Origin of the sequence: Pseudomonas putida (assembly GCF_002741075.1) — a bacterium.
In the GTDB taxonomy this organism is placed as follows: Bacteria; Pseudomonadota; Gammaproteobacteria; order Pseudomonadales; family Pseudomonadaceae; genus Aquipseudomonas; species Aquipseudomonas putida_T.
The window spans coordinates 4392501-4851488 of the sequence record NZ_CP016634.1; the positions used below are offsets into that span (position 1 = coordinate 4392501).

414 protein-coding genes, 2 tRNA genes, 8 pseudogenes and 2 riboswitches (2 of these 426 running past the window's edge) are annotated in these 458988 nt (G+C 62.8%); of the genes and pseudogenes, 224 read left to right on the top strand and 200 right to left on the bottom strand.

Going from position 1 to position 458988, the window contains the following annotated elements; genetic code table 11:
- Positions 1 to 1208, bottom strand: the 5' portion of a protein-coding gene (locus IEC33019_RS20525; RefSeq protein WP_070090380.1) for an aspartate aminotransferase family protein. The gene continues 139 nt to the left of window position 1, outside the view; only the first 1208 of its 1347 coding nucleotides appear in the window; it begins with the start codon at positions 1206 to 1208; its stop codon lies off the left edge, out of view.
- Positions 1209 to 1518: 310 nt separating this feature from the next.
- Between IEC33019_RS20525 and IEC33019_RS20530 the strand changes: the two genes are divergently transcribed.
- From IEC33019_RS20530 to IEC33019_RS20550, 5 genes are all read left to right on the top strand, one after another.
- The gene (locus tag IEC33019_RS20530) at positions 1519 to 2433 is read left to right on the top strand and encodes a LysR family transcriptional regulator (protein ID WP_070090381.1); all 915 of its coding nucleotides are present in this window, start codon (positions 1519 to 1521) and stop codon (positions 2431 to 2433) included.
- Positions 2434 to 2522: 89 nt separating this feature from the next.
- On the top strand, positions 2523 to 3185 hold the full coding sequence (locus tag IEC33019_RS20535) for a TetR/AcrR family transcriptional regulator (protein ID WP_070090382.1): 663 nt from the start codon (positions 2523 to 2525) through the stop codon (positions 3183 to 3185).
- A 9-nt stretch (positions 3186 to 3194) separates the two neighbouring features.
- On the top strand, positions 3195 to 3782 hold the full coding sequence (locus IEC33019_RS20540) for an IMPACT family protein (protein WP_070090383.1): 588 nt from the start codon (positions 3195 to 3197) through the stop codon (positions 3780 to 3782).
- Between the two features lie 389 nt (positions 3783 to 4171).
- The gene (locus IEC33019_RS20545) at positions 4172 to 4858 is read left to right on the top strand and encodes an SDR family oxidoreductase (RefSeq protein WP_070090384.1); all 687 of its coding nucleotides are present in this window, start codon (positions 4172 to 4174) and stop codon (positions 4856 to 4858) included.
- Between the two features lie 161 nt (positions 4859 to 5019).
- Complete coding sequence (locus tag IEC33019_RS20550) at positions 5020 to 5970, top strand: adenosine deaminase (protein WP_070090385.1); 951 nt, start codon at positions 5020 to 5022, stop codon at positions 5968 to 5970.
- Between the two features lie 30 nt (positions 5971 to 6000).
- On the opposite strand, the gene IEC33019_RS20555 is transcribed toward IEC33019_RS20550, so the two are convergent.
- Positions 6001 to 6714 carry an ArsR/SmtB family transcription factor gene (locus IEC33019_RS20555; protein ID WP_070090386.1) on the bottom strand — a complete coding sequence of 238 codons (714 nt, stop codon included), beginning with the start codon at positions 6712 to 6714 and terminating at the stop codon, positions 6001 to 6003.
- Between the two features lie 592 nt (positions 6715 to 7306).
- On the opposite strand from IEC33019_RS20555, the gene IEC33019_RS27875 reads away from it, so the two are divergent.
- Positions 7307 to 7504, top strand: a complete 198-nt coding sequence (locus IEC33019_RS27875; RefSeq protein WP_081337375.1) for a hypothetical protein — start codon at positions 7307 to 7309, stop codon at positions 7502 to 7504.
- On the opposite strand, the gene IEC33019_RS20565 is transcribed toward IEC33019_RS27875, so the two are convergent.
- Together IEC33019_RS20565 and IEC33019_RS20570 are read right to left on the bottom strand one after the other, a co-directional pair.
- Positions 7455 to 8636, bottom strand: a complete 1182-nt coding sequence (locus tag IEC33019_RS20565; RefSeq protein ID WP_099593875.1) for a multidrug effflux MFS transporter — start codon at positions 8634 to 8636, stop codon at positions 7455 to 7457. The genes IEC33019_RS27875 and IEC33019_RS20565 overlap by 50 nt on opposite strands.
- Before the next feature lie 145 nt (positions 8637 to 8781).
- On the bottom strand, positions 8782 to 8979 hold the full coding sequence (locus IEC33019_RS20570; protein ID WP_070090388.1) for a heavy-metal-associated domain-containing protein: 198 nt from the start codon (positions 8977 to 8979) through the stop codon (positions 8782 to 8784).
- Positions 8980 to 9122: 143 nt separating this feature from the next.
- Here IEC33019_RS20570 and IEC33019_RS20575 point away from each other — a divergent pair, with 143 nt between their 5' ends.
- From IEC33019_RS20575 to IEC33019_RS28305, 5 genes and pseudogenes are all read left to right on the top strand, one after another.
- Positions 9123 to 9509, top strand: a complete 387-nt coding sequence (locus tag IEC33019_RS20575; RefSeq protein WP_070090389.1) for a hypothetical protein — start codon at positions 9123 to 9125, stop codon at positions 9507 to 9509.
- A gap of 52 nt (positions 9510 to 9561) precedes the next feature.
- Positions 9562 to 11961, top strand: coding sequence for a heavy metal translocating P-type ATPase (locus IEC33019_RS20580; protein WP_099593877.1), 2400 nt, complete (start codon positions 9562 to 9564; stop codon positions 11959 to 11961).
- Positions 11958 to 12380, top strand: a complete 423-nt coding sequence (gene cueR / locus IEC33019_RS20585) for a Cu(I)-responsive transcriptional regulator (RefSeq protein ID WP_070090391.1) — start codon at positions 11958 to 11960, stop codon at positions 12378 to 12380. The genes IEC33019_RS20580 and cueR overlap by 4 nt, the downstream gene beginning before the upstream one ends.
- A gap of 319 nt (positions 12381 to 12699) precedes the next feature.
- Positions 12700 to 13629: pseudogene (locus IEC33019_RS28300) on the top strand (HAMP domain-containing protein); the annotation flags it as partial.
- 261 nt (positions 13630 to 13890) lie between these two features.
- Positions 13891 to 14487: pseudogene (locus IEC33019_RS28305) on the top strand (methyl-accepting chemotaxis protein); the annotation flags it as partial.
- A gap of 60 nt (positions 14488 to 14547) precedes the next feature.
- Here IEC33019_RS28305 and IEC33019_RS20595 read toward each other — a convergent pair.
- Together IEC33019_RS20595 and IEC33019_RS20600 are read right to left on the bottom strand one after the other, a co-directional pair.
- Positions 14548 to 15336, bottom strand: coding sequence for an AraC family transcriptional regulator (locus IEC33019_RS20595; protein ID WP_070090393.1), 789 nt, complete (start codon positions 15334 to 15336; stop codon positions 14548 to 14550).
- 117 nt (positions 15337 to 15453) lie between these two features.
- Positions 15454 to 16731, bottom strand: coding sequence for an acetyl-CoA C-acetyltransferase (locus IEC33019_RS20600; protein WP_070090394.1), 1278 nt, complete (start codon positions 16729 to 16731; stop codon positions 15454 to 15456).
- A gap of 119 nt (positions 16732 to 16850) precedes the next feature.
- On the opposite strand from IEC33019_RS20600, the gene IEC33019_RS20605 reads away from it, so the two are divergent.
- The 7 genes from IEC33019_RS20605 to IEC33019_RS20635 all read left to right on the top strand — a co-directional run bounded on the left by IEC33019_RS20605 (position 16851) and on the right by IEC33019_RS20635 (position 23664).
- Complete coding sequence (locus IEC33019_RS20605) at positions 16851 to 18203, top strand: 3-oxoacyl-ACP reductase (protein ID WP_070090395.1); 1353 nt, start codon at positions 16851 to 16853, stop codon at positions 18201 to 18203.
- Positions 18204 to 18205: 2 nt separating this feature from the next.
- On the top strand, positions 18206 to 19057 hold the full coding sequence (locus IEC33019_RS20610) for a MaoC family dehydratase (protein ID WP_070090510.1): 852 nt from the start codon (positions 18206 to 18208) through the stop codon (positions 19055 to 19057).
- An 80-nt stretch (positions 19058 to 19137) separates the two neighbouring features.
- Positions 19138 to 19443 (top strand): MazG-like family protein, encoded by a 306-nt coding sequence (locus tag IEC33019_RS20615; RefSeq protein ID WP_070090396.1) that lies wholly within the window; start codon positions 19138 to 19140, stop codon positions 19441 to 19443.
- A complete protein-coding gene (locus IEC33019_RS20620; protein WP_070090397.1) occupies positions 19440 to 20189 on the top strand; it encodes a methyltransferase domain-containing protein in 750 nt (249 codons plus the stop codon). Before IEC33019_RS20615 ends, IEC33019_RS20620 begins: the two co-directional genes overlap by 4 nt.
- Positions 20190 to 20210: 21 nt before the next feature.
- The gene (locus tag IEC33019_RS20625) at positions 20211 to 20846 is read left to right on the top strand and encodes a DUF4136 domain-containing protein (RefSeq protein WP_070090398.1); all 636 of its coding nucleotides are present in this window, start codon (positions 20211 to 20213) and stop codon (positions 20844 to 20846) included.
- 19 nt (positions 20847 to 20865) lie between these two features.
- Positions 20866 to 21432, top strand: coding sequence for a DUF4136 domain-containing protein (locus IEC33019_RS20630; RefSeq protein WP_070090399.1), 567 nt, complete (start codon positions 20866 to 20868; stop codon positions 21430 to 21432).
- A gap of 279 nt (positions 21433 to 21711) precedes the next feature.
- Positions 21712 to 23664 carry a pilus assembly protein TadG-related protein gene (locus tag IEC33019_RS20635; protein ID WP_244509659.1) on the top strand — a complete coding sequence of 651 codons (1953 nt, stop codon included), beginning with the start codon at positions 21712 to 21714 and terminating at the stop codon, positions 23662 to 23664.
- Here IEC33019_RS20635 and IEC33019_RS20640 read toward each other — a convergent pair.
- Together IEC33019_RS20640 and IEC33019_RS20645 are read right to left on the bottom strand one after the other, a co-directional pair.
- Positions 23649 to 26291, bottom strand: coding sequence for a PAS domain-containing sensor histidine kinase (locus IEC33019_RS20640; protein WP_070090400.1), 2643 nt, complete (start codon positions 26289 to 26291; stop codon positions 23649 to 23651). The two genes, IEC33019_RS20635 and IEC33019_RS20640, sit on opposite strands and share 16 nt — an antisense overlap.
- Positions 26288 to 26722 carry a TadE/TadG family type IV pilus assembly protein gene (locus IEC33019_RS20645; RefSeq protein WP_070090401.1) on the bottom strand — a complete coding sequence of 145 codons (435 nt, stop codon included), beginning with the start codon at positions 26720 to 26722 and terminating at the stop codon, positions 26288 to 26290. The genes IEC33019_RS20640 and IEC33019_RS20645 overlap by 4 nt, the downstream gene beginning before the upstream one ends.
- A gap of 75 nt (positions 26723 to 26797) precedes the next feature.
- Here IEC33019_RS20645 and IEC33019_RS20650 point away from each other — a divergent pair, with 75 nt between their 5' ends.
- Complete coding sequence (locus IEC33019_RS20650) at positions 26798 to 27268, top strand: A24 family peptidase (protein WP_070090402.1); 471 nt, start codon at positions 26798 to 26800, stop codon at positions 27266 to 27268.
- A 103-nt stretch (positions 27269 to 27371) separates the two neighbouring features.
- Positions 27372 to 28148: a response regulator transcription factor gene (locus IEC33019_RS20655; RefSeq protein ID WP_099594213.1), complete on the top strand. Its 777-nt coding sequence runs from the start codon at positions 27372 to 27374 to the stop codon at positions 28146 to 28148.
- A 57-nt stretch (positions 28149 to 28205) separates the two neighbouring features.
- On the opposite strand, the gene IEC33019_RS20660 is transcribed toward IEC33019_RS20655, so the two are convergent.
- From IEC33019_RS20660 to cpaB, 8 genes are all read right to left on the bottom strand, one after another.
- Entirely contained in the window at positions 28206 to 28466 is a 261-nt protein-coding gene (locus IEC33019_RS20660) for a DUF3613 domain-containing protein (RefSeq protein WP_070090403.1), read from the bottom strand.
- Positions 28467 to 28485: 19 nt separating this feature from the next.
- Entirely contained in the window at positions 28486 to 29157 is a 672-nt protein-coding gene (locus tag IEC33019_RS20665; RefSeq protein ID WP_070090404.1) for a tetratricopeptide repeat protein, read from the bottom strand.
- 15 nt (positions 29158 to 29172) lie between these two features.
- Entirely contained in the window at positions 29173 to 30048 is an 876-nt protein-coding gene (locus tag IEC33019_RS20670) for a type II secretion system F family protein (RefSeq protein ID WP_070090405.1), read from the bottom strand.
- A 2-nt stretch (positions 30049 to 30050) separates the two neighbouring features.
- Positions 30051 to 30932: a type II secretion system F family protein gene (locus tag IEC33019_RS20675; protein WP_070090406.1), complete on the bottom strand. Its 882-nt coding sequence runs from the start codon at positions 30930 to 30932 to the stop codon at positions 30051 to 30053.
- Positions 30929 to 32185, bottom strand: coding sequence for a CpaF family protein (locus IEC33019_RS20680; RefSeq protein WP_099593882.1), 1257 nt, complete (start codon positions 32183 to 32185; stop codon positions 30929 to 30931). The genes IEC33019_RS20675 and IEC33019_RS20680 overlap by 4 nt, the downstream gene beginning before the upstream one ends.
- A complete protein-coding gene (locus tag IEC33019_RS20685) occupies positions 32182 to 33375 on the bottom strand; it encodes a pilus assembly protein (protein WP_070090408.1) in 1194 nt (397 codons plus the stop codon). Before IEC33019_RS20685 ends, IEC33019_RS20680 begins: the two co-directional genes overlap by 4 nt.
- The gene (locus tag IEC33019_RS20690; RefSeq protein ID WP_244509660.1) at positions 33372 to 34568 is read right to left on the bottom strand and encodes a type II and III secretion system protein family protein; all 1197 of its coding nucleotides are present in this window, start codon (positions 34566 to 34568) and stop codon (positions 33372 to 33374) included. The genes IEC33019_RS20685 and IEC33019_RS20690 overlap by 4 nt, the downstream gene beginning before the upstream one ends.
- A gap of 66 nt (positions 34569 to 34634) precedes the next feature.
- Entirely contained in the window at positions 34635 to 35573 is a 939-nt protein-coding gene (gene cpaB, locus IEC33019_RS20695; protein WP_099593884.1) for a Flp pilus assembly protein CpaB, read from the bottom strand.
- Positions 35574 to 35870: 297 nt separating this feature from the next.
- On the opposite strand from cpaB, the gene IEC33019_RS20700 reads away from it, so the two are divergent.
- A complete protein-coding gene (locus IEC33019_RS20700; protein WP_070090410.1) occupies positions 35871 to 36095 on the top strand; it encodes a Flp family type IVb pilin in 225 nt (74 codons plus the stop codon).
- Positions 36096 to 36142: 47 nt separating this feature from the next.
- Positions 36143 to 36550 carry a response regulator gene (locus tag IEC33019_RS20705; RefSeq protein WP_070090411.1) on the top strand — a complete coding sequence of 136 codons (408 nt, stop codon included), beginning with the start codon at positions 36143 to 36145 and terminating at the stop codon, positions 36548 to 36550.
- Positions 36551 to 36602: 52 nt separating this feature from the next.
- On the opposite strand, the gene IEC33019_RS20710 is transcribed toward IEC33019_RS20705, so the two are convergent.
- Positions 36603 to 38270 (bottom strand): ShlB/FhaC/HecB family hemolysin secretion/activation protein, encoded by a 1668-nt coding sequence (locus tag IEC33019_RS20710; protein WP_070090412.1) that lies wholly within the window; start codon positions 38268 to 38270, stop codon positions 36603 to 36605.
- Between the two features lie 114 nt (positions 38271 to 38384).
- Complete coding sequence (gene pbpC, locus IEC33019_RS20715; protein WP_070090413.1) at positions 38385 to 40739, bottom strand: peptidoglycan glycosyltransferase PbpC; 2355 nt, start codon at positions 40737 to 40739, stop codon at positions 38385 to 38387.
- Positions 40740 to 40816: 77 nt separating this feature from the next.
- On the opposite strand from pbpC, the gene IEC33019_RS20720 reads away from it, so the two are divergent.
- Positions 40817 to 41110, top strand: a complete 294-nt coding sequence (locus IEC33019_RS20720) for a hypothetical protein (protein WP_070090414.1) — start codon at positions 40817 to 40819, stop codon at positions 41108 to 41110.
- A 129-nt stretch (positions 41111 to 41239) separates the two neighbouring features.
- Here IEC33019_RS20720 and IEC33019_RS20725 read toward each other — a convergent pair whose 3' ends face one another.
- Complete coding sequence (locus tag IEC33019_RS20725; protein WP_070090415.1) at positions 41240 to 46141, bottom strand: alpha-2-macroglobulin family protein; 4902 nt, start codon at positions 46139 to 46141, stop codon at positions 41240 to 41242.
- 177 nt (positions 46142 to 46318) lie between these two features.
- On the opposite strand from IEC33019_RS20725, the gene IEC33019_RS20730 reads away from it, so the two are divergent.
- Positions 46319 to 47656, top strand: a complete 1338-nt coding sequence (locus IEC33019_RS20730) for an MATE family efflux transporter (protein WP_070090416.1) — start codon at positions 46319 to 46321, stop codon at positions 47654 to 47656.
- Positions 47657 to 47716: 60 nt separating this feature from the next.
- On the opposite strand, the gene speA is transcribed toward IEC33019_RS20730, so the two are convergent.
- The 4 genes from speA to IEC33019_RS20750 form a co-directional block, all read right to left on the bottom strand.
- A complete protein-coding gene (speA, locus tag IEC33019_RS20735) occupies positions 47717 to 49630 on the bottom strand; it encodes an arginine decarboxylase (protein WP_070090417.1) in 1914 nt (637 codons plus the stop codon).
- Positions 49631 to 49783: 153 nt separating this feature from the next.
- Positions 49784 to 50155: a translation initiation factor Sui1 gene (locus IEC33019_RS20740; protein WP_043207898.1), complete on the bottom strand. Its 372-nt coding sequence runs from the start codon at positions 50153 to 50155 to the stop codon at positions 49784 to 49786.
- Between the two features lie 286 nt (positions 50156 to 50441).
- Positions 50442 to 50978: an NUDIX hydrolase gene (locus tag IEC33019_RS20745; RefSeq protein WP_070090418.1), complete on the bottom strand. Its 537-nt coding sequence runs from the start codon at positions 50976 to 50978 to the stop codon at positions 50442 to 50444.
- Positions 50979 to 50980: 2 nt separating this feature from the next.
- Positions 50981 to 52048 (bottom strand): DUF2333 family protein, encoded by a 1068-nt coding sequence (locus IEC33019_RS20750; RefSeq protein ID WP_070090419.1) that lies wholly within the window; start codon positions 52046 to 52048, stop codon positions 50981 to 50983.
- Between the two features lie 252 nt (positions 52049 to 52300).
- Between IEC33019_RS20750 and IEC33019_RS20755 the strand changes: the two genes are divergently transcribed.
- The 14 genes from IEC33019_RS20755 (at position 52301) to IEC33019_RS20820 (ending at position 71534) form a co-directional block, all read left to right on the top strand.
- Entirely contained in the window at positions 52301 to 53917 is a 1617-nt protein-coding gene (locus IEC33019_RS20755) for a diguanylate cyclase (RefSeq protein WP_070090420.1), read from the top strand.
- 1337 nt (positions 53918 to 55254) lie between these two features.
- A complete protein-coding gene (locus IEC33019_RS28310; RefSeq protein WP_372340648.1) occupies positions 55255 to 56034 on the top strand; it encodes a methyl-accepting chemotaxis protein in 780 nt (259 codons plus the stop codon).
- A 245-nt stretch (positions 56035 to 56279) separates the two neighbouring features.
- Complete coding sequence (locus IEC33019_RS20765) at positions 56280 to 58058, top strand: protein-disulfide reductase DsbD (protein ID WP_070090422.1); 1779 nt, start codon at positions 56280 to 56282, stop codon at positions 58056 to 58058.
- Positions 58059 to 58237: 179 nt separating this feature from the next.
- Complete coding sequence (aroQ, locus tag IEC33019_RS20770) at positions 58238 to 58690, top strand: type II 3-dehydroquinate dehydratase (protein ID WP_070090423.1); 453 nt, start codon at positions 58238 to 58240, stop codon at positions 58688 to 58690.
- Positions 58691 to 58791: 101 nt separating this feature from the next.
- Positions 58792 to 59256 (top strand): acetyl-CoA carboxylase biotin carboxyl carrier protein, encoded by a 465-nt coding sequence (gene accB / locus IEC33019_RS20775; protein WP_070090424.1) that lies wholly within the window; start codon positions 58792 to 58794, stop codon positions 59254 to 59256.
- 17 nt (positions 59257 to 59273) lie between these two features.
- A complete protein-coding gene (gene accC, locus IEC33019_RS20780; protein ID WP_070090425.1) occupies positions 59274 to 60629 on the top strand; it encodes an acetyl-CoA carboxylase biotin carboxylase subunit in 1356 nt (451 codons plus the stop codon).
- Between the two features lie 185 nt (positions 60630 to 60814).
- Positions 60815 to 61693 carry a 50S ribosomal protein L11 methyltransferase gene (gene prmA / locus IEC33019_RS20785; RefSeq protein ID WP_070090426.1) on the top strand — a complete coding sequence of 293 codons (879 nt, stop codon included), beginning with the start codon at positions 60815 to 60817 and terminating at the stop codon, positions 61691 to 61693.
- Between the two features lie 41 nt (positions 61694 to 61734).
- On the top strand, positions 61735 to 63090 hold the full coding sequence (locus IEC33019_RS20790) for a DUF3426 domain-containing protein (protein ID WP_070090427.1): 1356 nt from the start codon (positions 61735 to 61737) through the stop codon (positions 63088 to 63090).
- Between the two features lie 221 nt (positions 63091 to 63311).
- Positions 63312 to 64325, top strand: coding sequence for a tRNA dihydrouridine synthase DusB (dusB, locus tag IEC33019_RS20795; protein ID WP_070090428.1), 1014 nt, complete (start codon positions 63312 to 63314; stop codon positions 64323 to 64325).
- On the top strand, positions 64322 to 64642 hold the full coding sequence (gene fis, locus IEC33019_RS20800; RefSeq protein ID WP_008093076.1) for a DNA-binding transcriptional regulator Fis: 321 nt from the start codon (positions 64322 to 64324) through the stop codon (positions 64640 to 64642). The genes dusB and fis overlap by 4 nt, the downstream gene beginning before the upstream one ends.
- A 77-nt stretch (positions 64643 to 64719) precedes the next feature.
- A complete protein-coding gene (gene purH / locus IEC33019_RS20805; protein WP_070090429.1) occupies positions 64720 to 66327 on the top strand; it encodes a bifunctional phosphoribosylaminoimidazolecarboxamide formyltransferase/IMP cyclohydrolase in 1608 nt (535 codons plus the stop codon).
- 182 nt (positions 66328 to 66509) lie between these two features.
- On the top strand, positions 66510 to 67802 hold the full coding sequence (gene purD, locus IEC33019_RS20810) for a phosphoribosylamine--glycine ligase (protein ID WP_070090430.1): 1293 nt from the start codon (positions 66510 to 66512) through the stop codon (positions 67800 to 67802).
- A 135-nt stretch (positions 67803 to 67937) separates the two neighbouring features.
- Positions 67938 to 70709 carry a hybrid sensor histidine kinase/response regulator gene (locus IEC33019_RS20815; RefSeq protein ID WP_070090431.1) on the top strand — a complete coding sequence of 924 codons (2772 nt, stop codon included), beginning with the start codon at positions 67938 to 67940 and terminating at the stop codon, positions 70707 to 70709.
- 228 nt (positions 70710 to 70937) lie between these two features.
- Entirely contained in the window at positions 70938 to 71534 is a 597-nt protein-coding gene (locus IEC33019_RS20820; RefSeq protein ID WP_043207917.1) for a MarC family protein, read from the top strand.
- A 12-nt stretch (positions 71535 to 71546) separates the two neighbouring features.
- On the opposite strand, the gene cobJ is transcribed toward IEC33019_RS20820, so the two are convergent.
- Genes cobJ through cobG form a run of 4 tightly spaced genes read right to left on the bottom strand, consistent with a single transcriptional unit; the run spans position 71547 to position 75916 of the window.
- Positions 71547 to 73253, bottom strand: coding sequence for a precorrin-3B C(17)-methyltransferase (gene cobJ / locus IEC33019_RS20825; protein WP_099593887.1), 1707 nt, complete (start codon positions 73251 to 73253; stop codon positions 71547 to 71549).
- On the bottom strand, positions 73241 to 73972 hold the full coding sequence (locus IEC33019_RS20830; RefSeq protein ID WP_043207927.1) for a precorrin-2 C(20)-methyltransferase: 732 nt from the start codon (positions 73970 to 73972) through the stop codon (positions 73241 to 73243). The genes cobJ and IEC33019_RS20830 overlap by 13 nt, the downstream gene beginning before the upstream one ends.
- Positions 73972 to 74598 carry a precorrin-8X methylmutase gene (locus IEC33019_RS20835; RefSeq protein ID WP_070090433.1) on the bottom strand — a complete coding sequence of 209 codons (627 nt, stop codon included), beginning with the start codon at positions 74596 to 74598 and terminating at the stop codon, positions 73972 to 73974. Before IEC33019_RS20835 ends, IEC33019_RS20830 begins: the two co-directional genes overlap by 1 nt.
- Positions 74591 to 75916, bottom strand: a complete 1326-nt coding sequence (gene cobG, locus IEC33019_RS20840; RefSeq protein ID WP_070090434.1) for a precorrin-3B synthase — start codon at positions 75914 to 75916, stop codon at positions 74591 to 74593. The genes IEC33019_RS20835 and cobG overlap by 8 nt, the downstream gene beginning before the upstream one ends.
- Before the next feature lie 241 nt (positions 75917 to 76157).
- Between cobG and cbiE the strand changes: the two genes are divergently transcribed.
- From cbiE to IEC33019_RS20895, 12 genes and pseudogenes are all read left to right on the top strand, one after another.
- Complete coding sequence (gene cbiE, locus IEC33019_RS20845; RefSeq protein WP_070090435.1) at positions 76158 to 77369, top strand: precorrin-6y C5,15-methyltransferase (decarboxylating) subunit CbiE; 1212 nt, start codon at positions 76158 to 76160, stop codon at positions 77367 to 77369.
- The gene (locus tag IEC33019_RS20850; RefSeq protein ID WP_070090436.1) at positions 77362 to 78456 is read left to right on the top strand and encodes a cobalt-precorrin-5B (C(1))-methyltransferase; all 1095 of its coding nucleotides are present in this window, start codon (positions 77362 to 77364) and stop codon (positions 78454 to 78456) included. Before cbiE ends, IEC33019_RS20850 begins: the two co-directional genes overlap by 8 nt.
- Positions 78453 to 79193, top strand: a complete 741-nt coding sequence (locus tag IEC33019_RS20855; RefSeq protein WP_070090437.1) for a cobalt-precorrin-6A reductase — start codon at positions 78453 to 78455, stop codon at positions 79191 to 79193. The genes IEC33019_RS20850 and IEC33019_RS20855 overlap by 4 nt, the downstream gene beginning before the upstream one ends.
- A gap of 64 nt (positions 79194 to 79257) precedes the next feature.
- Entirely contained in the window at positions 79258 to 79695 is a 438-nt protein-coding gene (locus tag IEC33019_RS20860; RefSeq protein WP_070090438.1) for an NfeD family protein, read from the top strand.
- 25 nt (positions 79696 to 79720) lie between these two features.
- Positions 79721 to 80575 (top strand): SPFH domain-containing protein, encoded by an 855-nt coding sequence (locus tag IEC33019_RS20865; RefSeq protein ID WP_070090439.1) that lies wholly within the window; start codon positions 79721 to 79723, stop codon positions 80573 to 80575.
- Positions 80576 to 80768: 193 nt separating this feature from the next.
- Entirely contained in the window at positions 80769 to 81158 is a 390-nt protein-coding gene (locus tag IEC33019_RS20870; RefSeq protein ID WP_070090440.1) for a DUF2946 domain-containing protein, read from the top strand.
- Positions 81159 to 81204: 46 nt separating this feature from the next.
- Entirely contained in the window at positions 81205 to 81687 is a 483-nt protein-coding gene (locus IEC33019_RS20875) for a copper chaperone PCu(A)C (RefSeq protein WP_070090441.1), read from the top strand.
- A 19-nt stretch (positions 81688 to 81706) separates the two neighbouring features.
- Positions 81707 to 82138 carry a DUF2946 domain-containing protein gene (locus IEC33019_RS20880; RefSeq protein ID WP_070090442.1) on the top strand — a complete coding sequence of 144 codons (432 nt, stop codon included), beginning with the start codon at positions 81707 to 81709 and terminating at the stop codon, positions 82136 to 82138.
- Between the two features lie 66 nt (positions 82139 to 82204).
- Positions 82205 to 84256 (top strand): TonB-dependent copper receptor, encoded by a 2052-nt coding sequence (locus tag IEC33019_RS20885; protein ID WP_070090443.1) that lies wholly within the window; start codon positions 82205 to 82207, stop codon positions 84254 to 84256.
- Between the two features lie 57 nt (positions 84257 to 84313).
- Positions 84314 to 85678 carry a PepSY-associated TM helix domain-containing protein gene (locus tag IEC33019_RS20890; RefSeq protein WP_070090444.1) on the top strand — a complete coding sequence of 455 codons (1365 nt, stop codon included), beginning with the start codon at positions 84314 to 84316 and terminating at the stop codon, positions 85676 to 85678.
- Between the two features lie 115 nt (positions 85679 to 85793).
- Positions 85794 to 85983 (top strand): annotated as a pseudogene (locus tag IEC33019_RS27640) (hypothetical protein); the annotation flags it as partial.
- Between the two features lie 50 nt (positions 85984 to 86033).
- Positions 86034 to 86552, top strand: coding sequence for a GNAT family N-acetyltransferase (locus IEC33019_RS20895; RefSeq protein WP_070090512.1), 519 nt, complete (start codon positions 86034 to 86036; stop codon positions 86550 to 86552).
- A gap of 92 nt (positions 86553 to 86644) precedes the next feature.
- On the opposite strand, the gene IEC33019_RS20900 is transcribed toward IEC33019_RS20895, so the two are convergent.
- Both IEC33019_RS20900 and cbpA read right to left on the bottom strand, forming a co-directional pair.
- Positions 86645 to 86950, bottom strand: a complete 306-nt coding sequence (locus tag IEC33019_RS20900) for a chaperone modulator CbpM (RefSeq protein ID WP_070090445.1) — start codon at positions 86948 to 86950, stop codon at positions 86645 to 86647.
- Between the two features lie 2 nt (positions 86951 to 86952).
- Positions 86953 to 87906 (bottom strand): curved DNA-binding protein, encoded by a 954-nt coding sequence (gene cbpA / locus IEC33019_RS20905; RefSeq protein WP_070090446.1) that lies wholly within the window; start codon positions 87904 to 87906, stop codon positions 86953 to 86955.
- A gap of 164 nt (positions 87907 to 88070) precedes the next feature.
- Between cbpA and IEC33019_RS20910 the strand changes: the two genes are divergently transcribed.
- Positions 88071 to 89342, top strand: coding sequence for an Hsp70 family protein (locus IEC33019_RS20910; protein ID WP_070090447.1), 1272 nt, complete (start codon positions 88071 to 88073; stop codon positions 89340 to 89342).
- Between the two features lie 119 nt (positions 89343 to 89461).
- On the opposite strand, the gene IEC33019_RS20915 is transcribed toward IEC33019_RS20910, so the two are convergent.
- The 3 genes from IEC33019_RS20915 to IEC33019_RS20925 all read right to left on the bottom strand — a co-directional run bounded on the left by IEC33019_RS20915 (position 89462) and on the right by IEC33019_RS20925 (position 91682).
- A complete protein-coding gene (locus IEC33019_RS20915; protein WP_070090448.1) occupies positions 89462 to 90469 on the bottom strand; it encodes an AI-2E family transporter in 1008 nt (335 codons plus the stop codon).
- Between the two features lie 71 nt (positions 90470 to 90540).
- On the bottom strand, positions 90541 to 90822 hold the full coding sequence (locus IEC33019_RS20920; RefSeq protein ID WP_043207962.1) for a PsiF family protein: 282 nt from the start codon (positions 90820 to 90822) through the stop codon (positions 90541 to 90543).
- A 74-nt stretch (positions 90823 to 90896) separates the two neighbouring features.
- The gene (locus IEC33019_RS20925; RefSeq protein WP_070090449.1) at positions 90897 to 91682 is read right to left on the bottom strand and encodes an AraC family transcriptional regulator; all 786 of its coding nucleotides are present in this window, start codon (positions 91680 to 91682) and stop codon (positions 90897 to 90899) included.
- A gap of 212 nt (positions 91683 to 91894) precedes the next feature.
- Between IEC33019_RS20925 and IEC33019_RS20930 the strand changes: the two genes are divergently transcribed.
- Positions 91895 to 92788, top strand: a complete 894-nt coding sequence (locus IEC33019_RS20930; RefSeq protein ID WP_070090450.1) for a DMT family transporter — start codon at positions 91895 to 91897, stop codon at positions 92786 to 92788.
- Here the strand turns inward: IEC33019_RS20930 and IEC33019_RS20935 are convergent.
- Positions 92769 to 93659, bottom strand: coding sequence for an esterase/lipase family protein (locus IEC33019_RS20935; protein ID WP_099593889.1), 891 nt, complete (start codon positions 93657 to 93659; stop codon positions 92769 to 92771). The two genes, IEC33019_RS20930 and IEC33019_RS20935, sit on opposite strands and share 20 nt — an antisense overlap.
- 123 nt (positions 93660 to 93782) lie before the next feature.
- On the opposite strand from IEC33019_RS20935, the gene osmE reads away from it, so the two are divergent.
- Positions 93783 to 94124: an osmotically-inducible lipoprotein OsmE gene (gene osmE, locus IEC33019_RS20940; RefSeq protein ID WP_070090452.1), complete on the top strand. Its 342-nt coding sequence runs from the start codon at positions 93783 to 93785 to the stop codon at positions 94122 to 94124.
- A 46-nt stretch (positions 94125 to 94170) separates the two neighbouring features.
- Complete coding sequence (locus IEC33019_RS20945) at positions 94171 to 94701, top strand: ferritin-like domain-containing protein (protein ID WP_070090453.1); 531 nt, start codon at positions 94171 to 94173, stop codon at positions 94699 to 94701.
- Positions 94702 to 94830: 129 nt separating this feature from the next.
- Here the strand turns inward: IEC33019_RS20945 and IEC33019_RS20950 are convergent, their stop codons facing one another.
- On the bottom strand, positions 94831 to 96897 hold the full coding sequence (locus IEC33019_RS20950; protein ID WP_070090454.1) for an AsmA family protein: 2067 nt from the start codon (positions 96895 to 96897) through the stop codon (positions 94831 to 94833).
- A gap of 308 nt (positions 96898 to 97205) precedes the next feature.
- Between IEC33019_RS20950 and IEC33019_RS20955 the strand changes: the two genes are divergently transcribed.
- The 4 genes from IEC33019_RS20955 to IEC33019_RS20970 all read left to right on the top strand — a co-directional run bounded on the left by IEC33019_RS20955 (position 97206) and on the right by IEC33019_RS20970 (position 99926).
- Positions 97206 to 97661, top strand: coding sequence for a phage infection protein (locus tag IEC33019_RS20955; RefSeq protein WP_070090455.1), 456 nt, complete (start codon positions 97206 to 97208; stop codon positions 97659 to 97661).
- 121 nt (positions 97662 to 97782) lie between these two features.
- Positions 97783 to 98415, top strand: a complete 633-nt coding sequence (locus tag IEC33019_RS20960; RefSeq protein ID WP_070090456.1) for a TetR family transcriptional regulator — start codon at positions 97783 to 97785, stop codon at positions 98413 to 98415.
- An 89-nt stretch (positions 98416 to 98504) separates the two neighbouring features.
- Positions 98505 to 99623, top strand: coding sequence for an AGE family epimerase/isomerase (locus tag IEC33019_RS20965; RefSeq protein ID WP_070090457.1), 1119 nt, complete (start codon positions 98505 to 98507; stop codon positions 99621 to 99623).
- 51 nt (positions 99624 to 99674) lie between these two features.
- The gene (locus tag IEC33019_RS20970) at positions 99675 to 99926 is read left to right on the top strand and encodes a hypothetical protein (protein WP_070090458.1); all 252 of its coding nucleotides are present in this window, start codon (positions 99675 to 99677) and stop codon (positions 99924 to 99926) included.
- 48 nt (positions 99927 to 99974) lie between these two features.
- On the opposite strand, the gene IEC33019_RS20975 is transcribed toward IEC33019_RS20970, so the two are convergent.
- The 6 genes from IEC33019_RS20975 to IEC33019_RS21000 all read right to left on the bottom strand — a co-directional run bounded on the left by IEC33019_RS20975 (position 99975) and on the right by IEC33019_RS21000 (position 106427).
- Entirely contained in the window at positions 99975 to 100742 is a 768-nt protein-coding gene (locus tag IEC33019_RS20975) for an SDR family oxidoreductase (protein WP_070090459.1), read from the bottom strand.
- A 599-nt stretch (positions 100743 to 101341) separates the two neighbouring features.
- Positions 101342 to 102058: an ABC transporter ATP-binding protein gene (locus IEC33019_RS20980; protein ID WP_043211932.1), complete on the bottom strand. Its 717-nt coding sequence runs from the start codon at positions 102056 to 102058 to the stop codon at positions 101342 to 101344.
- On the bottom strand, positions 102055 to 102930 hold the full coding sequence (locus tag IEC33019_RS20985) for an ABC transporter ATP-binding protein (protein WP_070090460.1): 876 nt from the start codon (positions 102928 to 102930) through the stop codon (positions 102055 to 102057). Before IEC33019_RS20985 ends, IEC33019_RS20980 begins: the two co-directional genes overlap by 4 nt.
- Positions 102927 to 104216: a high-affinity branched-chain amino acid ABC transporter permease LivM gene (livM, locus tag IEC33019_RS20990; protein ID WP_070090461.1), complete on the bottom strand. Its 1290-nt coding sequence runs from the start codon at positions 104214 to 104216 to the stop codon at positions 102927 to 102929. The genes IEC33019_RS20985 and livM overlap by 4 nt, the downstream gene beginning before the upstream one ends.
- Positions 104217 to 104218: 2 nt before the next feature.
- A complete protein-coding gene (locus IEC33019_RS20995) occupies positions 104219 to 105133 on the bottom strand; it encodes an ABC transporter permease subunit (RefSeq protein ID WP_070090462.1) in 915 nt (304 codons plus the stop codon).
- A gap of 157 nt (positions 105134 to 105290) precedes the next feature.
- On the bottom strand, positions 105291 to 106427 hold the full coding sequence (locus IEC33019_RS21000; RefSeq protein WP_070090463.1) for a branched-chain amino acid ABC transporter substrate-binding protein: 1137 nt from the start codon (positions 106425 to 106427) through the stop codon (positions 105291 to 105293).
- Positions 106428 to 106955: 528 nt separating this feature from the next.
- On the opposite strand from IEC33019_RS21000, the gene pncB reads away from it, so the two are divergent.
- The 9 genes and pseudogenes from pncB to IEC33019_RS21045 all read left to right on the top strand — a co-directional run bounded on the left by pncB (position 106956) and on the right by IEC33019_RS21045 (position 117403).
- Positions 106956 to 108161, top strand: a complete 1206-nt coding sequence (gene pncB, locus IEC33019_RS21005; protein ID WP_070090464.1) for a nicotinate phosphoribosyltransferase — start codon at positions 106956 to 106958, stop codon at positions 108159 to 108161.
- A gap of 3 nt (positions 108162 to 108164) precedes the next feature.
- A pseudogene (gene nadE / locus IEC33019_RS21010) lies at positions 108165 to 108689 on the top strand (NAD(+) synthase); the annotation flags it as partial.
- 120 nt (positions 108690 to 108809) lie between these two features.
- Complete coding sequence (locus tag IEC33019_RS21015) at positions 108810 to 110072, top strand: tyrosine-type recombinase/integrase (protein WP_054572213.1); 1263 nt, start codon at positions 108810 to 108812, stop codon at positions 110070 to 110072.
- A gap of 276 nt (positions 110073 to 110348) precedes the next feature.
- On the top strand, positions 110349 to 112781 hold the full coding sequence (locus IEC33019_RS21020; RefSeq protein WP_061202538.1) for a site-specific integrase: 2433 nt from the start codon (positions 110349 to 110351) through the stop codon (positions 112779 to 112781).
- The gene (locus IEC33019_RS21025) at positions 112778 to 114907 is read left to right on the top strand and encodes a hypothetical protein (RefSeq protein ID WP_087535083.1); all 2130 of its coding nucleotides are present in this window, start codon (positions 112778 to 112780) and stop codon (positions 114905 to 114907) included. The genes IEC33019_RS21020 and IEC33019_RS21025 overlap by 4 nt, the downstream gene beginning before the upstream one ends.
- Positions 114904 to 115413 (top strand): hypothetical protein, encoded by a 510-nt coding sequence (locus tag IEC33019_RS21030; protein WP_054572116.1) that lies wholly within the window; start codon positions 114904 to 114906, stop codon positions 115411 to 115413. Before IEC33019_RS21025 ends, IEC33019_RS21030 begins: the two co-directional genes overlap by 4 nt.
- 12 nt (positions 115414 to 115425) lie before the next feature.
- Complete coding sequence (locus IEC33019_RS21035) at positions 115426 to 115650, top strand: hypothetical protein (protein WP_054572117.1); 225 nt, start codon at positions 115426 to 115428, stop codon at positions 115648 to 115650.
- Positions 115651 to 115820: 170 nt separating this feature from the next.
- Positions 115821 to 116159 (top strand): DUF7706 family protein, encoded by a 339-nt coding sequence (locus tag IEC33019_RS27645; protein WP_054572118.1) that lies wholly within the window; start codon positions 115821 to 115823, stop codon positions 116157 to 116159.
- 179 nt (positions 116160 to 116338) lie between these two features.
- Positions 116339 to 117403: a hypothetical protein gene (locus IEC33019_RS21045; RefSeq protein ID WP_054572119.1), complete on the top strand. Its 1065-nt coding sequence runs from the start codon at positions 116339 to 116341 to the stop codon at positions 117401 to 117403.
- A 186-nt stretch (positions 117404 to 117589) separates the two neighbouring features.
- Here IEC33019_RS21045 and IEC33019_RS21050 read toward each other — a convergent pair whose 3' ends face one another.
- Positions 117590 to 118057 carry a helix-turn-helix domain-containing protein gene (locus tag IEC33019_RS21050; protein ID WP_054572120.1) on the bottom strand — a complete coding sequence of 156 codons (468 nt, stop codon included), beginning with the start codon at positions 118055 to 118057 and terminating at the stop codon, positions 117590 to 117592.
- A gap of 144 nt (positions 118058 to 118201) precedes the next feature.
- Here IEC33019_RS21050 and IEC33019_RS27880 point away from each other — a divergent pair, with 144 nt between their 5' ends.
- The 5 genes from IEC33019_RS27880 (at position 118202) to IEC33019_RS21075 (ending at position 120589) form a co-directional block, all read left to right on the top strand.
- Entirely contained in the window at positions 118202 to 118600 is a 399-nt protein-coding gene (locus IEC33019_RS27880; protein ID WP_054572121.1) for a DUF6957 family protein, read from the top strand.
- Positions 118601 to 118643: 43 nt separating this feature from the next.
- Positions 118644 to 119120 (top strand): hypothetical protein, encoded by a 477-nt coding sequence (locus tag IEC33019_RS21060; protein ID WP_054572122.1) that lies wholly within the window; start codon positions 118644 to 118646, stop codon positions 119118 to 119120.
- Entirely contained in the window at positions 119117 to 119506 is a 390-nt protein-coding gene (locus tag IEC33019_RS27885) for a hypothetical protein (RefSeq protein ID WP_054572123.1), read from the top strand. The genes IEC33019_RS21060 and IEC33019_RS27885 overlap by 4 nt, the downstream gene beginning before the upstream one ends.
- Positions 119507 to 119773: 267 nt before the next feature.
- On the top strand, positions 119774 to 120064 hold the full coding sequence (locus IEC33019_RS21070) for a hypothetical protein (RefSeq protein ID WP_054572124.1): 291 nt from the start codon (positions 119774 to 119776) through the stop codon (positions 120062 to 120064).
- Between the two features lie 159 nt (positions 120065 to 120223).
- Positions 120224 to 120589, top strand: coding sequence for a histone-like nucleoid-structuring protein, MvaT/MvaU family (locus IEC33019_RS21075; RefSeq protein WP_054572125.1), 366 nt, complete (start codon positions 120224 to 120226; stop codon positions 120587 to 120589).
- A 240-nt stretch (positions 120590 to 120829) separates the two neighbouring features.
- On the opposite strand, the gene IEC33019_RS21080 is transcribed toward IEC33019_RS21075, so the two are convergent.
- From IEC33019_RS21080 to IEC33019_RS21090, 4 genes are all read right to left on the bottom strand, one after another.
- Entirely contained in the window at positions 120830 to 121195 is a 366-nt protein-coding gene (locus IEC33019_RS21080; protein WP_054572126.1) for a nuclear transport factor 2 family protein, read from the bottom strand.
- A gap of 57 nt (positions 121196 to 121252) precedes the next feature.
- Positions 121253 to 122698: a purine-cytosine permease family protein gene (locus IEC33019_RS21085; RefSeq protein ID WP_081013923.1), complete on the bottom strand. Its 1446-nt coding sequence runs from the start codon at positions 122696 to 122698 to the stop codon at positions 121253 to 121255.
- The gene (locus tag IEC33019_RS27420) at positions 122695 to 122847 is read right to left on the bottom strand and encodes a hypothetical protein (RefSeq protein WP_155738420.1); all 153 of its coding nucleotides are present in this window, start codon (positions 122845 to 122847) and stop codon (positions 122695 to 122697) included. The genes IEC33019_RS21085 and IEC33019_RS27420 overlap by 4 nt, the downstream gene beginning before the upstream one ends.
- 63 nt (positions 122848 to 122910) lie before the next feature.
- Positions 122911 to 124569: an amidohydrolase gene (locus IEC33019_RS21090; RefSeq protein WP_054572128.1), complete on the bottom strand. Its 1659-nt coding sequence runs from the start codon at positions 124567 to 124569 to the stop codon at positions 122911 to 122913.
- Between the two features lie 235 nt (positions 124570 to 124804).
- On the opposite strand from IEC33019_RS21090, the gene IEC33019_RS21095 reads away from it, so the two are divergent.
- The 6 genes from IEC33019_RS21095 (at position 124805) to IEC33019_RS21125 (ending at position 131439) form a co-directional block, all read left to right on the top strand.
- Positions 124805 to 125758, top strand: coding sequence for a CobW family GTP-binding protein (locus IEC33019_RS21095; RefSeq protein WP_054572129.1), 954 nt, complete (start codon positions 124805 to 124807; stop codon positions 125756 to 125758).
- A gap of 34 nt (positions 125759 to 125792) precedes the next feature.
- Positions 125793 to 126908: a bifunctional 3,4-dihydroxy-2-butanone-4-phosphate synthase/GTP cyclohydrolase II gene (ribBA, locus tag IEC33019_RS21100; RefSeq protein ID WP_054572130.1), complete on the top strand. Its 1116-nt coding sequence runs from the start codon at positions 125793 to 125795 to the stop codon at positions 126906 to 126908.
- Positions 126909 to 126930: 22 nt separating this feature from the next.
- Complete coding sequence (locus IEC33019_RS21105) at positions 126931 to 127980, top strand: Lrp/AsnC family transcriptional regulator (RefSeq protein WP_054572131.1); 1050 nt, start codon at positions 126931 to 126933, stop codon at positions 127978 to 127980.
- A gap of 482 nt (positions 127981 to 128462) precedes the next feature.
- The gene (locus IEC33019_RS21115; RefSeq protein WP_009684101.1) at positions 128463 to 129950 is read left to right on the top strand and encodes a SulP family inorganic anion transporter; all 1488 of its coding nucleotides are present in this window, start codon (positions 128463 to 128465) and stop codon (positions 129948 to 129950) included.
- Positions 129951 to 129961: 11 nt separating this feature from the next.
- Positions 129962 to 130813: a universal stress protein gene (locus IEC33019_RS21120; protein WP_012316922.1), complete on the top strand. Its 852-nt coding sequence runs from the start codon at positions 129962 to 129964 to the stop codon at positions 130811 to 130813.
- A 92-nt stretch (positions 130814 to 130905) separates the two neighbouring features.
- Complete coding sequence (locus IEC33019_RS21125) at positions 130906 to 131439, top strand: NUDIX hydrolase (protein ID WP_009684099.1); 534 nt, start codon at positions 130906 to 130908, stop codon at positions 131437 to 131439.
- Positions 131440 to 131472: 33 nt separating this feature from the next.
- Here the strand turns inward: IEC33019_RS21125 and tnpC are convergent, their stop codons facing one another.
- From tnpC to IEC33019_RS21160, 7 genes are all read right to left on the bottom strand, one after another.
- On the bottom strand, positions 131473 to 133008 hold the full coding sequence (gene tnpC / locus IEC33019_RS21130; RefSeq protein WP_099592754.1) for an IS66 family transposase: 1536 nt from the start codon (positions 133006 to 133008) through the stop codon (positions 131473 to 131475).
- Between the two features lie 61 nt (positions 133009 to 133069).
- Complete coding sequence (tnpB, locus tag IEC33019_RS27890) at positions 133070 to 133405, bottom strand: IS66 family insertion sequence element accessory protein TnpB (RefSeq protein ID WP_009684097.1); 336 nt, start codon at positions 133403 to 133405, stop codon at positions 133070 to 133072.
- Complete coding sequence (gene tnpA / locus IEC33019_RS21140; protein ID WP_009684096.1) at positions 133402 to 133734, bottom strand: IS66-like element accessory protein TnpA; 333 nt, start codon at positions 133732 to 133734, stop codon at positions 133402 to 133404. The genes tnpB and tnpA overlap by 4 nt, the downstream gene beginning before the upstream one ends.
- 143 nt (positions 133735 to 133877) lie before the next feature.
- Positions 133878 to 135380: an aldehyde dehydrogenase family protein gene (locus IEC33019_RS21145; protein ID WP_054572132.1), complete on the bottom strand. Its 1503-nt coding sequence runs from the start codon at positions 135378 to 135380 to the stop codon at positions 133878 to 133880.
- A gap of 24 nt (positions 135381 to 135404) precedes the next feature.
- Complete coding sequence (locus tag IEC33019_RS21150) at positions 135405 to 135707, bottom strand: EthD family reductase (RefSeq protein WP_054572133.1); 303 nt, start codon at positions 135705 to 135707, stop codon at positions 135405 to 135407.
- Positions 135704 to 136234, bottom strand: a complete 531-nt coding sequence (locus IEC33019_RS21155; RefSeq protein ID WP_054572134.1) for a flavin reductase family protein — start codon at positions 136232 to 136234, stop codon at positions 135704 to 135706. The genes IEC33019_RS21150 and IEC33019_RS21155 overlap by 4 nt, the downstream gene beginning before the upstream one ends.
- Positions 136231 to 137298 carry an LLM class flavin-dependent oxidoreductase gene (locus IEC33019_RS21160; RefSeq protein WP_054572135.1) on the bottom strand — a complete coding sequence of 356 codons (1068 nt, stop codon included), beginning with the start codon at positions 137296 to 137298 and terminating at the stop codon, positions 136231 to 136233. Before IEC33019_RS21160 ends, IEC33019_RS21155 begins: the two co-directional genes overlap by 4 nt.
- Positions 137299 to 137754: 456 nt before the next feature.
- Here IEC33019_RS21160 and IEC33019_RS21165 point away from each other — a divergent pair, with 456 nt between their 5' ends.
- From IEC33019_RS21165 to IEC33019_RS21185, 5 genes are all read left to right on the top strand, one after another.
- The gene (locus IEC33019_RS21165; RefSeq protein WP_075047053.1) at positions 137755 to 137964 is read left to right on the top strand and encodes a hypothetical protein; all 210 of its coding nucleotides are present in this window, start codon (positions 137755 to 137757) and stop codon (positions 137962 to 137964) included.
- A gap of 96 nt (positions 137965 to 138060) precedes the next feature.
- Positions 138061 to 138270, top strand: coding sequence for a hypothetical protein (locus IEC33019_RS27425; protein ID WP_131812214.1), 210 nt, complete (start codon positions 138061 to 138063; stop codon positions 138268 to 138270).
- Positions 138260 to 138562 (top strand): nucleotidyltransferase family protein, encoded by a 303-nt coding sequence (locus tag IEC33019_RS21170; RefSeq protein ID WP_054572137.1) that lies wholly within the window; start codon positions 138260 to 138262, stop codon positions 138560 to 138562. Before IEC33019_RS27425 ends, IEC33019_RS21170 begins: the two co-directional genes overlap by 11 nt.
- Positions 138563 to 138632: 70 nt before the next feature.
- On the top strand, positions 138633 to 139028 hold the full coding sequence (locus tag IEC33019_RS21175; RefSeq protein ID WP_054572138.1) for a hypothetical protein: 396 nt from the start codon (positions 138633 to 138635) through the stop codon (positions 139026 to 139028).
- A 719-nt stretch (positions 139029 to 139747) separates the two neighbouring features.
- Complete coding sequence (locus IEC33019_RS21185) at positions 139748 to 140530, top strand: hypothetical protein (protein ID WP_054572140.1); 783 nt, start codon at positions 139748 to 139750, stop codon at positions 140528 to 140530.
- An 8-nt stretch (positions 140531 to 140538) separates the two neighbouring features.
- Here IEC33019_RS21185 and IEC33019_RS21190 read toward each other — a convergent pair whose 3' ends face one another.
- Together IEC33019_RS21190 and IEC33019_RS21195 are read right to left on the bottom strand one after the other, a co-directional pair.
- Positions 140539 to 141351, bottom strand: a complete 813-nt coding sequence (locus IEC33019_RS21190; RefSeq protein ID WP_061202557.1) for a DUF5677 domain-containing protein — start codon at positions 141349 to 141351, stop codon at positions 140539 to 140541.
- Between the two features lie 218 nt (positions 141352 to 141569).
- Positions 141570 to 142196 (bottom strand): histidine phosphatase family protein, encoded by a 627-nt coding sequence (locus tag IEC33019_RS21195; RefSeq protein ID WP_054572142.1) that lies wholly within the window; start codon positions 142194 to 142196, stop codon positions 141570 to 141572.
- A gap of 322 nt (positions 142197 to 142518) precedes the next feature.
- Here IEC33019_RS21195 and IEC33019_RS21205 point away from each other — a divergent pair, with 322 nt between their 5' ends.
- Entirely contained in the window at positions 142519 to 142728 is a 210-nt protein-coding gene (locus tag IEC33019_RS21205) for a hypothetical protein (RefSeq protein ID WP_054572143.1), read from the top strand.
- Between the two features lie 27 nt (positions 142729 to 142755).
- Here the strand turns inward: IEC33019_RS21205 and IEC33019_RS21210 are convergent, their stop codons facing one another.
- Complete coding sequence (locus IEC33019_RS21210) at positions 142756 to 143223, bottom strand: GNAT family N-acetyltransferase (protein WP_125920375.1); 468 nt, start codon at positions 143221 to 143223, stop codon at positions 142756 to 142758.
- 560 nt (positions 143224 to 143783) lie between these two features.
- Here IEC33019_RS21210 and IEC33019_RS21215 point away from each other — a divergent pair.
- Positions 143784 to 144602 carry a hypothetical protein gene (locus IEC33019_RS21215; protein ID WP_054572145.1) on the top strand — a complete coding sequence of 273 codons (819 nt, stop codon included), beginning with the start codon at positions 143784 to 143786 and terminating at the stop codon, positions 144600 to 144602.
- 1 nt (position 144603) lies between these two features.
- On the opposite strand, the gene IEC33019_RS21220 is transcribed toward IEC33019_RS21215, so the two are convergent.
- Complete coding sequence (locus IEC33019_RS21220; RefSeq protein WP_054572146.1) at positions 144604 to 144798, bottom strand: hypothetical protein; 195 nt, start codon at positions 144796 to 144798, stop codon at positions 144604 to 144606.
- 447 nt (positions 144799 to 145245) lie between these two features.
- Here IEC33019_RS21220 and IEC33019_RS21225 point away from each other — a divergent pair, with 447 nt between their 5' ends.
- From IEC33019_RS21225 to IEC33019_RS21240, 4 genes are read left to right on the top strand one after another with little or no spacing between them, the layout of a single operon-like run.
- On the top strand, positions 145246 to 145542 hold the full coding sequence (locus IEC33019_RS21225) for a hypothetical protein (RefSeq protein WP_054572147.1): 297 nt from the start codon (positions 145246 to 145248) through the stop codon (positions 145540 to 145542).
- Positions 145539 to 146129: a hypothetical protein gene (locus tag IEC33019_RS21230; RefSeq protein ID WP_157765900.1), complete on the top strand. Its 591-nt coding sequence runs from the start codon at positions 145539 to 145541 to the stop codon at positions 146127 to 146129. The genes IEC33019_RS21225 and IEC33019_RS21230 overlap by 4 nt, the downstream gene beginning before the upstream one ends.
- Positions 146126 to 146362, top strand: a complete 237-nt coding sequence (locus IEC33019_RS21235) for an ABC-three component system middle component 6 (protein ID WP_063977307.1) — start codon at positions 146126 to 146128, stop codon at positions 146360 to 146362. The genes IEC33019_RS21230 and IEC33019_RS21235 overlap by 4 nt, the downstream gene beginning before the upstream one ends.
- Entirely contained in the window at positions 146353 to 148047 is a 1695-nt protein-coding gene (locus tag IEC33019_RS21240) for a DUF2326 domain-containing protein (protein ID WP_061202558.1), read from the top strand. The genes IEC33019_RS21235 and IEC33019_RS21240 overlap by 10 nt, the downstream gene beginning before the upstream one ends.
- A gap of 67 nt (positions 148048 to 148114) precedes the next feature.
- Here the strand turns inward: IEC33019_RS21240 and IEC33019_RS21245 are convergent, their stop codons facing one another.
- Positions 148115 to 149746, bottom strand: coding sequence for an NAD+ synthase (locus tag IEC33019_RS21245; RefSeq protein WP_054572150.1), 1632 nt, complete (start codon positions 149744 to 149746; stop codon positions 148115 to 148117).
- Positions 149747 to 150098: 352 nt separating this feature from the next.
- Here IEC33019_RS21245 and nadE (IEC33019_RS21250) point away from each other — a divergent pair.
- Positions 150099 to 150410 (top strand): annotated as a pseudogene (gene nadE, locus IEC33019_RS21250) (NAD(+) synthase); the annotation flags it as partial.
- A 110-nt stretch (positions 150411 to 150520) separates the two neighbouring features.
- Here the strand turns inward: nadE (IEC33019_RS21250) and azu are convergent.
- Positions 150521 to 150970, bottom strand: a complete 450-nt coding sequence (gene azu, locus IEC33019_RS21255; protein ID WP_070090466.1) for an azurin — start codon at positions 150968 to 150970, stop codon at positions 150521 to 150523.
- Positions 150971 to 151319: 349 nt separating this feature from the next.
- Here azu and IEC33019_RS21260 point away from each other — a divergent pair, with 349 nt between their 5' ends.
- Positions 151320 to 151907 carry a TIGR00730 family Rossman fold protein gene (locus IEC33019_RS21260; protein ID WP_070090467.1) on the top strand — a complete coding sequence of 196 codons (588 nt, stop codon included), beginning with the start codon at positions 151320 to 151322 and terminating at the stop codon, positions 151905 to 151907.
- A 79-nt stretch (positions 151908 to 151986) separates the two neighbouring features.
- Here IEC33019_RS21260 and IEC33019_RS21265 read toward each other — a convergent pair whose 3' ends face one another.
- The 8 genes from IEC33019_RS21265 to rnr form a co-directional block, all read right to left on the bottom strand.
- Positions 151987 to 154287 carry a YgiQ family radical SAM protein gene (locus IEC33019_RS21265; RefSeq protein WP_070090468.1) on the bottom strand — a complete coding sequence of 767 codons (2301 nt, stop codon included), beginning with the start codon at positions 154285 to 154287 and terminating at the stop codon, positions 151987 to 151989.
- 204 nt (positions 154288 to 154491) lie between these two features.
- Positions 154492 to 155889, bottom strand: coding sequence for a replicative DNA helicase (gene dnaB, locus IEC33019_RS21270; protein ID WP_070090513.1), 1398 nt, complete (start codon positions 155887 to 155889; stop codon positions 154492 to 154494).
- Between the two features lie 113 nt (positions 155890 to 156002).
- Positions 156003 to 156449 carry a 50S ribosomal protein L9 gene (gene rplI / locus IEC33019_RS21275; protein ID WP_043211954.1) on the bottom strand — a complete coding sequence of 149 codons (447 nt, stop codon included), beginning with the start codon at positions 156447 to 156449 and terminating at the stop codon, positions 156003 to 156005.
- 20 nt (positions 156450 to 156469) lie between these two features.
- Positions 156470 to 157363: a hypothetical protein gene (locus IEC33019_RS21280; RefSeq protein ID WP_070090469.1), complete on the bottom strand. Its 894-nt coding sequence runs from the start codon at positions 157361 to 157363 to the stop codon at positions 156470 to 156472.
- 33 nt (positions 157364 to 157396) lie between these two features.
- Positions 157397 to 157627: a 30S ribosomal protein S18 gene (gene rpsR / locus IEC33019_RS21285; RefSeq protein WP_009403887.1), complete on the bottom strand. Its 231-nt coding sequence runs from the start codon at positions 157625 to 157627 to the stop codon at positions 157397 to 157399.
- 29 nt (positions 157628 to 157656) lie between these two features.
- Positions 157657 to 158082, bottom strand: a complete 426-nt coding sequence (gene rpsF / locus IEC33019_RS21290) for a 30S ribosomal protein S6 (protein ID WP_043211961.1) — start codon at positions 158080 to 158082, stop codon at positions 157657 to 157659.
- A gap of 272 nt (positions 158083 to 158354) precedes the next feature.
- Positions 158355 to 159101, bottom strand: a complete 747-nt coding sequence (gene rlmB, locus IEC33019_RS21295; RefSeq protein ID WP_070090470.1) for a 23S rRNA (guanosine(2251)-2'-O)-methyltransferase RlmB — start codon at positions 159099 to 159101, stop codon at positions 158355 to 158357.
- Positions 159098 to 161680, bottom strand: coding sequence for a ribonuclease R (gene rnr / locus IEC33019_RS21300; protein WP_070090471.1), 2583 nt, complete (start codon positions 161678 to 161680; stop codon positions 159098 to 159100). The genes rlmB and rnr overlap by 4 nt, the downstream gene beginning before the upstream one ends.
- A gap of 273 nt (positions 161681 to 161953) precedes the next feature.
- Here rnr and IEC33019_RS21305 point away from each other — a divergent pair.
- From IEC33019_RS21305 to IEC33019_RS21320, 4 genes are all read left to right on the top strand, one after another.
- Positions 161954 to 162040, top strand: a tRNA-Leu gene (locus tag IEC33019_RS21305).
- A gap of 73 nt (positions 162041 to 162113) precedes the next feature.
- A tRNA-Leu gene (locus IEC33019_RS21310) sits at positions 162114 to 162200 on the top strand.
- A gap of 241 nt (positions 162201 to 162441) precedes the next feature.
- Positions 162442 to 163455, top strand: coding sequence for an extracellular solute-binding protein (locus IEC33019_RS21315; protein ID WP_070090472.1), 1014 nt, complete (start codon positions 162442 to 162444; stop codon positions 163453 to 163455).
- Positions 163455 to 165020, top strand: coding sequence for an ABC transporter permease (locus IEC33019_RS21320; protein WP_070090473.1), 1566 nt, complete (start codon positions 163455 to 163457; stop codon positions 165018 to 165020). The genes IEC33019_RS21315 and IEC33019_RS21320 overlap by 1 nt, the downstream gene beginning before the upstream one ends.
- 101 nt (positions 165021 to 165121) lie before the next feature.
- Here the strand turns inward: IEC33019_RS21320 and IEC33019_RS28315 are convergent, their stop codons facing one another.
- The 13 genes and pseudogenes from IEC33019_RS28315 to IEC33019_RS21380 all read right to left on the bottom strand — a co-directional run bounded on the left by IEC33019_RS28315 (position 165122) and on the right by IEC33019_RS21380 (position 179528).
- On the bottom strand, positions 165122 to 166006 hold the full coding sequence (locus tag IEC33019_RS28315; protein WP_372340649.1) for a methyl-accepting chemotaxis protein: 885 nt from the start codon (positions 166004 to 166006) through the stop codon (positions 165122 to 165124).
- Positions 165980 to 166759: pseudogene (locus IEC33019_RS28320) on the bottom strand (HAMP domain-containing protein); the annotation flags it as partial. The pseudogene IEC33019_RS28320 and the gene IEC33019_RS28315, both read right to left, overlap by 27 nt.
- Before the next feature lie 495 nt (positions 166760 to 167254).
- Positions 167255 to 168547, bottom strand: coding sequence for an adenylosuccinate synthase (locus tag IEC33019_RS21330; protein ID WP_070090475.1), 1293 nt, complete (start codon positions 168545 to 168547; stop codon positions 167255 to 167257).
- A 56-nt stretch (positions 168548 to 168603) separates the two neighbouring features.
- On the bottom strand, positions 168604 to 169791 hold the full coding sequence (locus IEC33019_RS21335; protein WP_070090476.1) for an ATP phosphoribosyltransferase regulatory subunit: 1188 nt from the start codon (positions 169789 to 169791) through the stop codon (positions 168604 to 168606).
- Positions 169792 to 170081: 290 nt separating this feature from the next.
- On the bottom strand, positions 170082 to 170951 hold the full coding sequence (gene hflC / locus IEC33019_RS21340) for a protease modulator HflC (protein WP_043211977.1): 870 nt from the start codon (positions 170949 to 170951) through the stop codon (positions 170082 to 170084).
- Positions 170951 to 172132: an FtsH protease activity modulator HflK gene (gene hflK / locus IEC33019_RS21345; protein WP_070090477.1), complete on the bottom strand. Its 1182-nt coding sequence runs from the start codon at positions 172130 to 172132 to the stop codon at positions 170951 to 170953. Before hflK ends, hflC begins: the two co-directional genes overlap by 1 nt.
- A 96-nt stretch (positions 172133 to 172228) precedes the next feature.
- Positions 172229 to 173530 (bottom strand): ribosome rescue GTPase HflX, encoded by a 1302-nt coding sequence (hflX, locus tag IEC33019_RS21350; protein WP_043211980.1) that lies wholly within the window; start codon positions 173528 to 173530, stop codon positions 172229 to 172231.
- A gap of 12 nt (positions 173531 to 173542) precedes the next feature.
- Positions 173543 to 173803 carry an RNA chaperone Hfq gene (gene hfq / locus IEC33019_RS21355; protein ID WP_003258160.1) on the bottom strand — a complete coding sequence of 87 codons (261 nt, stop codon included), beginning with the start codon at positions 173801 to 173803 and terminating at the stop codon, positions 173543 to 173545.
- Positions 173804 to 173898: 95 nt separating this feature from the next.
- Positions 173899 to 174870, bottom strand: a complete 972-nt coding sequence (miaA, locus tag IEC33019_RS21360) for a tRNA (adenosine(37)-N6)-dimethylallyltransferase MiaA (RefSeq protein WP_070090478.1) — start codon at positions 174868 to 174870, stop codon at positions 173899 to 173901.
- Between the two features lies 1 nt (position 174871).
- Positions 174872 to 176770 (bottom strand): DNA mismatch repair endonuclease MutL, encoded by a 1899-nt coding sequence (gene mutL, locus IEC33019_RS21365; RefSeq protein WP_070090479.1) that lies wholly within the window; start codon positions 176768 to 176770, stop codon positions 174872 to 174874.
- Positions 176767 to 178206 (bottom strand): N-acetylmuramoyl-L-alanine amidase, encoded by a 1440-nt coding sequence (locus tag IEC33019_RS21370; RefSeq protein ID WP_172959810.1) that lies wholly within the window; start codon positions 178204 to 178206, stop codon positions 176767 to 176769. The genes mutL and IEC33019_RS21370 overlap by 4 nt, the downstream gene beginning before the upstream one ends.
- Entirely contained in the window at positions 178207 to 178680 is a 474-nt protein-coding gene (tsaE, locus tag IEC33019_RS21375) for a tRNA (adenosine(37)-N6)-threonylcarbamoyltransferase complex ATPase subunit type 1 TsaE (protein ID WP_070090481.1), read from the bottom strand. It abuts the gene before it with no gap.
- Positions 178668 to 179528, bottom strand: coding sequence for an NAD(P)H-hydrate dehydratase (locus IEC33019_RS21380; protein WP_070090514.1), 861 nt, complete (start codon positions 179526 to 179528; stop codon positions 178668 to 178670). The genes tsaE and IEC33019_RS21380 overlap by 13 nt, the downstream gene beginning before the upstream one ends.
- Before the next feature lie 65 nt (positions 179529 to 179593).
- On the opposite strand from IEC33019_RS21380, the gene queG reads away from it, so the two are divergent.
- Positions 179594 to 180658, top strand: a complete 1065-nt coding sequence (gene queG, locus IEC33019_RS21385; RefSeq protein ID WP_070090482.1) for a tRNA epoxyqueuosine(34) reductase QueG — start codon at positions 179594 to 179596, stop codon at positions 180656 to 180658.
- Between the two features lie 31 nt (positions 180659 to 180689).
- Here the strand turns inward: queG and IEC33019_RS21390 are convergent, their stop codons facing one another.
- The 4 genes from IEC33019_RS21390 to IEC33019_RS21405 form a co-directional block, all read right to left on the bottom strand.
- Entirely contained in the window at positions 180690 to 181301 is a 612-nt protein-coding gene (locus IEC33019_RS21390) for a trimeric intracellular cation channel family protein (protein ID WP_043211988.1), read from the bottom strand.
- Positions 181302 to 181416: 115 nt separating this feature from the next.
- Positions 181417 to 181959, bottom strand: a complete 543-nt coding sequence (orn, locus tag IEC33019_RS21395) for an oligoribonuclease (RefSeq protein WP_070090483.1) — start codon at positions 181957 to 181959, stop codon at positions 181417 to 181419.
- Positions 181960 to 182012: 53 nt separating this feature from the next.
- Positions 182013 to 183131, bottom strand: coding sequence for an O-antigen ligase family protein (locus IEC33019_RS21400; RefSeq protein ID WP_070090484.1), 1119 nt, complete (start codon positions 183129 to 183131; stop codon positions 182013 to 182015).
- Positions 183132 to 183231: 100 nt separating this feature from the next.
- Positions 183232 to 184131, bottom strand: coding sequence for a glycosyltransferase family 2 protein (locus tag IEC33019_RS21405; RefSeq protein WP_244509661.1), 900 nt, complete (start codon positions 184129 to 184131; stop codon positions 183232 to 183234).
- 505 nt (positions 184132 to 184636) lie between these two features.
- On the opposite strand from IEC33019_RS21405, the gene rsgA reads away from it, so the two are divergent.
- On the top strand, positions 184637 to 185668 hold the full coding sequence (gene rsgA / locus IEC33019_RS21410) for a small ribosomal subunit biogenesis GTPase RsgA (protein ID WP_070090485.1): 1032 nt from the start codon (positions 184637 to 184639) through the stop codon (positions 185666 to 185668).
- A gap of 80 nt (positions 185669 to 185748) precedes the next feature.
- Here rsgA and motB read toward each other — a convergent pair whose 3' ends face one another.
- On the bottom strand, positions 185749 to 186783 hold the full coding sequence (motB, locus tag IEC33019_RS21415; RefSeq protein ID WP_070090486.1) for a flagellar motor protein MotB: 1035 nt from the start codon (positions 186781 to 186783) through the stop codon (positions 185749 to 185751).
- A 3-nt stretch (positions 186784 to 186786) separates the two neighbouring features.
- Complete coding sequence (motA, locus tag IEC33019_RS21420; RefSeq protein WP_043211996.1) at positions 186787 to 187638, bottom strand: flagellar motor stator protein MotA; 852 nt, start codon at positions 187636 to 187638, stop codon at positions 186787 to 186789.
- 130 nt (positions 187639 to 187768) lie between these two features.
- On the opposite strand from motA, the gene IEC33019_RS21425 reads away from it, so the two are divergent.
- The 3 genes from IEC33019_RS21425 to asd all read left to right on the top strand — a co-directional run bounded on the left by IEC33019_RS21425 (position 187769) and on the right by asd (position 191198).
- Positions 187769 to 189304 carry an HDOD domain-containing protein gene (locus IEC33019_RS21425; RefSeq protein ID WP_070090487.1) on the top strand — a complete coding sequence of 512 codons (1536 nt, stop codon included), beginning with the start codon at positions 187769 to 187771 and terminating at the stop codon, positions 189302 to 189304.
- A 203-nt stretch (positions 189305 to 189507) separates the two neighbouring features.
- Positions 189508 to 190317 carry a rhodanese-like domain-containing protein gene (locus tag IEC33019_RS21430; RefSeq protein WP_070090488.1) on the top strand — a complete coding sequence of 270 codons (810 nt, stop codon included), beginning with the start codon at positions 189508 to 189510 and terminating at the stop codon, positions 190315 to 190317.
- Positions 190318 to 190334: 17 nt separating this feature from the next.
- Positions 190335 to 191198 carry an archaetidylserine decarboxylase gene (gene asd / locus IEC33019_RS21435; protein ID WP_070090489.1) on the top strand — a complete coding sequence of 288 codons (864 nt, stop codon included), beginning with the start codon at positions 190335 to 190337 and terminating at the stop codon, positions 191196 to 191198.
- A 70-nt stretch (positions 191199 to 191268) separates the two neighbouring features.
- On the opposite strand, the gene serB is transcribed toward asd, so the two are convergent.
- Positions 191269 to 192483 (bottom strand): phosphoserine phosphatase SerB, encoded by a 1215-nt coding sequence (serB, locus tag IEC33019_RS21440; protein WP_070090490.1) that lies wholly within the window; start codon positions 192481 to 192483, stop codon positions 191269 to 191271.
- 136 nt (positions 192484 to 192619) lie between these two features.
- Between serB and IEC33019_RS21445 the strand changes: the two genes are divergently transcribed.
- Positions 192620 to 194068: a histidine kinase gene (locus tag IEC33019_RS21445; RefSeq protein WP_070090491.1), complete on the top strand. Its 1449-nt coding sequence runs from the start codon at positions 192620 to 192622 to the stop codon at positions 194066 to 194068.
- A gap of 172 nt (positions 194069 to 194240) precedes the next feature.
- Here IEC33019_RS21445 and IEC33019_RS21450 read toward each other — a convergent pair whose 3' ends face one another.
- The 8 genes from IEC33019_RS21450 to IEC33019_RS21485 all read right to left on the bottom strand — a co-directional run bounded on the left by IEC33019_RS21450 (position 194241) and on the right by IEC33019_RS21485 (position 203170).
- The gene (locus IEC33019_RS21450; protein ID WP_070090492.1) at positions 194241 to 194954 is read right to left on the bottom strand and encodes a PqiC family protein; all 714 of its coding nucleotides are present in this window, start codon (positions 194952 to 194954) and stop codon (positions 194241 to 194243) included.
- A 174-nt stretch (positions 194955 to 195128) separates the two neighbouring features.
- A complete protein-coding gene (parC, locus tag IEC33019_RS21455) occupies positions 195129 to 197387 on the bottom strand; it encodes a DNA topoisomerase IV subunit A (RefSeq protein ID WP_070090493.1) in 2259 nt (752 codons plus the stop codon).
- A 77-nt stretch (positions 197388 to 197464) separates the two neighbouring features.
- A complete protein-coding gene (locus tag IEC33019_RS21460; protein WP_070090494.1) occupies positions 197465 to 198451 on the bottom strand; it encodes an esterase-like activity of phytase family protein in 987 nt (328 codons plus the stop codon).
- Entirely contained in the window at positions 198448 to 200352 is a 1905-nt protein-coding gene (parE, locus tag IEC33019_RS21465; RefSeq protein WP_070090495.1) for a DNA topoisomerase IV subunit B, read from the bottom strand. The genes IEC33019_RS21460 and parE overlap by 4 nt, the downstream gene beginning before the upstream one ends.
- A 36-nt stretch (positions 200353 to 200388) precedes the next feature.
- Entirely contained in the window at positions 200389 to 200997 is a 609-nt protein-coding gene (locus tag IEC33019_RS21470; RefSeq protein WP_070090496.1) for a YqiA/YcfP family alpha/beta fold hydrolase, read from the bottom strand.
- A 211-nt stretch (positions 200998 to 201208) separates the two neighbouring features.
- Positions 201209 to 202024: a 3',5'-cyclic-AMP phosphodiesterase gene (gene cpdA, locus IEC33019_RS21475; protein ID WP_070090497.1), complete on the bottom strand. Its 816-nt coding sequence runs from the start codon at positions 202022 to 202024 to the stop codon at positions 201209 to 201211.
- Between the two features lie 85 nt (positions 202025 to 202109).
- Entirely contained in the window at positions 202110 to 202562 is a 453-nt protein-coding gene (locus IEC33019_RS21480; RefSeq protein WP_070090498.1) for a DUF1249 domain-containing protein, read from the bottom strand.
- Positions 202553 to 203170, bottom strand: a complete 618-nt coding sequence (locus tag IEC33019_RS21485; protein WP_070090499.1) for an NUDIX domain-containing protein — start codon at positions 203168 to 203170, stop codon at positions 202553 to 202555. Before IEC33019_RS21485 ends, IEC33019_RS21480 begins: the two co-directional genes overlap by 10 nt.
- 184 nt (positions 203171 to 203354) lie before the next feature.
- On the opposite strand from IEC33019_RS21485, the gene IEC33019_RS21490 reads away from it, so the two are divergent.
- On the top strand, positions 203355 to 204101 hold the full coding sequence (locus IEC33019_RS21490) for an RsiV family protein (RefSeq protein ID WP_070090500.1): 747 nt from the start codon (positions 203355 to 203357) through the stop codon (positions 204099 to 204101).
- On the opposite strand, the gene cytX is transcribed toward IEC33019_RS21490, so the two are convergent.
- Positions 204070 to 205353, bottom strand: a complete 1284-nt coding sequence (gene cytX, locus IEC33019_RS21495) for a putative hydroxymethylpyrimidine transporter CytX (RefSeq protein WP_070090501.1) — start codon at positions 205351 to 205353, stop codon at positions 204070 to 204072. The two genes, IEC33019_RS21490 and cytX, sit on opposite strands and share 32 nt — an antisense overlap.
- Before the next feature lie 144 nt (positions 205354 to 205497).
- Complete coding sequence (thiC, locus tag IEC33019_RS21500) at positions 205498 to 207384, bottom strand: phosphomethylpyrimidine synthase ThiC (RefSeq protein ID WP_070090502.1); 1887 nt, start codon at positions 207382 to 207384, stop codon at positions 205498 to 205500.
- 142 nt (positions 207385 to 207526) lie between these two features.
- Positions 207527 to 207633: riboswitch (TPP riboswitch) on the bottom strand.
- A 153-nt stretch (positions 207634 to 207786) separates the two neighbouring features.
- Between thiC and IEC33019_RS21505 the strand changes: the two genes are divergently transcribed.
- Positions 207787 to 209217 carry a TolC family outer membrane protein gene (locus IEC33019_RS21505; RefSeq protein ID WP_070090503.1) on the top strand — a complete coding sequence of 477 codons (1431 nt, stop codon included), beginning with the start codon at positions 207787 to 207789 and terminating at the stop codon, positions 209215 to 209217.
- A gap of 95 nt (positions 209218 to 209312) precedes the next feature.
- Here IEC33019_RS21505 and IEC33019_RS21510 read toward each other — a convergent pair whose 3' ends face one another.
- The 3 genes from IEC33019_RS21510 to IEC33019_RS21520 form a co-directional block, all read right to left on the bottom strand.
- The gene (locus IEC33019_RS21510; protein WP_070090504.1) at positions 209313 to 209762 is read right to left on the bottom strand and encodes a hypothetical protein; all 450 of its coding nucleotides are present in this window, start codon (positions 209760 to 209762) and stop codon (positions 209313 to 209315) included.
- Positions 209763 to 209863: 101 nt separating this feature from the next.
- Positions 209864 to 211135 (bottom strand): lipid IV(A) 3-deoxy-D-manno-octulosonic acid transferase, encoded by a 1272-nt coding sequence (waaA, locus tag IEC33019_RS21515; protein ID WP_070090505.1) that lies wholly within the window; start codon positions 211133 to 211135, stop codon positions 209864 to 209866.
- Positions 211136 to 211186: 51 nt separating this feature from the next.
- Positions 211187 to 212077: a LysR family transcriptional regulator gene (locus IEC33019_RS21520; protein ID WP_070090506.1), complete on the bottom strand. Its 891-nt coding sequence runs from the start codon at positions 212075 to 212077 to the stop codon at positions 211187 to 211189.
- Positions 212078 to 212164: 87 nt separating this feature from the next.
- On the opposite strand from IEC33019_RS21520, the gene IEC33019_RS21525 reads away from it, so the two are divergent.
- From IEC33019_RS21525 to IEC33019_RS21540, 4 genes are all read left to right on the top strand, one after another.
- On the top strand, positions 212165 to 212497 hold the full coding sequence (locus IEC33019_RS21525; protein ID WP_043207325.1) for a DMT family transporter: 333 nt from the start codon (positions 212165 to 212167) through the stop codon (positions 212495 to 212497).
- A gap of 143 nt (positions 212498 to 212640) precedes the next feature.
- The gene (locus IEC33019_RS21530) at positions 212641 to 213816 is read left to right on the top strand and encodes an NAD(P)/FAD-dependent oxidoreductase (RefSeq protein ID WP_070090507.1); all 1176 of its coding nucleotides are present in this window, start codon (positions 212641 to 212643) and stop codon (positions 213814 to 213816) included.
- A complete protein-coding gene (locus IEC33019_RS21535) occupies positions 213813 to 214625 on the top strand; it encodes an aldo/keto reductase (RefSeq protein WP_070090508.1) in 813 nt (270 codons plus the stop codon). The genes IEC33019_RS21530 and IEC33019_RS21535 overlap by 4 nt, the downstream gene beginning before the upstream one ends.
- Positions 214626 to 214662: 37 nt before the next feature.
- Positions 214663 to 215613, top strand: a complete 951-nt coding sequence (locus tag IEC33019_RS21540; RefSeq protein ID WP_099593900.1) for a metal ABC transporter ATPase — start codon at positions 214663 to 214665, stop codon at positions 215611 to 215613.
- A gap of 96 nt (positions 215614 to 215709) precedes the next feature.
- On the opposite strand, the gene hldE is transcribed toward IEC33019_RS21540, so the two are convergent.
- Positions 215710 to 217131 carry a bifunctional D-glycero-beta-D-manno-heptose-7-phosphate kinase/D-glycero-beta-D-manno-heptose 1-phosphate adenylyltransferase HldE gene (gene hldE, locus IEC33019_RS21545; RefSeq protein ID WP_070090516.1) on the bottom strand — a complete coding sequence of 474 codons (1422 nt, stop codon included), beginning with the start codon at positions 217129 to 217131 and terminating at the stop codon, positions 215710 to 215712.
- A gap of 130 nt (positions 217132 to 217261) precedes the next feature.
- Positions 217262 to 219070 carry a lipid A export permease/ATP-binding protein MsbA gene (gene msbA / locus IEC33019_RS21550; RefSeq protein ID WP_070090617.1) on the bottom strand — a complete coding sequence of 603 codons (1809 nt, stop codon included), beginning with the start codon at positions 219068 to 219070 and terminating at the stop codon, positions 217262 to 217264.
- A 221-nt stretch (positions 219071 to 219291) separates the two neighbouring features.
- Here msbA and IEC33019_RS21555 point away from each other — a divergent pair, with 221 nt between their 5' ends.
- Positions 219292 to 219897, top strand: a complete 606-nt coding sequence (locus IEC33019_RS21555) for a toluene tolerance protein (protein WP_070090517.1) — start codon at positions 219292 to 219294, stop codon at positions 219895 to 219897.
- Between the two features lie 93 nt (positions 219898 to 219990).
- On the opposite strand, the gene IEC33019_RS21560 is transcribed toward IEC33019_RS21555, so the two are convergent.
- The 7 genes from IEC33019_RS21560 to putP all read right to left on the bottom strand — a co-directional run bounded on the left by IEC33019_RS21560 (position 219991) and on the right by putP (position 228809).
- Positions 219991 to 220947, bottom strand: a complete 957-nt coding sequence (locus IEC33019_RS21560) for a glycosyltransferase (protein ID WP_070090518.1) — start codon at positions 220945 to 220947, stop codon at positions 219991 to 219993.
- A 28-nt stretch (positions 220948 to 220975) separates the two neighbouring features.
- The gene (locus IEC33019_RS21565; protein WP_070090519.1) at positions 220976 to 222391 is read right to left on the bottom strand and encodes a PIG-L deacetylase family protein; all 1416 of its coding nucleotides are present in this window, start codon (positions 222389 to 222391) and stop codon (positions 220976 to 220978) included.
- On the bottom strand, positions 222388 to 223284 hold the full coding sequence (locus IEC33019_RS21570; protein ID WP_070090520.1) for an antimicrobial resistance protein Mig-14: 897 nt from the start codon (positions 223282 to 223284) through the stop codon (positions 222388 to 222390). Before IEC33019_RS21570 ends, IEC33019_RS21565 begins: the two co-directional genes overlap by 4 nt.
- On the bottom strand, positions 223284 to 224414 hold the full coding sequence (locus tag IEC33019_RS21575; RefSeq protein ID WP_070090521.1) for a glycosyltransferase: 1131 nt from the start codon (positions 224412 to 224414) through the stop codon (positions 223284 to 223286). Before IEC33019_RS21575 ends, IEC33019_RS21570 begins: the two co-directional genes overlap by 1 nt.
- Positions 224398 to 226155 (bottom strand): carbamoyltransferase family protein, encoded by a 1758-nt coding sequence (locus IEC33019_RS21580; RefSeq protein WP_070090522.1) that lies wholly within the window; start codon positions 226153 to 226155, stop codon positions 224398 to 224400. The genes IEC33019_RS21575 and IEC33019_RS21580 overlap by 17 nt, the downstream gene beginning before the upstream one ends.
- A gap of 176 nt (positions 226156 to 226331) precedes the next feature.
- The gene (locus tag IEC33019_RS21585; RefSeq protein WP_070090523.1) at positions 226332 to 227168 is read right to left on the bottom strand and encodes a 23S rRNA (adenine(2030)-N(6))-methyltransferase RlmJ; all 837 of its coding nucleotides are present in this window, start codon (positions 227166 to 227168) and stop codon (positions 226332 to 226334) included.
- A 162-nt stretch (positions 227169 to 227330) separates the two neighbouring features.
- The gene (putP, locus tag IEC33019_RS21590) at positions 227331 to 228809 is read right to left on the bottom strand and encodes a sodium/proline symporter PutP (protein WP_070090524.1); all 1479 of its coding nucleotides are present in this window, start codon (positions 228807 to 228809) and stop codon (positions 227331 to 227333) included.
- 353 nt (positions 228810 to 229162) lie between these two features.
- Between putP and putA the strand changes: the two genes are divergently transcribed.
- Positions 229163 to 233116: a trifunctional transcriptional regulator/proline dehydrogenase/L-glutamate gamma-semialdehyde dehydrogenase gene (gene putA, locus IEC33019_RS21595; protein ID WP_070090525.1), complete on the top strand. Its 3954-nt coding sequence runs from the start codon at positions 229163 to 229165 to the stop codon at positions 233114 to 233116.
- Positions 233117 to 233176: 60 nt separating this feature from the next.
- Here the strand turns inward: putA and IEC33019_RS21600 are convergent, their stop codons facing one another.
- Positions 233177 to 233686 (bottom strand): hypothetical protein, encoded by a 510-nt coding sequence (locus IEC33019_RS21600; protein WP_139139847.1) that lies wholly within the window; start codon positions 233684 to 233686, stop codon positions 233177 to 233179.
- 134 nt (positions 233687 to 233820) lie between these two features.
- Here IEC33019_RS21600 and IEC33019_RS21605 point away from each other — a divergent pair, with 134 nt between their 5' ends.
- From IEC33019_RS21605 to yccS, 6 genes are all read left to right on the top strand, one after another.
- Positions 233821 to 235263: a TldD/PmbA family protein gene (locus IEC33019_RS21605; protein ID WP_070090527.1), complete on the top strand. Its 1443-nt coding sequence runs from the start codon at positions 233821 to 233823 to the stop codon at positions 235261 to 235263.
- Positions 235263 to 236594, top strand: coding sequence for a TldD/PmbA family protein (locus tag IEC33019_RS21610; protein ID WP_070090528.1), 1332 nt, complete (start codon positions 235263 to 235265; stop codon positions 236592 to 236594). Before IEC33019_RS21605 ends, IEC33019_RS21610 begins: the two co-directional genes overlap by 1 nt.
- A gap of 139 nt (positions 236595 to 236733) precedes the next feature.
- On the top strand, positions 236734 to 238161 hold the full coding sequence (gene mdtD / locus IEC33019_RS21615; RefSeq protein ID WP_070090529.1) for a multidrug transporter subunit MdtD: 1428 nt from the start codon (positions 236734 to 236736) through the stop codon (positions 238159 to 238161).
- Between the two features lie 112 nt (positions 238162 to 238273).
- The gene (gene dbpA / locus IEC33019_RS21620; RefSeq protein WP_244509662.1) at positions 238274 to 239611 is read left to right on the top strand and encodes an ATP-dependent RNA helicase DbpA; all 1338 of its coding nucleotides are present in this window, start codon (positions 238274 to 238276) and stop codon (positions 239609 to 239611) included.
- A gap of 123 nt (positions 239612 to 239734) precedes the next feature.
- Positions 239735 to 240916, top strand: a complete 1182-nt coding sequence (locus IEC33019_RS21625; RefSeq protein WP_070090531.1) for an NAD(P)/FAD-dependent oxidoreductase — start codon at positions 239735 to 239737, stop codon at positions 240914 to 240916.
- A 129-nt stretch (positions 240917 to 241045) separates the two neighbouring features.
- Positions 241046 to 243229 carry a YccS family putative transporter gene (yccS, locus tag IEC33019_RS21630; RefSeq protein ID WP_070090532.1) on the top strand — a complete coding sequence of 728 codons (2184 nt, stop codon included), beginning with the start codon at positions 241046 to 241048 and terminating at the stop codon, positions 243227 to 243229.
- Positions 243230 to 243278: 49 nt separating this feature from the next.
- Here yccS and IEC33019_RS21635 read toward each other — a convergent pair whose 3' ends face one another.
- Positions 243279 to 244016 (bottom strand): substrate-binding periplasmic protein, encoded by a 738-nt coding sequence (locus IEC33019_RS21635; protein ID WP_070090533.1) that lies wholly within the window; start codon positions 244014 to 244016, stop codon positions 243279 to 243281.
- 223 nt (positions 244017 to 244239) lie between these two features.
- On the opposite strand from IEC33019_RS21635, the gene IEC33019_RS21640 reads away from it, so the two are divergent.
- Complete coding sequence (locus IEC33019_RS21640) at positions 244240 to 244692, top strand: GNAT family N-acetyltransferase (RefSeq protein ID WP_070090618.1); 453 nt, start codon at positions 244240 to 244242, stop codon at positions 244690 to 244692.
- Positions 244693 to 244726: 34 nt separating this feature from the next.
- Here the strand turns inward: IEC33019_RS21640 and IEC33019_RS21645 are convergent, their stop codons facing one another.
- The 8 genes from IEC33019_RS21645 to tkt form a co-directional block, all read right to left on the bottom strand.
- A complete protein-coding gene (locus IEC33019_RS21645) occupies positions 244727 to 245023 on the bottom strand; it encodes a winged helix-turn-helix domain-containing protein (RefSeq protein ID WP_070090534.1) in 297 nt (98 codons plus the stop codon).
- Positions 245024 to 245035: 12 nt separating this feature from the next.
- Positions 245036 to 245536, bottom strand: coding sequence for a M48 metallopeptidase family protein (locus IEC33019_RS21650; protein WP_070090535.1), 501 nt, complete (start codon positions 245534 to 245536; stop codon positions 245036 to 245038).
- Positions 245537 to 245675: 139 nt separating this feature from the next.
- Positions 245676 to 246740 carry a class II fructose-bisphosphate aldolase gene (fba, locus tag IEC33019_RS21655; protein WP_070090536.1) on the bottom strand — a complete coding sequence of 355 codons (1065 nt, stop codon included), beginning with the start codon at positions 246738 to 246740 and terminating at the stop codon, positions 245676 to 245678.
- 99 nt (positions 246741 to 246839) lie between these two features.
- Complete coding sequence (locus IEC33019_RS21660; RefSeq protein ID WP_070090537.1) at positions 246840 to 247169, bottom strand: MliC family protein; 330 nt, start codon at positions 247167 to 247169, stop codon at positions 246840 to 246842.
- 78 nt (positions 247170 to 247247) lie between these two features.
- Positions 247248 to 247463 (bottom strand): hypothetical protein, encoded by a 216-nt coding sequence (locus IEC33019_RS21665; protein WP_070090619.1) that lies wholly within the window; start codon positions 247461 to 247463, stop codon positions 247248 to 247250.
- 32 nt (positions 247464 to 247495) lie between these two features.
- Positions 247496 to 248659, bottom strand: coding sequence for a phosphoglycerate kinase (locus tag IEC33019_RS21670; protein WP_070090538.1), 1164 nt, complete (start codon positions 248657 to 248659; stop codon positions 247496 to 247498).
- 12 nt (positions 248660 to 248671) lie between these two features.
- Complete coding sequence (epd, locus tag IEC33019_RS21675; RefSeq protein ID WP_070090539.1) at positions 248672 to 249733, bottom strand: erythrose-4-phosphate dehydrogenase; 1062 nt, start codon at positions 249731 to 249733, stop codon at positions 248672 to 248674.
- Between the two features lie 187 nt (positions 249734 to 249920).
- Complete coding sequence (gene tkt, locus IEC33019_RS21680) at positions 249921 to 251918, bottom strand: transketolase (RefSeq protein WP_099593902.1); 1998 nt, start codon at positions 251916 to 251918, stop codon at positions 249921 to 249923.
- A gap of 312 nt (positions 251919 to 252230) precedes the next feature.
- Here tkt and IEC33019_RS21690 point away from each other — a divergent pair, with 312 nt between their 5' ends.
- The 5 genes from IEC33019_RS21690 (at position 252231) to IEC33019_RS21710 (ending at position 257247) form a co-directional block, all read left to right on the top strand.
- Positions 252231 to 253223: an ArsR/SmtB family transcription factor gene (locus IEC33019_RS21690; RefSeq protein ID WP_070090541.1), complete on the top strand. Its 993-nt coding sequence runs from the start codon at positions 252231 to 252233 to the stop codon at positions 253221 to 253223.
- A 20-nt stretch (positions 253224 to 253243) separates the two neighbouring features.
- Entirely contained in the window at positions 253244 to 254434 is a 1191-nt protein-coding gene (gene metK, locus IEC33019_RS21695; protein ID WP_099593907.1) for a methionine adenosyltransferase, read from the top strand.
- A 168-nt stretch (positions 254435 to 254602) separates the two neighbouring features.
- Positions 254603 to 256273, top strand: a complete 1671-nt coding sequence (gene ligB, locus IEC33019_RS21700) for an NAD-dependent DNA ligase LigB (protein ID WP_070090543.1) — start codon at positions 254603 to 254605, stop codon at positions 256271 to 256273.
- 60 nt (positions 256274 to 256333) lie between these two features.
- Positions 256334 to 256729 (top strand): DUF1090 domain-containing protein, encoded by a 396-nt coding sequence (locus IEC33019_RS21705; protein WP_070090544.1) that lies wholly within the window; start codon positions 256334 to 256336, stop codon positions 256727 to 256729.
- A 122-nt stretch (positions 256730 to 256851) separates the two neighbouring features.
- A complete protein-coding gene (locus IEC33019_RS21710; protein ID WP_070090545.1) occupies positions 256852 to 257247 on the top strand; it encodes a DUF1090 domain-containing protein in 396 nt (131 codons plus the stop codon).
- A 161-nt stretch (positions 257248 to 257408) separates the two neighbouring features.
- Here the strand turns inward: IEC33019_RS21710 and IEC33019_RS21715 are convergent, their stop codons facing one another.
- On the bottom strand, positions 257409 to 257855 hold the full coding sequence (locus tag IEC33019_RS21715) for a c-type cytochrome (RefSeq protein ID WP_070090546.1): 447 nt from the start codon (positions 257853 to 257855) through the stop codon (positions 257409 to 257411).
- 117 nt (positions 257856 to 257972) lie between these two features.
- Here IEC33019_RS21715 and mltA point away from each other — a divergent pair, with 117 nt between their 5' ends.
- Positions 257973 to 259124 (top strand): murein transglycosylase A, encoded by a 1152-nt coding sequence (gene mltA / locus IEC33019_RS21720; protein WP_070090547.1) that lies wholly within the window; start codon positions 257973 to 257975, stop codon positions 259122 to 259124.
- A gap of 105 nt (positions 259125 to 259229) precedes the next feature.
- On the opposite strand, the gene IEC33019_RS21725 is transcribed toward mltA, so the two are convergent.
- Positions 259230 to 259616 carry an MAPEG family protein gene (locus tag IEC33019_RS21725; protein WP_070090548.1) on the bottom strand — a complete coding sequence of 129 codons (387 nt, stop codon included), beginning with the start codon at positions 259614 to 259616 and terminating at the stop codon, positions 259230 to 259232.
- Between the two features lie 30 nt (positions 259617 to 259646).
- Positions 259647 to 260480 (bottom strand): EamA family transporter, encoded by an 834-nt coding sequence (locus IEC33019_RS21730; RefSeq protein ID WP_070090549.1) that lies wholly within the window; start codon positions 260478 to 260480, stop codon positions 259647 to 259649.
- Positions 260481 to 260695: 215 nt separating this feature from the next.
- On the opposite strand from IEC33019_RS21730, the gene IEC33019_RS21735 reads away from it, so the two are divergent.
- Positions 260696 to 261931: a cation:proton antiporter gene (locus tag IEC33019_RS21735; protein ID WP_070090550.1), complete on the top strand. Its 1236-nt coding sequence runs from the start codon at positions 260696 to 260698 to the stop codon at positions 261929 to 261931.
- A 71-nt stretch (positions 261932 to 262002) separates the two neighbouring features.
- On the opposite strand, the gene IEC33019_RS21740 is transcribed toward IEC33019_RS21735, so the two are convergent.
- A complete protein-coding gene (locus IEC33019_RS21740) occupies positions 262003 to 262731 on the bottom strand; it encodes an AAA family ATPase (RefSeq protein WP_170831702.1) in 729 nt (242 codons plus the stop codon).
- A 942-nt stretch (positions 262732 to 263673) separates the two neighbouring features.
- On the opposite strand from IEC33019_RS21740, the pseudogene IEC33019_RS28325 reads away from it, so the two are divergent.
- Positions 263674 to 263826: pseudogene (locus IEC33019_RS28325) on the top strand (cation:proton antiporter); the annotation flags it as partial.
- A gap of 59 nt (positions 263827 to 263885) precedes the next feature.
- Here the strand turns inward: IEC33019_RS28325 and IEC33019_RS21755 are convergent.
- A complete protein-coding gene (locus IEC33019_RS21755; RefSeq protein ID WP_070090552.1) occupies positions 263886 to 264287 on the bottom strand; it encodes an acyl-CoA thioesterase in 402 nt (133 codons plus the stop codon).
- Positions 264288 to 264466: 179 nt separating this feature from the next.
- Positions 264467 to 264562: riboswitch (S-adenosyl-L-homocysteine riboswitch) on the top strand.
- A 21-nt stretch (positions 264563 to 264583) separates the two neighbouring features.
- Between IEC33019_RS21755 and ahcY the strand changes: the two genes are divergently transcribed.
- The 5 genes from ahcY (at position 264584) to IEC33019_RS21780 (ending at position 271140) form a co-directional block, all read left to right on the top strand.
- Positions 264584 to 265993, top strand: coding sequence for an adenosylhomocysteinase (ahcY, locus tag IEC33019_RS21760; protein WP_070090553.1), 1410 nt, complete (start codon positions 264584 to 264586; stop codon positions 265991 to 265993).
- 165 nt (positions 265994 to 266158) lie between these two features.
- Positions 266159 to 267004: a methylenetetrahydrofolate reductase [NAD(P)H] gene (gene metF, locus IEC33019_RS21765; RefSeq protein ID WP_070090554.1), complete on the top strand. Its 846-nt coding sequence runs from the start codon at positions 266159 to 266161 to the stop codon at positions 267002 to 267004.
- Between the two features lie 93 nt (positions 267005 to 267097).
- On the top strand, positions 267098 to 268174 hold the full coding sequence (locus IEC33019_RS21770; RefSeq protein WP_070090555.1) for a hypothetical protein: 1077 nt from the start codon (positions 267098 to 267100) through the stop codon (positions 268172 to 268174).
- 50 nt (positions 268175 to 268224) lie between these two features.
- A complete protein-coding gene (locus IEC33019_RS21775; RefSeq protein ID WP_070090556.1) occupies positions 268225 to 269013 on the top strand; it encodes a substrate-binding periplasmic protein in 789 nt (262 codons plus the stop codon).
- Positions 269014 to 269232: 219 nt separating this feature from the next.
- Positions 269233 to 271140 (top strand): DEAD/DEAH box helicase, encoded by a 1908-nt coding sequence (locus IEC33019_RS21780; RefSeq protein ID WP_070090557.1) that lies wholly within the window; start codon positions 269233 to 269235, stop codon positions 271138 to 271140.
- 68 nt (positions 271141 to 271208) lie between these two features.
- On the opposite strand, the gene IEC33019_RS21785 is transcribed toward IEC33019_RS21780, so the two are convergent.
- From IEC33019_RS21785 to IEC33019_RS21795, 3 genes are all read right to left on the bottom strand, one after another.
- A complete protein-coding gene (locus tag IEC33019_RS21785; protein WP_070090558.1) occupies positions 271209 to 271787 on the bottom strand; it encodes a YceI family protein in 579 nt (192 codons plus the stop codon).
- 34 nt (positions 271788 to 271821) lie between these two features.
- Positions 271822 to 272373: a cytochrome b gene (locus tag IEC33019_RS21790; RefSeq protein WP_099593909.1), complete on the bottom strand. Its 552-nt coding sequence runs from the start codon at positions 272371 to 272373 to the stop codon at positions 271822 to 271824.
- Between the two features lie 291 nt (positions 272374 to 272664).
- Entirely contained in the window at positions 272665 to 274515 is a 1851-nt protein-coding gene (locus IEC33019_RS21795) for a flavin monoamine oxidase family protein (RefSeq protein WP_070090560.1), read from the bottom strand.
- Between the two features lie 231 nt (positions 274516 to 274746).
- Here IEC33019_RS21795 and IEC33019_RS21800 point away from each other — a divergent pair, with 231 nt between their 5' ends.
- Together IEC33019_RS21800 and IEC33019_RS21805 are read left to right on the top strand one after the other, a co-directional pair.
- Complete coding sequence (locus IEC33019_RS21800; RefSeq protein WP_070090561.1) at positions 274747 to 276153, top strand: adenosylmethionine--8-amino-7-oxononanoate transaminase; 1407 nt, start codon at positions 274747 to 274749, stop codon at positions 276151 to 276153.
- Between the two features lie 96 nt (positions 276154 to 276249).
- On the top strand, positions 276250 to 276969 hold the full coding sequence (locus IEC33019_RS21805) for a 16S rRNA (uracil(1498)-N(3))-methyltransferase (RefSeq protein WP_070090562.1): 720 nt from the start codon (positions 276250 to 276252) through the stop codon (positions 276967 to 276969).
- Here IEC33019_RS21805 and trhA read toward each other — a convergent pair.
- The 7 genes from trhA to IEC33019_RS21840 all read right to left on the bottom strand — a co-directional run bounded on the left by trhA (position 276966) and on the right by IEC33019_RS21840 (position 286889).
- Complete coding sequence (trhA, locus tag IEC33019_RS21810) at positions 276966 to 277583, bottom strand: PAQR family membrane homeostasis protein TrhA (protein ID WP_070090563.1); 618 nt, start codon at positions 277581 to 277583, stop codon at positions 276966 to 276968. The two genes, IEC33019_RS21805 and trhA, sit on opposite strands and share 4 nt — an antisense overlap.
- Before the next feature lie 114 nt (positions 277584 to 277697).
- Positions 277698 to 278159: a chemotaxis protein CheW gene (locus tag IEC33019_RS21815; RefSeq protein WP_070090564.1), complete on the bottom strand. Its 462-nt coding sequence runs from the start codon at positions 278157 to 278159 to the stop codon at positions 277698 to 277700.
- Positions 278152 to 283437: a hybrid sensor histidine kinase/response regulator gene (locus tag IEC33019_RS21820; protein ID WP_070090565.1), complete on the bottom strand. Its 5286-nt coding sequence runs from the start codon at positions 283435 to 283437 to the stop codon at positions 278152 to 278154. The genes IEC33019_RS21815 and IEC33019_RS21820 overlap by 8 nt, the downstream gene beginning before the upstream one ends.
- 10 nt (positions 283438 to 283447) lie before the next feature.
- Entirely contained in the window at positions 283448 to 285451 is a 2004-nt protein-coding gene (locus IEC33019_RS21825) for a methyl-accepting chemotaxis protein (RefSeq protein ID WP_232092099.1), read from the bottom strand.
- A 71-nt stretch (positions 285452 to 285522) separates the two neighbouring features.
- The gene (locus tag IEC33019_RS21830) at positions 285523 to 286077 is read right to left on the bottom strand and encodes a chemotaxis protein CheW (protein ID WP_070090566.1); all 555 of its coding nucleotides are present in this window, start codon (positions 286075 to 286077) and stop codon (positions 285523 to 285525) included.
- Positions 286074 to 286439, bottom strand: a complete 366-nt coding sequence (gene pilH / locus IEC33019_RS21835; RefSeq protein ID WP_070090567.1) for a twitching motility response regulator PilH — start codon at positions 286437 to 286439, stop codon at positions 286074 to 286076. Before pilH ends, IEC33019_RS21830 begins: the two co-directional genes overlap by 4 nt.
- 48 nt (positions 286440 to 286487) lie before the next feature.
- On the bottom strand, positions 286488 to 286889 hold the full coding sequence (locus tag IEC33019_RS21840) for a response regulator (RefSeq protein ID WP_070090568.1): 402 nt from the start codon (positions 286887 to 286889) through the stop codon (positions 286488 to 286490).
- 239 nt (positions 286890 to 287128) lie between these two features.
- Here IEC33019_RS21840 and gshB point away from each other — a divergent pair, with 239 nt between their 5' ends.
- The 14 genes from gshB (at position 287129) to IEC33019_RS21910 (ending at position 301176) form a co-directional block, all read left to right on the top strand.
- Positions 287129 to 288082: a glutathione synthase gene (gene gshB, locus IEC33019_RS21845; protein WP_070090569.1), complete on the top strand. Its 954-nt coding sequence runs from the start codon at positions 287129 to 287131 to the stop codon at positions 288080 to 288082.
- Positions 288083 to 288222: 140 nt separating this feature from the next.
- Complete coding sequence (locus IEC33019_RS21850; protein ID WP_070090570.1) at positions 288223 to 289122, top strand: energy transducer TonB; 900 nt, start codon at positions 288223 to 288225, stop codon at positions 289120 to 289122.
- Between the two features lie 208 nt (positions 289123 to 289330).
- Positions 289331 to 289900, top strand: coding sequence for a YqgE/AlgH family protein (locus IEC33019_RS21855; RefSeq protein WP_070090571.1), 570 nt, complete (start codon positions 289331 to 289333; stop codon positions 289898 to 289900).
- Complete coding sequence (ruvX, locus tag IEC33019_RS21860) at positions 289900 to 290325, top strand: Holliday junction resolvase RuvX (protein WP_070090572.1); 426 nt, start codon at positions 289900 to 289902, stop codon at positions 290323 to 290325. Before IEC33019_RS21855 ends, ruvX begins: the two co-directional genes overlap by 1 nt.
- A gap of 50 nt (positions 290326 to 290375) precedes the next feature.
- Entirely contained in the window at positions 290376 to 290894 is a 519-nt protein-coding gene (pyrR, locus tag IEC33019_RS21865) for a bifunctional pyr operon transcriptional regulator/uracil phosphoribosyltransferase PyrR (RefSeq protein ID WP_070090573.1), read from the top strand.
- 12 nt (positions 290895 to 290906) lie between these two features.
- Positions 290907 to 291911, top strand: a complete 1005-nt coding sequence (locus tag IEC33019_RS21870) for an aspartate carbamoyltransferase catalytic subunit (RefSeq protein WP_070090574.1) — start codon at positions 290907 to 290909, stop codon at positions 291909 to 291911.
- The gene (locus tag IEC33019_RS21875; RefSeq protein ID WP_070090575.1) at positions 291908 to 293179 is read left to right on the top strand and encodes a dihydroorotase; all 1272 of its coding nucleotides are present in this window, start codon (positions 291908 to 291910) and stop codon (positions 293177 to 293179) included. Before IEC33019_RS21870 ends, IEC33019_RS21875 begins: the two co-directional genes overlap by 4 nt.
- Positions 293180 to 293382: 203 nt before the next feature.
- A complete protein-coding gene (hslV, locus tag IEC33019_RS21880; protein ID WP_043207181.1) occupies positions 293383 to 293913 on the top strand; it encodes an ATP-dependent protease subunit HslV in 531 nt (176 codons plus the stop codon).
- 76 nt (positions 293914 to 293989) lie between these two features.
- Positions 293990 to 295333 carry an ATP-dependent protease ATPase subunit HslU gene (gene hslU / locus IEC33019_RS21885; RefSeq protein ID WP_070090576.1) on the top strand — a complete coding sequence of 448 codons (1344 nt, stop codon included), beginning with the start codon at positions 293990 to 293992 and terminating at the stop codon, positions 295331 to 295333.
- A gap of 147 nt (positions 295334 to 295480) precedes the next feature.
- Positions 295481 to 295858, top strand: coding sequence for a gamma-butyrobetaine hydroxylase-like domain-containing protein (locus IEC33019_RS21890; protein WP_070090577.1), 378 nt, complete (start codon positions 295481 to 295483; stop codon positions 295856 to 295858).
- Positions 295859 to 296209: 351 nt separating this feature from the next.
- Positions 296210 to 297889, top strand: coding sequence for a class II poly(R)-hydroxyalkanoic acid synthase (gene phaC, locus IEC33019_RS21895; RefSeq protein WP_070090578.1), 1680 nt, complete (start codon positions 296210 to 296212; stop codon positions 297887 to 297889).
- A 60-nt stretch (positions 297890 to 297949) separates the two neighbouring features.
- Positions 297950 to 298807, top strand: a complete 858-nt coding sequence (gene phaZ / locus IEC33019_RS21900) for a poly(3-hydroxyalkanoate) depolymerase (RefSeq protein ID WP_043207169.1) — start codon at positions 297950 to 297952, stop codon at positions 298805 to 298807.
- Positions 298808 to 298874: 67 nt separating this feature from the next.
- On the top strand, positions 298875 to 300557 hold the full coding sequence (gene phaC / locus IEC33019_RS21905; protein WP_099593911.1) for a class II poly(R)-hydroxyalkanoic acid synthase: 1683 nt from the start codon (positions 298875 to 298877) through the stop codon (positions 300555 to 300557).
- 4 nt (positions 300558 to 300561) lie between these two features.
- On the top strand, positions 300562 to 301176 hold the full coding sequence (locus IEC33019_RS21910; RefSeq protein WP_070090580.1) for a TetR/AcrR family transcriptional regulator: 615 nt from the start codon (positions 300562 to 300564) through the stop codon (positions 301174 to 301176).
- Positions 301177 to 301381: 205 nt separating this feature from the next.
- Here IEC33019_RS21910 and IEC33019_RS21915 read toward each other — a convergent pair whose 3' ends face one another.
- From IEC33019_RS21915 to IEC33019_RS21925, 3 genes are all read right to left on the bottom strand, one after another.
- The gene (locus IEC33019_RS21915) at positions 301382 to 302173 is read right to left on the bottom strand and encodes a phasin family protein (RefSeq protein WP_070090581.1); all 792 of its coding nucleotides are present in this window, start codon (positions 302171 to 302173) and stop codon (positions 301382 to 301384) included.
- 10 nt (positions 302174 to 302183) lie between these two features.
- Complete coding sequence (locus IEC33019_RS21920) at positions 302184 to 302606, bottom strand: phasin family protein (RefSeq protein WP_070090582.1); 423 nt, start codon at positions 302604 to 302606, stop codon at positions 302184 to 302186.
- Positions 302607 to 302768: 162 nt separating this feature from the next.
- A complete protein-coding gene (locus IEC33019_RS21925; protein WP_070090583.1) occupies positions 302769 to 303044 on the bottom strand; it encodes a polyhydroxyalkanoic acid system family protein in 276 nt (91 codons plus the stop codon).
- A gap of 124 nt (positions 303045 to 303168) precedes the next feature.
- On the opposite strand from IEC33019_RS21925, the gene ubiE reads away from it, so the two are divergent.
- From ubiE to IEC33019_RS21980, 10 genes are all read left to right on the top strand, one after another.
- Positions 303169 to 303939 (top strand): bifunctional demethylmenaquinone methyltransferase/2-methoxy-6-polyprenyl-1,4-benzoquinol methylase UbiE, encoded by a 771-nt coding sequence (gene ubiE, locus IEC33019_RS21930; protein ID WP_043207154.1) that lies wholly within the window; start codon positions 303169 to 303171, stop codon positions 303937 to 303939.
- Positions 303939 to 304562 (top strand): ubiquinone biosynthesis accessory factor UbiJ, encoded by a 624-nt coding sequence (locus IEC33019_RS21935; protein ID WP_070090584.1) that lies wholly within the window; start codon positions 303939 to 303941, stop codon positions 304560 to 304562. Before ubiE ends, IEC33019_RS21935 begins: the two co-directional genes overlap by 1 nt.
- Positions 304559 to 306169 (top strand): ubiquinone biosynthesis regulatory protein kinase UbiB, encoded by a 1611-nt coding sequence (ubiB, locus tag IEC33019_RS21940; protein ID WP_070090585.1) that lies wholly within the window; start codon positions 304559 to 304561, stop codon positions 306167 to 306169. Before IEC33019_RS21935 ends, ubiB begins: the two co-directional genes overlap by 4 nt.
- A gap of 73 nt (positions 306170 to 306242) precedes the next feature.
- The gene (gene hisI / locus IEC33019_RS21945; protein WP_027592414.1) at positions 306243 to 306635 is read left to right on the top strand and encodes a phosphoribosyl-AMP cyclohydrolase; all 393 of its coding nucleotides are present in this window, start codon (positions 306243 to 306245) and stop codon (positions 306633 to 306635) included.
- Position 306636: 1 nt separating this feature from the next.
- On the top strand, positions 306637 to 306972 hold the full coding sequence (locus IEC33019_RS21950; RefSeq protein WP_070090586.1) for a phosphoribosyl-ATP diphosphatase: 336 nt from the start codon (positions 306637 to 306639) through the stop codon (positions 306970 to 306972).
- 164 nt (positions 306973 to 307136) lie between these two features.
- Entirely contained in the window at positions 307137 to 307409 is a 273-nt protein-coding gene (locus IEC33019_RS21960; RefSeq protein ID WP_070090587.1) for a twin-arginine translocase TatA/TatE family subunit, read from the top strand.
- A gap of 3 nt (positions 307410 to 307412) precedes the next feature.
- On the top strand, positions 307413 to 307784 hold the full coding sequence (gene tatB, locus IEC33019_RS21965) for a Sec-independent protein translocase protein TatB (protein ID WP_070090588.1): 372 nt from the start codon (positions 307413 to 307415) through the stop codon (positions 307782 to 307784).
- The gene (gene tatC, locus IEC33019_RS21970) at positions 307781 to 308572 is read left to right on the top strand and encodes a twin-arginine translocase subunit TatC (RefSeq protein ID WP_070090589.1); all 792 of its coding nucleotides are present in this window, start codon (positions 307781 to 307783) and stop codon (positions 308570 to 308572) included. Before tatB ends, tatC begins: the two co-directional genes overlap by 4 nt.
- Entirely contained in the window at positions 308569 to 309276 is a 708-nt protein-coding gene (locus tag IEC33019_RS21975) for a 16S rRNA (uracil(1498)-N(3))-methyltransferase (protein WP_070090590.1), read from the top strand. Before tatC ends, IEC33019_RS21975 begins: the two co-directional genes overlap by 4 nt.
- Positions 309277 to 309372: 96 nt before the next feature.
- Complete coding sequence (locus IEC33019_RS21980; protein ID WP_070090591.1) at positions 309373 to 310977, top strand: HAMP domain-containing methyl-accepting chemotaxis protein; 1605 nt, start codon at positions 309373 to 309375, stop codon at positions 310975 to 310977.
- Positions 310978 to 311073: 96 nt separating this feature from the next.
- Here IEC33019_RS21980 and IEC33019_RS21985 read toward each other — a convergent pair whose 3' ends face one another.
- From IEC33019_RS21985 to hutC, 14 genes are all read right to left on the bottom strand, one after another.
- The gene (locus IEC33019_RS21985; RefSeq protein ID WP_070090621.1) at positions 311074 to 311808 is read right to left on the bottom strand and encodes an amino acid ABC transporter ATP-binding protein; all 735 of its coding nucleotides are present in this window, start codon (positions 311806 to 311808) and stop codon (positions 311074 to 311076) included.
- Positions 311801 to 312763, bottom strand: coding sequence for an amino acid ABC transporter permease (locus IEC33019_RS21990; RefSeq protein ID WP_070090592.1), 963 nt, complete (start codon positions 312761 to 312763; stop codon positions 311801 to 311803). Before IEC33019_RS21990 ends, IEC33019_RS21985 begins: the two co-directional genes overlap by 8 nt.
- Positions 312764 to 312842: 79 nt before the next feature.
- Positions 312843 to 313640: a transporter substrate-binding domain-containing protein gene (locus IEC33019_RS21995; protein ID WP_070090622.1), complete on the bottom strand. Its 798-nt coding sequence runs from the start codon at positions 313638 to 313640 to the stop codon at positions 312843 to 312845.
- A 258-nt stretch (positions 313641 to 313898) separates the two neighbouring features.
- The gene (gene mdoH, locus IEC33019_RS22000) at positions 313899 to 316472 is read right to left on the bottom strand and encodes a glucans biosynthesis glucosyltransferase MdoH (RefSeq protein ID WP_070090593.1); all 2574 of its coding nucleotides are present in this window, start codon (positions 316470 to 316472) and stop codon (positions 313899 to 313901) included.
- Complete coding sequence (locus tag IEC33019_RS22005) at positions 316465 to 318186, bottom strand: glucan biosynthesis protein G (RefSeq protein ID WP_070090623.1); 1722 nt, start codon at positions 318184 to 318186, stop codon at positions 316465 to 316467. The genes mdoH and IEC33019_RS22005 overlap by 8 nt, the downstream gene beginning before the upstream one ends.
- Positions 318187 to 318449: 263 nt before the next feature.
- Positions 318450 to 318887 (bottom strand): D-aminoacyl-tRNA deacylase, encoded by a 438-nt coding sequence (dtd, locus tag IEC33019_RS22010; RefSeq protein WP_070090594.1) that lies wholly within the window; start codon positions 318885 to 318887, stop codon positions 318450 to 318452.
- Positions 318884 to 319855, bottom strand: coding sequence for a prolyl aminopeptidase (gene pip, locus IEC33019_RS22015; RefSeq protein WP_070090595.1), 972 nt, complete (start codon positions 319853 to 319855; stop codon positions 318884 to 318886). Before pip ends, dtd begins: the two co-directional genes overlap by 4 nt.
- Before the next feature lie 180 nt (positions 319856 to 320035).
- On the bottom strand, positions 320036 to 320839 hold the full coding sequence (hutG, locus tag IEC33019_RS22020) for an N-formylglutamate deformylase (RefSeq protein WP_070090596.1): 804 nt from the start codon (positions 320837 to 320839) through the stop codon (positions 320036 to 320038).
- 10 nt (positions 320840 to 320849) lie between these two features.
- On the bottom strand, positions 320850 to 322055 hold the full coding sequence (gene hutI, locus IEC33019_RS22025) for an imidazolonepropionase (protein ID WP_070090597.1): 1206 nt from the start codon (positions 322053 to 322055) through the stop codon (positions 320850 to 320852).
- A 15-nt stretch (positions 322056 to 322070) separates the two neighbouring features.
- Positions 322071 to 323468, bottom strand: coding sequence for an amino acid permease (locus tag IEC33019_RS22030; RefSeq protein ID WP_070090598.1), 1398 nt, complete (start codon positions 323466 to 323468; stop codon positions 322071 to 322073).
- Positions 323469 to 323595: 127 nt separating this feature from the next.
- The gene (gene hutH, locus IEC33019_RS22035) at positions 323596 to 325128 is read right to left on the bottom strand and encodes a histidine ammonia-lyase (protein WP_070090599.1); all 1533 of its coding nucleotides are present in this window, start codon (positions 325126 to 325128) and stop codon (positions 323596 to 323598) included.
- An 87-nt stretch (positions 325129 to 325215) separates the two neighbouring features.
- Positions 325216 to 326889 carry a urocanate hydratase gene (hutU, locus tag IEC33019_RS22040; RefSeq protein WP_070090600.1) on the bottom strand — a complete coding sequence of 558 codons (1674 nt, stop codon included), beginning with the start codon at positions 326887 to 326889 and terminating at the stop codon, positions 325216 to 325218.
- A 249-nt stretch (positions 326890 to 327138) separates the two neighbouring features.
- Complete coding sequence (locus IEC33019_RS22045; RefSeq protein ID WP_070090601.1) at positions 327139 to 327711, bottom strand: HutD/Ves family protein; 573 nt, start codon at positions 327709 to 327711, stop codon at positions 327139 to 327141.
- A complete protein-coding gene (gene hutC / locus IEC33019_RS22050) occupies positions 327708 to 328418 on the bottom strand; it encodes a histidine utilization repressor (protein ID WP_170831704.1) in 711 nt (236 codons plus the stop codon). Before hutC ends, IEC33019_RS22045 begins: the two co-directional genes overlap by 4 nt.
- Positions 328419 to 328563: 145 nt before the next feature.
- On the opposite strand from hutC, the gene IEC33019_RS22055 reads away from it, so the two are divergent.
- Complete coding sequence (locus tag IEC33019_RS22055; RefSeq protein WP_070090603.1) at positions 328564 to 329928, top strand: formimidoylglutamate deiminase; 1365 nt, start codon at positions 328564 to 328566, stop codon at positions 329926 to 329928.
- A 247-nt stretch (positions 329929 to 330175) separates the two neighbouring features.
- On the opposite strand, the gene IEC33019_RS22065 is transcribed toward IEC33019_RS22055, so the two are convergent.
- From IEC33019_RS22065 to IEC33019_RS22085, 5 genes are all read right to left on the bottom strand, one after another.
- Complete coding sequence (locus IEC33019_RS22065) at positions 330176 to 330748, bottom strand: lipocalin family protein (protein ID WP_070090604.1); 573 nt, start codon at positions 330746 to 330748, stop codon at positions 330176 to 330178.
- A complete protein-coding gene (bamE, locus tag IEC33019_RS22070; protein ID WP_043212571.1) occupies positions 330745 to 330999 on the bottom strand; it encodes an outer membrane protein assembly factor BamE domain-containing protein in 255 nt (84 codons plus the stop codon). Before bamE ends, IEC33019_RS22065 begins: the two co-directional genes overlap by 4 nt.
- Before the next feature lie 221 nt (positions 331000 to 331220).
- The gene (locus IEC33019_RS22075; RefSeq protein ID WP_070090605.1) at positions 331221 to 331817 is read right to left on the bottom strand and encodes a DUF924 family protein; all 597 of its coding nucleotides are present in this window, start codon (positions 331815 to 331817) and stop codon (positions 331221 to 331223) included.
- A 3-nt stretch (positions 331818 to 331820) separates the two neighbouring features.
- Positions 331821 to 332831 (bottom strand): class 1 fructose-bisphosphatase, encoded by a 1011-nt coding sequence (locus tag IEC33019_RS22080; protein WP_051099541.1) that lies wholly within the window; start codon positions 332829 to 332831, stop codon positions 331821 to 331823.
- A gap of 185 nt (positions 332832 to 333016) precedes the next feature.
- Complete coding sequence (locus IEC33019_RS22085; protein WP_099593916.1) at positions 333017 to 335467, bottom strand: glycogen/starch/alpha-glucan phosphorylase; 2451 nt, start codon at positions 335465 to 335467, stop codon at positions 333017 to 333019.
- Positions 335468 to 335646: 179 nt separating this feature from the next.
- On the opposite strand from IEC33019_RS22085, the gene IEC33019_RS22090 reads away from it, so the two are divergent.
- On the top strand, positions 335647 to 336051 hold the full coding sequence (locus IEC33019_RS22090) for a YkgJ family cysteine cluster protein (RefSeq protein WP_070090607.1): 405 nt from the start codon (positions 335647 to 335649) through the stop codon (positions 336049 to 336051).
- A gap of 15 nt (positions 336052 to 336066) precedes the next feature.
- Here the strand turns inward: IEC33019_RS22090 and IEC33019_RS22095 are convergent, their stop codons facing one another.
- The 3 genes from IEC33019_RS22095 to thiI all read right to left on the bottom strand — a co-directional run bounded on the left by IEC33019_RS22095 (position 336067) and on the right by thiI (position 341074).
- Positions 336067 to 337476, bottom strand: coding sequence for a PhoPQ-activated pathogenicity-related family protein (locus tag IEC33019_RS22095; RefSeq protein WP_070090608.1), 1410 nt, complete (start codon positions 337474 to 337476; stop codon positions 336067 to 336069).
- A 194-nt stretch (positions 337477 to 337670) separates the two neighbouring features.
- Complete coding sequence (gene typA, locus IEC33019_RS22100) at positions 337671 to 339491, bottom strand: translational GTPase TypA (protein WP_070090609.1); 1821 nt, start codon at positions 339489 to 339491, stop codon at positions 337671 to 337673.
- A 128-nt stretch (positions 339492 to 339619) separates the two neighbouring features.
- Positions 339620 to 341074, bottom strand: a complete 1455-nt coding sequence (gene thiI, locus IEC33019_RS22105) for a tRNA uracil 4-sulfurtransferase ThiI (RefSeq protein WP_070090610.1) — start codon at positions 341072 to 341074, stop codon at positions 339620 to 339622.
- Positions 341075 to 341531: 457 nt separating this feature from the next.
- Between thiI and glnA the strand changes: the two genes are divergently transcribed.
- From glnA to ntrC, 4 genes are all read left to right on the top strand, one after another.
- Complete coding sequence (glnA, locus tag IEC33019_RS22110) at positions 341532 to 342938, top strand: type I glutamate--ammonia ligase (RefSeq protein ID WP_070090611.1); 1407 nt, start codon at positions 341532 to 341534, stop codon at positions 342936 to 342938.
- Between the two features lie 149 nt (positions 342939 to 343087).
- The gene (locus IEC33019_RS22115; RefSeq protein WP_070090612.1) at positions 343088 to 343636 is read left to right on the top strand and encodes a chorismate mutase; all 549 of its coding nucleotides are present in this window, start codon (positions 343088 to 343090) and stop codon (positions 343634 to 343636) included.
- 250 nt (positions 343637 to 343886) lie between these two features.
- Positions 343887 to 344972, top strand: coding sequence for a nitrogen regulation protein NR(II) (glnL, locus tag IEC33019_RS22120; RefSeq protein ID WP_070090613.1), 1086 nt, complete (start codon positions 343887 to 343889; stop codon positions 344970 to 344972).
- A complete protein-coding gene (ntrC, locus tag IEC33019_RS22125; protein WP_070090614.1) occupies positions 344969 to 346411 on the top strand; it encodes a nitrogen regulation protein NR(I) in 1443 nt (480 codons plus the stop codon). The genes glnL and ntrC overlap by 4 nt, the downstream gene beginning before the upstream one ends.
- Positions 346412 to 346696: 285 nt before the next feature.
- Here the strand turns inward: ntrC and IEC33019_RS22130 are convergent, their stop codons facing one another.
- A complete protein-coding gene (locus IEC33019_RS22130) occupies positions 346697 to 347134 on the bottom strand; it encodes a hypothetical protein (RefSeq protein WP_070090615.1) in 438 nt (145 codons plus the stop codon).
- Here IEC33019_RS22130 and trmL point away from each other — a divergent pair.
- Positions 347133 to 347594, top strand: a complete 462-nt coding sequence (trmL, locus tag IEC33019_RS22135; RefSeq protein ID WP_070090616.1) for a tRNA (uridine(34)/cytosine(34)/5-carboxymethylaminomethyluridine(34)-2'-O)-methyltransferase TrmL — start codon at positions 347133 to 347135, stop codon at positions 347592 to 347594. The two genes, IEC33019_RS22130 and trmL, sit on opposite strands and share 2 nt — an antisense overlap.
- Positions 347595 to 347675: 81 nt before the next feature.
- Here the strand turns inward: trmL and secB are convergent, their stop codons facing one another.
- The 3 genes from secB to IEC33019_RS22150 are packed head-to-tail and all read right to left on the bottom strand — an operon-like array spanning position 347676 to position 348867.
- Positions 347676 to 348158, bottom strand: a complete 483-nt coding sequence (gene secB, locus IEC33019_RS22140) for a protein-export chaperone SecB (RefSeq protein ID WP_070091915.1) — start codon at positions 348156 to 348158, stop codon at positions 347676 to 347678.
- A 38-nt stretch (positions 348159 to 348196) separates the two neighbouring features.
- The gene (gene grxC, locus IEC33019_RS22145) at positions 348197 to 348451 is read right to left on the bottom strand and encodes a glutaredoxin 3 (protein ID WP_043212544.1); all 255 of its coding nucleotides are present in this window, start codon (positions 348449 to 348451) and stop codon (positions 348197 to 348199) included.
- Positions 348452 to 348453: 2 nt separating this feature from the next.
- A complete protein-coding gene (locus tag IEC33019_RS22150) occupies positions 348454 to 348867 on the bottom strand; it encodes a rhodanese-like domain-containing protein (protein ID WP_070091916.1) in 414 nt (137 codons plus the stop codon).
- Positions 348868 to 349069: 202 nt separating this feature from the next.
- On the opposite strand from IEC33019_RS22150, the gene gpmI reads away from it, so the two are divergent.
- From gpmI to IEC33019_RS22175, 5 genes are all read left to right on the top strand, one after another.
- Complete coding sequence (gene gpmI, locus IEC33019_RS22155; protein WP_070091917.1) at positions 349070 to 350605, top strand: 2,3-bisphosphoglycerate-independent phosphoglycerate mutase; 1536 nt, start codon at positions 349070 to 349072, stop codon at positions 350603 to 350605.
- 154 nt (positions 350606 to 350759) lie between these two features.
- Positions 350760 to 352043 (top strand): murein hydrolase activator EnvC family protein, encoded by a 1284-nt coding sequence (locus IEC33019_RS22160; RefSeq protein WP_070091918.1) that lies wholly within the window; start codon positions 350760 to 350762, stop codon positions 352041 to 352043.
- A 79-nt stretch (positions 352044 to 352122) separates the two neighbouring features.
- Positions 352123 to 353448 carry a S41 family peptidase gene (locus tag IEC33019_RS22165; protein ID WP_099593918.1) on the top strand — a complete coding sequence of 442 codons (1326 nt, stop codon included), beginning with the start codon at positions 352123 to 352125 and terminating at the stop codon, positions 353446 to 353448.
- Between the two features lie 8 nt (positions 353449 to 353456).
- Positions 353457 to 354221, top strand: coding sequence for a divergent polysaccharide deacetylase family protein (locus IEC33019_RS22170; protein WP_070091920.1), 765 nt, complete (start codon positions 353457 to 353459; stop codon positions 354219 to 354221).
- An 88-nt stretch (positions 354222 to 354309) separates the two neighbouring features.
- A complete protein-coding gene (locus IEC33019_RS22175) occupies positions 354310 to 354708 on the top strand; it encodes a hypothetical protein (RefSeq protein WP_070091921.1) in 399 nt (132 codons plus the stop codon).
- A 58-nt stretch (positions 354709 to 354766) separates the two neighbouring features.
- Here the strand turns inward: IEC33019_RS22175 and IEC33019_RS22180 are convergent, their stop codons facing one another.
- On the bottom strand, positions 354767 to 356770 hold the full coding sequence (locus IEC33019_RS22180; protein WP_099593920.1) for a BCCT family transporter: 2004 nt from the start codon (positions 356768 to 356770) through the stop codon (positions 354767 to 354769).
- 418 nt (positions 356771 to 357188) lie between these two features.
- Between IEC33019_RS22180 and betI the strand changes: the two genes are divergently transcribed.
- The 7 genes from betI (at position 357189) to trxC (ending at position 368596) form a co-directional block, all read left to right on the top strand.
- Positions 357189 to 357845 (top strand): transcriptional regulator BetI, encoded by a 657-nt coding sequence (gene betI, locus IEC33019_RS22185; protein WP_070091923.1) that lies wholly within the window; start codon positions 357189 to 357191, stop codon positions 357843 to 357845.
- Between the two features lie 38 nt (positions 357846 to 357883).
- Entirely contained in the window at positions 357884 to 359356 is a 1473-nt protein-coding gene (gene betB / locus IEC33019_RS22190; RefSeq protein WP_070091924.1) for a betaine-aldehyde dehydrogenase, read from the top strand.
- Between the two features lie 79 nt (positions 359357 to 359435).
- Positions 359436 to 361133: a choline dehydrogenase gene (betA, locus tag IEC33019_RS22195; protein ID WP_070091925.1), complete on the top strand. Its 1698-nt coding sequence runs from the start codon at positions 359436 to 359438 to the stop codon at positions 361131 to 361133.
- Positions 361134 to 361399: 266 nt separating this feature from the next.
- On the top strand, positions 361400 to 363142 hold the full coding sequence (locus tag IEC33019_RS22200; protein ID WP_070091926.1) for a potassium/proton antiporter: 1743 nt from the start codon (positions 361400 to 361402) through the stop codon (positions 363140 to 363142).
- 35 nt (positions 363143 to 363177) lie between these two features.
- Entirely contained in the window at positions 363178 to 366486 is a 3309-nt protein-coding gene (gene mscK / locus IEC33019_RS22205) for a mechanosensitive channel MscK (protein WP_070091927.1), read from the top strand.
- A 162-nt stretch (positions 366487 to 366648) separates the two neighbouring features.
- Positions 366649 to 368109, top strand: coding sequence for a protein adenylyltransferase SelO (selO, locus tag IEC33019_RS22210; protein WP_070091928.1), 1461 nt, complete (start codon positions 366649 to 366651; stop codon positions 368107 to 368109).
- A 49-nt stretch (positions 368110 to 368158) separates the two neighbouring features.
- Complete coding sequence (trxC, locus tag IEC33019_RS22215) at positions 368159 to 368596, top strand: thioredoxin TrxC (protein ID WP_070091929.1); 438 nt, start codon at positions 368159 to 368161, stop codon at positions 368594 to 368596.
- Here the strand turns inward: trxC and IEC33019_RS22220 are convergent.
- Positions 368593 to 369366: a ParA family protein gene (locus IEC33019_RS22220; RefSeq protein ID WP_099593922.1), complete on the bottom strand. Its 774-nt coding sequence runs from the start codon at positions 369364 to 369366 to the stop codon at positions 368593 to 368595. The genes trxC and IEC33019_RS22220 overlap by 4 nt on opposite strands.
- 307 nt (positions 369367 to 369673) lie before the next feature.
- Here IEC33019_RS22220 and IEC33019_RS22225 point away from each other — a divergent pair, with 307 nt between their 5' ends.
- The 17 genes from IEC33019_RS22225 to IEC33019_RS22305 are packed head-to-tail and all read left to right on the top strand — an operon-like array spanning position 369674 to position 384509.
- A complete protein-coding gene (locus tag IEC33019_RS22225) occupies positions 369674 to 370390 on the top strand; it encodes a beta-ketoacyl synthase chain length factor (RefSeq protein ID WP_070091931.1) in 717 nt (238 codons plus the stop codon).
- Positions 370366 to 371184 (top strand): lysophospholipid acyltransferase family protein, encoded by an 819-nt coding sequence (locus IEC33019_RS22230; RefSeq protein WP_070091932.1) that lies wholly within the window; start codon positions 370366 to 370368, stop codon positions 371182 to 371184. Before IEC33019_RS22225 ends, IEC33019_RS22230 begins: the two co-directional genes overlap by 25 nt.
- The gene (locus IEC33019_RS22235) at positions 371153 to 371425 is read left to right on the top strand and encodes a phosphopantetheine-binding protein (protein WP_070091933.1); all 273 of its coding nucleotides are present in this window, start codon (positions 371153 to 371155) and stop codon (positions 371423 to 371425) included. Before IEC33019_RS22230 ends, IEC33019_RS22235 begins: the two co-directional genes overlap by 32 nt.
- A 9-nt stretch (positions 371426 to 371434) precedes the next feature.
- Positions 371435 to 371689, top strand: coding sequence for an acyl carrier protein (locus IEC33019_RS22240; RefSeq protein WP_070091934.1), 255 nt, complete (start codon positions 371435 to 371437; stop codon positions 371687 to 371689).
- A complete protein-coding gene (locus IEC33019_RS22245; protein WP_070091935.1) occupies positions 371686 to 372231 on the top strand; it encodes a hypothetical protein in 546 nt (181 codons plus the stop codon). The genes IEC33019_RS22240 and IEC33019_RS22245 overlap by 4 nt, the downstream gene beginning before the upstream one ends.
- Positions 372228 to 373907 carry an AMP-binding protein gene (locus IEC33019_RS22250; RefSeq protein WP_099593924.1) on the top strand — a complete coding sequence of 560 codons (1680 nt, stop codon included), beginning with the start codon at positions 372228 to 372230 and terminating at the stop codon, positions 373905 to 373907. Before IEC33019_RS22245 ends, IEC33019_RS22250 begins: the two co-directional genes overlap by 4 nt.
- Positions 373900 to 374634, top strand: a complete 735-nt coding sequence (locus IEC33019_RS22255) for a glycosyltransferase family 2 protein (protein WP_070091937.1) — start codon at positions 373900 to 373902, stop codon at positions 374632 to 374634. The genes IEC33019_RS22250 and IEC33019_RS22255 overlap by 8 nt, the downstream gene beginning before the upstream one ends.
- Positions 374631 to 375569, top strand: a complete 939-nt coding sequence (locus tag IEC33019_RS22260) for an LpxL/LpxP family acyltransferase (RefSeq protein WP_070091938.1) — start codon at positions 374631 to 374633, stop codon at positions 375567 to 375569. The genes IEC33019_RS22255 and IEC33019_RS22260 overlap by 4 nt, the downstream gene beginning before the upstream one ends.
- Positions 375550 to 377094: an HAL/PAL/TAL family ammonia-lyase gene (locus tag IEC33019_RS22265; protein WP_099593926.1), complete on the top strand. Its 1545-nt coding sequence runs from the start codon at positions 375550 to 375552 to the stop codon at positions 377092 to 377094. The genes IEC33019_RS22260 and IEC33019_RS22265 overlap by 20 nt, the downstream gene beginning before the upstream one ends.
- The gene (locus IEC33019_RS22270) at positions 377087 to 377512 is read left to right on the top strand and encodes an acyl-CoA thioesterase (protein WP_043208556.1); all 426 of its coding nucleotides are present in this window, start codon (positions 377087 to 377089) and stop codon (positions 377510 to 377512) included. The genes IEC33019_RS22265 and IEC33019_RS22270 overlap by 8 nt, the downstream gene beginning before the upstream one ends.
- Positions 377509 to 378111: an outer membrane lipoprotein carrier protein LolA gene (locus IEC33019_RS22275; protein WP_081337434.1), complete on the top strand. Its 603-nt coding sequence runs from the start codon at positions 377509 to 377511 to the stop codon at positions 378109 to 378111. The genes IEC33019_RS22270 and IEC33019_RS22275 overlap by 4 nt, the downstream gene beginning before the upstream one ends.
- Positions 378095 to 380422, top strand: coding sequence for an MMPL family transporter (locus IEC33019_RS22280; protein ID WP_081337435.1), 2328 nt, complete (start codon positions 378095 to 378097; stop codon positions 380420 to 380422). The genes IEC33019_RS22275 and IEC33019_RS22280 overlap by 17 nt, the downstream gene beginning before the upstream one ends.
- Positions 380419 to 380904 carry a hypothetical protein gene (locus IEC33019_RS22285; protein ID WP_070091941.1) on the top strand — a complete coding sequence of 162 codons (486 nt, stop codon included), beginning with the start codon at positions 380419 to 380421 and terminating at the stop codon, positions 380902 to 380904. The genes IEC33019_RS22280 and IEC33019_RS22285 overlap by 4 nt, the downstream gene beginning before the upstream one ends.
- Positions 380901 to 382094, top strand: a complete 1194-nt coding sequence (locus IEC33019_RS22290) for a beta-ketoacyl-[acyl-carrier-protein] synthase family protein (RefSeq protein WP_070091942.1) — start codon at positions 380901 to 380903, stop codon at positions 382092 to 382094. Before IEC33019_RS22285 ends, IEC33019_RS22290 begins: the two co-directional genes overlap by 4 nt.
- Positions 382091 to 382558: a hotdog family protein gene (locus tag IEC33019_RS22295; protein ID WP_070091943.1), complete on the top strand. Its 468-nt coding sequence runs from the start codon at positions 382091 to 382093 to the stop codon at positions 382556 to 382558. The genes IEC33019_RS22290 and IEC33019_RS22295 overlap by 4 nt, the downstream gene beginning before the upstream one ends.
- Complete coding sequence (gene fabG / locus IEC33019_RS22300; protein WP_070091944.1) at positions 382555 to 383283, top strand: 3-oxoacyl-ACP reductase FabG; 729 nt, start codon at positions 382555 to 382557, stop codon at positions 383281 to 383283. The genes IEC33019_RS22295 and fabG overlap by 4 nt, the downstream gene beginning before the upstream one ends.
- Positions 383283 to 384509 carry a beta-ketoacyl-ACP synthase gene (locus IEC33019_RS22305; RefSeq protein WP_070092026.1) on the top strand — a complete coding sequence of 409 codons (1227 nt, stop codon included), beginning with the start codon at positions 383283 to 383285 and terminating at the stop codon, positions 384507 to 384509. Before fabG ends, IEC33019_RS22305 begins: the two co-directional genes overlap by 1 nt.
- A 96-nt stretch (positions 384510 to 384605) precedes the next feature.
- On the opposite strand, the gene IEC33019_RS22310 is transcribed toward IEC33019_RS22305, so the two are convergent.
- On the bottom strand, positions 384606 to 385499 hold the full coding sequence (locus IEC33019_RS22310; RefSeq protein WP_070091945.1) for a LysR family transcriptional regulator: 894 nt from the start codon (positions 385497 to 385499) through the stop codon (positions 384606 to 384608).
- Positions 385500 to 385622: 123 nt separating this feature from the next.
- Between IEC33019_RS22310 and IEC33019_RS22315 the strand changes: the two genes are divergently transcribed.
- Positions 385623 to 386867 carry an MFS transporter gene (locus tag IEC33019_RS22315; protein WP_070091946.1) on the top strand — a complete coding sequence of 415 codons (1245 nt, stop codon included), beginning with the start codon at positions 385623 to 385625 and terminating at the stop codon, positions 386865 to 386867.
- A 121-nt stretch (positions 386868 to 386988) separates the two neighbouring features.
- Here the strand turns inward: IEC33019_RS22315 and hemE are convergent, their stop codons facing one another.
- From hemE to pilM, 10 genes and pseudogenes are all read right to left on the bottom strand, one after another.
- Positions 386989 to 388053 carry a uroporphyrinogen decarboxylase gene (gene hemE, locus IEC33019_RS22320; RefSeq protein WP_070091947.1) on the bottom strand — a complete coding sequence of 355 codons (1065 nt, stop codon included), beginning with the start codon at positions 388051 to 388053 and terminating at the stop codon, positions 386989 to 386991.
- Positions 388054 to 388290: 237 nt separating this feature from the next.
- On the bottom strand, positions 388291 to 389709 hold the full coding sequence (locus IEC33019_RS22325; protein WP_070091948.1) for an FAD-dependent oxidoreductase: 1419 nt from the start codon (positions 389707 to 389709) through the stop codon (positions 388291 to 388293).
- A 123-nt stretch (positions 389710 to 389832) separates the two neighbouring features.
- Positions 389833 to 394278 carry a glutamate synthase large subunit gene (gltB, locus tag IEC33019_RS22330; protein ID WP_070091949.1) on the bottom strand — a complete coding sequence of 1482 codons (4446 nt, stop codon included), beginning with the start codon at positions 394276 to 394278 and terminating at the stop codon, positions 389833 to 389835.
- 364 nt (positions 394279 to 394642) lie between these two features.
- A complete protein-coding gene (locus tag IEC33019_RS22335) occupies positions 394643 to 396268 on the bottom strand; it encodes an SPOR domain-containing protein (RefSeq protein WP_070091950.1) in 1626 nt (541 codons plus the stop codon).
- A 15-nt stretch (positions 396269 to 396283) separates the two neighbouring features.
- Positions 396284 to 397381, bottom strand: coding sequence for a 3-dehydroquinate synthase (gene aroB, locus IEC33019_RS22340; protein WP_070091951.1), 1098 nt, complete (start codon positions 397379 to 397381; stop codon positions 396284 to 396286).
- 97 nt (positions 397382 to 397478) lie between these two features.
- On the bottom strand, positions 397479 to 397997 hold the full coding sequence (gene aroK, locus IEC33019_RS22345; protein ID WP_070091952.1) for a shikimate kinase AroK: 519 nt from the start codon (positions 397995 to 397997) through the stop codon (positions 397479 to 397481).
- Positions 397998 to 398001: 4 nt separating this feature from the next.
- Complete coding sequence (locus tag IEC33019_RS27905) at positions 398002 to 399276, bottom strand: type IV pilus secretin PilQ (RefSeq protein WP_070091953.1); 1275 nt, start codon at positions 399274 to 399276, stop codon at positions 398002 to 398004.
- A gap of 40 nt (positions 399277 to 399316) precedes the next feature.
- Positions 399317 to 400216 (bottom strand): annotated as a pseudogene (locus IEC33019_RS27910) (pilus assembly protein PilP); the annotation flags it as partial.
- Positions 400207 to 400743, bottom strand: a complete 537-nt coding sequence (locus IEC33019_RS22360) for a PilN domain-containing protein (RefSeq protein ID WP_070092028.1) — start codon at positions 400741 to 400743, stop codon at positions 400207 to 400209. The pseudogene IEC33019_RS27910 and the gene IEC33019_RS22360, both read right to left, overlap by 10 nt.
- Complete coding sequence (pilM, locus tag IEC33019_RS22365) at positions 400743 to 401648, bottom strand: type IV pilus biogenesis protein PilM (protein ID WP_070091955.1); 906 nt, start codon at positions 401646 to 401648, stop codon at positions 400743 to 400745. The genes IEC33019_RS22360 and pilM overlap by 1 nt, the downstream gene beginning before the upstream one ends.
- Before the next feature lie 163 nt (positions 401649 to 401811).
- On the opposite strand from pilM, the gene IEC33019_RS22370 reads away from it, so the two are divergent.
- Positions 401812 to 404262: a penicillin-binding protein 1A gene (locus tag IEC33019_RS22370; protein ID WP_372340664.1), complete on the top strand. Its 2451-nt coding sequence runs from the start codon at positions 401812 to 401814 to the stop codon at positions 404260 to 404262.
- A gap of 148 nt (positions 404263 to 404410) precedes the next feature.
- Here IEC33019_RS22370 and IEC33019_RS22375 read toward each other — a convergent pair whose 3' ends face one another.
- The 3 genes from IEC33019_RS22375 to rpmE all read right to left on the bottom strand — a co-directional run bounded on the left by IEC33019_RS22375 (position 404411) and on the right by rpmE (position 406899).
- Positions 404411 to 405679, bottom strand: coding sequence for a malic enzyme-like NAD(P)-binding protein (locus tag IEC33019_RS22375; protein WP_070091957.1), 1269 nt, complete (start codon positions 405677 to 405679; stop codon positions 404411 to 404413).
- Between the two features lie 180 nt (positions 405680 to 405859).
- Positions 405860 to 406681: a thermonuclease family protein gene (locus IEC33019_RS22380; protein WP_099593928.1), complete on the bottom strand. Its 822-nt coding sequence runs from the start codon at positions 406679 to 406681 to the stop codon at positions 405860 to 405862.
- A 2-nt stretch (positions 406682 to 406683) separates the two neighbouring features.
- Entirely contained in the window at positions 406684 to 406899 is a 216-nt protein-coding gene (rpmE, locus tag IEC33019_RS22385) for a 50S ribosomal protein L31 (protein WP_023378219.1), read from the bottom strand.
- Positions 406900 to 407069: 170 nt separating this feature from the next.
- On the opposite strand from rpmE, the gene IEC33019_RS22390 reads away from it, so the two are divergent.
- From IEC33019_RS22390 to IEC33019_RS22400, 3 genes are all read left to right on the top strand, one after another.
- Entirely contained in the window at positions 407070 to 409289 is a 2220-nt protein-coding gene (locus IEC33019_RS22390) for a primosomal protein N' (protein WP_070091959.1), read from the top strand.
- A 118-nt stretch (positions 409290 to 409407) separates the two neighbouring features.
- On the top strand, positions 409408 to 411144 hold the full coding sequence (argS, locus tag IEC33019_RS22395) for an arginine--tRNA ligase (RefSeq protein ID WP_070091960.1): 1737 nt from the start codon (positions 409408 to 409410) through the stop codon (positions 411142 to 411144).
- 1 nt (position 411145) lies between these two features.
- Positions 411146 to 411853 carry an SPOR domain-containing protein gene (locus IEC33019_RS22400; RefSeq protein ID WP_070091961.1) on the top strand — a complete coding sequence of 236 codons (708 nt, stop codon included), beginning with the start codon at positions 411146 to 411148 and terminating at the stop codon, positions 411851 to 411853.
- A 43-nt stretch (positions 411854 to 411896) separates the two neighbouring features.
- On the opposite strand, the gene IEC33019_RS22405 is transcribed toward IEC33019_RS22400, so the two are convergent.
- The gene (locus IEC33019_RS22405) at positions 411897 to 412313 is read right to left on the bottom strand and encodes an NINE protein (protein WP_070091962.1); all 417 of its coding nucleotides are present in this window, start codon (positions 412311 to 412313) and stop codon (positions 411897 to 411899) included.
- A 167-nt stretch (positions 412314 to 412480) separates the two neighbouring features.
- Between IEC33019_RS22405 and IEC33019_RS22410 the strand changes: the two genes are divergently transcribed.
- On the top strand, positions 412481 to 413110 hold the full coding sequence (locus IEC33019_RS22410) for a C40 family peptidase (RefSeq protein WP_070091963.1): 630 nt from the start codon (positions 412481 to 412483) through the stop codon (positions 413108 to 413110).
- 104 nt (positions 413111 to 413214) lie between these two features.
- On the opposite strand, the gene IEC33019_RS22415 is transcribed toward IEC33019_RS22410, so the two are convergent.
- The gene (locus tag IEC33019_RS22415; RefSeq protein WP_070091964.1) at positions 413215 to 414213 is read right to left on the bottom strand and encodes a type IV pilus twitching motility protein PilT; all 999 of its coding nucleotides are present in this window, start codon (positions 414211 to 414213) and stop codon (positions 413215 to 413217) included.
- A gap of 66 nt (positions 414214 to 414279) precedes the next feature.
- Between IEC33019_RS22415 and IEC33019_RS22420 the strand changes: the two genes are divergently transcribed.
- The 9 genes from IEC33019_RS22420 (at position 414280) to IEC33019_RS22460 (ending at position 420854) form a co-directional block, all read left to right on the top strand.
- The gene (locus IEC33019_RS22420) at positions 414280 to 414966 is read left to right on the top strand and encodes a YggS family pyridoxal phosphate-dependent enzyme (RefSeq protein ID WP_070091965.1); all 687 of its coding nucleotides are present in this window, start codon (positions 414280 to 414282) and stop codon (positions 414964 to 414966) included.
- A 38-nt stretch (positions 414967 to 415004) separates the two neighbouring features.
- Entirely contained in the window at positions 415005 to 415823 is an 819-nt protein-coding gene (proC, locus tag IEC33019_RS22425; RefSeq protein WP_070091966.1) for a pyrroline-5-carboxylate reductase, read from the top strand.
- 10 nt (positions 415824 to 415833) lie between these two features.
- On the top strand, positions 415834 to 416421 hold the full coding sequence (locus tag IEC33019_RS22430) for a YggT family protein (RefSeq protein ID WP_070091967.1): 588 nt from the start codon (positions 415834 to 415836) through the stop codon (positions 416419 to 416421).
- An 87-nt stretch (positions 416422 to 416508) separates the two neighbouring features.
- On the top strand, positions 416509 to 417648 hold the full coding sequence (gene metX, locus IEC33019_RS22435) for a homoserine O-succinyltransferase MetX (protein WP_070091968.1): 1140 nt from the start codon (positions 416509 to 416511) through the stop codon (positions 417646 to 417648).
- A 7-nt stretch (positions 417649 to 417655) separates the two neighbouring features.
- On the top strand, positions 417656 to 418276 hold the full coding sequence (gene metW / locus IEC33019_RS22440) for a methionine biosynthesis protein MetW (protein ID WP_070091969.1): 621 nt from the start codon (positions 417656 to 417658) through the stop codon (positions 418274 to 418276).
- Between the two features lie 30 nt (positions 418277 to 418306).
- On the top strand, positions 418307 to 418741 hold the full coding sequence (locus IEC33019_RS22445) for a DUF4426 domain-containing protein (protein ID WP_070091970.1): 435 nt from the start codon (positions 418307 to 418309) through the stop codon (positions 418739 to 418741).
- On the top strand, positions 418738 to 419334 hold the full coding sequence (rdgB, locus tag IEC33019_RS22450; protein ID WP_070091971.1) for an RdgB/HAM1 family non-canonical purine NTP pyrophosphatase: 597 nt from the start codon (positions 418738 to 418740) through the stop codon (positions 419332 to 419334). Before IEC33019_RS22445 ends, rdgB begins: the two co-directional genes overlap by 4 nt.
- A complete protein-coding gene (gene hemW / locus IEC33019_RS22455) occupies positions 419331 to 420518 on the top strand; it encodes a radical SAM family heme chaperone HemW (protein ID WP_070091972.1) in 1188 nt (395 codons plus the stop codon). The genes rdgB and hemW overlap by 4 nt, the downstream gene beginning before the upstream one ends.
- Positions 420519 to 420527: 9 nt before the next feature.
- A complete protein-coding gene (locus tag IEC33019_RS22460; RefSeq protein ID WP_070091973.1) occupies positions 420528 to 420854 on the top strand; it encodes a DUF3392 family protein in 327 nt (108 codons plus the stop codon).
- A gap of 42 nt (positions 420855 to 420896) precedes the next feature.
- Here IEC33019_RS22460 and IEC33019_RS22465 read toward each other — a convergent pair whose 3' ends face one another.
- The 5 genes from IEC33019_RS22465 to IEC33019_RS22485 form a co-directional block, all read right to left on the bottom strand.
- Positions 420897 to 422306: a hypothetical protein gene (locus IEC33019_RS22465; RefSeq protein WP_070091974.1), complete on the bottom strand. Its 1410-nt coding sequence runs from the start codon at positions 422304 to 422306 to the stop codon at positions 420897 to 420899.
- Positions 422307 to 422448: 142 nt separating this feature from the next.
- On the bottom strand, positions 422449 to 423171 hold the full coding sequence (trmB, locus tag IEC33019_RS22470; RefSeq protein ID WP_070091975.1) for a tRNA (guanosine(46)-N7)-methyltransferase TrmB: 723 nt from the start codon (positions 423169 to 423171) through the stop codon (positions 422449 to 422451).
- A 9-nt stretch (positions 423172 to 423180) separates the two neighbouring features.
- Positions 423181 to 423975, bottom strand: a complete 795-nt coding sequence (locus tag IEC33019_RS22475) for a thiazole synthase (protein WP_043208630.1) — start codon at positions 423973 to 423975, stop codon at positions 423181 to 423183.
- 53 nt (positions 423976 to 424028) lie between these two features.
- Positions 424029 to 424229, bottom strand: a complete 201-nt coding sequence (gene thiS, locus IEC33019_RS22480; RefSeq protein WP_070092029.1) for a sulfur carrier protein ThiS — start codon at positions 424227 to 424229, stop codon at positions 424029 to 424031.
- A 103-nt stretch (positions 424230 to 424332) separates the two neighbouring features.
- Positions 424333 to 424704 (bottom strand): DUF423 domain-containing protein, encoded by a 372-nt coding sequence (locus tag IEC33019_RS22485; RefSeq protein ID WP_070091976.1) that lies wholly within the window; start codon positions 424702 to 424704, stop codon positions 424333 to 424335.
- A gap of 64 nt (positions 424705 to 424768) precedes the next feature.
- On the opposite strand from IEC33019_RS22485, the gene mtgA reads away from it, so the two are divergent.
- The gene (gene mtgA, locus IEC33019_RS22490) at positions 424769 to 425467 is read left to right on the top strand and encodes a monofunctional biosynthetic peptidoglycan transglycosylase (RefSeq protein ID WP_070092030.1); all 699 of its coding nucleotides are present in this window, start codon (positions 424769 to 424771) and stop codon (positions 425465 to 425467) included.
- Positions 425468 to 425602: 135 nt separating this feature from the next.
- On the opposite strand, the gene rpoH is transcribed toward mtgA, so the two are convergent.
- The 4 genes from rpoH to ftsY form a co-directional block, all read right to left on the bottom strand.
- Positions 425603 to 426457 carry an RNA polymerase sigma factor RpoH gene (gene rpoH, locus IEC33019_RS22495; protein ID WP_070091977.1) on the bottom strand — a complete coding sequence of 285 codons (855 nt, stop codon included), beginning with the start codon at positions 426455 to 426457 and terminating at the stop codon, positions 425603 to 425605.
- A 112-nt stretch (positions 426458 to 426569) separates the two neighbouring features.
- A complete protein-coding gene (gene ftsX / locus IEC33019_RS22500) occupies positions 426570 to 427595 on the bottom strand; it encodes a permease-like cell division protein FtsX (RefSeq protein WP_070091978.1) in 1026 nt (341 codons plus the stop codon).
- On the bottom strand, positions 427592 to 428263 hold the full coding sequence (ftsE, locus tag IEC33019_RS22505) for a cell division ATP-binding protein FtsE (protein ID WP_043208636.1): 672 nt from the start codon (positions 428261 to 428263) through the stop codon (positions 427592 to 427594). Before ftsE ends, ftsX begins: the two co-directional genes overlap by 4 nt.
- Positions 428260 to 429768 (bottom strand): signal recognition particle-docking protein FtsY, encoded by a 1509-nt coding sequence (gene ftsY / locus IEC33019_RS22510; protein WP_070091979.1) that lies wholly within the window; start codon positions 429766 to 429768, stop codon positions 428260 to 428262. Before ftsY ends, ftsE begins: the two co-directional genes overlap by 4 nt.
- Positions 429769 to 429998: 230 nt before the next feature.
- On the opposite strand from ftsY, the gene IEC33019_RS22520 reads away from it, so the two are divergent.
- From IEC33019_RS22520 to IEC33019_RS22545, 6 genes are all read left to right on the top strand, one after another.
- On the top strand, positions 429999 to 431354 hold the full coding sequence (locus IEC33019_RS22520) for a M16 family metallopeptidase (protein WP_070091980.1): 1356 nt from the start codon (positions 429999 to 430001) through the stop codon (positions 431352 to 431354).
- Positions 431347 to 432843, top strand: a complete 1497-nt coding sequence (locus IEC33019_RS22525) for a M16 family metallopeptidase (RefSeq protein ID WP_070091981.1) — start codon at positions 431347 to 431349, stop codon at positions 432841 to 432843. Before IEC33019_RS22520 ends, IEC33019_RS22525 begins: the two co-directional genes overlap by 8 nt.
- Entirely contained in the window at positions 432843 to 433445 is a 603-nt protein-coding gene (gene rsmD, locus IEC33019_RS22530; RefSeq protein ID WP_070091982.1) for a 16S rRNA (guanine(966)-N(2))-methyltransferase RsmD, read from the top strand. The genes IEC33019_RS22525 and rsmD overlap by 1 nt, the downstream gene beginning before the upstream one ends.
- A gap of 90 nt (positions 433446 to 433535) precedes the next feature.
- A complete protein-coding gene (locus IEC33019_RS22535; protein ID WP_099593930.1) occupies positions 433536 to 434861 on the top strand; it encodes a M16 family metallopeptidase in 1326 nt (441 codons plus the stop codon).
- The gene (locus IEC33019_RS22540; RefSeq protein ID WP_099593932.1) at positions 434858 to 436276 is read left to right on the top strand and encodes a M16 family metallopeptidase; all 1419 of its coding nucleotides are present in this window, start codon (positions 434858 to 434860) and stop codon (positions 436274 to 436276) included. The genes IEC33019_RS22535 and IEC33019_RS22540 overlap by 4 nt, the downstream gene beginning before the upstream one ends.
- 48 nt (positions 436277 to 436324) lie before the next feature.
- The gene (locus IEC33019_RS22545; RefSeq protein WP_070091985.1) at positions 436325 to 437317 is read left to right on the top strand and encodes a hydrolase; all 993 of its coding nucleotides are present in this window, start codon (positions 436325 to 436327) and stop codon (positions 437315 to 437317) included.
- 40 nt (positions 437318 to 437357) lie between these two features.
- On the opposite strand, the gene IEC33019_RS22550 is transcribed toward IEC33019_RS22545, so the two are convergent.
- Both IEC33019_RS22550 and IEC33019_RS22555 read right to left on the bottom strand, forming a co-directional pair.
- Positions 437358 to 438212 carry a sulfurtransferase gene (locus IEC33019_RS22550; RefSeq protein WP_070091986.1) on the bottom strand — a complete coding sequence of 285 codons (855 nt, stop codon included), beginning with the start codon at positions 438210 to 438212 and terminating at the stop codon, positions 437358 to 437360.
- Between the two features lie 35 nt (positions 438213 to 438247).
- Complete coding sequence (locus tag IEC33019_RS22555) at positions 438248 to 438913, bottom strand: TetR/AcrR family transcriptional regulator (RefSeq protein ID WP_070091987.1); 666 nt, start codon at positions 438911 to 438913, stop codon at positions 438248 to 438250.
- 209 nt (positions 438914 to 439122) lie between these two features.
- Here IEC33019_RS22555 and IEC33019_RS22560 point away from each other — a divergent pair, with 209 nt between their 5' ends.
- The 5 genes from IEC33019_RS22560 (at position 439123) to IEC33019_RS22580 (ending at position 443619) form a co-directional block, all read left to right on the top strand.
- On the top strand, positions 439123 to 440553 hold the full coding sequence (locus tag IEC33019_RS22560; RefSeq protein WP_070091988.1) for a coniferyl aldehyde dehydrogenase: 1431 nt from the start codon (positions 439123 to 439125) through the stop codon (positions 440551 to 440553).
- Positions 440554 to 440566: 13 nt separating this feature from the next.
- A complete protein-coding gene (locus IEC33019_RS22565) occupies positions 440567 to 441052 on the top strand; it encodes a twin-arginine translocation pathway signal protein (RefSeq protein ID WP_070091989.1) in 486 nt (161 codons plus the stop codon).
- A 15-nt stretch (positions 441053 to 441067) separates the two neighbouring features.
- Positions 441068 to 442666: a GMC family oxidoreductase gene (locus IEC33019_RS22570; protein WP_070091990.1), complete on the top strand. Its 1599-nt coding sequence runs from the start codon at positions 441068 to 441070 to the stop codon at positions 442664 to 442666.
- 112 nt (positions 442667 to 442778) lie between these two features.
- On the top strand, positions 442779 to 443258 hold the full coding sequence (gene coaD / locus IEC33019_RS22575) for a pantetheine-phosphate adenylyltransferase (protein WP_070091991.1): 480 nt from the start codon (positions 442779 to 442781) through the stop codon (positions 443256 to 443258).
- Positions 443259 to 443367: 109 nt separating this feature from the next.
- Positions 443368 to 443619 carry a YfhL family 4Fe-4S dicluster ferredoxin gene (locus tag IEC33019_RS22580; protein WP_043208655.1) on the top strand — a complete coding sequence of 84 codons (252 nt, stop codon included), beginning with the start codon at positions 443368 to 443370 and terminating at the stop codon, positions 443617 to 443619.
- Between the two features lie 81 nt (positions 443620 to 443700).
- On the opposite strand, the gene mutM is transcribed toward IEC33019_RS22580, so the two are convergent.
- Together mutM and IEC33019_RS22590 are read right to left on the bottom strand one after the other, a co-directional pair.
- Entirely contained in the window at positions 443701 to 444513 is an 813-nt protein-coding gene (gene mutM / locus IEC33019_RS22585) for a bifunctional DNA-formamidopyrimidine glycosylase/DNA-(apurinic or apyrimidinic site) lyase (RefSeq protein ID WP_070091992.1), read from the bottom strand.
- Between the two features lie 6 nt (positions 444514 to 444519).
- Positions 444520 to 445332, bottom strand: a complete 813-nt coding sequence (locus IEC33019_RS22590) for an HDOD domain-containing protein (RefSeq protein WP_170831754.1) — start codon at positions 445330 to 445332, stop codon at positions 444520 to 444522.
- 194 nt (positions 445333 to 445526) lie between these two features.
- Between IEC33019_RS22590 and IEC33019_RS22595 the strand changes: the two genes are divergently transcribed.
- The 3 genes from IEC33019_RS22595 to ilvD all read left to right on the top strand — a co-directional run bounded on the left by IEC33019_RS22595 (position 445527) and on the right by ilvD (position 449568).
- Positions 445527 to 446063, top strand: coding sequence for a type 1 glutamine amidotransferase domain-containing protein (locus IEC33019_RS22595; protein ID WP_070091994.1), 537 nt, complete (start codon positions 445527 to 445529; stop codon positions 446061 to 446063).
- 191 nt (positions 446064 to 446254) lie between these two features.
- Positions 446255 to 447451: a class I SAM-dependent rRNA methyltransferase gene (locus tag IEC33019_RS22600; RefSeq protein ID WP_070091995.1), complete on the top strand. Its 1197-nt coding sequence runs from the start codon at positions 446255 to 446257 to the stop codon at positions 447449 to 447451.
- 275 nt (positions 447452 to 447726) lie between these two features.
- A complete protein-coding gene (gene ilvD, locus IEC33019_RS22605; protein ID WP_070091996.1) occupies positions 447727 to 449568 on the top strand; it encodes a dihydroxy-acid dehydratase in 1842 nt (613 codons plus the stop codon).
- Between the two features lie 61 nt (positions 449569 to 449629).
- Here the strand turns inward: ilvD and darG are convergent, their stop codons facing one another.
- The 4 genes from darG to IEC33019_RS22625 form a co-directional block, all read right to left on the bottom strand.
- Positions 449630 to 450718 carry a type II toxin-antitoxin system antitoxin DNA ADP-ribosyl glycohydrolase DarG gene (gene darG / locus IEC33019_RS22610; protein WP_070091997.1) on the bottom strand — a complete coding sequence of 363 codons (1089 nt, stop codon included), beginning with the start codon at positions 450716 to 450718 and terminating at the stop codon, positions 449630 to 449632.
- Positions 450718 to 451359 carry a type II toxin-antitoxin system toxin DNA ADP-ribosyl transferase DarT gene (gene darT, locus IEC33019_RS22615; RefSeq protein ID WP_070091998.1) on the bottom strand — a complete coding sequence of 214 codons (642 nt, stop codon included), beginning with the start codon at positions 451357 to 451359 and terminating at the stop codon, positions 450718 to 450720. The genes darG and darT overlap by 1 nt, the downstream gene beginning before the upstream one ends.
- Positions 451356 to 451937: a DarT ssDNA thymidine ADP-ribosyltransferase family protein gene (locus IEC33019_RS22620; protein WP_070091999.1), complete on the bottom strand. Its 582-nt coding sequence runs from the start codon at positions 451935 to 451937 to the stop codon at positions 451356 to 451358. Before IEC33019_RS22620 ends, darT begins: the two co-directional genes overlap by 4 nt.
- Positions 451938 to 452025: 88 nt before the next feature.
- Entirely contained in the window at positions 452026 to 453081 is a 1056-nt protein-coding gene (locus tag IEC33019_RS22625; RefSeq protein WP_070092000.1) for a phosphorylcholine phosphatase, read from the bottom strand.
- Between the two features lie 246 nt (positions 453082 to 453327).
- Here IEC33019_RS22625 and IEC33019_RS22630 point away from each other — a divergent pair, with 246 nt between their 5' ends.
- Positions 453328 to 454719 carry an L-cystine transporter gene (locus IEC33019_RS22630; RefSeq protein ID WP_070092001.1) on the top strand — a complete coding sequence of 464 codons (1392 nt, stop codon included), beginning with the start codon at positions 453328 to 453330 and terminating at the stop codon, positions 454717 to 454719.
- Between the two features lie 105 nt (positions 454720 to 454824).
- Here IEC33019_RS22630 and IEC33019_RS22635 read toward each other — a convergent pair whose 3' ends face one another.
- Positions 454825 to 455340, bottom strand: a complete 516-nt coding sequence (locus IEC33019_RS22635; RefSeq protein ID WP_070092002.1) for a dihydrofolate reductase — start codon at positions 455338 to 455340, stop codon at positions 454825 to 454827.
- Between the two features lie 53 nt (positions 455341 to 455393).
- Here IEC33019_RS22635 and IEC33019_RS22640 point away from each other — a divergent pair, with 53 nt between their 5' ends.
- A complete protein-coding gene (locus IEC33019_RS22640) occupies positions 455394 to 456785 on the top strand; it encodes a DUF2868 domain-containing protein (protein ID WP_070092003.1) in 1392 nt (463 codons plus the stop codon).
- Complete coding sequence (locus IEC33019_RS22645; RefSeq protein ID WP_070092004.1) at positions 456778 to 458142, top strand: GTPase/DUF3482 domain-containing protein; 1365 nt, start codon at positions 456778 to 456780, stop codon at positions 458140 to 458142. The genes IEC33019_RS22640 and IEC33019_RS22645 overlap by 8 nt, the downstream gene beginning before the upstream one ends.
- Positions 458143 to 458174: 32 nt before the next feature.
- On the opposite strand, the gene IEC33019_RS22650 is transcribed toward IEC33019_RS22645, so the two are convergent.
- Entirely contained in the window at positions 458175 to 458726 is a 552-nt protein-coding gene (locus IEC33019_RS22650) for a phosphonate degradation HD-domain oxygenase (protein WP_070092005.1), read from the bottom strand.
- Between the two features lie 146 nt (positions 458727 to 458872).
- Positions 458873 to 458988, bottom strand: partial view of a putative 2-aminoethylphosphonate ABC transporter substrate-binding protein gene (locus IEC33019_RS22655; protein ID WP_099593935.1) — the end only. The gene runs 910 nt beyond the window's last position; 116 of the gene's 1026 nt are visible here — the last part of the coding sequence; its start codon lies off the right edge, out of view; the stop codon is at positions 458873 to 458875.

Consider the following 458988-nt stretch of genomic DNA (forward strand, 5'->3'; position numbering starts at 1 on the left):
GCCGCCTCGTACGGACGCACGATGGCATCGCCGTCACGGGCGGCGATCTGGATGGCACCAGCCAGACCATAGTTACGGATGTCGATGACGTTCTTGGTGCCCTTGATACCGTGCAGCACCTTCTCGAAATGCGGCGCCAGCTCGGCGGCCGACTGCACCAGGTTTTCTTTCTGCAGCAGGTCCAGCGCGGCGATACCGGCAGCGCAGGCAACCGGGTGGGCTGAATAGGTATAGCCATGGGGGAATTCCACGGCGTATTCCGGTGTCGGCTGGTTCATGAACGTCTGGTAGATCTCGCTGCTGGCGATCACCGCGCCCATCGGGATGGCACCGTTGGTGACTTGCTTGGCGATGCACATCAGATCCGGGGTCACGCCGAACGCTTCGGAGCCGGTCATGGCGCCCATGCGACCGAAGCCGGTGATGACTTCATCGAAGATCAAAAGGATGTTGTGCTGAGTGCAGATCTCGCGCAGACGCTTCAGATAGCCCTTCGGCGGTGGCAGAACACCTGCCGAGCCTGCCAGGGGTTCGACGATCACGGCAGCGATGTTCGAGGCGTCGTGCAACTCGATCAGCTTGAGCATCTCGTCCGCCAGGGCGATACCGCCCTCCTCTGGCATGCCTTTGGTGAAGACGTTGCCCGGCAGTACGGTGTGAGGCAGGTGGTCGACGTCCAGCAGTTGACCGAACAGCTTGCGGTTGCCGTTGACACCACCGAGGCTGGTGCCGGCGATGTTCACCCCATGGTAGCCACGAGCACGACCGATGATCTTGGTCTTGGTCGCCTGGCCTTTCAGACGCCAGTAGGCACGCACCATCTTCAACGCAGTGTCACAACACTCGGAGCCGGAGTTGGTGAAGAAGACGTGGTTCAGATCACCCGGGGTCAGCTCGGTGATCTTTTCAGCCAGTTGGAAGGCCAGTGGGTGGCCGAACTGGAAGGCCGGCGAGTAGTCCAGCACGCCCATTTGGCGCGACACTGCCTCGGTGATTTCCTTACGGGTGTGCCCGGCGCCACAGGTCCACAGGCCCGACAGCGCATCGAACACCTTACGGCCCTTGTCATCGACCAGGTGATTGCCTTCGGCCGCGACGATCAGGCGCGGGTCGCGTTGGAAGTTGCGGTTGGCAGTGTAGGGCATCCAGTGGGCGTCCAGCTTGAGCTGGCTAGCAATACCGGTCATGGCGGTTTCGGGCATGTTCATCGGCGGTTCCTCGGAAGACGATTAGGCAACGATGGATGTTGTTGCAGCTAAATTGTCACGGGAATAACGTAAGAAAAATGCCGCTTTTCTAATCTTTAGATACGAGCACGCTAAACTTAAACTCAACATGACCAGCGACTCATCACAAACCTGTTATCGATCAACCACCTGGCCGACGCACTGGCATCTGCGCCGGCCCACAAGGGCCTGAGCAGGCAGTGCTGCAATAAACGTTTGCAGGTCGCCGACTGATTTATGCACAGGCTTTGGTTATGGTTGCGCCCCTGACTCACTCGATTGAAGGCTCCCCGTGAAACGCCCACAGCCCCTAGCCCAGGTCAGCGACTTCGATATCCGCCTGCTCAAGATCTACCGCAGCGTCGTGGAATGCGGAGGTTTCTCCGCCGCCGAGAACGTCCTCGGCATTGGCCGCTCAGCGATCAGCCAACAAATGAACGACCTGGAGCAACGCTTGGGCCTGCGTCTGTGCCAACGGGGGCGCGCGGGTTTCTCGCTGACCGAAGAAGGCCGGGAGGTCTACCACTCGGCCCTGCAACTGCTCAGCGCCCTGGAGACCTTCCGCACCGAAGTCAATGGCCTGCACCAGCACCTGCGAGGCGAGTTGAACATCGGCCTGACCGACAATCTGGTGACCCTGCCGCACATGCGCATCACCCACGCCTTGGCCGAACTCAAGGATCGCGGCCCCGATGTACGCATCCAGATCCGCATGATCGCCCCCAGCCAGGTCGAGCAAGGCGTGCTCGATGGCAGCCTGCACGTTGGCGTGGTGCCACAGACCAGCCCGCTTTCGGGCCTGGAGTACCAGCCCCTCTACAGCGAACGCTCGCTGCTCTACTGCGCCGTCGGGCACCCGCTGTTCTACGCCGATGACCAGCAGATCGACGACGAACGCCTCAACAGCCAGGACGCCATCGCCCCAACCTTCCGCCTGCCCGCCGATATACAGGCGCATTACCAGGCGTTGCATTGCACGGCGAGCGCATCGGACCGCGAAGGCATGGCGTTTCTCATCCTCACCGGGCGCTACATCGGCTACTTACCCGACCACTACGCGACGTTCTGGGTCCAGCAGGGGCGCCTGCGGGCACTCAAGCCTCTGGAGCGCTTCTATGACCTGAGCCTGAGCTGGGTCACGCGCAAGGGGCGACGTCCGAACCTGGTGCTCGAGAGCTTCCTGGAGAGTCTGGCTGCGACACGTTGATGCCTGACGCTGACGCTAAAGCTTGTCAGGTGCTCAGAGGAAGGTAATCTGTCCGGCAGCCGTTGCCACAGACTCGTACGGAATCATCCATGACCCTTGAAGTTCCCGCGCATCGTCCACCCCTTTCGGGCAAACCCGCAGGCCGCATTCGCCAGAAGAACGAGCAGGCCATCATCCAGGCCGCCGAGGACGAGTTCGCCCGCCACGGCTTCAAGGGCACCAGCATGAACACCATTGCCCTGAAGGCCGGCCTGCCCAAGGCAAACCTGCATTACTACTTCACCAACAAGCTTGGCCTGTACATCGCCGTGCTCAGCAACATCATCGAGCTGTGGGACAGCACCTTCAACGCCCTGAGCGTCGAGGACGATCCTGCCCAAGCCCTGAGCCACTACATCCGTACCAAGATGGAGTTTTCCCGGCGTAACCCACAGGCCTCGCGGATCTTCGCCATGGAAGTCATCAGCGGCGGAAACTGCCTGAGCGAATACTTCAGTGCCGACTACCGCGAATGGTTCCGTGGCCGAGCGGCGGTGTTCCAGGCCTGGATGGATGCTGGCAAGATGGACCGCGTCGACCCCGTTCACCTGATCTTCCTGCTCTGGGGCAGCACCCAGCATTATGCCGACTTCGCCACACAGATCTGCCAGGTCACCGGGCGCAGTCGCCTGACCAAGCAGGACATGGAAGACGCCAGCAACAACCTTATCCACATCATTCTCAAAGGCTGCGGCATCACCCCGACGGCCTGACCCGGACTTATGCCTTCTACCCTGCTTGACCTCTGCGAGTTCCGCGAGGAAATCCGCAAGAGCCGCTTCATCACTCTGGCCGGCCCGATCACCAGTGCCGCCGAGGCGATGAGCTTCATAGAACGCCACAGCGACTTGGCTGCGACCCACAACTGTTGGGCCTGGAAGCTCGGCGCCCAGTACCGCAGCAGTGATGACGGTGAACCCGGGGGCACTGCCGGGCGGCCGATCCTTGCCGCGATCGAAGCCCAGGACTGCGACCAGGTCGTGGTGCTGGTGATCCGCTGGTACGGTGGCATCCAGCTTGGCACTGGCGGTCTGGCCAGGGCCTATGGCGGCGGCGCCAACAAATGCCTGCAACAGGCACCCAAGCGCGTGCTGGTCCAGCGCAGCGAATATCGCTGCAGTTGCACCTTCAGTGAACTGGCACTACTCAAGTTGCGCCTGGCGGAAGTCGACGGCCTGGTGCTGGACGAACAGTTCACCGCCAACGGCGTGGACCTGCAGGTGGCGGTCGGCGAATCTCATGTGCAGACACTGCAACAGCAACTGGCTGACCTAAGCCGCGGGCGCATTCGCCTGGAACCCTGCGAGTGATCCGCGCGCCGCGGTTGCTCACAACTACTGTGGGCCCGCCTGTGGATAAGCTTGGGGCATTTGATTGCAGCCCTTTAACCGCAAGGCCTGCAGAGGCTTGATCATATTTTGATCACATTTTCATGACAGCGCCCCAAACCACTGAATAACAGCAAGTTATCCCCAAACCGTCGATCCGCCCCCCTGCTCCGATTAGCAGCCATCGCTCACGGCCTTGCTCACAGATAATGTGGAGGGGCCTGTGGATAACCCGTGAATCCATGAAGCAAATGCCCGGATTCACGGGCCTTGGATCGACTGGTTATTTTTTGTACGGGTTTGACCCAGCAGCAGGCTGCCCGCTGAATTATCCTCAATACTCTCAACTTTCAACGCTCAAGGAGCCGTTCATGTCCACCTCCAAAACTGCCTTGATCATCGGCGCCTCCCGCGGGCTGGGCCTGGGCCTGGTGCAACGCCTGCACGAGGACGGCTGGAACATCATCGCCACCGTGCGCGACCCACAGAAGGCCGATGCCTTGCGTGCCGTGCCCGGTGTGCGCATCGAAACCCTGGAAATGAACGACACCGCCCAGCTCGATGCTCTGCGAGAGCGCCTGCAGGGCGAAGTACTGGACCTGCTGTTCATCAACGCCGGGGTCATGGGACCACTGCCACAGGACCTGGAAACAGTGGACACCGACGCGCTGGGCGCGCTGTTCATGACCAATGCCGTGGCACCGATCCGCGTCGCCCGTCGCCTGGTCGGACAGGTGCGTGAGGGCACTGGCGTGCTCGCCTTCATGAGCTCGATTCTGGGGAGCGTGACCATCCCCGACGGCGGCGAGATCTGCCTGTACAAAGCCAGCAAGGCAGCCCTCAATTCGATGATCAACAGCTTCGTGGTCGAGCTGCAGCGTCCGGATCTCTGCGTACTGGCCATGCACCCGGGCTGGGTGAAAACCGAAATGGGTGGTGAGAACGCCGAAATCGATGTACTCACCAGCACCCGCGGCATGCTCGAGCAGGTCAAGGCGCAAAGCGGCAGCGCAGGTCTTCGCTTCATCAATTACAAAGGCGAAGCGCTGATCTGGTGAACTGAACGCCAGTGGGGCCCACGACGGGCAGCAGCGCACAACCCTTCGCGAATCAAGGCCGCCCCAGGGACCTGGGGCGGCCTTGTCGCATGTGCCGGCTGCGCAGGCACTGCCCAGGCCCTGTAGAATGGCGCTAACCGTACCTGATCGAGACTACACCCATGTATGACTGGCTCAACGCCTTGCCCAAGGCCGAACTGCACATGCACCTGGAGGGCTCGCTGGAGCCGGAACTGCTGTTCGCCCTGGCCGAACGCAACAAGATCGCCCTGCCCTGGGCCGATGTGGAAACCCTGCGTAGCGCCTATGCCTTCAATAACCTGCAGGAGTTTCTCGACCTCTACTACCAGGGCGCCGACGTACTGCGCACCGAGCAAGACTTCTATGACCTGACCTGGGCCTACCTGCAACGTTGCAAAGCCCAGAACGTGGTGCACACCGAACCCTTTTTCGATCCACAGACCCACACCGATCGGGGTATCCCCTTCGAAGTGGTGCTCAATGGCATCAATCAGGCGCTCAAGGATGGCCGTGAGCAATTGGGCATCGGCAGCGGCCTGATCCTGAGCTTTCTGCGCCACCTCAGCGAAGAGCAAGCACAACAGACCCTCGATCAGGCACTGCCCTGGCGTGACGCGTTCATCGCCGTAGGCCTGGACAGCTCGGAAAAAGGCCATCCACCGAGCAAGTTCCAGCGTGTCTTCGACCGAGCCCGCAGCGAAGGTTTCCTGACTGTCGCTCATGCCGGCGAGGAAGGCCCGCCCGAGTACATCTGGGAAGCCCTCGACCTGCTGAAGGTCCAACGTATCGATCACGGCGTACGCGCGATCGAGGACGAGCGGCTGATGCAGCGCATCATCGACGAGCAGATCCCGCTGACGGTGTGCCCACTGTCGAACACCAAGCTATGCGTGTTCGAACACATGGGCCAACACAACATTCTCGACATGCTCGAACGTGGTGTGAAGGTGACGGTGAACTCCGATGACCCGGCCTACTTCGGTGGCTATATCACCGAGAACTTCCACGCGTTGCACACCCATCTGGGCATGACCCAGAACCAAGCCCAGCGCCTGGCGCAGAACAGCCTGGACGCCCGACTGGTTCGATAACCTGCGCCCTCTCTGGCTCGCCTGCCCGCGCTAGCCCACCTGCAGGGCAGGCATGCGGGCGATGCGGTTGATCTGCTGGACGCCCAGCGGTGAAATCTGCAACGCCCGCGAGCCTTCCTGTTCACACAACCAACCCGACTGCAGGAACAGCCTGAACAAGGCATGTCCCAAGCTGCCTCCCAGATGCGGGCCCTGGTCGCTCCACTCATTGCAGTGGCAAATCATGCAGCCGTTTTTCTGGCCAGATGCCAACGCCTCGGTGTAGACCCCGACAGCGGCCAACTGTGCGCGGCCTTCAAGGCTGACCCTCGGCTGCTGCTGGGTACCTTCCAGCCACCCGGCCACGATCAGCCGATGCAGCAGATCGGCGGCAAGTTCTCCGCCGAGATGGTCGCCGCAGCGCCGCGCCCGACGCATGGACATGGGCACCTGCAAGGGTGTCGCTTGTGAGGACCTTTGCCCACGGCTTTCGAGGTGCACGCTGGCCAAGGCTTCCACCGCCGCCCCCACCTGTGGCGTGGCCAGACGGAAATAGCGCTTGCGACCACGTGATTCCAGCCTGAGCAAGCCCGCCGACGACAACAACGACAGGTGCGCACAGGCGGACGACGATGTCAGCCCAGTCATCAGGGCCAATTCATCGGCAGGGCGAGGGACCCCGTCGATCAATGCCCATAACATGGCGCTGCGCTTGGGGTCGGCCATCAGGCCGGCTATCTGGGCGATACTGCTGACTGCTTTCATTTCCAACTCCCTGCATGATCACGTCGATTCCTATCGGCCAACCGTCAGGGCGACACCTCTGCCAGGAATGACAAGAACGGATACGCTGGAGCCGGAGCCCGCAAGCGACACGAGGCACTCCGGCCGTGCTCGAATCCACGCTCTCTCTTGCCGTTCCCTGGCAGGGAAATCTCTCTCGCTGGTACTGGCCGGGCTAGCAAGTATAAGTCGCTACAGGCCTTGCGCCTGTGCCGGGAGCCGGCCCCAAAGAAGCGGAACAGCATTGGGGGGTATCACCCTGGGCCATGCTCGCAGAGTGGCGTCAGGACCCGACCAGAGCGCCATGTAAGCGGTGAGCCCATGACGGCGAGCGTACGCCCCTCTAAAGGACTACAGCCCCAGGTCAATACAGGAAACAATACCGACGCAAACCTTCCTAAAGTACGGCATGCCAAAGCGAAGCTTCCACATGCTACTGAACATTGCCCGAAACAACCCTGGCGTACCCCGACCAGAGGCACAACCGTCAATCCGAAGGCCGGCACCAAGCCATGGCACCCGCGAGAGACGGCGCTAAACTTCATCGGCTCCCGCCCATTGGAGGTATGCCGCGATGAAGATTGTCGTCAGTGCGTCGAACCGCAACCCCAACTGCCCCTGGCAGGTCCGGCTTGATCAGCATGTGGTGAGTTTCCGCAGCGAAGCCGAAGCACGCTTATTCGTCGCCACGCTGGAAAGTCGCCTGCAGGCGCCTCATCCCCTCATGCGGGACGCCTGGCCTGCAAACGCCGAGTCAGCATCGCGACACTGACCACCAGTGCGCCACACAAGCTGATCACCAAGGCCATGGGCACTGCACTGCCATCATGCAGCACGCCGACCAGCGCTGCAGCGCCGGCTGCCACGCTGAACTGCACGCAGCCCATCAACGCCGAGGCACTCCCAGCCCTGGCGCCCTGACCACTCATGGCGCACGCCGATGCGTTGGGAATGATGCAGCCCAGGCTGGCAATACACAGGAACAACGGCACCAGCAGGGGCCACAACGGGGCCGGCCGCAGCGCCGCGACACACAGCAGCGCCAAACCCGCCAGCAGGTACAGCCAGACCGCCCGTGCCAACAGGAACGCCGGGCCGCGCTTGGCCAACAGACGCGCGTTGACCTGGGCCATGAGGATGAAGCCCGCGGCGTTGGTACCGAACAGCCAGCCATAGTGCTCGGCGGGTACGCCATACAGCTTGATGAACACGAAGGGTGAACCGGCGATGTAGGCGAACATGCCGGCGATGGCGACACCACCGGTCAATGCATGCCCCAGAAACACCCGATCGCCGAGCAAGCGCAGGTACTGGCGCAGAGCACCCGACAGCGGTTGGCGTGGCATATCTGGCGGCAGGCTTTCCGGCAGCCCCAGGCTCACCGCGAGCAGACAGGCTGCGCTGAACAGGCTCAAGGCCAGGAAGATCGACTGCCAGCCCGACACGTTGACCAGCACCCCGCCCAGCATCGGCGCCAGGATTGGCGCCAGTCCCATCACCAGCATCAACTGCGAGAACACCTTGGCCGAGGCCACGGGGTCGCATTTGTCGCTGACAATGGCTCGCGACAGCACCATCCCCGCACAACCACCCAATGCCTGGACAAAACGAGCCAAGACCAGCGTCTCTAGGTTCGGCGCATAGGCGCAGGCCAGCGAAGCCAAGGTGAACAGCGTGATGCCGAACAACAGCGGCGCACGTCGGCCAAAGCGGTCGGCCACCGGGCCATAGGCCAACTGGCCCAGGGACAGGCCGAGGAAATAGGCCGCCAGGGTGCTCTGGACGTGCTTTTCGTCAGTACCGAAGGCTTGCGCCATGGCGGGGAAGGCGGGCAGGTAGAAGTCGATCGCCAAGGGCCCGAACGCACTGAGGGCGCCCAGGATCAACACTATTCGCAGGTTCATCGGGAATCCATAGCTGGCTAAGCAAGTGCGTCAGTCTACCTGCACTCGCAATGATCAGCTTGAAAACCTTTGTAATAAATGAGGGCGCTGGATGCGCCCTCCGACGGGCTCTGTGTCGATTATGGAAGCCTGCGCCACCACGGTATCAGGCGACTTCGGCCTCATACCCTTGCTCACGAATCGCCGCCAAGATCTGCTCAACGGCCAACTGGCTCTGCACGCGTACCTGCTTGCCCGGTAGATCGACCTGCACCTGAGCGGCCGCGTCCTGCGCCTGCACCGCTCGGGTTACCGCCTTCACGCAATGGCCGCAGGTCATGCCTTGAACATTGAACACTTGCATCGGGTGTCTCCTTCAGGTTTTTTCGCAGTCTCATCCTTGCCATCATGGCAAGGTCAAGTATTGCGTTGGCCGGCCGGGCTGGAAATCCGCGCGCGGCTCGGCCAAGCTGCGCCTTTGACGATTTGGCAAGCAGGAGATTCTTCATGTTCAGGGCAGCATTGGGCCTGGTTGGACTGCTGGGCGCACTGGCCGTGGTGCCGCCAGCCATCGCCGAAGGCAACTCGGACTACAGCGTGCTGATCATTTCCCGGGAGCGCCTGGAAGTGGCCACCAGTTGCGAGATCGGCATCTACCTCAATGATCAGCTCTCCGGGCGTCTGTTCCAGGAGCAGTCCACCTCCTTCAACCTACCGCCAGGCCCTGTGGACGTCCGCCTGCGCCTGTTGCCAGGACAGGTGCCCGGATGCGCCCCCGGCATCGAGGAGCAGCGCAGCACACGCCTGACCCTGCAGGCCGGGCAGATCAGCAAATACCGCATCGCCATGGGTGCCAATGGGCTCCAGTTGAAGAGGGCTGGCTTGGGGTATTGACCTTACCCGCGTGGCAAGGTTGATGCTGGAGACCTGTCCAAGGAGCAGAGCCATGTCCGCATCCACCACGTTCGACTTGCCGATCTCCGGCATGACCTGCGCCAGCTGTGCTGGCCGGGTCGAGCGCGCCCTGCGCAAGGTCACCGGCGCTGAACAGGTCAGCGTCAATCTCGCCACCGAACAGGCCAGGGTCCAGGCCCCGCCCGACAGCCTGCCGGCCTTGCTCGATGCGGTTCGGGAAGCCGGCTACGGCGTACCCACCCGCACGGTCGAACTGCAGATCGTCGGCATGACCTGCGCCAGTTGCGTTGGCCGCGTCGAACGTGCCCTCGCCAAGGTGCCGGGGGTCGAGCAGGTCAGCGTCAACCTGGCCAACGAGCGCGCCCACCTCGAAGTCCTCCAGGGCATCGACGACTCCCTGCTGATCGATGCCGTGCAAAAGGCCGGATATAACGCCAACCTGCCCCAGGCCACCCGTGACGACCAGGCCGACGCACAGCGTCGTCTGCGCAACGAACGCCTGGCGGTCGGCGCCGCGCTGCTGCTGGCCTTGCCCCTGGTGCTGCCGATGCTCGTCCAACCCTTCGGTCTGCACTGGATGCTGCCGGCCTGGGTGCAGTTCCTGCTGGCCACGCCTGTGCAGTTCATCCTCGGCGCGCGCTTCTATGTCGCCGCCTGGAAAGCCGTGCGCGCCGGCGCCGGCAACATGGACCTGCTGGTGGCCCTGGGGACCAGCGCCGGCTACGGTCTGAGCCTGTACCAGTGGGCCCAGGCGCCGATAGGCATGCAGCCGCACCTGTATTTCGAGGCCTCGGCGGTGGTGATCGCCCTGGTCTTGCTGGGCAAATACCTGGAAAGCCGTGCCAAGCGCCAGACCGCCAGCGCCATCCGGGCCCTGGAAGCCCTGCGCCCGGACCGCGCCGTACGGGTGGTCGATGGCCTGGAAGAAGACGTACCGATCAACCAGTTGCGCCTCGGGGACCTGGTGCTGGTCAAGCCTGGCGAGCGCTTCCCGGTCGACGGCGAGGTGCTCGAAGGCAGCAGCCATGCCGACGAAGCCCTGATCAGCGGCGAGAGCCTGCCGGTGCCCAAGCAACCGGGTGACCCGGTCACCGGAGGCGCGATCAACGGCGAAGGCCGCCTGCTGGTCCGCACCCAGGCCCTGGGTACCGAAACCGTGCTGGCCCGCATCATCCGCTTGGTCGAAGATGCCCAGGCGGCCAAGGCGCCGATCCAGAAGCTGGTGGACCGGGTCAGCCAGGTGTTCGTTCCGGCGGTGCTGGTGATCGCCTCGATCACCCTGATTGGCTGGTGGCTGGCCGGTGCGCCGCTGGAAACGGCGCTGATCAACGCCGTTGCCGTGCTGGTGATCGCCTGTCCGTGCGCCCTGGGCTTGGCCACACCTGCGGCGATCATGGCCGGCACCGGGGTCGCCGCCCGTCATGGCATCCTGATCAAGGACGCCGAGGCGCTGGAGCGCGCCCATGCGGTCAACCGCGTGGTCTTCGACAAGACTGGCACCCTGACCTCCGGCAGCCCCCGCGTGGTCCACAGCCAGGCCCTTGACGGTGACATCGGCGAGCTGTTCCAACTGGCAGGGGCCCTGCAACGGGGCAGTGAACACCCCCTGGCCAAGGCCGTGCTCGACGCCTGCGCCGAACAAGGCCTCGATGTGCCACAGGTGATCGACAGCCAATCGCTCACCGGCCGCGGCATCGCTGGCCGAGTCGGCGAGCGGGAACTGGCCTTGGGCAACCGTCGCCTGCTCGATGAAAGCGCCTTGTCGCCCGGCGAACTGGTCACCCAAGCGCAAGCCTGGGAGGCTGAGGGCCGCACGCTGTCGTGGCTGATCGAGCGCCAGCCACAACAGCGGGTGCTAGGCCTGTTCGCCTTCGGCGACAGCCTCAAGCCCGGTGCCGGACACGCCATCGAAACCCTGCATGCGCAACACATCAGCAGCCACCTGTTGACCGGCGACAACCGCGGCAGCGCCAAGGTCGTGGCCGATGCTCTCGGGATCGACGATGTCCATGCCGAAGTGCTGCCTGCGGACAAGGCCGCCACCGTGGCCGCGCTCAAGCGCGACGGGGTGGTGGCGATGGTCGGCGACGGTATCAACGACGCCCCTGCCCTGGCGGCGGCCGACATCGGGATCGCCATGGGAGGCGGCACCGACGTGGCCATGCAGGCCGCCGGCATCACCCTCATGCGCGGCGATCCGCGCTTGGTGCCCGCGGCACTGGAGATCAGCCGCAAGACTTACGCCAAGATCCGTCAGAACCTGTTCTGGGCCTTCATCTACAACCTGATCGGCATCCCGCTGGCCGCGTTCGGCCTGCTCAACCCTGTGCTGGCTGGCGCCGCCATGGCCCTGTCGAGTGTCAGCGTGGTGAGCAACGCCTTGTGGCTCAAGACCTGGAAACCCACCGACAACGCGCAGGAGCACCCATGAACATCGGCCAGGCCGCCCGCAGCAGCGGGCTCAGCACCAAGATGATCCGCTACTACGAGTCCATCGGACTGCTCAAGCCGGCCGTACGCAGCGACAGTGGGTATCGCCTGTACCAGCAGGACGACCTGCACACCCTGGCGTTCATCAAGCGTTCGCGCGATCTGGGGTTCTCCCTGGAGGAGGTGGCCAAACTGCTGGCCCTCTGGCAAGACCGTCAGCGCGCCAGCGCGGACGTCAAAGCCCTGGCCATGCAGCACATCGACGCGCTGAACAAGCGGATCGAAGAATTGATCAGCCTGCGCGACACGCTCAGCGACCTGGCGGCCCATTGCCAGGGCAATGACCGCCCGGATTGCCCGATCCTCAAGGACCTGGCCAACGGCAAGAGCTGCTGCGCCTGCCCCCCCGCCAACGTGTAGGAGCGGCCTTGTGCCGCTCCTACAGACAACCCACCCGGACCAGACAGTCACCAAACACGATTTCGCCTAATAAATCTGGGCACCTCCCCTACAAAAATGCCACACGCTGCCGATGCCTAAGACACCTGCCTCAGGTATCAATAAAAACAATCGGGGATTGTGGATGAACATCAAGCAAAAACTGACCTGGGCCTTCGCCATTATCGCGGGCCTGCCCATCGTCCTCGTGGCCACCTTGGTGGTGCTCAACCTGCGCAGTGAAGCCCGTGAAGACTTCCTCGGCAACAGCAGCCGGGAAATCCGCCAAGTCGGTAATGCGATGAACCTGTTCTTCCAGGGCATCGAGCAGAACGTGAACTACATTGCGGCACAACCGATTGTCGCCGCGACCGGCAACAACCTGAACAAGTACCTGACCGCCAACCCAACCCGGGAGCTGGGTGAGCAGGACAAGCAGGTCTTCGAATTCATGACCCGCCTGGCCGAGGCCCATCCCAGCTACGCCTACATCTCCTACGGCGTGAGCGACGGCGGCTACGTCGGCTGGCCGAACGACGATACCTTCGCCAACTACGACCCTCGCCAGCGCCCCTGGTACCAGTTGGCCCTCGCCAACCCTGGCAAGACCTTGCGCACCGCGCCTTACTACTGGGCCTCCGGCGACGTCGTGCAGATCAGTGTGGTACGCGCCGTGGGCAACGCACTGGGCAGCCTGGGCGGCGTGGTCAGCATCGACGTGTCGCTCAATGGGCTGACGGACATGCTCAAGCAGATCAAGCTGGGCGAAAGCGGCTACCTGATGCTGGTCGAGAAAAACGGCAACGTGATCGTCGACCCCCGCGACCCGAGCCACAACTTCAAGCAACTGGACAGCTTCGGCGACGGCTATGCCACGCTGGCCAAGGCCGGTAAAGGACTGGTCGAGGTTGAGCTAGGCGGCGAGCGCTACATGGCCAACATCTACCCGGACGCCCAATCGGGCTGGACTTTCATTGGCCTGATCCGCCACGACGAAGTCATGCAGACCACCACCCGCCTGAGCTGGGTGATCGGCACCATCGCCCTGATCCTGGCCGTGGTGTTCGCAGGTGTCGGCGCGGCCTTTGCCAAACTCATCGTGCGGCCGATCAACAGCGTCACCAGCGGCCTGGAAGACATCGCCCAAGGCGAGGGCGACCTGACCCGCAGCCTGGAAATCCATGGCCGCGATGAAACCGCGCAACTGGCCAACTGGTTCAACCAGTTCCTCGGTGCCATCCGCAGCTTGATCCAGCACATCGGTGCGGCCGCCGGGCAGATCCTGCACACCTCCAGCAGCTCGACCCGTGTCTCCAGCGACATGAGCGAAGCGGCCAGCCGCCAGCGCGAGTCGGTGGACATGGTCTCCACCGCCTTCCACGAAATGGTCGCCACCGCCAACGAAGTGGCGCGCTCCTGCAGCCAGGCCGCGCAGTCGGCCGACAGCGGCCAGCAGCAGGCCCGCGAAGGCCAGCAGCAGATCGATGCGGCGGTGCAGAGCGTGGACCGCCTGAGCCAGGAGATCGAGCAGTCGGCCCAGTCGATCCAGCAGTTGGAGCGCGACAGCAATGCCATCCAGTCGATCCTCGGCACCATCCGCTCGATCGCCGAGCAGACCAACCTGCTGGCCCTGAACGCCGCCATCGAGGCCGCCCGCGCGGGCGAGCAAGGCCGTGGGTTCGCCGTGGTCGCCGACGAAGTCCGCGCCCTGGCCAAACGTACCGCCGACTCCACCGCCGAGATCGATGGCCTGCTCGGCAACCTGGCCTCACGCACCGCTGAGGTCGCCGAGCAGATGCACGCCAGCCTGGAGGTCTCGCAGCAGTCGGTCAGCCGCATCGGCATGGCGCGCGACAGTTTCGGCCAGATCCGCGAGTCGGTGGACATCATTCGCGACATGAACACCCAGATCGCCACCGCAGCCGAAGAGCAGCATCAGGTGGCCGAGGACATCAACCGCCACATCAGCCAGATCCACGGCGATGCCCAGTTGGTGGCCGAGCTGGCTCAGGCCGCGCGTCAGGATTCCGAAAGCCTGGCGGGGCTGTCCAATGAACTGGATGGGCTGGTGCGCAGGTTCCGCACCTGAGTCGTCCCCTTGGCGGGTAAATCGGATTCGGCACCCCGATTACCCGCGAAAGGGCCGGTGCTAGAACCTCAACTCCCCGGGCGTGGAGCCGAACAACTGCTTGAACGCCGCGATGTAGGCCGAGATGGAGTCGTAACCACAACCCAACGCCGCCTCGGTCACACTCTCCCCCGCCTCCAGCAAGGCCAGCGACGACAACAACCGCATGCGCTGGCGCCAATTGCGAAAACTCAGGCCCGTCTCGCGTTGGAACAAGCGCATCAAGGTCTTTTCCGAGCATTGCAGTTGCCGGGCCCATTGCTGCAGGGTCTGGGGCTGGTCGGGCTCGGCGATCAGGCCATTGCACAGCGCCAACAACCCCGGATGACGGGGTAGCGGCAGGGAAAACCCGACCTCAGGCAACGTGCGCAGTTGGTCGAGCAAAACCGCCACCAACCTTGACTCGACACTGTCGCGCTCCGGGTAGTGCGGCGCAAACAGGCAAAACTGCTTGATCAGCTCCCGCGCCAGCGGTGTGACCTCCAGCACCCGGCAGCGCTCCGGCGCCCAGGTGCAGACATCGCGGCGCACATACAGGCTGCGCATTTCCGCCTGCATTGACGTCACCACTTCATGTTCGGCATCGGCAGGTATCCAGACACCCCACTGAGGCGGGGCGAAGTAGCTGCCATCGTCGGTGTAAACGCCCAGAACCCCGCTGATCGCGTAGGAAAACTGCACCCAATCGTGACGATGACGCGTGGTCCAGGACCCGGCGCCCAAGCGTTCAGCGCGGGCATAGAGTGGCCTGGGCAGGCGCTCCAGTGACGGAATGGTGCGGGGGGCAGGAAGCTGGCCGGTGCTCGACATGACAGGCTCTTGTATGTGCAGTCCGACAAGCCTAACAGCTAAGCTTCACCGGCCACTGCGTCAATGGGAGCGGGCGAAGCCTGCGATGGACTGCGCATCAGCCCCAAAATCGCCCTCTCACCGCTCCACGATCATCGTCACCCCCTGCCCACCCGCCGCGCAAATGGAGATCAACCCTCGGCCCTTGCCAGCCGTGGCCAGCAACTTGGCCATGTTCGCCAGGATACGCCCACCGGTGGCCGCAAAGGGGTGGCCGGTCGCCAGCGAGCTGCCTTTGACATTGAGCTTGCTACGGTCGATGGCGCCCAACGGCTGCGACAAGCCCAGACGTGTACGGCAGTAGTTTTCATCCTCCCAGGCCTTGAGCGTGCACAGCACCTGGGCGGCGAAGGCTTCGTGAATCTCGTAGTAGTCGAAATCCTGCAGGCTCAACCCGTTGCGCGCCAACAACCGGGGCACCGCATAGACAGGCGCCATCAACAGCCCCTCATGGCCGGTGACGAAATCCACCGCCGCAGTCTCGCCATCCACCAGATACGCCAACACCGGCAAATCGTGCTCGCTGGCCCACGCTTCGGTGCCCAGCAGCACCAGTGAGGCGCCATCGGTCAGCGGCGTGGAGTTGCCGGCCGTCAGGGTGCCCTGCCCGCTGCGGTCGAACACGGGCTTGAGCTTGGCCAACTGCTCCAACGTCAGGTCCGGCCGCAGGTTGTTGTCCCGGGCCAGGCCCAGATAAGGCGTGAGCAAATCCTCATGCCAGCCCTCGTTGAACGAGGCCAACAGCCGTTGATGGCTGAGCAAGGCCAGCTCGTCCTGCTCGGCACGGTCGATCTGCCAGGTCTGCACCATGCGCTCGCAATGCTCGCCCATCGACAACCCCGTGCGCGCCTCCTCGATGCGCGGCAGCTCGGGCAAAAGATGCCGAGGGCGCAACTTGAGAAATGGCTTGAGCCGTTCGGGCCAGGTCCTGGCGCTGTTGGCCTGCAACAGAATGCGGCGCAGCCCCGGACTGACGGCGATCGGAACGTCCGAGGCCGTGTCCACGCCGCCAGCGATGGCACTGTCGATCTGCCCGAGGGCGATCTTGTTGGCCGCCAGCAGCGCCACCTCGAGGCCCGTGCCACAAGCCAGCTGGACGTCATAGGCCGGCGTTTGCGCCGAAAGCCGCGAGCCCAGCACGCTCTCGCGGGTCAGGCCCATGTCACGGGCATGCTTGACCACTGCGCCTGCAGCCACCTCGCCCAAGCGCAGGCCGTGCAGGTGGCAGCGTTCGATAAGCCCCTCGAGGGCGGCGGTGAGCATCGCCTGGTTGCTGGCCTTGGCATAGATGCCGTTGGAGCGGGCAAACGGGATTCGGTTGGCGCCCAGGATCGCGACGCGGCGGGGTGAAACCATGGCGCATGTTCCTTCTGAAACAATTTGATCCGTACAGACTAGGTGTTTTTACCGCAGTCGAACGACCTCGATACAAACTTGGTCCACACTTGCAAGCTTGTCCCCTGGGAGACCCGCACATGAGCGACCGCTATCTCGGCTTTGCCAACTCCAACCTTGGCCGACGTCTTGTCGATGCCTTGGGCCTGCCCCGCCCGGCGCCGCTGGAGCGATGGCAGGCAGGGCGCCTGCGTCCCGTGGAGGGCGCCCTGGTGATCGGAGGCGGCCCTCTGGCAGCCCAGGTGGAGGCCATCGCCCCGCGCCTGACCGACACCCTGTACAGCTTCAATGGCGAAGGCCTGCAGGCTCAGACCTGGGTCGCGGGCCTGGGGCCGAAGCTCAAGGCCGTGGTGTTCGATGCCAGCCACCTGGCCAACAGCGACGATCTGAGCCAGTTGCGTGAATTCTTTCAGCCGCTGCTGCGTAGCCTGGCCCGCTGCGCCCATGTGGTGATCCTCGGGCGCGCACCCCAGAGCCTCGAAGACCCGCAGGCCAGCGTGGCCCAGCGCGCTCTGGAGGGCTTCAGCCGTTCGCTGGGCAAGGAGCTGCGAGACGGCGCCACCGTGCAGTTGCTGTATATCGACAAGGCTGCCGAAGACCAGCTCGAAGGCGCCTTGCGCTTCTTCCTGTCGCCCCGCAGCGCTTTCATCAGCGGGCAAGTGCTGCGTCTGGGCCCCTGCGCCAGCCATGTCGAGGATTGGACCCGCCCGCTGTCCGGCCGCCGCGCCCTGGTGACCGGCGCCGCCCGAGGGATCGGTGCCGCCATCGCCGAGACCCTGGCCCGTGATGGCGCCGAGATCATCCTGCTGGATGTCCCTCAGGCGCAAAAAGACCTTGATGCCTTGGCCGCCCGCCTGGGTGGCCAGGCCCTGGCGCTGGACATCTGCGCCAGCGACGCCCCGGCCCGGTTGGTCGAAGCCCTGCCCGATGGCATCGACATCGTGGTGCACAACGCCGGCATCACCCGCGACAAGACCCTCGCCAACATGACGCCCGAATACTGGGACGCGGTGCTGGCCGTGAACCTCAAGGCCCCGCAAGTCCTGACCCAGGCGCTATTCGACGCCGGCAAGCTTCACGACGGCGCACGCATCACCCTGCTCGCCTCGGTCAGCGGCATCGGCGGCAATCGCGGGCAGGCCAACTACGCGGCGAGCAAAGCCGGCCTGATTGGCTTCGCCCAGGCCTGGGCACCCAAGCTCGCCCAACGCGGTGCCAGCATCAACGCCGTGGCCCCAGGCTTTATCGAAACCCACATGACCGCCGCCATGCCCATGGGCCTGCGCGAGGCAGGGCGACGGCTCAGTTCGCTGGGCCAAGGCGGCCTGCCCCAGGACGTCGCCGAGGCCATCGCCTGGCTCAGCCAGCCCGGCACGGGCGCGGTCAACGGCCAGGTCCTGCGGGTGTGTGGCCAAGCACTGATGGGGGCATGACCATGACGCGTCCCTGGCACGACCTGCAAAGCCCCGACGCCCGCGCCAGCCTGTACCTGCGGGCGCTGCGCAAACGCGGCATCAGTGGCGACCGATTGCCCGAGGCCGGCCTGCGCTGCTACCTGCAGGTGCAGCCCGACAACCTGACAGCCTATCGCGGCTTGTGCCATTTCGCCGACCACGGCCGCCTGCCACCCACCTATCCCCACATCATGGCCTTCACCTTGCAGCTTCAACTGCTTACGGCCAACCACTTTCCCTTCCCGCTGCTCGGCCTGGTCCACCTGCACAACGAGATCCAGGTCCACCGCCCGCTGGGCGGTATCGATGGCCTGCGCTTTGCCGTATACGCCGACAACCTGCAACCCCATGCCAAGGGTGGCACCTTCGATCTGGTCACCGAGGCCGAGGACGGGCTGGGCCTGCTCTGGCAGGAAACCAGCCGGATGCTGGTGCGCGGTCTGCGCCTCGAAGGCCAGGAGGCTGAGGAGCACGCCATCGAACCCGACGCCCTGCCCGAAGTCACCCGGTGGTACGCCGACAGCGATATCGGCCGGCGCTACGCCAAGGTGTGCGGCGACTACAACCCGATCCACCTGAGCGCCGCCAGCGCCCGCCTGTTCGGCTTCCCCACCGCCATCGCCCACGGCATGTGGACCAAGGCCATGGCGATGGCCGCCTTGCGCGGGCACCTGCCGGCCAGCGGCTATGCCTTCGCGGTGGATTTCCACAAACCCGTGCGTCTGCCCGCGGAGGTGGTACTCAGCGCCAGCGAAGCCGGGCCGGAAGGCGTGCTGCGCCTGGAAGGGCATGGGGCGCTGGAGCACATGCTCGGGCGCTGGCACCCCCTCTAGCCTCCAGGGCTGCGTTGCAGCCCGAGGCGCTTGCTTTGCAGCCAGGCTCATCCGAAGCTATGCGCCATTAGGAGAGCCCAATGAACCTGCAAGAACTGACCGAACGCCTGCACCGGATCCGCGACACCAACGACTGGCGCGGCTTCCACAGCCCCAAGAACCTGGCCATGGCCGCCAGCGTCGAGATGGCTGAACTGGTGGAGATCTTCCAATGGCTGACCGAGGATCAGTCGCGCCAGCTCCCTCCGGAAACCCTGGCCCACGCCGGCCAGGAAGTGGGCGACATCGTCCTTTACCTGTTGCTGCTGTGCAGCGAACTGGGCCTGGACATGAACGAAGTGGTGCGCGCCAAGCTGGCCGATAGCGAGAGGCGCTTTGCAAAATGAACGACCGTCATTTCGATGAGCTGGCCAGCCGTTTCGCCGAAAAAATCTATGGCGGCGCCAAAGGCGCGATCCGCCTCGCGGTCCTTCAGGCCGACCTGGCCGAAGCCCTGCCCGAGCACCCCTTGCGGGTACTGGACATCGGCGCAGGCCTGGGCCATATGGCCCTGTGGCTGGCCGAACGCGGCCACCACCTGACCCTCGCCGAGCCCGCTACCCCTATGCTCGACGGTGCCCGCGCACGCTTTGCCGAGGCAGGCCAGGCGGCCACCTTCATCCAAGCCCCCTGGCAGGACCTGCTCGGGCAGTTGACCGAGCCATTCGACCTCGTGCTGTGCCATGCCGTGCTGGAATGGCTGGCCGAGCCCGAGAGCATCCTGCCGGTGCTGCACCAGTTGACCGCGCCCGGAGGCTGGCTGTCACTGGCGTTCTACAACCGAGACGCGCTGGTCTATCGCAACCTGCTCAAAGGCCATTTCCGCAAGCTACGCAGCAACCGCCTGGCCGGTGAAAGCCAGAGCCTGACCCCGCAGAAACCGCTTGATCCACGGGAGCTCAAGGCGCAACTTGAATCCATGTGGCAAGTCGAAAGTGAAAGTGGTGTGCGGGTGTTCCACGACTACATGCCCAAGGATTTCCAGGCCAAGGCCGAACTGCTCGACCTGCTGGAAATGGAGCTCGCCCACCGCCGCCACCCCAGCTTCGCAGGGCTTGGCCGCTACCTTCACTGGATCTGCCGACCGAATTGACCCGCTCGCCGGGAGGACCACATGCCGTACCCGCAACTGTGCCTGGCATTGCTCACCCTGACCCTGGCTGCCTGCCAGGGCAGCAACCCCTATGTCGCCAGCAGCCGGCCACTGCCGCCGGCACCACCCCAGGCAGCCGCCACCTTCGACGCCAGCGCCTACCCGGCACCGCCGCGCGACTATGGCCACTATCGCAGCTGGCGCTGGCGCGACGATCAACCGCCCAGAGCCAATGCCAACGCCGACCCTGCGCAACTGGCCGACGCGGTCAGCAGCGCCCTCGATCAGCATGGCCTGCGTCCTGCCCGCGGCAATGCCGCGGACCTTCTGGTCAGCGCCGACATCCGTCTGGAGCGCCGCTTGCGCCAGGTGCGTGACTACGACTACTACGACCCCTACTACGGCCCGTATCCCTACGGCAGCATCGGCTATGGCGGTTACCGCAATGGCTATGGCGCCTATGGCAGCGTGCCGATCGTGCGCACCTATGAAGTCGAAGTGATGGTGGTGCGCATCGACCTGTTCGACGCTCGCGACGGCCAACCGGTGTGGAGCGCCAGCGCCGAGAGTGGCAGCGGCAAGGACTCGCCACGGGACCGCGAAAACGCCTTGCGCGAGTCGGTGGGCAAGGCGTTGAGCGGCTATCCTCCCAGTTAGTGTCCAACGGAGAACCATCATGTTGCGCCGTCTCGTTCTGTTGTCATTCGCGTTGTTGCTCGCCGCCTGCGCCAGCAACAACGTCACCCAGGATTTCGATGCCAGCCGTGACTTCGCTGCCTACCGCAGCTGGGCCTGGCAGGAACCGGCGTTGCAGTACCGCCCGGACGACCCGAGAATCAAGAGCGACCTGACCGAGCAGCGCATCCGCCAGGCCGTGGCCGACCAGCTCGACCAGCGCGGCCTGCGTCCGGTGCAGGGCAATGCCCCGGCTGATGTGAAGGTGCGCGCCTATTTGATCGTCGAAGAGCGCCAGCAGCAGATCACCACCAACTACGGCGGCGCCTGGGGCGGGTACTGGGGGGGTTATTGGGGCGGGCCGATGTACAACGAGACCCGCAGTGTTGACTACAAGGTCGCGACCATCCAGGTGGACATGTTCGACGGTCGTGATGGCAAGCTGGTCTGGCGTGCCAGCGCCGAACAGATCATGAACAACTACCCGCCCAGCCCAGAAGAACGCAACACCGCGATCCAGAAGACCGTGACCCAGGTGATGTCCCACTACCCACCGCGCCGGCAGTAAGCGGCGGCGCGGTAAATGGCACGGGCTTCGCCCGTGTTCGCGGCGGTTCGACGCCTCGATAAACCCGCTCCCACAGGTTCTGTGGTGCTCTCAAACATTTCGTTGTGCCTGTAGGTGCTCTCTACAGCGCCGCTGGACCTGTGGGAGCGGGTTTACCCGCGAATGGGCCGGTAATGTCACCGCGATTCATCGACCGCGCACGGCAATTTGCCATCACCTTTACTACACTCCTTTCACCGCCGCCGCGCTGCCTGGCCAGAGGCCTGCAAAGGAGTGCCCGTGGTTTTTCATTCTCCCGCACGCCAACGCGGCGCGATCGGTCTGATGGCCGCGCTCACCCTGGGGCTCGCCCTGCTGTTCATGCTGCTGGTGGTCGACAGCGGCCGGCTGTATATGGAGCAGCGCAAGCTTCAACGCATCGCCGATATGGCAGCACTGGAGGCGGCCGGCCAGCACGCCGTGTGCACCGGCACCGGCCCCCAGGCCACCGCGCTTGCGCGCTCCGCCGCCACCCGCAATGGCCATGACCCCAGCGACCCGCTGGCCGCCAGTTGCGGCCATGTGCAAACCGGTGCCGATCACCTGCGCACCTTCAGCGTCGATGCCTCGCGCAACGAGGCGATCAGGGTCCAGGTCAGCCATACCGTTCCCACCAGCGTCGCAGCGGGTGTATTGGCCTTGGTCAAAGGCGACGGCTTGCCCTTGACCAGCACGTTGACCGCGAGCGCCGTGGCTTCGGTGCCTACACAGCCGCAGGCGATGCTGCGCATTCGCAGCACCCTGGTCACCCTCGACAGCCGCAAGGCAGCGCTGCTCAACGCACTGCTGGCGACGCTGGGCGGCAATGTGCAGCTCGACGTCGCCGGCTGGCAGGGCCTGGCCGATACACAGCTCAACCTGCTCAAATACCTCGATCAGTTGGCAGTGGATCTGAACATCAAGGCTGGCGACTACCAGACATTGCTCGGTACGGACGCCAGCGCGACCCAACTGCTGCAAGCTGCCGTGAAGGTCTTGCAGCAAAGTGGCGCGGCGGTCGATGTGGTCACCAATCTGGGGCGGGTGGCATCCGCAGGTGGTGGCAGGGTATTGCACCTGGATGAACTGCTCGACATCCAGAGCGGCACCGCCAAAGCCGGGCTGGATGCCAGCCTTCAATTGCTTCAACTCGTCCATGGCATGCTCCTGCTCGCGGCCGGCGACAGTGCCGTCGGCATTGACCTGTCACCGAGCCTGCTTGGCCTGGTCAATGGGCGGGTGCGGGTGAAGGTGCTCGAACCACCACAGATTTCCTCGATAGGCGATCCGTCAAAAGACGAGCTCAGAGTACACACCGCCCAGGTCAAGGTGCTCGTATCCGTCGACCTGCCCGTGCTCGACACCATCTTCGGTCTGGTAAACGCCGTGCTCGACCTGGCCGCTCCCTTGACCAATGTGCTGAACAACCTGCTCAGCCTTAACCTGCTCGGCACCGTGCAATCGCTGACCTGTAGCCTGGGCATCCCGTGCAAGGTCAGCGACATCAAGCTGATGCCGAACAAAGTGCACCTGGACATCGGCCTGGAAGTGAGCGAGGCCACCAGCCGTCTCAAACCCCCGCTCCAGAGCAGCTACAGCTGCGCCCCCAAGCGCCTGACCACCCTCACCGACCGCTCCGCCGTGAAGATCTCGGTGGGCACCTTCGACTCGCCCGACGCCTTCTTCGCCCAAGGCACCAGCGCGAACAAGGCGCTGCCTTTGATCGACATCGGCACCAATGTCTGCAGTCGTGTTCTGATTCTGCCGCCCGTCTGCGGCACCCGCGTGCCCTTCGCTGGCGGCGGCATCGGCGTGCGTGTCGACAGCAAGGTGCTGGGGTACGGCCAGGGCGAACATGACCTGGTGTTCCAGGGCACCAGCGAGCCACCCGAGATTGGCCAGAACCCTCGTTACTTGCCAATGGCGATCGCCAACAGCAATGTGGTCAGCAGCCTCAGCGATACCTTGCTGGGGATTCACCTGGAGGCCTACGAACCCACCGCGAACAGCGGCCTGGGCAAGATCATGGTATTGACCGCAGGCCTGCTCGACGGCGTGAAAAGCATCCTCGAACCGCTGATCAAGAATCTGCTCAGCCCGATCATCGATCCATTGGTGGACATGCTGCTCAATATGCTCGGCATCGACCTAGTCAACGCCGAAGTCGGCGCCAACCTCAGTTGCGCCAGTGGCCGCGCTCAGCTGGTGCAGTAAACCGGCAGACACACCCTGAAGCATGCCCCCTCGTCCCCATTGGCCACACTGAGGCTGCCCTCCATGGCTTCGACGATGCCATGGCTCACCGACAACCCCAGACCGGTGCCGACACCGGCCGGCTTGGTGGTGAAGAACGGCTCGAAGATACGCGCCTGGACGTGTGGGTCGATACCACCGCCGTTGTCCTCCACCCATAGGCACAGCTGCCCGGGGTGCAGCGTCTGGCGAATGCTGATCCAGGGCTCGGCCCGGTGTTGTTCGAGCAAGGCATCGCGGGCATTGATCATGAGGTTGATCATCACCTGCTCCAGTTGATCCTTGTGCCCCAACACCAGCGGCTGCTCCTCGGGCGTCTCGATCCGCAGGCTGACGCCCTTGCCCCGCAGGCTTTCCTCAAGCATCGCCGTTGCCTCCTGCACCGCACTCCAGGCAGCGAAGCGCTGGCGCTCGACTTCGGAGCGGCGACCGAACACACGCATGTGGTCTACCAGCCGTGCGGTGCGCTCGATCTGCGCCTCGATGCGGTGCAACTTATCCTCCAGATAGGAAGGCTCGGCCGTGCCGTTCTCCAGGCGCTTCAGGGCATTGGCCGTGGCCATGCGCATGACGTTGAGCGGCTGGTTGATCTCATGCAGCAAGCCGGTGGTCAGCTCGCCGAGGGTCGCCATCTTGGCGCCTTGCAGCAGCTGCCGCTGGCTGCGTCGTACCTCGGTGTTGTCACGGCCCACCGCCTGGACCTCCAGCAGCCGCCCCTGCTCATCGAACAGCCCGCGGTCGGCCCAGACCCACCAGGCGTGCTCACGACCGGGCAACTGCAGGCAAATTTCGGCGCTGCTCATCGGTTGTTCGGGGGTCAGCAGTCGCAGGCGCGCCAAGAACGCCTCGCGCTGCTCCAGCGAGAGCCACTGGCCGAGGTTCATGCCTTCGAGCTGCTCCGGCGTGCATTGCAGATAGTCGGCCAACGGGCGGTTGCCGAACACCAGGGCAAGGTCCGGGCGATAACGGCAGATCATCGCCGGGGAATCCTCCACCAGTACCCGGTAGCGCTCCTCGCTCTGGCGTACCCGGTCGGCGGCCTCGGTGGCCTCGCTGACGTCCAGCCACAGGCCGACCACCTCCAGCGGCTGGCCAAGGTCGTTACGCAGCAGACGTGCCTCATCGAGTATCCAGTGATAGCCGCCCCGGCTGTCGCGTAGGCGATAGCGGCTGCGGGCCTGGCCGTCACGCAGCAGGGCGCGGGTGCGCTCCAGCCATAGCGCGCGGTCGTCCGGATGTACGGCCAGGCCCGGCTGGCGGGCCTGCTCACTGTCCGCCGCCCAGCCCAGCAGCGGCATCAGGCTGGCACTGAAGAATTCACTGTGCAGGGCACCTTCGGCGTAGCGCTGGATGTAGATCACCGCAGGTGAACTGGCGATCAGGCTTTCCAGGCGTGTACGCGCCGCGCCCGCTTGCAGCTCCTGCGCCTTGAGCGCGCTGATGTCGAGCAGAAAACCGCGCAGCTCGCTGCCTTGCAAGCGGCCCACCCAATGCAGCCAGGCCGGATCGCCTTGCCCGTCGAGGGCCGGCACGCGCACGCTCAGGCTCAACTCCCCACCCGCGCACGCCTGCTCCAGGGCCAGGCGCGCCGGCTCCCGGTCGGCAGGGTGCAGGCGCGCGAGCCACTGCTCCAGGCTGGGCTGATGCGACAGCTCAAGCCGAGCGGCGAGCGTCGGATCCAGTTGCATGCCGTCCGCGCGGCACCAGGCCCACCAGCCTGCGCCCAACTGTTGCTGCAATTGCTCCAGGTACCCGCTCTGATGTTGCAGCCGAATATGTCGATGGCGGCTGAGCAAGGGTTCGATCAAGGCCTGCCACAACAGATGCGCATCGGCAGGCATCTGCTGCCCACCGGCACACAGCAACCAGGCCTGGACCTGCGAACCCTCAAGGTAGGGCAACACGAACAGCGAAACACCGCCACACAGCGTCAGCAACTGCGCAGGAAGCGTACTCACTGTTTGGGGATGCGCAGACAGGCCTGCCATCCAGGGTTGCAGACGGGCATCATCCGGCCACGGCCAGTGCCCCTCATTACTCGCGAAAGTGCGCCAACCCGAAGCCTGCGGCAGCATCAGGCGCACGGCAGGAACATGCCAGCGCTCGGCCAGATGCTGCAATTGCGCCGCCACGCATGGGGTCAGACGTTCCGCGCTGCACTCGCGCAAGGCGCGGTCGATGTCCTGGGCCAGTTGCCATTCGCCTTGGTGCCGCCAGACATGGGTCCGTTCGAGCAGCAGATCGCCAATATCGAACACTTGCAGCAACCAACCATCGCTCTGGCGCATCAACCAGCCACGGGTGCACAAGGGGTTGCCAGTGGCGGTCCGAAAATCCAGGTCCAGCGGTTGCCCCTGCCAATCGGCTGGCTCCCCCTCCAGCACCAGCCAGCTGTGTCGCTCCAGGTAGTCATGGACCCGACCACTGCCTTTGAGGGGCAACGCCAGCAACGTGCGCAACGGCCCGGACAAGCGCTGCACGCAGCCTTGCGGATCGAGCCACAGTTGCAGGCCGACGGCGGCAGGTGCCTCGGGTTCGGAGATCGTTGCCTGTGGCGCGCCGCGCCAACGGTCGAACAGCCCGGTCACAGTTGCAGGCTCGCTTTGGCCTTCAATTGATCGGGCAGGCGCGGCACTTCACCGATCACGGGCAGCACCAGCACTGGCAGTACGCGGGTCAGGCGCTCACGTGGGTATTGGATCGTCACGGTCAACAGCTTGCCGCTCAGCTCGACCTTGGCATCCTTGACCGCGCTGAAGCCCAGGGCTGCGGGCATCCAGGCCAACTGCTGGGCGATCGCCTGCTGCGCCACGGTGTTGTAGCTGGCAGCGGCGCTGCCGGGCTCCAGTGCCACGCAGCGGCGCACCGCCTCGCTGGCCGCCTGATTGAACGACTGCACCATCAACATGGGCAATGCATAGCTGACCAACCCGTAGAACACCGCGAAAAAAACCATGAAGACTGCGACGAACTCGATGGCTGCCGCACCTTTTTGCCGTCTTGCCAGGCTTGCTTTCATGTTCGCGTCTACCCTGACTATGACACCTGAAACACAGCATAGAACCGTTCAACGAATAGGGATGGCATTTTGCCAATGCAAAGCATTGTTCTCCTGATGTGGCTTGCCTTGTGCACCGAACAAGATATCCGTGAACGGCAGCTTTCCAACGCTCTGACCCTGGGCGTTGCGGCCTGCGCCCTGGTCTGGCTGTTCGCCACCGGGCACAGCTGGATCGGCGCCGACCCCAGCGACGCTGGTTGGGCGCTGGCCATCGTCATGCTGCTCACCCTCCCCGGCTACATGCTTGGCCGCTTCGGCGCGGGCGACGTCAAGTTGATGGGCGCCCTGGCCCTGGCCACCAGCCCCCAGTACGTGCTTGGCACCTTCATCGGTGCCGGTATCACCGTGCTGGCCTGGCTGCTGGGGCGGCGCAGGTTGTGGATCCTGCTCAACCCCAAGGTGAAAAAGCGCCTGCAGAAACTGGCCGAAGAAGTCGGCGACAAACAACCTTTCGCGCCCTACGTGCTGGTGGGCTTTCTGCTGACAGCCGTATGGATTCAGTGACCTCACCGCACGTGTACGAACCTTGTGCAAACTCGCCAACACCGACTACCGTCTTTAGCGCCCACCACAGGAACAAGGGCCCAGAACGAACAGGGAGTTGATCGTGAACAAGTACCCCAGCACGGTGAAGATACTGGTCGTCGATGACCAGCCAGAAGTGGTCGAACAACTGTGTGAATACCTCGAACACCAAGGCTACGCCTGCACCCCGGCCCATAGCGCCATCCAGGGCATCGAGCGCTACCAGGCCGACGAGCAGATCGGCCTGGTCCTGTGCGACCTGCACCTGCCCCAGATCGACGGCATCGAGATGGTCCATGCCCTGAAGAAACTCACCGGTCGCCAGCGCGTGTTCGAGGCGATCATGCTGACCGGACAGGCAGAGAAGCAGGACATCATCCGCGCCCTGCGTGAAGGCTTTGCCGATTACTACCAAAAGCCCGTCGACCTGCAAGAGTTGCTCGAAGGCGTACGACGCCAGGAACAGGCGCTGCTGGAGCGCCGGCGCAACATCCATGAACTCGGGCACCTGAACCAACGCCTGCAGGAGCTGGCCGAGTCCATCGACGTCCTCTACCAGGACCTGGAAAAAGCCCGCGGCCAAGGCATGCACCGCCGCGCCACGGACCTCGAGGAGCCGGAGGCCGAACTGCCCCCGGTATTCGACAAGCTCTCGCCTCGCCAACTGGAAGTGGCCAGGCTCGTGGGCAAGGGCAAGACCAACTACCAGATCGCCTGCGAACTGGGCATCACCGAGAACACCGTCAAGCTCTATGTGTCGCAGGTGCTGCGCCTGACCCACATGCACAACCGCACCCAACTGGCCCTGGCACTGATGCCAGGTGCCTCGCCGGTGAACCAGCGTTTCTCCACCCACTGAGCCGCGTTTCACTTCGCGCAGCGGCCGCAAACCAGGCGACTTATTCTGTAAAGTCGATCAGTTACCGGTGGTGCTCATCGACTGATAGCGGAACACATCGGGGATCGGGTACTTGTAGCTGTCCAACCAACGCTGCAGGGACAGCTCCCGCTCCGTCGCGCTCTGCTTCTGCATCTTCGGCGAGGCCTGTTGGTTGCTCGCCTGCACCCGCAACCAGGCTTCGGCAGCACTGTCCGGCGGCGGCAGGCGAGGCGGGTCTTCGGCCTGGGCGAGCAGCGGGCAGGACAGGCAGAGCACAATCATCATCGGCTTGAACATGGCAACGCCTCCTTTGGCTTCAACCCACCGAGCCACGCCCGGTCTCCCGTAACTGCTTGGCCCGCGCCTGGGCCTCGGCGAACTGCTCAGGCTTGAGCCCTAGCCGGGCCACCAGGTCGGCGGCCTGCTGCCAGTTGTCCTCGACCAGCGACAGGGTCACCAGGTTGACCGCAGGCAAGGGGTTGTCGTCCTTGAGCTCGATGGCGGTCAGGAACTCGAAGCGCGCTTGCTCGTGATCACCCAGGTTCATCAGCACTACCCCCAGGTCGTTGCGCACCTTCTCGTCGGTCGGTGCCAGGCGCACGGCCCGTTGCAGATTGCGCAGCGCCTGTGCATCGTCGCCACGCGCCGAAGCGAGCTGGCCCAGGCCGTGCTCGCCTTCGGCCGCCAGGCAGCCGCCGAGCAGGCTGCGGTACAAGGGCTCGGCCTCGCTGCGCCCAAGCAGGCGCAGCACCTTGGCCTTGCGCAGGCGCACCTGGTCGAGGTCATCCGGCAGTTGCTGCAGGTGCGCGTAGCTGGCGTGAGGGCGCCCGTCGTTGAGCATCTCGTCCGCCAGGTTGAGGGCCAGCTGCTGGTCGGCACTGGGCTTGCCACAGGACGAGGTACCCAGCAACCGGACAAAACCCTCGGGTGGCTGGCCGGCACAGCCTGCCAGCAACAACAGCCCGGTGAACAACAGGATCGCTTTCATCCGACTCTTCCTTTCTCAGAACGCCAGGGCCCGCGTCAGTGCGGTGAAACCCGGTCCGGCCAGGACAATGATCAAGGCCGGGAACAAGAACATCATCATCACCGCCGACATCTTTGCCGACATCTTCGAGACCCGCTCCTGCATACGTGTGAGGCGCCGATCATCGAGCAAGGTCTTGAGCCCCTGCAGCGACTTCATCGCACCGCTGCCCTGCACCAGCAACTGGCGCAGGATCACGCAGGTGTCGATGAACTCGTCCACCGCCAGCAGGCGTGCAGTCTTTTCCAGCTCCGGCCCCAGCGCGAGGCCTGAGTCCACGCGTTGCAAAACCAGCCGCAGCTCTTCGCTGACGAGCGGTACCAGCGTGCGGCTCTCATGGCTCAGCACGCGCAAGGCCTGTTCGACCGCCAGGCCGCTCTCGAACAAGATGCGCAGCAAAGGGATCACCAGGCTCACCTCCTGGGCGATGCGTTGCTGGCGGCGCAGCGCCGCCATCGCCAACAGGCGCTTGGGCAGCAGATACCCGATGCCCAGAGCACACAGGGGCAGCACCAGTCCATGACCGAGGCCGCCCTGCTGAAGCACCAGCGTCAGGACCGCCGCCAACACCGGCAGCCCCAGTTGCAGGGCCGCGAACAAGGCCCTGTGACGGCTACGACGCCAACCCACCCGCTCCAGCAGGGTGTGGGTTTCGCTGTCCAGGGTCTGCAGGCGCCGGCCCAGCGCCGAGTTCCCCAGCCAATGCAGCCAGTCCCCCAGCCGTTCCTCACGTGCCAGTTGGCCTTGCAGGCGCCGGGCGACCATCTGCCGGGCGCGGACCTGACGCAGCGCCTGCAGGCTCAACAGAACGAAGCCTGCGAACAGGCACGCGGCACAGATCAGCCAGGCCATGGTCAAAGGCTCCTCATCATGCGCCAGAGCATCAGGCACCCCACCGCCTGCAGGGCGAAGGCGAACAGCAACATCATCTGGCCCTGGCTGTCCCGCCACATGGCCATCAGGTAGCCGGGGTTGCCCAGCAAAAAGTAGCCGACCATGGTCAGCGGCAATGCGCCGAGGATCAAGGCGGTGATCCGCGTCTCGCCGGTCATGGCCCTGAGCTGGCGAGCGCCCTGCTCACGCTCGCGGATCAGCTTGATCAGGTTCTCCATCAGCTCGCTGGCGTTGCCGCCATAGTGCTGGTTGATGCGCAGCCCCAAGGCGAACAGACGCAGTTCGTCCTGCTCGTACAGTTCCGCCAGCTCATGCACGGCCTCCTCCAACGGCACACCCATACGCACATTGCGCTGCACACGGCCCATGGCCGAACGCAACGGCTCGCGCGTGCCCTCGATTCCGCCCAGCACCGCATCACTCAGCGTGCGGCCGGCCTTGAGGCTGCGCACGCTGTAGTCCAGCAGCCCTGGCAGTTGCTCGACGATCTGCGCCAAGCGGCGGCGGCAGCGCCAGCCCAAGTAGAGGTAGGCCAACAGTGGCAGCGTTGTCAGCACCAACAGGGCCACGATCCAGCCCGCCAGCAACAGGGCCAGCGCGACCAACGCCAGCCAGCCCAACAGCCAAGGGCGCAGGCTGACCTCACCCTGGACCAGCCCCGCCCGCTGCAGCAGCGGATCGAGCCAGTCGCGCCTGGCGGTGCTGGTGCGCACGCTTTGGTAGGCACGCCCAAGCCGCAGCAGGATGCGCTCCTCGCGGCGCTTGTTCTGGCTGCGACGAAGCAGCAGCAATGCCGCCCCCAGCAGCAAAGGCGCCAGTGCCAGCAGCAGCGGGCCCATCACATCACCCCATCCTGGCGCAGCTTGGCGCCTGCCGGGTTGGGGGCATCGCGCAAGAAGCCCTCGCCGCCACGCCGGTCGAGGCGGAACAGGGTATTGGTGACATACACATCGTCACGCACCCCGACCACCTCCAGTACTTCGCTGACGCAACGCCGGCCATCAGCCAGGCGGGTCAGCTGGATCACCACGTCGAGCGCCGCGCACACCATCTGCCGCAGGGTCTTCTCGGCCACCTGGCGTCCCGTCAGCCCCACCAGGGTCTCCAGACGCAGCAGTGCATCCTGGGCGGTGTTGGCGTGCACCGTGCTCATCGAGCCGTCGTGTCCGGTGTTCATCGCGGTGAGCACGTCGAGCACCTCGGCGCCGCGGATCTCGCCGAGCAGGATGCGGTCCGGGCGCATACGCAAAGCGTTGCGGATAAGCTCGCTGGCTTTTATCTCGCCATGCCCCTCGGCATTCGGTGGCCGGGTTTCCAGGCGTACCACGTGCGGGTGGTGCAGTTGCAGCTCCGCCACGTCTTCGATGGTCACCAGACGCTCGTGAGGGGAGATCATCTGGCTGAGGATATTGAGCAAGGTGGTCTTGCCCGTGCCCGTGCCGCCGCTGACCAGGATGTTGCAGCGCCGGGTCACGGCACGCTCGAAGAAGTCGAAGATGGCCTGGTCGATAGCCCGGGTGGCCAGCAGGTCGGCGCTCTTGAGCATGTCCTGGCGGAACTTGCGGATCGACAGGCAGGGCCCGTCCAACGCCACCGGCGGAATGATCGCATTGACCCGGCGGCCGTCAGGCAGGCGTGCATCGACCATCGGCGAAGACTCATCCAGACGTCGCCCGAGCGGGGCGAGAATGCGCTGCATCACCCGCTCCACATGATGGGCGTCGATGAAGCGCAAGTCAGTGCGCTGGAGCATCCCGGCCCGCTCGACGAAGACCCGGTGCGGGCCGTTGACCAGGATCTCGGTGACACTGGCATCGCGCAGCAGTACTTCCAGCGGGCCGTAGCCTGTCAACTCATCGACCAGCTCCTCGGCCAGGCGCTCGGTCTCGTAGCGCGACAGCGCCAGGTGAAGCCGTGCCACGTAGTCGCCGACCTGCTCCACGACGAACTGGGTGAGTGCGGGCCGCGCGCCTTCGAGCAGGTTGCGGCCGCTGTCTTCGATGGCATCAATGACAAAACGGTGCAAGGCACGCTTGAGTGCCTGCGGGTCGGCTCCGGCATGGCGCGGGCCGCCAAAGGGTTCGTCGGCGCTCATTTATGGCTCCACAGGCGGCGCAGCCAGGTGGTGGCGGTGGGCTTGGCCAGGTGCTCCGAGCGCCGCGCCAGTCGCTCGCCGAGGTAATGCAGGGCCTGGGTCAGGCTCTCCCGGGGGGCCAGTTCGAACAGGCTCAGGCCTTGGTTCTTGGCGTTCAGGCGCATCTCCGGGCTATAGGGCAACGCCTTGAGCAAGGTCAGGCCGTAGCGCTTGGCCAAGGTATCGGCGTCGGGCGCCACGTTGCGCAGGTAGCGGTCCACCAGCAGCACGGCATGGTCGAGCTTGACGCCCCGGTCACGCCACTGCTCGAGCACCTCCAGGTTGCGCCGGCAATCGAGAATGTTCTGGTCGGTGTAGATGATCAGCTTGTCGCAATGGCTGACGATGGTGCGCAAGGCATCGTTGTCGGCCTGCCCGGTGAGGTTGACCACGATGTGCTGGAAGTGCTGGCGCAGGGCGCTGAGCAACATGTACAGCTCGGCCGCGCTGGTTTGTTGCAACGGGTCGTCGCTGTCGGCATAGGCAAGGATGCGCAGACCGCCCTTGTCACGTGGGAAGGCGCTGTCGATGAGGGTGCCATCGAGCCGACGCAGATGGCGCAGCGCATCGCCGAAATAGAACGATGCGTCCAGCCCGAGCAAGGCCAGGCTGTCACCGCGCGGCAGGCCAAGGTCCAGCAGCAAGGCTTGCTGGCCGCTTTCCTGCACCACCCGCGCCAGGTGGGTGGTCAGCAACGCGCCATCGGCAGCGGCCTGGGCGCCGTAGAGCACTGTCAACCCGCCCAGGCTTGGGTTGCTGGTGACCGCCGGCAGGCGCTTGCCCAGGCGCCGCACCAAGCCTGCGACCTCGCTGGCGCGCGAACCATAGGCGACGAAGTCCCGGGCACCGGCGCGCATGGCGTGCAGCACCAGTTGGTTGTCCATGCCATCGCCCAGGGCCACGATGGCCAACATCGGCTTGGCCTCCAGCACCCCCTCGATCAACGCGCACTGGTTGATCAACTGCTCGCGGTCCAGACCAATGAACAGCAGGTTGCTGAAGGTCACATCAACCAACGCCAGCAACTCGTCGAGGCTGCCGCCGCTGGCTCCGATCACCTGGCCGAGCGGGGCCAGCGCGCCCTGCAGCCAGCGCAGATCCTCCTCGTTGCGGGTGATGGCCAGGTAGGTCTGGTTCAGGCTCTCGCTCATCGTGATAACCCGCTACGGCCTTCGAAATTGCCGTTTTCCATAAAGAACAGTTGCCCCCAGCTGGGGTCGTAGGTGCGCAGGTGCTCACCGGGCAACTCCGGCAGGCGGGCATTGGCGGCGAGCGGCTGGACCAGATGAGGGGTGACGATCATCAGCAGTTCGGTGTCTTCGCGATTGACCGTCGACTGACGAAAGAACGCACCGAGAATTGGCAGGTTGCCAAGACCCGGGAACTTGTCCACGGCCGAACGGGTGCTACTGCTGACCAAGCCACTGATGATGAAACTTTCCCCATCGGCCAGGGAAATGCTGGTATCGGTGCGCCGCACTTTCAGACCCGGCACCAGGGTGCCGGCGATGTTTACCGCATTGGTGTAGTCCAGCTCGCTGACTTCCGGCGCGACCTTGAGGGTAATGCGGTCGCGGCTCACCACGGTGGGCGTCAGGGCCAGGCGCACGCCAAACTCCTTGTATTCGATCGACACGCTGTCGCTACCGGTGCTCGGCACAGGGATGGGAATCTCGCCCCCGGCCAGGAAGCTTGCCGTCAGCCCACTGAGCACGGTCAGGCTGGGGCGCGCCAAGGTGTAGGCGAAGCCGCTGTTTTCCAGGGCGTTGATCGCCGCCAGGAAGCGGCTGCTCCCACCCCCCCAGACAATGTTGAACACATTGTCGTCGAGCGGAATCAACGGCCGGGCGATCGGCACGTCGCCGGGCGTGACGCGTGTACCCGGCACAGTGCCAGGCGACCCGATCAGGCTGTTGTTAGAGCCCTTGAAGAACAGCCGCGCCCCGGCTTCCTTGTATTTGCTGCGCTGCACCTCGACGAAGCGGATATCGGCCTGCACCTGGCTGGGCAACTGTTGGTCCTGCGCGGGCAGCATCGTGTCTTCGGCCATGTCCGCGCTGGCCCGGCCCTTGACGAACAGCATGGCCCGGTGCGGCGCCGGCGCGCAGGCGGTCCACAGCATGAGGCTGGTAGTGCCCGGCCCCACGGCGGTCAACAACACGGCACGCTCACCGCTGGCCTGGACATCGGCCACCTTGGGCTCGCCCACCGCCACTCGGCTGATAGCCACGGGCAGGCGCAGCTCCTGTTGCAGGCCCTGGTCCATCTCGATCACCGAGGGCAACTGGCTGAATGCGGCGCAGCCTTTATCGGCCGCCTGGGCCATCGGCAACAACGTCAGCATCGTCAGGGCTGGGCACAACTGTCTGAGTATCCGCTCGATACTACGCATGGCGGCGTCCTTGCTAGGTCACGGAGTCTTGGAGGGGTCGGCAGCCTGGGCGCCACGGATGATCTGCATGCCCGAGGCACCGCTGCCGGGCGCCACCGCCTTGGCAATCGGCACCTGGGAGAGCTGACTGAAACGATAGAGGTCGCGGTTGGCGTTTTCCACTTGGGGGCTGGCATCAGGGGCGGACCAGTAGCGGGCCAGGCGTTGCTCGTCGGCGCTGCGCACCGCCAGGCGCAAGGTCCCTGTCTGGGCGGCCAGCATCAGCCGGCTGGCCAGCGCTTCGGGCACCGCCAGCGCCACGGTGCGGGTCGCGCCGCCCGGTTGATCGCGACGGGCCTTCTGTTCCTCCTGGGTCTGCGCCGGTCGGCCATCGTTGGCCAGGCCCATCTGCTCACCCACACTGAGCACCCGCAACGCGGGCAGCACCACCTGCGCGGAGGATTGGGGGTTGTTGTTTTCTTCCCGCAGGAACAACAGCACATCCACATAGTCGCCGGGACGAAGCTGCCCGGCGGCGCCGATCACATCATCGACCGCCACGGCCACGGCCCGTTCGTGGGGGCGGATCATCCGCGCCAGCGGGCCACCCGCCTGGAAGCTGTCTTCGGCCAGCCAGCTGCCTGCCGCCAGTGGGCGCATGCTGCTGCGCCCCAGAACCTGTTCGAGTCGTTGAAACGCCCCGGCCGGTACCACTTGCAGGCGCTCCACCAACAGATCGTCCTGGGTCAAGGGGGTATTGGCGGCAACGTCGCGGCGCAACACGACGATCTGCGAGCGCACCGGCTCCTCGGCCTTGGCTGGGGTTGGCGCGGCGGCAGGCGCGACAACGGGGGCCACCACCGGGGCAGGTTGCACGACAGGCGCCGCAGGGCGGCTGAGAACCAGCCCCCAATACCCTGCCGCCAGGGCGGCGACCAGGAAGAAGCTGGCGAGCATCATGGTCAAGCGACTACTCATATCCGCTATCCCCTTACGCCGTTTGCTCATTCAAGTGATGGCAAAAAGAAACTATTTCGCTATTGCAAGGTAGTCCAGAACCCACAAATTGCCATGAGAAACAGGTACTTTTGGATGCCACTAAATTGACACCTCAACAAAACAGAAACTTAGCGCGTCTATTCAAAACCTATACTTTTGAATTAATCCGTTCTTACATTTGCGGCTTTCGATAGGTTGGCAAATCCTGTGATGGCAAAGGGGTATCACACAGGCGATTCCCCGCCATCAGCGCTCGAACGCGCGAGGAGTTGCACCATGTCGCTCAAACGCATTCTTCTCCACTGCAAACAGTTCATCACGCGCAAGGACGGCGCCTCCGGTATCGAATACGCGGTGATCGCAGCCATGGTGGCAGTCGTGCTGGCGGGGTTCGTCCCTGGCGTGTCCAAGAACATCACATCGGTCATGAACAAAATTCAGACGGCCATCACAGCGGATAGTGGTACCGGGACTGGCACGGGGACTGGAACCGGCGGTTAAGGGCCAGCAAACTGGAAGCTTTGGACCCCATTCGACAGGAGCCGACCATGCCACTCTCTTCCTTGCGTCAACAGATCCTCCTGGTAGACGACGAGGAAGAGGCCCTGCTCGAACTCGCCGAACTGCTGGAGAACGAAGGTTTCATCTGCCTGACCGCCACCTCGGTCAAAAGCGCCCTGCTCCAGCTCACCCGCCACCCGGACGTGGCCTTGGTCATCACTGACCTGCGCATGCCCGAGGAAAGCGGCATCGGCCTGATCAAGCGTTTGCGTGACCACACGGCCCGCCAGCACCTGCCGGTGATCGTCATGTCCGGTCACGCCGACATGGAAGACATCAGCGACCTGCTGCGCCTTCAGGTGCTGGACCTGTTTCGCAAGCCCATCTACCACGCGCGCCTGCTGGAGACGCTGGACAACCTGTTCCCTAAACCTCGGATGCAGGTCGTGTGCTGATCCCCCGGGGCGCTGAGCGCCCCATCGCAGGCTTTTCGTGCGCCGGCTGATCTCACAGGGAAACACTCAGACTCACCGTGACCCTGGGGCTGCGGTCCAGGCTGTCCTGCGCCACATCCGCCAGGGGCTTGGCCAGCTCCAGAGCCAGGTTGTAAGCGCGGCCATCCCCGATGCGTAGCCCCAACGCTGTCGAGGCCAGTTGCGCCCGATCCAGATCGCGCCCGTTCGACCACGCCCGGGCGGCATCGAGCACCAGATAGGGCTGCAACAACCGTGTCCAGGTGCCTTCACGGTGGAGGCTGTAGTTCAGCTCATAGGACAGCCCCCATCCCTTGTCACCCGAGGCCTGGTCGGCCGGGTAGCCACGCCCGAAATGCTGGCCGCCGAACAATACGCGCTCGCTGTCGGGCAGGTCGTTGCCGCTCCAGTACAGCGCGCCGCAGACCACGCCCTGCCAGTCATGCGCCAACGGGTCGCGCTGCAGTGCGGCCAGGCGCAAGCGCAGGAAATCCACGTCCCGGGCGCTGTCACTGCGGGCACCGAAATAGTCCAGCCCCTGGTGCACTCCAGCACTGACCAGGCGTAGCCGATCACCCTCGACCTTGCGCCAGTCCCCTTCGAACGACACGGCACGAACATACGTGTCACTGTCGTCCTGCTGCGCGGGGTCGCCAGTGCGAACGTCGACATGGTCGGCTGTGGTGTAGAAATGCCCGAACACGTCCAGCCACTGATCGGGCTGGGCGATCAAGGTCTGGCTGATGCCGATCGCAAGGCGCTCGCTGTCCCAGCGTTGGCGCAGGTTCCGGCCGTCATCCAAGGGCACGTAAGTGCGCGGTTCACTGCGAAAGCGCGAGGCCGAAAGCAGCAGCCGACTGCCCTCGGCATCCAGGTACTGGCGGTAGTCGAGCCGGTAGTAATGGGCCTCGTCGTCGCCTGGCGGCAGCAGGATGCGTGCGCTCAACTGCTCGGCAAAACGGGTCTGGGCATGGCTTTCGACGTCCACCAGCGCTTGCGCGGACTCGCGACTGCCATCGGCCAGGGTCAACGTGGCGCTCATCGGCTTGCGCGTCGCACGGAGCACCAGGCGCATGGCGTCATCGCGCCCCTCTGTAGGCAACAGGTCGGCCTCGAAGCTCCCCCCCGGCATGCGCCCGATCAGCCCGGTATAGCGCTCGAAGGATTCACGCGTCAGCGGCCGCTCGGCCTTGAGCTTGTCCAGCAACTGTTCCAGGTACTCGGCGGCGGAACCGATGTCTCCTTGCACCTGGGTTTCACTGATATACCCCTCCTCCAAGATCACTCGAATGCGGCCATCGGCGAAGTCCTGGGGTGGAAGGTAGGCACGCGAGAGCAGGTAGCCATCGCGCCGATAGCGTTCGGTCAGACGCTCGGTCACGGCCATGAGCTCATCTAGGGTTACCTGATGACCGACCAGAGGCTCATAGTGCTCGCGCAAATCATTCAGCAGGTACACCGTGCCGCCTTCGAAGCGCACCTTGCGTACCGTCACAGGGGTGTTCGCTGGCCATGCGGGTCGTGTGCCTTGCGTGGCTGGCATGCGCACGATCGGGGAAAGAAGACGATAGGCATCGATCGGCAGGTTGGCGGTGGGCAGGCGTCGTTCGACCTCATTGCCGTCGAGCACGCTCGGCAGCGACCCGGCCCGGCAGACACAGGCCCAGGACACCATCAGCAGCGTAACCACCAGAGGACGCATAGGACGCTCCATGACCCCGCGAAGACCGGGCGCGCCAGGACCGCCCTCTGGTTCAAGCGTAGGTGCTGGCCTAACGATCGTCGAACGGCCGAAGCAAGAACGGCGCGGTGGTCGCTATTCGCTGACCTGAAACTCTACCCGCGCGGTCTCGCCACTTTCGTCCAGCGCGCTGAGCTCGATGCGCCCGGTCTTTTCGAAGCGCACCAGCAGGCTGTCCTGGTCGCGTGTCTCGCCCAAGGGCTGGCCATTGAGGAACCACCAGCGCTGGCCACTGCCGCCCAAGGCCGAAACAGGCACCTGCAGCGGCTCGCGACTGGTGGCCGGGCGTCGCAGGGTGTCGCCGGGGCGCACGCCGACGATCGACAGCGGTGGCGCGCTGACCGGCACCTGTGGCGGGCAGGCAGGGTCCACCGCCGGCAGGCGCGCGGCGCGGCGTTCGATGCGGGGCAGCCAAGGTTCAAGCGGCGCCGGCCACAACGCCACCTCTCGCGCCTTGGCACCGCTGCAACTGGCATCGACACGCAAACCGCGCTCATTGACCCAGACAGTCTCGCGCAGGCCCAACCCCAACGGCTGGTCGGCCGCCTGCAAGGTTGGCGGCGTGGTGCCGTCGAGGGTCCAGGCGAAACGCTGGCGACGGCAGTTGGGGTCCAGACGGTTCATGGGCTGGCCCAACGGCCAGCAGATAGCGGCCACGCCGACACTCGCCGGCACACGCTCGGCCGGCACGCTGATCCCCCGCTGACTGTCACGATTGCTGAGCAGATCATGGACCTGCAGCATCAGTGGCGCCGCCGAGGCCAGGCCGAACTGCCCCGGCACCGGTGTACCGTCAGGCCGCCCGATCCATACACCGATCAGGTAGCGTGGCCCCACCCCCACCGACCAGGCGTCACGAAAGCCGTAACTGGTGCCGGTCTTCCAGGCCAACTGCGGGCGCTGCACCAGTTCTGCATGAAGATCACGGTCCGGCCGGGCCTGGCCGCTCAAGATGCGCCGGACGATCCAGGCCGAGCCAGGCGACAGCAGGCGCTGCTCCACCAACGGATCCTGAGGTTGCAGGCGGATCCGCGCGCTCTTGCCGTCACGGGCCAGGGCCGCGTAGCCGCCCACCAGGTCCTCCAGTCGGCTGCCCGCACCGCCGAGAATCAACGACAGGTTCGGCTCGGCGAGCGGCGGCAGCACCAGCGGCATGCCGCCCATGCGCATCTGCGCGGCGAAGCGCTTCGGCCCATAGGCCTCAAGCAACTGCACCGCCGGCAGGTTCAGCGACAGGGCCAGGGCGGAGCTGGCCGAAACAGGTCCACTGAACCCCATGGAAAAGTTGCCGGGCCGGTAGTCGCCGTAGCGGCGCGGCACGTCCTGCAGCAGCGACTCGGAGTGGATCAGCCCATCGTCCATGGCCATGGCATAGAGGAAGGGCTTGAGGGTCGAGCCAGGCGAGCGCAGGGCGTGGACCATGTCGACATGGCCGAAGCGGCGCTCATCGGCCAGGTCGATGGAGCCAAGGTAGGCCCGCACGGCCATGGTTCGCGACTCCACCACCAACAGCGCCGCCGAGGTGCGCTCGGGCAAGCGCGCACGCCAGCCCAGCAGCAAGTCTTCCAGGCGACGTTGCAAGGCCGCATCGAGGGTGGTGCGAATCAGCGGTGGGCTGTTGGCGCTGTTCAGGCGCCGGGCCAGCAAGGGGGCCAGCGCCGGTTCCTGACGGGGCGCGAGCAGCAAGGGTTCTTCTCGTGCCTCGCGCACTCGCTGCGCCGGCCATACCTGGTACTCGGCCAGGCGCGCCAGCACCTTGTCGCGGGCACGCTGGGCACGCTCGGGGTGGCGATCCGGGCGCAGCCGGCTGGGCGCCTGGGGCAGCACCGCGAGCAGCGCCGCCTCGGCAGGCGTAAGGTGCATCGGCGACTTGCCAAGGTACGCCCAGCTGGCAGCGGCCACCCCTTGCAGGGTGCCGCCGAACGGGGCGCGGTTGAGATAAAGCTGGAGGATCTCGCGCTTGGACAGGTGCCACTCCAGCTGCGCCGTGCGCCACAACTGACGCAACTTGCCCGTCAAGGTGCGCTCGTGAGGGTCGAGCAGCCGCGCCACCTGCATCGACAATGTGCTGCCGCCCGACACCACCCGCCCACCGCGTAGATTCAGCCAGGCGGCCCGCGCCAGTGCCAGCGGGTTGACCCCGGGATGGCTGTAGAACCAGCGGTCCTCGTAGGTGAGCAGCGCTTCCAGGTACAACGGCGAAACCTCCTCAGGGCTCACCGGATACCGCCACACCCCGTCGGCATCGGCGAAACGCCACAGGGGCGTGCCGTCCTCGGCGAGCACCACCCGCGCCAGGTCATCGCCCGGCATGGGCAACGGCCACAGGCGATCGGCCAGCCACAGCAGGGCCACGGCCAGCACACCGGCGATGCCGATGCCACGCACGATCCTTGCGGTGCGGGTGCGCAGGCACGCTACCATTGGCATCGGGAACCGACCCGGCCAGGTAATGGCCAAAGGCTAGGGAACGGCACCCGCGCCGATTCGATCATCAGGAAGCAACTATGCATGTAGAAGGTTTTTTCGAGTGGCTGGGCCAGGCACTGGGTTCGTTGATCCGCTTTATCGTTGATGCATTGAGCGGACTGTTCAACCTGGTGGCCAATGCCGGTGGCAATTTCATCGACGGTCTGGCGCGCACATTGGGCATGGATACCTCGCTCGTCAGCATCCTCGCCCTGGTGGTTGGCTTGATGCTGCTGTACTCGGCGATCCGCGCCTTCATGCGTGCCTCGATCATCCTCGGGATCATCTGGCTGCTGCTGGGGTTGTGGGTGTTGAGCTGGATCATTCACTGAAGCGCCCTGTAGGAGCGGCCTTGGGTCGCGAACGGGCCTCGTAGAGGCCCCAACCTTGGCATTACGTGTTGGGGCCGCGTTGCGGCCCTTTCGCGACACAAGGCCGCCCCTACAGAAAAGCGTTGTGGGCTAGCGGCCCTTGACCACCATCTCGCCCTGTCCTTCCCCAACCGCCTGCAGGTTAGGCCGGTACATCGACTCCACCTGCGGCGGCGGAATGCGATAGGTCCCCGGCGTCACCGCCCGAGCCAGGTACAGCAGATGGCTGGTGCCGTAGCCGTCGAGCTTGAGCGCGGCGACATAGCGGTCATCGCGATACTCCTGATGCACCAGGCTGGCGTTCTGCATCGACTCGCGCCATTCCTTCACCGCGCTGCTGGCGTTGTCCAGGCTGGCGGCACTCTGGGCCAGGTTCTGGTTCTCCAGCTCCAGGCCTGCCGGCAGCAGGTCGACCACCAAGGCATCCGGCACCTGGGTGGACGCCTTGAGCGCCAAGTGCACCAACACCAGCTCGCCGCTGCGCAGGTTGCGCAGGTCCAGCGGCTGGCCGTTCATGCCCAGGTACTCACGACGAATCTCCATGCCGTTGCCCCCGGCAAGTGGAGCCTGGCGCGGGTAACCGGAGAGGGTCAGCTGCTGATAGAGCGTCTCGCTGCCCTGGTTCTGCACAGTCAGCGGCGACATCAGCAAGGGGCCTTCGAGCTTCATGCCCGATTCGGCATTGTTGAACTCGCGGATCTCTCCGGCGCTGTCCAGACGCGCCTGCCACTGGCCTTCCGGCTTGCCCAGCAGGCCACGGCCGGCCAGGTACAGGGCATTGCGCTCCTGAGTCGACAGCCAGCGATTGGCCGCCAGTTCATCGGACAGGGCGAACAGACGCTGGTCGACCTGGTTGCTGGCCAGGTTGTTCTCTTGCAGCAAGGCCAGGATCAGCGCCTGGTCACGCAGGGCGCTGCCGTAGTCGGCCATCCAGCCATCGCTGCGCTTCACGCCCAGGCCTGCCTGCAGCGCCTGCTGGGCGCGGGGCTTGTCGCCCATCTTGTCCAGCGCCACCGCCAACTGCACCAGTGGCAGACCGGAGCGCGCATCGCTGCGGCGCTCAAACAGGCCACGCAGGGCACCGAGCGGTGCCTGCTGGTTACGCGCCAGCACCAGCGCGGCATAGGCCTGCACGGCGAAGCGGGTGTGATCAGCGTTCTGGCTGTAGTCCACCTCGATCAGGTTGCGCTCCTGTACATAGCGCAGCAGGCGTTCGTTGGCTTTCTTCAGCGCCTCGGCCGGTACGCCGAAGCCTTGCTCACGGGCGCGCAACAGGAAGTCGGTGACATAGGCCGTCAGCCAGTATTCCTCTTCGCTGTCCGAACTCCACAGGCCGAAGCTGCCGTTGTAGCGCTGCATGCCGAGCAAATGCTCGATGCCCATCTCGATCTTGCGCTTGCGCACCTCGGCCGACTCGCCCTTGATACCCAGGCGCTTGAGGCTCTCGGCATCGGCGTAGAGCGAGGGGTAAAGACCGCTGGTGGTCTGCTCCAGGCAACCGTAGGGGTAGGCCTCCAGGGCCCGGATCTGCTCGGCCAGGTTCAGCGGTGGACGGCTGGAGAGTGCCAGGCTGGCCTCCAGACCTGCGCTCTCGAAGGCCGCAAGGTCGTATTCAGGCAGGGTCCAGGGCTGGTCCTTGAGGGCCACGCGGTAGTGCTTGAGCATCGCCGGGTAGGCAGGACGAACACCGAGGGTCCACTCGCGCGCGAAGACGTTGGCCGGCTCGCCAGGCAACTGCAGGCCGTTGACTCGCACCTGCACCTTGCCCTGGCCAAGACCACCCTGGGCCTGTACCGGGATCATCAAGGTCTTGCGCTGGCCCTCGGCCAGGCTGACGCTCTGCTGGCCCTCGCCGGCCAGGGCCAATTGGCCATCGGCACTGACCTGCACGTTCAGTTGCTGGGCGCGACCGGACAGGTTGGCCAGATCCAGCGCCAGGCTGGTACGGTCGCCACCGGCAAGGAAGCGCGGCGCCGAGAGTTCGGCGATCAGCGGTGCGGCAACGACCGTCTTGCCTTCGGCCATCCCGAAGTGCTCATCGGTCCAGGCCTGGGCCATCAGCCGCAGCTCACCATTGAAGTCAGGAATCTCGACGGTCGCCTCGCCCTCGCCTTGCGCATTGAGGGTCACCGGCAAGCTCTGCTGGGCGACGATGGTAACCGTGGTGTTGGGGCGCTTGCCGCCCTTGGCCATGGCCGCGTCGCCACCGAATGCCAGGCTGGCCAGGCGGCCCTGCCCAGCCTCGATCAGCTGGCCGTAGATGTCCAGTTGGTCGGCACCATAGGCCTTACGACCGAACAGGCTGGCAAACGGGTCCGGCGTCTTGAAGTCGGTGATGTTGAGGATGCCCACGTCCACCGCGGACAACAGCACATGCACCTGTTTGGGCACGCTGCCGTCAGCGTTAACCGCCTTGAACTTCACGGTCAGCGGCTGCTTGGGGCGCATCTTCTCCGGCGCCTGCAAGGTCACCGCGAGCTTGCGTTCAGCGCGGTTCAGCGGCAGGTGCAGCACGCCCACGGCACGCTTGGGCGTGGCGTTGGCCTTGCGCTCGCCGGGGCGGATCACCAAGGCGCTGATGTACAGGTCGTGACGTGCCCACTGCTTGTCCAGTTGCACGTCGAAGGTCTTGCCCTCGGCGGGCACGTCGATTTCCTGCCACCACAGCGGGCCATCGCTGGATTCGATCATCAGATAGCCGCTGCCGGCCGCAGGCGGGGTGACGGTGACCTTGGCGGTCGCACCATCGGCATAGGCGGGTTTGTCCAGGGCGAGCTTGACCTGGTCCGGGCGCACCGCACCGCCTTCGGCGTTGTCCTGGGCGCGGTAGCCGGCCCAGAAGCGCGCGCTGGACACCAGCCCTGTCTGCGGGTCTTCCACCTCGACCCGGTACGGGCCCCATTCCACTTGGAAGTTCAGCTTGGCGGTGCCGCCGGCCTTGACGCTGACGGTCTCCTCGCTCTGGGTAAGGAACTTCTCGTTGTAGTTGTAGCTCCAGCCGTCGCTCTGGGAGTAGTTCCAGTAGTAGTCGCGGCGCTCGCGCACCAGGCGCACCTTGAGGTCCTCGGCGGCGAGTTTGTGGCCTTCGCGGTCGGCCACCAGCACTTCGAATTCCACGGGGCCATCGCTGTCGGTTTCCTCGCCTTCGAACAGGCCACGCAGGCCCGGCAGGCGTTCGGCCGGCCATATCGGCTGCTCCAGGCGACGGGTGATCGGCCGCCCGCCGGACTCCTGAAGGCTCGCCTGGACGGTCAGTTGCAACGGCGAGCGCGCTTCGGCCCAGCGGCTTTCGATGTCCAGAGTAGCCTTGCCGGCGTTGTCGAGGGTCACCTCGTCCAGTTCCAGGTCCTGGTTGAGTTCGGTCTCGGTGACCGAGCCGAACTGGTAGCCCGGCAGTGCCGGCACCGCTTCGCGCAGGGGGCGCACATAGGCCTGGCCGCTCAGGCGATTGCCTGCGGCAGGCGCGCCATAGAGGTAACGGCCATTGACGTGTATGCGCGCGGTCTCTTCAGGCGAGAGCGGTGTGCTGCTGCCCTTGAGCTCCAGGGCCAGGCGCTCGGGGAGAAAATCCTCGACCAGAAACTCATAGACCTGCTTGCGCCCACCCCCCAGGTCGAGCAGCAGTTGCCAACGGCCGGTCGGCGCTTCGGTGGCCAGTTGCAGTTGATATTGGAACAAGCCGTTGCTGTCGGCCTCCCAGACGAACTTGCGGCTGACCTGCTCATCCGGCCGACGCACCTCGACCGTCACCGGTTGCGCCTTGACCGGCTTGCCGTCCTGGTCGCGCAGCAAGCCGTTGAGCAGCACGGTCTCGCCTGGGCGATACAGGTCGCGCGGGCCGAAGATGAAGAACTGCAGCGGGTTGGCCTGGGGGCCGGTGATGTCGAACTCGGCCAGGTCCAGGGCCGCAGTGTTCAGGCGTAGCAATGTGGTATTCACGCCTTGGGTGGCAATCAGCGTGTCGGCCTTGGCGGTGATCGGCAGTTGCGCGTGGCCCTCGCCGTCGGTCTCGGCCTGGGCCAGCAGCTTGCCCTTGTCGTCGTGCAGCTCGAGGTTGACGCCCTTGAGCGCCTTGCCGCCTTCCAGGGCCTGGGCGAACACGTCCAGGCGATCCCGATAGCGGTGGGCGGAAACGCCGATGTCGCTCAGGGTGAACAGGGTCGCCGGCTGCGAATAGTCATAGGTGCCCGAGGCGCGCATCACCGCCAGGTACACGCCTGGCTCCTGCAGCGGCTTGATCCCGGCGATCGGCAGCAGCACGGTCTCGCGGGTGTTGCGCACGGGGTTCAGGTCGAAGCGGCCGCTGTAGACCAGATCGGCCATGTCCAGGGTTTCCTTGGACTGGTAGTAGTACAGGCTGCTGTTGCGGCCCCAGTTGACGAGGAAACTGGAGAGCATGTCCGGCTTGATGCGGAAGAATTCCACATCGACCTTGTCGACGTTCAGGGCGATCACCGGCAGGCCTTCGGCCAGGCGTGTGGGCAACAGCGAACCGCGGCTGGCGAAGCCCACGGTGGGCTGCATGTCTCGGGTTTCCAGGCGGGTGACCGACTCCTGCTCCAGGCGCTTGTCGTTGACTGCCAGCAGGCCCTTGTCGATCGTCAGGACCAGCTTGCGCTGCGGCTCCAGGTGACGCAGGCGCAGCTCCATCTGGTTGTCCGAAAGTTCCCAGGCGCCGTCGACCTTGCCTTTGACGGTATCGACCAGGTGAACCTTGGCGGCGAAGTCCTGACTGGCGTCCAGGGGTGCTGAGAAGCTGACCGACAGGGTGCTGGCCCCGTCCACCTGGACTTCCGAGACGTCCAGAACGGTCAGCTCACGATCGGCGTAGCGCTTGGCCAGGACGGCCGGGTCTTCGCGCTTGGGCGCAGGGGCAGCAGCAGGGGCTGAGGCCGCCGGCTTCTCGGCAGGTGCCGGGGCATCCTTCGAGGAGGAATCACACGCACTGAGCAATGCCAGCGCGCAGGCCAGCAACAATCCTTTGTTGAGCATGGAGAGAGAACTCTTGGGCAGCGTATCGATAAGGGCGCAACTATAGCGCACTGGCGGGCGGCGTACCTGCCAGGAGGACACAACTGCGACCCTGTTCGCGCACTGCGGCGGCCCGGCCGCTACAATGGCGCCACTCTCCAAGCGGGCCGCTTCGCGCCCCTAAACCCAAGGTTCCGGATGCCCACACTGTCCACCGACTGGCACGACCGCCTCACCCACCGCAAGGTCTGGGCCCTGGCTGCGCCGATGATCCTTTCCAACATCTCCGTGCCGTTGGTCGCACTGGTCGACAGCACGGTGATCGGCCACCTGCCCCACGCGCATCAGTTGGGTGCAGTCGCGGTGGGCGCCACCTTGTTCACCTTCATGGTCGGGCTGATGGGTTTTCTGCGCATGGGTTCCACCGGCTTCGCCGCCCAGGCCGCCGGGCGCGCCGACGGCGCGGCGTTGCGCCAGGTGCTGGTGCAGGGCCTGTTGCTGGCCCTGGCCTTCGCGCTGTTGATCGGCCTGTTGGCCATTCCTTTCAGCCAACTGGCGTTGCAGGCGATGCAACCGAGCGCGGCGCTGCACCAGTCCACCGAAGACTTCTTCCATACCCGCTTGCTGGGCCTGCCGGCGGCGCTGGCCAGCTACGCCCTGGTCGGCTGGTTCCTGGGCACCCAGAATGCCCGGGCGCCCTTGGCGATCCTGCTGACCACCAACGTGCTGAACATCGTCCTCAACCTGTGGTTCGTCCTTGGCCTTGGCTGGGGCGTGCTGGGCTCGGCGCGGGCCTCGGTCATTGCCGAATGGAGCGCCGCGCTGCTCGGCCTTGCCCTGACCCGTCCGGCCCTGCGCGCCTACCCCGGGCACATCGCCTGGGCCGCGCTCAAGCGCTGGCAGGCCTGGCGACCGCTGCTGGCGGTCAACCGCGATATCTTCCTGCGCAGCCTGGCGCTGCAGTTGGTGTTCCTGCTGCTGACCGTGCAAGGCGCACGGCTGGGCGAAGCCACCGTGGCAGCCAACGCCCTGCTGCTCAACGGCCTGATGCTCACCGCCTACGCCCTGGACGGCCTGGCCCATGCGGTCGAAGCCCTGTGCGGCCACGCCATCGGTGCCCGCGACCGCGACACCTTGCGCCGCTCGCTGGTGGTGGCCTGCGGCTGGTCGCTGATTGTCAGCCTAGGCTTTGCCGTGCTGTTTCTGCTTGCTGGTCATCTGTTCATCGACCTGCAGACCGACATCGACAGCGTGCGCGCGGCGGCCTACCCGTTCCTGCCATACCTGGCGGTGCTCCCGTTGATCGCGGTGTGGAGTTATCTGCTCGACGGCCTGTTCATCGGTGCGACACGGGCGCGTGAGATGCGCAATGCGATGTTGCTGTCGGTGATGATCACGCTGCCCTTGGCGGCGCTGCTGAGCGGGTTGGGCAACCACGGATTGTGGCTGGCGTTTCTGGGGTTCATGGCGGTGCGGGCAGCAACGCTAGGCTGGGTGGGATGGCGGTTGCAGGAAAAGGGGCGTTGGATTCAGTGAGGGCGGGGCCGCCCCCTTAGGAGCGGCTTGCCGCGATGGGCCGCAACGCGGCCCCGGGGGTTACGAGGAAAGGTACGAGGACCGCGTCAGTCCCAGACGCAGCGCGTCAAGGAACTGGGTACGCTCGCGCGCTGTGATGCGGGCGCTGGCAACCTTGTCGCGGTAATGCGTCATCAACTCCTCCGGCGACAGGTGCACGTAGCGCAGCATGTCTTCGATGGTGTCGTGGGTCTCGATGCCGGCGTGATACACGCTGCCATCGGCGTTCTGGTAGATGTTCACCGAGTCGGTATCGCCGAACAGGTTGTGCATGTCGCCCAGAATCTCCTGGTACGCACCGACCAGGAACACACCCAGCAGGTAGTCTTCGCCTTCCTTGACCGCGTGTACCGGCATGCTGGTCTCGATGCTCTGCTCGTCGACGTACTGGTTGATCTTGCCGTCGGAGTCGCAGGTCAGATCCTGCAGCACGGCGCGTCGCATCGGCTCTTCATCCAGGCGGTGCAGCGGGATGATCGGCAGTACCTGGCCGATGGCCCAGGTGTCCGGCAGGCTCTGGAACACCGAGAAGTTGCAGATGTACTTGTCGGCCAGCTTGTCGTTGAGCTCGTCCAACACCTGGCGGTGCGAGCGTTGACGGGCCTTGAGCGAGTTGTGCAGGCGACGGCACACGGCAAAGTAGCACTGCTCGGCCAGGGCCTTCTCGGACAGGCTGATCTTGCCATCGGCATACTGCGCGGCAACGTCGCCCATGTAGTGGGTGGCGCGCCAGTAGGTCTCGGTGACCATCTCGATGTCGGTCGGGCCGAGCAGGTCGACCAGCCACTGCACGGTCTCAGGCAGTGCTTCCTTGTTCTCGATGGCCGGCACTTCGTCGTTGTGCTTCTCGACGTCGGTGACCTGGATCACCAGCATGGCGTGGTGCGCGGTCAGCGAGCGGCCGCTCTCGGAGAAGATGTGCGGATGCGGCAGGCCCTGGGCGTCACAGAACTCCTTGAGCATGCCCACCACCACGCCGGCATAGTCGTCCATGTCGTAGTTGATGGAGCTGGCGTTGCGCGAGTGGGTGCCGTCGTAGTCCACGCCCAGGCCACCGCCGACGTCGATGTGATCGACCGGCAGGCCCAAGGCGCGCAGCTCGCCGTAGTAGCGGATGGCCTCTTTGAAGCCGTGCTGGTAGTCGGCCAGGTTGGCGATCTGCGAACCCATGTGGAAGTGCAGCAGGCGGATGCCCTGGTCAAGGCCGGCATCGCGGAAGCGCTGCACCACCGAGAGCAGTTGGGCGGCGGACAAGCCGAACTTGGACTTTTCACCCCCAGTGTCGGCCCACTTGCTCGATGCCAGCGACGACAGCCGCACGCGCAGACCGACCTGTGGCTTGACCTTGAGTTCAGCGGCCTCCTCGATCACCAAGGCGACCTCGGACTCCTTCTCGATGACGATGAACACGTTGTGGCCAAGCTTCTGGCCCATCAGCGCCAGGCGAATGAACTCACGGTCCTTGTAGCCGTTGCAGACGATGGTGCCGCCCTTGGGCGCCAGTGCCAGCACCGCGAGCAGCTCGGGCTTGGAACCCGCTTCAAGGCCGATGGAAACGTTCTGGGTGGCGATGATGTTCTCCACCACCGCCTCCTGCTGGTTGACCTTGATCGGGTACAGCGCCGTGTACTTGCTCTGGTATTCCAGGCGCTCGATGTTGGCGTCGAACGCACCGGTCAGCTGGCGCACGCGATGCTGCAGGATGTCGGGGAAACGCACCAGCAGCGGCAGCGACAGACCGCTCTGGCGCAACTCATCGACCTGCTCGTATAGGTCGATCGGGGCGCTGTCCGGGCCGTTGGGGCGCACTTCGACGCGCCCGGCCTCATTGATGGCGAAATAACCAGCGCCCCAATGGCGGATACCATAAACACTGCGGCTGTCGGCCACGGTCCACTGGCTGCCATCATCTTTGCGTGTGCGTCGTACGGACATTCAAGTCCCCTGTAGATAAGTCAAAGACACTGCCCCGCCAGGGGCGGACGCAGTGTAAAAACTGAAAATGACGATTCGTCCGTGGTCAGGGATAGACCCTTCCTACGGGAACGAGTTTAGAAAGCACTGGGCAAAAAATCGCGCGGGCCGGGATCAACCGCCGGATTTCTTCGCTTTGAAACCCTGCTTGGTCAACTCGCCGAGCAGCAACTCGACGTGGTCGCCCTGGATCTCGATGACCCCATCCTTCAGCGCGCCTCCGGTGCCACAACGGCGCTTGAGGTTGCTGGCCAGCTCCTTGAGCTGGTCGAGGGGCAGCGGGACGCCACTGATGGTAGTCACGGTCTTGCCGCCACGGCCTTTGCTTTCGCGGCGCACGCGGGCGATACCATCACCTTCGGGGATGACCTGTTGCTTGCAGATGCAGGCGTCCACCGGCTTGCCACAGTCCGGGCAATGCCGACCGGCATCGGTGGAGTAAACGAGACCGCCAAGGGCGGCGAAGGAAGAAGCTTTCTTGGCCACTTTTGTTCCTCTTGCTGAGGACAAAAACTGGTCGATGCCTGGGGCCAGGACCGACCGCGAAGCCCCACTCTGGCAGGGGCAGCGCTACTGCCGCAAGATCCTGCGGCAGCCCGAAAAGGGCGCGCAGTGTAACGATAAATCTGCCGGTTGCTAAGTACTGGAATGCGCCATTTTGCGAATGTTTTGCGACCCTTTGCGAATAAACCCATTCCCTCAGCGCTCAAGCGCTACACGATCCTTGGTGGGAGCGGGTTTACCCGCGAAAGCGCCAGCACTGCCAACACCGCTATTTCAGGCTGGCCGTGTAACGATCCAGCGCCGCCAGCGAGTCCGGACAGAACGGTAAACGCCCACGATCGGCTTCTACCTGGGCAAGGCTCACGAACCGCGCCTCACTGACCTCTTCTGGCTGCAGCTTCAACGGCGCATCGGAAACCGCCGAGAACACCGCACACCACAACCGGTTGTCCGGCTGGTCGAAATAGAAACGCTCGTGAAAGCGCAACGCGACGCCAGCGATACCCAGCTCTTCCGCCAGCTCTCGCGCTGCCGACACCTCGTAGCTTTCGCCGGCAGCCACCATGCCGCCGGCGGCCACGTCCCAATAGCCGGGGTACAGCGCCTTGCTCAAGGTACGCCGGTGCACGCACAGCTCACCGGCGCTGTTGAACAGCAGGATGAAGGTGCAGCGCCCGATCAGGCCGCGCTCACGCAGCTCGGCCCGAGGCAAGGCGCCAAGCAGTCGGTCGGCCTCATCGACCCAGGCGACCGACTCACGATCAGAGGCCGCGCGGTGCGCAGCCTCCTGCGCGCTGATGGTCATCCTCAGCCCTGCGACAGCAGTTGACGCAGGTCGATGACCGCAGCGTTGGCTCGGGAAATATAGTTAGCCATCACCAACGAGTGGTTGGCCCACATGCCAAAGCCGCTGCCGTTGAGCACCATCGGGCTCCACAGCGCCTCCTGGGAGGCCTCCAGCTCACGGATGATCTGGCGCACGCTGACCGTGGCGTTCTTCTTGGCCAGCACATCGGCGAAGTCCACCTCGATGGCGCGCAGCAGGTGCGACAGCGCCCAGGCCTGGCCACGGGCTTCGTAGAACACGTTGTCGATCTGCAGCCATGGGGTTTCCACCAGTTCCTCGTCGACCTGCGGCGCCTGACCAGGCACCACCGACTCGGTTTTCAAGGTGCTGTTGAGCTTGACCCGGCCGACACTGGCCGACAGGCGCTGGGACAACGAGCCCAGACGAGTGGCCACATCACCCAGCCAGTTGTTCAGGTTGTCAGCGCGTGTATAGAAGATGGCGCCCTGGTCGCCTGCGGACAGGCGGCGCTGGTAGCGGCTGAGCGACTTGATGCCTTCCTCGAACTCCGACTCGCTCGATGGCAGGATCCAGCTCTTGTTATCGAAGTTGAAGCGCGGCTCGGCCTTGGCCAGATCGGCATCTTCGGTCGATTGCGACTGGGAACGGGCGAAGTCCTTGCGCAGCGCGCGCGACAGGTCACGCACCTGGACCAGCACGCCGTATTCCCAGCTCGGCATGTTGTCCATCCACAGCCCTGGCGGGAAGCGGTCGTTGGAGATATAGCCGCCCGGCTTGTTCAACAGGGTGCCGGCGACGGTCTTGAGGGTCTCGACGGTGGTATAACCCACCACCATCTGCTGACCGGTGCGCTCGGCGGCGGCCTGGGCGCTCTGTTGTACCGGGAACAGGTCCGGCTCCTGGCTCCAGTACCAACCGAGGCCGATGCATACCAACAGATACAGGCCGATCAGGGTGCCCAGAGCTCGGCTCCAAAGCCCCCCCAGGTAGCTACGTGTAGCAGCGCCACGGGCGTCGACGCGCTCACGTGGCTCGGCTTTGGCCTCGCGGTTTTTCCAGTCCAGCATGGCGTTGTCCTTATCAGTCCGACAGTTCAAGGGGCTTGGACCACCAGCCCCAGCCAGGGTGCCACGGCAAGCCCGCGTGACAGCACTATAAAGCAGACACTGCCTTACGCATAAGCGACCAATCGGTCGGTAACTGAATAATCGTACCTCGGCGGACTTTGTTGACATGGCGCACTGGCCAGTCCAGAAATGAGTGCTAGCATGGAGCCATCATTGCACCTGCATAATCACACACCAACAAGCAGTCAGGACATGACCCAGCCAGCCGACCCGAGCCACGAGCGCCTCAAGCAGCACTTCGCCCAACGGGTCATCCATCAGGCCCGACAGATCCTGGAGATCTGGCAGCGCCTGCAGCGGGGCGAGTGGTCGACTGCAGAGCTGGCCGAGTTGTGCGAGGCCAATCTGCGCCTGCAGCGCTATGCCGAACGTTTCGAACAACCCGAGCATAGCGTGCTGTCAACGGCCATCGGCCAGACGTTGCGGGCCATCGAGGCCAACAGCGCGCGACTGAACTCGGAACTGATCAGCGAGCTCAACCGCCTGATGCAGCGCCTTTCGCGTACCGGCCTGCGCAAGGGTGACCAACTCGACAATGTGCCTCTGCCCCCCGTGCGCAAACCCGTGTATATCCTGCTTCAGGACCACGACCGCGCCGAGCGCCTGGCCCAACAGCTCGAGTTCTTTGGCCTGGGCGTGCAAGCGCTGCTCAATGCCGAAGCTTTCTGCGCCTCGATGCGTGAACGTTTGCCTTCGGCCATCGTCATGGATGTGGACTTCACCGGCCCAGGCCAAGGACTGAAACTCGCGGCCTTGGCACAGCAAGGGCTGGATCAGCATATTCCGCTGCTGTTCTTCAGCCACCACGAGACCGACACCCCGACCCGCCTGGCCGCCGTGCGCGCCGGAGGCCAGGAATTCCTGACCGGCACGCTGGAGGCCTCGAGCCTGCTGGAGAAAGTCGAGCTGTACACCAGCGCCACCCAGTACGACCCGTTCCGGGTGTTGATCATCGACGACTCCCGCGCCCAGGCCATGCATACCGAGCGCCTGCTCAACGGCGCGGGCATGATCACCCGCACCCTCACCGAGCCGATCCGCACCATGGCCGAACTGGCGGACTTCCAGCCCGACCTGATCATCCTCGACCTCTACATGCCCGACTGCACCGGCCCGGAGCTTGCCAAAGTGATCCGCCACAATGATCGTTACGTCAGCGTGCCGATCATCTATCTCTCGGCCGAGGATGACCTGGACAAGCAACTGGACGCCATGAGCGAGGGCGGTGACGACTTCCTGACCAAGCCGATCCGTTCACGCCACCTGGTCACCACCGTGCGCAACCGCGCGGCCCGGGCCCGCCACCTCAAGGCGCGCATGGTGCGCGACAGCCTCACGGGGCTGTACAACCACACCCATATCCTCCAGTTGCTCGAAGATTGCAGCTTCCGCGCCCGTCGCGAGGGCCAGCCGCTGAGCTTCGCCATGCTCGACATCGACCACTTCAAGAAGATCAACGACCGCCATGGCCACCCCATGGGCGACCGGGTGATCAAGAGCCTGGCGCTGTTTCTCAAACAGCGGCTGCGCAAGACCGATTTCATCGGGCGCTACGGTGGCGAGGAGTTTGCCATCGTCATGCCCAATACCGCGCTGGACGCGGCCCACAAGGTACTGGACGAGATCCGTCGACGCTTTGCCGATATCCTCTACCCCGCCCAGCCCCACGACCTCAAGTGCACCTTCAGCGCAGGCGTGGTGCAACTGGACGACAACCACGATGCCCTGACCATGGCCAGCGCCGCCGACGAAGCGCTGTATCGGGCCAAACATGCCGGGCGCAACTGCGTGGTGCGCGTGGAGCCCTAGGCGCATTCGTCACCCGCGCGCAGGCCTGCTTTCGCCCATAAAGGCAAATAGCCACTTTTTTTGTGAAGGCAAGCCCTCTTCGTCATCACCTCGTCACAAAACCGCAATAACTTCAGGCACCTACCTCTCTCCACTCCCGCTGGAAGTTCGCGGCTATGCGCCTGAAGTGGCTGACCAATTTCAATACCCTGTTGCTGGTGACCGTCTGCATCGCCTTGGGCGCGACCCTGTGGTGGTCGCAACGCGCCCTGGAGCGTCCCTATCAATTGATGGAACGCTACCTGGGCTTGTCCCAGCAGTTCCAGAATGACGCTGTGCGCAATATTCAGGCCTACCTGAACAGTGGCGACGCCTTGCGCCACGCCGCAGCCCTGGAGGCGACCCAGCAATTGCAGGCCTCACTCGCCGACTGGCCGCAGGCGCTTGCGGACACGCTGCACCCTAGCCTTGACCACCTGCAGGCCTTTACCGGCAACGAATTGCTCGCCGCCGGCAAGCTCGCCGGCGATCCGCAGGCCTTGCTGCTCCAAGCCGAACGCGAACTGGGGGCCAATTTTGAACAATTGGCCGCTTACGCCCGTGACAGCGCCAGCCCAGACGCTGGCCGTTACCTTGCGCCCTTGCTGGACGCCTCGGTGCATCTGGGGCGCCTGTCCCTGGCTCGGGACAAACTGGTCAGCAGCGGCCGCGCGGAATTGGCCGATGAAGTGGAGCGTGAACTGCAACTGATCCGCGCCCAAGCCCAGGCCATCGACAGCCTGCCGCTGCTGGGCGTGACCCGCGCCGCCGAGTCCAACGCCGACGATTTCGCAGCGTTGATGGGCCTGCAGACCCAGGCCAGCGAACAACGCGAAGATGTCGCAGTGGGTCTGAAGCGCGAGCTGCAAAGCCTGCTGGCCCGTTACCCGGCCGAACTGCAACGCACCCGCGAACAGATCGAACGCCGCACCGCCCTGGCCGCCAGCACGGGCGATCGGCTTGAGGCCGTGCAACAGGCCATCGCTGCCCTGGAGCCGGAGGTGCGTGGTCTGCACGCCAAGATCGCTGGCGAAGTGCGCATCATCCAAGGCCTGATGATCGGCCTGATCCTGCTTATCGCCCTGCTCATCGATACCCTTCAGCGTCGCCTGGCGCGCACCTTGACCAGCCTGGCCCCGGCCCTGTCGCGCTGGGCCGAGGGCGACTTTGCCCAGCCCATCGCCCTGGGGCGCACCAACCGCGAGTTGCACGATATCCAGGCGTCGCTCAACCGCCTGCGTCAGTACCTGGTCGATCTGGTGGGCACCCTGCGCCACAACGCCGAGCAAGTCGCGGGCAGCAGCCATGCGCTGGCGGGCATGAGCACCGCCCTGCACGACGGCGCCGAGCGCCAGGCCGGTGACACCGCGCAAATACGCGATGCCCTGGGCGAACTCGAGGCAACCATCCAGCAGGTGGCGGGCGATGCCAGCGCCGCCGCCGACGCCAGCCGCGACGCCGGTCGCGCCGTGGAACAGGGCCAGGCCGTGATCGGCCAAAGCCTCTCCGGCCTACGCGCGCTGGTCGATGAAGTGCAAGGCAACGCGCAGACGATCGAGCAACTGGCCGAGGAATCGGCCACCATCGGTGGCGTGCTGACGGTGATTCGCGCCATCGCCGAACAGACCAACCTGCTGGCACTCAACGCCGCCATCGAAGCGGCGCGGGCAGGCGAGATGGGTCGTGGCTTCGCCGTGGTCGCTGACGAAGTCCGCTCGCTGGCCCAGCGCACCACGGGCGCCACCGGAGAAATCCAAGGTTTGATCGACCGCCTGCAACAGGCCGCCCGGGAATCGGTGAGCGGCATGCGCATCCAGCTCGAACACGCCCAGACCACTGCCAGCCAGGCCCAGGCCGCCGACGGCGCACTCGATGAAATCGTCGGTGCGATCCGCACGATCGCCGACACGGCGGTGCGCATTGCCGAAGTGACCGCCCAGCAGACCGGTGCAGTGAGCGAGATCCGCGATCACAGCGAGCGGATCCACGCACTGGGCGAGGACAACCTGCAGCGCATTGGCGAAGGACGCCAGCAAGGCGAGCAGTTGCTCCAGCTTGGGGGTGAACTGAATACCGCGGTGAGGGCGTTTCGCCTTTGAGCGCCGAGGCGCCTGAACGAACGCCTTCGCGGGTAAACCCGCTCCCACAGGGCTCACCGCCATCCTGTGGAAGGAGGTTTAACCAGACGGCTCACCGCGATCCTTGTGGGAGCGGGTTTACCCGCGAAAGCGTCGGTACTGACAACATGAAATCCGGCGCCCATGTGTCGCGCTGCCGGCCAGCCTGGCCCCAATCAACGGCAAGTCCGCTATGATGCGCCCACGTTTCACCTAGCGAGACCGCCATGCGCCGCCTGTTTTTCCTGCTGTTCCTGCTGCTGGCCAGCCCTGCATTCGCCACGGGCCTGCTCGACAACCGCCCCAGCGCCACCCTCGGCGCTGCATCCCTGAGCAACAGCGCCGACTTCCTGCCTGTCCACGAGGCCTTCAAGCTCAGCCTGGTCCAGGCCGATGCCCAGCGCATCAAGCTGCGCTTCGTCGCCACCGAGGGCTACTACCTCTACCGCCACCGCTTCCAGTTCCGCACAGAGCCCGCCGACATCATCCTGGGCCCGGCCAACATCCCCAAAGGCGAAGCCAAGCACGACGAGTTCTTCGGCGACGTGGAGGTCTACCACGGCGTAGTCGACATCGAACTGCCGCGCACCGATGCACGTGCCTTTACCCTGCTGGTGGGCTACCAAGGCTGCGCCGACAAAGGCCTGTGCTACCCACCGGAAACCGAACGACTGAGCATCGACGGCACAGGCGCCAGGCCCGATGCCGGCCCAGCCACTGCCGAGCACGTCTGGAGCTGGCAATCGCTGTTGTTGTTCTTCCTTGCCGGCGTCGGCCTGACCTTCACACCCTGCGTGCTGCCGATGCTGCCGATCCTGTCCGGCGTGGTCCTGCGCGGGCAGGTCGGTGGCTGGCGTGGGCTGAGCCTGTCGCTGGCCTACGTGCTGCCGATGGCCGCGTCCTTTGCTGTGCTCGGCGCGCTGATGGGCATGTTCGGTGCCGGCCTGAACCTGCAGGCCCGCCTGCAATCGGCCTGGATACTGGTGCCGTTCGCGCTGTTCTTCGTGCTGTTCGCCCTGGCCATGTTCGGGCTGTTCGAAATCAAGCTCCCCCAGGCGCTGAGCAGCCGACTGGACCACGTCGCCAACCGTACCAAGGGCGGTTCGCTGCTGGGTGCGGCCGTGCTGGGCGTGCTGTCCAGCCTGCTGGTGTCCCCTTGCGTGTCGGCACCGCTGGCCGGTGCCCTGCTGTACATCAGTGCCAGCGGCGATGCACTGGGCGGGGCACTCAAACTCTTTGCCCTGGGCTTGGGAATGGGCGCGCCGCTGCTGCTGGTCGCCACCGGCGGCGCGGCCTGGTTACCCAAGAGCGGCCCATGGCTGAACACGGTCAAGAACGCCATCGGCGTGCTCCTGCTGGGCCTGGCGATCGGCCTGCTGAGCCGCGTGCTGCCAGGGCCTGTGACCTTGCTGCTGGTCGGGTTGCTGGCCGCAGGCGTGGCGCTGTTCCTCGGCGCCCTGGAGTTCGTGGTCAAGCCACCGCGCCAACGCCTGGCCCAATTGCTCGGCCTGGCCTTGCTGGTCTACGCCGTGGCCTGCTGGTATGGCGCCCTGAGCGGTCAGGGCGACCCGCTGCGCCCATTGCCGCCTCCGGCGGTGGCCAACCTCGGCGCCAGCCCGGCCAGCAAGAGCGATGCCTGGCAGACCCTCACCACCCCCGCCGCGCTGGATGCAGCGCTCGCCGAAGCCAAAGCCGCCGGTCAACCGGTGCTGCTGGACTGGTACGCCGACTGGTGCATCAGCTGCAAGGTGATCGAGCATGAAGTACTGAACGCGCCGCAGGTCCAGCCGCAACTGGGCGCCTTCAAGCTGCTGCGCTTCGACATCACCGAGAGCAATGCCGAGCAACGCACCCTGCTGGACCGCTATCAGCTGTTCGGCCCGCCAGCGCTGCTGTTCTTTTCGGCGAACGGCAGCGAAATGTCCGCTGATCGGGTCATTGGCGAGATAAACGCCGGCGAATTCGCAGATATTCTGTCGCGCGTGCGCGGCAAACTCGGTCTATAACTTCCCCGAGCCAGGAAAATTCGCCAAAGGAGTGACCAGAGTTAATAATCCGGTCACATACTTTGCGCGAACCTCGGACAACGTGCTGGCTATTGCAGGGAACTGGACACCCGACGCCCTCTTGCGGCATAGTCGCCGCGCTCATGTCGTATTGCCCTACAAAATCCAAGGAATCGCAGATGGCAACCCTACTGGTGCTGCACGGCCCCAACCTGAACCTGCTCGGCACCCGCGAACCAGGCCACTACGGCGCCGTGACCCTGGCCCAGATCAACCAGGACCTGGAGCAGCGCGCCCGCGCCGCTGGCCACCACCTGCAATACCTGCAGAGCAATGCCGAGTACGAATTGATCGACCGTATCCATGCCGCCCGCAACGAAGGCGTGGACTTCATCCTGATCAATCCGGCTGCTTTCACCCACACCAGCGTCGCATTACGTGACGCATTGCTGGCTGTGAGCATCCCATTCATCGAAGTGCACCTCTCCAACGTGCACAAGCGTGAACCGTTCCGTCATCACTCCTACTTCTCCGATGTCGCCGTAGGGGTGATCTGCGGTCTGGGCGCCACCGGTTACCGGTTGGCCCTGGAATCCGCGCTGGAATACCTGGCTGCCAACGCACAGCCCTGATGACACAAGGCTTTGGCCCTTCGGGGCCAGGGCTCTAGAGAAACGTTTTAGACACGTTTTTACAATTAAGTCCCCGACCGAACCTTGGGAGTTGATGATTAATGGATATCCGTAAAGTCAAGAAGCTGATCGAACTGCTGGAAGAGTCTGGCATCGACGAACTGGAGATCAAGGAAGGCGAAGAGTCCGTTCGCATCAGCCGTCACAGCAAGACCCCGGCCGGCGCCCAGTACTTCGCCGCCCCGGCTCCAGTCGCTGCCCCGGTTGCCGCTGCCGCGCCAGTCGCCGCTGCCCCGGCCGCCGAAGCTGGCGCCGCCGCTCCAGCCCTCAAAGGCACCGTGATCCGCTCGCCAATGGTCGGCACCTTCTACCGCAAACCTTCGCCGACCTCGGCCAACTTCGCTGAAGTCGGTCAGACCGTGAAGAAAGGCGACACCCTGTGCATCGTCGAAGCCATGAAGATGATGAACCACATCGAAGCCGATATCGGCGGTGTCATCGACGCCATCCTGGTGGAAGACGGTCAGCCGGTTGAGTTCGACCAGCCGCTGTTCACCATCGTTTGAACCGCGGAGAGCCAACGATGTCTGGGAAGCTCGAAAAAGTCCTGATCGCCAACCGCGGGGAAATCGCCCTGCGGATCCTGCGTGCCTGCAAAGAGCTGGGTATCAAGACCGTCGCTGTTCACTCCACGGCCGACCGCGAACTGATGCACCTGGGGCTGGCAGACGAGTCGGTCTGCATCGGTCCTGCATCGTCCAAGGATTCCTACCTGCACATCCCGGCGATCATCGCCGCTGCCGAAGTGACAGGCGCCACCGCAATCCACCCGGGTTACGGCTTCCTGGCGGAGAACGCCGATTTCGCCGAGCAGGTGGAAAAGTCCGGTTTCGCCTTCATCGGCCCGAAAGCCGACACCATTCGCCTGATGGGCGACAAGGTTTCGGCCAAGGACGCGATGATCAAGTCGGGCGTACCGACCGTGCCGGGCTCTGACGGCCCGCTGCCGGAAGACGAAGAGGTCGCCCTGGCGATCGCCCGTGACGTCGGCTACCCGGTGATCATCAAGGCCGCCGGTGGCGGCGGTGGTCGCGGCATGCGCGTGGTGCACAAGGAAGAGGATCTGATCGCCTCGGCCAAACTGACCCGTACCGAAGCCGGTGCGGCCTTCGGTAACCCGATGGTCTACCTGGAGAAGTTCCTGACCAACCCACGTCACGTGGAAGTCCAGGTCCTCTCCGACGGCCAAGGCAACGCCATCCACCTGGGCGACCGCGACTGCTCGCTGCAGCGCCGTCACCAGAAGGTCCTGGAAGAAGCGCCAGCACCAGGCATCGACGAGAAGGCCCGTCAGGAAGTCTTCAAGCGTTGCGTCGACGCGTGCATCGAGATCGGCTACCGCGGTGCCGGCACCTTCGAGTTCCTGTACGAGAACGGTCGTTTCTACTTCATCGAGATGAACACCCGCGTCCAGGTCGAACACCCAGTGTCCGAGATGGTCACCGGCATCGACATCGTCAAGGAGATGCTCAGCATCGCCGCTGGCAACAAGCTGTCGATCCGCCAGGAAGACGTGGTCATCCGCGGTCACTCGCTCGAATGCCGTATCAACGCCGAGGATCCGAAGAAGTTCATTCCGAGCCCAGGCAAGGTCAAGCACTTCCACGCCCCGGGCGGCAACGGCGTTCGCGTCGATTCGCACCTGTACAGCGGTTACTCGGTTCCGCCGAACTACGACTCGCTGATCGGCAAGCTGATCACCTACGGCAAGGACCGTGACGAAGCCATGGCCCGCATGCGCAATGCCCTGGACGAGATCGTCGTTGACGGCATCAAGACCAACATCCCACTGCACCGCGACCTGGTGCGTGATGAAGGTTTCTGCAAAGGCGGCGTCAACATCCACTACCTCGAGCACAAACTGGCCAACCAGGAGTGATCGCGTTAGCGTGATGCGAAAACCCCGGCCCAGTGCCGGGGTTTTTTATTGCCTGATCAAAAGACCGCACGGTCGCCAATATCGGGGCCACCTGCTCTTCTCTACAAACCCCCCGCACTCGCGTAAACTGACGCCCTTTCGCGCAGCCCTGGGCTGCCCCCGTCGATTTACCAAAGGTGCCCGCCATGCCCTGGCTGCAAGTACGCCTGGCCATCAGCCCAGACCAAGCCGAAACCTACGAAGACGCCCTGCTCGAAGTCGGCGCTGTCTCGGTCACGTTCATGGACGCCGAAGACCAACCGATCTTCGAACCGGACCTCAACACCACCCCGCTCTGGTCGCACACCCACCTGCTGGCCTTGTTCGAGGCCGATGCCGAGCCTGAGGCCGTGTTCGCCCACTTGCGCCTGCTGACCGGCGCCGAGTTGCCCGAGCACCACGCCGAAGTGATCGAAGACCAGGACTGGGAACGCAGCTGGATGGACAACTTCCAGCCCATGCGCTTCGGCCAGCGCCTGTGGATCGTGCCGAGCTGGCACGAGGCACCGGAAAAGGACGCGGTCAACCTCCTTCTGGACCCGGGCCTGGCCTTCGGCACCGGCACCCACCCGACCACCGCCCTGTGCCTGGAATGGCTCGACGGCCAGCAGCTCGACGGCACCCAGGTGCTGGACTTTGGCTGTGGCTCGGGCATCTTGGCCATTGCCGCGCTGCTGCTCGGCGCCCGTGAAGCGATCGGCACCGACATCGACGTCCAGGCCCTGGAGGCCTCGCGCGACAATGCCGGACGCAACGGCATCGCCGACGAGCGACTGGCCCTGTACCTGCCCGAGCAGATGCCCGCCATGCAAGCCGACGTGCTGGTCGCCAACATCCTGGCCGGCCCGCTGGTCTCGCTGGCGCCGCAGTTGTCCGGCCTGGTTCGCCCCGGCGGCCTGCTGGCCTTGTCGGGTATCCTCGCCGAGCAGGGCGATGAAGTGGCCGCCGCCTATGCCGCCGATTTCGACCTGGACCCGATCGTCGTGCGCGACGGCTGGGTACGGATCAGTGGCCGCCGCCGCTAGGCCCACCTAGACTTAACCACCTGCACAGCCCGGATCGCCGCATGACCGACAGTTTCGTCACCCAGTGCCCGCATTGCCAGACCAGCTTTCGCGTCACCTACCAGCAATTGAGTATGGCGCGTGGCGTGGTGCGCTGCGGCCACTGCCTGCAGGTGTTCAACGCTGCCAAGCAATTGCTGGAGCAGAACCGGGCCGCCGACACGCCTGAAGTGCCGAGCCCGGCACCGGCACCGACGCAAGAACTGGCGCAGGAATCGGCACAACCGCCCCAGGACGAACGCCCGGAGTCGGCCCCGAGCCAGCCGCAGGAAGATTGGGCGCTCACCGCAAAAGCCCTGGATGATCTGGACCTGGACCAGGAGCTCGCCCGCCTCGAGCGTCGCGAGCCACCCCAGGAGCGCCAGGCCCCGTCGCGTGAAGAGGCCTTGCAGGCCCGCCGCGATGACCATCGCCACGATGAGCACGCGGACGAACCCTTCGGCACCGCCGCCGATCATCGGCTGGACCTGCCTGTCGAGGAGCCAACGCCCGTGCTGGTCGAGCAGGAGACCCTCGACCTGGACCTCGAACCGGCGCCCGGCGAACGTACCGAACCGACCCTGGGCGGCCTGAACCTCGACGATGACGAACCTCGCCCGCTGCCCCAGAACGAGCCCCGCGACGCCTTGATCGACGAGGCGGTTGCACCGTTCTCGATCCACGACGACGCCCCCGAGAAAGGCCTCTCGGCCCGGGACGATGACGAGCCCGACGGCCTTCGTCTGTCTGCACGCGATGACGACGAGCCGGAAGACCTGCACGACGAGCGACCCGAACCGATGCTGGCCGCCAAACCCGAGCGCCCTTCCCGCAAGGAACCGCTGGTGCATGTGGTGGACGACCCTTTGCAGCTCGACTGGCAAAAGGCCAAGCCCAACTGGTTCAAGCGCTTGCTGTGGAGCCTGTTGACCTTGCTGGCCGCTGGCCTGCTTGCATTCCAATACATCGCCTACCACTTCGATGAAATGGCCCGCCAGGACCAGTACCGGCCCTGGTTCCAGCAGCTGTGCCCGATGGTCGGTTGTACGGTGCCGACCCGCGTCGACATCTCCCGCATCAAAAGCAGCAACCTGGTGGTGCGCAGCCACCCGGACTTCAAGGGCGCCCTGATCGTCGACGCGATCATCTACAACCGCGCGCCGTTCGCCCAACCGTTCCCGCTGCTGGAGCTGCGTTTTGCCGACCTCAACGGCCAATTGATCGCCAGCCGTCGCTTCAAGCCCAGCGAGTACCTGTCAGGGGAGCTGGCCGGACGTGGCGAGATGCCCAGCCAAACCCCTATCCACATCGCCCTGGACATCCTCGATCCAGGCCCGAAGGCTGTGAACTACAGCCTGAGCTTCCGCTCGCCGGAATGAAAACAAGCGCTCAGCAGCACGCTTCAAGCCACAAGAACGAGCAGGCCGAGCACCGGCTGGCTTGAAGCTTGCGGCGGGAAGCTGCCGCTTGGAGCTTCCCGTTATAAGCCCGCAGTTGTTCAGATTTTATCCAGATTCATCTTTATCCAGTCATCGAGAGCGGGTATCATGCCAACCCTTTTTCGGACTCCCATGATTCGGCCCCACAACAGGGAACACCTATGTCGGCGGTACGCATCGGCCCTTACACACTGCGAAACAACCTGATCCTCGCCCCCATGGCCGGGGTGACGGACCAGCCTTTCCGTACACTTTGCCAGCGCCTGGGCGCCGGCATGGTGGTGTCGGAGATGGTGACCAGTGACATGAGCCTGTGGAACAGCCGCAAGTCGCGCCTGCGCCGCATCCATGAAGGCGATCCCGAGCCTCGCTCGGTGCAGATCGCCGGTGGCGATGCGCAGATGCTGGCGGCGGCAGCCCAGGCCAATGTCGAGGCCGGTGCCCAGATCATCGATATCAACATGGGCTGTCCGGCAAAAAAAGTCTGCAACAAAGCAGCGGGCTCTGCTTTATTGAGAGATGAAGCCTTGGTCAGCGAAATCCTTCACGCCGTGGTCGGCGCGGTGGACGTACCGGTGACCCTGAAGATCCGCACCGGCTGGGACCGGGCGAACAAGAACGGCCTGGCCGTGGCGAAGATCGCCGAACAGGCTGGCATCCAGGCGCTTGCGGTGCATGGCCGCACACGCGCCGACCTGTATACCGGCGAAGCCGAGTACGACACCATCGCGGCGATCAAGCAGGCGGTGTCGATCCCGGTTTTTGCCAACGGCGATATCACCTCGCCAGAAAAGGCCCGGGCGGTGCTGGACGCCACCGGTGTCGACGGCCTGCTGATCGGCCGTGCCGCCCAGGGGCGGCCGTGGATTTTCCGCGAGATCGAGCATTACCTGCGCACGGGCGAGCACTTGCCTGCCCCGGCGCTGGATGAAGTGGAACACATTCTGCTGGAGCACCTGGCTGCACTGCATGCCTTCTATGGCGATGTGATGGGCGTGCGTATCGCCCGCAAGCATGTGGGCTGGTACCTGGCAACACGACCTGGCGCCAAGGAGTTTCGCGCCCGGTTCAACGCGCTGGAAGACACAAAAGCGCAGTGCGCCAACGTTCGCGCGTTCTTTTGCGAACGTCGAGAGAGCCTTGAGACAGAGGACGGACAAGGGGTGGCCGCATGACGATGATGACCGAGACATTAGTGAGTGGAACAACGCCCGTGAGCGACAACGCCAATTTGAAACAGCACCTCAATACGCCGAGCGAAGAGGGCCAGACCCTTCGCGACAGCGTGGAGAAGGCGCTGCACAACTACTTCGCCCACCTGGAAGGCGCGACCGTCACGGACGTCTACAACCTGGTGCTGTCGGAAGTCGAGGCACCGCTGCTCGAAAGCGTGATGAACTACGTCAAGGGCAACCAGACCAAGGCCAGTGAGATGCTCGGGCTCAACCGCGGCACCTTGCGCAAGAAACTCAAGCAGTACGATCTGTTGTAATCCGAATCCCAATCAGAAAAGGCGGCTCTCCCAAGAGGCGCCTTTTTTGCTGAAACCACCGCGTTATGGAATCCGAAATGACCGACCAGACTACCCGCCTGCCGATCCGCCGCGCCCTGATCAGCGTCTCCGACAAGACCGGGATTCTCGAATTCGCCCGTGAGCTGCAACAGCTGGGCGTCGAGATCCTGTCCACCGGCGGCACCTACAAGCTGCTCAAGGACAATGGCGTGAACGCGGTGGAAGTGGCCGACTACACCGGCTTCGCTGAAATGATGGATGGCCGGGTCAAGACCCTGCATCCGAAGATCCACGGCGGCATCCTGGGCCGCCGCGGCATCGACGACGCCATCATGAACGAGCACGGCATCAAGCCGATCGATCTGGTCGCCGTCAACCTGTACCCGTTCGAGGCGACCATCGCCAAGCCTGGTTGCGACCTGCCGACCGCCATCGAGAACATCGATATCGGCGGCCCGACCATGGTCCGTTCCGCGGCGAAGAACCACAAGGACGTCGCCATCGTGGTCAACGCCAGCGACTACGCCAGCGTCCTGGAGAACCTCAAGGCCGGCGGCCTGACCTACGCCCAGCGTTTCGACCTGATGCTCAAGGCCTTCGAGCACACCGCCGCCTATGACGGCATGATCGCCAACTACATGGGTACCATCGACCAGGCCAAGGACACCTTGTCCACCGAAGGCCGCAGCGAGTTCCCGCGCACCTTCAACAGCCAGTTCGTCAAAGCCCAGGAAATGCGCTACGGCGAGAACCCGCACCAGAGCGCGGCGTTCTACGTCGAGGCCAAGAAAGGCGAAGCCAGCGTCTCCACCGCCATCCAGCTGCAAGGCAAGGAGCTGTCGTTCAACAACGTGGCCGACACCGATGCAGCGCTCGAGTGCGTCAAGAGCTTCGTCAAGCCAGCCTGCGTCATCGTCAAGCATGCCAACCCATGCGGCGTAGCCGTGGTGCCGGAAAACGAAGGCGGCATCCGCAAGGCCTATGACCTGGCCTACGCCACCGACACCGAGTCGGCCTTCGGCGGCATCATCGCCTTCAACCGCGAGCTGGATGGCGAAACCGCCAAGGCCATCGTCGATCGCCAGTTCGTCGAAGTGATCATCGCGCCGAAAATCTCCCAGGCCGCCCGTGAAGTCGTGGCCGCCAAGCAGAACGTGCGCCTGCTCGAGTGCGGCGAATGGCCAGCCGAGCGCGCTGCCGGTTGGGACTTCAAGCGCGTCAACGGTGGCCTGCTGGTGCAGAGCCGCGACATCGGCATGATCGGTGCCGACGACCTGAAGGTCGTGACCAAGCGCGCCCCGACCGAGCAGGAAATCCATGACCTGGTCTTCGCCTGGAAAGTGGCCAAGTTCGTCAAGTCCAACGCCATCGTCTACGCCAAGCAGCGCCAGACCATCGGTGTGGGCGCCGGCCAGATGAGCCGCGTCAACTCCGCCCGGATCGCCGCCATCAAGGCCGAGCATGCCGGCCTGCAGGTCCAGGGCGCGGTCATGGCCTCGGACGCCTTCTTCCCGTTCCGTGACGGCATCGACAATGCGGCTAAAGTGGGTATCACCGCCGTGATCCAGCCGGGTGGTTCGATGCGTGATGCCGAGGTTATCGCTGCCGCCGATGAAGCTGGCATTGCGATGGTATTCACCGGCATGCGCCACTTCCGCCACTGATTTACGGCAATCGGCCGCACTGAAGCAGGCATCTGCTGCGTTGGGGCCGGTTCCGCTGATGCTCATTGCCAGAAGGCAACTCCGCTCATCGGAACCGGCCCCGCCTTGCATCTACCTGCTTCATTGCGACCTCGTACAGCGTGAGGCTTTGCCTCCCGTCCGAAAGAATTCGAGGTTTTGACATGAAAGTTTTGATCATCGGCAGCGGCGGCCGTGAGCACGCCCTGGCCTGGAAAGTCGCCCAGGACCCACGCGTCGAGAAGGTCTACGTTGCACCGGGCAACGCCGGCACCGCCACCGAAGCCAAGTGCGAGAACGTCGCCATCGACGTCACCGCCCTGGAGCAACTGGCCGACTTCGCCGAGCAGAACGTGCAAATGACCATCGTCGGCCCTGAGGCCCCGCTGGTCGCTGGCGTGGTCGATCTGTTCCGCAGCCGTGGCCTGGACTGCTTCGGCCCGACCAAGGGCGCAGCCCAGCTGGAAGGCTCCAAGGCCTTCACCAAGGACTTCCTGGCACGCCACAAGATCCCGACCGCCGACTACCAGAATTTCACCGAGATCGAGCCGGCACTGGCCTACCTGCGTGAAAAAGGCGCGCCGATCGTCATCAAGGCCGACGGCCTGGCCGCTGGCAAGGGCGTGATCGTAGCCATGACCCTTGAGGAAGCCGAAGCCGCCGTGCGTGACATGCTCGCCGGCAATGCCTTTGGCGACGCAGGCTCGCGTGTGGTCATCGAGGAATTCCTCGACGGCGAGGAAGCCAGCTTCATCGTCATGGTCGACGGCCACAACGTGCTGCCGATGGCCACCAGCCAGGACCACAAGCGCGTCGGCGACAAGGACACCGGCCCGAACACCGGCGGCATGGGCGCTTACTCCCCGGCTCCGGTCGTCACTGCCGAAGTCCACCAGCGCGTGATGGACCAGGTGATCTGGCCGACCGTGCGCGGCATGGCCGAGGAAGGCAACGTCTACACCGGTTTCCTCTACGCAGGCCTGATGATCGACAAGGCTGGCAACCCCAAGGTCATCGAGTTCAACTGCCGCTTCGGCGACCCGGAAACTCAACCGGTCATGCTGCGCCTTGAATCGAGCCTGGTGCTGCTGGTCGAGGCGGCCTTCGCCAAGGCCCTGGACAAGGTCGAGGCCCAGTGGAATCCGCAGCCGAGCCTGGGTGTGGTCATGGCCGCAGGCGGTTACCCCGGCGACTACGCCAAGGGCGCCTTGATCAACGGCCTGGACGCTGCCGCCAAGCTCGAGGGCAAGGTCTTCCATGCAGGTACCGCACTCAAGGATGGCCAGGTCGTCACCGCCGGTGGCCGTGTGCTCTGCGCCACTGCCATGGGTGCCACCGTCGAGGCCGCCCAGCAACAGGCCTACCGCCTGGCCGAGCAAGTCAACTGGGACGGTAGCTTCTACCGCACCGACATCGGCTACCGTGCGATCGCCCGCGAGCGTGGCGAGCACCAGTAAGCTGCAACGGATCGCCGTGACGCCCCTGGCGCACGGCCTCCGGCTCGTCGACAGGGCCCCGTCGGGGCCTTGCCTTCGTCTCGGCGCCCCGCGCATAGTTGTTATCCTGCACATCGGCTAGGAAGGGATCTCGTCTTGCGTCGGCTTCGGATTGCCATTGCCCTGATCGTCAGCCTGCTGACGCTGCTCTGCCTTCCCCCGGCCTCGGCCGAGCAAGGTGGAGGCTGGGCCGTTCTGCTCGATGAACAGGCCAACCTGCAACTGAGCGACATCCGCTCGGACCGCTACCGCAATCAGTTCAGCCCCCTGCAACTGTTCGAACTCGATGCCGCCCCCGCCGGCCAGGCGCTGTGGCTGCACTATCGGCTTGAGCCAGGTGAGCAGGAACAACTGCTGCGCGTCTTCGCGCCCGACCTGTCACGGCTGGACCTCTACGCGCTGGACGGCGACAAACTCGTTCGCCAGTTGCACCACGGTCGCCAGGGCGGGAACATCAGCCCGACCCTGCGCAGCAGCGACCACCTGCTGGCGCTGCCCAACAGCCCGCGCACCCTGGACATTTACCTGCGCCTGGTCTCCGAGCACCAACTGCGTCCGGCCATCAGCCTGGAGCCTGCCGCCTGGGCCGCCGCCGACCAGACCCGCCCGCTGCTGTTCGGCCTGCTGTTCGGCGGCTTGGTGATGCTGATCCTGCACAACCTGATCCGCTTCCTCTACACCCGCTCCAGCACCACGCTGATCCTGGCCCTCTATCACGGCCTGATGTTGCTCAGCGCCTTGATCCTGCTCAACCTCAGCGGCCCCTGGTGGCAGCTGTGGCACAGTGCCCAAACCCCCGCCGCCTACCTGACACTGGTCCTGGCAGGGCTGGCCGGGCTGTATTTCACCCAGCATTTCTTCAGCCCCTGCAGCTCGCTGCGTTGCAACCGGCTGCTGCATGCAGAGATGCTGATCGTCGCGGTCAGCGGCTTGGTGCTGCTGTTCGTCGATACCCTGCCGCTCAACCTGATGACCTATGCCCTGCTCGCGCTCGGCAGCGTGACCATGCTGCTGGTCAGTGCCTATCACTGGTACAAGGGCTATGGCCCGGCACGGCTGTTCGCCGTGGCCATGCTGGTGTTCAACCTGGGCGGCCTGGTGCTGCTGCCGGCCTTGCTGGGCCTGACGCGCACCTCGACCCCCTGGCTGCTGTGCATCCTCATGGCGCTGACCGTGGTCAGTGGCTTGCTGCTGAACCTGGCCGTCAGCGAGCGGCTGCGGCGCATCAGCGAAGAACGCTTCCGCGCCAGCCGCGCCCTGGCCGCCAGCGATGCCGAGATCAACGCCAAGGCCGAGTTCCTGGCCAAGATCAGCCACGAGATCCGCACCCCCATGAACGGCGTGCTGGGCATGACCGAACTGCTGCTGGGCACGCCACTGTCGGTCAAGCAGCGCGACTACGTGCAGACTATCCACAGCGCCGGCAACGAACTGCTCACGCTGATCAACGAAATCCTCGACATCTCCAAGCTCGAATCCAGGCAGATCGAGCTCGATGACGTGCAGTTCGACCTCAACGCACTGATCGAGGACTGCCTGAATATCTTCCGCGCCAAGGCCGAGCAGCAGAACATCGAGCTGATCAGCTTCACCCAGCCACAGGTGCCACGGGTCATCAGCGGCGACCCGACGCGCCTGCGCCAGGCGCTGTCGAGCCTGCTGGACAATGCCCTGAAGAACACCGAGCAAGGCGAGATCCTGCTGGTGGTGGCCCTGGACCAGCGCGGTGACGTGCCACGCCTGCGCATCGCCGTGCAGGACAGCGGCGAATCGATGCCCGCCGCCGAGCGTGAAGCCTTGCTGCAAGCCCAGCTGCACAGTCATCAGTTCCTTTCCAGCAACAAGCTAGGCGGCCACCTGGGGCTGGTCATCGCCAAGCAGTTGATTGGCCTGATGCAGGGCGAGTTCGGCATCAAGTGCAGCACCAGTATGGGCAACACCCTCTGGCTTACCTTGCCGCTCGACCCCTCGCGCCTGGAACAACCTCCGGCCGACCTCGACGGCCCGCTGCGCGATGCCCGCGTGCTCGTGGTGGACGACAACGACACCTGCCGCAAGGTCCTGGTGCAGCAGTGCAGCGCCTGGGGCATGAACGTCAGCGCGGTACCTTCGGGCAAGGAAGCCCTGGCCCTGCTGCGCACCAAAGCCCACCTGCGCGATTACTTCGATGCCGTGCTGCTGGACCAGAACATGCCCGGCATGACCGGCATGCAACTGGCGGCCAAGATCAAGGAAGACCCCAGCCTGAACCACGATATCCTGGTGGTGATGCTCACCGGCATCAGCAACGCGCCGAGCAAGATCATCGCCCGTAATGCCGGGGTCAAGCGCATCCTGGCCAAGCCGGTGGCCGGCTATACCCTCAAGACCACGCTGGCCGAAGAGCTCGCCCTGCGCGGTCGCGACCAGGCGCCCGCCCCCACCCTGCCCGGCCCGCCACCGCCGCTGGACCTGCCCAGCGACTTCCGCGTGCTGGTCGCCGAGGACAACAGCATTTCCACCAAGGTCATCCGCGGCATGCTCGGCAAGCTCAACCTCGAGCCGGACACCGCCAGCAACGGCGAGGAAGCTCTGCGGGCGATGAAAGCACAGCGCTATGACCTGGTGCTGATGGACTGCGAGATGCCGGTACTCGATGGTTTCTCCGCCACCGAGCAGCTTCGTGCCTGGGAAACCGCCAACCAACGCGAACGCACGCCCGTGGTGGCATTGACCGCGCACATCCTCAGCGAACACAAGGACCGCGCACGCCAGGCCGGCATGGACGGGCACATGGCCAAGCCCGTGGAGCTGTCGCAGTTGCGCGAACTGATCCAGTTCTGGGCCAGCAAGCGGGCTGCGGCGTCTGACCGTTTGCATACCCCCTAAGGCCTCTGTATGACCAACTGCACTGTGTCGTTGGCATTGGCCTTTTCGCGGGTAAACCCGATCCCACAGGTGCTGTGTTGCTCTCAAAATAGCGCTCGCCTGCATGCCCATGAGCGGATGTAGGGTCTGCGCTGTTCGACGCCAACGTCGCACGCAGGGACCTCACCAGCCGTACCGCGATTGCGCCTGATACACTTGCCCACACCCTCCCCGCCGTGGATTCGCGCCATGCTCCATGAGTTGTTCAGCGTCTACCTGAAAATGCTCGTGCTCTACAGCCCCTTCTTCGTGCTGTCCTGTTTCATCAGCCTGACCCGCGGCTACTCCAGCAAGGAGCGCAAGCAGCTTGCCTGGCGCGTGGCCATCGCGGCGCTGGTGGCCAGCGTGGTGCTCTACCTGTTCGGACGCGCGATCTTCGGGGTGTTCGGCATCACCCCCGACGCCTTCCGCATCGGTGCCGGCAGCGTGCTGTTCATCTCGGCGTTGGGCATGGCCCAGGGCAAGGCGGCGGTCCAGGCCGACAACGTGCAGCAGGACGTGACCATCGTCCCGCTGACCATCCCGCTCACGGTCGGCCCCGGCACCATCGGTGCATTGCTGGTGATGGGTGTGGGCCAACCGCACTGGGACGACAAGCTGCTGGCCATCGTCAGTATCGCGCTGGCGAGCTTCACCGTCGGCCTAGTGCTGTACCTGTCGAACCGCATCGAGCGGATCCTGGGCGACCAGGGCCTGCAGATCGTCAGCCGTCTGATGGGGCTGTTCGTCTGTGCCCTGGCGGCGCAGATCATCTTCACCGGGATCAAGGGCTACCTGGTGCCCTGACCCCGGCTTGGCTCAGGCCTTGGCGGGGTACCAACGCGGGGTGTAGGCCCACACGCTGCCGTCGGCGCGCGCGAAGGCACAGGTGGTGGAGGAGCCGACCAACACCATGGTGCGCATGTCGACCATCTCCGGCACCAACTCGCCCAACGTCACCACCCGCAGCGTCTGCCCTGGGCGCCCGATGTCACGGCCCAGCACGACGGGCGTGCCTTCCCCGCGATGCTTGCGCACGACGCTCAACGCCTGCCCCAATTGGTGGGGGCGAGCCTTGGAGATGGGGTTGTAGAACGCCAGGACCAGATCGGCCTGGGCGGCCAGGTCCAGGCGCTTTTCGATGATCGACCAAGGCTTGAGGTTGTCCGACAGGGACATGACGCAAAAATCATGGCCCAGCGGTGCTCCGGCCTGGGCGGCGGTCGCCAACGATGCCGAAACGCCGGGCAGGATCTGCAGGTCCACCCGATGCCAGTCGGGGTCGTCGGACTCGTGCAAGGCCTCGAGCACGGCGGCCGCCATGGCGAACACGCCCGGATCCCCCGAGGACACCACAACCACCGAACGCCCCTGCGCCGCCAGTTCGAAGGCATGGCGGGCACGCTGCATCTCTTCGCGGTTGTCGGTGCAATGCAGCACCTGGTCGGCGCGGAACGGGCCGGCCATGCGCACGTAGGTCTCGTAGCCGAGTACGTCCTGGGCCCGCGCCAGCTCTGCCTTGACCGCCGGCACCATCAAGTCCGCCGCGCCAGGGCCAAGACCGATCACCGCCAGCCGGCCACGACCGCGACCGACCTTGGCCGGGTCGATAGGCGCTGACGCCACGGCGATGGCCAGCCCGTCCTGCTCGATCAGTCGCGCCCCAGGCAAAGCCTGGGCGACCTGCTCGGCCAGACGGCCAGCTACCGACGCGAAACGCAGGGTGACACCCAGCGTCTGCGCAGCCTCGTGCAAAGCCGGCTCGGCCATGTAGTGCTCATCGACCAACAGGCAGGCCAACGCGGCTTGCGCGATACCCGCCTCGGCCAACGCCTGCGGCACGCGCTCGGCCAGATCCGGTGCCGAGCCGTCGATGGCCACCAATACCGAACGGGCATGAATGAGCAACTCGTCACGGCTGACCGGATGCGCCTCGCATCCCACGCGGATGATGCGCCGGGCCGCGTGGTCCTGCGGCAATTGCACCTGGTCGAGCCAGGGCGCAGTCCCCTCGACCCGCACCGCTTCGCCGGCCAGCAGGTCGGAGACGAAACGCTTGCCCTGCTCCAGGTCCGCCAGGGCATAGCCCTCGGGGGGATTGAGCAGGCAGGTGCCGAAGCGCAACTCACCGCTGGTGGTGATGGCCGCCGCCACGCCCAGCCTCTGGCCGATCTCCCGGGCCATGACATTGACCCCTGACAGACCACCGAGCAGTGGCACTACGGCGCTGCCATCCTCTGCCACCGCCAGCACCGGGGGCTCAGCGCCCTTTTCGGTGAGCAGGCTGGCCAGGGTGCGGATCACGATACCGGCGGCGCACAGGGCGATGATCGGTGTGTCTTGCTGGTAGAGCTGGCGCAGGGTATCGCCGAAGTTCTCGTAGGATGCGTCCACTCCCTCGACCCGACCGGCCAGGCCGAGGATCTTCGCCTGGGGATAACCCTGAGCAATGCGCTGCGCCGTCGCCAAGCTGCCGGGGCCGAGGATGACGATCGCCGGAGCCTTGAGGCTGTTCATCCCTGCCATTTTTCACCCGGTACGACAATCAAGGAAAAGTACGGCGAGGATTGCGGGTCCACGTCATCGAGCGGGACGATCTTCTGGTTGGCCATGGTCGCACGCTCGACATACAGCGCGCGCTGGGCCAGGCCCAGCTCGCCGAGCACCTGGCGCACCTTGGGGAAGTTGCGCCCGAGTTTCATGATCACCGCCGCGTCGGCATCGGCCAGGCGTCGCTTGAGTTCCTCATGGGGCAGCACCCCGGAGAGCACCGACAGGCTCTGGTTGCGATACACCAGGGGCGCGCCCAGTACCGAAGCGCCGCCCAGCATCGAGCAGACGCCCGGAATCACCTGCGTCTCGTAGCGCTGGGCCAAGCGGTCGTGCAAGTACATGTAGGAGCCGTAGAAGAACGGGTCGCCCTCGCAGATCACCGCCACATCGCGGCCGGCGTCCAGGTGCTCGGCCACCTGCACGCCGGCTTCGTCGTAGAAGTCGCTGATGACCTGCTCGTAGGACAACGGCTCAGGTAGCACCTCGGTGGTCACCGGGTACACCAGTGGCATCAACGTCTGCTCAGGCTGCAGGTGCGCTTCGATGATGCCGAAAGCATTGCCGCGCTTGCCCTTGGCCACGAAGTAGGCGACCACGGGCGACTCGCGCAGCAGGCGCAGGGCCTTGACCGTGATCAGTTCGGGGTCGCCGGGGCCCACGCCCAGGCCGAACAGACGTCCGCGTGGCTGCATCATTCCACCTCCGTGGCCAGGGCGTTGACCGCGGCGGCGGCCATCGCGCTGCCGCCCAGGCGGCCCTGCATGATCACGAACGGCACGCCACGGCTGTCGGCGGCGAGCATCGCCTTGGACTCCGCCGCACCGACGAAGCCGACCGGGAATCCAAGGATCAGCGCAGGCTTGGGCGCACCTGCATCGAGCATTTCCAGCAGGTAGAACAAGGCGGTCGGCGCATTGCCGATCACCACCACGCTGCCTTCCAGGTAAGGGCGCCACAGCTCCAGAGCCACTGCCGAACGGGTGTTGCCCAGTTCCTTGGCCAGGTCCGGCACGCTGGGGTCGCGCAAGGTGCAGATCACTTCGTTGTTGGCCGGCAAGCGTGCGCGGGTCACGCCTTCGGCGACCATGTGCGCGTCGCACAGGATCGGTGCGCCATTGGCCAGGGCCTCGCGGCCCGCGGCGCCGGCCCCTTCGGAAAACTGCAACCCCTCGATGGCGTCGACCATGCCGCAGGCATGGATCACCCGCACGGCGAGTTTTTCCAGGTCGGCGGGGATCCGCTCGAGCCGGGCTTCCTCGCGGATGATCCGGAAGGAATTGCGATAGATCTCCTGACCATCGCGGATGTAGTCAATCATCAAGGTGCTCCGTCGGCAGGTCGAGCATGGCGCCTGCTTCTTCTGGGGTAAGGTCGCACGCACGCAGCCTGCCGAAGCCCGGCTGGTGCGCATCGCGCAAGTACAGGTCATAGCGGCCCGGCGAGCGGGCCAGCAAGGTGGCCGGGGCGACATGGGCCACGGCGCAGGAACGCAGGCAGCCGGACACATGCACGCTGCCGGGGCCACCTTTTTGCAGTAATGAGGCAATGATCAGGGCGTCTGCCTTGGTATCGGCCTGGGCCTTGGCACAACCGGCAGAGCCTGTGCAAGCCGTCAGGCGAGCCAGGGGCTCGTCGGCCTGGCAGATCAGCCCGAGGCCGCTCAATCCGGCCAGATCGATCATCGCAAGGTCGATATTGGGCAGCACGAGACTCTGCCAGGGGCTCACGCGCAGGCTGCCGTCACCCGCCTCACGGGCCAGGGCTGCGAGGCTGCGCAGCATGGCCGGCGTCAGCCGGCCCAATGGCGGCGCGACGCCCCACGCGGTTCCAAGACGCTGAGGCAGCGGCCCCAGCCAGGTAGTCACGCCAGGCTCACGCCGCCAGCGCTGTATCGCGGCATCGCGTCGAACATCCAGGCCAAGCCCCGCGACGAACACGTCAGCCGGGCAATCTTCGAGCAACTGGCGCATCCGCGACTGCTCTGGTCGAGCCAGGTCCAGGAAGCGCTCCAGCACGGCGCGAACCAATGTCAGCCCCTGCTCGATCGGCACCGCACCAAGGGCCGGCCCACGGGCCGGGCAGCCGGCCAGGCCAAATGCGTACCAGGCGCGCCCCTCGAGCATCATTGCCGAGAGCCACAGATCGTGGGGGTGTTCAAGCATCGCCAAGCGTTCGCCGCCATCGAGCTGTACGGCGAACTTGGCCGACAGCGCATGCAAGCGAGGGGTGGTCTCGAGCAGTTGCAACAATTGCTCGGCCAGCGGGCGTGTATCGACGAGCATCGCGGGGTCGAGCCCAGCCAGCGGGCTTTGCATCACATTGCGCACATCGTCACCTGCGGCCTCGCGCGGGCCCAGGCCGGCGGCCAGCAAGTGCTCGATCAAGCCTGCGTGGTCCGCACCGATGCCGCGGATCTGCAGGTTGCCACGATTGGTCGCTTCGATCACCCCACCGGCGAACCGCTCCGCTGCCGCCGCCACGGCCTCTGCCTGGTCGGCCAGCAGCAGGCCGCCGGGAAGCTTGATCCGGCAGATACCCCCGTCACGGGCCGCGACGATGCGCCACAACCCCGGGCAAGCCGAGGGGCGGGGTGACATGGCAGGGACGAGAGGCTGATTCAAGGGGGCATCCGGCAATCTTGAAAATGCGCTTGAGTGTAGAAGGCGCGGTATTATGCCTGCTTTGTCCGGCGGCATGAAAAGCCGACGGTCGAGCATCGACTGCAATTGAGCAGAAACTCCGGAACGCGTCGCTCTCTTCGCGGGTAAACCCGCTCCCACAGGATCACCCGTGCCCATGAGGGCTGTGCGGTTTCTGCGGGAGCGGGCACAGCGACGACGGGCGCAAAGCGGCCTCAATGATGGCGGAACGAGACACATGACTCCCTGGCTGACAGTAGTGGGCATCGGCGAAGACGGCTTCAGCGGCCTGGGCAAGCAGGCCCGGCGTGCCCTGCTGAGCGCTTCGCGGATCTTCGGCAGCCCGCGCCAGCTGGCCCTGCTGCCACGCTGCGTGGTCGGTGAACGGCTGAACTGGCCGAGTCCCTTCTCACTCGCGCCCGTCCTGGCCCTGCGCGGCGAGCCTGTGTGCGTGCTGGCCAGCGGGGATCCGATGTTCTATGGCGTGGGCGCAAGCCTCGCCCGCCAGGTACCGCCCGCAGAACTCAACGTGCTGTCGATGCCCTCCTCCTGCGCACTGGCCGCCGCGCGTCTGGGGTGGCCGCTGCAGGAGGTACAGGTGGTGTCGATCGTCGCCCGCCCCCTGGCCGCCCTCAACGCACACCTCTACAGTGGCGTGCGCCTATTGGTATTGAGCAATGATGGCGGTAGCCCGGCGGCCGTTGCCCGGCAACTGTGCGAGCGGGGTTTCGGCCCGAGCCGGATGCGTGTGCTGGAGCACCTGGGAGGCGCCGAGGAGCGCCACCTGGCCGGCACCGCAGAAGACTGGCCTCACACCCACACAGCCGACCTCAACCTGATCGCCATTGACTGCCAAGCCGCTGCCGACACTCCACGGCTGTCCCCTGTCAGCGGCCTGCCCGACAGTGCCTTTCGCCACGACGGCCAACTGACCAAGCGCGACGTGCGCGCCATCACCCTCGCTCGCCTCGCGCCACAACCGGGCGAGCTGTTGTGGGACGTCGGGGCCGGCTGCGGCTCGATCGGCATCGAGTGGATGCGCGCCCACCCCAGTTGCCGGGCCCTGGCCATCGAGGCCGATGAGGGCCGCCAAGGCCACGTCGAACACAACCGCGATACCCTTGGCGTACCGGGCCTGCAACTGGTCCGTGGCAAGGCACCCGAGGCCCTGGCTGAGCTCGAACGGCCCGATGCGATCTTCATCGGCGGCGGCGTGACCCGCGACGGCGTGCTGCCCCTGTGCTGGGAGCGCCTGCGCCCCGGCGGGCGCCTGGTGGCCAATGCCGTGACCGTGCAGAGCGAGCTGGCCTTGGCCAGCTTCCGTGAAGCCCATGGCGGCGAGCTGACCCGTATCCACGTGGCCCATGCCCAGCCGCTGGGCAGTTTCGACACTTGGCGCCAAGCCCTGCCGATCACCCTGCTCGACGTGGTGAAGCCCCTCGATGCGTGAAGAAACCCGCGAAAAGGCCGCCCCTCTGCGCAGCGGCCTCACCACCGGCAGTTGCGCCACCGCCACCAGCCTGGCAGCGGCAAGGCTGCTGCTGACAGGCGAATGCGACGACGCCGTGTGCATCACGTTGCCCAAAGGCAAACAGGTGCCGATGCGCCTGGCGTTCTGCCGCCGCACCGATGATGGCGCCGAAGCCGGCACCATCAAGGATGCCGGCGACGATCCGGATGTGACCCACGGCGCGCTGCTCTACAGCCAGGTGCGCCTGCTCGAACAGCCCGGCGTCCGCTTCGTCGCCGGCAAGGGTGTCGGCACCGTCACCCGCCCAGGCCTGGTGCTGGCGGTGGGCGAGCCGGCCATCAACCCTGTGCCGCGGCGGATGATCACCGAACACCTGCAAGGACTGGCCGATGAATGCCGCTACAGCGGTGGCTTCGAAGTGACGGTCAACGTGCGCGACGGCGAACAGCTCGCCCTCAAGACCATGAACCCCCGCCTGGGCATCCTCGGGGGGCTGTCGATCCTCGGCACCAGCGGCATCGTCCGGCCATTCTCCTGCTCGGCCTACATTGCCTCGATCCAGCAAGGCATCGACGTCGCCCACACCAACGGCTACACCCACATCGCCGCCTGCACCGGCAACGCCAGCGAAGACACCATGCGCCAGGTCTACGGCCTGCCAGAGATCGCCCTGATCGAGATGGGTGACTTCGTCGGCGCGGTGCTCAAGCACTTGCGCAAGGTCCCGGTGCCACGCCTGAGCCTGTGCGGCGGCTTCGGCAAGATCAGCAAGCTGGCAGGCGGGCACATGGACCTGCACAGCCGCAGCTCGAGCATCGACCTGCCGCAACTGGCGGCCTGGGCCGCGGACATCGGCGCCGACACCACCCTGCAGGCGGCGATCGTCGGCGCCAACACCAGCCAGCAAGCCTTGGCCCTCGCCCACGCTGCGGGTATCCCGCTCGGCGATGCGGTATGCGCCCACGCCCTGGCCTTCGCCCGCAGCGTGGTCCCCGCCCAGGTACAGGTCGAGGTGTTCGCCATCGACCGTCAGGGCGGCATCGTCGGCAAGGCGGGCGTGCTATGAGCCGGCGTATCCTGCTGCTCGGTGGCGTCACCGAAGCCCTGGCCATCGCTCGCCGGTTGGGCCCGGAGCATGTCTACAGCCTGGCCGGCATCGGCCGTGTCCCGCAGGACCTGGCCTGCCATGTGCGTGTTGGCGGTTACGGCGGCGCCGAAGGCCTGACGGCCTACCTGCGCGAGACCGGCATAGACCTGCTGATCGATGCAACTCACCCCTATGCCGCCCAGATCAGCCACAACGCCGCCCAGGCCGCGCGCAACGCCGACATCCCTTGCTGGGCCCTGCATCGCCCTGCCTGGCAGGCGCAGACAGGCGATGACTGGCGTGAAGTCGCTGACTGGGCCGAGCTGATCGAGGCCCTGAGCGCGTTCGAACGCCCGCTGTTCACCCTGGGTCGCGAACCCCTGCAACACCTCGATGAAATCCCCGCGCACCAGTTCTGGACCCTGCGCGCGCTCGAAGCCTGCCCCGGCAACGCGCGCTGCGAAGTGATCGGCGCCCGTGGGCCGTTCAACCTCGTGGACGAGCGCGCCCTGTTCGAACGGCGCCGGATCGATGTGCTGGTGAGCAAGAACAGCGGCAGCAGCGCCACCGAGCCGAAGCTGGAGGTGGCCAGGGAACGGGGTATACCCGTACTGGTACTCAAGCGCCCGGTGTTGCCGGCGGTGGATCGGGTGTTCGACCAGGTGGGTGAGCTGATGGCTGCGATTGGGCAGACACTTTCGGATGCCAGGCCCTAGTTGGCCCTTTGCCTGACTACTGCCGTAAACTCTCCCCCACCTCTGCTCGGAAGGCTCTACACATATGGAAATGCAATGGTGGATCTGGCTCGTCTTTGGCGTTGCCTTGGTCCTGCTGGAACTGCTCCTGCCCACCTTCTTCATCCTCTGGTTCGGCATCGGCGCCGTGCTGGTGTCGGCCATCGCCTTCCTGGCGCCCAGCCTGCAACTGGACATGCAGGTGCTGCTCTGGGTGCTGCTCTCGTCGATCACCACCGCCGTGTGGTTCAAGTTGTTCCGCCGCAAGAAACCGGACGTACGCTGGACTGCGGACAGCGTGATCGGTGAAGTCGGCCTGCTGACGGCCAGCGTGTCGGAATTCCAGAAAGGCCGCGTACGCTTCCAAAAGCCGATCCTCGGCAATGAAGAATGGACCTGCATCGCTGACAGCGAAATCCCATCCGGCGAGCGCGTACGCCTCACCGCCATCGAAGGCAACACCGCCCGCGTCATTCGGGCCTGACCTGCATTAAAAGGAAGTTCGCAACATGACCAGTCTCATCGTCGTCGCCGCACTCGCGCTGTTCGTCCTCGTCACGCTTTTCAAAGGCGTGCGCATCGTGCCTCAGGGCGAGGAATGGATCGTCGAGCGCCTGGGCCGCTACCACAGCACCCTCAAACCGGGCCTGAACATCGTCATCCCCTACATGGACGTAGTCGCCTATCGCCTGCCGACCAAGGACATCATCCTCGACGTGCAGCAGCAGGAAATCATCACCCGCGACAACGCGGTGATCGTCGCCAATGCCTTGTGCTTCGCCAAAGTGGTCGATCCACAGAAAGCCGCATACGGCGTGCAGAACTTCTCCTTCGCCGTCACCAGCCTGACCATGACCTCGTTGCGCGCCATTGTCGGCGCCATGGACCTGGACGAAGCGCTTTCCAGCCGTGAGCAGATCAAGGCGCGCCTGCGCGAGGCCATGTCCGAGCAGACCGAGGACTGGGGCGTCACCGTGCGGTCCGTCGAGATCCAGGACATCAAGCCCTCGGAGAACATGCAGAGCGCCATGGAGCGCCAAGCCGCCGCCGAGCGCGAGCGCAAGGCCGACGTGACCCGCGCCGAAGGTGCCAAGCAAGCAGCGATTCTCGAGGCCGAAGCGCGGCTGCAGGCCGCCAAGCTGGACGCCGAGGCGCAGATCAACCTGGCCGAGGCCTCGGCCCGGGCCATTGCCCTGGTCAAGGACGCGGTGGGCAGCGAGACCACGCCGGCGATGTACCTGTTGGGCGAGCGCTACATCGGAGCCATGGAGACCCTGGCCGGCAGCGACAACGCCAAGGTGGTGGTACTGCCAGCCGACCTGCAGGAGACCGTGCGTGGACTGCTGGGCCGCAACAAGGCCTGACATCCCTTTTCGAAGGTAAACCCGTGCCCAGAAGGCTAACAGCACGCCTTTGTAGGAGCGGGTTTACCCGCGAAGACAACAACACGAGTTACACGGCCCTACTCCCGTCACCTGCGGCACTTCACCGCACCCCGGCATTTTTACCTATACTCGCCCGTACAATAGCCACCTGATTCCTGACCGGATCTCTCCCATGCCCCCACGTCGGCCCATTGCCTGGATAGCCTGCCTTGCAGTGCTGTTCAACCTGCTGGCCATGCCGCTGTCCTCCGCCGCGACCAAGAGCCCGGCGCAGCAGCTGCTGTGGGGGGCTTTCTGTTCGAGCATGGCGAACAAGAGCAAGGTCGATGTGCAGGCCCTGGCCAAGATCGACCTGGGACCGCAAAGCGACGACAGTGCCAGCCTGATGAACTGCTGGTGCTGCTCGGGCGCCGCGCCGCTGCTGGCACTGCCCGGCTACCCGCCGCAGTTGCACAATCCGCCGCTGGCACTGGCCGCTGACGCCCCGCCCCTCGCCGACTACCAGCCCACGCCTCGCCAGTTATGGCCGGCGCTCAACCCCCGTGCCTCTCCGCTGGCCTGAGTTCACCACGCTGTCTGCCTGAACCTGAACAGATCGGAGACTCACCATGCTCAAGCAAGCCCTCGTCCTGGCCGCCCTGCTGCTGCCCGGCGCCTACGCCAACGCCCATGAATACGCCGTGGGCGACCTGCACATTGCCCACCCCTGGTCGCTGGAACTACCGCCCAATGCACCCAACGTCGCGGCCTACTTCGTCGTGCACAACAACGGCAAGCAGGACGACCGCCTGCTCTCGGTGGACAGCCCCATCACCGATGACGCCCAGTTGCACGAGCACGCCAAGACCACCGACGGCCTGATGAAGATGCAACAGGTGCCCAGCGTGGCCGTCCCGGCCGGCAAGAACCTGACCTTCGCCCCCAGCGCTTACCATGTGATGCTGATGCAGCCCAAGGACCGCAGCCTGCTCACCGACGGCAAGCGCTTCCCGCTGACCCTGCACTTCGAGAAGGCCGGCGACATCACCGTCGAGGTGGCCGTGCAAAAGCAGCCGCCCGCCGACCAGCAAGGCCAGGCCCATACGCACTGACCGCTGACAGACGCTCGCCATGAGCCTGCCGCGCGACCGGTTCACCCGCTCCACCCGCCCTGATCTCAGGCGCCTGGGTGGCGGCTGGCTGAGCCTGTTCGCCATGTGGATGATCTTCATCGGCCCACTGGTTTCCCAGTCGATGCCGATGGATCATCACGCCAACATGAACATGTCCATGCCGATGGACATGCCCATGGCGGCTGGTCACGACCACGGTGCGGGCCATCACGGCCACAACGACGGCCAGTTGCATGTGGCCTGGGAAAAGTGCGGCTACTGCACCCTGCTGTTCAATTGCCCGGCGCTGCCTCAGACCCTCAGCCCACTGAGTGCTGGCGGCGTCCTTCCTCCTGCACTGCGCCCCACCCCGCCCCATCAGGGCCACGCCCGGCAGGCCGTGTTCCCTGGCGCGCGCAGCCGCGCGCCACCCACCTCGATCAGCGCCTGAACACTACGCTATCGCCCGAAGCCAGGAGGCTTCGCGCTTTCCCCTGACTGATCGACTGGAATCACTATGTCCGGCTGTACCCCTGTTTTTGCCCTTTCCCTGCGGGGAACGATCGCAGCGCTCTGCGGCTCGCTGCTCACGCCACTGGCCCTGGCCGTCGAAACCGGCCATGACGGCCATGCGCACGAGCAAACCGAGTTGAGCCCGACGGTCATCACCGCGATTGCCCCAAGCTCACCGCTGACCGTGGTCACCAACCCCAAGGACCCACGTCAGCCGGTGCCGGCCAGCGATGGCGCCGATTATCTCAAGACCATCCCCGGTTTCTCGGCGATCCGCTCCGGTGGCACCAACGGCGACCCGGTGCTTCGCGGCATGTTCGGCTCGCGCCTGAACATCCTCACCAACGGTGGCGTGATGCTCGGCGCCTGCCCCAACCGCATGGATGCGCCCACTTCGTACATCTCACCGGAAACCTACGACCGCCTCACCGTGATCAAGGGCCCACAAAGCGTGATCTGGGGCCCCGGCGGTTCAGCCGGGACCATCCTCTTCGACCGCGACCCCGAATCCTTCGGCGCACTCGGCAGCCGGGTCAACGCCAGCCTGCTGGGCGGCTCGAATGGCCGTTTCGACAAAGTGCTCGACGCCGCCGCTGGCAACAGCCAGGGCTACGCCCGCTTCGTCGGCAACCAGTCACGCTCGGATGACTACGACGATGGCAATGGCGACACCGTGCCGTCACGCTGGGACAAGTGGAACGGCGATGTGGCGCTGGGCTGGACCCCGGACGCCGACACGCTACTGGAATTGACCGCCGGCAAGGGCGACGGCGAGGCCCGCTATGCCGGACGTGGCATGGACGGCTCGCAGTTCAAGCGCGAGAGCCTGGGCCTGCGCTTCGAGAAATCCAATCTCGGCGAAGTACTCGACAAGGTCGAGGCACAGGTCTACTACAACTACGCCGACCACGTGATGGACAACTACAGCCTGCGCACGCCTTCAGGCACCGGCATGATGGGCATGCCCATGGTCAGCAACGTCGACCGTCGCACCCTGGGCGCCCGGATCAAAGCCACCTGGCGCTGGGCCGATGTGCAACTGATCAGTGGCCTTGACGCGCAAACCAATGAACACCGCAAACGCGGTGGCATGGGCATCGATGCGCACAAAGGCCAACCGTGGACCAAGGACGCCGACTTCCACAACTATGGCGTGTTCAGCGAACTGACCTGGTACGCCACCGGGAACGATCGCCTGGTCACCGGCGCCCGCCTTGACCGTGCCTCGGCTCGGGATTTTCGCCAAGGCAGCGCCACCGAAGGCGATACCCGCGCCGATACCCTGCCCAGCGGCTTCGTGCGCTACGAGCACGACCTGGCGATGATTCCGGCAACCACCTATGTCGGCCTGGGCCATGCCCAGCGCTTCCCCGACTACTGGGAGCTGTTCTCGCCCAAGCTGGCGCCAACTGGTGCAGCCAACGCCTTCGATGGCATCAAACCGGAAAAAACCACCCAGGTGGACTTTGGCATCCAGTATCAGGACGAACGTCTGGAAGCCTGGGCGTCCGGCTATGTCGGGCAGATCCGCGACTACATCCTGTTCGACTACCGAGGCATGAGCTCTCAGGCCCAGAACATCGACGCCCGCATCATGGGCGGCGAGCTCGGTGCAGCCTACAGGCTGACCGAGAACTGGAAGGCCGACGCCACCCTGGCCTATGCCTGGGGCAAGAACAGCAGCGACGGCAAGGCCCTGCCGCAGATGCCGCCGTTGGAAAGCCGTCTGGGGCTGACCTACAGCCGTGATCTGTGGAGCGTCGGGGCCTTGTGGCGCCTGGTGGCGGAGCAAAACCGCATCGCCGAGAACCAGGGCAACGTGGTCGGCAAGGACTACGAGAAGAGCGCAGGTTTCGGTGTGTTCTCGCTCAACGGCGCCTACAAGGTCAGCCGCAACCTCAAGCTCAGCGCGGGTGTCGACAACCTGTTCGACAAGACCTACGCCGAGCACTTGAACCTGGCCGGGAATGCCGGGTTCGGCTATCCGGCCACCGACCCACAGCCGGTGAACGAGCCAGGCAGGACCTTCTGGACCAAGGTCGACATCAGCTTCTGACAACAACAAACAGGGCGCGGCGGTCACCGCGCCCACCTGGTCACCTGGAGGCTTCCCATGAGCGGACAACGCATCTCCTTCTACAACCTGGCGTGGCGCTGGCATTTCTATGCCGGGCTGTTCGTCGCGCCTTTCATGATCCTGCTGGCGATCACCGGGATCATCTACCTGTTCAAACCACAGCTCGACCCGGTGCTGTACCGCGACCTGATGGTGGTCGAGGCCGGCCATCACCGGCAGGACGCCGATACCCTCCTGGCCCAGGTGCGCAAGGCTTATCCACAGGGGCATGTGGGTCAGTACCTGCCACCGGTCAATGCCGAGCGCAGCGCCCAGTTCGTGGTACACGACGGCGGGCGCGAGCTGAACGTGTTCATCGATCCTTACAGCGCCAAGGTTTTGGGCGAGCAGGACGCCAAGGACAACCTGCAAGCCGTGGCCCGCGCCTTGCACGGTGAGCTGATGGTCGGCACCGTGGGCGATCGCCTGGTGGAGCTGGCCGCCGGCTGGGGCATCGTGCTGGTGGTGTCCGGCCTGTACCTGTGGTGGCCACGTGGGCGCAGCAGCGCGGGCGTGCTGTGGCCGCGCCTGTCGGCCCGAGGCAGGGTGTTCTGGCGTGACCTGCATGCGGTCAGCGGCTTCTGGGGCTCGCTGCTGTTGTTGCTGATGCTGCTCAGCGGCATGACCTGGACAGGCCTGTGGGGCAAGCAGTACGCCGATCTGTGGAACCGCTTCCCGGCGGCCATGTGGAACGAAGTGCCCACGTCCGACCAGCAGGCCGGCGCGCTGAACAACGCTCACCGCCAGACCGTGCCCTGGGCGCTGGAGAACACGCCGATGCCGGTCTCCGGGGCCCATGCCGAACATGGCGCCCACCACGACATGTCCAGCGCACCGGCCGCGCCGCAGGTGCGCCTGCAGCAGGTCGAGGACCTGGCCACCACGCGCCAAGTCGAGCCGGGCTACAGCATCACGCTGCCGACCACGGCAAGCGGTGTGTTCACCATCGCGGTGTTCGCCGATGATCCGCGCAACGACGCCACCCTGCATGTGGACCAATACACCGGTCAGGTACTGGCCGACGTGCGCTGGCAGGACTACAGCCCGGTCGCCCGTGCCACCGAGCTGGGCGTGATGCTGCATGAAGGCAAGATGTTCGGGCCGCTGAACCAGGCGATCATCCTCGTGGTGTGCCTGATGATCCTGCTGGGTTCGGTGAGCGGGCTGGTGATGTGGTGGAAGCGCCGTCCAGCAGGCGGGTTGGGCGTACCGCCATTGCGCCATGACCTGCCCCGCTGGAAAACCGCCACCGTGGTGATGCTGGTGCTGGGCGTGGCCTTCCCGCTGGTGGGTGCCTCGATGGTCGTGATGTGGCTGGTCGACAGCCTGGTGGTGCGCCGACGGGTCCTGGCCGGAGCTTGAAAACAGCGTTGTCTGTGCCGCCTCTTTCGCGGGTAACCCCGTACAGATTTCAGTGATCCTCTGTGGGCGCGGGTTTACCCGCGAAAAGGGGCGGCACAGGCACCACACTGCTACCGTCGAGCTGTTCGTCCTGGCCGGCCTGCCCGCGTCGGCGGGCATCATCAACTTCGTGGTGCTGACCTCTGCCGCATCCTCGGATGCCCGGCGGGCGATTGATGTGCTATGTATGCCTGACGTTCTTTGCTTTCATCCTGGTGCTGTTGAGCCTGGAGGACGAAACCCGCGCACTGCTGTGCGAGACACCAGGACAGCTGAACTGCCCTGGCCTGAGTACCGACCCATGCGAGCCGCTGTCATGCCCCCTGAAATCCGCGACGCCCTGCCGACCGACGTCCCCGGCATCCTCGAGATCTACAACGACGCCGTGCGCAACACCACGGCGATCTGGAACGAGACCCCTGTGGACCTGGCCAACCGCCAGGCCTGGTTCGAGGCCCGTGCGCAGCAGGGCTACCCGATCCTGGTGGCTGTGGATGACAGTGGTGTGCTGGGGTATGCCTCGTTCGGTGATTGGCGCCCCTTCGAAGGCTTTCGCCACACGGTCGAGCACTCGGTCTACATCCGTGGCGACCAGCGCGGCAAGGGCTTGGGGCCTATGTTGATGAGCGCCCTGATCGAGCGGGCGCGAGCTTGCGACAAGCATGTGATGGTCGCCGCCATCGAAAGTGGCAATGGGGCGTCGGTTCGCCTGCACGAACGGCTGGGATTCGTGGTGACCGGGCAGATGCCGCAGGTGGGAGTGAAGTTCGGGCGCTGGCTGGACCTGACCTTCATGCAGTTGATGCTCAACCCAGGGGCTAAGCCAAGCGCCTGATCGGTGCTGTCGATGCTGACCTATTCGCGGGTAAACCCGCTCCCACAGGGTTTGCGCGGAGCGTGTTTACCTGCGAATGACCTAATCGGCGCTCAAAGGTGTATGAATCGGCCCAAACGCTGGCGCAGCATGCTGTTCTCGCTACGCAATTGTTGCACCTCATCCAGCAACTCCAGCGCCAGGGCCACCCCTTCCCACTCCAGTTCCAGCTCTTGGTGCAGTTTTACCGCCCGTCTGGCGAGCAAGGGCGCCTGGTCGTCGAACAACCAGTCCTCGGGTGTTCGCCCCGACGGTTCAACGATGCCGTGCTCGACGATTTCGATCACGCAGTCAGCCGTGATGTCGGCTTCCTGGCAGAGGGTTCGCATGTCCAGTTGAACGATCAGGGTGCTGCTCATGATCAACTACTCCATTGAGTCCTCGGGTTGAACGCGGCTTTCTCGGAAAGCTTGGTCCAGAGTTCGCGCGTGGCCGCATCCGACTGGCTGGGCATGACCACCTTGAGCTGGGCATACAGATCGCCACGCTCGCCCTGCTTGTTGGCAAGGCCCATGCCCTTGACCCGCAGGCGCTGGCCGCTCTGGCTGTCGGGGCGGATGGTCAGGTTGATCTTGCCGGTCAGGGTCGGCACCGCCACCTTGGCGCCCAATGCCGCCTCCCAGGGCGCCAGCGGCACGGTGATGATCAGGTCATGGCCTTCGACATCGAACAGCGGGTGGGGTGCCATGCGGATGGTCAGGAACAGGTCGCCATTGGCGCCGCCCCCGACACCGGGCGCGCCCTGGCCCTTGAGGCGGATGCGCTCGCCGTCCGTCACCCCGGCCGGGATCTTGACGTTGAGGGTCTTGGTGGTGAACCCGGTACGCTGGCCCATGGCGTTGGTCTGCGGCACCTGGAAGCTGATCTGCTTGGATTCCTTGCTCAGGGTTTCTTCGAGGAAGATCGCCAGTTCCAGCTCCACGTCCTGCCCTCGCCTGCCCGCGCTGCGCTGCTGCTGACCACGGCCGAACGGGTTGCCGCCCCGGCCCCCGAAGATCGAGCTGAAGAAATCGGAGAAGTCCCCGCCCTCGAAGCCACCGCCGCCACCGCCCCGGCTTTCCCAGCCAGGAGGCGCCTGGAACGGCCGCCCGTGCTGACCGCCGTACTTGCGGATCTCGTCGAACTCGGCGCGCTTCTGAGCATCGCCCAGCACTTCGTAGGCCTCGTTGACCTCTTTGAATTTTTCCTCGGCGTCACGCTCTTTGCTGACATCGGGGTGATACTTGCGGGCGAGCTTGCGGTAGGCGGCCTTGATCGCCTTTTCGTCCGCCGCAGGCTCGACGCCGAGTATCTTGTAATAGTCTTTGAAGTCCATCTAAGGGATCACCGTTGGGAATTTTTACGATGTTTCTGAAGATTGGGGTCAAGCATAGCCTTTCAAGGCTCACCTGGGGTTGTTCCAGAGCAGACGACCGGTCTTGATTTAGCCGGCCACTGGCATAAACTGCGCGGCCGTTTTACCTCCGGAAGCTCCTCCCCATGTCTGACGTATCCCCGGCCCGTGCCTGCGGCATCGACTTCGGCACCTCCAACTCCACGGTCGGCTGGCACCGCCCCGGCGTGGAATCGCTGATTGCCCTGGAAGACGGCAAGATCACCCTGCCTTCGGTGGTGTTCTTCAACATCGAGGAGCGTCGCCCGGTCTACGGCCGCCTGGCCCTGCATGAATACCTGGAAGGCTACGAAGGACGCCTGATGCGCTCGCTCAAGAGTCTGCTCGGCTCCAAGCTGATCAAGCACGATACCAGCGTGCTGGGCACCGCCCTGCCGTTCAAGGACCTGCTGGGCATGTTCATCGGCGAGCTGAAAAAGCGCGCCGAGGCCAATGCCGGGCGCAGCTTCGACGAAGTGGTGCTGGGCCGCCCGGTGTTCTTCGTCGACGAAGACCCGGTCGCCGACCAGGAGGCCGAGGACACCTTGGCCGAAGTGGCGCGCAAGATCGGCTTCAAGGAAGTGTCGTTCCAGTATGAGCCGATCGCCGCGGCCTTCGACTATGAGTCGGGTATCAGCCGCGAAGAGCTGGTGCTGATCGTCGACATCGGCGGTGGTACCTCGGACTTCACCCTGATCCGCCTGTCGCCGGAGCGCCATTTGGTGGCCGAGCGCCAGAGCGACATCCTCGCCACCGGTGGCGTGCACATCGGCGGAACAGACTTCGACAAGCAGCTGAGCCTGCAGGGCGTGATGCCGCTGTTCGGCTATGGCAGCCGAATGAAAAGCCAGGCCTTGATGCCTACCAGCTATCACCTGAACCTGGCCACCTGGCACACGATCAACGCGCTGTACTCGCAGAAATCCCAGCTGGCCTTGGGCAGCATGCGCTACGACATCGAAGACACCCTGGGCATCGACCGCTTGTTCAAGCTGATCGAAGAACGCGCCGGCCACTGGCTGGCGATGGAAGTGGAAGCCAGCAAGATCGAGCTGACCCACCAGGACAGTCGTCGCCTCGATCTGGGCCGCATCGAACCAGAGTTGGCCGTGGACCTGACCCGTCCACTGTTCGAGGACGCCATCGAAGGCCTGCTCGGTCGCGTGCGCGGGAGCGTCACTGAACTGCTGAACAAGGCAGGCGTGAGCGAAGGCCAGGTGGACACGGTGTTCTTCACCGGTGGCTCCAGCGGCATTCCGGCGCTGCGCAATAGCGTGGCGGCCATGCTGCCCAATGCCCGCCATGTGGAAGGCAACATCTTTGGCAGCATCGGCAGCGGGCTGGCGATCGAAGCGCGCAAGCGCTACGGCGCCGCCTGACAGCGCTCTACTGCCTGTACTGGCCTTTTCGCAGGTGAACCCGCTCTTGCACGGCTTGCGGTGATCCTTGTGTGAGCGGGTTTACCCGCGAAGGGGCCGGCACAGGCTTGAGGCGATATTCAGACCAGTTCCGCCCGCTTGAGCTCACTCTTCAGGTACGCGTAGTAGATCGGCCCCGCCACGACGCCTGGCAAGCCGAACGCTGCCTCGAACACCAGCATCGCCAGCAGCAACTCCCAGGACTTGGCACTGATCTGCCCGCCCACGATCCGCGCATTTAGGAAGTACTCGACCTTGTGGATGATGATCAGGTAGCACAACGCCGCCACCGCCACCCAGATCGACAACGAAAGCCCCACGATGGTGATCAGGGTGTTGGACATCAGGTTGCCGATCACCGGCAGCAGCCCCAGCAGGAAGGTCAGCACGATCAGGGTCTTGGTCAGCGGCAGATGCACCCCGAACAGCGGCAGCACCACGGCCAGGAAGATGCCGGTGAAGACGGTGTTGAGCAGGGAAATCTTGATCTGCGCAAAGACGATGTTGCGAAACGCCTGCACCAGCAGGCTCAGGCGCTCGAACAGCGCCGCAGCCAGGGGTTTGCGTCGGGAGATGTCAGGGATGCGCTGCAAGGCCACGATGGCGCCGAGGATCATGCCGATCAGCAAGGTGACGAACATGTGCGCCATGCCCTTGCCCACCAGTTGCAGCTCGCCCAGGTGGCTCTTGAGCCAGTCGCCGATGGCTACCTTGAACTCGGCGGCACTGGCCGGCAGGTAACCTTCGATGAACGGCGGTAGCTGGCTGCGGGCGCGCTCCACCAAGGCCATGAACTTGTCCAGCGAGGCGCCGGGGTTTTCAGCCTCGTGCAGCAGGAAGCTGAAGGCACCGGCGATCAGCAGCGTCAAGGTGCTGACCACCAGGGTGCCCAGCAGTGCCACGGCCAACCAGCGCGCGCGTTGCCCGGCGATCACCGGCTGCAGGCGCGGCGTGAGCATGTTGACCAACTCGAACACCAGCAAGCCTGCCAGCAGGCTGGGCAACAATTTCATGGGCAGCGCCAGCAGAAGCCCGGCAAACACGATGATCCAGCTGGCCAGGGTGATCTGGCGAGGGGTGAAGGTCATACAGCCTCAACGGCGGACAACAGGAAAGAGCCGCAGTCTGCCAGCCTTCGCCAGACAAACATAGGCGCAGGTCATTTCTTCTTCAGGCAATCGCTCATGAAGGCTTTGCGCTCATCCCCTTTCAGCGCCTTGGCGCTGGCATCGGCGTTGCAGGTTTTCATTTTTTCCTGCTGGGTGGCGGGCTTGGCCTTGAGACAAGTACTCATGAAGGCCTTGCGCTCGTCGCCCTTGAGGGCCTTCTCCGAGGCTTGGGCATTGCAGGTGGTCATCTTCTCCTGTTGTGCGGTGGCTGCGAAGCTCTGGGCACTGATCAACACGCCCAACACCAATAAAGGCACGTGCAGCATCTTCATGAAGCGATCTCCTTGTCTCCACGCTGCATGCGTGGTCGTCGAGCAGAGTGTAGCCAAGTTTTTCCCAGGCCAACTCAGGCCGTGCGCGCCCGGCGGCGGTACTGCTCGGGCGTGCAGCGGGCCTGACGCTGGAACATGGCGATGAAAGCCGAGGCACTGCTGTAGCCGAGGTCGAAGGCGATGGCCTGGATCGACAGACCCGCCTCCAGTGCCTCGATGGCACGCAAAAAACGCAGACGCAAGCGCCATTCGCCGAAGCTGATCCCCAACTCACGCAGGAACTGGCGCGCCAAGGTGCGCTCACTGACGTGCACCAGAGCAGCCCAGTCGGCCAGAGGACGATTGTCGCCAGGCTCGGCCTGCAAGGCCTCAAGCACCTGGCGCAGGCCCTCGCCACGGGCGAACGGCAGGTAGCAAGCCTGGGTCGGCGCCAGGTGCAACTGATCGAGCAATACCTGGACCAGACGCAGGTCGCGTTCATCCTGGGCCACCGTGAGGTCGCGCGCGGCGAAATCACCGAGGATGGCCTTGAGGATGTCGCTGATCACCAGGGTGCAGGCCTGTCGAGGTAGGTCCTGACACAGCTCGCTGGCCAGGTACACCGAGCGATAGACGATGGCCTGCGGGTTGTAGCAGCCGTGCTCGGTCCCCGGCGGTACCCACACGGCGTAATGGGGCGGCGAGACGAAACGCTGGCCATCGACGTCCAGGTGCATGACGCCATGGGACGCGTAGTTGAGCTGGCCCCAGGTGTGGCGATGCGCAGCGCTGTGGGTGTCAGCGCCAAATTCGTCGTAGCGAAAGTACACCGGAGCGGGGAGTTGCTCGAAAGCAGGGATGTCGAGGTATTTGCGGGCCATGTTGGCAGCTTCGAGGGGTGGGTTGTCTGGATGCAAGTATAGGCTTACGGACAGACAACGGATAATGGACGCCAGCTCGGGACTGGCCTGCACCGTTTCACGAGTAACCCGTTCCTACCGGGACAACGCCGCACCTGTGGGAGGCGGGTTACCCGCGAAGGGCTGCCAGGCAACCCCGAATTCTTGCAATACCCTCAGAGATTCTGCGCTTCATGAATTACGCATTTCCCCTGCTGGCCATCCTCATCTGGGCCGGCAATACAGTGGTCACCAAGCTCTCGGCCGGAGCCATCTTCCCCGCCGAGATCGGCTTCTACCGCTGGCTGCTGGCAGGCCTTCTGTTCACACCGTTCCTGCTGCCCCAGGTCTTGCGCAATCGCGCCGCGATCGCCCCGCACCTGGGCAAGATCTTCATCCTCGGCGTGCTGGGCATGGCCATGTACCAGAGCCTGGCCTACTTCGCAGCCGGCATCACCAGCGCCACCAACATGGGCATCATCCTCTCGTTGATGCCGCTGATGTCCCTGGCACTGGCCATCACCTGGCTCGGCCAGCGCCTGACCTTCGGCGCGCTATTCGGCGCAGCGGTGTCGTTCATCGGCGTACTGGAGGTGGTCTCGGCCGGCCAGCCCGCGGCCCTGTTGCAGCAAGGCCTGAACAGCGGCGACCTGCTGATGCTGGTGGCCACCTTCGCCTACGCGCTGTACAGCTTCCTGCTGAAGAAATGGCAACTGCGCCTGCCCGCGATGCAATTGCTGTACTTGCAAGTGCTGGTGGCGATCATCGTGCTGCTGCCGTTGTTCCTGCTGTCTCCAAAAACTGGGTTGAACGCCCAGAATATCGGCCTGGTGCTGTACGCCTGCGTGCTCGCCTCAATGGTGGCGCCACGGGTCTGGATGCAAGCCGTGCATCGACTGGGGCCAAGCCGCACCACACTGTTCTTCAACTTGCTGCCAGTGGTGACGGCGGTGATCGCCGCCGTGGTGCTGGGCGAACACCTGGCCAGCTATCACCTGTATGGCGGCCTGCTGACATTGCTGGGCGTGCTGTTGGCCGAACGCTGGACCACACCCCTGCGCCGCCTCGCTACAGCCCCGCAGCCTTGAGGCGGGCAGCGTGCTCAGTGAACAGGCGCACCGGGTCGGCGTCCTTGCCCACCGCACCGAGGGACTGATTGACGATGTCCAGGTGATCCAGCGGGTAGTCGTCACCGATCACCTGACCAAGATGCGAGCTGTAACGCCCGACCATGCCGTCGCACTGGCCCTTCTCACGCTCGAACGTGCGCGCGAACAAGCGGCAGAAGCGGTTGCTGCCGTCGAAGCGATTGCGCCCCTGATCGGTGCGGCCCGGCTGCAAGGTGCCGGACCAGGAGTAGTAGCGCACGCCATTGACCTCGGCATCGCCCTGCCCGCCCCAGGTGGTCGGCAGGCCTTGTGGATAAACCTGATTGAAGCGGGCCACACCGGCGCTGGTGAAAGACTGGTGCGAGGCATGCACATCGATCGGCAACGGGTCCCGGCGCCAGCCGGTTTCCAGCCAGACCAGCAGCACTGCCACGCCGTGCAGCACTGCCTTGAGTATCCACCCCTGGGGTGAGTCGCCCGGGGCCTTGCGCTCCAGGTAATCGGCCAGCTCCGAACCTCGATTGGGCCCTGCCACCGAGGTCACCGAAGCGACTCGGTCCGGCCGCTTCGCTGCGGCGTAGCGCGCGCTGAGGGCGTCCTGGCTATGGCCGATGAGGTTGACCCGCGCAGCCCCGGTGCGTTGGCAGATGTCCTCGATGATCTCCAGCAGTTGCTCGCCACGCAGCTCGCTGGAGTGCAGCGGCGAGACCTGAACCGCAAAGACCTGCGCGCCCCCCCGGCGCAAGGCCGGGACGATGCCGAACCAGTAGGGGTAGAGCAGCACCCGCACGAAGCCGAGCATGCCCGGCACCAGCACCAACGGGTAACGCGTGGCCAGTTCCTGGCTCATTCCCTGCCCTCTCTGCCTGGGTCGATGAGCCAACACTACAAGGCCGCGCCCGGGCATCGCAATCGAACTCCTGGGCCGGCGTGCGGTTCAAACCAGAACACCCCCTGAGCAAGGAGCCGGACCATGTACAGACAGACCCTGGCCATTCTGTTGGCAAGCGCGGCGCTGGCCGCCTGCGGCAGCCACCCGGAAAACCCGGTGGATTACGTCACCTACCGCGACGAGCCGCTGGTCAAGCAGGTGGAGAAGGGCATGACCATGCAGAAGGTCATCGCCATTGGCGGCAGCCCGTCGAACGCCAGTGACCTGCCCCACGGAGGCACCTGCAACGACTACATCCTCAATCGCGATGGCCACCAGCAGCCCTACTACGTGCGCTTCGACGCCACCGGTCATGTCGATGCCAAGGGCTTCAAGACCTGCAAGCAACGAGAAGAGGACCGCGAGGCCGTCCCCGGCGCCTAAGCCCCCCTGACGCACCGTGACCACCCTGATCCTTTCGGAGATGAACATGAACGCTATTGAACTGACCGACGTCCGGACCCTGCGCGAGCGTGCCCGACAACATGTCGAGCAAGGCGCCGTGACCGAAGGCTACAGCGCCGACCGGGACAAGATTCTGAACCTGCTCAACGAGGCCTTGGCCACGGAGCTGGTCTGCACCCTGCGCTACAAGCGCCACTACTTCATGGCCAGCGGCATCAAGGCCAGCGTCGCCGCCGAGGAGTTCCTCGAGCACGCCAACCAGGAGGCCGAACATGCCGACAAACTCGCCGAGCGGATCGTCCAGTTGGGCGGGGAGCCGGACTTCAACCCTGACAACCTGAGCAAACGCTCCCACGCCCAGTACGTGGCCGGTAGCACACTCAAGGAAATGGTGCTGGAAGACCTGGTGGCCGAGCGCATCGCCATCGACAGCTACCGCGAGATCATCCAGTACATCGGCGAGAAGGACCCGACCACCCGGCGCATCTTCGAGGACATCCTGGCCCAGGAAGAAGAACACGCCGATGACATGGCGGACCTTTTGAAAGGGTTGTAAGCCGGATAGGGCTGCGCTGCAGCCCTTCGCAGGCACAGCGGCGTCGTCGAGAGCACCGGCGAACCTAGTGGGAGCGGGTTTACCCGCGAAGCATGTCACTCGGTGCTCGCACGCTGCCCCAAGCCCCGTTCATTTTTTCTTGCCCTTCACCGCGCTCGGCGCCTTGCCTGCCTTCATCTGTTCGAGCAGCGGTGTGCACTGGTTCGGTACATCGCCTCCCGGCGCGATCAGCGCCAGCAGCCCGGCCGCCGGCCCCATGGCCACGCCCAAAGCGACCATGCCGGCCCCGCGTAACGCCAGCGGCACCGCCTGCACCCCAGCACTGGGCTTGGCGAACGGCCCCCGCACATACAGCGGCGAGCGCAAAGAGAACAGGCGCAGGCCTTTGGATTCGGGGGTGATCTTCAGGTCCAGTTGCTCCGTGGCAAAATTCGCCGTGCCGTTGATGTAGATGATCGCGTTCTCGGTGTCGAAGACGAACAGACGCGTGGTCGCCAGCCCATCCTTGATCCCCACGTTGGCCGCCGCGCAGTTGATCTTCACTTCCTCGTCGCCGAACAGCTTGCCGATCACGTAATTGCCCACGTTGAGCCCGGCGATTTCCATCAGGCTGCGGCTGATGGCGCCATCGTTGATCAACAGGCTCAGGTCACCGTTGGAGGTGCCCAGCAAGGCCGCCACCGAGTTGCCGCGACCGCTGAGATCGGCATCGCCATTGAGCTCGCCGAAACTGGTCTGCATGGGCGCAAAGCTTGGGAACAGCTGCTTGAGCTTGAAGCCACGAGCGCTCAGCCGCGCCCGCCCCTGCAGTGGCACGCTGCGCCCATCCAGACGTATGTTGGCGTTCAGATTGCCGCCCGCCACGCCAAAGCGCAGGGGCTCCAGGCGCAGCAAGCCGTCTTCCAGCACGACGTGGGCCGAGAGGTCCTTGAAGGGCAGTTGCTCACTGTGCACGATGCGCTTGCCGCTGAAGGTGACGTCCGCGTCCATGGCGCGCCAGCGCTCGGTACGAAACGCCTCCACCGGCAGCACCTTGCCCGTGGGCTGCTTGCTGGCGCCACCTCGGGCCTTCTGCTCGGCGTTGGAGTCGGCGCCGATCAACGGCGCCAGATCCTTGAACAACAACTGCTCGGAGACCAGGTTTCCGGAGAGTTTGGGCCGCGGCTGGCTGGCGATGAACGTCAAGTCGCCATGAATATCGCTGTCGCCGATCTTGCCGTTGAAGCCTTCATAGCGAAACCGCGCGCCCTGGGGATCGTGCAAATTGGCGGTGAGGTGGCCGTCGGTGGCGTAGGCCGGTGTGTCGGGCAGGGTCACGCCGGTGAGGGGGTAGAGATTGCCCAGGCTGTTGCCGGACAACCGCAGGCGCAAATCGAGGGCGCCCAGGTTGCGCGGGTCGGTGAGGGTGCCGGCGAGCGCCACGCGGGTGTCGCCGATGCGCGCGTCGGCCTGGAGTGGAAACGGCTGGCGGGCATCCTGCAAGGCCAGCAGCCCGCCGATCTTGCCAGTGCCGGACACTGGCTGGCCTTTGTAGGTGCCTTGGGCCTTGAGGCCGAAGGCGTAATCCTGGGCTACGCCGGCCTTGTCGGCACGGGCCTTGCCGACGATCTCGCTGAAGGGGATCGGCTTGCCCAGAGGGTCTATCTGTACCTTCATGCGGGTTTTCAGGGTCTGGTCATCGAAACTGACATTGCCTTGGTCGAAGCCGATGGCGCCGATGTCCAACACCCAAGGCGAGGGCTCGGCGGTTTCATCCTTGGGCCCCAGATCGAAGGTCCAGTTGGCCCGACCATCGGCCAGACGCGTCAGGCTGGCAGAGGGCTTGGTGAGGTCAATGCGCGGGATGACGATCTGCTGGAACAGCAACGGTACCGGCGAAAGCCGAAACGTCACGCGCTCGAGCCCTACCATGCGCGGTGACTCGAGCCACTCGGGGTTGCCGAGGGTCAGGTCCTCGGCCACGAAATGCGGCCAGGGCACCCACGCGCGCCAACCGCCCTCTGAAGGCTCACGGTGCCATTGCACGGCCAGGTTGCCGTTGATCGCGAAGGGGCGGTGCAGGGCTTCGGAGACCTTCTCGTTGAGCAGCGGCTTGACGCGGTTCCAGTCGAACGTGGCGATTATCACCACCAGTATCGCCAACAGGGTCAGCAGGCTGGTCAAGATCCAGGTAAGGATGCGAAAGGGACGCGTCATTGCGTAATTCTCCTGGCTGCATGGCACAAAAAAGGCACGGCGATGGCACTCATTATGTCGGACTGAAGAAAGCGCGCCGGGTTTAATCGATCGTGATGATAAACAGCTCCAACCGGCCGCTATGCGCCCTCCCCCTTAGGTGACACTCCGCTTAAAAGGCCCTGAAAACATTGAGCCAGAGCCGTTTTATCGGTGTATCAATGCCATCGATTGTTACCATTACCCGGATGAACTTCTCTCTGGCGTTACCGAGCGTAGCATTGGCCTCGTACCCACTTTTCCCGCCCCCCAAAAGGAGCAACGAGATCATGAAACGCCATCTGCTGCTGAGCCTGACCCTGACAGCCCTCGCCGCCAACGCCTTCGCCTTGCCGGCTGCCGAACAACACCTGACGGCTGAATCCCGGTCCAGCGCTGCCACCGTCGCCCAGCCACTGAACACCCTGGCAGAAGGCGGCTCCGATCGCCTGATCGAACGCAACAACCGCGTTGCCGAGGGTGGCTCCGATCGTCTGATCGAGCGTAACAACCGCGTCGCCGAAGGTGGCTCCGATCGTCTGATCGAGCGTAACAACCGCGTCGCCGAAGGTGGCTCCGATCGCCTGATCGAACGTAACAACCGCGTCGCCGAAGGTGGCTCCGATCGCCTGATCGAACGCAACAACCGCGTCGCTGAAGGTGGCTCCGATCGTCTGATCGAACGCAACAACCGCGTCGCCGAAGGGGGCTCTGATCGCCTGGTAGAACTTGGCCACATGGGCTGATCACCATGGCCAAGAACAACAACCCGCCACGCCACACCTGCTCCCCTCCAAGCCCGGTCCATTGACCGGGCTTCGTTTTTTTATCTAGAGTGCCCAGCCGTACAGCCACAGAACATGTCCCATGCTGCCGCGCGCCGAACAGAAGCTACAGACACGCCAGGCCCTGCTCGATGCCGCCTGCCAACTCATGGAGAGTGGCCGGGGTTTCGGCAGCATCAGCTTGCGCGAGGTAGCCAAGGCGGCGGGCATCGTCCCCACCGGTTTCTACCGCCACTTCACCGACATGGACGCCCTGGGCCTGGCCCTTGTGGCGGAAGTCGATGCGACGTTCCGCCAGACCATCCGGATCGTGCGGCACAATGAGTTCGAACTGGGAGGCATCACCGACGCTTCGGTGCGGATCTTCCTGGATGTAGTGGCTGCCCACCGGGCGCAGTTCCTCTTTCTGGCCCGCGAGCAGTATGGGGGGTCCCAAGCCGTGCGCCAGGCCATCGCCCAACTGCGTCAAGCCATCAGCGCGGATCTGGCCACCGACCTGGCCCGCATGCCGCGGTGGCAGCATCTGGACAGCGCCGCCCTGGCGGTGATGGCCGATCTGGTGGTCAAGACCGTGTTCGCCACCCTTCCAGAGCTGATCGACAGCCCTGATGCCGATAGTCCACAAGCCTTGACCCCGCAGGAAAAAATCACCCAGCAGTTGCGCTTCATCTTCGTGGGCGCACGGCACTGGCAGGGCTTGGGAAACCCCGGCTGATCGTTCGCCCCCGGCAAAGTGCCGCCGCGAGCGCCGCACAATCCCATTCTGCTACCATGGCGCACTGCCCGATTGCGACGAGCGCCTTCATGTCCGACCCCCGCCCCACCCTGCCCGAACTGGCTCGCTTCAACCAGCACTTCGCCGACTGCATCGTGCCGCTGTGGCAAGGCCCAGGCTGGAACGCCGAACTCGCCCTGCCCTTCGAGGCCCTCGATGGCGAACACCGGCCCATGCCGGTGCAGCGCTACCGCGCCATGGCCTGCGCCCGGCAGTTGTACCTGTTCAGCCGCTGTATCGAGCAACCGGGCGCGGCAGAGCGGGCGGCGGCGTTGTTCCGTTCACTGCAACGGCATTTCCACGATCCCGAAAATGGCGGCTGGTTCTATAGCATCGATGCCCACGGGCAACCGCTGGACCGGCGCAAGGACCTCTACACCCATGCCTTCATCGTCTTCGCCTGCGCCCATTACTGGGGCAAGGTACGTGAAGGGCTGGTGGAGTCCGCGCTCAATGCCGCGCTGGACATCGTCGGCGAGCGTTTCGCCCGCGATGACGGGCTGTACGAAGCCAGCCTGGGCGAAGATTGGTCGGACTTGGGCTGCGGGCCGTTACAGAACCCCCAGATGCACTTGGCCGAAGCCTTCCTGCAGACCCTGGCGGTGCGCGACGACGACGCTGTCGAGCACGCCTTGTTGTCACTGTGCGAAGCGCTACAAACGCACTTCGTCGACCCCGTTCACGGGTTGATGCTAGAGAAACCGCGCGGGGCTGTGGATAACTGGTTCGAGCCAGGCCATCAGTTCGAATGGTTCTATCTGCTCGACACCTCGGCGCTGCTGCGCGGCACCCCGTTGCATGCGTCCATCGACCGCGCATTCGTATATGCCGAGCAATGCGGCGTGAAAGATTCGGCCGTGCTGGCCATGCTGGATGTGGACGGCAAGGTGATCGACTCTACCCAGCGCATCTGGGCCCAGGCGGAATACCTGCGAGCACTGGCGTTGCGTCCAGGGAACGAGGCGAAGTTGCTGATGCAGCTACGTGCGCTGGAGGGGCGCTTCCTGCATGCCGGTGGCTGGCACGAATGCCGCGATGGCGAAGGCGAAATCAGCCGACATGACATGCCGTCCACCACGCCCTATCACTTGGCAACCTGTCTGGAAGGCCTACAGGCCGCCACGGCAGACAACATTTCCCTCTGCTGATCCGGGATCACACAGTCCACCATCGTGCTTCCCTCCAGAAGGACCATGGTTATGAAAAACAGCGATTTTGCAGCATTCGTAGAAGAGCAAATCAACAAGGCCGCGCAGAAGATCGTCGACAGCAGCCGCCATCGCTACGATGAGCACTCCCACGGAAAACTGAGCTATCTGCTGAGCTTGCGTCGCGTCATAAGCAAAAAAGCCACCGCCGAGGATCTCGGCCGACAGGATGCGATCAATGATGTGCTCCAAGCCTTGGAAATCATCAAGCCAAACGAAACCTACCTGGCACTGATCAAGTAAAAGCACACGCACAATCACGCGAACCGGCCGAGGCCGGTTCGCGTGCGTTCAGCCCTTGCTCGCGCGGTGTACCGAAAAGCCGGCCCAGTCCTGGCTCACCGGCATCAATTCAAGGCTGTTGATGTTGATGTGTGCCGGCTGGTTGAGGATCCAGAAGATCGTCTCGGCGATGTCCTGCGGCTGGATCGCTTCGGCGCCAGCATAGGTGGCGTCATAGCGCGCCTGATCCCCCCCGAAGCGCACCAGCGAGAACTCGCTCTCGCACAACCCCGGCTCGATGTTGCTGACACGCACGCCAGTGCCGCGAAGGTCGCAGCGCAGACTCAATGAAAACTGCCCGACGAAAGCCTTGGTGCCGCCATACACGTGACTGCCCGGATAAGGATAGTTACCCGCAACCGAACCGACATTGAGGATGCTCGCCCCACGGCCATGGGCAATCAGGCGCGGCAGCAACAACCGGGTGGTATACATCAAACCCTTGATGTTGGTGTCGACCATGGTTTCCCAATCATCCAGGTCACAGTCCTGCGCAGGCGATGCGCCCAGGGCGAGACCCGCGTTGTTGACCAGGCCCTGGAGCTTGTCGAACGCTGGCGGCAGGTTGGCAATCGCCTGTTCCATGGCCTTGCGATCGCGCACATCGACCACCAGGCCGTGCACTTCGGTCTTGGCCGACAACTCGGCACACAGGGCGTCCAGGCGCTCCTCGCGCCGGCCAGTGAGCACCAGCTTCCAACCTGCCTCAGCGAAACGGCGGGCAGTGGCTTCACCGAAGCCAGATGTCGCGCCAGTGATGAATACGGTGGATGTCATGCGCATCTCCTTCACGGTGGATTATCGTCGACAGGTATTGAGCATGGTCCCCGCCGTCGCCGGCAGCAAGCACGTCCAGGGCTGATCAATAAGTAGACAAAACCCTGAAAGCATTGAAATAGACGGCCTAAACGCACCTATGCGCATCTTATCCACAAGGCTTTCCCCACGGATTGGGGGAAACTCGTCTCCCGGACTGAACGCTCTTGCCTGTGTGTTCTGTGGACATCTTTTTCAGTGATGGCGCAACGCTTTCAATTGTGCCGCTTGCAGCGGTCTGTCCAAGGCTTTTTCACAGAGTTATCCACAGCCCTGACCAAATACGGAGATGCTGTTCACAGGCTGCGGAACCGCCCCGAAACCGTCCCCAAGACCGACCTGATCAAAAAACATACAGAAGCCTGTAAGGCGCGTCAGCAAAGGCGTAGAGACACCTGCCACCATGTTTTCCACAGGCAGTTCCACACGATCCGTGGACAAAGCGAAGCTTGTGGAAACAATGACTTGCGAAGGGATTCTGCGGGTATTCGCGCAAGGTATGCGACAAGTTGTCCACATTGGCGTGAACAACCGGGCCGCGCTGCGGCCCGGTTGCTTCGTCAGTGTCCGCCGAGGTAGGCGTTGCGCACTTCCTCGTTGACCAACAGCTCTTGGCCGGTCCCGCTCATGCGGATCTGCCCGTTGACCATCACATAGGCCCTGTCGGAGAGCTTCAATGCGTGGTTGGCGTTCTGCTCTACCAGGAAGATGGTCATCCCCGTCTTGGCCAGCTCGCGCAAGGTCGAGAAGATCTGCTTGACCACGATCGGAGCCAAGCCCAGCGACGGCTCGTCGAGCAGCAGCAGCTTGGGACGGCTCATCAAGGCCCGGGCGATGGCGAGCATTTGCTGCTCGCCACCGGACATGGTCATGGCGCGCTGGTTACGGCGCTCCTTGAGCCGCGGGAACAACTCGTACATGCGCTGCATGTCTTCATCGGCATGCTTGTCGCCAATCGGGATGGTCCCCATCATCAGGTTCTCCTCGACGGTCATGTCGGGGAACACCCGACGCCCTTCCGGCGACTGGGCAATGCCATTGGAGGCGATGTAGTGCGACGACTTGCGGGTGATGTCGGTACCCCGATAGACGATCTGCCCGGACGCAGCCCGGGGCTGGCCGAAGATCGACATCAGCAGGGTCGACTTGCCGGCACCGTTGGCACCGATCAAGCTCACCGTCTCGCCTTCATTGATGTGCATGCTGACTTTCTTCAGCGCCTGGATCGGCCCGTAGAACACGTCCAGGTCCTTGAGTTCGAGAATGGGTGCACTCATACCAGTTCCTCTTCGTCGGCACCCAGGTAGGCGGCGATCACCGTCGGGTTGTTGCGGATATCCTGCGGGGCGCCTTCGGCGATCACGTTGCCGTGGTCGAGCACCACGATATGGTCCGAGATGCTCATGACCATGCCCATGTCGTGCTCGATGAGCACCACGGTGATGTCGTGTTCATCGCGCAGCACACGGATCATGCGGCTCAGGGCTTCGGTTTCCTGGGGGTTGAGGCCGGCAGCCGGTTCGTCCAGACAGATGATCTTCGGTCGTGTGCACATGGCCCGGGCGATCTCCAGGCGGCGCTGCTGCCCGTAGGACAGCTCGCCGGCCAGGCGGTTGGCACAGTCGACCAGATCGACCACCTCCAGCCAGTAGAACGCGTGGTCCAGGGCATCGCTTTCGGCCTTGCGGTAGGCCTTGGTGTTGAGCACACCGGCCAGCAGGTTGCGGTTGACCCACATGTGCTGGGCCACCAGCAGGTTCTCCACCACCGACATTTCCTTGAACAGGCGAATGTTCTGGAACGTCCGGGCCAGGCCCGCGCGGTTCACCAAGTGGGTACCGCCGAACATCTTGTAGTACAAGCGGTTGGCAAAGCGCGCCGGGGACACGAAGTCCGTCGCCTGGAAACGTTCGCCCAACAACTGGATGACGTTGGTGCGGCCACCGCGCACGTTCAGTTCGATGCGCCCGCCACTGGCCTTGTAGAACCCGGTCAGGCAGTTGAACACAGTGGTCTTGCCAGCACCGTTGGGGCCGATCAGGGCGAAGATCTGGTTGCGCCGGACCTTCAGGCTGACATCGCTGAGCGCCTTGATGCCGCCGAACTGCATCATCAGGTTGTCGACCGAGAGAATGATATCGTCGCTCATGGCGCCACTCCTTTACGCGGGGTCACACCGGCGCGGCTGATGCGGATCAGCCCTCGCGGTCGCCAGATCATCATCAGCACCATCAGCACACCGAACAGCAGCACCCGGTATTCGGAGAAGCTGCGCAGCAGCTCCGGTGCCACGGTCAGCACGAAGGCGGCGATCACCACGCCCACCGTCGAGCCCATGCCGCCGAGCACCACGATCGCGAGAATCAGCGCCGACTCGAAGAAGGTGAACGACGACGGGTTTACGAAGCCCTGGTAGGTGGCGAAGAACACGCCAGCCAGACCTGCTGTTGAAGCCCCCAGGGTAAATGCCGAAAGCTTGACCAGTACGTGGTTCAGGCCCATCGAACGGCAGGCGATCTCATCTTCTCGCAGCGCTTCCCAGGCCCGGCCGACCGGCATGCGGGTCAGTCGGTGCTTGATGTACAACACCGCCAGCACGACGATGAACAGCACCGCGTAGATGAACACGAACTTGAGGTTGGCGTTGTAATCGAATCCGAAGAACTCGTGGATGGGCACCCCACCGTCCTTGGCCCGGCGGCCGAACTCCAGGCCAAAGAAGGTCGGCGACGGCGCCGGCATGCCGTTGGGGCCCCCGGTGAATGACAGCCAGTTGTTCAGCACCAGGCGGATGATCTCACCAAAGCCCAGGGTCACGATCGCCAGGTAGTCGCCATGCATGCGCAACACCGGAAAGCCCAGGATGCATCCGGCCAATGCCGCGGCGATGGCCGCCAGCGGCAGGACGCTCCAGAAGCCCAGGCCCAGGTACTGGTAGCCCAGGGCCAGGCCGTAGGCACCGATGGCGTAGAATGCCACGTAGCCCAGATCGAGCAGGCCCGCCAGGCCCACCACGATATTCAGACCCAAGCCCAGCAGCACATAGATCAGGCCGAGGATGACCACGGTGAGCAGATACTTGTTGGCGAAGATCGGAAACACGATGGCGATGACGATCAGCGCCGGGATGATGTAGCGCAGCCGCGACTTGTAGTCAGGCGCCAGCACATGCACGCCCGACCCGCCGCTTTCAAAGCCCTGGAGCATGCGCTGCCCCGAGGCGGTCTGCAGGAACAGGCTGAGGACGAAGCGCCCCAGCATCACCCCACCGACCAGCCAGGCCACGCGCTTGGGTTCTGCGTTGAAGCTGTAGCCGTCGAGCACCACGCCGACGACAGGGCCAAAAACGATCAGTGCGAGCAGACCGGCGACAATCGTCTCCAGCAGGCTGCGCTTGATGTCGAAACCGGAAGAAACAGTATTGGCAGCAGACATGTTCACACCTTAGCCACGAGCGGGCGACCCAACAGGCCTTGGGGACGGAAGATCAGAATCATCACCAGCAGTGAGAAACTGAACACGTCCTTGTAGTCGGAGTTGATCAGGCCGGAGAACAACGACTCGGAGATCCCCAGGATGATCCCGCCAAGCATGGCGCCAGGGAGTGAGCCAATGCCGCCGAGCACTGCGGCGGTGAATGCCTTGATGCCAATGATGAAGCCGGCATAGAAATCGAAAGTGCCGTAGTTCATGGTGATCAGTACGCCTGCGAGCGCAGCCATCACCGCACCGATGACGAACACATAGGAGATCACCCGGTCGGTGTTGATCCCCAGGATCGAGGCCATCTTGCGGTCTTGCTGGGTCGCGCGGCACATGCGGCCGAGCTTGGTGTACTTGATCACATAGGTGAGCAGGGCCATGCCGACGAAGGCCGCCACCAGGATGAAGATCTTGGTGTAGGTCAGTTGCACGAAGCCGGTACCCACTTCGACGCGCCAGGCGCCTTCGAGCAGGGTGGGCACGCCTTGCTGGCGGGCGCCCTGGCTGATCTGCGCGTAGTTCTGCAGGATCAGCGAGATGCCGATGGCACTGATCAGCGGTGCCAGGCGGGTGGAGTTACGCAGGGGCTTGTAGGCGATGCGCTCGATGGTGAAGCCGTAGATGCCCGTGACGACGATGGTGAACAACAAGGTTCCCAACATCAGCAGCGGAAACGACTCGACACCGAAATAGGCCAGCAATGCCAGGCTGATCGCCGCGAGGTACGCGGAGATCATATACACCTCGCCGTGCGCGAAGTTGATCATGCCGATAATGCCATAGACCATTGTGTAGCCGATGGCGATCAGACCATAGACAGACCCGAGGGTCAGTCCATTGATCAGTTGCTGCAGGAAAATACCATCCATAACGCAATCTCACCTGATTGAGATTGCACGAGCGCCGACCACGGCGGACCACCGCTGAAGCGGCCCTCGCAGCGCAGAACTGTGCAGATCTACGGATAAAGACAGGTACCGCGGGGCTGCGGCCCGGAGCAGTGCGCATCCGGGCCGGTCGCCGTTGTTATTTTTGTTTTTCCAGCTGGTGGTACTTGCCGTTGGCATCCCACTGGTAGACCACGTAGTCGGAGACAGTCAGGTCACCCTTGCTGTCCCACTTCTTTTCGCCCATGACGGTCTGGACCGGGTTGGCCTTGAGCCACTTGGCGGCGTCTTCACCCTTGTTCGACTTGGCGCCGTTGAACGCGGCAGCCAGGGCCTGGAGCGAGGCGTAGGCATACAGGGTGTAGCCTTCAGGCTCGGTACCGGCCTTGCGGAACTCCTCCACCACCGCCTTGCTGTCCGGCAGCAGGCGCGGGTCGGCACCGAAGGTCATGTACACGCCGTTGACGTACTGGGCACCGCCAGCGGTGGCTACCAGTTCGTCGGTAACGATGCCGTCGTCGGACATGAACTTCACATCCTTCAGACCTTGTTCACGCAGTTGGCGTACCAGCGGGCCGGCTTCTGGGTGCAGGCCACCGAAGTAGACCACGTCGGCACCGGTGGAGCGGATCTTGGTGACCACCGCGCTGAAGTCCTTCTCGCCACGGGTCAGGCCTTCGTACAGCACAGGCTTCACGCCGCGCTTTTCAAGCTGCGCCTTGGTCGCATCGGCCAGGCCTTGGCCGTAGGTGTCCTTGTCGTGCAGGACCGCGACTTTCTTGCCCTTGAGCACGTCGACGATGTAGTCGCCAGCCACGATGCCCTGCTGGTCGTCACGACCGCACATACGGAACATGGCCGACAGCCCGCGCTCGGTAACCTGCGGGTTGGTGGAACCTGGAGTGATGGCGATCACGCCGGCTTCGTCATAGACCTCGGAGGCCGGGATGGTGTTGGAGGAGCAGAAGTGACCGACCACGCCGATGACCTTGTCCTGGTCGACCAGGCGGTTGGCCACGGCCACGGCTTGCTTCGGTTCGCAGGCATCATCGCCCTTGACCAGGATGATCTTCTCGCCGTTGACCCCACCTGCGGCGTTGATCTTGTCGGCTGCCGCCTGGGCACCTTTCATGTACTGCTCGCCAAACGCTGCGTTGGCACCGGTCATCGGGCCTGCGACGCCGATCTTCACATCGGCCTGAACAAACGAGGAAACACCCAGTGCCGAAGCTACGGCGAGAGCCAGGAAACCTTTCTTGTAAAACGTCTGCGACATGAGGTGGTGCTCCTTAGAGTTTTTTTGGTTGGCACTACAACTTTCAGCACTCAAGGTCAGAGCAAGCGCCGTGCCAGCCGTTTTGTATTCGTCGCAAAACGCATTGGAGAGCGGACTAAAGGCGACCGACGGCCTTTTCTTTATTGAGCGTGCAACCGTCTAACCTAGACAAGTCGCAACCCTTACAGCCATCAAGGGCAACCGCGCAGTGCCATCATTGCAACCCCGGCAAGTGTTTACGTGCAACCGCCCTGTAACAGGGCAACGTCACCGAACTGCACACTACAAGTGCACAACTGCTACAGGCGGCACCGTTACAAGGCGGCGCGGTGTGTAGGAAAGTGCCCGGCCACGGACGACAAAAGCGCCAAATCACGGGATAGCCCAACGCCTGCAGGACTCCGGCAGGCAGTACCAGGCGGGACGTTACCGAAGCCTATGTGCTCACTACGCTGCAAACGCTGGCACAATGACGCGGATTCCACGCGCCTGCTTTGTGACGCGAGCGCCGCCACCTGGAGCCCCTCAATGAGCGAGAGCGCATTTGCCGAGCGCATCGTGCACAACCTGCTCGACACCGATTTCTACAAGCTGACCATGATGCAGGCCGTCCTGCACAACTACCCGGATGCCGACGTGGAATGGGAGTTCCGCTGCCGCAACGGCGAGGACTTGCGCCCTTACCTCGACGAAATCCGCAAAGCGATCGAACACCTGAGCGACCTCTCCCTGGACGACGGTCAGCTCGCCTTTCTCGAGCGCATCAGCTTTCTCAAGCCAGACTTTCTGCGCTTTCTCGGCCTGTTCCGCTTCAACCTGCGCTACCTGCACATCGGCATCGAGCACGACCAGTTATTCCTGCGTCTGCGCGGCCCGTGGCTGCATGTGATCCTGTTCGAAGTGCCCCTACTGGCCATCATCAGCGAGGTGCGCAACCGCCATCTGCATCCGCGCATGCGCCTGAGCGAGGCGCGTGACCAGCTGTACCGCAAGTTCGACTGGCTACGCGCCCACGCCAGCGACGAAGAGCTGGCTGAACTGCAGGTAGCCGATTTCGGCACCCGTCGGCGTTTTTCCGGTCGTGTGCAGGAAGAAGTGGTGCGGGTATTGCGCGATGACTTTCCGGCGCGCTTCGTCGGTACCAGCAACGTAGACCTGGCCTGGAAGCTGGATGTCAGACCCTTGGGCACCATGGCCCATGAGTGGATCATGGCCCACCAGCAACTGGGCCCGCGACTGATCGACAGCCAGATCGCCGCGCTGGACTGCTGGGTCCGCGAATACCGTGGGCTGCTGGGGATCGCCTTGACCGACTGCATCACCATGGATGCATTCCTGACCGACTTCGACCTGTACTTCGCCAAGCTCTTCGACGGCCTGCGCCATGACTCCGGCGACCCGGTAGCCTGGGCGGAGAAGGCCATCGCCCACTACCGCAAACTGGGCATCGACCCGATGACCAAGACACTGGTGTTCTCCGACGGCCTGAACCTGACCCGTGCGCTGGAAATCTTCCGCGCCCTGCGCGGTCGCATCAATGTCAGCTTCGGGATCGGCACCAACCTCACCTGCGACATCCCTGGGGTGGCGCCGATGAGCATCGTGCTTAAAATGACCGACTGCAACGGCTCCCCGGTGGCCAAGATCTCCGACGAGGCCGCCAAGACCCAATGCCGTGACGAGAATTTCGTCCATTACCTGCGCCACGTATTCAAAGTCCCCAGCAAGGAGTAACCCATGCAAGCCGTTCAGCGAGAGATTGCGCAGCAGCTCAAGGTGCAGCCCCCGTTCGCCGACGCCGCCGCGCTTCAGGCCGAAGTCGCCCGGCGCGTGGCCTTCATCAAGGGATGCCTGGCCAATGCCCGGCTCAAGACCCTCGTCCTAGGCATCAGCGGCGGGGTCGACTCACTGACCGCCGCCCTGCTCGCCCAGCGCGCGGTCAATGAGCTGCGTACCGAAACGGGTGACGACAGCTATCGTTTCATCGCCGTGCGACTGCCCTACCAGGTGCAGCACGACGAGCACGATGCCCAGGCGTGTTTGGATGTGATCGAGGCCGATGAAGTGCACACCGTGGACATCGCCCCGGCCGTACGCGCACTGGCGACCGAGACCAAGGCCCTGGAAGGTGGCTCGCCGACCCTGGTGGATTTCGTCGTGGGTAACGTCAAGGCGCGCATGCGCATGGTGGCCCAGTACGCCATTGCTGGCGCCCGAGGGGGGCTGGTGATCGGTACCGATCATGCTGCCGAGGCGGTGATTTCTACCCCCCTACACTGAACTGCACAATCCGATAGCCCTTAGCTTCACCCCCTCCAGAATCTGAGCCATGAGCCATACTTCCCACCGACCTTCCTGAGTCGATGTGCAGGGCCTCAGAATATGAAAGTGATTGCGGTGCGAGACAGAGATCTTGACCTAAGCAATTCCATCCTTGCCAATGGCAAATACCGAGAACAGTTCCTAGCTCAGCCAGAAGGCAGTGAACCATCCGTGAAGGTAACTGGGTGCGGGCTGATTGATGACGATGAACAGCTCCTCCCTCTGGTGTCCTCCTATCTGTGCCGGAACTACCGGAACGTCTCAAAGGCAGACAAAACCGTTCTGTCCTATGCCAGGCGTATTTCGTACCTACTTCAAGACCAGAAGACCAAACCCGAGTACGAGAACTCCCGCCGAGACGATCTCCTGCTGAGTATCGGGTTAGGTAGCCTAGAGGTGTACTTGGGTCGCCTGGATGGTGCGGGCCTTGCTCCCAAAACGGTGCAAGGCCGAGATGCCGCCTACAACCATTTCTTCAGCCACCATCTGTGCATCAGCCTGAATGGTAAGCCTCCGCTCCGGACTGACAATCCTTATGAGCACGGGCCGATTCGAACAGGTAAGGCGAATATCAAAGCAATCGTTCAGCCATGCAGCATGCTTGAGCTTGAACAGATGATCCTGCATACAAAATCAGAACGTGAGAGGTGCATGCTGCAGCTGATTTACGACTCGGGCATTCGAGAGTCTGAGGTTCCCCGCATAACGCTTCAGCACATTCGCGATGCGCTTGAGTACCAGAAGCTCCAGTACGTTTCCGCTGAGTGCAACATACCGGTGAATGCGGACTACAGCCCCTTGCATGTCCAAGGCAGCAAGGGCAAAAAAAATCAAATAGTCCCAAGGATAACGCTCGTCAGCAGGACGACACTGGAACGCATCGAGAACTACCACAAGACGCCGCTGTACCACCGCTATAGCCAGCGCATCAGAGACCCGAAAGAGACGCCTGCTTTCTTCAACTCACATGGGAAGCCTTACACCACTAAGAGCGTTGAAAAGCTGTTTGAGCGCCTCTCCAAGCGGGCGCGAAAGTCACGCAAGATCACGCGAAAGATCTCAGCACACAAGTTCCGACATGGTTCTGCGTACCTTCTGCTCACAAGCCCTGATCTTGGAGAGGATTATTTCCAGCGCCTGGGAATGCTTTCGATAGGGCATGGCCACTCGTATACCACCACGACTGAGGGGTATGCGCAGATCCCTCATGACATCTACCAAAAGCTCTGCACGCCAGATTCCCTCATCAAAACCAAGTGCGGAGAGATGCACGTTCTACGCGAGAGGACGACCATTCGCATCAAGACCGGAGATAAAAAATGATCCGCCTCGTAAACCCCTCCGGCCCTGCCTCAGATAAAAAAAATTTCGCGAATTGCTTTTGACACATTCCGCCATCTCAGCCACGAAAAATGCCTGATAGGACAAGCGCTTAGCGTTAAGGGTATGCCAGCAGCATACTCTTAACTCATTGATTCATAAGGTTTTTATACATTTCTACGGCTTGACCAACGCACCGTCATGGTATTCATTCTGGTTACCACTCGGGAGGAATCACCACGTCCTTCTGCGTTCACCTGGATCGGGAGCAAGCCTAGAATGAGCACCACTCATCAGCCGCCTGAGGATCAGGCAGACGGTCAATCTCGCAGCGAATCTGAGGCTTCCGACCAAGCCAGGCGTCCCAAGCGGAAAGAGTCCGAAGTCACCGAGGCAATTGAGGCGTGGGCCACGCAGATCAAGAGCAGTCGCCAATCCCTCCTGAACGTGCAGCTCTCGCAGAGAGGAAAGCTGAGCCCAGCCTACACGTATCTCAAGGATGAACTGGAGACAAGCGGCAACACCTTCAACGCGAGGGAAGACATCCTCGACTCGATCATCCAGCGGATGATCGAGGAGCAGATCGTGATCCCCGACCAGCCCTCAATCGCGAATGAGTGGCGCCGGAAGCTTCTCTGCTGGTACGAAGGCCTGACAGAGGCAGAGAAGCAAAACGTCCCAGTATTCGGCAATACCATCTCGTCGAAGGCCAGCTTGTTCCAGGTCGACGGGATGAAAAACCTGAAGTGGGCCCGCTCCAAATTCGTCATCGTTGAGCAGACCTTCCAAGACATCCTCACTGACCTCACGCGGCTTGGCGTCATCAAGGCAGACTACAAAAACTGTAAGGAACGAGAGGTCGAAGCCGAGCTTAAAAAACAGCAGGCCGCGCCAAAGGACTCCCTGACTAAGGCGCTCGCTGAGCTCAGGCTCATCGGACTCTCAAAGTACGAAGACCTGGTGGAGGATCCCAATAGGCCCTTCAGCAAGCTCCTGCACATGTTTGCTGCGGCGTCGCTGAAGTCGAAATCCGCATCCGGCCAGCAGAATTATAGTGATGGTTTCCGACTGGTGACCCTGCATCTGAGTGAGGTTGGCTTCACGGGAAATGAGGATCCTCGGGAGTACGTTACAGCACACTACCTGACGCGTTTCAGGAAGTACCTCACCGATCAAATGGAGGCCAACATACTTACGTCACTCTACTCACAGGGTGTCTTGTCGGCAGTCCGTTCGATGCTCAAGCGAGCAGTGAAGATTCGCGGAATGGGCCTCACATCATTTATTGATGTGGAAGGATTCAACACCGCTCGAGAGACGGATGAATATCGCCCATACCCGAAGTACGCACGAACGGCGATCCAGCAAGCTTGTGACATGGAGCGGCTACAGACTAACGAGCTAGCAAAGGACTATGTACCCTTCCATGGTGGCAGTGATCCGTTGGGTGAGGACGGATACCTTGTGAGAGGTATGGCCACCTTAGAGAACGCTCGCTGGATATTTGAGAACAAGCTCAACGGCAGGATGATTAGCCGGTGGTCGGCTGATCCTGATGACAAATATGAGCAAGCCTTTGTGCGGTTGCTGAAGATCGGCGGGCTAGGAATCGCTGAGACGTATGCCAGCTGGGGTGTTATTTACCATGTTACCTCGAGGATGCTGGCGCCATACATCACACGCCTTGCGCAGGTGACGGGGTTGAACGCGGACTCTCTCAAAAGCTTGGACATCGATGATTTCGTCGAGCGCCACGAGGTGACCCATCGCCCATACCTGCGTTACTGGAAAGTGCGCTCAGGTGGGGGGAAGGTTCTTCATCTCGACATGATGCACGCGGATTGGACATGGTACTCACGGGCACAAAGCATTGAGATCAAGAAGATCTTCGACGAGGTCATCTACCTGACCCACCACATTCGCGAGCGCGCTGAAGGGCCAATCAAAGAGAGGCTGTTCATCTACGAGTCGCAGAAGCAATCCGAATTCCGGAAGGTGAAGTCGTTCGAGGACTCAACTGTCATCAACAATGTGATGAACCAGTTAGCCATGGATCACGACCTCAAAACTGAGGACGGGCAGCCGCTGAATATCTCGGCTTCTCGACTGCGCCCGAGCCTCGTGGCCGACCTCGTAGCGCTAGGCCTATCGGTCAGGGAAATCCAGGTAATACTTGGGCACAAGTCGATACAAGCCACCCAGAGCTATCTCGACAAGCTCGAATTCAACAAAACAGCTCGTGAGGTCAACACCAAAGCGCTCACCCAAATTCACAAAGGCACGATTATTCGCGATAGCCAGCAGGTCAAGCCAACTCCCCCTGCGGCAACCTCATCGCCGATCATCATTCGGACGGGCCTCGTCAGTTGCAAGGATGCGCTTAACCCTCCTGATGAAATTAAAAGGCTGCCGAGCTACAAAAAAGGCAGTAAGTGCTCGCTGCTCAACAAGTGCCTGTCCTGTAGCAACTCCATCATCACTGTGTCGAATCTGCCCGACCTTTTTGCCATGCAGTGGGACTACACCTCGATTATGTCCACAAGCAACGTGGCAGAAACACCCTATGGCGCTGTCATCCGCGAGAACCTTGAGGTACTGGAAAGTATCCTCACGCCGTCTGACCACGGCTTCACAGCGGAGCAACTGGATGAGGCTCGTCGTCTGGCAGAGCACATCATCCCTAGCCCTCTGATTGAGACGGTCTCCCTGTGATCCTCGGGTTCGATAGCCTCATTTACAAAATCAAAGCCGTGCGCGAGCGGTTCTTGGGCTACTTGGGCAACGAGCTCATCGCAGTCACCTCCCACTCCAACGATGGGGTGAACGCACTTGAGCTGCTCGCAGCACTGATGAACCTCCCAGCCAGCAAATTGAGCCTCGTAAAGGATATGCTCTGGGATTTCAACGGTGAGCCTCACGCACTTGCGAGGGACATCCAGGGCGCCAAATCGCGCATCGATTTCGGGGTCTATGAGAGCCTTAACAGCACTATCCTGTTCGAGCTGAAGATGGCCATGCTGTGCGTGCTGGAGATTCCAGGGGCTCTTCACTTCAGTCGAAAATCTAAGAGCCGCAAACCTCACTCAGTCTTGGACATGTTCAAATCCGTGATTCCGTTTATCGATCAAATGTGTGCTCGTAAGCGAGCGGAACATGGGGATCACTTCTTCGAAAGATCGCACTTCAGCTTGGCCGACTTCACCGAACAAGACTATCGGGCGGGGGCTGAACACTTTGACCGAGCCTTCAGGGGGCCAACCCTTCAAGGTTTCCAGGTATTACGATCTCACTTCCTGGTCGAAAACCTATTTTCTAAGCCTTTGGCCTATGTGGATCTGGAGGCCTTGAAGTGGAAGTACAACAGCTTTACCAACAAAAAAAACCGCACCAGAAAAAAATGGTTCAGTAATCATATTTTCGAAAAGTGCTCCCGTGAGGGCTCGTTCGCCGTTGTCGATTTCCTCAGAGCGCTGAAGGAAGACATCTGCGATCAGTACACGCTGAGCCGGCTCGATTTGGCTGAATATCAGAAGGCCAGGAGCGCCAATATCACGCGGAGAAATTACGACATCTACGTTGCATACCGGATGACCTCAAGGGGCTACACGGGCCTCCAGATCAAGCCCTTCCTCTACAAGCTGGAGCCTGAATACTGGTCACCCCAAAACCCTGGGATGCTGAAGGACAAGGAAGCGCTGTGTAAATTGACACGAGCTCCAATGGACAACGAGCTGTATGAGTACCTCACCCACATCAACAACAGCGCCTGCTACATCATTGGTCAGTACACTGGAATGAGGCCATCAGAGCTAGCCGGTTGTCTGGTTGATAGCTGCCTGACAGTTGATGAATTCGGGCACGACCTCATCATCAGCGGTGTCATCAAACATCAGGAAGTCCTCAGGAAGCTTTTCGATGACAAGTGGGTTGCGATCCCAATCGTCAAGGATGCAGTCCAAGTGCTGCGGATCCTGAACCGGTTCAAGCAGAACCCCTACCTGTTCGCCAACATGAACACCGTGAAGCCAGGCATGCAACATGAGGCCAACTCGTTGAGCGGGTCTGGGTTAACCCATCAACTCTGTACTTTCTTGGCCAACACCGTGACCTTCGACGAACTCGAAGAGCTGGATGTATCGCCCTACACACTGAGGCACTCACTCTCCAACCAGATGTTCAGGGCTGCTGTAGGACTGCCGTTCATTTCCTACCAGCTTAAGCACTTTGGTCACCATGCCAGTACCATCGGCCAAGATAGGCGTCACAACCGGGTCGGCACCGTTACGATTGACTACGGCGGCATCGGTGAAGCCCTAAGTTCAGGTGGTGGCTCAGATGCCCCCGGTCGAAGGGATGCCGAGAAGGAGTTCATCATGAATTCCTTAGACCCCGACGGGGGTTATGCCGGCGACAATGCACCCGCGCACCGTGCTCGGCTCAAGAAATACTTCAGGGGCTATCTCGAGGCAGGCTATTCGAACGACGAAATTTTTGAGCGGATGGTTGAGCTTAATTTCGCGGTCATCAACGTCGGTCAAGGATATTGCTACGGCAATGCGACGGATCTGGATGATCCGTCCATTCCCTGCATCGGCTCACTGCGGTGCAACCCCAACCGGTGCCAGAACGCGGTGGTGACAGAGGCCAATGCACCCAAGTGGCAAGAGATCTATGTTCAAAACACCCTGGCGCTCAGGCGCTACGAAACGGATCCGGCTGCGGCCTTTGCAGAACTGAGAGATCTGGATGACGTTGCCTTGTCCATCGAGCAAATGAAGCTCGTGATAGCCGAGGCCAAAGGCGTGCTCACGCAACTCGGCATTGAGGTATCTGTGTGAGTACAGCCGCCTATGACGCCAAGAATGAGGAGAACTTCGAGGCTGTTACGTTGGCGCTTGATGCTGCACTGAAGAAAATGGAAAAAGACTCTTCAATCTCGGCCAACGCAACCCAGTTGGCCAAGCTGGCTGGAGTACATCGGAACACCATCTACCATCGCGTCTGGCCGCTTGAGCGTCTGCAAGAAATCAAGGCCGAGCGTGCTCAGCAAAAAAACGACGAGGCAGCCGCGAAAGCTCAGACGCGCACACCTGAGGAGTTGCTGGAGCTCAGCAGGGTTGAGATCGTCTATTGGTTCACCCAGGTTCAAGACGCTCGAGCTGCCAACACCGAATTGCTCAACAACCTCAGGGAGACGGAGAAGGCTCGCGATATGTACATGGACGATCATCAGGAAGCCCTGAGGGTCATCAATCAAATGCGAGTCAACATCCGCAAGCTGGAGCACACAATCGTGGTTCTCCAGGATGAGATTCAGCAGCTGCAAGGCCGAATGGGTGGATAGGAGATGTGCCAGATGAATTCAGAATTTGAGAAAGCTCGTGCTGACGAACTGGAGGCGGTCGAGGAAGCGATTGACGCGATGAGTGATGCTCCCGACCTGGATTCACTCTGGGAACAGCAGCGTGTAATCCGAGATCGTCTTCTTAACGCTTTGTCGACGCTTATTGATGATGAGGAGCATGACGACTGGATGGATAGGTCGAATGCAGCCACTCGCCGGCGCGAGCGCGAATTGTGATAGCAAAATCTATGTACCGTTGCTCGAGGCGGGCTGCCGTAAGCTTCGTCAGACGCCTGTGGAACCACGCCATTGGAGATAATCGCTCTGAGCTTGAGAAAGCCAGAGAGCGGGCGTTCATCGACGCGGTGAACTCATTGAAGACGCTGAGAACGACACCTGGAGGTGGCATGGCCATCGATCCCGAAGAGATTCGTGATCAGGTGATAGCGTCACGAGAACAAATGAAGCAATTCGTCCACAATCCGCCAAAATGCCCCAAGAGGAGCACCCCCATGAGCAAGCTGACCCAGTACAGCAATGTCAGAGTGATTTTCGAGATCGATGGCTGCCAGGCGGACGCCGAGTTGAGCCACGGAGAGACTATGGCACTTGCCCAATTCTTTAAGCGGGCCCACTGGAGCGAGTTTCGTGGGTGCGCAATAGATGATCACGAAGCCTATTCAATCCGAGCTGCTGTCGGAAAGCTGCAGGATGCCCTGGCCCGTAGTGGTTATAACCCACGCTGATCGAGCGCTTGTTCGGCCAACTGACTTTTTTTTGCCGGGCAGGTGGGGAAATTTACGACGGGCGTGAAGCGCAATGGTTGGGGCCTCTGCATCACGCTGACATGCTCTAGGTCTAGCCCTTCCTAGATACGATGACAGGCACTACCTTATGTCATCATTCTGCAGCGACGGTGGCTCCAGTGGACTTGCTTACGCCTCTCTACCATACCGACAAGCTCCATCCTCATTTCAAAACGATCACCGACGGGCGTAAAGGCCGGCACTATCAGAGAGAGGAGCTTCTGCGTTGGCTTGAGGGGTTCCCCGACAGGGATAATAAGTTTGTGAAGGAGTTTCAGACGACCTTCAACTCAAGCTTCTGGGAGATCTACCTTCACGCGACTTTTCGCGACTATGGCTTCTCATTTGACTGGACTCACCCTGCACCCGACTTTCTGCTCACAGCGGGTGAAGTGACGTTCACCGTCGAGGCTACCACGGCCAACCATGCCGCTGACGCAACGCCCGAATGGGGGTTGGGAATGACGCCCGAGTTTTACAAGGACGTCGATTTCAACGAACTCAATCGGGTTGCCATCATTCGCTTGGCTAATGCCTTTATGAGCAAGTCGCGAAAATTCGATGACAAATATGCCCACCATGACCATGTCAAAGACCGACCCTTTGTCCTCGCCCTTGCCCCGTTTGAGCAACCCGGTTTTCAACTGCAAGCTTTTCGACCAATCGAAGCCTTGCTGTTCGACTACTACGTGGATGAGTCCGAATACATAGCCAATCCTGGGCGCTTCCCCAATGGTCTTGAAGGGAAAACCTTGGGGAGCGTGCAAAAAGACAATGGCGCAGAGATCGAGCTGGGTTTCTTCGACTGTCCGCGCTTCAGCCACATCAGCGCAGTGGTGTTCAGCCACCTGGGCACTTGGGGGAAAGTAGATGCGATGTCCGGTTGCCCGACTGCGATCATTCGTTCGATCTGGTCATCACCGAGCGGCTTGGAGCACGTTGTTTCTAAGGGCGATGAATGCTCGGAAAAGATCACCGATGGGCTGAGGATCTATCACAATCCGTATGCGTCGATTCCTCTCCCGTTGGAGGTATTCCGCAAAGAGGGGGTGGCTCAAATTTGGGCTGATCCTGTTGAACGATCACTGTTCAGTGAGGAAGCGGAAAACTGCTTGCAGTCCCGAACGGCCATGATGTTCTTTACGGGCAAAGACAAGGATTTCGTGGAGACGCCCTCTCCGTAGCCGCATCAGCCGCCGCGTCGTGATTTCTCCCTAAGATGCCGTGTAATGAATAGTGCTCCAACAAGAGCGCTCGGTTATTACTAACCTGCGTGCCACGCCCAACCGTGCTACTCGGCAACCCGCTTCTTGAAGACCTCGGCCAGAGAGAGGCCGGCCTCCTTCAGCTCTCGTATCGCCCTGAGCCTCTCAGCCGCAGCTGCCTGGCTCCCGCTCCCAAAGCCGCCACACAGTGCCCTTCGAGTACCCCAGAGCACGGGACACCTCAGCCTGGGTGAGGCCGTCTTTTTTCAGCGCTTGAACTGCCTTCCACTTCTCTCTGGCAGCCGTGACTCGTGGATGCTCAATCTCGCGAGGCCGTCGTTCCATGATCTCGTTGGCTCTGCCCAAGGCCTCCGCTTCCACAATTGCGTCGATCAGCACCTGGTGTGTTGTCTGCTGATTCTCAGCAGCAATCACCATGGCGAACAGGGTGGCTGGGCTGATGTTCAACGAAATGGCCAGATCCCTCACGGTATCAATGGTGGCCGTGAAGCGAGCAGCTTCCAGCTCGCTGATCGTTTGTTGACGAACCAGGCCGGAGATCTCCTGCTGAGACAGGCCTTGCTGCGTTCGCAGCGACTGAAGCACGGCGGCGAGAGAATGGCGTAGCGGCATTTCTGCCTCCGCAAAATGAGACGGTATGCCTCGTTTGCCTCGACTCGCTCAAACAGATATATTGGTTCGAGTGAGTCGAATGGCGATCTGCCGCTACGATCCCGTTCGCACATCACCTCGTCGTTTTGGATACCGAGGTACTTGGTGACTGATAGCTCTGTTGAGCACGAGTTGCTCCAGGAAGGAAAAATCTCTTCCGCTGGCACATCCCTGTCTCGACCTGAGATTGAGGCACTGCTCGCCGAACGCTTCCCCCGTAGACCGTACTGCCTTGTTGAGGACTGGCTTCTTTTCCACGTCGATGAGCCGCCTGAGTCGCTCGCGAGGGTTCGATCTGCAGGCCTGCAGCCGATGTTCCTGTACTCCCATTGCGTCACCTACGACAGCCAGGGGCGGTTCCCGCCTGGCGGATGGGTGCGGTCGACGCTGTGCAAGACCTATGACGGCGTATGCATGTTTGAGACACGGAACACGGTGTATGTGTTGATCGGCCAAGGTCGCGAGCAAACTGCCTCGCTCAAGACAATATTCGGATTATTTTGACCCGCAAGCTCCGCCTGGCGGACTTGCCCAGATGAGATTCACGATGTTCCGCATTAGCACGCAAGACCAGGCTGGCCCCGTGGGTATGTTTGGGGATGGCCTCGCTCACTTTCATGCAGTCACCCGATCCCTGGCGACGCACTGGTATCACGTCAGCCTCAAGCGCCAGCACGAGGATCGGTTCGTCGACTATGAAGAGATGCTCAACGATGAGCCGCGACTCATGGAGTTGCTGTTGGCTCAGAACGAGTGCCTGGTGGTACAGGATGTTCAAGTCATGACTCCCGGCTGGATGAACAAGGGCACTGGTTGGAAGATGGAGAAGCTCAAGTCGTTGTCGATGGGCTACGACCGTGCAGAAGTGCCCATCTGTGTGCTTGAGGTCGAGAGCGGCGCCGTATACGTCGATACGCACGAGCCTAGGCTTGATGTCGAGTCCCTGACCGGCGTGAAGGAGCTGTACCGACGTCGTGCCACAAAGCCGAATGCCGGGGCTGAACCTCGGAGTTCTCACTCGTGACAGATATCAACACTGTCGCGGTCGACTTCCATGTGAAGCGCTTTAGCGACTTCGATCTGCTACGGATTGCTCGAGCGGTGAACCAGGACTATGAGTCCCTGGTAACTGCCTATCTTGTAAACGTCCAGATTCACGCGTGCAGCGCCGTGGGCATTGTATTTGGCCACCTACTTGAGCACCCGACTGGTAGGTTCGCAGACGGCCACCTGATCCGCACATCTGACATTCAGTCTGTGGCCAAAGAAGGGAGGTTCTGGGTTATCACGACCCTTAACTCCAGGTACGTGGTGGCTACGTTTAGGAAAGATGGGGGGCGGCGAAGCCTTCAAGAGTTTCGGCGTTTGGCAGGTGATCGCTATATGCCAACACCCAACCGTCTCCAGTGATTTATAAAATCGAGCTTGGTCACGCTGAGCTGTACCCACCCGCTAGACTGGTCGAGCGGCTCAGCAAAATGCACCGCTAAGTCCTGGGCGTGCCCCTCTGGGGCCGGCTGTCGTAAACCGAGCCCGGCTTTGCCGGTCTCGGCCCCGTTGGGGGCGTCCATCCTCACGCCTCTCGGCCATCCCTGGCCGGCGCGCTCTGCTTGCCATTTTGATCGCAAATCACACCATGGCCGGGGCCTCTACTCCTTCTGGAAAGCCTTGAGCACTATGAGTCAGTCCCCGGAAGCCCTTCCCGAGATCGATATTGGGGAGTTTCGTCAGCGCTACCCTCAGATGTTCTCTGATCTTGGCGTCGATGAGATTTGCTGTGGCCCAGGTGGGAAGAACATCCTCCTCGCGCTTTGCGACACATTGCAGGTTCACTTGGTTCGGCACCCAGAGGTGATGCCCGTTACCGTCTCGCAGATCAAATCCAAATTAGGCGAGCTGCACTTTTCTACGATGGCGGGGACGCGTACTGCCGAGGCGCCGTTGATGTGGCCATCGAGCTATCGCTGAAGACCTGCTCGTTCTGTAGCTCCCCAGGAAAACGGGTGGGCACAGCGTGGGTCAGCACGCTTTGCTCGGCACATAGCATTATTGCTTCGCTCGTTTCTGAGTAGCGGTCGGTGTGGTCAGAATGTACTCTTGCACGACCGACCATTTAGGAAGCTAACAATGTCTCGTCTCGCAGAATTCCGTCGCCTTGAGCAGCAGCTTGCCCAGCAACTCGCTGAGTTGGAAGCCATGAAAAGTGACGGCGCTATCCAGGCTGAAATGGAGTTTGAAGACAAACTCCGTGCATTGCTTGGTGAGTACGGCTACAGCCTCCGCGAGGTAGTCAACATTCTTGACCCACAAGCAGGCACTCGCCGTCAGGCCCCCCAGGCCCAAGAGAAGTCGACTCGCAAGCCGCGTGAAGTGAAGGTCTACAAAAACCCGCACAACGGTGAAGTCGTGCAGACTAAAGGCGGCAACCACGCCGTTCTGAAGGCATGGAAAGCTGAGCATGGCGCTGAGACCGTGGAATCGTGGCTGCAGTAAGCACAGCGCCTTGACGTGATGACGGCCCTCTAGTTAGCCTCATCTGGTACGTATCCGGCACCGATACCTCTCTGAGGAAAAGACCTCTTCACGACACTCTAAACCCCGTCATGGACAGCCGGCAACCCCGAGCAAGACTTTGAAAAACCGCCAACCCTGGCGTTTTTTTCTACTCGTGATCCGGGTTGCCAGAGGGCGTAACTGGTCTGCTCATTGGTAGGTAGAGCTTGGCCACCAGATCTACTGTTTGTAGTAGGTGTTTTTGCGGAGAATTTTATCTCCGGAAAACTCCCAGACGTCGCACCCCAGAACGTCCAGTTTCCCACCATCTGGCAAGGTCGCGACCACTCGAAATTCAGTCACCGCTTGATTTGCAGCGATCCAGCTCATGCCTTCCATCCACTGGATATCAGGGCTGGCGGTGAACCTTGCCTTGAGGGCCTCCCTAATGGCGTCTCTGCCCTTCGTGAGAGTGCCTCGGCCATTGCCACCGCTCGCGCTTATCAGCTCACCTTCTGTGTGAAAAAAGCTAACGACTTTCTCGGCGTCATGCTCGTTGAAGGCGGCAACGATGTCGTCTAAAAGTTCTGTTGTCAGTGTGGTCATTCCGATACCTGGATTCATTAAAGGTGATGCCCGCCAGATTTAGCTGGCGGGCTTGTTTCAGATAGGTGGGGTACTGTGCTCTTCAGGCTGATAGACCTTTTCAGTCTTTGGGTAGCCACCTTTACCAGACGGAATCACTACGAGTCGAGTAACGAGCAGGAATACTACGCTCGCTACCACCGCCGCCAAAATGGAAGCAGGTATCAACGGGTATGGAGCGTTGGAAGCAAAGGTCAGTGGGTTTAGAACGTAAATATAAGATGCAACACCAGCAACCATAGCCAAGACTGCTGCCGGGTTCACGCCTTTCCAATAACGATAGATTGGCTCGCTTTCGTCAAACAGACCCCGCACATTGATTTTCCCTCTCCTCAAGAGATAGTAATCAGTAATCTGAATGCCACAAAGCGGAGCGAAGCCAACTCCAATAAAGCCGAGGAACGCAGAGAAGTTATTGAAGAACAGGTTCGGTATTGCCAGACCAATAATCGCGATAGGCGTGATGATTATAACCAGGAGTACCTTCCACGAAATCTCTTCGAATACTTTGTAGTGGCGCAAGCCCAGAGCGGAGCAGTAGATACCGGCTACTGCTGTGCCCAGGTTTGCTGCAGTGACGAAGGCCAACGAGATAATGGCGTAGGTCGGCCCGCCTACCGTTCGAAGCCATTCTGATGGGTCTGAAACTTTCAGAACCAGAACACCTGCCACCCCAATCAAACTCAACGCTGCGACTGAACCACCCAGCCCTAGCATCGCCGGCACAGCGGCTTTTTTGCCGTTAGGAACCATTCGGGACATCGCCCCTATGTATGGCCACCAAGACAGCGATGCTGCGATGCCTAGTTCCAGGCCCGTCACGAAATTCCATACAGGGTCAGCCGAGGCCTGCGCTGGCTTTGCCATCGCCAAATCGTCCCAGCGCTCGTTCACGATGATGTACAGCATCCAGAGGCCAACGAAAACATGGGCTACCAAAATTTTCGCAACTCGATCTACACCGCCAGAACCTCTGAGTAGCAGTAGCATTACCAAGACGCAAGCGAAGAGCGTAGCGCACGGCTCAACGATACCACTGTGTGCGGGGGTAGTGAGGCCAACGGCGACTAAGAATTGGGCTGTGGATTTTCCGAAGAAAATTAGCAGCAGACAGTTCCAGCCAAGGATGGATAGGAATTGTAAGCTTGCGGGGATAACCCACCCCTTGGTGCCAAAAGCAGGCTTGCTCGAGGCAATGGAGTCAACACCGAAACGGCAGCAAATGGGCAATGCTGCCAATACGGTGATCAGCATCCCGAACATACATCCTGCAGTAAGGGCCGCAAATCCTTGACGGAAATTAAGGTAATAACCTACGTACTCACCAATGATGTAACACCAGGTAGCAGCTCCTGCCGTTGTAAGGGCGATGAGGAGTTGCCAGCTTCCCCAAACACGTTCTGCTGGAAGCAGAGGCCAGGCCGAGGTGTCGGCAACGGCTTCGGCCACATTGTGCTTAGTCATGCCCACCCCCATACAGCCACGGCGACTGGGATAATAACCCCCAGAATAATGAGCCAGAACCATGTTGCGGTGTCAAAATCAGCTCCTTGATTTTGTTCTTCTTCGAGCAGAGCTATTCTTTGTTCAAGTTCGAGCGGTAAAGCACGCATTTTATTATCTCCTGCAACCTTTTCTTGTGAGGGCCGGTCTTTGACAACCGGCTGAATTGGCAGTTAACAGGTAAGGTTAAGAGCCGCACGTCCTTGTGTGAGTACGTATTCCACTTTTATATTTCTAAGTTCATCAACTGGTACAGCAAATGGGTCTCTGTCCAGTGCAATGATATCGGCGAGCTTCCCAGGAGTGATGCTGCCTCGAATGTCTTCTTCTCCCATTGTGGCTGCTGCATCCAGGGTATGCATGCGCAGTGCCTGCTCCAAGGTGATCGCCTGCTCGGGATCGATGAAGCTGCCAGAGTAGGTTTGACGCTTTACGCAGCACCAGACACTGAAGAGGGGGTTCGTCGCTTCACGTTCAGAACCGATCCAGACGTCCGAACTGCCGGAAAGCTTCCAACCTTGGGCAAGGAGGTCTTTGAATGGGAAACGACCGATGCGTCCTGTGTCTCCGAGGTAATCGGGGAAGTATTCACCGAAGGTATAGATGAACACCGGCTGAGGGACAGGGATGATGCCCGCTGCAGCCCACGCTTCCATGGTCTTTTGGCGGGGCATGAAATTGCCAGCGTGCTCGATACGCATGCGGGTACGGCCACTACTGGCCCCGCCCATCGACTCAACGAGTTCACAGAGCCACTCCTGGGCACGGTCACCGTTAGCGTGGACTGCAAGTTGAAGCCCGCTTTTCTGAGACTGTTCGTAAGCTCGGCGGAAAAAGTATTTGGGGAATGCGATCTCTCCGCACTGGCCATTCAGGCCCAGATAAGGGCAACTCACCGCAGCGCTTTTCGCGGAGAACCCCCCATCGGCAAACAGCTTTATCCCCTGCATGCGGATCATATGCTCAGAGGCATTGAGCTGGATTTTTTCCTGCCAGTTGCATGCCTCATCCAGCTCCATAGTGCCTGGCGCCCAAATGTAGACCCTCATAGCGACCGGCAGAGTACCTTCACATGCCATCTCGTCCATGCACTGGATGCCTTCGACGGTCTCCGAGATTTCGCCAATCGTGGTCACACCGAATCGCGTAAAATACTCGAAAAGGCCCGCTTTCAAGGCGCTTTTCAGGGTTGAACGGTCGCAACCTGGGAGAGGAAGCAACGTGTCCATCTCCTTGACCACTCCGGTTGGGTCGCCGTTTTCATCGCGTTCAACGATAGGAAGCCCCGTGACACTGAACTCTGGTGGTACGTAATCGCGATCTATACCCGCGACTTCAAGGGCTTTGCTGTTCAGCACGGTGATGTGTCCGCCGGCGCGGATGGCTATCGGATGTTCAAGGCTTACCGAATCGAGCTCTTCTCTGGTGGGGAGTCGTCCCTCCCGCAGCTTGCGGTCAAAGAACAGGTTTCCTTGGCCGACAATCCATTCCCCAGGGGCTTTCTCGTCTCGGGCTTTGGCGAGCAAGGCGGACACATCTTCAATTGAAGAGCACTCCGGTGCTCGACAATCGATGGTGTTGAACGTTGTGCGGCATACCACTTCAGCATGGGCGTGGACGTCCACGAATCCTGGCATCAGGGTTCGATCACCAAGGTCGGTGATGACGGTGGAGGGGGTGCGGAACTGCTCAACCTGATCGCGTCGGATCAGCCTCACAATTCGGTCGCCTCGAATGACGATACCTTGAGCATGCTGGTCAGCATCCTGGCTCATGGTAATCACCTTGCCGCCGAGGAGAATTCTCTCGGATGGCGCATCTCTTTCGATCATCGTTGCTTCTCCAGCGCGGAGCCTCAGGATGCTGGAGGACGGATTGGCCGTCGCACCAGACTCGCTAGCTACGGAAAACGTGATTTCCGACCTGAGGGATTCCGCTTTTGTTTTTTTTCTTAGCGAATTGATACATAATCAGCAAAGAAATTGGTTGTCAACGCCTTTTTCCACGGGTCGCTCAACGGCTGTTTGAGCGGAGTAGATGTCAGGATCTGCCGTCGGAGTCATCGCTATGAAAATCCCAGTCACTGTGCTAACCGGGTACTTGGGGGCCGGAAAGACAACGCTTCTCAGGCGGATGCTTACCGCACCTGGCGGTAGGCGCTATGCAGTCATCGTCAACGAATTTGCAGAGCTTGGGATCGACTCAGAGCTGATTGAGAACAGAGATGAGCAGGTCATTCAGCTCAGCAATGGATGCCTGTGCTGTTCTGTTCGCGGCGATCTTTTGCACAGTCTAGAAATCCTGCTCGAGAAGGGTGGGTTCGATGCCCTCGTCATCGAGACAACAGGATTGGCCAACCCAGCACCAATAGCTCAAACCTTCATGCTCGATGATGATTTGAACGACGACCTGGTATTGGATTCAGTGGTGTGTGTTGTCGATGGAGCACACATCGAAAGCTACTGGAAGCGGCACCCCGAGATCGTCCAGCAACTGGCGTTTGCGGATACGGTCTTGCTGAACAAAGTCGAGACGCTTACCGGAAGCCAGGCTGACGCCGTCGAAGGTCTCTTGCGCAGATTGAGCCCCCAAGCCGAACACTTCCGAACACGCCATTGTGATCTGGACGTCTCCATACTCACCGGGCGTGGGTCTTTTACCCTGGAGACTCTTCGATTGGAAAATGGGGGGCAGTCAAAGCCCATTCTTCTCCACCGTCATGATGACGAAGTTGTGAGCGTTTCTCTGACGACTGAGAAGGAAGTTGTACCAGACCGATTCATGGGGTTCATCCAGACCCTGCAGCGCGAGTACGGTGAAGACCTTCTTCGATACAAAGGGATTTTGGCTTTTACCAATGAGCCGCGCCGCTTCGTATTTCAAGGTGTTCAGGCGATGGCTGACGGTGATGTCCAGCGGCTTTGGGCTGACGGCGAGCCACGTGTTAGCAAGCTCGTCTTCATTGGCCGCAATCTTGAATCTGAAGCGCTACGCAGCTCATTTGAAGCCTGCCTTCGTTAACTCCGTACTCCACTCTTAGGCGACCAATAACAATATGCCTTTCAACACAATCGAAGAAATCATCGATGACTTTCGTCAGGGCAAGCTTGTCCTTCTGGTGGATGACGAAGACCGGGAAAACGAAGGTGATCTGCTGATCGCTGCTGAAAAATGTACTCCGGACATCATCAATTTCATGGCACGAGAAGCGCGAGGTCTCATCTGCCTTACTCTGACTGATGATCATTGTGTCCGCTTGGGCCTGGAGCAGATGGTGCCCAGTAATCGGGGCGCCTTCACGACCGCTTTTACAGTCTCGATTGAGGCCGCCCACGGTGTCACGACGGGTATCTCGGCAGCAGATCGAGCTCACACCGTTTTGACTGCTGTGCATCCTGACTCTACCGCTGATGATCTAGTCCAGCCTGGCCATATTTTTCCTTTACGAGCCCGTGAGGGAGGTGTGCTTACAAGGGCTGGCCATACCGAGGCGGGGTGTGACCTTGCGCGCTTGGCCGGACTGACGCCTGCCTCCGTAATTGTGGAAGTGATGAACGATGATGGGAGCATGGCGCGCCGAGGTGATCTTGAAGCATTCGCCGAGAGGCATGGCATCAAAATCGGAACTATCGCTGACCTGATCCATCACCGCCTGACGACAGAGCGCACGGTTGTGCGTATCGGCGAGCGGGAATTACCAACGGTACATGGCATCTTTCGCTTGGTGACCTATGAGGACGTCATAGAGGGTGGTGTTCACATGGCCATGGTCATGGGGCGATTACATGGCGATGAACCCACTTTGGTAAGAGTGCATGCCATAGATCCTCTATGCGACCTGGTTGGAGCCGAATGCACCATCCCCAGTAGCTGGACGCTATGGGGGGCTTTGGAGAAAGTCGCTTCGGTAGGGCATGGTGTAGTGGTGATACTCGCCACACATGAAACGTCTCAAGCTTTGCTTGAGCGTGTGCCTCAATTAACCACGCCTAGTCGTAAATGCCAGCGGGCTCATTCCCGCACTTATGCTGAGCTAGGCACGGGGGCTCAGATTTTGCAGGATCTGGGGGTAAAGAAAATTCGGAACATGGGCTCTCCCGCTAAGTTCATCGGTTTGGCAGGGTATGACCTGGAAGTTGTCGAGATCTTACCGGCTGAAGGTGTAGTTTAACGCTTGCCCAAACTGGGAGGGGGTGGATAATACGACGATTCGCCTCCTTGACCGCATCGACATGAATACAGCTGATCTGAAAGAAGCGCCCGCTGTAACTCGCCTCCATCCGAATGGCCATGGCCCGCTTTCAGAGCAGCCCTTGTCAGCTACCGACCGGGAGATTATTGCCCACCTCCAAGAGGATGGTCGTCGACCTTTTGTGGCCATAGCACGCGAGCTAGATATTTCTGAGCGCACCGTGCGTAACAGAGTGCACCAGCTCCTTGAGCAGAATGTTATCCAGATCGTTGCTCTGACAGACCCTGCTTCCCTGGGCTATCAAGCAGGGGCTTTGGTGGGCATTACCCTTGATCTCAGCTCCCCAGTTTCCGACGTTGCGGAATCTCTGATAGGCCTCGCTGATGTCGATTATGTCGTCACCACGACTGGTCGTTTCTCGCTCTTCGTGGAGATCATTTGCTCTGACATGGCCCGCATGCAGTACGTCCTCAATCATGAGGTCGCTGTACTGAAGGGGGTCAAAGGGATCGAGGTTTTTCCTTACTACAGCGTGTTCTACCAGAGAGCGCAGTTCTTCGGTCGCGCTCCTGCGGCTCAGTCGCAGGGAGTTTTGAGCAAGGAAATGGACGATGTGGACAGGAAGATCGTCCATGAACTGAGCTTTGATGGTCGGGCGCCATTGAAAAACATCGCAAACGCTTTAGATATTTCCGAGTCCCAGGTGCGGGGGCGTTTGAATGCTTTGCTCGAATCTGGGCTGCTCAACATTATGGCCATCACTAGCCCAATGAACTTGGAAAATCGAGCTCTTGCTTGGGTAGCGGTGACTGTACGTCCAGGTGTTCGGGTAAAGGACGTAGCTGACCGTCTGCGCGGCTTTGAGAAGGTGTCTTACATCACCATATGCGCCGGTCGATTCGACCTGTTTGTCGAGGTGGTATGCGAATCTAGGATCGCGCTTTTCGACCTGATCGATGACAAGCTTCGGATGGTTGAAGGGATCGAGCGCATTGAGAGTTTCCCATACATCGATCTGCTCTATAAGCGCTTGGGCCCTGGCCGCTCCTGAAAAAAAGCCGACCTGGTAGTCGGCTAAAGAGGATGAAGCGGTGCCCAACGAAGCTGAGCTGTAACCGTCTGGCCAACTCACCCCTCAGCACACAGACCAGCTCGGACAAGAACGGGTGGAAAACAAAGCCTTGCCCGCAGGTATACCCATTGAATAAGCCTGTATCTGACGTAGGTCATGCAGAGCCTGCCAGCGGGTCGCAATCGACGATGGCTTCATTGTATACTTCGGCTCCGCATACCCCTTGAGCTACAGGAACATCAGCATGACTGTACTCCAAACGATCTACTGGCAGCCTACGCCGCCTTAGCGCTACGCCCCCTCGCAACAACCTGCTTCCGCTAGCCTCGCTCGCGGGTGCTCACTGCTGTACGCCTGGTTTTACACCTTAAGCACACAGCAAAAAATCCTCAAAATTTGAATTTGTATCGATTCGCTCGCCACTCCCTTGGCGTGCGCGATGCTTTGCCTTGGATATTTATATGCTGCAAAAACTTAGACAAACGTGGTTTTCCAACGTCCGTGCCGACGTGCTCGCGGGGCTGGTGGTCGCACTCGCGCTGATCCCGGAAGCCATCGCCTTTTCCATCATCGCCGGGGTAGATCCCAAAGTCGGTCTCTACGCCTCCTTCTGTATCTGTGCTGTCATCGCCTTTGTCGGCGGGCGCCCCGGAATGATCTCGGCGGCGACAGGCGCCATGGCACTGCTGATGGTTACGCTGGTAAAAGAGCATGGACTCCAGTACCTGCTGGCCGCGACGCTACTATGTGGCGTACTTCAAATCCTTGCCGGCTACCTGAAGCTCGGCTCGTTGATGCGCTTTGTTTCACGCTCGGTAGTCACCGGCTTCGTAAACGCATTAGCGATTCTGATTTTTATGGCGCAATTGCCTGAGCTGACCAATGTCACCTGGCATGTCTATGCCATGACCGCTGCGGGCCTGGGAATCATCTACCTGTTCCCGTATGTACCGAAAATCGGCAAGGTGATTCCCTCTCCATTGGTGTGCATTCTGACGCTGACTGCCATCGCCATTTACCTCGGTTTGGATATCCGCACCGTCGGTGACATGGGCCAACTGCCTGATACGCTCCCGATCTTCCTCTGGCCTGAAGTTCCGCTGAATTTTGAAACCCTGCGCATCATTTTCCCGTACTCGGCTGCGTTGGCAGTAGTGGGTCTACTCGAATCAATGATGACCGCGACCATCGTCGACGACCTTACCGACACCACCAGCAACAAAAACCGCGAGTGCAAAGGCCAGGGTGTGGCCAACATCGCTGCCGGCATGCTTGGCGGCATGGCAGGTTGCGCCATGATCGGCCAGTCGATCATCAACGTGAAATCTGGTGGCCGCACCCGTCTCTCGACATTGTGTGCCGGCGTTTTCCTGCTGCTGATGGTGGTATTTCTTGGCGAGTGGCTCTCCAAAATCCCTATGGCGGCACTCGTGGCTGTGATGATCATGGTGTCCATCGGCACCTTTAGCTGGGATTCCTTGCGTAATCTGAAAGAGCATCCGCTGTCGACCAACCTCGTCATGGTGGCGACCGTCGTGGTCGTCGTGGCCACTCACAATCTGGCTTACGGCGTACTGGTAGGTGTGCTGCTGGCCTCCCTGTTCTTCGCAAACAAGGTCGGGCACTACCTGGATATCAAGAGCACTCTTGAAGAGACGAAATCGCATCGGACTTACCGCGTCGTGGGCCAGGTGTTCTTTAGCTCTGCGGACAAGTTCACTGAGGTTTTTGACTTCAAGGAGGCGCTCAACAAGGTCACCATCGATCTCACACAGGCGCATTTCTGGGATATCACCGCCGTCGCAGCGCTGGATAAGGTCGTGATCAAGTTCCGACGCGAAGGCGCTGAGGTTGAAGTGCTCGGTCTCAATGAAGCCAGCGCGACAATCGTTGACCGCTTCGGCGTGCATGACAAACCCGGTGCCATCGACAAGCTCATGAGCCACTAAGGAGAACGACAATGACCCGCGTAATGGCATGCATTGATAACTCACAATCCTCATTGGCGGTCTGCGATTACGCAGCATGGGCCTCGCAACGACTCAGCGCTCCCCTGACCTTGCTTCATGTGCTGGATAAGGAGAAATATCCTGCATCCGCTGACCTCAGCGGCAATATCGGTCTCGGTAGCAGAGAACATCTGCTGGAAGAGTTGGCCATGCTGGATGCGCAGCGGGCAAAACTGGCGTTGGAGCATGGGCAGCACATGCTTGAAAAAGCTCGCGAGCGAACAGTTCACTCTGGCGCCATGTCACCTGATATGAAGCAGCGCCATGGCCATCTCGTCGAGAGCCTGAGCGATCTCCAAGACGATATTCGGTTACTGGTGATTGGAAGAGTCGGTGAGGACAGCACGCGCAGTGCCCAAAGTCTTGGCAGCCAGATTGAAGCGATAGTCCGAACTATCCACCGCCCCACCCTGATTACAACCAGCCATTTCAGGAAACCTGAAACGGTCATGGTGGCATTTGACGGCAGCGCAACAGGCCACAAGACCTTACAGATGCTTGCTTCAAGCCCGCTGTGCGAAGGCCTGCCAATTCATATCGTCATGGTTGGAACGGATTCTGAAGACAACCAGAACGCGCTGGAGAAGGCACGAACCACGCTTGCGTCTTCCGGCTCGCTGGTGCATTCCGAGATCCGCCCAGGCGAAGTAGAGTCCACACTGCATGCGTATCAGGCAGAGCACGGCATTGACCTCTTGGTCATGGGGGCGTACGGGCACTCACGCATCAGGCAGTTTCTGATAGGCAGCACGACCACGACGATGCTGCGTACATCCACTGTACCCTTATTGCTGCTTCGCTGAGCCAGTTCCACTGGCCACAGTATTTCCAGAACTGAGGAAATACCGTGGCCACCCTGGACGATGACTAACTGATCTTGCCGCTACGAGACCACATGCAACTCATAACTGAAATTGTTCACCCCGAGCTGAAATCCAAGCAGGGCAGAGTATTCCGTCGACATGCAGCTCGCGGCATCGTGATGCGGGGTGAACAGATCCTGTTGCTGTTCACCGAGCGCTATAACGATTTCAGCTTTCCTGGAGGCGGCCTTGATGGTGACGAGGACATTGTCGCAGGCCTGAAGCGTGAGCTTGAGGAAGAGACTGGTGCTCGTGAAATACAGGTGCTCCAGCACTACGGTTACATCGAGGAGTACCGGCCCTACCAAAAGCCACAGTACGATCTGATGCACATGACCTCGCATTTTTATCAATGCGAAGTAGCGCCCCAGCTAGAGCCGGTGAGAATGGAAAGCCACGAAATCGCTAATGGTATGCGGCCTGTCTGGATCAACCTGCATGAAGCCATCGCACACAATGAAGCCGTCATGCAGCGTCACGAGTCTTCGATGGGGCAGTCAATTCTGCGCGAAACCTACATGCTGAGAAAAGTCGCTTCCGAATTGTTGATGCCAATCAGCCTTTGAGCTGACTATTTGGCGAAGTCCACTTAGCCTGCCTCAGGCAAGCATCCAATGCTGCGGGAGTAATTGCGTGATTTCGCTCGCCCGCTGTGTCGGAAGCCGCATCAGTACATCCTTGAGATAGGCATACGGATCGTGCCCATTCATACGCGCCGACTGGATCAGGCTCATGATTGCCGCCGCCCTTTTTCCACTGCGCAGCGACCCGGCAAATAACCAGTTCGAGCGCCCAAGCGCCCACGGCCGGATCAAATTCTCGATCTGGTTATTGTCGATGGGCACAGCACCATCTTCCAGGTAGCGCGTCAGCGCTACCCAGCGTTTAAGGCTGTAATCCAGGGCCTTGGCCGTGGCCGAACCCTCGGGCACAAGTTCGCGTTGGGCCAACATCCACTCATGCAGTTTTTCAGCGATGGGCACCGCTGTTTCCTGACGTAATCGCCAGCGGGCTTCGTCGCTCATTTCCTTGGCGTGTCGCTCGACTTCATACAACCCGCCAATCGAGTGAAGCGCCTGCTCCGCCAACTGGCTTTTATTGGCTGCATGCAGGTCGAAGAATTTGCGGCGTGCATGGGCCATGCAGCCGATTTCGGTGATGCCCAGCTCGAAGCTGGCCTTGTAGCCGGCGAAGTCATCGCAGACCAGCTTACCGTTCCACGTGCCCAGGAAGTTACGCGCATGTTCGCCGGCACGGCTGGGGCTGAAGTCGTAGACCACGGCCTTTAGGGCCGAGAAAGGCGTGGTGCTATAGGCCCACACGTAAGCGCGGTGGGTTTTCTTTTCGCCTGGTGCGAGCATCTGAACCGGGGTCTCATCGGCGTGGATCACGCCCTGGGCCAACACATGCTCACGCAGCGCATCGACCAGAGGTTGGAGCTGCACACCGTTCTGTCCGATCCATTGCGCCAGTGTCGAACGGGCGATGGGCAGTCCGGCCCGACCAAAAATCTTCTCCTGCCGGTACAGCGGTAAATGGTCGGCGAACTTCGCCACCATCACGTGGGCCAAAAGGCCTGCGGTCGGGATGCCCTTGTCGATCACTTGGGCCGGTACAGGCGCCTGGATCAGTGTTTCACACTGACGGCACGTCCATTTTCCACGCACATGCCGCTCAACTGTGAACACGCCCGGAGTGTAATCGAGCTTCTCGCTGACGTCTTCGCCGATTCGCTGAAGCTGGCAGCCGCACACGCACTGAGTATTCTCTGGTTCGTGACGGATCACGGTTCGCGGAAACTGCGGCGGCAGTGGTGCACGCTTGGGCTTATGACGTGGCTCGGCCGGTGCGGCCGGCGGATTGGCTGCCTTCAGCTCGGCTTCGATAGCTGCGATATCGGTATCGAGCAGATCATCAAGCAGACTGCCTTGGTCGGGGCTCAGTTGCTCGCTGCGCTTGGCGAACTTGTGTCGCTTGAGGATGGCGATTTCATGAGCCAGTTGCTCGTTGACCGTTTCGAGGCGTTGGATTTTCTGGCTCATGGAGTCGACCTGGGACAGCAACTGCATAGCCTGTTCGGCCAAGCCGCGCAGCTGTTCCGGTGTCATCTGGTCGAGATTGGGCGAGGAAGTCATGCCGCTGATTGTGTCAGAGCAGGTCGTCAACAGCGATAAACCGATGGGCTAATGGCAGGGGCTAAAGCACTGTGATCGCGCTGCCTGCGCCGACCCGCTGCCACGGCAAACCCAGTACCAAGGCTTGAAGTTGCTCGTTATCGAGTTCGACTTCCGATCCGTGACGGATGCCGGGCCAATGAAACTTGCCTTGGTTCAATCGTCGCGCTGCCAGCCAAATGCCCACACCGTCATGCACCAAGACTTTCATTCGGTTGGCACGGCGATTAGCGAAGAGGTATGCGCAGTGCGGCTTCGCCACACCGAACACCGCGATCACCCTGGCCAGCGCGGTCTCGGTACCGGCGCGCATGTCCATAGGCTCGGTGGCAAGCCAGATGGCATCGATCCGAATCATTCCAACAGGTCTCGCAGAAAGGTGGCACAGGCGACAGCGCTTTCGGTCGGCCAGTTCACTTTGACGGTGCCACGCGGGTGCTGGATTTCAATGCAGATACTTGATGAAGCTGCCTGCGAATGTCCTCCGGCTAGCGGCAAGGGCACTGGAATGAAAGCAGGTTGCAGCGCCATAGTTTTGTTCGTGAGTACCCTAATCCATTTATGTACGAGGTTCGCGTTAAGGCTGTGCTTCTGCGCGACGCTGGCAATCGATGCGCCGGGCTGGGCGCACTCTTGGACAACTTGGGCCTTGAAGGATTTTGAATAGGAACGGCGTTGTGACTGCATGGAAAGACCCGCTTAAAAGGCTAGAAATGGTGTCCACTTAAATTAGGTGGACACCATCGCCTTTGGCGTCGGGGTCAGGAAGGTGAGTTGGCCGGACGGTTACGCTGAGCTGACGCCATCATGTAGACGGCGTCACTCGAGGATCAGTTGCAGTTCGTCCAGACTGTCTTGGTCTGAAGGAATTTTTCGATGCCTTCAGCGCCATTGTCACGACCATACCCGGACTGCTTGTAGCCACCCCATGGTGCAGCGCAATCGAAGTTTCCGTAAGTATTGATCCACACTGTACCAGCCTGGAGTGCTGCGGCTACCTTATGTGCCTTGCCTACGTCGCGTGTCCACACGCCAGCTGACAGACCAAAGCCGGTGTTGTTCGCTCGGGTGGTGAGCTCGTCAATCGATTCGAATGTTTGAACTACCAGGACGGGGCCGAAAATTTCATCGGCTACCACTTCCTGATTGTCAGACGCATTCAACAGGATCGTTGGCTCAAGGAAGTGGCCATCAGAGAGAGCCCCACCCGCTTTTTTGCCACCCATGACGCATTCGATCCCATCAGCTTTGGCGCGCTCGACAAATCCGCTGACCCTGGCGAACTGATCTGCAGAGATCAGTGGGCCCAGAGAGGTGTCTGGCGAGAGACCGTGGCCAACTTTCAGCCTTGCGGTTTCCCCCATTACCGTTTCCAGGACGCGTTCGTAAACCTTGCGCTCCACCATCAAGCGGGAACCCGCAGCGCAGACTTGGCCTGAGTAGAAGAAGATGGCCATTGCTGCGGTTGCGGCAGCTTGATCGAGATCGGCGTCGGCGAAGATTACGTTCGGGTTCTTGCCCCCAAGCTCCATGGAGACGTGTTTGAGGTCGCTGGCCGCAGTTCGGACAATGTGTTTGCCAACTGCCTCGGAGCCAGTGAAAGCGATTTTCGCGATGCCTGGGTGTTCGACTAGAGCCTGGCCGGCAACCTTGCCAAAGCCTGGGAGGACATTCAGAACTCCAGAAGGCAGACCCGCCTCAATTGCCAGCTTGGCGAGATACAGCGCCGAGAGAGGCGTTTGCTCTGCAGGCTTCAGCACGACAGTGCAACCAGCAGCCAGTGCGGGTGCAAGTTTGAAGCAAGCCTGGCAGAGCGGGAAGTTCCACGGCACGATTGCAGCGATGACCCCGAGAGGCTCTCGGCGAGTGTAGACGTGCATATCTGGCGCGCTCACCGGGATCGTCTGGCCATGGAGCTTCGTCGGCCAGCCGGCGTTGTAGCGAAGCGCCCCGATGGACAGCTCGATGTCCACAGCTCGAATCTGCGCAGCAGGCTTGCCGCTATCCAGGCTCTCAATTTGGGCCAAATCATCGCCGTGCTTTTCTATGAGGTCGGCGAGCCTGCGAATCACAGCCTCACGTTCAGATGGCAGCATTTTCGCCCACGGCCCGACCAGCGCACGGTTGGCAGAAGCGACCGCCACCTCCACATCGGCGATTCCAGCTTCGGACACATTCGCGATCAGCTGACTGGTAGCCGGGTCATACGTTGGGAACACCTTACCTTCGCAAGCTTCTACGAACTGATTGTCGATCATCAGTTTCATTGGTTGCTTCAGAAAGGCCTGAACATTCGCGCTCAGGTGCTTCAAAGGATCCAGTGGTAGATTCATAGCAAGGCCTCGCTCTAGTTATTCTTAAAAGCTTTCGAATTCGCAGGTGTAGATCTGGCAGCCACCGCTGGCGAAGTTCGATACGTCCTCCACGGCTGCAACACCAGCATGGGAGCTCAGCGATGCGTCCATTTCTTCCTGATTACGGAAACTCAGTACCGCAATCGCATGCCAGTCTTTTTGGGCGGTTGCAGTGCTGGTAATGCTGGCTTCGAACTTCGCGAGGTTCGGCATTTGCTTCACGAGCGGCACATGCACTTCCCGGTAGTGACGTTCGAACGCTTGGGTATCCGCAGGAGTTCCGTAAACCACCACCACCTGCTTCATACAGGCGCTCCAGCAGCGGGTACGGCGAACATTTTCCTGCGATGGTAGAGAAGCGGTGTCTGCTGGTTGTTGTGGTCGATGTGGCGGATATGCCCGGTTACGATGAGGTGGTCGCCACCCGGCAGAACCTCTGCTACCTCACAGGCCAGAGCGCATGCTGCATTACAAATCGTGGGAAGGCCGAGCTTTCCGCGCTTCCACTCGATGCCCTCAAACTTGTCGGCGCACTTTCCTGCGAACAGCATCGCCAAATGTTCTTGGCCTTCACCAAGCACATGGATCAGGAAAGGCTTGCCCTGAGTGAGGCATTCGAGGGTTTTGGATTTGCGATCAAAGCAGGCCAGCATCATGGGAGGAGACGCCGACAGGGATGAGACCGCCGAGAGAGTCGCCCCAACAGGGCGGCCCTCATTGTCCCAGGTAGTGATGATCGTGACTGCTGCTGGGAAGTCGGCCATAGCCTCTTTGAAGATCTGCACGTCGATCTCTGGCGCCTCGAGAGGCGCTTTCATCTGCACCTGGCTCATTTGGCACCCCCATTGATGACAGGCATAACTTCACGACCGATCAGCTCGATGGAGCGCATGATGTCTTCGTGAGGGATACCATCGATTCGGAGCAGGATCTCGTCGATGCCCATCTGCTGTAGCTTGCGAATGCGCTTAATGAAGTCGTCTGGATCGCCGACCATCACGGACGGTGTTTCCGAAACGAGGAAGTCCATGTCGCCCTCGTGATCGAGCAGGCGAAGCATTCGACCATCCAGATACTCATACGACCCTTTTTTGCCGAGCGGGGCGTAGAGGTCGATGATGAATTTGAAGTAGCTGGTGGTGACGTCGCGAGCGATATCAATTGCTCGAGCTCGAGTGGTATCGCAGAACGCAGTGGCGACGTAGAGGCCTGCTTGCTCGGTACGGCGCGGTACGGAGCTCTTGTGCGTGGCTAGGCCCGCACGATAGGCGTCGATGCACTCTTGGAGGTAATCGAAGCCGAAGTAGTTTTCGAAACTGAGCACGCCAATCCCACGCTCGCCGGCATTGCTATGCGTCTGCACGCTGGAGGCCGATACGTAGATTGGTGGATGCGGGGTCTGAACCGGGCGTGGAACAATGGTGCGGGGTGGAATACTCCAGATTGGGCCTTCATGCTGCAGCGTTTCGTCTGCGAAGGCTTTGATGAGCACTTCCATACCATCTTCCCACTGCGCACGAGTAGTGCTCGGGTCGACGCCGAAGGCTTCGAGAGTCACCAGGTTGTTCGAACGCGCAGTGGCGATTTCTGCTCGGCCATTGGAGACAATGTCCAAGGTCGAGGTTCGTTCAGCGACGAGGATTGGGTGGTTCCACTGCAGCATCACTGCACACATGGTGCGCAATTTGATGTCCTTGGTCTGTGCGGCGATAGCTGCGTACAGCACCTCAGGCGCGGAGACAGTAAATTTCGGTGGGTTGAAGTGCTGCTCAGAGGTGCCCCAGGCGTAGAAACCGAGCTTATCAGCGAGACAGGCTTCGGCGATCATTTCCTGATAACGCTGCGGAACGCTGACGCCTTGGATGGTTTCGCCTTCTTGCAACAGACTGATCTTCATTTTTTGACTCCCGTTGGGCTATTGTTTTCCGGTTTCCGCAGACTAACCCCGCAAGATTGTCGTTTTCAAGCGTTTTTTGGCGCTCGACTTGCTGTCTTTGGTTTTTTCGGCTGAGCGGTAAGCTCATTGAGTCAATGGCTATCAGGGAGAAGCTGGCCAAGTTTCAGGTGGGAAGATGCGCGGCGTTAGCGCTTGAAGGATTCGCCGGCCTGCGTTCTGCGCCGAGGGCTGATAAGGGACTTGTGTTGCTCGACGAAACTGAAACATCGATACGAGACCGGCCTGCACATGGCATCACATAGAGGATTCGTGATGCAGCCGAAGTCGAAGAACTAGCAGGTCAAGGCCCGAGCGAGCTGCCTTTGATCAACGAGCCGGAGAGCTAACATCACCGACCTTGAACGATGTAGCCATGGAGGCGACTATGGCGGCTAGCTATGGCGAAAGGGAGTGATCGTGAAAAGAGATCTGAGCAAGGTGCTCATGCCTGACCACCCCCTGTACAGCGAGGCTGTGGAAGCGCTGAAGCTGTACCACCAAGCCCAGGCTGAAGGGGTAGTTGGAGCGGAGCTGGAGCGCCTCAAGCTGATGGCCGAACATCGCTTTCAAGCCGTCACTGATTACCAGCTCCAAGCCCTTGGCGGGCCGGCAGCGAAAGGCCATTAGCAACCGGCCTTGGAGATCGGTCGCCAACATGCAAGGTGCAAAACTTGCACTTTGCCTCCTACAATCCACTTGTGACAACAGCTGACAAACCGATAGGTGGACAAGGTGACTCGTTGTGCTCGAACCGATCCGGAAAAAGCTTCTCCTGACGCTTATGATCAAAAGATGGCTCGCCGTCGCCCTGTATTCTTGAATCAGGAAACGCTTGATAGCGTTGCTCGCGAGCATCAGCTTCATCTGCAAAAGCTGAGTGAAGAACTTCAGCTTGAGGCGCGCTCGAAGGCCAGTAAACCCCATGAAGCCTAGCGATGCGATCCGTGGCAAAGAAGGAGCCATAAAGCGCCTGGTCGAATCCTACGGCTTCGTATCCCCACAGCTGTTTGGCTCGACTGTGCGAGGTGATGATCAAGAAGGTAGCGACCTCGACATCCTCGCCACCATTCCCTCCAGCAAGACCGGCACAATCTCGCTTTTCGACATCGCCGACCTTGAAGATGAGCTCCAGGTACTGATCGGCGTACCAGTGGATTTCAACATCGGCAACAACATGCCCGAACACTTCTGGCAGGAGATCGAGAGCAAGATGATCGAGCTCTAGCTACCACGCCTATTCGGAAAGGTCAGATGGCCGCGTGAGATGTTTTTGATAACAGAAGGAGGGGCGAGACGTGGTGACTCATCACCAGCTGCGCAGCCTGGAAATCGCGAAGCGCAGAGCCTTGTGGGCGCTTGCTGATCTGCAGCCTGGAGACTCTCGCGCTGAACTCCCGCTGTTGGAGATCGATGAGGTTGACCAGGCCCTGAAGGCATTAATGAGCGGTAATGAGCTCTCGAGCCAGGAGCTCGTCGATTCCATCACAACGCAGTCCCATAACGGCGTTCGCCTGGTTATTGAAGACAGCATTCCCGAGCCTTGGCGGCAGCGATTTGCGGCTGCGAGCATTGGCTCTACCCGCGTGGCTGCAGGGCCGTACTTCCACGATTTCGAGAAATTCGTTCTGACCTGGGGCGCTGAAATGGCGCACTTGGAAGCACACCGTGCGAGCCGGCAGGGCTCGAAGTGAAGAGGACGATCTTGGGAATGGCTGAGGCAGGAGAGCTGCTATTGCAGCAAACTCTCCAAGCGATACGTGCCCATCACCAAGCCGTGGACGAGGGGAAACCAGCCGACGAGGTAGAAAGGCTCCGCCTGGAGGCTGATCACCTGTACCAGACCGTCATCGACTACCAATTGCACAAGGCCGGCACGCTTGGGCAGTCAGTCCACTGATAGATGGATTCACCTCTAGGCGCGCGGCTCTTTTCAGTCGGCTTGATCCTGTCCCCATCCTTGACTATGTAGTCCAACGCGGTGGTACGTGAACGATGTCCTGTCATCTCGGAATGCCAATCTTGAACACGGTGTGTCGAATCTGGGTAGCCGTTACACGCTCAAGCTTGACGTCTGCTTTGTGGGCCAAGGCGGTCAGCATTCAGCTCAGAGCTGTCGGTGGCATAGGGCGCTTTCGATCTTTGTGAGAGTGGAAGAGTAGGTCTCCTTCGGAGAGCTTACTGGCCCGCGCATACTTGGCGATCACGCCTTGGCAGCTTTCAGGTAGAGGAATGGACTCATCGTGACGTGTCTTTTGCTCCTGGAAAACAGCCTGGTTGCCAACCCATCGCATAAAAACTAGCTCCTATAGCTTCGGCTCAATCAATGCACTCTCCTTCGACGGTTGGTAATTATGTTGGTCGCCCCTGAAACGTAGTGTAATCTGACCCTTTTATAAAATGGAGCACAAAAATGCTTGAACCGCTTTTTAAAGCCCTGCATCACTACAACGACGAGTATCGTGAGCTAATCAATGAAAAGGCAATGCGGCATACGCCAGCACGTGGCGACTTTGTAGATTTTATCCAGTCGTCACTAAAGCTTACAAAACCGGAAGACTGGGGATTTATATGCTCATCCATGGATATAATAAATGACAGCCTGCTAGGGATTGAGCACTTCTGTAAGTATGGCGTTGATGGGCCGACAAAATATGATGATTTCGGCGAAAAATACATCAGGCTTTATGGTGTATTGAATGCAACATATATACAGCAGCAAGCTTTGCTTAATCTCCACAGAATCGCGAATGTGCCTAACATCCGAGAGTTGGAAGGAAGGGTTGCAGCCTTGAAGGTGCGAGAGGCTAGAAACAAACTTGGAGCGCACAGCGTCGACTATTCAAATAGAGAGTCTGGTCAAACTGAAAGCTTCGTTCCGGTTCGTATTACTTTATCAGGAATGCGATGCGACTACTATAACAACACAACCTTGGAGCATACAGAGGTTGATTTAATAGACGCATTGCGCGAGCACTTAACGTTGATGTGTGATATATATGATGGCACATATAGGAAATCGGTGCGGACAATTTATAAATCAAATCAAAACAAGCAGGAAGAACTGCTGGAAAAAATTGACGATGCCCTGATCTTTAGAGATGGAGGCACCGTCTTGAGGAATGAATCAGGCATCAAGGTATTCGTAACATCCTACGAACCAGAACCAGAACCAGAACCAGAACCAGAAAAATAGAAAATCGATCACTCTGGCTTTAAGGAGCTGAGTGATCCGAATCTATCCAGAAGCTCATTCGCCTCTTTGTCGCGGGAAGAATCTTTGGTCGCCTGAAGAAATCCAATCAGGATACCTAAAGCTGCTGATGCAGCCAGGTTAGCCGACAGAGCGACTTCCGCTTTCTTGCCTGGCCCAAATTTGTAGCCGCTCCAGCTATTAGTTTCCTTATTTGACACAATGTAGCGCTTAAGCGAAGAAGCTGAATAATGCATCGCATCATCAGAAAGATGCTTGTAAAATAAGTATTGATGCCCAAGCGAAGACATCTCTGCAACTTCTTGCCAGTTCAAGTGGCGGCCTTTATCGCCAGCCAAGATCTCGTCCATGGCCGCAGCAACGTCTTGATCTAGAGAGTAGTTACCTTGCTTCAAGGCTTTGGCTTGGCCGCGCTTGGCAGCAACGTTATCTTTATGGAGCAAGGGGATAAATTTCTCAGGACTTTCTGCTAACGCACCCACGCAAAATGCATTTTCAAAAAGGCATCGTATCAAAATCCTGGCTTCAACAATCATACCTCGCTCGAGGTTTATGAAAACCGATTGAAAATTACTTAAAGACCGCAAAGCCGAAAACATGGCTAGAACTTCTAAGTCCATGGTTCTACCGTGATGCTTTTCAAAGCCAGACACTACAGCTGCCTGCAGAAGTTTATTTATATCCCTCAGCAGTGTAAACCACTCTTCGTTTTCTGAAGTTATGCGTGCGATTGTTTCATCAATGTTTCTGGATATAAAGCCTTGCTCGAAGAAACTTTCGTTCAAAATCGATTGGTCTGTCATTCAAAACATCCTGTAATTGTGATGTGCTCAGAGGTAAACTCTGTCATCGAAGAACTGCTATTGCAGCAGGCCTCCGAGAACGGATGGGGAAGCATCACCGACGGTAAGTGCGAGGACGAGGTCGTTGATGTGAAGCAATTCAACACGAAGGTTGGTGCATCCTGCAACTGATAGGCATCGTTCTACGTGTTTGGTGGACGCTCGACACGCAGAACGCTTTAGGAGGAGCCCTTTCGTTGGCCAGTTCCCCATTTGCCCGACTCCCAGGCAATGAAAAAGCCCTGACCATTTTCAATGTGATTGGCGATCTCATACTCTCGCCAGTCCTGCATCGCCAGGCCATCAATTTCCTGTGGCTCATGCTCGAGTAGCCAAGCCACCGTGTTGATGAGCTGACCATGCGAAAACACGGCTATGTCAGTAGCTGGATGTTTACCAAGTCGGTGAAGGAATGACCGCGCTCTACCTACCAGTTCCTGGAACGACTCTGCGCCCTCACCATCACGGTAGGCGGGGTCTGCTCTTTGCCAGTACGCCTCAACCCAACCACGCCGTTGCGCCAGGGTTGTATCAACACAACGTGCCGGCGCTAGGTACGTGTATTCCTGAATCGGCCAGGTTTCGAAAGCGACAGCAGGGTATCGGGCTGCCGTCACCTGCGCGGTTGCCTGGGCGCGAAGGAACGGCGAAGCAACGATTAGGCCTGGGGCGTTCGTGAAAGACCGGGCGACCATATGGGCTTGCTCCAGCCCTTTTGCTGTGAGGGGGATACTCGCGTGATCCTTGGTGGGCCGGCCTGCGTTCGCAGCACTCTCGCCGTGGCGTACCATCCTCACATTCTTCATCGACTATCTTTCCCTGGTTACGGATTCTGGATCGCACAATGCTGGCACTGAACAGTGCGGGATAGCCATGGTGAAGGGATGTCGATGTATCCTAGCCTCAACCAATCTGCCTGAGATCCTTCGGAATGACTCGACAAAGCTGCCCAGAGCCAACGAAGACTGCTTCGAACTCCTACGAACGCAAGATGGTTCGTCAACGCCCACGGTTTCTAAACCAGGAGACGTTGGACAAGGTTGTCCGGGAGCATCACGCCCACCTGATTGAGCTCGCGAACCGCACACCCGAGAAAGCGGGATCGTCCCGGCAAAATTGGAGAGGGTAATGAAGAAAGATCTCAGCAAAGTGTTGCTGCCTGATGACCCTCTGTACAGCCAGGCCATCGAGGCACTGAAGCGGTATCACCAGGCCCAGGCTGACGGAGTCGTGGGGGCTGAGCTGGAGCTTCTCAGGATGCTGGCAGAGCATGGTTTTCAAGTAGTGACGGATTACCAGCTGCGGGCCTTTGGGCAGTTGACTGAAAAAGACCATTGAGCCGCTGGCCCGACCACGTCCCACCTATCAGCGATTCAAGGCTTCCTGCACGGCGTCGACCATACCTATCCAGTGACGGCCATTGTCGCGAGGGCTGAAGCCCAGCCTCTCGGCGAAAGCTGATGCGTTGGCATTGGCTGACTCGATAGCGAGGTAGCGATAGCCGAATGTTGGAGCCAGCTCCACCAGGCGCTGCACTAGCGCTCGACCATGTCCAGCACGTTCCTTCGTGAAGCCGATCCGAGCCAGGACAAGGCACTCCCTTGGCCAGTAGTCATTTGGCTTCACAAACATGCGGATGTAGATGTCGAACTGCGTGCTCAGGGCTGACACGGTCGCGAAGGTTCGCCAGACCCGCTGTTGGACATACCTGGGCTTATACGTGAACCGCTCCAGGATGAACTCCGCTACATGAGGCTTGAGCTCCTCACAGCGTTCTTCGGCAAAGGCGCGCCATTCTTCTTCACTGGCCCCGAGCGGAGGAAGGGTGGGCATCGTTCTGATCTCGGTCACCGGCTGGAAAATCGAGTGTAGATGCCTTTCAGGAGCTAGCTGTAGCAAACACGGCTAATGCCGGCTCCTGCGAATCTCACATCTTCAAAGAAGCCGCTCCTCAACACGATTTTTTGTGCCCACGATTCAGCCCTTCCTAGAAGGGTAGGTCTTCGCCCTCCGCGAGCTCGAAGACTACTGGTGGCTTCGGTGCTAAGGCTTTGTGAATGCCTAAGAGCCGCTCGACCATTCAGGTTGATGGCTCATATCAGAATCGCAAGCCGAGCACGCAGAGCCAGACGCTGAGGATGGAAGCGCTCGGGCCGCAACCTGGCTCTGATAAGAGGTCGGTTCACGACAGCCCCACCCGAAGGTGAAAAGCAAAAAAGGAATGCTCGATATAATGCCCCCATTTGGGAACATCAAAGCCCTTTTATCCTCATAATGTTCCCAAAAGCGGACATTACGAGAGACGTTGATTTTTAACATTCAAGATCCGGCATTCGCACTACACCGACTGCCGACCTACACTGAGGTTTTTACCTAAACCACAGGTAGCAACCATGTTGACTCTGGGCGGAATTCAACTACGGGGTTTTTTCAGCATTCAAACCGAGGTAGCGGAAAATCTTCCCATTCTTCGCCATTCCGATGATATCGATATTAAACGAAGCATGCTTCAAGTCTTGCAAATGTTCGATGCATATATGACCCTTACCGGCTTCCACCCACATACTATGTGCCTTGACGACTATGCAGGATTTAGAGGCTTTCTATATAAAGTACTACAACTCACTGAAGATGATACAAAGCCCTTAACTTGGCAGCTACTTCAAGACTTTGTTATTGTGGGTTTTCTGGACGAAAAGCAAGCCAACTTAGTTTTAAACATGTCTCAAGCTGAATGCAATGAAAAATATCAAGAGCGAGAGCCTGCCAAATGCCGCTTCCTGCATTACCAATCGCTTTTCCCAACCTCGGATTCGAACGGTTTTGTGTATGTAGATTTCGACTCTATAACGCACCTACTCAGTAAGTCGTCTTTCGATTGTCTAGGTAGGTTGCTTACTGAATACCTTGCGCCGCTTCCTACAGTGCAGGCGGAGATAGATGCCCCACTCATCATTGCCATAGCACAAGGCCTACTTTATCAAAACCCAGGCGTAGACTTGGGTGATATCCACCTTGGCGTTACTAATTCTGCCGACTTCATTGGAGCCGTCCGCACCCATGCTGAATGGCGAATGCACAACGCAGGTTTCTTTCGGGGAGACGTCGCCGAGAACTGGAAGTACCTGTCCGCAGTGCTTACGAATTTTTTCGTAGCCAATAATATCCTACGCCTCAACAAGGATGGCCGCAAAATGCTAAGGCCCTACTGATTCAACGCTGCAATGCAATTTTGCGTTTAGCATCGACTGCTCTGAACAAATATTCGATGGCGTTGCTTTGGAGGCGCAGAGCTTCACGGCACCGCTCTTCGTCGCGATCTGAGCTAGCCGACAATGCCTCAGCCTGCAAGTAATTGATCTCAAACTTGAGGTGGGCAATCATTTTATTAACGAGACACTCGCGCATACTACACCCCTTAATGGTAATTGGTTTACGTCACCCAGTTGCAATGTAATGTGAATCTAACAATGCAGTGTAGCTGCTGTAGACGATTGCGCTCGGCTTTTAGTGATCTCGCCGAAAAAGCTATAGGCCAGGTGCTCCAGCATGTCAGCAGCGCGATGTGCTGAGCCCCACCTCTCCTGCCGGTAGCTGCCCTCTGTAGCTTCCCTGGTAAAGCGAACGGCTGCCCTTGACTCAAGCCGCCCCGTGCTCTGCTGAACCTCGAACGCAGCCCTCAGGAGGGTTCCAAGGCCGGATATCCGCGCACGCAGACCCTGGTCTCAAAGGCTGCAGGATCCTGCCTATGCCGAGGGTTCGGGGCGGGAGCGCCCTTGTGGAGCGGTAAGCGAAATCTGTAATATCACGTTGCTGGCACTCACTGCCGAGTGACCGACCACCATGGAGAAAGGAATGTTCGGCTTCTTGAAGGTAATCGCCACCGCTGGAGGCGGCTTTGCTGCAGTGGGAGCTGCGATGTTCTACTCGATGCACGCCGGTTGGTTTAAGTCTGACTTGCTCAAGGGCCTCCCAAGCGAATCCATCTACAAGCTGTTCCTGTACTCCCTTGCAGCTACTGTATTTTGCTTTTTCTTGCTGATCATTTTGCAGGCATTCAGCAGAAAACCGACGATTTCCGCTACCTCAGATCATAGCTCAACTACGGTTGTCTCCACGGGTCGCGGCAATGTTACTGTACATAAAAAATGAGCCTATTAACGCCAGATATTGAAGCTACGGCATCGAACGGCGGGTTAACAGTAGTCAGCACCGGCAGTGGGCCTGTCACGATAGCCGCAACTTCTGCGGCCATCTCATCTCTGCTCAATCCGTTACTAATGAAAATTGTGTCGACTCATACCCCGTATGATGAGATCCCAGACGTCGAGATAGATTACCCTGAGGTCGATGAAAAAATTGAGTACAACAGGGTCTCGGTGTATTCGGAGTTAATCATTGACAATGTCGGCTACATGGATCTCATTGAAAGCCTTATCTCAACTATCGATGACGAAGATCCTGGCGCACAGAAAAGATTTCCTTACGCTATAAATCAGAAGTATAAAACCGCCAGGCGAGAATTGTTCATGAGGCAGGCTGAGCGACCAGCTTCCCCTGAGCAAAAGCTGAATGTAATACGGCTGGGATCGGATGAGCTTGTAAAGAAGGTCTCCGAGCTTATAGTTGGAACTAACACTGTCTTTCAAGGCGTTGAATCTGAGCTTATAGAATGGGCCGGACAGTTAATAGTTTGCTATGGCTTCATTCACTGTAAGATATTGGAGCCTCCTGCATGATCATTCAGAATACAAGCTCACCGCTTAAAAGCCTTTACATAGTCGGTGGACGCTTACTGATGGTCTTAAAGTCTAGCGAATTTGGCTCCATGAGCCCACTAGCACTTTTCGAAAAATATCAAGATAGATTTGAGCGTGTTTCTTTTGCTTACATTCTGTACGCGCTCGACTGGCTCTACATCACTGGATGTGTAGAGCTAACGAAGCAAGGTGATATTTCTTTATGCAACTGATTAAATTATCTGTATTTGATGGAAGCGAAGAAATACGTACCATCCAATTCAAGGACGGAATTAACATTATTACCAACCTGGGCGAAACTGGGAACCAGATTGGTAAAAGCACATCACTTCGTGCACTAGCATTCTGCTTGGGCGGAAAGTCTGAGCCTCTTTGGAAAGATCCTGACAACAACAAGGTCAACGAAAAGGTTAAAGACTATCTTACCAAAGGCGACGTTAAGTTTGAGTTAACTCTAAGAGTCGCCTCCATTAATCACCAAATCACGCGTGTGCTCTCAAGAAAAATGGGATCCCTACGTGAGAGCATCAAAATCATTAGCACCATTGATGGCGTCGTCTACAAGAGCAATGCTGGCTTCACTCGCGAACTCCCTCGTATATTTGGATATACACGAGAGCAGCCTAGCTTCAACTCAATACGAAGCAAGTTCTTCCGAACGAACAGAACCACAAGCAACAACACGCTTGCGTACCTACACACGTACACTAGCGACAATGATTACGACCTGATTTATGCATATCTGTTTGACTTTGAATTCATTGATTCCGTTCGCCAGATCAACCTAATTGAGCAGCAAATACAACTAGAAGATAATCGTATCCGAACACTTCTCGGCGGCCTCCCTTTGGCGAATCGCCAGGAAGAAATCCAACTAATCGACCTGAAGATTTCTGAACTTCAAATCAAAGAAGATGAGTACGACATATTTGAATCTCAAAGTTATGCCATCGCAGAACTCCGGGAATCCCGAAGAAGCGTGGCAGCATTGACTTCTCGTATCGTCAAGCTTGAAACAAAACTTTATTATAATAACAAAACAATCGAACGATACAAAAATAACTTGGTGGAGCTAAACGTAGGGGAAATTACCTCTCTCTACAATGAGGCCAAGTCGCTAGTTCCAAACCTCAGCAAGACACTTGAAGAAACTATTGAATTCCATAATTCGATAATGAGCCGCAAGGCCGCATACGTCGAAGAAATGTCGGCTGAGACAGCGGATGAACTTGACACTCTGAGAATGAGTTTGGCACGACTCATATCAGATGAACAGAGTAAGGTGAAAGATCTTTCCAGAGACAGCCATGTCAGCGGACTGATCCTGGTCGAAAAGCAAATGCAGGATTTACGGGAGGCTCGAGGCAGGCTTGCTTACGTCATAAGCGAGGTAGAGGTGTCCAACAAGCGAATCAAAGATCTACTCACTACAGTTGACGGCGTAAAGCGGAGTATTGCAGTGCACTACTCTGACTTAAACTCCAAGCTTAAAGTCTTCAATGAAGCATATGTCGACATCACTAAAAGATTATTCGTAACTCATCACAACGAACTGACAGTTTCTGCAGGCCGAGATGGCAAGGCAGATTTCAAGATTACAAACGAAGAACTGAACACTGGCGACGGAGTTCCGAGGGCCGCAGCAATGGCTTTCGACATGTCCTATGTGTACTTCGTGAATAAATTCAAATCCAGGCTTCCTGCTTTTACCGCCCAAGACTATCTTGAAGTTGTAGACGAAGACAAGCTAATAAAATTATTTGATTTTGCCAACGAAAAGAAAATACAAACTATCGCAGCAATTTTAAACGACAAACTTGGTGGCTTTGATAAAAAGTTCCTTGAAGCCAATACCATTCTCGAACTGACCAAAGAAGAAAAATTTTTCAAACTTTAGCGAGACCATCCTTTATAGAAAAGGGACGCAATAGCGCCCCTTGTACATAGATCAGCTGCCTCAGCTATTAATCACCGATACTCCAGCCAGAAGTGATAGGGTAACGCCGGTCACGACCGAAGCCGCGCTCGGTGACACGAGGGCCCACAGCGGCCTGGCGCCGCTTGTATTCGTTCAGGTCGACCAAGCGAATTACCTTCCTCACAACCTCCTGATCGAAGCCCTTCTCGGTAATGGCATCGGCAGACAAGTCCTGCTCGATGTACAAGCGAAGGATCTCATCAAGGACAGGGTATGGAGGCAAGGAATCTTCGTCCTTCTGGTCAGGAGCAAGCTCTGCAGATGGTGGACGATCAATGACGCGCTGCGGAATTACGTAGCCCAGGGTGTTGCGGTATTCGCAGAGGCGGAATACCAAGGTCTTCGGTACGTCCTTCAAGACGTCGTAGCCACCCGCCATATCACCATACAAGGTCGCATAGCCGACCGCCATCTCACTCTTGTTGCCGGTCGTGAGAACGAGATACCGCTTCTTGTTGGAAATGGCCATGAGCATGGTGCCGCGACACCGGGCCTGGAGGTTTTCCTCGGTGGTGTCTTTGCCCAAACCTTCGAACATTGGCGCAAGCGTGGTCAGGAAGGCTTCTACCATGGATGCGATGGGCAGGACGCTGTACTTCACACCCAAGATGTCGGCTTCCTCTTTCGCGTCGTCCTGGCTCATCTGGGCCGTGTAGTGATACGGCATCATCACAGCTTCAACGTTTTCTGCACCCAAGGCATCCACAGCAACAGCGAGCACCAACGCCGAGTCGATGCCACCCGAAAGGCCTAGCACAACACCTTTGAACCCGTTGCGCTGCACATAGTCCTTAACGCCAGCTACCAGTGCCTGGTAGACGCTGGCCTCAATGCTGAGAAGCTCGGTGGTCTGAGCCGGAACGGGCACCAAAACGCCTTCCTTGATCTCAAACTCCGAGACGAAGAGCCCCTCCTCGAAAGCAGGGGCGCGCTGAGTAACCTTTCCGTCGCCATCCACTACGAAGCTGTTGCCGTCGAACACCAGTTCGTCTTGGCCACCAACCTGGTTCACGTAGACCATGGGGATTGAGCATTCGCTGGCACGCGTCGCCAATAGCTCTTCACGTTCAGCCTGCTTTCCACGATGGAACGGCGAGGCATTCAGGGTCAGCATGATCTGGGCACCGGCATCACAAGCCTGCTTGAGCGGCTCGGAGAACCAGATGTCCTCACAGATAGTGATACCGACCGGTACGCCGAAGAGGTTAACTACGCATGGGCCGCTGCCCGGCTCAAAGTACCGCTTCTCATCGAAAACACGATAGTTAGGCAGGCGCTGCTTGTTATAGCGGGCGAGCTCCTTGCCGTCCGAAATCACGGCGCAGCTGTTGTAGCGCGCTCCATCCTCGACCCAAGGGAAGCCGATTACAGTGACGATGCCTTGGACAGCGTCCTTGATATGCTGCAGGGCTTTTTCGATCCGGCTCTGCATGCTGGAGCGAAGGAGCAGATCCTCTGGTGGGTAACCGCAAAGGGTCAGCTCTGGGAAAACGATGACCTGGGCTTTGAGGTCGTCGCGGGCCTTATGAGCGGCTTCGATGACCTTCTCAACGTTGCCGTATACATCCCCGACGCGGATGTTCAGCTGGGCCATTACCACTCTCAAACGTTGCTCCATGGTTCCTCCAGAAATGCCTAGATCGAGATCGGCAAGATGCAACACTGTCCTGACATCTGCGATCAAGGAAGCACCATCTGAAGCTCCATGCTGAGCGCGGGGCTATCGGATTACTGCTAGCCATTACGGCTCATTGAACCTGGGTCAGGACTACCCGGAGGGTCGCGGGCATCTTGCGAACTAGGACATTATGCCCTAACCAAGCTCAGCCCCATCTAGCGAAATCGGAAGAAGGTCTGGGAGAGGGCGCAGTCCAGAATCCCCAGACTGTGCAGATACAGATTCTGCACAAGAGCAAAAATAGTCACTCACTCAGTCACTGCGCTGGATTGGGCACTATTTCGGGGGGAGGAATGTAATGGGCTTCTTCACCAAGTTCGGTGACGGTGCCTGCGACCTGGCGCCATTGAGCGGCCTGGTGAAGAACCAGGTGCGTGACATCGCTCGCAGCTTTGGCGCACCGGAAGCGCTAGTGGAAAAAGTGCCGACCGCTGACCTGGAAGACCTGGCGCCAGGCAAGCCGGACGAAGCCTCCCACGGCGTGACCTACAAGCAGATCGACGCCTTCCTGCACGGCGAGCCGGTCAGCCAGGAAGCCTTTGACATCATCGTCGCCACCTACCGCAAAAGCCAACACAAGCGCGAGCTGCCATTCGCGCCTTGAGCGGGCGGTAGAAACACCTGTGGGAGCGAATTCATCCGCAAATGCAGTGGCAAACCACCTCGGCATTTGCGAACGAACCCGCTCCCACAGGTTACACGCTCAGGCTTCGCTTACTTGACGATGACCTTGCCCTTCATCATCGAGATGTGGCCCGGGAAGGTGCAGAAGAAGCTGTAGTCGCCACCGGCTTCCAGCTTGGAAGTGTCGAACTTCACTTCGGTTTCCTTCTCTGGCGCGCCGATCATCTTGGTGTGGGCGATGATCGCGGCGTTGGCGGCGTTGAGGTAATCGTTTTCCAGACCCTTGCTCATGCCCTCGGTGGCAATGCCTTGCATGTCGGCGGTCTTGCTGATCACCAGGTTATGGCCCATGACGTTCTTCGGCAGGCTGCCGGAGTGGGTCAGTTTGACGGTGAACTCTTTGCAGCTCTTGTCGACCGTGAATTCTTTGCTGGTGTAGGACATCTGATCGGTCGATTCCACAGTGACCGAGCACTCGGCTGCAAAGACAGAAGCGCTGGCGAGGGTCAGCAGGGATACCGCTACAGCTTTCGCAAACATCATGAATCTCCTTGGCAGGGTTTTATCGTTGCGAGACTGCCTGAAACCTTTCCTCTCCTCGCTGATATGGGTCAAGGAGGGTCAAGGCGTCAGCCAGTAGATTTGTTCAATGGATTGTATACAACCAATCTAAGTGCACATCATGCCCTCTTAACAGACGATGGGACAACCTCTCATTCAGGAGCAAGTCCCATGACCTTGAGCAACATGATGCGCAGCCTGCTGGCTGCCTACGCGTGTGGAGCCTGTGGCGCGGCGGTCTGCGAGTTCTCCCGCCCCGAGTGAATCGGTGCTTGGAAGCGGCAGGCATGCGTCTTACCCTGTGCACGCATGTGAAGGGAGATGAGCAATGCCTGTACGTTCCATTTGTGTCTTCTGCGGTGCCAGCACCGGCACCCACCCCGCGTATCGCGACGCTGCGGTGGCTCTGGGCCAGGCCATCGCCCGGCGTGGACTGACCCTCGTCTACGGCGGCAGCTCCGTGGGCCTGATGGGCGCCGTCGCCGATGCGGCCATGGCCGCTGGTGGCGAGGTCATCGGCGTCATGCCACAGAGCCTGATCGATGCGGAGATCGGCCATAAAGGCCTGCCACGCCTTGAAGTGGTCGATGGCATGCATGCCCGCAAGGCGCGCATGGCCGAGCTGAGCGATGCCTTCATCGCCCTGCCGGGCGGGCTGGGGACGCTCGAGGAATTGTTCGAAGTCTGGACCTGGGGCCAGCTGGGGTATCACGCCAAGCCGCTGGGTTTGCTGGACGTTAACGGGTTCTATGAAAAGCTTGGCGGGTTCCTCGACCATATCGTCGAAGAAGGCTTCGTAAGGCCACAGCACCGGGCGATGCTGTTGCTCGGCAAGCAGCCGGATGAACTGCTGGATGCGATGGAGGAATTCGTGCCGCCCGTGCTGCCGAAGTGGGTCGACAAGAAGCCTGATTGATCTCGGTTGATAGGCTCAGTATCTAACCTGTGGAAGCGGGTTCACCGGCTCCCACAGGGTTCTATGCCCAGACGATCGATCAGCGCGGAATGACTGGCTGGCGGGGCTTCTTCTTGCCCTTGCCGCCTTTGGCCGCTTCCTTGCGCTCCTTGGCCGCCTGCTGGTTGCGGGCGAACGCCTCGGCCTTGGCCTTCTCACGTTTGTCCCACGGTTTGCTGCCATCGCTGGCGCGCGGCGGCAGGCCGGTGTGTTGGGTCAGGATCTTCTGGTCCTTGCCCACCTTGTGGCTGCCGGATGGGGTCGAGTTCTTGCGGCGGGCGCTCTGATAGCTGTCGGTCTGCGGCTGATGCAGCGGGATCAGCTGATGCTTGCCCGGGCCGATCAGGTCGGCGCGGCCCATGCGTTGCAGCGCCTCACGCAGCATCGGCCACCCCTTCGGATCGTGGTAGCGCAGGAACGCCTTGTGCAGGCGGCGCTGCTCTTCGCTCTTGACGATCTCCACCCCTTCGCTCTTGTAGGTCACCTTGCGCAGCGGGTTCTTGCCCGAGTGGTACATCGCCGTGGCCGAGGCCATGGGCGACGGGTAGAACGCCTGCACCTGATCGGCGCGGAAGCCATTGCCCTTGAGCCACAGCGCGAGGTTCATCATGTCCTCGTCGGTGGTGCCCGGGTGCGCGGCGATGAAGTATGGGATCAGGTACTGCTCCTTGCCCGCTTCCTTCGAGAACTTCTCGAACATGCGCTTGAAGCGGTCATAGGTGCCGATCCCAGGCTTCATCATCTTGTCCAGTGGGCCACGCTCAGTGTGCTCCGGGGCGATCTTGAGGTAGCCACCGACGTGATGGGTCACCAGCTCCTTGACGTACTCCGGGGACTCCACGGCCAGGTCGTAGCGCAGGCCCGAGGCGATCAGGATCTTCTTCACACCCGGCAGAGCACGCGCCTTGCGGTACAGCTCGATCAGCGAGCTGTGGTCGGTGTTGAGGTTCTCGCAGATGCCAGGGAACACGCAGGACGGCTTGCGGCAGTGCTTCTCGATCTCGTGGCTCTTGCAGGCGATCCGGTACATGTTGGCGGTCGGGCCGCCCAGGTCGGAGACCACGCCGGTGAAACCCGGGACCTTGTCACGCATTTCCTCGATCTCACGAATGATCGAGTCGTGGGAACGGTTCTGGATGATGCGGCCTTCGTGTTCGGTGATCGAGCAGAAAGTGCAGCCGCCGAAGCAGCCACGCATGATATTCACCGAGAAGCGAATCATCTCGTAGGCTGGGATGCGCTCCTTGCCATAGGCCGGATGCGGGACGCGCGCGTAGGGCATGCCGAACACGTAGTCCATTTCCTCGGTGCTCATCGGGATGGGCGGCGGGTTGAACCACACGTCCACTTCGCCGTGCTTCTGCACCAGGGCGCGAGCGTTACCGGGGTTGGTCTCCAGGTGCAGCACGCGGTTGGCGTGAGCGTAGAGGACCGGGTCGTTGCGCACCTTCTCGAACGACGGCAGGCGGATCACCGACTTTTCGCGGGTCATGCGCGGGCTGTCCAGGATCTGCACGACCTTGGCTTCGTTCGGGTCCTCGACCTCGCCCTTGGCCTGCTCGATGGCGCAGGCCTGGGTGTCCTGGGTATTGACGTAGGGGTTGATGATCTTGTCGACCCGGCCCGGGCGGTCGATGCGGGTGGAGTCGATCTCGTACCAACCCTCCGGGGTGTCGCGACGCACGAAGGCGGTACCGCGCACATCGGTGATGCTCTCGATGCTTTCGCCCTGGGACAGGCGCTGGGCGACTTCGACGATGGCGCGCTCGGCGTTGCCGTACAGCAGGATATCGGCGCTGGCGTCGATCAGGATCGAATGACGGACTTTGTCCTGCCAGTAGTCGTAGTGGGCGATACGGCGCAAGGAGGCTTCGATGCCGCCAAGCACGATAGGCACATGCTTGTAGGCTTCCTTGCAGCGTTGGCTGTACACCAGGCTCGCCCGGTCAGGACGCTTGCCGGCCAGGCCACCCGGGGTGTAGGCGTCGTCGGAACGGATCTTCTTGTCCGCGGTGTAGCGGTTGATCATCGAGTCCATGTTGCCTGCCGCGACGCCGAAGAACAGGTTCGGCTCGCCAAGCTTCATGAAGTCGTCCTTCGACTGCCAGTTTGGCTGGGCGATGATGCCTACACGAAAGCCCTGGGCCTCCAACAGGCGGCCAATAATGGCCATGCCGAACGACGGATGGTCGACGTAGGCGTCACCGGTCACGATGATGATGTCGCAGGAATCCCAGCCGAGCTGATCCATCTCCTCCCTGCTCATAGGCAGGAACGGTGCCGGCCCGAAGCATTCGGCCCAGTACTTGGGATAGTCGTAGAGTGGTTTGGCTGCTTGCATGTCAGTGACCGGTTCTGGTGTGCAGGGAAATCGCGGGCGCGGAATATAGCACAAAATTTGATCAAATCCGACGGTAGTGGTCGGATTCGTGGAGGAGGCTTGAGGAGCGCTTCGCGCGCCATCGCAGGGTGTCGCCGCTCACAGCCAAGCGCTCACCCTACGGGAGCCTGCGCGGAGCCCTGAAACGGCCCCGGAGCTCAACGGTTATTCGTCGTCGTCGAAGTTGTACATGCCCGGGGCGAGGTTCTCGAAGCGGGTGTACTTGCCGATGAACGCCAGGCGGATGAAGCCAATGGGGCCGTTACGCTGCTTACCGATGATGATTTCAGCGACGCCCTTGTGCTCGGTCTCGGGGTGATACACCTCGTCACGGTAGACGAACATGATCACGTCGGCGTCCTGCTCGATCGCTCCGGATTCACGCAAGTCGGAGTTCACCGGACGCTTGTTCGGGCGCTGTTCAAGGGAGCGGTTGAGCTGCGACAGGGCAATGACCGGGCAGTTGAATTCCTTGGCCAAGGCCTTGAGCGAGCGGGAAATCTCGGAGATCTCGTTGGTCCGGTTGTCGCCGCTGGAGCCGGGGATCTGCATCAGCTGCAGGTAGTCGACCATGATCATGGCGATATCGCCATGCTCGCGCACCAGACGCCGGGTGCGGGCGCGCATTTCCGAAGGGCTGATGCCGGCGGTATCGTCAATGAACAGCTTGCGGTCGTTGAGCAGGTTGACCGCCGAGGTCAGGCGCGGCCAGTCGTCATCGTCCAGCTGGCCGGAACGCACCTTGGTCTGGTCAATGCGCCCGAGGGACGACAGCATACGCATGATCAGGGCATCACCGGGCATCTCCAGGGAGAACACCAGCACCGCCTTGTCGCTGCGCAATACCGCGTTCTCCACCAGGTTCATGGCGAAGGTGGTCTTGCCCATCGAAGGACGGCCCGCGACGATGATCAGGTCCGCCGGCTGCAGGCCGCTGGTTTTCTCGTCCAGGTCGGTATAGCCGGTGGAAAGGCCGGTGATGTCGCTGTCGGAGTTGAACAGCGTGTCGATGCGATCGATGGCCTTGGTCAACAGCTCGTTGACACCCACTGGGCCGCCGGTCTTGGGCCGCGCTTCAGCGATCTGGAAGATCTGCCGCTCGGCATCATCGAGGATTTCCGCGGCGTTGCGCCCCTGGGGGTTGAAGGCGTTGTCGGCGATGTCGGTGCTGATACTGATCAGCTGGCGCAGCGTGGCCCGCTCGCGGATGATCGCGGCATAGGCCTTGATGTTGGCCACCGACGGCGTGTTCTTGGCAAGTTCGGCCAGGTACGCCAGGCCGCCGATCTGGGACGACAGGCCTTCTTTGTCCAGCTGTTCGTGCAGGGTGACCACGTCGAACGGCTGGTTCTGATCCACCAGCTTGTGAATGGCGCGGAAGATCAGGCGGTGGTCATGTCGATAGAAATCACCGTCTGAGACCTGGTCCAGCACCCGCTCCCATGCGTTGTTGTCCAGCATCAGGCCACCGAGCACGGCCTGTTCGGCCTCGATGGAATGCGGCGGCACCTTGAGGGCGGCGGTCTGTAGGTCTAGCTGTTCGGGATTGCTGATCTCGTTCATGTCCACGCGAAAAATCTGGGTGATGAAAAAGACAAAGGGCACGACCTGCATGATGCAGGACCGTGCCCGATGTTAACCGGCTAGCCCCAAGGAGCCAACCGATTCGCGGCAGCTTAGGCTGCGACGACAACCACGCGAACGGTGGCTTCAACGTCGCTGTGCAGGTGCACGGCAACGTCGTATTCGCCGACGTTACGGATGGTGCCGTTCGGCAGACGAACTTCAGCCTTGGCCACTTCAACGCCGGAGGCGGTCAGGGCGTCAGCGATGTCGTGGGTGCCGATCGAACCGAACAGCTTGCCTTCGTCACCAGCGGTGGCAGTGATGGTCACTTCCAGCTCGGCCAGTTGAGCAGCACGGCTTTCAGCCGAAGCCTTACGCTCAGCAGCAGCTTTTTCCAGCTCAGCGCGACGCTCTTCGAACGCAGCCAGGTTGACGGCGTTGGCAACGACGGCCTTGCCGAAAGGCAGCAGGAAGTTACGGCCGTAACCACCTTTTACTTTTACTTTGTCGCCCAGGTTGCCCAGGTTGGCGACTTTTTCCAGCAGGATCAGTTCCATTTGGTAAAACCTCTTAACTTTTAACCTTCACCGTTCGCGGAATCGTCACCCTGGTGAGGGGACTTGCGACCGCGAAAATCAATCAGGCTATCGACAATGGCCAAGACCACGAGCAACGGATAAGTCAGCTGCATGAACAGCACCAGCGTCACGTACAACCCCACCAGCCAGAACTTGGCCAGGCGCTTCTGGGCCACCAACCCATGCAGCAGGGCGATCCCCGCGAACATGAGCGGTACACTGCACAGCGGCGTCAGCAATGCCAGGCCGGAACCAAGGTTCGGACCGAACAGCATGCAGGCCAACAGCACCAGCATCGGCACCAGGGGAATCCGCACCGCGTGAAACTCGCGACCGAAACCTCCCGGGTTGTACAACACGGCTTGCCAGTAGCGGCCCAACATCAGGGCCAGCACACTGACAACTTGCAACAGGGCCGCAATCAGGCCGCCGAGCACCGGTACGATGAGGCTTCCAAGGTGTGCCTGTTCCTCTACCGACAACTGCTGGTAGAGGCCGTCGAGCATCTGCGGCAGGGCTTTTTCAAGCGCTCGCGCCAGAGCTTCAATCGGTTCGCGGAACACCGAACCAAGCACAACACCGTACAACAGGCCCAGGGCGATGCTGGACAACAGCACCCGGTTCCAGGAATGCCCAGCGCGCAAAAGCGCAGCCAGCCCCAGCGTCCCCAGCAGCACCATCAGGGTGCGTGGCTCGCCGAAGATCCACCAGGCCAACGCCGGGAGGATGCCCCAGACGATGACCGAGGAAGCGTCCTTGAAACCACGCCGCAGGAACACCAGGCTCCCGGCGGCGGCACTCAACCAGAACAACAGCGGCAACGCCGCACAACCGGCCACCACAATGGAGGCCTGCACACGACCGCGCATGATGAAATCAGCCAACGCTCGCATGCTTATCCCTTGCTACTTGTCGACGACCCGGTCTCAGCGGCCGTGGCTGTCGGTGTAGGGCAGCAGGGCCAGGAAGCGGGCGCGCTTGATAGCGGTAGCCAGCTGACGCTGATAACGAGCTTTGGTACCGGTGATACGGCTTGGAACGATCTTGCCGGTTTCGGATACGTAAGCTTTCAGGGTGTTGAGATCTTTGTAGTCAATCTCTTTCACGTCTTCAGCAGTGAAGCGGCAGAATTTACGACGACGGAAGAAACGTGCCATGTAATAGGCTCCTCAAAAAGGTCCGTGGATTACTCGTCAGCGTTATCGCTGTTGTCGCTGTCGTTGCTGTCGTCGCCATCGACGCCATCAGCAGCTTCAGGACGCTCACGACGCTCACGGCGCTCGCTGCGGTTCTCTTCGGCCTTCAGCATCTCGGACGGGCCAGTGACGGCTTCGTCGCGACGGATGATCAGGTTACGGATCACGGCATCGTTGTAGCGGAAGTTGTCTTCCAGCTCGGCCAGGGCCTTGCCGGTGCACTCAACGTTCAGCATCACGTAGTGAGCCTTGTGAACGTTGTTGATGGCGTAGGCCAGCTGACGACGGCCCCAGTCTTCCAGGCGGTGGATCTTGCCGCCGTCTTCTTCGATCAGCTTGGTGTAACGCTCAACCATGCCGCCGACTTGCTCGCTCTGGTCCGGGTGAACCAGGAAGATGATTTCGTAATGACGCATGAATGCTCCTTACGGGTTAGTAGTCTGCCAGCACTCTGGTCAGACAAGGAGTGAATGACACTGTATGTCTTGCCTTGGAAAGAGGCACATGCGCGCCTGCCTGCTCGGCAAGGGGCGCAATTGTAGAGAAGGCGGGAAGCACAAGCAAGGTGATTGGTGATTATTTGAACAGCCGGAAACATATTCGCAGGCTGTCCAAACCTATTCGCGGGTAACCCCACCCCACAGAGGGCACCGCCAGCCTGCCGGAGTGGGTTTACCCGCGAACAGCATCAGCCCTTGGCCTGGCGCTGACGCACGGCCTCGAACAGGCATACCCCGGTGGCCACCGACACGTTCAGGCTACTGACGCTACCGGCCATCGGCAATTTGACCAGGAAGTCGCAGTGCTCGCGGGTCAGACGACGCATGCCCTTACCCTCGGCGCCCATGATCATCACCAGCGGCCCCGTCAGGTCCTGCTGATAGATCTCTTGTTCGGCCTCGCCCGCGGTCCCGACCACCCACAGTCCGCGCTGCTGGAGTTTTTCCAGGGTACGGGCCAGGTTGGTTACCGCCACCAGCGGGATCACCTCAGCAGCGCCGCAGGCAACCTTGCGCACCACCGCAGTGAGGGTTGCCGACTTGTCCTTGGGAATCACCACGGCCGTGACACCGGCAGCATCGGCGGTGCGCAGACAGGCGCCTAGGTTATGCGGATCGGTGACTCCGTCCAGCACTAGGATCAGCGGCGGTCGTTCGGCACGCTCGAGCAGTTCGTCGAGCATGGCCTCGCCCCACACCTGGCTCGGGCTGACCTCGGCGACGACGCCTTGGTGCACACCTTCCACCCAGGCGTCGAGCTCACGGCGCTCGGCCTGACCGACCGGCACGCGGTTTTCCGCGGCCAGGGCCAGCAAGCCCTGAATACGCGGTTCGCTGCGTCCTTCGGACAACCAGATCTGCTTGACCCGCTTGGGATGGTGCTGCAACAGCCCCTGCACGGCATGCACGCCGTAGATTTTTTCCAGCTGACTCATGACTTGTTCTTGCCCTTGCGCGGCGCGCCGGACTTCGACGGCCCCTTGCGATGCTTGGTCGGTTTGCCGGAAGCCTTGGCGCCCTTCTCAGACTTACCGCTGGCGTGGCTGTGACGGGCCTCGCTCATCAGCGCCTTTTTCATTTCACGGCTTTTGCGCACTTCGGCGTTACGCTGCACGGCATCCTTGGGGAAGTACGCCTCAGCAGCTTCGCTCTTGCGACTGCGCGGCTTAGGCGAGATCTTCGCCTCGGAAACCACTGCAGGCTCCGCCCCAGGTGCCTCTTTTTTACCAGCAGCGCCAGCAGGCTTGCGCCCTACGGGAGCGTTGACGCTCGCCTCGGACATTTCGAAGTCGATCTTGCGCTGCTCCAGGTCGACACGCATGACCTTGACTTCGACGGTATCGCCCAGACGGAAACTGCGACCGCTGCGCTCACCGGACAGGCGGTGGTGCACCGGGTCGAAGTGGTAGTAGTCACCCGGCAAGGCGCTGACGTGCACCAGGCCTTCCACATAGATGTCGGTCAGCTCGATGAACAGGCCGAAGCCGGTCACGGCGGTGATCACGCCCGGGAAAGTCTCGCCGACGCGGTCGCGCATGTATTCGCACTTGAGCCAGTTGACCACATCGCGCGTGGCCTCATCGGCGCGCCGCTCGGTCATCGAGCATTGCTCACCCATTTGGTCCAGGGTGTTCTCGTCGTACGGGTAGATGCGCGCCTTCGGAATGCTCATCGCACCAGCCCGCTTGACGTGCGGCGTGTCGATCTTCGAGCGGATCACGCTGCGGATGGCGCGGTGCACCAGCAGGTCCGGGTAGCGGCGGATCGGCGAGGTGAAGTGGGTGTAAGCCTCGTAGTTCAGGCCGAAGTGGCCGTTGTTCTCGACGCTGTACACCGCCTGGCTCAGCGAGCGCAGCATGACGGTCTGGATCAGATGGAAATCCGGGCGCCCGGCAATGCTCGCCAGCAGAGCCTGGTAGTCCTTCGGCGAAGGCTCCTTGCCCTTGTGCAGCGACAGACCGAGCTCACCGAGGAAGGCGCGCAGTTTTTCCAGGCGCTCCGGTGGCGGACCATCGTGCACACGGTACAGCGCCGGGACGCCGTGCTTCTGCAGGAACTCAGCGGTGGCCACGTTGGCCGCCAACATGCATTCCTCGATCAGCTTGTGGGCATCGTTGCGTACAGTCGGGCGAATTTCATCGATCTTGCGGTCTTCACCGAAGATGATGCGGGTTTCCTGGGTCTCGAAGTCGATCGCGCCACGGGTGTGACGAGCCGCTACCAGTGCCTTGTACAGGGCATAGAGGTGCTTGAGGTCGGGCAGTACCGCGCTGTACTCCTCGCGCAGAGCCTTGCCTTCGCGGGTACGGGCATGTTCGAGCATGCTGCTGACCTTGTTGTAGGTCAGACGGGCATGGGAGTGGATCACCGCTTCGTAGAACTGGTAGTCGACCATCTGGCCGGCCTTGTTGATGGTCATTTCGCAGACCATGGCCAGGCGATCGACATGCGGGTTCAGCGAACACAGGCCGTTGGACAGTTCCTCAGGCAGCATCGGAATCACGCGCTCGGGGAAGTACACCGAGTTACCGCGTTGCTGGGCCTCGACATCCAGGGCCGAGCCCAGACGCACGTAGCTGGAGACGTCGGCGATCGCCACGTAGAGGCGCCAGCCGCCCGAGAACAGCCGCAGCTTGCCCAGAGGCTCGCAATAGACGGCGTCGTCGAAGTCGCGCGCGTCCTCACCGTCGATGGTGACGAACGGAAGGTGGCGCAGGTCGATGCGCTTTTCCTTGTCCTTCTCTTCGACTTCGGAGCGGAACTTGCGCGCTTCCTTGATCACATCCTTAGGCCAGACGTGAGGAATGTCGTAGCTGCGCAGCGCGACATCGATCTCCATGCCTGGCGCCATGTAGTTGCCGATCACCTCGACCACATCGCCCTGGGGCTGGAAACGCGGGGTAGGCCAATGGGTGATCTTGATCTCGACGAATTGGCCGATCTTGGCGCCACCGTTACGCCCGGCGGTCACCAGCACTTCCTGCTGGATCTTCGGGTTGTCCGGGGTGACATAGCCAATACCACCTTCCTCGAAGTAGCGGCCAACCACACTCTCATGGGCACGGGAGATGATCTCGACCAGGGCACCTTCACGGCGGCCACGGCGATCGACACCGGAAACCCGGGCCAGGCCGCGGTCACCGTCGAACACCAGGCGCATCTGTGCAGGGCTCAGGAAGAGGTCTTCACTGCCGTCGTCAGGGATCAGGAAACCGAAACCATCGCGGTGGCCGGAGACACGACCGCAGATCAGGTCCAGCTTGTCTACCGGGGCATAGGTGCCGCGCCGGGTATAGATAAGCTGACCATCACGCTCCATGGCGCGCAGACGGCGGCGCAGGGCTTCGATCTGGTCTTCTTCGTGCAGGCCGAACTCGGCGGCCAGCTCTTCGCGGGCGGCCGGCTCGCCACGGTCGGCGAGACGCTGCAGGATCAGCTCACGGCTTGGGATGGGATTATCGTATTTTTCCGCTTCGCGAGCGGCCTCGGGATCGAGGGATTGCCAATCGGCCATCAGAAGGGGTTCACCTTGGGGTATATAGATAGGAATTCTGGCATAGGCGTATTGAAACCGGAAATGTCTGCCTTGGACAGCCCCAGCGGAGCGTCGAGATAGAGGCAATAGCCCTGCGGAATCAACAAGTTGAATTTTTTGAAATTTTTTTTGATCCGGGGCTTTACAGCCCTCAGGAGCGTCCGTATAGTGCGCACCACAACGACGGACAGCCGACGTTGTAGTTGAGATGAAACGCGATGTAAAGCATCATGTGACCTCGACGAAATGTGTGCCCAGGTGGCGGAATTGGTAGACGCGCTGGTTTCAGGTATCAGTGGCTTAACGGCCGTGGAAGTTCGAGTCTTCTCCTGGGCACCAAATATTTCGAGCGATAGATAGCAAATTGTCTGTCACTCAGCAACATGATTCATGCTGTAGATGTAAAAGCTTTGCCCAGGTGGCGGAATTGGTAGACGCGCTGGTTTCAGGTATCAGTGACTTAACGGTCGTGGAAGTTCGAGTCTTCTCCTGGGCACCATATAAAAACCCACTAGCTTGCTAGTGGGTTTTTTCTTGCCTGCGATTTAACCGCCCCCTCACCCGAGAACACCGACAAGCGCCACGCATCCTCCATCTCGGGGAAACCCGCCCCCCCGAAAATGGGCGCACGCCTTTTCGCCCTTTGTCTATTCATGAATTTCTCGCCACACGGCCACTTGAGAAACGATTTCGTTTACCATTGTTTCGAAATATGTAGCCGTAAGCGAGGAAGTACCCGCATGACGATCCGCCCGCAACTGCTGATGCGCAGCCTGGCCGCCGCCCTCTTCGGCCTGGTGATCGGCGCACCGGCCGCCTTGGCTGACGAACCGGTCACCCTGACCCTGTACAACGGCCAGCACAAGGAAATCGGCGAAGCTATCGCCAAGGCCTATGAGGCCAAGACCGGCATCCATATCAATATTCGCAAGGGCAGCAGCAACCAGCTGGCCAGCCAGATCATCGAGGAAGGCGATCGCTCGCCCGCCGATGTCATCTATACCGAAGAATCCCCACCCCTGAACAACCTGGGCGAACTAGGCCTGCTGGCAAAAATCGACGCAGCGACCCTGGACATGCTGCCCAAGGAATACGTCGGCGCCAACGGCACCTGGATGGGCGTGACCGCGCGGACCCGCATCGTGGTGTTCAACCCGAAGAAGATCGACGAGAAGGATCTGCCGCAAAGCGTGATGGACTTTGCCAACCCCGAATGGGATGGCCGTGTTGGCTACGTGCCCACCAGCGGCGCCTTCCAGGAGCAGGCCGTGGCCATCCTCAAGCTGCATGGCCGCGAAGCGACCGAGGAATGGCTCACCGGCCTCAAGGCCTTCGGCAAGGCCTATACCAACAACATGGTCGCCCTCAAAGCGGTGGAGCGCGGTGAAGTCGATACCGTGCTGGTGAACAACTACTACTGGTATGCCCTCAAACGCGAGCGCGGCCAGCTGGACTCCAAGCTCTACTACCTGGCCGACGGCGACGCCGGCAACCTGGTGACCATCTCCGGTGCTGGCGCAGTCAAGGCCAGCAAGCACCCGAAAGAAGCCCAGGCCCTGCTCAACTGGATGGCCAGCGAAGAAGGCCAGCGTGTCATCACCCAGACCACCGCCGAATACCCGCTGCATAAAGGCATGATCTCCGATCAAGGCCTGAAACCGTTCGAAGAGCTGCGCCCACCGAAGATCTCGCCGGCCGACCTTGGCAATGCCGAGGAAGCCTTGGAACTTGAACGCGAGGTCGGCCTGCTCTGATGACCGCCGCCCTGCCCCAGCCTGCCCTGGCGCGCTTCGTGCCACGCCGCAAGCGCCCCTCGATCTGGGTGATGCTGCCTGTCCTGTTCCTGGTGGCGATGAGCTTGCTGCCATTGCTCTATGTCGCCCTCAAGGCATGGCAAGCTGGCTGGCATGAAGCCTTTCGCCTGCTCTGGCGCCCCTTCGTCTGGGGGCTGCTGCGCAACACCTTGATGCTGATGGTGGGCGTCACGGTGGCCTGTCTGATCGTCGGACTGGCATTGGCCTGGCTGCTGGAGCGCAGCGACCTGCCCGGTCGTCGCCTATGGGGTGTGGTGCTGTGTCTGCCGTTTGCAGTGCCTTCGTTTGTCAGCAGCTTTACCTGGGTGTCACTGAGTTCGGACTTCGAGGGCCTGGGCGGGGCGATCCTGGTCATGGCGCTGTCCAAGTATCCGTTGGTATTCCTACCGGTGGCCGCGACGCTGCGCAACCTCGACACGTCTTTGGAAGAATCGGCGCGCACCTTGGGCTGCAGCCGCTGGGGCGTGTTCTTCAAGGTTACCCTCCCCCTGCTGTGGCCTTCGATGATCGGCGGTGCGCTGCTGATCGCCCTGCACATGCTGGTTGAATTCGGCGCCCTGTCCATCCTGGGCCTGCAGACCTTCACGACAGCGATCTACCAGCAATTCGAACTGGAGTTCAGCAACGCCAACGCGGCCATGCTCTCGGCGGTGCTGCTGGCGTTATGCTTGGCGATGCTCTGGCTGGAATTGCGCGTGCGCGGCAAAGCGCGCCATGTGCGAATCGGCCAAGGCGTGGCACGTCGTGGCCAACCAGTTCGCCTGCGAAGCTGGATGCCATTGGGGCAACTTTTCTGCCTGGCACTGGCTGTACTGGGCAGCGGTATTCCCTTGGCCATGCTCGGCTATTGGTTGAGCGTGGGCTCATCGGCAGCATTCCCGATCACGGAAATCGGCAAGGCGCTGCTGACGTCGCTGTCGGTCTCTCTGGGCGGCGCTGGTTTTTGCGTGTTGCTGGCGCTGCCCATCAGCTTCCTGGTGGTGCGCTACAAAGGCCGCCTGGCGATCTGGGCCGAGCGCCTGCCCTACCTGCTGCATGCCCTGCCAGGGCTGGTGATCGCGCTGACGCTGGTGTTCTTCGCCTTGCACTATGTGCCGGCGCTTTACCAGACATCCGCCCTGCTGCTGCTGGCCTATGCCCTGCTGTTCTTGCCGCTGGCCCAGGCACCGGTACGCACAGCCCTCAACAAGGCTTCACCGACACTCGAAGAGGCGGCCCGCACCTTGGGCGCCAGCAGCCTTGGCGCCTTCTGCCGGGTGACGCTGCCGATCATCTTCCCCGCGCTGGCGGCGGCCTTTGCCTTGGTGTTCCTCGACGCCATGAAAGAGCTGACCGCTACGCTGCTGCTCAGCCCGACCGGCATGACCACCCTGGCGACCGAAGTCTGGGCGCATACCGCCAACGTCGAATTCGCGGCAGCGGCGCCTTATGCGGCGCTGTTGATCGTGGTTTCGGGGTTGCCGGTGTATCTTCTGACGACACGGATGTATCTGAACAAGGCGTAAACCTTTTCGCAGAACCCACCCTGCAGGACCTTGGGGCTGCCTTGCACACCCAAGGTCCGGCAGGGCAACAGTTGCCCAGTCACAACCCCCAACGATCTTTTTCAGGCGCGGAACTGCCCCAGGCTCGCCCGCAACTGCGCCGCCAGGTCATCCAGCACCTTGCTACTGGCCGTGGTCTGCATCACCACTTGCGCCGATCGCTCGGCCTGCGCATGAATGTTCTCCACCCGCCCGCGCACAGCCTGCGCCCCATTGGCCTGCTGCTCAGCCGCCCGGGTCGCCAGGCCAATGGCCGAATGCACCTGTTCGACCGCCGCCTGCACCGACTGCTGGCGGCGCTCGTTATCACGCAGCACCAGCAATCCTTCGCTGGCCTGGCGACCGGCCTGACCGATGGTCGCCACCGCCTCTTTAGCACCCGCCTGCAAGGCGGCGATATGCGCCTGGATATCGCCCGTGGAACTCTGGGTCTTGCTTGCCAGGGCGCGCACCTCATCGGCGACCACGGCAAAGCCGCGCCCAGTCTCGCCGGCCCGGGCAGCCTCGATGGCGGCGTTGAGCGCCAGCAAGTTGGTTTGCTCGGCGATGCCGTGAATCACGGTCAGTACCACTTCGATCTGTTCGCTCTGCTTGGCCAGCCGCTCGATCACCTGAGAGCCTGTCTCCACCTCCCCGGCCAGGTTCTCGATCAGACGCGCCAGCTGGGTGGAAGCGCGACTGTTCTCGTCAGTGGCCTGGCGAATATCCACTACCTGCTGCAAGGCGGCTTGCATGGCCTGGCTTTCGGCCTGGGCCTCATCCGCCATGCTCGAAAGGTCACGCAGGCTGGCAGCAACTTCATCACGTTGCAGCGCAGCGGCTGCGTCGGCGCCCGCATTGCGCTGAGCCATGGTGTCGATCTCCACCCCCGTACGCTGAGCCACTTCGCCAGCCTCACGGACGATGGGCTGCAGCTTGTCGACAAAGCGATTGACCGCAGAGGCCATGTCGCCGATCTCGTCACGGCTGTCGAGGGTCACTCGCTTGGTCAGATCGCCCTCTCCCGCCGCCAGGTCATTCAGCGCCCCAATCAACAGGCGCAGCTTGTTGACCACACGGCGCCCCAGCACCACGGCGACGACAAGAAGCACACCCAACCCCACCAGCACCAGGCCTAAGCCGATCCGCCAGCGCAGCTCGGCAGCGGCATCACGCACCGTTTGCGCGGTATTGGCCTGCATGGCGGTAGCGCTGTTCTGTGCCGTCTCAAGGCGCGCCCGCAGGGCCTTGCCGCTATCGGCGGCGGCTGCCACGAGGCTATCGCCCACCAGTTGCTCGCCGCTGGCGATCAAGGTCGCAAAGCGCTGGTCCAGCGCCTTGAGTTCCTGCTCCACGCCAGCGGTGGATACGCCCATCAGCACCTTGCCGATCTCGGCGCCATTGGGGTTGATAGAGGCCTCGACGTAGTACACCGAAGGGTCCTTGCGCGCAGCATCGAGCACCTTGTCCAAGGCACGCTCACCCTGCCCGCGCTCGATCAGCACCTGGTTGATGGGGTTTTGCCTGTTCAGATAGCGGGTCAGGTGCTGGCCCTGGGCGTCGTCGTAAATGACAAACAACACGTTCGGATTGCGCTGGGCGCGACGTGCGAAGTCCGAGAGCGTGGGTACGTCGTTGTCCCAGATGGCGCGCGGCGCAACCGAGGCCAGCAGCTCGGCCATGTCGTTGGCCGAATCCTTGAGGTTCTTCTCCAGCGTCATACGCAGTTGCTGCTGCTCGCTCTGCAGCCGCTCGGAAAGACCAGCGCTCAAGCGCTGGCGGGTACTGGCCGAGAGGCTGTCGAGCCCGGCGCGGACATCCTGCCCGGCCTGCTCCAGCTCGCCGGCCAGTTTCTGGCTGTCGCTGCCCAGGCGTGCGCCCAAATCGGCTTCCAGGGCCGTGACCGTGCTCCGCGTCAGTGCAACGGCAACCAGCACCTGCACCAGAAGAGCGATACCAAGTGCAACAAACACTGGCCGCAAGAGGCGGCTTCGTAACAGTGAAAGAATGGCAGACACGTTGTAACTCCCGTGTTTTCTGGCGCCATTACTTTGATGGCGCTGACAGGAGTTTCATACAGCAAGGGCTGTGCCCAGCGCAGCAGGGATAAACGCCAATGTCTGGCGCCGGGCATGGCATTTCTGCATAGCGCCCAAATGAAAACGCCGCGCCTCCTTGCGGGGGCGCGGCGTTCAATCAACGGCCGAGGCGGCTGATCAGGCGAACGGATGACGCAGCACGATGGTCTCGTTGCGATCCGGGCCAGTCGAGATGATGTCGATCGGCGCGCCGATCAGCTCCTCGATGCGCTTGATGTAGGCGCGGGCGTTGGCCGGCAGTTCTTCCAGGGTTTTCACGCCCACGGTCGACTCGCTCCAGCCTGACATCTTTTCATACACCGGCTCCAGGCCGATGTAGCTGTCGGCGTCGGAAGGCGCGTCGATGACCGCACCGTTCTCGTTCTTGTAGCCAACGCAGATGTTGATGGTTTCCAGTCCATCCAGTACGTCCAGCTTGGTCAGGCAGATGCCCGAGATGCTGTTGACATCGATGGCGCGACGCAGGATCACGGCATCGAACCAGCCGCAGCGACGAGCACGACCGGTGGTGGAACCGAACTCATGACCACGCTTGGCCAGGGTGGCGCCAGTTTCGTCGAACAGCTCGGTCGGGAACGGGCCGGAACCTACGCGGGTGGTGTAGGCCTTGGTGATGCCGAGGATGTAGTCCAGGTACATCGGGCCAACGCCGGAACCGGTGGAGATACCGCCAGCGGTGGTGTTGGAGCTGGTGACGTACGGGTAGGTGCCGTGGTCGATGTCCAGCAGCGAGCCCTGGGCGCCTTCGAACATGATGTCCTTGCCGGCGCGGCGCAGGTTGTGCAATTCGGCGGTGACGTCGAGCATCATCGGCTTGAGCTGCTCGGCGTAGGCCATGCACTCGTCCAGGGTCTGCTGGAAGTCGATGGCCGGCTCTTTGTAGTAGTTCACCAGCTGGAAGTTGTGGTAATCCAGCAGCTCGCCGAGCTTGGCGGCAAAACGCTCGCGGTGGAACAGATCACCAACGCGCAGGCCGCGACGAGCGACCTTGTCTTCGTAGGCTGGGCCGATACCACGGCCAGTGGTACCGATCTTGGCTTCGCCACGAGCCTTTTCACGGGCCTGGTCGAGGGCCACGTGGTAGGACAGGATCAGCGGAGCAGCCGGGCTGATGCGCAGGCGCTCGCGCACCGGCACACCCTTCTCTTCCAGCTTGGTGATTTCACGCATCAAGGCATCCGGTGCAACGACCACGCCGTTGCCGATCAGGCACTGCACGCCCTCACGCAGGATGCCGGAAGGAATCAGGTGCAGAACGGTCTTCTCACCGTTGATCACCAGGGTGTGACCCGCGTTGTGGCCACCTTGGTAGCGCACTACGGCGGCAGCATGTTCGGTCAGCAGATCGACGATCTTGCCTTTGCCCTCATCACCCCACTGGGTGCCCAGGACGACGACATTCTTACCCATAACACTTGTCCTCATTCACGCAAACTTGGTTGCCGGCCTACGGCCGACGAAGAAACTCACTGGGTCAGCGGCAGTACCTGCCAGCGCCCGTCTTGCTGAATCAATTGCCGATCACAATCCGCCTCGAGAGCAGCACTCAACGGCTGGCCAGGCAGGGCCTGGACCACACGCTGGCCCTCGTTGCGCAACTGGCAGACCATCTGCCAGAGGGCCGTGTCGCCACTGTCGGGCATCCAGATCCCGCCAGAAGGCAATACGACCTCCGCTCGCCCCAGTGTGACCAGGGTCTTCAAATCCGTGGAGAAACCGGTAGCCGGGCGCGCCCGGCCAAAGTCGGCGCCGATATCGTCGTAGCGCCCGCCCTGGGCGATCGACTGACCGACACCTGGAACGAACACCGCGAACACCACGCCGGTGTGATAGTGATAACCGCGCAGCTCGCCCAGGTCGAAGTACAGCGGCAAGTCCGGATAACGCGCCGCCAGGCGATCGGCGATCGCCAGCAGGTCATCCAGTGCCGCCAATACGCTGGCCGGCGCGCGTCCCAACCGAACACGGGCCTCGGCCAGCACTTCGCGGCTACCGCACAGCTCGGTCAGTGCACGCAGCATGTTGCCCAGATCCTTCGGCAGGTCGGCGGTCAGGGCCTGCACTTCATCGACGGCCTTGCGCTGCAGGGCGTCGAACAACTGCTGCTCGACAGCGCCGGACAAGCCGGCGGCACGGGCCAGGCCGCGGTAGATGCCTACATGGCCGAGGTCCATGTGCACATCGGCGACATCGGTCAGTTGCAGCGTGGCGAGCATCAGGCTGATGACCTCGACATCGCTGGTGGGGCTGGCATCGCCGTACAATTCGGCGCCGAGTTGAATCGGGCTGCGCGAAGTAGACAGGGCGCGGGGTTGGGCATGCAGAACGCTACCGGCATAACACAGACGGCTCGGCCCTTCGCGACGCAGGGTATGGGCGTCGATACGCGCTACCTGCGGGGTGAAGTCGGCGCGGAAGCCCATCAGGCGGCCGGACTGCGGGTCGACCACCTTGAAGGTGCGCTGATCCAGGTCCTGTCCGGCACCGGTGAGCAGCGATTCCAGGTACTCGATATGCGGGGTGACGACCAGCTCGTAACCCCAACTCTGGAACAGGTCCAACACCTGGCGACGCGCGATCTCGATGCGCGCAGCCTCAGGCGGCAGTACTTCCTCGATGCCATCTGGCAGCAGCCAGCGGTCTACCGTTGCCATTACGCCATTTCCCCTCTGGTCCGGGCGGCTCGCGAGCGGGCGAGCCGTCAGTGAAGCAGGCATTGGCGCACAGCAGCGGGCAGCACTGATCCCAGCGCTACCACCGTACCCAATACCCTCGAATAGCCTTGCGAGCTGACCAAACCGTCAACCGGCGCGTTGCCGATCAACCTTGCAGACGCAAAAAAGCCGGGAATTTCCCGGCTGACTCATCATACACCCCTTTTCCTTCAGGATGCACCCCGCTTGGCATTTTAGCTGCCGGGCGGGGTGCGTCCTTCAGGAGAAGTTCAAGGCTTGCTCTTGTCCAGGAAGCGGAAGAACTCGTTCTTCGGATCCAGGACCAATACGTCGCTCTTGCTGGAGAAGCTCTCGCGGTATGCCTGCAGGCTACGGTAGAACGCATAGAAATCCGCGTCCTGGTTGTAGGCCTTGGCATAGATGGCGGCCGCCTGGGCGTCGCCATCACCACGGGTCTCTTCCGCCTCGCGATAGGCCTCGGCCAGCAGTACACGGCGCTGACGGTCAGCATCGGCGCGGATACCTTCAGCCAGTTCGTTACCCTTGGCCCGGTGTTCGCGAGCCTCACGCTCACGCTCGGTGCTCATGCGATCGAACACGCTGCGGTTGACTTCCTTCGGCAAGTCGATGGCCTTGACGCGCACATCGACGACCTCGATACCCAGCTCCTTGCTGGCCATGCGGTTCAGCGAAGCGGTGATGTCCGCCATCAGCGCGTCACGCTCACCGGAGACCACTTCATGCAAGGTACGCTTACCGAACTGGTCACGCAGGCCGCTTTCCAAACGACGGGACAGTCGTTCATCGGCAATCTGCTTGAGACCAGAGGTCGCGGTATAGAAGCGCTCGGCATCCTTGACCCGCCACTTGGCATAGGCATCGACCATTACCGCTTTCTTCTCGAGGGTCAGGAAACGCTGGGTCGGTGCGTCCAGAGTCATCAGGCGGGCGTCGAACTTGCGCACCTGGTTGACGTAAGGAACCTTCACATGCAGGCCCGGCTGGACATCCGCCTGGACCACGCGGCCGAATTGCAGCAATACCGCACGCTCGGTCTGGGACACGATGTAGAAGCTGTTCCAGGCCACGATGGCCAGCACCACGGCGGCGATCAGGGCGATCAGCGATTTATTGCTCATCAGCGGCTCTCCCTAGAACGCAGCGACTGTTGCTGCTGTTGCATTTCCTGCGCCGCGCGCGCGGCCGCATCGTTGACCGACGCCGGCACATTGCTGACCGGTGCGGCCGAATGGCGGCTGCCTTCGACCATCTTGTCCAGTGGCAAGTAGAGCAGGTTGTTCTGCCCATCCTTGCTGGTCACCAGGACCTTGCTCGAATTGCTGTAGACCTCCTGCATGGTCTCCAGGTACAGACGCTGACGGGTCACGTCCGGCGCCTTGCGATACTCGGCAACCAGCTTGGTGAAGCGGTCGGCCTCACCCTTGGCGCGAGCGATCACTTCATCGCGGTAGCCGTTGGCATCCTCGATGATGCGCTGGGCCTGACCACGGGCTTCCGGCACCACACCGTTGGCGTAGGACTCGGCCTGGTTGCGTGCACGCTGTTCGTCTTCGCGAGCGCGGATCACGTCGTCGAAGGCTTCCTGCACTTCACGCGGGGCTGCCGCGCTCTGCACGTTGACCTGGGTAACGGTGATACCGGTGCGGTAGTTGTCGAGGAAGCGCTGCAAGCGTTCACGGATATCGACAGCCATCTGCTCACGACCCTCGGTCAGCACCTGGTCCATCGAGGTGGAGCCCACCACATGGCGCAGGGCGCTGTCGGTCGCGTGCTGCAGACTGACCTCCGGCTGGTCGACGTTGAGCACGAAGTCCTGCAGGTTGGTGATCTTGTACTGCACGGTCAGCGGCACCTCGACGATGTTCTCGTCCTCGGTGAGCATCTGGCCCTGCTTGGTGTAGGCCCGCTCGCGGGTCACGTTCTCAAGATACTTGCGGTCGATGGGCGGGAAATAGATATTCAGGCCCGGGCCGACAGTCTCGTAGTACTTGCCGAAACGCAGTACCACAGCCTGTTCCTGTTCATCCACGACGTACACGGCGCTGTACAGCCAGATGGCCGCCAGCACGGCCAGGCCGATGCCCAGCAGGCCGAGACCGCCACCTTTGCCAACGTTGCGGTCACCACCGCCACCGCGTTTCTTGCCGCTGCCGAACATGCCGTTGAGGCTGTCCTGCAGCTTGCGGAAGGCCTCGTCCAGATCCGGTGGACCTTTCTTGTCGCCACCACCGCCGCCGCCACGGCGACCGCCCCAGGGATCCTGATTGTTCGAGTTGCCACCCGGCTCGTTCCAAGCCATAGCGCTCTCCATCTGATAAAGCAAAGACGCGCCCACGGCGCGCCGTCCAATGCTACAGAATGCCTGTCACGGTCGCCCGGCGACCTCGACGGGCATTTATTGCAAAGTGTGTTGCTCGATGAAAAGTTCAGGCTCCATGCCTTCGCGACTGACCAGGCGATTGAGCTCCACCCGGGGCAGTCGCACGCTCAGCAGGCTGCGACCTTCTTCATCGTGCTCTTCGCCTTGCACCGCGCCCAGAGCGAAGAATTGCGCGCGCAAGCGGGCAAGTCGCTGTTCCAGACGCAGGGTTCCGACATACAGATCATCCCCCAGCAACTCGGCAATCGCCTGGCCAACCAGTTCCAGGCCACGTCCATCACGTGCCGATACCCAGACCCGCTGCGGTTTGCCGTCAGCGTCGCGCTGGATCTGCGGCTCGACATCTTCGAGCAGGTCGAGTTTGTTATAGACCTCGAGGATCGGCAAGCCTTCGGCGCCGATCTCACCCAGCACCGCCAGCACTTGCTCGATTTGCTCCATGCGCTCAGGCTCATGGGCGTCGATGACGTGCAGCAGCAGGTCGGAGTTGCTCGATTCTTCGAGCGTAGCCCGAAATGCCTCGACGAGCTTGTGCGGCAGGTGTCGGATGAAGCCTACGGTATCGGCCAGCACGATCGGCCCCAGGTCGGCGAGCTCGAGTCGGCGCAAGGTCGGATCGAGGGTCGCGAACAGCTGGTCAGCGGCGTAGACGTCGGAGGTGGTCAAGGCATTGAACAGCGTGGACTTGCCGGCGTTGGTATAGCCCACCAGCGAAACGGATGGGATGTCCGCACGCTTGCGGCCGCGCCTGGCTTGCTCGCGCTGGCTGCGCACCTTTTCCAGACGCGCCTTGATCTGCCGCAGGCGGACCCGCAACAGGCGGCGGTCGGTTTCCAGCTGGGTCTCGCCCGGGCCGCGCAGGCCGATACCGCCCTTCTGCCGCTCCAGGTGGGTCCAGCCGCGTACCAGACGCGTGCTCATATGCTCGAGCTGGGCCAGTTCGACCTGCAGCTTGCCTTCATGGGTACGCGCCCGCTGGGCGAAGATATCGAGAATCAACCCGGTCCGGTCGAGCACACGACACTCGAAAACGCGTTCGAGGTTGCGCTCCTGACTGGGCGTGAGGGTGTGATTGAATATCACCAGATCGACCTGCTCGGCATGGACCAGGTCGCGCAGTTCCTCGACCTTGCCACTGCCAATCAGGTATTTGGCTGTAGGCTGGTGCCGGGCCACCGTGGCCAGCGAAACGATCTCCGCCCCGGCCGACAATGCCAGCTCCTGAAACTCCTGCGGGTCTTCGCGCGCCTCAGGGTTCTGACCTTCCAAGTGAACGAGCAAGGCTCGCTCACCACCACCGTGGCGCTCAAAGAACAATGCAGGCTCCTATCAGGCGTTGCCTGGCTCGCTGTCGCCGTGTTCGGAATCGGACGGGCTTGGCAGGCGAACCGGACGGGCAGGAACAACGGTCGAAATGGCGTGCTTGTAGACCATCTGGCTGACAGTGTTCTTCAGCAGTACCACGAACTGGTCGAAGGATTCGATCGAGCCCTGCAGCTTGATCCCGTTTACCAGGTAGATGGAAACCGGGACCTTTTCTTTTCTCAAGGTGTTCAAGTAAGGGTCTTGTAGCGAATGCCCTTTTGACATATGCCGCACTCCTGTAAGGATCAATAGTAAAAAAACAATAAAAATCGGTAATTCAAGCCACTCTAATCGCAAGAATAGACGGCAATTGCAGGGACTCAGCTCAATATGGAGATGGACCCCAGGTATTTCAAGGTGCGGGACAGATTGTCGCAGGCCAGGCTGTCGAGCCATTCTACGTCGGACCAACCACGTAACCAGGTGAATTGCCGCTTGGCCAATTGGCGTGTGGCAATGATACCGCGTTCACGCATTTCGTCGGCTGTCAGCTTGCCGTCCAGGTAGTCCCAGACCTGCCGATACCCCACTGCCCGTATAGACGGCAGCCCTGCGTGCAAGTCACTTCTGGCACGCAGTGCTCGGACCTCATCGACGAACCCCTGTTCCAGCATTTGCGAAAATCGTAGCGCAATTCGCTGATGCAAAATGTGACGATCTGTAGGAGCGATCGCCAAACTGGCGACAGTATAGGGCAAATGCCCGCTCGCGCCTGCGTCTGAACCGCGACTTTCCGCGTATTGACGTTGCCGGTGCGCCGTCATGCTTTCGCCGCTCACCCGGTAGACTTCCAGGGCGCGGATCAGGCGCTGCGGGTCGTTGGGGTGGATGCGCGCGGCCGACTCCGGATCCACCTCGGCCAATTGCCGGTGCAACTCGGCCAAGCCCAGCTCTCGGGCCTGGGCTTCGAGCTCGGCGCGTACGGTGGGGTCTGCGGCGGGCATGTCCGCCAAGCCATCGACCAGCGCCTTGTAATACAGCATCGTGCCCCCCACCAGCAGGGGGATCTTGCCACACGCGGTGATCTCGGCCATTGCCGCGAGCGCGTCGGTACAGAACTGCGCCGCCGAATAGCTCTCGGCCGGATCCAGAATGTCGATCAGCCGATGGGGATGCGCGGCCAGCACGTCCTTGGACGGCTTGGCCGTACCAATGTCCATGCCGCGGTAGACCAGCGCCGAATCGACACTGATCAACTCGCAGGGGAGCACCTTGGTCAGCTCAATGGCAAGGTCGGTCTTGCCGGCCGCCGTCGGACCCATGAGAAATATTGCTGGGGGCTTACCGCTCATGTCATCGACCGCGAAGGAAAAGTTTGTCCAGATCATCCAGTCCAAGCTGGGTCCAGGTCGGCCGACCGTGGTTGCACTGGCCACTGCGCTCGGTGTTTTCCATGTCTCGCAACAGTGCGTTCATCTCGGGAATGGCGAGGCGGCGGTTAGCGCGCACCGCGCCGTGGCAGGCCATGGTGCCAAGCAGCTCGTTGAGGTGTGCCTGGATACGATCACTGGTGCCGTACTCCATCAGATCCGCAAGCACATCCTGAACCAGCCGGTTGGCCTCGGCCTGCTTGAGCAGGGCGGGAATCTGTCGGATCGCCAGCGTCTCAGGCCCCAGGCGCTGCAGTTCGAAGCCCAGGCGCTGGAACCATTGGGCGTGCTCTTCAGCACAATCGGCCTCGCGCTGGCTCAGGGCCAACGACTCAGGCACCAGCAGCGGCTGGCCACTCAGCCCTTCGCTGGCCATGGCCACCTTGAGGCGCTCGTACATGATGCGTTCGTGGGCGGCGTGCATGTCCACCAGGACCAGCCCGACAGCATTCTCGGCCAGAATGTAGATGCCTTTGAGCTGGGCCAGGGCAAAGCCCAGCGGCGGTATGTCGCCCTGGCTTTGCGGCAGCGCCACTGGGGCTGGGGTATCCCCCTCCAGCGGGGAGAAAAACTCACGATAGACCGCCTGCGCCTCGGCAACCGGAACAGGCTGCGAAGGACGCGGGGTGTATTGGTATTGATAGCCCGAACCACTGCCTCCGGCGAAAGGCTGGCGAGGCTCGGCCTGGGGCTGTTCTAGCACCGGCGAGGCCAGGCGCATCTCGCCCTGGGGGCCGAACTCCCCGGCCTGCAAACCGCTGGGGCGGACGATCTCGGTAGCCGCGGCCGGGGCGGCCAACTGGTCTTCCGGGCGCACGTCGGCCAAGGCACGGTGCAAGGTGCCGTACAGAAAATCATGGACCATGCGCCCTTCACGAAAGCGCACTTCGTGCTTGGTGGGGTGCACGTTGACGTCGACCCCGTTCGGCTCGAGCTCAAGGAACAACACGAATGTCGGGTGCCGGCCATTGAACAACACATCGCGATAGGCCTGGCGAACCGCATGAGCCACCAGCTTGTCGCGCACGGCCCGGCCATTGACGAAGAAGTACTGCAGGTCCGCCTGGCTTCGCGAAAAGGTCGGCAGGCCCACCCAGCCCCACAACCGCAGGCCATTGCGCTCGACATCGATCGGCAGGGCCTGCTCGAGAAAGCCCGGGCCGCAGATCGTCCCAACCCGCCGTGCCCGAGTCAGCTCATCGGGCGCCTCGTGCAGACTGAGGATGCTCTTGCCGTTATGACGCAAGTGGAAGCCCACATCGAAGCGAGCCAAGGCCAGGCGACGGATAACCTCTTGTAGGTGATCGAACTCGGTTTTCTCCGACTTGAGGAACTTGCGCCGGGCCGGGGTATTGAAGAACAGGTCACGCACCTCGACCGAGGTACCGATGGGGTGCGCGGCCGGTTGCACGCGAGGGGTCATGTCGCGCCCCTCGGTCTCCACCTGCCAGGCTTCGCCAGCACTGGCGGTGCGCGAGGTGAGGGTCAGACGCGCTACCGAGCTGATCGACGCGAGCGCCTCGCCCCGAAAGCCCAGACTGAGCACGCCTTCGAGATCTTCCAGCTCGCGGATCTTGCTGGTGGCATGGCGGGCCAGGGCCAGCGGCAGGTCGTCAGGCGCGATGCCGCCGCCGTCGTCCCGCACACGCAGCAGCTTCACCCCACCCTGCTCAACCTCCACGTCGATACGCCGGGCTCCGGAGTCGAGGCTGTTCTCCAGCAACTCCTTGGCCACCGAGGCCGGACGCTCGACCACCTCACCAGCGGCGATCTGGTTGGCCAACCGGGGGCTGAGCAACTGGATACGAGAACCACCGCTCATTGCTGGGAGGCCAGAGTAGTGCCAGGGATGTCGAGATGCTGGCCAACCTTCAGCTCATCGCTCTTGAGGCTGTTGGAGCTTCGCAGGCTGGCCACGCTGACCTGATAGCGCACGGCGATCATGGCCAGGGTCTCACCGGGGCGCACGGTATGCTCGCGCGGCCCCTGGGCGATCTTGCCGCTGTCACGCAGCCAAGCGATGTACGTCCCCGGTGGCGGGCTTTGCTGGAAGTACTGGCGCACACCGGTGTGGATCGAGCGGGCCAGGGCCTGCTGGTGGCTCTTGGTCGCCAGTTTGGCGGCTTCATTGGCATTGGAGATGAACCCGGTTTCCACCAGGATCGACGGAATGTCCGGGGATTTCAGCACCATGAAACCGGCCTGCTCCACGCGTCGCTTGTGCAGCGGAGTGATGCGCCCCATGTTGCCCAGCACCTTCTGCCCAACGTCGAGGCTGGAGCTAAGCGTGGCGGTCATCGACAGGTCCAGCAGCACGCCTGCGAGCATGCGGTCCTTGTCGTCAAGGCTGACGTTACCGGCGCCGCCGATCAGGTCGGAGCGGTTTTCCGTGTCAGCCAGCCAGCGCGCGGTCTCGGAGGTTGCGCCACGGTCGGACAAGGCGAACACCGAGGCACCGAAAGCGGCCTTGGACGGCGCGGCGTCGGCATGGATGGAGATGAACAGGTCGGCGCCCTTCTTGCGCGCGATCTCGGTGCGCTTGCGCAACGGGATGAAATAATCGCCAGTGCGGGTCAGTTCAGCGCGATAGCCCCGCTCGGTGTTGATCTGGCGCTGCAACTCGCGAGCGATCTGCAGGACGATGTCTTTTTCGTGCTGGCCACGCGAACCCGAGGCCCCCGGGTCCTCACCGCCATGGCCGGCGTCGATGGCGACGACGACGTCGCGCTTTCCACTGGGTACCGGCGGCAACTTGATGGCCGGCTGCGCGGGCGTCACCGGCACGGCGGGAGCGGTCGTGGTTGTCTGTGCAGGCGGCGGAGTCGGCGTGCTGGCGGCAACGGCGTCGGCTTCCTGGTCGTACAGATCGACCACCAGACGGTTGCCATACTGGGCATTGGGCGCCAGGGTGAAGCTCTTGGGCGTGACGGCCTTTTTCAGGTCGACGACCACGCGCAGGTCAGTGGGCGTTCGCTGGGCGGAACGCATACTGTTGATGGGGGTATTGGAGGTGGCGACATTCAGCGAGCCGCCCAGGGTGGCGCCGTTGATATCGATGACCAGGCGGTCTGGCGCGGTCAGGGTGAAGACGCTGTGCTGCACAGGGCCGGACAGATCGAAGACCAGCCGCGTGTTGTCCGGTGCGCGCCACAGACGCATGCTCTTGACTTGTGTGACGGCCAGAGCGTCGACGGTCACCGCTGTCAGCAGCAGCCCAACGACGGCGACCAGTGCGCGTATGCGCATACCTAACCCCATTTACTGTTTGAATTCTGTGGCCAGGGCGGCGCACCAGGCCTCACCGCGAGCCCCCTGCGGTGAAAGGAGAAGCGAGCGTCCACTCGCTTGCGGGCTTATGGTAATGGTCAGGTCGGGCTTTGGCAAAACGCCCGCACCCTTTTGTGGCCATTCGAACAAGCACAGCGGGTCCCCTTCGAAATAATCGCGGATCCCCATGAATTCCAACTCTTCCGGATCGACCAGGCGGTACAGGTCGAAATGGAAAGCGCGCAGTTCACCAATCTCGTAGGGCTCGACCACGGTGAAGGTCGGACTCTTGACGGCCCCGGTATGGCCCAAGCCGCGAATCAGCCCGCGCGAAAGCGTAGTCTTGCCGGCGCCCAGGTCGCCTTCGAGAAAGATCACGCCATGACCGCCCGTCACTTCGGCCAGGCGTGCGCCAAATGCAACAGTGGCCGGTTCATCGGCCAGAAACAGGGTTATGCCAGACACGCTGAATGCTCCTCCAACAACTCACGAATGACCGGAACCAGATCACTGGCCGCCAGGCCTCTTCCTTCAACACCCAGACGTTCCCCCGCACAGGCGTGCAACCATACGCCCAGGCACGCGGCCGACCACGCGTCCAGGCCTTGGGCCAGCAACGCGGCCAGCACACCGGTCAGTACGTCGCCCAAGCCCGCACCGGCCATGGCCGGATGGCCTCGCTCACACAGCGCCAGTTGCCCACTGGGGTCTGCCACCAGGGTACCGGCGCCCTTGAGCACGCAGACACTGGCATGCTTGCGCGCCAGTTTGCGGGCAGCCCCCGGCCGGTCGGCTTGGACCGCCTCGGTGGAAATACCCAGCATGCGCGCCGCCTCCCCCGGATGAGGGGTGAGAATACTGCCGCTGTGCACTGCCAGGGGCCTATGCGCCAGCTGATTCAGGGCATCGGCATCCCATACCTGCGGCACCGGCGCGTTGGCCACCGCCGACAACAGGCTACGCCCCCAGGCGGCCTGCCCCAGGCCAGGGCCGACCACCAGCACCGACGCACGTTCGAGCACGCCCATCAGCTGATTGGCGGAACTCACCCCAAGCCACATGGTTTCGGGCAGGCGCGTGAGCCCCGCGGTCACATGCTCCGGGCGCGTGGCCACGCTCACAAGACCCGCACCGCAGCGCAGGGCCGCCTCAGCACTGAGCATCACCGCTCCGCCTGTGCCCAGGTCACCTCCGACCACCAGCACATGACCGAAGTCACCCTTGTGGGCGTCGGCGGGGCGCGATGGCAGGTGCGCAGTGGTCAAGCTGCTTAGCAGTTGCGGGGCATTACCAGGGTGTTTGGTCTGAGGCATGGGGTCAAAGGCTCCGATGTCTGGCAGAATTATACGCACCTCTGCCTGTATTGCCTTGTCCATCCATGTCCGCTTGCCTTCCTGACCTCAATACGCTGGCCCAATCGATCAAGGATTGGGGCCGCGAACTCGGTTTCGCCCACGTCGGCATCGCCGGCGTGGCGCTTGGCGAGCACGAACAACACCTGCAGCGCTGGCTGAAAGCCGGCTACCAGGGCGAAATGGACTACATGGCCGCCCATGGCAGCAAACGTTCACACCCCGACGAACTGGTGCCGGGCACCCTGCGCGTGGTGTCGCTGCGCATGGACTATCTCCCCGGCGATACGCGTATGGCACAGATGCTTGCGCTCCCAGAAAAGGCCTACATTTCCCGCTATGCCCTGGGCCGCGACTACCACAAGCTGGTGCGCAAACGCGTGCAGCACCTGGCCGAACGCATCCAGCAAGCCATCGGCCCCTTTGGTTTTCGCGCCTTCGTCGACAGCGCCCCGGTGCTGGAAAAGGCCATCGCAGAGCAGGCCGGCCTGGGCTGGATCGGCAAGAACACCTTGCTGCTCAACCGCAAGGCCGGCAGCTATTTCTTCCTTGCCGAGCTGTTCGTCGACCTGCCGCTACCGGTGGACCCGGCCCAGGCCAGCGAACACTGCGGGCGCTGCCAGGCCTGCCTGGACATCTGCCCTACCGGCGCCTTCGTCGGGCCCTATGTGCTCGATGCCCGGCGCTGTATTTCCTACCTGACCATCGAGCTCAAGCAGGCGATCCCGGTCGAGTTGCGCCCGCTGATCGGCAATCGGGTATTTGGCTGTGACGACTGCCAGATCGTCTGCCCTTGGAACCGCTTCGCCCGTCCGACCCAGGAAAATGACTTCAAGCCCCGTCATGGCCTGGACAATGCCGAACTGGCCTCCCTGTTCCTTTGGGATGAGGCCACCTTCCTGAGCAATACCGAAGGCTCCCCCCTACGCCGCGCAGGCTACGAACGCTGGCTGCGAAACCTGGCGGTGGGGCTGGGGAATGCGCCGACCACCATCCCCGTGCTCGAAGCCTTGCGGGCCCGGCACGAGCATCCCTCGGCGCTGGTGCGCGAGCATGTGGAGTGGGCGCTGGCACAGCACGAAGGCCAGTAGCGACGCAGCCCTCAGGCGCGCAGAGGCGCATTCATTGCTGGTCGTTGTAGTGGAACTTGGGCATTTCCCAGTGGAAGCGGATCGCCAGCAAGCGCACCAAGAAACCACCGAACAAGGTCAGCAGCATGGCCTGCTCTGCCGGCACCTTGAAGTGCACGCAGCCTAGATAGAACCAAGCGGCGGCAAAGGAAACGCTGGCATATAGCTCCCGACGGAACACCAGGGGAATGTCGTTGCAGAAAATATCCCGCAGGATGCCACCGAACACACCGGTGATCACCCCGCTGATCGACGCCACCAGCATGCCCTGCCCCATCTCCAGGGCTGTCATGCAACCAATCAACGTGAAAGCCACCAGCCCCAGGGCATCGAGCACCAGGAACAGCGAACGCAGATGACGCATCAGCGGCGCGATGAAGATGGTCAGCAGGGCTGCGAAACTGGTCAATACCAGATACTCCGGGTGTTTCACCCAGGTCAGAGGGTAGTGTCCAAGCAGTACATCTCGCACCGATCCGCCGCCCAGCGCAGTGACGCAGGCGATCAGCACCACGCCAAACCAGTCCATGCCGCGGCGCCCCGCAGAAAGTGCGCCAGTCATGGCTTCAGCGGTGATAGCGACAAGGTAGAGCATCAACAACATGGTGCATGTCCGAAAATTAAGCGGTAAACGCCAAGCCTCAAACGACAAGCAAAACGCCACGGCAGGCTGAGTTCCTCAGCCGCTGTGGCGTTTTGCTTGGTTCGAGGCTTGAAACTTAGAGTTTGATGAAGTGTTCGCGGTAGTGACGCAATTCGGCGATCGACTCGCGAATATCGTCCAGCGCGAGGTGGGTCCCACCCTTCTTGAAGCTGTCACGCACCTGCGGGGCCCAGCGTGCGGCCAGTTCCTTGAGGGTGGAGACGTCCAGATTGCGATAGTGGAAGAACCCTTCGAGCTTGGGCATATGGCGATAAAGGAAACGGCGATCCTGGCAGATGCTGTTGCCGCAGATCGGCGACTTGCCCTTGGGCACCCACTGCTCGAGGAAGGCCAGGGTCTGCGCCTGGGCCTCTGCCATGTCGATGCGGCTCTCGCGCACACGCTGGGTCAGGCCGGAAGCACCATGAGTACGGGTGTTCCAGTCGTCCATACGTGCCAGCACTTCATCGCTGTGGTGGATGGCGATCACCGGACCTTCGGCCAGCGTGTTGAGCTCACTGTCGGTGACAATGGTCGCCATCTCGATGATGACGTCGTTGTCCGGATCCAGACCGGTCATTTCAAGATCGATCCAGATCAGGTTCTGTGCGTTTTGCATGAAGGGGCTCCTCGAATAGGCCGTCATTTTAGCCCACACGAGCCCCCAGGCGGTTAATTCTGCTCGGCACCGGACGAATTCACCGGTGCCTTCAGGCTCAACCCCAGCAATACCACGACCCAAGGCATCAGCCACATGGCACGCGTGCGCTCCCACAGGCTGAAGACATCGAACTGCATGGCGACGCTGGCGAAAACCCAAAGCAGCAGCACCGAAAGGCCCAACTGGGTATGACGGGTGCGCCAGGCATGCACACCCAGCGTGACCCAGAGCCAGCACCAGACCAGCAAAGCAGGCACGCCATACTGCATCGCTGTATGCATCAGGAAGTTGTGAACGTCCATGTCGGTCGGACGGCCCCATAGATGAAGCTCATAGTTCCCGCCATAGCCAAGACCGATCCAAAAATGATCCTGCAGGATCGGCCAGGCACTCTGCAGCAACTCGAAGCGCCCCGAATCCCCACGCGCCAGCAAGGTCGGCTCGAGCCAGGCCAGCATCGCACCTGCGGCCAGGACCAACAATGCAATCCACCGGCCACGGCGGCCAGCCAGTAAAACCATGTAGAACAGCGCCACGACCATCAGACCCAGCAGTGTTCCTCGGCTCGCGCAGAACCCAATGTAGACCAGTGGCGGGATCTGAAGCAGCAGCCAGCCCATGCGCCAGGATCGTGCTGCCGGAAGCAAGGGCAACGCCAGCAACATCAGGAAACCGGTGGCATACGCCGCGGCATTGGGGTTGTCGAGAAATCCACCAAACCCGCTCATGCGCCCGAATACCGGCTTCAGCCACAGCAAGGCAGCGATGCTGTACAGGCTGTTAAGCACCCCCAGCACCATCATGGTGCCCCGCAGGCGCTGCTCACTCATCCGCGCCCACAACACCCAGCCGCAGACCAGCAGACAGAACAGCAGCAAGCGCTTGAGACGGGACAGCTGTTCGCCCGCCTCGCCGTTCCAGAACAACGAAAGGCCAGCCCAAACCAGCAGCACCAGGAACAGCCGCGCCTCGATCCTTTCGCGCAACAATTGCTTGAGACTTGCCGGGCGGCTGATGACCAGCCACAAGGCCGGCAGGTAGACGAACAGCACCAGCAGCGTGTGGTAGAGCTTCATGGTGGGGGTCAGGAACACGCCACCGATGCTCCAGAACACGCCAATCCCAAGCATTATCTCGGCAACCCTGGCAGCTCGCCCCTCGCCCACACGAACCGGCGGCCGCCAAACGTTCCAAGCCTGCAGCAAATTTTGTTTTGTAGAGAACATCTGATCACTCACGGAACTTGAACACCAACTGGCGAATGCGTCGCCAGGTCACACGATTCCAGCGCCACGGTGGAATTTTCATCAACAGCCCAAGCGCATAGCCTTTTTGCGATACCACCGAGTGCTTGAGCGCCTTGTTCATCACACAGGTCAACCCTGGCAGGTAGCCGGGGTGGTCTTGGTAAGGAGCAATTGCCATCAGGTCATAGTCGAGCTGACGCTTGTAGGCTGTCGTCGACATGTTGCCGGGGTGCTTGCGATACAACGTCACCAGGTCAGGCAGAATATCCACGCGATAACCCAGATAGGCGATCTTCAGGGTCATCTGGAAGTCCTGGATACGAATCTGCGGGTCGTACCCGCCGACGCGGTCAATGGCCTCGCGTCGGTACATGGCCACCGGCGCCCCCACCGCACGGGCAGTGGCCAGTAACTCGGCAAAACTGAATGCGCGTATCGGCTTGCACTTTTCAGCCTTCAGGCGTCGACCGTTGGCGTCTACATACACCACCCCCGCCCCGACGCACCCAACCTCGGGATGTTGCTCGAGGTAGGCGACCTGCAGCGTCAGACGGCCCTGCAACATGACGTCGTCGGAGTCCGGCGTAGCGATATATTGACCACGGGCATACTTGAGCGCTGTATTGAGCGCGGCGCTCACGCCTTGGTTCTGCTGACGGTAGAACTGGAAGCCATAGCGCTCGCGCAAGGCCTCGATCCGCTGCGCGCTACCGTCCTGTGAACCATCGTCTACTACGATGAGTTCGAAATTCGGGTAATCCTGCTCAAGGATGCTCAGCAAAGCTTCCTCGATGTACTGCTCGCGGTTGTAGCAAGGCACGAGCACGGAGACCAAGGGCGCGTCCACGCCACCGTCGGCATCAGGCCCCCATGATGGACGAATGCTCAAGCGCCCGACCTCCAAAGCAATACCTCCGATCCGAGGCCAGCCACCCGACTCAAGAAATGTTGCGACAGAATACGATCACGCATGCCCTTGAGCATGTAGCGCAACGCTGGACTATCACCGTGGAAAACTCTAATCAGCATGTCCATCAGGCACTATTTTGCGGCCTTCCCCCGCTCCTTGGTTATTGCGTGGCAGGCCATCACTTGAAAATCCTGCGTGTCGAGTCTGCAGAGCGGCAAGATGCCAGCTCCTGATGCAGGGCGGCATCGTCGCACAATGGCAAATGGATGCCTAGGGAAACTCCGCGGCCGTCAGACGCCTACCGCAGGGTGGGTGTTTCCCTGACTTTTTCACACTTTATATATATGTAGCCATTTCTATAGAAATAGCAGCTTTCGCCGCGCAATTGGCAGCAAAACGGTAACCAGATAAGGCGGCGGCTCCGAGCGTGCTAAACTGCCAGCCGTTTTTCTTTCTGCACCGCCAACACGGAACCTTCATGGCCAAACGCCAGCTCAACCGTCGCCAGAACTGGCGTATCGAAAAAATTCAGGGCGAGCGCGCCGCTCGCGCCGCCAAACGTGAGCAGCATGCCCTGCAAGAATTGGAAGGGGGCGATCTGGGCCCTGAGCAGTTGGGGCTGGTGATCGCTCACTTCGGTGTGCAGGTGGAGGTCGAGGCGCAGGATGGCGAGGCCATCGGCCAGGTGTTTCGCTGCCACCTACGGGCCAACCTGCCGGCGCTGGTCACCGGCGACCGGGTGGTATGGCGAGCGGGCAACCAGGGCAACGGCGTCATCGTCGCGCAGATGCCCCGTACCGCCGAGCTGTGCCGACCGAACAACCATGGTCAGCTCAAGCCCGTGGCGGCGAATGTCGACCTGATCGTGATCGTCTTCGCCCCTGCCCCCGAACCCCAGGCCAATCTGATCGACCGCTATCTGGTCGCCGCCGAACATGCCGGCATCCGTCCGCTCTTGCTGCTGAACAAGGCCGACCTGATCGACGAGCAGAACGGCCCGACCATTGAGGCTCTGCTGGCCGTCTATCGCGACCTGGGTTATCCCCTGCTGGAAGTCTCGGCTCATCAGGGCGAGGGCATGCAGCGCCTGCAGCAGACGCTGGACAAGCACATCAGTGTGTTCGTCGGCCAGTCCGGGGTCGGCAAATCATCGCTGGTCAACAGCCTGCTGCCGGAGGTCAGGACCCGTGTGGGCGATCTGTCCGAATGGTCTGGCCAGGGCACGCACACCACCACCACAGCCCGCCTGTACCACTTCCCCAACGGCGGTGACCTGATCGACTCGCCCGGCATTCGCGAGTTCGGCCTGGGGCATGTCAGCCGTGACGATGTCGAGGCGGGCTTCATCGAGTTTCGCGAGCTGCTCGGTCACTGCCGCTTCCGCGACTGCAAGCACGACCGAGAGCCTGGCTGCGCCTTGCTCCAGGCCTTGGATGACGGTCGTATCAAGCCACAGCGCATGAACAGCTATCGCTCGATCATCGCCAGCCTGCCGCAAGACACCTACTGAGCCACACCCCTCCATGACAAAAAGGCCGCTCCTGCAGTGATTGCAGGAGCGGCCTTTTGTCGACTGGCCCAGCCCAGGTATCACTCCTGGGTGTTGTCCATTTTCAAAACACCATCTTCGAAGATGTTCAGCTTCTGACGCAGCTCACGCGGCTGCATCGGCGCCTGGGCTGTATCGCCCTGGCCCGGGGTGGCCGGTGCGCTAGCACCTGGCGCGCCATTGGCAGGTGGCGCCTGCTCGGTGGGCGCTGGGGCATCCGGCGTGCTCTGCTCGCCTTCGATGCTGCGCTGAGCCTTCTTGGTGAGGACGATGATGTCGATGCGACGGTTGACCGGGTTGAACGGGTCCTTACGGTCAAACAATGACGAGGAGGCGTAACCCACCACGCGTGCGACCTGCTCATCCGGATAGCCTCCGGCCACCAGCGCACGTCGGGCCGCGTTGGCGCGGTTGGCCGACAGCTCCCAGTTGCCGAACTCGCCGGTGCCGGCGTAGGGCTTGGCATCGGTGTGACCACTGATGCTGATCTTGTTCGGCACGGCCTTGATGGTGTCGGCCATGGCCAGCAGGATGTCTTCGAAGTATGGCTGCAGACGGGCGCTGCCCAGGTCGAACATCGGCCGGTTCTCGGCATCCATGATCTGGATGCGCAGGCCGTCCTGGGTGATCTCGAACAGGATCTGGTCCTTGAACTTCTGCAGTTGCGGGTTTTCCTCGACCTTGTTCTGCAGTTCCTGCAACAGCAACTGCAGGCGCTCCTGCTCGACCTGTTCGGCCAAGGTCTCGACCTTGTCCTTGTCCAGTTGGATGCTGGTATCGGGGGTCGGCTCGGATTTTTCTTCCGGGTTGATGGTCTTCTCCGGCGCCAGCTGTGGCGAACCGCCCAGGTCGATGACGTAGGGCGTGCCGCTCTCGGAGAAGCCTATTGGATCCTTGAAATAGCCGGCGATGGCGATCTTCTGCTCAGGCGTGGCAGTAGACAGCAGCCAGAGCACCAGAAAGAACGCCATCATCGCGGTGGCGAAGTCGGCGAAGGCGATTTTCCAGGCGCCGCCGTGGTGACCGTCGCCAAAGCGCTTGACGCGCTTGACGATGATGGGCTGATTGTTCTCCATGACTTAGCGACCGCGAACCGCTTGTTCCAGCTCGGCGAAGCTTGGACGGTGCGCCGGGTAAAGCACCTTGCGCCCGAACTCGACCGCCAGCGATGGCGGCATGCCAGAAGCCGAGGCCACCAGCGACGCCTTGATGGCCTCGTAGACGTTCAGCTCCTCCTTCGCGTCATGACGCAGGGCGTTGGCCAACGGGCCAAAGAACCCGTAGGCCGCAAGAATACCGAAGAACGTACCCACCAGCGCCGCGCCCACGTGCAGACCGATGGATTTCTGATCGCCATCGCCCAGCGATGCCATGGTCACGACGATACCCAGAACCGCAGCCACGATACCGAAGCCCGGCATACCATCGGCAATGCCTGTTACCGCATGGGAAGGATGTTCGAGTTCTTCCTTCATGTTCAGCAGCTCCATGTCGAACAGGCCTTCGAGTTCATGGGGCGCCATGTTGCCGGTGGACATGATGCGCAGGTAGTCGCAGATGAACGCGGTCATGCGCTCATCGCCCAGCACGGCAGGGTATTTGGCGAAAATAGGGCTGGCTGCCGGGTCTTCGATATCGCCCTCGATGGCCATCATCCCTTCGCGGCGGCTCTTGTTGAGGATCTCGTAGACCAGGCCCAGCACCTCCAGATAGAACGTGTGGGTGAAACGGGTGCCGAACATCTTCAGCGACTTCTTGATCACATGCATGGTCATGTGACCGGGGTTGGCCTGAAGGAACGCACCGAAGGCCGCACCGCCGATGATCAGCACTTCGAACGGCTGGATCAGCGCCGCGATCTTGCCGTGGGAAAGCACGTAGCCGCCGAGCACGCTCGCGAATACGACGATGATGCCGATAATTTTAGCCATAGGTTCAAAGCACTTGCTGTGGTGGACAGGGTCAGGGGCGGGAGCTTTAAAACTCTTCTTCTACTTATCGACAGAACTGCGCCAGACTATAGGCACAAAATGCGAAAAGCCAGTTCGGACTGATGTCAAAATGCCAATGGACGCTAAGGTACCAAGCCAGATTCCACCTACGCTCGATGCCTGGGTAAAACTGCTCGATGGCATCCGCCTGCCAGTGCCCAAGGAGAGTCACGATAGGGTGCTGGCCGCCATCAACGATAGCCGCCGCTCCCTGCGCGACATCGCCGAATTGATGCAGGACAGCCCTGCCCTGGTGCTTTCGGTGATGCGCGAGGCGAACCATCCGGCCAACGCCAGCCAGGCCGAACCCGCCGAAAGCCTGGAAGTCGCCCTCAACCGCCTGGGCCTTGCCCGCAGCGCGAGCCTGCTGGCACGTCTGCCTGCCGTACCTGGCGAAGAGATTCCACCGGTGCTGCGCCAGTTCCTGCTGATCAGCCAGCACGCCGCCCAGCAGGCCAGCGGCCTGTTCGCCAGCCGCCTGGCCCGGTTGTGGCAGGAGATTCACTGGGGCAGCCTGCTGTTCCTGTCACCGCTCTGGCCCCTGGCCCTGGCCTATCCCAAGCTGCTCGATGCCTGGGAACTGCGGGTCATCCACAAGGGCGAGGAAGCTGCCGAGGTTGAGCAGGAGCTGTTCGGCGTGCGCATCGTGACCCTGTGCCAGGCCATGGCCGAGCACTGGCGCCTGCCCGGCTGGGTGACCCAAGGCTATCGCCTGCTGCTCGATGAGCGCGAACAATTGGCCCAGGTCCTGAACATCGCACGCGAGCAGGATGCCCTCACCCAACAACAGCGCCTGGACGAAGAGCCCGGGCTGCGCCGCTGGTTCAACCAACCCGCCAACACCGTGCTGCTGGCCAACGGCCTGGCCTTGGCGGCGCAGGTGGGCTGGGACAATCCCCACCTGCTGCGCTGGCAGTTGCTGACGGCGTTGTACCTGCAGACCTCGCTCGATGATGTCCAGCAGCAAATTCACCAGCAAGCGGCGGCCAGCGCCCGGCATCACGCCCGACATGCCCTCTTCCATCCGGCCGAAGCCCTGCTCTGGCCCTGGCACCAGCGTCGCCCGCATCCGGACATGCTCACACCCGAACCGCCGACCAGCCAGGACCTTGAGCACTGGCGCAAGGTGTGTGGCGAGTTACTGACCCAACCCAGCCCGTTCACCACCAGCCTGCACCTCAGCACCCAGGCCCGCGAAGCCCTGCTGGCCTGCGGCATGCAGCGAATCATGCTGCTGGCGCTCGATAAAACCAATGAATGCCTGCGCGTGCAACAGACCGCCGGCCTACCCCAGGAAGCGGCCTCGCTCGTCCTGCCACTGGCCCAGAGCAAACTGTTGCAACGGTTGATGGGGCAGGCAGCGCAACTGCGCCTGACGCCAGAGAACCATGCCCAGTTCTCGGCGCTGCTGCCAGCGCCCTTGCGCGCGCTCCTGCCCAGCGAACATCTGTTGCTGCGCTCACTGGCAGTCAATGGCCAGGTGGTGATGTTGATGATCGCCGACCAAGGCGGCAGACCCATGGTCGATGTCAGCGTGCAGGCCTTCGGCAAGACCGCCCAATGTACCGAGCGCGCACTGTCGGCCTTTGCCAACCGCAACGCCTGAGCCTTAGGGTCTGTATGAAAAGTCTTGAGACGAAGGTCAGGCAAGGCGAAAACAGCCGAGGAACGGTCGGAGTCGCGCTCGACTTTACGGGTTGTAAATGAGCATTCCGAGGCTGTTTTCAACGCAGCATCACCGAGTATCAAGGCTTTTCGTACAGAGCCTAGGCTACAATCGCCTCCTCTATTCCACCCTGGAGATCGTGGATGACTGACTTTTACGGCTTGCCCCTGGTGATCGAACCGGCCGACCTGTTGCCGCGCCTGGAGTCGCCACAGCTGATCCTGGTCGATCTGACCAGCGCCAACCGCTATGGCAGCGGGCACATTCCCGGCGCCCGGTTCATCGACCCCAAGCGCACCCAATTGGGCCAACCTCCGGCACCAGGGTTGCTGCCGGCGCGGGCCGACCTGGAAAAGCTGTTCGGTGAACTCGACCACCGGGACGATGCTGTCTATGTGGTGTACGACGATGAAGGTGGTGGCTGGGCCGGGCGCTTCATCTGGCTGCTCGACGTCATCGGGCACAGCCGCTACCACTACCTCAATGGCGGCATCCAGGCCTGGCCCGCGGACAAGCTCAGCGTCGAAGTCCCTCCCAACACCGCAGGCCCGGTCAGCCTGCAGCTGCACCCAGAGCCCACCGCCACCCGCGAATACCTGCAAAGCCGCCTGGGCGCGGCCGACCTCGCCATCTGGGACGCTCGCAGCCCCGGCGAATACCGGGGGGAAAAAGTGCTGGCCGCCAAAGGCGGGCACATTCCCGGCGCGGTCAACTTCGAGTGGACCGCCGGCATGGACCTGAACGACCATCTGCGCATCCGCGCGGACATGGCCGATATCCTGAAACAGCTCGGCATCACCCCGGACAAGGAAGTGATCACTCACTGCCAGACCCACCACCGTTCCGGCTTTACCTATCTGGTGGCCAAGGCCCTCGGCTATCCTCGGGTCAAGGCCTACGCCGGCTCCTGGGGCGAATGGGGCAACCATCCGGACACGCCTGTCGAAGTTTGAAATTCCAAGGAAACCCAATGAAATCCCGCTTGTTCATCATCAGCCAGTACCTGCTGCCGCATCACCTGCTCTCGCGGCTGGCCGGCTGCATCGCAGAATGCCGTGCCCGCTGGTTCAAGAACGCTTTCACCGCCTGGTTCGCCAAGCGCTACCAGGTGAACATGTCCGAAGCACTGGTCGAAGACCTGACCGCTTATGAGCATTTCAATGCGTTCTTCACTCGCGCTCTGAAGCCAGGCGCCCGCCCGCTGGACGAAACCCCAGGCGCTATCCTCTGCCCAGCCGATGGTGCCGTCAGCCAACTCGGACCGATCGAACATGGCCGTATCTTCCAGGCCAAGGGGCACAGCTTCAGCGCGCTGGAACTGCTCGGCGGCGACCCTGTCCTGGCCGCGCCCTTCATGGGGGGTGAGTTCGCCACCATCTACCTGTCGCCCAAGGACTATCACCGCGTGCACATGCCGCTGGCCGGCACCCTGCGTGAGATGGTCTACGTGCCAGGCCGGCTGTTCTCGGTGAACCAGACCACCGCAGAGAACGTGCCCGAGCTGTTCGCCCGCAACGAGCGGGTCGTCTGCCTGTTCGACACCGAGCGCGGCCCAATGGCCGTGGTGCTGGTCGGTGCGATGATCGTGGCCTCGATCGAGACGGTCTGGGCAGGCTTGGTCACGCCGCCCAAACGCGAGCTCAAGACCTTCCGCTACGATGAAGGCAGCCGCGCGCCCATCCACCTGGAGAAAGGCGCCGAGCTGGGCCGCTTCAAACTGGGCTCGACCGCTATCGTGCTGTTTGGCCCAGAGCAAGTGAAGTGGACTGAAAGCCTGGGCGCCGGCTCCGCAGTGCGCATGGGCGAGTTGCTGGCTCTACCGGCCCAAGCCTGAGTCATCGCCATAAAAAAGGCCCCGCACATGCGGGGCCTTTTTTATGGCGCTACAAAAGCAGCCGCTAGCCTTAGCTACGCGCGTCGCGATCGCGCAGCCCCAGCAGATACAGCACGCCATCGAGCCCCAAGGTGGAGATCGCCTGCTTGGCCGACTGACGCACCAGCGGCTTGGCACGGAAAGCAACACCCAAGCCGGCCAGCGACAGCATCGGCAGATCGTTGGCGCCATCACCCACGGCAATGGTCTGCTCCAGCTGCAAGCCTTCTTCGCTCGCCAGCTGCTGCAACAGGTCGGCCTTGCGCTGCGCATCGACGATCGGCTCAACCGCTACGCCCGTGACCTTACCGTCGACCACTTCCAGTTCGTTGGCAAAGACATAGTCGATGCCAAGGCGCGCCTGCACCTGCTTGGCGAAGTAGGAGAAACCGCCAGACAGGATCGCAGTCTTGTAGCCCAGGCGCTTGAGCTCGGCGAACAGGTGCTCGGCGCCCTCTGTCAGGCGCAGGGAGGCGCCGATCTGGTCCAGCACGCCAACGTCCAGGCCCTTGAGCAAAGCCATGCGCTCCTTGAAGCTCGCTCGGAAATCCAATTCACCGCGCATGGCGCGCTCAGTGATCGCCGACACTTGCTCGCCCACCCCAGCGGCCTTGGCCAGCTCATCGATCACCTCGGCCTCGATCAGCGTCGAGTCCATGTCGAACACGGCCAGGCGCCGGTTGCGGCGGAACAGATCGTCCTTCTGGAAGGCGATGTCGACGCTCAGTTCCTCGGCCAGGGCGAAGAAGTCCGCGCGCAGGGCCTGAGCATCACTTGGCTCGCCGCGCACGGAAATTTCCAGGCTGGCCTTGCTCTTCTCGCACAAAGCGTCCAGCGAAACGCGCGCGGACAGGCGCTCGATACGTTCGATGGTCAGGCCGTACTGGCTGATCACCGCGCTGACCCGCTGCAACTGCTCAGGGGTGACCTTGCGGCTGAGCAACGTCACGATATGGCGCGCCTCGCCCTGGCTGTCGGCCCAATGCTGGTAATCGGCTTCGGAAATAGGCGTGTAGCGGGCCTGTAAATTCAGCGCATGGGCTTTGGCCTGCACGCTCTGCAACAGGTTGGTGGCCACTTCGTTGTCCGGAATATCGACCAGAATGCCGAAGGACAGGGTGCCATGCATCACCGCCAGGCCGATGTCGAGAATGTTCACACCGCCCTGGACCAGGACGCCGGTGATGGCCGCAGTGAGACCGGGACGGTCTTCACCAGTGATGTTGATCAGGACGATTTCGCGCAAGACCGGGCTCCGACTTCGATGAAAAATGCGCATTCTACCGATTTTCCGTGACCATCGGGCGCTACCGATACTTTGCCGACAAAACACGGCTCGCTATACTGCGCAACACCTTTTTCGCCATAAAGAGCCGCGCTCTGTGAACCGGCCCACGCCAGTCAAACCTGATAACTTCTTCCTGATGATCTTCCGAGCCCTACGCCAGCGCCGTGTTCCGCTGGCTCTGCGCATCGCCAGCCACAATATTTTCCTGGTGGCCCTGGCACTGGTGATCTACGCCTGCGTCATGGGTCTGCAGTTCAGGCAGGCCATGCATGAACAGGCCGACGCCCTCGGCCAGAGCCTGACCATCCAGACCGCCAACTCGGCGACTGAGCTGCTGGTGTCCAACGACATCCTCAGCCTCAACGTATTGCTGGGCAATCTGGTGAAGAACCCACTGGTGGCCCATGCAGCCATCTACAGCGTGGACAACCGCATGCTGGCCGAAGCCGGCCAGCGGCCGAGAAACGGCCTGCTGGGCGAGGCCGAAGGCCTCTACCAGACCAAGATCACCTTCCAGGACGTGACGGCCGGGCAGTTGCGCATCAGCCTGGACATGAGCCAGTTCCAGCAGCCGATGACCATCAGCATGCAGAGCATGGGCATCCTCGGCGCCATCCTACTGGCCTTGGCGTTGGCCCTGAGCCTGCGCCTGGGTCGCCACATCACCACGCCGCTCCTGCAGTTGCGCGTGTGGTTGCGCGACCCGCACCCCTATACCCCTGCGACCGATCGTCAGGACGAGATCGGCGACCTGGCGCGCCAGCTGCACACACGCCTGGCACCGCCACCACCGCCTGAGCCTGAGGAAGTCGAAGAAGACTTCGAGGACCTGGAAGAAGTCGCCGTCGCCCCCAAAGTCACGGCAAAAGCCAAGGTCGCGACCGAAGACGATGAGGACGACGAAGCCTTCGCCGGCCTGATCGATGCCGAGGACAGCCACGCCAAGCCAGTCGCGGCAGTGTCCGACGAGCCGCAGTACAGCGCCGTGCTCGCCGTGCAGTTGGGCTCCCAGGAGCAACTGCGCCGTCTGCCCCGTACACGCCTGACCGAGCTGCTGGAGCGTTATCGCGACTGCCTGGAGCAGGCCGCGTCGCTGTATGACGGCCAAACCCATACCCTCAACGACGGCAGCACGCTGTTGCTGTTCCACAGCCGCGACTGTGGCGAGGACTATCTGACCAATGCTATCTGCTGCGGCGAGCTGCTACGGGCGCTGGGCCACGCGTTGCAGATCGAGGTGGCCGACAGCGGCATCACCCTGCAACTGCAATTGGGCCTGGTCCTGGCGGACGACCTGCAAGGGCTGGAGCAGATCGACCTGCTGATGACCGAAAAAGCTCAGGATGCCCTGGCGCTCTCACAACACAGCCGCAACCTGCTGCTGGTGGAGCGCAAGATCAGCGACGACGCGCTGATTCGCCAACGCGCCCGCATCCGCCCGATTGCCAGCCCCGAAGGGGCCTGCTGCGTCGAGCGACTGATGGAGCCCTACCCCTCGATGCTCGAACGCCAGTTGGCGCGTATGCACGAACGCCGGACCTGAGTTCGGGAAAGACCATGGTTGAGCCAGCGCACCGAAGGCGCTGGCAAAACCTGGGATGGGCCGTATAGCTGCCCTCAAATTCGCAACCGCTCCTACAGTTCGAAGCCCAGCACCAACTTCACGAAGCAATAAAAAAGCCCGCATCGCTGCGGGCTTTTTTGTGTCCATCGGTTTAGAACCGGTAGACCTCCATGTCGGTACGAATGGGCGAAGCCATCGGAATCTTTGGCTTCTCAGGCCCTTTCTTGACCTGGACCGGCGCTGTCTTGCGTTGAGGTGTGGATTCTTCGGCAATCGCCGGCTGGTTGGCCAGCGGCTTGACCGCCACACTGAGCTGCTCGGCCAGCTTCTGCAGCAATTGCCCCTGAGCCTGAACCTGGGACGACTCGGAGCCTTCGTGCGGCTGCTCCAAGTGGACGATACGGTTATCCCGTACCTTGCCGCGACGATCGAGCAGGCGCCACTGGGCGTCGAGGATGGCAGGCTGGTTCTTGCCCGAATCCAGCCGGGTAATCGACAGCAGCACTTGCACGTCCGGATTGAAACCGGCGGTCGCCGGTGCCAGGACCACGCGCTGGCTGTCCAGGCGCCAGGCCAGTTGACGAACCAGCAATTGGTCGATATCCGAAGACAGGCTGCCCGCCCAACGACCGTCGGTCGCCGAAGTCAGGCTGCCATCAGGCTGACGCTGCAGGAAGGTTTCGCGTTGCAGGTAATCGGCGACCGATACCGGGCCGAGCACAACCGCCAGACCGGCACTCTGCGAGGGCTGGCCTGGATCACCGCTGTCCAGCTGATACAACGCCACTGGCTGATGCATGCTGCATCCGCTCAGTCCCAGCAGACCTGTCATCAACAGCGCAAATGGAAGGCGCAGAAATTTCATTCATCCCATCCAAGCGGTCGCCCAAGGGAAACCGCAGTGATACTCATGTAGATTCTTACGGGCACACAGCCACGCCGGCACCGCAAGGGCACTATCATCCGCGAAATAACCGCCCGACTCCAGCATTTCTGCCTGAAATGACGCTGAAATTGCCGTTCCAGACAGACTGCCGGTTCAATCGGGACGTTCAACCGCCATGCCATCCACGCGCTGGAAGCCACGAGGAAGCTTGCTGCCACGCCGTCCCCGCTCGCCTTTGTAATGCTCAAGATCATCAGGCTTGAGAGATAGCGTACGCTTGCCCGCTTGCAATACAAGGGTCGCGCCCTCGCCAACGACCGCAAGGTCAGTGACAAATTCTTCACGGCTGGCGACCCGATCACCGGGTACTCCGATGATCTTGTTGCCCTTGCCTTTACCCAACTGCGGCAGGTCGCTGACCTTGAAGATCAGCAAGCGGCCTTCGGTGGTCACCGCCGCCAACCAATCCTGCTCACGGTCCGCCACCGGCCGTGGTGTCATCACCTTGGCACCGTTGGGCAGGCTGAGCAGGCCTTTGCCGGCCTTGTTCTTGGCCTGCAGGTCTTCACCCTTGACCACGAAACCGTAGCCGGCATCGGAGGCTACGACATAGAGCGCATCGTCATCAGGCAACAGCACGCAGTCGAAGCTCGCTCCCGGCGGCGGCGTCAGGCGACCGGTCAGCGGTTCGCCTTGCCCGCGGGCCGATGGCAGGCTGTGGGCTGCCAGCGAATAGCTGCGCCCGGTGGAATCGATGAACACGGCATACTGATTGGAGCGACCAGCGGCAGCGCCCTTGAAACCATCCCCGGCCTTATAGGACAGGCCTGTGGCATCGATGTCATGCCCTTTGGCGCAGCGTACCCAGCCCTTCTCGGAGAGCACGACGGTGACAGGCTCGGTCGGCATCAGCTCATTTTCCGAGAGTGCCTTGGCCTCGGCACGCTCGACGATCGGCGAGCGGCGGTCGTCGCCGTAGGTCTCGGCATCCTTGATCAGCTCGCTGCGTACCAGCTTACGCAGCTTGGCATCGCTGCCCAGCAGGGCCAGCAGCTTGGCCTGCTCCTTGAGCAACTCGTCTTGCTCGCCGCGGATTTTCATCTCTTCGAGGCGCGCCAGCTGACGCAGACGGGTCTCGAGGATGTAGTCGGCCTGGACCTCGGTAAGGTCGAAGCGGGCAATCAGGGCCTGCTTGGGCTGGTCTTCGGTGCGGATGATATGGATGACTTCATCCAGGTTGAGGAACGCCGTGAGCAAGCCTTCCAACAGGTGCAGGCGTTTCTCGACCTTCTCCAAGCGGTGTTGCAAACGACGGCGGACGGTACCGATGCGGTACTCCAGCCATTCGAGCAGCAAGGCGCGCAGGTTCTTCAACTGCGGCCGGCCGTCCAGACCGATGATGTTGACGTTGACCCGGTAGCTGCTCTCGAGCTCTGTGGTGGCGAACAGGTGCTGCATCAGTTCGTCGGCATCCACGCGGTTCGAGCGAGGGATGATGACGATGCGGCAGGGGTTCTCGTGATCCGACTCATCGCGCAGGTCGGCGACCATCGGCAGCTTCTTGGCCTGCATCTGCGCAGCGATCTGCTCCAGCACCTTGGCACCGGAGACCTGGTGCGGCAAGGCCGTCACCACGATGTCGCCATCTTCTACCCGGTACACGGCGCGCATGCGGATCGAGCCACGGCCGCTCTCATAGATTTTGAGGATCTCGGCACGCGGTGTGACGATCTCGGCCTCGGTCGGATAGTCCGGCCCCTGGATGTGCTCGCACAACTGCTCGATGGTGGCCTTGGGCTCGTCGAGCAGGCGCACGCAAGCGCTGGCGACTTCACGCAGGTTGTGCGGCGGCACGTCGGTGGCCATGCCCACGGCGATGCCGGTGGTGCCATTGAGCAGGATGTTCGGCAGGCGCGCCGGCAGCACGGCAGGTTCCTGGAGGGTGCCGTCGAAGTTCGGCACCCAGTCGACAGTGCCCTGGCCCAACTCACTGAGCAACACCTCGGAATAACGCGACAGGCGCGCCTCGGTGTAACGCATGGCGGCGAACGACTTCGGATCGTCTGGCGCACCCCAGTTGCCCTGGCCATCGACCAGGGTATAGCGGTAGCTGAATGGCTGGGCCATCAGCACCATGGCCTCGTAGCAGGCCGAGTCGCCATGGGGGTGGAACTTGCCGAGCACGTCACCGACGGTGCGCGCCGACTTCTTGTGCTTGGCGTCGGCATCGAGCCCCAACTCGCTCATGGCGTAGACGATGCGGCGTTGCACCGGCTTCAGGCCATCGCCGATATGCGGCAAGGCACGGTCCATGATCACGTACATGGAATAGTTGAGGTAGGCCTGTTCGGTGAAGTCAGCCAAGGAACGGCGTTCGACGCCTTCGAGACTGAGTTCCAGTGAGTCGCTCATGCGGGCCTCGTCATTTCAAGTTCTAGCGCGGCGACAAGACGCCGCCGCGCCGGGTAAATTCAAATCAGCCGGCAAGCCTATGGCTTGGCGTTCCAACCGCCCTCGGGGGCCGCGAATCGCCAGACGATCGGGCGAGCCTCGCCATCGGCACGGTCGCCGTTGTTGTTGTCCACACCGACCCAGGCGCCTTTGGCATCGATCACCAGGGCCTCGGCCAGGCCATACGGCTGGTCGTAGCGGCGCGATTCCACCAACGCATCGGCGGCGAACGACCAACAGCGCTCGACCTGCCCGCTGTCGCTGTCGCGACGGCAGATGCGATAGGCGTTGCGTTCGAGGGTGTACAGCTTGCCCTCGTACCAGGCCAAGTCGGAGAAGTCCCGCGTCATGGCTTGGGGGCTGGGCATCTGCGCGGGCTGCATCTCGACACCCGCCTCGCTGAGCAGCACGCAGCTGCGCCCGCATTTCCAGACCGACTGCTGGCGCTCGACCAACAGCAACCCGCGTCGCTCACGCTCGGCCGCCAGCCACAAACGCTCCCCCGACGGGTGGATCGCCAGCCCTTCGAACAGCGCATTGAAGTGCAGCAGCATGCCACTGGCACGCGCCTGGCGAACCATGGCCGGGTCGATCTTCAACCAGTGCGGCTCACCGTCGACAGGCAGCTGCAGCACCGCCGCATGGGCCTCGCTGACCAGATAGAAGTTGCCACTCTGATCGCAAGTGATGCCTTCGAAGTCCAACTCGCCACCGCGGATGTAGGACGCCGCCCAGTTGCGCGACTTCAACCCCCAGGGCAGGCCGCTCTCCGGCACCGGTGGTGGCGTGAAGGACAGTGGCTGGGCACGCCAGGCTTGCGCCTGCTGATCGAGGCGGTAGATGCGGTCGTCGTCCCGGTCGGACACTGTCCACAAGGCACCCCGGCACCAGGTCAGGCCCGACAGGTTGCCGCCGCGCATGCCGTCGACCGGATGTTCCTCGCTCATCTTGAGCTCCGGCCAGTTGGCCGCCAGGCTCGGCAAGGCGACCAACAGCAGGCAAATCGCTGCAAGCAGGCGGGTCAAACCAGTACCTCGGCGAGGTTGCCCTTGGTCTCCAGCCAGCTCTTGCGATCGCCGGCGCGCTTCTTGGCCAGCAGCATGTCCATGATCTCGGTGGTGCCCTGCCCATCGTCCAGGGTCAGCTGGACCAGGCGCCGGGTGTTCGGATCCATGGTGGTTTCGCGCAACTGTGGCGGGTTCATCTCGCCCAGGCCCTTGAATCGGGTGACCTGTGGCTTGCCACGTTTCTTCTCGGCCACCAGACGGTCCAGGATACCGTCACGCTCCGCCTCGTCGAGGGCGTAGTAGATCTCCTTGCCCAGGTCGATGCGATACAGCGGCGGCATGGCCACGTATACGTGACCGGCCTCCACCAGCGGGCGGAAATGCTGGACGAACAGGGCGCACAGCAGCGTGGCGATGTGCAGGCCGTCGGAGTCGGCGTCGGCAAGGATGCAGATCTTGCCGTAACGTAACTGCGACAAGTCCGCAGCGCCCGGATCGACACCGATGGCCACCGCGATGTTGTGCACCTCCTGGCTGGCCAGAACTTCGCCACCGTCGACTTCCCAGGTGTTGAGGATCTTGCCGCGCAGCGGCAGGATCGCCTGGAACTCCTTGTCGCGCGCTTGCTTGGCCGAACCACCGGCCGAGTCACCCTCGACCAGGAACAGCTCGGCACGCATCGGGTCTTGGCCTGCGCAGTCGGCCAGCTTGCCGGGCAGCGCCGGCCCCTGGGTGATGCGTTTGCGCTCGACCTTCTTGCTTGCCTTCAGACGGCGTCCGGCGTTGCTGATGGCCAGCTCCGCCAGTTGCATGCCCAACTCAGGGTGGGCATTGAGCCACAGGCTGAACGCATCCTTGACCACACCGGAGACGAACGCCGCCGCCTCGCGAGACGACAGACGCTCCTTGGTCTGACCGGAGAACTGCGGTTCCTGCATCTTCATGGACAAGACGAAGGTGATGCGCTCCCAGACATCCTCAGGCGCCAGTTTGACGCCACGGGGCAGCAGGTTGCGGAACTCGCAGAACTCGCGCATCGCATCCAGCAGCCCCTGGCGCAGGCCATTAACGTGGGTGCCGCCCTGAGCGGTGGGGATCAAGTTGACGTAGCTTTCCTGGACGCTGTCGCCGCCCTCAGGCAGCCACAGCAAGGCCCAGTCGACAGCTTCCTTGTTGCCCGCAAGACTGCCGCAGAACGGCTCGTCAGGCAGGCGCACGAACTCGCTGACCGAATCGACCAGGTACGAGCGCAGGCCGTCCTCGTAATGCCATTCGATTTTCTCGCCGCTGGCCTTGTCCTCGAAGCTGACCAACAGACCCGGGCAAAGCACGGCCTTGGCCTTGAGCACATGCTTGAGGCGACTGATGGAAAACTTCGGCGAATCGAAGTACTTCGGGTCGGGGCTGAAGTAGACACTGGTGCCGGTGTTGCGCTTGCCTACAGTCCCGACCACCTCCAGCTCGCTGGCCTTGTAGCCATCGGCGAAGGTCATCTGGTACTCGGTGCCATCACGTTTGACGCGCACGCGGACCTGGCTGGACAAGGCGTTGACCACCGAAATGCCCACGCCGTGCAGGCCGCCGGAGAACTGGTAGTTCTTGTTGGAGAACTTGCCGCCAGCGTGCAGCTTGGTGAGGATCAGCTCGACCCCGGACACACCCTCCTCGGGGTGAATGTCCACTGGCATGCCACGACCGTCGTCGCACACTTCCAGCGAGTGGTCGGCATGGAGGATCACCTGTACCGAACGGGCGTGGCCAGCCAGGGCTTCGTCGACACTGTTGTCGATGACTTCCTGGGCCAGGTGATTGGGCCGGCTGGTATCGGTGTACATGCCCGGCCGCTTGCGGACCGGGTCAAGGCCCGAGAGGACTTCGATGGCGTCTGCGTTATAGGCGCTAGCGCTGGGATTGGCCATGGGTTCTCGTCGTCAGTCTGGTGAATGCAAAAAAGATCAAAATACAGAAAAATCGAGCGCCGCATACTGCCCACGCGCAATGTCGGCGAAGGCCAGCAATGCCGGAAGGCGCTCGGCAAAGCCTTGGAAACCGTGGTCGCCACCGGCCTGGATGCGCAGCGCACAGGCCCGGTAGTAGCGCTCGGCATGGCGATAATCCAGGGTTTCGTCGGCAGTCTGCAACCACACCTGGTAGCGGTTGGCATCCTGCGGTGGCGGCACCTCCAGCTCGGCCAGGGCTTGCACGTGATCCAGGGTCAGCTCCCAGGTCTCGTCGGTGTACAGGTTGCGCTGGGGGCCGAGGTATCCGTCGAACAGACGGTGCGGTCCTACCGCCGGGTTGATGAGCAGGGCCTTCAGGCCATGGCGCTCGGCCAGATAGGTGGCATAGTAGCCGCCGAGCGAACTGCCCACCAGCAACGGTTGACCCAGCTCGGCGATGGCCCCTTCGAGTTGGGCGATGGCCTGACGAGGGTGGTGATGCAGGGCGGGCACACGCAACTGATCGGCCAGGCCCAACTGCTGCATCACCGCTTCGAGCTGGAGCGCCTTCCTCGACAGCGGCGAGCTGTTGAAGCCATGGATATAAAGGATGGAACCCGACATGCTGCCCCCGGTGTGTACTGCGGCGCGCCCATCCGTGCGGGCGCAGGGACGCGCAGTGTAGCCTGTTCGCTGGGATTTGGCGCAGCTTCGGGCTTTTCGCAACAAATTCTTCAAGCCCCAAGCGGGGCGTCAGATTCGCAGTTAAGCCCGGGATCACCGTCAATCAATCCCTGTGGAAGCGGCCTTACCGCCCCATTAAACGCCAAAGGCCTCAGTACCCCGGACTGTTGAAGTCCAGCTTCACCGCAAAATCCCGGGCCCGCTCGACCCCGCTCTCGACTCGCCCATCGGGATGCAAGCGCAACCACCGGTACCCCGGCTGCTCCTCGCTGACCTGGAAGTCCTCGCTGCGGGGCGCGAACTGAATGCAGGTCGAGGGCGTGGCCAGCAGACGAATGCCTTCACGCAGCTCATCCCACGGCTGATGGATATGCCCCCAGAGCACTGCTTTCACCTGTGGATAACTGCGCAGACATTTCCACAGCTCATCGGCATTGCGCAAACCGATCGGCGCAATCCAGGCGCAGCCGACATCCACTGGCTGGTGGTGCAGGCAAATCAGACAGTGGCGCTCACCCGCGCCGGCCAAGGCCTGCTCCAGGACGGCCAGTTGACCGTCGGCAAGCCAACCATGGGTGGCATCAGGCACGTTCGAGTTGAGCATGACGATACGCCAGGCCCCAAGATCGGTGACCGCCCGCACCAGATCGCTATCCTGCGCGACCTGGGCCATGACCAGGGCCTCATCGTGATTGCCCGGCAGCCAGCGGCCAGGCGCATCCAGTACCGCGGTCAGATGGCGGAAGGCTTCATAGGACGCGACGCTGCCATCCTGGGACAGATCTCCGGTGCACAGGAGCAGGTCCAGGCGCGGTTGCTCACGGCGCACCTGTTCGACCACATGGCGCAAGCTGTCTCGGGTATTCATACCCAGCAGGGTGCCGCCAGCATTCGCGAACAGGTGGGCGTCGGTCAATTGCACCACGTGAAGGGGTGCCGAGGCTTGAGGGAGATTGGATTGCGGCAACGGCCGGCTCCTCGAACGGATTCAGCGCGATTATGGGATGCCGAAGGGGTTGGAGCAAAGGGCCGAAGCCGACCGCCGTCACATTTCAGCGAACGGCTTCCAACTCATGACCGCAGGCCAGGCAATGGCTGAGCCATTCGCCCAGGAACAGGTTGAGCTGCGCCTTTTCGTCTGGCTGGTGCATCGCCGCGTTGGGGTAGGGGTAGATGCTACGCAGGCGCCGGGTATGCTCGGCACTGACCACTTCAGCCATACGCGCATCGTGGTACACCTGCACCTCCAGGTGCGGCACCGGCAGCCACGGCAGGCTGTGCTCCTGACGCACGCGCAAGGTGGTGGTGTACGGGCAGGCCAGCAGCACATCGAGCACCAGCACACCCAGCATCTGGTCACCTTGGGTCATGCCGATGCGCCGCGAGCTCTGGGTGGTGCGCATGTCGGGCAACAGACGCATCAGGCGGGCATAATTGGCCTCACAGGCTGCCTGCAGCCCGGCCAGGTCGACCCGGTAGCGCTCGCGTAACAGGTTCACGACCACATCCCTCGCACTTCCGCCCGGTTCAGCGCCAGCCATTGCAGACCGATGATGGTCGCGGCGTTGCAGATACGCCCATCCCGCACAGCCTGTAGGGCGTCCTCGAACGACCAGACGCGCACCCGGATGTCCTCGCCCTCTTCCTCCAGACCATGCAGCCCGCCGGCGCCTTCGCTGGAGCAGCGGCCGAGGAACAGATGCACATACTCGTCACTGCCACCGGGCGAGGGGAAATAACGGGTCATTGGCCACAGTGCGCTGAAGGTCAGGCCGGCCTCCTCCTCGGCTTCACGGTGGGCGACCGCCTCAGGCTCCTCGGCCTTGTCGATGAGCCCAGCGACCATTTCGATCAGCCAAGGGTTCTCGACCTTGCCCAGGGCGCCGACGCGGAACTGCTCGATCAGCACCACCTCGTCACGTTGAGGATCGTATGGCAGCACGCAGACCGCATCGTGACGCACGAACAGTTCTCGGCTGATCTCACGCCCCATGCCGCCGGCGAACAGTTCATGGCGCAAGCGCACCCTGTCGAGCCGGTAGAAGCCCTGGAAGCAGTTCGCCTGCTCGACGATCTCGACCGCCTTGGGCACTGAATTCAACGTGTCTGACATGGGAATCCTCGTTACCTCGTCTACTGCATCGCGCCATCCTACTCTGCGAGCCGCCGTGTTTCATCCCTTTCCAGTGACCGTTCAGGCAGCCGGGACAGAGCGTCTCTACTCTGTTAGCTTAGTGGCGAACTGAAGGCCGCGCCGACGGTCGAAGCTCGACTCCATCTGTTCTGCAAGGATCATCATGACGCTTGTCAAACTGACTTCCGTGGCTGTGCTGGCAATGGCCCTTGGCGCCTGCCAAAGCCTGTTCGCGCCCAACTACCGAGCTCCGCTCGAGGTCAAGCGCGACGCCTGGGAACACGTCAAGCCCGGTTGCAACGAGAACGACTGCCCGCTGGTGAACATCGACACCATTCATTTCCCGGCCCTGCCCAAGCTCGATGCCATCGTCGAGCAGCGCTTGCTGCAACTGACCGAAGACAACCAACGCGGCACGGCGCCCACCTCGCTGCAAGCCTACGAGCAGCAATACCTGGCCAGCGCCGACAAGCGCAACAGCAGCTACCTGCAGGCCAAGGTACGCGAGCAGCATGACGGGCTGGTGATCATCGAACTGTCCAGCTACCTGGACAGCGGTGGCGCCCATGGCATGCCGGGGCGCGGCTTCATCAACTATTCGCGCAAGCTGGACAAAGTCCTGACCCTGCAAGACATGCTGCTGCCCGGCCAGGAGGAGACCTTCTGGAAGACTGTCGAGGAGTCACACCGCGCCTGGATGATCAGCACCGGCATGGACAAAGACCCCGAGTTCGTCAAGACCTGGCCCTTCCGCAAGTCCCCGCACGTGGCACTCACCTACGGCGCGGTAGTGGTCAAGTACGAGGTCTATGCCATTGCGCCCTATTCCATGGGCCACATCGAACTGAAGATCCCCTACCCGCGCCTCAATGGTGTGCTCAAGCCCGAGCTGTTTCCTGGCCGCGGCTGAGGCTCAGCAGGCCATGCAGCACCCCTGCCAGCAGCAGTGCCGGCAGGGTCGCCCCAAGCTCCGGCGCGACATTGGCCATGAAGTGATACGCCGCCACCCCTACCGCCCAGGCCACCAGCGCCTGCCAGTGTAGCCCGCCGATCGCGGCCGGCATCTGCCGACGACGAATGACGAAGTGGTCCATCAGCACCACCCCGAACAATGGCGCGAACACCGACCCGATCAACAGCAGGAAGTTCTGGTACTGCGCCAGCGGCGCCAGCAGGGCAATCAATGTGCACAACACGCCGATGGCCAGGGCCAGGTGCTCGATCTTCAAGCGCACCAACAAACCGGTAGACACCGCCGCCGAGTGAATGTCGGCAAAAGCGTTCTCCGACTCATCCAGCAGAATCAGCAGCAGAGGGATACCCAGCCCCGCGCCCGCCAGGGCCAGCAGCAGTGCATTGACCTCACCGCTCGGCGCGAAGGCCAGGGTGTACGCCACGCCCAGGCTCATCAGCCAGGCATTGCCGATGAAAAAGCCCAGCGCCGTACCGCCGAACACGCGGCTGGCACGCTGGCCGAAACGCGAATAGTCGGCGATCAGCGGCAACCACGACAGCGGCATGGCGATGACGATGTCAAAGCCCACCGCCAACGACATCGAGCCGTCGCCCGCCTGGCGCCACAGGCCCGCCAAGTCCGCCTTGGCGAACAGGTTCCAGGTCAGCCACAGGCAGGCACCAAGCAGCAACCAGATACCCCATTTGCGCAGCACCTTGCGCACGAAGGTCAGCGGCCCGCTGACTGCCAGCAAAGTGGCCAGGGCGCCAAAGCACAAGGTCCAGAGCAGCGGGCTGCTCCAGCCGCTGCCCTCGCCGAATGCCCGGGTGCCGAGCAGGCTGGCAGCGTCGCGCATGACGATGATCTCGAACGAGCCCCAGCCCACCAGTTGCAATAGGTTGAGCAGCGCCGGCAGGCGCGCGCCATGGCGTCCCAGGCTCAGGCGCAGGGTGGCCATGGCCGACAGCCCGGTGTCGCTGCCGATGACGCCGGCCGCCGCCAACAGCAGCACGCCCACCGCAGTGCCCAGCACGATCGCCAACACCGAGCCTGCCAAGCCCAGGCCCGGTGCCAGCAGCCCGCCAACCTGCAGGACCATCAGGCCGATGCCGAGGGAGAACCAGAGGGAGAACAGGTCACGCGCCCCGAATTGGCGCTGCCCGTGGGGGACCGGGTGGTCGGGAGAGAAGTGGCTGGGGGTGGTCATCGGCAGATTTACCAGAATTGTTGTTAGGGAAACCGAGTCAAACTGACGAAGGGCACGGCCCTGTAGAAGGGGTTTACCCGCTTCTACAGGGCCGTGCCCCGCACAGAAAAATGTGCCCCTCCCACAGGCAGGGGCCGTGATGCATTACACCTTTTTGTACAGCTGGCTGCCTTCCTGGCGGAACCGCTCGGCCTGCTCGCGCATGCCCTCTTCCACGGACACATCCGTCGCCTCGATACGCTGGTTGGCAGCGTACTCACGGACTTCCTGGGTGATCTTCATGGAGCAGAACTTGGGCCCGCACATCGAGCAGAAGTGTGCGACCTTGGCCGACTCCTTGGGCAGGGTCTCGTCATGGAACGCACGAGCGGTGTCCGGGTCCAGGCCGAGGTTGAACTGGTCTTCCCAACGGAACTCGAAGCGCGCCTTGGACAAGGCATTGTCGCGGATCTGTGCGCCCGGGTGCCCCTTGGCAAGATCGGCGGCATGCGCAGCGATCTTGTAGGTGATGATGCCGGTCTTGACGTCGTCCTTGTTCGGCAGGCCCAGGTGCTCCTTGGGCGTTACGTAGCAGAGCATGGCGCAACCGAACCAACCGATCATCGCCGCACCGATACCGGAGGTGATGTGGTCGTAGCCAGGTGCGATGTCGGTGGTCAGCGGGCCGAGGGTATAGAAAGGTGCCTCGTCGCAGCACTCGAGCTGCTTGTCCATGTTCTCCTTGATCAACTGCATCGGCACGTGGCCAGGGCCTTCGATCATGCACTGCACGTCGTGCTTCCAGGCGATCTTGGTCAACTCGCCCAGGGTTTCCAGCTCACCGAACTGAGCCGCGTCGTTGGCGTCGGCGATCGAGCCCGGACGCAGGCCATCACCCAGCGAGAAGCTGACGTCGTAGGCCTTCATGATTTCGCAGATCTCATCGAAATGCGTGTACAGGAAGTTTTCCTTGTGATGCGCCAGGCACCACTTGGCCATGATCGAACCACCGCGGCTGACGATACCGGTGACCCGCTTGGCGGTCAGCGGCACGTAGCGCAGCAGCACGCCGGCGTGGATGGTGAAGTAGTCCACGCCCTGCTCAGCCTGTTCGATCAGGGTGTCGCGGAACAGCTCCCAGGTCAGGTCCTCGGCGACACCGCCGACTTTTTCCAGGGCCTGGTAGATCGGCACAGTGCCGATCGGCACCGGCGAGTTGCGGATGATCCACTCGCGGGTTTCGTGGATGTGCTTGCCGGTGGACAGGTCCATGACCGTGTCCGAACCCCAGCGGATGCCCCAGGTCAGCTTGGCCACTTCTTCCTCGATAGAGGAGCCCAGGGCGCTGTTGCCGATGTTGCCGTTGATCTTCACCAGGAAATTACGGCCGATGATCATCGGCTCGAGTTCCGGGTGGTTGATGTTGGCGGGAATGATCGCGCGACCGCGGGCAATTTCCTCGCGCACGAACTCAGGGGTGATTTCCTTGGGAATGCTGGCACCGAAGCTGTGCCCGGCGTGCTGCTGGTCCAGCAGGCCTGCGGCGCGGGCCTCCTGCAGCTTCATGTTTTCACGGATGGCGACGTATTCCATCTCGGCGGTGATGATGCCCTGACGCGCGTAATGCATCTGGGTGACGTTGGCGCCTGGCTTGGCGCGACGCGGGTTGCGCACGTGGGCAAAGCGCAGCTTGGCCAGATCGGCATCGTTCAGGCGCTGCTGGCCAAAATTCGAGCTCAGGCCATCCAGGCGCACGGTGTCGCCACGGGCCTCGATCCACGCCGAGCGCACATCGCCCAGGCCTTTGCGCACGTCAATGACGACATTGGGATCGGTGTAGGGGCCAGAAGTGTCGTACACCAGCACCGGAGCATTCTGCTCGCCGCCGAAGTCTGTGGGTGTGTCATGCAGGCTGATTTCGCGCATGGGCACGCGGATATCGGGGCGCGAGCCTTCGACATAGACCTTGCGCGAACGAGGGAACGGTTGCACGGACTGCTGATCGACTTGCGCCGACTCGCTGAGGTGGATCGATTTTTCTTGTTGGCTCATCACAGGCTCTCCAGACAGCGTGGAATGTCGGGGGAGAACCTGAAGGGGCGCGGATACACCTAGGACGGTGTGGTGCCGGATACGAGAGGTGCCTTGAGCGTGAGCTTCGACAATCCCGGACCTGACACAAGATCTCGCCGGGAAAGCGAGCAATCTTGTTCCCTACGCAGGCGCTAACCTGATCAGGTTCAACGGGATCCGGAACTATCCGATCTCAGCCTTCGATTCAAGGCACCCCGACAAGAACATGCGCAGTCTAGACTCAAGTGGTCGGCAAAGCCAAGCGTGTAAATTGGCGAATGATGAAAGGCACGTCAGACGATTGTTGCCAGGTGCGCCCGGCACTACACTGGCCCATCGCCCGATACTCAACAGTTCAGAAATTCATTTCAAGGATTGCCTATGCTGCGCAAACTCTCACTGGCGATAGCCGTGTCTTGTGCGTCCAACGGAGTGGTCTGGGCAGCGGATATGCCCACGACGGTGAAAACCGACCTGGTCAGCGTCTACCAGGAAGCGGTCGACAACAACGCCGATCTGGCCGCTGCCCGCGCCGACTACGGCGCACGTCGAGAAGTGGTTCCCCAGGCCCGGGCCGGGCTGCTGCCAAACCTGTCGGCCGGTGCCGAGATGCTGAACACCCGCACCAAGATCGACGAGCCGTCCATAACCTCCAACCGCAGCGGCAATTCCTGGAGCGCCACCCTGGCGCAACCGATCTTCCGTGCCGATCGCTGGTTCCAACTGCAGGCGGCCGAAGCCGTCAACGAGCAGGCGGCCCTGGAGCTGTCGGCCACCGAGCAGAACCTGATCCTGCAAACCGCCGAAAACTACTTCGCGGTACTGCGCGCCCAGGACAACCTGGCCTCGACCAAAGCCGAGGAAGCGGCCTTCAAGCGCCAGCTGGACCAGTCCAACGAGCGCTTCGACGTCGGCCTCTCGGACAAGACCGACGTGCTGCAATCCCAAGCCAGCTACGACACGGCCCGGGCCAACCGGATCATCGCCGAACGTCAGGTGCAGGATGCCTTCGAGGCCTTGGTGACCTTGACCAATCGCGAGTACTCCTCGATTCAGGGCGTGGTCCACACCTTGCCGGTACAGGTACCGATTCCCAACGATGCCAAGGCGTGGGTCGACACTGCGGCGCGGCAGAACCTCAACCTGCTGGCCACCAACCATGCTGTGACCGCCGCCGAGGAAACCCTGCGCCAGCGCAAGGCCGGCCATGCCCCGACGCTCGATGCGGTAGCCCAATACCAAAAGGGCGACAACGACAACCTCGGCTTCACCAACCCCTCACCGTTCGGGCGCTACAGCGGCGATGTGGAGCAGACCAGTATCGGCTTGCAGTTGAACATCCCGATCTACAGCGGCGGGCTGACCAGCTCCCAGGTGCGCGAGGCCTACCAGCGCCTGAGCCAGAGTGAACAGCAGCGCGAAAGCCTGCGTCGTCAGGTGGTGGAGAACACCCGCAACCTGCACCGTGCGGTGAACACCGACGTGGAACAGGTCCAGGCGCGCAAGCAATCGATCATTTCCAACCAGAGCGCCCTGGAGGCTACCGAGATCGGCTACCAGGTCGGTACCCGCAACATCGTCGACGTGCTCGATGCCCAGCGCCAGCTGTACACCTCGGTGCGCGACTACAACAACAGCCGCTACGACTATATCCTCGACAATCTTCGCCTGAAACAGGCCGCCGGGACGCTCAGCCCGCAGGACCTGCAGGACCTGGGCCGCTACCTGAAAGCCGACTACAACCCTGACAAGGACTTCCTCCCACCGGACCTGGCGGCTGCGGCGGCGAAGAACTTCGAGCGGCGCCCCTGACGCCTTGCGCCACAGACTCTTCACGGGCAAGCCTGGCCTTGCGGGCACCGCTTACCCCGGGGCTCGTGAAGAATGTGGGGCGCGTGTCGAAGCCCTCACTTCATGTAAAAGCGGATGGCATTGTGGTCGCCATCGACATGCAGCGAGGACCTGCAATCGGCGTACGCCTTGCCCATGGACGCGGCGTGGAGCCTGACACGCCGCAGGTCGTACATGATGCTGAAATTACACGCCTGGGAACCCGAAACCACCTCGACTTCCTCGACGAAGCTGTGTTTTCCCAACACCTTCGGCACCATTTCCACTCTGCCCTCCTCTGTGTCATCCACCGACCAACTGGCAGAGCCATCGATGGCAAAGTGCGGCCCTTTGAGCGCGTCGATGAAATACGACCCGGTATGGCGGACACTGGCATTGGGGTCCGGGTGGATCACGCTCACGCTGGCCCAGGGCTCGACGAACTTTGGGTACTTCAACACACCGATCGCGGCATGAGCCGAACTGGAGATCATTAGAACGAACGCGGTGAGTGTCTTGCTGTACATGCGGCTTTTCCTCAAGTCTGCGACGCGCCTGTTGGCGTTCTGGACATGAGCGTAAGCAGCACGCAGGGCGTGGATGAACTATCTATTTGCTACCTTCTGCATCACGCCAGGTAGTTGCCCAGCGCCTGCAACAGCCGCTCCAGCGCCCCTTGATTGGCCTGCATCACGGCCTTGCCTGCCAGCCCCATTCGCCGGGCATCCTGCGGCAGCTCGATCAAGCGACGGACAGCGCCGCACAGCCCCTCGGCATCGTCCACCTGCTGCAACGCCCCGGCCTCACGCAACATGGTGCTGATTTCGAGGAAGTTGAACACATGCGGCCCCATGATCACCGGCAAAGCCAGCGCGGCAGGTTCCAGCGGATTGTGTCCGCCAGTGGCCACCAGGCTTCCGCCGACGAAGGCGATGTCGGCCAGCGCGTAGAGGAACAGCAATTCGCCCATGGTATCGCCCAGCAGCACAGCGGTCTGGCCGCTCACCGGCGCCCCCGAAGAGCGTCGCACTGTCTCGAACTGCTCGCGGCACAGGGCATGCACCGCATCGAAACGCTCAGGGTGGCGCGGCACCAGAATCAACAGCGCATCACCATGGACCTGCAACAACTCCCGGTGGGCCTGCAGAATCAGCGCATCTTCGCCGTCATGGGTACTGGCGGCGATCCACACCGGACGCTGCTCGGCGCCCCATTGCTCGCGTAGCGCCCTGGCGCGCGGTTGCAGTTGTTCGTCGATCTTCAGGTCGAACTTGATCGAACCGGTCACCTGCACGCATTCGGGGCGCGCGCCCAGGCTACGGAAACGCTCGGCCTCCGCCTCGGTCTGCACGGCGATCAGGCTCATCTCTGCGAGCATCGGCCCAGTCAGCCCGGCAAAACGCGCATAGCCGCGGGCCGAACGCTCGGACAACCGTGCATTGGCCAAGGCCACTGGGATACCGCGCTTGGTGCATTGGTGAATGTGGTTCGGCCACAGCTCGGTTTCCATGATGATGCCCAGCCGTGGCCGTACATGATCGAGGAAACGCCCCGCCGCCCAAGGCAGGTCGTATGGCAGGTAGCAATGCTGGATGCGCGGCTCGTCGGCGAACATCGCGCGAATACGCTCCGACCCGGTCGGGGTCATGCAGGTCAGGGTGATGGGCAAATCTGGGTAGGCCTTGAGCAAGGCGCGAATCATCGGCGCCGCAGCGATGCTCTCGCCCACCGACACCGCATGTACCCAGATGCCCCCCTGATGCATGGGCGCAAGCTTGCAGGCGAAGCGCTCGGCAATACGCTGGCCGTAGGCCGGAGCCTTGCGCGCGCGCAGATACAGGCGCAGCGCGACCAGCGGCAGGCCCAGGTGAAACAGCAAGGTATAGAGGGTTCTGTTCATGGCGACGCAGTGTACTAGGAACTGCACGAAAAGGCCTGCGAGCCGCAGCCCTCAGCCAATCGCCCGCAGGTGCACGGCGAAGCGTTCGGCCAACCATTGCGCCGCCGGCCCCAGCGGCTGGTCGCGGCGCCAGGCCAGCTCGACGACCAACGCTGGCGGACGCCACTCGCTGTCCAGTTCGACCATGTGCGTCTGGTAGGTCGGGTACTGCACCACATGCCGTGGCAGCCAGGCCCAGCCCAGGCCACGCATCAGCAACTCGGCCATGGAATAGAAGCTGTCGGCGCGCCACACCTGGGGACTGATCGCCTCGCCGCCAGGGTAGCCACTTTGCTGGGGCGTGATCAGCAATTGTCGATGACGTGCCAGTTGCTGACGACTGACCCGCTGCTCGCGAGCCAGCGGATGGCCCACGGCGCAGACCGTGACCATCTCGACGCTGCCCAACGCCCGGCGCTCCAGAGAGGCAGGAATCTGCTCGTGATGGAAGAACAGCCCCAGATCCGCGCGCCGTTCCACCAGCTTGCGCGCCACATCCCCTTGGGCGCCGCTGGCCAATTGCACCTCGAGGAACGGAAAACGGCTGGACAGTTCGTCCAAACTGTCGATGACCGGTTGATAGGGCATGGCTTCGTCATTGGCCACCCTCAGCAATGCCTCCTGCCCTCGCATCAGCGCCAAGGCCCGGCCGTCCAGGCGCTCGCACTGGCGCAGCAGTTCGCGAGCGTCCTCAAGCAAGGCGGCGCCACTTTCGGTCAAGCGTGGCTGGCGTCCGCTGCTGCGCTCGAACAACGTCACGCCCAGGTCTGCCTCCAACAACGCGATAGCGTTGCTGATGGCCGATTGCGCCTTGCGCTGCTCCCGCGCGACCGCGGAAAACGACCGCAACTCAGCCACCCGCAAGAACAGACGCAACTGATCCAGGCTCCACTGCTCGGCCATGCAACCCATCTCCAGAATAGATAGGTAATGACTTTACCCCATTTCATTAAGGCCTAGAATGCGAGCCTTGCAACGGAGACTCTCACCATGAACGCATATACCTACCTGACCATCGCCATCTGCGCAGAAGTCATCGCCACCGCTTCCATGAAGGCAGTGAAAGGCTTGAGCACCCCTCTGCCACTGTTGCTGATGGTGTGCGGCTACGCCGTGGCGTTCTGGATGCTGACCCTCGTGGTGCGCAGCATTCCGGTGGGTATCGCCTACGCCATCTGGTCGGGCCTGGGCATCGTGCTGATCAGCGCGGTGGCGCTGGTGATCTATGGGCAGAAGCTGGATTTCCCGGCCATGCTGGGCATGGCCATGATCGTCGGCGGCGTGGTGGTGATCCAGCTGTTCTCCAAGACCGCCGGGCACTGAACAACCACCCAACGCGTGGGCAGCGCCGAACCCTGTGGGCGGGTTACCTGCGAACGGGACACGACGGTCTCAGCACCTCCCCGGGCAAGCAATCCGCCACAGCCTGTATACTGGGCAACTGTCCCAGTTCTAGAGGTGCCCCCATGCCATCCGCCATTTCCACTGACGTGCTGATCGTCGGCGCCGGGGTCGCAGGCCTCTGGCTCAATGCCCGGCTGCGGCGCCTGGGGTACTCGACCGTGCTGGTCGAGCGTGCCAGCCTCGGCGGCGAGCAGACCATCAAATCCCAGGGCATCATCCACGGCGGCACCAAGTACGCCCTACACGGCGCCCTGACCGGCGCGTCGGAGGCCATCGCCGACATGCCTCGGCGCTGGCGCGAAGCCTTGGCCGGCGACGGCGAACTCGACCTCGGCCATACCCGCATCCTGTCCGAAGCCCATTACCTGTGGTCTCCCGGCACCCTGGCCGGCAACCTCACCAGCTTCTTCGCCAGCAAGGCCGTGCGCGGCCGGGTCGACCAGGTCAAGGGCGATCAACTGCCTCCTGCCCTGCAGGATCGCGCCTTCAAGGGCAAGGTCTATCGCCTGGCCGAACTGGTCATCGACGTGCCCAGCCTGCTCGCCAACCTAGCCGAACTGGCTGGCGACAGCCTGTTGGCCGGCGAGCGCATCGCGCCTCTAAAAGAAGGTGAGGAGCTGGTCGGCTTGCGTGTCGATGACCGAGAAATCCGAGCCCAGCGTATCGTCCTCAGCGCCGGCGCCGGCACCGAGGCGCTGCTCCAGTCCCTGGGCCTGAGCCAGCCCGCCATGCAACGCCGTCCGCTGCATATGGTCATGGCCAAGGGACCAAACCTCAAACCGCTCTATGCCCACTGCCTGGGCGGCGGTCCCAAGCCACGGGTGACCGTCACCACCCACCCGGCTGCGAACGGCCAGTGGGTCTGGTACCTGGGCGGGGACCTGGCCGAAGCCGAGGGGGTCGCCCGCGAGCCTGCGGCGCAGATCGCCGCAGCGCAAAAGGAAATCGCCGGCCTGCTGCCGTGGGTGGACCAGAGCCAGTTGCACTGGGCAACCCTGCGTGTCGAGCGCGCCGAACCTGCGCAATCAGGCCTGGTGCGCCCGGACAACGCCTTCCTGGCCGATCAGCAGCGCTTACTGGTCGGCTGGCCGACCAAGTTGGCCCTGGCCCCGGACTTTACCGATCGCGTCCTGGCGAGCCTGGACCGCGACGGCATCCGTCCCAGCGCCCAACCGAACCTGGCTGATCTGCCTCGCCCGGCCCTCGGCGTCCCTGCCTGGGAGCAATTGCTGCCATGAGCTTGCCGACCTTGCACGACTTCCATCGCCCACTGGGCAGCACCGGCCTGAACGTCTCTCCTCTGGGCCTGGGCACCGTCAAGCTAGGCCGCGACCAGGGCGTCAAGTACCCCAGCGGATTCACCATTCCAGGCGATGACGAGGCCCGACTGCTACTGGCCCAGGCGCGCGAGCTGGGCATCAACCTCATCGACACCGCCCCTGCCTACGGGCGCAGCGAGGAGCGTCTGGGCCCGCTGTTGCGTGGCCAACGTGATGAGTGGGTGATCGTCAGCAAGGTGGGCGAGGAGTTCGAGAACGGCCAATCCCGGTTCGACTTCAGCGCCGCCCATACACGCCTGTCGGTGGAGCGCAGCCTGCGTCGCCTGGAGACTGACCGCATCGAGCTGGTACTGGTGCATTCGGACGGCAATGACCTGGCGATCCTCGAACAGCAAGGCGTCTACCAGACCCTCGCCGAGCTCAAGCAGGAGGGCAAGATCCTCGGCTATGGGCTGTCCGGCAAGACCGTCGCGGGCGGCCTCAAGGCGCTGGAGCAAGGCGATTGCGCCATGGTCACCTACAACCTCAACGAGCAGGCGGAACGCCCGGTGCTGGACTACGCTGCCGAACACGGCAAGGCCATCCTGGTGAAGAAGGCCTTGGCCAGCGGGCATATCTGCCTCGCACCAGGAGTCGATCCGGTGCAGGCCAGCTTTGAGCTGCTGTTCTCCCACCCTGGGGTGAGCAGTGCTATCGTCGGCACCATCAACCCGTTGCACCTGGCCCATAACGTGGCCACCGTCGCCCGAATCCTGGGACGGCCTTGAATCGCCCAGACGGGCGCCCAACGCAAGGAGGAGCCTCGTGCCGCGAACGCTGATCCGCAAGAACCCCAGCAACTTCAAGACCTTGCCGTTGCATGTCGAAGCCACACCCGACGGCCTGGCCTACAAGCCCATCGGCATGCCGCTGAACTTCTCCCAGGTGCAGCAGCGACGCAAAGCCATCCAACTGGACAACCCCGAGCGCTTCGTGGTCGAACTGGCCAATCTTGGGGTATCGGTGCGCCTGACATTGCATTGGCAGCATCGCGACTTCTGGGTGCTGGTGCGCCAGCGCCGCCAGGATCGCGGCGATGTGGTGCTCAAGCTCATCTCCGGTTACGTCCCGGCCCAGGAGCTCAACCTGCCGCTGCACACCGCGATCCAAGAGGTGGCCGAGGAGTGCCTGATGGAGACGCCCGAAGGCTGGCTGGGCGGGCGCTTCAACGACACCTGGCTGCCGGCACCCTACGCCGACGCCCTGCACTACCGCGAGGCCCTACCGTTTGTCCTGAGTCCCGAATCCGGCGCTGCGCGCCCGGTTCACTGCGACAACCTGATGCTACTGGAACGCCCGCACGCCTATGTGCACCTGCCAACGGCATCCCTGCAGTTGATCTATGACCTGCGCCTGCAAGTCCCTCGGGAGGCCAAGTCGCTCAGCCTGTTCCATGTCGACGAAAGGCTCGAAGGCGACCAACTGGTCGCGCGCCTGAACCGCAAGCGTCCGGATCTGTACCTGATGCCACTGGTCGATGGCCAGCCCACGGCCGAGCTCTACACCTTGAAGAAAGACCAATTGGTGCCAGCGAGCACCCGGGGTCTGTATTTGGCCGAAAGCTTTGCCCGACAGGATGGCTGGGTGGTGAAGGATGAGCGGATTCGCTGGAAGGAATGGATCAAGCAGCAAGGGCTGGCGCAGGCACCGGCATCCAACTTGCAACGCTTCAGCGATAAGGCGCGGGCGCTGTTGCAGCGAGCCCTGCACAAGTAACGACTCGAAGCCGGGCAATCGCCGGACCAGGCCGCCCCACAGGCATTGCGCCATCTGTGTAGGGGGCGTGCTGGTCCGCGACGTCTTTGGGGCAGATCAGTGCTTGCGGATCTTCTCGACGATGGCGGTGGTCGAGCTGTTCTCCACCAGCCCCAGCACTTTCACGGTGCCGCCGTAGGCCTTGACGATGTCGGCGCCGACCACCTGGTCGATGCCATAGTCGCCCCCTTTGACCAGCACGTCCGGCTTGACCTGGCTCAGCAGGTTTTCCGGCGTGCCCTCGGGGAAGCTGATGACCCAGTCCACCGCACCCAGGCCAGCCAGTACGGCCATGCGCCGATCGACACTGTTGATCGGCCGGCCCGGCCCCTTGAGGCGGCTGACCGAAGCGTCATCATTGATTGCCACGATCAGACGGTCGCCTTGGGCGCGGGCCTGCTCCAGATAGGTGACATGGCCGGCATGGAGAATGTCGAAGCACCCATTGGTGAAGACGATCTTTTCGTTGTGCGCCCGAGCGTCATCGATGGCCAGGAGCAACTGCTCAAGGGTGAGCACGCCGCGCTCGGAGCCCTCTTCACGCTGGATCGCCCGACGCAGCTCCGGCGCACTGATGGCGGCGGTACCCAGCTTGCCGACCACAATGCCAGCGGCCAGGTTGGCCAGGGCAACGGCATGGGGCAGGTCCTCTCCGGCGGCAATGGCCGCGGCCAGGGTCGAGATCACGGTATCGCCGGCGCCGGTGACATCGAACACTTCGCGGGCGCGGGCGGGCAAATGCAAGGCCGGGTGGCCAGTGCGCAGCAGGGTCATGCCGTGTTCACCGCGAGTCACCAGCAGTGCGCCCAGCTCTAGATCCTGGAGCAGTTGCAGGCCCTTGGCGACCAGCTCGGACTCATCGGCGCAACGGCCGACGATGGTCTCGAACTCGCTGAGGTTCGGGGTAATCAGGCTGGCGCCGCGATAGATGGAAAAGTCCTTGCCCTTGGGGTCGGCCAGCACTGGAATGCCCTTGGCCCTCGCCGCCTGGATCAGGCTCTGATGGTTCTTCAGCGCACCCTTGCCGTAGTCGGACAGGACCAGCACCTTGATGCCTTCGAGCAGGTCATCGACTTCTTCGCCCAGCGACAGCGGGTCGGTGGCGAACGGTTCTTCGAAATCGATGCGCAACAGCTGCTGGTGACGGCTCATGACCCGCAGCTTGACGATGGTCGGCTGGTGGGCGATGCGCTGGAAGACCGAACGCACGCCCGCGGCCTGCAAGCTGTTGGCGAGGCTGTCGGCAGCCTCGTCCTGCCCGGTCACGCCAACCAGCGAGGCTGGGGCGCCGAGGGCAGCGATGTTCAGGGCGACGTTGGCCGCGCCGCCGGGGCGATCCTCGATCTGCTCGACCTTGACCACCGGCACCGGTGCTTCGGGAGAGATCCGCGAGGTACCGCCATGCCAGTAGCGGTCGAGCATGACATCACCGACCACCAGGACCGGGGCTTGATCGAAACGCGGCATGGACAACTTCATGGGCAACCCATATGAAAAATAATGAACAGGGGCAGGATATTAGCACAGGGTCGAGGGCGGCTTTATGGCCAGCTTCGATCTGCGCGTTACCAATGATGATCGGGGCCGACGAGGCCCCGATCCAGGGGGTTCAGGTGATATCGGCCTTTTCAGGCTCGTCCAGCCCCATGGCGTGCAGGCGGGCATAATGGCCATTGGCCTGGAGCAGCTCGGCATGGGTGCCGCGCTCCACCAGACGTCCCTGGTCCATGACCAGGATCAGGTCGGCCTTCTCGATGGTCGACAGACGGTGAGCGATCACCAAGGTGGTGCGGCCTTCCATCACGTGGTCCAACGCCGCCTGGATATGCCGCTCGGATTCGGTGTCCAGCGCCGAGGTTGCCTCGTCGAGGATCAGCAGCGGCGCGTTCTTGAGCAGCGCGCGGGCGATCGCCAGGCGCTGGCGCTGACCGCCGGAGAGCAGCACGCCATTCTCGCCGACCTCGGTGTCGAAACCCTTGGGCAGTTGGTCAACGAAATCCTTGGCGTAGGCATCGGCGGCCGCGGCCTCGATCGCCTCACGCGGCGCGCCGGCCAGGTCACCATAGGCGACGTTGTTGGCGACAGTGTCGTTGAACAGGGTGACATGCTGAGTCACCTGGGACACATGCCGGCGCAGGTTGCGCAGGCGGTACTGCTCGATTTCCACGCCATCGAGCAGGATCTGTCCTTGATCATGGTGGTAGAAGCGAGGAATCAGCGCCGCCAACGTGGACTTGCCGCTGCCGGAGCGCCCCACCAGGGCGATCATCTGCCCAGGCTCGGCGGTGAAGCTGATATCGCTCAGTACCTGGCGCTCGGTCCCTGGGTAGGTGAAGCTGAGGTTGCGCACCTCCAGACGGCCTTCGACCTTGTCCTTCTCCACGGTACCGGTGTCCACCTCGGGCTTCTCGTCCAGTTGCTCGAAGATACTCTCGGCGCCGGCCAAGCCCTTCTGAATGGTCGAGCTGACTTCCGAAAGCTGGCGAATCGGCTTGGGCAGCAGGCCTGCGGCGGTGATGTAGGCCACCAGATCACCGGCCGAGGCATCGCCGCGCAGGAACAGCACCAGGAACATCAGCGCGGCCATGGCGCTGTAGATCACCAGTTGCAGCATCGGCGTATACAACGCACCGGTCTTGGTCATGCGCAGTTGCTTGTCGGTGTTGCTCTGGCTGGCGTTGCTGAAGCGGCGCTGCTCGTAGGCCTCGCCGCCGAAGCTGCGGACCACGCGATAACCTTGGATGGTCTCGGAGGCCACATGGGTGACATCACCCATGGCCACCTGGATCTTCTTGCTCTGCTTGCGAAACTTCTTGCTGGCGGTGCTGACCATCAGGGCGATGACCGGCAGGATGGCAACCATCACCAACGTCAGCTTCCAGTTCATCCACAGCAGGTAGGCGAACAGGAACACCACGGTCAAGCCTTCACGGATCACTACCTTGATCGCGTCGGTGGCGGCGCCGGTGACCATGGTCACGTTGAAGGTGATGCGGGAAATCAGGTGACCGGAGTTGTGGCTATCGAAGTAGCGGTTCGGCAGCACCAACAGTTTGTTGAACAACTCCACCCGTAGGTCATGCACCAGCCCCAGGGATACCTTGGCCAGGTAAAAGTTGCCCAGGAACGAGCCCAGGCCCTGCCAGGCAGCGATCAAGATGATCAGCAACGGCACGGCCTGCAGCAGCTGCATGTCTTTGAGGTAGGGGACGTCGGGGAACAGGACCGCCTGCGGATCGCTCAATCCATCGACGAAATACTTGAGAATCCCCGCCAGCATGGGCTGGGTGGAGGCGAAGATCACGAAACCCACGATACTCAGCAAGAAAATGCCGATATAGGGTTTGACGTAGCTCAGCAGCCGGAAGTAGATCTTCAGGCTGGAGGTTTGCTCCGCCGGTAGCGGTGTTTCGGCCATCATCGAGCTCGCTGTTCAGGTTGAACCGGAAATTTTAACACAGGGTTTGTCCGGGGCACGCTTCAGGGGCATTCCAGACCTACCCGGCCAGCTGCGGAGCGGGCCGGCATACTTCTTAGTGGTTTCATCCCTGAAACATCAAACGCCACCATCATGGTACTGACGCATTATTTTCGGCATTATTGCCGTCATTTTGCTTGCCAGACGACAAGGCCCTACCCATGCAATGCTCCCGGCTTTCCCAGGTCGACTTCGATCAGCTGACACTCGGTGCCAAGGTTCTAGAGGCAGATAGCTACGGCGCCAAAGTCTACCTGCTAGGGAATGGCAATATCCTTAAAATCTTTCGTCGCAAGCGTTTGATTTCATCTGCACTGCTGCGTCCTTACTCGCAGCGCTTCGTCGACAACGCGGCACGCCTGACGCAATTGGGGATCCCCACCCTGGAAGTGATCAGTCACCACAAGCTCGAACTGCCGGGGCGCACCGCGGTGCTGTACCACCCCTTGCCTGGCGAGACGCTGCTGCAGCTGTCGCGCAACCCCGGCTTCAGCTGGGACGCCCTGTTGCCACGACTGATCGACCTGATCCGGCACTTGCACCGCTCGGGCATCTATTTTCGCTCGCTGCACCTGGGCAATGTGGTGATGACACCTGACCAACGCCTGGGGCTGATCGATGTGGCGGACATGCGCTTCTTGCGCGCGCCGCTTTCAGCGCGGATGGTACGGCGCAATGTCCAGCACATGGCACGCTACATCGAGCGAGAAAAACTCGCCAACCAGTTCCCCGTCACCGACTTCGAGGCTGCGCTGCTGAACCACTGATGCCTGCTGGCTCGTGTGAGAGCGGCAATCCTGGAGAGATAGCGGTTGATCCTGGGGCTTTCGGCAGCCCCAGGCACAGGCGGAAGGAATCGATCAGACCCCCAGCGCCAGGCGCAGGCGTTGCCAACGGGTCAGTGGCGGGTGTGGACGCAGCGCGGGTGTCATATGCTCGACGATACTGCGCCCCACCTCGGCGAAGCTAAAGCGTGAAACCGCAAGCTCGCGTCCCTTGCGCGCAATGCGCTCGGCAAGCTCAGGGTCATTGCGCAAGACGTTCAATTTTTCCCGCAGCATCGGAATGCTGTCGTACAGCACCACGTTGTGCATGTCCTCAAGGCCCAGCGCGCGGTTCTCCGCCTCACCCTGGTCGTAGGCCAGCAGCACGCAGCCGCAAGCCATGGCCTCGAAGTTCTTGATCATGTATTCGCCCATGCCCACGTCGGCACTGACGAAAAAGCGAATGCGGTTGAGCGTGTTGCAGTAGTCCTCGCCGGATTTGGTGCGCGTCACCACCAGATTCTCGACCTGACCAAGCTCGTCGAGCAACGCCTTGCGGCCGCTGTAGGCGACGCTCCCCGTACTGCCGACGAAGGCCAATTCGATATCGCGTTCGCGCCCTTGGTCGGTGAGCAGTTGCTCGTCGTAGCCCTTGGGTACGAACACCGCATCGAAACCTTCCTGACGCAGTCGCTCGCTGACCATGTAGCCGGAGCTGATCACCCGGGCCCACGGCAGTTGGCGATAGTGCGCACTGAACTTGCCGGTGTACTTGCAGGGGATGTAGTTCTGGTAGGCGTCGTGCTCAAGGATCACCAGGTTGGGCACGCTGCGGATGAAGGGGACCTGGCGGATCTCCTGCTTGAAGCGCAGGAAGAACACGATCCGGTCGTAGCGCGTGACATCCACCTCGCGCTTGAAGTAGCGACGCAGGTTGCGCTGGTCCTCGCTGCTCAGCCAGCGCAGGTCGCAATCGCAATTGGCGGCCACACCGTCGTACAGACGATCGAGGATCGCCCGTTGCTCCTTCTGCACCAGAAATAGGACTTTCATTGCTTTGCTTGGGCCTCTGCGCCTTCAATCATTCGTCGCGCTCAAACGGGCGACGCCAGAACAGCTCATGGCGGCGTACCGCCTTGCGGAAGAATTCGTTCTCGCCATAGGGCGACGGCTTGCGCCCCGCCAGCCAGTGCTGCAGGGCACGCCGCAAGCGACGCTTGAACGGCGCGGACGGCTGCAGGTCGTGCATCATGCCCAGGGCCATGGCCTTGTCACGCTGGGTGGCCAGGCTCAGCACCTGGCTGCATGGCGCCCAGGCCTGCTCGGCGCTCAGCTGCGGCGGCAAGGCAACGCCATCGCCGCTGTCGCCCATCGGCCAGCGGTCATTGTCGTGCAGGTGGTTGGCGTAGCACAGCAGCGTCTCGGGTTGCCAATCCAGGCCTTGCAACGCCTCGAGCACCGCGGCTTGGGCGCAGACGTGATCGGGATGCGGATCCAGCTGTGGGTGCGGCATCACCAGCACCTGGGGCCGCGCCCGCTCCAGTACCGCGCGCAGATCGGCCAGCAGGTTGTTCCAGGTCGGCGCACCATCGGCATCGCCAGGCAAGTCGAAGGCGTTGAAACGGCGGAACGGACGGGTATCGGCCATATCGGCCTCGCGCGAGCCCACTGCTTGATCTGGCGCCGCTTGCATCGCTGGCAGTTGCAGGCAGAAATAGCCCAACTGCACGCAGCGCGACTCCGGCACCCCGGCCCAGCGCGGCACTGCAATACTGTCCCAGGCACGCAGACGGCCTTTCAGACGCGCTGCCTCGGCCTTGGGCAAGCCCATCTGCTGGTAGTGCTCCGCCTCGATCTCGCCTGCGGTCAGGGTCACCACCCAGGCTTCTTCGGCCTGGCTATACAAGCCATAGGCTGCGAGCTCGGCGTCATCGGCATGGGGCGCGATGACCATGACACGACGCTTGTGCAATTCGATCGAAGGGGTAATCCACAGGCGAGGTTCGCCGATCAATCGACAGTGGCGACCGCACAGGCGCAAGGTGTCCGCCATCAGCGGTGCGGCGAGACCGGTCAGGTTCAGAAAGCGCACCCCATCGACACCGCGCTCGAAGGTCTGGCGATCCTGCTCGGACTCGCCGCGCAGCATCACTCGAGGGTCGAGAAAGCGTCCCAGCCAATTCGCCTTGACCCGTACTTCAAGGATCAGCGTCTCATCACCCGCCAGCGGCGCATCGACCTGGAGCAGGCCGGCATGAAGCCGCGCAGCGGCCTCGCGGGTCTGCTCGCCGAATCGGAAGGCATAGTCTTCGGAGGGCGAATAGAACAGGTGATCGGCAAACCAGGCCTCGTGCGCGATCCACAGCAGCGGCAACAGCAACAGCGGCAGCCACCACCAGCTCGCCACGCCGATGACGATCAGCAGGACCAACCCTGCCAGCAGGCCCAGGCGCTTGCTGCGCCGATGACGCTTGAGCAACTGCTGCTTGCGGCTCACGACTGGAACACCGGCACGGGGTTGCACCAGCGGTCTTTGTATTCGCGGTCAGCACGACCGAAAGAGAACCGCAGCGGTTTGTTGCGTGCTCGGGCATCCTCCCAGGCAGCCTGGGTATTGAGGAAACTCAGGACGCTGCCCGGGCTGAAGGCCTTGGTCTCGGGGTCTACCCCCCCATTGATGTACTCGACGCTGACCCATTCCGGCGCCTCCACCCGGTACACCAACTGGATCGCGATCGGCGCCCCATCGAGCAGCAACACCGAGCCGATCAGCAAATCCCGCAGGCGCTCCAACACCTCGGCCATGCGCGCCGCCCCCGTGGCCGGGAAGCCCCAGCGGCGCTGGAACAGGTCACAGTACATGGCGGCAATCTCGGCCGCGCTGAAATCGCTGATTGGCCGCACCACCCCGCCTGCTTCTTCGAGCAGACGCAGCTCGCGGCGCTGGTTGTAGCGGAACTTCTTGGACAAGTCTTCGTGTGGCCGCGCCATGGCCAATTGCTCGGCTTGCGCCTTGAGCCCGGTGAATCGCCCCTGGTTCAACTCGGAGAGATAACGCGCCGCATGGCGCAGTGGCGCACCGGCATCAGCGGCGGCAGGCAGGATGATTTCCGCGTTGCCCAGGTCGAACAGGCCCTTCTTGCCGTGGCGCTTGAGCACATCCTTGGACAGCGCCAGGTGGCGCCCCCAGGTGGGAATGGCGGCTTTGAGTCCCCCCGCCTGATGCCAGCCCAGGTACCGCACTGGGATCTGGGCCAGCTCGGCCAATTGCTCGACCACCTGTGGATGGGTGGCGACACTGCCGCCAAAGCGCTCCCAGGCGTCGGCGTAGGCCTGCCCATCGATGACGGACCAACCACGCTCGCGCAGGGCCCGGATATGATTGAACATCACGCCTCCGCCACCAGCGCCCGCACCTGCGGCAGAGCCCAGAAGGCCTCGCGCACGGCCTGATCGGAAAACCGCTCGTGCAGGCGTTGCAGCATGTGCTCGGCGCACGCCTGGCGCTGCGACGCATCCAGCCCGGCCATGTGCTTAAGGCCCTGGGCCAGTTGCCCAGCATCCCCCAGCGGGAACAGCACACCCACGCCTTCGACCACCTCCAGCGCACCGCCACACGCGGTGGCCAGCAGCGGCACGCCGGCAACCATCGCCTCCAGCAGGACCATGCCGAACGGCTCATGATCGGAACTCAAGGCGAATACATCGAACGCCTGAAAATAACGACGCGCATTGTGCACCTGGCCCAGAAAGTCCACCTGACCGGCAATACCCAACTGCGCCGCCTGCGCCTTGAGCGCAGCTTCCAGGCGGCCTTCGCCCAGAATCGCCAGACGGGCACCGGCAGGCAGGCCAGGCAACGCCTCGGCAAAGCCTCGCAGCAAGGTCGCCTGGTCCTTGTCGGGGTGCAGGCGACCGACGTTGCCGACAATCCATGCCTGGGGGGCGAGCCCCAAGGCCTGGCGCGCTTCGTCACGCGGCACCAGACTGGCCTGCAGGCCCTGGACATCGATACGGTTGTACAGCGTCTGGATTCGCTCGGCCGGCCACTGCGCCAGGCACCGGCGCATGTCGTCACGCACCGCGTCGGAGACGCCGAGCAGGCTCAGGCGCTTTCTGAACAGGTTGGCGAACAGACGCCGGCCACCGCGCTGGTAGTCACCGAACGCGTGGTGCACGCCGATCACCGGCAAGCCGGTGCCCAGCAGCGCCACATAGATCGGCTTGAAGCGGTGGGCGATGCAGAAGCTGAAGTCGCGGGCCGCGGCGATCTTGCGCAGCGCGGCGATCGCGCCCAGCTTCAGGCCACGTACGGCCTTGGAGCTGAACTCCAGGAACAGCACTTCGTCCGATGCACAGCCGGCGGCTACCTGCGGGTCGGCCTTACCGGTGAGAAAGACCGTGGTGACCTTGTAGCCGCTGCCCTCGAACAGGCTGGCATATTGACGGGCACAGTCCAGGAATGGCCCGTCATAGCCGTGGCAGAACTGCAGGACGCGCCGTTCAGAGCGGTTGGTCATAAGGCGCCGCGCCGTCCTTGACTACCAGGATGTCTTCCATGATCAGGTACTGCAGGTCCGAGCCGAAGAACATGTTCAGGGCGTCGGTCGGCGAGCAGATCATGGGTTCGCCACGGCGATTGAGCGAGGTGTTCAGCGACACGCCATTGCCGGTGAGGTCCTCGAGGGCCTTCATCATGTCGTAGTAGCGTGGATTGTATTCACGCTTGAGCACCTGGGCGCGAGAGGTACCATCCTCGTGGACCACCTCTGGCACGCGGGTCTTCCACTCCTCTGCGACCTCGAAGGTGAAGGTCATGAAAGGCGCCGGGTGGTCGACCTTGATCATCTGCGGACCGACGGTATCGAGCATCGACGGGCAGAAGGGTCTCCAGCGCTCACGGAACTTGATCTGCTCGTTGATCCGGTCGGCCACGCCCGGCACGCTTGGGCAGCCGATGATCGAACGCCCCCCCAAGGCACGCGGGCCGAACTCCATGCGGCCCTGGAACCAGGCCACAGGGTTGCCATCGACCATGATCTTGGCGATGCGCTGTGGCATGTCGTCGATCTTGCGCCACTTGGGCGCATTTGGATGACGGGCGCAGGCAGCGATCACGTCTTCGTTGGAGTACGAAGGGCCGAGGTAGACATGTTCCATCTTCTCGACCGGCACACCACGGGCGTGAGAAACATAGGCCGCGGCACCGACGGCGGTACCGGCATCGCCCGAGGCCGGCTGGACGAACAGCTCCTTGACGTCCGGGCGGGCGATGATCTTCTGGTTGAGCTTGACGTTCAGTGCGCAGCCGCCAGCGAAGGCCAGCTTGCCACCCTGCTTGAGGATGTCGCCCAGATAGTGGTCGATCATCTGCAGCGCGAGCTTCTCGAACAGCGCCTGCATGCTCGCCGCGTAATGGATGTAGGGCTCGTCGGCGATGTCGCCTTCGCGCTTGGGCCCCAGCCACTCGATCAGCTTGGGCGAGAAGTAGAAGCCCTTGCCCTTCTCTTTATAGCGGCGCAGGCCGATGACGTTGGCGTATTCGGTGTTGATCACCAGCTCGCCATTCTCGAAGCTGGCCAGACGGGAGAAGTCATACTTGCTGGCGTCGCCATAGGGCGCCATGCCCATGACCTTGAACTCGCCATCGAGCATCTCGAAGCCGAGGAACTCGGTGATCGCGCCATACAGGCCGCCCAGGGAGTCCGGGTCGTAGAACTCCTTGATCTTGTGGATCTTGCCGTTCTCGCCATAGCCGAAGAAGGTGGTGGCGTACTCGCCTTTACCATCGATACCGAGGATCGCGGTCTTTTCCTTGAAGCCCGAGCAGTGATAGGCGCTGGAGGCGTGCGCCAGGTGGTGCTCGACCGGCTCGATCTTGATCTTCTTCGGATCGAAGCCCAGCTGCTCCAGGCACCAGACGATCTTCTTGCGGTAGCGCTTGTAGCGACGGTTGCCCATCAGGATCGCGTCAAGGGCGCGATCCGGGGCGTACCAGTAACGCTTGGCGTAGTGCCAGCGCGCCTTGCCGAACAGGCTGATAGGGGCGAACGGAATGGCCACCACGTCGACGTCGGACGGCTTGATGCCAGCCTGCTCCAGACAGAACTTCGCCGACTCGTAGGGCATGCGGTTCTTCGCATGCTTGTCACGCACGAAGCGCTCTTCTTCGGCGGCGGCAACCAGTTTGCCGTCGATGTACAGGGCCGCGGAAGGGTCATGGCTAAGGGCGCCGGACAGGCCAAGAATCGTCAATGCCAAGGGTCTAGCCTCTTCTTTCGGTAGGGATGCGCCATCGGCCTTGCAGGCGGATGGCGGCTAAAGGGCGGAATTATAACGCAAACAGCAAGGGGTGCGATTACCGGAAGGGGCCACAGGCGCCAGTGCTGCGCCGCGGGTGCTGGCGCAGCCTGTGACAGCCTGAGCAGCAGGCTCGTTTACTCGGCGATCAGCCAGTCCATGCGGAAGCTGCCGGCTGTTTGCGCCAACTCATTGGCCAGCCACGGCAGCAGCTCGCGCAGCTCCTCTTCCAGGCCCCAAGGCGGATTGGCGATGGCCAGCCCCGAGCCGTTGAGGCCCTGGGGACTGTCCTGGTGATGGACATACAGCTCGACCCGCAGCAACTTGGGTGCCCCGGTGCTGGTCAGGTCCTGATAGAAACGTGTCAGCGAGCGCTGATCCTTGATCGGGTACCAGATCGCCGCGACAGTCTGGCGCATGCGACCGATCGCCTCTTTCATCGCCACGGTGCAGCGCTTGAGCTCATCGGCCTGCTCGAACGGCGGATCGATCAGCATAACCGCGCGCTTTTCCTGGACCGGCAGCAATGCCCGAGGCACATGCCAGCCCTCCCCCAGGTGTACGACCACGCGCGGGTCCTTCTTCATGTTGTCCTTGAGCAGTGGGCCGTCTTCAGGGTGTTTCTCATTGAGCAACGCCCGGTCCTGCTGGCGCATCAGGCGCCGTGCCAGCTCCGGCGAACCAGGGTAGTAGCGCAACTCGCCGTCCGGGTTAAGGCGTTTGATGATACGCAGGTAGTCAGCGGTGACTGCCGGCAGGTCTTCGCGATTCCAGAGCCGGGCGACACCTTCGAGGTATTCGCCGGTGCGGGTCGCCTGGTCGCCTTGCAGGTCGTACAGGCCGAGGCCGGCATGGGTATCGATGTAGGCGAATGGCTGTTCCTTGCGCGACATCAGGGCGATGAGGCGGGTCAGCACGATGTGCTTGAGGACGTCGGCATGGTTGCCGGCGTGGAAGGCGTGACGATAGTTCATGGCAACTCCTGCGGGGGCGACAAGTTTACCTTGTCGCGCCAGCGGAGTCAGGTACGGCAGTCGGGGTGAAGCCTTCGCGGGCAAACCCGCCTTCACAAGCCCAGCGAAGCAGCTATAGAAGCGGACTTACCCGCAAAAAGATCGCAGCCGACCCAGAAGCTCTTACTTGTTCGTGTGGTACGCCGCGTCAGCGGTTTCAAAGCGCGAAACCATGCTGCTCGACGGGCTGCCCAGCTTGCTCACCACAACGATGGCGATGCTGGCGAACAGGAAGCCCGGGATGATTTCGTACAGCCCCATGCCGACATAGTTCTTCCACAGGATCACCGTCAGGGCGCCGATAACGATACCGGCCAGCGCGCCATTGCGGGTCATGCCCTTCCACAGCACGGAGATCAGCACGACTGGGCCGAAGGCTGCGCCGAAGCCGGCCCAGGCGTAGGCCACCAGGCCCAGCACGCGGTTTTCCGGATTGGAGGCCATGGCGATGGCGATCAGGGCCACGGCCAGGACCATCAGGCGACCGACCCAGACCAGCTCACGCTGCGAGGCATTCTTGCGCAGGAAGGATTTGTAGAAGTCTTCGGTCAGGGCGCTGGAGCACACCAGCAGCTGGCAGCTCAGGGTGCTCATTACCGCAGCCAGGATGGCCGACAGCAGGACACCGGCAACCCATGGATTGAACAGGATCTTGGCCAGCTCGATGAACACGCGCTCGTGGTTCTCGGTGACAGGACCGGCGACCTCGGGGTGAGCCGAGAAGTAGGCGATACCGAAGAAACCGACGGCACAGGTACCGGCCAGGCACAGGATCATCCAGGTCATGGAGATACGACGGGCCTTGGCGATCGACTTGACCGAGTCAGCGGCCATGAAGCGCGCCAGGATGTGCGGCTGACCGAAATAGCCCAGGCCCCAACCCATCAGCGAGATGATGCCGATGAAGGTCGCACCGCGGAACATGTCGAAGTTGGCAGGGTTCTGCGCTTCGATGGCCAGGAAGGTGGCGTCGAAGCCGCCGGTGGAGATCAGCACGATGATCGGGGTGAGGATCAGGGCGAAGATCATCAGCGAAGCTTGTACGGTGTCGGTCCAGCTCACCGCCAGGAAGCCACCGACGAAGGTGTAGGCGATGGTGGCGGCAGCGCCTGCCCACAGGGCGGTCTCGTACGACATGCCGAAGGTGCTTTCGAACAGGCGGGCACCAGCGACGATGCCGGAAGCGCAGTAGATGGTGAAGAACACCAGGATGACGATGGCCGAGATGACGCGCAGCAGGCCGCTGTTGTCTTCAAAGCGGCTGGAGAAGTAGTCCGGCAGAGTCAGGGCGTCGCCGTTGTACTCGGTCTGCACACGCAGGCGGCCTGCGACGAACAACCAGTTGAGGTAGGCACCGACGGTCAGGCCGATGGCGATCCAGGCTTCGGAAAGACCTGCGAAGTAGATGGCGCCCGGCAGGCCCATCAGCAGCCAGCCGCTCATGTCGGAGGCGCCGGCTGAAAGCGCGGTGACCACGCTACCGAGGCTGCGTCCGCCCAGGATGTAGTCGGAGAGGTTTTTGGTGGAGCGATAGGCGGCGAAGCCGATCAGCACCATTACCGCAATGTAGATCACGAAGGTGATCGTGAGTGGATTGCCCATGGTTGTGCCCTGGCGTTGTTTTTATGTCTTGCGACCGCCGGCAAGGCGGTTGCACCTAGGCGGCGCATCCTATGCAACAACATGAACGAGGTGCAACCCTTTTTCATTTGCAAGTTGCACCTACACCTGCATTTTCAGACAAAACCGCTTCTTTGCGCCTTTTTGTTTCAAAAACCGGGGTTTTCATAAGAAAAAGCACCAAGAAAGTCCATTTTCATGCCAGCGAAGAAACCGTCGGACGAGTTGCACCTACGCCGATCAAAAAACGGGTTGCACCCGGTTGCACCCGGATTGTCCTACAGCTAATCTTGCCCCAGCTTAGGCCACATCCGTGGCAATAACGAGGATAAGAAATGGCGACGACCACCCTTGGGGTCAAACTCGACGACCCGACCCGTGAGCGACTCAAAGCAGCCGCGCAGTCCATTGACCGCACGCCGCATTGGTTGATCAAGCAGGCGATCTTCAACTACCTGGAGAAGCTCGAGGGTGGCGCCACCCTGAACGAACTCAACGGCCATGCCGCCAGCCTGAGCGACGATGCCGGCGACGTCCAGCCCGACCACAGCCATCAGTGCTTCCTCGAGTTCGCCGAAAGCATTCTGCCGCAATCGGTCCTGCGCTCGGCCATTACCGCCGCCTACCGCCGCCCCGAGCCCGAAGTGGTGCCGATGCTGCTGGAGCAGGCGCGCCTTTCCACCGAGCAAGCCGAGGCCACCAACAAGCTCGCTGCCGGCATTGCCGAAAAACTGCGCAACCAGAAGAGCGCCAGCGGCCGCGCCGGCATCGTCCAGGGCCTGCTGCAGGAGTTCTCCCTGTCGTCCCAGGAAGGCGTGGCACTGATGTGCCTGGCCGAAGCGCTGCTGCGCATTCCGGACAAAGGCACCCGGGACGCCCTGATCCGCGACAAGATCAGCACCGGCAACTGGCAGCCACACCTGGGCAACAGCCCGTCGCTGTTCGTCAATGCCGCCACCTGGGGCCTGCTGCTGACCGGCAAGCTGGTCTCCACCCACAACGAATCCGGCCTGACCTCCTCGCTCACCCGCATCATCGGCAAGAGCGGCGAGCCGATGATCCGCAAGGGCGTCGACATGGCCATGCGCCTGATGGGCGAGCAGTTCGTCACCGGCGAGACCATCGCCGAAGCCCTGGCCAACGCCAGCAAGTTCGAAGCCAAGGGCTTCCGCTACTCCTACGACATGCTCGGCGAGGCCGCCCTGACCGAGCACGACGCCCAGAAGTACCTGGCCTCCTACGAGCAGGCGATCCACTCGATCGGCAAAGCTTCTCACGGCCGTGGCATCTATGAAGGCCCGGGCATCTCCATCAAGCTCTCCGCCCTGCACCCGCGCTACAGCCGCGCCCAATACGAGCGTGTGATGGAAGAGCTCTACCCGCGCCTGCTGTCGCTGACCCAACTGGCCAAGCAGTACGACATCGGCCTGAACATCGACGCCGAGGAAGCCGACCGCCTGGAGCTGTCCCTGGACCTGCTCGAGCGCCTGTGCTTCGAACCCTCGCTGGCTGGCTGGAACGGCATCGGTTTCGTCATCCAGGCCTACCAGAAGCGCTGCCCGTACGTGATCGACTACGTCATCGACCTGGCCAAGCGCAGCCGCCACCGCCTGATGATTCGCCTGGTCAAGGGCGCCTACTGGGACAGCGAGATCAAACGCGCCCAGGTCGAAGGCCTGGAAGGCTACCCGGTCTATACCCGCAAGGTTTACACCGACGTTTCCTACATCGCATGCGCCCGCAAGCTGCTGTCGGTGCCGGAAGCCATCTATCCGCAGTTCGCCACCCACAACGCCCACACCCTGTCGGCCATCTACCACATCGCCGGCCAGAACTACTACCCGGGCCAGTACGAGTTCCAGTGCCTGCATGGCATGGGCGAGCCGCTGTACGAGCAGGTGGTGGGCAAGGTCTCCGAAGGCAAGCTGAACCGTCCGTGCCGCGTGTACGCCCCGGTCGGCACCCACGAAACCCTGCTGGCCTACCTGGTCCGTCGCCTGCTGGAAAACGGAGCAAACACCTCGTTCGTCAACCGCATCGCCGACCACTCGATCTCCATCCAGGAACTGGTCGCCGACCCGGTCGCCAGCATCGAGCGCATGGGGACCCAGGAAGGCAGCATCGGCCTGCCGCACCCGCGCATTCCGATGCCGCGTGAGCTGTATGGCAGCGAGCGGGCCAACTCGGCCGGCATCGACATGGCCAACGAACATCGCCTGGCGTCGCTGTCCTGCGCCCTACTGGCCACTGCCCACAATGACTGGAAGGCTGCCCCTCTGCTGGCCTGCGCTGCCAGTGAGCAGCCAGCCGCGCAGGTGCTCAACCCGGCCGATCATCGTGATGTCGTCGGCCACGTGCAGGAAGCCACCGTCGAGGACGTCGACAATGCCATCCAATGCGCGCTCAATGCCGCGCCAATCTGGCAGGCCACACCGCCCGCCGAACGCGCCGCGATCCTCGAACGCGCCGCGGACCTGATGGAAGCCGATATCCAACCGCTGATGGGCCTGCTGGTGCGCGAAGCCGGCAAGACCTACGCCAACGCCATCGCCGAAGTGCGCGAGGCAGTGGACTTCCTGCGTTACTACGCGGTGCAGGCACGCAACGACTTCAGCAACGACAGCTGCCGCCCGCTGGGTCCGGTGGTGTGCATCAGCCCGTGGAACTTCCCGCTGGCGATCTTCTCCGGCCAGGTGGCCGCCGCCCTGGCCGCGGGCAACCCGGTCCTGGCCAAGCCTGCCGAACAGACCCCGCTGGTCGCCGCCCAGGCCGTGCGCCTGCTGCTCGAAGCCGGCATCCCTGAAGGCGTACTGCAACTGCTGCCAGGCCGCGGCGAAACCGTCGGTGCCGGCCTGGTCGGTGACGAGCGCGTCAAGGGCGTGATGTTCACCGGTTCCACCGAAGTCGCTCGCCTGCTGCAACGCAACATCGCAGGCCGCCTGGACAACCAGGGCCGCCCGATCCCGCTGATCGCCGAAACCGGCGGCCAGAACGCCATGATCGTGGACTCCTCGGCCCTCACCGAGCAGGTGGTGATCGACGTGGTGTCCTCCGCGTTCGACAGCGCCGGCCAACGTTGCTCGGCCCTGCGCGTGCTGTGCCTGCAGGAAGATTCCGCCGACCGCGTGATCGAGATGCTCAAGGGCGCCATGGCCGAAAGCCGCCTGGGCAACCCCGAGCGCCTGTCCGTGGACATCGGCCCGGTCATCGACGCCGAAGCGAAAGCTGGTATCGAGAAGCACATCCAGGGCATGCGCGACAAAGGCCGCTCGGTTTATCAGGTCGCCATCGCCGAAGGCGAAGAGATCAAGCGCGGCACCTTCGTGATGCCAACCCTGATCGAGCTGGAAAGCTTCGACGAGCTCAAGCGCGAGATCTTCGGTCCGGTCCTGCACGTGGTGCGCTACAACCGCAACGACCTCAACCAGCTGATCGAGCAGATCAACGCCTCCGGCTACGGCCTGACCCTGGGCGTACATACCCGCATCGACGAGACCATCGCCAAGGTGGTGGACAACGTCAACGCTGGCAACATGTACGTCAACCGCAACATTGTCGGTGCCGTGGTCGGCGTCCAGCCGTTCGGTGGTGAAGGCCTGTCCGGCACCGGTCCGAAAGCGGGTGGCCCGCTGTACCTGTACCGCCTGCTGTCGACCCGTCCGGCCGACGCCATCGCCCGCCACTTCCAGCGTGTCGACGGCGAAGGCAAGGTCGACACTGTCCTGCGCGACCAGCTGATCAAGCCGCTGCAGACCCTCAAGACCTGGGCCGCCAGCAGCCAGCTGGGCGACCTGGCCAACCTGTGCGAACAGTTCGCCGCCCAGTCCCAGAGCGGTATCAGCCGCGTGCTGCCCGGCCCGACCGGCGAGCGCAACACCTACACCGTGCTGCCACGTGAGCACGTGCTGTGCCTGGCCGACAACGACGGCGATCTGCTGGCTCAACTGGCTGCCGTACTGGCCGTGGGCAGCTCGGCGGTATGGGTCGACGCGGAGCCTGCCAAGAGCCTGCGCGCCCGCCTGCCGAAGGAGCTGCAAGCGAAGGTCAAGCTGGTGGCCGACTGGCAGAAGGACGAAGTCGCCTTCGACGCCGTCATCCACCACGGCGACTCCGACCAATTGCGCGGCGTCTGCGAGCAGGTAGCCAAGCGCGCCGGTGCCATCGTCGGTGTCCACGGCCTCTCGAGCGGCGACCACCAGATCGCCCTGGAGCGCCTGGTAATCGAGCGCGCGGTGAGCGTCAACACCGCAGCGGCAGGTGGCAACGCCAGCCTGATGACCATCGGCTGATTCACACGCTGAACAAAAAAGGAGAGCTTCGGCTCTCCTTTTTTTATCTGTGACATTGAGTCAGGCGACTATCTGCCTTCTACCAAAGAACCAGAGCGTCCAGATTTTGAACAGTTCGCACGCCAGCACGATCAAAAAGAACATCAACGGATGGGCTGACGCTTGGTACCCCTCGTACAGGTAAAGGACCGAAACGGAGGGAATGAACAAGAGCAACCTGACAGGCAATTGCAACCCCACCAGCCATTTCACGCCATTGCGCTGAGCGAAGAACAGCACACAACTGACGCCCACTGACACCAGCAGGCCCAGGCGCAAGGCAAAAAGCACAGCGGTCGCCATACCTTCGTCGCTGGCGACCATGGGAATCCGTAGCGCATCGGAAACGAATGGAACCCTGCCACTGGCGATCGCTTTGAACACGTAGTCGATTAACAACAGGGCATCGAACGCGCCCCAGCACCACCAGCTGATCCGTCTGCTGTTCATAACAAGATTTACCTTTTGACGATCGTTGAGCACGGGAGTCCACAGCCCGCGGGCGTGTACCGTGAAAGCTTCACGCCACACGTTATTTCCTCCACCTGCAAAGTGCGAGGCTGCCATAATGACGTCGCGCGGTTCAAGGCAGGCAATTTCACCTGCCTGAGCGCGCAAGAGGGGTGGTTCTAAAGGGGGAGCCACCGCGCACCGGAGGTTCCCGCATGTTCGATTCCAGCGCCCTGCTGCGCCAGCGCTTCGCCGCACTGCGCAGTTCGGCCGAGTTGTTTTCCCTACGCCATGTGAAGCAGTCGCACCAGAGTCTGTCGGTGCGTCGCAATGTGGCCGAGCCACCGTTCTTCAGCCAGGACGAAGGCGCCATGCTCACCGTGCGCGTCAAGGGCGTGGAGGCCTATGCAGCCACTGCCGACCTGTCCCAGGCCGGCCTGCAAAGCGCCCTCGAACAGGCCGAGTCGCTGGCTCGCACGATTGCCGCTCACAGCCTGCTGGACCTGAGCGGGCAGCCGGTGGCCAGCGAGCGCCATGATCATATCTCGCCTCACTTCGACCAACCGCTACCCAGCCTTGCCGAGTGCCTGGAACTGCTCGCCGCCGAATCGGCCAGCGTGCCCAAGGACAGTCGCCTGGTGGATTGGCAGGCGAGCCTGGGCATCAGCCTGGTCGAGCAGACCTACCTCAACTCCGCCGGTGCCGAGTTGCGCCATGCCCAGCGCTTCCTGTTCCCGGGCCTGGGCGTGACCGCCAGCGACGGCCAGGACAGCCAGAGCCGCAGCCTCGGCCGAGAGAACTTCGGCCAGCAAGGCGGTTTCGAGGTCATCGAGCGCTGCGGCCTGGTCGGTGCGGCCCGACGCATTGCCGACGAAGCCCTGCAGTTGCTGCTCGCGCCCAATACCCCCAGCGGCCCGCGCGATCTGCTGCTGATGCCGGACCAGATGATGCTGCAGATCCACGAATCCATTGGCCACCCACTGGAAATGGACCGCATCCTGGGCGACGAGCGTAACTACGCCGGTACCAGCTTCGTGAAGGCGAGCGATTTCGGCCACCTGCAATACGGCTCTAAGCTGCTCAACGTGACCTTCGATCCGACGATCGGCGAAGAGCTGGCCAGTTACAGCTTCGATGACGACGGCACTGCAGCGAGCAAGCAGTTTCTGATCCGCGACGGGCTGCTGCTGCGCCCCTTGGGTGGCGCCTTGTCGCAATACCGCTCGGGCCTGGACGGCGTAGCCAACAGCCGGGCCTGTGGCTGGAACCGCGCACCAATCGACCGCATGGCCAACCTCAACATCGAGCCGGGTGATAAGTCACTGGCGCAGCTGATCGGCGGCATCGAGCACGGCATTCTCATGCGCACCAACCGCTCCTGGTCCATCGACGACGCACGCAACAAATTCCAGTTCGGCTGCGAGTGGGGCCAGTTGATCGAGAACGGCGAGCTCAAGGGCGTGGTGAAGAACCCCAACTACCGCGGCATCTCCGCGCAGTTCTGGGGCAATCTGGTCGCCGTGGGCGATCGCAGCACCTTCCAGGTGCTCGGCACGCCCAATTGCGGCAAGGGCGAGCCCAATCAGGTGGTACGGGTCGGCCACGCCTCGCCGGCGTGCGTGTTCCGCCAGATCGACGTATTCGGAGGAGACGCCTGATGAGCGCCACGCCCCAGCAACGCTTCGAGGACCTCACAGGCGCCCTGCGCGACGCTCTGCAGGCCGGCGAACAGTTCACCCTTGGCTACAGCGCCGAGCACTCGCAGTTCATCCGCTTCAACCATGCCCGCGTGCGTCAGGCGGGTGAAGTCACCCAGGCCAGCGCGCATTTACGCCTGATCCACGACGGGCGCCAGGCCGAGCAGCACTTCACCCTGGGCGACGACCCGCAGTTGGACCGCCAACGCCTGCACGAGGCGCTGGCCCAATTGCGCCAGATCCTGCCGCTGCTGCCTGCCGACCCGTACCTGCGCCTGGACGAAAGCCCTTGGCACAGCCATAGCCTGCAAGCGCAGCCGCTGCCGGACTGCGCTGATGTCCTGGGCCTGATCGAGCGCGAAGCGGGCGAGCTGGACCTGGTCGGCATCTATGCCGCAGGCCCCATTTGCCGGGGCTTTGCCAGTTCCTTCGGCGCCTTTGGCTGGCATCAGGCCAACAGTTTCAACTTCGACTGGAGCTTGTTCCATGCCAATGGCCAGGCAGTAAAAGCCAACTACGCAGGCAACGCATGGGAGAGCGAAGCCCTGGTGTCACGCCTGCGCCAATCCCGAGAGCAACTGGAGTTCCTTGGCCGTCCGGCAATCATCCTCAAGCCCGGCAGCTACCGCGCCTACCTGGCACCGGCAGCCATGGACGAGATCGCCGGCATGCTCTGCTGGGGTGGTTTTTCCGCCCAGGCCCTGGCCACAGGCAACAGCGCGCTGCAACGCCTGTACAACGGCGATGCCAGTCTCAGCCCGCAGGTCAGCTTCGACGAGCAGGTCAGCGGCTCGCTCAGCCCACCGTTCTCCAATGAAGGCTCGCCACGCCATGACGTTCGACTGATTCGCGACGGCCGTGCACAAGCACGTCTGATCAGTGCACGCAGCGCTGCGGAATTCGAGTTGCAGGCCAACGGCGCCGACAGCTTCGAGTCGCCTTGCGCATTGAGCCTGGCGCCGGGGCAATTACCGTCGGCGCAGATCCTCGAGCGACTCGGCACAGGCCTGTACATCAGCAATCTCTGGTACCTGAACTACTCGGACCTGCCCGCCGCCCGCATGACCGGCCTGACCCGCTTCGCTACCTTCTGGGTGCAGGATGGCAGCATCCAGGGCCCGGTCGGCACCATGCGCTTCGACGATAGCCTGTACAACTTGCTGGGCAGCCAGCTGGAGGAGCTGACGTGCGAACGGGAGCTGATCCTGTCGACCAGCACCTACGGTCAGCGCAGCACCGGGTCGAGTCATTTGCCAGGGGCGTTGGTCAAAGGCCTGACCCTGACATTGTGATCGGCCCCTTCGCGGGTAAACCTGCTCCTACAGGTTTGTACTGCCCCCAGGAAGTTCTTGAGGTTTACCGATACCTCTGTGGGATCGGGTTTACCCGCGAAGAGGCCCGCACAGGTAACACAAGACAGAGAGGTAGCTGATGCCCGAACGCGCCCCGCTGGACCCCATCACCGCCCGCTGGATCCCCTGGGTGGTGGCCATCGCCTTCTTCATGCAGTCCCTGGACGGCACCATCCTCAATACCGCCCTGCCCGCCATGGCGCGCTCCCTGGCCGAAGACCCCTTGCGCATGCAGGGCGTGATCATCGCCTACATGCTCACCGTGGCCCTGCTGATCCCCGCCTCTGGCTGGATCGCCGACCGGTTCGGCACTAAGCGCATCTTCTTCAGCGCCATCCTGCTGTTCAGCCTCGGCTCACTGCTGTGCGCCATGGCCAACAGCCTCACCTTCCTGATCCTGGCGCGGGTCATCCAGGGCCTGGGCGGTGCACTGATGCTGCCGGTCGGGCGGCTGGTGGTGCTGCGCGCCTACCCGCGCTCGGAACTGGTGCGAATCATGAGCTTCATCACCATTCCCGGCCTGCTCGGCCCGCTGCTGGGCCCTACCCTAGGCGGCTGGCTGGTGGAAATACTCACTTGGCACTGGATCTTCCTGCTCAACTTGCCGGTGGGTGCGCTGGGCTGCTATGCCGTGTGGAAGTTCATCCCCGACCTGCGCGGCGCCGAGCGCACCGCCTTCGACGGCCCTGGGTTTCTCCTGTTCGGCGCCGCGATGGTGCTCATCACCATCGCCATGGAAGGCCTGGGTGAGCTGCACCTGCCGCACCTGCGGGTCATGTTGCTGTTGTTCGCCGGCATGGCCTGCCTGGCCGCCTATTGGCTACGGGCGGGGCGCGACCCTCAGCCGCTGTTTTCGCCCAGCCTGTTCCGGGTGCGCACCTTCGCCATCGGCATCCTCGGCAACCTGTTCGCGCGTCTGGGCAGTGGAGCCCTGCCGTTCTTGGTGCCGCTGTTGCTGCAGGTAGCACTGGGCTATTCGCCCGCCGAAGCCGGCATGAGCATGATCCCGCTGGCCGCCGCAGCCATGCTCGCCAAATCCATCGCACGGCCGCTGATCGAACGCTTCGGCTACCGCATCATCCTCACCGGCAACACCCTGCTGCTTGGCCTGCTGCTGGCCAGCCTGGGGCTGGTGGACGCGGATACGCCCTACGCCCTGCTGCTCGCGCAACTGGCGCTGCTCGGGGCCGTGAACTCCATGCAGTTCACGGCCATGAACACCGTGACCCTGATTGACCTGGACGACGCCAGCGCCAGCAGCGGCAACAGCTTGCTGTCGGTGGTCGCGCAACTGTCCCTGAGCCTGGGGGTGGCCTGCGCCGGCGCCTTGCTCGGCGGTTTCACCGCTGCCGGCAGCGCCGAGGGCGTGGAAAGTACCTTGGGCGCCTTCCAGCTGACCTTCCTGACCATCGGCCTGATGGCCATGCTGGCGGCGGCGATTTTCCTGCAGCTGTCGCCGACGGACGGAAGGCGTGCCCGTCGTCAGGAAGCACACATGGAGTCGTAGGGCGAATGGCCACGGGGCTGGTAGACTGTGCGGCATTTTTCGCTTCGCAACGCAGGCCCGCCTCGTGACCACCGATTCCACCGCCTTTGCCACTCTGCCGCTGTCCGCCGCCATGCTGGCCAACCTGGACGCCCTCGGCTACACCTCGATGACGCCGATCCAGGCCCAGAGCCTGCCGGTCATCCTCAGGGGCCAGGACCTGATCGCCCAGGCCAAGACCGGCAGCGGCAAGACCGCCGCCTTCGGTATCGGCCTGCTCAACCCGATCAACCCGCGTTACTTCGGCTGCCAGGCGCTGGTGCTGTGCCCGACCCGCGAGCTGGCCGACCAGGTGGCCAAGGAGCTGCGCCGCCTGGCCCGTGCCGAGGACAACATCAAGATCCTCACGCTGTGTGGCGGCGTTTCGCTCGGCCCGCAGATCGCCTCGCTGGAGCATGGCGCACACATCATCGTCGGCACCCCTGGCCGTATCCAGCAGCATCTGGACAAAGGCACCCTGGTGCTCGACGGGCTCAACACCCTGGTGCTCGATGAAGCCGACCGCATGCTCGACATGGGCTTCTTCGATGCCATCGCCAGCATCATCGGCAAAACCCCGTCGCGCCGCCAGACCCTGCTGTTCTCGGCCACCTACCCAGCCGGCATCGAGCAGTTGGCCGCCGAATTCATGCGCAAGCCGCAGCAGGTGAAGGTCGAGAGCCTGCACGCCGACAACCAGATCGAGCAGCACTTCATCGAGATCGACCCACAGCAGCGCCTGGAGGCCGTCACCCGCGTGCTTGGCCACTTCCGCCCGCAGTCGTGCGTGGCGTTCTGCTTCACCAAGCAGCAGTGCGAGGACGTAGTCGCCCACCTCACTGCCAAGGGCATCGTTGCCCAGGCTCTGCACGGGGATCTGGAACAACGCGACCGCGACCAAGTGTTGACGATGTTCGCCAACCGCAGCAGTTCGGTACTGGTGGCCACCGACGTGGCGGCCCGCGGCCTGGACATCGACGGGCTGGACATGGTGATCAACGTCGAACTGGCCCGTGACCCCGAGATCCACGTACACCGCGTCGGCCGCACCGGCCGCGCCGGTGAAAAGGGCATCGCCATCAGCCTGGTCGCCCCTGCCGAGGGCCACCGCGCCCAGGCCATCGAAGACTTGCAGAAGCGCCCGCTGCGCTGGGAGCAGCTCGACAGCCTCAAGCACAAGGGGGGCGAGCCGCTGCTGCCGCTCATGACCACCCTGTGCATCGCCGCTGGCCGCAAGGACAAGCTGCGTCCAGGCGACATCCTCGGCGCCCTGACCGGCGACGCCGGCATCCCAGGCAAGCAGGTGGGCAAGATTGCCATCTTCGACTTCCAGGCCTTCGTGGCGGTGGAGCGTGCTGTGGCCAAACAGGCCATGCAGCGCCTGAACAGCGGCAAGATCAAGGGTCGGTCCCTGAAAGTCCGTATCATCTAAAAATTTGCACGACGCCTGTGGAAGCGGGTTTACCCGCGAATGCGATGGTGGGCTCACTGCCGCCTTCGCGGGTAAACCCGCTCCCACTGGGGCCAGTGTGTCATTTCAGAAAAGGTTTACACCGTGCATTCCACCGACGTGATCATCATCGGCGCTGGCGCCGCCGGCCTGATGTGCGCCCAGCTCACCGCCCGCCGTGGCCGCCGGGTGCTGGTGCTCGACCACGCCAACAAGCCGGGCAAGAAGATCCTCATGTCCGGGGGCGGTCGCTGCAACTTCACCAACATGTACACTGAGCCGGCCAACTTCCTCTCGCAGAACACGCACTTCTGCAAGTCGGCCTTGGCCCGCTATACCCAGTGGGATTTCATCGAGCTGGTGTGCAAGCACGGCGTGCCGTACCACGAGAAGAAGCTCGGCCAGCTGTTCTGTGACAACAAGTCCAGCGACATCCTCGACATGCTGCTCGCCGAATGCGACGAAGCCGGCGCCGAGATACACATGCAAACCAGCATCGAGCAGATCGAAAAGACCGCCGAAGGCTATCGCCTTCAGACCTCCACCGGCCCTTTCGCCTGCCAGTCCCTGGTGATCGCCACCGGCGGGCTGTCGATCCCGACCTTGGGTGCCACCGGCTTTGGCTACCAGGTCGCCCGACAGTTTGGACATACCCTACTGCCGACCCGCGCAGGCCTGGTGCCTTTCACCATCACCGAGCCCCAACTCAAGGCCCTGTGTACCGAACTCTCCGGCACTTCGCTGGACTGTGTCGCCAGTTGCAACGGCACCCGCTTCCGGGAAAACCTGCTCTTCACCCACCGCGGCCTGAGTGGCCCGGCGATCCTGCAGATTTCCTCGTTCTGGGAGGCCGGCGACACGGTGGAGATCAACCTGCTGCCTGATCGTGACGCCCTGAGCTGGCTGCAACAGCAGCAGGCCGAGCGCCCCAACAGCGAGCTCAAGACCCTGCTGGGCGAAGTCTTCACCCGTAAGCTGGCCAACCTGCTGGCCGAGCAGTGGTTCGTGTCCAAGCCGATGAAGCAGTACACCCCGGCCGAACTGGCCCAGGTGGCCGACAAGCTCTCGGCCTGGCAACTGGTGCCGGCCGGCACCGAAGGCTATCGCACCGCGGAGGTCACGCTCGGCGGCGTCGATACCCGCGAGGTGTCGTCCAAGACCATGGAGTCGCTCAAGAGCCCGGGGCTGTATTTCATCGGCGAAGTGCTCGACGTCACCGGTCATCTGGGCGGGTTCAATTTCCAGTGGGCCTGGGCCTCGGCCAACGCTGCGGCGCAGTTCGTGTAGAGTAGAATCCTTTCAGCAGCACGGAACGCTTCTTGCTGGTCTGTGCTGAGGTGCCGGTTTCCGGGCTGCACGGCAGCCCCGAAACGGACGGCGCGCAAGGTATTCATTCGATCACAGCCCAAGGCCATCATGTCATCGAGCTCGTTCCGCCATTCATTGCGTCGTTTGTGGGGCCAAGACAAATTCAGCTACAGCATCCGGGTAACGGTCGCGCTCACCGGCAGCATGGCGCTGTGCTGGTACCAGGACGAAATGGCCCTGTTGATCCCGCTGTTCCTGGGCATCATCGCCAGCGCCCTGGCTGAGACCGACGACGGCTGGCAAGGCCGCCTAAGCGCCCTGGCCGTGACCCTCGTGTGTTTCGCCATCGCCGCCTTGTCGGTGGAGCTGCTGTTCCCCTACCCCTGGATTTTCGCCGGCGCCCTGGCCCTGGCAGCCTTCGCCCTGACCATGCTCGGCGCCTTGGGCGAGCGCTACGGCGCTATTGCCTCGGCGACCTTGATCCTTTCGGTATACACCATGATCGGCGTGGACCAGCGCGGCGGGCAGGTCAGCGATTTCTGGCACGAGCCGTTACTGCTGGTGGCCGGTGCAGCGTGGTATGGCCTGCTTTCGGTGCTGTGGCAGGCGCTGTTCTCCAACCAGCCGGTACAGCAGAGCCTGGCGAAGCTGTTCATGGAGCTTGGCCGCTACCTCAAGCTAAAGGCCAACCTGTTCGAGCCGATCCGCAACCTGGATCTAGAGGCCCGGCGCCTGGAGCTGGCCCAGCAGAACGGCAAGGTGGTGGCTGCACTGAACGCGGCCAAGGAGATCATCCTGCATCGGGTCGGCAACAGCCAACCGAACGCCAAGGTCAGCCGTTACCTGAAGCTGTACTTCCTGGCCCAGGACATCCATGAGCGGGTCAGCGCCTCGCACTACCCCTACAACGCCTTGGCCGAAGCGTTCTTCCACAGTGATGTGATGTTCCGCTGTCAGCGCCTGTTGCGACAGCAAGGCTCGGCCTGCCAGCAACTGTCCCATTCGATCCGCCTGCGCCAGCCCTTCGTGTACGGCAGCGGTTTTGCCGAAGCCCTGGAAGATCTCAACGCCTCCTTGGAGCACCTGCGCCAACAAAGCAACCCCGCCTGGCGCGGCCTGCTGCGCTCATTGCGGGCGCTGGCCGGCAACCTGGCGACCCTGGACCGCCTGCTGGGCGCCGCCAGCAACCCCGATAGCCTGGCCGACGCCAGCGACAGCAGCCTGCTGGACCGCTCGCCACGCAACCTCAAGGATGTCTGGAGCCGCCTACGCACCCAGCTGACTCCAACCTCGCTGCTATTCCGCCACGCGCTGCGCCTGTCCCTGGCGCTGTCGGTGGGTTACGGCATGGTGCACCTGATCCACCCGACTCAAGGCTACTGGATCATCCTCACCACCCTGTTCGTCTGCCAGCCCAACTATGGTGCAACTCGCCGCAAGCTGGTGCAGCGTGTGCTCGGCACTGCCGTTGGCCTGACCGTCGGCTGGGCGCTGTTCGACCTGTTCCCCAGTCCGATCATCCAGTCAATGTTCGCCGTCGTCGCCGGAGTGGTGTTCTTCGTCAACCGGACCACCCGCTACGCCTTGGCCACAGCGGCGATCACCTTGATGGTGCTGTTCTGCTTCAATCAGATCGGCGATGGGTACGGCCTGTTCCTGCCACGCCTGTTCGATACCCTCGTGGGCAGCCTGATCGCGATTCTGGCGGTGTTCCTGTTCCTGCCCGACTGGCAGGGGCGGCGTCTGAACAAAGTGCTGGCCAATACCCTCACCTGCGCCAGTGCCTATCTGCGCCAGATCATGCAGCAGTATGCCCATGGCAAGCGCGACGACCTGGCCTACCGCCTGGCCCGCCGCAATGCCCACAACGCCGATGCGGCGCTGTCGACCACGCTGGCCAACATGCTCATGGAGCCAGGACACTTCCGCAAGGAAGCCGATGTGGGCTTTCGCTTCCTGGTGCTCTCCCACACCCTGCTCAGCTACCTCTCCGGGCTCGGCGCGCACCGCGACACGGCGCTGCCGCCGGAAGTTCACGAGCAGTTGATCGATGGCGCCGGACAGAGCCTGGCCAACAGCCTCGATGAGATCGCCAATGGCCTGGCCGCGCGCCTACCCGTGGCCATTCACAGCGATGCCGAGCAAGCCCTGGCCAGCGCCCTGGAGCAGATGCCCGAGGAATTGGATGAACACCAGCGCTTGGTACAGACGCAATTGGCGCTGATCTGCCGCCAGTTGGGGCCACTGCGCACCCTGGCGGCGCACCTGATCAAGGAAAACCCTCCGCACTGACCTTTCGCGGCGGTTTGGCACCGGGATTCACGCGCGAAAGCGTCGCGCCTCAGAACCCGTACTGGCGCAACAGCCGGGCATAGCTGCCATCGGCCTTCATCGCGGCTATGGCGCGGTCGAACCGCTCGACGATCTGTCGATGTTCGGGATGCTTGAGGCTGACCAGGATGTGCAGGTTGTTCTCGCCCAGCGCAGGCTCCACGAAGGTCACCGCTTCACGCACCTCCTTCGTCTCGCGCTGCAGGCTGTAGCGCGCGACGAACTCGTCTTCCACCGTCAGATCGACCCTTCCCGCCGCCAGCATACGCACCGCCGAAGAGAAATTACGCACCGCCACCTTGTGCAAACGCGCGTCGCTGTCGAACCCGGGTGAATAGGCGTAGTCCCGCACCACGGCAATGGAGTAGTCGTAGAGATCGGCCAAACGTCGGTAGCTCAACGGCTTGTCTTGCGGCCTGAGCAGGCGGATGCGGTTGGTCAAATAAGGCTCGGAAAACGCGCCCAGACGCGTGCGCGAGTCGTTGTACCAGGTATTGACGAGGATGTCGTAGCGGCCCTCGCCAATACCCATCAGGGCTCTGGCCCAAGGCACCTGCTCGACATTGCTGGCATAGCCAGCACGGGTCAGGGCGGCGGTGACGATACTGGTGGCCAAGCCACCGCCGGGCAGGTCACTGTCGGTGAAGGGCGGCCAACTGTCGGCCACCAGACGCAACTTCTCGACCGCCATGGCGGGCGTGACCAGCACGATTACCAGTAAGCCAAGCGCGCAAAGCAGTGACCGCATGCTCAAGTCCTTTCGCAGTTGGTGATCCACTCTGATGGTGGCGATCCGCACGACTACAGGATGGGCAGACTACACAAAGCCCTCTCGGCCAGCAGCTGACAAATGATATCAAATAGCCTCTATTTTGGCCGAATGTGGCGAAGGCCATTTTTGGGCAATGTCCGACTCGTCGTCGGAGGCTGGATTTGCGATGATCGACCGCCCCTTCAAAGAGTTCATACCCATGTCCATCGAGTGGATCTGCAAGCACCATACCGACCTTGGCAAGGAGCAGCTCTATGCCATCCTGCAACTGCGCACCGAAGTCTTCGTGGTGGAGCAGCAATGCGCCTACCAGGAGGTCGACGGCCAGGACCTTTGCGGGGATACGCTGCACCTGATGGGATGGGAGCAAGACCGTTTGGTGGCCTACCTGCGCCTGCTCGACCCTCAATCCCAAGGCGGCGATGTGGTCATTGGCCGCGTGGTGACCGCCCCCGCCGCCCGCGGTGGCGGCCTGGGCCATCAGCTGTTGCTCAAGGGCCTGGAGTGCGCCGAGCATTGCTGGCCTGGAACACCGATCTACCTGTCAGCCCAGGCACATCTGCAGGCCTACTATGCGCGGCATGGGTTCGAAGTGGCGGGGGAGCAGTACCTCGAGGATGGCATCCCGCATATCGGTATGCGCAAGGTTTGAGGTAAGAGGGCATAGAGCAGCCGGGGCGCTCATGTCATGGATACCCCAACACGTCCCTGATCTGGCGCAGGTGCTGGATGATCCACTGCTTGTCGATGGCACCCCAATCATGGATGCGGTAGTGCCCTGCGTGATTGCGCGCCCCCGCCTGCTGTTCGAACTCACAGACGATATCCAGGTCCGCCAGTGCGGCGATGGTGTCCTGCGCAGTGCGCCGGGGCATGCCGGTGGCTTCCATCAGCGCCGGAACGCTGGTGGCGGTCTGGCTGTCGATCAACCAGGCCACATAGAGCCGCCGGTAGAAACTGCTCTTGGTCTTGCTCACATCCATGCTGCTCGATCCTCAGGTAGTGCCCGGCAATTCCTGGTAGGTCAGGTAGACGCGCAGGTCGAATTCCAATTGATGGTAGTCCGGCTCCATGTGCTGACAGAGCTGGTAGAACGCTTTGTTGTGGTCGCGTTCGCGCAGGTGCGCCAACTCGTGCACCACGATCATGCGCAAGAACTGTGGTGCCGCGTCCTTGAACAGCGAGGCGATGCGGATTTCCTTCTTGGCCTTGAGCTTGCCGCCCTGCACACGGGAGACCGCCGTGTTCAGGCCCAGGGCACGATGCGTCAGATCCAGACGGTTGTCGAACAGCACCTTGTCCAGGTTAGGTGCACTGCGCAGGTACTGCTGTTTCAAGTCTTGGGCATAGCTGTACAGCGCTTTGTCGCTCTGCACATCGTGGCGCTCGGGGTAGCGTTGGTGCAGGTAGTCGCCCAGGCGATCGCTGGCGATCATCTGGCGCACCTGCTCTTGCAGGTGAGGCGGGTAGGCTTGCAGGTAGCGTAATGCGGTCATGATACGGCGGCATTCCTGATGAGCAGGGGCCGCTTCACGCCCTATCGCGGCACAAGGCCGCTCCTACAGGGACTGTGCATCCCTGTAGGAGCGGCCTTGTACCGCGATGGGCTGCGAAGCAGCCCCCATGGACGCCTGATCAGTTGACCTTGGCAGCCAACTCGCCCTTGGCGTAACGCTGGAACATGCCTTCCAGGGAGATCGGCTTGATCTTGGAGGCGTTGCCGGCGGTGCCGAAGGCTTCGTAACGGGCGATGCAGACATCACGCATGGCCTTCACGGTCTCGGCGAAGAACTTGCGTGGGTCGAACTCGCTCGGGTGCGCAGCCATGTAGCGACGGATGGCACCGGTGGAGGCCAGACGCAGGTCGGTGTCGATGTTGACCTTGCGCACGCCGTACTTGATGCCTTCGACGATCTCTTCGACCGGCACGCCGTAGGTTTCCTTGATGTCACCACCGAATTCGTTGATGACCTTCAGCCATTCCTGCGGCACCGAGGAGGAACCGTGCATCACCAGGTGGGTGTTGGGGATGCGCTTGTGGATTTCCTTGATGCGGTCGATGGCCAGGATGTCACCGGTTGGCGGCTTGGTGAACTTGTAGGCACCGTGGCTGGTACCGATGGCGATGGCCAGGGCGTCGACCTGGGTCTTCTTGACGAAGTCGGCGGCCTCTTCCGGGTCGGTCAGCATCTGGCTGTGATCCAGAGTACCTTCGGCGCCGATGCCATCTTCTTCGCCGGCCTGGCCGGTTTCCAGGCTGCCCAGGCAACCCAGTTCGCCTTCGACGGACACACCGCAGGCGTGGGCGAATGCCACGGTCTGCTGAGTGACGCGAACGTTGTACTCGTAGTCGGACGGGGTCTTGCCGTCTTCCTTGAGCGAGCCGTCCATCATCACCGAGCTGAAGCCCAGCTGGATGGAGCGCTGGCAGACGTCAGGGCTGGTGCCGTGGTCCTGGTGCATGCACACCGGGATATGCGGGAACTCTTCGATCGCCGCCAGGATCAGGTGGCGCAGGAACGGGGCACCGGCATACTTGCGGGCGCCGGCCGAGGCCTGGACGATGACCGGGGAGTCGGTGGCATCCGCAGCTTCCATGATGGCGCGCATCTGCTCGAGGTTGTTGACGTTGAAAGCCGGAACGCCATAGCCGAACTCGGCGGCGTGGTCCAGCATCTGGCGCATGCTAATGAGTGCCATTGTGTATCTCTCTCCCGACAAGCGTCGTTGTTTCGTGCAAGCCTGCCGCAGGGGCGGTTGCTGTTCAAGTAGTGTGGGCCGCCGTCGCGGCCCGGCCAGTCACGGTGCCTTGCAGCCCCGCCCAATCAGATCATTGGTCGCCACCCAATACACCAGGCCTTCGTCGCCCTTGGTGTGGAAGGCCAGTACCCCGTCGCTGTACAGCGCACCGGAGGCACCCGGCTCGGACTTGAGCCGATAGACCTGGTCGCCGCCACCCAGGCGTACGTCGACCGAATCTTGCGTGGCATCGGCGAAGCGCCAGAGCACTTCGGTCTGGGTGTCGCAGACCCAGCGGGTCCAGTTATCCGCCGGAGCCGGTTGCGCCGGCTGCAGCAGCGAGCATCCTGCCAGGGTCGCCAGGGCCAATGCGGCCAGAAGCGCTTTCATCCAAAAACCTCGTCGTGGATCCGCTACGCGGCCCTAATCCAAGACCACAAAACCCAACCTTGGTTGCCTGGCGCCCGATCAAGGGCAGCCCGGTGCCTGGCGCTGGTGTTCGTCGTCATACTTTTCCAGGCCTTCCGGGCCAATGCGCTTGTTGATGACCGGCGCCGTCTCCGCCTGCCACTGAGACTGGTAGCAGCCGCCCTTGGGTGGCTGCGACGGCTCGGTGTCGGCAGACTTACTGGAGCAGGCGCCCAGCAACAAGGCCAGGATCATCACAGGCAATTGCTTGACCATCAGGTCGCTCCCTTTGCCAAGCGCCGCCATGCTCAGGCCTTGGCCCGCTCTTCCAGGATAGCCACGGCGGGCAGGACCTTGCCTTCGACGAATTCGAGGAACGCGCCGCCACCGGTAGAAATGTAGGAGATATCAGCGCCGACGCCATATTTGTCGATGGCCGCCAGGGTGTCACCACCACCGGCGATGGAGAAGGCGGCGCTGTCGGCGATGGCCTTGGCCAGCACTTTGGTGCCGTTGCCGAACTGGTCGAATTCAAACACGCCGACCGGGCCGTTCCACAGGATGGTCTTGGACGACTTCAGCAACTCGGCGAACTGTTCGGCAGTCTTCGGGCCGATGTCCAGGATCATGTCATCATCAGCTACATCGGCGATGGACTTGACGATGGCCTCGGCACTCTCGGCGAATTCCTTGGCAACGACCACGTCCACGGGCAGCGGCACGCTGACCTTGGCGGCGATGGCCTTGGCGGTCTCGACCAGGTCCGGCTCGTACAGCGACTTGCCGACCTTGTGGCCAGCCGCGGCGAGGAAGGTGTTGGCGATGCCGCCACCGACGATCAGTTGGTCGCAGACCGTGCTCAGGCTGTTGAGCACGTCCAGCTTGGTGGACACCTTGGAGCCGGCGACGATGGCGGCCATCGGCTTGGCCGGGGCCTTCAGGGCCTTGCCCAGGGCATCGAGCTCGGCAGCCAGCAGCGGGCCTGCAGCGGCGACCTTGGCGAACTTGGCAACGCCGTGGGTCGAGCCCTCGGCGCGGTGGGCGGTGCCGAAGGCGTCCATGACGAACACGTCGCACAGGGCCGCGTACTTTTGCGCCAGCTCGTCGGCGTTCTTCTTCTCGCCCTTGTTGAAGCGAACGTTCTCGAACAGCACCAGGTCACCGGCCTTGACCTCGACACCGTCCAGGTAATCGGCGACCAGCGGCACTTCGCGGCCCAGGGCCTTGCTCAGGTAGTCGGCGACTGGCTTGAGGCTGTTCTCGGCGGAGAATTCGCCCTCGGTCGGACGACCCAGGTGCGAGCAAACCATCACGGCCGCGCCTTTTTCAAGGGCCAGCTTGATGGTCGGCAGCGCAGCCAGGATACGCGCATCGCTGGCTACCACACCGTCTTTCACAGGGACGTTGAGGTCTTCGCGGATCAGTACGCGCTTACCTTGCAGGTCGAGGTCGGTCATCTTCAACACGGTCATGAATGCAGTCCTTCAGGGCTGTTTGGTGCGGGTTTGGTGTACGACGTGCAGGAAGTGACCGGCAACGTCGAGCATACGGTTGGCGAACCCCCATTCGTTGTCGAACCAGGCCAGCAGGTTCACCAGGCGAGGGCCGGAAACACGGGTCTGGCTGGCATCGACGATGGCCGAATGCGGGTCGTGGTTGAAATCACAGCTGGCATGGGGCAGCTCGGTGTAGGCCAGCAGCCCCTTGAGCGGGCCGGTCAGCGCGGCCTCGCGCAACACCCGGTTGACCTCTGCCGCGCTGGTGTCGCGAGCGGTCTGCAAGGTGATGTCCAGGCACGACACGTTGACGGTCGGCACGCGTACGGCTTTGGCCTGGATTCGACCGGCAAGTTCCGGAAGCAGGCGCTCGATGCCGCGCGCCAGACCAGTGGACACCGGAATTACCGACTGGAACGCCGAACGCGTACGACGCAGATCCTCGTGGTGATAGGCGTCGATTACCGGCTGGTCGTTCATCGCCGAGTGGATGGTGGTGATCGACACGTACTCGATGCCGAACGCCTGGTCCAGCACACGCAGCAGCGGCACGCCGCAGTTGGTGGTACAGGAGGCGTTGGACACCAGGCGTTCATCGCCGCTCAGGCAGTCCTGGTTGATGCCATAGACCACCGTGGCATCGACATCCGCGTCACTGGACATCGGTTGGGAGAACAGTACCCGAGGCGCGCCGGCATCGAGGAAACGCTGGCCATCGGCTCGGGTGTTGTAGGCTCCGGAGCACTCCAGCACCAGGTCGACGCCCAGCGCCGCCCAGTCGATGCCTTCCGGGGTGGCGCTGCGCAGGACCTTCACGCAGTCGCCATTGATGTGCAGGCAGTCACCATCGACCCTCACCTCGCCGGGGAAGCGGCCATGGGTGGAATCGAAACGGGTCAGGTACTCGAGGCTGGCCTGGTCGGCCAGGTCGTTCAGCGCGACGATCTCGAAGCCGGCATTCGCCCCTCGCTCGAACAGTGCGCGCAAGACACAACGACCGATACGGCCGTAACCGTTGAGTGCAACTTTGTAGGGACGCGGATGGGGCATCAGAGGACTCACGAACACATACGTTAATGACCACTGCCTGGGGCCGCTTTGCGGCCCATCGCGACGCAAGGCCGCTCCTACAGGAGGCTGCATGCGCAACACCCTGTAGGAGCGGCCTTGTGTCCCGATCGAGGGCAAAGCCCTCGCCTTGCACAACCTGGAGGGCGTCACCGCCCTCCGTTTCACATCAGTCTTCCAGGAGTTCTTCGGCGGTACCCAGGATGTTTTCCAGGGTGAAGCCGAACTCCTCGAACAGTGCGGAGGCCGGCGCCGACTCACCATAGGTGGTCATGCCGATGACGCGGCCTTCCAGGCCCACGTACTTGTACCAGAAGTCCGCGTGGGCGGCCTCGATGGCGATGCGCGCACTCACTTCAAGCGGCAGCACGGACTGCTTGTAGGCAGCGTCCTGGGCGTCGAACACACTGGTGCACGGCATGGAAACCACGCGCACCTTGCGGCCTTGCTCGGTCAGCTTGTCGAATGCCTGAACCGCCAGGCCCACTTCCGAACCGGTGGCGATCAGGATCAGTTCAGGCTCGCCGGCGCAGTCCTTGAGCACGTAGCCGCCGCGGCTGATGTCGGCGATCTGCTGGGCGTCGCGCTCCTGGTGCTGCAGGTTCTGGCGCGAGAAGATCAGCGCCGATGGGCCGTCCTTGCGCTCCAGGGCTTGCTTCCAGGACACGGCCGATTCCACCGCGTCGGCTGGGCGCCAGGTGTCCAGGTTCGGCGTGCTGCGCAGGCTGGTCAGTTGCTCGATCGGCTGGTGGGTCGGGCCATCTTCGCCCAGGCCGATGGAGTCGTGGGTGTAGACATGGATGACGCGCTGCTTCATCAGGGCGGACATGCGCACTGCATTGCGGGCGTATTCCATGAACATCAGGAAGGTCGCGCCGTAAGGCACCAGGCCACCGTGCAGGGCGACGCCGTTCATGATGGCGGTCATGCCGAATTCGCGCACGCCGTAGAAGACGTAGTTGCCGCTGGCATCGTCGGCACTGACGCCTTTGCAGCCCTTCCACAGGGTCAGGTTGGAGCCGGCCAGGTCAGCCGAGCCGCCGAGGAACTCCGGCAGCAGCGGGCCGAAAGCGTTCAGGGCGTTCTGGCTTGCCTTGCGGCTGGCGATGGTCTCGCCCTTGGCAGCGACTTCGTTGATGTAGGCCTGGGCCTTCTTGGCGAAGTCGGCTGGCAGCTCGCCGCTTTCACGGCGCTTGAATTCGGCAGCCAGCTCAGGATAGGCCTTGGCGTAGGCATCGAAACGCTGGTTCCAGTCGGCTTCGAGCTTGGCACCGGCAGCCTTGGCGTCCCACTCGGCGTAGATGTCGGCCGGGATTTCGAACGGGCCGTGGTTCCAGTTCAGGGCTTTGCGAGCCAGGGCGATTTCGTCGTTGCCCAGCGGTGCGCCGTGGCAGTCTTCCTTGCCCTGCTTGTTCGGCGAGCCGAAACCGATGATGGTCTTGCAGCAGATCAGGGTCGGGCGATCGCTCTTGCGTGCGGTCTCGATGGCGGTCTTGATCTCGTCGGCGTCGTGGCCGTCGACGTTGCGGATCACCTGCCAGTTGTACGCCTCGAAGCGCGCCGGCGTGTTGTCGGTGAACCAGCCGTGCACTTCACCGTCGATGGAGATGCCGTTGTCGTCGTAGAAGGCGATCAGCTTGTTCAGGCCCAGGGTGCCGGCCAGGGAGGCGACTTCGTGGGAGATACCCTCCATCATGCAGCCGTCGCCCAGGAACACATAGGTGTTGTGGTCGACGATGGTGTGGCCGTCACGGTTGAACTGGGCCGCCAGCACTTTTTCCGCCAGGGCGAAGCCCACGGCATTGGCGATCCCCTGGCCCAGCGGGCCGGTGGTGGTCTCGACGCCTGCGGTGTAGCCGTACTCCGGGTGGCCCGGGGTGCGGCTGTGCAGTTGGCGGAAGGCCTTGAGGTCGTCGATCGACAGGTCGTAGCCGGTCAGGTGCAGCAGCGAATAGATGAGCATCGAGCCGTGGCCATTGGACAGCACGAAACGGTCGCGGTCGGCGAATTTCGGATTGCTCGGGTTGTGCTTCAGGTAATCGCGCCAAAGCACCTCGGCGATATCCGCCATGCCCATGGGGGCACCTGGGTGGCCGCTGTTGGCCTTTTGCACGGCATCCATGCTGAGGGCACGAATGGCGTTGGCACGTTCACGACGGCTGGGCATCGCTGAGTCTCCTGGGGCTTGAAAAGGTAGTGAAACGAAAAAGGCCGCCATTTTCGCCCACAGGCGGGGCTGGGGGCAATGACGGATGGTCGCAGTTGGGTATTTTTCCTGTCTTTGGGCCGTAAATCGGGACAATTCGCAAGTCGGCGGCGCCCTGTTCGCGGGTAAACCCGCGCCTACTGGGGCAACACCAGCCCATGGGCGCGGGTTCGCCCGTGAGCCGGACAACCACGACTCCGCCCATCAGCCAATATCAAAACTTTTTGATATTGCTATTGCGACGACTGCATCCCCTGTCTAGACTGCCGCCCCATGAACCCGAGCGCGCCCATCATCCATCACCGCAGCGACGAGCTGGCCGCCCTGTGCAAGGCCAGCGGCGATCCGCTGCGCCTGAATGTACTGCGCGCACTGGCCAGTGACTCGTTCGGCGTGCTGGAGCTGGCGCAGATCTTCGACATTGGCCAATCCGGCATGAGCCACCACCTCAAGGTGCTGGCCCAGGCGGAACTGGTGGCCACGCGCCGCGAAGGCAATGCGATCTTCTACCGCCGCGCCCTGCCCGACAGCCTGCGCCTGGGCGGCCGCCTGCACGCGGCCTTGCTCGAAGAGGTGGATGGCCTGGCCCTGGCGCAAGACGTGCAGGCACGCATCGCCCAGGTGCAACAGCGTCGCGCCGCCACCAGCCAGGACTTCTTCCTGCGCGTGGAAGAAAAGTTTCGTGCTCAGCAAGACTTGATCGCCGGCCTGCCGCAGTACCGCGACAGCCTCTTGGCCCTGCTCGACAACCTGAGCTTCGGCCCCGACGCCAGCGCGCTGGAAGTCGGTCCCGGTGATGGCGGCTTCCTGCCGGACCTGGCGCGGCGCTTCAATCAGGTCACAGCCCTGGACAACAGCTCGACCATGCTCGAACTGGCCCGCCAAGTCTGCGAGCGCGAAGGGCTGAATAATGTAAATCTGCAGTTGGCCGATGCACTGGGTGCAACGGATGTGGAAGCCGACTGCGTTGTGCTGAACATGGTGTTGCACCATTTCAGCGACCCGGCCCTGGCCCTGCGCCTGCTGGCCAAACGGGTGAAAGCAGGCGGCAGCCTGCTGGTCACCGAGCTGTGCAGCCATGACCAGAGCTGGGCGCGGGAAGCCTGCGGCGATCTCTGGCTGGGCTTCGAGCAGGACGACCTGGCCCGTTGGGCCCGGGTAGCGGGGCTAGTACCCGGGGACAGCCTCTATGTGGGCTTGCGTAACGGTTTCCAGATTCAGGTCCGCCATTTCCAGCGGACGACTGGCGACACTCACCATCGGTAAATTTTTAGGAACCCGTCGAGATGAGCGAATACTCCCTTTTCACTTCCGAGTCCGTGTCCGAAGGGCATCCGGACAAGATCGCCGACCAGATTTCGGACGCGGTCCTTGATGCAATCATCGCCCAGGACAAATACGCCCGCGTAGCCTGCGAAACCCTGGTCAAGACCGGTGTCGCCATCATTGCCGGCGAAGTGACCACCTCCGCCTGGGTCGACCTGGAAGATCTGGTGCGCAAAGTCATCATCGACATCGGCTACAACAGCTCCGACGTTGGCTTCGACGGCGCCACCTGCGCCGTGATGAACATCATCGGCAAGCAATCGGTAGACATCGCTCAAGGCGTCGACCGTTCCAAGCCGGAAGACCAGGGCGCGGGCGACCAGGGCCTGATGTTCGGCTACGCCAGCAACGAAACCGACGTGCTGATGCCTGCCCCGATCTGCTTCTCCCACCGCCTGGTCGAGCGCCAGGCCGAAGCGCGCAAGTCCGGCCTGCTGCCGTGGCTGCGTCCGGACGCCAAGTCGCAGGTCACCTGCCGTTACGAAAATGGCAAGGTCGTGGGTATCGATGCCGTGGTCCTGTCGACCCAGCACAACCCGGAAGTCTCCTACAAAGACCTGCGTGAAGCCGTCATGGAGCTGATCGTCAAGCACACCCTGCCTGCCGAGCTGCTGCACAAGGACACCCAGTTCCACATCAACCCAACCGGCAACTTCATCATTGGTGGCCCGGTGGGCGACTGCGGCCTGACCGGTCGCAAGATCATCGTCGACTCCTACGGCGGCATGGCCCGCCACGGTGGCGGCGCGTTCTCCGGCAAGGACCCGTCCAAGGTCGACCGTTCGGCGGCCTACGCCGGACGCTACGTAGCCAAGAACATCGTTGCCGCAGGCCTGGCTGACCGCTGCGAGATCCAGGTGTCCTACGCCATCGGCGTGGCCCAACCGACCTCCATCTCGATCGACACCTTCGGCACCGGCAAGATCGCCGACGACAAGATCGTGCAATTGGTCCGCGAGTGCTTCGACCTGCGTCCATACGCCATTACCACCATGCTCGACCTGCTGCACCCGATGTACCAGGAAACTGCTGCCTACGGTCACTTTGGCCGTATCCCACAGCAGAAGACTGTGGGCGACGACACCTTCACCACTTTCACCTGGGAACGTACCGATCGCGTCGACGCCCTGCGCGCCGCAGCCGGCCTGTAAGGGTGAACGGCTGATTGCACGCCGCACATCACAGACTGCACGAAAAAGCCCCTGCCGAGTGATCGGCAGGGGCTTTTTCGTGACATATCGACTGACAACTCCACCCGGCGCCCACGCCTGCGGTCGCCTAGGCTGAGCATTCCCTCCCGCCAAGCAAGGATGCTGGCTATGCCCTCAATGCTCATCGCTGCATTGCTGATTCTTCTGCCGATCGTCACTCAGGCCGCCACCTGCCCGACCTGGCCCCAGGCTCGTGCCAACGATGAAATCACCCGATTGCGCGAAACCCTCGCCACGTGGGACGACCAGTACCACCGCCAGGGCCATTCACCCGTGGCGGACGAACTCTACGACCAGAGCCGGCAGCGCCTGCACACGCTGCAAACCTGCTTCGACCTGCCAGGCAGCGATGACCCGCTGGCCAGCGCCCGCGGCACCATTGCCCACCCCACACCCCATACGGGCGTGATCAAATTGGCCGATGAGCAGGCCGTAGCCAGCTGGCTGCGAGCAAAGCGTGATGTCTGGATACAACCGAAGGTCGACGGGGTCGCGACTTCGCTGGTGTACCGCCAAGGCCATTTGGTGCAGTTGCTCAGCCGTGGCGATGGCGTGCAAGGGCACGACTGGAGCCGCCATATTCCCAACCTGAGCGGTATCACTCGACAACTGCCGGAGCCTCTGGACCTCGTACTGCAGGGCGAACTCTACTGGCGCCTGTCGCAGCACACACAAGCGCAGGACGGCAGCGCCAATGCTCGTGGCACAGTGGCCGGACTGCTGGCGCGCAAGACGCTGGACGATACCCAAGGTGCCGATATTGGCCTGTTCGTCTGGGATTGGCCCGAGGGGCCGTCCCGGCAGGCGCAGCGGCTGTCTCGGCTGGCGGAGCTGGGCTTTGCCGACAGCCAGCGCTATAGCATCGCCATCGAAACCTTCGAGCAGGCGTCACACTGGCGCCAGCATTGGTACCGCTCGCCCCTGCCCTTCGCTACCGATGGCGTGATCCTGCGCCAGGACAGTCGCCCGCCGGCCAAACGCTGGCGAGCCAGCCCGCCCTCTTGGATAGCCGCCTGGAAGTACCCGTTCCAACAGGCCCTGGCCGAGGTACGCGAGGTGCGCTTTCGGGTCGGACGAACCGGTCGCATCACACCCATGCTCCACCTGCACCCTGTCGTGCTGGATGACCGCCGCATCAGCCTGGTCAGCGTCGGCTCGCTGGCGCGCTGGCAGACACTCGACATCCGCCCAGGCGATCAGGTGGCGATCACGCTGGCTGGACTGACGGTACCGCGACTGGAAAGCGTGGTGCACCGCTCGACGCACCGGGAGCCCGTGACGGCGCCGGACGCCACACAGCACCATCCCCTCAGTTGCTGGCAGCCCGACGACACCTGCAAAGCGCAGTTCCTCGCCCGCCTTGCCTGGTTGAGCGGTCGCCAGGGCTTGAAGATGTCCAACCTCGGCCCTGGCATCTGGGCTCGCCTGGTGGATCATGGAGCAGTGGCCAGTCTGCATGACTGGCTGGCCTTGGACCGCGCCGACCTGCAGCGTATCCCGGGTATCGGCACGGCCCGTGCCGAGCAACTGCTGCAAGCCTTCGCCAAGGCTCGCCAGGAACCGTTCGAGCGCTGGTTGCGGGCACTCGGCGTCCCGGCGCCTCGCAGCCTGCAACTGGGGCCGGATTGGCAGACACTCGCGGCCAAGGGCCGCGAGCATTGGCTTGCCGAGCCCGGCATCGGTCCTGGGCGCGCCGCGCAACTGGAGGCGTTCTTCGCGGATGAAACACTGGGCCTGCTGGCAAAGCAATTGCGCGCACATGCAATCCAGGGTTTCTAATTTCGTCAGATCAAGGCAGCATTTCGTTTTCCGCTGTCCTGCCTTCGAATGGAGTCCACGATGAAATTGCTTTCGTCCCTTGCACTGTCCGCCCTGCTCAGCGTGGCTGCCAGCCCCCTGCTGGCCGCCGAAGAGCAGCCTGGGCTGACCGGCTGCGCGGCCAAGCGCCAGGCTATCAGCGAACAGCTCGAACAAGCGCGCACCCAAGGCAACAGCGAGCAACAGGCCGGTCTGGAAAAGGCCCTGGCCGAAGCCACCGAACACTGCACCGACTCCAGCCTGCGCAAGGAGCGTGAGCAGAAGGTCCTCGAGGCTCGCCACGAAGTGAACCAACGCACCAAGGACCTGGACAAGGCCATGAAGAAAGGCGATCCGGAGAAGATCAACAAGCGTAAGGAAAAACTCGCCGAGGCCAAGAAGGAGCTGCAGGAAGCGGTCGACGGACTGGAGCGTTGATGCTCAGCGGTGCGGAAGTAGGACTTTTCTGAAAGCGATGTAGCACCCGTTTCCAGGGTTCACTCGCCAACCGGTTGTAGGCACTATTCCCTACAAATCCTGTTGCTTTGAAGGAAATGTTCATGAAAGCCCGTTCTGCCCTGACATTGCTGATGACCCTTGGCCTGGCGGCTGGCACCGTGCACGCAGCGCAGCCCAACCCAGGCCTGACCGGTTGCGCAGCCAAGCGCAGCGCCATCGAAAACCAGCTCCAATACGCTCGCAAGCACAATAACTGGGGTGAAATTCGCGGCCTGGAAAAAGCCTTGAAGGAACACACCGCACACTGCACCGACGCCAGCCTCAAACAGCAGCGTGAAGCCAAGGTCGCTGACGCCAAGGCGGAAGTCGCCGAGCGCAAGACAGACCTCGCTGAAGCCCAAGCCAAGGGCGACAAGGGCAAGATCGCCAAGCGCGAGCGAAAACTTGCCGAGTCCGAGGCGGAACTCAAGCAGGCCGAATTGGAATTGAACAAGTGAGATTGGCTCCACGGGCTACCGCTGATAGGGACATTGCGCGGTAGTTGTAGAAGACCCTGCGTATCTTGGGGCCGCTGCGCGGTCCATTGCAGGCCTCGCCCCCACAGGTAGTGCGCGAACGCATCTGTGGGGCCGGCCGCAGGCACTGCTCCAGCGAGCGATCAGTGGTTGCGAAACTCCGTATGGCAGGCCTTGCACGCAGCTTCGACCTTGTCCATTGGCGCTTTCAGAGCTGCCGCCTCCAGTGGCTGGTCACCGGTCACGCTGACCAGTTCGCCTGTCACCGCCTCCAATTGCCGAGCCAACTCCTGGAAACGCGCCTGACGCTCCCACACCTCAGGCCGCGCGCTGCTATCGCCCTCATCCTTGACCTGCGGAAAATGCTTCCACGGCTCGTGGGACAGGCCATCGAGCTTCACCGCGCCCTCCGCGAACCGGGCGCCATCGAACGGTATTCGGCCACGCAGCATGCCGCCCATATCTTCGCTGGTCTTGAGCATCTGCTTGAAGATCGCCTTGCGCTGGCCCAGTGGTGAGTTAGGATCGACACGGTCACAGGCCGCCAGGGATAGGCTGACCAACAGCAGAACGGTGAAACATTTCAACATCACGGTCACATTGGCAGAGGGAAAGGGCCAACAGTATCCTCGCCTGCTCGACAAAGACCAATACCCTCACGAAAAACATGGGCAGCCCGAACACGCCGCCCATTCAAGGATTCAACCATGAGATCTGCTCTGCGCCACCTGGCCTGGGCGCTTCCCGCCCTGGCCCTGCTGGTTGGTTGCAACGGCGGCGAGAACGCCAAACCCGAACCCCACGCCGTGGCGACCTACGCCCCGGCCACCTGGCAAGACCTGCCAAGCGTCAGTGACGACGATCTGCTGGCTGGTTTCCAAGCCTGGCGCAATGGCTGCGAAAAGCTCAAGCGTGACCCGGTCTGGGCCGTTACCTGCGAGGCCGCGGCGCGGATGCCTGAGGACGCTGCCCAGGTCCGCGCGTTTCTGCAGCAGAACCTGGAGGTCTACGGCCTGCGCTCGGCGCAAAACAATGCCAACGGCCTGATCACCGGCTACTACGAACCGGTCTACCCCGGAAGCCTCAACCGCACCGATGCCGCCCACGTGCCGGTGTATGGCATTCCCGAGGACATGATCGTGGTCGACCTGGCCAGCGTCTATCCGGAGCTCAAGGGCAAACGCCTGCGCGGGCGCCTCGATGGCCGCGTGCTCAAGCCCTACGACACCGCTGAAGTGATCAACCGCGACGGCGTAAAAGCACCGGTACTGGCCTGGCTGACCGATCCGATGGACCTGCAGTTCTTGCAGATCCAAGGCTCCGGGCGAATTCAGCTCGAAGACGGGCGCCAACTGCGTCTGGGCTATGCCGACCAGAACGGCCACCCCTATCGCCCCATCGGCCGCTGGCTGGTGGAGCAAGGCCAGTTGAAGAAAGAGGACGTGACCATGGGCAGCATTCATGCCTGGGCCCAGGCCAACCCGCAGCGGGTTCCCGAGCTGCTGGCCAGCAACCCCAGCTACGTGTTCTTCGGCACCCGCCCTGACAGCAACGAAGGCCCACGCGGCTCGTTGAACGTACCGCTGAGCGCTGGCTACAGCGTCGCCATCGATCGCAAGGTGATCCCCCTGGGCAGCCTGCTGTGGCTGTCCACCACCCGTCCAGATGGCAGCCCGGTGGTGCGACCGGTGGGCGCCCAGGATACGGGCGGCGCCATTACAGGCGAGGTTCGCGCGGACCTGTTCTGGGGCACTGGTCCAGAGGCCGGTGAGCTGGCCGGGAACATGAAGCAGCCAGGGCAGATCTGGATGCTGTGGCCCAAGGGGGCGGCGCTGCCTGAGGTGCCGAAAGTCCCTTGAGTCGATGAACCTTCCTCGGGCCCCCTCCCACCGGCACAGCGCAATGTTCGAGAACCACGCAGCACCTGTGGGAGCGGGTTTACCCGCGTAGAAAGCGATCTGGGCTCAAATGGAGACCACGAAGAACGCCACGATCAGCCCCAGCCCCGCGAACCACATCAACGAACGCAGGATGGCCAAATCGGCCAGGTAGCAAATGATGTAGAGCAGGCGGCTGGTAATGTACAGCACCGCCAGCACATCCTGCGTTACCTGCTCGGCGTTGCCGACAATGTCGGCGACAAGCACCGCAGCGGCAAATGCCGGAAAGGCCTCGAAGCCATTCTGCTGGGCGGCATGGGCACGGCGTGGCAGGCCCGACAAGGTATCGAGGAAGGCGCGCGGGTCGTGATTGTCTCGCAGGCCGAAACGGCCACTGCTCAGCTTCGCCGTCAACCCGCACAGCGGCGGCAGGATCATGGCAATCAGGATGCACCACAGGGCTACGGTCATGGACAGGACTCCTTGTTCAAATGATCGGTTTCAGAGCTTCATCACCAGCATGCCTGCCAGGACCAGCCCGCAAGCTAGGAGTCTTGGCCCGCCAAAAGGTTCTTTGAGGTAACGCATGCCCAGCAGCACCACGAGGATCACGCTCAACTCCCGCAGCGCCGCCGCTTCAGCAACCGACCCCAAGTGCATGGCCCACAACACCAGGGCATAGCTCAGCAGCACGCATATCCCCACTGCCAGCCCGAGGCGCCATTGGATACGCCAGAACAACACGAACGGCGCCCGCCGCGCCACGCTTGCCAATAATGGGAAGGGCCAGGCACTGAGCAAAGTCAACCAGACCAGGTAATCCAACGGTTTGCCCCAGAGCTGCACAGCCCTGCCATCGAACCAGGTATAGCAACCGATGCACAGGCCGATCAGCGCGACCACCGGCAGCATCGACCACGGCAGGCGGTCACCGCCGCCGCCCTGCCACAGCAAGCAGGCCATGCCGCAAGGAATCAGCAGAATGCCGATGATCTGCTTGTCGCTCAACGATTCGCCGGCAAAGGCCAGCGTAAGCCCCAGCACCACCAAAGGCGACAAACCGCGCATCAGAGGATAGACCAGCCCCAGGTCGCCAACCCGATACGCCTGGATCAACAGAAAACGGTACAGCTGCTCGGCCAGGGCCGAAGCGAGCAACCAAGGCCAGATGTGCGTCGGTGGAAAGTCTACGAACGCCACCGCCGCCACGGCGAAAGCCAGAGCGACAAGGTCCATGCTGGCGATCACCAGCAGGCGCTCGCCACTGAATTTGATCAGGGTATTCCAGGTCGCGTGGAGCAGAGCCGCGACCAAAACCAGCGAAGTTGCCAACACGGGGAGGGTCCTTGCACAGAGTCCAGGCCCTCGTTGGCCTGATTGTCGGACACTATATCGATTTCCGGGCCTGATGTAGGAGTCGGCGCCCTGTCTGGCGGAACGAATCCCACGGATTGGGTCATAAGGTGTGTCCCGAAACGCTCACCAGGTCATCAAAGAACTGCCCGAGCATTTCGGGTAACGACTTGGAAGCCACTGTTACAGGATTTGGGATGCTTGAACTTGTTGCCGCTTTTATCTGCCTGACCACCCTCCTCACCTACGTCAACTATCGCTTCATAGGCCTGCCACCGGCCATTGGCGTGATGGTCACCGCATTGCTGTTCTCCTTGATCCTGCAGGGCCTGAGCCTGATCGGCTTCCCCGGCCTGGAAGCCCGCGTCGAAGGGCTGATGAACCAGATCGACTTCAACGACCTGTTGATGCACTGGATGCTGTCGTTCCTGCTGTTCGCCGGTGCGCTACATGTCAACCTCGCCGATCTGCGCAGCTACCGTTGGCCGATCGGCCTGCTGGCGACCTTCGGCGTCCTGATCGCCACGGTGGTGATCGGCTATCTGGCCCATTGGGTCTTCTCGTTGTTCGGCTGGAGCGTGCCGCTGATCTACTGCCTGCTGTTCGGCGCGCTGATCTCCCCCACCGACCCGATTGCCGTACTCGGCGCACTGCGTACCGCCAATGCCTCCAAACCGCTCAAGACAACGATCGTGGGCGAATCACTGTTCAATGACGGCACGGCGGTGGTGGTGTTCACCGTACTGCTGGGTATCGTCCAACTCGGCGAGGCGCCAAGCTTTGCCGACACCGCAATGCTGTTCGCCCGCGAAGCCATCGGCGGGATCGTCTTTGGCGGTGTGATCGGTTACGCCACCTACCGCATGATCAAGAGCGTCGAGCAGTACCAGGTCGAGGTGATGTTGACCCTGGCGTTGGTGATCGGCGGCTCGGCCATGAGCCACGAACTGCACGTCTCGGCGCCGATCGCCATGGTCGTGGCCGGACTGATCATCGGCAACCTGGGACGCAACCTGGCGATGAACGACATGACGCGTCGCTACATGGATGGTTTCTGGGAACTGATCGACGACATGCTCAACGCCCTGCTGTTCGCCGTGATCGGCCTGGAGCTGTTGTTGCTGCCGTTCAACTGGTTGCACCTGGCCGCCGGAGCCGTGCTGGCCGTGGCGGTGCTACTGTCGCGTCTGCTGACCGTGGCGCCGGCGATCGTGATGCTGCGCCGCTGGCGCAGCGTGCCCAAGGGCACCGTCCGCGTACTGACCTGGGGTGGCCTGCGCGGCGGGGTATCGGTAGCCCTGGCGCTGTCGCTGCCCGCTGGCGCCGAGCGTGACCTGCTGCTGTCGATCACTTACATCGTGGTGCTGTCGTCGATCCTGGTGCAGGGGTTGAGCATCGGACGGGTGGTGCGCGGGGTTACTGCACAGTCGTAATGACACGCGTGTGGATACCCCGCGTTATTTCGCCCACTGATGGATTGGGCTGCTACCGCGGGGGAATCCGCTCAATCGTGCAACATTTTCTCAAGAAACGCTCCTGATGATGAGATCACAGCTCTGTAGAGGTTGAACAATTCCGTATCCCTCGCCTGCGTGGACTCCAGCACGCCACCTTCAAGCTTGAAGAGATCACAACCGGGCGTGAACATGAGAATCGGCGAGTGCGTAGCAATGACGAATTGGGCGCCCCCCTCGGCAAGCTCGCAAATTCGGATAATGAAATTGAGTTGCCGTTGCGCAGACAGCGAAGCTTCTGGCTCATCGAGAATATAAAGACCATTTTCCTTGAAACGATGCTGATAAAGCGCTTCCATGGCTTCACCATGGGATAACTCATGTAGGTCCTGCCCACCATAGTAAGTGTTGATTTTCGGATCAAAGCTACCCGCTGCATCGAGACTCCGAATCTCGGTCGTCACATTATAGAAACTCTCTGCCCGATAGAAGAAAAGATCCCCCTCCTTCCGATAGCCTTTCGTCAGGCGTAAGGCGTCATGCAATGACGAGTGAGTATCTTCGGTTTTAAAGTGAAAGTTTCTGCCGCCACCTTCTGGGTTACATCCTAACTTAATGGCGATAGCTTCCAGCAAGGTCGACTTCCCCGAACCATTCTCTCCTATAATGATTGAAATATTTTTATTAAACCGCATAGGAAATACATGCCGCAAAATCTCTGGAGCACGACATGCCGGTTTTAGGCCAACCTCTCTCAAGAAGAGTTTACTCAATGACATTACACGCTCCTTATACGGTTAATTGACTGCCTTGAGCCTGCCACTGAAAACGCAAGCCCAATGACTTGGGCGATTGACATAGAAATAATTCCCAGATAGCTTATATAAATTATTAATTTAGAAGTGAAGCCCTCGGGAAACATGAAAGCAGAAAGAAGTACCACACCAGCCGTGCCAGTTGCGAGAGCCATATCGGGAACAAACGATACAACTGAGTTCCATTTATCGTAGATGAAGCCGGCTTTCACGGCCTCAGCGAGACGGACGAAACTTGAGTCGAAATGCCCAGCCTCAAATACCCACCCGGTCTCGGCTTTACGAATAAGCATATGCGACTATTATTTCCCCATCTAGCAAACGGGTTAACGTTTGGACAAAGCGGGAACTGCAGACATCAACTGTAAGTCGCCAGACAACATTGCGACCAGCACTGAGTACAACAGGAGGTACAGGGGCGGGTTCCGCTTGACGCGGCTGAAAGGTTACTATAGGCCTGCACAACCAGACTAGTAACGGGAAGCATCTCATTCAACATATCTTGCCGAGCTCTGTGAATTGCCGAAATATCCAATATCATCAAAATCACCTTTCTATGTCATCACTGATAAGCAGCCTCCATGGCCGCTACTTATCCTTTGCTTTTCACAAACTTTTTTGTCACCCCTCCTCTGCCATAACAACTTTCAAACGTGATGCACGCACTACAAAATGAAAACCGATCCATAGCGTTGTGCAACTGAAGCGCATTGTCATGGGCCCAGAAGCGCATGTATATAAACAACCACAACAGAAAAGTTTCAGTATTTTTCTCTCAGCCCGCAAATCCATGTAATTCAAATGATTATTGCGACTTCTTGAGTAGGTATCCACATTGTTCCCAATGTTGATACGGAGATACTTGCGAAACGACATGCATCGGAGCTGGCGCAGCATGCTGATCTGGGGTGCGTATCGGTGGCCCTGACGCTGTCGCTACCCAGTGGGCCTGAGCGCGACCTGTTGCTGTCGATCACCTACATCGTGGTGCTGTCGTCGATCCTGGTGCAGGGCTTGAGCGTCGGACGGGTGGTGCGCGAGGTCAGTGCGCAGCCTTGAAAAGGCCGGGGCCGCTCCAGACAGGTACAGCGCTATACCTGTAGCAGCAGCCCGCGAAATCACTCCACCGCGGTATCCGGGAACTGGTCCTGGATGTACTTGATCTCGGTACGCCCATGCGCCGCCGGCAGGCCATCTTCACCCAGGTTGACGAACACCATCTTGTCGACCGTGAGAATGGCCTTGCGGGTAATCTTGTTGCGCACTTCGCACTTCAGCGTGATGGAGGTACGACCGAATTCGGTGGCGGTGATGCCCAGCTCGATGATGTCACCCTGGCGCGAGGCACTGACGAAGTTGATTTCCGACATGTACTTGGTGACCACGCGCTGGTTGCCCAGCTGGACGATGGCGTAGATCGCTGCCTCTTCGTCGATCCAGCGCAGCAGGCTGCCGCCGAACAGGGTGCCGTTGGGGTTGAGGTCTTCGGGTTTTACCCACTTGCGGGTGTGGAAATTCATCGGTACTCCTGACCTGCATGACTGACGTAGGGTAATGATGGCAGAGCCTTTGGCAGCGCTCCATTGAACATCGACTATCGTCTCGATTAATCGACAGAAAACCTTGGGCGTGACACGACGCCACAGCTATAATCCCTGCCGATTCACATGGCTACCCGCCACGGGGGCCATCCCGCCACCCATCCGAGGGGCGCTGCAGCAGGCTCGGCCTGTCAGGCTCGGTTGGGGCGTTGTCCGCACTGCGGACGCCTAACGCACAACGGCGCCCATTCGCACACTACGAATGGAGGCTCTCGATGAGCGCTGTAAACACGCCTGCAGGTTTTTCCGACTTCAAGGTCGCCGACATTTCCCTGGCCGATTGGGGCCGCAAGGAAGTCATCATCGCCGAATCGGAAATGCCCGCGCTGATGGGCCTGCGCCGCAAGTACCAGGCAGAGCAACCGCTCAAGGGCGCCAAGATCCTGGGCTGCATCCACATGACCATCCAGACCGCCGTACTGATCGAGACCCTGGTCGCCCTGGGCGCCGAAGTGCGCTGGTCGTCGTGCAACATCTTCTCGACCCAGGACCAGGCCGCTGCCGCCATCGCCGCCGCCGGCATCCCTGTCTTCGCCTGGAAGGGCGAGACCGAGCAGGAATACGAATGGTGCATCGAGCAGACCATTCTCAAGGACGGCCAGCCATGGGACGCCAACATGGTCCTGGACGACGGCGGTGACCTGACCGAAATCCTGCACAAGAAATACCCGGCGATGCTGGAGAAGGTCCACGGCATCACCGAAGAGACCACCACCGGCGTGCACCGCCTGCTGGACATGCTGGCCAAAGGCGAGCTGAAGGTGCCGGCGATCAACGTCAACGACTCGGTCACCAAGAGCAAGAACGACAACAAGTACGGTTGCCGTCACAGCCTCAACGACGCCATCAAGCGTGGTACCGACCACCTGCTGTCGGGCAAACAGGCCCTGGTGATCGGCTACGGTGACGTGGGCAAGGGCTCGGCTCAGTCGCTGCGTCAGGAAGGCATGATCGTCAAGGTCACCGAAGTTGACCCGATCTGTGCCATGCAGGCCTGCATGGACGGCTTCGAAGTCGTTTCCCCGTTCAAGGACGGCATCAACACCGGCACCGAAGCGGGCATCAACAAGGACCTGCTGGGCCGCATCGATCTGATCGTCACCACCACCGGTAACGTCAATGTCTGCGACGCCAACATGCTCAAGGCCCTGAAGAAGCGCGCCGTGGTCTGCAACATCGGTCACTTCGACAACGAAATCGACACCGCCTTCATGCGCAAGAACTGGGCATGGGAAGAGGTCAAGCCGCAGGTTCACAAGATCCACCGTACCGGTGCTGGCACCTTCGATCCGCAGAACGACGACTACCTGATCCTGCTGGCCGAAGGCCGCCTGGTGAACCTGGGCAACGCCACTGGCCACCCAAGCCGCATCATGGACGGCTCGTTCGCCAACCAGGTCCTGGCCCAAATCTTCCTGTTCGAGCAGAAGTTCGCCCAACTGCCTGCCGCACAGAAAGCCGAGCGTCTGACCGTCGAAGTACTGCCCAAGAAGCTCGACGAAGAAGTCGCCCTGGAAATGGTCCGCGGCTTCGGCGGCGTGGTCACCCAGCTGACCCCGCAGCAGGCCGAGTACATCGGCGTGACCGTCGAAGGCCCGTTCAAGCCGGACGCCTACCGCTACTAAGCGGCTAGCTCGAAGCATCAAGCGGCAGGCAAAGCCAGACCGCGCCCACACCGCTTGTTGCTTGAGTCCCGAGGACTTGAACGATGCCCAAGCCAGATCGGCCATCACCGATCTGGCTTTTACTTGCAGCTAGCCGCATGAAGCTTGCTGCTCGAGGAACGAGTGATGTCACAAGAACGCCGCTACAGTTTCGAGTTTTTCCCCACCAAGACCGACGCCGGCCATGAAAAGCTGATGGCCGTCGCTCGCCAGCTGGCGGGCTACAACCCTGACTTCTTCTCCTGCACCTATGGTGCCGGTGGTTCCACCCGCGACCGCACCCTGAACACGGTGCTGCAGCTGGAAAGCGAAGTGAAGATTCCTGCCGCGCCGCACCTGTCCTGCGTCGGCGACAGCAAGGAAGAGCTGCGCACCCTGATCGCCCAGTACAAGGCGGCAGGCATCAAGCGCATCGTCGCCCTGCGCGGCGATCTCCCGTCGGGCATGGGCATGGCCTATGGCGAGCTGCGCTACGCCAGCGACCTGGTCGAGTTCATCCGCCAGGAAAGCGGCGATCACTTCCACCTGGAAGTCGCGGCCTATCCGGAGATGCACCCCCAGGCGCGCAACTTCGAGTCCGATCTCGCCAATTTCGTGCACAAGGTCAAGGCTGGTGCGGACAGCGCCATCACCCAGTACTTCTTCAACGCCGAGAGTTATTTCTACTTCGTCGAGCGTGTGCAGCAGATGGGCGTGGACATCCCGGTCGTGCCCGGCATCATGCCGATCACCAACTACAGCAAGCTGGCGCGTTTCTCCGATGCCTGCGGTGCTGAAATCCCTCGCTGGATTCGCAAGCAGCTGGAAGCCTATGGCGACGACACCGCCAGCATCCAGGCGTTTGGCGAAGAGGTGATCACCCGCATGTGCGAACAGCTGCTGCAAGGCGGCGCACCCGGCCTGCACTTCTATACACTGAACCAGGCCGAGCCAAGCCTGGCGATCTGGAACAACCTGAAACTGCCGCGCTGACACATTTCGCTAACAGGTCCTTGAGGCAGACCTAAGATGTTGGTATTAGGCTAGAGCCTTTGATCCTGCCTCAGACCTGTTAGCGAGCGGCCCATGCAGCCTTTGCCTTCCACTACCCCCCAGCTCATCTACCTGGCGTTCGGCGCAAAGACCTACCATCAGGAAGCCTGTTTCAGCATCATCAGTGCCCTTGCCCAGCTGAAAAAGACCGGCAACCAGGCCCTGGACATTCAAGTCCACACCGACGATCCCGCGCCTTACGCAAAACTGCCGGTCACCGTCCACCTGATCGACGATGCAACCCGCGCAGCCTGGGCCCAACCCCATGGCTATCACTTTCGCAGCAAGCATGTGCTGTTGCGCCAGGCCCTTGAGCAGCACTCCCAGGCCGTGCTCATCGACACCGATACGTTCTTCCGGCAATCGCCCATGGAACTGCTACGCCGCGTCAAGCCTGGCAACCTGCTGTGCAATGCCATCGGCGCGCGCTATGGCGAAAACCCGCGGACCGACCTTTACCAAGGCCTGCGCAGCATCCTGCACGAGCGAGGCCTGGCGGATGACCACATGAACCTGGTCAATTCCGGCGTCATCGGGCTGGCCGCAGAGGATGCAGCAATACTCGACCAGTCGATCGCGATGATGGACGAGTTCCACCCCATCGTCCCCAACGCCTATACCCTCGAAGAGTTCTGCCTGGCCGTCGCGGCCTACCGCACGCTCACGCTGGCCGACTGCACCGATGTCATCCACCATTACTGGAGCCGCAAGGACCTGTTCCGCGCCAAGATCCAGGCCTGGCTGCGCAAACACGGCGATGACCCTCTGGGCGAGGCGGCCCTGGCTGATGTAGCCCTGGTCAATGATCGCCTGCCAAAGCCGCCCACCCTGCACCGCCTGGGCTACAAAGCCCTGAGCCTGACCCTACCCAGTCACCAGCGCCAGTTCGCCCGGGAGCTGCTCTACGGTTGCTACCCCTATGCCAATGAATTCGACCGGGCCTGCTCCTTCGCCTGGTGGGACAAAGCACTGGAAAACCTTCAGCAGCGCCATGGACACCTGGACAGCGAGCAACTGCACCAATTGCTGCACCATCCTGGCCTGCGCCTGTCTTTGGGGAGCAAGCACCAGGACGTGCAAGAGCATCTGCTCAAGCCTGACAAAGGCTGACGACAAGGCTTTACTGGCCCCAAGACAGACATTGGACGTACGCTGCCGCCATGCCCAACTTCATCCGTCTTCTTTGTGCCCTGCTGCTCGTCTCCCTGAGCCCATCTGCCCAGGCGGACCGCCTGCGTCTGGTCAGTGACGACTGGGCGCCTTACATCTATTGGGAAGCTGGCCAACCCAGGGGCATCGACTATGAAGTCACCAGCGAAGTGCTCAAGCGGCTTGGCATCGAGGTCGACTGGCAATTCATGCCCTGGAAGCGCTGTCTGGCCATGGTGCAGCAAGGCTTGGCCGACGGCGTGATGGACATTTTCCAGATCGACTCACGCAAGCCGTTCCTGTTCTATCCAGACGAACCACTATCCGACGTGGAGTTCGTACTGTTCCAGAACAACGTCAGGCCACATGCCATCGAACGTTTCGAAGACCTCGAGGGCCTTACCGTAGGTACCTCGCCGGGCTACACCTATGGTCGAGCCTTCAGTGAGTCCCCCCTGTTTCGTCGAGAGCCGGCGCCTACACATGAAGCGAATTTCGGCAAATTGATGCTTGGACGCATCGATCTGCTGGTGACCGACCGTCGGGCAGGGCGCCAATTGCGCCGGCAATTGGGGCTGGAGGGACAGGTCCGGGAGTTGCCTCTGGTGATCAGCCGACACTCCCAGTACCTCGGCCTGGCGCACAAGCCCGGTCGGGACCGCTTGGCCCAAGCGTTCGCCGACGAGCTGCGACGCTTCAAGCAAGAGCCTGCTTATGCGGCCATCAGTGCCCGTTACGACAGCGAACTTGGCAATATTCCTGACGCCGTTGAGCAGCACGAACGCAGCACACCGCGATAGCTCTGTTATACTCGGGCCTTCCCGCCCGGCTCACGCCCGGACGCTCGGCCTCGCAACAGGCATCTCGACCCGTCGGCAACGCACTCCCAGTGCCACCCGCCGCTTCCCGGATGCGCAGTGAATGCCCAGCTGGACCGGACGCGATCGCATCTCGCCGATGCCCGTCGCGCCAGGCAGATCATCCCATCGGGCCCAGCCCCCACGAGAACAGGATTGCCCATGTCCTTTGCTTCCCTCGGTCTCTCCGAGGCTCTTGTCCGCGCTATCGAGGCTGCGGGCTATACCCAGCCCACTCCGGTGCAACAGCGGGCCATTCCCGCCGTGTTGCAAGGTCGCGACCTGATGGTCGCCGCCCAGACAGGTACTGGTAAAACCGGCGGTTTCGCACTGCCGATCCTCGAGCGTCTGTTCCCGGGTGGCCACCCTGACAAATCCCAGCGCCACGGTCCGCGTCAGCCACGCGTACTGGTGCTGACTCCGACCCGCGAACTGGCGGCCCAGGTACACGACAGCTTCAAGGTCTATGCCCGTGACCTGAACCTGATCAGCGCCTGCATCTTTGGCGGTGTCGGCATGAATCCGCAAATCCAGGCCATGGCCAAGGGCGTCGACGTTCTGGTCGCTTGCCCGGGTCGCCTGCTCGACCTCGCCGGTCAAGGCAGCGTGGACCTGTCCCATGTGGAGATCCTGGTCCTCGATGAAGCCGACCGCATGCTCGACATGGGCTTCATCCACGACGTCAAGAAGGTCCTGTCCCGCCTGCCGGCCAAACGCCAGAACCTGCTGTTCTCGGCGACCTTCTCCAAAGACATCACCGACCTTGCCGACAAGCTGCTGCACAACCCTGAGCGCATCGAGGTCACGCCGCCGAACACCACGGTCGAGCGTATCGAACAACGTGTCTATCGCCTGCCCGCCAGCCACAAGCGTGCCTTGTTGGCTCACCTGATCACCCTCGGTGCCTGGGAACAGGTGCTGGTGTTCACCCGCACCAAGCATGGCGCCAACCGCCTGGCCGAGTACCTGGAAAAGCATGGCCTGAGCGCCGCCGCGATCCACGGCAACAAGAGCCAGAACGCCCGCACCAAGGCCCTGGCCGACTTCAAGGCCAACACCGTGCGCGTGCTGGTCGCCACCGATATCGCCGCGCGCGGCCTGGATATCGACCAACTGCCTCACGTGGTCAACTTCGAACTGCCCAATGTCGAGGAAGATTACGTCCACCGCATCGGCCGTACCGGTCGCGCGGGCCGTTCCGGCGAGGCCATCTCCATGGTCGCGCCCGATGAGGAAAAACTGCTCAAGAGCATCGAGCGGGTCACCAAGCAGAAGATCCCGGACGGTGATCTGATGGGCTTCGACCCAAGCCAGGTGGAAGCCGAGAAACCGGAAGTCCGCGAGCGCCCGCAGAACAACGGCCGTGGTGGTCGCAACCAGCAGCGCGCCGAAGGCAGCAAGGACGGCAGCGGCGGTCGCAAGGACAAAGGCAAGGATAAAGGCAAGGCCAAGCAGCACGCCGCCGAGAAGCCAGCCGAGCAGGAAAAGGCCGGCGAGAAGTCCCAGCAGCAGCGCAAGCCACGCAACAAGAAGCCACGCCAACAGCAAGCGGCCCAAGGTCAGAGCGCCATGCCGTCGGCCCCGATTGACCGTGATCCGGAAGAGTTCCTGGACGACGACATCGACAACTTCGGCAACCGCGCCGACTACGTCAGTCCCTACCAGAACGCCAAGAACCAAGGCCGTAATCGTCGTCCTGGGGGCAATGGTGGCCAGCAAGGCCAAAGCCAAAACCAAGGCCAGCGCAATGGCAGCGGCCAGCCGCGCAACAACGGCGGCCAGCGCAAAGGGCAAGGTCAGAGCCAGGGCCAAGGCTCTGGCGAGAAGCGCGCCCGCAACAACAACGGCGGTGCACGTCGCGACAACAATGGTGGCGGTCGCAATCGCTCCTCGAGCCGTGACGACTTCTCCCGCCAGGAACCAGCCGTTCGCAGCCCGCGTGAAACCCACCAGCCGGTGATCATCCGCAAGGAATCCAAGCTCGATCGCTACCCGACGCCAGAGCAGCTCGATGATCTGCCGAGCCGTCCGCGCGGTGAGCGTCCAGCCTTGCTGACCCGCAAGGGCTGATCCCGCAAGCGCCTACGCAAATGAAAACGCCGCCCAATTGGGCGGCGTTTTCATTTGGGCAAAGCGAATTACTTTTGCTTCACGCCTTCGACGCTGATATCCAGGTCCAGGGTCTGGGAGGTCGGGCCTGGGCCTTTGATGCCGAAGTCGTTCAGGTTCAGGGTGGTGGTGGCGTTGAAGCCGGCACGCTCGCCGCCCCATGGGTCCTTGCCTTCACCGTTGAAGGTTGCCTTGAAGGTGACCGGCTTGGTCACACCGTGCATGGTCAAGTCGCCCGTCACGTCGGCAGTCTTGTCGCCGGTCTTCTTCACGCTGGTGGAGACGAACTTGGCTTCCGGATACTTCTTCACGTCCAGGAAGTCGGCGCTGGCGATGTGCTTGTCACGCTCGGCATGGTTCGACCACAGGCTCGCGGTTTTCAGCGCAACGTTGATCTTGCTGTCTTCCGGCTTGGCGCTGTCCCAAGTGAAGCTACCGTCGAAGTCCTTGAAGGTGCCGTGGATGAAGCTGTAGCCCAGGTGGCTGATCTTCCAGTCGACGAACGCGTGCTGGCCTTCCTTGTCGATCTTGTACTCAGCGGCCATGGCCTGACCGGCGCAGAGCAGTGCGGTACCGAGCGCCAGTGCGGCAAAAGTCTTTTTGAACATCCTTACTTCCTTCCTATGCAATTGAGGTAGAGAGTCAAGCTTTGCGGCCCAGCATACGGGTCAGGGTCGCGTCACGGTCGATGAAATGGTGCTTCAGCGCTGCCAAGGCATGCAGGATGGCAAAGATCACCAGCCCCCAGGCCAAGTAGAGGTGTATGGCCCCGGCGGTGTCCACCTGATCGGGCAGGTCACTGACCAGCGCCGGAACCTCGAACCAGTCGAATACGGGAATACCCACCCCATCCGCAGTGGAAATCAGGTACCCGGCAATCATCACGGCGAACAGCCCAAGGTAGAGCGTCGCATGGCCAAGCTTCGCAGCCAGGCGGGTGAACGCGCCGTGGTTAGCCGGCGCTGGCGGCGGCGGGCTGACGAAACGCCAAAGTACACGCAACACCACGACTGCCAACAGCACCAGGCCGATGCTCTTGTGCAGGTCGGGAGCGGACTTGCGCCAAGGGCTGTAGTAGTCGAGGCCGACCATCCACAGGCCGAGGCCGAACAGCCCGAAGACCGCCAGGGCCACCCCCCAATGCATGACAATACTGACCAGACCGTAGCGAGAAGCAGAGTTGCGCAGTTGCATGTTGGCGTGATTCCCCGTGAAAGCTGGTGCACAGACTAACGCGTAACGTATCGAAAGAAAGCGGAAAAATTCGCTTGGGATTATCGACAAATACGATAGGTATTTTGGAAGTTTCCTATTAAGGAAACATTAACGATAGACGTTTGGTGGCGGGTTGTGATTCGTGGGCTTACTTCGCAGGTGACCCCGCTCACAGAGACAGCAGTGTTATTGAGAACACCGCTGTAACTGAGCGGGTTTACCCGCGAAAAAAGTAGCGCAGGGCTGTGCAAGCGCGCACAGCCCGAGCGATCAGCCCGCTTTGGCCTGGGTATTGGCCAAAGGCTTCTTCACAGGCTCGGACTTGGCCGTGGCCTTCTTCACCGGCGCAGGTTTGTGGGCCTGCTTGGCAGCCGGTTTGTGGGTCTGAGCTGGCTTGGCCGGTGCAGCCTTGCTCGCGGCGGGCTTGACGGGCTCCTCCTTGGCCACCGGCGCAGGAGCAGGTGTAGGCTCAGGCGCCACGACCGGGGCGACCTCGTCGGCCTTGGCAATCGGTGCAGCCTTGGTTTCGACCTTGTCGCCGCCACCGAACAGGCGCGAGAAGAAGCCTGGTTTGTCCTGCTTGGCTTCTTCGGTCTTCACGGCTTCGGCCTTGGCAGGTGCTTTGTCAGCTTTGTCGGATGAGCCTCCAAAGAGGTTGGAGAAGAAACCGCCCTTGGCCTTCGCGGCGGTGGCACCCGCGGCGGCAGCGGCGGCGACCGGTGCGGCCTTGGCCAGATCGAACGACTTGCCGGCCGCCAGGTCTTGCACTTGGCTGGCGGCACGCTGGCCGCTGCGCAGCGCGCCTTCCAGGGTGCCCGGGTAGAGTGCGTCGGTGTGTTCGCCGGCGAAGGTCATGCGTTGCACCGGACGCTCCCACAGGCGCCAGTACTTGCTGATCTGGCCGGGGCCGTAGGCCAGGTAGGCACCACCAGTACCTGCGTCGGTGCTGTAGCGGCGCACTTCGTAGCCGGTGAACGCGCCTCGGGCCTGCGGATAGAACGCGTGCAGACGGATCAAGACCTGATCGACCATCTGCTTGTCGCCAAAGGCCTGCAGCAGGCGGGCGTTGTCGCCCGAGAGGTTGATCACCACGTTGGCGCCACCCTTGAGCGCAGGTTCGATCCACAGCATGCCAAGGCCGGCGTTGCTGAAGATCTCACCGGACATGCGCGCACGGCTTTCCCAGACGGGCTTTTTGAACTTGAGCATCATCTGGTCGCGCCAACCGTAGTTGGTGCCCTTCAGAGCCGCCAGGTGCTGGCTGTCCAGGCCCGGGGTCATCTGGATCTTCGCCAGTGCACGCAACGGCACGGCCATGACCAGGTAATCAGCCTGGTAGCCGACGCTACCGACCTTGACCGTCACGCCCTTGCTGTCCTGGATGATCGAGGTGACCGGCGAGCTGGTCTTGATGGTCTTGAGTTGCTTGACGAACGCCTGGGCCAGTACCGGGCTGCCGCCTGGCAGACGGGCAGCGCGCAGGTCGCGATCGCTGACACCACGGTAGACGCGAGTCTGCTGGGCGAAATAGAGCAGCGACAGGCGCGACGGCTCGTCGTAGCGAGTGCGGATCTGCTGGTTGATCAGCTGGCGTGCCGTGGCAGGCAGTTGCAGTTTGTCCAGCCAGGTGGAGACGTTCAGCTGGTCGAGGGCAAACAGGGTGCTGGTGGCGGCCGGGTTCAGCGGGTCGTCGATCGAGCGAGCCAGGTCATCGAGGGTCTTCTCGTAACGCTTGAGCGCATCGGCGGTGGCCGGCTGCTTGGTGGCCAGGTCGGTGGCGCTGAAATACTCGCCGTCGATCAGGTAGCCGGGGGTGCGCACGAATTCGGGCGCTGGCAGTGTTTCAAGCTTGAAACGGTCCAGGTACTGGTTGAGCACCGGCTGGCTCTTGCTGTTGCCAATCCACTCGCTGGTGGCCAGGCCCGAACGGCCGCCCATGCCGGACTTGGCCTCCAGCAGCGTGACCTGCCAGCCTTTGCTCTGCAGCTCATAGGCCGCGGTCAGGCCGGCCAGGCCCCCGCCCACGACGATCGCCGTGGGACTCGTGTCCTTGGCCAGCGCAGCACCGCTGGAGACACCAATCAATACCAACGCGCACAGGCGCACCCAAGCAGCAGCCATGTTGGCGAACTCCGGATCAGAAGTGACAGAAAAGAGGGGGAGAATGCCCCTGGGACGAAATGCGTTAAGAATACGTCAGGTACCCAGACCCTGCCAGCGTAGTGGCATCAAGTGCCTGCCAGCACAGGAAATTTAATTTTCGATGCGATCAAGCGCTGCGCGTCGGTTGTCCTGCGCGGTCCCATTGCTTAGGCTTGTCGGCCTCAGCAAGCCCCGCCAGGAGATCTGCCCATGGGCCTCAACCAACAGTGGATGCAACGTGACCTCAAGGTCCTGTGGCACCCCTGCACCCAGATGAAAGACCACGAGCAGTTACCGTTGATCCCGATCCGCCGTGGTGAAGGCGTGTGGCTGGAAGACTTCGAAGGCAAGCGCTACCTGGACGCCGTCAGCTCCTGGTGGGTCAACGTGTTCGGCCACGCCAATCCGCGCATCAACCAGCGCATCAAGGACCAGGTCGATCAACTCGAACACGTGATCCTGGCCGGGTTCAGCCACCAGCCGGTGATCGAACTGTCCGAACGCCTGGTAGCCATGACACCGACGGGGCTGGACCGGGTGTTCTACGCCGACAACGGCTCTTCGTGCATCGAAGTGGCACTGAAGATGAGCTTCCATTACTGGCAAAACAAAGGCCAGGTGAACAAGAAGCGCTTCGTCACCCTCACCAACAGCTACCACGGTGAAACCATCGCCGCCATGTCGGTGGGTGACGTGCCGTTGTTCACCGAGACCTACAAGGCGCTGCTGCTCGACACCATCAAGGTGCCCAGCCCCGACTGCTACCTACGCCCCGAAGGCATGGGCTGGGAGGAGCACTCGCGCAACATGTTCGCGCTCATGGAACAGACCCTGGCCGAGCATCATGCCAGCCTCGCTGCGGTGATCGTCGAGCCGTTGATTCAGGGTGCTGGCGGCATGCGCATGTACCACCCGGTCTACCTCAAGCTGCTGCGCGAGGCCTGCGACCGTTATGGCGTGCATTTGATTCATGACGAGATCGCCGTAGGCTTCGGCCGCACCGGGACGATGTTCGCCTGCGAACAGGCCGGGATCCGCCCGGACTTCCTGTGCCTTTCCAAGGCGTTGACCGGCGGTTACCTGCCGCTGGCCGCCTGCCTGACCACCGACGATGTCTATCAGGCGTTCTACGACGATTACCCGACCCTGCGCGCCTTCCTCCATTCGCACAGCTACACCGGCAACCCGCTGGCCTGCGCCGCGGCCCTGGCGACGCTGGATATCTTCGAACAGGACAACGTGATCGAGGCCAACAAGGCTCTGTCGGCGCGCATGGCCAGTGCCACCGCCCACCTGGCCGACCACGCCCATGTCGCCGAGATCCGCCAGACCGGCATGGCCCTGGCCATCGAGATGGTCCAGGACAAAGCCAGCAAGACCGCCTACCCCTGGCAGGAGCGGCGCGGCCTGAAGGTCTTCGAACATGCCCTGACCCGTGGTGCGCTGCTGCGACCGCTGGGCAGCGTGGTGTACTTCCTGCCGCCTTACGTCATCACCCCAGAGCAGATCGACTTCCTCGCCGAGGTGGCCAGCGAAGGCATCGACATCGCGACCCGCAGCAGCGTCAGCGTGGCGGTGCCGGCCAATTTCCACCCCGACTTCCGCGATCCGGGCTAACCACGCAAACCTGAACGCATATCCCTTGTAGGAGCGGCCTCGTGCCGCGAAAGACCGCTCCTACAGAGGACGAGTCCCCTTTCCAACGAGCATGCCATGAGACTGTCCCGCTTCTTCATCGACGCCCCTCTGAGCCTCGGCGAGCACGAGCTGCCCGAAGCCCAGGCCCACTACATTGGCCGCGTGCTGCGCATGGCCGCTGGCGACGCCGTGCAACTGTTCGACGGCAGTGGCCAGGAATTTCGTGGCCAGTTGCTCGAAGTCGGCAAGAAAACCGTGCGCGTCAGCCTCGACCAGGCGCTGCCCGGCCAGGCCGAATCGCCTTTGCACGTCCACCTGGGCCAAGGTCTGTCTCGCGGCGAGCGGATGGACTGGGCGATCCAGAAGGCCACCGAGCTTGGTGCCAACGCCATCACCCCAATCGTCAGCGAGCGCTGCGAAGTGCGCCTGAAGGACGAGCGTGCCGACAAACGCCTGGCCCATTGGCGGCAGGTGGCGATCAGCGCCTGCGAACAGTGCGGCCGCTCGACACTGCCGGTGATCCACCCACCGGTGACCCTGGCCGAATGGCTCAAGGACACCGAGGCCGACCTCAAACTGGTGCTGCACCCGGTCGCTGAACCGCTGACCAGCCACGCACGCCCTGCCCGCCTGGCGTTCCTGATCGGCCCCGAGGGGGGCTTGAGCGACGCCGAAGTCGATCAGGCCAAGGCGGCGGGCTTCCATGCCGCGCGTCTTGGGCCACGGGTCCTGCGCACCGAGACCGCGCCGGTGGTCGCGCTCTCTGTGGCCCAGCAACTGTGGGGCGACTTCTAACGCACGTAGAAGAACACCGCGACGAAGTGCATCAGGCTTCCCGCGATGACGAACAGGTGCCAGATGCCATGCCAGTGGCGAAAGCGGCTGTCGAAGGCGAAGAACAGGATACCGATGGTGTAGAACGCCCCGCCGGCCGCCAGCCAGGCGAAGCCGGCGGCGCCCAGGCTGTGAAGCAACGGCTCGACCGCCACCAGGACGATCCAGCCCATTACCGCATAGATGATGATCGACAGCACCCGCGCCTCGGAGCGCGGTTTGATCTCCTGGAGCATGCCGATCAAGGCCAGCCCCCAGACCACGCCGAACAGGCTCCACCCCCACGGGCCGCGAAGGCTGACCAGGCAGAAGGGCGTGTAGCTGCCGGCGATGAGCAGGTAGATCGACAAGTGATCGAGCTTGCGCATGATCACCTTCGCCCGGCCACGGGTACTGTGGTAGAGCGTGGAGATGCTGTAGAGCAGCAGCAAGGTGCTGCCGTAGATGGAAAAACTGACGATCTTCCACGGATCGCCCTGCAACCCGGCCACGACGATCAGCCAGATGGCTCCGATACAGGCCAGCACGGCACCGACCAGGTGCGTCCAGGCGTTGAAGCGTTCACCGTAATACATGCAAACACTGACCTCCCTGACAGCTTCAAGTTTCAAGCTGCATGCCTCAAGCAAAGCACGCCGATGGGCGAGCCCAATGCGGTCAGCTTGCCGCTTGAAGCTTACAATTTGAAGCTAGTGGAGATCCGCGTCACGCACCATCCGCTCCAGCGCCGCCAGATCAGGCACCCGCGCCACTTGCTCGCCCACCTGCACCGCCGCCAGCTCCAGGCTCGCCAACGGCACATCCACGTAATTGAGCTGGCTGTCGAGCTTGCACGAGCGCGGGATGTCCTGCAGCAACAGCGCCAGGTAGCGCAGACCGGTATCGCCCAGTGCGTTGAGCACCACGACCCGCGCCCGCTCACCACAGACCGTCTCACCGCCACAGGCGGCCTCCAGGCCGATCAGCGGCAGGCGCTGCTGACGCCAGTCGATCCAGCCCAGGTGCCAGGCTGGGTCGCCCGCCTGGCAGGCGAAGGTGCGCTGGCCGATCAACTCGGCCACTGCCACGTTGGGCAGCACCAGGGTGCGGTCGCTCAAGGGCAGCAGCAGGCCGGTCAGAGTGCTGCGCTGGCCGGCGATGTACTCAAGCATGAGGCTGGCTCCAATGGGCGATGCTCTGCAACAGGACAGACTCCTGATACGGCTTGCCCAGGTAATCGTTGACGCCGATGGCCATGGCCCGGTCGCGGTGCTTCTGACCGGTACGTGAGGTGATCATGATGATCGGCAGGTCCTTCAGGCGGGCATCGCGACGGATGCGGGTGGCCACCTCGAAGCCATCCATGCGTGGCATCTCGATATCCAGCAGCAGCACATCGGGGCGATGCTCCTCCAGCAGGGCCATGGCATCCACCCCATCCTTGGCCGTCAGCACGCTCATGCCGTGGCGCTCCAGCAGACGGCTGGTGACCTTGCGCACGGTGACCGAGTCGTCCACCACCATCACCAGCAGACGCTGACGCGGTGCCGGGCCGAACACCGGGCGCGGCCCACCGTAGCCACCCGGCAGGCGAGCCAGGCGCCGCTGCTGCCCACGCAGTTGGCCGAGCAAATCAAGAATCAGCACCACCCGGCCATCCCCCAGCAAGGTCGCCCCGGACAGGCCCGGCACCGCCGCGAACTGCGGCCCCAGGCTCTTGACCACAATCTCTCGGCTCGGCGACAGGCTGTCGACCTGGATGGCGAACGACTGCTCCTGGGAATGCAGCAGCAACACCGGCAACGGCACGCTCTGCCCCAGCAAACTCGGCCGCGCCCCGCCGCCCTGCAGCACCTCGCCGAGGTAGCGCAGATCGTATTCATGCCCGGCATAGACGTAGCGTGGCGCGCTCAACTGATAGCACGCTTCGAGCTCTGCGGGGGGCACACGCACGATGCCTTCGATGGTGTTGAGCGGGATGGCGTACTGCTCATCCCCCAGGTGCACCATCAGCGCTCGGTTCACCGACACGGTGAACGGCAGGCGGATCAAGAACCGCGCCCCTTTGCCCGGGCTCGACTCGATACTCATCGAACCGCCCAACTGCTTGACCTCTTCATGCACCACGTCCATCCCCAGGCCGCGCCCGGAGATCTGGGTGATCCTCTCGGCGGTGGAGAACCCCGGACGCAGGATGAACTGCAGGATCTCGTGGTCGCTCAAGTACGCCTGCGGGTCCAGCAGGCCACGCTTGATGGCCTTGTTGCGCACCGCCTCAAGCGGCACCCCGGCACCGTCGTCGCTCATCTCGATGACGATATCGGCCCCTTCGTGGAGCAGGTTCAGGTGGATGGTGCCCTGCTCCGGCTTGCCTGCCGCCAGGCGCGCCTCACGCGACTCCAGGCCGTGGTCCACGGCATTGCGCAGCATATGCTCCAAGGGCGCCACCATGCGTTCGAGCACGCTGCGGTCCAACTCGCCTTCTGCATTGCCCACCACCAGCTCGACCTGTTTGCCCAACTCGCTGGCCACCTGACGCACCACCCGCTGCAAGCGCGGCACCAGGCGCTCGAAGGGCACCATCAAGGTGGCCGTGAGGCCTTCTTGCAACTGGCTGTTCACCCGCGCTTGCTGCTGCAGCAGGCTGTAGGCCTCTTGGGCGCGCAGGGCCAGGGTTTCCTTGAGGTCGAGTAGGTCGGAGGCCGACTCGAACAACGCCCGGGACAACTGCTGCAACTGGGAATGACGGTCCATCTCCAGAGGGTCGAAGTCTTCGTAGGCGTCGCCCTCGGCCGGGTAACGGCTGGATATTCGCCCTTGGGTCTCGATGTCCAGGCGCAGCAGCTGGTCACGCATCCGCTCAAGCGTGGTTTCCATCTCGTTGAGGGCGAACTGGGCGTCGTTGACCTGCTGCTCGATGCGCCCGCGAATGACGGAGTGCTCGCTGGCAAGGTTGCCCAGGTCATCCAGCAGCTCGGCGTCCACCTTGACCATGTCACCCGGCACACGCTCCGGCGTGGTGGCCGGCGCCTCGGGAGAGGGCGTTTCGACCGGAGCCTGGCCGGCCGCGCTGTCGGTCAAGGCGGCGCTGCTGAAGTTGCGGATATAGTCGATCAGCGCCGTGGCCGCGTGCAGCGGCTGGCCCAGGCGCACGGCATCGAGCATGTGCGCCAGGCGATCGTGGCAGTTCTGCAACAGGGCGAACAGGGGCGGGCTCGGCGGCAGCCGCCCGGCGGCGAGCAGCTCGTACAAGAACTCCAATTCATGGGCCAGGTCGCCGATGGCGGCGATCTCGACCATCCGCGCCCCACCCTTGAGGGTGTGCAGATCGCGCAGCAGGTTTTCCACCTCGACGCTGTTGCGCGGATCGGCCTGCCAACGTGCCAACGCAGCGGCGGCGCTTTCGACGATGTCCGAGCTTTCTTCGAGAAAGACCTCCAGCAGTTCGTTGTCGCTGGAGCGCTGGGCGTCGTCCGCCACCGCCTCGACGGCCGCAGGCGCTGGCGGCGCATGGCGATACTCGCGCAACTCGCCCAAAAGCGCCGTTGCCGAAACCGGCGTCTGCCCATCGCGCAGGGCCTGCAACATCTGCCCGACGGCCTGATGGCCGCGGCGCAGCAGCGCGAGCAGCAGGGGCGTGGCGCCCAGACGCCGGTCCACCAGGTCCTCATAAAGCGCACCCAGTGCCTGCGCTAGCACCTCAACCCCACCCACGGCCGCCATCTGCGCACCGCCCTTGAGGGTCTGGATATCGTGCTGCAAGGTCGACAACGCCGAGAAGTTGTCCGGGTCCTGGGCCCACTGCGCCAGTACCTGGTCGGCACCGTCGAGGATATCGCCCGCTTCGTCGAGGAACAGCTGCACCAATGCCGGATCGTTCGGTGCCGGGTAGGTCGCCAGCGGGGTCACCGCATCCTGCCCCACCACGCCCATGATCCCGGGGTCCAGGGCGTCGTCCAACAGGCCGCGCATGGCCGCGATGCAATCGACGCGCGCACTGAGTTCCTGGCCGGCGGCTATCTCGTCGAACAGGTCGAGCAGCGCCTCATGGGCCTGCTGGGCCAGGGCGAAGAATCGCGGGTTGGCGGCCAGGCTGCCCTCTTCCACCGCGCCATACAGGTCGAGCAACGCCTCGCAGACCTCATCCACTTGCCACAGCTCGGCCAGGTACGCCGACTGGCCAAGGGTGGTCAGCTCATCCAGCAGGGTTTCCAGTACCGAACGGTCGCCTGGTTGCGCCTGCCAGCGCGACAACAGGGCCTCGGCCTCGAGCAGGGTATCCATGCCCTGGGTCAGGAATGTGGTGATTCGCTGCGGATCGCGCTTGGGTCGATGGCTGTGCTGTGGGTCCTGCTGAAGGAAGGCCAGGCGTACATCCACCGACTGCCCGACTTCCTCGATCAACTGCACCGCCCCCGGAATGGGAGCCAACGGCGTGCTGCCCAGTTGGGCAAGGCCGAGGTGGAACAGCGCACGCGCCGCCTCCAGCCACTCCAGCTCCGCCACCTGCAAGGGCAATTCGTGGCCCTTGTATTCCCGCACCAGACGGTCGAAGGCGGTGGCCAGCTCGGCGATCGGCAGGACCCCGGCCATCGCCGCGCTGCCCTTGAGGGTATGCAGGGCGCGCTGCAGGCTGTCGTTGACAGGCGTGCCATGTCCATCGGCATCGCGCAGGAACGCTTCCAGGCTGGCGAGGTGGCCCTGGGCCTCGTTGCCGAAGATCGCCAGCAGTTGCGGGTCGAGCCCGTCCACCTGCGCCGGCACGGGCGCATCGTTGATCGCCAGATGGTGCAGGTGACTGGACAACGGCTCGACCTCGACCCGCGACGGCAGATGCCCCACCGCGAAATCGGCGAGCAGGTCCGGGAGCCGAACGAATACCTGCTGCAGGGCCAGCACGCCGTCGGCGCCGAGGGTGATGCGCCCTTCCAGCACACGATTGAGCAAGTGCTCGGCGCCCCAGGCAAGCTCCGCCAGCGCCTCGGCATGGACCATGCGCCCACTGCCCTTGAGGGTATGCAGGGCCCGGCGTACCTCGACCAGGGCGTCGCGTAAGGCATTGTCGGCGCGCCAGCGCAGCCAGTGGCGTTCGATTTCCGGGAGCAGTTCGCCGGCCTCTTCGAGGAAGACATCGCGCAACTCGTCATCGACCACCTCGAGCTCGACGCTGGCGTGGGCCTGCCCACACGCCACCCCAAGCGCCGCCAGGCTGGCCCGGGCCCTGTCGATGAACGGCTGGGCGTCTACCAGCGGGTCGGCTACCCGCCATTGCACATGGCATTCGCCGGCACTCAGGGCCTCGGCCAGGTGTGCCAGTTCATCTGCAGGTGGCGGCTGCTCCAGGTGTGATAGCCAACCCTGCACGAAACCGGCGCAACCACCGAACACCTCGGCGGCCTCAGGCCACATCAGCATCGTCAGCGCACCACGGATCTGATGCAAAAGCCCCGGCAGCGGCTGCAAGCGCTCCGCTGGCCAGCCCGACTCCAGGCAGTCGCCGATCAGATCCTTGGCCTGTTGCAGCACCGCCAGGGACTCATTGAGCACCAGTTGGCGAATCTCTGTCAGGTCCGCTCCCGGCAGGCCGCTCTGGCCGCTCTCTTCCAGCGGGCCGACCATGCCGTTGAGCGTAGCCTCCACGTACAACAGGGCACCGGCGACATCCATCAGCACGGCATCGTCCACCGCCTGCTCACCCTGGGCCAGGGCCTGCAGCACCAACACCTGGTCGATGATGACCCGGCGCGGCTGCTGGAAAGCAAGCACCGCCAGGGTATCGGCGACCTGGCGCAACGGCGCCAACAGGGCCTCCAGGTGCTCATGCTGCGAGCGGTCACCTCGCATGTACTGGTCCAGGCGGTCCTTGATGCGCATCAGGTCATCGCACAGCGCAGTCACCACCGAGCGTAGGGCGTCTCGTCCGTGACCGGCCTGCAACTGCTCGCGCCAGTTGCCCAGGGACAAGTCCAGGTCAGCCAGGTCGGCCGCCCCGGCCAGGCGCTGGGCCACGCCACCGACCAGGCTGCCCTGGGGCAATGGCTCGACGCCACGGCAGTTGCGCAACTGGTTGAGCAGGGGCACCACCACCAACGGCAGGTCATGTCGCGAGCCGCGCAGTCGCTCCAGATACGGCGGCAATTGCTCAAGCCCCCGGAACAGCGCACCCAGGCAGTCGCCCCGCGGGCTGACCTGGCCATCAGCCATGGCCCGTCCCAGCAGCTCAAGCTCTTCGGCAAGGTGCGCCGCGCCGCGCAGTTCGAGCATGCGCAGGCAGCCCTGGACCTGATGCAGGTTGTCGACGAAAAAGGCCAGCATCGCCGGATCGCCCGGCTCGCTGGCGAACCGCTCCAGGGCCTGACGGGCCTGCCCCAGGCAATCGAGGATGGGCGCTTTGACCCATGCGAGAGCGACAGTGTCGTGGCGTTCGGGGCTCACTGCTGAAGCAGCCATCAGTCGCTCCTCAACGCCGCTCGGCGGGTGCCGGCAGAGTGAACCCGGACACCGAGCGACGCATCTCGCTGGCCATGCGCGCCAGGTGGCGGATGCTGTCGGCGGTGGCGCTGGAGCCGGCCGAGGTCTGGGCAGTGATTTGCTGGATCACCGCCATGGTGTGGGAGATCTGCCCGGCCGAGGAGGTCTGCAACTGGGCCGCATCGGAAATACTGTGGATCAGCTCGGCGAGGGTCTGCGACACCCCTTCGATCTCGGCCAAGGCCACTCCGGCGTCCTGGGCCAGGCGCGCACCGCGCACCACTTCGGCGGTGGTCTGCTCCATGGAGATCACCGCCTCGTTGGTATCGACCTGAATGGTCCGCACCAGCGCCTCGATCTGTCGGGTAGCCGACGAGGAGCGTTCGGCCAGGCGCTGCACCTCATCGGCGACCACGGCAAAACCGCGCCCCGCCTCGCCGGCAAGGGACGCCTGGATCGCGGCATTGAGTGCGAGGATGTTGGTCTGGTCGGCAATGTCGTCGATCAGGCTGACGATATCGCCAATCTCCTGGGAGGACTCGCCCAGGCGTTTGATCCGCTTGGCGGTGTCCTGGATCTGTTCACGGATGTTGTCCATGCCGTGGATGGTGTTGTGCACCACCTCGTTGCCCTTGTTGGCAATGGCCACCGAACGCTCGGCCACCTTGGCCGATTCGTAGGCGTGGGACGACACCCGGTCGATCGACTCGACCATGTCGCCCACCGCCAGGGACGCCTCGCTGATCTGCTCGGCCTGGTGTTCGGAGGCCTTGGCCAGCTGACGTGCGGTGTTCTGGGTGTCCTGCACGGCGGCGGCGACTTGCTCGGCACTGTGGTTGATGGTGGCCACCAGGTCGCGCAACTGGTCGACCGAATAGTTGATCGAATCGGCGATGGCGCCGGTGAAGTCCTCGGTGACCGACACCGTGACAGTGAGGTCGCCATCGGCCAGCTCCTCGATCTCGTCCAGTAGACGCATGATCGCCTGCTGGTTGCGCTCGTTCTTCTCGGCGGTCTCGCGCAGCTGGCGGTGGGTGGCGCGCACCATCACGAGGCCAATGAGGATGATCGAAGCCAGCGCCACCAACCCCAACAGATAACCGCCGACAGTGGCCAGGGTGCGGCCGCTGGCCAGGTTCTCGAAGCTGTTGGCCAGGTGTGAGGCTTCATCGAGCAGGGTTTGCGAGAGGCTGAAGATATTGCCGGCCGCCTCCCGCACGCGCAGTAGCTCGGGCGACGTTTCGAGGATTTCGTCCACAGAGCCTGAGACGAACTGGAACAGTTCGGCGATTTCGGCCAGCCGGGCGCGGGCATCGGCGTCCTCGACCTTGGTCACGTGAATCGCCGGGTTGCCGCCGAGCATACCTTCGAGGACCTGCCCAAAGCGACTGGCATCGCGGCCAAAGGCGTCGGCGGCCTGCACCGAGGTGTCGTCGCCGGCCAGCACGGTGTTCACCGAGCCGAGGATGCGCTCGGCCAACAGCAACTGGCGCTGGGCTACCGCCACCTGGCTCGCCGGGGCACCGCTCTGCAGAAGGATCTCCACGACTTTTTCGTATTCGACCTGCAACTGCGGCACGGTCTCGGCCAGCGTCGCCGCCACCTGATGCAGCGACAGCACGGTCTGCTCGCTGGCCAGGATGGTGTCGGTATTCTTGCGCAGGTTGTCCCAGTCCTGGCGGACCGCGTCCATCTCGTCACGCACGGTCAGCGGCGCAGGCGGCAGCCCAGTGGCCTTGTCGCCCTCGCGCAGGTAGCGCCAACGCCGCTCGAAGTCATTGCGCGCATCGGACAGCAGCTTGAACGCCAGAGCCTTGCCGGCTGCCGCCTCGGTGGCGTTCTTGGCGATGCGCTGGGACAGCACACGCAACTCGCCGGCATGGCCGATGTACTGCTTGTCGTAGTTGGACTGGGTATTGAGGTAGGCGAAGTTGGCGAACAGCAGGATGATCGCCAGGATCAGCACCAGAAACAGCGCGGTGATCTGCGCGATACTGCGGCTGCGCTGACTCTCGGCAACCGGTGCGACGGGAGTGGCGGGTTTGTTCACGGTCGAAGGATCCTCTACAACGCCACGTCGAGAAAGCCCGGCGCCTGGGCCAGGGCGAACGGGCTGAAGATCGCCCAGTTGCGTTCACGGGGGAAATGGCCCTGGACGAAGGGCGCCGCGGCGCGCAGCAAGGGCTGCGGTGGCGACAGCTCCAGACTGCTCAGGGCGAAGTGCTGAAGGCCAAGGACCTCGTCCACCAAGAGACCTGCGAACAGCTCCTCGTGATCCAGCACCAGCACCCGACGTTGCTTGCCCGCCACGGCCGGCCCCAGGCCAAAGAAGGCGCTCAGGTCCATCACCGGCAGCAGCCGGCCACGCAGGTTGGCCACACCACAGACCCAAGGCTGCACACCCGGGACCCGGCTGCTGCGCGGCTCATGCAAAACCTCGGCGACTTCGCCCATGGGGGCCACGAACCACTGCCCGGCAATGCGAAACCCAATGCCGCTCCACTGCTGCACACGGGTGTCCTGCAGGGGCTGGTCGGCCACCAGCAGGCGACAGCGCCGGTCGATGTCCAGCAACAGCTCGAAGGCGGTCAGCGACGCGCCATGGGGGCGGGTGGTCAAGCCTGGAGCACTTCTTTGAGTTTGCTGATCAGGGCCGCCTCGTCCACAGGCTTGGTCAGGAAGTCCCGCGCGCCCTGGCGCGTGGCCCAGACCCGGTCGGTCTCCTGGTCCTTGGTGGTGACCACGATCACCGGAATGGCCCGGGTCTCAGGGTCCTTGCTCAACTGGCGGGTGGCCTGGAAGCCATTCATGCCAGGCATGACGATGTCCATCAGCACTGCGTCGGGCTTTTCCTGGCGGGCCAGGGCCACGCCATCGGCGCCGTTGTCGGCCTTGAGCACCTGGTGGCCATGCTTCTCCAGCCAGGCGGTCAGTCTGTACATCTCTGTCGGCGAATCGTCGACGATCAAAACTCGGGCCATGCTGTTTCCCCATGAAAGGAAAAGAAGACGCCGCCAGGGTGGGCGGGGTCAGGGTGCGTGTTGTTCTTGCGCGACGAAACCGGGCACGTGGGCCCTGATCGCATCGAGCAGTTCTTCCTTGCTGAATGGTTTGGTCAGGAACTGGTCGGAGCCGACGACCCGGCCACGGGCCTTGTCGAACAGGCCATCGCGCGAGGACAGCAGGATGACCGGGGTGTCCTTGAAGGCGCTGTTCTGCTTGATCACCGCGCAGGTCTGGTAACCGTCCAGGCGAGGCATCAGCACATCGACGAAGATGACCTGGGGCTTGTGATCGACGATCTTGGCCAGGGCATCGAAACCATCACTGGCGGTGATCACCTCGCAGCCGGCCTCGCCGAGCAACATCTGCGCGGTGCGGCGGATCGTGCGCGAATCGTCGATCACCATCACCTTCAGGGGTTGTTCCATAGTTGCCTACCAGTGGAAATTAGCTGCACGTTGCAAGCATCAAGCTGCGAGAAAAAGCGGGCGACGCATGGCTGGCTTTTCTCAAGGCTTGTAGCTCAAGGCTTGCAGCTGCACTTTTAGCACACTCCGGATAGCCATTCCATCCGCCGAACCCCTTGACCACCGGCGCTCGCGGCGCCACCCTGAGCCACTTTTCTTTCGAATCACCGCGGCCCCGCGCCGCCAAGAGGAATCACCCCATGAGCGTTCGCCTCGGGATTGTCATGGACCCCATCGCGTCCATCTCCTACAAAAAGGACAGCTCGCTGGCCATGCTGCTGGCGGCCCAGGAACGTGGCTGGAGCCTGTTCTACATGGAGCAGCGCGACCTCTACCTGGGCGCAGGCCAGGCCCGAGCCCAGATGCGCCCGCTGAAGGTGTTCGCCGATCCGGCCCGCTGGTTCGAGCTAGGCGAGGAGCAGGACAGCGCCCTGAGCGAGCTGGATGTGATCCTGATGCGCAAGGATCCGCCGTTCGACATGGAGTTCGTCTACAGCACCTACCTGCTGGAGCAGGCCGAGCGCGAAGGCGTGCTGGTGGTCAACCGCCCGCAGAGCCTGCGCGATTGCAACGAGAAGCTGTTCGCTACTCGGTTCCCGCAGTGCATGGCCCCCACGCTGGTCAGCCGCCGCGTGGACATCCTGCGCGAGTTCGCCAACAGCCGTGGCGACGTGATTCTCAAGCCGCTGGACGGCATGGGCGGCGCCTCGGTGTTCCGCCATCGCAAGGACGACCCCAACCTGTCGGTGATCCTCGAGACCCTCACCCAGCACGGCACCCAGCAGATCATGGCCCAGGAGTACCTGCCGGAAATCAAGGACGGCGACAAGCGCATCCTGATGATCGACGGCGAGCCAGTGCCCTACTGCCTGGCGCGCATTCCGGCCAGCGGCGAGACCCGCGGCAACCTGGCCGCCGGCGGCCGTGGCGAAGCCCGCCCGCTGACCGAGCGCGACCGCTGGATCGCTGCCCAGGTCGGCCCGACCCTGCGCGAGAAGGGGCTGTTGTTCGTTGGCCTGGACGTGATCGGCGACTACCTCACCGAGATCAACGTCACCAGCCCGACCTGCATCCGCGAGATCGATACCGCCTACGACACCCACATCGGTGCCCAACTGATGGACGCCATTGATCGCAAGCTCAAGGCGCGCTGACCGAGGACACGTGGCAACGCCGCGCAGTGGGGTATGATGCGCAGCCGCAAGCTGTAAGCTGCAAGTACGTGCAGGCCTGCACCGAGCCGCTTTTACTTGAAGCTTGCAGCTTGTGACTCGAAGCTGCCTTTGGATACCTGATGACGCTGCCCGCCGACATCCCCGCCGACCTGCTGCCACCCCGCGTCCGCCCGGTGGACCGGCTCGGCTTCACCCTGTTCCTGGCTGCCTTGGTGCACCTGGCGCTGATCCTCGGCGTGGGTTTCTCCATCAGCAAGCCCAGTGAAATCCGCCACACCATGGACATCACCCTGGCTACCTTCAAGAGCGAGAAACCGCCCGAGAAGGCTGATTTCCAGGCCCAGGACAACCAGCAAGGCAGTGGCACCCTGGAAAAGAAAGCCGTGCCCAAGACCACCGAGGTCGCACCGTTCCAGGACAGCAAGATCAACAAGATCACTCCACCCCCGGCCGCCCGCCAGGAAACCCCGCCCGCCCCGCAGAAGTCCGCGGTGGCCACCAAGGCGCCGAAGGTGCAGAAGGTCGAGCCCAAACCCAAGGAAAGCAAAGCGCAGCCCAAGCCCCAGGCTGTGACGCCGGACTTCGACAGCTCGCAGCTCTCCAGCCAGATCGCCAGCCTCGAGGCGGAGCTGTCCAACGAACAGCAGCTGTATGCCAAGCGCCCACGCATCCATCGCCTGAACGCGGCCTCGACCATGCGCGACAAAGGCGCCTGGTACAAGGAAGAGTGGCGCAAGAAAGTCGAGCGAGTGGGCAACCTCAACTACCCGGAAGAAGCACGTCGCCAGCAGATCTACGGCAACTTGCGCATGATGGTCTCGATCAATCGCGACGGCTCGCTGTATGAAGTGCTGGTGCTCGAATCCTCAGGCCAGCCGGTGCTCGACCAGGCAGCCCAGCGCATCGTCCGCCTGGCCGCGCCGTTCGCGCCGTTCACGGGCGACCTGGCCGAGTTCGACCGCCTCGAAATCATCCGCACCTGGCGCTTTGCTCGGGGCGACCGCCTGTCCAGCAACTGATCGGCAGCCAGGGCAGCGGACTGCGCCGAGCGCATTGGCCGTTGCCACGCAAAACCTTGTAGGAGCGTGTTTACCCGCGAATGCTTGAGATCGAGCAATGACGTTGCCTTGCCGGACGCAGTCGCGGGTTAACCCGCGCCTACAGGGGGTCGCGCAAGCCTCAATGAGCACCTTGTCAGTCTCGCCACCTGACGCCACACTATCACTCATGAAAACCCTCAGCCCGAGCTACCTCAAGCATCAGTTCCTGATTGCCATGCCACACATGGTCGATCCGAACTTTGCCCAGACCCTCACCTACATCGTCGAGCACAACGCCAACGGCGCCATGGGCCTGGTGATCAACCGCCCGCAGGAGCTGAACCTGGCCGACATCCTGGAGCAGCTGCGCCCGGATGAGGAGCCGCCGGCCAGCACCCTGCAAGTCCCGATCTACCAGGGTGGCCCGGTGCAGACCGACCGCGGTTTCGTGCTGCATAGCAGCGACTGCAGCTATCAAGCCACGGTCGAGTTGCAGGGGCTGTCGCTCTCGACCTCCCAGGACGTGCTGTTCGCCATCGCCGAAGGCGTGGGGCCCAAGCAGAGCCTGATCACCTTGGGCTATGCCGGCTGGGAAGCCGGACAACTGGAGGCCGAGCTTGCCGACAACGCCTGGCTCAACTGCCCCTTCGACCCCGAGATCATCTTTGGCCTGGCCAGCGACCAGCGCCTGGAAGCAGCGGCCGCCAGCCTCGGGATCAAGCTCAGCCTGCTGACCAGCCAGGCGGGCCACGCCTGATGGCCGAGGTGCGCCTGCTGCTGGGCTTCGACTATGGCAGCAAACAGATCGGCGTGGCCGTCGGCCAGGTGGTCACCGGCCAGGCCCGCGAGCTGTGCACGCTCAAGGCCCAGAACGGCGTGCCGGACTGGGCCCAAGTGGAAAAACTCATCACCGAATGGAAGCCCGACGCCATCGTCGTCGGCCTGCCGCTGAACATGGACGGCACGCCCAGCGAGATGAGCGCCCGCGCCGAGAAGTTCGCCCGTCGCCTGCATGGCCGCTACAACCTGCCCGTGCACACCCATGACGAACGCCTGACCACCTTCGAAGCCAAGGGCGAGCAGATGGCCCGAGGCACGCGCCATGGCAGCTACCGCGACAACCCGGTCGATGCCATTGCCGCCGCCCTGCTGCTGCAAGGCTGGCTGGAGGCCAACACTTAAATCCGCTTTGCCGCCGGCCCAGCCCGGCGCCCCCTTCCGAGGAGCACGCAATGAGCCTACCCAATCCCGCCGACCTGATCCGGCAGATGGCCGTCGACCTTCGCGCCCACCTGGCCCGTCGCACTATCACCGAGCCACGTTTCATCGGCATCCGCACAGGCGGTGTGTGGGTAGCGCAGGCCCTGCAGCAGGCGCTGGGCGACAGCAGCCCGCTGGGCACCCTGGACGTGTCCTTCTACCGCGACGACTTCAGCCAGAACGGCCTGCACCCACAAGTGCGCCCCTCCGAACTGCCCTTCGAAATCGAAGGCCAGCACCTGGTGTTGGTGGATGACGTGCTGATGAGCGGTCGCACCATCCGCGCCGCGCTCAACGAACTGTTCGACTATGGCCGTCCGGCCAGCGTCACCCTGGTCTGCCTCCTGGACCTGGACGCCGGCGAATTGCCGATCCGCCCGAACGTGCTCGGCGCCACCTTGCAACTGGCGCCCACTGAACGGGTAAAATTGACCGGACCCGCACCGCTCGCCCTCGAGCGCCAGGACCTCGCCACCGCTTCCGCCCTTTAAGAGTCCCCCGCGATGACGCCATTCGACGCCAAGCGCCCGCTGCAGCTCAATGACCAGGGCCAGCTGCGCCACTTTCTCTCGCTCGACGGTTTGCCCCGCGAACTGCTGACCGAGATCCTCGACACCGCCGACTCCTTCCTGGAAGTCGGCGCCCGGGCCGTGAAAAAAGTCCCGTTGCTGCGCGGCAAGACCGTCTGCAACGTGTTCTTCGAAAATTCCACCCGTACCCGCACCACCTTCGAGCTGGCCGCCCAGCGCCTGTCGGCGGACGTGATCAGCCTGAACGTGTCGACTTCCTCGACCAGCAAGGGCGAAACCCTGTTCGACACCCTGCGCAACCTTGAGGCCATGGCCGCCGACATGTTCGTCGTGCGCCACTCCGACTCGGGCGCCGCGCACTTCATCGCCGAACACGTCTGCCCTGAGGTCGCGGTGATCAATGGCGGCGACGGCCGCCATGCGCACCCGACCCAAGGCATGCTCGACATGCTGACCATTCGTCGCCACAAGGGCAGCTTCGAGAACCTCTCGGTCGCCATCGTCGGCGACATCCTGCACTCGCGCGTGGCCCGCTCCGACATGCTGGCGCTCAAGGCCCTCGGCTGCCCGGACATCCGCGTGATCGGCCCCAAGACGCTGATTCCGGTGGGCATCGAGCAGTACGGGGTGAAGGTCTATACCGACCTGGCCCAGGGCCTCAAAGACGTCGACGTGGTGATCATGCTGCGCCTGCAGCGCGAGCGCATGGCCGGCGGCCTGCTGCCCAGCGAGGGCGAGTTCTACCGCCTGTTCGGCTTGACCACCGCGCGCCTGGCCGGTGCCAAGCCCGACGCCATCGTCATGCACCCCGGCCCGATCAACCGCGGGGTGGAGATCGAATCGGCCGTGGCTGACGGCCAGCACTCGGTGATCCTCAACCAGGTCACCTACGGCATCGCCGTGCGCATGGCCGTGCTGTCCATGGCCATGAGCGGCCAGGCCGCGCAACGTCAATTCGACCAGGAGAACGCCCAGTGACCATCAGCATTATCGGCGCCCGGGTCATCGATCCTGCCAGCGGCCTGGATACCATCACCGACCTGCACCTCGATGGCGGTCGCATCGCCGCCATCGGCGCAGCGCCTGCCAGCTTCAGCGCCACCCGCACGATCCAGGCCGATGGCCTGGTGGCAGCCCCGGGCCTGGTCGACCTCGGCGTCTCCCTGCGTGAGCCGGGCTACAGCCGCAAAGGCAACATCGCCAGCGAGACCCGCGCAGCGGTCGCCGGTGGCGTCACCAGCCTGTGCTGCCCGCCGCAGACCAAACCGGTGCTGGACACCTCGGCAGTCGCCGAACTGATCCTCGACCGCGCCCGGGAAGCGGCCAACAGCAAGGTCTACCCGATCGGCGCGCTGACCAAGGGCCTGGAAGGCGAGCAACTGGCCGAGCTGGTCGCCCTGCGCGACACCGGCTGCGTGGCCTTCGGCAATGGCCTGAAGGAAATCCCCAACAATCGCACCCTGGCACGCGCGCTGGAATATGCCGCCACCTTCGACCTGACCGTGGTCTTCCACTCCCAGGACCGCGACCTGGCCCAGGGCGGCCTGGCCCATGAAGGGCCAATGGCCAGCTTCCTCGGTTTGCCGGGCATCCCCGAGACGGCCGAGACCGTGGCCCTGGCGCGCAACCTGCTGCTGGTCGAGCAGACGGGCGTGCGGGCGCACTTCAGCCAGATCACCAGTGCCCGCGGCGCACGGCTGATCGCCCAGGCCCAGCAGCTTGGTTTGCCGGTCACCGCCGATGTGGCGCTGTACCAACTGATCCTCACCGACGAGGCCCTGCGCGACTTCTCCAGCCTCTATCACGTGCAGCCTCCGCTGCGCACCGCCGCCGACCGCGACGGCCTGCGCGAGGCCGTCAAGTCGGGTGTGATCCAGGCGATCTCCAGCCATCACCAACCCCACGAGCGTGACGCCAAGCTGGCACCGTTCGGCGCCACCGAGCCTGGGATCAGCAGCGTCGAAGTGCTGCTGCCATTGGCCATGACCCTGGTCGACGACGGCCTCCTCGACCTGCCGACCCTGCTGGCACGCCTCTCCAGTGGTCCGGCTGCGGCCATGCGCCTGCCGGCTGGCGAACTCAAGGTCGGCGCAGCGGCAGACCTGGTGCTGTTCGACCCGAATGCCTCCACCGTGGCGGGCGAGCAGTGGTATTCGCGCGGCGAGAACTGCCCGTTCATCGGCCACTGCCTGCCGGGCGCGGTGCGTTATACCTTGGTCGACGGGCACGTCTGCCACGAGGCCTGACAGACCGCGTCGCCTTTTTCGCGGGTAAACCCGCTCCCACAGGGGCCTCGATACCCCTGTGGTAGCGGGTTTACCCGCGAATGCCGCAACGCAAATGGTCCTGCTCCAGCGTAACCACTCATCCCCCACGGTTGAAATCCTTCCCCCCACCCCCATATGAGTCTGCAACAGGCATTTTCGCCCCGCTGCGTGGAGACTCTCCCTTGACTACCATCGTTTCAGTCCGCCGCCACGGCAAAGTCGTCATGGGTGGCGACGGCCAGGTTTCCCTCGGCAACACCGTGATGAAGGGCAACGCGAAGAAAGTCCGTCGCCTGTACCACGGCCAGGTCATCGCCGGCTTCGCCGGTGCTACCGCCGACGCCTTCACTCTGTTCGAGCGTTTCGAAGGCCAGCTGGAGAAACACCAGGGCCACCTGATCCGCGCCGCCGTGGAGCTGGCCAAGGAGTGGCGTACCGACCGCTCCCTGAGCCGCCTGGAAGCCATGCTCGCCGTGGCCAACAAGGACGCCTCCCTGATCATCACCGGCAACGGTGACGTGGTCGAGCCCGAAGACGGCCTGATCGCCATGGGTTCCGGTGGTGCCTACGCCCAGGCCGCCGCCCGCGCCCTGCTCAACAAGACCGACCTCTCGGCCCGCGAGATCGCCGAGACCGCCCTGAACATCGCCGGCGACATCTGCGTGTTCACCAACCACAACCTGACCATCGAGGAGCAGGACCTGGCCGAGTGATCAGCTGTTCTGGCGCCCTGTCCCGGTGACAGGGCTTTTCCACGCTGACTTACTCTGATCAAGGACCATTTTCATCATGTCCATGACCCCCCGCGAGATCGTTCACGAACTCAACCGCCACATCATTGGCCAGGACGACGCCAAGCGCGCCGTGGCCATCGCCCTGCGCAACCGCTGGCGCCGCATGCAACTGCCGGCCGAGCTGCGCGCCGAGGTCACTCCCAAGAACATCCTGATGATCGGCCCCACCGGCGTGGGCAAGACCGAAATCGCCCGTCGCCTGGCCAAGCTGGCCAACGCGCCGTTCCTCAAGGTCGAAGCCACCAAGTTCACCGAAGTGGGCTACGTTGGCCGTGACGTCGAATCGATCATCCGTGACCTGGCCGATGCCGCGCTGAAAATGCTCCGCGAGCAGGAGATCATCCGCGTGCGCCACCGCGCCGAGGACGCCGCCGAGGACCGCATCCTCGACGCCCTGCTGCCTCAAGCCCGGGTCAGCAGCTTCGCCGAGGAAGCCTCGCAATCGAGCAGCGATTCCAACACCCGCCAGCTGTTCCGCAAGCGCCTGCGCGAAGGCCAGCTGGATGACAAGGAAATCGAGATCGAAGTGGCCGAGTCCATGGGCGTCGAGATTGCCGCGCCGCCCGGCATGGAAGAGATGACCAATCAGCTGCAAAGCCTGTTCGCCAACATGGGCAAGGGCAAGCGCAAGGCGCGTAAGCTCAAGGTCAAGGAAGCGCTGAAGATGGTCCGTGACGAGGAAGCCAGCCGCCTGGTCAACGAGGAAGAACTCAAGGCCAAGGCCCTGGAAGCGGTCGAGCAGCACGGCATCGTGTTCATCGACGAGATCGACAAAGTGGCCAAGCGTGGCAACGTCGGCGGTGCCGATGTCTCCCGCGAAGGTGTCCAGCGCGACCTGCTGCCGCTGATCGAAGGCTGCACCGTCAACACCAAGCTGGGCATGGTCAAGACCGACCACATCCTGTTCATCGCCTCCGGTGCGTTCCACCTGAGCAAGCCGAGCGACCTGGTGCCCGAACTGCAAGGCCGCCTGCCGATCCGCGTTGAGCTCAAGGCGCTGACCCCGGAAGACTTCGAGCGCATCCTGCAGGAGCCGCACGCCTCGCTCACCGAGCAATACCGCGAGTTGCTCAAGACCGAAGGCCTGAACATCGAGTTCGCCGCCGACGGCATCAAGCGCCTGGCCGAGATCGCCTATCAGGTCAACGAGAAGACCGAGAACATCGGCGCACGCCGCCTGCACACCCTGCTCGAGCGCCTGCTCGAAGAGGTGTCGTTCAGCGCGGGCGACCTGGCCAGCGCCCATGACGAAGCGCCGATCCGCATCGACGCGGCCTACGTGAACAGCCACCTCGGTGAGCTGGCGCAGAACGAAGACCTGTCGCGCTACATCCTGTAAGCCCAGCGTCGCCTTCTTCGCGGGTAAACCCGCCCCCACAAGGATTGCAGTGACCTTGTGGGAGCGGGTTTACCCGCGAATGGGCCCTTGAATCCCTCCACAAGAAGCTGGAAGCTTGCCTCATCAGCTCCCGAGAGATTCCACGCCATGGCCCGCCTGCCCACCGCCATCAACCTGCACAAAGCCTCCAAGACCCTCAGCCTCACCTACGCCCCCGGCGAGGTCTATCACTTGCCCGCCGAATTCCTACGGGTGCACTCCCCCTCCGCCGAGGTCCAAGGCCACGGCAATCCGATCCTGCAGTTCGGCAAGATCAACGTCGGCCTCACAGGCCTGGAGCCTGCCGGTCAATACGCCCTGAAGCTGGTCTTCGACGATGGCCACGACAGCGGTCTGTTCACCTGGGAGTACCTCGAGCAACTGTGCCTGCGCCAGGAGCAGCTGTGGGCCGAGTACCTCGATGAGCTGCACAAAGCCGGAAAATCCCGGGATCCGGCCGAATCCGTCGTCAAACTCATGCTCTAGTGCAAGACTTCCACGCTTTAGAGCGCGTTTTCTAATCTCATCTGTTTGAATGCCTTACAGACAGCTCATGCGCGAGCTGTCTTGCGCATTACATGAAAGTCGGGTAACCAATGGAGCTGGCAAGTTCCCTGCATCGCCGAACGCGCGGTCAGGGTCTGGCCGGTATGTAGAGGTCGCGAGCGAAAGCAGGCTGTCTTCACACGCAGAAAACCCCGCAGCTCATCGCCTGACGCATCCGGTCGCAGCACCGCTGTTTCTTATCACTGGTCACCCGAGCAGTAGTACCGGGCAATCGTCTGTGTACCCGCCACAGCCAACCGGTACTCGTCTCAGGACAACGGAGCGTCGTAGATGAGTAACAAGAACAACGATGAGTTGCAGCGACAGGCCTCGGAGAACACCTTGGGCCTGAACCCGGTCATCGGCATTCGTCGCAAGGATCTGCTGACGTCGGCACGCACCGTCCTGCGCCAGACCGTTCGCCAGCCGCTGCACAGCGTCAAGCATGTGGCGCACTTTGGCCTGGAACTCAAGAACGTGCTGCTGGGCAAATCCAGCCTGCAGCCCAGTGGCGACGACCGTCGCTTCAACGACCCGGCCTGGAGCCAGAACCCGCTGTATCGCCGCTATCTGCAGACCTACCTGGCCTGGCGCAAGGAGCTGCAGGACTGGATCGGCAACAGCGACCTTTCCCCCCAGGATGTCAGCCGCGGGCAGTTCGTCCTCAACCTCATGACCGAAGCCATGGCGCCGACCAATACCCTGGCCAACCCGGCAGCGGTGAAGCGCTTCTTCGAGACCGGCGGCAAGAGCCTGCTCGATGGTCTGTCCAACCTGGCGAAGGATTTGGTCAACAACGGCGGCATGCCCAGCCAGGTGAACATGGACGCCTTCGAGGTGGGCAAGAACCTCGGCACCAGCGAAGGGGCCGTGGTGTACCGCAACGACGTGCTGGAACTGATTCAGTACAGCCCCATCACCGAGCAGGTGCACGCCCGTCCGCTGCTGATCGTGCCGCCGCAGATCAACAAGTTCTACGTCTTCGACCTAAGCCCGGAAAAGAGCCTGGCGCGCCATTGCCTGCGCTCGAACCAGCAGACCTTCATCATCAGCTGGCGCAACCCCACCAAGGCTCAACGCGAATGGGGTCTGTCGACCTACATCGATGCGCTCAAGGAAGCCGTGGACGCAGTGTTGTCGATCACCGGCAGCAAGGATCTGAACATGCTTGGTGCCTGCTCCGGCGGCATCACCTGCACCGCACTGGTCGGCCACTACGCGGCCCTGGGCGAGAACAAGGTCAACGCCCTGACCCTGCTGGTCAGTGTGCTGGACACCACCATGGACACCGAGGTCGCGCTGTTCGTCGACGAGCAAACACTCGAAGCCGCCAAGCGCCACTCCTACCAGGCTGGCGTGCTAGAAGGCAGCGACATGGCCAAGGTGTTCGCCTGGATGCGCCCGAACGATTTGATCTGGAACTACTGGGTCAACAACTACCTGCTCGGCAACGAGCCGCCGATCTTTGACATCCTGTTCTGGAACAACGACACCACGCGCCTGCCCGCCGCCTTCCACGGCGACCTGATCGAAATGTTCAAGAACAACCCACTGACCCGCGCCGACGCCCTGGAAGTGTCCGGCACCGCCATCGACCTGAAGAAGGTCCACTGCGACATCTACAGCGTCGCCGGTACCGCCGACCACATCACCCCGTGGCAGTCCTGCTATCGCTCGGCACACCTGTTCGGCGGCAAGATCGAGTTCGTGCTGTCCAACAGCGGGCATATCCAGAGCATCCTCAACCCGCCCGGCAACCCAAAGGCACGCTTCATGACCGGTGAAGACCGGCCGGACGATCCGGTGGCCTGGCAGGAGAATGCGATCAAGCACGCCGACTCCTGGTGGCTACACTGGCAAGCCTGGCTGGGCGAACGCGCCGGTGAACTGAAAAAAGCGCCGACCCGCTTGGGCAACCGCGCCTACAGCGCGGGCGAAGCGGCACCGGGCACGTACGTCCACGAACGATGAGACCTGTCGCCATGGCCGCCCGCCGGCGCCATGGCGCTTTATTGACCTAGAGTTTCGCGCATGCCGCAACCCTACATATTCAGGACAGTCGAGCTGGACAACCAGTCCATTCGCACCGCGGTCCGCCCTGGCAAGCCGCACCTGACGCCCTTGCTGATCTTCAACGGCATCGGCGCCAACCTGGAGCTGGTGTTCCCGTTCATCGAGGCGCTGGACCCGGACATCGAGGTCATCGCCTTCGATGTGCCGGGTGTCGGCGGCTCGTCCACGCCCAGTCGCCCCTACCGCTTCCCGGGCCTGGCCAAGCTGACCGCGCGCATGCTCGACTACCTCGACTATGGCCAGGTCAATGTGATCGGCGTGTCCTGGGGCGGCGCCCTGGCCCAGCAGTTCGCCCACGACTATCCCGAGCGGTGCAAGAAACTGATCCTGGCCGCGACCGCCGCCGGGGCCTTCATGGTGCCGGGCAAGCCCAAGGTGCTGATGATGATGGCCAGCCCCCGGCGCTATGTGCAGCCCTCCCATGTGATCCGCATCGCCCCGCTGATCTATGGCGGTGGTTTTCGCCGCGACCCTGACCTGGCCCTGCACCACGCGGCCAAAGTGCGCTCCGGCGGCAAGACCGGCTACTACTGGCAACTGTTCGCCGGCCTCGGCTGGACCAGCATCCATTGGCTGCACAAGCTCCAGCAGCCGACCCTGGTGTTGGCCGGCGATGATGACCCATTGATCCCTCTGATCAACATGCGCCTGCTGGCCTGGCGCATCCCCAACGCACAGTTGCACATCATCGACGATGGGCATTTGTTCCTGATTACACGGGCCGAGGCCGTGGCGCCGATCATCATGAAATTCCTCCAGCAGGAGCGCCAGCGCGCGGTCATGCACCCGCGCCCGGCCCCAGGCCCTGGCGGCTGAACCTGGCCCACCGGTGGTGATGGTTACGCGATACGAACGTGGATGAAGCCTTACGACGGAGTGTGGGATGAAAGACAAACCGGTAAAAGGGACGACACCGGTCCCCGCCACGAGCATCAATGTGCAAAACGCGATCACGGGCCTGCGCGGACGCGATCTGTTCTCGACGCTGCGCAATGTCGGCCGCCTTGGCCTGCGCAACCCCTTGCACACCGCCCATCACCTGCTGGCCTTGGGCGGTCAGCTGACGCGAGTGATGCTCGGCGACGCCCCCCACCAGCCCCACCCGCGCGACAGCCGCTTCAGCGACCCGACCTGGAGCCAGAATCCCTTCTACCGTCGCGGGCTGCAGGCCTACCTGGCCTGGCAGAAACAGACCCGCCAATGGATCGAGGAAAGCGCGCTGGACGATGATGACCGCGCCCGGGTGCACTTTCTGTTCAACCTGCTCAACGACGCCCTGGCACCGAGCAACTCGCTGCTCAACCCTCTGGCGGTCAAGGAAATCTTCAATACCGGCGGCCTGAGCCTGGTCCGCGGCGTGGCGCACCTGCTCGACGACCTGCGTCATAACGATGGCCTACCGCGCCAGGTGGACGAGCGCGCCTTCGAAGTGGGCGTGAACCTCGCCGCCACGCCGGGCGCCGTGGTGTTTCGCAACGAGCTGCTGGAACTGATCCAGTACAAGCCAATGAGTGAAAAACAGTACGCTCGGCCGCTGGTGATCATTCCGCCGCAAATCAACAAGTACTACATCTTCGACCTGGGGCCGACCAACAGCTTCGTGCAGTACATGCTGAAGAACGGCCTGCAGGTGTTCATGATCAGCTGGCGCAATCCCGACCCACGTCACCGCGAGTGGGGACTGTCGAGCTATGTGGAGGCGCTGGAAGAGGCCCTCGTCGCCTGCCGCAGCATCAGCGGCAGCCGCGACCCCAACCTGATGGGTGCCTGTGCCGGTGGCCTGACCATGGCCGCCCTGCAGGGCCACTTGCAGGCCAAGGGCCAATTGCGTCGGGTGCGCAGCGCCACCTACCTGGTCAGCCTGCTGGACAGCCAGTTCGACAGCCCCGCGAGTCTGTTCGCCGACGAGCAGACCATCGAGGCCTCCAAACGCCGCTCCTACCAGCGTGGCGTACTCGATGGCGGCGAAGTGGCGCGGATCTTCGCCTGGATGCGGCCCAACGACCTGATCTGGAACTACTGGATCAACAACTACCTGCTGGGCAGGACACCGCCGGCCTTCGACATCCTTTACTGGAACGCCGACAACACCCGCCTGCCCGCTACGTTCCATGGCGAGTTGCTGGACTTCTTCAAGCTCAACCCGTTGACCTACCCGAACGGCATGCAGGTATGCGGCACACCGATCGACCTGGCACAGGTGACCTTGGACAGTTTCACCGTCGCCGGCAATAACGATCACATCACCCCGTGGGATGCGGTGTACCGCTCGGCGCTGCTGCTCGGTGGCAAGCGCCGCTTCGTGCTGGCCAACAGCGGCCATATCCAGAGCATCATCAATCCGCCTGGCAATCCCAAGGCGCATTTCCTGGATAACCCCAGGCTGTCCAGCGACCCACGCGCCTGGGTGCATGACGCCACACGTCACGAAGGCAGCTGGTGGCCCCAGTGGCTGGAGTGGATCGGCCAGCGCTCCGGTCGCCTGAAGGCGCCCGGCACCGAACTTGGCAACGCCAGCTACCCACCGCTGGGCCCGGCACCGGGCACCTATGTCAGGGCGCGCTGAGACGATGAAGACCCGCGACCGTATCCTCGAATGCGCCCTGAAGCTGTTCAACTGCCAGGGCGAACCCAACGTCTCGACCCTGGAGATCGCCAACGAACTGGGCATCAGCCCAGGCAACCTCTATTACCACTTCCATGGCAAGGAACCGCTGGTGCTGGGGTTGTTCGAGCGCTTCGAGGAAGCGCTCATGCCGCTGCTCGACCCGCCTTTGGGGGTGCGCCTGGACGCTGAGGACTACTGGCTGTTCCTGCACCTGATCGTCGAGCACATGGCCCAGTACCGGTTTCTGTTCCAGGACTTGTCGAACCTGACCGGACGCCTACCGAAACTGGCCCGCGGCATGCGCAGCCTGATCAACGCCCTCAAGCGCACCCTCGCGGCCCTGCTGGCAAGCCTCAAGAGTCAAGGTCTTGTGATCAGCGAGACGCAGGCGCTGGGACAACTGGTGGAACAGATCACCCTGACCTTGATGTTCTCGCTCGATTACCAGCGGGTACTCGGCCGTGAGGGAGACGTGGGCATCGTGGTGTACCAAGTGATGATGCTGGTGGCGCCGCATTTGGTGGGGCCTGCACGCGAGGCTGCGGAACAACTGGCGGGGAAGTACCTGGAGGGGTAAGACGCAGGCGATGCGTTGGTCGGGCTGACGCATTCGCGGGTAAACCCGCTTCCACAAGGTCCAACGTTGCCCCGGGGACAGCGGGTGTACCGGCGAAAAGAGCAACGCGGCGCGGGCTGACGCCGTCGCAGGTCAAGCCCACTCCCACAGGGCTGGACGCTGAACCTGTGGGAGCGGGTTTACCCGCGAATGGGGCGACGCGGTATCAGGCCTGGGTAGCGGCGTTCACCGGTGCCGATGGCGTGCTGCTGGCCGGCGCAGCGGCGGGTGCCGGAGCGGCGGTCGCAGCGGGAGCCGCACTGGCGGCAGGAGCTGCTGGCTTGGCGGCCGCGGGTTTGGCCGGTGCTTTCCTCACCGCAGGCTTCTTCGCCGCAGCGGGTTTGGCCGCAGGTTTGGCGGCGGTCGCCTTGGCAGCCGGTTTTGCCGCAGCGGTCTTCGTCGCGGGCTTGGCAGCGGCCTTGGCTACAGGCTTCGCAGCCGCCGGCTTGGCGGCCGGTTTCGCAGCAGCAGTCTTCGCCGCAGGCTTGGCGGCAGCCTTGGCCAGGGGCTTGGCGGCGGTCTTGCTGGCGGCAGCCTTCGACACAGGCGTCACCGATGCACCGGTGAGTTTCTCGATCTGCTTGGTGAGGCTATCGACCTGCTGGTGCAATGCCTTGATCTCGTTGCGGCTCGGTACACCCAGGCGCGAGATGGCGCTGTTCAGGCGCTTGTCGAACGCTTCCTCCAGTTCGCTCCACTTACCCAGCGCGCGCTCTTTCACGTCGGAGACGCGCGAAGAGGTGGACGACTTGGCGCTCTCTTTCACGTCGTCGACATTCTTCTTGGCTTGTTTTTCGGCCTTTTCACCATCCTTGACCAGCGACTCGAACAGCTTCGGGCCGTCCTGGTCGATCTTGGAATAGATACCCAGGCCAGCCAGCCAGATCTTGCGGGAATACTTCTCGATCCCGCCGACCCAGGAGCTGCCTTCTTTCTCGGTGTTCTTCTTGCCAGCCATCCTGCTCTCCTTATGGTTTGCGCGCGACACGCTCGAGCAACTCGGTCAGCTGTTCGAGTTTGATGGACAACGCTTCAACGTCATGTTTAGACGGAATGCCGAGGCGATTCAAGGCACGGGCGACCCGCGCATCGAAAGCTTTTTCGATCTTGTCGAGTTGAACCTCGACCTTGCCCCGTACACGGCTCACCTGCTCGGTCGCTTCGCCGAGCGGGTTGTTCGCAGCATCGAGCTGTTGATCGACGCGTTTCTTGCCACGCTTCTCGACGCCTTCGCCGGCCTTGACCAGCTCCTTGAGGTACTCCGAGCCCTCCTGGCCGACGCGGGCATAGGCACCCAGGCCTGCCAGCCAGATCTTGCGCGCGTAGCCGCGCACCTCGCCCAGGGTGCTGCCCGGGGCGTCGTCTTTTTTCTTCAGATTCACTTTGGCCATGCTCTGCACCTCACTCACGTGTGGGAATGGAGGAACTGCCCATGGAATGCGGGCTTGAGCATAAGGTAGGGAGGAAAATTAGAATTCTCACCCTAAGAGCAGCTGCAAGCAAAAGAACCGTGCACGGCTCTTTTGCTTGCAACTTGAAACATGCAGCGGGCGTCAGGCCAGGGCCTTGTCCAGGGCCCGTTCGATCTCGCCCTTGATGGTGCCGCTCATCATCGACAGCATCATGCCCAGCTTGAGTTCCACGCGGATGGTGTCATCGCCGATGTGCACGCTGCCGTTGGCGCCGCTGCGCGACACATCGACGCGGTCGCCCTGCCAGTTGGCCTTGAGGTCGTATTCGCGGGTCAGCCGCTCTACCAGTGCCTCGGCCTTGGCGCGGGCGGCCTCACGGCCGAGGGAGTGTTTGCGTTCAACGCTGATCTGGGTCATGCGGGTAATCCTGGATATCAACACAATGAACCCATTATGCCCGCGCCCATCCAACGGAGCACCCCGCCAAGACAAATCCGCCCGTTGCCCCTAGAATGGCCGTAATTTTTTCCGGTGAAGCGATATGAACGACCAGCGCAAAGGCGACCACGCCGAACCCACCACCCATTTCGGCTACCAAAACGTCCCTGAGAGCCAGAAGGCCAAGAAAGTCGCCGAGGTTTTCCACTCGGTGGCCGCCAAGTACGACCTGATGAACGATGTGCTCTCCGGCGGCATGCACCGCCTGTGGAAGCGCTTCACCATCGAGCTGTCGGGCGTTCGCAGTGGCAACCGGGTGCTGGACATCGCAGGTGGCACGGGCGATCTGGCCGCCAAGTTTTCGCGCCTTGTAGGCCCCACCGGCCAGGTGGTGCTCGCCGACATCAACGAGTCGATGCTCAAGGTCGGCCGTGACCGTCTGCTCGACCGCGGCGTGGCCGGCAACATCGAGTTCGTCCAGGCCGACGCCGAGAAGCTGCCGTTCCCGGACAACCACTTCGACTGCGTGACCATCGCCTTTGGCCTGCGCAACGTCACCCACAAGGACGAAGCCATCCGCTCGATGCTGCGCGTGCTCAAGCCGGGCGGCCGCCTGCTGGTGCTGGAGTTCTCCAAGCCGACCAACAAGCTGATGTCCAAGGCCTACGACGCCTACTCATTCGCCTTCATGCCACTGGCCGGCAAGCTGATCACCAACGATTCGGAAAGCTACCGCTACCTGGCCGAATCGATCCGCATGCACCCCGACCAGGAAACCCTCAAGGCCATGATGGTCGAGGCCGGCTTCGACCGCGTCACCTATCACAACATGACCAGCGGCATCGTCGCCGTGCATCGGGGAATCAAACCCTGATGCTCCTGGCCGGCCTGCTCGCTAGCGTCGAGCACGGGCTCAACCGGGTCCTGCGCATGGACAGCACGGCCTTGCCACGCCTGGCCGCGCTCGAAGGCAAGGTGATCGAGATCGATTGCCGCCAGCCGGCCTTGCAGTTGTACATCCTGCCCGATGAAGAAGGCCTGATGCTCGCCGCCCACTGGGAAGGCGAGGTCGATTGCAGCCTGCGCGCCCCGGCCGGCAGCCTGGCCCAACTGGCCTTTGCCAAGGACAAGAACGCCGTGCTGCACAGCCCGCAGGTCGAGTTGCATGGCGACAGCGCCGTGCTGCTGGACCTGGTCGGCGTGCTCCAGGACCTGGAGCTGGACTGGGAGTACGAGCTCTCGCGCTGGCTGGGGCCAGTCGCCACCGCACTGGTTGCCGGGCACCTGCGCCTGCGCGCCCGCTGGACCCGCCAGGGCCTCTCACGCTTCAGCCAGAACCTCTCCGAGTACCTGGCCGAGGAGTCCCGTACCCTGGTCGGCCGGCGCGAAGCCGAAGCGGCCTTCAGTGAGCTCGATACCCTGAAAGTCGATATTGAACGCCTCGAGGCGCGCCTGCGCCGCCTCACCCGATCCCTTGATACCAGCGATAACGCATGAAGCTGCTCGCCGTCCGCCGTCTGTTGCGCATCCAGCGCGTCGTGATCCGCTACCGCCTCGATGACCTGCTGTTCGACCTCCCCCTGCCCTGGTGGCTGATGAGCCTGCGGGCCCTGCTGCCCTGGCGCTGGTTCCCGCGCAAGCCATCCGAGCTCAGCCGTGGCGCGCGCCTGCGCATGGCCTTGCAGGACTTGGGGCCGATCTTCATCAAGTTCGGCCAACTGCTTTCCACCCGCCGCGACCTGCTGCCCACCGACATCGCCGATGAGCTGATGCTGCTGCAGGACCGCGTGCCGCCGTTCGACCCCAAGCACGCGGTGGCCCTGATTGAAGAGCAGCTCGGCGCCAAGGTCAGCGAAGTGTTCAGCCGCTTCGATGTCGAACCCCTGGCCTCGGCGTCGGTGGCCCAGGTGCATGCCGCACGCCTCAAGAGTGGCGAAGAGGTCGTGGTGAAGGTCGTGCGTCCAGGCCTCAAGCCAGTGATCGCCCAGGACCTGGCCTGGTTGTTCCTGATCGCCAAGGGCGCCGAGCGGGTTTCCGCCGACGCCCGCCGACTGCACCCGGTGGAAGTCGTCAGCGACTACGAAAAGACCATCTTCGACGAGCTCGACCTGCTGCGCGAGGCCGCCAACGCCAGCCAGTTGCGTCGCAACTTCGAAGGTTCGGAACTGATGTACGTGCCCCAGGTGTACTGGGACTGGTGCCGCCCCAAGGTGCTGGTGATGGAGCGCATCTATGGCGTGCCGGTCACCGACCTTGCCACCCTGGCCGACCAGCGCACCGACATGAAGCTGCTCGCCGAGCGGGGCGTGGAGATCTTCTTCACCCAGGTGTTCCGCGACAGCTTCTTCCACGCCGACATGCACCCGGGCAACATCTTCGTCAGCACGGTCAAGCCCTGGAGCCCGCAGTACATTGCCATCGACTGCGGCATCGTCGGCAGCCTCACCTCCGAGGACCAGGATTACCTGGCACGCAACCTGATCGCCTTCTTCAAGCGCGACTACCGGCGCGTCGCCCAACTGCACATCGATTCAGGCTGGGTGCCGGCGCAGACCAAGGTCAATGAGTTCGAGGCGGCGATCCGTACCGTGTGCGAACCGATCTTCGAGAAGCCGCTCAAGGACATCTCCTTCGGCCAGGTGCTGATGCGCCTGTTCCAGACCGCCCGGCGCTTCAACATGGAAGTCCAGCCGCAGTTGGTCCTGCTGCAGAAGACCTTGCTCAACATCGAAGGCCTGGGCCGACAGCTCTACCCCGACCTGGACCTGTGGAGCACCGCCAAACCCTATCTGGAGCGCTGGATGCGTGATCGCATGAGCCCCAAGGCGGTGTTCGGCAACCTGCAAAGCCAGGTGGAACAACTGCCGCACCTGGCCGACATGACCCGCGACCTGCTCGAACGCCTGTCGCAACCGCACCTGAACGATCCACAGCTGCCGGAGCGCCGTCGCCAGGGCGACCGCTGGGCCTTGCGTCTGCTCGGTGCCGGCCTGCTCGGCGGTGGCGCCACCCTGGCGGCCGGGGCTGTCAGCCTCAGCGCGCCGGCAGCCTGGCCGGCCTGGCTGATGCTGGCGGCCGGGCTCTACCTGATCGTGCGCCAATAGCCAGCCGCGCGGCTGGCTGGCACACTAGCGCAAGGGGCCCGACACAGGCGCGGGTCCAGATTTGGAGTCGACGATGAAAGACTGGCTGGACGAGATCAAGTGGAACAGCGATGGCCTGGTGCCGGCGATCGCCCAAGACCACAAGACCGGACGCGTATTGATGATGGCCTGGATGAACCGCGAATCCCTGGCCCTGACCGCCGCCGAGCAACGCGCCATCTACTGGTCGCGCTCACGTGGCAAGCTGTGGCGCAAGGGCGAGGAGTCCGGCCATGTGCAGAAGCTGCATGAGATGCGCCTGGACTGCGATGCCGACGTGATCATCCTGATGGTCGAGCAACTGGGTCATATCGCCTGCCACACCGGCCGCGAGAGCTGCTTCTATCGCGTCTTCGAAGACGGCCAGTGGAAAACCGTCGACCCGGTCCTCAAGGACCCGGATGCCATCTACAGCGCAGGACACTGACATGAGCGACACCCTCAACCGCCTCGCCGAAGTACTCGAACAACGCAAGCAAGCGGCGCCTGACAGCTCCTACGTGGCCAGCCTGTATCACAAGGGGCTGAACAAGATTCTCGAGAAGCTTGGCGAAGAGTCCGTCGAAACCATCATCGCCGCCAAGGACGCCGCCATCAGCAAGGATTGCAGCGATGTCATCTACGAAACCGCCGACCTGTGGTTTCATAGCCTGGTGATGCTCAGCGCGCTGGGCCAGCACCCCCAGGCCGTGCTCGATGAACTGGAGCGCCGCTTCGGTCTTTCCGGGCATGACGAGAAGGCCGCACGCCAGCCTTCTGCCTGATGTATTCCCTGGGCGCAGCGCGTCCCTGTGGGAGCGGGTTTACCCGCGAAGAATGCAACGCGGTGTATGGCTCCGGCTTTGCCGGTGCTCGCGGGTGAACCCGCTCCCACAGGGACCGCGCTGCCAGAAAAATTCGCTGTACCTGTAAATTTCAGGAGTACGAAATGGGCATTTTTGACTGGAAACACTGGATCGTCCTGCTGGTTGTCGTGGTCCTGGTCTTCGGCACCAAGAAGCTGAAGAACCTGGGCAGCGACCTGGGCGAATCGATCAAGGGCTTTCGCAAGGCCATGAACGAGGAGGAAAACAAACCGGCCGAGCAAACCCCACCACCGGTCCAGCCCGCCGCTCCCGTGCAGAACACCGCCCAACAGCCCCAGGGCCAGACCATCGAAGGCCAGGCCCAGCCGGTCCAAGAGCCGCAGCGGAAAGACTGACCCATGTTCGGCATCAGCTTCAGCGAGCTGCTGCTCGTCGGCCTGGTCGCCCTGCTGGTGCTCGGTCCCGAGCGCCTGCCCGGCGCCGCGCGTACCGCAGGCCTGTGGATCGGTCGGCTCAAGCGCAGCTTCAACGCCATCAAGACCGAAGTCGAGCGCGAGATCGGTGCCGATGAAATCCGCCGCCAGTTGCACAACGAGCAGATCCTGCAGATGGAGGAACAGGCCAAGCGCATCCTCGATCCGACCAGGCCTGCCACGCCGTCCATCGGCAGCAGCGAAACACCGGCGGCGCCCCCTGCAGCCCCTGGCAGCAGCGCCCCGGTTTCCCCAGCCGCCCCCACTGAGCCGCCGCAGCCGCCACGAGCCCCATGAGCGATAGACCGGAACACGACCAGCCGATGCCGCTGGTCTCGCACCTGACCGAACTGCGCACCCGCCTGCTGCGCTGCGTAGCCGCCATCTTCCTGATCTTCGCCGGGCTGTTCTCCTTTGCCCAGCAGATCTACACCCTGGTCTCGGCCCCCCTGCGCTCGCACTTGCCGGCCAATGCGACGATGATCGCCACCGATGTGGCGTCGCCGTTCCTGACGCCGTTCAAGCTGACGATGATCGTCTCGCTGTTCCTGGCCATCCCGTTCATCCTCCAGCAAATCTGGGGCTTCATTGCACCGGGGCTGTACCGCCACGAAAAGCGCATCGCCATTCCATTGCTGGTTTCGAGCATCATCCTGTTCTATGCCGGCATGGCGTTCGCCTATTTCCTGGTGTTTCCGCTGATTTTCGGTTTCTTCGCCAGCGCAACGCCCGAGGGCGTGTCGATGATGACGGATATCTCCAGTTACCTGGACTTCGTCATGACCCTGTTCTTCGCCTTCGGCGTCGCCTTCGAGATCCCGGTGGCGGTGGTGCTCTTGGTGTGGATCGGCGTGGTCGATGTGCAGTACCTGAAGAAGGTCCGCCCCTACGTCATCATCGGCTGCTTCGTGGTCGGCATGATCCTGACCCCGCCGGACATCTTCTCCCAGACCCTGCTCGCCGTGCCCATGTGGATGCTCTTCGAGGTCGGTGTGCTGTGCGGCAGCCTGATCCGCAAGCGCAGCCAGGCCGAAGAAGCGGCCTCGGATGACCATAACGACCAACCGCCAGCGACCCAACCGTGAACCTGCTGTTACTGGAAGAGGCAGATTTCATCGCGGCCGACCGCGTAGTGCTGGCCGACCGGCGCTTCACCCATATGCAGGAAATCCATGGCGTCGAAGTGGGCGATACCCTGCGCGTCGGTCAGGTCAATGGCCGGATGGGCAAGGCCACGGTGCTGCGCCTGGCAGGCCACGAGGCCGAGCTGCAAGTGGCCTTCGACCAGCCGCCACCGTCCAAGCTGCCGCTGACCCTGGTGCTGGCCGTGCCACGCCCGAAAATGCTTCGTCGCCTGTTCCAGACCGTCGCCACCCTGGGGGTGCCCCGGCTGATCCTGGTCAACAGCTACAAGGTCGAGAAGAGCTTCTGGCAGACCCCCTTCCTGAACCCCGAGACGATCCGCGAGAACCTGATCCTGGGCCTTGAGCAGGCACGCGACACCGTGCTGCCCGAGGTCATCATCGAGAAGCGGTTCAAGCCCTTCGTCGAAGACCGTCTGCCCGCCATCGCCGCCGGCACCCTTGGCCTGGTCGCTCATCCAGGCCCCTACCCGGCCTGCCCACGCGCCGTGGAGTCGCCAGTGACCCTGGCCATCGGCCCGGAAGGCGGGTGGATCCCCTACGAAGTCGACCTGCTGGGCAAAGCAGGCCTGGCGCCGGTGCAACTGGGCGATCGTATCCTGCGCGTGGAGACCGCCGTGACGGCATTGCTGTCGCGAATTTTCTGACGAGCGGGTCAAGCACCGCCCATCAAGTTTCCCCCGGGCAAGCCGATGGCCTTGGAAGCATGACAAAATGCTACCAAGCTACCGGGGGAGTGAAGCATGTATCGATGGTTTGCCCAGTCTCTGGGGAACATGAGCGTCAATCGCAAGTTGGGCTTTGGCTTCGGCCTGGTGTTGCTGCTGACCCTGGCGATTACCGCCACAGGCTGGACCGGCATCGACAATGTCACCCACCGCGGCGACAAGCTGGGCAACATTTCACTGATCTACCAGAGCACCCAGGATCTGCGTATAGCCCGCCTGAACTATACGACCCGTCACGATCAGGCCTCGCTCACCGAACTGGACACAACCCTGAACAAGCTCGAGAAGCAAGTGCAATCGATGCTTGGGCAGATCGAACAGCCTGTCGACCACCAGCGTCTGCAACAGCAATTGGAGGCTGTGCGCCAATACCGCCAAGGCTTCGAGCAGCTCAAGCAAGCCGACCAGCGCCGCTCGACGCAACCTGACAGCGCACAAACCGCCAGCGAGCAGGCCCTACAGCACATGGCCGCGCAAGGCACTGTGCTGCTGGAATCCAGCGAAGCCATGACCGAGTCGCAAACCAAGGTCCGCGATGATGGCACCCGCCAAGCCAAGCGCATGCTGGCCGGCGCCACCGCCTTGGCGCTGCTGCTTGGCCTGCTGGCAGCCTGGACCATCACTCGCCAGATCATCGTACCGCTGCGCCAGACCCTCGCCGCCGCCGAGCGTGTGGCCAGTGGCGACCTCAGCCAAGACGATCAACCGATCGAGCGCCATGACGAGCTGGGGCAGTTGCAAGCCAGCATGCAGCGCATGAACCAGGGGCTGCGCACGCTGATCAGCGGCATCGGCGACGGCGTTACCCAGATCGCCAGCGCGGCAGAGGAGCTGTCGGCGGTCACCGAACAGACCAGCGCCGGGGTCAACAACCAGAAAGTCGAGACCGATCAGGTCGCCACGGCCATGAACCAGATGACCGCTACGGTGCACGAGGTCGCCCGCAGCGCCGAGCAGGCGTCTGAAGCGGCGCTGATGGCCGACCAGCAGGCCCGTGAAGGCGATCGCGTAGTCGGTGAGGCGATTGCCCAGATCGAGCGCCTGGCCAGCGAAGTGGTCAACTCCAGCGAGGCCATGAACCAGCTCAAGGCCGAGAGCGACAAGATCGGCAGCGTGCTGGACGTGATCAAGTCGGTGGCCCAGCAGACCAACCTGCTGGCCCTCAACGCCGCCATCGAGGCCGCCCGCGCAGGCGAAGCCGGTCGTGGTTTCGCCGTGGTCGCCGACGAGGTGCGTAGCCTCGCCCAGCGCACCCAGCAATCGACCGAGGAGATCGAGGAGCTGATCGCCAGCCTGCAAAGCGGCACCCAGCGGGTCGCCGGGGTGATGGATGGCAGCCGCGCCCTGACCGACAGCAGCGTCGAACTGACCCGTCGCGCCGGAGGCTCTCTGGAAACCATCACCCGCACCGTCTCGTCGATCCAGGCGATGAACCAGCAGATCGCCACGGCAGCGGAACAACAGAGCGCCACGGCTGAAGAGATCAACCGCAGCGTGATGAACGTGCGCGATATCTCCGACCAGACATCGGCGGCCAGCGAAGAGACGGCAAGCTCCAGCGTCGAATTGGCGCGGTTGGGGACGCACCTTCAGGGGCTGGTCGCACGCTTCCGGCTGTAAAGCAGCTGCACGCTGCGAGCTCAAGAAAAAGCCGAACGGAGATACGTTTCAATATCTCGGTTCGGCTTTTTCTTGCCGCTTGCCGCTTGCAGCGCCTTAAAGCACCTGACGCAGGAACGCCTGGGCGCGCAGGTCCTTGGGCGCCGCGAAGAACTGCTGGGGCGGGGAATCTTCGAGCAACTTGCCGTGATCGAAGAACAGCACGCGATCGGCCACTTCACGGGCAAAGCCCATCTCGTGGGTCACGCAGACCATGGTCATGCCTTCCTGGGCCAAGGTCTTCATCACATCCAGCACCTCGCCGACCATTTCCGGGTCCAGCGCCGAAGTGGGTTCATCGAACAGCATGACCTTCGGCTCCATCGCCAAGGCACGGGCGATCGCCACCCGCTGCTGCTGGCCGCCAGAGAGGCGCGAGGGGTACTCGTTGGCCTTCTGGGCGATGCCGACCTTCTCCAGCAGCGCACGCGCCTTGGCTTCGCGCTCGGCCTTGCCACGCTTGCGCACCACCTTCTGGGCCAGGCACAGGTTCTCCAGCACCGTCATGTGCGGGAACAGGTTGAAATGCTGGAACACCATGCCGACTTCACGGCGGTAGGCGTTGATGTCGGTCTTCGGGTCGTCCAACTGAAGGCCATCGATGGAGACATGGCCATCGTCGAAATGCTCCAGGCCGTTCAGGCAACGCAGGAAGGTGGACTTGCCAGAGCCCGACGGGCCGAGCACCACCACCACCTCGCCCTTGGCCACGCGCGTGGTGACGTTGTCCACCGCCCGCACCACCTGGCCACGGGTGTCGAAGACTTTTACCAGATCACGGACTTCAATCACTTTGCGCAAGCCTCCGCTCGAGCCGGCTGGCAATGTGCGACAGCGGCAGGTTGATCAGCAGGTACAGGCCTGCCACGCAGAACCAGATCTCGAAGGTCGAGAACGAAGTGGTGATGGCCTCACGGCCGCTCTTGGTCAGTTCGGTGATGGCGATCACCGAAACCAACGAGGTGTCCTTGACCAGGCTGATGAACTGCCCGGCCAGCGGTGGCAGCACGCGCTTGAACGCCTGGGGCAGGATCACGTGGCGCATCGACTGGCTGGCATTGAGGCCCAGCGAGCGGGCCGCCTCGTTCTGCCCTTTGGCGATGGACTGCACGCCGGCGCGCACGATCTCGGCCACATAGGCGCCGGTGAACAACGCCAGCGCCGCCACCCCGGCGAACTCCCGGGACAGGTTGAGCACGGTGCCGATGAAGAAGTAGAAGATGAAGATCTGCACCAGCAACGGCGTGCCGCGCACCAGTTCGACATAGACGGTGGAGAGGTCGCGCAAGGTTGGGTTGTTCGACAACCGGCACAGGCCAGCAAACAGGCCGATCACCAGGCCCAGGGCACCGGACACCACCGAGATCCACAGGGTGGTCCACAGGCCCCAGGTCAGGGGGCCGATGGCCCACTGGCGCGTCACGCCTATCTGGTCGCCTTCGGCGACGTCATCGCCACGGCTCAGCATCAGGCTGTCCTTGGCGACGCTGACGACCTGCTGGCCGCCACTTTCATCCTTGAGCGTGACGCGGGCGGTGTCGCCCGAAAGGGTAATCTCTTCGACCGTGCCGTTCTCGGCGGCGCGCTGCGCCTCCTCGGCCTGGTAGGCGAAATACTGAGGGACGCGGTTCCAGCGCCACTCATAGGAAATCATCGAAGTGGCCAGATAGAGGCTGAACGCCAGCCCCACCAGGACCAGCGCGGTCAAACCGTGCCAGGGCCACTGGGCTTTCTTGTGTTTGATCACTTGGGGTACTTCCGTAAAAGCGAACGCGCAGGGTTTGCCTGCGCGTCGGTGTGATAAAGCCGGGCTTGTGGCCTGGGCCTTATTCCATTTCCTTCAGCCAATCTTTGTTCTTGAACCACTTGTCGTGAATACGATCGTAGGTCCCGTCGTTCTTGATCTGGTGCAGGAAGTTGTTGATGAAGTTGATGCTGTCGTAGTCGCCTTTCTTCAGGCCGAAGGCCAGCGGCTCGTAGGTGAAGGGTTCTTCGAGGAACAGCAGCTTGCCAGCGCCGGCCTTGTCGACCGCTACCACGTTGTAGGGTGCGTCGTAGACGAAGGCGTCGGCCTTGCCGTTGACCACGTCCATCACGCCTTCCTGCTCGTTGTCATAGCCGTGGTACTTGGCCTTGCTGATGAGCTTCTTGGAGACCATCTCGCCGGTAGTGCCGAGCTTGGAGGTGATGCGGTATTTCTCGTTGTTCAGGTCTTTGTAGGACTTGATCTCACCCGCCAGTTCCTTGCGGATCAGCAGGGTCTGGCCGACGACGATGAAGGGTTCGCTGAAGTTCAGGCGCAGGTTGCGTTCCTGGGTCAGGGTCATGCCGCTGCCGATCATGTCGAACTTGTCGGTCAGCAGGGCCGGGATGATGCCGTCATAGGCGGTGGAGACGGTTTCCAGCTTGACGCCCATGGACTTGGCCATGGCCTTGAGGATGTCCACCTCGAAGCCGATGATCTCGCCACGCTTGTTGGTCATTTCGAAGGGCATGTAGGTAGGGTCCATGCCGACCCGCAAGGTGCCGCGTTTGACGGCGTCTTCAATGGCGCCCGCCTGGGCGGCGGTAACGGCGACCAGTGCGGTGACACCGACCAGCAGTCGCGACAGGTATTTCTTCATCATTACCAGGTCCCCTAGCAAAGAAAGTGCGAATTTTATTGTTGGATTGGGCCCGAAGACCGAAACGCAATGTCGGAATGGATGCTAACGCATGCGCGGCCAGGGACCTAGAGTCGTGGGGGACTTTGTTGGCCAAAATGAGGGGGACGAGGGCTTAGCCCTCGGTCGCGGCACAAGGCCGCACCTACAGGGGGGTTGCGAATGACTGTAGGTACGGCCTTGTGCCGAGATGGGCCGCAAAGCGGCCCTTGGGAGGCATCAGGCGCCGACGAGCGAGGGCTGGGCCTGATTGTCCGGGTGCAGCGGCAGCAGCGGCGAGTGTGGATCGTTGGTAATGGAACTGCGCCATACCCCGATCCAGGCCTCGTTGTTCGATGCCCACACCTGCTCGTGCAGGCGCGACAGCGCCACCGGGTCGCTCAGCAGTGCCAGGCGGGTGTTGCCGTCCAGGCCCTGGGGCCCGACTTCCAGGGCCTTGCTCACACGCTCGATGCGCAATGCCTCGATCGGCGCGGCCTGGCCATGGCGAGCAGTGGCCATGGCGCAGGCCAGGGCGTTCTGCCGTGGGTCGACCACCGCACGGACGAAACCGTCGTGCAGGGCATGCCAGCGGTTCTCGTGGGTGTACTGGTCGGTCGCCAGCAGCTCCTGCGGAGTCGCGTACTCCTCAGGGATGAGGAACAGCTTCTCGTCCTTGGCCGCCAGGCCCAGGCGCGTACGGCTGGAAATCACCGACACCGGGATCGACAGCACGAGCGAGCCCACGATCGGCGCCAACCACCACAGGAAGCTTGGGTTCAGCCAAGCCACCAAGGCGGCCCAGGCAATGCCCAGCAACGTCTGCGGGCCATGGCGGCGAGCGGCCTCGCTCCACGGCGTGGAGTCGTCGTCACGCTGCGGCGAGTTCCAGGTCGCCGCCCAGCCGAGAAACGCGGCCAGCACGAAGCGGGTGTGGAAGATCATCCGCACCGGCGCCAGCAGCATGGAGAACAGCATCTCGATCAGCATCGACAAGGTGACCTTGATGCGACCACCGAATGCCGTGGCGCCCTTGGCCCAGATCAGGATGACGCTGAGCAGCTTGGGCAGGAACAACAGCACGACGGTGGTGGAGAACAGCGCGATGGCCTTCTCTGGATGCCATTGCGGCCACAGTGGGTAGAGCTGGAACGGCTCGATGAAGTACTGCGGCTCCATCAGCGTGTTGGTCGCCAGCAACGCGGTCGAAAGCACCAGGAAGAAGAACCACAGCGGCGCCGACAGGTACGACATGACGCCGGTCAGGAACACCGCGCGGTGCACCGGGTGCATACCCTTGACCAGGAACAGGCGGAAGTTCATGAGGTTGCCGTGGCACCAGCGACGGTCGCGCTTGAGCTCATCGAGCAGGTTCGGCGGCAGCTCTTCGTAGCTGCCCGGCAGGTCGTAAGCGATCCACACGCCCCAGCCGGCACGGCGCATCAGCGCGGCTTCGACGAAGTCGTGGGAGAGGATCGCACCGGCGAACGCCCCCTTGCCCGGCAAAGGCGCCAGGGCGCAATGCTCGATGAAGGGCTTCATGCGGATGATCGCGTTGTGCCCCCAGTAGTGCGATTCACCCAACTGCCAGAAGTGCAGGCCGGCGGTGAACAGCGGGCCATAGACGCGGGTGGCGAACTGCTGCAGGCGGGCGTAGAGGGTGTCCATGCCCGAGGCCTTCGGCGCGGTCTGGATGATGCCAGCGTCCGGGTTGGCCTCCATCAGACGTACCAGGCTGGTCAGGCATTCGCCGCTCATGACGCTGTCGGCGTCGAGCACGACCATGTACTTGTACTCGCCACCCCAGCGACGGCAGAAGTCATCCAGGTTGCCGCTCTTGCGCTTCACGCGGCGACGGCGACGGCGATAGAAGATATGGCCAAAGCCTTTGGCCTCGCGGCATACATCCAGCCAGGCCTGTTGCTCGGCCACAGCGATGTCGGTGTCGTTGGTGTCGCTGAGCACGAAGAAATCGAAGCGATCCAGGTCACCGGTGGCGGCCACCGACTCGAAGGTGGCCCGCAGACCGGCGAAGACCCGTGGCACGTCTTCGTTGCAGATCGGCATGACCAACGCAGTACGCGTCTGTGGCGCGATCGGCTCGTTGCCGGCGCTGCTGCCGGAGATGCGGTACTTGTCACGGCCGGTGAGCAGCTCGAGGAAGCCCATCAGCGCGGTCCAGAAGCCCGCCGACACCCAGCAGAACAGGATGCCGAAGAGGATGAGGATGGTCGTCTGCAGGGCATACGGCCAGACCTGAACGACCGACTCCCAGAACGACTGGGCCATGATTTCGTCGAGCGAGACGAACGACCAGCCCTGGTACGGCAGGATGCCCTTCATGTACCAGCCGGCCACGAGGGTCTGCCCGATCATCAAGGCCAGGAGAATATAGCGGCGCAGGGAACCGACCCGGCGCCAGCGGGCCGGTGGCAGCTCGCGCTTGGGCGGTTGCGGGGCATTGGTGCGCCCGGTGAGCCGACGCCACATGCGCACCAGGATGTTGGTACGCCATGGCTCGGGGACCACACGGGTGCGCTTGATCGGCGGCGCGATCTTCAGGCACAGCCGACCGCTGCCGTCGACGCCAAGCATTTCGGCGTCTTCGAGTTCGGCGGCGCTGCCCACGGTCAGGCGCGGGCCAACCGAGGCCTGCACGGCCTCGGCGGAGTTGGCGGCCGGTTGGGCCGCCAGGCGTTGGTGCAGCTCGCTGAACGACTGGCAGCTGGCGAGTTCCGCGCGCTGCTCATCGCTCAGTGGGAGGTGGGCCAGGTACTCGCCAAGCGATTCTGGCCGTGCGCTTGAGTTACTCATCGGCAGGCAACTGATAGCTCCAGGTCTCGGTCATCACTTTTTCGGTGGTGGCCGGTGCCCCGTTGGTGGGTGCCGCATCGGCGGCAGGTTGTTCAGCCTTGGCGGCTTTCTCGGCCTTGGCGTGCTTGGCTGCGGCCTTGTCCTGCTTGCCTTCCTTGGCCGGTTTGGCCGGTTCCACCGGAACGTCACGCACCAGTGCGGCGCGCATCTCGGTGGACTTGCTCGGATCCTTGACCTTCAGTCGCAAGGTCAGGCGCCAGCCCTTGGTTTCAGGGTTATAGCGCAGATTGTTCTCGACCACCTCGGCGTTGTCGCCAACGCTGACCTGGCTGCGCAGGGCGGTGTCTTCCGGCAGGGCTGCCAGGGCCGGGCCTTCGAAGTCGACCAGGAAGGCCACGCTGCCATCGGCTTCGCGGATCAGGTTGGACTGCTTCACATCACCGGTGGAGCGCATGGTCTTCTTGACCCAGCCCAGCTCAGGCGAGTGCAGTTGGGACTCGTTGATGGTCCAGCGCAGGCGGTACTCGAAGTCCATCGGCTTGCCTGGTTCAGGCAGCTTCTCCGGGCTCCAGAAGGCGACGATGTTGTCGTTGGTCTCGTCGGCGGTCGGGATTTCGACCAGGTCGACGGTGCCCTTGCCCCAGTCGCCACGCGGTTCTACCCAGGCGCTTGGACGCTTCTGGTAGTTGTCGTCGAGGTCTTCGTAGACGCTGAACTCACGCTGGCGCTGCAGCAGGCCGAAACCGCGTGGGTTCTCCACGCTGAAGCTGCTCACGGCCAGGTGCTTGGGGTTGTTCAGCGGGCGCCACAGCCATTCGCCGTTGCCCGCGTGGATCGACAGACCTTCGGAGTCGTGCAGGGCCGGGCGGTAGTTGAGAACCTTGGACGGCTGGTTGGCACCGAACAGGAACATGCTGGTCAGCGGGGCAACGCCCAGGCGGCTGACATGGTCACGCAGGAAGACCCTGGACTTGACGTCCAGCAGGGTATCGCTGCCCGGACGCAGGGTCAGCTTGTAGGCGCCGGTGGAGCGTGGCGAATCCAGCAGGGCGTAGATCACCAGGTGCTTGTCGGTCGGCTTTGGCTTTTCGACCCAAAACTCGGTGAAGCGCGGGAATTCCTCGCCCGACGGCAGTGCGGTGTCGATGGCCAGGCCACGGGCCGACAGGCCATAAACGTGGCCCTTGCCGACGACACGGAAATAGCTGGCGCCAAGCAGGGTCATGATCTCGTCCTGCTTGTCAGCCTTGTTGATGGGGTAAAGCACGCGGAAACCGGCATAGCCGAGGTTTTCGACGGTCTTGGGGTCGTGAGGGACGTCACCGAATTCGAAGCGGCTCGGGTCGTACTTGATTTCCTCGACCTTGGTGGCGGTGACCTGATTGATCTTCACCGGGGTGTCGAAGTGCATGCCCTGGTGGTAGAAGGACAGCTTGAACGGTGTCTGGTCCTTGGCCCACTCAGCCTTGTCCTGGAGGAAGCGGATTTTCTGGTAGTCCCCGAACTTCATGTCACGGAAGACCGCGGGCAGGTTGCTCTTCGGTGCTTCGTACTTCTGACCGGCGAGATCCTTTGCCTTGGCTGCAACATCGTCAAGATTGAATGCCCAAAGCTGGCCAGCGCTCATCAGGCCAACCAGCGCGACGCCTGCCGCCAGGGCCTTGCGAAGCCGATTTCCGGGGATTCTTTGTGCAATACAGGGACTAACAATCACGAGCAACCCTCGCCGAAAACAGATCATGAAACCAACGGCCAGCGACCAATGCCGGGTTGGCGAGCACTGTTCGGACCCCGTAAGGGCGTAATGATTCCCCAAACGGTTCCAGACAGTGCTCGAGTCAGAGTGAAACGAGCCTACGAACGTAGGCTCACGCAGCGCGCGATTATCCAGCAGGGCGCGTTACAACGCATCAGGCTGAAACAACTATTTATCGTCCAAACCCACTTGTTTTCCTTCAAACAAGGGGTTTTTTAACCTCATATTTGTAACATAAATGTTACAGGGCCATCATTGACCAGATGCACCTGCATGTCCGCCCCGAACCGGCCGCTGGCGACATCGCCATAGGCAGCGCGAGCCTGCTCAAGAAGATAGTCGAATATCTCGGCACCGAGTGCTGGCGGTGCGGCGGTGGAGAAGCTCGGACGCATGCCGTTGCGGGTGTCGGCGGCCAGCGTGAACTGGGACACCAGCAGCAGGCCGCCGCCGATGTCCTTGAGCGACAGGTTCATCTTGCCCTGGGGGTCGCTGAATACCCGGTAGTTGAGCAATTTGTGCAGGAGCTTGTCGGCATGCTCGCGGGTATCTCCCGGCTCGACAGCCACCAGCACCAGCAGGCCCTGGTCGATCGAGCCGACGATCTCGCCGTCTACCTCGACGCGCGCGCCACGCACGCGCTGCAACAGCCCTTTCATGCTTCTTCCAGGGGCAGGTCAAGCAGGCGCCGGGCCATCTGGTCGGCGGCGCGCACCAGGGCGTCGGTGATGCCCGGTTCGGAGGCTGCGTGGCCCGCGTCGCGGATCACCTTCAGTTCGCTGTTGGGCCAGGCCTGGTGCAGGGCCCAGGCGTTTTCCAGCGGGCAGATCACGTCGTAGCGGCCATGCACGATCACCGCCGGGAGGTGGGCGATCTTCGGCAGGTCACGGATCAGCTGGTCCGACTCGAGGAAGGCATTGTTCATGAAGTAATGGCATTCGATGCGCGCGATAGACAGCGCGCGCTGCGGCTCGGAGAAGCGATCGACCACCAGGGGGTTGGGGCGCAGGGTCGCGGTACGACCTTCCCAGGTCGACCAGGCTTTGGCGGCGTGCATCTGGGCGATCTGGTCGTTGCCGGTCAGGCGCTTGTGGAAAGCCTTGACCAGGTCGCCGCGCTCTTCCGACGGGATCGGCGCGATGTAGTCCTGCCAGTAATCGGGGAACAGACGGCTGGCACCCTCCTGGTAGAACCACTGGATCTCCTGCGGACGGCACAGGAAGATGCCCCGAAGGATCAGGCCGTGGACGCGCTCGGGGTGGGTCTGGGCGTAGGCGAGCGCCAGGGTGGAACCCCAGGAGCCGCCGAACAGCACCCACTTGTCGATGCCCAGGTGCTTACGAATGCGCTCCAGGTCCTCGACCAAGTGCCAGGTGGTGTTGTTTTCCAGGCTCGCATGCGGGGTCGAACGGCCGCAGCCGCGCTGGTCGAAGGTGATGATGCGGTACAAGGCGGGGTCGAAGTAGCAGCGGCTCTGGGCATCGCAACCCGCACCCGGGCCACCGTGGATGAACACCACTGGCAGACCTTCTGGCGATCCGCTTTCGTCTACATACAGCACATGCGGTGCTTCCACGGCCAGATCGTGCCGGGCGTAGGGTTTGATCTGCGGGTACAGGGTCTGCATTGCGCACTCCGTGTGAGGATTTAATCTGCCGCTTGGCATCATAAACCTGAATTGCGCTTTGAGCATGTGTCGCGGTGAAACAGGTCGATTTGTGCAGGCGCAGCTCGCCGGTAAACCCGCCCCCACAGGTCTGGCGATGAACCTGTGGAAGTGGGTTTACCCGCGAACAGGACAGTGGACTTACCGCCCGTAGTGCTCCCTGCCCCAGGCCAGGACGGTTTCGAGCAATTGCTTGAGCACCACCTGGGTAGGCTGCGCCAGGTCTGCGCGGTACTCGAACGGCTCGACCTCTTCCATGTAGGTGCTCTGCGCCAGCTCCAGTTGCACCGCATGGATGTGATTCGCCGGGTCGCCGTAGTGACGGGTGATGTGCCCACCCTTGAAGCGCCCGTTGAGCACCGAGGTGTAGCCCTGGGCCTGGGCGCAGACATCTCTCAGGCGCTCGGCCAGGACCGGGTCGCAACTGGCGCCATTGAAGGTGCCGAGGTTGAAATCCGGCAGCTTGCCCTCGAACAGGTGCGGGATGACCGAGCGGATCGAGTGGGCATCCCACAACAAGGCATAGCCGTGAATCTCACGCAGGCGCGCGAGCTCCTGACGAATCGTGTCGTGGTAAGGCCGCCAGATCTGCTCCAAATAGCCCTTGCGCTCATCGGCAGAGGGTTCCTGGCCTGCCTTGAACAACGGCTCGCCCTCGAACAGCGTCGCCGGGTAAAGGCCCGTGGTGGCGCCAGCGTACAGCGGCTTGTCGTCATCCGGGCGATTCAGGTCGATGACGAACCGCGAATACTGCGCGGCCACCACGCTGGCACCCAGCTCCTGTGCGAAATCGTACAACCGTGGGATGTGCCAGTCGGTGTCCGGCAGGCTGCGCGCCTGTTCGACCAGGCCGTCGCGCACGGCGTCGGTCAGGCCCAGGCCTGCATGGGGCATGCTGATCAACAGCGGCAGTTGGCCTTGGTGAAAACTCAATACCTTGTCCATGTGCCCTCGCTCAGTTGGATATCTCATGGCCCAGGCGCACCACGCGCTTGGGCAGGTCGCCGCCGAGCCAGTAGCTCAGATCCGCAGGACGCTCGATCTGCCAGGCAATGAAGTCCGCGACCTTGCCCACCTCCAGCGAACCGTGGCTCTCGCCCAGGCCCAGGGCCGTGGCCGCATGCACGGTCACGCCCGCCAGGGCCTCTTCAGGCGTCATGCGGAAGCACGTGCAGCCCATGTTCAGCATCAGCCGCAGCGACAGCCCTGGCGAGGTGCCTGGGTTGAGGTCGCTGGCCAGGGCGATCTTCACGCCATGACGACGCAGTGCGTCCATCGGCGGCAGCTGGGTTTCCCGCAGGAAGTAGAACGCGCCCGGCAGCAGTACGGCGACGGTGCCGGCCTCGGCCATGGCGATGGCATCTTCCTCGGTCATGAATTCCAAATGGTCGGCCGACAGCGCCTGGTAGCGCGCCGCCAGGCTCGAGCCGTGCAACGACGACAATTGCTCGGCATGCAGCTTGACCGGCAGGCCCAGCTCGCGTGCCTTGACGAAGACCTTCTCGACCTGAGCCGGCGAGAACGCCAGGTGTTCGCAGAAGGCGTCCACGGCGTCCACCAGGCCTTCCTCGGCCAGGGCCGGGAGCATGTCGTCACAGATGTGCGCGATGTAGTCATCCGCCCGGCCGGCGTATTCCGGCGGCAAGGCGTGGGCGGCAAGGCAGGTGCTGCGCACGGTCAGTGGCAGCTCCTCGCCCAGGCGCCGGGCGACCTTGAGCATCTTGCGCTCGTTGCCCAGGTCCAGGCCGTAGCCGGACTTGATCTCCAGGGTGGTCACGCCATCGCGCATCAACGCCTTGACCCGCTGACGGGCACTGGCCAGCAGTTCGTCTTCGCTGGCCGCGCGGGTCGCCCGCACGGTGCTGGCGATACCGCCGCCGTTGGCGGCGATCTCGGCATAGCTGACGCCCTGCAGGCGCTGCTCGAACTCACCGCTGCGATTGCCGCCGAACACCGCGTGGGTGTGGCAGTCGATCAGGCCAGGGGTGACCCAGGCGCCACCCAGGTCCACCGTGCGCTCGGCATCGACCGAGGGTACCTCGCCACGCGGGCCGATCCATTCGATCAACCCGGCGTTGGTGACGATCGCAGCGTCCTCGATGATCGAGTACAGGCCTTGGGCCATGGTCGCCACGTGGCAGTGCTGCCAGAGGGTTCTCATAAGCGTTCTCCGTGACTAGCGGTGCAGCTCGACCGGCTCGCGGACCCGTTGGCCCTGCCCTGCCCGTGGCTTGCACCACAGCAGGTAGGAGGCCACCAGGAACACCACCCAGATCACGCCGACGATCAACGCGGCCTGAGTGTCCGGGAAGTAGCCGAGCACACCAAAGATGAACAACATGAAGGCAATGGCCATTGCCGGCCCATAAGGCCAGAACGGCACCGGGAACTTCAGCTCGGCGATCTGCTCGCGAGTCATGCTGCGGCGCATGGCCACCTGGCTCATCAGGATCATCAGCCATACCCACACAGTGGCGAAGGTGGCGATCGAGGCGATCAGCAGGAACACGTTCTCGGGGATCACGTAGTTCAGCACCACACCGATCAGCAGCGCAGCGCCCATCACCAGCACGGTCATCCATGGCACGCCGTGCTTGGACAGCTTGCCGAAGCTGCGAGGCGCGTGGCCTTGCTGGGCCAGGCCGTACATCATGCGGCCAGCGCCGAAGATGTCGCTGTTGATGGCCGAGACGGCTGCCGAAATCACCACGATGTTCAGCACCGCAGCCGCCGAGCCGATACCCAGGTTGTTGAAGATCTGCACGAACGGGCTGCCTTGGCTGCCGATCTGCGGCCAGGGGTACAGGCTCATCAGCACGAACAGGGTCAACACGTAGAACAGCAGGATACGCAGCGGGACCGCGTTGATCGCTTTGGGGATGACGCGCTGTGGGTCTTTCGCTTCACCGGCAGTGACGCCGATGATCTCGATGCCGCCGAAGGCGAACATCACGACCGCGAAGCAGGCGATCAGGCCGCTGATGCCGTTGGGCATGAAGCCGCCATGGCTGATCAGATTGCTCACACCGACGGTGGTGCCGGGGGTGGCCTGGCCCATGCCGAAAATCATGATGCCGAAGCCTGCCAGGATCATCGCCACGATGGCGCCGACCTTGAGCAGGGACAGCCAGAACTCCATTTCACCGAAGACCTTGACGTTGCACAGGTTCAGGCCGCCGATGATGAAGACGATGCCCAGCACCCAGATCCACCGAGCCACTTCCGGGAACCAGAAGCCCATGTAGATCCCGAACGCGGTGACATCGGCGATGGCAACGATGACCATCTCGAAGGCGTAGGTCCAGCCGAGGATGAAGCCCGCCATGGGGCCGAGGTAGGCACTGGCATAGTGCCCGAAGGAGCCGGCTACCGGGTTGTGCACGGCCATCTCGCCAAGGGCGCGCATGACCATGAAAACCGCCGCACCACCGATCAGATAAGCCAGCAATACTGCCGGGCCGGCCATCTGGATGGCCGAGGCCGAGCCGTAGAACAGCCCGGTACCGATCGCGGAACCGAGCGCCATGAAACGAATGTGCCGGGCCGACAGCCCGCGCTTGAGACCTTCTTGCATTTCGTACCCTTATTATTGTTCTGGCCGTAACTGCTAAAGGGCCGCTTTGCCTCCCATCGCAGGCTTCGCCAGCGCCTTGAGGGCGCCGCTGAAGCCTGCGATGGGCCGCAAAGCGGCCCCAATGGCTTTACAGACTCGGCAGTACGCCAGCTGGCAGCAGGCCGGTCAGGCAACCTTTGGCCAGCAGCTCGGCGGCCGCTTCGATATCGGGTGCGAAGAAGCGGTCACGGTCGTAGTGCGGGACTTCGCGGCGCAGGGCCTGACGGGCCTGCTCCAGTTTGGCGGAGGTCTTCAGGCCTTCGCGCAGGTCCAGGCCCTGGCAGGCGCCCAGCCACTCGATGGCAAGAACGCCACGGGTGTTTTCGGCCATTTCCCACAGACGCTTGCCGGCAGCCGGCGCCATGGAGACGTGGTCTTCCTGGTTGGCGGAGGTCGGCAGGCTGTCGACGCTGTGCGGATGCGACAAGGCCTTGTTCTCGCTGGCCAGGGCGGCAGCGGTGACCTGAGCGATCATGAAGCCGGAGTTGACGCCACCGTTTTCCACCAGGAACGGAGGCAGCTGGGACATGTGCTTGTCCATCATCAGCGAGATGCGGCGCTCGCTCAGCGAGCCGATCTCGGCGATGGCCAGGGCGATGTTGTCAGCGGCCATGGCCACCGGTTCGGCGTGGAAGTTGCCGCCGGAGATGACATCGCCTTGAGCGGCGAAGACCAGCGGGTTGTCCGACACAGCGTTGGACTCGATCGCCAGGACTTCGGCGGCCTGGCGCAACTGGGTCAGGCAGGCGCCCATGACTTGCGGCTGGCAACGCAGGGAATACGGATCCTGCACCTTGCCGCAGTTTTCGTGGGAGCGGGACACTTCGCTGGAGTCGCCCAGCAGATCGCGGAAGCAGGCTGCGGTGTCGATCTGGCCGCGCTGGCCACGGACTTCGTGGATGCGTGCATCGAACGGCGAGCGCGAGCCCAGAGCCGCCTCGACGGTCAGGCCGCCACAGGCGATGGCTGCGGCGTACAGGTCTTCGGCGTGGAACAGGCCACGCAGGGCATAGGCGGTGGACGCCTGGGTGCCGTTGAGCAGGGCCAGGCCCTCTTTCGCAGCCAGGGTCAGCGGCTCCAGGCCCGCGACCGCCAGGGCCTCGGTGGCAGGCAGCCATTGGCCTTTGTAACGGGCCTTGCCTTCGCCCAGCAGTACCAGCGACATGTGCGCCAGCGGTGCCAGGTCGCCGGAGGCACCGACCGAGCCCTTGAGCGGGATGTGTGGATAGACTTCGGCGTTGACCAGGGCGATCAGCGCGTTGATGACCTTGCGACGGATGCCGGAGAAACCACGGCTGAGGCTGTTGATCTTCAGGACCATGATCAGACGCACCAGGTCGTCGTCCAGCGGCGCGCCGATGCCGGCGGCGTGGGACAGCACCAGGGAACGCTGCAGGTTTTCCAGGTCATGGCTGGCGATGCGGGTCGAAGCCAGCAGGCCGAAACCGGTGTTGATGCCGTAGGCGGTGCGGTCTTCGGCAATGATCTGCTCGACGCAGGCAACGCTGGCGTCGATGGCCTGGCCGGCGCTGGCATCCAGTTGCAGGCGCACTGGCGCTGCATGGATGGCACGTAGTTGGGCCAGGGTCAGGGTGCCGGGCTTGAGAGTCAGTTCGGTCACTTCGCTACTCCAATTCGCATGGGGCCCGCAGGCCCCTTCTTGTTATTCAGTATCAACGTTGTTCGGCAATTACCAAAGGAACGTCGATCAGCCCGTGATCATCGGCAGGTCCAGGCCCTGCTCCTTGGCGCAGTCGATGGCGATCTGGTAGCCGGCATCGGCGTGACGCATCACGCCAGTCCCTGGGTCGTTGGTCAGCACACGGGCGATACGCGCGGCTGCTTCGTCGGTACCGTCGCAGACGATGACCATGCCCGAGTGCTGGGAGAAGCCCATGCCCACGCCACCGCCGTGGTGCAGCGAAACCCAGGTGGCGCCGCCTGCGGTGTTGAGCAGGGCGTTGAGCAGTGGCCAGTCGGAGACCGCGTCGGAGCCATCACGCATGGCTTCGGTTTCGCGGTTCGGGCTGGAAACCGAGCCGGAGTCCAGGTGGTCGCGGCCGATGACGATCGGGGCGGACAGCTCGCCACTGCGGACCATTTCGTTGAACGCCAGGCCCAGCTTGGCGCGCAGGCCCAGGCCAACCCAGCAGATACGTGCCGGCAGGCCCTGGAAGCTGATGCGCTCGCGGGCCATGTCCAGCCAGCGGTGCAGGTGGGCGTCGTCCGGGATCAGCTCCTTGACCTTGGCGTCGGTCTTGTAGATGTCCTCGGCGTCACCGGACAGCGCCGCCCAGCGGAACGGACCGACGCCGCGGCAGAACAGCGGACGGATGTAGGCCGGCACGAAGCCTGGGAAGTCGAAGGCATTGGCCACGCCTTCTTCCTTGGCCATCTGACGGATGTTGTTGCCGTAGTCGAAGGTCGGCACGCCCATCTTCTGGAAGTCCAGCATGGCTTGTACGTGGACGGCCATGGACTGCTTGGCGGCCTTGACCACAGCGGCGGCGTCGGTCTGGGCGCGGTCGCGGTACTCTTCCCAGGTCCAGCCGGCTGGCAGGTAGCCGTTGAGCGGGTCGTGGGCGCTGGTCTGGTCGGTGACCATGTCCGGGCGCACGCCACGCTTGACCAGCTCTGGCAGGATTTCAGCGGCGTTGCCGTGCAGGGCGATGGAGATGGCCTTGCCTTCGGCAGTGTACTTGGCGATGCGCGCCAGGGCGTCGTCCAGGTCCTTGGCCTGCTCGTCCACGTAGCGGGTCTGCAGGCGGAAGTCGATGCGGCTCTGCTGGCATTCGATGTTCAGCGAGCAGGCGCCGGCCAGGGTCGCGGCCAGTGGCTGGGCGCCGCCCATGCCGCCCAGACCAGCGGTCAGGACCCACTTGCCGGTCAGGTTGCCGTTGTAGTGCTGGCGACCTGCCTCGACGAAGGTTTCGTAGGTGCCCTGAACGATGCCCTGGCTGCCGATGTAGATCCAGCTGCCGGCGGTCATCTGGCCGTACATGGCCAGGCCTTTGGCGTCCAGTTCGTTGAAGTGTTCCCAGTTGGCCCAGTGCGGCACCAGGTTGGAGTTGGCGATCAGCACGCGCGGAGCATTGGCGTGGGTCTTGAAGACGCCGACCGGCTTACCGGACTGGATCAGCAGGGTCTCGTCGTCTTCCAGGCGGGTCAGGGTCTCGACGATCTTGTCGTAGCACTCCCAGTTACGCGCGGCACGGCCGATGCCACCGTAGACCACCAGCTCCTTCGGGTTCTCGGCGACCTGAGGATCGAGGTTGTTCATCAGCATGCGCAGCGGCGCTTCGGTCAGCCAGCTCTTGGCGGTCAGCTTGTTGCCACGCGGGGCGCGGATTTCTACGTCACGGTATTTGTTGTTGTCAGTCACGGGAATGTCCTCTGCGGTCAGGTCGACGGCGGTTTGTCGATGTGAATATACAAACACATCTTTACTTGTATGTACAAGCATGGACAACCAAATTTTTAATACCGTTCCTCGGGAAGCCAGAAATACAAAGGGGCCGCTGCGCGACCCGATCGCGGCACAAAGCCGCTCCTACAAGGATTTGCGATCACCTGTAGGAGCGGCCTTGTGCTGCGATCGGGCTGCACAGCAGCCCCTTTTCACGATGCCCGATTAGCGCGACATCAATTCGATCAGACAGAACCGCCCTTGAACATCCAGCCCCAGCAACCCGTCGTTGCCTTCCAATTGCAGGCAATCATACAAGCCGAGCTGCTGCTTGGACTGTCCCGATACCGACACGTCCACATGCCCACTGGCAGCGAACAGCAACACCGTCGAGGCCGAGCTGAATATCCGACTGGTGCCGTCAAACCACTGCAACCGCGCCCGGTAACGTTGCGGCGCGTAGATCAGGTTGAAGTCGCGGATCGCGCCACCGAGCAGCTTGCAGCTGACCTGGCTTTCGCCACTGAAGGCAAAGGCGTCGAATGGCAGCAAGGGCCGGCTGGCCTGACCATCGACCAGCAGGCGCATGCCATCGCCCTGCAGCACGCTGATGATCCGCTGGTAGCCGGCAAAGGTGGAGAACCCGCCGGACTCCTCGATGTCGGCGATCGACAAGCGCCAGCCGAAGCCATCCAGGCCTTCGCCTGCGTCGCGGGTGATCTCTTCGGTGAAACCACCACCGTTCTTCCAAGGCATGCGCGGGTAGTCTTTGGCGCGCAGCAACTGCAACTGGGTCATTTACTGAATCGTCCTTCGAGGCGATGACGGGAACCGGGGTGGATCAGCCGCGCCGCGGTCACCGGCTGGCGACCGGACCAGGTGCGGCGGCGAATCAGCAAGCAAGGCTCGCCCTGCTCGATCTGTAGCAGGCGGCACTCCTCGGGCTCGGCGAGGATCGCTTCGACCACGTGCTCGCCCTCGGTCAGTGGCGCGACCTGCGAGAGGTAGGCATAGGGCGTCTGCTGGGTGAAGTCCTGCTTGAGGTAGTCCGGGGCGATCTGGGCGTTGACGTAGCGATCTTCGATCTGCACCGGCACGCCGTTCTCGTAATGCACGATCAGCGAATGGAACACCCGCTGGCCTTCGCGCATATCCAGGGCCAAGGCGCGCTCGGAACCGGCGGTCTCTTCAGTTAGGCGGATCACCTGGCAGCTATGCTGGTGACCACGGCCGGCGATTTCGTCGGCAATGTTGTTGACCTCGAACAGTGCCGAACGGCTCTTGGGCTCGGCGACGAACGTGCCCACGCCCTGCATGCGCACCAGCAGCCCTTCGGCGGTGAGTTCGCGCAGGGCGCGGTTGATGGTCATGCGGCTGAAACCCAGCTCGCTGACCAGTTCGCTCTCGGACGGGACCCGGTGATGCGGTGGCCAGCTGCCGTTTTCGATCTGCTGGACGATCATCTGCTTGACCCGGGCATAGAGCGGCGCCGGCCCTTCGCCCATCTGGGCAACCAGCGCGGAGACAGGAGGTGTCGGCACGGCGTTGAATCCTTGTGCAATTGATTGAGCGGTAGCTTGCCGCAGTTTACCCGGCAGGCAAACGCCTGTATATGTATATACAAGTTAAACAATAACAGGATTTCACCCGATGCCTGCCTTTTTCGCCGAACGCGCCCTGCTGCCCACAGGCTGGGCCAGCAATGTCCGCCTGGAAGTTGCCGAGGATGGCCGCCTGACCCATGTCGAGGCCGATGCCTCGGCAGAAGGCGCCGAGCGCCTGGGCGGCCCGCTGCTGCCGGGCATGCCCAACCTGCACTCCCACGCCTTCCAACGCGCAATGGCGGGCCTGGCGGAAGTGGCCGGCAACCCCAACGACAGCTTCTGGACCTGGCGTGACCTGATGTACCGCCTGGTGGGCCGCATCACCCCCGAGCAAGTGCAGGTCATCGCCCGCCAGCTGTACATCGAAATGCTCAAGGCCGGCTACACCTCGGTGGCCGAGTTCCACTACGTTCACCATGACCACAACGGTCAGGCCTATGCCGACCCGGCCGAGCTGTCGCTGCGCATCAGCGCCGCCGCCGCCGACACTGGTATCGGCCTGACCCTGCTGCCTGTGCTCTACAGCCACGCGGGCTTCGGCGGCCAGGCACCGAGCGAGGGCCAGCGCCGCTTCATCAACTCAAGCGACCAGTACCTGCGCCTGCAGGAGCGCCTCGCACCGCACCTGGCGGCACAACCGGCACAGCGCCTGGGCCTGTGCTTCCACTCCTTGCGCGCGGTCACCCCGGGGCAGATCGCCGAAGTGCTGGCCGCCAGCGATCAGGCGTGCCCTGTGCACATCCACATCGCCGAGCAGCAGAAGGAAGTCGATGATTGCCTGGCCTGGAGTGGTCGCCGCCCCCTGCAATGGCTCTATGAAAACGTCGATGTCGACGCGCGCTGGTGCCTGGTCCATGCCACCCACGCCGAGGCCGACGAAGTCAGCGCCATGGCTCGCAGCCGCGCCGTGGCAGGCTTGTGCCTGACCACCGAGGCCAACTTGGGCGACGGTATCTTCCCGGCCGTGGACTTCATGGCCCAGGGCGGGCGCATGGGCATCGGCTCGGACAGCCACGTTTCGCTCAGCGTGGTGGAAGAGCTGCGCTGGCTGGAATACGGCCAGCGCCTGCGCGACCAACGACGCAACCGACTGTATCGCGACGACCAGCCGATGGTCGGTCGCACCTTGTACGATGCAGCACTGGTCGGCGGGGCCCAGGCGATGGGCCAAGCGGTCGGCGAGCTGGCCGTCGGCAAGCGCGCCGATTGGCTGGTGCTCGATGGACAGGACCCTTATCTCGCCACGGCCAACGGCGATGCCATCCTCAACCGCTGGCTGTTCGCCGGGGGTGATCGCCAGGTGCGCGATGTGATGGTCAATGGACAGTGGGTGGTTCGCCAGGGGCGGCATGAACAGGAAGCCGAGAGCGCCCAGGCGTTCGTCGAGGTCCTGCGTCAGTTGCTCGACTAGCCGTATGGGGCTGCTGCGCAGCCCTTGAGCTTAGCGCCGTAGATGTGGACGCAACTGTCTTGTCTCGATCTGCAGGCTTGCGCTGGCAGCGTGTAGGAGCGGGTTTACCCGCGAACACGGGCCAAGCCCGTGTCATCCACCGCGTTGCCTGCGTCGCGGGTAAACCCGCTCCCACAAGGTTCGCCGCAAGCGTTCAAAGACAATGCATGTGTCGCGAAAGGGGCGCTAAGCGCCCCAATCTCAATGATCAGTGCGAAGCGACAATCTGCTTGTCCGAGGCACGCCAGATCAGACGGGTAGTGTCATAGCCTTGCTGGCGCGCCTTGGCCAGCAGGCTCTCGCGCTCCACCGCCGGAAGGGTCTGCGTCCGCGAGAGCAACCACAGGTATTTGCGGTCCGGGCTGCCGACGATCGCGGTGCGGTAGCGTTCGTCCACATACAGCACCCAGTACTCGCCCTTGGCCACGCCCGGCACCAGGTTCGTGAACCAATTGTTGAATTCCACCCACAGCCGGTCGTTGTGCCCCGGCTCTTGCGGCCAGGCAGAACCTTCGGCGCGCAGCCACTCGCCATCGAACATGCGGCAGCGGTTGAGCACACCCATCGTGCCATCGGGCCGCAGGTTGTAGTGCGCCTCGGACTGGGCGCAGTCACGCTGGAATGTCATCGGCAAGCGTGCCAACTCGTACCATTTGCCTTCATAGCGCTTGAGGTCGAGGTTACCGACAGTCTTGGGTACCAGCGGGTCGGTCGCGGAAGTGGCACAGCCGCCCAGAACGATCGCCGCGCAGAGCGCCAACAACAAGTGCAAACGCTTCATTTGAGACCCTGCCCGGAATAGATAAGGACTTTGTCGGCCGCGTACTGCACGCTGATGAAGCTCTTTTCGTCCCCCCAGGTGCAGCTGCTCATGCCCAGCGCCCCCGAACACTCGGCCGGCGTGCCGAGCAGTTGCTCCACCTCAGCCTTGCTCATGCCCGTCTTGAGCTTGGAATAGTTTTCCTGGTTGATCTTGCTGCAAGCGGTCAGGACGACGCACAAGGACAACAGGGCGAGGGAACGCAACGACATGAAGGGACACTCCTGGAGATGAAGGCACAGGCATGGTGGCCTGCAGACAGCTTAGAAGACAAAAAGCCGCCTCGGTTCCCTGCTCCCCTGGTTTTCACCCTACGCCATTGGTCGGCTGGTGCGCAGCGTGAGACGCTGATCACAGCCCGGAAACGATTGCGGGGCAGTTCACCCCCACGTCAGGCGTGGGAGCGATACTGCCCCGCAATCGATTCAAACGCTCAGAAGCGCGAGCCCGGCTCCAGCAGAAAGTCCATCTCCTCGCTGGTGCTCGGCCGTCCCAGCACCAGGTTGCGGTGCGGGAAGCGACCGAAGCGGGCGATCACCCGCCGGTGCTGCTCGGCGTAATCGAGGAAACCCTCGAACAACCGGGCATTGGCCTCGGGCTGCTCGTCGAGCAGCATCTGGTAGCGCTCGACACACAGGTTTTGCCAGTCCAGCACCTCGGCATGCTCCAGCACTAGCAGCACGAACACGCGCTGGATCGGCAGCAGCTGGTAGTCCCAGCCCTTCTGCAGACCCTGCATGGCGACCACTTGGGCACGACGGTCGCCATCGAAGGCGCGCGGCGTGTCACGGTGGATCATGCGCGGCAGCTGATCGAGCAGCAGAAGCAGCCCCAACCAGCCCTGGGGGCTCTGCTGCCACTCGTCCAGACCACCGGCCAGGGCATGCTCGACCAGTTCGCCGAAGTACTCACGGGCTTCGTCGTCATGGTGCTTGCCGAACCACAGCGAGCTCTTCTCGTCAGCCACGGCCTGGGGGCTGCTGCCCCATCCGAACCACCATTCCAGTAACGGCTGCCAAGGTGCGAGCATGACTTACTCCTTGTGGTAGGCGGTGACGCGCTCGACCTCTTCCTTCGAGCCGAGAATCACCGACACGCGCTGGTGCAGGCTCTCTGGCTGGATGTCGAGGATACGATCGTAACCGTTGGTGGACGCGCCGCCAGCCTGCTCGATGATGAACGACATCGGGTTGGCTTCGTACATCAGGCGCAGCTTGCCCGGCTTGCTCGGCTCGCGGGCATCGCGTGGGTACATGAACAGGCCGCCACGGGTGAGGATACGGTGCACGTCGGCCACCATCGAGGCGATCCAGCGCATGTTGTAGTTCTTCTTCAGCGGACCGGTCTCACCCGCCAGCAGCTCGCCCACGTAGCGCTGAACCGGGGCTTCCCAGTGACGCTGGTTGGACATGTTGATGGCGAACTCGGCGGTGCTCTCCGGTACGCGGATGTTCTCGTGGGTCAGGACGAAGCTGCCCAGTTCACGATCCAGGGTGAAGCCCTTGACGCCATTGCCCAGAGTCAGGATCAGCATGGTCTGCGGGCCGTAGATGGCGTAACCGGCGGCGACCTGCTGGGTGCCTGGCTGCAGGAAGGCTTTTTCGTTGAGGGTTTCGTTCTGGCTCAGGTATTCGTTAGGGCAACGCAGTACCGAGAAGATGGTGCCGACCGAAACGTTGACGTCGATGTTCGACGAACCATCGAGCGGGTCGAAGACCAGCAGGTAGGCGCCTTTGGGGTATTTGCCCGGGATCTGGTAGGCGTTGTCCATTTCTTCGGAAGCCATGCCGGCCAGGTGGCCACCCCATTCGTTGGCTTCGAGCAGGATGTCGTTGGAGATGACGTCCAGCTTCTTCTGCACTTCGCCCTGCACGTTTTCGGTGCCCATGCTGCCCAGGACACCGCCCAGGGCGCCCTTGGAAACGTGGTGGCTGATTTCCTTGCACGCACGCGCCACCACTTCGATCAGGAAGCGCAGATCGGCAGGGGTATTGTTGCTGCGGGTCTGCTCAATCAGATAGCGACTCAGGGTAACGCGGGACATGTATGGCTCCGAAATGGAAAGGGGGAGAAAAACCCCCGCAGTTTACAGGGAGAGTAACGGGCTAGCGAGTGATGAGACTCGCCACGGCTCTCAGACGGCACAATAGGTGGGTAGTTCAGCCCTCGCCAGGCCGGTGGTCGGGGTCAAGGCCGTTTCGCAGGCAAACCCACGCCAATGGCGTCACCTCAGTCCAACGCCTTCCAGATCTCGCTGGCATATTCGCGAATGGTCCGGTCCGAAGAGAACCAACCCATGCGCGCCGTGTTGAGCACCGCCATGCGCCACCAGTCCTGTGGCGCATGCCACAGCGCCTCGACCCGCCGCTGGGCGTCCCAGTATGCATCGAAATCCGCGCACACCAGGAAACGGTCATAGGCCACCAGCGAATCCACGAGCCCGGTGTAGCGCGCCGGATCATCCGGCGAGAACACCCCGCTGCGGATCGCCTGCAACACATCGGCCAGTCGGCTGGACGCGGCGACCGCCGCCCCGGCGCCAAAATCACCCGAACGCCGCCGCTCCTCCACCTGTTGGGCGGTCAGGCCGAAGATGAACATGTTCTCACCGCCCACCTGCTCGCACATTTCCACATTGGCGCCGTCGAGGGTGCCGATGGTCAGCGCGCCGTTGAGGGCGAACTTCATGTTGCTGGTCCCGGAGGCTTCATAGCCGGCCGTGGAAATCTGCTCGGAAAGATCGGCCGCTGGAATGATGCTCTCGGCCAGGCTCACGTTGTAGTTGGGCAGGAACACCACCTTGAGCAGGCCACGCACGGTCGGGTCGTTGTTGACCACCCGGGCGATGTCGTTGGCCAGCTTGATGATCAGCTTGGCCTGGTGATAGCTGGCCGCGGCCTTGCCCGCGAAGATCTTCACCCGTGGTACCCAGTCGGTGCCTGGCTCGGCACGCATGGCCTGGTACAGGGCCACGGTGTGCAACAGGTTCAGCAATTGGCGCTTGTACTCATGGATACGCTTGACCTGCACGTCGAACAGCGCCTGCGGATCGACCGTGACCCCGACCCGGTCCTGAATGATGCTGGCCAGCGCCCGTTTGCTGTGCAGGCGCTGGGCGGCGAATTGCTTGCGGAACGTCGCCTTCTCGGCAAACGGCACCAACGCCTTGAGCCTGCCTTCCGGGTCGTCCAGTACCTCTGGGCCCAAGGCCTCGACGAGCATTGCGGTGAGCTGCGGGTTGGCCTGGTACAACCAGCGGCGGAAGGTGATGCCATTGGTCTTGTTGTTGATCCGCTGCGGATACAGCTTGTGCAGCTCGGCGAACACCGTGCTTCGCATCAGCCGGCTGTGCAGGGCCGATACGCCGTTGACGCTGTGCGAGCCGAGGAAGGCCAGGTTACCCATGCGTACCCGACGGCCATTGTTCTCCTCGATCAGCGACACCGCCCGCAGCACGTCGAAATCATGCAGGCCTTTGGCCCGCAGGGCATCGATGTGGTAGGCATTGATCAGGTAGATGATCTGCATGTGCCGCGGCAGCATGCGTTCCATCAGCGCAACCGGCCAGGTTTCCAGGGCCTCGGGCAGCAGCGTGTGGTTGGTGTAGGCCAGGGTGTTGACGGTCAGCTCCCAGGCGGTATCCCAGGGGATCTCGTGCTGGTCTACCAGCAGGCGCATCAGCTCGGCCACGGCAATCGACGGGTGGGTGTCGTTGAGCTGGATAGCCGCCGCGTCCGGCAGGTTGAGCAGGTTGTCGTGCATGTTCAGGTGGCGGCGCAGCAGGTCCTGCAGCGAAGCCGACACGAAGAAGTATTCCTGGCGCAGCCGCAGCTCTTGGCCCGCCTCGGTGCTGTCGGCCGGGTAAAGCACCCGCGAGATACTCTCGGCCCGTGCCACTTCGGCCACCGCTCCCAAATGATCCCCCGCATTGAAGCGCTCCAGGTGCAGCTCTTCCAGTGCCCGTGCCCGCCACAGCCGCAAGGTGTTGACACTGGCCCCGCGCCAGCCGACCACTGGCGTGTCGTAGGCCACCGCCCGGACTGTCTCGCCTGGCCACCAGACTTGGCGCGGTTGGCCATGAGTGTCCTGCACCGTCTCGACGCTACCGCCGAAGCTGATCGGGTAGATCACCTCGGCCCGCTCGAACTCCCAGGGGTTGCCGAAATCCAGCCAGTTTTCAGTCTGCTCCTGCTGCCAGCCATCGACCATGGCCTGGCGGAACAGGCCGTGTTCATAGCGGATGCCGTAGCCATGGGCGGCAATACCCAAGGTCGACATGCTCTCCATGAAGCACGCTGCCAGCCGCCCCAGGCCACCATTGCCCAGCGCGGCATCCGGTTCGAGCAGGCGGATGCGCTCAAGATCCACGTCCAGGCCTTCGAGCGCCTCACGGGCGATGTCCAGCAGGCCGAGATTGCTCAGGCTGTCATAGAGCAGACGGCCGATGAGAAACTCCAGCGAGAGGTAATAGACCCGCTTCTGGCTGCGTCGATACGCCTGGCGTGTGTGATCCATCCAGTGATCGACCATGTGATCGCGGGCAGCCAGGGCAATGGCTTCGAACCAATCGTGATCGAAGGCATGCTCCGGGTCCTTGCCGACAGCGTAAGTCAGCTTGGCCAGTACAGCGGCGCGGAACTCAGCCACCTCTGCATCACGCGCTTTGGGTTCCTGGGACATGCGGCATCCTCGGGCAAGTTGACGAAAGCACAGGTTGTTCAGCCTAGACGCTTCGACACAGAGCGTCAGCGAGGGTTCGCGGATTTCATGCCCGCTCGGCGATTCCGGCAAAAGGTTGTTCATAAATTGAACAACTCCGGTATCATCGCGCGCCCCAAACCGTGATACGCCCCCTAACGATGAAACCGACCCTGATCGCCGCCGCCGAAGTCGACCGCCTGGAAACCTGGCAACGCTATGCCAGCCACATGTGCGGGGGCTGTCACTCGACCTGCTGCACCTTGCCGGTGGAGGTCAAGATCAAGGACCTGATCCGCATCGGCGTGGTGGACGAGTTCGAAAAGGACGAACCGCCGAAGAACATCGCCAAGCGCCTGCAAAAGGACGGCATCATCGAACGCTTCAACCAGAAGTCGGGGATCTTCACCCTGACCCGAATGAGCAACGATGACTGCCTGTACCTGGATCGCAAGAGCCGGCTGTGCACCATCTATGACAAGCGCCCGGACACCTGCCGTAACCACCCGAAGATCGGGCCACGCCCGGGGTATTGCGCCTACAAGCCAAAGACGACAGTTCGCTGATACGAACGCAGCGGCTTAGCTTGGGAAACTCTTGCACGCACCGCCCTTATCCTTGGGCGGGCCTGCGGGGAAGGTTTCCGGCATGACGCTGACAGGGCTGGTTGCCGTGAACCCATCGGCAAACACGGCCTCAATGAACCGTGCTTGCCAACCTGCCTGCGGGGGCGTCCAGTCAAGTGCGAACGCCTGGCTGGCGGGCAGGGTTTCCGGTTCGTAGCGAATACCACAGGCGTAGCGAAAATCACGGTCATCCTGGTTAGCCGCCGTCCATAGCTTCACAGCGACGGGCATTTCCGATAAGCGTACCTCCACACGCCCCCGCTGACCCGCCGAGGAAATCTTCACGGTCGGCAGTGGCTGGTCGTTTTGTACACGCGCGATCAAAGGGACCAAGGTACTGACCACATGGGCGCGCACGCCCCCATGGTTCGAGTTTGGCAGAACCCGGACACTCGCCTGCCCAGGCATACGCTGCAGATAGTCCGTCACTGGGTCCGGCGCGAAGAAATCATCTCCGCTCGCCGATATCAGGTACTTGGGTATCGCCAGGCGCTGCCCAGGCTCATCCAGGTACTGCATCGGGTCCATCATCGCCATCAACCTGTCGAATCCAGCGCTGCCCAGTTGCTGCAACACCCCGGCCTCCTGGTACGACACAAGTGCCAATGGCCAGCTACCCCCATAGCGTTTACGCAGGCCGACAAGCATTTCAGACGTGTCGGCGACATCGATCACCGCAGGCACGATGGCGATGATGCGATCATCGGCCATCGCCGTGAGCCATGCGCTCCATCCTCGCTTCGACGCACCGGAAATGACGAATCGTTCGATCCCCATCTCCTGCTGGAGCACATCCATCGCCCGACTGGCCACGGCCGCCATCGGCACATGCAACGGCAATTCCGGGGCGGCTTCTTCGCCCCTGAGCCAGGTCGCCCAGGTGTGGGCGACGGCATAGTCCTCTCTCAAGGGCTTCTCGACATCGCTGAAGGTGATTTCCTGATTGGGCGCGTCGGTGATCATGGCAACGACAGTGCGCGTCTGCAGGGCAATAGCGCGCAGAGCCTCTGGAGAATAATCCGGCGATTGGGGTGTTCCGTACCGCACGCCATTGTTCACGACCAACAAGGCATTGTTCGGCAAGGCGCCATCGGGAATGTACAACTCCACGTCATGCTCCCATTGCCGTGGCGCCACGACGGGGGCGGGCGCCCAGTCCTGGGAGGTCATTCGATAACGCTGGAACACATAGCCCGGCTGGGATTCACGTACCTGAAGGGTGTAGTCCAAAGGTTGCTGTCGCACATTCTGCAGATGACAGCCAACGACCTCCTGTGGACGCACCGATGCGCAGTCCTGCGAGACAGTGGCCTCGGTACACGCCACCAAGCTCGGTGCGACCAACAACGCTAAGCGAAACTTCATGCCTACAGCTCCTTCGGGTTCACGCTCCAAACCTAGAAGCCAGCTCCCAAGGCCACAAGGCATGCGGGCTACAAAGCGGCAATACCTACGTTAGATTCCGCCCGTCCCTACAAACCCTCACCAAACACCTCCACAAACAAAAACGCCCCCGGCCTTTCGACCGGGGGCGTTTTCGTTCAGCTCAGGCTAGCGCATCAAGCCTTGGCTTTCTTGGCAGCGCGGGTACGCTCGCCTTCGTCGAGGATCTTCTTGCGCAGACGGATCGACTTCGGGGTCACTTCGCACAGCTCGTCGTCCTGGATGAATTCCAGGGCCTGCTCGAGAGTGTGGCGAACCGGCGGAACCAGAGCGATGACTTCGTCTTTGCCCGAAGCACGCATGTTGTCGAGCTTCTTGCCTTTGGTCGGGTTCACGCCCAGGTCGTTATCACGGCTGTTCAGGCCGATGATCTGACCGTTGTAGATGTCCTGGCCATGCTCGATGAACAGCTTGCCGCGAGCCTGCAGGGTTTCCAGCGAGTAGGTCAGGGCCTTGCCGGTCTCGATCGAAACCAGAACACCGTTCAGACGGCCGGACATGGTGCCTGGCTTCATGGTGTCGTAACGATCGAAGATCGAGGTCAGGATGCCCGCACCGTTGGTCAGGGTCAGGAACTGGTTACGGAAACCGATCAGGCCACGGGCCGGAACGTTGTACTCCAGACGCACACGGCCCTTGCCATCCGGCGCCATGTTGGTCAGGTCGCCCTTACGCAGGCCCATCTCTTCCATGACCTTGCCCTGGGATTCCTCTGGGATGTCGATGGTGACGTTCTCGAACGGCTCCTGCTTGACGCCGTTGACTTCGCGGATGATCACTTCAGGACGGCCTACGGCCATTTCAAAGCCTTCACGACGCATGGTTTCGATCAGAACCGACAGGTGCAGCTCACCACGACCGGAAACCTTGAACTTGTCGGCCGAGTCGCCTTCTTCAACGCGCAGGGCAACGTTGTACAGCAGCTCTTTGTCCAGACGCTCTTTGATGTTACGGCTGGTGACGAACTTGCCTTCCTTGCCGCAGAACGGCGAGTCGTTGACCTGGAAGGTCATCGAAACGGTCGGCTCGTCGACGGTCAGCGGCTTCATCGCTTCGACGTTGTTCATGTCGCACAGGGTGTCGGAGATGAACAGCTCGTCGAAACCGCTGATGCAGACGATATCGCCAGCGGTGGCTTCTTCGACGTCAACGCGGTGCAGGCCGTGGTGACCCATCAGCTTGAGGATACGACCGTTGCGCTTCTTGCCTTCGGTGTCGATGGCGACGACCGGGGTGTTCGGCTTGACGCGGCCACGGGCGATACGACCAACACCGATGACGCCCAGGAAGCTGTTGTAGTCCAGCGCGGAGATCTGCATCTGGAACGGGCCGTCGACGTCGACGGTCGGTGCCGGTACGTGATCGACGATGGCCTGGTACAGCGGGGTCATGTCTTCGGCCATGTCGGTGTGGTCCAGACCGGCGATGCCGTTCAGGGCCGAGGCGTAGACCACCTGGAAGTCCAGCTGGTCGTCGGTGGCGCCTAGGTTGTCGAACAGGTCGAAGATCTGGTCCAGAACCCAGTCAGGACGCGCGCCCGGACGGTCGACCTTGTTGATCACGACGATCGGCTTCAGACCGGCTTCGAAAGCCTTCTTGGTCACGAAGCGGGTTTGCGGCATCGGGCCGTCCTGGGCGTCGACCAGCAGCAGCACGGAGTCGACCATCGACATCACGCGCTCAACCTCGCCACCGAAGTCGGCGTGGCCGGGGGTATCGACGATGTTGATGCGGTAGTCGTTCCAGCGGATAGCGGTGTTTTTCGCCAGGATGGTAATGCCGCGCTCTTTTTCCTGGTCGTTGGAGTCCATCACGCGCTCGTCGTTGAGCTCGTTACGCTCCAGGGTGCCGGACTGGCGCAGGAGTTTGTCGACCAGAGTGGTTTTACCATGGTCAACGTGGGCGATGATGGCGATGTTACGCAGATTTTCGATCACAACTGTATCTCGATCAGAGGATTCGGTTGCCGCCCAGTGTAGGCGGCGAATATGTAAGGTTTGCGGCTCAGCGGGCCCGAGGGTCGGGAGGGCGATGGCGGATGCTGCCGCCATACAGCCCTGGCGTCTTATGTCGGACGATAAACACGCACATTGGCATGTCCCTCACTGAGCAGGTGGTGTGCGTGCAAACGGCTCATCACACCCTTGTCGCAATACAGCAGGTACTGGCGGTTGGCATCCAGATGCTTGAACTTGCTGTTGATCGCATAGAACGGCATGGCCTGGACTTCGACGCCATCGATCACCAGGGGTTCGTCCTCCTGGGCATCGGGGTGACGAATGTCGAGAACGATCTGGCCTGGCAGGGCTTCGGCCACTTCCTCGATTTCGATGTCCTTGCCCAGCTCGTCGATGACGTGGTCGATCGAGATGAACTTGGCGCGCTCCAGGGCACGCTCGAGCACCGCCATGTCGAACTGCTTCTCTTCGTGCTCCATGCGGTGGCGCTTGGCATGGGTGGTCGGGTTCACCGAGATCACGCCGCAGTATTCAGGCATGTGCTTGGCGAACTCGGCGGTGCCAATCTGATAGGCGGTGTCGATGATGTCCTGCTTGTGGCTGGCCAGCAGCGGGCGCAGCACGAGCTTGTCGGTGGCCGAATCGATGATCGAAAGGTTCGGCAGGGTCTGGCTGGACACCTGGGAGATCGCCTCGCCGGTGACCAGCGCCTCGATCTCCAGGCGGTCGGCCATGCGCGCAGCGGCGCGCAGCATCATGCGCTTGAGGGTCACGCCCATGTAGCTGTTGTCGACCTTGTTCAGGATCTCGCCGACCACTTCCTCGAACGGCACGCTGATGAACAGCACGCGCTGACTGCTGCCAAACTTCTTCCACAGGTAGTGGGCGACTTCCATCACGCCCAGCTCGTGGGCACGACCGCCGAGGTTGAAGAAGCAGAAGTGGGTCATCAGACCGCGGCGCATCATCTGGTAGGCCGCCACGGTGGAGTCGAAGCCACCGGACATCAGCACCAGGGTCTGCTCCAGGGCACCCAGCGGGTAACCGCCGATGCCTTGGTGCTGGTTATGGATGACATACAGGCGCTGGTCGCGGACCTCGATGCGCACCAGGACTTCCGGGGTCTTGAGGTCGATGCCGGTGGCGCCGCACTGCTGACGCAGTTGGCTGCCGACGTAACGGTCGACGTCCATCGAGGTGAAGTCATGGTGGCCACCGCGCTTGCAACGTACGGCGAAGCGCTTGCCGGCCAACAGGTGACCGAAGTGGTGCTTGCACTTGGCGACGATGTCGTCGAAGTCGCCCAGCGGATACTCCTCGACCTGCAGGAAGTGGGTGATACCCGGCGTGCAGGTCAGGCGCTCGATCATCTCGCGCTGGATCTTCTCGTCCTCGACGCGGGTGACCACCTCGAGATTGTCCCAGACGCCATCGACCGCGAGCTCAGGATCCAGATCCTTGAGCACGACGCGGATGTTCTTGCCGAGCTGGCGAATGAAACGCTTGCGCACCGGCCGGCTCTTGATGGTGATCTCTGGGAAGACTTTGACGATAAGTTTCATTGGTTTAACAGCGCGCACAGGGCCTGCCGAAAATGAGGGGCGCGAATTATAGCGGAAATTGCTCAAGCTTTGAGCAACTTTTGATCAGAAGCGTTGAGATAAATGCCGAAGGTGCGTTTTGCGCTGCCTGTACCGGCCCTTTCGCGGGTAAACCCACTCCACAAGGGGCACCACCTGCTTTTGATCGCTGTGGGAGGGGTTCAACCCGCGAAAAGCGCTAACGCACCACTTTGGTGCGCACACCTAAAACCATGCCTCTCAAAAGTGCATTTTTCGCCCTGCCTCAGCCCTTAATTGCACGTAACCGCCCCCTTTTGTCCCGCTCTCGCCATTTTCGGGCACTGGCATGCAATTTGCTCTCTTGTGAGGCAGGCAAGCTTGGCCGACTATCCGCGCCCAGCGACACCCTTTTTCCAGGGCAGCGGCCCACCGCGCCCTAGACCATCCGGAGGACACTATGTCGAAGTCGGTTCAACTCATCAAAGATCATGACGTCAAGTGGATTGATCTGCGTTTCACGGACACCAAAGGCGTTCAGCACCACGTGACCATGCCGTCGCGTGATGCGCTGGAAGACGACTTCTTCGAAGTCGGCAAGATGTTCGACGGCTCCTCCATCGCTGGCTGGAAAGGCATCGAAGCCTCCGACATGATCCTCATGCCGGTCGACGACACCGCGGTTCTGGACCCGTTCACCGAAGAACCGACCCTGATCATCACCTGCGACATCGTCGACCCATCGAGCATGCAGGGCTACGATCGCGACCCACGTGCGATCGCCAAGCGCGCCGAAGAGTACCTGAAGAGCACCGGCATCGGTGACACCGTATTCGCCGGCCCTGAGCCAGAGTTCTTCATCTTCGACGAAGTGAAGTTCAAGTCGGACATCTCCGGCTCGATGTTCAAGATCTTCTCCGAGCAAGGCTCGTGGATGACCGACGCTGACGTGGAAGGCGGCAACAAAGGCCACCGTCCAGGCGTGAAAGGCGGCTACTTCCCGGTTCCGCCGTTCGACCACGACCATGAAATCCGTACCGCCATGTGCAACGCACTGGAGGAAATGGGTCAGACCGTCGAAGTTCACCACCACGAAGTGGCGACTGCCGGCCAGAACGAAATCGGCGTCAAGTTCAACACCCTGGTTAAGAAGGCTGACGAAGTACAGGCCCTGAAATACGTCGTGCACAACGTTGCCGACGCCTACGGCCGTACCGCCACCTTCATGCCGAAGCCACTGTACGGCGACAACGGCTCGGGCATGCACGTGCACATGTCGATCTGGAAAGACGGCAAGAACACCTTCGCCGGTGAAGGCTATGCCGGCCTGTCCGACACCGCCCTGTACTTCATCGGCGGTATCATCAAGCACGGTAAGGCCCTGAACGGCTTCACCAACCCGTCGACCAACTCCTACAAGCGTCTGGTCCCAGGCTTCGAAGCCCCGGTCATGCTGGCCTACTCGGCTCGCAACCGTTCCGCCTCGATCCGTATTCCTTACGTCGGCAGCCCGAAAGCCCGCCGTATCGAAGCACGCTTCCCGGATCCATCGGCCAACCCGTACCTGGCCTTCGCAGCCTTGCTGATGGCGGGTCTGGACGGTATCCAGAACAAGATCCACCCAGGCGATGCTGCCGACAAGAACCTGTACGACCTGCCGCCTGAAGAGGCCAAGGACATCCCACAGGTTTGCGGTAGCCTGAAGGAAGCCCTGGAAGAGCTGGACAAAGGCCGTGCGTTCCTGACCAAGGGCGGCGTGTTCTCCGACGACTTCATCGATGCCTTCATCGAGCTGAAGAGCGAAGAAGAGATCAAGGTCCGTACCTTCGTCCACCCGCTGGAATACGAGCTGTACTACAGCTGCTGATCTGATCGGCGCCTCGCGCCGGACTCATCAATGGAAACGGCCTCGTCATGAGGCCGTTTCTGTTTTTACGCACAGTGATTTCAGGCGCGCCCTACCCGCCTGCTCCTTGCGCATTGGCCACACTCGAGTCTCATTTCATGGAGACGATCATGCGCCTGAACCCCCTGACACTTGTCACCGCCCTGGGCCTATGCCTGACCGGCTGCGCGACCGCAAGTACGGCGGCATCCCCGCTAACCCGCCTGCTCGATGACATCGAACAGCGGCTCGACATTGCCGAAGCCGTGGCCCTGCACAAGTGGGATACACACCAGTCGGTACAGGCACCCCAGCGCGAGCGCGAGGTGCTGACACGCGTTCGTCAGAGCGCCGCCGACCATGGGCTTGACGCCGCACGCGCCGAAGCATTCTTCGCCGACCAGATCGAGGCCAACAAACTCCTGCAATACCATTTCTTGAATGACTGGCACCGGCAACGCCAAGCGCCTGATACACCACGTCGCGACCTGACGACGCAGATAAGGCCAGAGTTGGATCAACTGCAAAATCTGCTGCTGCTAGACCTCGCCCAGTTCGACCGCGAGCGTTCCCCTGGTTGCTCACAGCAGTTGGCCGACGCCCTCGCCCAGCGCGCCCTCGACGCCGAACGCCACCTGGCCTTGGTTCGCGCCACCACCCAGCTGTGCGCGGGGCTGTAAGGGCCTATGCTCTATATTGGTGCATCGCACACAGGGACACCTGACCCTGCACACCAATAAAGGTCACAAACGCCGCTGAATCAGGGTTTTCTATCCGGAATCTGCTCGATTCCAGACCTTTTTCGGGAAAATCCGCTTCTTTTCGGAGCCTTGGTTTGTTTCTTGCATTTTTCCAGCATCAAGCGTTCCAGGCGTGCCCAGCAATCGCCCCTGAGACGCCCCATGTGCCAAAAGAGGTCAACGACGCCTTATGACCATCAGCGACGCACAGCACCGTCTGCTTCTGGACAACCTGACCACCGCCACGCTGCTGCTCAACGCCGAGCTGCGCCTTGAATACATGAACCCTGCCGCGGAGATGCTGTTGGCGGTCAGTGGTCAGCGCAGCCATGGGCAGTTCATCAGCGAGTTGTTCACCGAGTCGGCCGAAGCGCTCAACTCCCTGCGTCTGGCGGTGGAGCAGGCGCACCCGTTCACCAAGCGCGAAGCGCAGTTGACCTCGCTGACCGGCCAAAGCATCACCGTCGACTACGCCGTGACGCCGATCCTGCACCAGGGCCAGACCTTGCTGCTGCTGGAGGTACACCCCCGAGACCGCCTGCTGCGCATCACCAAGGAAGAAGCCCAGCTGAGCAAGCAGGAAACCACCAAGCTGCTGGTGCGCGGCCTGGCCCACGAAATCAAGAACCCCTTGGGCGGTATCCGGGGCGCGGCGCAACTGCTGGCCCGGGAGCTGCCCCATGAGGACCTGCGGGACTACACCAATGTGATCATCGAGGAGGCGGATCGCCTGCGAAACCTCGTCGACCGCATGCTCGGCTCGAACAAGCTGCCATCGCTGGCCATGACCAATATCCACGAAGTGCTGGAACGGGTCTGCAGCCTGGTGGAAGCCGAAAGCCAGGGCGGCGTCACGCTGGTGCGCGACTACGACCCGAGCCTGCCGGACGTGCTGATCGATCGCGAGCAGATGATCCAGGCGGTCCTCAACATCGTGCGCAACGCCATGCAGGCGATCGCCGGGCAGAACGACCTGCGCCTGGGCCGCATCACCCTGCGCAGCCGCGCGGTGCGCCAGTTCACCATCGGCCATGTGCGCCATCGTCTGGTGGCCCGGGTCGAGATCACCGACAACGGCCCTGGTATCCCCGCACAACTGCAGGACACCCTCTTCTATCCCATGGTCAGCGGCCGTCCGGACGGCACCGGGCTGGGCCTGGCCATCACTCAGAACATCATCAGCCAGCACCAGGGCCTGATCGAATGTGACAGCCACCCCGGCCACACCACCTTCTCGATCTACCTGCCTCTGGAACAAGGAGCCACCGCCTCATGAGCCGAAGTGAAACCGTCTGGATCGTCGATGATGATCGCTCCATCCGCTGGGTCCTGGAAAAAGCCCTGCAGCAGGAAGGCATGACCACCCAGAGCTTCGACAGCGCCGACGGCGTAATGGGCCGCCTGGCCCGCCAGCAACCGGACGTGATCATCTCCGACATCCGCATGCCCGGCACCAGCGGCCTGGACCTGCTGGCGCAGATCCGAGAGCAGCACCCGCGCCTACCAGTCATCATCATGACCGCCCACTCCGACCTGGACAGTGCCGTGGCCTCCTACCAGGGCGGCGCCTTTGAATACCTGCCCAAGCCGTTCGACGTGGACGATGCGGTGTCGCTGGTCAAACGCGCCAATCAGCACGCCCAGGAGCAACAAGCGCTCGACGTGCCGCCGAGCCTGGCCCGCACGCCGGAAATCATCGGCGAGGCACCAGCGATGCAGGAGGTGTTCCGCGCGATCGGTCGCCTCAGCCACTCCAACATCACCGTGCTGATCAACGGTGAATCCGGTACCGGCAAGGAGTTGGTGGCCCATGCCCTGCACCGCCACAGCCCACGAGCGGCATCACCGTTCATTGCCCTGAACATGGCGGCGATTCCCAAGGACCTGATGGAGTCCGAGCTGTTCGGCCACGAGAAAGGCGCCTTCACCGGTGCCGCCAACCTGCGCCGCGGCCGCTTCGAGCAGGCCGACGGCGGCACGTTGTTTCTCGACGAGATCGGCGACATGCCCGCCGACACCCAGACCCGCCTGCTGCGGGTCCTGGCCGACGGCGAGTTCTACCGGGTGGGCGGCCACGTGCCGGTCAAGGTGGACGTGCGCATCATCGCCGCGACCCACCAGAACCTGGAGTCGCTGGTGCAGGCCGGCAAGTTTCGTGAAGACTTGTTCCACCGCCTGAACGTGATCCGCATCCATATTCCACGCCTGGCCGATCGGCGCGAGGACATCCCTGCCCTGGCGCGTCACTTCCTGGGTCGCGCCGCCAAGGAACTGGCCGTCGAGCCCAAACTGCTAAAGCCGGAAACCGAAGAGTTCATGCGCAATCTGCCGTGGCCGGGCAACGTGCGCCAGCTGGAGAACACCTGCCGCTGGATCACCGTGATGGCCTCCAGCCGCGAAGTGCTGATCGGCGACCTGCCACCGGAACTGCTCAACCTGCCGCAGGACTCGGCGCCGGTCACCAACTGGGAGCAGGCACTGCGCCAGTGGGCCGACCAGGCCCTGGCCCGCGGCCAATCGAACCTGCTCGACAGCGCCGTGCCCAGCTTCGAGCGCATCATGATCGAGACCGCCCTCAAGCACACCGCAGGTCGCCGACGCGATGCCGCCGTGCTGCTGGGGTGGGGGCGGAATACCCTGACGCGCAAGATCAAGGAGCTGGGGATGAGGGTCGATGGCGGGGACGGGGACGAGGATGATGGCGACGATCATTGATCCTCGTCGCCCTGACTGCCGCTATCGCAGGACAAGCCCGCCCCTACAGCAATTGCGCACGCCGACCCTGTAGGAGCGGGCTTGTCCCGCGATGGCGTTCACAACGCCATGCACCGATCCAGTGCCAAGCGCACCGTCCAAAGGCACAAGACAGTCGTAGAACTGACCGCGACCGCGCTAACCCCAGTATTTCCGGGCCTCTAGAAACTGGCACGCCATCTGCAATAAGACAGATATCTCCAGTTTCGGGGACCCCGGTACAGGCAGGCCGGGACATCCCCTCTTTTATTCGTGCAGCCTCACCTGCACACGCCAGCGCCCAGCATCCTGTGCACCGCTCCATTCACCTTGCAGGGGACGCGCGGCGATCACCGTCAACAACAAGCCTTCCTCGCTGTTCTGCAGACGCCAGCCAGCCGGTTTGCCTTGCACCTGCAACTGGCCACGCTGGGCCTTGCCCTCGGCCTGGAACACCACGGCCACGGTGCCCTGCACCATTTCACCGTGCAGCTTGGGCTCTTCGTTGAACCATAGGTCCAGACCGTCCTGTACCACCTCCACCTGTTCCAGCACCCGCTCCTCGGGCGCGGTCAGGCGGCCGATCATCAACCCCACCATCATGCCGACGATCGCCAGGGACAACAGCACACGCGGCCAAGCTTTCGAACGCAGGTCGGGTTCGAGGGTAGAATGCTCGTCATCTTCATGCCTGGAGCCGTGCATGTTTCACGTCATCCTCTTTCAACCAGAGATTCCGCCGAATACCGGCAACATTATCCGCCTCTGCGCCAACAGCGGCTGCGACCTGCACCTGATCGAGCCATTGGGCTTCGAGCTGGACGATAAGCGCTTGCGCCGGGCAGGGCTGGATTACCACGAGTATGCCACGCTCAAGCGCTACCAGAGCCTGGCCGATTGCCTGGAGAGTCTCGGCCAACCGCGCCTGTTCGCCTTTACCACCAAGGGTTCGCACGCCTTCCATGAGGTCGACTACCAGCCGGGCGACGCTTTCCTGTTCGGGCCCGAGAGCCGGGGCCTGCCAGCCGAGGTACTGGACAGCCTGCCCGCGCAGCAACGCCTGCGCCTGCCCATGCGACCAGGCTGCCGCAGCCTGAACCTGTCCAACACCGTGGCGGTGACGGTCTATGAGGCCTGGCGCCAGCAGGGGTTTGCCGGCAGTTGATGCCTTGCCGTCCCGGCGAACGAGGCCAAACAAGGCAAATAAAAAGGGCGACCGAAGTCGCCCTTTTGCTTTTTGCAGCGATCACTGCATGGTCGGCGCTTCGCCGGCTTCCTGCATGCGCTGCATTTCTTGCGCGTACAGCGCGTCGAAATTGACCGGGGAAAGCATCAGCGCCGGGAACGAGCCACGGGTCACCAGGCTGTCCAGGGTCTCGCGAGCATACGGGAACAGAATGTTCGGGCAGAACGCACCCAGGGTATGGCTCATGGACGCCGCGTCGAGGTTCTTGATCAGGAAGATACCGGCCTGCTGAACTTCGGCGATGAAGGCCACTTCTTCACCGTTCTTGACGGTCACCGACAGGGTCAGCACCACTTCATGGAAATCGCTTTCCAGGGCTTTCTGACGGGTGTTCAGGTCCAGCGAGACGCTTGGCTCCCACTGCTGGCGGAAGATCTGCGGGCTCTTCGGCGCTTCGAAGGACAGGTCACGCACGTAGATGCGCTGCAGGGAGAATTGCGGGGAGTTGTCGTCGGCAACGCCGTTGTTCTGCTGGTCAGTCATGGCAGATCTTTTCCTAATGGTTATGTAAGAGCTGTGATTCAGGCCTCGAGCAGGGCATCGAGCTTGCCCGCCCGCTCCAGTGCGTAGAGGTCATCGCATCCGCCAACGTGGGTGGTGCCGATCCAGATCTGCGGTACCGAGGTGCGACCCGCCTTCTGGCTCATCTCGGCGCGCACCTGCGGCTTGCCGTCGACCTTGATTTCCTCGAAGGCTACACCCTTGCTCTCGAGCAGGTACTTGGCACGCATGCAGTAAGGGCAATAGTCGCTGGAGTAGACGATGACAGGCTTCATGATCACTTCACCAGGGGCAGGTTATCGGCTTTCCAGCTGGAGACGCCACCGCTGAGCTTGGCGGCAGTGTAACCAGCCTTGAGCAGCTCGCGGCAGATGGTGCCGGACTGCTGGCCCATGCTGTCCACCACGATCAGGGTCTTGCCCTTGTGCTTGTCCAGCTCGGCCATGCGGTTGACCAGTTTGTCCTGCGGAATGTTCAGGGCGCCGACGATGTGGCCCGACGCGTATTCCTTGCTCGGGCGGATGTCGATCACCACGCCTTTCTCGGCGTTGACCAGCGCGGTCAACTGGCCGTTGCTCAGGCTCTGACCGCCACGGCGGATTTCGTTGATGAGCAGCAGGACCAGCAGAACAACGAAGATCGCCACCAGGATGTAGTGGTTTGTCGCAAATTGAATCAGGTTAGCAACCATCTGAGGGTGTTCCACGCGATTGAAAATGCCGGCCAGTATACACAGCCCCCCAGGCCCGCCAAAGCCCGGCGGGTCCGCTGGAAAATCCCCCGTACCGACAGCCTGTCGGGCATTGCCCGTTCATTTGGAGGAAATTGGCCGTCGCTGGCCGATTTGCCCTAAAATGCGTGTCTTTATCATCTTGCAACCGTGAGTAGGATTGATGACGAACACGCCAAAACCCTTGGTCCTGATTATCCTCGATGGTTTCGGGCATAGCGAAAGCCCCGAATACAACGCCATCTTCGCCGCCAACACCCCGGTCTACGATCACCTGCGCGCCAGCCAGCCCACCGGGCTGATCTCCGGATCCGGCATGGATGTCGGCCTGCCCGACGGCCAGATGGGCAACTCCGAGGTCGGTCACATGAACCTCGGTGCCGGGCGTGTGGTGTACCAGGACTTCACCCGGGTCACCAAGGCCATCCGCGATGGCGAGTTCTTCAGCAACCCCGTGCTCACCGGCGCGGTGGACAAAGCCGTGGGCGCCGGCAAGGCCGTGCACATCCTCGGCCTGCTTTCCGACGGTGGCGTACACAGCCACCAGGACCACCTCATTGCGATGGCCGAACTGGCCGCGCAGCGTGGCGCCGACAAGATCTACCTGCACGCCTTCCTCGATGGTCGCGACACCCCACCGCGCAGCGCGCAGTCGTCCATCGAGCTGCTCGATGCCACCTTCGCCAAGCTGGGCAAGGGCCGCATCGCCAGCCTCATCGGCCGCTACTACGCCATGGATCGCGACAACCGCTGGGACCGTGTCAGCGCCGCCTACAACCTGATCGTCGACAGCGTCGCCGAGTACACCGCGCCGTCGGCCCTGGCCGGCCTGGAAGCGGCCTATGCCCGCGACGAGAGCGACGAATTCGTCAAGGCCACCCGCATCGGCGAACCGGTCAAGGTCGAGGACGGCGATGCCGTCATCTTCATGAACTTCCGTGCCGACCGCGCCCGCGAGCTGTCCCGCGCGTTCGTCGAGGCCGACTTCAACGAATTCGCACGTGCCCGCCTGCCCAAGTTCGCCGCCTACATCGGCCTGACCCAGTACTCGGCCAAGATCCCGGCCCCGGCCGCCTTCGCGCCGGCCACCCTGGACAACGTGCTCGGCGAGTACCTGGCCAAGAATGGCAAGACCCAGCTGCGCATCGCCGAGACCGAGAAGTACGCCCACGTCACCTTCTTCTTCTCGGGCGGGCGCGAAGAGCCGTTCGAGGGCGAGGAGCGCATCCTGATCCCGTCGCCGAAGGTCGCCACCTACGACCTGCAGCCGGAAATGAGCGCCCCGCAAGTCACCGACCGCATCGTCGAGGCCATTGAGCAGCAGCGCTACGACGTGATCGTGGTCAACTATGCCAACGGCGACATGGTCGGCCACACCGGCGTATTCGAGGCCGCGGTCAAGGCGGTCGAGACGCTGGACGGCTGCGTCGGACGTATCGTCCAGGCGCTGGACAAGGTCGGCGGCGAAGCGCTGATCACCGCCGACCACGGCAATGTCGAGCAGATGGAAGACGCCTGCACCGGCCAGGCCCACACCGCCCATACCACCGAGCCTGTGCCGTTCATCTATGTCGGCAAGCGTAACGTCAAAGTCCGCGACGGCGGCGTACTGGCGGACGTGGCGCCGACCATGCTCAAGCTGCTGGGCCTGGCCCAACCTGCCGAGATGACTGGCACCTCGATCCTGGTCGACGCCTAAGCTGCGCGCGGCCTTGTGTCGCGATCGGGTGGCAAACTAGCCCCAATACGCAGTTTCCAGACCAAACGCCTCGCCGCAGATGCCGCGAGGCGTTTTTTTTGCAGGCCCAGGCGGGCATACTAGGCCAGTCTCCATCCCTGGTACGCCCAACCCCATGCTTCGCGCCCTGATCCTACTCGCCCTGTCCTGCCTGCTCAGCCCGGCCTTCGCCGACGAGCGCGCGCAGACCCAGCAACAACTGGACGCCACCCGCCAGGACATCGCCGAGCTGAAGAAGATGCTGGGCAAGCTCCAGGAGGAAAAGTCCGGCGTGCAGAAGGACCTCAAGTCCACCGAGACCGAAATCGGCGACCTCGAAAAGCAGGTGGAGGCTCTGCAACAGGAACTAAAAAAGACCGAGGGCGAGCTGGAGCGCCTTGATACCGAGAAAAAAAAACTCCAGAGCGCCCGCGTTGAACAACAGCGACTGATCGCCATCCAGGCCCGCTCCGCCTACCAGAGCGGCCGCGAGGAATACCTCAAGCTGCTGCTCAACCAGCAGAACCCCGAGAAGTTCGCCCGCACTCTCACCTATTACGACTACCTGAGCAAGGCGCGCCTGGAGCAACTGCGCGCCTTCAACGAGACCCTGCGCCAGCTGGCCAACGTCGAGCAGGACATCAGCCGCCAGCAGGCACAGTTGCTGGCCCAGCGCGGCAACCTCGACAGCCGCCGCCAAGAGCTCGAGACCGTGCGCAACGAGCGCCGGCAAGTCCTGGCCAAGCTCAACACCGACATGCAGGCCCGCGACCAGAAACTGCAGGCCCGCCAGCAGGATCAGGCCGACCTGACCAAGGTTCTCAAGACCATCGAGGAAACCCTGGCCCGTCAGGCCCGCGAAGCCGAAGAGGCCCGCAAGAAAGCCCTGCTGGCCCAGCAGCAGGCCGAAGAACAGCGCCGCCAGCAGCAAGCCCTCGCCGCTAACGAAGAAGAAGCCCCGAAAAAAACCCGCACCACCCTCGGCCCCCTCGTCTCCAGCGATGGCGCGAACTATGGCGGTGCATTTTCTGCCGCACGCGGAAAACTTCCATGGCCGGTCAATGGTCGATTGCTGGCCCGCTTCGGCGAGGCACGCGGTGGCGATGCCCGAGCCAAGTGGGATGGCGTGATGATCGGCGCCAATCCCGGCACCCAGGTACGCGCCGTACACGGCGGGCGTGTGGTGTTCGCCGACTGGTTGCGTGGTGCTGGACTTCTGGTCATTCTCGACCATGGTAATGGTTACCTGAGCCTGTACGGCCACAACCAGAGCCTGCTCAAGCGCGCCGGCGACATCGTCAAGGCCGGCGAAGCCATCTCCACCGTTGGCGACAGCGGTGGCCAGGACAGCTCGGGCCTGTATTTCGCCATTCGCCAACAGGGTCGCCCTACCGACCCTTCGCAGTGGTGCCGCGGTTAGTCACTTTATTTACGGCGTGGCCACAGCTGCGCCGATGCTCCCTTGAGGGAGCGCCAACAGGATCAGGAGTTCGTTCGACATGCTGCACTCGTCTCGCCTCACCCAGCTGGCCCTGACCATCGCCCTGGTGGTCGGCGCGCCCTTGGTTTCTGCCGCCGAGCCGGCTGCGCCCGCCAGCCGTGCCGCGGTACCGGCCACCGAGGTGACAGCCAAGGCCCCGCTGCCGCTGGATGAGCTGCGCACCTTCGCCGAGGTCCTTGATCGCATCAAGGCCGCGTACGTCGAGCCGGTGGACGACAAGACCCTGCTGGAAAACGCCATCAAGGGCATGCTCAGCAACCTCGACCCTCACTCGGCCTACCTGGGCCCAGAGGACTTCCAGGAGCTGCAGGAAAGCACCAGCGGTGAGTTCGGCGGCCTGGGCATCGAGGTGGGCATGGAGGACGGCTTCGTCAAGGTGGTCTCGCCGATCGACGACACCCCGGCCTCACGCGCCGGCATCGAGGCGGGCGACCTGATCGTCAAGATCAATGGCGCCCCGACCCGCGGCCAGACCATGACCGAAGCCGTGGACAAGATGCGCGGCAAGGTGGGTGAGAAGATCACCCTCACCCTGGTCCGCGACGGTGGCACGCCTTTCGATGTGACCCTCGCCCGCGCGGTGATCCAGGTCAAGAGCGTCAAGAGCCAGCTGCTGGAGAACGACTACGGCTACATCCGTATCACCCAGTTCCAGGTCAAGACCGGCGAGGAAGTCGGCAAGGCACTGGCCAAGCTGCGCAAGGACAATGGCAAGAAGCTGCGCGGCATGGTCCTGGACCTGCGCAACAACCCCGGCGGCGTGCTGCAATCGGCAGTGGAAGTGGCCGACCACTTCCTCACCAAGGGCCTGATCGTCTACACCAAGGGCCGAATCGCCAACTCCGAGCTGCGCTTCTCCGCCGATCGGGCCGACGCCAGCGAAGGCGTGCCACTGGTAGTGCTGATCAACGGCGGCAGTGCCTCGGCTTCGGAGATCGTCGCTGGCGCCCTGCAGGACCAGAAGCGCGCGGTGCTGATGGGCACCGACAGCTTCGGCAAAGGCTCGGTACAGACCGTGCTGCCGCTGAACAACGATCGCGCGCTCAAGCTCACCACCGCGCTGTACTTCACCCCTAGCGGCCGTTCGATCCAGGCCCAGGGCATCGTGCCGGACATCGAGGTGCGCCCGGCCAAGCTCACCGCCGAAGCGGACACCGAGAACTTCAAGGAAGCCGACCTGCAGGGCCACCTGGGCAACGGCAACGGCGGCGCGGACCGACCGACCGGCAGCAGCAAGCGCAAGGAGCGGCCTCAGGATGGTGACTTCCAGCTCAGCCAGGCCCTGAGCCTGCTCAAAGGTCTGAACATCACCAAGGGCGACTGACCCGTCTCATGCGTTACCTGCTGTTGACGTTGTTCTGCCTGTTGGCCGGCACCGCCCAAGCGGCGCCGGCCAAGGCCTATATGAGCATCATCATCGACGACCTGGGCCAGAGCGGTGAGCGCGACAGCCGTACCCTCGCCCTGCCGGGCCCGGTCACGATGGCGATCATGCCCGACACGCCCCATGCCACCGATTTCGCACGCCAGGCCCACAAGGCCGGGCGCACCGTCATCCTGCACATGCCCATGGACCCTGCCACTGGCCCATACGCCTGGCACCCAGGTATCCCTATCGAAGAGCTCGCCCGGCGCCTGGATGCCGCCTTGGCCAAAGTGCCCTACGCCGCCGGCATCAACAACCACATGGGCAGCCGCATGACCTCCCAGGCCGCGCCCATGGCCTGGCTGATGGGGGAGCTGCAACGGCGCCACCTGTTCTTCGTCGACAGCCGTACCAGTGCCGCCACCGTGGCTGCGGCCATGGCTCAGGAGCAGGGGTTGGCGCATGTCTCGCGGGATGTCTTCCTGGACGATACCCGCACCACCGAAGCCATCACCGCGCAGTTGCAGTTGGGTGTGACCCTGGCCCGCAGGCAAGGCTCGGCAGTGCTCATCGGCCACCCCTACCCCCAGACCCTGGACGTGCTGGAGCGCGAGCTTCCTCGCCTCAGGCAGCAGGGTATCGAGCTGATCGGCCTTCACCAGATGATCGCGCAACGAAGCAATCAGGCCATGCCCGCCCATGGCAAGCATGGCCGCTACAGCAACCGCTAAAAGCTTCGAGCTTCACTAAAGATGTACCGCGCCGCGCCTTCTTTCAGCGCTCACAGTAGCCCTCCGACATAAAACAAGGAGGGTCACCATGCTCGAACGATATTCGATCTGCCTCACGCTGGCATTCGCCTGCCTTGCGCCGTTCGCTTCGGCCAGCTCGGTTTCTGGCGTGCAGGGTTGGCCCGTCGCCCGGCTGCTCTCACCAGCGCCCGTCCCCGATCCGGACATGACCATCGAACGCCTCGACAATGGCGACATGAAGGTCACCTGGCGGATCGCCCCGCCGGACCTTCAGTGCTACCGCATCAAGTACGGCCCGCCCAAGACCCTGGACTGCAACGCGCCGGCTGACTACGAGATGCTTCGCCATGCCAGTCATGAGTTCCGGCGGCAGGACCTACCCCTCAAGCTCTGTACCAAGGCCGAAGACATCGCCAAACACCACTCGGCGCCACGCGAAGACCTGCTGCGCCTGCAAACCCCCTGAAACGACAAAGGCCCGACTCTCGCGAGTCGGGCCTTTGTCGTGACAAGTTCAGGCGCTATCAGCTATAGACACGCCCCAGCAATTGGCGGTGGCTTTCGAACTGATCCAACACATCGCGCACGATCTGCTCCGGCGTGAAGCCCATCAGGTCGTACTCCTGGCTGCCATCATGCAGGTAGACCTCAGCGCGGTAGAAGCGCTGGCGAACTTCCGTCTCGCCCTCTGCCGCCGCCTCGTTCGGCGCAGCCTGGTAACCGTCCAGGCTCACTTCGTAGACGAAGGGGTTGCCCTCTTCCATCATCACGCGCAGGCCCATCAGCGAGCGGGAGTGACCGGCGCGCGCCTCGACCTCGAAGCCTTGGGTACGCATCTGCGCCGCGGCTTCCTTGAGTGCGGTGCTGACATACTTGTCCATGAAGCGCTGGACCACGGCCTGGCTCGGCTGCAGATCCATCTGGCTCAGGCGCTCGCTGAAGCCTCGACGGCCACGGGCGGCCAGTTCGGCTCGCTCCTGTTCGACCACGACGTCCTGCTTCATGGCCTTGTACAGACCGAACATGAACAGCACCAGCACCACAGAGAACGGTAGGCCGGCCAGTACCACCATGGTCTGCATGGCTTCGAAGTTACCGGCGAACAGCAGGCCGATGGTCACCAGGGTGATAACGACCGACCAGAACACCACCATCCAGTGCGGGGCATCTTCGTCCACCTTGCCGCCTTTGCACGACAGGTTGGCCATCATCACCGCGCCGGAGTCGGCCGGGGTGAGGAACAGCACGAAGCCAACGAACACCGCCACACCAATGACGATCTTGGCTGCCGGGAAGAACTCCAGCAGTTGGTAGATCGACATCGACGGCTGTTCCAACGCGGTCTTGCCCAGCTCCACGGCACCCTGGTTGACCACCAGGTCCAGCGCGGTGTTGCCGAAGATCGACAGCCAGGCCAGGGTGAAGCCCAGCGGGATCAGCAGCACGCCGCTGACCAGCTGGCGCACGGTACGCCCCTTGGAGATACGGGCGATGAACATACCCACGAATGGGCCCCAGGAGATCCACCAGGCCCAGTAGAACACGGTCCACAGACCCAGCCAGCGCTCGGACTTGGCGCCGTCGCCTTCATAGACGTACAGGTCGAACGTCTTGAGCACGATGCCGTTGAGGTAGTCACCGATGTTCTGCACGAAGCCATTGAGCAGGTGCAGGGTGTTGCCGCCCAGCAGGACGAAGATCAACAGGCCACTGAACAGCATGATGTTCAGGTTGGACAGACGGCGGATGCCGTTCTCCACGCCCGACACCGCAGCCACGGTCGCAACGCCAGCCATGACCAGGATCACCGCCAGCAGGTTGGTCTTGCTGTGGTCGATACCGAACAGGTACTCCAGCCCCGACGCCACCTGCATCGAACCGATACCCAGGTTGGTCACCAGGCCCAACAGGGTGACGAACATGTCGAAGATGTCCACTGCGTTGCCGGCAGCGCCTTTGACCCAGCGCTCACCGACCAGCGGGTACAGGGCCGAACGCAGGGCCAGTGGCTGGTTGTGGCGGTAGGCGAAGTAACCTACGGCAAGACCGATCAGGGCGTAGATCGCCCAGCCATGCAGGCCCCAGTGCAGGAAGGTCAGCTGCAGTGCCTGGCGCGCGGCTTCATGGCTCGCGGAGGCACCTTCAGGCGGGTTGAAATAGTGGTCCAGCGGCTCGGAGGCACCGAAGTACAGCAGCGAGATACCGATACCGGAGGAGAACAGCATGCCGGCCCAGGCGCCGTAGCTGAAATCGGGCTGGTCGTCCTTGCCGCCAAGCTTGAGCTTGCCGTAGTCGGAGAAGGCCAGGTAGACGACGAACAGCAGGTATCCGCAGATCACCAGCATGTAGTACCAACCGAAGGTACGGGTCAGCCAGGCCTGGGCCACGCTCAGCACCTTGCCGGCGGTTTCAGGGACAGCGATAAGCAGGGCGGTCAACACGAGGACCAGCAGCGCGGAGGTGTAGAACACAACGCGGTTGACCCTTACCCGCTCGGCGGGAGGGTTGGTTAGGGAGGCAGAACTCATTGCACGAATGCTCCGGGCAGTGCGGGAGTGGAGGCTAATCAGTCTTCCCGAGCAAATGGTGCAATAGCCCCACAGCATCAGGTGTTATAAAAGCACCTAGGAGATCGCGATCCCGAATCGAATCGTTGCAAAAAAACAGATCCAAGCCCGCTCCAGTGGCTGCCCTCGCGGCCCATGACCGCTCGGCGGAATCTGCATTTCGCATCGCTCTTGCCCGTCAACGCCTTGTATTCCGGGGGTTACGCGATTTCCTGGGGTGTCAATCCGTGCCTTCTCGATCAGCTGAAAAACTGTCAATGGCACAAATTGTCGCAGAGCTTATTCTTTATTGATTGAACGTTCAATCAAAACAAAATAGACTGGCCTTCGCCGAGGCAGCCGCTCGTCGTCTGCTCGCAGGCCTGAGGAGATATGCAACATGCCCAAGGTCGGTATGCAACCCATCCGCCGCCAGCAGTTGATCGAAGCCACGTTACAGGCCGTCGATCAGGTGGGACTGGGAGATGCCAGCATTGCGCTGATTGCCCGTTTGGCCGGTGTGTCGAACGGCATCATCAGTCACTACTTTCGGGACAAGAACGGCCTGATCGCAGCGACGATGGGTTACATCATGAGCATGCTCAACGAAGGCGTTGCGGCGCGTCGCCAGGCGCTGACGGACGACAGCCCGCGCGCCCACCTGAAAGTGATCATCGAGGGCAACTTCGATGCCAGCCAGGTGAACGGCCCGGCAATGAAAACCTGGTTGGCCTTCTGGGCCTCCAGCATGCACCAGCCAGATTTGCACAGGTTGCAGCGGATCAACGACCACCGCTTGTATTCCAACCTGTGCTGCCAGTTCCGCCGCGTCCTGCCGCTCTACCATGCGCGCAAGGCTGCCCGCGGGCTGGCGGCCCTGATCGATGGCCTGTGGCTGCGTGGCGCGCTGTCCGGTGATGCATTCGACACCGATCAGGCAATACGGATTGCTTACGAATACATGGATCTACAACTGGCTAAACAGCAGCGTCTGGACACTACCGATCAGACCTCTGAACAACCACGCGCGGCGATTGCCAACCAGGCAGGAGCGTGACGCGGTAGCCAACCACACACTGCACTTGCGAGGACACTATGGCCCGTTTCGGAACGCAAAAACTCTACATTGATGGTGGTTACGTCGACGCTAGCACCGACGCCACTTTCGAAGCCATCAACCCGGCCACCGGCGAAGTCCTCGCCCACGTGCAACGTGCCACCCAGGCTGACGTCGAGCGCGCCGTCGAGAGCGCCGAGCGTGGCCAGAAAGTCTGGGCCGCAATGACCGCCATGCAGCGTTCGCGCATCCTGCGCCGCGCCGTCGATATCCTGCGCGAGCGCAACGACGAACTGGCCATGCTGGAAACCCTGGACACCGGCAAGTCCTACTCCGAAACCCGCTACGTCGATATCGTCACCGGCGCTGACGTGCTGGAGTACTACGCAGGCCTGGTGCCGGCCATCGAAGGCGAGCAAATCCCGCTGCGTGAAAGCTCCTTCGTCTACACCCGCCGCGAGCCACTGGGCGTGACCGCTGGTATCGGTGCCTGGAACTACCCGATCCAGATCGCCCTGTGGAAATCCGCCCCGGCCCTGGCCGCTGGCAACGCCATGATCTTCAAGCCTTCGGAAGTCACTTCGCTGACCACCCTGAAGCTTGCCGAGATCTACACCGAAGCCGGCCTGCCGGACGGCGTGTTCAACGTCCTGACCGGCAGCGGCCGCGAAGTCGGCACTTGGCTGACCGAGCACCCGCGCATCGAGAAAGTCTCGTTCACCGGCGGCACCACCACCGGCAAGAAAGTCATGGCCAGCGCCTCGAGCTCCACGCTCAAGGAAGTCACCATGGAACTGGGCGGCAAGTCGCCGCTGATCATCTGCGACGACGCTGACCTGGACAAGGCCGCCGACATCGCCATGATGGCCAACTTCTACAGCTCCGGTCAGGTCTGCACCAACGGCACCCGCGTGTTCATCCCGTCGTCGATGAAAGCAGCCTTCGAAGCCAAGATCGCCGAGCGCGTCGCCCGCATCCGTGCCGGCAACCCAGAAGACGAGAACACCAACTTCGGCCCGCTGGTCAGCTTTGCGCACATGGAAAGCGTCCTGGGCTACATCGCCAAGGGCAAGGAAGAAGGTGCCCGCGTCCTGTGCGGCGGCGAGCGTCTGATGGACGGAGACTTCGCCAAGGGCGCCTTCGTTGCCCCGACCGTCTTCACCGACTGCACCGACGACATGACCATCGTCAAGGAAGAGATCTTCGGCCCGGTCATGAGCATCCTGAGCTACGAAACCGAAGAAGAAGTCATCCGTCGTGCCAACGACACCGAATACGGCCTGGCCGCCGGTGTCTGCACCAACGACATCAGCCGCGCTCACCGCATCATCCACAAGCTCGAAGCCGGTATCTGCTGGATCAATGCCTGGGGTGAGTCGCCGGCCGAAATGCCGGTCGGTGGCTACAAGCAGTCGGGCGTCGGCCGTGAAAACGGCGTCAGCTCGCTGGCTCAGTACACTCGCATCAAGTCGGTCCAGGTCGAGCTGGGCGGCTACAACTCGGTGTTCTAAGCACCGCTCGTAGTCACGCCCGTGCCGTAGGCGCGGGCGTTCCCGCTTCCTGGAAACTGCCAAACGAGGGTACTTCCCAATGTCCCAAGAATTCGACTACATCATCGTCGGTGCCGGTTCGGCCGGTAACACCCTGGCCACCCGCCTGACCGAAGACGCCGGCGTCACCGTCCTGCTGCTCGAAGCCGGCGGCCCGGACTACCGCTTCGACTTCCGCACCCAGATGCCAGCCGCCCTGGCCTTCCCGCTGCAGGGCCGCCGCTACAACTGGGCCTACGAGACCGATCCTGAGCCGCACATGGACGGCCGTCGCATGGAATGTGGCCGTGGCAAGGGCCTGGGTGGCTCTTCGCTGATCAACGGCATGTGCTACATCCGCGGCAACGCCATGGACTTCGACGGCTGGGCGAAACTGCCAGGCCTGGAAGACTGGACCTATCTGGACTGCCTGCCGTATTTCCGCAAGGCCGAAACCCGCGACATCGGCCCGAACGACTATCACGGCGGCGAAGGCCCGGTCAGCGTGACCACGCCTAAAGCCGGCAACAACCCGCTGTTCCACGCCATGGTCGAAGCCGGCGTACAAGCCGGCTACCCTCGCACCGAAGACCTCAACGGCTACCAGCAGGAAGGCTTCGGTCCGATGGACCGTACCGTGACCAAGCAAGGTCGCCGCTCCAGCACCGCCCGCGGCTACCTGGACCAGGCCAAGAAGCGTCCGAACCTGACCATCGTCACCCACGCCCTGACCGACCGTGTGCTGTTCGACGGCAAGCGCGCCGTTGGCGTGACCTATCTGGTCGGTGACAGCGAGGAGCGCGTCGAAGCCCGCGCCCGCAAGGAAGTCATCGTCAGCTCCGGCGCCATCGCCTCGCCGCAACTGCTGCAACGCTCCGGCGTCGGCCCGCGCGCGCTGCTCGAAAGCCTGGACATCCCGGTCGTCCACGACCTGCCAGGCGTTGGCGAGAACCTGCAGGACCACCTGGAACTGTACCTGCAATATGCGTGCACCCAGCCGGTTTCGCTGTACCCATCGCTGCTGTGGTGGAACCAGCCGGCCATTGGCGCCGAGTGGATGTTCAAAGGGACCGGTATCGGTGCGAGCAACCAGTTCGAGGCAGGCGGTTTCATCCGCACCCGTCCTGAGTTCGAGTGGCCGAACATCCAGTATCACTTCCTGCCGGTTGCCATCAACTACAACGGCTCCAACGGCGTGAAGGAACACGGCTTCCAGGCCCACATGGGTTCGATGCGCTCGCCAAGCCGCGGCCGTATCAAGCTGAAGTCCAAGGATCCGCGCCAACACCCAAGCATCCTGTTCAACTACATGGCCACCGAACAGGACTGGCAGGAGTTCCGCGACGGTATCCGCCTGACCCGCGAAATCATGGCCCAGCCGGCGCTGGACCCGTACCGTGGTCGCGAGATCAGCCCGGGCGCGCACGTGCAGACCGACGAGGAACTGGACAAGTTCATCCGCGAGCACGCCGAGACCGCCTTCCACCCATCCTGCTCGTGCAAGATGGGCACCGACGACATGGCGGTGGTCGATGGCGAAGGCCGCGTGCATGGCATGCAGGGCCTGCGTGTGGTCGACGCGTCGATCATGCCGATCATCATCACGGGCAACCTCAACGCCACCACGATCATGATCGCCGAGAAAATCTCGGACAAGATCCGTGGCCGCAAGCCGCTGCCGCGCAGCACCGCCAAGTACTACGTGGCCAACGGTGCCCCGGTCAAAGGCAAGGCGATGCGTGAAGTGAAGCAGGCTTGATCCTGTTTTGACCTTTTCGCGGGTAAACCCGCTCCCACCGGCACTTCATCGCTCTCGGGCCTTGTGATTCTTCCGGTAGGAGCGGGCTTGTCCCGCGATAGCGTCCGTACTGGCAACACCGAAAAAGGCACCCTCCAGGGTGCCTTTTTCATTTTCAGAAACGCTTTACAGGCTGCCAATTCATCAGGTTAGAATCGATTGGCACGCGACCTGCTAGTCAACGCTAACACGTCCTTTTTTCCCCGCGATGTACCGGAGTACTGCCTTTGGATGCGAGCACCATCAACAGCCTGTTCCTGATCGGCGCAATGCTGGTCGGGGCAAGTATCTTGGTCAGCTCGCTGTCATCGCGCCTGGGCATCCCTATCCTGGTCATCATCCTCGCCGTCGGCATGCTCGCCGGGGTCGATGGTGGCGGCATCATCTTCAACAACTACCCGACCGCCTACCTGGTGGGCAACCTGGCCCTGGCCGTGATCCTGCTCGACGGCGGTCTGCGCACCCGGGTGGCGAGCTTTCGTGTGGCGCTTTGGCCGGCGTTGTCGCTGGCCACGGTGGGGGTGCTGATCACCACCGGGCTGACCGGCATGATCGCCGCCTGGCTGTTCGACCTGAGCCTCATCCAGGGCCTTTTGATCGGCGCTATCGTCGGCTCCACCGACGCTGCGGCGGTGTTCTCCCTGCTCGGGGGCAAGGGCCTGAACGAGCGGGTCACCGCGACGCTCGAGATCGAGTCAGGCAGCAACGACCCCATGGCGGTGTTCCTCACCGTCACCCTCATCGACATGATCGCCAGCGGCCAGACCGGCCTGCACTGGAGCCTGCTGACCCACCTGGTGCGCGAATTCGGCATCGGCAGCCTGCTGGGCCTGGGCGGCGGCTGGCTGATGCTGCAACTGGTCAATCGCATCAACCTGGCTGGCGGGTTGTACCCGATCCTGGTCATTGCCGGTGGTCTGGTGGTGTTCTCGCTGACCAACGCCCTGCACGGCAGCGGGTTCCTGGCGGTCTACTTGTGCGGCCTGGTGCTGGGCAACCGGCCGATCCGCAGCCGCCACGGCATCCTGCACATGCTCGATGGCATGGCATGGCTGGCACAGATCGGTATGTTCCTGGTGCTGGGCCTGTTGGTCACCCCGCACGACCTGCTGCCGATCGCCTTGCCCGCCTTGGGCTTGGCGCTGTGGATGATCCTGTTCGCGCGCCCGCTGTCGGTAGTGGCCAGCCTGCTGCCATTCAAGGCTTTCCATGGCCGCGAGAAAGCCTTCATCAGCTGGGTCGGTCTGCGCGGCGCGGTACCGATCATTCTTGCCGTGTTCCCGCTGATGGCAGGGCTACCGGACGCCCAGCTGTTCTTCAACCTGGCGTTCTTCATCGTCTTGGTGTCGCTGCTGGTGCAAGGCACCAGCCTGCCGTGGATGGCCAAACTGCTGAAAGTCACCGTACCACCGGACCCGGCCCCGATTTCCCGCTCGGCCCTGGAGGTGCACATCACCAGCGAGTGGGAGCTGTTCGTCTATCGCCTGGGTGCCGAAAAATGGTGCATCGGCGCCGCCCTGCGCGAGCTGAAGATGCCTGAAGGCACCCGGATCGCCGCGCTGTTTCGTGGCGAGCAACTGCTGCACCCCTCGGGCAGCACCGTACTGGAAGTGGGCGACATGCTGTGCGTGATAGGCCACGAACATAACCTGCCGGCTCTGGGCAAGCTGTTCAGCCAGGCGCCACAACGCGGGCTGGATTTGCGTTTCTTCGGCGATTTCGTCCTCGAAGGCGATGCCGAGCTCGGCGCAGTGGCTGCGCTTTATGGCCTGAAACTCGACGGGTTGGACGCGAAAATGCCGCTGGCGCAGTTCATCCGACAGAAGGTCGGAGGCGCTCCAGTAGTGGGCGATCAGGTCGAATGGAACAGTACGATCTGGACAGTGGCGACCATGGACGGGAACAAGATCCAGAAAGTGGGCGTCAGATTCCCCGAAGGAACTCGACCCGGCCCTGGGTTGTTCCTCTAAACTCCGATTTGCCTCGTTTCGCAAGAATTCTGCCTATGTCCCTGCGTGAGTCCCTCCGCGCAGCCCTGCTCGGGCTGTGTCTGTCCCTCTCGTTCGCCGTCACGGCGGCCGAGGCCCCGACCACCGCCAGCGTCCAGCACAGCCTCGACAAGATCGCCGAGCGCAAACTCCCGGAAGCCGAGCAGAAGGCCCTGCAACAAGTGCTCGAGCAGACCCTGGCCCTGCTCGCCAGCAAGGAAGACAGCGAGAAGAAACTCGCCGAGCTCAAGCAGCAACTGGCTAGCGCGCCCAACGAGATCCGTGACGGTCAACGCGAACTGGCCAAGCTCAAGCAAAGCAAGACCCTGCCAGTGGCCGAGCGCTACGCCAACCTCGCTGTCCCGCAGCTCGAGCAGATGCTCAGCGAGCGCAGCACCCAGCAAGGCGAACTGCAAAAAGCGCTGTCCGAAGCCAACAGCCTGATCATCAACTCCCAGACCCGCCCTGAGCGGGCCCAGGCCGAGATCAGCAGCAGCCAGACCCGCATCCAGCAGATCAACAACAGCCTCAAGTCGGGCAAGGATGGCGGCAAGCCGATCTCCGCCGACCAGCGCAACCAGCTCAATGCCGAACTCGCCTCGCTCAATGCGCGCATGGCCCTGCGTCGCCAGGAGATGACCAGCAACAGCCAACTGCAGGATCTGGGCAATGCCCGCCATGACCTGCTGATCGAGCGTGCCGCGCGCCTGGAACAGGAAATCCAGGAGCTGCAGACACTGATCAACGACAAGCGCCTGGCCCAGTCCCAGCAGACCGTCACCCAGCAATCGCTCGAAGCCCAGAAGGCCGGCAGCAGCACCTTGCTGGCCACCGAGAGCACCGCCAACGTCAAGCTTTCCGACTACCTGCTCAAGAGCACCGACCGGCTCAACGAGGTCACTCAGCAGAACCTCAGTACCAAGCAGCAACTGGACAGTCTGACCCAGGCCGACCAAGCGCTGGACGAGCAGATCGACGTGCTCAAGGGCAGCCTGCTGCTGTCCAAGATCCTCTACAAGCAAAAGCAGGCGTTGCCGCACCTTAAGGTCGATCGCAACCTGGCTGACCAGATCGCCGACATTCGCCTCTATCAGTTCGAGATCAACCAGCAGCGCGAGCAGATGAGCAGCCCCTCGGTCTACGTCGACAAGCTGCTGGCCGCCCAGCCCGAGGAAGAGGCCACGCCACAGCTGCGCAAGGCCCTGCTCGAAGTAGTGATCACCCGCAGCGACCTGCTCGAGCGCTTGAACCGAGAGCTTTCAGCGCTGCTCAACGAGTCCATCACGCTGCAACTGAACCAGAAGCAACTGCTGAGCACCGCCCAGAGCCTGCGCACCACCCTGGAAGAGCAGATGTTCTGGATTCCCAGCAACAAGCCGCTGGACTGGGAATGGCTGAGCTATGTGCCCGAGCGGCTTGCCGACCAGATCGCCAACCTGCCTTGGGGTTCGGGCCTCAAGGAGCTGACCGACGGCCTGGCGCAGCGCCCGCTGTTGTTCCTGCCGCTGCTGCTGGTGATCGGCGCGCTGCTGTGGCGACGCAAGTACCTGTATCAGCGCCTGGGCAAGGTTCACCAGGACATTGGCCATTTCCGTCGCGACAGCCAGTGGCACACGCCCCAGGCGATCCTGATCAACATTCTCCTTGCCTTGCCGGTTGCCTTGGCCTTGGCCCTGGGCAGCTATGCGCTGCAGATCGACGCCCGCGGCCAGAACGCCAACCTGGGCGCCGCCCTGTGGCAGATCGCCCAGGCCTGGCTGGTGTTCTACACCGCCTATCGCATCCTCGCGCCGGGTGGGGTGGCCGAGATCCACTTCCGCTGGCACAAGCCGCAGGTCGAATTCCTGCGTGGCTGGGTCCGCCGGCTGGGCACCGTGGTGCTGGCCCTGGTGGGCGTGGTGGCGGTGGCCGAGCACCAGCCGTCGGCCTTGGCCGATGACGTGCTGGGCATCGGCGTGGTGCTGACCTGCTATGCCCTGATGGCCTGGTTGCTCAGCCGCCTGCTGCTGAGCAGCCCCGCGCACCGGGACGCCTCGCTGTTCCGCAGAGCGGTCGGGGTAGCCTTCACGGCCCTGCCCATCGCGCTGTTCGTGGCCGTGTGCTTCGGCTACTACTACACCGCCCTCAAGCTCACCGACCGGCTCATCTACACCCTCTACCTGCTGTTGTTCTGGCTGGTGATCGAGGCGGCCTTCGTCCGCGGGCTCTCGGTTGCGGCCCGGCGCCTGGCCTACCAGCGCGCCCTGAGCAAACGCCAGGCCGCCAAGGAGGGGCTGGACGGCGAGGTGATCGTCGAAGAGCCAACCCTGGATATCGAACAGGTCAACCAGCAGTCCCTGCGCCTGATCCGCCTGGCCCTGCTCGGCGGCTTCATTGCCGGCCTGTACTGGGTCTGGTCGGACCTGATCTCGGTCTTCGCCTACCTCAACAACTTCACCCTGTACGAGTACACCAGCGGCACGGGTGCGGCGGCCAGCATGGTGCCGATCAGCCTGGGCGACCTGCTCGGCGCGCTGGTGATCGTCGGCATCACCTTCGCCCTGGCCGGCAACCTGCCAGGCCTGTTGGAGGTGCTGGTGCTGTCGCGCCTGAACCTGGCCCAGGGCAGCGCCTACGCCACGACCACGCTGTTGTCGTACACCATCGTCGGCGTCGGCATCGTCAGCACCCTGTCGACCCTCGGGGTGAGCTGGGACAAGCTGCAATGGCTGGTGGCGGCCCTGTCGGTGGGCCTGGGCTTCGGCATGCAGGAGATCTTCGCCAACTTCATCTCTGGCATCATGATCCTGTTCGAACGTCCGGTACGCATCGGCGACACCATCACCATCGGCAACCTGTCCGGCACGGTGAGCAAGATCCGCATTCGCGCCACCACCATCACCGACTTCGACCGCAAGGACATCATCGTCCCCAACAAGACCTTCATCACCGGCCAGCTGATCAACTGGTCGCTGACCGACACCGTCACCCGCGTCACCCTCAAGCTAGGCATCGACTACGGCTCGGACCTGGACCTGGTGCGCGAGCTGCTGCTCAAGGGCGCCCATGAGAACCCACGGGTGCTCAAGGACCCCGAGCCGATCGTGTACTTCCTCAACTTCGGCGAAAGCTCGCTGGACCACGAACTGCGCATGCACGTACGCGACCTGGGCGACCGCAACCCGACGCTGGATGAGATCAACCGCTACATCAACCGCGAGTTCAAGGCGCACAACATCAAGATCTCGGTGCGCCAGGTCGAGGTGTTCCTGATGGACAGGCAAGGCGGCAAGCAGCAGTTGATTCCGGTGGAGCATCCGAAACCCGATGGCACTGCACCGGCCTGAGTGCACTCGAATACTTTATTCTGTGGACAACCCTTGCGAGGGCCACGCCCTCGTTCGCGGGACAAGCCCTCTCCTACAGGCACAGCGCTGGACCTGCCGGAGCGTGTTTACCCGCGAAGGGCCGCACAGCGGCCCCCATACACCGACCTTCGGAGCAGGCCCGTGAAAGCCCTCGATCAACTCACCTTCGATAACCGCTTCGCCCGTCTGGGCGATGCCTTCTCCACCGAGGTACTGCCCGACCCGATCGCCGAGCCACGCCTGGTGGTCGCCAGCGAATCGGCCATGGCCCTGCTCGACCTCGACCCGGCCCAGGCCGAACTGCCGGTGTTCGCCGAGTTGTTCAGTGGCCACAAGCTGTGGGAAGAGGCCGAGCCGCGGGCGATGGTCTACTCCGGGCACCAGTTCGGCTCCTACAACCCGCGCCTGGGCGACGGTCGTGGCCTGCTGCTTGGCGAAGTGCTCAACGACGCCGGCGAGCACTGGGACCTGCACCTCAAGGGTGCCGGCCAGACCCCTTACTCGCGCATGGGTGATGGCCGCGCCGTGCTGCGCTCCTCGATCCGCGAGTTCCTCGCTTCCGAGGCGCTCCAGGCCTTGGGCATTCCCAGCAGCCGCGCATTGTGCGTGATCGGCTCGAGTACCCCGGTGTGGCGCGAAACCCGCGAGAGCGCGGCCATGCTCCTGCGCCTGGCCCAGAGCCACGTGCGCTTCGGTCACTTCGAGTACTTCTACTACACCCGCCAGCCAGAGCAGCAGCGTCAACTCATCGACCACGTGCTGGAACAGCACTATCCCGAATGCCGGGACGTCGAACAGCCCTACCTGGCCATGTTCCGCACCATCGTCGAACGCAACGCCGAGCTGATCGCCCGCTGGCAGGCCTATGGCTTCTGCCATGGCGTGATGAATACCGACAACATGTCGATCCTGGGCATCACCTTCGACTTCGGCCCCTACGCCTTCCTCGACGACTTCGACGCCAACTTCATCTGCAACCACTCTGACGACCGGGGCCGCTACAGCTACGCCAACCAGGTCCCCATCGCCCATTGGAACCTGAGCGCCCTGGCCCAAGCCCTGACCACCGTGATCGAGGTCGAACCGCTCAAGGAAGCGTTGGGCCTGTTCCTGCCGCTGTACCAGGCCCACTACCTGGACCTGATGCGCCGGCGCCTGGGTTTCACGACTGCCGAGGACGGCGACATGGCCCTGGTGGAGCGCCTGCTGCAACGCATGCAGAGCGGCGGCGTGGACTACACCCTGTTCTTCCGCAAGCTCGGCGAGCAACCCGTGGCCGACGCCCTCAAGGTGGTGCGCGACGACTTCATCGACCTGGCCGGTTTCGACGCTTGGGCCGATGACTACCTGGCCCGCTGCCAGCGCGAGCCCGCCAACGCCGAAGGTCGGCGAGCGCGCATGCATGCGGTCAACCCGCTATACATTCTGCGTAACTACCTGGCACAAAAAGCCATCGAAGCGGCCGAGGCCGGGGATTACAGCGAAGTGCGGCGGTTGCATCAGGTGCTGAGCAATCCATTCGAGGAACAACCCGGGATGCAGGCCTACGCCGAGCGCCCGCCCGAGTGGGGCAAGCACCTGGAAATCAGTTGCTCATCCTGACGATCACCTACTCCTACAAGAGGCGCGCAAGACTTCAAGAGGAAACACCATGTCCGACCCAATGCTGATCCCCTGCCCCCACTGCAACGGCCTCAATCGCCTGCCCGCCGAGCGTCTGGGCGACGCCCCGAAATGCGGGCGCTGCAAGCATGATGTGCTGCTCAGCGTTCCCTTCGAACTCACCGAAGCCAGCTACTCCAGCCAGATCAAGGGCGATCTGCCCCTGCTGCTGGACGTCTGGGCCGACTGGTGTGGGCCGTGCAAATCCTTCGCCCCAGTGTTCGAACAAGCGGCCCGCCAGCTCGCCGGGCGCTGCCGCCTGGCCAAGCTGGACAGCGAGGCCAACCGCAACCTCGCCGGCCAGTTGGGCATCCGCTCGATCCCCAGTCTGATCCTGTTCAAGAACGGTCGTGAAGTCACCCGCCAGGCCGGCGCGTTCCCACTCCAGTCATTGCTGGAGTGGCTGCGCAGCCAGGGAGTCTACTAGGCGTTCTCTTCGAGCAGCGCGTGCAGCTCGACGAACTGCTGGGTCAGCTTGTGCCGAGGCTCCAGGTGGATCAGCGGCAAGCTGGCATGGTGGGATTCACGCATCTTCACCGAGCTGGCCAGGTAGACCGGCAACACCGGCAGGCCTTCGGCCAGCAGTTCATCGAGCATCTGCTGCGGCAGGCTGGCGCGTGACTGGAACTGGTTGACCACGATGCCTTCGACCAACAGGTCTTCGTTGTGGTCGTCCTTGAGCTCCTCGATCTCGGCGAGCAGGCCATACAGCGCCTGACGCGAGAAACTGTCGCAATCGAAGGGAATGAGCACGCGATCGGCAGCGATCAACGCAGAAACCGCATAGAAGTTGAGCGCAGGCGGGGTATCGAGGTAGATCCGCTCGTAGTCCTCGTCCAGCTCATCGAGCAGTTTGCGCAGCTTGTTGATCTTGTGCTTGGCCTCGAGCTTGGGCTGAAGGTCGGCCAATTCGGGGGTCGCGGTGACCACATGCAGGTTGTCGAACGGCGTTTCGTAGATATCGACCTTGTTCTTCTTGGCGAACGGCCCGCTGGAGAGGGTCTGCTTGAAGAAATCGGCGATGCCCATGGGAATGTCCTCGCCGGTCAGCCCGGTGAGGTACTGGGTGGAGTTGGCCTGGGCATCCAGGTCGATCAACAGGGTCCGATAGCCTTCACTGGCACTGACCGCTGCCAGGTTGCAGGCGATGCTCGACTTGCCCACGCCACCTTTCTGATTGAACACCACGCGCCGCATGGAAGACCTCCGTGTATCAACGAATGCCCGAGTATGTGTCCGGCGAGCGACAATGACCAGTACCGCCCGCTCAACCTTTCCTACCCAGGTGCCGATAAGCTTCTTAACCGTTCATCGGAAACCGCGGGTAAACGATCGGAGCTGGCCGACTAGCCAGAGCGTTGTGCCATTCGTCATTGTCCAAGGCGTATTTGCTAGCGGTCGCCTGCACCGGGATAATGCGCGCCACTCGGCGAGTGTGAATCCTTCAGGCCGCTCCGAGCCACTCCGACGCCAAGGACGCCCCAGGGCGGGAAACAACCACATCGTGATCACTTTCAACATCAGCCAATGGCGCGCCTGGGCCCCTGGCCTGCACACGCCTGCCGACTGGCGTACGTGGGCCGACGGAGAACCCTTATCGCCAGACGACAGCCAGGTGCCGGACGTGTCCTTTCTGCCGGCCATGCAGCGCCGGCGCCTGAGCCCCTTGGCCCGCATGGCGTTCGCCGTGGGTTGGCCACTTGCCGACAGGTACGAATCGCTGCCGCTGGTGTACGTTTCGCGCCATGGTGAAACCCCGCGCACCTTCTCCATCCTCAGCGACCTCGCCCAAGGCGAGCCGCTCTCGCCCACCCAGTTCAGCCTCTGCGTGCACAATGCGGTAATCGGCCTGTGGTCGATCCTACGCGGGCATACGTGCGAAATGACCGCCCTGGCCGCGGCCGGCGACGGTTTCGAACATGGCATCATCGAGGCGGCCGGTCTGCTCGATGAAGGCGCACCAGCCGTGCTGCTGATCGTCGCCGAAGAACTGCCAGCAGCGGCCTATCGGCCCTGGATCGACGATGTGCCGTTCTCCTACGCCCTGGGCCTTCTGTTGACCCCTGGCGAGCAATGGCAACTGGACCTGACACCCGGCAGCGAAACCGCGCCCGGCGATCTGCCCAATGCCTTGAGCTGGCTGCGCGCCCTGCTCGTCGACCAGGCCACGCTCACCCACCCAGGAAAGCAACGCTCATGGAACTGGCAGCGGCTCGCGTGAACAAGCCCCGGGATGCCTACCCCTGGCGCCTGGTGGCGACCGCACTGAGCTTTGCCCTGTTCGGTGTGGGCAGCCTGTGTCTGCGCGTGCTGGTGTTTCCATTGCTCGCCTGCCTGCCCGGTGGCGTCCAACGCCACCAGCACCGTGCCCGCCGCACCATCGGCTGGCTGTTCTGGCGGTTCATTCGCTTCATGCAGGTCAGCGGCGTGCTCACCTACGAGGTCATCGGCGCCGAGCGCCTGGGCCGACCGGGGCAGCTCATCATCGCCAACCATCCCTCGTTGATCGACGTGGTGTTCCTCATCGGCCTGGCCCGCAACGCCAATTGCGTGGTCAAGCAGAGCCTGTTCGACAACCCCTTCACCCGCGGCCCGGTACGTGAGGCCCGCTACATCGGCAACGATGGCAGCATGCAAATGCTCGAGACCGCCTCCGAGACCCTGCGCCAGGGCCAGCCACTGATCATCTTCCCCGAGGGCACCCGCACGCCCCCCGGCCAGGCCCCGGCCTTTCATCGCGGTGCCGCCGCGATCGCCTTGCGCGGTGCGAAAATCATCACACCCGTGACCATCAGCGTCAGCCCCACCACGCTGACCAAACATGAGCCCTGGTACCGCATTCCGCGCCGACGTGTGCATTTTCACCTGCATGTCGGTGCCGATATCGACCCTGTCTCGTTCGCCAGGCTGGGCCCGGCGCCGGTTGCGTCTCGCCTCCTCAACGATTACCTGCATCAGTATTTCATCAAGGAGCTCGCCGAAGATGAGCGATCCACAGCAAGACCTGCACCGTGATATCAAGCAATTGATCATCGACGCCCTGGGGCTGGAAGACATCGCCGTCCAGGACATCGATGACCAGCAACCCCTGTTCGGCGAAGGCCTGGGCCTGGACTCGGTGGACGCCCTGGAGCTCGGCATTGCCTTGCAGAAACGGTTCGGGATCAAGATCGATGCCGACGCCAAGGACACCCGCTCCCATTTCACCAATATCACCACCCTGGCAGCATTCGTCACTGCCCGTCAGGCCGCCTGAGACCGCACCATGCAAAACCGCGAAGACATCTTCAACCTCCTGCGCAACGCCCTCGTCGAGCTGTTCGAGCTTGACCCGGCCAGCATCAGCCTGGAGTCCCACCTGTACCAGGACCTGGAGATCGACAGCATCGACGCCATCGACCTGATCGATCACATCAAACGCCAGACCGGCAAGAAGATCACTGCCGAAGACTTCAAGTCGGTGCGCACAGTCAACGACGTGGTCGAAGCGGTCTTCCGCCTGGTCAACACCGCAGCATGAAACGCCTGTTCGGCCTCGCCCTGGTCATCGCCGGGGTGCTTTACCCCTTCGCCGTGTACTTCGGCCTGGCCCGGTTCGCGCCCTGGCAGTTCGCCCTGTTGCTCGCTGTCCTGTGGCTGGCCCGTGCCGCGGGCACTGCGCGCAAGCCAGGCAACCTGGGGATGACCGCCGTGGCCCTGGCATTCTGCGCAGTGCTGGCCTTGAGCGACAGTGCCCAGCTGTTGCGCTGGTATCCGGTGCTGGTCAATGCCTTCATGCTGGCCCTGTTCGCCTCGAGCCTGAAGTACGGCCCGCCCGTGATCGAGCGCATGGCCCGCCTGCGCGAGCCTGACTTGCCACCTGCGGCCATCACCTACACGCGGCGCGTGACCCAGGTCTGGAGCCTGTTTTTCGTGGTCAACGGTTTGATCGCCGCCGGGCTCACCCTGTGGGCGCCACTGAGCTGGTGGACCCTGTACAACGGCCTGGTCGCCTACCTGGCGATGGGGGTGCTGTTCGCCGCGGAATGGCTGACACGACAACATGTGCGAGGACGCTCATGAACTGGATCGATCCCGAGCACTTGTTGCGTCCAAGGGCTGCCGCTCGCCCCGTGACCTTGGGGCCGGCCCTGGACCATGACGGATTGCGCGACGCCGCCCTGCGCCTGGCCGCCGCCCTGCAGCAGCGTGGCGTGCGTCGTCTGGCGGTGCATCTGGAAGATGCCGCCGAGCTGGCCATCGTCCTGTTCGCCGCCTGGCGCGCGGGCGTCCAGGTGCTGCTGCCCGCCGACCTGCAACCCCAGACCCGCCTGCGCTGGAACGACCAGGTCGACCTGTGGCTCAGTGACCAGCCCGGCGACCTCGACCTGGCCTCGCTGCAAGCGCCGCCGCTGGCGCCAACCGACCTTGACCCGGACCAATGCCGCATCGGCCTGTGCACCTCGGGCTCGAGCGGCGAACCCAAGCTCATCGACAAGACCCTGCGACAGCTGGCCAACGAGGTGCGCGCCCTGGAGCAGTGCTGGGGCGCCGAACTGGGCGACGCCTGGATCATCGGCAGCGTCGCCTCGCAGCACATCTACGGGTTGTTGTTTCGCGTGCTCTGGCCACTGTGCGCCGGGCGCGGGTTCCTGCGGCGCCCACTGCCGTTCCCAGAGGACCTGCAACGGGCCAGCCTGGACCTGCCAGCCTTTGCCTGGGTCGCCAGCCCCGCCCTGCTCAAGCGCATGGGTGACAACCTGGACTGGCCGGCCCTGGCCCAGGTGCGACGCGTGTTCTCATCGGGTGGCGAACTGCCCGCAGACGCCGCGCTGCGCCTGCAACAACGCCTGGGACAATGGCCCGTGGAGATCCTTGGCAGCTCCGAAACCGGCGGCATCGCCTGGCGCCAAGGTGATGAACTCTGGTCGCCCTTCGCTGGCGTCGTCTTGAGCCAGTGCGCCGAAGGCGCGCTGTGCGTGACCTCGCCCTACCTGCCCGAAGGGCATGTGGAACACACTGCCGACGCGGCGCACATCGAGGCTGATGGTCGCTTGCGCCTGCTCGGACGCCTGGACCGGATCGTCAAGCTCGAAGAGAAACGCATCGCTTTGCCCCGGCTGGAACAGGCCCTGTGCACCCACCCGTGGGTCAGCGAGGCGCGTCTGGGCATGGTCGAGCAAGGACGCGCCTTCCTCGGCGCCTTGCTGGTTCTCAGCCCTGTGGGCCTGCACCAGTTGCGCAACCATGGCCGGCGCGCGCTGATCGATGGCCTGCGCGATCACTTGGCCCAGCACTGCGAGGCCTTGGCTCTGCCCCGGCGCTGGCGCCTGCTGCGCCAGCTCCCGCACAACGCCCAGGGCAAACTGCCCCAGGCCGATGTGCAGACCTTGCTGGCAGCGCCCCGCAGCAATGCGCCGGAAGTGCTCGAAACCCAGCAGGATGCCCACCAGTTGCGCTTGAAGCTGGCGGTCCCGATGGATCTGGCCTGCTTCACCGGGCACTTCCCGACCACGCCGATCCTGCCCGGCGTGGTGCAGATCGACTGGGCCATGGACCTCGCCACGCCGTTGATCCCCACAGGGCATCGGTTTGCCGGCATGGAAGTGCTGAAGTTCCAGCAGTTGGTCCGCCCTGGCGATGAAGTGGCGCTGACGCTTCGTTTCGATGCCGAGCGCGGCAAGCTCTATTTCGCCTACACCAACGGCGAACAGGCCTGCTCCAGCGGCCGCATCTTGCTGGAGCGTGCCTGTGCATAACCCCTGCGCGGTGATCCCGGTGTACAACCACGAGCGCGCCGTTCCCACGGTGCTCGCCGAGCTGTTGCGCGCCGGGTTGCCCTGTATTCTGGTGGACGATGCCAGCCACCCTGCGTGTGCCCAGGTACTGCGCGAGCTGGCGCAGCAGCCGCAGACCTTTCTCGTGCGCCTGGACCTCAACCAGGGCAAAGGCGGCGCGGTAATGACCGGCTTGCGCGAGGCGGCGCGGCTGGGGTTCAGCCATGCCCTGCAGGTGGACGCCGATGGCCAGCACGACCTGGCGGCGGTCGAGGACTTCCTGGCCCTGTCACGCGCCCAGCCCCAGGCGCTGGTGTGCGGTTATCCACAGTACGACGCCAGCGTGCCCAAGGGCCGGCTCTACGCCCGCTACCTGACCCATGTCTGGGTCTGGATCAACACGTTGTCCCTGGCCATCCCGGACTCCATGTGCGGTTTTCGGGTCTACCCCCTGCCACCGACGCTGGCACTGATCGACTCGGTGCGCCTGGGCCGGCGCATGGACTTCGACACCGAAATCCTGGTGCGTCTTTCCTGGCGAGGGCAGCCGATGCGCTGGCTGCCGACCCGGGTGCATTACCCCAGCGATGGCGTCTCGCATTTTCGTCTGTTCCACGACAACGCCCTGATCTCGCGCATGCACGCCAAGCTGTGCATCGGCATGCTCCTGCGCGCGCCGATGATCCTCTGGCGCAGGTGGCGTCGATGAGCGACCGGTCGCAGCATTGGGCCGCGCAGCGCGAGCGAGGCAGTTTCTGGTTGATGAAACTCACTGCCGTGCTGGCGCGCCTGCTCGGTCGTCGTCTGCTGAGCCCTTTGATCCACGCCATCGTGCTGTACTTCTTCCTGTTCGGCCGCAAGGCCCGGCGCAGTGCCTGGCAGTACCAGCAGCGCTTGTGGCAATGGAGTGGCAGCCAAACGCCACCGCCCAGCCATTGGCGGGTGTTTCGCCAGTTCATGGCCTTTGCCGATGCCCTGATGGACAAGCTCGATGCCTGGAATGGCAAGCTGCGCCTGGAGGACATCGAAATCCACGACCCCGGCCAGCTGCGCCAGCAACTGCGTGGCACACGCGGCCAACTCCTGGTGGGCGCGCACCTGGGCAATCTCGAAGTGTGCCGTGCCTTGGCCGAACTGGGCGAGCAAGTGCGCATGAACGTGCTGGTGCACACCCGCCATGCCGAACGCTTCAACCGCCTGCTCGGCGAGGCCGGCGCCAGCCACCTGCGGCTGATCCAGGTCAGCGAGCTGGACCCGGCGATCATGCTGCAGCTGTCCGAACGACTGGAGCGCGGCGAATGGCTGGCGATCGCTGGCGACCGCATTCCCTTGCACGGCGCGCGTACGGTCGAGGTGGACTTCCTCGGTCACCGGGCGGCCTTTCCCCAGGGGCCATGGCTGCTGGCCGGCCTCTTGAAGTGCCCGGTCAACCTGCTGTTCTGTCTCAAGCATGACGGGCGCTACCGGATCACCCTGGAGCCCTTTGTCGAGCGACTGCACTGGCGCCGCGACCAGCGCCAGCAGGTGATCACCCAATGGGCCGCCCTGTATGCCGCTCGTCTGGGCCATTATTGCCAGCAGGCACCGGATCAATGGTTCAACTTCTACCCTTTCTGGAGCGACGATGACGACGCATCCGCATGAGTCCGTGACCTTCAGCGAAGCGCCGCTGGCCATCGAGGACATCCTGGCCCTCAGCCAGCGCCACGCCCACCCGCAGCTGCAGGCCGATGTCGAGTATCGCGAGCGCATCGCCCGCGGCGCACGTTTCCTGGACACGCTGCTGGACAAGGAAGGCGTGATCTACGGCGTCACCACTGGCTACGGCGACTCCTGCGTGGTGGCCGTGCCCCCGGAACATGTCGAGGCGCTACCGCGCCACCTGTACACCTTCCATGGTTGCGGCCTGGGCCAGTTGCTCGATGCCCCGGCCACCCGCGCGGTGCTGGCGGCGCGCCTGCGCTCGCTGTGCCATGGCATGTCCGGCGTGCGCTTGGAACTGCTGGAGCGCCTGCGCGATTTTCTCGCCCACGACATCCTGCCGTTGATTCCAGAAGAAGGCTCGGTGGGTGCCAGTGGCGACCTGACGCCGCTGTCCTACGTGGCCGCCACCCTCTCCGGCGAGCGTGATGTGATGTACCAAAGCGTGCGTCGCAGCAGCGCCGAGGTGCACCGAGAGCTGGGCTGGCAGCCTCTGGTACTGCGCCCCAAGGAAGCCCTGGCACTGATGAACGGCACCGCCGTGATGACTGGCCTCGCATGCCAGGCCTACGCCCGCGCCGATTACCTGCTGCAACTGGCGACGCGCATCACCGCACTGAACGTGATCGCCCTGCAAGGCAACCCCGAGCACTTCGATGAACGCCTGTTCGCCGCCAAGCCGCATCCCGGCCAGACCCAGGTCGCCGCCTGGCTGCGCCAGGACCTCGCCATCGACGCCCCCACCGCGCCCTTGCATCGCTTGCAGGACCGTTATTCGCTGCGTTGCGCACCGCATGTGCTGGGCGTCCTGGCCGACAGCCTGGGCTGGTTGCGCAGCTTTATCGAGACCGAGCTCAACAGCGCCAACGACAACCCGATCATCGATGGCGACGCCGAGCGGGTACTGCATGGCGGGCATTTCTATGGCGGGCACATCGCCTTCGCCATGGACAGCCTCAAGACACTGGTGGCCAACGTCGCCGACCTGCTCGATCGCCAGCTCGCCCTGTTGGTGGATACCCGCTACAACCATGGCCTGCCCAGCAACCTGTCCGGCGCCGAGGCCGACCGGGCCATGCTCAATCATGGCTTCAAGGCCGTGCAGATCGGCGCCAGCGCCTGGACCGCCGAAGCCCTCAAGCAGACCCTGCCGGCCAGCGTGTTCTCGCGCTCCACCGAATGCCACAATCAAGACAAAGTCAGCATGGGCACCATCGCCGCCCGTGATGCGCTGCGCGTCCTGCAACTGACCGAACAGGTCGCCGCTGCTGCCCTGCTGGCCGCCAACCAGGGCGTCTGGCTGCGCGGTCGCGAAGCCGACGCAGCCCCGCTGCCGCCTGCCCTTGCGCAAATGCACCAGGCGCTGCTGGCGGACTTCGCCCCGGTCACCGAAGACCGCGCCTTGGAACACGAGCTGCGCCTGTGCTTGATCCGTATCAGCGAACGCCACTGGAGGCTGCATGCGTAACCCCGGTGTGTTCCATGTCGACAGCGAGATCGTCGTGCCCTTCTTCGACGTGGACAGCATGCACGTCGTCTGGCATGGCCATTACGTCAAATACCTGGAGGTCGCCCGCTGCGCGCTGCTCGAACGCCTCGGACAGGACTACCGACGCATGCAGGCCAGCGGCTACATGTGGCCGGTGATCGACCTGCAACTGCGCTACATTCGCGGCGCAACCTTCGGCCAGCGCCTGAAAGTGCGGGCCAGCCTGGTGGAGTGGGAAAGCCGCCTGAAAATCCATTACCTGATCAGCGACGCAGACACCGGCGAACGCATGACTCGCGCCAGCACAGTGCAGGTTGCGGTGCACATCGAAAGCGGCGAAATGCAGCTGGCCTCACCCCAGGTCATGCTCGATGCGGTGGCGAAGGTGCTGCCATGAGCCGCTTGCACCGCTTGCTCGCGACCCTGCTCGTGCTGCTTGCATGCCCTCCAGCGATGGCCTTCGACCTGGCCGACCTGCAAAAGCAGTTGAGCGCACCCGCGGTGGTCAGCGGGAACTTCGTGCAAGAGAAGCACCTGCGCGCCCTGGCGCAACCACTGACCAGCCAGGGCCGCTTCGTCCTGGCTCGCGACCATGGCTTGCTCTGGCTGTTGCGCACCCCGCTGCGCCAGGACTACCGCATCAATGCTAACGGCATCGCCCGTCGTGATCCGAATGGCTGGCAGACGCTGCCCAACCAAAGCGCCGGCGCGCAGCAGAACCGTCTGTTCTTCGCCGTCCTGCAAGGCGACAGCACCGGCCTGCAACGCGACTTCGAGCTGAGCCTGAGCGGTGACGCCGAGCACTGGCAATTGCGCCTAACGCCACGCTCGTTGCTGCTCAAGCAGATCTTCACCCGCATCGATATCACCGGCGGGCGCTTCGTCGAACGCATCGACCTGGCCGAAACCCAAGGCGACAGCACGGTACTGCGCATGCAGGACAGCCGCGGAGCCACCGCCTTGAGCGAGTCGGAACGTCGTGACTTTGCCGATTGAACGCCTGCTACCGCGCCTGTTCCTCGCCCTGCTGCTGGTCATGCTCGCGGTCGCGGCTTGGCAGTGGCATCGCGGTGCACCCTTGTCCTCCGACCTGATGACCCTGGTCCCGGGCGCGACCCAGGACCCATTGGTGCAGCGCGCCGAACAGCGCATGCAGGAGCCTCTGAACCGCGAGATGCTGGTGCTGGTTGGCCATGCCGATCGCCAGCAGGCGCTCGCCCTTGCCGAGCGCCTGGCCACGCAATGGCAGGCCAGCGGCCTGTTCGAGAAGGTGCAGTGGAACCTGCACACCGACCTGCAGGCGGTGCGCACGCAGCTCCTGCAAGGGCGCCTGGCGATGCTTTCGGCCACCGACCGCCAGCAACTGGCCGAACAGCCCGACGCCTTCATCGAACAGCGCGTCCAGAGCCTGGTCGATCCCTTTACGGGCTTCAGCCTGGTCGCCAGCCAGGACGACTGGCTGGGCCTTAGCGGACGCATCCAGACCAACCAACCCAGGCCCGCCAATGTCCAGCTCGACACCGCCAGCGGCGCGCTGGTGGCCGAGTCGGACGGCCAGCACTGGGTGCTGTTGCGCGCGCGCACCGTGGGCAATGCCTTCGACCTCAACCTCCCCTTGCAGGTGGCCGACCTGCTCGCCCAAGGCCGCCAGCAAGCCGATCAGGCTGGCGCCCATCTGCTGGCGGCCAGCGGACTGCTGCACGCCGCCGCCGGCCAACGCCAGGCCAGCCGGGAGATCACCTGGGTCGGCGGGGGGGCTACCGTGGGTATCCTCCTGCTGCTGTTGCTGGCGCTGCGGCGCTGGCGCGCGCTGTTGGCGCTCGTACCGGTGGCGGTCGGCATGCTGTTCGGCTCGGTGGCCTGCGTCGCGCTGTTCGGCCAGATGCACGTGATGACGCTGGTGCTCGGTGCAAGCCTGATCGGCGTGGCGGTGGACTACCCGCTGCACTACCTGTCCAAGGGCTGGAGCCTGCGCCCCTGGCACAGCTGGACCGCACTGCGCCTGACCCTGCCAGGCATGAGCTTGAGCCTTGCGACCAGTTGCATCGGCTACCTGGCCCTGGCCTTCACACCCTTCCCGGCGTTGACCCAGATCGCGGCGTTTTCCGCCGCAGGGTTGCTGGGCGCCTACCTGAGCGCCGTCTGCCTGCTGCCTGCGCTGTTGCAACACATGGACCTGCGTCCCTCTCCCTGGCCACTGCGCGTGACCCAGGCCCTGACCGCCCTGCGAGCGCGCCTGCTGCGCAAAGTGCCCAGTGTCGTACTGCTCGGTTTGCTGCTGGTGTTTTGTGTGGCCGGGCTGTGGCAACTGCAAAGCCGCAACGATATCCGCCAGTGGATCAGCGCCCCACCGCAACTGCTCGAACAGGCCCAGGCCGTGGCACGCATCACCGGCTACCAGCCGACCAGCCAGTTCTTCCTGGTGCGCGCCGATGACCAAAGCCAATTGCTCGATCGCCTGCAGACGCTCAGCGGCAAGCTCGATGAACTGGTCGACCTGGGCAAGCTCAAGGGCTACCTGTCCCTCAGCCAGTTGGTGTCCAGCGCCACGGTGCAACAACAGGTGCAGCACGCCCTGCAGCAGTTACCGGGGCATTGGCAGCCGTTGCTGGCGCTCGGCGTGCCCGAACAGGCTTTGCAGGCGGAGCTTTCGCAACTGCAGGCGCTGCCCCGGCTGTCCATCGACGATGTGCTGCAAGGTCCGTTGGGCGAGCCCTGGCGGCCCCTGTGGATCGGCCAGGACGGCCAGGGCGTGGCGGCGATCGTCAGCCTGCAAGGCCAAGGGGATGTCTCGCTGCTGCGCCTGCAAGCCCAGGATTTGCCCGGCGTACAATTGGTCGATCGCCTCGGCGAACTCAACCAGCTGTTCACCGCCACCCAGGTCAGTGCCGCTGAGCTCAAGCTGCTGTCGTGCGCCTTGATACTGGTGGTGCTGATGCTGCCGTTCGGCCTGCGCAACGCCTTGCGCATCGTCGCCCTGCCCCTGCTCGCGGCGTTGTGCAGCCTGGCCAGCCTCGGCTGGCTGGGGCAACCGCTGACCCTGTTCAGCCTGTTCGGCCTGCTGCTGGTGACCGCCATCGGCGTGGACTATGCGATCCTGATGCATGAGCGCGTCGGCGGCAGTGCCGTCAGCCTGCTGGGGACCTTGCTGGCCGCGCTCACCACCTGGCTCTCGTTCGGCCTGCTGGCGCTTTCCAGCACGCCAGCGGTAAGCAACTTCGGCCTGGCCGTCAGCCTGGGCCTGGTGTTCAGTTTTCTCCTGGCGCCCTGGGCCAGAACTCGCGACGGAGGGCATCGGCAACCATGAAACACCCCTGGCTCCTACTGGCTTGCTTGCTGCTCGCGGCCTGCACCGGGCGAGCGCCACTGCCCGAGCGGCTTCCGGACCTCGAACTGCCGCGCCAGTTGCACGTGCAGCGCGAGCAGGATGGCCAACGCCAGGACTGGTTGCTGGTGATCCAACGCGAAGAGGGCCGCTTGCGTTGGTCGCTGCTCGATCCGATGGGCATCCCACAGGCGCGCCAGCTGCTCGACGGCCGCCAATGGCGGGCCGACGGCCTGCTGCCGCCCAATCCGGCCGCCCGCGAACTGTTCGCCGCCATGCTCTTTGCCCTCACGTCCGATGAGCAGTTGGTGCAGCTCTATCCCGGCGCCCTCCAGCACGGCCAGCGGCGTTCCTTACCGATGCGTTGGCAGGTGGACTACCAGGCCCCGGATGATTTCACCTTGAACCTCGGCCAGGGCCTGCGCTATCTAGTCAGCCCCCTGCCCAGCGAGAACACACCATGACCGCCTTCCTCGACGCCCTGGGCCTGGTCTGCGCCCTTGGGCATGGCCAGGCCCAAGTCGCCCGCGCACTCTTTGCCGGCGACTGCAGCGGCATGCAGCCACAAGAGGGCTGGGTAGCCGCACGTCACCTGCCCGTCGGTGCCGTGCCAGGCCCTCTGCCCGACCTGCCATTGCCCGGTCACCAAAGCCGCAACAACCAGTTGCTGTATGCCGCAGCGCTGCAGATCGAGCCGGCTATCCGCCAAGCCATCGAACGCCATGGCCCGCAGCGGGTGGGTGTGGTGCTGGGCACCAGCACCTCGGGTATCGCCGAAGGCAGCGACGGCATCGCCCAATACCTTCAGACCGGCCGCTTCCCCGACAGCTACGACTACCACCAACAAGCGCTGGGCGCACCGGCGACGTTCCTGGCCGCCTGGCTGCAACTGTCAGGCCCGGCCTATGCGTTGTCGACCGCCTGCACCTCCAGCGCCCGTGCCCTGCTCAGTGCCCGCCGCCTGCTCGACCTGGGTCTGTGCGATGCAGTGCTGTGCGGGGGCGTTGACACCCTGTGCGGCCTGACCCTCAATGGCTTCAGCGCGCTGGAGGCCGTCAGTGCCCAACGCTGCAACCCCTTCTCGGTCAACCGCGACGGCATCAACATCGGCGAGGGCGCGGCCCTGTTCCTCATGACCCGTGAGCATTCAGGCGACGGTCCCGGCATCGCCCTGATCGGCGCAGGCGCCAGCAGCGATGCGTTTCATATCTCCGCGCCAGAGCCCACCGGCAAGGGCGCCTTGCAGGCCATGGGCAAAGCACTGGACAATGCCGGCCTCACGCCAGGGCAGATCGACTACCTGAACCTGCACGGCACCGCCACCGTCCACAACGACGCCATGGAGAGCCTCGCCGTGCACGGGCTGTTCGGCGATCGCGTGCCCTGTTCGTCCAGCAAACCCATGACCGGCCACACCTTGGGAGCCGCCGGCGCGCTGGAGGGGGCGTTCTGCTGGCTCGCCCTGAGCCAGCACAACCCACAGGGCCTGTTGCCACCCCATGTCTGGGATGGCCAGCGCGACCCTCTGCTACCGGTGCTGAACCTGGTCGATGGCAGCCAACGCCTACACCCACAGGGGCCGCGCCGCCTGATGAGCAACTCGTTCGCCTTCGGTGGCAACAATGTCAGCCTGATTCTCGGAGACGCCCCATGAACACCTGGCCACTGGCCGAACTGCTGCCGCATGCCGCAGATATGATCCTCATCGACCGCATCGACAGCTGCGATGACGAAGAGATCCATACCCGCGCAACGGTCCGCCCTGGCGGCCAGTTCAACCGCGCCGACGGCAGTCTGCCCGCCTGGCTGGGGCTGGAGCTGATGGCCCAAAGCGTGGCCGCCTATGCCGGATACCAGGCACGCCGCGAAGGGCGTGGGGTGGAGATGGGGTTTCTGTTGGGCACCCGTCGCTTCGAATGCGATGTCGCGCAGTTCCCCGCCGGCGCCGAGCTGCACATCCATGCCCTGCGCTCGCTCGAGGACGAGAGCGGCATGGGCGTGTTCGAATGTCACCTGCGCGGTGAAGGCATCCATGCCAGCGCACGCCTGAACGTCTACCGTCCGCCCCAAGCGGCGAGCTACCTGGCCGAAGCGGCCCCCGAAGGAAACTCTCCATGACTGACACCATCCTGGTCACCGGTTCCAGCCGCGGTATCGGCCGCGCCATTGCCCTGCGCCTGGCACGCGCAGGTTTCGACCTGGTGCTGCATTGCCGCAGCAGCCGCGACGAGGCAGAGGTGGTCGCAGAAGCGGTGCGCGGGCTGGGGCGTCAGGCGCGGATCCTGCAGTTCGATGTCGCCGACCGGGCCGCCTGTGCCCACATCCTGAGCGAGGACGTCGAGGCTCACGGGGCGTACTATGGGGTGGTGTGCAATGCCGGGCTCACCCGCGACGGTGCCTTCCCGGCCTTGAGTGAAGACGACTGGGACCAGGTCATGCGGACCAACCTGGACGGCTTCTACAACGTCCTGCACCCGCTGATGATGCCGATGATCCGCCGCCGCGCGCCAGGTCGGATCGTGTGCATCACCTCGGTATCCGGGCTGATCGGCAATCGCGGCCAGGTCAACTACAGCGCCTCCAAGGCAGGCCTGATCGGCGCGGCCAAAGCCCTGGCCATCGAGCTGGGCAAACGCCGAATCACGGTCAATTGCGTGGCCCCGGGGCTGATCGATACCGACATGCTCGATGACCAGGTGCCGGTCGATGAACTGCTCAAGATGATTCCTGCCCAACGTATGGGAACCCCGGAGGAAGTGGCCGGCGCGGTCAATTTCCTCATGTCGCACGAGGCGGCCTACATCACCCGTCAGGTGCTGGCCGTCAACGGAGGGTTATGCTGATGCGTCGCGTCGTGGTCACCGGCATGGCCGGCATCACTGCCCTGGGCAGCGACTGGGCCAGCATTGCCGCACAATTCGCCGAAAATCGCAGCGGCATCCGGCGCATGGACGAATGGGACCGCTTCGAAGAGCTCAATACTCGCCTGGCCGGCCCTATCGATGACTTCCAAGTGCCGGGGCATTGGACGCGCAAGCAGTTGCGCAGCATGGGTCGCGTGTCACGGCTGGCGGTCGCCGCAGCCGAGCGCGCCCTGGCCGATGCCGGGCTGCTGGGCGACCCGAGCATCCGCGACGGGCGCATGGGTGTGGCCTGCGGGTCATCGATCGGCAGCACCGAAGAGATCAAGGCCTTCGGCAACATGCTGCTCAATTCCAAGGCCGACGGGCTCAACGCCAATTCCTACGTGCGCATGATGCCGCACACCACTGCCGCCAACATCAGCATTTTCTTCGGCCTGACCGGGCGCCTGATCCCTACCTCAAGCGCCTGCACCAGTGGCAGCCAGGGTATCGGCTACGCCTACGAGGCAATCAAGTTCGGGCGCCTGCCGCTGATGCTGGCAGGCGGTGCCGAGGAGCTGTGCCCCAGCGAGGCGATGGTGTTCGACGCCCTGTATGCGACCAGCCTGAAAAACGACACGCCTTCACTGACCCCTCGCCCCTATGACCGTGCACGGGACGGGCTGGTGGTCGGTGAAGGCGGCGGCATGCTGGTGCTCGAAGAACTGGAACATGCCCTGGCCCGAGGTGCGCACATCCATGCCGAGATCGTCGGCTTTGGCAGCAACGCCGATGGCCAGCACATCACCCGCCCCGAGCAGCTCACCATGCGCCGGGCGATGGAGCTGGCGCTCGAAGACGCCGGCCTGCCCGCCGAGGCCATTGGCTACGTCAACGGGCATGGCACTGCCACCGAACAGGGCGACATTGCCGAGACCCTGGCCACCCACGAGCTGTTCGGCCCGCGCATGCCGATCAGCTCGCAGAAGAGCTTCCTCGGCCACACCTTGGGTGCCTGTGGCGCACTGGAGTCCTGGTTCAGCATCGAGATGATGAATCGCGACCAGTACGTGCACACCCTGAACCTCGATGACATCGACCCTCGCTGCGCCGAGCTGGACTACCTGCGCGGGGGCATGCGCGCCATGAGCCATGAGCATGTGATGAACAACAACTTCGCCTTCGGCGGCGTGAACACCTCGTTGATCTTCCGACGCTGGCGCTGAGGCCGGTTCGCGGGTGAACCCGCGCCCATCTGGCTCTTCGCTGCCCTCGGCAACAACGCTGTACGTGTGGGGTTTACCCACGAAGCGTGCCTGACCTCAGTCCAGCACCTGCTGGGTCAACAACTCGGTGAACGCACGGGCCATGGCCGAGCCGCCGGCCTGACGCTGGATAAGCCACACCGCGGTCATCGCCCCCTCGTCCAGCAGCGTGCGATACACGACCCCGTCGATGCGCATGCGCTGGAACGACGCCGGGAGCACCGACACCCCCAGCCCCGCCGACACCAAGCCGATGATCGTCATCGCTTCCCCGGCCTCCTGGGCAAAATGCGGGCTGAACCCAGCCTGACGCGCCAGGCTCAGCAACTGCGCATGCAGGCCGCTGCCGTAGCTGCGCGGAAAGAACACAAAGGGCTCATGGGCCAAGGCCTGCATGTACAACCCCTGCTCGCTGCCCTGGGCGAGCGGGTGAGAAGCGTTGATCACCGCCACCAGCGGCTCGCTGAACAGCTCGGTGGCCACCAGTCCGTCCGGCAAGGGCATCGGCCGCATCAGGCCGACTTCGATGGACTCGTCGAACACCGCTTCGGCCACCTCCCGGCTGCTCATCTCCCTGAGGCTCAGGTGCACCGCTGGGAATCGCTGGCGAAAGGCATGCAGCGCCTTGGGGATCTTCGAGGTAAAGGGCGCGGATGAGGTGAAGCCGATCTTCATTTCGCCCAGCTCGCCCAACTGCGCCCGCCGGGCGACGTCGGCAGCCTTCTCCACCTGAGCCAGGACCTGACGGGCCTCTTCGAGAAATAAGCGTCCAGCCTCGCTCAGTTCCACTCGACGATTGGTGCGCTCGAACAGGCGGGCGCCGAGTTCCTGCTCCAAGGCCTGGATCTGCTGGCTCAACGGCGGCTGGGAAATTCCCAACTGCTGCGCGGCGCGGCCAAAGTGCAGTTCTTCGGCGACGGCAATGAAATACCGCAGGTGGCGCAGTTCCATGAAGCCTCCAATTCGGTCGTAAAACCTATCAAACAGGTCGAACAATATATTGGATCTAATCATTAGCCAGCTATATGCTTTTTTCCATCGCAACACCGGCCCCGCGCCTCGAGGTACCCCGCCGTGAAATCCGCCGTCGCCCCGCTGTCCCTTGACCCTGACCCCGTCCTCAACGACATCTGGATCGAGAAAGGCACTCCCGCCTTCATGAAGACCGTGCTGGCCTTGTTCAGTGGCGGCTTCGCCACGTTCGCCTTGCTGTACTGCGTGCAGCCGATGATGCCGCTGTTGTCGCGGGAATTTTCCATCAATGCGGCGCAAAGCAGCCTGGTGCTCTCGGTCTCCACTGCCACGCTGGCCTTCGGCTTGCTGATTACCGGGCCGATCTCGGACCGTATCGGGCGTAAGCCGGTCATGGTCTTCGCCCTGCTGTGCGCGGCACTGGCGACCCTGGCCAGCGCAGTGATGCCAAGCTGGGAGCTGGTGCTCGCCACCCGTGCTCTGGTCGGTCTCGCGCTGAGCGGCCTGGCGGCCGTGGCGATGACCTACCTGAGTGAAGAGATCCACCCACAACACATCGGCCTGGCCATGGGGCTGTACATCGGCGGCAATGCCATTGGCGGGATGAGCGGGCGACTGATCACCGGCGTGCTGATCGACTTCGTCAGCTGGCACACAGCGATGCTGGCCATTGGTGGCTTGGCGTTGGTGGCGGCGCTGGTGTTCTGGAAGGTGCTGCCCGAGTCACGCAACTTCCGGCCCCAGGCGCTGAATCCGCGCAGCCTGGTGGACGGCTTCGCCATGCATTTCAAGGACGCCGGGCTGCCTTGGCTGTTCCTCGAAGCCTTCCTGCTGATGGGCGCGTTCGTCACCTTGTTCAACTACATCGGCTATCGCCTGCTGGACGAGCCTTACCACATGAACCAGGCGCTGGTCGGCCTGCTCTCGGTGGTGTACCTCTCAGGGATCTACAGCTCCGCCCAAGTCGGTGCCCTGGCCGACAGGCTGGGCCGGCGCAAGGTGTTCTGGGCGAGTATCGTGGTGATGGCCGCCGGGCTGCTGATGACCCTGACCAGCCCGCTGGCGATGGTGATCCTGGGCATGCTGGTGTTCACCTTCGGCTTCTTCGGCGCCCATTCGGTGGCCAGCAGCTGGATTGGCCGCCGGGCACTCAAAGCCAAGGGGCAGGCTTCGTCGATGTATCTGTTCAGCTACTACGCAGGCTCAAGCATCGCGGGCACCGCCGGGGGCGTGTTCTGGCATCAGGCCGGTTGGAACGGCATCGGCCTGTTCATCGGCAGTCTGCTGGCCGTGGCGTTGCTGGTGGCCCTGCACTTGAGCCGGTTGCCGTCCAAGACGCCAGCCTGATACCGCTCAGGTTTGCCCTAACGCCAATTCGCTCCTGGCCTGGAGGTGTTGGGCCTCACGATGGGCTGCAAGGCAGCCCATCGCGCACCTGCATCAGCCGATGCAGGCGGCGGTCTCTGACTCAAGCGTGGTATTGCGCCGACAGCTCGTGCACAGCGTTGATGAACGCGCCGGCGTGTTCCGGGTCGACTTCCGGCGTGATGCCGTGGCCCAGGTTGAAGACATGGCCGCTGCCATGGCCATAGCTTGCGAGAATCCGCGCGACTTCCTTGCGGATAGCCTCGGGCTTGGCGTACAGCACAGTCGGGTCCATGTTGCCCTGCAGGGCGACCTTGTCGCCGACCCGACGACGGGCATCGCCGATCTCGCAGGTCCAGTCCAGGCCCAGGGCGTCGGCCCCGGCCTCGGCGATGCTTTCGAGCCACAGGCCGCCGTTCTTGGTGAAGAGGATCACTGGAACCTTGCGCCCTTCGTGCTCGCGGATCAGGCCGCTGACGATATTGCGCATGTAGGCCAGGGAGAACTCCTGGTAGGCCGCCGCCGACAGATTCCCACCCCAGGTGTCGAAGATCTGCACAGCCTGGGCACCGGCCTGGATCTGGCCGTTGAGGTAGCTGGTGACCGACTGGGCAAGCTTGTCCAGCAGCAGGTGCAGGGCCTGCGGATTGTCATAGAGCATGGCCTTGGTCTTGCGGAAGTCCTTGGACGACCCGCCTTCGACCATGTAGGTCGCCAGGGTCCATGGGCTGCCGGAGAAGCCGATCAGCGGCACGCGGCCATTAAGCTCGCGGCGGATGGTGCTGACGGCATCCATCACGTAGCCGAGGTCTTTCTGCGGATCGGGGATCGGCAGCGCTTCGATGTCGGCCGGGGTGCTGATGACCTTCTTGAAGCGCGGGCCTTCGCCGGTCTCGAAGTACAGACCCTGGCCCATGGCGTCGGGGATGGTGAGGATGTCCGAGAAGAGGATCGCCGCGTCCAGCGGGTAGCGGTCCAGCGGCTGCAAGGTGACCTCGCAGGCGAACTGCGGGTTCATGCACAGGCTCATGAAGTCACCGGCCTTGGCGCGGCTGGCGCGGTACTCCGGGAGGTAGCGACCGGCCTGGCGCATCATCCAGACCGGGGTGACGTCTACGGGTTGCTTGAGCAGTGCACGCAGGAAACGATCGTTCTTCAGGGCAGTCATGTCGGCATCCAGCAAAAAAGTGCGGGCATTTTCTCAGACGCCGACACAAAAGGCACGGCCAAGGCCATGCGTTTTGTCTATTGAGTGCCTCAGATCAAGCATTTTTGTATACAAAAATGCCTTTGGCGCTGCTTTACAGCCCCTCGCGGCACAAGGCCGCTCCTACAAGGGGATGACGTACGTCATGTAGGAGCGGCCTTGTGCCGCGAGGGGCCGCAAAACGATCCCGATAAAGGATCAGACTTCCAGGTAGTCCAAGATGCCTTCAGCGGCAGTACGGCCTTCGAAGATCGCAGTCACCACCAAGTCCGAACCGCGCACCATGTCGCCACCGGCGAACACTTTCGGGTTGCTGGTCTGGTGCTTGAACTTGGCCTTCTCCGGCGCCACCACACGGCCCTGGCTGTCGGTCTGGATGTCGAACTGCTCGAACCACGGCGCCGGGCTCGGACGGAAGCCGAACGCGATCACCACGGCATCGGCCGGCAGGATCTCCTCGGAACCCGGGATCGGCTCGGGGCTACGACGGCCACGGGCATCCGGCTCGCCGAGACGGGTCTCGACCACCTTGACGCCTTCGACCTTGTCCTCGCCGACGATGGCGATGGGCTGGCGGTTGTAGAGGAACTTCACGCCCTCTTCCTTGGCGTTCTTCACCTCGCGGCGCGAACCCGGCATGTTGGCTTCGTCGCGGCGATAGGCGCAGGTCACCGACTTGGCGCCCTGGCGGATCGAGGTACGGTTGCAGTCCATCGCGGTGTCGCCACCGCCGAGCACCACCACCTTCTTGCCTTGCATGTCGACGAAGTCTTCCGGCGACTTCTCGAAGCCCAGGTTGCGGTTGACGTTGGCGATCAAGAAGTCCAGCGCATCGTGCACGCCCGGCAGGTCCTCGCCTGGGAAACCACCCTTCATGTAGGTGTAGGTGCCCATGCCCATGAACACTGCATCGTACTCGGCGAGCAGTTGCTCCATGGTGATGTCCTTGCCCACCTCGGTGTTCAGGCGGAACTCGATGCCCATGCCGGTGAAGACTTCGCGGCGGTTGCTCAGCACGGTCTTTTCCAACTTGAACTCAGGGATGCCGAAGGTCAGCAGGCCACCGATTTCTGGGTTGCGATCGAACACCACCGGCGTCACGCCCGCGCGCACCAGCACGTCGGCGCAGCCCAGGCCCGCCGGGCCTGCACCGATGACCGCGACACGTTTGCCGGTCGGCTTGACCTTGGACATGTCCGGGCGCCAGCCCATGGCGAAGGCGGTATCGGTGATGTACTTCTCCACCGAGCCGATGGTCACCGCACCAAAACCATCGTTGAGGGTGCAGGCACCCTCGCACAGGCGGTCCTGCGGGCACACACGGCCGCACACTTCCGGCAGGGTGTTGGTTTGGTGCGACAGTTCTGCCGCCGCCAGAATGTTGCCTTCGGAGACCAGCTTCAGCCAGTTGGGGATGAAGTTGTGCACCGGGCACTTCCACTCGCAATACGGGTTGCCGCAACCCAGGCAGCGGTGTGCCTGTTCGACTGACTGCTGGGGCTTGAAGGGTTCGTAGATTTCGACGAACTCCTTCTTGCGCTGGCGCAGCAGCTTCTTCTTCGGGTCCTTGCGACCCACTTCGATGAACTGGAAGTCGTTGTTCAGACGTTCAGCCATTTTTCAAAACCTCTTAACAGCAGCTGCAAGCTACGAGCTGCAAGCCGCAAGACGATCACTTAAGCCGGGCAAACCTCGAACCGCTTCATGTTGCAACTCGAGGCTCGCCACTTGCAGCTGCTTTTACTGCGGGTTGGCACGGGTGCTGGACAGCAGTTGCTTGAGGTTGGCAGCCTTGGGCTTGACCAACCAGAAGCGACGCACGTAGTCGTCCAGGTTCTCCGAGAGCTCGCGCCCCCATTCGCTGCCGGTCTCTTCCACGTATTCGCCCAGGACCCGCGCCAGGTGGCTGCGATAAGCCTCCATCGCCTCACCACTGATGCGCTGGATTTCCACCAACTCGTGGTTGAGTTTGTCGACGAAAGTGTTGTCCATGTCGAGCACATAGGCGAAGCCGCCAGTCATGCCAGAACCGAAGTTGTAACCGGTCTTGCCCAGGACGCAGACAAAGCCGCCGGTCATGTATTCACAGCAGTGATCGCCGGTACCCTCGACCACAGCGTGGGCGCCGGAGTTACGCACAGCGAAGCGCTCGCCCGCAGTGCCAGCGGCGAACAGCTTGCCGCCGGTGGCGCCATACAGGCAGGTGTTGCCGACGATGGCGCTGTGCTGGGTTTCGAACGGGCTGCCGGCAGGCGGCACGATGGTCAGCTTGCCGCCAGTCATGCCCTTGCCCACGTAGTCGTTGGCGTCACCCTCCAGGTGCAGGTTCAAGCCACCGGCGTTCCACACGCCGAAGCTCTGGCCTGCGGTGCCCTTGAAGCGGAAGGTGATCGGCGCACCGGCCATGCCCTGGTTGCCATGCAGGCGGGCGATCTCACCGGAGATGCGCGCGCCGATGGAGCGATCGCAGTTGCAGATGTCCAGGCTGAATTCACCACCGGAAAGATCGCGGATCGCCGGCAGGGCCATTTCGACCATCTTCTCGGCCAGCTCGCCCTTGTCGAACGGCGGGTTCTTGTCGACTTCGCAGAACTGCGGCTTGTCGGCCGGGATGTGCGAGCTGCCCAGCAGCGGCGACAGGTCCAGGTACTGCTGGCGCTCGGTGTCGCCTGGCAGGATGTCGAGCAGATCGGTACGGCCGATCAGTTCGCCCAGGCTGCGCACGCCCAGTTTGGCCAGCCATTCACGGGTTTCCTCGGCGACGAAGGTGAAGAAGTTCACCACCATGTCGACGGTACCGATGTAATGGTCCTTGCGCAGCTTGTCGTTCTGGGTGGCAACGCCGGTGGCGCAGTTGTTCAGGTGGCAGATACGCAGGTACTTGCAGCCCAGGGCGATCATCGGCGCGGTGCCGAAGCCGAAGCTCTCGGCGCCGAGGATGGCGGCCTTGATCACGTCCAGGCCGGTCTTCAGGCCGCCGTCGGTCTGCACCCGCACCTTGCCACGCAGGTCATTGCCGCGAAGGGTCTGGTGGGTTTCGGCCAGGCCCAGCTCCCACGGTGCGCCCGCGTACTTGATGGAGGTCAGCGGCGAGGCGCCGGTGCCACCGTCGTAGCCGGAGATGGTGATCAGGTCCGCATAGGCCTTGGCCACGCCAGCAGCGATGGTGCCCACGCCAGCTTCGGCCACCAGCTTGACCGATACCAGCGCCTGCGGGTTGACCTGCTTGAGGTCGTAGATCAGCTGGGCCAGGTCTTCGATCGAATAGATGTCATGATGCGGCGGCGGCGAAATCAGGGTCACGCCCGGCACCGCATAGCGCAGGCGCGCGATCAAGCCGTTGACCTTGCCGCCCGGCAACTGGCCGCCCTCACCGGGCTTGGCGCCCTGGGCGACTTTGATCTGCAGCACTTCGGCGTTGACCAGGTATTCCGGGGTGACGCCGAAGCGGCCGGTGGCCACCTGCTTGATCTTCGAACTCTTGATGGTGCCGTAGCGGGCCGGGTCTTCGCCACCCTCGCCGGAGTTGGAGCGCGCGCCCAGGCGGTTCATGGCCTCGGCCAGGGCCTCGTGGGCTTCCGGCGACAAGGCGCCGAGGGAGATGCCCGCAGAGTCGAAGCGCTTGAGGATGTCCTCCAGCGGCTCGATCTGGTCCAGCGCCAATGGCTGGGCGGCCAGTTTGACCTTGAGCAGGTCGCGGATCATCGACACCGGGCGCTGGTCGACCAGCGTGGTGTACTCCTTGAACTTGGCGTAGTCGCCTTTTTGCACCGCCGCCTGCAAGGTGTTGACCACATCCGGGTTGTAGGCGTGGTACTCGCCGCCATGGACGAACTTGAGCAGGCCACCTTGCTGGATCGGCTTACGCGCGCTCCAAGCTTCGGCCGCCAGCAGCTTCTGGTCATGCTCAAGGTCCACGAAGCGCGCGCCCTTGATGCGGCTGGCCACGCCCTTGAAGCTCAGGCCGACCACTTCCTCGGCCAGGCCCACAGCTTCGAACAGCTGGGCACCGCGGTAAGAGGCGATGGTGGAGATACCCATCTTCGACAGGATCTTCAACAGGCCCTTGGAGATGCCTTTGCGGTAGTACTTGAACACTTCGTCCAAGTCGCCCAGCACCTCGCCGGTACGGATCAGGTCGGCCAGCACTTCGTAGGACAGGTATGGGTAGACAGCCGAGGCCCCGAAGCCCAGCAGCACGGCGAAGTGATGCGGGTCGCGGGCAGTGGCGGTTTCCACCAGGATGTTGCTGTCGCAGCGCAGACCCTGTTCGGTCAGGCGGTGGTGTACCGCGCCGACGGCCAGGGAGGCATGCACCGGCAGCTTGCCCGGGGCGATGTAGCGGTCGCTCAGCACCAGCTGGGTCTTGCCGCTGCGCACCGCTTCCTCGGCCTGGTCGGCGATATTGCGGATGGCTGCTTCCAGGCCGACGCTTTCTTCATAGTTGAGGTCGATCAGCTGGCGGTCGAAGCCTTCACGCTCCAGGTTCATCAGCGAACGCCACTTGGCGGGCGAGATGACCGGCGAGCTGAGGATCACCCGCGAAGCGTGCTCGGGGGATTCCTGGAAGATGTTGCGCTCGGCACCCAGGCAGATTTCCAGGGACATGACGATCGCTTCACGCAGCGGGTCAATCGGCGGGTTGGTCACCTGGGCGAACTGCTGGCGGAAGAAGTCGTACGGCGAACGCACGCGCTGGGACAGCACCGCCATCGGCGTGTCGTCACCCATCGAGCCGACCGCTTCCTGGCCCTGCTCACCGAGCGGACGCAGCACCTGGTCACGCTCCTCGAAGGTGACCTGGAACATCTTCATGTATTGCTTGAGCTGGTCAGCGTCGTAGCTGGCCACGCCTTGGTCGTCGGTCAGTGTCGCCTGGATGCGCAGGGCGTGCTGACGCAGCCAGCGCTTGTAGGGGTGGCGCGACTTGAGACGGTTGTCGATGGCGTCGGTGTCGAGGATCTGGCCGGTCTCGGTGTCCACGGCGAAGATCTGGCCTGGGCCTACGCGCCCCTTGGCCAGCACGTCCTCGGGCTTGTAGTCCCAGACGCCGATTTCCGATGCCAGGGTGATGTAGCCGTTCTTGGTGGTCACCCAGCGCGCCGGACGCAGGCCGTTACGGTCGAGCAGGCAGACCGCGTGGCGACCTTCGGTCATGACGATACCGGCCGGGCCGTCCCACGGCTCCATGTGCATGGAGTTGTACTCGTAGAACGCGCGCAGGTCGGCATCCATGGTCTCGACGTTCTGCCAGGCTGGCGGCACCAGCATGCGCACACCGCGGAAGAGGTCGATGCCGCCGGTGACCATCAGCTCGAGCATGTTGTCCATGCTTGAGGAGTCGGAGCCCACACGGTTGACCAGCGGGCCGAGCTCTTCGAGGTCGGGGATCAGGTCGTTGGCGAACTTGGTGCGACGGGCGATGGCCCAGTTGCGGTTGCCGGTGATGGTGTTGATCTCGCCATTGTGGGCGAGGAAGCGGAAGGGCTGCGCCAGCGGCCACTTCGGCAGGGTATTGGTGGAGAAGCGCTGGTGGAACACGCAGATCGCGGTTTTCAGGCGCTCATCACCCAGGTCTGGATAGAAGGCGGAAAGATCCGCCGGCATCATCAGGCCTTTGTAGATGATGGTCTTGTGCGAGAAGCTGCAGATGTAGTGGTCGGCGTCGTGGGCGTTGGCCACGGACGAACGGCGACGGGCACTGAACAGCTTGATCGCGAATTCCTGGTCGCTCAGGCCTTCACCACCGATGAACACCTGCTCGATCTGCGGCAGGCGCTCCAGGGCCAGGCGGCCAAGGACGCTGGTGTCGATCGGGACCTTGCGCCAGCCGACCAGCTTCAGGCCGGCATTGACGATCTCGCGATCCATGTTGGCGCGGGCCGCTTCGGCCTTCACCGGGTCCTGATTGAAGAACACCATGCCGACGGCATACTGCTTGGGCAGCTCGACGCCGAAGTGCTCCTGGGCCACGGCACGCAGGAATTGATCGGGCTTCTGCATGAGCAGACCGCAACCGTCGCCGGTTTTGCCGTCGGCGTTGATCCCGCCGCGGTGGGTCATGCAGGTCAAAGCCTGCATGGCGGTTTGCAGAAGATGGTGGCTCGCCTCGCCCGTCATATGGGCGATCAGGCCGAAACCACAGTTGTCCTTGAATTCTTCGGGATGGTACAGACCTGTTTTCATAGACACTTTCTCACCAGGTTCGCCTCTCAACGAAGGCAAATCTCTTTTTAGTACAACCACTTACCATCCACGCCGATCGAATGCCAGCTTTTTGCGGTGGGCAATGGGAAACCATTGTTGCACAGGGACAGCAATGCCCACAAATTTTCATGACGCATCATTGAAAATCTATGTCGCATTTTTGAATGTTTTTGCGCCATTCACCGTGGTAACGGCTTGGCTCGAGTCTGAAGCGTTTCAGCCATGACTGCAAGGGAGGGCTTGTGGCCGGCAGTCCGGGACAGAAAAGCCTGCCGCGCTCAGGCGCAGCAGGCTCATCGAAACTCAGGCAACTGGGCAGCGGGGTGATGCCGCCCGGAAGGTATCAGCGGGCCGTGGCCAGCTCTTGTTGGACGCTGCCGACGGTACGTGGCCAAGGTTTACCAGCCTGGACCTTGGCTGGCAAGTTCTTGATTGCCGCAACCGCTGCATCGCGGCTGGCGAAGTTACCGTAGGTCACCACGTACAGGGGTTTGCCCTGAAGGGTCTTCTTGAAGTAGCGATAGTCGCCACCCTGGGCCTTGACGAAGGACTGGGCCGAGGCCTCGGAGCTGGTGCCGAAGATCTGCACCACGTAATTGCCCGCCTTCTGGCCGCTGTACCAACCGCTGTTGCCCGCGCCGCCGGTGGCAGGCTTGGCAGCGGCGACCTGGGTTGGCGCCGAAGCGGGCTTGGCAGGCGCAACCGGCTTGGTCGACTGGGTTGCGACAGGCTTAGGCGCCGGCGCTACTGGCTGAGCGGGTGCGGTGGCGACGCGCTGAGCCGGTGCGGTATTGATGGGCTGAGCCGGCGTTGGTGCCGGACCAGCAGTGGCACCTTGCGGCGGCGCGATGGTGGTCACGGTCGGCGGGTTGGCTGGCTGCAGCGCGGTGTTGCCCGCCGGGCCGCCTTCTTCGCCGTCACCCATACCGGCTGCCTGGGCCAGTGGCTCGCGCATCACCGGCTGCGACTGGCCAACCAGCGGCAGCGGCATGGGCTGCGAAGAACCGGAGAACTCAATGGCCGGGCCACCATTGTTGGACTGGGCATTGGCTGGCTGGCCTTCACCCAATGGCAGCTGCGCCTGGGCGGCAGGCGCTTCGGCAGGCTTGTCACCGCCCTTCTTGGGCATCAGGACCGCCGCGGCAACCGCGACCACGACGACAGCGGACAGCGCGAGCACATGTTTCTTAGGCATATTGAACCCCATGGATGGTCGCTTCACCGTACTGCGGCTGGCGATCATGGCTTCGATCAAGGTATCGCGGGCGACCTGGTTGATGTTCCCAGGCCAGCCGTCGGAGTTTTCATGGATGTCGACGATCTGTTCACGGGTGAACACCTCGATGCCCCGGCCGGCGCCATCCAGGCGCTGCTCCAGGTACTCGCGGGTCTCTTCCTCGCTGTAAGGCGCAAGCTCGATGACATGGAATCGCTCCCCGTCGGCATCGAGTCCTTCCAGTGCGGCGATCAGTGACGGCTCGCCGAACAGGAACACATGTGGACGCCCCTCAGGCACACCTGCCGCCAGCTCCAGCAACGCTTGGAGTGCCGACTCGTCGAGTTGTTCCGCATCATCGACCAGCAAATAGACTTCCTGCCCGGTCAGCGCCAGCTGCACGACCTGGGCGAGGATGGTCTGCACTTCGGCATTGGCCACATTCAGCGACTGAGCCACTTGGGCCAGCACGCTGGCGGCATCGCCCGCACCGCGGGCGGAGACCACCACGCTTTGCACCGACTGCTTGTTGGTGCTGGCCACCAAGGCCTGACGCAGCAGGGTTTTGCCGCTGCCCACAGGCCCCGTGACCACCAGCATCAGCTGGCTGTAACGCGCCAGATGATGCAGTTGGCCCAGCACCGGCTTGCGCTGGGCGGGAAAGAATTTGAAACCGGGCACGCGTGGCGCGAACGGATCGTGGCTCAACTGGTAGTGGTCGAGAAACGCCTCATCGGCATGCAAACTGGTCATTGCGCTGTCACAACCTCAAAGCTGGGCCACGATGGCGCGGTAATCCGCTGTCAACGTGGCCTGAAGAATCTCTTTCGGATAGTCGTCGGTTACCACGGCCTCGCCCATCTGGCGCAGCAGCACCAGGCGCAAGCGACCGTCGAGGACCTTCTTGTCGACCGCCATGTGTTCCATGAAGTGCTCAGGGGTCATCTCCTGGGGAGGCACCACCGGCAAGCCGGCCGCCTGCAGCAGACGGATACCGCGATCTCGCGCAGACTGGTCGATCCAGCCCAGGCGCATGGACATTTCCAGAGCCATCACGGTCCCGGCTGCCACGGCCTCGCCATGCAGCCAGACGCCATAGCCCATGTGGGTCTCAATGGCATGGCCGAAGGTATGACCGAGGTTCAGGGTGGCCCGCACGCCGGATTCGCGCTCATCGGCTCCGACCACCGCGGCCTTGGCCGCGCAGGAGCGGCGGATGGCTTCGGTGAGCGCGACGGGCTCCAGCTCGCGCAGGGCATGGATGTGGGCTTCGAGCCAGGTCAGGAACGGCTCGTCGCAGATCAGGCCGTACTTGATGACCTCGGCCAGGCCCGCCGACAGCTCGCGTGCAGGCAGGGTCTTGAGGCTGGCAGTGTCGATCAGCACGGCGTTGGGCTGATAGAACGCACCGACCATGTTCTTGCCCAAGGGGTGATTGATGCCGGTCTTACCGCCCACCGAGGAGTCGACCTGGGACAGCAAGGTGGTTGGCACCTGAATGAAGTCGACGCCGCGCTGGTAGCAGGCTGCGGCGAAACCGGCCATGTCGCCGATGACGCCACCGCCCAACGCCACCACGGTGGTCCGACGGTCGTGCCGGGCGGTGAGCAGGGCATCGAAGATCAGCTGCAGGGTTTCCCAGTTCTTGTGGGCCTCGCCATCGGGCAACACCACAGGCAGTACCGAGTAGGCACCGAGAGTGCGGCTAAGACGTTCGAGATACAGAGGGGCGACGGTTTCGTTCGAGACGATGGCGACCTGCCGTCCGGCAATGTGCGGCGCCAGCAGTTCCGGCTGGTCCAGCAGGCCTTCGCCAATGTAGATCGGGTAGCTGCGTTCGCCCAGGTCGACCTTTAATGTCTGCATGTATCCCCACAATGTGCTAGGGCGCGGCATCGTCCAGGCGACCCCGCGCGGTAACGTTCAACCCGCCTCGGCGTTGGTCGCCGAGAATAGTCCCGGCTTACCGGGGCGGCAACTTCTGCAAGCGCTCGAGGATGTCGAGCACCACCATGCGCGGCGGCCGTTCGTCGGTTTCCACCACCAGGTCAGCGATCTCACGGTAGAGCGGGTCGCGAGCTTCCAGCAGGGCGCGCAGGGTCGCTTCCGGATTGGCGGTACGCAGCAGTGGACGGTTGCGATCGCGCGCGGTGCGCCCGACCTGCTGCTCCACCGAGGCGTGCAGGTAGATCACTCGCCCGCCCTCGCGCAGCGCCCTGCGATTGGCTTCGCGCATCACTGCACCGCCGCCGGTCGCCAGGACCACGCCATCGAGGACGCTGAGCTCGGCGATCATGGCTTGCTCACGGTCACGAAAGCCCGGCTCGCCTTCTTTATCGAAGATCCACGGGATATTGGCGCCGGTTCGCAGCTCGATTTCCTTGTCGGAATCCTTGAACAGCAGGCGCAGCTCTTTGGCCAATAGGCGTCCGATGGTGCTTTTACCAGCGCCCATGGGTCCCACAAGTATCAAATTTCGCACAGAATCAACGACTCACAGCAATCGCCTGGTCACTCATGATACGCGGAGTCAGGAAGACCAGCAGCTCGGATTTTTTCTCTTGTAATACATCGCGTCGAAACAGCCTGCCAACATACGGCAGATCGCCTAAAAATGGCACCTTGTCGACCACATTGTTTTGCGTGGTCGAGTAGACGCCACCGATGACGATCGTCTCACCGTCCGCCACCCGCACCTTGGCGTTGACCTCGTTCTTGCGGATGGGCGGGACGTTGTTCAGTGCATTGACGTAATCAGGCTCGTCCTTGGTCACCCTGACAGCCATCACGACCTTGCCATCGGGCGTGATCTGCGGCGTCACCTCGAGCGACAGCGACGCTTCGCGAAACGAGATGGAGGTCGCGCCACTCTTGCTGGTTTCCTGGTAGGGCACTTCGGTCCCCTTGATGATCCGCGCGGTCTCCTTGTCAGCCGTGACCACCTTGGGCTGGGAGATGATCTCGCCATTGCCGCTTTTTTCCATGGCACTGAGCTCCAGGTCCAGCAGTGTCCCGCCACGCAGCACACCGAGCCCGATGCCGGACGTCGCCCGCTCCACACCCAGATCGACGAACAAGTCCTCACCCAGACGGGCGGTGTCGCCCTGTAGCGGCGAACCCCAGCGCACGCCGAGGCTTTTTTCGTAATCGACGTTGGCCTCGACGATCCGCGCCTCGATCAGCACCTGGCGTACCGGCACGTCCAACTGCCCCACCAACCGCCGCAATTCGGCAAGGCGATCAGCCGGCTGGTACGCCACCAGGGTGTTGGTACGCGGATCGACACTCAGGCTACCGCGCCCGGTGAGAATGCCCTCGTCGGCGAGGGCGGCCAACAGCAATTCGGCCAAGTCCGCCGCCTTGGCGTGATGGATCGGCAGCAGCTCACGCCGCATGGGCTGCAATTGCGCATCCAGCGCCTGCCCAGACCGCGCTTCACGAAACTGCTCCGCCAGCTCCGCTACCGGCGCGACCACAAGCACGTTGCCCTCCTCGCGCCGGGCCAGCCCTTTGCTGCGCAACACCAGGTCCAAGGCCTGATCCCAGGGCACGTCCTCCAAGCGCAAGGTAAGGCTGCCTTGCACTGTGTCGCTCGCCACCAGGTTGATACCGGCATGATCGGCCAGCACCTGCAGCGCTGCGCGTACTTCGATGTCCTGGAAGTTCAGGGACAGCGGCTCGCCCCGATAGGGCATCGCTGTCGCGGCCTGGCTCGACAGCATCGCCGCCACCAGGCCGACCTTCAGATTGTTCAGCGTCATCCATGACCTCGTTATTCACCCGCTTTCTCATGGCCAGATAGGCCGACCGCTCGTGCCACACACCCGCGACGAACACCCGCTCACGCACCTCGAGCTGGTACCGGTCGATCCGTACCACGACGCCTTCATTACGCCCCAGGCGATCCCCTGGGCTTACCCGATACAAGTGCCCTGCCAACCACAGCAAAGCCTGATGATGCCCCGCCTGCGAGAGACTACCGACCATCTCCAACTGCCCAAGGGGAACGCCGGCCAATCCCGTGATCGCCGCGTTCGTCGACCAAGCGGCGAACAGATCCACGCGCGGTGCGCGTACCGCAGAACGCGCCGGATCATGGGCAAGCGAAGCCGGTGGTGGCAGATCCTCTCCTGGGTGATACGAGGCGACCTGGACCTGCAGGCGCAACAGACCTGGCCGTTCAGGCAACCCCACAAGCCGCAGGCTCGTCGCCCGCAGGAGGCGAACCTGGTCGAACCACTCCTCCAGCCACAACCGCAGAGCGCCATAGCGCCCCAGGACCTGAACACGTAGCGGCACCACCTGATAGCCGGTCTCGACACGCGTGGCCTCCACATCGAACTGCTCGAACACCAACCCGTGCGCATGCCCTGAGCGGGTCAACTCGTCGAGCAGATCACTCATGTTCACACCCGCAGCCAGGCGCCAACGTGCATCACGCAATTGCTGCATGGCATCCTCCAGCGCATGCCTGGCGGGCTCGTGCTGGTACAGCGCCTGCGCGTGCTCCGACAGCGCCAGACTCATGGAATGCACCTGGGCCTCGCCCGCCCGATAGTCTCGAAATCGACCATCGAGCAGCCCGAACCAGCCGACGAGCAGCACCAACGCGATCACCCCGAGCAGGGTCAGCGCGATAAAGCCCCGCGAGCGAACGCCCCATTCCCGCCAGTCGATCACCTCGGGCCACATCATGACCATGTGACCGACACGTGTGCCACCAACAGGAACTCCTCCCCCGTCGGCAGATTGCGAAGCCGTTTGAGCTCCAGCCCCTGCAGTACGGCAGAGCGCTCGAGTTCGCGCATGAGCTGCGCCAGGACGGCGGGGGACGCGGCAAGCCCGAGCACTTCCAAGCGATTGTCCTGTAGGCTCAGCTCGCTCAGGTTCAATCCCTCAGGCATGGCCCGCTCGAACTCGGCGAACACTTCCAGAGGCAGCCCCTGATCGGCCCTCAAGCGGGCCAGGGCCGACGTTTGCGCCTGTATCGCCTCACGCTGCCCGCGCAGCTCCTCGATACGCGCCAGCTCCGCCTGCCGTGCTTGCAATGCGGCCTGGCTTTGCGCGATGGCGAACGCCTGGTTCTGCAGACGCTGACGGGCCAGATGATCCAACAGCATCACGCCACAGAAGCCGAGCAGGACACTGGCGAGCAACCCCAGCTTGAAGCGTCGAACAGCCGCTAGGCGCTCCCGTTCACGCCAGGGAAGCAGGTTCAGCTGCAGCATCACCGGAGCCCTCCCAGTGCCAACCCATACGCCAGCTCCATGCTCGACAGCACGTCACCCCGGGCCTGGCCGGCCACCTCCAGCCCGGCGAAAGGCCAGAGTGACTCACAGGGCATCGTCAACTGCTGCGCCAACCCGTCCATCCAGTCATCATCCGCCCCATCACTCAACGCGACCCGCACGCACTCGATCGATGCCCCAGGCAACGCGCTGCGCAGCCAATGACCGATGCGCTCGAGGCGCTGTGCCTGATCCTGCTCTGGCATGAAGCGCAGCTCCAGGCGCTGGGGCATAAAAGGCTCCGGCCAGATATGTACAGTGGCGCAGGCGGCCTCGATCCGCAGCACCGCCACTGCGCCAAGTCGACCGGGCGCAAGGGTACGGGCCAAGGCCAGGCTGTCGACTTCGACCGTCATGACCTGCAGGCCGGCGCGGTCGAACACCTGTTCCAGCGGCTCCAACAGGCGCTGACGACAAGCGCCGACCAGCACGCTCACCTCATCGGCCTGGCCCGGTACTGCCTCTAGTAACTGGAAATCCAGCGCAAGGTCCTGCAATGGAAACGGAAACAGGTGCTCAGCTTCGGCCAGCAACTGCGCTTCCATCTCGCTGTCGGACAACCGCGCCGGCAGCCGATGCACTTTGCAGATCACCTCAGAGCCCGGGAGCGCCACGGCTGCCTGGCGCTGGCGACAGCCGCTACGCTGCCAGGCCCGCTGCAAGGCCTTGGCCACCCCGGCAGGATGTGCCGACCAATGGCCCGTTGGCGCCTCGAAAGGCTCCACAGCCCAGGCCGAGACCGCGTGACGCCCCTGGCGCCGCTGCAATTGAAGGATTCGAACGGAACCGGAGGCGATTTCCACCCCCAGCAATGAACCGGCATCCCTGCCGAAACGTCCAAGCATGGTTCTTCCCTGAAAGATCGTCGCGGTGCCGCCCTACAGGAGCCGACCGTCCAGGCCGGCCGGTCGCCCCGGCAAAGCGAAAAATGCTTATAATGCCCAGCGTTTTTTCCTGTCCGCCGGACCGCGTGCAATCCACTCCCAACCTGGACACCCAAAAGCCTTGATACGTCTGCTGAAGTTCTTCTGGTGGTCTTTCGTCGCAGTCATCTGCGCGCTCGTACTCGGTGTGAGCGGTGCGTTTCTGTATCTTAGCCCCAGCCTCCCCTCGGTCGAGTCCCTCAGAAGCATCCAGTTGCAGATCCCCTTGAGGGTGTACAGCAGCGACGGCAAGCTGATTGCGGAATTCGGCGAAATGCGCCGCTCGCCTATCCGTTTCGCGGATATTCCCCCACAGTTCATCCAGGCGCTTCTCTCAGCCGAAGATGACAATTTCCTCAACCACTATGGGGTCGACCCGAGCAGCCTGATGCGCGCCGCGACCCAACTGGTGAAGTCTGGTCACATCCAGACCGGCGGCAGCACAATCACCATGCAGGTGGCGAAGAACTTCTTCCTCACCAGCGAGCGCAGCTTCTCGCGCAAGACCAACGAAATCCTCCTGGCCTTGCAGATCGAGCGCGAGCTGACCAAGGACGAGATCCTCGAGCTCTACGTCAACAAGATCTACCTGGGCAACCGCGCCTACGGCATCGAGGCCGCTGCGCAGGTGTACTACGGCAAGTCGATCCGCGACATCAGCCTGGCCCAGATGGCCATGATCGCCGGCCTGCCCAAGGCGCCATCGCGCTTCAACCCGCTGGCCAACCCGGTGCGCGCCAAGGAGCGTCGTGACTGGATCCTGGGCCGTATGTACAAGCTGGGCAAGATCGACCAAGCCAGCTACGAAGCCGCCCTGGCCGAGCCGCTCAATGCCAGCTACCACGTACCGACACCTGAGGTGAACGCGCCTTACATCGCCGAGATGGCCCGTGCCGAGATGGTCGGCCGCTATGGCAGCGAGGCCTATACCGAAGGCTTCCGCGTGACCACCACGGTCCCAAGCGACATGCAGGAGATGGCCAACAAGGCCGTGCTCAATGGGTTGTCCGATTATGACGAGCGCCACGGCTATCGCGGCCCGGAGTCGCGCTTCCCAGGCAAGACCCACGCCGCCTGGCTGCAGGAACTGAGCAAGCAGCGCACCCTCGGGGGCCTGGAGCCTGCCATCGTCACCCAGGTCGACAAGAGCGGCCTGAAAGTACTGACCCGCAGCGGCGAAGAAGAGCATGTGGCCTGGGACACCATGAAGTGGGCCCGCCCGTTCCTCAATAGCAATTCCCAGGGCCGCGCCCCGCAATCGCCGGCCGACGTGGCCCAGGTCGGTGACCTGATCCGCGTGCAGCGCCTGGAAGACGGCAAGCTCAAGTTCAGCCAAGTGCCCGGCGCGCAGAGCGCATTGGTGACCCTCGACCCTTACAACGGCGCCATCCGCGCCTTGGTCGGCGGCTTCTCGTTCGAGCAGAGCAACTACAACCGCGCCATGCAGGCCAAGCGCCAGCCAGGTTCGAGCTTCAAGCCCTTCGTCTACAGCGCCGCACTGGACAGCGGCTACACCGCCGCCAGCCTGGTCAACGACGCACCGATCGTGTTCGTCGACGAGTACTTGGACAAGGTCTGGCGCCCGAAGAATGACACCAACACCTTCCTCGGCCCGATCCGCATGCGCGAGGCGCTGTACAAGTCGCGCAACTTGGTCTCGATCCGCCTGCTGCAATCGATGGGCGTGGGCAAGACCATCGACTACATCGCCAAGTTCGGCTTCAACAAGCAGGACCTGCCGCCGAACCTCTCCCTGGCACTGGGCACCGCGACCCTCACGCCGATGGAAATCGCCACGGGTTGGAGCACCTTCGCCAACGGCGGCTACAAGATCAGCCCCTACCTGATCGAGCGCATCGAGAGCCGCAACGGCGAAACCCTGTTCACCGCCAATCCAGCGAGGGTTCCTCAAGAGGATCAGGACCAAGCCGGCATCGCTGCACCGGAACAGCCGATCAGCATCCAGCCGCTGCCAGGCGAAGCGCCCTCGGCACTGGACCAGGCGGCACCCGCGCCACAGGCACCGGTGGTGGCCGAACGCATCGTCGACGGTCGTACCACGTATATTCTCACCAGCATGCTGCAGGACGTGATCAAGCGCGGCACCGGCCGCCGAGCCCTGGCCCTTGGCCGTAGCGATCTGGCAGGCAAGACCGGTACCACCAACGAATCCAAGGACGCCTGGTTCACCGGCTACAACGCCGACTATGTGACGACGGTGTGGGTTGGCTTCGACCAGCCGGAAACCCTCGGCCGACGTGAATATGGCGGCACCGCGGCGCTGCCGATCTGGATGAACTTCATGGGCGCGGCGCTCAAGGGCAAGCCTGAGCACGCCCCGGCCGAACCGGAAGGCATACTCAGCCTGCGGGTCGACCCGATCAGCGGCCGCGCTGCCACGCCAAGCACGCCGAATGCCTATTTCGAGCTCTTCAAGGCCGAGGACTCCCCGCCTTCGGTAGACGAGCTGGGCAATGGCGCAGCACCAGGCAGCCCGCTACCGGCCGATGAGGCAGCGCCGATGGATCTGTTCTAAGCAGCACAAGCGACAAGCAGTAAGAAGGGCGCGCCAGCTCTCCCCGGCGCGCCCCTGCAGACAACCTCGAACAACGTGTCACTTGTAGCTCGAAACTCGACGTAAAAAAAACCGGCTCATATGAGCCGGTTCTTTTTTGCGTTCTGCATTAACCGTTGAACACGTCGTTCACGCTCTGCAGCGGGTAGTGCTTCGGATACGGCAGGGTGGCAACGCCGGACTCGATGGCAGCCTTGGCCACGGCGTCGGAGACGACGGTGATCAGGCGTGGGTCCATCGGCTTCGGAATGATGTACTCACGGCCGAATTCCAGCGCTTGTACGCCGTAGGCGTCGCAGACTTCCTGCGGTACCGGCAGCTTGGCCAGGTCCTTCAGGGCGATGGCGGCGGCGATCTTCATCTCTTCGTTGATGCGCTTGGCGCGAACGTCCAAGGCACCACGGAAGATGAACGGGAAGCCCAGCACGTTGTTGACCTGGTTCGGGTAGTCGGAACGACCGGTGGCCATGATCACGTCGTTGCGGGTGGCGTGAGCCAGCTCTGGCGAGATTTCCGGGTCCGGGTTCGAGCAGGCGAACACGATCGGGTTGGCAGCCATCGACTTCAGGCCTTCCGGGCTCAGCAGGTTCGGGCCAGACAGACCCACGAACACGTCGGCACCTTCCAGTGCGTCAGCCAGGGTGCGCTTGTCGGTAGCGTGAGCGAACTGGGCCTTGTACTGGTTCAGATCGTCACGACCTGCGTGGATCACGCCGGTACGGTCGATCATGAAGATGTTCTCGACCTTGGCGCCCATGCTGACCAGCAGCTTCATGCAGGAGATGGCGGCAGCGCCAGCACCCAGGCAGACGATCTTGGCTTCGTCGAGTTTCTTACCGGCGATTTCCAGGGCGTTGATCATGCCGGCGGCGGTGACGATCGCGGTGCCGTGCTGATCATCGTGGAAGACCGGGATGTCGCACTGCTCGATCAGGGTGCGCTCGATCTCAAAGCACTCAGGCGCCTTGATGTCTTCCAGGTTGATACCACCGAAGGTGATGGAAATACGCTTGACGGTGTCGATGAAGGCTTGCGGGCTTTCGGAGTCGACTTCGATGTCGAATACGTCGATGCCAGCGAAACGCTTGAACAGAACACCCTTGCCTTCCATGACTGGCTTGGAGGCCAGCGGGCCCAGGTCACCCAGGCCGAGGATGGCAGTACCATCGGAAATCACCGCGACCAGGTTGCCTTTGCCGGTGTACTTGTAGGCCAGCTCTGGGTCACGGCCGATCTCACGTACAGGCTCGGCGACGCCCGGGCTGTAGGCCAGGGCCAGGTCTCGAGCGGTGGCGGTCGGCTTGGTGAGTTCGACGCTCAGTTTCCCCGGACGAGGCTGAGCGTGGTATTCGAGAGCGGCGGTTTTCAGGTCTGACATGGTGGGCATTCCGCTTGTTTACTGTTCTGACGGACCGCCGAGGATACGCAAAGAGCCGGGGGGCTACAAGACTGCCCGGTCACTTGTGTCAAGGCCTTTAGCCTACGACTTTACGCTATAACCCACGGGGGCATACACCGCCAAGTGTGTACAATCCAATAGCGAAATGTCTACAACTATTTACCCTGAAACCCGCTCGAGCATGCTCGGATCGGTCAATGGCAATACCCAGCGTCGCTGCCCAGGCTTCAGGCCGCCCTTGCGGGAACGATCCAGCACCCAGCCGCGCGCCTCGACCTGGCGTCCCTTGAGGTTATCGAAGAAGCTCGAGGGGAAGTTGCGCTGCAGACGAGCGGGAATCCGAAGCACCACCGCATTGCCCAGATCAAGCCAGACGCCGCCACGATTGCGTTCGATCGCCTGAATTTTGCCGCTTATGACGGCAAAGCCCGACTGCCGCACATCCCCCTCACGCAGGACCGGCGACTGTCGCCAGAGCCCGGCCCGCGCCGCCCTGGCCACCTGCTCGGCCTGTTGCTGGCAGCGGGAAAGCTTGACGTTGGGGGCAACGGCGACGCGATAGCCCAGGCCTTCGCTGAGCATCGTGGCCTCAAGATTGTTGCCATCCCGCCCGTAGATATGCGCCAAGGTGCGGCCGTACTTGTCCTTGGCCTCCACTCCCGGCACCAGCCCGACCCGCCCGTCACTGGCTTTGACCAACGCCTGCAATCGCTGCTTGGCGGCTTCGGCATAGGGTTCGCTGGTGCGGCCTTTGCGGCCGATTTCCGGCGCATTGATACCGATCATCCGAACGCTGCGCCCGTCGCTTAGACGCAGGGTGTCGCCATCGACCACCTGACGCACCGCCACCTGCTGTGGCTTGTCGGGCAGCGGGCAGAAGGCCTGCGCGGGAAAATGCCAGATCGCGCCCACAAAAAAAGCGCCCACAAGGGGCGCCTTTTTTTGCAGCAGCGCGAAGCCCGAAGGATTCGCCATGCGCATGATTACTTCTTGGTACCGAACATACCGAAGCGATCGGCGAACTTCTGTACGCGACCACCGGTGTCCAGGACTTTCTGCTTACCAGTGTAGAACGGGTGGCACTGGGAGCACACGTCGATCGCCAGCGGCTTGGCCAGGGTCGAACGGGTTTCGAATTTGTTGCCGCAGCTGCAGGTGACTGCAACTACTTCGTAGTTCGGATGAATATCTGCTTTCATGGTCACTTCCTCGAGCTGCGTGCCGCCACCCAACACCAATTGTTGAATACCGCACGTAATTAGGCGGCGAATAATACCAGAGCAAGGCGCCAGCGCAAGTTGTCGCGAGCACCGACCGTCGTCTGCTAGTCTCGCGGGATTTGTGAACCTCCCATCCAGAGACCTCCCGCGTGTCCGACGTCATCCTGCGCCTTGCCCTGCCCTCGCCTTTGCGTCGCCTGTTCGACTACAGGGCGCCAGCGAGCATGGCCCGCCAGACCTTGACGCCCGGCATGCGCATCCGCGTACCGTTCGGCCGCCGGGAGATGATCGGTGTGCTGGTGGAGGTCTGCGACAAGAGCGAAGTGCCCGCCGACAAGCTCAAGCCCGCCAGCGCCCTGCTCGACCCGATCTCACCGCTGCCGCCGGCATTGTTCAAGCTGTGTCTGTGGACCGCGCAGTACTACCAGCACAGCCTGGGCGACACGCTGAACTGGGCCCTGCCTACGCTGCTCCGCCAAGGCGAGCCGGCCGAGATGCGCCAAGAGCGGTTTTGGCATGTCGCTCCCGGCGCCCGCCTGGAAGACCCGCGCATCGCACGCGCGCCGCGTCAGCGTGACGCCCTCAAGGCCCTGGCCCAGCATCCTCATGGCGTCGCCCACAGCGTGCTGGCCAAGCTGGGCCTGAGCAAGGACAGCCTCGACCTACTGCTGGCCAAGGAGCTGGTTCAGGTAGAGGTGCGCCGCCATCTGCCCCCGCCACGCCACGAGCACTGGCTGGCACAGCCGGAACTGCCGCTGAACGAAGAGCAACTGGCTGCATTCGACGTCGTGCGTTCGGGCTTTGGCGCCTTCCATGCGTTCTTGCTGGCAGGGGTGACCGGTAGCGGCAAGACAGAGGTCTACCTGCAGTTGATCCGTGAAACCCTCGAGGCCGGCAAGCAGGCGCTGATCCTGATTCCGGAAATCAACCTCGGCCCACAGACCCTGGCGCGCTTCGAGCAACGCTTCAACGCCCGCATCGCCTTGCTGCATTCGGCAGTCGGCGATCGCGAGCGCCTGGACGCCTGGCTCGCCGCCCGCGACGGCGAGGCCGACATCATCATCGGCACCCGCTCGGCACTGTTCACGCCGATGAAAAACCCTGGGCTGATCATCATCGATGAAGAGCACGACGGCTCTTATAAACAGCAAGAAGGCCTGCGCTACCACGCCCGGGATCTGGCCGTGGTCCGCGCCCACCAGGAAAACATCCCGATCCTGCTGGGCTCAGCCACGCCCTCGCTGGAAAGTCTGCACAACGCCCACAGCGGACGCTACGGCCTGCTGCGCATGAATCAACGCGCTGGCGGTGCCCGCCCGCCACGCTACCTGCGCCTGGACGTACGCAGTCTGCCACTGGACAGCGGTATCAGCGGCCCGCTGCAGCAGGCCATCCGCCAGACCCTTGAGGCGGGCCAGCAAGTGCTGGTGTTCCTCAACCGGCGCGGCTTTGCGCCGACGCTGCTGTGCCATGATTGCGGCTGGTTGTCCGAGTGCCCGCGCTGCGATGCCCGGATGACGGTGCACCAGCGTTCCGGCGTGCTGCGCTGCCACCACTGCGGCTACGACGAACGCCTGCCCCACCAGTGCCCGCAATGCGCCCATGTCGACCTGCGCCCGGTAGGCGCGGGCACCGAGCGCGCCGAGGAGCGCCTGAAAGTGCTGTTCCCGGATTACCCCATCCTGCGGGTCGACCGCGACAGCACCTCGCGCAAGGACGCGATGCACAACCTGTTCACCACCATCCAACGCGGGCAGCCCAGTATCCTGGTCGGCACCCAGATGCTAGCCAAAGGTCATCACTTCCCCCGGGTGACGCTAGTGGCCATTCTCGACGCCGATGGCGGCCTGTTCTCCGGCGACTTCCGTGCCAGCGAGCGCATGGCGCAGCTGATCGTCCAGGTTGCGGGCCGCGCCGGCCGTGCCGAGGAGCCCGGCAAGGTGATCATCCAGACCCACCTGGCCGAACACCCGCTGCTGGTGCAACTGACCGAGCAAGGGTATTTCGCCTTCGCCGAGCAAGCCCTGAGCGAGCGTCGCGCGGCCGGCCTGCCGCCGTTCTCACACCTCGCCCTGCTGCGCGCCGAGGCGCACAAGCCAGGCCAGGCCGAGGGTTTTCTGGATGAAGCCTGCAGCGCCGCCGAGCGGTTGTTGGTCGAACAAAACCTGCAAGGTATCGAGCTGCTCGGCCCGGTACCCGCCCCCATGGAGCGCCGTGCGGGGCGTTTCCGCGCGCAATTATTGCTCCAGGCCAATGCCCGGGCGCCCTTGCATCGACTGATCAGCGCCTGGTTGCTAGTGTTGGAGCACATGCCATCCGGACGTCAGGTGCGCTGGTCGCTGGATGTGGATCCGGTCGACCTGTATTGAGCTCAAAGCGGCTTGCCGCTCAAAGGTTGGCAATACGCCCCCGGGAACGGATAATGCCCAGTTTTTCCACCTGCGCATCGAAGCGCCCCACCGCGCTTGCGGTCGAAAAGAGAACGCCATGAAAGACACCATTCGCCAGCTCATCCAGCAAGCCCTCACCCAACTCGTCACCGACGGCGTGCTGCCTGAAGGGCTGACGCCGGCGATCCAGGTGGAAAACGCCCGGGACAAGACCCACGGCGACTTCGCCAGCAACATCGCCATGATGCTGGCCAAGCCAGCCGGCATGAAGCCGCGCGACCTGGCTGAAAAACTCATCGATGCCCTGCCGGCCAGCGCCGACATCACCAAGGTCGAGATCGCAGGCCCGGGCTTTTTGAATTTCTTCCAGAACACCCAAGCCCTGGCCAACCGCCTGGACGCCGCCCTGGCGGATGATCACCTGGGCGTGCGCAAGGCCGGCCCCCGCGAAAAAGTCGTGATCGACATGTCGGCACCGAACCTGGCCAAGGAGATGCACGTCGGCCACCTGCGTTCGACCATCATCGGCGACAGCGTCGCACGCGTGCTGGAGTTCCTCGGTGACCAGGTGATCCGACAGAACCACGTCGGCGACTGGGGCACCCAGTTCGGCATGCTGCTGGCCTACCTGGAAGAGAACCCGATCACCAGCGATGAGCTGTCGGACCTCGAAAACTTCTACCGCGCGGCGAAGAAGCGCTTCGACGAGTCCGAGGAATTTGCCACCCGCGCCCGCGGCTTGGTGGTCAAGCTGCAAGCCGGCGACCCTGAGTGCATGGCGCTGTGGACCCGCTTCAAGGACATCTCCCTGTCCCACTGCCAGAAGACCTACGAGCTGCTCAACGTCAAGCTGACCATGGCCGACGTGATGGGCGAGAGCGCCTACAACGGCGACCTGGCCAATGTGGTCGCCGACCTCAAGGCCAAGGGCCTGCTGGTCGAGGACCAAGGCGCCCAGTGCGTGTTCCTCGAGGAGTTCAAGAACGCTGACGGCGAGCCGCTGCCGGTGATCGTGCAGAAGGCCGATGGCGGCTACCTCTACGCCACCACTGACCTTGCCGCTGTGCGCTACCGCAGCAACGTGCTCCAGGCCGACCGCGCCCTGTACTTCGTCGATCAGCGCCAGGCCCTGCACTTCAACCAGGTGTTCGAAGTGGCGCGCCGCGCAGGTTTCGTCGGCCATCCGATGCAGATGGAGCACATGGGCTTCGGCACCATGAACGGCGCTGACGGCCGTCCGTTCAAGACCCGTGACGGCGGCACCGTCAAGCTGATCGACCTGCTCACCGAGGCCAAGGAGCGCGCCTACGCGCTGGTCAAAGACAAGAACCCGAGCCTGTCCGAAGACGAGCTGCGCCACATTGGTGAAGTGGTCGGTATCGGCGCGGTGAAGTACGCCGACCTGTCCAAGCACCGCACCAGCGACTACAGCTTCAACTTCGAGCTGATGCTCAACTTCGACGGCAACACCGCACCCTACCTGCTGTACGCCTACACCCGCGTGGCCAGCGTATTCCGCAAGCTGGGCAAGGGCTTCGACGAAGTCGAGGGCAGCATCGTCCTGCAGGCGGCCCATGAGCAGGATCTGGCCGCACGCCTGGCGCAGTTCGGCGAAGTGCTCAACAACGTCGCCGAGAAAGGCACCCCACACGTGCTGTGCAGCTATCTGTACGATATCGCCGGCCTGTTCTCCAGCTTCTACGAGAACTGCCCGATCCTCGCCGCCGAAACCGCCGAGCAACAGCAAAGCCGCCTGCGCCTGGCCGCGCTGACCGGTCGCACGCTCAAGCAAGGCCTGGAGCTGCTCGGCCTGGAAACCCTGGAGCGCATGTAAGTTGGCTGCCAAGAAAAAACCTGCACCCAAGCGTGGCGCCAGCCGCAACCAGGCACCGGCCAAACAGCCGATTCCGGGTTGGATCTGGCTGGCGGTCGGCCTGACCGTAGGCGCTTTCGTTGTCTTCCTGATGAAGCTCGAGCCAGGTAGCGAAGACATCAAGCGGGCCAAGCCTGAGCAGCAAAAACCCGCCAAGGTCGCCGAAGCCAGCAAGACCACTGCGCCGACAACGCAGCAGCCGGTCAAGCCGAAGTACGACTTCTACACCCTGCTGCCGGAGTCGGAAGTCATCGTACCGCCAGAGGCCGTGCCGGAGAAAACCCCACCGGTGCCGGCCCAGCCAGTACAGCCGGTCAAGCCAGTGACACCCGCTGAGGCGGCGAAGATCGACACCGCCCGCGCCCAGGCCGCCCTGATGGGGCAGACGCCTCCGCCTGCGCCACCGGTGATCAAGCCTGCGGCGACCACTACCTTCTTCCTTCAGGCCGGCTCGTTCCGCAAGCAGGCTGATGCCGACAAGGTTCGCGCGCAGATCATCCTGCTCGGCCAAGCGGTCAAGGTAGAGTCGGGGACGGTGAAAGATGAAACCTGGTACCGCGTCCTGGTCGGCCCGTTCAGCAACCGTGAGCAACTGACGGTCGCCCAGAAGCAACTGGCCGGAGCAGGGTTCAGCAATCTGCTGCTGCAGCAGCGCCAGACCCGCCAGTAACGAAAAAGGCCTTGCCGCTCGATGCGACAAGGCCTTTTTTCTGTCAGCGGCGCTGGGCGTTGACCTGGGAGATCTGGCTGTTGAGGGTCCAGAAATCGTACAGCACGCCGATCAGGAACAAGCCCCCGGTGAGCAGATAGATCAGGGCGCTGATCCACTTGCCCAGGTACAGCCGGTGCACACCGAAGATCCCGAGGAACGTCAGGAAGATCCAGGCCAGGTTGTAGTCCACCCGGCCAGACTGGAAGCGCATGTCCGCCTCACGGTCCATTGACGGAATCAGGAACAGGTCGATCAACCAGCCGATGCCGAGTAGGCCCAGGGTGAAGAACCAGATCGTCCCGGTGATGGGTTTGCCGTAGTAGAAGCGGTGGGAGCCGGTGAAGCCGAAGATCCACAAGAGGTAGCCAAGGACCTTGCTGTGGGTGTCGTGCAATTCACCCTGTTGATAACCGTTCATGCTTGTCCTCCGTGGGTTAGCAAAAAATTTTCTAACGGAAAATGTGACTTTTCCGTAGGAAGCCGACGTATGGTACCCGCGCAATCGACCAACGGAGCAAAAAACCACCCGAAGCTGTTATAGAGTTGCGCGCCAAAGCCAACACATACCTAAAAAGAGCTTCAACTATGCCGCCTTTGTTCAAGACATGGCTGACCCTCTGCCTATTGTTGCCCCTGGCCGCCCACGCCACCAATCGTGAGCAACGTCTTCCAAACGGTTTCACCGGCTATACTACTAACGCCACGGTGAAACACGCGCCGGTCAAGTACAGCACCTTGCGCGCCCGCCCGAGCAATGCCGCCAAGGCCTCGAGTAACCTGCCCGCCGTGGCCATGTCGGCCAAGCAGAGCAGCAACGTGCTCAGCCGCGCAGTGAATGTGCTTGGCACGCCCTATCGCTGGGGCGGCAGCAGCCCGAGCAAGGGCTTTGACTGCAGTGGCCTGGTCAAGTATGCCTTCACCGATGTCGCCGACGTCGACCTACCGCGCACCTCCAATGCCATGGCCCAAGGGCATGGCGTCAAAGTGGCGAAAAGCGACCTCAAGCCTGGCGACCTGATCTTCTTCAACATCAAGAGCCGCCGGGTCAACCACGTGGCCATCTACTTGGGGAATGATCGCTTCATCCACGCGCCGCGCACCGGCAAGCGGGTGAGCATCGACACCCTGAGCAAGCCGTACTGGCAGAAGCATTACGTGGTCGCCAAGCGCGTACTGCCCAAAGAGCAGCAGACCCTGGCCCTGGCCAAGCGTTGAGCTGTCCAGCGATGGGCCCAGACCGTGTGAACCGCCTGACATCGCCGGGGCTGCTGCGCAGCCCATTCGCGGGTTTACCCGCGAATGGGCCACCCGAGTCACCCTCAGCCTGACGCGATCACCCCCACCCCCTTCAGCCGCTGCAGCGCCATCTCCACCGTCTTCATCCCCGCTGCCGCGCCGGTCTGCATCACTGAATGCAGCTGCGCCATGCGGCCTTCCCGGATCAGGTTACGCACCGCTGGCGTTGCCACCAGCACTTCCCTGGCCGCCACACGCCCGCCGCCTATTCGCTCGACCAATGTCTGCACCACCACCATGCGCAGCGACTCCGCCAGCATGCCCCGCACCAAGGCTTTTTCCTCCGGAGCGAACACCTCCACCAGGCGGTCGATGCTGTTCACCGCCGAGCGGGTATGCACCGTCGCCAATACCAAGTGTCCGGTTTCCGCAGCGCGCAGGGCGAGGCGGATGGTTTCCAGATCACGCAGCTCGCCGATCACGATCACATCCGGGTCCTGGCGCAATGCACTGCGCAGGCCCTGGGCAAAATCGCGGCAATCGCGGCCAATCTCGCGCTGGTTGACCAGGCTATGCTGGCCGCTGTGGATAACTTCGATGGGGTCTTCGAGCGTAATGATGTGCAGCGCCTGGGTTCGATTGAGCTGATCGATCAGGGCCGCCAGGGTCGATGACTTGCCGCTGCCAGTCGGCCCTCCGACCAGCACAAGGCCATCGCGCCACTGGGCAATAGCTTGAAACACTTCCTCCAGGTCCAACTCATCCAGGCCGGGGGCACGAGACGGCAGCAATCGCAGGCTCACTCCCGGTCCATGGTGCTGGCGATACAGATTCGCCCGGGCGCGCACGGCGCCTGGCAGCGTCAAGGCGATATCCAGCTCATCGCCCAGCGCCCACTGGCGGCGCTGGGCCTCGTCGAGCATGGGTGCAAACCCCTCGCTCAAGGTCGCAGCCGCCAAAGGTGGCAGATTCAGGCGCTGCAGCTTGCCGTCCAGGCGCAGCACCGGTACTTCGCCCGTTGCCAGGTGCAGGTCACAAGCCCCTGCAGCCACGGCCCGGGCCAACAGGTCGGTCACATCCATGAGACTCCCCAAAGGCCATCAAGCAGGTAGAATGCCGCAGACCACTGAGCCGTCGGCATCGATTCCATGTCCACCATAGCAGACAACCTGTCCGCCCTCGCCGCTCGCATCGACAGCGCGGCCAAGGCTGCCGGACGCGATCCCGCCAGCATCCAGCTGCTGGCTGTGAGCAAGACCAAACCCGCCAATGCCGTGCGTGAAGCCCACGCCGCCGGCGTGCGCGACGTCGGCGAGAACTACCTCCAGGAAGCCCTGGCCAAGCAGGAAGAATTACGCGACCTGCCCTTGACCTGGCACTTCATCGGCCCCATCCAGTCGAACAAGACCCGTGCAATCGCCGAACATTTCGACTGGGTACACTCCGTGGACCGCCTGAAGATCGCCCAACGCCTGTCCGAACAACGCCCTACCGACCTGGCACCGCTGAATGTCTGCCTGCAGGTGAACGTCAGCGGCGAGGACAGCAAGTCCGGCTGCCTGCCGGCCGATGTTCCAGCCCTGGCCAGCGCCATTGCCGGCCTGCCAGGCTTGCGTCTGCGCGGCTTGATGGCGATTCCCGAACCCACCGAGGACCGTGTCGCCCAGGAGGCGGCCTTCGCCACCCTGCGCCGGTTACAGGAGGGCCTGGGGCTAGACCTGGACACCCTGTCCATGGGCATGAGCCACGACCTGGAAGCCGCGATTGCACAGGGAGCGACCTGGGTCCGCATCGGTACCGCCCTGTTCGGTGCCCGCGACTACGGACGCCCCTGATTCCATGCTTTACTCACTCTTTCCTTCAAGGACCTGACATGAGCAAGACACGTATTGCCTTTATCGGCGCCGGCAACATGGCCGCCAGCCTGATCGGCGGCCTGCGTGCCCAGGGTCTGGACGCCGCGCAGATCCGCGCCAGCGACCCGGGCGCCGAGACCCGGGCCAAGATCCAGGCCGAGCACGGCATCGAAGCCTTCGAAGACAACGCCCAGGCCATCGCAGGTGCCGATGTGATCGTCCTGTCGGTCAAGCCGCAGGTCATGAAGGCCGTGTGCCAGGCCCTGCAGCCCAATCTGGCGCCTGGCCAACTGATCGTCTCCATCGCCGCCGGCATCACCTGCGCCAGCCTGCAAGCCTGGCTGGGCCCACGCCCGGTGGTTCGCTGCATGCCCAATACCCCGGCCCTGCTGCGCGAAGGGGCCAGCGGCCTGTATGCCACTGCCGAGGTATCCACTGAGCAACGCCAACAGGCCGAGCAACTGCTGCGCGCCGTGGGTACCGCCCTGTGGCTGGACCAGGAGCAACAACTGGATGCCGTGACCGCCGTCTCCGGCAGTGGCCCGGCGTACTTCTTCCTGCTGATCGAAGCCATGACCGCCGCCGGCGAGAAACTTGGCCTGCCGCGTGAGACGGCCTCGCAGCTGACCTTGCAGACCGCACTGGGCGCCGCGCGCATGGCCGTCTCCAGCGACGTGGACGCCGCCGAACTGCGCCGCCGCGTCACCTCACCGGCCGGCACCACGGAAGCGGCGATCAAGTCGTTCCAGGGCAATGGCTTCGAAGCCATCGTCGAACAGGCGCTGGAGGCCGCGGCAAAACGTTCCGCCGAGCTGGCCGAGCAATTGGGCAAATAAGGAGCTGTCGATGAATGCATTGTCCGGCGCCATGATCTTCGTGGTGCAAACCCTGGTCAGCCTGTACTTGGTGATCGTCCTGCTGCGCTTCGTGCTGCAGTTGGTCAAGGCCGACTTCTACAACCCGCTGAGCCAGTTCGCGGTGCGTGCCACCCAACCGCTGCTCAAGCCGCTGCGCCGCATCATCCCCAGTATCGGCGGCCTGGACACCTCGTCCCTGCTGCTGTCGGTGGCCATCCAGGCGTTGCTGATGGCCTTCGTAATGATGTTCGTCCTGTACAGCTACAGCCCGCTGCAGTTGGTGATCTGGGCGATCATCGGCGTGACGTCGCTGTTCCTGAAGATCTTCTGGGTGGCGATGATCGTCATGGTGATCGTCTCGTGGGTCGCGCCCAATAGCCATAACCCTGCCGCCGAGCTGGCCTACCAGATCAGCGAGCCGGTGCTGGCGCCGTTCCGCAAACTCATTCCCAACCTGGGCGGGCTGGATATTTCTCCGATCTTCGCCTTCCTGGCGATCCAGGTGATCCAGTCCTACGCCATGCCGGTGCTTGCTGAATATGTCGCCATGCCAGAGATCCTCTGGCGCATGATCTGACCCCGGCGTTTCCAGCGGCAAGCCTTTGCTTGCCGCTGGGGATAGCGCTCTTTAGACTTACGCCTCCGTCAAGCGTGAGCAGGGTCGATGTCCACTGTCTTTCCCGAAGATTCCGTTGGTCTGGTAACACCGCAAATTGCCCGGTTCGATGAACCGCTGGCGTTGGCCTGTGGCCGTTCGCTGGCCAGCTACGAGCTGATCTACGAGACCTATGGCACCCTCAACAGCACCGCCAGCAACGCCGTGCTGATCTGCCATGCGCTGTCCGGCCATCATCATGCCGCAGGCTATCACGCCCCAACCGATCGAAAACCCGGCTGGTGGGACAGCTGCATCGGCCCCGGCAAGCCGATCGATACCAATCGCTTCTTCGTGGTCAGCCTCAACAACCTCGGCGGCTGCAACGGCAGCACTGGGCCGAGCAGTGTCAACCCTGCCACCGGCAAACCCTATGGCGCCGACTTCCCGGTACTGACCGTCGAAGACTGGGTACACAGCCAGGCGCGGTTCGCCGACCGCCTCGGCATCCAGCAGTGGGCGGCGGTGGTTGGCGGCAGTCTGGGCGGCATGCAGGCCCTGCAATGGACCATCAGCTACCCGAACCGGGTACGCCACTGCGTCGACATCGCCTCGGCGCCCAAGCTCTCGGCACAGAACATCGCCTTCAACGAAGTCGCCCGCCAAGCCATCCTCACCGACCCTGAGTTCCACGGCGGCTCGTTCCAGGACAAAGGCGTGGTGCCCAAGCGTGGCCTGATGCTGGCGCGCATGGTGGGCCACATCACCTACCTGTCCGACGACTCCATGGGCGAGAAATTCGGTCGCGAACTCAAGAGCGACAAGCTCAACTACGACTTCCACAGCGTCGAGTTCCAAGTCGAGAGCTACCTGCGCTATCAGGGTGAAGAGTTCTCCGGGCGCTTCGATGCCAACACCTACCTGCTGATGACCAAGGCGCTGGATTACTTCGATCCGGCCGCCACTCACGGGGGTGACCTGGCGGCGACGCTGGGGCATGTCACGGCGGACTACTGCATTATGTCGTTCACCACCGACTGGCGCTTCTCGCCCGCACGTTCGCGGGAAATCGTCGATGCCCTGATGGCCGCGCGCAAGAACGTCTGCTATCTGGAGATCGACTCTCCTTATGGGCACGATGCCTTCCTGATCCCCACGCCTCGCTACATGCAAGGTTTCGCGAACTACATGAACCGCATCGCCATCTGAGGACAGCATGAGAGCCGACCTGGAAATCATCCACGACTGGATCCCCGCCGGCAGCCGGGTACTCGACCTGGGCTGCGGCAGCGGCGAGCTGCTGGCCTCGTTGCGCGATCGCAAGAACGTGACCGGCTACGGGCTGGAGATCGACGCCGACAACATCGCCGCCTGCGTGGCCAAGGGTGTCAACGTCATCGAGCAGGACCTGGACAAAGGCCTGGGCAACTTCGCCAGCAACAGCTTCGACGTGGTGGTCATGACCCAGGCCCTGCAGGCCGTGGAGTACCCCGACCGCATCCTCGACGAAATGCTGCGCGTAGGCCGCGAGTGCATCATCACCTTCCCCAACTTCGGCCACTGGCGTTGCCGTTGGTACCTGGCGACCAAAGGCCATATGCCCGTCTCTGACTTCATGCCGTACACCTGGTACAACACGCCGAACATCCACTTCTGCACCTTCGCCGACTTCGAGGACCTGTGTCACGAGCGTCGTGCCAAGGTGATCGACCGCCTGGCGGTAGACCGTCTGCACCGTAACGGGTGGGCAGGCCGGCTTTGGCCTAATCTTCTAGGAGAAATCGGTATCTATCGCGTCAGCAGCCGGGGCCTGCAGGAACATCGGGTCGCGGTCTGACTTCTAGCCCCCTCACTGGAGGATCGCACCATGCGTCGCCTTGGACTTTTTTTGATCAGCCTGTGCCTGGCCTTGCCGGTACTGGCTGCAGACCCCGCCAGGCCGGAACGCAAGGAAGTGTTCGGCGACATCACGGTCCACTACAGCGCTTTCACCTCGAGCATGCTGCAACCGGATGTGGCCGCGGCCACGGGCCTGACCCGTAGCAAGAATCAGGGCGTGCTCAATATCGCCGTGCTCAAGGCCGGCAAACCAGGCATGGCGGTGGTCAGCGGCACCGTCAAGGACCTCACCGGGCGCAGCAGCCCATTGTCGTTCAAGCAGATCAACGACCAAGGCGCGGTGTACTACATCGCCCAGTTCAAGATCGACCAGGCAGAAACCCTGACCTTCGACCTGAATGTCGAGACCGGCGGTGTCAGCCATAAACTCAGCTTCAACCAGGAAGTGTTCCCAGGCGAATGATGAATTTCCAGCAACTCGTATTGGCCAGCCATAACGCCGGCAAACTCAAGGAACTCCAGACGATGCTCGGTGAATCCGTGCAACTGCGCTCGATCGGCGAATTCAGCCAGGTCGAGCCGGAAGAGACCGGCCTGTCGTTCGTCGAGAACGCCATCCTCAAGGCGCGCAACGCCTCGCGCATCTCCGGGCTGCCGGCACTGGCCGACGATTCGGGCTTGGCGGTGGACTTCCTCGGCGGCGCGCCGGGCATCTACTCGGCGCGCTACGCTGACGGCAAGGGCGATGCGGCGAACAACGCCAAGCTGCTCGACGCGCTTCAGGATGTGCCCGCCGAAGAGCGCGGCGCGCAGTTCGTCTGCGTGCTGGCCCTGGTGCGTCACGCCGATGATCCGCTGCCGATCCTCTGCGAAGGGCTGTGGCACGGCAGCATCCTGTTCGAGGCCAGCGGTGAACATGGGTTTGGCTATGACCCATTGTTCTGGGTCCCTGAGCGCAAGTGCTCCAGCGCCGACCTCAGCCCTGTCGAAAAAAACCAGCTCAGCCACCGCGCCCGCGCCATGGCCCTGCTGCGCCAACGTCTGGGCCTGGCATGACCGAAACGCTGTCCACTCAGCCGCGTCAGCCCGATGCGGCGGGTTTCGTTACGCTCCCGCCCCTGGCGTTGTATATCCATATCCCATGGTGCGTGCGCAAATGCCCTTATTGCGACTTCAACTCCCATGCTGCCGGGCCTGAACTGCCGGAAGACGCCTACGTCGATGCCCTGCTGACCGACCTCGACCAGGAAATGGCCGCGGTACAGGGACGCCCCATCAGCTCGATCTTCTTCGGCGGCGGCACCCCAAGCCTGTTCAGTGCCAATGCCTTGGGGCGCTTGCTGCGCGGCGTGGAACAGCGCATCCCGTTCGCCGCCGACATCGAAATCACCCTGGAGGCCAATCCCGGGACCTTCGAGCAGGAGAAATTCAAGGCGTACCGGCAAACCGGCATCAATCGTCTGTCCATTGGCGTACAGAGCTTCCAGCCTGCAAAGCTCCAGGCCTTGGGGCGCATCCACAACGGCGACGAGGCGATCCGCGCTGCGGACATGGCACGCGCCGCCGGCTTCGACAACTTCAACATGGACCTGATGCACGGCCTGCCTGATCAGTCCCTGGACGATGCCTTGGCCGACCTGCGCCAGGCCATCGAGTTGGCGCCGACACACTTGTCCTGGTACCAGCTGACGGTGGAGCCGAACACAGTGTTCTGGAACCAACCGCCGGAGCTGCCCGAAGACGACATCCTCTGGGACATCCAGGAGGCTGGCCAGGCCCTGATGGCGGCAAACGGCTTCCAGCAGTATGAAGTCTCGGCGTATGCGCAGCCGGGGCGCGCCGCCCGCCACAACCTCAACTATTGGCGCTTCGGCGACTTCATCGGCATCGGCGCCGGAGCCCACGGCAAACTGACCTTTGCCGACGGCCGCATCCTGCGAACGTGGAAGACCCGCGCGCCCAAGGACTACCTGAACCTCGCCAAGCCGTTCAAGGCCGGCGAAAAGCTGCTGCCGGTGCAAGAGCTGCCGTTCGAGTTCCTGATGAACGCCCTGCGCCTGACCCAGGGCGTGGAAGCCGAGCTGTTCACCCAGCGTACCGGCTTGCCCCTGTCGCAGTTGGCAGAGGCCCGGCGCGAGGCAGAACGAAAAGGCCTTTTGCAGGTCGAACCGGATCGGTTGGTGGCCACACCACGGGGCCAGTTGTTCCTCAATGACCTGTTGCAGTATTTCTTGACCTAAGGATGACCCATGGATTTGGTACTTGACCTGCTCGCGACCGTTTCCCGCTGGAGCCGCAGCAACCTGTCGGAGATTTCCCTGGCCTTGGTAGGCTGCCTGCTGGTGCTGTTCGGCACCGACATCAAGGGATGGGTGGAGCAACACCTGGGCGGCCTGGCCGGCGCTCTGCGCGTACCTTTCATGGCCTTGCTGGTGATGATCGGCAGCGGCGCGGCACTGATCTACGCAACGCCTTGGGTGGTGAAGGGCTTGGCCCAGTTCAACAACTATGCCCTGGCGCCGGTGCTACTGGTGGTGCTGGTGTTGATCGGCGTAGTGGCTGATCGGCGAGGGTAAATGCAGGGGCGCGGCTGCATGGCTGCTTGCGCCCCATTCAAATCACGGTTGCAACCGCACCTCTACGGGGACTGAACGCTGCCCGGCATGATCAATGCCCACCGCACACAGCCGCGTATCCTGCCTGACCACGATCTTCCCCGTCGCCGTAGCGGGTAAATCACCGTAATTCCGAGGGTTCGCGCAGTCAGTGCCCTGCCAAGGGCCCAGCTTGAATTCCACCCCTTGGAACAAGAGGTGCTTAGAGGGAAAACGCACTCGGTAAGCCTTGCCTCCGTAAGGGTCGTAGTAGGGCGCGCTGATCTTCAGCTCCGGCTGCGCAGCCGGCCCCGGCTGGTGCACTACCACCGGTAGAGCCACGGCGTTGCGGTTGGCAGGCGCGAGAGCACCGGGCTCATGTCCCCAAATGCATAACGCCAGCACCGTCGGATTGGTCGGCGAAAGGGTGAATCCCTCCAAAGGGAGATTCAGTGCAGCCCCTGATGCTTGCGGCGCGCCATACCCTGCCAATTCCTCGCACTGTTCCGGCCACTGCGCGAGCTTTGCCTGATACAGAGCAGTCGTCGAATACACCGAAGAGTCGATGAGCATTGGCGCTTGATCGGATTGCTTGTAGATCAGACGAACATCCTCGTCTTTCTCCACCACGACATTGAAGACATTGCCCAACCCACAACCCTGGGCCTCGGCGCTGAAACGCCCTTGATGCAAGCACGCTGGAAGGAAGCTCAGGTCCGATGCATGGGCACCACTTTCCACACTGCTATGCACGACCGCCAGGACACCATGATTGATGGCATCCACGATCGGGCTACCGGAGTCCCCGTCGTGCAGGTTCACGTCGTCCAACATCAACAGGTGTCGAAACAAGGTTCCCTCACCGGTCAGCATGTCGATCCATGGCAGTGCTTGTTCCGGCCAACTGGCGACACCTTGACTGACACCGTTCTGGCGCGTCGCGGCAATGACCGTTTCGTTATCAATTGCCTTGCGTCCCGCCAGCGCCAAAGGCGTTACGCCCAATGCCCTGAGCGCGCCTTGGGTCTGATGCAATTCGAAAATGGCGAAGTCCAGACCTCGACGTGATGCGTAGCGCACATGGGCGACCTCGAAGGTTACGCCTGGAAGGCCCCTGAACCTGACCAGGCCGATCCCCACCAGTTGCGTAGCGACTTGATCGAACACGTCGAGCACTGTATGCCCGCTGCCCACCAGCAAGGCAGGCGCGGCGTCGTTGCCGCTGTCGATCAGAAATGCAGTGCTCTTCTTGACTTTGCGCAAACCGAAATCCAGGCCACTGTCGCTGAGCGGGCGCTGGTACATTGCAAGAGCAGAGGTATCCAGCCCGCCCCCACTGGAAGCGGATTCAGCGCTGGCCACCGTCGGAGCGCCCAGCAGGGTAGCGACCAACAGAGAACGCAGTAGAGATGAGAGAGAGTGCTTTGTGTGCATGTTGAGCCTCCTGGCCTTTCCGGGCGTCGTTACCCGAGGACAGGAGGCTCACATAGCGCATGAGCTGTGGTGACATATCATGGGCTATGCCCATGTCAAAACAGACATACAAGAAGAGGCATGCGGCGCCTCCTCTGAAGGATCAGGCCAGCTTTTCGAACTTCAAATCCCACACCCCATGCCCCAGTCGCTCGCCACGGCGTTCGAACTTGGTGATCGGACGCTCCTCTGGGCGCGGTACATAGGTGCCGTCAGCGGCCTGGTTGCGGTAGCCCGGGGCGACGTTCATCACCTCCAGCATGTGCTCGGCATAGGGTTCCCAGTCGGTGGCCATATGGAACACACCGCCTACCTTGAGCTTGCGACACACCAGTTCAGCGAACTCCGGCTGGACGATGCGGCGCTTGTGGTGGCGTGCCTTGTGCCATGGATCGGGGAAGAACAGCATCAGACGGTCGAGGCTGTTGTCGGCTACGCAGCGGTTGAGCACTTCAATGGCGTCGCAGTCATACACCCGCAGGTTCTTCAGGCCCTGGGTCAGCACGCCATTGAGCAACGCACCGACACCGGGACGGTGCACTTCGACACCAATGAAGTCCAACTCTGGCGAGGCAGCGGCCATTTCCAGCAGGGAATGGCCCATGCCGAATCCGATCTCCAGGGTGCGCGGCGCCGAGCGCCCGAACACCTGGTCATAGTCCACCGGGCTGTCGGCCAGAGGCAGAATGAACAGCGGGCCGCCCTGATCCAGACCACGTTGCTGGCCCTCGGTCATGCGCCCGGCGCGCATCACGAAGCTCTTGATACGGCGGTGGGGGCGCGCTTCGCCGTCGGTGGTGATCGGCGTTTCTTGCGATTCAGTCATCAGAGGCTCTTACTTGATCAGACCTTCCAGCGGCGACGAGGCGCTGGCATAGAGTTTCTTCGGCATGCGCCCGGCCAGGTAGGCCATGCGACCGGCGACGATCGCGTGCTTCATGGCTTCAGCCATCAGCACCGGCTGCTGGGCATGAGCGATGGCCGAGTTCATCAGCACCGCTTCGCAACCCATTTCCATGGCGATGGTAGCGTCGGAAGCTGTCCCCACGCCTGCATCGACCAGGACCGGCACTTTGGACTCTTCCAGGATGATCTGCAGGTTGTAGGGGTTGCAGATACCCAGGCCAGTGCCGATCAGACCTGCCAGTGGCATCACCGCGATGCAGCCGGCTTCGGCCAACTGGCGGGCGATGATCGGGTCGTCGCTGGTGTAGACCATCACGTCGAAACCGTCCTTGACCAGCACTTCGGCGGCCTTGAGGGTCTCGATCACGTTGGGGAACAGGGTTTTCTGGTCAGCCAGGACTTCCAGCTTGACCAAGTTGTGGCCGTCGAGCAGTTCGCGGGCCAGACGGCAGGTGCGCACGGCTTCGACCGCGTCGTAGCAACCAGCGGTGTTCGGCAGGATGGTGTAGCGATCTGGTGGCAGCACGTCGAGCAGGTTCGGCTCACCCGGGTTCTGACCGATGTTGGTACGGCGCACGGCGACGGTGACGATTTCGGCACCCGAGGCCTCAATGGCCAGGCGGGTTTCTTCCATGTCACGGTATTTGCCGGTGCCAACCAACAGGCGCGACTGGAAAGTGCGCCCGGCCAGGGTGAAGGGCTTGTCGCTACGAACGTTGCTCATCGTGGATCCTCGGGAAAAGGTTGCGGGACTTGCAGGTGAATCACCGGACGGGATCAGCCACCACCGATGGCATGGACCACTTCGACCTGGTCGCCTTCACTGAGCTGCGTGCTTTCGTGCTGGCTACGCGGGACGATATCCAGGTTCAGTTCCACCGCCACCCGGCGACCAGCGAGTTCCAGCCGACCCAGTAGGGCCGCGACGCTCTCGCCATCGGGCAGTTCGTAAGGTTCACCGTTCAGTTGAATGCGCATGCGCACGGCCACCATTGTGCTTTGGGGGTCGGCATTCTAGCCCTGATCCGCACTTCAACCCAAGGCCAGCCGACGCCATTAGTCGCGATTGTGGACCACTTGGTCAGCTCAGGCGCCATGCCGCCAGGCCCAGGCACAGCCAACCGGCCAGAAAGCACAGCCCACCGATGGGCGTGATGATGCCAAGCTTGCCCAGGCCGCTGAGGGTCAGCATGTACAAACTACCGGAGAACAGCACGATCCCCACGGCGAACAGACCACCGGCCCAGCCGACCAGGCGGCCTGGCAGATGCACCGACAACAGCGCGACACCGAACAGCGCCAAAGCATGCACCAGCTGGTAGGTCACACCGGTATGGAAGATCGCCAGGTAGTCGGCCGTCAGCCGGCTCTTCAGACCGTGAGCGGCGAAGGCGCCCAGACCGACGCCGGTGAAACCGAAGAAAGCGGCGAGCACCAGGAAGCTGCGAAGCATGGGACGACTCCTCGAAAGGGGTCTGTATAATGGCCCGTTCCAACGGTCCGGCCAACCCATCACCATGTTGTCATCCCTTATCCGTCGCCTCGCCCGCGCCCTGCTCTGGTTCGCTGCCGGCAGTATCGTCGTGGTGCTGGCCCTGCGCTGGATCCCGCCACCGGGCACGGCGCTGATGGTCGAGCGCAAGGTGCAATCCTGGATCAACGGCGAGCCGATCGACCTTCAGCGTGAATGGACACCCTGGGAGCGGATCTCCGACGATCTCAAAGTGGCGGTGATCGCCGGCGAAGACCAGAAGTTCGCCAACCATTGGGGCTTCGACCTGCCGGCGATCCAGGCCGCCCTGGCCTACAACGAACGCGGTGGCAAGATCCGGGGGGCCAGCACCCTGACCCAGCAGGTCGCCAAGAACCTGTTCCTCTGGTCCGGCCGTAGCTGGCTGCGCAAAGGCCTGGAGGCCTGGTTCACCGCGTTGATCGAGCTGTTCTGGTCGAAGGAGCGGATTCTCGAGGTCTATTTGAACAGCGCCGAATGGGGCAAGGGTGTGTTCGGCGCACAGGCCGCTGCCCGCTATCACTTCGGTGTCGACGCCAGCCGCCTTTCTCGTCAGCAGGCCGCTCAACTGGCCGCTGTACTGCCCAGCCCGTTGAAATGGAGCGCCAGCCGGCCCAGCGCCTATGTGGCCAGCCGCGCCGGGTGGATTCGCCGACAGATGAGCCAACTGGGTGGGTCGAGTTACCTGATGCAACTGCGCCCATGAGCTCGCGGGCCGCGACACGGCCCATCGCGGGACAACCCCGCCACAAGGTCTCGTGCAGACCCGTGGGAACAAAGAGCCAAAAGAAAAGCCGCTTGCCCAAAGGCAAGCGGCTTTTCGAATACGGCCAGCTCTTGGTCAGACCGTGATCAACGCCTTGACCTTGTTCATTGCGTTCTTTTCCAGCTGGCGAATCCGCTCTGCCGAAACGCTGTACTTGTCCGCCAACTCATGCAGGGTCGCTTTTTCCTCGGCCAGCCAACGCTGATAGAGAATGTCGCGGCTGCGCTCATCGAGCCCCTGCAAGGCAACATGCAGGTTGTTGGTGGAATTGTCACTCCAGTCCGCGTCTTCCAGCTGCACCGCCGGGTCGTAGCGATGGTCTTCCAGATAGTGCGCAGGCGATTGGAAGGCGCTGTCGTCATCGGCCTCGGCGGCCGGGTCGAAGGCCATGTCCTGGCCACTCAGGCGGCTTTCCATCTCGCGTACTTCACGGGGCTCGACACCCAGGCTTTCGGCCACGCGATGGACTTCGTCATTGTTCAGCCAAGCCAGACGCTTCTTCTGGCTACGCAGATTGAAGAACAGCTTGCGCTGGGCCTTGGTGGTAGCCACCTTGACGATGCGCCAGTTGCGCAGGATGAACTCATGGATCTCGGCCTTGATCCAGTGCACCGCGAAGGACACCAGACGCACGCCCATTTCCGGGTTGAAGCGCTTTACCGCCTTCATCAGGCCAACGTTGCCTTCCTGGATCAGGTCAGCCTGGGCCAACCCGTAGCCTGCGTAGCTACGGGCGATATGTACGACGAAACGCAGGTGGGCCATCACCATTTGCCGAGCGGCCTCGAGATCCTGCTCGTAGTAGAGACGCTCGGCCAGTTCACGCTCCTGCTCGACCGTCAGCAGGGGAATGCTGTTGACCGTGTGCACATAGGCTTCCAGGTTTGCACCGGGAACCAGAGCATATGCAGGTTGCAACGAAGTGGTCATTCAAGAACCTCCGACTTACTAAACTCGCGCCTTGTGGGCACTGCCAACATTGACCGGAAACCACGAAACAAGTTCCCAGAATGGTAAAAAAGTCAATGATGGCGCAAAAACATTATCGTGGTGCCAGCTCGTTAAGGTGACGAGCGACCGCGATCCACGCACCGATATACCCCAACAGTACAGCACCGATCAAGAGCGAAAGTCCATCCGACCCTGGCACACCTGCCAAGGCGAAGTCGCTTCCGTACAGTCCAGAAAGGTCCACGACCGCGTCGTTGAGCCAGTCCAGCGAGAAGGCCAGGATCCCCCACGCCAGCACGCCGGCACCCAGGCCGTAGAGCGCACCCATGTAGAGGAAGGGTCGGCGCACATAGCTGTCGGTGCCGCCGACCAGCTTGATCACTTCGATTTCGATACGGCGGTTCTCGATATGTAGACGAATTGTGTTACCGATTACTAACAGCAGCGCTGAAATCAACAGAACGGCCAAGCCGAAGACGAACCGGTCTCCGAGCTTGAGGATCGCCGCCAGGCGCTCGACCCATACCAGATCCAGCTGTGCCACTTCGACCCGCGGCAATTCCGACAGGCGTTGACGCAAAGCCTCCAGGGCCGGTTTGTCGACCTCTGTCGGCGTCACCACCACCACACCAGGCAGCGGATTGTCCGGCAGCTCGCGCAGGGCTTCGCCCAGGCCGGACTGTTGCTGGAACTCTTCCAACGCCTGCTCGCGGCTGACGTACTGAGCATCGGCCACGCCCGGCATGCCTTTGATTTCGTCGCGCAGGGCTTCGCCTTCACGGCTGCCGGCATCGAGCTTGAGGTACAGAGAGATCTGCGCGGCGCGCTGCCAGGAACCTCCAAGCTTCTCGACATTCTTGAGCAACAGCGACAGCCCCATTGGCATGCTCAGGGCCACAGCCATCACCAGGCAGGTGAAGAAGCTGCCGATCGGCTGCTTGCCCAGGCGGCGCAGGCTGTCGACCAGACTGGCGCGGTGGCTTTCCAGCCAGGCGTGCAGCAGGCTGCGAAAGTCCGGGCCGTCGTCGTCGTGACCGCCGCGCTGCTTGGACGGCTGCGGATCGGCAGCCTTCGGCGCGACACGTTCGGATACCTTCGGCGTACGTGTAGTGCTCATTGCCCGGCCTCCCCATCGCCGATCAGACGACCGCGCTGCAGGGTCAGCATGCGGTGCCGCATGCGCGCGATCAGCGCCAGGTCGTGACTGGCGATCAATACGGTGGTCCCCAGGCGGTTGATGTCCTCGAACACGCCCATGATTTCCGCGGCCAGGCGCGGGTCCAGGTTACCGGTCGGTTCGTCGGCAAGCAGCAAGGCCGGCTGGTGAACGATGGCGCGGGCGATCCCCACCCGCTGCTGCTGGCCCGTGGACAGATCAGCCGGGAACAGCTCACCCTTGTCGCTCAGCGACACACGCTCCAGGGCCGAGTCCACGCGCTTGGCGATTTCGGGCTTGGACAAACCGAGGATCTGCAGCGGCAAGGCGATGTTGTTGAAGACGGTGCGGTCGAACAGCAGTTGGTGGTTCTGGAACACCACGCCGATCTGCCGGCGCAGGAACGGGATCTGCGCATTGCTGATCTGTCCCAGGTCCTGCCCGGCCAGCAGCAGCTTACCGCTGGTCGGGCGCTCCATGGCCAGCAGCAGGCGCAGCAAGGTGCTCTTGCCTGCGCCCGAGTGCCCGGTGACGAACAGGAACTCGCCCCGGCGCGCCCGGAAGCTCAGCTCATGCAAGCCCACATGGCCGTTGGGGTAGCGCTTGGCAACCTGTTCGAATCGGATCATGGGTGCTCCCGCTCGGCGAACAGGGCTTTGACGAACGGCTCGGCCTCGAAGGTGCGCAGATCGTCGATGCCCTCGCCGACACCGATGAAGCGGATCGGCAGGTTGAATTGCTTGGCCAGGGCGAAGATCACCCCGCCCTTGGCGGTGCCGTCCAGCTTGGTCAGGGCAAGGCCTGTCAGTTCGACGCTCTGGTTGAAGTACTTGGCCTGGCTGATGGCGTTCTGGCCGGTACCGGCATCGAGCACCAGCAGCACCTCGTGGGGCGCCTCGGCATCGAGCTTGCCGATTACCCGACGGACTTTCTTGAGCTCTTCCATCAGGTTGTCCTTGGTGTGCAGGCGACCGGCGGTATCGGCGATCAGCACATCGACACCACGCGCCTTGGCGGCCTGCACGGCATCGAAGATCACCGATGCGGAATCGGCACCGGTGTGCTGGGCGATGACCGGGATCTGGTTGCGCTCGCCCCACACCTGCAACTGCTCCACCGCCGCGGCGCGGAAGGTGTCGCCAGCGGCCAGCATGACTTTCTTGCCTTCGAGTTGCAGCTTCTTGGCCAGCTTGCCGATGGTGGTGGTCTTGCCGGCGCCATTGACGCCTACGACGAGGATCACGTACGGCTTGTTCTGGGACTGGATCTTCAGTGGCTGCTCGACCGGGCGCAGCAGGGCGGCCAGTTCTTCTTGCAGTGACTTGTACAGCGCATCGGCATCGGCCAGCTGCTTGCGAGCGACCTTCTGCGTCAGGTTCTGGACGATGACCGACGTGGCTTCGACGCCCACGTCGGCGGTCAGCAGGCGCGTCTCGATCTCGTCGAGCAGATCGTCATCGATGGCCTTCTTGCCCAGGAACAGGCTGGCCATGCCTTCGCCAATGCTGGCGCTGGTCTTGGACAAACCTTGCTTGAGGCGGGCGAAGAAGCCGGGCTTGGCGGCTTCAGCGACAACCGGGGCGGGCGCGCTGACCGGCTCGGGTTCGGGCTCGCGTGGTGCCGGTGCTGGCTCGACGAGCGCCTTGGGCGCCTCGGCAGCGGGCATCGGGGCCGGCTCGACCACCGGGCGCTCAGGAATGATCGGCGGGGCCTTGGGCTCCAGATCGGGTACCAAGGCCACGGGCTCTTCGGCAACCGGCAGCACCAGATTGCTCACCGGCACCACAGGCGCGATCACTGGCGGTCCAGCCTGGACAGGCGTGGACGCGACAGGCTCCGGGGTGGGCGCCTGCAGCGGCATGGACGCGACCGGCTCAGGCTGTGGGGCCTGCAATGGCTCGGACGCGACCGGCTCAGGGGCCGGTGCTGCGATGACAGGGGCTACGGGCTCGACCGGAGCGGCCTCAGGCTGCTCGACGGGGGCCGGTGGCACGGCCGGCTCTGCGACCTGCGGCTCAGGAGCTTGCGGCTGTTCGGCGACAGGTTGCTGCGGCTTCTTGCGAAACCAGCTGAACAGGCCTTTCTTTTCGCCAGCCTCTGCCGGCGCTTTTTTGTCGTCGTTGGAACCAAACATGGAAGACGGCTATCTCAGGGTAGCGATGGGCCATCAGCGGCGCATCGGGAATTCTCTAAACGCAGAACAGACTATTTTGAATCCGGCTGGTTCATGCGCAATATTTTGTCGTCAGGCCCGCGGGCCAGAACGGCGACAGGCATGGTCGCCAGGCAACCGGATCAGTATCCTAGCACCTCCTGGCCCGCCGACGCTAAACCCTGCGGGCCGCCGTACAGGTTATCCAACGTATGAATGCTCTAGCCCGCCGCGCCGCTGGCCTGTTGCTCAGCACGCTCTGCCTGCCGTTCGCGGCCCTTGCCGCCGATCCGCAACCCACTCACGAGTTCATCCTCGACAACGGCCTGAAAGTGGTCGTGCGCGAAGACCATCGCGCACCGGTGGTGGTCTCGCAGATTTGGTACAAGGTCGGCTCCAGCTACGAGACACCCGGCCAGACCGGCCTGTCCCACGCCCTCGAGCACATGATGTTCAAGGGCAGTGCCAAGATAGGCCCGGGCGAAGCTTCACGCATCCTGCGCGATCTGGGCGCCGAGGAAAACGCCTTCACCAGCGACGACTACACCGCCTATTACCAGGTACTGGCCCGCGACCGCCTGCCGGTGGCCCTGGAGCTCGAAGCCGACCGCCTGGCGAGCCTGCGCCTGCCGGCCGATGAGTTCAGCCGCGAAATCGAAGTCATCAAGGAAGAGCGCCGCCTGCGCACGGACGACCAGCCCAATGCCAAGGCCTACGAGTTGTTTCGCGCGATGGCCTATCCGGCCAGTGGCTATCACACACCGACCATCGGCTGGATGGCCGACCTCGAACGCATGAAGGTCGAGGAACTGCGCCGCTGGTACGAGTCCTGGTACGCACCGAACAACGCCACCCTGGTGGTGGTCGGCGACGTCACCGCCGAAGAGGTCAAGGGCCTGGCGCAGAAGTATTTCGGCGCCATCCCCAAGCGCGCCGTTCCCCCGGCCAAGCTGCCCCTGGAACTGGCCAAGCCCGGCCTGCGTCAGCTGACCCTGCATGTGCGCACCCAACTGCCGAGCCTGATCTACGGCTTCAACGTGCCAAGCCTGGCCACCGCCAAGGACGCGCGCGCGGTCAATGCCCTGCGACTGATCTCGGCCCTGCTCGACGGCGGCTACAGCGCACGCATGCCCTCACGCCTGGAGCGTGGCCAGGAGCTGGTGGCCGGTGCCTCGTCGGGCTACAACGCGTTCACCCGGGGCGACAGCCTGTTCATGATCTCGGCCACGCCAAACGTGCAGAAGCACAAAACCCTGGCAGACGTCGAGAAAGGCATCTGGCAGTTGCTCGATGAACTCAAGACCACACCACCCACCGCCGAAGAGCTTGAGCGCGTGCGCGCCCAGGTGATCGCCGGGTTGGTCTACGACCGCGACTCCATCAGCAGCCAGGCCACCACCATCGGCCAGCTGGAGACCGTGGGCCTGTCCTGGAAGCTGATCGACAGCGAACTGGACGAACTCAAGCGCGTGACCCCGCAGGACATCCAGGACGCCGCACGCACCTATTTCACCCGCGAACGCCTGAGCGTTGCCCATGTATTGCCCGAGGAGTCCGCTCATGAGTGATCGCAGCGTCCCCCGCTACACCTTGTTCGGCCTCGGGGTCATCACCCTGGTCGTGGCCCTGGCCCTCGTGCTGGCGCGCCCGGCCCAGTCAGACAACGCCGCAAAGGCCCAGGACACAGCGGCGCGCCCAGCCAACACCCTGCAGTCGCTGGCCGAACTGGACGGCAAGGCGCCCAGCCGACGCCAGCTGAACATCCAGAGCTGGAACACCGCCGAAGGCGCGCGGGTGCTGTTCGTCGAAGCGCGTGAACTGCCGATGTTCGACCTGCGCGTGACCTTCGCCGCCGGCAGCAGCCAGGATGGCGATGTGCCGGGCCTGGCGACCCTGACCAATGCCATGCTCAACGAAGGCGTGTCCGGCAAGGACGTGACCGCCATCGCCCAGGGCTTCGAAGGCCTGGGGGCGGATTTCGGCAATGGCTCCTACCGCGACATGGCGGTCGCCAGCCTGCGCAGCCTGAGCACGCCCGACAAACGTGAACCGGCCCTGAAGCTGTTCGCCGAAGTGGTGGGCAAGCCAACGTTCCCGGAAGACGCTCTCAAGCGCATCAAGAACCAACTGTTGGCCGGCTTCGAGTACGAAAAGCAGAACCCAGGCAAGATCGCCGGCAAGACGCTGTTCAACCAGCTCTACGGCAACCACCCGTATGCCCACCCCAGCGACGGCAGCGCCGAAAGCGTCCCCGGCATTACCCAAGCACAGCTGCGCACCTTCCACGCCAGGGCCTATGCCGCCGGCAATGCCGTGATCGCCCTGGTCGGTGACCTGAGCCGAGCCGAAGCCGAGGGCATCGCTGCTCAGGTCTCCAGCGCGCTGCCCAAGGGCCCGGCCCTGGCCAAACCCGCCCAGCCAGCCGAGCCCAAGCCTGGCTTGACCCATGTCGATTTCCCGTCCAAGCAGACCCACCTGATGCTGGCGGAGCTGGGCATCGACCGCCAGGACCCGGACTGGCCGGCGTTGTCCTTGGGCAACCAGATCCTCGGCGGCGGCGCTTTCGGCACCCGCCTGATGAGCGAAGTGCGCGAGAAGCGCGGCCTGACCTATGGTGTGTATTCGGTCTTCAGCCCCATGCAGGTACGCGGACCATTCATGATCAACCTGCAGACCCGTGCCGAATTGAGCGAAGGCACCCTCAAGCTGGTCCAGGACATCCTTGCCGACTACCTCAAGAGCGGCCCCACCCAGCAAGCGCTGGACGATGCCAAGCGCGAGCTGGCCGGCAGCTTCCCGCTGTCGAACGCCAGCAATTCGAGCATCGTCGGCCAACTGGGCGCCATCGGTTTCTACAACCTGCCACTGACCTGGCTCGAGGACTTCATGCAGCAGTCCCAGGACCTGACCGTCGAGCAGGTCAAGGCCGCCATGAACAAGCACCTGGCAGCGGACAAGCTGGTGATCGTTACCGTCGGCCCGACCGTGGCGCAGAAACCGCTGCCACCGCCCACTGACAAACCCGCCGAGCAGCCGCTCGGCGTACCGGAGCACTAATGGCCAAGCCATCGACCCCTGCCCGTCCGGGCCAAGCCCAGAGCAAGGGCCCAGGACACCTGCGCATCATCGCCGGCGAGTGGCGCAGCCGCCGCCTGGCGGTCCCGGAAGGCGAAGGCCTGCGACCGACACCGGACCGGGTGCGCGAAACCCTGTTCAACTGGTTGGCGCCCTATATCGAGGGCGCCCTGGTGCTGGATGCCTTCACCGGCAGCGGCGCCCTGGTACTCGAGGCCCTGTCGCGGGGCGCCAAGGACGCCGTCGCCCTGGACAGCAACCCAGCCGCCATCACCAACCTCAAGGACAACCTGGAAGTGTTGCGTTGTCCGCGTGGCCAGATCCTGCAGACCGATGCCCTGCGCTACCTGCAGGGCCCGGCCAAGCAGCAGTTCGACGTTGTGTTCCTCGACCCGCCCTTCCACCAGGACCTGCTGGCCAACACCTGCAATCTGCTGGAAGCGCACCAGTGGCTGAGCGCAAGCGCCTGGATCTATACCGAGAGCGAAGCGGCGCCTTCCACCTTGCAGATGCCCGGCAATTGGCGCCTGCACCGGGAGAAAAAAACCGGGCAGGTGCACTACGCGCTCTGGCAACGAGGCTGAACCGGCGCCCCGCCTAATTATGTAACGCAGATGGGCCCACCCTTTCGCTGAAGCTGCTCCGGCTTATCGCCCTTGAGGAGCACTTCAGCGATGATTTCTTCCCCACCTCCACGCCTAACCAGCCTCGACGCACTGGCATCGGCCAAACCCGCCCCACTGCATCACTTCAGGCTGGATAACGGCTTCTCGGTCTACCTGCATGAAGACCACAGCGCCCCATTGGCTGCCGTCCAACTGTGGTACCACGTCGGCTCAAGCCATGAGCCAGCAGGGCATTCGAACCTCTCCCACCTGCTCGAGCACCTGATATTCCAAGGCAGCAACAAACTCCCTGCCGGGCAGTATTCCCGGCTGATCGCCCGCCTGGGCGGTGTGGCCAATGCCACTACCCATGACGACGCCACCTCGTTCGAGATGAGCCTGCCTGCCACTCGGCTACCCATCGCCCTGGAGATCATGGCCGATGCCATGCAAGGCGCGAACCTGGAACCGGCAGCATTCAGGCAGGAAGTCAAAGCCGTTGCGCACGAGCGCCGCCTCAAGGTGGACAATTCGCCGATCCAGCTGGCATTTGAACAGCACCTAAGGCTCGCCCATGGGGACAACGCCTATGGAGTGCCCAGCTTCGGCTATCCGATCGACCTGCAGGAAATGAGCCTGTCATCGGTACGTACGTGGTACCGAACCTGGTATCAACCAAACAACGCGACCCTGGTGGTCGCAGGCGCGATCGAGCCACAAGCCCTGCGTCAGCAGGTGGACACTTACTTTGCGGCCCTGCCACCCGCCCCGCTTCGTGAAAAATCCATCCCTCGCCACAGCGCCGTGCTTGCAGAGCGCAGCCAGACACTGGTTCAACCCACGCTGGTGGATGGCCTGTTCATGTCGTTCAACGTCCCCAGCCAGGCTACTGCGCCTTCTCGGGAAACCGCCCTGGCACTGCGCCTGCTCTGTCAAATTCTGGGTACCGGCTACAGCGCCAAACTGTACAACCACCTGGTCCGCGACAAGCGCATCCTCAAACGTACTCAACTCACCTACGACCACCACGTAAGGGGCGACACCCTGCTGACCCTCTCGACAACCACGGTCCCCCAGAGGGCCACTGCCCAGCAGGCGGCTACCCAGGCATGGCAATTGATCGACACACTTCGAACCACAGCACTACCGCAAGCCGTGCTCGAAGGCGCAAAGCTGCGCTTGCTTGCCACCCGGCTGTATGAGCGCGATGACCTCGCGCACCAGGCGACACTCATTGGTCATGCGGCCGCTGCGGGCCTTGACCCGGCGCTGCTCGATGAGGAGCCAAGCATCATCCGCGACCTTGCCAGCGCCACCCTGCAACGCGTTGCCTGCGAGTACCTGAGCCGGGAACGGCTGACGACAACCTACCTGCAGCAAGGAGTGCCAGCATGACCGACACCTATTCCATCTCGAAAACCTCCGGTCCCTGCAACCACCTTGCCCCCGACACCCTCGCCCTGACCCTGGCCAACCTCGCTTCGGCGCAGGCCCTTGACCTCGAACCGTTCCCGCTCGTGAAGCACGACGTGCAGCATTGGCATACAAAAGAAGGCGCCCGCGTCCGTTTTCTGGCCTCCCATGAACGGCCGATGTTCGACCTGGTGCTGCAGTTCAGGGCTGGCAGCGCCCTGGATGGTGATACGCCGGGCCTGGCGGCCCTGACCCTCTACGCGCTCGACCAAGGCACAGCCCAGCTCGACGCGGACCAGTTCACCGAGCAACTGGAAGGGCTTGGCGCGATCATGAGCCGGCAAGTGACCCAGGACTGCGCCATGATCACGCTACGCAGTCTGAACATGCCGGCCCTGCGGGGCAGCGCGCTGCGATTGATCACCGGGATGGTCGCCCGCCCCGCCTTTCGCCCCGAGGATGTGGCGAAAATCAGCGCACGCCTGGTCGGCGCCCAGCAAGGTAGCCTCCAGTCGCCCTATGCGCAGTTGTTCGATGCCACGATGGGGCAACTGCTCGCAGGTCACCCCTATGCCACGCCACTGGCCGGAACGCTCGACGGCCTGGGCGCCCTGGCACCTGACGACCTGCGCGCCTTTCATCGGCAGGCCTACTCGGCCAACAATCTCGACATCGGCGTGGTTGGCGACCTGTCCCGTGAAGAAGTCGAAGCACTGGTGAACGATCTTGTACAGGCATTGCCGCAACAGTGGGCCGCCGTACCACCGCCCGCGCTACCAGCACCCATCGCTGGCACCCTCGATCTTGAGCGCCCAAGCGCCAGCACTCAGGTGCTGCTGACGCTACCGCTGCAAGTCTGGCCTGCAGACCCAGGCTATCCGGCGTTGCTGATGGCCAATGAAATCTTGGGGGCAGGTTTCGAATCACGCCTGACCGCCGAGCTGCGCACACGTCGCGCGCTGACTTACAGCATCTATGCTGTATTGAAACCGATGGATGCGGGATGCCTGTGGCAGGTGAGCTGGGATATCGCTCCTGAACACCGGGAGGCCTCCAGGGCTCTGGTGTCGAACGTGCTTGAATGCCTCATCGCCCATGGGCCCACCCAGGCCGAATGCGACCTGGCCCTGAACCAGCTGGCGGGCGAGCTGATGCGTGGCATGGCCGACAACGAGGCGCTGGCCAGGGGCTTAGCGGCATTCAGCCAACAGGGGCAGCCTGCGAACCATCTGGCGACGTACCTGGAAAAACTCGCAGCCTTGACACCCGAGGACATTCGACAAGCCGCTCGGGACTGGCTCGATATAAAAATGGCCTTTTTCGCCACCCTTGGCCCTGCCGTCGATCAGCAACCGTTGCCCGAGCTACCGACCATAGGCGTAGAGGGCAACCCCTGAAGAGACGCTTCATGGCAAGCTAGGCGAGTACATGACGAGTTGTCCAGCATGCCAAGTCCTACAGCGCAGTTCGCTCCCGCCATCGGTCTCTCCAACCCCCACCTGCAGACATTGTGGGGGCCGCTCTGGCGCAAAACGCCTGAGCTGCATCGTGTTCGCGAGCGGTTGTGGCTGGCCGACGGCGACTTTCTCGACCTCGACTGGCTCGGCCCCAACCAAGTCACCGCGCCGGTGGTGCTGGTCCTGCACGGCCTGACCGGCTCGTCACATTCCCCCTATGTCAAAGGCTTGCAGCAGGCCTTGCAGGCCCATAGCTGGGCCAGTGTCGCGGTGAACTGGCGAGGCTGCTCGGGCGAACCCAACCTGCTGACGCGCAGCTACCACTCCGGCGCCAGCGAGGACCTGGCCGAGACCATCCGCCACCTGCGCGCCCAGCGGCCCTTGGCGCCGCTCTACGCGGTGGGGTATTCGCTGGGCGGCAATGTGCTGCTCAAGTATCTGGGGGAAAGCGGCTCGGCCAGCCAGTTGCAAGCGGCGGTGGCAGTATCGGTACCGTTTCGTCTGGACCAAAGCGCCGACCGTATCGGGATTGGCTTCTCGAAGGTCTACCAGGCGCATTTCATGCGCGAGCTGCTGGCCTATGTACAACGAAAACAGCGGCATTTTCGCGACAACGGCCACGTGGAGCGGCTGGCCGAGTTGGAAAGGCTGGGATCATTGCGCAACCTGCGCACCTTCTGGGACTTCGACGGCAAGGTTACCGCCCCCCTGAACGGCTTCAGTGATGCCTCCGACTACTACCGGCGCTCTTCGAGCCGCTACTACCTGGGCGAGAATCGCACCCCGACACTGATCATCCAGTCCAGCGACGACCCCTTCGTCTTCGACCATAGCCTGCCGACCGCGAATGAATTGGCGCCCGACACGCACCTGGAGTTGCACAGCCGGGGCGGGCATGTGGGCTTCGTGGAAGGGAGCCTGCGCAATCCAGGGTATTACCTGGAGCGCAGGATTCCGCAGTGGCTGGTGCAGGGAACCTGATCGCGAACGGCAATACACCCCTGGCCAGCCTCAGGTGATGTCAATCACCTGTCGCCACACCGTGACCAGGATCGTTGATCCACTCGCTCCAGGACCCGGCATACAACCTGCCCAGCGGATACCCCGCCAATGCCAGGGCGAACAGGTTATGGCAGGCGGTCACACCCGACCCACAGTAGGCCACCAACTGCTCTGGCGCACGCCCGGCCAGCTTCTGGGCAAAACGCTGCTTGAGCTGCTCGGCCGGCAAAAAGTGCCCGTCCGGCCCCAGGTTGTCGGTGAAGGCCGCGCACTGGGCACCGGGAATGTGCCCGGCCACAGGATCGATCGGCTCGACCTCGCCGCGAAAACGCGGCAGGCCACGGGCATCGATCAGGGTCAGCTCAGGTTTGTCCAGACGCATGGCCAGGTGCTCGGCGTCGATCAGCAGCTTCATGTCCGGCGCGCCGGTGAACGTACCCTCGCGCTTGGCAGGCGGGTCCAGGCTCAGCGGCTGGTGCGCGGCGTGCCAGGCCTTCAGGCCACCGTCGAGAATCGACACCCCCTCACGCTTACCGAGCCAGACCAGCAGCCACCACGCGCGGGCGGCGAACGCACCCGGGCCGTCGTCGTACAGCACCACCTCACTGTCGTTGTCCACGCCCCACTCACGCAGGCGTTCGACCAGCCGCTGCGGCTCCGGCAGCGGGTGACGGCCTGTCACGCCCTTGACCACCGGCCCGCTCAGGTCCCGCTCCAGATCAGCGAAGTGCGCGCCGGCGATATGCCCCAAGGCGTAGCTGCGTTGACCGTAATCCACATCCTCCAGAGCAAAGCGACAGTCGAGGATCACCAACCCCGGGGCGCCCAGGCGCTCGGCCAGCTGCGTTGGGGTGATCAATTGCGCGAGGGGCATGACAATCTCCTGATCGATAGCAAGAACGCCCGGGGTCATTGCTCCAGGGCTTGGTTGAACGGAACGTGGAATTCCTCGCAGAGGGCATCCACGGCAGCACGCGCACTGGCGGTGACGAAGCCCAGTTCGAGCACCAGCACCTGATAGACGCCACGCTTGAAGGCTTCTTCACCCAGATGCGCGGAATGTTCACGTGTAGTACTGAGAAAACGTACCCAGGATGTCAGCACGATCCAGGCATTGATGGTCAACGACTCGATCTGCGCGGCATCCATTGCAAGAATGCCAGCATCGACGAAACCCCGGTAGATCGCCTGGGCCTGCTGCAGGCAGCGCTGGGAAAAACGGCGGTAACGGGCGGCCAGTTCCGGGTCGCTGTCGAGCAGGTGTTCGAGGTCCCGGTGCAGAAATCGGTAGTTCCACATCGCCGCCAGCAAGGCCTTGAGGTAGAAGCGTTTGTCCTCGACAGTGGCGACGCGCCCTTGTGGCGGGCGCAGGAAGCTGTCCACCAGCTCTTCGTACTGACTGAAGAGCACGGCGATGATCGCCTGCTTGTTGGGGAAGTGGTAGTAGAGGTTGCCGGGCGAAATTTCCATGTGCGCGGCGATGTGATTGGTGCTGACGCTACGTTCGCCCTGTTGGTTGAACAGCTCCAGGCTGTTCTGCACGATGCGCTCGCGGGTCTTCATGCGCGGGGCCATGCTCAGCTCCAGGTTCGTTGATGGTTCATCTTACGGTGTATCGACCAGGCGGTGCACGGATGGTTTGGGCCGCGCTGGACAGGCGTGATGCCCGCAAGGCGCGGATCCCGCAGTGCCGATAGATATTCTAAATGGCGCACTATATTGAATGTTCCCAGCAACGGATTAGAGTATATGCTCTAGCCACCGAGCACCCCATCGGAGCAGCCATGACCTCGCAGATCACACAGTTCCCTGTGCATTCCGACCTCGACCTGGCAGCGGTGTTCGACGCTCAGCGCCAGGCCTTCAATGGCAACCCCATGCCGCCGTCCGCCCAGCGCCGACAATGGCTCAAGAGCCTGCGCGAAGCGCTGCTGCAAGACCAGCAACAGCTGATCGAGGCGATCGACCGGGATTTTGACGGCCGCAGCGCCGACGAGACCCTGCTGGCCGAAATGATGCCGTCGATCCAGGGCCTGCGCCACGCCGAGCGCCATCTGCACCGCTGGATGAAACCTTCGCGCCGCACGGCAGGCCTGGCCTTCCAGCCCGCCAGTGCCCAGGTGCTCTATCAGCCATTGGGGGTGGTGGGGATCATCGTGCCGTGGAACTACCCGCTGCTGCTGGCGATCGGCCCGCTGACCTGCGCCCTGGCCGCCGGCAACCGGGTGATGCTCAAGCTCAGCGAGTCCACGCCGGCCAGCGGGCTGGCCCTCAAGGCGCTGCTGGAGCGGGTGTTCCCAGCCGATCTCGTGAGTGTCGTGCTCGGCGAGGTCGAAGTCGGCCAGGCCTTCTCCCGCCTGCCGTTCGATCACCTGCTGTTCACCGGCGCCACGGGCGTGGGGCGTCATGTCATGCTGGCCGCCGCACAGAACCTCACCCCAGTGACGCTGGAACTGGGCGGCAAGTCGCCGGCCATCGTCTCCGCCAACGTGCCCCTGGAAACCGCCGCCGAACGCATCGCCTTCGGCAAAGGCCTCAACGCTGGCCAGACCTGCGTCGCGCCCGATTATGTCCTGGTACCTCGCGAACGCCTGGACGGTTTCGCCGAAGCCTACCAACGCGCCATGCGCCGCCTGTACCCCAGCATCGCCGACAACCCCGACTACAGCGCCATCATCAACCCACGGCAACTGCAGCGCCTGGAGCATCTGCTCGCCGATGCCCGTGACAAAGGCGCCCGGGTTGTGGACTTGTATGCCGACGAGTCCCGCCAGGGCCGTCGCCTGCCGCCGCACCTGCTGATGGCAGTGAACGACGACATGCAGGTGATGCAGGACGAGATCTTCGGCCCCTTGCTGCCGCTGGTGCCCTATGAGAGCCTCGACCAAGCGCTGTCCTACATCAACCAGCGCCCAAGGCCGCTGGCGCTTTACTACTTCGGCTATGACCGCGCCGAGCAGGCCCATGTATTGCGCAATACCCATTCTGGCGGCGTATGCCTGAACGACACGTTGCTGCACGTGGCCCAGGACGATCTGCCCTTCGGTGGCGTGGGCCCGTCCGGCATGGGCCACTACCATGGCCATGAGGGGTTCCTGACCTTCAGCAAGGCCAAGGCCGTGCTGGCCAAGCAGCGCCTCAACACCGCTCGGCTGATCTACCCGCCTTATGGCAAAGCCTTACAACGCCTGGTGTTCAAGCTGTTCATCCGTTGAACGAGGTGAGGTCATGCACCGCCGAGACCTGCTTCGGTTCAGCCTGGGCGCCAGCGTTTTCCTGAGCACCGCCAGCCTGGTCGGCTGTGCACCGCAAACCTGCGCCGCAGGCTTTTCGGTGCTGCGTGAAGACGACTTGCCGATACTCACGGCGGTGATTCCGGTGGTGCTCGCCGGCACCCAGGCCTCCGAAGCACTGGTGCTGCACAGCCTGGATCACAAACTGGCGGCACTCTCGCCGCCCATGCTCAAGCTCACCCGTCAACTGTTCGACGTGCTCAGCCTGCCGCTGACCCGTGGGCCGTTGACCGGCATCTGGGGCAGTTGGGAAAGCGCCAGCAGCGCCCAGGTGAACACCTTCCTGCGGCGCTGGCGCGACAGTTCGCTGGACATGCTGCGCATGGGCCATGCCTCGCTGGTGCAGCTGCTGCTGATGGCCTGGTACGAACGCCCCGAAGCCTGGGCCGCCTGCGGCTATCCCGGCCCACCGAAGATCTGACCGAGACGCTTGCCCATGCCTGTCGCCGACCCGTTTCGCCAAGGCCTCGCCCGAGGCTGGATCACCCACGATGGCTCGCGTCTGGACCAGGACCTGACGCTGGAGGCCGACATCGCCGTGATCGGCAGTGGCGCTGGTGGCGCCACCAGTGCGGAGCTGCTCAGCGCCGCAGGCTTCAAGGTGCTGTTGATCGAAGAAGGTCCGCTCAAGACCAGCAGCGACTTCCACCTGCAGGAAAACGAGGCCTACGCCCAGCTGTACCAAGAAGGGCTCGGACGCATGAGCAAGGACGGCGCCATCACCATCCTCCAGGGCCGCGCGGTGGGCGGGACCACCTTGGTCAACTGGACCTCCAGCTTCCGCACCCCAGAGCAGACCCTCGCGCATTGGGCCCGGGAACATGCCGTCAAGGGGCTGGCCAGCGACGACCTGCGCCCCTGGTTCGAACGCATCGAGCAACGCTTGGGCATCAGCCCCTGGGCTTTGCCGCCCAATGCCAACAACGACGTGCTGCGTCGGGGCTGCGAAGCCCTCGGCTACCGGTGGGCGGTGATCCCGCGCAATGTGCGGGGCTGCTGGAACCTGGGCTACTGCGGCATGGGCTGCCCGGTCAACGCGAAGCAATCGATGCTGGTGACCAGCATCCCGGCCACACTCGACAACGGCGGCGAGCTGCTCTACCTGGCCCGAGCCCAGCGCTTCGAACATGACGGCAAGCGGATCGCCCAGCTGCTGTGCCAGGCCTTGGACCGCGAAGGCGTGGAGCCGACCGGGCGCCAGGTGCGGGTCCGCGCGCGGCACTACGTGCTGGCCGGCGGCGGCATCAACAGCCCAGCCCTGCTGCTGCGCTCCGAGGCGCCGGACCCGCACCGACGACTGGGCAAGCGCACCTTCCTGCACCTGGTCAATTTCAGCGCGGCACTGTTCGACGCGCGCATCGACCCGTTCTATGGCGCGCCTCAGTCGATCTACAGCGACCAGTTCCAATGGACGGACGGCATCGACGGGCCGATCGGCTACAAGCTTGAAGTGCCGCCGTTGCACCCGGCGCTGGCGAGCACCCTGCTGGGCGCCCATGGCCAGGAAAGCGCCCGGCGCATGGCCGGGCTGCCGAATACCCATATGATGCTGGCGTTGCTGCGCGATGGTTTCCACCCCGAAAGCCAAGGTGGTCAGGTGGAGCTGCGCGGCGACGGCTCGCCGGTGCTCGACTACCCCATAACCGACTACCTGCGCGATGGCTTGCGCCGAGCCTACCTGAGCATGGCGCGCATCCAGTTCGCCGCTGGCGCCACCCAGGTGATGCCGGTGCACAGCGATGCCCGCTACGCTACCGACCTGGCCCAGGCCCAGGCCTTGATCGATGACCTGCGCCTGGAGCCTTTCCGTACACGTCTTGGCAGTGCCCACGTGATGGGCGGCTGCGCCCTGGGCGAAGATCCACGCCAGGCCGTGTGCGACAGTCTGGGGCGGCATCATCAACTGGAGAACCTGTCGATCCACGACGGCTCGTTGTTCCCCACCAGCATCGGCGCCAACCCACAGCTGTCGGTCTACGCCCTCGCCGCCCGGCTCAGCGATGCCCTGGCCACCCGCCTGGCTCAGGGCGCATGACAACGCACGACCCGGCTGTCTATAGTGCCCTCATTCGACCGTGCGACTTGGCCGGGCAGCAGTCGCTGCGCTACCATCCGACTCCCCAACGCACTCCAGCCAGGATGACGCGATGAACCGAGTGTTGTACCCGGGTACTTTCGACCCCATTACCAAAGGCCACGGCGATCTGGTCGAGCGCGCTTCGCGTCTGTTCGATCACGTGATCATCGCAGTTGCCGCCAGCCCGAAGAAAAACCCGCTGTTCCCCTTGGAACAACGCGTGGAGCTGGCCCGTGAGGTCACCAAGCACCTGCCCAATGTCGAAGTCATCGGTTTCTCAAGCCTGTTGGCGCATTTCGCCAAGGAGCAAGGCGCCAATGTCTTCCTGCGTGGCCTGCGTGCGGTCTCGGACTTCGAGTACGAGTTCCAGCTGGCCAACATGAACCGGCAACTGGCGCCGGACGTCGAGAGCCTGTTCTTGACGCCGTCGGAGCGTTATTCATTCATTTCCTCGACCTTGGTCCGGGAAATCGCCGCCTTGGGTGGCGACATCAGCAAGTTCGTCCACCCGGTGGTGGCCGAGGCGCTGACCCAACGCTTCAAGAAGTGACACCCACTGCCTGATCATCGCGCCCGCGTGCACTGCGGGCGTGAATGCGGCACAATTGTGCCCACTGGTTTGATACATGCCCGGGCCAAGAGCCCCGGCCGGAGCCCCCATGTCCCTGATCATCACCGACGATTGCATCAACTGCGACGTCTGCGAACCCGAGTGCCCGAACGCCGCCATCTCCCAAGGCGAAGAGATCTACGTGATCGACCCGAACCTGTGCACCCAGTGCGTAGGCCACTACGACGAGCCGCAGTGCCAGCAGGTCTGCCCGGTCGACTGCATCCCCCTGGATGAAGCCCACCCGGAGACCCATGACGAGCTGATGGAAAAGTACAAGCGGATCACCGGCAAGGCCTGAAGCTCGCGCCCACAGGTACAGCAGAGCGCTTGAGGCCCTGCGCATCACCCGCGAAGGGCCGCAAGGCGGCCTCATGCATTCTCAGCGCTGGCAGCGCGGGCAGTACACGCTGGCCCGCTGCCCCAGCTTCACTTCCCTGAGCGTCGTGCCGCAGACCTTGCACGGCTGCTCCCCGCGCCCGTACACGAACAACTCCTGCTGGAAATACCCCGGCTGCCCATCCCCCCCGATGAAGTCGCGCAGCGTGGTCCCGCCCTGCTCGATGGCTGCCGCCAGTACCCGCTTGATCTCGATCGCAAGCTTCAAATAGCGCGCCCGGGAGATGCCACCCGCCTCGCGCCGGGGGTCGATACCGGCCGCGAACAGCGCCTCGGTGGCGTAGATGTTGCCCACCCCCACCACCACGGCGTTGTCCATGATGAACGGCTTGACCGCCATGCTCCGCCCACGGGACAGCTGGAACAACCGCTCGCCATCGAAGAGGTCGGTCAGCGGCTCCGGGCCCAAGCGCACCAGCAGTTCATGATTGAGCGGGTCCAGGCTCCAGAGCATCGCGCCGAAACGACGGGGGTCTGTGTAGCGCAGGGCCAGCCCCGACTCCAGTTCGATATCCACATGCTCGTGCTTGGCCACCGGCAAACCCTGCTCCACCAGGCGCAGGTTGCCTGACATGCCCAGGTGGCTGATCAAGGTGCCGACCTCGGCATTGATCAGCAGGTACTTGGCGCGTCGCTGGACGGTGACGATGCGCTGCCCCGACAGGCGCACATCCAGGTCCTCCGGGATCGGCCAGCGCAGGCGCCGATCACGCACCACCACGCGGCTGACCCGCTGGCCTTCCAGGTAAGGCGCGATACCGCGCCGGGTAGTCTCGACTTCGGGTAGTTCCGGCATGGCTTTTCAGTGTCCGCCCAGTTCGCGAATGGTTTGCTTGAGGTGTTCGAAGTCGTACTCCGACAGGCCGATGTAATCGAGCACCAAGGGGCCGACCACCTGCCACTCATGGTCCTCGGCCTGATTGCCCAGCACCCGGTAGGAGGCGCAGATGTGCTCGGCCATCTTCAACACCGCCAGCAGGTTCTTCAGTTGAGTATCACGCGAAGCGTCGTCGCGAAACACCGCCAGGGCGTTGTGATGGTTGGCGATGGCCGCCGTGATGTGCTCCGGCAGGCGCCAGGACTTGGCGGTGTAGTAGCCCACCACCGAGTGGTTGGTGTTGAACATGCTGTTTTCGGTGTCCACCACCCGCGTGTCTTCGCTGGCCTGGGCATAGGCAGTCTCCAGCACGCTCATGTAGTCGGGGAAACGCTTGAGCATCAAGGGCACGCCGCAATCGTGGAACAGCCCCAGCGTATAGGCCTCGTCCACGGCCGGGATATCAGTGTGCCTGGCCAGGGTCAGGCAGGTCATGGCCACGTCCTGGGCGGTGTCCCAGAAGCGATTGAGGGTGACGATGGTTTCATCGCTCATCTCACCCTTGATCGACAGCGCGTTGATCAGGTTGATGATCGAACCGCTGCCCAGCAGCGCCACCGCGCGCTGGATCGAACCGACCTTGTCGGTCAGCCCGAAGTGCGGTGAATTCACCAGCTTGAGCAAGGCACCCGAGAGCCCCGGGTCCTGGGCGATCAGCCTGCAGATGGTGTCCAGGTCCGGGTCGGGCATGTACTGCTCGAACTGCAGATCGACCATGATCTGCGGCTGAGGCGCGATGCTGATTCCTTGCAGGACCTGCTGGATCTGTTCGGGGCTGAGTTGCTGGGACATGGCGTACACATACGTTAAGGACGGCGAATTCTACCCCCGTCCGCCCGGCAGGGCACCCACCACTGGCGCATTGCGCAGGAACTTTCATCCCACGCCGCCGGCCTCCTTTCTAAAGACCCACCGTCAAAGGAGAACCTCCCATGAGTGCAGTACTGAACGGTAAACGCGTGGCCTTTCTGGTCACCGACGGTTTCGAGCAGGTGGAACTGACTGGCCCGCGCGAGGCGCTGGAACGCAACGGCGCGATGGTCGACATCCTGAGCGACAGGGAAGGCACCGTGCGTGGCTGGAACCACGACAAACCCGCCGATGAGTTCGCCGTGGACGCCACCTTCGAAGGCGCCAGTCTCGACCTGTACGACGCCCTGGTGCTGCCAGGCGGCGTGCAGAACTCCGATACCATCCGGCTCATTCCGGCCGCCCAGAAGCTGGTGAAAAGCCACGACTCGGCCCGCAGGCCACTCGCCGTCATCTGCCATGGTGCCTGGCTGCTGGTGTCCTGCGGCCTGGCCAAAGGGCGGCGACTGACCAGCTACAAGACCCTGCAGGACGACATCCGCAACGCCGGTGGCGACTGGGTCGACGAAGAAGTGGTGGTGGATGGCAACCTGATCACCAGCCGCAAGCCCGATGACATCCCGGCATTCAGTGAGCAGCTGGTCAAGGCCCTGGCCTGAGGCACGGGCAACCCCGCACCCACAGGTACAGCGCTGCGCAAGGTTCAGCGATGCCTTGCGGATCGACGCGGGCGTTGCGGGAGCGGGTTTATCCGCGAAAGCGCCCGCCCAGGCAGCGGAAAACCGACGGGGCAACGCTCAGCGCAGGGCCAACACGCTATAATCCCGCTCTTTTTTCCCGGAGCGACGTCATGTCCCTGCCCAGCCTTCGCCTCAAAGCCAATGCCGACCGCCGCCTGCGTGCCGGCCACCTGTGGGTCTACAGCAATGAAGTCGATGTTGCCGCGACGCCGCTGCAGGGCCTGAAGGCCGGCCAGCAGGCCATCCTCGAAGCCGCCAACGGCAAGCCCTTGGGCGTGGTGGCCATGAGCCCGAACAACCTGATCTGCGCCCGCCTGCTGTCGCGTGACGCCAAGCTGCCGCTGGACAAGTCGCTGCTGGTTCACCGCCTCAATGTCGCCCTGTCCCTGCGCGAGCGCCTGTTCGACCAGCCCTGCTACCGCCTGGTCTACGGCGATTCCGATCTGCTGCCAGGCCTGGTGGTCGACCGCTTCTACGACATGCTGGTCGTCCAGTTGGCCTCGGCTACCATGGAAGCGCACAAGGATGATGTGATCGCCGCGCTGGTGCAGGTACTCAAGCCCAGCGGCATCCTGTTCAAGAACGACTCCGCCGCCCGCGACGCCGAAGGCCTGGAGCGCTACGTCGATACCGTATACGGCGAAGTCCCGGACTGGGTGCCGCTGCAGGAGAACGGCGTGAAGTTCGAAGCGCCAGTGCGCGACGGCCAGAAGACCGGCTGGTTCTACGACCACCGCATGAACCGCGCGCGCCTGGCCCCCTACGTCAAGGGCAAGCGTGTGTTGGACCTGTTCAGCTACATCGGTGGCTGGGGCGTGCAGGCCGGTGCGTTCGGCGCCAGCGAAGTATTCTGCGTCGACGCCTCGGGCTTTGCCCTCGACGGCGTTGAGCGCAACGCGGCGCTCAACGGCATCAGCGAGAAGCTGACCTGCATCGAAGGCGACGTGTTCGAGGCCCTGCGCGAGCTCAAGGCCGCCGAAGAGCGCTTCGATGTGATCATCGCCGACCCGCCCGCCTTCATCAAACGCAAGAAGGACCTGAAAAACGGCGAGGCCGCCTACCGTCGCCTCAACGAACAGGCCATGCGCATGCTCACCAAGGACGGCATTCTGGTCAGCGCCTCGTGCTCGATGCACCTGCCCGAGGACGACCTGCACAACATCCTGCTGACCAGCGCACGCCACCTGGACCGCAACCTGCAACTGCTCGAACGCGGCGGCCAGGGCCCGGACCACCCGGTGCACCCGGCGATCCCCGAAACCCGATACATCAAGAGCATCACCTGCCGTCTGCTGCCCAACAGCTGATATCCCTTGGGCCGCGAAAGGGCTGCACGGCAGCCCCTTCTGGCCTACGCCCTCCGCCAACCATCCACATCCCCATTCCCTCGCCGCGCCAGCGGTGTAGAATCGGTCTATTCATCGCCAGACATCCCCGGCGGGTTTATGAGCTCTGGTCGGGCACACGGCGATCCCGTGATGCTTTCGGCCTCATCCGTGCCAGCGGCAACCGGCCTTCGGCGCAAAGGAAAGACAAGCTCACTCCCCATTTTGTGACCTGATTAAGCCGCCAGGAGTGCTTCATGCCTGATTATCGTTCCAAGACTTCCACCCAGGGCCGCAACATGGCCGGCGCCCGCGCCCTGTGGCGCGCCACCGGGATGAAAGACGAAGACTTCAAGAAACCGATCATCGCCATCGCCAACTCGTTCACCCAGTTCGTCCCGGGCCACGTGCACCTGAAGGACCTGGGCCAGCTGGTCGCCCGCGAGATCGAACGCGCCGGTGGCGTGGCCAAGGAATTCAACACCATCGCGGTCGACGACGGCATCGCCATGGGCCACGACGGCATGCTCTATTCCCTGCCGAGCCGCGAGATCATCGCCGACGCCGTGGAATACATGGTCAACGCCCACTGCGCCGACGCCATCGTGTGCATCTCCAACTGCGACAAGATCACCCCCGGCATGCTGATGGCCGCCCTGCGCCTGAACATCCCGGTGATCTTCGTCTCCGGCGGCCCGATGGAAGCCGGCAAGACCAAGTTGGCCAGCCACGGCCTGGACTTGGTCGACGCGATGGTCATCGCCGCCGACTCCACCGCCAGTGACGAGAAAGTCGCCGAGTACGAGCGCAGTGCCTGCCCGACCTGCGGTTCCTGCTCCGGCATGTTCACCGCCAACTCGATGAACTGCCTGACCGAAGCCCTGGGCCTCGCCCTGCCGGGCAACGGCTCCACCCTGGCGACCCATGCCGACCGCGAGCAGCTGTTCCTGACCGCAGGCCGCACCATCGTCGAGCTGTGCAAACGCTACTACGGCGAGAACGACGAGTCCGTCCTGCCACGCAGCATCGCCAACTTCAAGGCGTTCGAAAACGCCATGACCCTGGACATCGCCATGGGCGGCTCGACCAACACCATCCTGCATCTGCTGGCTGCGGCCCAGGAAGCGGAAGTGGACTTCGACCTGCGCGACATCGATCGCCTGTCGCGTAAAGTCCCGCAGTTGTGCAAAGTGGCGCCGAACATCCAGAAGTACCACATGGAAGACGTGCACCGCGCCGGCGGCATCATCAGCATCCTCGGCGAGCTGGCCCGTGGCGGCCTGCTGCACACTGACCTGCCGACCGTTCACAGCCGCAGCATGGAAGAAGCCATCGCCAAGTGGGACATCACCCAGACCGATGACGAAGCGGTGCACACCTTCTTCAAGGCAGGCCCCGCCGGCATCCCGACCCAGACCGCTTTCAGCCAGTCGACCCGTTGGGACACCCTGGACGCCGACCGCGCCGAAGGCTGCATTCGCAGCGTCGAGCACGCCTACTCCCAGGAAGGCGGCCTGGCCGTGCTGTACGGCAATATCGCCTTGGACGGCTGCGTAGTGAAGACCGCCGGTGTCGATGACTCGATCCTGGTGTTCGAAGGCAACGCGAAGATCTTCGAAAGCCAGGACAGTGCCGTGCGCGGCATTCTGGCCGACGAAGTGAAGGCCGGCGATGTGGTGATCATCCGCTACGAGGGCCCGAAGGGCGGCCCGGGCATGCAAGAGATGCTCTATCCGACCTCGTACCTGAAGTCCAAGGGCCTGGGCAAAGCCTGCGCCCTGCTCACCGACGGTCGCTTCTCCGGCGGCACGTCGGGCCTGTCGATCGGCCACGCCTCACCGGAAGCCGCCGCGGGCGGCGCCATCGGCCTGGTGCGCGACGGCGACAAGATCCTCATCGACATCCCTAACCGCACGATCAACCTGTTGGTCAGCGACGAGGAACTGGCACACCGTCGCATCGAGCAAGACAAAATAGGCTGGAAGCCTGCCGAAGCCCGCCCACGCAAGGTGACCACCGCCCTGAAGGCCTACGCCCTGCTGGCCACCAGCGCCGACAAGGGTGCTGTGCGCAACAAGGCGATGCTCGAAGGGCTGTAAGGCCTTTTGCAGGCATGAAAAAACCGGCGCCTCGTGCGCCGGTTTTTTATTTTCATTCAGATCAATGTGTTGGCGTGATGCCTTGAGCTTGAAAAATCAAGAGCCTGTTAAGCGCAGTTGCCAAAGAATCATCATCAAATAAGCCACTCTTGCGAGCAGCGGCCTCCTGACCACCTGACCAATTCTTCACACCTTCGCGAACAGCATCGACCGTCGGTTCCACACCATCCTGATGAAGTAGCCAGTCGACCGTTGCCAGAAGTTCCATGCCAAACGGCGACTCAAAGCCATCAATAAGCTCAGTAGTGAACTCCAAGGCTGGCAAATAGGGTTTAGCTTCACTGTGCAAGTAAGTATCCACAAATGCCTTACGCCCCTCATCGAACCAGATCACATCAAGTGGACCCGCATCACCGATACGCTTGTCACAATGAAGATAACTGCCGTCAAGATTATTCAGTAGATGCTCTAATCGGTTAGTGTAAGGCCCGTATTTGTGAGCACTAAACTGTAGGTTAAGCGGGTTGTTATCAGGTGTGAAATGCTCGATTGAACGCTCCAGGAACCAAGCCAGCTTCTGGATCTCCAGCAAGCTGCACTCCATACCAAGTACCCAATAACGGCGCACCAACTCGGCTATGAGTGCTCGGGCAGGGGTAAGTTTCTCGACACCAGTTCGTTTAGAAACATTCTGATACTTGCTCGTGGGCTCGAAAACCAGGACGTCAGCATTCAGCCCTCCCAAAACCAGTTCAATCTGTTCACGCACAGCAGCCCAAGGTAAACCCCCATTTCCCGCACCCAATGGAGGAATTGCGATTGAGTTTACTTCGTTGGTAAGAATGAAATCCCGTAGGTCATGCAATCCATCGGTGATCCAGGCAAGCTGCGAGGATGAGCGCCAATGACGCTTGGTCGGAAAATTCACGACCCAACGCGGTCCCTCCAGTTCACGAACCTCAGTGACGAACATCTTTCCAATGACGACTTCATCCGCTTTGCAGGCAGCCGAGTACAGGCGATAGTTTTCAGCAAAGCGCTCCTTGAACATCAGCGCAATACCTTTTCCCATCACTCCAACGGTGTTGACTGTGTTAACCAGCGCTTCGGCCTTGGCCTCAAGCAGGTTACCTTTCGTAAAGCGAATCATCAGAAATACCACCCGGGTCGAGCGTATACAGGAAGGTCCAACCGACGTTGTCGGACCTCCTGATCAACACGACGTTGCAAAGCTTCGTTGTAGCAGACAATCCCTAGAAGGCCAGCGACTGGAACGTGTTCGTAGATCAGTGCTTCAGCCTGATAGCGTTCCATTTTCCGCGGATCATCGGGATCACGCTTGAAATCTCTGGACTGCAGGATCTCCCAATCAATCTTGTCCAGATGCTCTAGGTCGCTGTAATAGCCAGCCCAATCCGGATAGGCATGAGCATCGGTAAAGACAAAAGGTAGGCCGAGAGACCGCACATGGTACAGACTCGAGACAAGAATCACGATCTCCTCGTTCCTACGTTGCTGTACTCCTCGTCCTGAGTGAATGTTTTTCATCATCACTGAAAACGGTGTGAAGTAAAACGGCACATAGTCTGCCAAGGTTCCGCCGGGGTCGATGGGAACCCCACGCTTGGCTCGCTTGCTAATCAGGTCAGGGTTGCCAATCCCTACGTACCCACTGGATAGCGTTCCTGTGGAGACAGCACATACGCCGTTGTCCAGAAGCCACGGAAGGTTATCGCGATGAACGATTCGCCATATCAGGGCTTTGCTTGGGTTCAGTCTGGTATAGGTCATCGGGTTGGGAACATATTCCTATTGGCATCAATCCACAGATTCCTGACCCCAGCAGCGGCAGCTTGCGTCCTTACAAAACCCGAGATGGCATCGGAAGGTGTGTAGATTTTTGCGAACTGGGAAACGAGAACGGGCCCGGGAGCTAGACATTCTGCCATACAGACGTGCTTGCATTCCTGATCATGGTAATCGCGTAAGTCCATCAGGTCCCAATCGATCGCTTCGAAACCCTCGTCATACCCTAGCAACTCGAATCGACCACCCGATAGCGGATGCCGTGCGATAACGCTCCAATTTTGTGTCTGCGCATGACTCCTTTCCACAGCAACCAGGACAAACTCTTCATCTGGCCTATCGTGATAGACCCGTCCGTCAAACGGATTCTTGGCGAACCAGTGGAAGGGAACGTACCGCTCCAGACCCTGTTGACAGCGACCCTGAATGATCTCCGCATCAGCAATGTCGGCGAACTCATCCTCCATCAGAGCAGTTCTGGGTAGCAAACCACGTTGAAAGATCGAAAGAACGTTCGCCACGCTTGTAAGGTGATAGAGAAATCGCTGTGTGCGGATCGCCATGTAGATACCCTGTGATGCCGTAAAGACATAACCAATATAGGATCCAAATAGTTGCCGCACACGAGTGGAAAAGATTTCAAAAAGCTTTCTACTGGATCTGCTCCGGCGTCACGATCACCCAGTTCTTGTCCGCCGTCACCGGCAGCCCTTCCTTGGCCTGGGCCGCAGCATTCTTGGCGATCATCCCGTTCATCTGGTCCATGTACTTGGCCTTGCGGTTGATCCACAGGTGGATGCCGCCTTTGCTCACATCGACGCTGTGGAACTGCATGTAGCCATCGCTGGTGGGGGTGTCACCACCGACCAACACAGGTTTTTTCCATTCATCGATGTAGGTGAGGATGGCGGCCTGCTTGCCCGCCATCCACGTGGCCGGGGTCCACAGGTAGGGCGTCAGTTCCAGATCCTGGTTGGCCTTGGCGTCGTAGTTGCCCTCGCTGATCTGCTTACGCGGCGTCGTCAACTGCCCGGTGGCGCGGTTCTTGAGCAACAGGCTGACGCCGATCACGTTCTGCGGTTTGACGTTGTAGCCGTACTTGGGATCGGACGCGACCATCCGCACCAGATCTTCAGAAGCCGCGGAAATCACGTACACGTCGATGCCGTTTTCCATCAGCTTGTTGTACAGCTCGGTCTGCCCGGTGAAGACCTTCGGCGGCTGTACCTCCATCTGCTTGACCTGGTCACCCTCGTAATAGGTGGTCGGAATCGGCTTGCCAGAGGCCATCAGCTCGTCGACCTGCACCTTCAGCTCCTTGAGGGTGAAGCCCGAGAACACCTGGGCGACCCAGGGGTAGCAGACCATGTCGTCGATTTCGCAGAGGCGGTAGTAGTAACTGAACAGGCTCTCCTTGTGATCGGCGGTGTCCTTGAATGGGATCAGCTTCAGGGACGGATCGAGCTTGTCACGGGTGATCAGCCCTTTGTTTTCCATGAACGGCAGCAGGGACTCTTCCAGGTCGAAGCGATAACTGGTGTTGTCCATGTCGAAGACCGCGTAATTACCTTTGTTGGCATTGGCGGCGATCATGCTGTCCAACTGCTTGGCGGCCTCTGCGGGCCAGTGCTTGAGCTCTGTGGCCCAGGTCTCGACGTTGAGCAGCAGGGCCAGGCCCGCCGCGAGTACTTTCGGAGCAGACTTCATTGCAAGTTCTCCTGAACAGTGGACCTGCAACGCTAGACAAACAACGGCCATCACAGGGGCACGACAGCGACGTCCACACCGCTCGGTGCGCCATGGATCATCCTGTAAACGACGCTTTTATATTCCAGAAACGACTAAGCACATTCGATTTGGATATAAATTCGTTTGTTTTCAGCCTGTTAGCATTTGCGTTCGCAATCGCTCACACAGAGGCAGTGCCTCTTCGCTTTACCCCTTGGAGCTTCAATGAACCTGCCGCTGTCACTCAATCTGCTGACCTTCCTGGTCTTGCTGCTGGGCCTTTCGCAAACCCGCCGTACCGACTGGAGCCTGGCCAGGAAGGTCCTGCTGGGTCTGGTTCTGGGCGTGTTGTTCGGCCTGGTCTTGCATACGCTCTATGGCGCGGGCCACCCAGTGCTCAAGGCGACGATCGCCTGGCTCGAGCTGGTCGGCAATGGTTATGTGGGCCTGCTGCAGATGATCGTCATGCCGCTGATCTTCGCGTCGATCCTCAGCGCCGTGGCCCGCCTGCACAATGCCTCCTCCCTAGGCCGGATCAGCGTGCTGAGCATCGGCACCCTGCTGCTGACCACCGCCATCGCTGCGCTGATCGGCATCACCCTGACCAACCTATTTGGCCTGAGCGCCGACGGCCTGGTGGCCGGCGCCCAGGAGACCGCACGCCTGCAAACTATCCACAGCGACTATGCGGGCAAGGTCGCCGACCTCAACATCCCACAACTGCTGCTGTCGTTCATCCCCACCAACCCGGTGGGTGACCTGGCGCGGGCCAGGCCGACCTCGATCATCAGTGTGGTGATCTTCGCGGTGTTCCTGGGCCTGGCCGCGTTGCAACTGATCAAAGAGGATGCCGAGAAGGGCAACCGCGCCCTGGCCGCCATCGATACCCTGCAAGCCTGGGTGATGCGCCTGGTGCGCCTGGTGATGAAGCTCACCCCCTATGGCGTACTGGCGCTGATGGCCAAGGTAGTGGCCAGTTCCAACCTCGAGGACATCCTCAAGCTGGGCAGCTTCGTGGCGGTGTCGTACCTCGGCCTTGGGCTGATGTTCGTGGTGCACGGCGTGATCCTGGCGGCGACCGGCGTCAACCCGCTGCGCTTCCTGCGCAAGGTCTGGCCCGTGCTGACCTTTGCCTTCACCAGCCGCTCGAGCGCAGCGAGCATCCCCCTGAACATCGAGGCGCAGACCCGCCGCTTGGGCGTGCCGCAGTCCATTGCCAGTTTCAGCGCCTCGTTCGGCACCACCATCGGCCAGAACGGTTGTGCCGGCCTGTATCCGGCCATGCTGGCGGTGATGGTGGCCCCGGCGGTGGGCATCGATACCTTCGACCCACTGTGGATCGCCACCTTGGTGGCCATCGTGACCCTCAGCTCGGCGGGCGTGGCAGGCGTGGGCGGCGGCGCGACCTTCGCGGCGCTGATCGTGCTGCCGGCCATGGGCCTGCCGGTGGAACTGGTGGCGTTGCTGATTTCAGTGGAGCCGCTGATCGACATGGGCCGCACCGCATTGAACGTGAACGGCTCGATGACCGCGGGCGTGGTGACCAGCCAGTTGCTCAAGCAGACCGACCAGCAGGTGCTGGCCGATGATGCGCATGCCGAGCTGAGCCATTCCTAGCTCCGTGGCGACTTCTTCGCGGGTAAACCCGCTCCCGTAGGGTTGGCGGTGATCCTTGTGGGAGCGGATCCGCCCGCGAAGGGCTGCAAAGCAGCCCCAGTCGTTTCAAACCTTGTCCCACACCTCGAAGTGATACGCAGGCTTGCCTTCCTCAACCTGCGGCTCGCTCGACACCAGGCTCCAGCGGGCCCTGTCGAACTCAGGGAACCACGCATCCCCCTCCGGCGACAGCTCCACACGGGTCAGGTACATGCGGCTGACCAACCCCTTCTCCAGCGCCTGCCCATAGAGCTGCGCCCCGCCGATCAGCATCAGCTCGTCGACACCCTGTTCCCGCGCCCACTGCTCGGCGCGCAGCAACCCTTGCTCCAGCGAGGCGAACACCTCGGCGCCCTGCAATTGCAGGCCTGGCTGGCGGCTGACCACGATGTTCAGGCGCCCAGGCAAGGGGCGACCCAACGAATCCCAGGTCTTGCGACCCATGATGATGGGCTTGCCCAGGGTCGTGGCCTTGAAGTACTTGAAATCCCCCGGCAGGTGCCAGGGCATGGTGTTGTCGATGCCGATCACACGGTTCTCGGCGAGCGCCGCGATCAGGCTGAGGGGGAGTGATGTATTCATGGTGGCGAGGATAGCACCCGGCGCCTGGGTTATGCTTTGCCCTGACTTGTGCAATGGAAGAGCTCGTGACTGCACCCACCCTATTCGACAAACGCTGGCTCACCGAAGCGGTGCGCCTGCGCGAGGAACAGGCCGGCCCCCTGGAGGACCAGGAAGCCAATCGCCGCGCCCGGCAACAAGGCGGTGACCTGGCGGCGCGCATCGAAACGCGCGCCCTCTGGCTGGCCGAACGCGACGGCATGGCCCAGGCCCTGCGCCATTGGAAACAGGGTGCGCGCCTGGCCTTGCTGGCCCTGATGGTACTGGCCGTTCTCAGTGGCGCCGGCCTAGGCCTGGCGGCCCTGGGTGACGGTCAGCGCCCGGTGAATGTGTTCTGGGCCCTGGGCAGCCTGCTCGGGCTGAACCTTCTGATGCTGCTGGGCTGGGCCGCCGGCCTGTTGCTGGCGGGCGAGCATGGCGCCGGCCTTGGCCGTTTGTGGCTCTGGCTCAGCGAACGCCTGGCCCGCGATGCCCAGGCCGCACACCTGGCCCCGGCCCTGCTGGTGATGCTGCAACGCCAACGGCTGAACCGCTGGCTGCTCGGCGCGCTGGTGCATGGCCTGTGGCTGCTGGCGATGCTCGCCGCACTGGGCATGCTCCTGGCGTTGCTGGCTACCCGTCGCTACGGCTTCGTCTGGGAAACCACCCTGCTCGCCGCCGAACCGTTCATCCACCTGACCCAGGCCCTCGGCGCACTGCCCTCGCTGCTGGGCTTCTCCGTGCCCGACGAAGCCCTGATCCGCGCCAGCGGCGACACCCTGCCCGCGCTCGACCTGGCCCGCCAGGCCTGGGCCAGCTGGCTGCTCGGCGTGGTGCTGGTGTACGGATTGCTGCCGCGCCTGCTGCTGGCCTTGCTGTGCCTGTGGCGCTGGCGCCAGGGCCGCGAACGCCTGGACCTGGACCTGAACCTGCCCGGATACAGCCACCTGCGCGAGGTATTGATGCCCAGCAGCGAACGCCTCGGCGTGCAGGACGCAGCTCCCCACTCCCTGCCGCAGTTTCAGGCCGGCCAAATGGATGTCCAGGAGGGCGGCGCCCTGCTGGTGGGTCTGGAGCTGGATGACCAGCGTCCCTGGCCACCCAGCCTGCCCAAGCAGGTGGCCAACGCAGGTGTGCTGGACAGCCGCGAGTCGCGTAACAAGCTGCTGGAGCAACTGAGCCGCTTCCCGCCGGCGCGCCTGGCCATCGCCTGCGACCCCCGTCGCTCACCTGATCGCGGCAGCCTCGCCCTGCTCGCGGAGTTGGCCCGCAATGCAGGGGCGACGCGCATCTGGCTGCTTCAGGCCCTGCCGGGCGAGCCGCTGGATGCCGAGCGCCTGGGCGACTGGCATGACGCCCTGGACCGCCTCGGCCTGCCCCACGCCGACACCTCACCCCTGACCTGGTTGGAGCACGGCCATGACTGAGCCCCTGAAGCTGGCCGTGGTCGGTCATACCAATGTCGGCAAGACCTCCCTGCTGCGCACCTTGACCCGTGACGTCAGCTTCGGCGAAGTCTCCCACCGCCCCAGCACCACCCGTCACGTGGAGGGCGCACGCCTGTCGGTGGACGGCGAGCCGCTGCTGGAGCTGTACGACACGCCCGGCCTGGAAGATGCCATCGCCCTACTCGACTATCTGGAGCGCCTGGAGCGCCCCGGCGAACGCCTCGACGGCCCGGCACGGCTGGAGCGGTTTCTCCAAGGCAGCGAGGCGCGCCAGCGTTTCGAGCAGGAAGCCAAGGTCCTGCGCCAACTGCTGGCGAGCGATGCTGGGCTCTATGTGATCGATGCCCGCGAGCCGGTGCTGGCCAAGTACCGCGACGAGTTGGAGGTGCTGGCCAGTTGCGGCAAGCCCTTGCTGCCCGTGCTGAACTTCGTCGCCAGCCAGCAGCATCGCGAGCCCCAGTGGCGCGAAGCCCTGGCCCGCCTGGGCCTGCACGCTCTGGTGCGTTTCGACAGCGTGGCACCGCCCGAGGATGGCGAGCGCCGTCTGTACGAGAGCCTGGCCTTGCTGCTCGAAGACGCCCGCCCCGCCCTGCAACGCCTGGTCGAGGACCAGCAGGCCCAGCGCAAGGCACGCCGGCAAAGCGCCAAGCGCCTGATCGCCGAGCTGCTGCTTGACTGCGCCGCCTGCCGACGCAGTGTCGACGCGGAGCCGGCCGCCGAAGCCCAGGCCATCGAAGCCCTGCGTCACGAGGTGCGCCAACGTGAGCAACGTTGTGTCGAAGCGCTGCTCAAGCTCTATGCCTTCCGTCGCGACGACGCCCATGCCGGCGACCTGCCCTTGCTCGACGGGCGCTGGGGGGATGACCTGTTCAACCCAGAGACCCTGAAGCTGCTCGGCGTGCGCCTGGGCAGCGGCGTGGCGGCCGGTGCTGCCGCAGGTGCTGGTGTGGACCTGCTGGTGGGCGGCCTGACCCTGGGCGCCGCCGCCCTGGCCGGGGCCATTGCCGGCGGCGCGCTGCAAACGGCACGCAACTATGGCTCGCGCTTGATGGGCAAGCTCAAGGGCCAGCGCGAGTTGACCGTGGACGACACGGTGCTGCGCCTGCTGGCGCTGCGCCAACAGCAGCTGATGACGGCGCTGGACAGTCGCGGGCATGCCGCGCAAGACAGCATCCGCCTCGGTGAGCTGGATGAAAAAGCCTGGCGTGAGGGCAAGCTGCCCGAGGCCCTCAAGCGCGCCCGGGCGCACCCGCAGTGGTCGACGCTCAACCCAGGAGCGCGGGTCAACCAGGCCGAGCGACAGGCGCAACTCGACGCCCTGGTGAACGAGCTGTAGATCCCTTCGCGGGTAAACCCGCGAAGGGCCCTTCAGAGCAATGCCTGGGCCTTTTCCTTGAGCAGCGCCAGGTCGATCACCGGCACCCCGACCTCCTTGGCCATCTCGTCCCACTCACGCATACGCAGGCTGACCTTGAACAACGGGTCCCGCTCGAAGGCATCGGCCTCGGCATCGTTCATCACCCCGCCTTGATACTCCAGGGTCCGCCGGCTCGCCTCGCTCAGCCGCTCGTAGTAGCCCGGCTGGCGCAAGGTCAGGTAGCGCTTGGCCTCGACGTGGTACTGCACCAGCCGCGCCATGCGCTCGCCGAAACCGCAGCGACGCAGGTACTCGGCCCCGATACGTTCGTGGCTGACCACCCCATAGCCGCCCATGTCGCCTTCGCCCTCGCCGCACAGATGGCCGATGTCGTGGAAAAACGCGGCCAGCACCACTTCATCGTCGAAGCCCTCGGCCATGGCCAGTTGGGCGGCCTGGGACATGTGCTCGATCTGGGTAATCGCCTCGCCGATGTAGTCGTCGGCGCCGTGGCGCTCGTAAAGGGCGAAGGTGGTGTGGATGATCTGTTGAGGGTTGGGCATTGGCGGCTCCAGAGATTCATTGGGCAAGGGGCCGCCACGCGGCCCATCGCGGCACAAGGCCGCGCCCACAGAGGACGCGTAATCCCGGCAGGAGCGGCCTTGTGCCGCGAACGAGGGCCGACGGCCCTCGCATAGACTAGCCGCGATTACTGCTGTGCGACTTTCTCCGACTTACCGTCATAGCGCTTGCGCCATTCGCTCAGGATCTCGTCACGGTTCTTCGAGGCCCAGGCGAAGTCGTTCTTGATCAGGCGCTGCTCGT

Bases quoted from the DNA above. Each gene is read 5' to 3' on its own strand.
- IEC33019_RS22600 (WP_070091995.1), top strand. From the start codon at position 446,255: ATGTCCCTGCCCAGCCTTCGCCTCAAAGCCAATGCCGACCGCCGCCTG.
- IEC33019_RS22230 (WP_070091932.1), top strand. From the start codon at position 370,366: ATGGAACTGGCAGCGGCTCGCGTGAACAAGCCCCGGGATGCCTACCCC.
- pbpC (WP_070090413.1), bottom strand. From the start codon at position 40,739: ATGCCAATGGTAGCGTGCCTGCGCACCCGCACCGCAAGGATCGTGCGT.
- IEC33019_RS21605 (WP_070090527.1), top strand. From the start codon at position 233,821: ATGTTCGATTCCAGCGCCCTGCTGCGCCAGCGCTTCGCCGCACTGCGC.
- IEC33019_RS21330 (WP_070090475.1), bottom strand. From the start codon at position 168,547: ATGGGTAAGAATGTCGTCGTCCTGGGCACCCAGTGGGGTGATGAGGGC.
- IEC33019_RS21650 (WP_070090535.1), bottom strand. From the start codon at position 245,536: ATGACCGCATTACGCTACCTGCAAGCCTACCCGCCTCACCTGCAAGAG.
- IEC33019_RS21935 (WP_070090584.1), top strand. From the start codon at position 303,939: ATGCTCCTGGCCGGCCTGCTCGCTAGCGTCGAGCACGGGCTCAACCGG.
- phaC (WP_070090578.1), top strand. From the start codon at position 296,210: ATGAGTAACAAGAACAACGATGAGTTGCAGCGACAGGCCTCGGAGAAC.
- mltA (WP_070090547.1), top strand. From the start codon at position 257,973: ATGAGATCTGCTCTGCGCCACCTGGCCTGGGCGCTTCCCGCCCTGGCC.
- IEC33019_RS22555 (WP_070091987.1), bottom strand. From the start codon at position 438,913: ATGGCCCCGCGCATGAAGACCCGCGAGCGCATCGTGCAGAACAGCCTG.
- IEC33019_RS21225 (WP_054572147.1), top strand. From the start codon at position 145,246: ATGTTCGGCTTCTTGAAGGTAATCGCCACCGCTGGAGGCGGCTTTGCT.
- rdgB (WP_070091971.1), top strand. From the start codon at position 418,738: ATGATGAATTTCCAGCAACTCGTATTGGCCAGCCATAACGCCGGCAAA.
- putP (WP_070090524.1), bottom strand. From the start codon at position 228,809: ATGGGCAATCCACTCACGATCACCTTCGTGATCTACATTGCGGTAATG.
- pip (WP_070090595.1), bottom strand. From the start codon at position 319,855: ATGCAGACCCTGTACCCGCAGATCAAACCCTACGCCCGGCACGATCTG.
- IEC33019_RS22175 (WP_070091921.1), top strand. From the start codon at position 354,310: ATGCTCGAACGATATTCGATCTGCCTCACGCTGGCATTCGCCTGCCTT.
- mdoH (WP_070090593.1), bottom strand. From the start codon at position 316,472: ATGAGTAACTCAAGCGCACGGCCAGAATCGCTTGGCGAGTACCTGGCC.
- IEC33019_RS20660 (WP_070090403.1), bottom strand. From the start codon at position 28,466: ATGTTCAAGCCGATGATGATTGTGCTCTGCCTGTCCTGCCCGCTGCTC.
- livM (WP_070090461.1), bottom strand. From the start codon at position 104,216: ATGTCTGCTGCCAATACTGTTTCTTCCGGTTTCGACATCAAGCGCAGC.
- IEC33019_RS21280 (WP_070090469.1), bottom strand. From the start codon at position 157,363: ATGCGAGCGTTGGCTGATTTCATCATGCGCGGTCGTGTGCAGGCCTCC.
- thiC (WP_070090502.1), bottom strand. From the start codon at position 207,384: ATGAGCCAACAAGAAAAATCGATCCACCTCAGCGAGTCGGCGCAAGTC.
- IEC33019_RS22415 (WP_070091964.1), bottom strand. From the start codon at position 414,213: ATGGATGTGACCGACCTGTTGGCCCGGGCCGTGGCTGCAGGGGCTTGT.
- IEC33019_RS22565 (WP_070091989.1), top strand. From the start codon at position 440,567: ATGCACCGCCGAGACCTGCTTCGGTTCAGCCTGGGCGCCAGCGTTTTC.
- IEC33019_RS20885 (WP_070090443.1), top strand. From the start codon at position 82,205: ATGTCCGGCTGTACCCCTGTTTTTGCCCTTTCCCTGCGGGGAACGATC.
- IEC33019_RS20945 (WP_070090453.1), top strand. From the start codon at position 94,171: ATGAACGCTATTGAACTGACCGACGTCCGGACCCTGCGCGAGCGTGCC.
- msbA (WP_070090617.1), bottom strand. From the start codon at position 219,070: ATGGCCGAAACACCGCTACCGGCGGAGCAAACCTCCAGCCTGAAGATC.
- betI (WP_070091923.1), top strand. From the start codon at position 357,189: ATGCCCAAGGTCGGTATGCAACCCATCCGCCGCCAGCAGTTGATCGAA.
- IEC33019_RS22460 (WP_070091973.1), top strand. From the start codon at position 420,528: ATGGATTTGGTACTTGACCTGCTCGCGACCGTTTCCCGCTGGAGCCGC.
- pilH (WP_070090567.1), bottom strand. From the start codon at position 286,439: ATGGCCCGAGTTTTGATCGTCGACGATTCGCCGACAGAGATGTACAGA.
- parE (WP_070090495.1), bottom strand. From the start codon at position 200,352: ATGGCCAATCCCAGCGCTAGCGCCTATAACGCAGACGCCATCGAAGTC.
- IEC33019_RS21450 (WP_070090492.1), bottom strand. From the start codon at position 194,954: ATGAAATTTCTGCGCCTTCCATTTGCGCTGTTGATGACAGGTCTGCTG.
- IEC33019_RS21170 (WP_054572137.1), top strand. From the start codon at position 138,260: ATGAAGCCTAGCGATGCGATCCGTGGCAAAGAAGGAGCCATAAAGCGC.
- IEC33019_RS22520 (WP_070091980.1), top strand. From the start codon at position 429,999: ATGAATGCTCTAGCCCGCCGCGCCGCTGGCCTGTTGCTCAGCACGCTC.
- IEC33019_RS20645 (WP_070090401.1), bottom strand. From the start codon at position 26,722: ATGAAAGCAAGCCTGGCAAGACGGCAAAAAGGTGCGGCAGCCATCGAG.
- purD (WP_070090430.1), top strand. From the start codon at position 66,510: ATGAAAGTTTTGATCATCGGCAGCGGCGGCCGTGAGCACGCCCTGGCC.
- IEC33019_RS20545 (WP_070090384.1), top strand. From the start codon at position 4,172: ATGTCCACCTCCAAAACTGCCTTGATCATCGGCGCCTCCCGCGGGCTG.
- IEC33019_RS21080 (WP_054572126.1), bottom strand. From the start codon at position 121,195: ATGACCACACTGACAACAGAACTTTTAGACGACATCGTTGCCGCCTTC.
- aroB (WP_070091951.1), bottom strand. From the start codon at position 397,381: ATGCAGACATTAAAGGTCGACCTGGGCGAACGCAGCTACCCGATCTAC.
- trxC (WP_070091929.1), top strand. From the start codon at position 368,159: ATGTCCGACCCAATGCTGATCCCCTGCCCCCACTGCAACGGCCTCAAT.
- purH (WP_070090429.1), top strand. From the start codon at position 64,720: ATGACCGACCAGACTACCCGCCTGCCGATCCGCCGCGCCCTGATCAGC.
- IEC33019_RS22270 (WP_043208556.1), top strand. From the start codon at position 377,087: ATGCGTAACCCCGGTGTGTTCCATGTCGACAGCGAGATCGTCGTGCCC.
- IEC33019_RS21220 (WP_054572146.1), bottom strand. From the start codon at position 144,798: ATGCGCGAGTGTCTCGTTAATAAAATGATTGCCCACCTCAAGTTTGAG.
- coaD (WP_070091991.1), top strand. From the start codon at position 442,779: ATGAACCGAGTGTTGTACCCGGGTACTTTCGACCCCATTACCAAAGGC.
- IEC33019_RS22240 (WP_070091934.1), top strand. From the start codon at position 371,435: ATGCAAAACCGCGAAGACATCTTCAACCTCCTGCGCAACGCCCTCGTC.
- thiI (WP_070090610.1), bottom strand. From the start codon at position 341,074: ATGAAACTTATCGTCAAAGTCTTCCCAGAGATCACCATCAAGAGCCGG.
- IEC33019_RS20880 (WP_070090442.1), top strand. From the start codon at position 81,707: ATGAGCCTGCCGCGCGACCGGTTCACCCGCTCCACCCGCCCTGATCTC.
- IEC33019_RS20690 (WP_244509660.1), bottom strand. From the start codon at position 34,568: ATGCTGACGTTGTTGCCGATGGCCCAGGCGGCCGATAAAGGCTGCGCC.
- fis (WP_008093076.1), top strand. From the start codon at position 64,322: ATGACGATGATGACCGAGACATTAGTGAGTGGAACAACGCCCGTGAGC.
- accB (WP_070090424.1), top strand. From the start codon at position 58,792: ATGGATATCCGTAAAGTCAAGAAGCTGATCGAACTGCTGGAAGAGTCT.
- fba (WP_070090536.1), bottom strand. From the start codon at position 246,740: ATGGCACTCATTAGCATGCGCCAGATGCTGGACCACGCCGCCGAGTTC.
- glnA (WP_070090611.1), top strand. From the start codon at position 341,532: ATGTCGAAGTCGGTTCAACTCATCAAAGATCATGACGTCAAGTGGATT.
- IEC33019_RS21560 (WP_070090518.1), bottom strand. From the start codon at position 220,947: ATGAAAGTCCTATTTCTGGTGCAGAAGGAGCAACGGGCGATCCTCGAT.
- IEC33019_RS20790 (WP_070090427.1), top strand. From the start codon at position 61,735: ATGACCGACAGTTTCGTCACCCAGTGCCCGCATTGCCAGACCAGCTTT.
- IEC33019_RS22465 (WP_070091974.1), bottom strand. From the start codon at position 422,306: ATGCACACAAAGCACTCTCTCTCATCTCTACTGCGTTCTCTGTTGGTC.
- IEC33019_RS22525 (WP_070091981.1), top strand. From the start codon at position 431,347: ATGAGTGATCGCAGCGTCCCCCGCTACACCTTGTTCGGCCTCGGGGTC.
- IEC33019_RS21315 (WP_070090472.1), top strand. From the start codon at position 162,442: ATGACGATCCGCCCGCAACTGCTGATGCGCAGCCTGGCCGCCGCCCTC.
- IEC33019_RS22360 (WP_070092028.1), bottom strand. From the start codon at position 400,743: ATGCTGCAGCTGAACCTGCTTCCCTGGCGTGAACGGGAGCGCCTAGCG.
- IEC33019_RS20970 (WP_070090458.1), top strand. From the start codon at position 99,675: ATGAAAAACAGCGATTTTGCAGCATTCGTAGAAGAGCAAATCAACAAG.
- IEC33019_RS20580 (WP_099593877.1), top strand. From the start codon at position 9,562: ATGTCCGCATCCACCACGTTCGACTTGCCGATCTCCGGCATGACCTGC.
- IEC33019_RS20665 (WP_070090404.1), bottom strand. From the start codon at position 29,157: ATGAAAGCGATCCTGTTGTTCACCGGGCTGTTGTTGCTGGCAGGCTGT.
- IEC33019_RS21555 (WP_070090517.1), top strand. From the start codon at position 219,292: ATGCAATGCTCCCGGCTTTCCCAGGTCGACTTCGATCAGCTGACACTC.
- accC (WP_070090425.1), top strand. From the start codon at position 59,274: ATGTCTGGGAAGCTCGAAAAAGTCCTGATCGCCAACCGCGGGGAAATC.
- motB (WP_070090486.1), bottom strand. From the start codon at position 186,783: ATGGAGAACAATCAGCCCATCATCGTCAAGCGCGTCAAGCGCTTTGGC.
- cueR (WP_070090391.1), top strand. From the start codon at position 11,958: ATGAACATCGGCCAGGCCGCCCGCAGCAGCGGGCTCAGCACCAAGATG.
- IEC33019_RS20950 (WP_070090454.1), bottom strand. From the start codon at position 96,897: ATGACGCGTCCCTTTCGCATCCTTACCTGGATCTTGACCAGCCTGCTG.
- IEC33019_RS28315 (WP_372340649.1), bottom strand. From the start codon at position 166,006: ATGGCCTCTGCGGTCAATCGCTTTGTCGACAAGCTGCAGCCCATCGTC.
- IEC33019_RS22310 (WP_070091945.1), bottom strand. From the start codon at position 385,499: ATGGAACTGCGCCACCTGCGGTATTTCATTGCCGTCGCCGAAGAACTG.
- IEC33019_RS20705 (WP_070090411.1), top strand. From the start codon at position 36,143: ATGCCACTCTCTTCCTTGCGTCAACAGATCCTCCTGGTAGACGACGAG.
- epd (WP_070090539.1), bottom strand. From the start codon at position 249,733: ATGCCCCATCCGCGTCCCTACAAAGTTGCACTCAACGGTTACGGCCGT.
- IEC33019_RS22295 (WP_070091943.1), top strand. From the start codon at position 382,091: ATGAACACCTGGCCACTGGCCGAACTGCTGCCGCATGCCGCAGATATG.
- IEC33019_RS20865 (WP_070090439.1), top strand. From the start codon at position 79,721: ATGACCAGTCTCATCGTCGTCGCCGCACTCGCGCTGTTCGTCCTCGTC.
- IEC33019_RS21925 (WP_070090583.1), bottom strand. From the start codon at position 303,044: ATGACCCAGATCAGCGTTGAACGCAAACACTCCCTCGGCCGTGAGGCC.
- IEC33019_RS22645 (WP_070092004.1), top strand. From the start codon at position 456,778: ATGACTGAGCCCCTGAAGCTGGCCGTGGTCGGTCATACCAATGTCGGC.
- IEC33019_RS20895 (WP_070090512.1), top strand. From the start codon at position 86,034: ATGCCCCCTGAAATCCGCGACGCCCTGCCGACCGACGTCCCCGGCATC.
- cobJ (WP_099593887.1), bottom strand. From the start codon at position 73,253: ATGGCAGGGATGAACAGCCTCAAGGCTCCGGCGATCGTCATCCTCGGC.
- IEC33019_RS20850 (WP_070090436.1), top strand. From the start codon at position 77,362: ATGCGTGAAGAAACCCGCGAAAAGGCCGCCCCTCTGCGCAGCGGCCTC.
- IEC33019_RS21780 (WP_070090557.1), top strand. From the start codon at position 269,233: ATGTCCTTTGCTTCCCTCGGTCTCTCCGAGGCTCTTGTCCGCGCTATC.
- IEC33019_RS21640 (WP_070090618.1), top strand. From the start codon at position 244,240: ATGTCCATCGAGTGGATCTGCAAGCACCATACCGACCTTGGCAAGGAG.
- IEC33019_RS20975 (WP_070090459.1), bottom strand. From the start codon at position 100,742: ATGACATCCACCGTATTCATCACTGGCGCGACATCTGGCTTCGGTGAA.
- IEC33019_RS21115 (WP_009684101.1), top strand. From the start codon at position 128,463: ATGCTGCAAAAACTTAGACAAACGTGGTTTTCCAACGTCCGTGCCGAC.
- pilM (WP_070091955.1), bottom strand. From the start codon at position 401,648: ATGCTTGGACGTTTCGGCAGGGATGCCGGTTCATTGCTGGGGGTGGAA.
- IEC33019_RS21120 (WP_012316922.1), top strand. From the start codon at position 129,962: ATGACCCGCGTAATGGCATGCATTGATAACTCACAATCCTCATTGGCG.
- IEC33019_RS21705 (WP_070090544.1), top strand. From the start codon at position 256,334: ATGAAATTGCTTTCGTCCCTTGCACTGTCCGCCCTGCTCAGCGTGGCT.
- ahcY (WP_070090553.1), top strand. From the start codon at position 264,584: ATGAGCGCTGTAAACACGCCTGCAGGTTTTTCCGACTTCAAGGTCGCC.
- IEC33019_RS21520 (WP_070090506.1), bottom strand. From the start codon at position 212,077: ATGGCCGAGCAGTGGAGCCTGGATCAGTTGCGTCTGTTCTTGCGGGTG.
- trmL (WP_070090616.1), top strand. From the start codon at position 347,133: ATGTTTCACGTCATCCTCTTTCAACCAGAGATTCCGCCGAATACCGGC.
- IEC33019_RS21230 (WP_157765900.1), top strand. From the start codon at position 145,539: ATGAGCCTATTAACGCCAGATATTGAAGCTACGGCATCGAACGGCGGG.
- proC (WP_070091966.1), top strand. From the start codon at position 415,005: ATGAGCAAGACACGTATTGCCTTTATCGGCGCCGGCAACATGGCCGCC.
- IEC33019_RS21380 (WP_070090514.1), bottom strand. From the start codon at position 179,528: ATGCCTCAGACCAAACACCCTGGTAATGCCCCGCAACTGCTAAGCAGC.
- orn (WP_070090483.1), bottom strand. From the start codon at position 181,959: ATGCAAAACGCACAGAACCTGATCTGGATCGATCTTGAAATGACCGGT.
- aroQ (WP_070090423.1), top strand. From the start codon at position 58,238: ATGGCAACCCTACTGGTGCTGCACGGCCCCAACCTGAACCTGCTCGGC.
- osmE (WP_070090452.1), top strand. From the start codon at position 93,783: ATGTACAGACAGACCCTGGCCATTCTGTTGGCAAGCGCGGCGCTGGCC.
- IEC33019_RS22595 (WP_070091994.1), top strand. From the start codon at position 445,527: ATGAGTGCAGTACTGAACGGTAAACGCGTGGCCTTTCTGGTCACCGAC.
- IEC33019_RS21510 (WP_070090504.1), bottom strand. From the start codon at position 209,762: ATGTACAGCAAGACACTCACCGCGTTCGTTCTAATGATCTCCAGTTCG.
- IEC33019_RS22445 (WP_070091970.1), top strand. From the start codon at position 418,307: ATGCGTCGCCTTGGACTTTTTTTGATCAGCCTGTGCCTGGCCTTGCCG.
- IEC33019_RS21575 (WP_070090521.1), bottom strand. From the start codon at position 224,414: ATGACCAACCGCTCTGAACGGCGCGTCCTGCAGTTCTGCCACGGCTAT.
- hutI (WP_070090597.1), bottom strand. From the start codon at position 322,055: ATGAGAACCCTCTGGCAGCACTGCCACGTGGCGACCATGGCCCAAGGC.
- IEC33019_RS21400 (WP_070090484.1), bottom strand. From the start codon at position 183,131: ATGCTTGGGATTGGCGTGTTCTGGAGCATCGGTGGCGTGTTCCTGACC.
- IEC33019_RS21035 (WP_054572117.1), top strand. From the start codon at position 115,426: ATGAATTCAGAATTTGAGAAAGCTCGTGCTGACGAACTGGAGGCGGTC.
- IEC33019_RS20535 (WP_070090382.1), top strand. From the start codon at position 2,523: ATGACCCTTGAAGTTCCCGCGCATCGTCCACCCCTTTCGGGCAAACCC.
- IEC33019_RS20595 (WP_070090393.1), bottom strand. From the start codon at position 15,336: ATGTCGAGCACCGGCCAGCTTCCTGCCCCCCGCACCATTCCGTCACTG.
- darT (WP_070091998.1), bottom strand. From the start codon at position 451,359: ATGACCTATACCAGACTGAACCCAAGCAAAGCCCTGATATGGCGAATC.
- IEC33019_RS22055 (WP_070090603.1), top strand. From the start codon at position 328,564: ATGCCTGCCTTTTTCGCCGAACGCGCCCTGCTGCCCACAGGCTGGGCC.
- IEC33019_RS21335 (WP_070090476.1), bottom strand. From the start codon at position 169,791: ATGGCAACGGTAGACCGCTGGCTGCTGCCAGATGGCATCGAGGAAGTA.
- IEC33019_RS20900 (WP_070090445.1), bottom strand. From the start codon at position 86,950: ATGAGCAGCACCCTGATCGTTCAACTGGACATGCGAACCCTCTGCCAG.
- IEC33019_RS22115 (WP_070090612.1), top strand. From the start codon at position 343,088: ATGCGCCTGAACCCCCTGACACTTGTCACCGCCCTGGGCCTATGCCTG.
- speA (WP_070090417.1), bottom strand. From the start codon at position 49,630: ATGTCCGTACGACGCACACGCAAAGATGATGGCAGCCAGTGGACCGTG.
- IEC33019_RS21530 (WP_070090507.1), top strand. From the start codon at position 212,641: ATGCCATCCGCCATTTCCACTGACGTGCTGATCGTCGGCGCCGGGGTC.
- IEC33019_RS21075 (WP_054572125.1), top strand. From the start codon at position 120,224: ATGTCTCGTCTCGCAGAATTCCGTCGCCTTGAGCAGCAGCTTGCCCAG.
- IEC33019_RS20605 (WP_070090395.1), top strand. From the start codon at position 16,851: ATGAGCGACCGCTATCTCGGCTTTGCCAACTCCAACCTTGGCCGACGT.
- IEC33019_RS22045 (WP_070090601.1), bottom strand. From the start codon at position 327,711: ATGACCCAGTTGCAGTTGCTGCGCGCCAAAGACTACCCGCGCATGCCT.
- IEC33019_RS27420 (WP_155738420.1), bottom strand. From the start codon at position 122,847: ATGCGTGCTTTACCGCTCGAACTTGAACAAAGAATAGCTCTGCTCGAA.
- IEC33019_RS21915 (WP_070090581.1), bottom strand. From the start codon at position 302,173: ATGGCTGGCAAGAAGAACACCGAGAAAGAAGGCAGCTCCTGGGTCGGC.
- dusB (WP_070090428.1), top strand. From the start codon at position 63,312: ATGTCGGCGGTACGCATCGGCCCTTACACACTGCGAAACAACCTGATC.
- IEC33019_RS21740 (WP_170831702.1), bottom strand. From the start codon at position 262,731: ATGTCATTGAGTAAACTCTTCTTGAGAGAGGTTGGCCTAAAACCGGCA.
- IEC33019_RS20610 (WP_070090510.1), top strand. From the start codon at position 18,206: ATGACGCGTCCCTGGCACGACCTGCAAAGCCCCGACGCCCGCGCCAGC.
- IEC33019_RS21160 (WP_054572135.1), bottom strand. From the start codon at position 137,298: ATGAAGATCAGTCTGTTGCAAGAAGGCGAAACCATCCAAGGCGTCAGC.
- IEC33019_RS22545 (WP_070091985.1), top strand. From the start codon at position 436,325: ATGCCAAGTCCTACAGCGCAGTTCGCTCCCGCCATCGGTCTCTCCAAC.
- IEC33019_RS21775 (WP_070090556.1), top strand. From the start codon at position 268,225: ATGCCCAACTTCATCCGTCTTCTTTGTGCCCTGCTGCTCGTCTCCCTG.
- cytX (WP_070090501.1), bottom strand. From the start codon at position 205,353: ATGACCACCCCCAGCCACTTCTCTCCCGACCACCCGGTCCCCCACGGG.
- IEC33019_RS21725 (WP_070090548.1), bottom strand. From the start codon at position 259,616: ATGACCGTAGCCCTGTGGTGCATCCTGATTGCCATGATCCTGCCGCCG.
- IEC33019_RS21770 (WP_070090555.1), top strand. From the start codon at position 267,098: ATGCAGCCTTTGCCTTCCACTACCCCCCAGCTCATCTACCTGGCGTTC.
- IEC33019_RS20765 (WP_070090422.1), top strand. From the start codon at position 56,280: ATGCGCCGCCTGTTTTTCCTGCTGTTCCTGCTGCTGGCCAGCCCTGCA.
- IEC33019_RS21015 (WP_054572213.1), top strand. From the start codon at position 108,810: ATGAAAGTGATTGCGGTGCGAGACAGAGATCTTGACCTAAGCAATTCC.
- IEC33019_RS20600 (WP_070090394.1), bottom strand. From the start codon at position 16,731: ATGGTTTCACCCCGCCGCGTCGCGATCCTGGGCGCCAACCGAATCCCG.
- IEC33019_RS22180 (WP_099593920.1), bottom strand. From the start codon at position 356,770: ATGAGTTCTGCCTCCCTAACCAACCCTCCCGCCGAGCGGGTAAGGGTC.
- IEC33019_RS21070 (WP_054572124.1), top strand. From the start codon at position 119,774: ATGAGTCAGTCCCCGGAAGCCCTTCCCGAGATCGATATTGGGGAGTTT.
- pncB (WP_070090464.1), top strand. From the start codon at position 106,956: ATGAGCGAGAGCGCATTTGCCGAGCGCATCGTGCACAACCTGCTCGAC.
- IEC33019_RS21525 (WP_043207325.1), top strand. From the start codon at position 212,165: ATGAACGCATATACCTACCTGACCATCGCCATCTGCGCAGAAGTCATC.
- IEC33019_RS21800 (WP_070090561.1), top strand. From the start codon at position 274,747: ATGGGCCTCAACCAACAGTGGATGCAACGTGACCTCAAGGTCCTGTGG.
- rsmD (WP_070091982.1), top strand. From the start codon at position 432,843: ATGGCCAAGCCATCGACCCCTGCCCGTCCGGGCCAAGCCCAGAGCAAG.
- prmA (WP_070090426.1), top strand. From the start codon at position 60,815: ATGCCCTGGCTGCAAGTACGCCTGGCCATCAGCCCAGACCAAGCCGAA.
- IEC33019_RS21215 (WP_054572145.1), top strand. From the start codon at position 143,784: ATGTTGACTCTGGGCGGAATTCAACTACGGGGTTTTTTCAGCATTCAA.
- IEC33019_RS20955 (WP_070090455.1), top strand. From the start codon at position 97,206: ATGAAACGCCATCTGCTGCTGAGCCTGACCCTGACAGCCCTCGCCGCC.
- metF (WP_070090554.1), top strand. From the start codon at position 266,159: ATGTCACAAGAACGCCGCTACAGTTTCGAGTTTTTCCCCACCAAGACC.
- IEC33019_RS20650 (WP_070090402.1), top strand. From the start codon at position 26,798: ATGCAAAGCATTGTTCTCCTGATGTGGCTTGCCTTGTGCACCGAACAA.
- IEC33019_RS21205 (WP_054572143.1), top strand. From the start codon at position 142,519: ATGAAGAAAGATCTCAGCAAAGTGTTGCTGCCTGATGACCCTCTGTAC.
- IEC33019_RS20710 (WP_070090412.1), bottom strand. From the start codon at position 38,270: ATGCGTCCTCTGGTGGTTACGCTGCTGATGGTGTCCTGGGCCTGTGTC.
- ftsY (WP_070091979.1), bottom strand. From the start codon at position 429,768: ATGTTTGGTTCCAACGACGACAAAAAAGCGCCGGCAGAGGCTGGCGAA.
- IEC33019_RS20960 (WP_070090456.1), top strand. From the start codon at position 97,783: ATGCTGCCGCGCGCCGAACAGAAGCTACAGACACGCCAGGCCCTGCTC.
- IEC33019_RS22635 (WP_070092002.1), bottom strand. From the start codon at position 455,340: ATGAATACATCACTCCCCCTCAGCCTGATCGCGGCGCTCGCCGAGAAC.
- betA (WP_070091925.1), top strand. From the start codon at position 359,436: ATGTCCCAAGAATTCGACTACATCATCGTCGGTGCCGGTTCGGCCGGT.
- motA (WP_043211996.1), bottom strand. From the start codon at position 187,638: ATGGCTAAAATTATCGGCATCATCGTCGTATTCGCGAGCGTGCTCGGC.
- IEC33019_RS22540 (WP_099593932.1), top strand. From the start codon at position 434,858: ATGACCGACACCTATTCCATCTCGAAAACCTCCGGTCCCTGCAACCAC.
- IEC33019_RS28310 (WP_372340648.1), top strand. From the start codon at position 55,255: ATGAGCACCGCCCTGCACGACGGCGCCGAGCGCCAGGCCGGTGACACC.
- hslU (WP_070090576.1), top strand. From the start codon at position 293,990: ATGTCCATGACCCCCCGCGAGATCGTTCACGAACTCAACCGCCACATC.
- IEC33019_RS22485 (WP_070091976.1), bottom strand. From the start codon at position 424,704: ATGCTTCGCAGCTTCCTGGTGCTCGCCGCTTTCTTCGGTTTCACCGGC.
- IEC33019_RS21145 (WP_054572132.1), bottom strand. From the start codon at position 135,380: ATGAATCTACCACTGGATCCTTTGAAGCACCTGAGCGCGAATGTTCAG.
- IEC33019_RS22260 (WP_070091938.1), top strand. From the start codon at position 374,631: ATGAGCGACCGGTCGCAGCATTGGGCCGCGCAGCGCGAGCGAGGCAGT.
- waaA (WP_070090505.1), bottom strand. From the start codon at position 211,135: ATGAACAGAACCCTCTATACCTTGCTGTTTCACCTGGGCCTGCCGCTG.
- rpoH (WP_070091977.1), bottom strand. From the start codon at position 426,457: ATGACCACTTCGTTGCAACCTGCATATGCTCTGGTTCCCGGTGCAAAC.
- hemW (WP_070091972.1), top strand. From the start codon at position 419,331: ATGACCGAAACGCTGTCCACTCAGCCGCGTCAGCCCGATGCGGCGGGT.
- IEC33019_RS21535 (WP_070090508.1), top strand. From the start codon at position 213,813: ATGAGCTTGCCGACCTTGCACGACTTCCATCGCCCACTGGGCAGCACC.
- IEC33019_RS21980 (WP_070090591.1), top strand. From the start codon at position 309,373: ATGTATCGATGGTTTGCCCAGTCTCTGGGGAACATGAGCGTCAATCGC.
- IEC33019_RS21585 (WP_070090523.1), bottom strand. From the start codon at position 227,168: ATGAACTATCGTCACGCCTTCCACGCCGGCAACCATGCCGACGTCCTC.
- rlmB (WP_070090470.1), bottom strand. From the start codon at position 159,101: ATGAGTCAGCTGGAAAAAATCTACGGCGTGCATGCCGTGCAGGGGCTG.
- IEC33019_RS21960 (WP_070090587.1), top strand. From the start codon at position 307,137: ATGGGCATTTTTGACTGGAAACACTGGATCGTCCTGCTGGTTGTCGTG.
- rpsF (WP_043211961.1), bottom strand. From the start codon at position 158,082: ATGCGTCATTACGAAATCATCTTCCTGGTTCACCCGGACCAGAGCGAG.
- IEC33019_RS20830 (WP_043207927.1), bottom strand. From the start codon at position 73,972: ATGCAGCCACGCGGACGTCTGTTCGGCCTGGGCGTGGGCCCCGGCGAC.
- IEC33019_RS21660 (WP_070090537.1), bottom strand. From the start codon at position 247,169: ATGAAAGCGCTTCTGGCCGCATTGGCCCTGGCGACCCTGGCAGGATGC.
- IEC33019_RS21195 (WP_054572142.1), bottom strand. From the start codon at position 142,196: ATGAAGAATGTGAGGATGGTACGCCACGGCGAGAGTGCTGCGAACGCA.
- IEC33019_RS20745 (WP_070090418.1), bottom strand. From the start codon at position 50,978: ATGACCATCAGCGCGCAGGAGGCTGCGCACCGCGCGGCCTCTGATCGT.
- IEC33019_RS21490 (WP_070090500.1), top strand. From the start codon at position 203,355: ATGACGCTTGTCAAACTGACTTCCGTGGCTGTGCTGGCAATGGCCCTT.
- IEC33019_RS20935 (WP_099593889.1), bottom strand. From the start codon at position 93,659: ATGAGCCAGGAACTGGCCACGCGTTACCCGTTGGTGCTGGTGCCGGGC.
- glnL (WP_070090613.1), top strand. From the start codon at position 343,887: ATGACCATCAGCGACGCACAGCACCGTCTGCTTCTGGACAACCTGACC.
- metW (WP_070091969.1), top strand. From the start codon at position 417,656: ATGAGAGCCGACCTGGAAATCATCCACGACTGGATCCCCGCCGGCAGC.
- IEC33019_RS20620 (WP_070090397.1), top strand. From the start codon at position 19,440: ATGAACGACCGTCATTTCGATGAGCTGGCCAGCCGTTTCGCCGAAAAA.
- tkt (WP_099593902.1), bottom strand. From the start codon at position 251,918: ATGCCCAGCCGTCGTGAACGTGCCAACGCCATTCGTGCCCTCAGCATG.
- IEC33019_RS21635 (WP_070090533.1), bottom strand. From the start codon at position 244,016: ATGCGGTCACTGCTTTGCGCGCTTGGCTTACTGGTAATCGTGCTGGTC.
- IEC33019_RS20720 (WP_070090414.1), top strand. From the start codon at position 40,817: ATGCATGTAGAAGGTTTTTTCGAGTGGCTGGGCCAGGCACTGGGTTCG.
- IEC33019_RS22030 (WP_070090598.1), bottom strand. From the start codon at position 323,468: ATGCAAGAAGGTCTCAAGCGCGGGCTGTCGGCCCGGCACATTCGTTTC.
- IEC33019_RS21245 (WP_054572150.1), bottom strand. From the start codon at position 149,746: ATGGAGCAACGTTTGAGAGTGGTAATGGCCCAGCTGAACATCCGCGTC.
- IEC33019_RS21470 (WP_070090496.1), bottom strand. From the start codon at position 200,997: ATGTCGGGTTCCATCCTTTATATCCATGGCTTCAACAGCTCGCCGCTG.
- IEC33019_RS21665 (WP_070090619.1), bottom strand. From the start codon at position 247,463: ATGGTCAAGCAATTGCCTGTGATGATCCTGGCCTTGTTGCTGGGCGCC.
- pyrR (WP_070090573.1), top strand. From the start codon at position 290,376: ATGAGCCTACCCAATCCCGCCGACCTGATCCGGCAGATGGCCGTCGAC.
- IEC33019_RS20540 (WP_070090383.1), top strand. From the start codon at position 3,195: ATGCCTTCTACCCTGCTTGACCTCTGCGAGTTCCGCGAGGAAATCCGC.
- IEC33019_RS22430 (WP_070091967.1), top strand. From the start codon at position 415,834: ATGAATGCATTGTCCGGCGCCATGATCTTCGTGGTGCAAACCCTGGTC.
- IEC33019_RS22375 (WP_070091957.1), bottom strand. From the start codon at position 405,679: ATGTCAGACCTGAAAACCGCCGCTCTCGAATACCACGCTCAGCCTCGT.
- ribBA (WP_054572130.1), top strand. From the start codon at position 125,793: ATGCCTTTCAACACAATCGAAGAAATCATCGATGACTTTCGTCAGGGC.
- IEC33019_RS20925 (WP_070090449.1), bottom strand. From the start codon at position 91,682: ATGGCCCGCAAATACCTCGACATCCCTGCTTTCGAGCAACTCCCCGCT.
- rpmE (WP_023378219.1), bottom strand. From the start codon at position 406,899: ATGAAAGCAGATATTCATCCGAACTACGAAGTAGTTGCAGTCACCTGC.
- IEC33019_RS21715 (WP_070090546.1), bottom strand. From the start codon at position 257,855: ATGTTGAAATGTTTCACCGTTCTGCTGTTGGTCAGCCTATCCCTGGCG.
- cbiE (WP_070090435.1), top strand. From the start codon at position 76,158: ATGACTCCCTGGCTGACAGTAGTGGGCATCGGCGAAGACGGCTTCAGC.
- IEC33019_RS22235 (WP_070091933.1), top strand. From the start codon at position 371,153: ATGAGCGATCCACAGCAAGACCTGCACCGTGATATCAAGCAATTGATC.
- IEC33019_RS21735 (WP_070090550.1), top strand. From the start codon at position 260,696: ATGCTTGAACTTGTTGCCGCTTTTATCTGCCTGACCACCCTCCTCACC.
- hutC (WP_170831704.1), bottom strand. From the start codon at position 328,418: ATGGGCGAAGGGCCGGCGCCGCTCTATGCCCGGGTCAAGCAGATGATC.
- argS (WP_070091960.1), top strand. From the start codon at position 409,408: ATGAAAGACACCATTCGCCAGCTCATCCAGCAAGCCCTCACCCAACTC.
- IEC33019_RS22535 (WP_099593930.1), top strand. From the start codon at position 433,536: ATGATTTCTTCCCCACCTCCACGCCTAACCAGCCTCGACGCACTGGCA.
- trhA (WP_070090563.1), bottom strand. From the start codon at position 277,583: ATGTATTACGGTGAACGCTTCAACGCCTGGACGCACCTGGTCGGTGCC.
- IEC33019_RS20910 (WP_070090447.1), top strand. From the start codon at position 88,071: ATGTCTGACGTATCCCCGGCCCGTGCCTGCGGCATCGACTTCGGCACC.
- IEC33019_RS21505 (WP_070090503.1), top strand. From the start codon at position 207,787: ATGCTGCGCAAACTCTCACTGGCGATAGCCGTGTCTTGTGCGTCCAAC.
- ubiB (WP_070090585.1), top strand. From the start codon at position 304,559: ATGAAGCTGCTCGCCGTCCGCCGTCTGTTGCGCATCCAGCGCGTCGTG.
- IEC33019_RS21090 (WP_054572128.1), bottom strand. From the start codon at position 124,569: ATGATCGAAAGAGATGCGCCATCCGAGAGAATTCTCCTCGGCGGCAAG.
- IEC33019_RS21210 (WP_125920375.1), bottom strand. From the start codon at position 143,223: ATGCCCACCCTTCCTCCGCTCGGGGCCAGTGAAGAAGAATGGCGCGCC.
- IEC33019_RS20615 (WP_070090396.1), top strand. From the start codon at position 19,138: ATGAACCTGCAAGAACTGACCGAACGCCTGCACCGGATCCGCGACACC.
- IEC33019_RS21155 (WP_054572134.1), bottom strand. From the start codon at position 136,234: ATGAGCCAGGTGCAGATGAAAGCGCCTCTCGAGGCGCCAGAGATCGAC.
- betB (WP_070091924.1), top strand. From the start codon at position 357,884: ATGGCCCGTTTCGGAACGCAAAAACTCTACATTGATGGTGGTTACGTC.
- IEC33019_RS20555 (WP_070090386.1), bottom strand. From the start codon at position 6,714: ATGAAAGCAGTCAGCAGTATCGCCCAGATAGCCGGCCTGATGGCCGAC.
- tatB (WP_070090588.1), top strand. From the start codon at position 307,413: ATGTTCGGCATCAGCTTCAGCGAGCTGCTGCTCGTCGGCCTGGTCGCC.
- IEC33019_RS22305 (WP_070092026.1), top strand. From the start codon at position 383,283: ATGCGTCGCGTCGTGGTCACCGGCATGGCCGGCATCACTGCCCTGGGC.
- IEC33019_RS22245 (WP_070091935.1), top strand. From the start codon at position 371,686: ATGAAACGCCTGTTCGGCCTCGCCCTGGTCATCGCCGGGGTGCTTTAC.
- IEC33019_RS20915 (WP_070090448.1), bottom strand. From the start codon at position 90,469: ATGACCTTCACCCCTCGCCAGATCACCCTGGCCAGCTGGATCATCGTG.
- ntrC (WP_070090614.1), top strand. From the start codon at position 344,969: ATGAGCCGAAGTGAAACCGTCTGGATCGTCGATGATGATCGCTCCATC.
- IEC33019_RS20965 (WP_070090457.1), top strand. From the start codon at position 98,505: ATGTCCGACCCCCGCCCCACCCTGCCCGAACTGGCTCGCTTCAACCAG.
- IEC33019_RS22620 (WP_070091999.1), bottom strand. From the start codon at position 451,937: ATGGCGATCCGCACACAGCGATTTCTCTATCACCTTACAAGCGTGGCG.
- tnpA (WP_009684096.1), bottom strand. From the start codon at position 133,734: ATGCAGTCACAACGCCGTTCCTATTCAAAATCCTTCAAGGCCCAAGTT.
- gshB (WP_070090569.1), top strand. From the start codon at position 287,129: ATGAGCGTTCGCCTCGGGATTGTCATGGACCCCATCGCGTCCATCTCC.
- IEC33019_RS21370 (WP_172959810.1), bottom strand. From the start codon at position 178,206: ATGGGGTTAGGTATGCGCATACGCGCACTGGTCGCCGTCGTTGGGCTG.
- IEC33019_RS21815 (WP_070090564.1), bottom strand. From the start codon at position 278,159: ATGCTTGAGTACATCGCCGGCCAGCGCAGCACTCTGACCGGCCTGCTG.
- hemE (WP_070091947.1), bottom strand. From the start codon at position 388,053: ATGACTGCCCTGAAGAACGATCGTTTCCTGCGTGCACTGCTCAAGCAA.
- IEC33019_RS20575 (WP_070090389.1), top strand. From the start codon at position 9,123: ATGTTCAGGGCAGCATTGGGCCTGGTTGGACTGCTGGGCGCACTGGCC.
- ftsE (WP_043208636.1), bottom strand. From the start codon at position 428,263: ATGATCCGATTCGAACAGGTTGCCAAGCGCTACCCCAACGGCCATGTG.
- asd (WP_070090489.1), top strand. From the start codon at position 190,335: ATGAAATCCCGCTTGTTCATCATCAGCCAGTACCTGCTGCCGCATCAC.
- IEC33019_RS20670 (WP_070090405.1), bottom strand. From the start codon at position 30,048: ATGGCCTGGCTGATCTGTGCCGCGTGCCTGTTCGCAGGCTTCGTTCTG.
- hutG (WP_070090596.1), bottom strand. From the start codon at position 320,839: ATGGACAAGGTATTGAGTTTTCACCAAGGCCAACTGCCGCTGTTGATC.
- IEC33019_RS22475 (WP_043208630.1), bottom strand. From the start codon at position 423,975: ATGAGCAACGTTCGTAGCGACAAGCCCTTCACCCTGGCCGGGCGCACT.
- metX (WP_070091968.1), top strand. From the start codon at position 416,509: ATGTCCACTGTCTTTCCCGAAGATTCCGTTGGTCTGGTAACACCGCAA.
- IEC33019_RS21995 (WP_070090622.1), bottom strand. From the start codon at position 313,640: ATGAAGAAATACCTGTCGCGACTGCTGGTCGGTGTCACCGCACTGGTC.
- IEC33019_RS27645 (WP_054572118.1), top strand. From the start codon at position 115,821: ATGGCCATCGATCCCGAAGAGATTCGTGATCAGGTGATAGCGTCACGA.
- grxC (WP_043212544.1), bottom strand. From the start codon at position 348,451: ATGAAGCCTGTCATCGTCTACTCCAGCGACTATTGCCCTTACTGCATG.
- IEC33019_RS20930 (WP_070090450.1), top strand. From the start codon at position 91,895: ATGAATTACGCATTTCCCCTGCTGGCCATCCTCATCTGGGCCGGCAAT.
- IEC33019_RS21430 (WP_070090488.1), top strand. From the start codon at position 189,508: ATGACTGACTTTTACGGCTTGCCCCTGGTGATCGAACCGGCCGACCTG.
- IEC33019_RS21000 (WP_070090463.1), bottom strand. From the start codon at position 106,427: ATGTCGCAGACGTTTTACAAGAAAGGTTTCCTGGCTCTCGCCGTAGCT.
- yccS (WP_070090532.1), top strand. From the start codon at position 241,046: ATGTCATCGAGCTCGTTCCGCCATTCATTGCGTCGTTTGTGGGGCCAA.
- IEC33019_RS21125 (WP_009684099.1), top strand. From the start codon at position 130,906: ATGCAACTCATAACTGAAATTGTTCACCCCGAGCTGAAATCCAAGCAG.
- IEC33019_RS22085 (WP_099593916.1), bottom strand. From the start codon at position 335,467: ATGTCCCAGGAACCCAAAGCGCGTGATGCAGAGGTGGCTGAGTTCCGC.
- IEC33019_RS22325 (WP_070091948.1), bottom strand. From the start codon at position 389,709: ATGGCTGAACGTCTGAACAACGACTTCCAGTTCATCGAAGTGGGTCGC.
- IEC33019_RS21425 (WP_070090487.1), top strand. From the start codon at position 187,769: ATGCCAATGGACGCTAAGGTACCAAGCCAGATTCCACCTACGCTCGAT.
- IEC33019_RS21485 (WP_070090499.1), bottom strand. From the start codon at position 203,170: ATGTCAGACACGTTGAATTCAGTGCCCAAGGCGGTCGAGATCGTCGAG.
- dnaB (WP_070090513.1), bottom strand. From the start codon at position 155,889: ATGAACGAGATCAGCAATCCCGAACAGCTAGACCTACAGACCGCCGCC.
- IEC33019_RS22420 (WP_070091965.1), top strand. From the start codon at position 414,280: ATGTCCACCATAGCAGACAACCTGTCCGCCCTCGCCGCTCGCATCGAC.
- IEC33019_RS21785 (WP_070090558.1), bottom strand. From the start codon at position 271,787: ATGTTCAAAAAGACTTTTGCCGCACTGGCGCTCGGTACCGCACTGCTC.
- IEC33019_RS22165 (WP_099593918.1), top strand. From the start codon at position 352,123: ATGCTGCACTCGTCTCGCCTCACCCAGCTGGCCCTGACCATCGCCCTG.
- IEC33019_RS22090 (WP_070090607.1), top strand. From the start codon at position 335,647: ATGAAACCGACCCTGATCGCCGCCGCCGAAGTCGACCGCCTGGAAACC.
- IEC33019_RS21795 (WP_070090560.1), bottom strand. From the start codon at position 274,515: ATGGCTGCTGCTTGGGTGCGCCTGTGCGCGTTGGTATTGATTGGTGTC.
- gltB (WP_070091949.1), bottom strand. From the start codon at position 394,278: ATGAAAACAGGTCTGTACCATCCCGAAGAATTCAAGGACAACTGTGGT.
- IEC33019_RS21260 (WP_070090467.1), top strand. From the start codon at position 151,320: ATGCCTGTACGTTCCATTTGTGTCTTCTGCGGTGCCAGCACCGGCACC.
- IEC33019_RS20550 (WP_070090385.1), top strand. From the start codon at position 5,020: ATGTATGACTGGCTCAACGCCTTGCCCAAGGCCGAACTGCACATGCAC.
- hflK (WP_070090477.1), bottom strand. From the start codon at position 172,132: ATGGCTTGGAACGAGCCGGGTGGCAACTCGAACAATCAGGATCCCTGG.
- IEC33019_RS21890 (WP_070090577.1), top strand. From the start codon at position 295,481: ATGGCCCGCCTGCCCACCGCCATCAACCTGCACAAAGCCTCCAAGACC.
- IEC33019_RS22560 (WP_070091988.1), top strand. From the start codon at position 439,123: ATGACCTCGCAGATCACACAGTTCCCTGTGCATTCCGACCTCGACCTG.
- IEC33019_RS21850 (WP_070090570.1), top strand. From the start codon at position 288,223: ATGACGCTGCCCGCCGACATCCCCGCCGACCTGCTGCCACCCCGCGTC.
- mdtD (WP_070090529.1), top strand. From the start codon at position 236,734: ATGCCCGAACGCGCCCCGCTGGACCCCATCACCGCCCGCTGGATCCCC.
- tnpC (WP_099592754.1), bottom strand. From the start codon at position 133,008: ATGACTTCCTCGCCCAATCTCGACCAGATGACACCGGAACAGCTGCGC.
- IEC33019_RS22405 (WP_070091962.1), bottom strand. From the start codon at position 412,313: ATGAACGGTTATCAACAGGGTGAATTGCACGACACCCACAGCAAGGTC.
- IEC33019_RS20725 (WP_070090415.1), bottom strand. From the start codon at position 46,141: ATGCTCAACAAAGGATTGTTGCTGGCCTGCGCGCTGGCATTGCTCAGT.
- IEC33019_RS20685 (WP_070090408.1), bottom strand. From the start codon at position 33,375: ATGAGCGAGAGCCTGAACCAGACCTACCTGGCCATCACCCGCAACGAG.
- IEC33019_RS21790 (WP_099593909.1), bottom strand. From the start codon at position 272,373: ATGCAACTGCGCAACTCTGCTTCTCGCTACGGTCTGGTCAGTATTGTC.
- hldE (WP_070090516.1), bottom strand. From the start codon at position 217,131: ATGAAGTTGTCCATGCCGCGTTTCGATCAAGCCCCGGTCCTGGTGGTC.
- IEC33019_RS22580 (WP_043208655.1), top strand. From the start codon at position 443,368: ATGTCCCTGATCATCACCGACGATTGCATCAACTGCGACGTCTGCGAA.
- fabG (WP_070091944.1), top strand. From the start codon at position 382,555: ATGACTGACACCATCCTGGTCACCGGTTCCAGCCGCGGTATCGGCCGC.
- ilvD (WP_070091996.1), top strand. From the start codon at position 447,727: ATGCCTGATTATCGTTCCAAGACTTCCACCCAGGGCCGCAACATGGCC.
- IEC33019_RS22265 (WP_099593926.1), top strand. From the start codon at position 375,550: ATGACGACGCATCCGCATGAGTCCGTGACCTTCAGCGAAGCGCCGCTG.
- IEC33019_RS20995 (WP_070090462.1), bottom strand. From the start codon at position 105,133: ATGGATGGTATTTTCCTGCAGCAACTGATCAATGGACTGACCCTCGGG.
- IEC33019_RS21610 (WP_070090528.1), top strand. From the start codon at position 235,263: ATGAGCGCCACGCCCCAGCAACGCTTCGAGGACCTCACAGGCGCCCTG.
- IEC33019_RS20985 (WP_070090460.1), bottom strand. From the start codon at position 102,930: ATGAGCGACGATATCATTCTCTCGGTCGACAACCTGATGATGCAGTTC.
- tatC (WP_070090589.1), top strand. From the start codon at position 307,781: ATGAGCGATAGACCGGAACACGACCAGCCGATGCCGCTGGTCTCGCAC.
- IEC33019_RS22080 (WP_051099541.1), bottom strand. From the start codon at position 332,831: ATGTCCCGCGTTACCCTGAGTCGCTATCTGATTGAGCAGACCCGCAGC.
- IEC33019_RS21050 (WP_054572120.1), bottom strand. From the start codon at position 118,057: ATGCCGCTACGCCATTCTCTCGCCGCCGTGCTTCAGTCGCTGCGAACG.
- IEC33019_RS22150 (WP_070091916.1), bottom strand. From the start codon at position 348,867: ATGGTTGCTAACCTGATTCAATTTGCGACAAACCACTACATCCTGGTG.
- IEC33019_RS21690 (WP_070090541.1), top strand. From the start codon at position 252,231: ATGAACCCGAGCGCGCCCATCATCCATCACCGCAGCGACGAGCTGGCC.
- IEC33019_RS20755 (WP_070090420.1), top strand. From the start codon at position 52,301: ATGACCCAGCCAGCCGACCCGAGCCACGAGCGCCTCAAGCAGCACTTC.
- IEC33019_RS20920 (WP_043207962.1), bottom strand. From the start codon at position 90,822: ATGAAGATGCTGCACGTGCCTTTATTGGTGTTGGGCGTGTTGATCAGT.
- IEC33019_RS21190 (WP_061202557.1), bottom strand. From the start codon at position 141,351: ATGACAGACCAATCGATTTTGAACGAAAGTTTCTTCGAGCAAGGCTTT.
- IEC33019_RS22285 (WP_070091941.1), top strand. From the start codon at position 380,419: ATGAAACACCCCTGGCTCCTACTGGCTTGCTTGCTGCTCGCGGCCTGC.
- IEC33019_RS20980 (WP_043211932.1), bottom strand. From the start codon at position 102,058: ATGAGTGCACCCATTCTCGAACTCAAGGACCTGGACGTGTTCTACGGG.
- metK (WP_099593907.1), top strand. From the start codon at position 253,244: ATGAGCGAATACTCCCTTTTCACTTCCGAGTCCGTGTCCGAAGGGCAT.
- mscK (WP_070091927.1), top strand. From the start codon at position 363,178: ATGTCCCTGCGTGAGTCCCTCCGCGCAGCCCTGCTCGGGCTGTGTCTG.
- IEC33019_RS27875 (WP_081337375.1), top strand. From the start codon at position 7,307: ATGAAGATTGTCGTCAGTGCGTCGAACCGCAACCCCAACTGCCCCTGG.
- IEC33019_RS21085 (WP_081013923.1), bottom strand. From the start codon at position 122,698: ATGACTAAGCACAATGTGGCCGAAGCCGTTGCCGACACCTCGGCCTGG.
- ligB (WP_070090543.1), top strand. From the start codon at position 254,603: ATGCCCTCAATGCTCATCGCTGCATTGCTGATTCTTCTGCCGATCGTC.
- IEC33019_RS21950 (WP_070090586.1), top strand. From the start codon at position 306,637: ATGAGCGACACCCTCAACCGCCTCGCCGAAGTACTCGAACAACGCAAG.
- dtd (WP_070090594.1), bottom strand. From the start codon at position 318,887: ATGAAAGGGCTGTTGCAGCGCGTGCGTGGCGCGCGCGTCGAGGTAGAC.
- IEC33019_RS20875 (WP_070090441.1), top strand. From the start codon at position 81,205: ATGCTCAAGCAAGCCCTCGTCCTGGCCGCCCTGCTGCTGCCCGGCGCC.
- IEC33019_RS21820 (WP_070090565.1), bottom strand. From the start codon at position 283,437: ATGGCTGCTTCAGCAGTGAGCCCCGAACGCCACGACACTGTCGCTCTC.
- dbpA (WP_244509662.1), top strand. From the start codon at position 238,274: ATGCTGGCCAACCTGGACGCCCTCGGCTACACCTCGATGACGCCGATC.
- IEC33019_RS21910 (WP_070090580.1), top strand. From the start codon at position 300,562: ATGAAGACCCGCGACCGTATCCTCGAATGCGCCCTGAAGCTGTTCAAC.
- putA (WP_070090525.1), top strand. From the start codon at position 229,163: ATGGCGACGACCACCCTTGGGGTCAAACTCGACGACCCGACCCGTGAG.
- IEC33019_RS21645 (WP_070090534.1), bottom strand. From the start codon at position 245,023: ATGGATGTGAGCAAGACCAAGAGCAGTTTCTACCGGCGGCTCTATGTG.
- mutL (WP_070090479.1), bottom strand. From the start codon at position 176,770: ATGAGCGGTGGTTCTCGTATCCAGTTGCTCAGCCCCCGGTTGGCCAAC.
- IEC33019_RS22095 (WP_070090608.1), bottom strand. From the start codon at position 337,476: ATGAAGTTTCGCTTAGCGTTGTTGGTCGCACCGAGCTTGGTGGCGTGT.
- IEC33019_RS20700 (WP_070090410.1), top strand. From the start codon at position 35,871: ATGTCGCTCAAACGCATTCTTCTCCACTGCAAACAGTTCATCACGCGC.
- IEC33019_RS20570 (WP_070090388.1), bottom strand. From the start codon at position 8,979: ATGCAAGTGTTCAATGTTCAAGGCATGACCTGCGGCCATTGCGTGAAG.
- IEC33019_RS20820 (WP_043207917.1), top strand. From the start codon at position 70,938: ATGCTCCATGAGTTGTTCAGCGTCTACCTGAAAATGCTCGTGCTCTAC.
- IEC33019_RS21870 (WP_070090574.1), top strand. From the start codon at position 290,907: ATGACGCCATTCGACGCCAAGCGCCCGCTGCAGCTCAATGACCAGGGC.
- IEC33019_RS21020 (WP_061202538.1), top strand. From the start codon at position 110,349: ATGAGCACCACTCATCAGCCGCCTGAGGATCAGGCAGACGGTCAATCT.
- rplI (WP_043211954.1), bottom strand. From the start codon at position 156,449: ATGGAACTGATCCTGCTGGAAAAAGTCGCCAACCTGGGCAACCTGGGC.
- IEC33019_RS20860 (WP_070090438.1), top strand. From the start codon at position 79,258: ATGGAAATGCAATGGTGGATCTGGCTCGTCTTTGGCGTTGCCTTGGTC.
- IEC33019_RS21805 (WP_070090562.1), top strand. From the start codon at position 276,250: ATGAGACTGTCCCGCTTCTTCATCGACGCCCCTCTGAGCCTCGGCGAG.
- IEC33019_RS22410 (WP_070091963.1), top strand. From the start codon at position 412,481: ATGCCGCCTTTGTTCAAGACATGGCTGACCCTCTGCCTATTGTTGCCC.
- thiS (WP_070092029.1), bottom strand. From the start codon at position 424,229: ATGCGCATTCAACTGAACGGTGAACCTTACGAACTGCCCGATGGCGAG.
- IEC33019_RS21060 (WP_054572122.1), top strand. From the start codon at position 118,644: ATGTTCCGCATTAGCACGCAAGACCAGGCTGGCCCCGTGGGTATGTTT.
- IEC33019_RS20750 (WP_070090419.1), bottom strand. From the start codon at position 52,048: ATGCTGGACTGGAAAAACCGCGAGGCCAAAGCCGAGCCACGTGAGCGC.
- hisI (WP_027592414.1), top strand. From the start codon at position 306,243: ATGAAAGACTGGCTGGACGAGATCAAGTGGAACAGCGATGGCCTGGTG.
- IEC33019_RS21710 (WP_070090545.1), top strand. From the start codon at position 256,852: ATGAAAGCCCGTTCTGCCCTGACATTGCTGATGACCCTTGGCCTGGCG.
- IEC33019_RS20870 (WP_070090440.1), top strand. From the start codon at position 80,769: ATGCCCCCACGTCGGCCCATTGCCTGGATAGCCTGCCTTGCAGTGCTG.
- IEC33019_RS21185 (WP_054572140.1), top strand. From the start codon at position 139,748: ATGCTTGAACCGCTTTTTAAAGCCCTGCATCACTACAACGACGAGTAT.
- gpmI (WP_070091917.1), top strand. From the start codon at position 349,070: ATGACGAACACGCCAAAACCCTTGGTCCTGATTATCCTCGATGGTTTC.
- hflC (WP_043211977.1), bottom strand. From the start codon at position 170,951: ATGAGCAATAAATCGCTGATCGCCCTGATCGCCGCCGTGGTGCTGGCC.
- azu (WP_070090466.1), bottom strand. From the start codon at position 150,970: ATGTTTGCGAAAGCTGTAGCGGTATCCCTGCTGACCCTCGCCAGCGCT.
- IEC33019_RS20630 (WP_070090399.1), top strand. From the start codon at position 20,866: ATGTTGCGCCGTCTCGTTCTGTTGTCATTCGCGTTGTTGCTCGCCGCC.
- IEC33019_RS27905 (WP_070091953.1), bottom strand. From the start codon at position 399,276: ATGACGCTGAACAATCTGAAGGTCGGCCTGGTGGCGGCGATGCTGTCG.
- ubiE (WP_043207154.1), top strand. From the start codon at position 303,169: ATGAACGACCAGCGCAAAGGCGACCACGCCGAACCCACCACCCATTTC.
- rnr (WP_070090471.1), bottom strand. From the start codon at position 161,680: ATGGCCGATTGGCAATCCCTCGATCCCGAGGCCGCTCGCGAAGCGGAA.
- IEC33019_RS22220 (WP_099593922.1), bottom strand. From the start codon at position 369,366: ATGCGGCGCGTGGTGTTCAATCAGAAAGGTGGCGTGGGCAAGTCGAGC.
- secB (WP_070091915.1), bottom strand. From the start codon at position 348,158: ATGACTGACCAGCAGAACAACGGCGTTGCCGACGACAACTCCCCGCAA.
- IEC33019_RS21670 (WP_070090538.1), bottom strand. From the start codon at position 248,659: ATGACCGTGTTGAAGATGACCGACCTCGACCTGCAAGGTAAGCGCGTA.
- bamE (WP_043212571.1), bottom strand. From the start codon at position 330,999: ATGTCGTTGCGTTCCCTCGCCCTGTTGTCCTTGTGCGTCGTCCTGACC.
- IEC33019_RS21235 (WP_063977307.1), top strand. From the start codon at position 146,126: ATGATCATTCAGAATACAAGCTCACCGCTTAAAAGCCTTTACATAGTC.
- cbpA (WP_070090446.1), bottom strand. From the start codon at position 87,906: ATGGACTTCAAAGACTATTACAAGATACTCGGCGTCGAGCCTGCGGCG.
- cpaB (WP_099593884.1), bottom strand. From the start codon at position 35,573: ATGAGTAGTCGCTTGACCATGATGCTCGCCAGCTTCTTCCTGGTCGCC.
- phaZ (WP_043207169.1), top strand. From the start codon at position 297,950: ATGCCGCAACCCTACATATTCAGGACAGTCGAGCTGGACAACCAGTCC.
- rsgA (WP_070090485.1), top strand. From the start codon at position 184,637: ATGGCCAAACGCCAGCTCAACCGTCGCCAGAACTGGCGTATCGAAAAA.
- IEC33019_RS22625 (WP_070092000.1), bottom strand. From the start codon at position 453,081: ATGAAGTCTGCTCCGAAAGTACTCGCGGCGGGCCTGGCCCTGCTGCTC.
- IEC33019_RS20680 (WP_099593882.1), bottom strand. From the start codon at position 32,185: ATGAGCGCCGACGAACCCTTTGGCGGCCCGCGCCATGCCGGAGCCGAC.
- rpsR (WP_009403887.1), bottom strand. From the start codon at position 157,627: ATGGCACGTTTCTTCCGTCGTCGTAAATTCTGCCGCTTCACTGCTGAA.
- IEC33019_RS21320 (WP_070090473.1), top strand. From the start codon at position 163,455: ATGACCGCCGCCCTGCCCCAGCCTGCCCTGGCGCGCTTCGTGCCACGC.
- tnpB (WP_009684097.1), bottom strand. From the start codon at position 133,405: ATGATTCGGATCGATGCCATCTGGCTTGCCACCGAGCCTATGGACATG.
- ftsX (WP_070091978.1), bottom strand. From the start codon at position 427,595: ATGAGCACTACACGTACGCCGAAGGTATCCGAACGTGTCGCGCCGAAG.
- hfq (WP_003258160.1), bottom strand. From the start codon at position 173,803: ATGTCAAAAGGGCATTCGCTACAAGACCCTTACTTGAACACCTTGAGA.
- IEC33019_RS22630 (WP_070092001.1), top strand. From the start codon at position 453,328: ATGAACCTGCCGCTGTCACTCAATCTGCTGACCTTCCTGGTCTTGCTG.
- IEC33019_RS21390 (WP_043211988.1), bottom strand. From the start codon at position 181,301: ATGTTGTTGATGCTCTACCTTGTCGCTATCACCGCTGAAGCCATGACT.
- parC (WP_070090493.1), bottom strand. From the start codon at position 197,387: ATGAGCGACTCACTGGAACTCAGTCTCGAAGGCGTCGAACGCCGTTCC.
- IEC33019_RS22065 (WP_070090604.1), bottom strand. From the start codon at position 330,748: ATGAAGCGTTTGCACTTGTTGTTGGCGCTCTGCGCGGCGATCGTTCTG.
- IEC33019_RS21265 (WP_070090468.1), bottom strand. From the start codon at position 154,287: ATGCAAGCAGCCAAACCACTCTACGACTATCCCAAGTACTGGGCCGAA.
- IEC33019_RS22160 (WP_070091918.1), top strand. From the start codon at position 350,760: ATGCTTCGCGCCCTGATCCTACTCGCCCTGTCCTGCCTGCTCAGCCCG.
- IEC33019_RS22075 (WP_070090605.1), bottom strand. From the start codon at position 331,817: ATGCTCGCACCTTGGCAGCCGTTACTGGAATGGTGGTTCGGATGGGGC.
- IEC33019_RS22275 (WP_081337434.1), top strand. From the start codon at position 377,509: ATGAGCCGCTTGCACCGCTTGCTCGCGACCCTGCTCGTGCTGCTTGCA.
- IEC33019_RS21150 (WP_054572133.1), bottom strand. From the start codon at position 135,707: ATGAAGCAGGTGGTGGTGGTTTACGGAACTCCTGCGGATACCCAAGCG.
- IEC33019_RS22335 (WP_070091950.1), bottom strand. From the start codon at position 396,268: ATGACCAGTTTGCATGCCGATGAGGCGTTTCTCGACCACTACCAGTTG.
- IEC33019_RS20565 (WP_099593875.1), bottom strand. From the start codon at position 8,636: ATGAACCTGCGAATAGTGTTGATCCTGGGCGCCCTCAGTGCGTTCGGG.
- phaC (WP_099593911.1), top strand. From the start codon at position 298,875: ATGAAAGACAAACCGGTAAAAGGGACGACACCGGTCCCCGCCACGAGC.
- IEC33019_RS22170 (WP_070091920.1), top strand. From the start codon at position 353,457: ATGCGTTACCTGCTGTTGACGTTGTTCTGCCTGTTGGCCGGCACCGCC.
- miaA (WP_070090478.1), bottom strand. From the start codon at position 174,870: ATGAGCGGTAAGCCCCCAGCAATATTTCTCATGGGTCCGACGGCGGCC.
- darG (WP_070091997.1), bottom strand. From the start codon at position 450,718: ATGATTCGCTTTACGAAAGGTAACCTGCTTGAGGCCAAGGCCGAAGCG.
- IEC33019_RS21840 (WP_070090568.1), bottom strand. From the start codon at position 286,889: ATGGAACAACCCCTGAAGGTGATGGTGATCGACGATTCGCGCACGATC.
- IEC33019_RS21570 (WP_070090520.1), bottom strand. From the start codon at position 223,284: ATGTTCAATCATATCCGGGCCCTGCGCGAGCGTGGTTGGTCCGTCATC.
- IEC33019_RS21095 (WP_054572129.1), top strand. From the start codon at position 124,805: ATGAAAATCCCAGTCACTGTGCTAACCGGGTACTTGGGGGCCGGAAAG.
- IEC33019_RS20855 (WP_070090437.1), top strand. From the start codon at position 78,453: ATGAGCCGGCGTATCCTGCTGCTCGGTGGCGTCACCGAAGCCCTGGCC.
- IEC33019_RS22380 (WP_099593928.1), bottom strand. From the start codon at position 406,681: ATGCGCATGGCGAATCCTTCGGGCTTCGCGCTGCTGCAAAAAAAGGCG.
- IEC33019_RS22550 (WP_070091986.1), bottom strand. From the start codon at position 438,212: ATGCCCCTCGCGCAATTGATCACCCCAACGCAGCTGGCCGAGCGCCTG.
- IEC33019_RS21920 (WP_070090582.1), bottom strand. From the start codon at position 302,606: ATGGCCAAAGTGAATCTGAAGAAAAAAGACGACGCCCCGGGCAGCACC.
- IEC33019_RS21240 (WP_061202558.1), top strand. From the start codon at position 146,353: ATGCAACTGATTAAATTATCTGTATTTGATGGAAGCGAAGAAATACGT.
- mtgA (WP_070092030.1), top strand. From the start codon at position 424,769: ATGTTGTCATCCCTTATCCGTCGCCTCGCCCGCGCCCTGCTCTGGTTC.
- IEC33019_RS20890 (WP_070090444.1), top strand. From the start codon at position 84,314: ATGAGCGGACAACGCATCTCCTTCTACAACCTGGCGTGGCGCTGGCAT.
- trmB (WP_070091975.1), bottom strand. From the start codon at position 423,171: ATGACTGAATCGCAAGAAACGCCGATCACCACCGACGGCGAAGCGCGC.
- IEC33019_RS20835 (WP_070090433.1), bottom strand. From the start codon at position 74,598: ATGATTGACTACATCCGCGATGGTCAGGAGATCTATCGCAATTCCTTC.
- IEC33019_RS22250 (WP_099593924.1), top strand. From the start codon at position 372,228: ATGAACTGGATCGATCCCGAGCACTTGTTGCGTCCAAGGGCTGCCGCT.
- IEC33019_RS22650 (WP_070092005.1), bottom strand. From the start codon at position 458,726: ATGCCCAACCCTCAACAGATCATCCACACCACCTTCGCCCTTTACGAG.
- ruvX (WP_070090572.1), top strand. From the start codon at position 289,900: ATGGCCGAGGTGCGCCTGCTGCTGGGCTTCGACTATGGCAGCAAACAG.
- mutM (WP_070091992.1), bottom strand. From the start codon at position 444,513: ATGCCGGAACTACCCGAAGTCGAGACTACCCGGCGCGGTATCGCGCCT.
- IEC33019_RS22290 (WP_070091942.1), top strand. From the start codon at position 380,901: ATGACCGCCTTCCTCGACGCCCTGGGCCTGGTCTGCGCCCTTGGGCAT.
- queG (WP_070090482.1), top strand. From the start codon at position 179,594: ATGTCCGCTTGCCTTCCTGACCTCAATACGCTGGCCCAATCGATCAAG.
- IEC33019_RS20730 (WP_070090416.1), top strand. From the start codon at position 46,319: ATGCCCACACTGTCCACCGACTGGCACGACCGCCTCACCCACCGCAAG.
- IEC33019_RS20625 (WP_070090398.1), top strand. From the start codon at position 20,211: ATGCCGTACCCGCAACTGTGCCTGGCATTGCTCACCCTGACCCTGGCT.
- IEC33019_RS22130 (WP_070090615.1), bottom strand. From the start codon at position 347,134: ATGCACGGCTCCAGGCATGAAGATGACGAGCATTCTACCCTCGAACCC.
- IEC33019_RS21755 (WP_070090552.1), bottom strand. From the start codon at position 264,287: ATGAATTTCCACACCCGCAAGTGGGTAAAACCCGAAGACCTCAACCCC.
- IEC33019_RS22570 (WP_070091990.1), top strand. From the start codon at position 441,068: ATGCCTGTCGCCGACCCGTTTCGCCAAGGCCTCGCCCGAGGCTGGATC.
- IEC33019_RS22640 (WP_070092003.1), top strand. From the start codon at position 455,394: ATGGAAGAGCTCGTGACTGCACCCACCCTATTCGACAAACGCTGGCTC.
- IEC33019_RS21855 (WP_070090571.1), top strand. From the start codon at position 289,331: ATGAAAACCCTCAGCCCGAGCTACCTCAAGCATCAGTTCCTGATTGCC.